366 protein-coding genes, 7 tRNA genes, 1 other RNA gene, 29 pseudogenes and 2 riboswitches (2 of these 405 only partly in view) are annotated in these 461,373 nt (G+C 59.0%); of the genes and pseudogenes, 189 read left to right on the top strand and 214 right to left on the bottom strand.

Going from position 1 to position 461,373, the window contains the following annotated elements:
* Both sdhD and sdhC read right to left on the bottom strand, forming a co-directional pair.
* Nucleotides 1–250: the 5' portion of a succinate dehydrogenase, hydrophobic membrane anchor protein gene (gene sdhD, locus ACTG2B_RS09100; protein ID WP_439995559.1), read on the bottom strand. Its footprint begins 95 nt before the window's first position; the window shows 250 of its 345 coding nt (coding positions 1–250); it begins with the start codon at nt 248–250; the stop codon falls past the left edge of the window.
* Nucleotides 244–621, bottom strand: a complete 378-nt coding sequence (gene sdhC, locus ACTG2B_RS09095; RefSeq protein ID WP_005333571.1) for a succinate dehydrogenase cytochrome b556 subunit — start codon at nt 619–621, stop codon at nt 244–246. The genes sdhD and sdhC overlap by 7 nt, the downstream gene beginning before the upstream one ends.
* Nucleotides 622–1,063: 442 nt before the next feature.
* Between sdhC and ACTG2B_RS09090 the strand changes: the two genes are divergently transcribed.
* Both ACTG2B_RS09090 and ACTG2B_RS09085 read left to right on the top strand, forming a co-directional pair.
* Nucleotides 1,064–2,350 (top strand): citrate synthase, encoded by a 1,287-nt coding sequence (locus tag ACTG2B_RS09090; protein ID WP_005333572.1) that lies wholly within the window; start codon nt 1,064–1,066, stop codon nt 2,348–2,350.
* Nucleotides 2,351–2,442: 92 nt separating this feature from the next.
* Nucleotides 2,443–2,763 (top strand): DUF4377 domain-containing protein, encoded by a 321-nt coding sequence (locus tag ACTG2B_RS09085; RefSeq protein WP_019446103.1) that lies wholly within the window; start codon nt 2,443–2,445, stop codon nt 2,761–2,763.
* Nucleotides 2,764–2,841: 78 nt separating this feature from the next.
* Here the strand turns inward: ACTG2B_RS09085 and ACTG2B_RS09080 are convergent, their stop codons facing one another.
* Both ACTG2B_RS09080 and ACTG2B_RS09075 read right to left on the bottom strand, forming a co-directional pair.
* Nucleotides 2,842–3,282 carry an acetyltransferase gene (locus ACTG2B_RS09080; RefSeq protein WP_439995558.1) on the bottom strand — a complete coding sequence of 147 codons (441 nt, stop codon included), beginning with the start codon at nt 3,280–3,282 and terminating at the stop codon, nt 2,842–2,844.
* Nucleotides 3,283–3,339: 57 nt separating this feature from the next.
* On the bottom strand, nt 3,340–4,185 hold the full coding sequence (locus ACTG2B_RS09075; protein ID WP_439995557.1) for a DUF5718 family protein: 846 nt from the start codon (nt 4,183–4,185) through the stop codon (nt 3,340–3,342).
* A 299-nt stretch (nt 4,186–4,484) separates the two neighbouring features.
* Here ACTG2B_RS09075 and ACTG2B_RS09070 point away from each other — a divergent pair, with 299 nt between their 5' ends.
* The 4 genes from ACTG2B_RS09070 to ACTG2B_RS09055 all read left to right on the top strand — a co-directional run bounded on the left by ACTG2B_RS09070 (nt 4,485) and on the right by ACTG2B_RS09055 (nt 7,476).
* A complete protein-coding gene (locus ACTG2B_RS09070) occupies nt 4,485–5,072 on the top strand; it encodes a class IV adenylate cyclase (protein WP_439995556.1) in 588 nt (195 codons plus the stop codon).
* Nucleotides 5,069–5,461, top strand: a complete 393-nt coding sequence (locus tag ACTG2B_RS09065; RefSeq protein WP_439995555.1) for an NUDIX hydrolase — start codon at nt 5,069–5,071, stop codon at nt 5,459–5,461. The genes ACTG2B_RS09070 and ACTG2B_RS09065 overlap by 4 nt, the downstream gene beginning before the upstream one ends.
* Before the next feature lie 91 nt (nt 5,462–5,552).
* The gene (locus ACTG2B_RS09060; RefSeq protein WP_439995554.1) at nt 5,553–6,059 is read left to right on the top strand and encodes an N-acetyltransferase family protein; all 507 of its coding nucleotides are present in this window, start codon (nt 5,553–5,555) and stop codon (nt 6,057–6,059) included.
* Nucleotides 6,060–6,357: 298 nt separating this feature from the next.
* Nucleotides 6,358–7,476: a glycerol dehydrogenase gene (locus tag ACTG2B_RS09055; protein WP_139399319.1), complete on the top strand. Its 1,119-nt coding sequence runs from the start codon at nt 6,358–6,360 to the stop codon at nt 7,474–7,476.
* A 107-nt stretch (nt 7,477–7,583) separates the two neighbouring features.
* Here the strand turns inward: ACTG2B_RS09055 and pdxY are convergent, their stop codons facing one another.
* From pdxY to ACTG2B_RS09040, 3 genes are all read right to left on the bottom strand, one after another.
* A complete protein-coding gene (gene pdxY, locus ACTG2B_RS09050; protein WP_100653905.1) occupies nt 7,584–8,447 on the bottom strand; it encodes a pyridoxal kinase PdxY in 864 nt (287 codons plus the stop codon).
* Nucleotides 8,448–8,620: 173 nt separating this feature from the next.
* On the bottom strand, nt 8,621–9,397 hold the full coding sequence (locus ACTG2B_RS09045; RefSeq protein WP_439995553.1) for a DUF429 domain-containing protein: 777 nt from the start codon (nt 9,395–9,397) through the stop codon (nt 8,621–8,623).
* 84 nt (nt 9,398–9,481) lie between these two features.
* On the bottom strand, nt 9,482–10,045 hold the full coding sequence (locus ACTG2B_RS09040; protein ID WP_439995552.1) for a VC2662 family protein: 564 nt from the start codon (nt 10,043–10,045) through the stop codon (nt 9,482–9,484).
* Between the two features lie 260 nt (nt 10,046–10,305).
* On the opposite strand from ACTG2B_RS09040, the gene ybcJ reads away from it, so the two are divergent.
* Complete coding sequence (gene ybcJ, locus ACTG2B_RS09035; protein ID WP_439995551.1) at nt 10,306–10,539, top strand: ribosome-associated protein YbcJ; 234 nt, start codon at nt 10,306–10,308, stop codon at nt 10,537–10,539.
* A gap of 33 nt (nt 10,540–10,572) precedes the next feature.
* On the opposite strand, the gene ACTG2B_RS09030 is transcribed toward ybcJ, so the two are convergent.
* The 4 genes and pseudogenes from ACTG2B_RS09030 to ACTG2B_RS09015 form a co-directional block, all read right to left on the bottom strand.
* Nucleotides 10,573–11,046: a DUF4442 domain-containing protein gene (locus ACTG2B_RS09030; RefSeq protein WP_236294105.1), complete on the bottom strand. Its 474-nt coding sequence runs from the start codon at nt 11,044–11,046 to the stop codon at nt 10,573–10,575.
* Between the two features lie 166 nt (nt 11,047–11,212).
* Nucleotides 11,213–12,964, bottom strand: a complete 1,752-nt coding sequence (locus ACTG2B_RS09025) for an ABC transporter transmembrane domain-containing protein (protein WP_439995550.1) — start codon at nt 12,962–12,964, stop codon at nt 11,213–11,215.
* Entirely contained in the window at nt 12,961–14,697 is a 1,737-nt protein-coding gene (locus ACTG2B_RS09020; protein ID WP_421309399.1) for an ABC transporter transmembrane domain-containing protein, read from the bottom strand. Before ACTG2B_RS09020 ends, ACTG2B_RS09025 begins: the two co-directional genes overlap by 4 nt.
* A 166-nt stretch (nt 14,698–14,863) precedes the next feature.
* Nucleotides 14,864–17,667, bottom strand: a pseudogene (locus ACTG2B_RS09015) (response regulator).
* Nucleotides 17,668–17,853: 186 nt separating this feature from the next.
* On the opposite strand from ACTG2B_RS09015, the gene trxC reads away from it, so the two are divergent.
* Together trxC and ACTG2B_RS09005 are read left to right on the top strand one after the other, a co-directional pair.
* The gene (gene trxC, locus ACTG2B_RS09010) at nt 17,854–18,288 is read left to right on the top strand and encodes a thioredoxin TrxC (RefSeq protein WP_069555989.1); all 435 of its coding nucleotides are present in this window, start codon (nt 17,854–17,856) and stop codon (nt 18,286–18,288) included.
* 161 nt (nt 18,289–18,449) lie between these two features.
* The gene (locus tag ACTG2B_RS09005) at nt 18,450–19,832 is read left to right on the top strand and encodes an SLC13 family permease (protein WP_005333606.1); all 1,383 of its coding nucleotides are present in this window, start codon (nt 18,450–18,452) and stop codon (nt 19,830–19,832) included.
* Between the two features lie 63 nt (nt 19,833–19,895).
* Here ACTG2B_RS09005 and ACTG2B_RS09000 read toward each other — a convergent pair whose 3' ends face one another.
* Nucleotides 19,896–22,370, bottom strand: a complete 2,475-nt coding sequence (locus ACTG2B_RS09000) for a glycogen/starch/alpha-glucan phosphorylase (protein WP_439995549.1) — start codon at nt 22,368–22,370, stop codon at nt 19,896–19,898.
* 375 nt (nt 22,371–22,745) lie between these two features.
* Nucleotides 22,746–22,943, bottom strand: a complete 198-nt coding sequence (locus ACTG2B_RS08995) for a DUF4250 domain-containing protein (RefSeq protein ID WP_005333612.1) — start codon at nt 22,941–22,943, stop codon at nt 22,746–22,748.
* A gap of 230 nt (nt 22,944–23,173) precedes the next feature.
* Between ACTG2B_RS08995 and ACTG2B_RS08990 the strand changes: the two genes are divergently transcribed.
* On the top strand, nt 23,174–23,659 hold the full coding sequence (locus ACTG2B_RS08990) for a hypothetical protein (RefSeq protein ID WP_064335890.1): 486 nt from the start codon (nt 23,174–23,176) through the stop codon (nt 23,657–23,659).
* A gap of 412 nt (nt 23,660–24,071) precedes the next feature.
* Nucleotides 24,072–24,506, top strand: a complete 435-nt coding sequence (locus ACTG2B_RS08985; protein WP_005361134.1) for a YcgN family cysteine cluster protein — start codon at nt 24,072–24,074, stop codon at nt 24,504–24,506.
* 403 nt (nt 24,507–24,909) lie between these two features.
* On the opposite strand, the gene pflB is transcribed toward ACTG2B_RS08985, so the two are convergent.
* From pflB to ACTG2B_RS08965, 4 genes and pseudogenes are all read right to left on the bottom strand, one after another.
* Nucleotides 24,910–27,192 (bottom strand): formate C-acetyltransferase, encoded by a 2,283-nt coding sequence (gene pflB, locus ACTG2B_RS08980; protein WP_005352571.1) that lies wholly within the window; start codon nt 27,190–27,192, stop codon nt 24,910–24,912.
* 46 nt (nt 27,193–27,238) lie between these two features.
* Complete coding sequence (focA, locus tag ACTG2B_RS08975) at nt 27,239–28,087, bottom strand: formate transporter FocA (protein WP_005333620.1); 849 nt, start codon at nt 28,085–28,087, stop codon at nt 27,239–27,241.
* A 381-nt stretch (nt 28,088–28,468) separates the two neighbouring features.
* A pseudogene (ycaO, locus tag ACTG2B_RS08970) lies at nt 28,469–30,227 on the bottom strand (30S ribosomal protein S12 methylthiotransferase accessory factor YcaO).
* Between the two features lie 193 nt (nt 30,228–30,420).
* The gene (locus ACTG2B_RS08965; protein WP_064337774.1) at nt 30,421–31,854 is read right to left on the bottom strand and encodes a glycoside hydrolase family 1 protein; all 1,434 of its coding nucleotides are present in this window, start codon (nt 31,852–31,854) and stop codon (nt 30,421–30,423) included.
* Nucleotides 31,855–32,020: 166 nt separating this feature from the next.
* Here ACTG2B_RS08965 and ACTG2B_RS08960 point away from each other — a divergent pair, with 166 nt between their 5' ends.
* Nucleotides 32,021–32,884 (top strand): LysR family transcriptional regulator, encoded by an 864-nt coding sequence (locus tag ACTG2B_RS08960; protein ID WP_407957115.1) that lies wholly within the window; start codon nt 32,021–32,023, stop codon nt 32,882–32,884.
* Between the two features lie 36 nt (nt 32,885–32,920).
* On the opposite strand, the gene ACTG2B_RS08955 is transcribed toward ACTG2B_RS08960, so the two are convergent.
* The gene (locus ACTG2B_RS08955) at nt 32,921–33,670 is read right to left on the bottom strand and encodes a substrate-binding periplasmic protein (RefSeq protein WP_270817149.1); all 750 of its coding nucleotides are present in this window, start codon (nt 33,668–33,670) and stop codon (nt 32,921–32,923) included.
* Nucleotides 33,671–33,846: 176 nt separating this feature from the next.
* Entirely contained in the window at nt 33,847–36,111 is a 2,265-nt protein-coding gene (gene metE / locus ACTG2B_RS08950; protein ID WP_439995548.1) for a 5-methyltetrahydropteroyltriglutamate--homocysteine S-methyltransferase, read from the bottom strand.
* 276 nt (nt 36,112–36,387) lie between these two features.
* Between metE and ACTG2B_RS08945 the strand changes: the two genes are divergently transcribed.
* Complete coding sequence (locus tag ACTG2B_RS08945; protein WP_317113434.1) at nt 36,388–37,296, top strand: LysR substrate-binding domain-containing protein; 909 nt, start codon at nt 36,388–36,390, stop codon at nt 37,294–37,296.
* Nucleotides 37,297–37,302: 6 nt separating this feature from the next.
* On the opposite strand, the gene ACTG2B_RS08940 is transcribed toward ACTG2B_RS08945, so the two are convergent.
* A complete protein-coding gene (locus tag ACTG2B_RS08940; protein WP_439995547.1) occupies nt 37,303–38,238 on the bottom strand; it encodes a LysR substrate-binding domain-containing protein in 936 nt (311 codons plus the stop codon).
* A 192-nt stretch (nt 38,239–38,430) separates the two neighbouring features.
* On the opposite strand from ACTG2B_RS08940, the gene ACTG2B_RS08935 reads away from it, so the two are divergent.
* The 4 genes from ACTG2B_RS08935 (at nt 38,431) to ACTG2B_RS08920 (ending at nt 42,386) form a co-directional block, all read left to right on the top strand.
* The gene (locus tag ACTG2B_RS08935; protein WP_139731006.1) at nt 38,431–39,168 is read left to right on the top strand and encodes an isochorismatase family protein; all 738 of its coding nucleotides are present in this window, start codon (nt 38,431–38,433) and stop codon (nt 39,166–39,168) included.
* Between the two features lie 59 nt (nt 39,169–39,227).
* Nucleotides 39,228–40,127 carry a pirin family protein gene (locus tag ACTG2B_RS08930; protein WP_439995546.1) on the top strand — a complete coding sequence of 300 codons (900 nt, stop codon included), beginning with the start codon at nt 39,228–39,230 and terminating at the stop codon, nt 40,125–40,127.
* Nucleotides 40,124–41,383, top strand: coding sequence for an MFS transporter (locus ACTG2B_RS08925; RefSeq protein WP_439995545.1), 1,260 nt, complete (start codon nt 40,124–40,126; stop codon nt 41,381–41,383). Before ACTG2B_RS08930 ends, ACTG2B_RS08925 begins: the two co-directional genes overlap by 4 nt.
* A gap of 100 nt (nt 41,384–41,483) precedes the next feature.
* A complete protein-coding gene (locus tag ACTG2B_RS08920) occupies nt 41,484–42,386 on the top strand; it encodes a LysR family transcriptional regulator (protein WP_013723653.1) in 903 nt (300 codons plus the stop codon).
* Nucleotides 42,387–42,509: 123 nt separating this feature from the next.
* Here ACTG2B_RS08920 and ACTG2B_RS08915 read toward each other — a convergent pair whose 3' ends face one another.
* Nucleotides 42,510–43,400 carry a LysR family transcriptional regulator gene (locus ACTG2B_RS08915; RefSeq protein WP_439995544.1) on the bottom strand — a complete coding sequence of 297 codons (891 nt, stop codon included), beginning with the start codon at nt 43,398–43,400 and terminating at the stop codon, nt 42,510–42,512.
* 101 nt (nt 43,401–43,501) lie between these two features.
* Here ACTG2B_RS08915 and ACTG2B_RS08910 point away from each other — a divergent pair, with 101 nt between their 5' ends.
* The 3 genes from ACTG2B_RS08910 (at nt 43,502) to ACTG2B_RS08900 (ending at nt 46,926) form a co-directional block, all read left to right on the top strand.
* A complete protein-coding gene (locus ACTG2B_RS08910) occupies nt 43,502–44,140 on the top strand; it encodes an NAD(P)-dependent oxidoreductase (RefSeq protein WP_439995543.1) in 639 nt (212 codons plus the stop codon).
* 445 nt (nt 44,141–44,585) lie between these two features.
* A complete protein-coding gene (locus ACTG2B_RS08905; RefSeq protein WP_439995542.1) occupies nt 44,586–45,629 on the top strand; it encodes an isopenicillin N synthase family dioxygenase in 1,044 nt (347 codons plus the stop codon).
* Between the two features lie 133 nt (nt 45,630–45,762).
* The gene (locus ACTG2B_RS08900) at nt 45,763–46,926 is read left to right on the top strand and encodes a trans-sulfuration enzyme family protein (protein ID WP_439995541.1); all 1,164 of its coding nucleotides are present in this window, start codon (nt 45,763–45,765) and stop codon (nt 46,924–46,926) included.
* A 110-nt stretch (nt 46,927–47,036) separates the two neighbouring features.
* Here ACTG2B_RS08900 and ACTG2B_RS08895 read toward each other — a convergent pair whose 3' ends face one another.
* The 3 genes from ACTG2B_RS08895 to ACTG2B_RS08885 form a co-directional block, all read right to left on the bottom strand.
* The gene (locus ACTG2B_RS08895) at nt 47,037–48,701 is read right to left on the bottom strand and encodes an AMP-binding protein (protein ID WP_439995540.1); all 1,665 of its coding nucleotides are present in this window, start codon (nt 48,699–48,701) and stop codon (nt 47,037–47,039) included.
* A 98-nt stretch (nt 48,702–48,799) separates the two neighbouring features.
* Nucleotides 48,800–49,078 carry a YfcL family protein gene (locus ACTG2B_RS08890; RefSeq protein ID WP_005333639.1) on the bottom strand — a complete coding sequence of 93 codons (279 nt, stop codon included), beginning with the start codon at nt 49,076–49,078 and terminating at the stop codon, nt 48,800–48,802.
* Nucleotides 49,079–49,177: 99 nt separating this feature from the next.
* Nucleotides 49,178–50,293 (bottom strand): ATP-NAD kinase family protein, encoded by a 1,116-nt coding sequence (locus ACTG2B_RS08885; protein WP_252412905.1) that lies wholly within the window; start codon nt 50,291–50,293, stop codon nt 49,178–49,180.
* A 120-nt stretch (nt 50,294–50,413) separates the two neighbouring features.
* Between ACTG2B_RS08885 and ACTG2B_RS08880 the strand changes: the two genes are divergently transcribed.
* On the top strand, nt 50,414–51,151 hold the full coding sequence (locus ACTG2B_RS08880) for a TerC family protein (protein WP_005333641.1): 738 nt from the start codon (nt 50,414–50,416) through the stop codon (nt 51,149–51,151).
* Between the two features lie 95 nt (nt 51,152–51,246).
* Here the strand turns inward: ACTG2B_RS08880 and ACTG2B_RS08875 are convergent, their stop codons facing one another.
* The 17 genes and pseudogenes from ACTG2B_RS08875 to pspA form a co-directional block, all read right to left on the bottom strand.
* Nucleotides 51,247–51,735 carry an OmpA family protein gene (locus ACTG2B_RS08875; protein ID WP_236267853.1) on the bottom strand — a complete coding sequence of 163 codons (489 nt, stop codon included), beginning with the start codon at nt 51,733–51,735 and terminating at the stop codon, nt 51,247–51,249.
* A 35-nt stretch (nt 51,736–51,770) separates the two neighbouring features.
* Nucleotides 51,771–52,999, bottom strand: a pseudogene (locus ACTG2B_RS08870) (diguanylate cyclase domain-containing protein).
* Nucleotides 52,996–53,553 carry a YfiR family protein gene (locus ACTG2B_RS08865; protein WP_005333646.1) on the bottom strand — a complete coding sequence of 186 codons (558 nt, stop codon included), beginning with the start codon at nt 53,551–53,553 and terminating at the stop codon, nt 52,996–52,998. Before ACTG2B_RS08865 ends, ACTG2B_RS08870 begins: the two are co-directional and overlap by 4 nt.
* Nucleotides 53,554–53,742: 189 nt before the next feature.
* A complete protein-coding gene (gene tyrR, locus ACTG2B_RS08860; RefSeq protein WP_005333656.1) occupies nt 53,743–55,290 on the bottom strand; it encodes a transcriptional regulator TyrR in 1,548 nt (515 codons plus the stop codon).
* 148 nt (nt 55,291–55,438) lie between these two features.
* Nucleotides 55,439–55,777 (bottom strand): 4a-hydroxytetrahydrobiopterin dehydratase, encoded by a 339-nt coding sequence (locus tag ACTG2B_RS08855; protein ID WP_439995539.1) that lies wholly within the window; start codon nt 55,775–55,777, stop codon nt 55,439–55,441.
* Between the two features lie 63 nt (nt 55,778–55,840).
* A complete protein-coding gene (gene phhA / locus ACTG2B_RS08850) occupies nt 55,841–56,635 on the bottom strand; it encodes a phenylalanine 4-monooxygenase (RefSeq protein ID WP_439995538.1) in 795 nt (264 codons plus the stop codon).
* Between the two features lie 153 nt (nt 56,636–56,788).
* The gene (locus ACTG2B_RS08845) at nt 56,789–58,219 is read right to left on the bottom strand and encodes a gamma-aminobutyraldehyde dehydrogenase (RefSeq protein WP_042083344.1); all 1,431 of its coding nucleotides are present in this window, start codon (nt 58,217–58,219) and stop codon (nt 56,789–56,791) included.
* 29 nt (nt 58,220–58,248) lie between these two features.
* The gene (locus tag ACTG2B_RS08840; RefSeq protein WP_005352644.1) at nt 58,249–59,076 is read right to left on the bottom strand and encodes an ABC transporter permease; all 828 of its coding nucleotides are present in this window, start codon (nt 59,074–59,076) and stop codon (nt 58,249–58,251) included.
* Between the two features lie 35 nt (nt 59,077–59,111).
* Complete coding sequence (locus tag ACTG2B_RS08835; protein ID WP_005346227.1) at nt 59,112–60,080, bottom strand: ABC transporter permease; 969 nt, start codon at nt 60,078–60,080, stop codon at nt 59,112–59,114.
* Nucleotides 60,077–61,090 (bottom strand): ABC transporter ATP-binding protein, encoded by a 1,014-nt coding sequence (locus tag ACTG2B_RS08830; protein WP_320546010.1) that lies wholly within the window; start codon nt 61,088–61,090, stop codon nt 60,077–60,079. The genes ACTG2B_RS08835 and ACTG2B_RS08830 overlap by 4 nt, the downstream gene beginning before the upstream one ends.
* Before the next feature lie 98 nt (nt 61,091–61,188).
* Nucleotides 61,189–62,334, bottom strand: coding sequence for an ABC transporter substrate-binding protein (locus tag ACTG2B_RS08825; protein ID WP_115521822.1), 1,146 nt, complete (start codon nt 62,332–62,334; stop codon nt 61,189–61,191).
* 197 nt (nt 62,335–62,531) lie between these two features.
* A complete protein-coding gene (locus ACTG2B_RS08820; RefSeq protein ID WP_005346246.1) occupies nt 62,532–63,455 on the bottom strand; it encodes a LysR family transcriptional regulator in 924 nt (307 codons plus the stop codon).
* Nucleotides 63,456–63,645: 190 nt separating this feature from the next.
* Nucleotides 63,646–64,677 carry a YcjF family protein gene (locus tag ACTG2B_RS08815; protein ID WP_439995537.1) on the bottom strand — a complete coding sequence of 344 codons (1,032 nt, stop codon included), beginning with the start codon at nt 64,675–64,677 and terminating at the stop codon, nt 63,646–63,648.
* A gap of 53 nt (nt 64,678–64,730) precedes the next feature.
* Nucleotides 64,731–66,137 carry a YcjX family protein gene (locus ACTG2B_RS08810; RefSeq protein WP_439995536.1) on the bottom strand — a complete coding sequence of 469 codons (1,407 nt, stop codon included), beginning with the start codon at nt 66,135–66,137 and terminating at the stop codon, nt 64,731–64,733.
* A gap of 145 nt (nt 66,138–66,282) precedes the next feature.
* Nucleotides 66,283–66,687 (bottom strand): envelope stress response membrane protein PspC, encoded by a 405-nt coding sequence (pspC, locus tag ACTG2B_RS08805; protein WP_005333670.1) that lies wholly within the window; start codon nt 66,685–66,687, stop codon nt 66,283–66,285.
* Nucleotides 66,684–66,920, bottom strand: coding sequence for an envelope stress response membrane protein PspB (gene pspB / locus ACTG2B_RS08800; protein WP_005333672.1), 237 nt, complete (start codon nt 66,918–66,920; stop codon nt 66,684–66,686). Before pspB ends, pspC begins: the two co-directional genes overlap by 4 nt.
* A 3-nt stretch (nt 66,921–66,923) precedes the next feature.
* The gene (gene pspA, locus ACTG2B_RS08795; RefSeq protein ID WP_005361184.1) at nt 66,924–67,610 is read right to left on the bottom strand and encodes a phage shock protein PspA; all 687 of its coding nucleotides are present in this window, start codon (nt 67,608–67,610) and stop codon (nt 66,924–66,926) included.
* A 196-nt stretch (nt 67,611–67,806) separates the two neighbouring features.
* Here pspA and pspF point away from each other — a divergent pair, with 196 nt between their 5' ends.
* The 6 genes from pspF (at nt 67,807) to ACTG2B_RS08765 (ending at nt 74,248) form a co-directional block, all read left to right on the top strand.
* A complete protein-coding gene (pspF, locus tag ACTG2B_RS08790; protein ID WP_005333674.1) occupies nt 67,807–68,835 on the top strand; it encodes a phage shock protein operon transcriptional activator in 1,029 nt (342 codons plus the stop codon).
* A 108-nt stretch (nt 68,836–68,943) separates the two neighbouring features.
* Entirely contained in the window at nt 68,944–70,539 is a 1,596-nt protein-coding gene (gene sapA / locus ACTG2B_RS08785; protein WP_041202111.1) for an ABC transporter substrate-binding protein SapA, read from the top strand.
* A 2-nt stretch (nt 70,540–70,541) separates the two neighbouring features.
* A complete protein-coding gene (locus tag ACTG2B_RS08780; RefSeq protein ID WP_021231386.1) occupies nt 70,542–71,501 on the top strand; it encodes an ABC transporter permease in 960 nt (319 codons plus the stop codon).
* 35 nt (nt 71,502–71,536) lie between these two features.
* Nucleotides 71,537–72,430, top strand: coding sequence for an ABC transporter permease subunit (locus ACTG2B_RS08775; protein ID WP_139746661.1), 894 nt, complete (start codon nt 71,537–71,539; stop codon nt 72,428–72,430).
* The gene (locus ACTG2B_RS08770; protein WP_005333679.1) at nt 72,430–73,428 is read left to right on the top strand and encodes a peptide ABC transporter ATP-binding protein; all 999 of its coding nucleotides are present in this window, start codon (nt 72,430–72,432) and stop codon (nt 73,426–73,428) included. Before ACTG2B_RS08775 ends, ACTG2B_RS08770 begins: the two co-directional genes overlap by 1 nt.
* 34 nt (nt 73,429–73,462) lie before the next feature.
* The gene (locus ACTG2B_RS08765; protein ID WP_005333681.1) at nt 73,463–74,248 is read left to right on the top strand and encodes a peptide ABC transporter ATP-binding protein; all 786 of its coding nucleotides are present in this window, start codon (nt 73,463–73,465) and stop codon (nt 74,246–74,248) included.
* A 105-nt stretch (nt 74,249–74,353) separates the two neighbouring features.
* Here ACTG2B_RS08765 and htpG read toward each other — a convergent pair whose 3' ends face one another.
* The 33 genes from htpG to ACTG2B_RS08600 form a co-directional block, all read right to left on the bottom strand.
* The gene (gene htpG / locus ACTG2B_RS08760; RefSeq protein ID WP_307896663.1) at nt 74,354–76,267 is read right to left on the bottom strand and encodes a molecular chaperone HtpG; all 1,914 of its coding nucleotides are present in this window, start codon (nt 76,265–76,267) and stop codon (nt 74,354–74,356) included.
* A gap of 164 nt (nt 76,268–76,431) precedes the next feature.
* A complete protein-coding gene (gene recR / locus ACTG2B_RS08755; protein ID WP_005352677.1) occupies nt 76,432–77,034 on the bottom strand; it encodes a recombination mediator RecR in 603 nt (200 codons plus the stop codon).
* Nucleotides 77,035–77,461: 427 nt separating this feature from the next.
* Nucleotides 77,462–77,782 (bottom strand): RNA 2'-phosphotransferase, encoded by a 321-nt coding sequence (locus tag ACTG2B_RS08750; RefSeq protein WP_439995535.1) that lies wholly within the window; start codon nt 77,780–77,782, stop codon nt 77,462–77,464.
* Nucleotides 77,751–78,026: an RNA 2'-phosphotransferase gene (locus ACTG2B_RS08745; protein WP_206605277.1), complete on the bottom strand. Its 276-nt coding sequence runs from the start codon at nt 78,024–78,026 to the stop codon at nt 77,751–77,753. Before ACTG2B_RS08745 ends, ACTG2B_RS08750 begins: the two co-directional genes overlap by 32 nt.
* Before the next feature lie 37 nt (nt 78,027–78,063).
* The gene (locus tag ACTG2B_RS08740) at nt 78,064–78,432 is read right to left on the bottom strand and encodes a hypothetical protein (protein ID WP_429074945.1); all 369 of its coding nucleotides are present in this window, start codon (nt 78,430–78,432) and stop codon (nt 78,064–78,066) included.
* A gap of 42 nt (nt 78,433–78,474) precedes the next feature.
* Nucleotides 78,475–79,622 (bottom strand): IS3 family transposase gene (locus ACTG2B_RS08735; RefSeq protein ID WP_439995534.1). Its coding sequence is split into 2 segments (ribosomal slippage): nt 78,475–79,367 and nt 79,367–79,622, totalling 1,149 coding nucleotides; the frame shifts between segments, so codons are not numbered across the junction.
* Between the two features lie 77 nt (nt 79,623–79,699).
* Nucleotides 79,700–79,996, bottom strand: a complete 297-nt coding sequence (locus ACTG2B_RS08730) for a hypothetical protein (RefSeq protein WP_421282497.1) — start codon at nt 79,994–79,996, stop codon at nt 79,700–79,702.
* Nucleotides 79,997–80,002: 6 nt separating this feature from the next.
* Entirely contained in the window at nt 80,003–80,434 is a 432-nt protein-coding gene (locus tag ACTG2B_RS08725; protein ID WP_439995533.1) for a DUF7587 domain-containing protein, read from the bottom strand.
* Nucleotides 80,431–81,747, bottom strand: coding sequence for an RHS repeat-associated core domain-containing protein (locus tag ACTG2B_RS08720; protein WP_439995532.1), 1,317 nt, complete (start codon nt 81,745–81,747; stop codon nt 80,431–80,433). The genes ACTG2B_RS08725 and ACTG2B_RS08720 overlap by 4 nt, the downstream gene beginning before the upstream one ends.
* A 278-nt stretch (nt 81,748–82,025) precedes the next feature.
* On the bottom strand, nt 82,026–82,376 hold the full coding sequence (locus tag ACTG2B_RS08715) for an Imm50 family immunity protein (RefSeq protein WP_162518302.1): 351 nt from the start codon (nt 82,374–82,376) through the stop codon (nt 82,026–82,028).
* A 36-nt stretch (nt 82,377–82,412) separates the two neighbouring features.
* Entirely contained in the window at nt 82,413–86,054 is a 3,642-nt protein-coding gene (locus ACTG2B_RS08710) for an RHS repeat-associated core domain-containing protein (protein WP_439995531.1), read from the bottom strand.
* Nucleotides 86,051–87,109 (bottom strand): hypothetical protein, encoded by a 1,059-nt coding sequence (locus tag ACTG2B_RS08705; RefSeq protein WP_439995530.1) that lies wholly within the window; start codon nt 87,107–87,109, stop codon nt 86,051–86,053. The genes ACTG2B_RS08710 and ACTG2B_RS08705 overlap by 4 nt, the downstream gene beginning before the upstream one ends.
* On the bottom strand, nt 87,106–87,834 hold the full coding sequence (locus ACTG2B_RS08700; protein ID WP_439995529.1) for a DUF4123 domain-containing protein: 729 nt from the start codon (nt 87,832–87,834) through the stop codon (nt 87,106–87,108). Before ACTG2B_RS08700 ends, ACTG2B_RS08705 begins: the two co-directional genes overlap by 4 nt.
* Nucleotides 87,824–89,869 (bottom strand): type VI secretion system tip protein TssI/VgrG, encoded by a 2,046-nt coding sequence (tssI, locus tag ACTG2B_RS08695; RefSeq protein WP_439995528.1) that lies wholly within the window; start codon nt 89,867–89,869, stop codon nt 87,824–87,826. The genes ACTG2B_RS08700 and tssI overlap by 11 nt, the downstream gene beginning before the upstream one ends.
* 11 nt (nt 89,870–89,880) lie before the next feature.
* Nucleotides 89,881–90,168 (bottom strand): type VI secretion system PAAR protein, encoded by a 288-nt coding sequence (locus ACTG2B_RS08690; RefSeq protein WP_019444936.1) that lies wholly within the window; start codon nt 90,166–90,168, stop codon nt 89,881–89,883.
* Nucleotides 90,169–90,473: 305 nt separating this feature from the next.
* Nucleotides 90,474–91,901, bottom strand: a complete 1,428-nt coding sequence (locus ACTG2B_RS08685) for a VasL domain-containing protein (RefSeq protein WP_439995527.1) — start codon at nt 91,899–91,901, stop codon at nt 90,474–90,476.
* 43 nt (nt 91,902–91,944) lie between these two features.
* Nucleotides 91,945–95,442, bottom strand: coding sequence for a type VI secretion system membrane subunit TssM (gene tssM, locus ACTG2B_RS08680; protein ID WP_139459568.1), 3,498 nt, complete (start codon nt 95,440–95,442; stop codon nt 91,945–91,947).
* A gap of 41 nt (nt 95,443–95,483) precedes the next feature.
* Nucleotides 95,484–96,911, bottom strand: a complete 1,428-nt coding sequence (gene tssA / locus ACTG2B_RS08675; protein ID WP_429200581.1) for a type VI secretion system protein TssA — start codon at nt 96,909–96,911, stop codon at nt 95,484–95,486.
* An 8-nt stretch (nt 96,912–96,919) separates the two neighbouring features.
* The gene (vasI, locus tag ACTG2B_RS08670) at nt 96,920–97,525 is read right to left on the bottom strand and encodes a type VI secretion system-associated protein VasI (protein WP_429200582.1); all 606 of its coding nucleotides are present in this window, start codon (nt 97,523–97,525) and stop codon (nt 96,920–96,922) included.
* Nucleotides 97,525–99,063: a sigma-54 interaction domain-containing protein gene (locus ACTG2B_RS08665; protein WP_019444941.1), complete on the bottom strand. Its 1,539-nt coding sequence runs from the start codon at nt 99,061–99,063 to the stop codon at nt 97,525–97,527. The genes vasI and ACTG2B_RS08665 overlap by 1 nt, the downstream gene beginning before the upstream one ends.
* 2 nt (nt 99,064–99,065) lie before the next feature.
* Nucleotides 99,066–101,708 carry a type VI secretion system ATPase TssH gene (gene tssH, locus ACTG2B_RS08660; RefSeq protein WP_439995526.1) on the bottom strand — a complete coding sequence of 881 codons (2,643 nt, stop codon included), beginning with the start codon at nt 101,706–101,708 and terminating at the stop codon, nt 99,066–99,068.
* 20 nt (nt 101,709–101,728) lie between these two features.
* On the bottom strand, nt 101,729–102,508 hold the full coding sequence (icmH, locus tag ACTG2B_RS08655; protein ID WP_019444943.1) for a type IVB secretion system protein IcmH/DotU: 780 nt from the start codon (nt 102,506–102,508) through the stop codon (nt 101,729–101,731).
* Nucleotides 102,509–102,531: 23 nt separating this feature from the next.
* Complete coding sequence (tssK, locus tag ACTG2B_RS08650) at nt 102,532–103,866, bottom strand: type VI secretion system baseplate subunit TssK (protein WP_021230534.1); 1,335 nt, start codon at nt 103,864–103,866, stop codon at nt 102,532–102,534.
* A 2-nt stretch (nt 103,867–103,868) separates the two neighbouring features.
* Nucleotides 103,869–104,384, bottom strand: a complete 516-nt coding sequence (gene tssJ / locus ACTG2B_RS08645) for a type VI secretion system lipoprotein TssJ (RefSeq protein WP_019444945.1) — start codon at nt 104,382–104,384, stop codon at nt 103,869–103,871.
* On the bottom strand, nt 104,384–105,619 hold the full coding sequence (gene tagH / locus ACTG2B_RS08640; protein WP_429200584.1) for a type VI secretion system-associated FHA domain protein TagH: 1,236 nt from the start codon (nt 105,617–105,619) through the stop codon (nt 104,384–104,386). The genes tssJ and tagH overlap by 1 nt, the downstream gene beginning before the upstream one ends.
* A 39-nt stretch (nt 105,620–105,658) precedes the next feature.
* The gene (gene tssG / locus ACTG2B_RS08635; RefSeq protein ID WP_429200585.1) at nt 105,659–106,657 is read right to left on the bottom strand and encodes a type VI secretion system baseplate subunit TssG; all 999 of its coding nucleotides are present in this window, start codon (nt 106,655–106,657) and stop codon (nt 105,659–105,661) included.
* A complete protein-coding gene (gene tssF, locus ACTG2B_RS08630) occupies nt 106,621–108,387 on the bottom strand; it encodes a type VI secretion system baseplate subunit TssF (protein WP_429200586.1) in 1,767 nt (588 codons plus the stop codon). The genes tssG and tssF overlap by 37 nt, the downstream gene beginning before the upstream one ends.
* Before the next feature lie 3 nt (nt 108,388–108,390).
* Complete coding sequence (gene tssE, locus ACTG2B_RS08625) at nt 108,391–108,822, bottom strand: type VI secretion system baseplate subunit TssE (protein ID WP_005299981.1); 432 nt, start codon at nt 108,820–108,822, stop codon at nt 108,391–108,393.
* 6 nt (nt 108,823–108,828) lie between these two features.
* Nucleotides 108,829–110,310, bottom strand: a complete 1,482-nt coding sequence (gene tssC / locus ACTG2B_RS08620; RefSeq protein WP_019444949.1) for a type VI secretion system contractile sheath large subunit — start codon at nt 110,308–110,310, stop codon at nt 108,829–108,831.
* Nucleotides 110,311–110,347: 37 nt separating this feature from the next.
* Nucleotides 110,348–110,851 (bottom strand): type VI secretion system contractile sheath small subunit, encoded by a 504-nt coding sequence (gene tssB / locus ACTG2B_RS08615; RefSeq protein ID WP_021230530.1) that lies wholly within the window; start codon nt 110,849–110,851, stop codon nt 110,348–110,350.
* Nucleotides 110,852–112,373: 1,522 nt separating this feature from the next.
* A tRNA-Ser gene (locus ACTG2B_RS08610) sits at nt 112,374–112,461 on the bottom strand.
* A gap of 183 nt (nt 112,462–112,644) precedes the next feature.
* Complete coding sequence (gene dauA, locus ACTG2B_RS08605; RefSeq protein ID WP_064338171.1) at nt 112,645–114,381, bottom strand: C4-dicarboxylic acid transporter DauA; 1,737 nt, start codon at nt 114,379–114,381, stop codon at nt 112,645–112,647.
* A gap of 275 nt (nt 114,382–114,656) precedes the next feature.
* Nucleotides 114,657–114,818 (bottom strand): hypothetical protein, encoded by a 162-nt coding sequence (locus tag ACTG2B_RS08600; protein WP_439995525.1) that lies wholly within the window; start codon nt 114,816–114,818, stop codon nt 114,657–114,659.
* A gap of 49 nt (nt 114,819–114,867) precedes the next feature.
* Between ACTG2B_RS08600 and ACTG2B_RS08595 the strand changes: the two genes are divergently transcribed.
* Both ACTG2B_RS08595 and ACTG2B_RS08590 read left to right on the top strand, forming a co-directional pair.
* Nucleotides 114,868–114,943, top strand: a tRNA-Asn gene (locus ACTG2B_RS08595).
* A 4-nt stretch (nt 114,944–114,947) separates the two neighbouring features.
* Nucleotides 114,948–115,023, top strand: a tRNA-Asn gene (locus ACTG2B_RS08590).
* Nucleotides 115,024–115,247: 224 nt separating this feature from the next.
* On the opposite strand, the gene ACTG2B_RS08585 is transcribed toward ACTG2B_RS08590, so the two are convergent.
* Complete coding sequence (locus tag ACTG2B_RS08585) at nt 115,248–116,237, bottom strand: DUF2860 family protein (protein ID WP_439995524.1); 990 nt, start codon at nt 116,235–116,237, stop codon at nt 115,248–115,250.
* A 276-nt stretch (nt 116,238–116,513) separates the two neighbouring features.
* Between ACTG2B_RS08585 and ACTG2B_RS08580 the strand changes: the two genes are divergently transcribed.
* The 8 genes from ACTG2B_RS08580 (at nt 116,514) to ACTG2B_RS08545 (ending at nt 126,279) form a co-directional block, all read left to right on the top strand.
* Nucleotides 116,514–116,999, top strand: coding sequence for a YqhA family protein (locus ACTG2B_RS08580; RefSeq protein WP_368177019.1), 486 nt, complete (start codon nt 116,514–116,516; stop codon nt 116,997–116,999).
* 128 nt (nt 117,000–117,127) lie between these two features.
* A complete protein-coding gene (locus tag ACTG2B_RS08575; protein ID WP_439995523.1) occupies nt 117,128–117,577 on the top strand; it encodes a hypothetical protein in 450 nt (149 codons plus the stop codon).
* 4 nt (nt 117,578–117,581) lie between these two features.
* Nucleotides 117,582–120,572 carry a YncE family protein gene (locus ACTG2B_RS08570; protein ID WP_439995522.1) on the top strand — a complete coding sequence of 997 codons (2,991 nt, stop codon included), beginning with the start codon at nt 117,582–117,584 and terminating at the stop codon, nt 120,570–120,572.
* Nucleotides 120,572–121,411 carry an FTR1 family iron permease gene (locus ACTG2B_RS08565; RefSeq protein ID WP_115523047.1) on the top strand — a complete coding sequence of 280 codons (840 nt, stop codon included), beginning with the start codon at nt 120,572–120,574 and terminating at the stop codon, nt 121,409–121,411. The genes ACTG2B_RS08570 and ACTG2B_RS08565 overlap by 1 nt, the downstream gene beginning before the upstream one ends.
* Nucleotides 121,412–121,513: 102 nt before the next feature.
* On the top strand, nt 121,514–122,938 hold the full coding sequence (locus tag ACTG2B_RS08560; RefSeq protein ID WP_439995521.1) for an NAD(P)/FAD-dependent oxidoreductase: 1,425 nt from the start codon (nt 121,514–121,516) through the stop codon (nt 122,936–122,938).
* A gap of 34 nt (nt 122,939–122,972) precedes the next feature.
* Nucleotides 122,973–123,533, top strand: a complete 561-nt coding sequence (locus ACTG2B_RS08555) for a hypothetical protein (RefSeq protein WP_127006612.1) — start codon at nt 122,973–122,975, stop codon at nt 123,531–123,533.
* A gap of 200 nt (nt 123,534–123,733) precedes the next feature.
* Entirely contained in the window at nt 123,734–124,999 is a 1,266-nt protein-coding gene (locus tag ACTG2B_RS08550) for a hypothetical protein (protein ID WP_439996921.1), read from the top strand.
* Nucleotides 125,000–125,067: 68 nt separating this feature from the next.
* Complete coding sequence (locus ACTG2B_RS08545; RefSeq protein ID WP_257687467.1) at nt 125,068–126,279, top strand: Bcr/CflA family multidrug efflux MFS transporter; 1,212 nt, start codon at nt 125,068–125,070, stop codon at nt 126,277–126,279.
* 76 nt (nt 126,280–126,355) lie between these two features.
* On the opposite strand, the gene nhaD is transcribed toward ACTG2B_RS08545, so the two are convergent.
* Both nhaD and ACTG2B_RS08535 read right to left on the bottom strand, forming a co-directional pair.
* A complete protein-coding gene (nhaD, locus tag ACTG2B_RS08540; RefSeq protein WP_439995520.1) occupies nt 126,356–127,780 on the bottom strand; it encodes a sodium:proton antiporter NhaD in 1,425 nt (474 codons plus the stop codon).
* 107 nt (nt 127,781–127,887) lie between these two features.
* Entirely contained in the window at nt 127,888–128,355 is a 468-nt protein-coding gene (locus ACTG2B_RS08535; protein WP_005333716.1) for a DUF4357 domain-containing protein, read from the bottom strand.
* Nucleotides 128,356–128,552: 197 nt separating this feature from the next.
* Between ACTG2B_RS08535 and ACTG2B_RS08530 the strand changes: the two genes are divergently transcribed.
* From ACTG2B_RS08530 to yidD, 9 genes are all read left to right on the top strand, one after another.
* Nucleotides 128,553–129,233, top strand: a complete 681-nt coding sequence (locus ACTG2B_RS08530; RefSeq protein ID WP_439995519.1) for an ABC transporter ATP-binding protein — start codon at nt 128,553–128,555, stop codon at nt 129,231–129,233.
* Between the two features lie 30 nt (nt 129,234–129,263).
* Nucleotides 129,264–131,693 carry an FtsX-like permease family protein gene (locus tag ACTG2B_RS08525; RefSeq protein ID WP_439995518.1) on the top strand — a complete coding sequence of 810 codons (2,430 nt, stop codon included), beginning with the start codon at nt 129,264–129,266 and terminating at the stop codon, nt 131,691–131,693.
* Nucleotides 131,694–131,781: 88 nt separating this feature from the next.
* A complete protein-coding gene (locus tag ACTG2B_RS08520) occupies nt 131,782–132,855 on the top strand; it encodes a lipocalin-like domain-containing protein (protein ID WP_439995517.1) in 1,074 nt (357 codons plus the stop codon).
* Between the two features lie 484 nt (nt 132,856–133,339).
* Entirely contained in the window at nt 133,340–133,669 is a 330-nt protein-coding gene (locus ACTG2B_RS08515) for a hypothetical protein (RefSeq protein ID WP_139734627.1), read from the top strand.
* A gap of 95 nt (nt 133,670–133,764) precedes the next feature.
* A complete protein-coding gene (locus ACTG2B_RS08510) occupies nt 133,765–134,682 on the top strand; it encodes a zinc dependent phospholipase C family protein (RefSeq protein ID WP_139734626.1) in 918 nt (305 codons plus the stop codon).
* 2 nt (nt 134,683–134,684) lie between these two features.
* A complete protein-coding gene (locus ACTG2B_RS08505; RefSeq protein WP_129503843.1) occupies nt 134,685–135,083 on the top strand; it encodes a hypothetical protein in 399 nt (132 codons plus the stop codon).
* A 133-nt stretch (nt 135,084–135,216) separates the two neighbouring features.
* On the top strand, nt 135,217–135,423 hold the full coding sequence (locus ACTG2B_RS08500) for a KTSC domain-containing protein (protein WP_129503842.1): 207 nt from the start codon (nt 135,217–135,219) through the stop codon (nt 135,421–135,423).
* Nucleotides 135,424–135,561: 138 nt separating this feature from the next.
* Complete coding sequence (locus ACTG2B_RS08495; RefSeq protein WP_439995516.1) at nt 135,562–135,789, top strand: DUF4177 domain-containing protein; 228 nt, start codon at nt 135,562–135,564, stop codon at nt 135,787–135,789.
* On the top strand, nt 135,786–135,995 hold the full coding sequence (gene yidD / locus ACTG2B_RS08490) for a membrane protein insertion efficiency factor YidD (protein ID WP_129503840.1): 210 nt from the start codon (nt 135,786–135,788) through the stop codon (nt 135,993–135,995). Before ACTG2B_RS08495 ends, yidD begins: the two co-directional genes overlap by 4 nt.
* Nucleotides 135,996–136,213: 218 nt before the next feature.
* Here yidD and ACTG2B_RS08485 read toward each other — a convergent pair whose 3' ends face one another.
* Nucleotides 136,214–137,005, bottom strand: a complete 792-nt coding sequence (locus tag ACTG2B_RS08485) for an alpha/beta fold hydrolase (protein WP_040066426.1) — start codon at nt 137,003–137,005, stop codon at nt 136,214–136,216.
* 118 nt (nt 137,006–137,123) lie between these two features.
* Here ACTG2B_RS08485 and ACTG2B_RS08480 point away from each other — a divergent pair, with 118 nt between their 5' ends.
* The 3 genes from ACTG2B_RS08480 to ACTG2B_RS08470 are packed head-to-tail and all read left to right on the top strand — an operon-like array spanning nt 137,124 to nt 138,385.
* Nucleotides 137,124–137,507 (top strand): MmcQ/YjbR family DNA-binding protein, encoded by a 384-nt coding sequence (locus ACTG2B_RS08480; protein WP_005333730.1) that lies wholly within the window; start codon nt 137,124–137,126, stop codon nt 137,505–137,507.
* The gene (locus ACTG2B_RS08475; RefSeq protein WP_429018071.1) at nt 137,504–137,992 is read left to right on the top strand and encodes a GNAT family N-acetyltransferase; all 489 of its coding nucleotides are present in this window, start codon (nt 137,504–137,506) and stop codon (nt 137,990–137,992) included. Before ACTG2B_RS08480 ends, ACTG2B_RS08475 begins: the two co-directional genes overlap by 4 nt.
* A 57-nt stretch (nt 137,993–138,049) precedes the next feature.
* Complete coding sequence (locus tag ACTG2B_RS08470) at nt 138,050–138,385, top strand: DUF3802 family protein (protein ID WP_005333735.1); 336 nt, start codon at nt 138,050–138,052, stop codon at nt 138,383–138,385.
* Between the two features lie 261 nt (nt 138,386–138,646).
* Here the strand turns inward: ACTG2B_RS08470 and msrA are convergent, their stop codons facing one another.
* The gene (gene msrA / locus ACTG2B_RS08465; RefSeq protein ID WP_005333739.1) at nt 138,647–139,279 is read right to left on the bottom strand and encodes a peptide-methionine (S)-S-oxide reductase MsrA; all 633 of its coding nucleotides are present in this window, start codon (nt 139,277–139,279) and stop codon (nt 138,647–138,649) included.
* A gap of 268 nt (nt 139,280–139,547) precedes the next feature.
* Here msrA and argA point away from each other — a divergent pair, with 268 nt between their 5' ends.
* Both argA and lysC read left to right on the top strand, forming a co-directional pair.
* Nucleotides 139,548–140,876 carry an amino-acid N-acetyltransferase gene (gene argA / locus ACTG2B_RS08460; RefSeq protein ID WP_265776050.1) on the top strand — a complete coding sequence of 443 codons (1,329 nt, stop codon included), beginning with the start codon at nt 139,548–139,550 and terminating at the stop codon, nt 140,874–140,876.
* 107 nt (nt 140,877–140,983) lie between these two features.
* Nucleotides 140,984–141,207, top strand: a riboswitch (Lysine riboswitch).
* Nucleotides 141,208–141,297: 90 nt separating this feature from the next.
* On the top strand, nt 141,298–142,650 hold the full coding sequence (gene lysC, locus ACTG2B_RS08455) for a lysine-sensitive aspartokinase 3 (protein ID WP_047438909.1): 1,353 nt from the start codon (nt 141,298–141,300) through the stop codon (nt 142,648–142,650).
* 81 nt (nt 142,651–142,731) lie between these two features.
* On the opposite strand, the gene ACTG2B_RS08450 is transcribed toward lysC, so the two are convergent.
* On the bottom strand, nt 142,732–143,817 hold the full coding sequence (locus tag ACTG2B_RS08450; protein ID WP_005333743.1) for a hypothetical protein: 1,086 nt from the start codon (nt 143,815–143,817) through the stop codon (nt 142,732–142,734).
* Between the two features lie 255 nt (nt 143,818–144,072).
* Between ACTG2B_RS08450 and ACTG2B_RS08445 the strand changes: the two are divergent.
* Nucleotides 144,073–146,327 (top strand): annotated as a pseudogene (locus ACTG2B_RS08445) (LTA synthase family protein).
* A gap of 64 nt (nt 146,328–146,391) precedes the next feature.
* Here ACTG2B_RS08445 and ACTG2B_RS08440 read toward each other — a convergent pair.
* The gene (locus tag ACTG2B_RS08440) at nt 146,392–147,402 is read right to left on the bottom strand and encodes a S66 family peptidase (protein WP_438402034.1); all 1,011 of its coding nucleotides are present in this window, start codon (nt 147,400–147,402) and stop codon (nt 146,392–146,394) included.
* A 265-nt stretch (nt 147,403–147,667) separates the two neighbouring features.
* On the opposite strand from ACTG2B_RS08440, the gene ACTG2B_RS08435 reads away from it, so the two are divergent.
* The 5 genes and pseudogenes from ACTG2B_RS08435 to cysG all read left to right on the top strand — a co-directional run bounded on the left by ACTG2B_RS08435 (nt 147,668) and on the right by cysG (nt 153,221).
* Nucleotides 147,668–148,510 carry a patatin-like phospholipase family protein gene (locus tag ACTG2B_RS08435; RefSeq protein WP_270794282.1) on the top strand — a complete coding sequence of 281 codons (843 nt, stop codon included), beginning with the start codon at nt 147,668–147,670 and terminating at the stop codon, nt 148,508–148,510.
* 200 nt (nt 148,511–148,710) lie between these two features.
* Nucleotides 148,711–149,769 carry an anaerobic sulfite reductase subunit AsrA gene (gene asrA, locus ACTG2B_RS08430; RefSeq protein ID WP_040066436.1) on the top strand — a complete coding sequence of 353 codons (1,059 nt, stop codon included), beginning with the start codon at nt 148,711–148,713 and terminating at the stop codon, nt 149,767–149,769.
* Between the two features lies 1 nt (nt 149,770).
* Nucleotides 149,771–150,610, top strand: a complete 840-nt coding sequence (gene asrB / locus ACTG2B_RS08425; protein WP_139740358.1) for an anaerobic sulfite reductase subunit AsrB — start codon at nt 149,771–149,773, stop codon at nt 150,608–150,610.
* Between the two features lie 11 nt (nt 150,611–150,621).
* The gene (asrC, locus tag ACTG2B_RS08420) at nt 150,622–151,632 is read left to right on the top strand and encodes a sulfite reductase subunit C (protein ID WP_058056676.1); all 1,011 of its coding nucleotides are present in this window, start codon (nt 150,622–150,624) and stop codon (nt 151,630–151,632) included.
* Between the two features lie 197 nt (nt 151,633–151,829).
* Nucleotides 151,830–153,221, top strand: a pseudogene (gene cysG / locus ACTG2B_RS08415) (siroheme synthase CysG).
* Nucleotides 153,222–153,321: 100 nt separating this feature from the next.
* Here the strand turns inward: cysG and ACTG2B_RS08410 are convergent.
* From ACTG2B_RS08410 to ACTG2B_RS08370, 9 genes and pseudogenes are all read right to left on the bottom strand, one after another.
* Entirely contained in the window at nt 153,322–153,924 is a 603-nt protein-coding gene (locus tag ACTG2B_RS08410; RefSeq protein ID WP_439995515.1) for a hypothetical protein, read from the bottom strand.
* 252 nt (nt 153,925–154,176) lie between these two features.
* Nucleotides 154,177–154,494 (bottom strand): heavy metal-binding domain-containing protein, encoded by a 318-nt coding sequence (locus ACTG2B_RS08405; RefSeq protein WP_439995514.1) that lies wholly within the window; start codon nt 154,492–154,494, stop codon nt 154,177–154,179.
* A 171-nt stretch (nt 154,495–154,665) separates the two neighbouring features.
* Nucleotides 154,666–155,466, bottom strand: coding sequence for a cell division protein DedD (gene dedD, locus ACTG2B_RS08400; protein ID WP_005352757.1), 801 nt, complete (start codon nt 155,464–155,466; stop codon nt 154,666–154,668).
* Nucleotides 155,467–155,540: 74 nt separating this feature from the next.
* Entirely contained in the window at nt 155,541–156,800 is a 1,260-nt protein-coding gene (folC, locus tag ACTG2B_RS08395) for a bifunctional tetrahydrofolate synthase/dihydrofolate synthase (protein WP_439995513.1), read from the bottom strand.
* A 2-nt stretch (nt 156,801–156,802) separates the two neighbouring features.
* Nucleotides 156,803–157,666 (bottom strand): acetyl-CoA carboxylase, carboxyltransferase subunit beta, encoded by an 864-nt coding sequence (gene accD / locus ACTG2B_RS08390; protein ID WP_005333765.1) that lies wholly within the window; start codon nt 157,664–157,666, stop codon nt 156,803–156,805.
* A gap of 119 nt (nt 157,667–157,785) precedes the next feature.
* A complete protein-coding gene (gene truA / locus ACTG2B_RS08385) occupies nt 157,786–158,595 on the bottom strand; it encodes a tRNA pseudouridine(38-40) synthase TruA (protein ID WP_420938528.1) in 810 nt (269 codons plus the stop codon).
* Between the two features lie 200 nt (nt 158,596–158,795).
* A pseudogene (locus ACTG2B_RS08380) lies at nt 158,796–160,998 on the bottom strand (FimV/HubP family polar landmark protein).
* Nucleotides 160,999–161,269: 271 nt separating this feature from the next.
* Nucleotides 161,270–162,286, bottom strand: coding sequence for an aspartate-semialdehyde dehydrogenase (locus ACTG2B_RS08375; protein ID WP_421346725.1), 1,017 nt, complete (start codon nt 162,284–162,286; stop codon nt 161,270–161,272).
* A gap of 193 nt (nt 162,287–162,479) precedes the next feature.
* Nucleotides 162,480–163,601, bottom strand: coding sequence for a 4-phosphoerythronate dehydrogenase (locus ACTG2B_RS08370; RefSeq protein WP_439995512.1), 1,122 nt, complete (start codon nt 163,599–163,601; stop codon nt 162,480–162,482).
* A gap of 247 nt (nt 163,602–163,848) precedes the next feature.
* On the opposite strand from ACTG2B_RS08370, the gene ACTG2B_RS08365 reads away from it, so the two are divergent.
* The 3 genes from ACTG2B_RS08365 (at nt 163,849) to ACTG2B_RS08355 (ending at nt 166,965) form a co-directional block, all read left to right on the top strand.
* A complete protein-coding gene (locus ACTG2B_RS08365) occupies nt 163,849–164,592 on the top strand; it encodes a phosphatase PAP2 family protein (protein ID WP_439995511.1) in 744 nt (247 codons plus the stop codon).
* Nucleotides 164,593–164,691: 99 nt separating this feature from the next.
* Complete coding sequence (gene rnt / locus ACTG2B_RS08360; protein ID WP_005333780.1) at nt 164,692–165,369, top strand: ribonuclease T; 678 nt, start codon at nt 164,692–164,694, stop codon at nt 165,367–165,369.
* 273 nt (nt 165,370–165,642) lie between these two features.
* A complete protein-coding gene (locus tag ACTG2B_RS08355; RefSeq protein WP_005361308.1) occupies nt 165,643–166,965 on the top strand; it encodes a Na+/H+ antiporter family protein in 1,323 nt (440 codons plus the stop codon).
* A 134-nt stretch (nt 166,966–167,099) separates the two neighbouring features.
* On the opposite strand, the gene ACTG2B_RS08350 is transcribed toward ACTG2B_RS08355, so the two are convergent.
* The 6 genes from ACTG2B_RS08350 to ydiJ form a co-directional block, all read right to left on the bottom strand.
* A complete protein-coding gene (locus tag ACTG2B_RS08350; RefSeq protein ID WP_439995510.1) occupies nt 167,100–169,016 on the bottom strand; it encodes a putative bifunctional diguanylate cyclase/phosphodiesterase in 1,917 nt (638 codons plus the stop codon).
* 1 nt (nt 169,017) lies between these two features.
* Entirely contained in the window at nt 169,018–169,500 is a 483-nt protein-coding gene (locus ACTG2B_RS08345) for a molybdopterin-binding oxidoreductase (protein ID WP_429200618.1), read from the bottom strand.
* A gap of 333 nt (nt 169,501–169,833) precedes the next feature.
* A complete protein-coding gene (locus ACTG2B_RS08340; protein WP_005337260.1) occupies nt 169,834–171,735 on the bottom strand; it encodes a DEAD/DEAH box helicase in 1,902 nt (633 codons plus the stop codon).
* Between the two features lie 180 nt (nt 171,736–171,915).
* Nucleotides 171,916–172,377 carry a hotdog fold thioesterase gene (locus ACTG2B_RS08335; protein ID WP_064336666.1) on the bottom strand — a complete coding sequence of 154 codons (462 nt, stop codon included), beginning with the start codon at nt 172,375–172,377 and terminating at the stop codon, nt 171,916–171,918.
* A 168-nt stretch (nt 172,378–172,545) separates the two neighbouring features.
* The gene (locus ACTG2B_RS08330) at nt 172,546–173,034 is read right to left on the bottom strand and encodes a hypothetical protein (protein ID WP_129503821.1); all 489 of its coding nucleotides are present in this window, start codon (nt 173,032–173,034) and stop codon (nt 172,546–172,548) included.
* Complete coding sequence (gene ydiJ / locus ACTG2B_RS08325; RefSeq protein ID WP_439995509.1) at nt 173,034–176,105, bottom strand: D-2-hydroxyglutarate dehydrogenase YdiJ; 3,072 nt, start codon at nt 176,103–176,105, stop codon at nt 173,034–173,036. The genes ACTG2B_RS08330 and ydiJ overlap by 1 nt, the downstream gene beginning before the upstream one ends.
* A 167-nt stretch (nt 176,106–176,272) precedes the next feature.
* Between ydiJ and ACTG2B_RS08320 the strand changes: the two genes are divergently transcribed.
* From ACTG2B_RS08320 to ACTG2B_RS08305, 4 genes are all read left to right on the top strand, one after another.
* Nucleotides 176,273–177,199, top strand: coding sequence for a cation diffusion facilitator family transporter (locus ACTG2B_RS08320; RefSeq protein ID WP_075115152.1), 927 nt, complete (start codon nt 176,273–176,275; stop codon nt 177,197–177,199).
* 301 nt (nt 177,200–177,500) lie between these two features.
* On the top strand, nt 177,501–179,036 hold the full coding sequence (locus ACTG2B_RS08315; protein WP_439995508.1) for a TerC family protein: 1,536 nt from the start codon (nt 177,501–177,503) through the stop codon (nt 179,034–179,036).
* 196 nt (nt 179,037–179,232) lie between these two features.
* A complete protein-coding gene (locus ACTG2B_RS08310; protein WP_439995507.1) occupies nt 179,233–180,354 on the top strand; it encodes an alkene reductase in 1,122 nt (373 codons plus the stop codon).
* 147 nt (nt 180,355–180,501) lie between these two features.
* Nucleotides 180,502–181,488, top strand: coding sequence for a zinc-binding dehydrogenase (locus ACTG2B_RS08305; protein WP_439995506.1), 987 nt, complete (start codon nt 180,502–180,504; stop codon nt 181,486–181,488).
* Nucleotides 181,489–181,588: 100 nt separating this feature from the next.
* Here the strand turns inward: ACTG2B_RS08305 and ACTG2B_RS08300 are convergent, their stop codons facing one another.
* Nucleotides 181,589–182,653 (bottom strand): adenosine deaminase, encoded by a 1,065-nt coding sequence (locus tag ACTG2B_RS08300; protein WP_439995505.1) that lies wholly within the window; start codon nt 182,651–182,653, stop codon nt 181,589–181,591.
* Nucleotides 182,654–182,850: 197 nt separating this feature from the next.
* Here ACTG2B_RS08300 and ACTG2B_RS08295 point away from each other — a divergent pair, with 197 nt between their 5' ends.
* The 7 genes and pseudogenes from ACTG2B_RS08295 (at nt 182,851) to ACTG2B_RS08265 (ending at nt 191,625) form a co-directional block, all read left to right on the top strand.
* Nucleotides 182,851–183,600 carry an HAD-IIA family hydrolase gene (locus ACTG2B_RS08295; protein WP_005337281.1) on the top strand — a complete coding sequence of 250 codons (750 nt, stop codon included), beginning with the start codon at nt 182,851–182,853 and terminating at the stop codon, nt 183,598–183,600.
* A gap of 54 nt (nt 183,601–183,654) precedes the next feature.
* A complete protein-coding gene (locus tag ACTG2B_RS08290; protein ID WP_005337288.1) occupies nt 183,655–185,229 on the top strand; it encodes a cation:proton antiporter family protein in 1,575 nt (524 codons plus the stop codon).
* A 130-nt stretch (nt 185,230–185,359) separates the two neighbouring features.
* Entirely contained in the window at nt 185,360–185,728 is a 369-nt protein-coding gene (locus tag ACTG2B_RS08285) for a cupin domain-containing protein (RefSeq protein WP_204418733.1), read from the top strand.
* A gap of 192 nt (nt 185,729–185,920) precedes the next feature.
* Entirely contained in the window at nt 185,921–187,585 is a 1,665-nt protein-coding gene (gene asnB / locus ACTG2B_RS08280) for an asparagine synthase B (RefSeq protein WP_139463991.1), read from the top strand.
* A 119-nt stretch (nt 187,586–187,704) separates the two neighbouring features.
* A pseudogene (locus ACTG2B_RS08275) lies at nt 187,705–188,925 on the top strand (IS3 family transposase).
* A 218-nt stretch (nt 188,926–189,143) separates the two neighbouring features.
* Nucleotides 189,144–189,668 carry an acyloxyacyl hydrolase gene (locus ACTG2B_RS08270; protein WP_439995504.1) on the top strand — a complete coding sequence of 175 codons (525 nt, stop codon included), beginning with the start codon at nt 189,144–189,146 and terminating at the stop codon, nt 189,666–189,668.
* A gap of 403 nt (nt 189,669–190,071) precedes the next feature.
* Complete coding sequence (locus tag ACTG2B_RS08265) at nt 190,072–191,625, top strand: PAS domain-containing methyl-accepting chemotaxis protein (RefSeq protein WP_167573050.1); 1,554 nt, start codon at nt 190,072–190,074, stop codon at nt 191,623–191,625.
* A 91-nt stretch (nt 191,626–191,716) separates the two neighbouring features.
* Here the strand turns inward: ACTG2B_RS08265 and gcvP are convergent, their stop codons facing one another.
* From gcvP to gcvT, 3 genes and pseudogenes are all read right to left on the bottom strand, one after another.
* Nucleotides 191,717–194,593, bottom strand: coding sequence for an aminomethyl-transferring glycine dehydrogenase (gene gcvP, locus ACTG2B_RS08260; RefSeq protein WP_439995503.1), 2,877 nt, complete (start codon nt 194,591–194,593; stop codon nt 191,717–191,719).
* Nucleotides 194,594–194,891: 298 nt separating this feature from the next.
* A pseudogene (gcvH, locus tag ACTG2B_RS08255) lies at nt 194,892–195,280 on the bottom strand (glycine cleavage system protein GcvH).
* A gap of 84 nt (nt 195,281–195,364) precedes the next feature.
* Complete coding sequence (gene gcvT / locus ACTG2B_RS08250) at nt 195,365–196,462, bottom strand: glycine cleavage system aminomethyltransferase GcvT (RefSeq protein ID WP_150389339.1); 1,098 nt, start codon at nt 196,460–196,462, stop codon at nt 195,365–195,367.
* Here gcvT and ACTG2B_RS08245 point away from each other — a divergent pair.
* On the top strand, nt 196,439–196,666 hold the full coding sequence (locus ACTG2B_RS08245) for a hypothetical protein (RefSeq protein ID WP_041915404.1): 228 nt from the start codon (nt 196,439–196,441) through the stop codon (nt 196,664–196,666). The genes gcvT and ACTG2B_RS08245 overlap by 24 nt on opposite strands.
* A 212-nt stretch (nt 196,667–196,878) precedes the next feature.
* Here the strand turns inward: ACTG2B_RS08245 and ACTG2B_RS08240 are convergent, their stop codons facing one another.
* From ACTG2B_RS08240 to ACTG2B_RS08230, 3 genes are all read right to left on the bottom strand, one after another.
* Nucleotides 196,879–198,147: an FAD-dependent 2-octaprenylphenol hydroxylase gene (locus ACTG2B_RS08240; RefSeq protein WP_058056651.1), complete on the bottom strand. Its 1,269-nt coding sequence runs from the start codon at nt 198,145–198,147 to the stop codon at nt 196,879–196,881.
* A gap of 122 nt (nt 198,148–198,269) precedes the next feature.
* Nucleotides 198,270–199,493, bottom strand: coding sequence for a 2-octaprenyl-6-methoxyphenyl hydroxylase (gene ubiH / locus ACTG2B_RS08235; RefSeq protein ID WP_439995502.1), 1,224 nt, complete (start codon nt 199,491–199,493; stop codon nt 198,270–198,272).
* A 177-nt stretch (nt 199,494–199,670) separates the two neighbouring features.
* Nucleotides 199,671–200,240: a UPF0149 family protein gene (locus tag ACTG2B_RS08230; protein WP_005333908.1), complete on the bottom strand. Its 570-nt coding sequence runs from the start codon at nt 200,238–200,240 to the stop codon at nt 199,671–199,673.
* A gap of 173 nt (nt 200,241–200,413) precedes the next feature.
* Here ACTG2B_RS08230 and zapA point away from each other — a divergent pair, with 173 nt between their 5' ends.
* Nucleotides 200,414–200,746, top strand: a complete 333-nt coding sequence (zapA, locus tag ACTG2B_RS08225; RefSeq protein ID WP_005333910.1) for a cell division protein ZapA — start codon at nt 200,414–200,416, stop codon at nt 200,744–200,746.
* Nucleotides 200,747–200,762: 16 nt separating this feature from the next.
* Nucleotides 200,763–200,944: non-coding RNA, 6S RNA (gene ssrS, locus ACTG2B_RS08220), on the top strand.
* 195 nt (nt 200,945–201,139) lie between these two features.
* Here the strand turns inward: ssrS and emrD are convergent.
* From emrD to ACTG2B_RS08205, 3 genes are all read right to left on the bottom strand, one after another.
* Nucleotides 201,140–202,336, bottom strand: a complete 1,197-nt coding sequence (gene emrD / locus ACTG2B_RS08215) for a multidrug efflux MFS transporter EmrD (RefSeq protein ID WP_042030002.1) — start codon at nt 202,334–202,336, stop codon at nt 201,140–201,142.
* Nucleotides 202,337–202,598: 262 nt separating this feature from the next.
* Nucleotides 202,599–203,261, bottom strand: coding sequence for a glutathione S-transferase family protein (locus ACTG2B_RS08210; protein ID WP_267511463.1), 663 nt, complete (start codon nt 203,259–203,261; stop codon nt 202,599–202,601).
* Between the two features lie 168 nt (nt 203,262–203,429).
* Nucleotides 203,430–203,885: a hypothetical protein gene (locus tag ACTG2B_RS08205; protein WP_103252533.1), complete on the bottom strand. Its 456-nt coding sequence runs from the start codon at nt 203,883–203,885 to the stop codon at nt 203,430–203,432.
* Nucleotides 203,886–204,085: 200 nt separating this feature from the next.
* On the opposite strand from ACTG2B_RS08205, the gene suhB reads away from it, so the two are divergent.
* Nucleotides 204,086–204,889, top strand: a complete 804-nt coding sequence (gene suhB, locus ACTG2B_RS08200; RefSeq protein WP_021230872.1) for an inositol-1-monophosphatase — start codon at nt 204,086–204,088, stop codon at nt 204,887–204,889.
* Between the two features lie 406 nt (nt 204,890–205,295).
* On the opposite strand, the gene ACTG2B_RS08195 is transcribed toward suhB, so the two are convergent.
* Complete coding sequence (locus ACTG2B_RS08195) at nt 205,296–206,927, bottom strand: methyl-accepting chemotaxis protein (RefSeq protein WP_439995501.1); 1,632 nt, start codon at nt 206,925–206,927, stop codon at nt 205,296–205,298.
* 157 nt (nt 206,928–207,084) lie between these two features.
* On the bottom strand, nt 207,085–207,243 hold the full coding sequence (locus tag ACTG2B_RS08190) for a hypothetical protein (protein ID WP_439995500.1): 159 nt from the start codon (nt 207,241–207,243) through the stop codon (nt 207,085–207,087).
* Between the two features lie 23 nt (nt 207,244–207,266).
* Between ACTG2B_RS08190 and ACTG2B_RS08185 the strand changes: the two genes are divergently transcribed.
* The 14 genes from ACTG2B_RS08185 to ACTG2B_RS08120 all read left to right on the top strand — a co-directional run bounded on the left by ACTG2B_RS08185 (nt 207,267) and on the right by ACTG2B_RS08120 (nt 219,454).
* Nucleotides 207,267–208,199 (top strand): ZIP family metal transporter, encoded by a 933-nt coding sequence (locus ACTG2B_RS08185; protein ID WP_429200631.1) that lies wholly within the window; start codon nt 207,267–207,269, stop codon nt 208,197–208,199.
* Between the two features lie 168 nt (nt 208,200–208,367).
* The gene (gene mtnN / locus ACTG2B_RS08180; protein ID WP_040067225.1) at nt 208,368–209,060 is read left to right on the top strand and encodes a 5'-methylthioadenosine/S-adenosylhomocysteine nucleosidase; all 693 of its coding nucleotides are present in this window, start codon (nt 208,368–208,370) and stop codon (nt 209,058–209,060) included.
* Entirely contained in the window at nt 209,057–210,019 is a 963-nt protein-coding gene (locus tag ACTG2B_RS08175) for a cobalamin biosynthesis protein CobD/CbiB (RefSeq protein WP_429200632.1), read from the top strand. The genes mtnN and ACTG2B_RS08175 overlap by 4 nt, the downstream gene beginning before the upstream one ends.
* Nucleotides 210,012–210,845 (top strand): cobalamin-binding protein, encoded by an 834-nt coding sequence (locus tag ACTG2B_RS08170; protein ID WP_263086035.1) that lies wholly within the window; start codon nt 210,012–210,014, stop codon nt 210,843–210,845. Before ACTG2B_RS08175 ends, ACTG2B_RS08170 begins: the two co-directional genes overlap by 8 nt.
* Before the next feature lie 105 nt (nt 210,846–210,950).
* Nucleotides 210,951–211,955: a UDP-N-acetylglucosamine 4,6-dehydratase (inverting) gene (gene pseB, locus ACTG2B_RS08165; RefSeq protein WP_115544860.1), complete on the top strand. Its 1,005-nt coding sequence runs from the start codon at nt 210,951–210,953 to the stop codon at nt 211,953–211,955.
* Nucleotides 211,952–213,094: a UDP-4-amino-4,6-dideoxy-N-acetyl-beta-L-altrosamine transaminase gene (gene pseC / locus ACTG2B_RS08160; RefSeq protein ID WP_201998340.1), complete on the top strand. Its 1,143-nt coding sequence runs from the start codon at nt 211,952–211,954 to the stop codon at nt 213,092–213,094. Before pseB ends, pseC begins: the two co-directional genes overlap by 4 nt.
* On the top strand, nt 213,085–213,930 hold the full coding sequence (locus tag ACTG2B_RS08155; protein ID WP_108542038.1) for an aldo/keto reductase: 846 nt from the start codon (nt 213,085–213,087) through the stop codon (nt 213,928–213,930). The genes pseC and ACTG2B_RS08155 overlap by 10 nt, the downstream gene beginning before the upstream one ends.
* Nucleotides 213,927–214,682: a cytidylyltransferase domain-containing protein gene (locus ACTG2B_RS08150; protein WP_439995499.1), complete on the top strand. Its 756-nt coding sequence runs from the start codon at nt 213,927–213,929 to the stop codon at nt 214,680–214,682. The genes ACTG2B_RS08155 and ACTG2B_RS08150 overlap by 4 nt, the downstream gene beginning before the upstream one ends.
* Complete coding sequence (locus ACTG2B_RS08145) at nt 214,679–215,548, top strand: aminotransferase class III-fold pyridoxal phosphate-dependent enzyme (RefSeq protein WP_439995498.1); 870 nt, start codon at nt 214,679–214,681, stop codon at nt 215,546–215,548. The genes ACTG2B_RS08150 and ACTG2B_RS08145 overlap by 4 nt, the downstream gene beginning before the upstream one ends.
* 104 nt (nt 215,549–215,652) lie before the next feature.
* Nucleotides 215,653–215,967 (top strand): hypothetical protein, encoded by a 315-nt coding sequence (locus ACTG2B_RS08140; protein WP_439995497.1) that lies wholly within the window; start codon nt 215,653–215,655, stop codon nt 215,965–215,967.
* The gene (locus ACTG2B_RS08135; RefSeq protein WP_236272155.1) at nt 215,968–216,921 is read left to right on the top strand and encodes a hypothetical protein; all 954 of its coding nucleotides are present in this window, start codon (nt 215,968–215,970) and stop codon (nt 216,919–216,921) included.
* Nucleotides 216,922–217,560 carry a formyltransferase family protein gene (locus ACTG2B_RS08130; protein ID WP_064342019.1) on the top strand — a complete coding sequence of 213 codons (639 nt, stop codon included), beginning with the start codon at nt 216,922–216,924 and terminating at the stop codon, nt 217,558–217,560.
* A 131-nt stretch (nt 217,561–217,691) separates the two neighbouring features.
* Nucleotides 217,692–218,738 (top strand): pseudaminic acid synthase, encoded by a 1,047-nt coding sequence (pseI, locus tag ACTG2B_RS08125; protein WP_082182283.1) that lies wholly within the window; start codon nt 217,692–217,694, stop codon nt 218,736–218,738.
* A 47-nt stretch (nt 218,739–218,785) separates the two neighbouring features.
* A complete protein-coding gene (locus tag ACTG2B_RS08120; protein WP_429200638.1) occupies nt 218,786–219,454 on the top strand; it encodes a class I SAM-dependent methyltransferase in 669 nt (222 codons plus the stop codon).
* A gap of 69 nt (nt 219,455–219,523) precedes the next feature.
* On the opposite strand, the gene ACTG2B_RS08115 is transcribed toward ACTG2B_RS08120, so the two are convergent.
* From ACTG2B_RS08115 to ACTG2B_RS08080, 8 genes are all read right to left on the bottom strand, one after another.
* Nucleotides 219,524–221,611, bottom strand: a complete 2,088-nt coding sequence (locus ACTG2B_RS08115; RefSeq protein WP_439995496.1) for a motility associated factor glycosyltransferase family protein — start codon at nt 221,609–221,611, stop codon at nt 219,524–219,526.
* Entirely contained in the window at nt 221,611–221,934 is a 324-nt protein-coding gene (locus ACTG2B_RS08110; protein WP_042083788.1) for a hypothetical protein, read from the bottom strand. The genes ACTG2B_RS08115 and ACTG2B_RS08110 overlap by 1 nt, the downstream gene beginning before the upstream one ends.
* On the bottom strand, nt 221,934–222,356 hold the full coding sequence (fliS, locus tag ACTG2B_RS08105; protein WP_439995495.1) for a flagellar export chaperone FliS: 423 nt from the start codon (nt 222,354–222,356) through the stop codon (nt 221,934–221,936). The genes ACTG2B_RS08110 and fliS overlap by 1 nt, the downstream gene beginning before the upstream one ends.
* Before the next feature lie 23 nt (nt 222,357–222,379).
* A complete protein-coding gene (fliD, locus tag ACTG2B_RS08100; protein WP_042083792.1) occupies nt 222,380–223,780 on the bottom strand; it encodes a flagellar filament capping protein FliD in 1,401 nt (466 codons plus the stop codon).
* Between the two features lie 25 nt (nt 223,781–223,805).
* Nucleotides 223,806–224,231 carry a flagellar protein FlaG gene (locus tag ACTG2B_RS08095; RefSeq protein ID WP_064336734.1) on the bottom strand — a complete coding sequence of 142 codons (426 nt, stop codon included), beginning with the start codon at nt 224,229–224,231 and terminating at the stop codon, nt 223,806–223,808.
* 36 nt (nt 224,232–224,267) lie between these two features.
* The gene (locus tag ACTG2B_RS08090; RefSeq protein WP_064336735.1) at nt 224,268–225,164 is read right to left on the bottom strand and encodes a flagellin N-terminal helical domain-containing protein; all 897 of its coding nucleotides are present in this window, start codon (nt 225,162–225,164) and stop codon (nt 224,268–224,270) included.
* A gap of 383 nt (nt 225,165–225,547) precedes the next feature.
* Nucleotides 225,548–226,447, bottom strand: a complete 900-nt coding sequence (locus tag ACTG2B_RS08085) for a flagellin N-terminal helical domain-containing protein (RefSeq protein ID WP_064336736.1) — start codon at nt 226,445–226,447, stop codon at nt 225,548–225,550.
* A gap of 585 nt (nt 226,448–227,032) precedes the next feature.
* Nucleotides 227,033–227,935 (bottom strand): flagellin N-terminal helical domain-containing protein, encoded by a 903-nt coding sequence (locus tag ACTG2B_RS08080; protein ID WP_064336737.1) that lies wholly within the window; start codon nt 227,933–227,935, stop codon nt 227,033–227,035.
* 383 nt (nt 227,936–228,318) lie between these two features.
* On the opposite strand from ACTG2B_RS08080, the gene ACTG2B_RS08075 reads away from it, so the two are divergent.
* Together ACTG2B_RS08075 and ACTG2B_RS08070 are read left to right on the top strand one after the other, a co-directional pair.
* On the top strand, nt 228,319–228,951 hold the full coding sequence (locus ACTG2B_RS08075) for a trimeric intracellular cation channel family protein (protein WP_005333975.1): 633 nt from the start codon (nt 228,319–228,321) through the stop codon (nt 228,949–228,951).
* 100 nt (nt 228,952–229,051) lie between these two features.
* Nucleotides 229,052–229,444, top strand: a complete 393-nt coding sequence (locus tag ACTG2B_RS08070) for a hypothetical protein (protein WP_005333978.1) — start codon at nt 229,052–229,054, stop codon at nt 229,442–229,444.
* A gap of 75 nt (nt 229,445–229,519) precedes the next feature.
* Here the strand turns inward: ACTG2B_RS08070 and thiI are convergent, their stop codons facing one another.
* Entirely contained in the window at nt 229,520–230,968 is a 1,449-nt protein-coding gene (thiI, locus tag ACTG2B_RS08065; protein ID WP_439995494.1) for a tRNA uracil 4-sulfurtransferase ThiI, read from the bottom strand.
* A gap of 177 nt (nt 230,969–231,145) precedes the next feature.
* Here thiI and ACTG2B_RS08060 point away from each other — a divergent pair, with 177 nt between their 5' ends.
* Nucleotides 231,146–232,111 (top strand): hypothetical protein, encoded by a 966-nt coding sequence (locus tag ACTG2B_RS08060; RefSeq protein ID WP_439995493.1) that lies wholly within the window; start codon nt 231,146–231,148, stop codon nt 232,109–232,111.
* A 426-nt stretch (nt 232,112–232,537) separates the two neighbouring features.
* Here the strand turns inward: ACTG2B_RS08060 and pbpC are convergent, their stop codons facing one another.
* From pbpC to ACTG2B_RS08040, 4 genes are all read right to left on the bottom strand, one after another.
* Entirely contained in the window at nt 232,538–234,934 is a 2,397-nt protein-coding gene (pbpC, locus tag ACTG2B_RS08055) for a penicillin-binding protein 1C (RefSeq protein WP_439996920.1), read from the bottom strand.
* A 1-nt stretch (nt 234,935) separates the two neighbouring features.
* Nucleotides 234,936–239,822 carry an alpha-2-macroglobulin family protein gene (locus tag ACTG2B_RS08050; protein ID WP_439995492.1) on the bottom strand — a complete coding sequence of 1,629 codons (4,887 nt, stop codon included), beginning with the start codon at nt 239,820–239,822 and terminating at the stop codon, nt 234,936–234,938.
* Nucleotides 239,823–239,987: 165 nt separating this feature from the next.
* On the bottom strand, nt 239,988–240,647 hold the full coding sequence (locus ACTG2B_RS08045; RefSeq protein ID WP_005353037.1) for a DedA family protein: 660 nt from the start codon (nt 240,645–240,647) through the stop codon (nt 239,988–239,990).
* Nucleotides 240,648–240,861: 214 nt separating this feature from the next.
* Nucleotides 240,862–242,550 (bottom strand): FAD-dependent oxidoreductase, encoded by a 1,689-nt coding sequence (locus ACTG2B_RS08040; RefSeq protein ID WP_439995491.1) that lies wholly within the window; start codon nt 242,548–242,550, stop codon nt 240,862–240,864.
* A 135-nt stretch (nt 242,551–242,685) separates the two neighbouring features.
* Here ACTG2B_RS08040 and ACTG2B_RS08035 point away from each other — a divergent pair, with 135 nt between their 5' ends.
* The 3 genes from ACTG2B_RS08035 to ACTG2B_RS08025 all read left to right on the top strand — a co-directional run bounded on the left by ACTG2B_RS08035 (nt 242,686) and on the right by ACTG2B_RS08025 (nt 247,214).
* A complete protein-coding gene (locus tag ACTG2B_RS08035) occupies nt 242,686–245,622 on the top strand; it encodes a sensor domain-containing phosphodiesterase (protein ID WP_439995490.1) in 2,937 nt (978 codons plus the stop codon).
* Between the two features lie 65 nt (nt 245,623–245,687).
* Nucleotides 245,688–246,485: a pyruvate formate lyase 1-activating protein gene (gene pflA, locus ACTG2B_RS08030; protein ID WP_005333994.1), complete on the top strand. Its 798-nt coding sequence runs from the start codon at nt 245,688–245,690 to the stop codon at nt 246,483–246,485.
* Nucleotides 246,486–246,572: 87 nt separating this feature from the next.
* Nucleotides 246,573–247,214, top strand: coding sequence for an energy-coupling factor ABC transporter permease (locus ACTG2B_RS08025; protein ID WP_439995489.1), 642 nt, complete (start codon nt 246,573–246,575; stop codon nt 247,212–247,214).
* Between the two features lie 82 nt (nt 247,215–247,296).
* Here the strand turns inward: ACTG2B_RS08025 and ACTG2B_RS08020 are convergent, their stop codons facing one another.
* Together ACTG2B_RS08020 and ycfP are read right to left on the bottom strand one after the other, a co-directional pair.
* Entirely contained in the window at nt 247,297–248,589 is a 1,293-nt protein-coding gene (locus tag ACTG2B_RS08020; RefSeq protein ID WP_005353047.1) for an NAD(P)/FAD-dependent oxidoreductase, read from the bottom strand.
* Nucleotides 248,590–248,663: 74 nt separating this feature from the next.
* Entirely contained in the window at nt 248,664–249,203 is a 540-nt protein-coding gene (ycfP, locus tag ACTG2B_RS08015) for an alpha/beta hydrolase YcfP (RefSeq protein ID WP_005334000.1), read from the bottom strand.
* Nucleotides 249,204–249,708: 505 nt separating this feature from the next.
* Here ycfP and ACTG2B_RS08010 point away from each other — a divergent pair.
* Nucleotides 249,709–251,113: pseudogene (locus ACTG2B_RS08010) on the top strand (nucleobase:cation symporter-2 family protein).
* A gap of 63 nt (nt 251,114–251,176) precedes the next feature.
* Here ACTG2B_RS08010 and ACTG2B_RS08005 read toward each other — a convergent pair.
* The 3 genes from ACTG2B_RS08005 to ACTG2B_RS07995 all read right to left on the bottom strand — a co-directional run bounded on the left by ACTG2B_RS08005 (nt 251,177) and on the right by ACTG2B_RS07995 (nt 254,159).
* Nucleotides 251,177–252,973: a M3 family oligoendopeptidase gene (locus ACTG2B_RS08005; protein ID WP_439995488.1), complete on the bottom strand. Its 1,797-nt coding sequence runs from the start codon at nt 252,971–252,973 to the stop codon at nt 251,177–251,179.
* 123 nt (nt 252,974–253,096) lie between these two features.
* A complete protein-coding gene (locus ACTG2B_RS08000; RefSeq protein WP_439995487.1) occupies nt 253,097–254,017 on the bottom strand; it encodes a DUF808 domain-containing protein in 921 nt (306 codons plus the stop codon).
* Nucleotide 254,018: 1 nt separating this feature from the next.
* A complete protein-coding gene (locus ACTG2B_RS07995) occupies nt 254,019–254,159 on the bottom strand; it encodes a hypothetical protein (RefSeq protein WP_021231002.1) in 141 nt (46 codons plus the stop codon).
* Between the two features lie 251 nt (nt 254,160–254,410).
* Between ACTG2B_RS07995 and ACTG2B_RS07990 the strand changes: the two are divergent.
* Nucleotides 254,411–255,011 (top strand): annotated as a pseudogene (locus tag ACTG2B_RS07990) (DUF924 family protein).
* A 68-nt stretch (nt 255,012–255,079) separates the two neighbouring features.
* Here the strand turns inward: ACTG2B_RS07990 and ACTG2B_RS07985 are convergent.
* The 5 genes from ACTG2B_RS07985 to ACTG2B_RS07965 form a co-directional block, all read right to left on the bottom strand.
* Nucleotides 255,080–256,699, bottom strand: coding sequence for a methyl-accepting chemotaxis protein (locus ACTG2B_RS07985; RefSeq protein WP_439995486.1), 1,620 nt, complete (start codon nt 256,697–256,699; stop codon nt 255,080–255,082).
* A 104-nt stretch (nt 256,700–256,803) separates the two neighbouring features.
* Nucleotides 256,804–258,063, bottom strand: a complete 1,260-nt coding sequence (locus ACTG2B_RS07980) for a dicarboxylate/amino acid:cation symporter (RefSeq protein WP_043819404.1) — start codon at nt 258,061–258,063, stop codon at nt 256,804–256,806.
* 204 nt (nt 258,064–258,267) lie between these two features.
* Nucleotides 258,268–258,699, bottom strand: coding sequence for a CC0125/CC1285 family lipoprotein (locus tag ACTG2B_RS07975; protein WP_041235087.1), 432 nt, complete (start codon nt 258,697–258,699; stop codon nt 258,268–258,270).
* 216 nt (nt 258,700–258,915) lie between these two features.
* A tRNA-Pro gene (locus tag ACTG2B_RS07970) sits at nt 258,916–258,992 on the bottom strand.
* Between the two features lie 112 nt (nt 258,993–259,104).
* Nucleotides 259,105–260,448: a dihydroorotase gene (locus tag ACTG2B_RS07965; RefSeq protein ID WP_005334027.1), complete on the bottom strand. Its 1,344-nt coding sequence runs from the start codon at nt 260,446–260,448 to the stop codon at nt 259,105–259,107.
* 80 nt (nt 260,449–260,528) lie between these two features.
* Between ACTG2B_RS07965 and ACTG2B_RS07960 the strand changes: the two genes are divergently transcribed.
* Nucleotides 260,529–261,404, top strand: coding sequence for a 6-pyruvoyl trahydropterin synthase family protein (locus ACTG2B_RS07960; protein ID WP_439995485.1), 876 nt, complete (start codon nt 260,529–260,531; stop codon nt 261,402–261,404).
* Between the two features lie 71 nt (nt 261,405–261,475).
* Here the strand turns inward: ACTG2B_RS07960 and ACTG2B_RS07955 are convergent, their stop codons facing one another.
* Nucleotides 261,476–263,488 (bottom strand): methyl-accepting chemotaxis protein, encoded by a 2,013-nt coding sequence (locus ACTG2B_RS07955; protein ID WP_439995484.1) that lies wholly within the window; start codon nt 263,486–263,488, stop codon nt 261,476–261,478.
* A 252-nt stretch (nt 263,489–263,740) separates the two neighbouring features.
* Here ACTG2B_RS07955 and hinT point away from each other — a divergent pair, with 252 nt between their 5' ends.
* The 12 genes and pseudogenes from hinT (at nt 263,741) to tyrA (ending at nt 276,186) form a co-directional block, all read left to right on the top strand.
* Nucleotides 263,741–264,091 carry a purine nucleoside phosphoramidase gene (gene hinT / locus ACTG2B_RS07950; protein WP_005334033.1) on the top strand — a complete coding sequence of 117 codons (351 nt, stop codon included), beginning with the start codon at nt 263,741–263,743 and terminating at the stop codon, nt 264,089–264,091.
* Nucleotides 264,091–265,527: a COG3014 family protein gene (locus ACTG2B_RS07945; RefSeq protein WP_005361573.1), complete on the top strand. Its 1,437-nt coding sequence runs from the start codon at nt 264,091–264,093 to the stop codon at nt 265,525–265,527. Before hinT ends, ACTG2B_RS07945 begins: the two co-directional genes overlap by 1 nt.
* Before the next feature lie 83 nt (nt 265,528–265,610).
* Nucleotides 265,611–266,009, top strand: coding sequence for a YcfL family protein (locus ACTG2B_RS07940; RefSeq protein ID WP_005334038.1), 399 nt, complete (start codon nt 265,611–265,613; stop codon nt 266,007–266,009).
* On the top strand, nt 266,009–266,605 hold the full coding sequence (lpoB, locus tag ACTG2B_RS07935; RefSeq protein ID WP_005334041.1) for a penicillin-binding protein activator LpoB: 597 nt from the start codon (nt 266,009–266,011) through the stop codon (nt 266,603–266,605). Before ACTG2B_RS07940 ends, lpoB begins: the two co-directional genes overlap by 1 nt.
* A 10-nt stretch (nt 266,606–266,615) precedes the next feature.
* The gene (locus ACTG2B_RS07930; RefSeq protein ID WP_439995483.1) at nt 266,616–267,440 is read left to right on the top strand and encodes a phosphotransferase; all 825 of its coding nucleotides are present in this window, start codon (nt 266,616–266,618) and stop codon (nt 267,438–267,440) included.
* A 3-nt stretch (nt 267,441–267,443) separates the two neighbouring features.
* Nucleotides 267,444–268,300 (top strand): annotated as a pseudogene (locus ACTG2B_RS07925) (DUF6279 family lipoprotein).
* Nucleotides 268,301–268,508: 208 nt separating this feature from the next.
* On the top strand, nt 268,509–268,829 hold the full coding sequence (locus tag ACTG2B_RS07920) for a hypothetical protein (protein WP_439995482.1): 321 nt from the start codon (nt 268,509–268,511) through the stop codon (nt 268,827–268,829).
* Nucleotides 268,830–268,987: 158 nt separating this feature from the next.
* Nucleotides 268,988–270,790 (top strand): protein translocase subunit SecD, encoded by a 1,803-nt coding sequence (secD, locus tag ACTG2B_RS07915; protein ID WP_201936658.1) that lies wholly within the window; start codon nt 268,988–268,990, stop codon nt 270,788–270,790.
* A gap of 150 nt (nt 270,791–270,940) precedes the next feature.
* Complete coding sequence (gene secF, locus ACTG2B_RS07910) at nt 270,941–271,858, top strand: protein translocase subunit SecF (RefSeq protein ID WP_439995481.1); 918 nt, start codon at nt 270,941–270,943, stop codon at nt 271,856–271,858.
* Nucleotides 271,859–272,141: 283 nt separating this feature from the next.
* Nucleotides 272,142–273,443: a glucose-1-phosphate adenylyltransferase gene (gene glgC, locus ACTG2B_RS07905; RefSeq protein ID WP_005334047.1), complete on the top strand. Its 1,302-nt coding sequence runs from the start codon at nt 272,142–272,144 to the stop codon at nt 273,441–273,443.
* A gap of 407 nt (nt 273,444–273,850) precedes the next feature.
* Nucleotides 273,851–274,922 (top strand): annotated as a pseudogene (locus tag ACTG2B_RS07900) (3-deoxy-7-phosphoheptulonate synthase).
* Nucleotides 274,923–275,058: 136 nt separating this feature from the next.
* On the top strand, nt 275,059–276,186 hold the full coding sequence (gene tyrA, locus ACTG2B_RS07895; protein WP_439995480.1) for a bifunctional chorismate mutase/prephenate dehydrogenase: 1,128 nt from the start codon (nt 275,059–275,061) through the stop codon (nt 276,184–276,186).
* A 549-nt stretch (nt 276,187–276,735) separates the two neighbouring features.
* Here tyrA and ACTG2B_RS07890 read toward each other — a convergent pair.
* Nucleotides 276,736–277,858: pseudogene (locus ACTG2B_RS07890) on the bottom strand (porin).
* Nucleotides 277,859–278,253: 395 nt separating this feature from the next.
* On the opposite strand from ACTG2B_RS07890, the gene dinG reads away from it, so the two are divergent.
* The 3 genes from dinG (at nt 278,254) to ACTG2B_RS07875 (ending at nt 282,206) form a co-directional block, all read left to right on the top strand.
* Nucleotides 278,254–280,326: an ATP-dependent DNA helicase DinG gene (gene dinG, locus ACTG2B_RS07885; protein ID WP_439995479.1), complete on the top strand. Its 2,073-nt coding sequence runs from the start codon at nt 278,254–278,256 to the stop codon at nt 280,324–280,326.
* A 142-nt stretch (nt 280,327–280,468) separates the two neighbouring features.
* Nucleotides 280,469–281,128 (top strand): YccT family protein, encoded by a 660-nt coding sequence (locus ACTG2B_RS07880; RefSeq protein WP_439995478.1) that lies wholly within the window; start codon nt 280,469–280,471, stop codon nt 281,126–281,128.
* 181 nt (nt 281,129–281,309) lie between these two features.
* Nucleotides 281,310–282,206 carry a histone deacetylase family protein gene (locus ACTG2B_RS07875; protein ID WP_439995477.1) on the top strand — a complete coding sequence of 299 codons (897 nt, stop codon included), beginning with the start codon at nt 281,310–281,312 and terminating at the stop codon, nt 282,204–282,206.
* Between the two features lie 158 nt (nt 282,207–282,364).
* Here the strand turns inward: ACTG2B_RS07875 and ylqF are convergent, their stop codons facing one another.
* Nucleotides 282,365–283,315: a ribosome biogenesis GTPase YlqF gene (ylqF, locus tag ACTG2B_RS07870; protein ID WP_005334061.1), complete on the bottom strand. Its 951-nt coding sequence runs from the start codon at nt 283,313–283,315 to the stop codon at nt 282,365–282,367.
* 323 nt (nt 283,316–283,638) lie between these two features.
* On the opposite strand from ylqF, the gene ACTG2B_RS07865 reads away from it, so the two are divergent.
* From ACTG2B_RS07865 to ACTG2B_RS07830, 8 genes and pseudogenes are all read left to right on the top strand, one after another.
* A complete protein-coding gene (locus ACTG2B_RS07865; RefSeq protein ID WP_005334065.1) occupies nt 283,639–285,036 on the top strand; it encodes an alkaline phosphatase in 1,398 nt (465 codons plus the stop codon).
* 11 nt (nt 285,037–285,047) lie between these two features.
* On the top strand, nt 285,048–286,439 hold the full coding sequence (locus ACTG2B_RS07860) for an alkaline phosphatase (protein ID WP_439995476.1): 1,392 nt from the start codon (nt 285,048–285,050) through the stop codon (nt 286,437–286,439).
* Nucleotides 286,440–286,511: 72 nt separating this feature from the next.
* Nucleotides 286,512–287,198, top strand: a complete 687-nt coding sequence (locus ACTG2B_RS07855; protein ID WP_439996918.1) for a hypothetical protein — start codon at nt 286,512–286,514, stop codon at nt 287,196–287,198.
* 82 nt (nt 287,199–287,280) lie between these two features.
* On the top strand, nt 287,281–288,018 hold the full coding sequence (locus ACTG2B_RS07850; RefSeq protein ID WP_319919606.1) for a substrate-binding periplasmic protein: 738 nt from the start codon (nt 287,281–287,283) through the stop codon (nt 288,016–288,018).
* 245 nt (nt 288,019–288,263) lie between these two features.
* Nucleotides 288,264–288,658 (top strand): annotated as a pseudogene (gene rnk / locus ACTG2B_RS07845) (nucleoside diphosphate kinase regulator).
* 193 nt (nt 288,659–288,851) lie between these two features.
* Entirely contained in the window at nt 288,852–289,442 is a 591-nt protein-coding gene (uhpA, locus tag ACTG2B_RS07840) for a transcriptional regulator UhpA (protein ID WP_005334071.1), read from the top strand.
* The gene (uhpB, locus tag ACTG2B_RS07835) at nt 289,439–290,959 is read left to right on the top strand and encodes a signal transduction histidine-protein kinase/phosphatase UhpB (RefSeq protein ID WP_203116284.1); all 1,521 of its coding nucleotides are present in this window, start codon (nt 289,439–289,441) and stop codon (nt 290,957–290,959) included. Before uhpA ends, uhpB begins: the two co-directional genes overlap by 4 nt.
* Before the next feature lie 21 nt (nt 290,960–290,980).
* Entirely contained in the window at nt 290,981–292,315 is a 1,335-nt protein-coding gene (locus ACTG2B_RS07830; RefSeq protein ID WP_127006778.1) for an MFS transporter, read from the top strand.
* Between the two features lie 92 nt (nt 292,316–292,407).
* On the opposite strand, the gene ACTG2B_RS07825 is transcribed toward ACTG2B_RS07830, so the two are convergent.
* Nucleotides 292,408–293,541, bottom strand: a complete 1,134-nt coding sequence (locus ACTG2B_RS07825) for a GGDEF domain-containing protein (protein ID WP_439995475.1) — start codon at nt 293,539–293,541, stop codon at nt 292,408–292,410.
* 520 nt (nt 293,542–294,061) lie between these two features.
* On the opposite strand from ACTG2B_RS07825, the gene ACTG2B_RS07820 reads away from it, so the two are divergent.
* The 3 genes from ACTG2B_RS07820 (at nt 294,062) to ACTG2B_RS07810 (ending at nt 296,748) form a co-directional block, all read left to right on the top strand.
* Entirely contained in the window at nt 294,062–294,862 is an 801-nt protein-coding gene (locus ACTG2B_RS07820) for a transporter substrate-binding domain-containing protein (RefSeq protein ID WP_439995474.1), read from the top strand.
* Between the two features lie 99 nt (nt 294,863–294,961).
* A complete protein-coding gene (locus ACTG2B_RS07815) occupies nt 294,962–295,921 on the top strand; it encodes an amino acid ABC transporter permease (RefSeq protein ID WP_019445267.1) in 960 nt (319 codons plus the stop codon).
* An 83-nt stretch (nt 295,922–296,004) separates the two neighbouring features.
* On the top strand, nt 296,005–296,748 hold the full coding sequence (locus ACTG2B_RS07810; protein WP_439995473.1) for an amino acid ABC transporter ATP-binding protein: 744 nt from the start codon (nt 296,005–296,007) through the stop codon (nt 296,746–296,748).
* A gap of 107 nt (nt 296,749–296,855) precedes the next feature.
* Here the strand turns inward: ACTG2B_RS07810 and ACTG2B_RS07805 are convergent, their stop codons facing one another.
* Nucleotides 296,856–297,647, bottom strand: coding sequence for a substrate-binding periplasmic protein (locus ACTG2B_RS07805; RefSeq protein WP_439995472.1), 792 nt, complete (start codon nt 297,645–297,647; stop codon nt 296,856–296,858).
* 168 nt (nt 297,648–297,815) lie between these two features.
* Here ACTG2B_RS07805 and ACTG2B_RS07800 point away from each other — a divergent pair, with 168 nt between their 5' ends.
* Nucleotides 297,816–298,655 (top strand): sterol desaturase family protein, encoded by an 840-nt coding sequence (locus ACTG2B_RS07800; RefSeq protein WP_439995471.1) that lies wholly within the window; start codon nt 297,816–297,818, stop codon nt 298,653–298,655.
* Between the two features lie 97 nt (nt 298,656–298,752).
* Here the strand turns inward: ACTG2B_RS07800 and ACTG2B_RS07795 are convergent.
* The 9 genes and pseudogenes from ACTG2B_RS07795 to tadA form a co-directional block, all read right to left on the bottom strand.
* A pseudogene (locus tag ACTG2B_RS07795) lies at nt 298,753–300,167 on the bottom strand (basic amino acid/polyamine antiporter).
* A 9-nt stretch (nt 300,168–300,176) separates the two neighbouring features.
* Nucleotides 300,177–301,079 carry a homocysteine S-methyltransferase family protein gene (locus ACTG2B_RS07790; protein WP_439995470.1) on the bottom strand — a complete coding sequence of 301 codons (903 nt, stop codon included), beginning with the start codon at nt 301,077–301,079 and terminating at the stop codon, nt 300,177–300,179.
* 293 nt (nt 301,080–301,372) lie between these two features.
* Nucleotides 301,373–301,915 carry a hypothetical protein gene (locus ACTG2B_RS07785; protein WP_069555291.1) on the bottom strand — a complete coding sequence of 181 codons (543 nt, stop codon included), beginning with the start codon at nt 301,913–301,915 and terminating at the stop codon, nt 301,373–301,375.
* A gap of 19 nt (nt 301,916–301,934) precedes the next feature.
* Nucleotides 301,935–303,253, bottom strand: a pseudogene (locus tag ACTG2B_RS07780) (hemolysin family protein).
* A 190-nt stretch (nt 303,254–303,443) separates the two neighbouring features.
* Nucleotides 303,444–304,153, bottom strand: a pseudogene (gene phoU, locus ACTG2B_RS07775) (phosphate signaling complex protein PhoU).
* An 85-nt stretch (nt 304,154–304,238) separates the two neighbouring features.
* A complete protein-coding gene (gene pstB, locus ACTG2B_RS07770; RefSeq protein ID WP_005334102.1) occupies nt 304,239–305,057 on the bottom strand; it encodes a phosphate ABC transporter ATP-binding protein PstB in 819 nt (272 codons plus the stop codon).
* A gap of 133 nt (nt 305,058–305,190) precedes the next feature.
* Nucleotides 305,191–306,840: a phosphate ABC transporter permease PstA gene (pstA, locus tag ACTG2B_RS07765; protein WP_019446688.1), complete on the bottom strand. Its 1,650-nt coding sequence runs from the start codon at nt 306,838–306,840 to the stop codon at nt 305,191–305,193.
* Nucleotides 306,841–306,872: 32 nt separating this feature from the next.
* A complete protein-coding gene (locus ACTG2B_RS07760; protein WP_184232272.1) occupies nt 306,873–309,110 on the bottom strand; it encodes an ABC transporter permease subunit in 2,238 nt (745 codons plus the stop codon).
* Nucleotides 309,111–309,314: 204 nt separating this feature from the next.
* Nucleotides 309,315–309,796: pseudogene (gene tadA / locus ACTG2B_RS07755) on the bottom strand (tRNA adenosine(34) deaminase TadA).
* Nucleotides 309,797–310,120: 324 nt separating this feature from the next.
* Between tadA and ACTG2B_RS07750 the strand changes: the two are divergent.
* The 4 genes and pseudogenes from ACTG2B_RS07750 (at nt 310,121) to aceA (ending at nt 314,241) form a co-directional block, all read left to right on the top strand.
* A tRNA-Pro gene (locus ACTG2B_RS07750) sits at nt 310,121–310,197 on the top strand.
* 223 nt (nt 310,198–310,420) lie between these two features.
* A complete protein-coding gene (locus tag ACTG2B_RS07745) occupies nt 310,421–310,561 on the top strand; it encodes a hypothetical protein (protein WP_005334106.1) in 141 nt (46 codons plus the stop codon).
* Nucleotides 310,562–311,247: 686 nt separating this feature from the next.
* Nucleotides 311,248–312,855: a malate synthase A gene (gene aceB / locus ACTG2B_RS07740; RefSeq protein ID WP_439995469.1), complete on the top strand. Its 1,608-nt coding sequence runs from the start codon at nt 311,248–311,250 to the stop codon at nt 312,853–312,855.
* Between the two features lie 73 nt (nt 312,856–312,928).
* A pseudogene (gene aceA, locus ACTG2B_RS07735) lies at nt 312,929–314,241 on the top strand (isocitrate lyase).
* A 106-nt stretch (nt 314,242–314,347) separates the two neighbouring features.
* Here the strand turns inward: aceA and hda are convergent.
* The 3 genes from hda to upp form a co-directional block, all read right to left on the bottom strand.
* On the bottom strand, nt 314,348–315,049 hold the full coding sequence (gene hda, locus ACTG2B_RS07730) for a DnaA inactivator Hda (RefSeq protein WP_013723920.1): 702 nt from the start codon (nt 315,047–315,049) through the stop codon (nt 314,348–314,350).
* Between the two features lie 102 nt (nt 315,050–315,151).
* The gene (locus ACTG2B_RS07725; protein WP_021231045.1) at nt 315,152–316,171 is read right to left on the bottom strand and encodes a DUF2066 domain-containing protein; all 1,020 of its coding nucleotides are present in this window, start codon (nt 316,169–316,171) and stop codon (nt 315,152–315,154) included.
* Between the two features lie 150 nt (nt 316,172–316,321).
* A complete protein-coding gene (gene upp, locus ACTG2B_RS07720; protein WP_421283911.1) occupies nt 316,322–316,948 on the bottom strand; it encodes a uracil phosphoribosyltransferase in 627 nt (208 codons plus the stop codon).
* A gap of 176 nt (nt 316,949–317,124) precedes the next feature.
* Here upp and purM point away from each other — a divergent pair, with 176 nt between their 5' ends.
* Nucleotides 317,125–318,162 carry a phosphoribosylformylglycinamidine cyclo-ligase gene (gene purM / locus ACTG2B_RS07715; protein WP_429200917.1) on the top strand — a complete coding sequence of 346 codons (1,038 nt, stop codon included), beginning with the start codon at nt 317,125–317,127 and terminating at the stop codon, nt 318,160–318,162.
* Nucleotides 318,159–318,797: a phosphoribosylglycinamide formyltransferase gene (purN, locus tag ACTG2B_RS07710; protein WP_158113257.1), complete on the top strand. Its 639-nt coding sequence runs from the start codon at nt 318,159–318,161 to the stop codon at nt 318,795–318,797. The genes purM and purN overlap by 4 nt, the downstream gene beginning before the upstream one ends.
* Before the next feature lie 178 nt (nt 318,798–318,975).
* On the opposite strand, the gene ACTG2B_RS07705 is transcribed toward purN, so the two are convergent.
* The 5 genes and pseudogenes from ACTG2B_RS07705 to ACTG2B_RS07685 form a co-directional block, all read right to left on the bottom strand.
* Nucleotides 318,976–319,737 (bottom strand): Nif3-like dinuclear metal center hexameric protein, encoded by a 762-nt coding sequence (locus tag ACTG2B_RS07705; RefSeq protein WP_021231048.1) that lies wholly within the window; start codon nt 319,735–319,737, stop codon nt 318,976–318,978.
* Between the two features lie 141 nt (nt 319,738–319,878).
* The gene (locus ACTG2B_RS07700) at nt 319,879–321,222 is read right to left on the bottom strand and encodes a sigma-54-dependent transcriptional regulator (protein ID WP_101529445.1); all 1,344 of its coding nucleotides are present in this window, start codon (nt 321,220–321,222) and stop codon (nt 319,879–319,881) included.
* Nucleotides 321,219–322,253 (bottom strand): sensor histidine kinase, encoded by a 1,035-nt coding sequence (locus tag ACTG2B_RS07695; RefSeq protein WP_101529446.1) that lies wholly within the window; start codon nt 322,251–322,253, stop codon nt 321,219–321,221. The genes ACTG2B_RS07700 and ACTG2B_RS07695 overlap by 4 nt, the downstream gene beginning before the upstream one ends.
* A gap of 106 nt (nt 322,254–322,359) precedes the next feature.
* A pseudogene (locus ACTG2B_RS07690) lies at nt 322,360–323,780 on the bottom strand (sigma-54 dependent transcriptional regulator).
* Nucleotides 323,781–324,047: 267 nt separating this feature from the next.
* A complete protein-coding gene (locus ACTG2B_RS07685; protein ID WP_103250547.1) occupies nt 324,048–324,926 on the bottom strand; it encodes a DUF2726 domain-containing protein in 879 nt (292 codons plus the stop codon).
* Nucleotides 324,927–325,122: 196 nt separating this feature from the next.
* Between ACTG2B_RS07685 and ACTG2B_RS07680 the strand changes: the two genes are divergently transcribed.
* The 3 genes from ACTG2B_RS07680 (at nt 325,123) to ppx (ending at nt 329,262) form a co-directional block, all read left to right on the top strand.
* Entirely contained in the window at nt 325,123–325,638 is a 516-nt protein-coding gene (locus tag ACTG2B_RS07680; RefSeq protein ID WP_047437655.1) for a glycine cleavage system protein R, read from the top strand.
* A gap of 74 nt (nt 325,639–325,712) precedes the next feature.
* Nucleotides 325,713–327,782, top strand: coding sequence for a polyphosphate kinase 1 (gene ppk1, locus ACTG2B_RS07675; protein ID WP_005350671.1), 2,070 nt, complete (start codon nt 325,713–325,715; stop codon nt 327,780–327,782).
* Nucleotides 327,772–329,262, top strand: coding sequence for an exopolyphosphatase (gene ppx / locus ACTG2B_RS07670; protein WP_075115513.1), 1,491 nt, complete (start codon nt 327,772–327,774; stop codon nt 329,260–329,262). The genes ppk1 and ppx overlap by 11 nt, the downstream gene beginning before the upstream one ends.
* 60 nt (nt 329,263–329,322) lie before the next feature.
* On the opposite strand, the gene mgtE is transcribed toward ppx, so the two are convergent.
* The 14 genes and pseudogenes from mgtE to ACTG2B_RS07600 all read right to left on the bottom strand — a co-directional run bounded on the left by mgtE (nt 329,323) and on the right by ACTG2B_RS07600 (nt 343,962).
* Nucleotides 329,323–330,666 carry a magnesium transporter gene (gene mgtE, locus ACTG2B_RS07665; RefSeq protein WP_019446139.1) on the bottom strand — a complete coding sequence of 448 codons (1,344 nt, stop codon included), beginning with the start codon at nt 330,664–330,666 and terminating at the stop codon, nt 329,323–329,325.
* 122 nt (nt 330,667–330,788) lie between these two features.
* A riboswitch (M-box (ykoK) riboswitch) is annotated at nt 330,789–330,958 on the bottom strand.
* 183 nt (nt 330,959–331,141) lie between these two features.
* Nucleotides 331,142–332,347 (bottom strand): flagellar hook-associated protein FlgL, encoded by a 1,206-nt coding sequence (gene flgL, locus ACTG2B_RS07660; RefSeq protein WP_101529453.1) that lies wholly within the window; start codon nt 332,345–332,347, stop codon nt 331,142–331,144.
* A 4-nt stretch (nt 332,348–332,351) separates the two neighbouring features.
* A pseudogene (locus ACTG2B_RS07655) lies at nt 332,352–334,354 on the bottom strand (FlgK family flagellar hook-associated protein).
* A gap of 3 nt (nt 334,355–334,357) precedes the next feature.
* Entirely contained in the window at nt 334,358–335,431 is a 1,074-nt protein-coding gene (gene flgJ, locus ACTG2B_RS07650) for a flagellar assembly peptidoglycan hydrolase FlgJ (RefSeq protein ID WP_439995468.1), read from the bottom strand.
* 43 nt (nt 335,432–335,474) lie between these two features.
* On the bottom strand, nt 335,475–336,572 hold the full coding sequence (locus ACTG2B_RS07645) for a flagellar basal body P-ring protein FlgI (RefSeq protein WP_005350664.1): 1,098 nt from the start codon (nt 336,570–336,572) through the stop codon (nt 335,475–335,477).
* An 8-nt stretch (nt 336,573–336,580) separates the two neighbouring features.
* Nucleotides 336,581–337,252, bottom strand: a complete 672-nt coding sequence (gene flgH / locus ACTG2B_RS07640; protein ID WP_042080192.1) for a flagellar basal body L-ring protein FlgH — start codon at nt 337,250–337,252, stop codon at nt 336,581–336,583.
* A 14-nt stretch (nt 337,253–337,266) separates the two neighbouring features.
* On the bottom strand, nt 337,267–338,055 hold the full coding sequence (flgG, locus tag ACTG2B_RS07635; protein WP_005334158.1) for a flagellar basal-body rod protein FlgG: 789 nt from the start codon (nt 338,053–338,055) through the stop codon (nt 337,267–337,269).
* 15 nt (nt 338,056–338,070) lie between these two features.
* Nucleotides 338,071–338,817 (bottom strand): flagellar basal-body rod protein FlgF, encoded by a 747-nt coding sequence (gene flgF, locus ACTG2B_RS07630; RefSeq protein WP_005334159.1) that lies wholly within the window; start codon nt 338,815–338,817, stop codon nt 338,071–338,073.
* A gap of 144 nt (nt 338,818–338,961) precedes the next feature.
* A complete protein-coding gene (flgE, locus tag ACTG2B_RS07625) occupies nt 338,962–340,329 on the bottom strand; it encodes a flagellar hook protein FlgE (protein ID WP_139477114.1) in 1,368 nt (455 codons plus the stop codon).
* Nucleotides 340,330–340,339: 10 nt separating this feature from the next.
* Complete coding sequence (locus ACTG2B_RS07620; RefSeq protein WP_439995467.1) at nt 340,340–341,080, bottom strand: flagellar hook assembly protein FlgD; 741 nt, start codon at nt 341,078–341,080, stop codon at nt 340,340–340,342.
* Nucleotides 341,081–341,095: 15 nt separating this feature from the next.
* On the bottom strand, nt 341,096–341,515 hold the full coding sequence (gene flgC, locus ACTG2B_RS07615) for a flagellar basal body rod protein FlgC (RefSeq protein WP_005350658.1): 420 nt from the start codon (nt 341,513–341,515) through the stop codon (nt 341,096–341,098).
* Nucleotides 341,515–341,913, bottom strand: coding sequence for a flagellar basal body rod protein FlgB (gene flgB / locus ACTG2B_RS07610; protein WP_005334169.1), 399 nt, complete (start codon nt 341,911–341,913; stop codon nt 341,515–341,517). The genes flgC and flgB overlap by 1 nt, the downstream gene beginning before the upstream one ends.
* 295 nt (nt 341,914–342,208) lie before the next feature.
* Entirely contained in the window at nt 342,209–343,033 is an 825-nt protein-coding gene (locus ACTG2B_RS07605; protein ID WP_005350656.1) for a CheR family methyltransferase, read from the bottom strand.
* A 17-nt stretch (nt 343,034–343,050) separates the two neighbouring features.
* Complete coding sequence (locus ACTG2B_RS07600) at nt 343,051–343,962, bottom strand: chemotaxis protein CheV (protein ID WP_005334174.1); 912 nt, start codon at nt 343,960–343,962, stop codon at nt 343,051–343,053.
* A 144-nt stretch (nt 343,963–344,106) separates the two neighbouring features.
* On the opposite strand from ACTG2B_RS07600, the gene flgA reads away from it, so the two are divergent.
* From flgA to ACTG2B_RS07585, 3 genes are all read left to right on the top strand, one after another.
* Nucleotides 344,107–344,790, top strand: a complete 684-nt coding sequence (flgA, locus tag ACTG2B_RS07595; RefSeq protein WP_081990713.1) for a flagellar basal body P-ring formation chaperone FlgA — start codon at nt 344,107–344,109, stop codon at nt 344,788–344,790.
* Nucleotides 344,791–344,881: 91 nt separating this feature from the next.
* Nucleotides 344,882–345,202, top strand: a complete 321-nt coding sequence (gene flgM / locus ACTG2B_RS07590) for a flagellar biosynthesis anti-sigma factor FlgM (RefSeq protein ID WP_005334177.1) — start codon at nt 344,882–344,884, stop codon at nt 345,200–345,202.
* The gene (locus tag ACTG2B_RS07585; protein WP_040066163.1) at nt 345,199–345,615 is read left to right on the top strand and encodes a flagella synthesis protein FlgN; all 417 of its coding nucleotides are present in this window, start codon (nt 345,199–345,201) and stop codon (nt 345,613–345,615) included. Before flgM ends, ACTG2B_RS07585 begins: the two co-directional genes overlap by 4 nt.
* Before the next feature lie 36 nt (nt 345,616–345,651).
* On the opposite strand, the gene yfcE is transcribed toward ACTG2B_RS07585, so the two are convergent.
* Nucleotides 345,652–346,194 carry a phosphodiesterase gene (gene yfcE / locus ACTG2B_RS07580; RefSeq protein ID WP_181224365.1) on the bottom strand — a complete coding sequence of 181 codons (543 nt, stop codon included), beginning with the start codon at nt 346,192–346,194 and terminating at the stop codon, nt 345,652–345,654.
* Between the two features lie 10 nt (nt 346,195–346,204).
* On the bottom strand, nt 346,205–347,842 hold the full coding sequence (locus ACTG2B_RS07575; RefSeq protein WP_439995466.1) for a peptide ABC transporter substrate-binding protein: 1,638 nt from the start codon (nt 347,840–347,842) through the stop codon (nt 346,205–346,207).
* Nucleotides 347,843–347,998: 156 nt separating this feature from the next.
* On the opposite strand from ACTG2B_RS07575, the gene ACTG2B_RS07570 reads away from it, so the two are divergent.
* On the top strand, nt 347,999–348,898 hold the full coding sequence (locus tag ACTG2B_RS07570) for a DMT family transporter (RefSeq protein ID WP_439995465.1): 900 nt from the start codon (nt 347,999–348,001) through the stop codon (nt 348,896–348,898).
* 17 nt (nt 348,899–348,915) lie between these two features.
* Here ACTG2B_RS07570 and rsuA read toward each other — a convergent pair whose 3' ends face one another.
* On the bottom strand, nt 348,916–349,608 hold the full coding sequence (gene rsuA, locus ACTG2B_RS07565; RefSeq protein ID WP_021231067.1) for a 16S rRNA pseudouridine(516) synthase RsuA: 693 nt from the start codon (nt 349,606–349,608) through the stop codon (nt 348,916–348,918).
* Between the two features lie 168 nt (nt 349,609–349,776).
* Between rsuA and ACTG2B_RS07560 the strand changes: the two genes are divergently transcribed.
* A complete protein-coding gene (locus tag ACTG2B_RS07560; protein ID WP_019446125.1) occupies nt 349,777–350,976 on the top strand; it encodes an HD-GYP domain-containing protein in 1,200 nt (399 codons plus the stop codon).
* Nucleotides 350,977–350,994: 18 nt separating this feature from the next.
* Here the strand turns inward: ACTG2B_RS07560 and ACTG2B_RS07555 are convergent, their stop codons facing one another.
* Entirely contained in the window at nt 350,995–351,174 is a 180-nt protein-coding gene (locus ACTG2B_RS07555) for a hypothetical protein (RefSeq protein WP_439995464.1), read from the bottom strand.
* A gap of 131 nt (nt 351,175–351,305) precedes the next feature.
* The gene (gene fsa, locus ACTG2B_RS07550; protein WP_425854430.1) at nt 351,306–351,959 is read right to left on the bottom strand and encodes a fructose-6-phosphate aldolase; all 654 of its coding nucleotides are present in this window, start codon (nt 351,957–351,959) and stop codon (nt 351,306–351,308) included.
* Between the two features lie 128 nt (nt 351,960–352,087).
* Between fsa and ACTG2B_RS07545 the strand changes: the two genes are divergently transcribed.
* The 5 genes from ACTG2B_RS07545 (at nt 352,088) to ACTG2B_RS07525 (ending at nt 359,301) form a co-directional block, all read left to right on the top strand.
* Nucleotides 352,088–352,984 carry a glycyl-radical enzyme activating protein gene (locus ACTG2B_RS07545; protein ID WP_439995463.1) on the top strand — a complete coding sequence of 299 codons (897 nt, stop codon included), beginning with the start codon at nt 352,088–352,090 and terminating at the stop codon, nt 352,982–352,984.
* A gap of 4 nt (nt 352,985–352,988) precedes the next feature.
* Entirely contained in the window at nt 352,989–355,421 is a 2,433-nt protein-coding gene (locus tag ACTG2B_RS07540) for a formate C-acetyltransferase/glycerol dehydratase family glycyl radical enzyme (RefSeq protein ID WP_439995462.1), read from the top strand.
* Between the two features lie 94 nt (nt 355,422–355,515).
* A complete protein-coding gene (locus ACTG2B_RS07535) occupies nt 355,516–356,262 on the top strand; it encodes a DeoR/GlpR family DNA-binding transcription regulator (protein WP_005350628.1) in 747 nt (248 codons plus the stop codon).
* 164 nt (nt 356,263–356,426) lie between these two features.
* Nucleotides 356,427–357,320: an EamA family transporter gene (locus tag ACTG2B_RS07530; RefSeq protein WP_429200937.1), complete on the top strand. Its 894-nt coding sequence runs from the start codon at nt 356,427–356,429 to the stop codon at nt 357,318–357,320.
* Between the two features lie 130 nt (nt 357,321–357,450).
* Nucleotides 357,451–359,301, top strand: a complete 1,851-nt coding sequence (locus ACTG2B_RS07525; protein WP_439996917.1) for an extracellular solute-binding protein — start codon at nt 357,451–357,453, stop codon at nt 359,299–359,301.
* Nucleotides 359,302–359,395: 94 nt separating this feature from the next.
* On the opposite strand, the gene ACTG2B_RS07520 is transcribed toward ACTG2B_RS07525, so the two are convergent.
* Nucleotides 359,396–359,788: a DUF2750 domain-containing protein gene (locus tag ACTG2B_RS07520; RefSeq protein WP_005334204.1), complete on the bottom strand. Its 393-nt coding sequence runs from the start codon at nt 359,786–359,788 to the stop codon at nt 359,396–359,398.
* 159 nt (nt 359,789–359,947) lie between these two features.
* Nucleotides 359,948–360,496 (bottom strand): hypothetical protein, encoded by a 549-nt coding sequence (locus ACTG2B_RS07515; protein WP_236376379.1) that lies wholly within the window; start codon nt 360,494–360,496, stop codon nt 359,948–359,950.
* 244 nt (nt 360,497–360,740) lie between these two features.
* Here ACTG2B_RS07515 and ACTG2B_RS07510 point away from each other — a divergent pair, with 244 nt between their 5' ends.
* A complete protein-coding gene (locus ACTG2B_RS07510) occupies nt 360,741–360,989 on the top strand; it encodes a TIGR02647 family protein (RefSeq protein WP_005334209.1) in 249 nt (82 codons plus the stop codon).
* Here the strand turns inward: ACTG2B_RS07510 and ACTG2B_RS07505 are convergent.
* The 11 genes from ACTG2B_RS07505 to ACTG2B_RS07455 form a co-directional block, all read right to left on the bottom strand.
* Nucleotides 360,976–361,281 carry a hypothetical protein gene (locus tag ACTG2B_RS07505; RefSeq protein WP_129504319.1) on the bottom strand — a complete coding sequence of 102 codons (306 nt, stop codon included), beginning with the start codon at nt 361,279–361,281 and terminating at the stop codon, nt 360,976–360,978. The genes ACTG2B_RS07510 and ACTG2B_RS07505 overlap by 14 nt on opposite strands.
* Before the next feature lie 90 nt (nt 361,282–361,371).
* Complete coding sequence (locus ACTG2B_RS07500) at nt 361,372–361,581, bottom strand: cold-shock protein (protein ID WP_005302803.1); 210 nt, start codon at nt 361,579–361,581, stop codon at nt 361,372–361,374.
* Between the two features lie 208 nt (nt 361,582–361,789).
* Complete coding sequence (locus ACTG2B_RS07495; protein WP_005359484.1) at nt 361,790–362,890, bottom strand: dihydrolipoamide acetyltransferase family protein; 1,101 nt, start codon at nt 362,888–362,890, stop codon at nt 361,790–361,792.
* The gene (locus ACTG2B_RS07490; RefSeq protein ID WP_374845606.1) at nt 362,887–363,873 is read right to left on the bottom strand and encodes an alpha-ketoacid dehydrogenase subunit beta; all 987 of its coding nucleotides are present in this window, start codon (nt 363,871–363,873) and stop codon (nt 362,887–362,889) included. Before ACTG2B_RS07490 ends, ACTG2B_RS07495 begins: the two co-directional genes overlap by 4 nt.
* The gene (gene pdhA / locus ACTG2B_RS07485; protein WP_429200940.1) at nt 363,866–364,954 is read right to left on the bottom strand and encodes a pyruvate dehydrogenase (acetyl-transferring) E1 component subunit alpha; all 1,089 of its coding nucleotides are present in this window, start codon (nt 364,952–364,954) and stop codon (nt 363,866–363,868) included. Before pdhA ends, ACTG2B_RS07490 begins: the two co-directional genes overlap by 8 nt.
* Before the next feature lie 269 nt (nt 364,955–365,223).
* Nucleotides 365,224–366,093, bottom strand: a complete 870-nt coding sequence (locus ACTG2B_RS07480) for a hypothetical protein (RefSeq protein WP_346212640.1) — start codon at nt 366,091–366,093, stop codon at nt 365,224–365,226.
* Complete coding sequence (locus ACTG2B_RS07475) at nt 366,090–370,079, bottom strand: amino acid adenylation domain-containing protein (RefSeq protein ID WP_429200942.1); 3,990 nt, start codon at nt 370,077–370,079, stop codon at nt 366,090–366,092. Before ACTG2B_RS07475 ends, ACTG2B_RS07480 begins: the two co-directional genes overlap by 4 nt.
* A 125-nt stretch (nt 370,080–370,204) precedes the next feature.
* Nucleotides 370,205–370,972, bottom strand: a complete 768-nt coding sequence (dhbA, locus tag ACTG2B_RS07470; RefSeq protein ID WP_439995461.1) for a 2,3-dihydro-2,3-dihydroxybenzoate dehydrogenase — start codon at nt 370,970–370,972, stop codon at nt 370,205–370,207.
* On the bottom strand, nt 370,969–371,901 hold the full coding sequence (locus ACTG2B_RS07465; protein WP_439995460.1) for an isochorismatase family protein: 933 nt from the start codon (nt 371,899–371,901) through the stop codon (nt 370,969–370,971). The genes dhbA and ACTG2B_RS07465 overlap by 4 nt, the downstream gene beginning before the upstream one ends.
* Nucleotides 371,898–373,550 (bottom strand): (2,3-dihydroxybenzoyl)adenylate synthase, encoded by a 1,653-nt coding sequence (locus ACTG2B_RS07460; protein ID WP_439995459.1) that lies wholly within the window; start codon nt 373,548–373,550, stop codon nt 371,898–371,900. The genes ACTG2B_RS07465 and ACTG2B_RS07460 overlap by 4 nt, the downstream gene beginning before the upstream one ends.
* Complete coding sequence (locus ACTG2B_RS07455) at nt 373,547–374,695, bottom strand: isochorismate synthase (protein WP_439995458.1); 1,149 nt, start codon at nt 374,693–374,695, stop codon at nt 373,547–373,549. Before ACTG2B_RS07455 ends, ACTG2B_RS07460 begins: the two co-directional genes overlap by 4 nt.
* A 266-nt stretch (nt 374,696–374,961) precedes the next feature.
* Here ACTG2B_RS07455 and ACTG2B_RS07450 point away from each other — a divergent pair, with 266 nt between their 5' ends.
* Entirely contained in the window at nt 374,962–376,914 is a 1,953-nt protein-coding gene (locus ACTG2B_RS07450) for a TonB-dependent receptor domain-containing protein (RefSeq protein ID WP_158109616.1), read from the top strand.
* A 126-nt stretch (nt 376,915–377,040) separates the two neighbouring features.
* Complete coding sequence (locus tag ACTG2B_RS07445) at nt 377,041–378,105, top strand: 3-deoxy-7-phosphoheptulonate synthase (RefSeq protein WP_429200954.1); 1,065 nt, start codon at nt 377,041–377,043, stop codon at nt 378,103–378,105.
* 77 nt (nt 378,106–378,182) lie between these two features.
* Here the strand turns inward: ACTG2B_RS07445 and ACTG2B_RS07440 are convergent.
* From ACTG2B_RS07440 to ACTG2B_RS07430, 3 genes and pseudogenes are all read right to left on the bottom strand, one after another.
* Nucleotides 378,183–379,179 (bottom strand): annotated as a pseudogene (locus ACTG2B_RS07440) (LacI family DNA-binding transcriptional regulator).
* Nucleotides 379,180–379,356: 177 nt separating this feature from the next.
* Nucleotides 379,357–381,257 (bottom strand): annotated as a pseudogene (locus ACTG2B_RS07435) (transglycosylase SLT domain-containing protein).
* 99 nt (nt 381,258–381,356) lie between these two features.
* Nucleotides 381,357–383,861 carry a putative bifunctional diguanylate cyclase/phosphodiesterase gene (locus ACTG2B_RS07430; RefSeq protein ID WP_429200956.1) on the bottom strand — a complete coding sequence of 835 codons (2,505 nt, stop codon included), beginning with the start codon at nt 383,859–383,861 and terminating at the stop codon, nt 381,357–381,359.
* Nucleotides 383,862–384,229: 368 nt separating this feature from the next.
* Between ACTG2B_RS07430 and hpf the strand changes: the two genes are divergently transcribed.
* Complete coding sequence (gene hpf, locus ACTG2B_RS07425; RefSeq protein WP_005334257.1) at nt 384,230–384,568, top strand: ribosome hibernation-promoting factor, HPF/YfiA family; 339 nt, start codon at nt 384,230–384,232, stop codon at nt 384,566–384,568.
* A gap of 112 nt (nt 384,569–384,680) precedes the next feature.
* Here hpf and ACTG2B_RS07420 read toward each other — a convergent pair whose 3' ends face one another.
* Nucleotides 384,681–385,190 carry a VC2046/SO_2500 family protein gene (locus ACTG2B_RS07420; protein WP_157161075.1) on the bottom strand — a complete coding sequence of 170 codons (510 nt, stop codon included), beginning with the start codon at nt 385,188–385,190 and terminating at the stop codon, nt 384,681–384,683.
* Between the two features lie 124 nt (nt 385,191–385,314).
* On the opposite strand from ACTG2B_RS07420, the gene ACTG2B_RS07415 reads away from it, so the two are divergent.
* Together ACTG2B_RS07415 and ACTG2B_RS07410 are read left to right on the top strand one after the other, a co-directional pair.
* Nucleotides 385,315–385,399, top strand: a tRNA-Tyr gene (locus ACTG2B_RS07415).
* Between the two features lie 34 nt (nt 385,400–385,433).
* Nucleotides 385,434–385,518: transfer RNA gene (locus ACTG2B_RS07410), tRNA-Tyr, on the top strand.
* Between the two features lie 177 nt (nt 385,519–385,695).
* On the opposite strand, the gene tamB is transcribed toward ACTG2B_RS07410, so the two are convergent.
* Nucleotides 385,696–389,496 carry an autotransporter assembly complex protein TamB gene (gene tamB / locus ACTG2B_RS07405; RefSeq protein WP_439995457.1) on the bottom strand — a complete coding sequence of 1,267 codons (3,801 nt, stop codon included), beginning with the start codon at nt 389,494–389,496 and terminating at the stop codon, nt 385,696–385,698.
* A 61-nt stretch (nt 389,497–389,557) separates the two neighbouring features.
* Complete coding sequence (gene tamA / locus ACTG2B_RS07400; protein ID WP_439995456.1) at nt 389,558–391,333, bottom strand: autotransporter assembly complex protein TamA; 1,776 nt, start codon at nt 391,331–391,333, stop codon at nt 389,558–389,560.
* A 514-nt stretch (nt 391,334–391,847) separates the two neighbouring features.
* Here tamA and ACTG2B_RS07395 point away from each other — a divergent pair.
* The 10 genes and pseudogenes from ACTG2B_RS07395 (at nt 391,848) to mltB (ending at nt 401,688) form a co-directional block, all read left to right on the top strand.
* Nucleotides 391,848–392,222: a hypothetical protein gene (locus tag ACTG2B_RS07395; RefSeq protein WP_043818464.1), complete on the top strand. Its 375-nt coding sequence runs from the start codon at nt 391,848–391,850 to the stop codon at nt 392,220–392,222.
* A gap of 133 nt (nt 392,223–392,355) precedes the next feature.
* Nucleotides 392,356–392,634, top strand: coding sequence for a peptidylprolyl isomerase (locus ACTG2B_RS07390; protein ID WP_040066119.1), 279 nt, complete (start codon nt 392,356–392,358; stop codon nt 392,632–392,634).
* A 179-nt stretch (nt 392,635–392,813) separates the two neighbouring features.
* Entirely contained in the window at nt 392,814–393,488 is a 675-nt protein-coding gene (locus ACTG2B_RS07385; protein ID WP_042080230.1) for a DUF1499 domain-containing protein, read from the top strand.
* Between the two features lie 25 nt (nt 393,489–393,513).
* Entirely contained in the window at nt 393,514–394,095 is a 582-nt protein-coding gene (locus tag ACTG2B_RS07380; RefSeq protein WP_139740738.1) for a carboxymuconolactone decarboxylase family protein, read from the top strand.
* Entirely contained in the window at nt 394,095–396,248 is a 2,154-nt protein-coding gene (locus ACTG2B_RS07375; RefSeq protein ID WP_439995455.1) for an FAD-dependent oxidoreductase, read from the top strand. The genes ACTG2B_RS07380 and ACTG2B_RS07375 overlap by 1 nt, the downstream gene beginning before the upstream one ends.
* A gap of 17 nt (nt 396,249–396,265) precedes the next feature.
* Nucleotides 396,266–397,450 carry an ABC transporter substrate-binding protein gene (locus ACTG2B_RS07370; RefSeq protein WP_439995454.1) on the top strand — a complete coding sequence of 395 codons (1,185 nt, stop codon included), beginning with the start codon at nt 396,266–396,268 and terminating at the stop codon, nt 397,448–397,450.
* Between the two features lie 77 nt (nt 397,451–397,527).
* Nucleotides 397,528–399,161 (top strand): annotated as a pseudogene (locus ACTG2B_RS07365) (ABC transporter permease).
* A 23-nt stretch (nt 399,162–399,184) separates the two neighbouring features.
* Nucleotides 399,185–399,835: an ATP-binding cassette domain-containing protein gene (locus tag ACTG2B_RS07360; RefSeq protein WP_439995453.1), complete on the top strand. Its 651-nt coding sequence runs from the start codon at nt 399,185–399,187 to the stop codon at nt 399,833–399,835.
* A gap of 16 nt (nt 399,836–399,851) precedes the next feature.
* A complete protein-coding gene (locus ACTG2B_RS07355; RefSeq protein WP_047437583.1) occupies nt 399,852–400,466 on the top strand; it encodes a CDP-alcohol phosphatidyltransferase family protein in 615 nt (204 codons plus the stop codon).
* 132 nt (nt 400,467–400,598) lie between these two features.
* Nucleotides 400,599–401,688, top strand: a pseudogene (gene mltB / locus ACTG2B_RS07350) (lytic murein transglycosylase B).
* Between the two features lie 84 nt (nt 401,689–401,772).
* Here the strand turns inward: mltB and ACTG2B_RS07345 are convergent.
* Nucleotides 401,773–402,438, bottom strand: coding sequence for a peroxiredoxin-like family protein (locus ACTG2B_RS07345; RefSeq protein WP_429210943.1), 666 nt, complete (start codon nt 402,436–402,438; stop codon nt 401,773–401,775).
* On the opposite strand from ACTG2B_RS07345, the gene ACTG2B_RS07340 reads away from it, so the two are divergent.
* A complete protein-coding gene (locus ACTG2B_RS07340; RefSeq protein WP_439995452.1) occupies nt 402,437–403,126 on the top strand; it encodes a TetR/AcrR family transcriptional regulator in 690 nt (229 codons plus the stop codon). The genes ACTG2B_RS07345 and ACTG2B_RS07340 overlap by 2 nt on opposite strands.
* 122 nt (nt 403,127–403,248) lie before the next feature.
* On the opposite strand, the gene pgm is transcribed toward ACTG2B_RS07340, so the two are convergent.
* Nucleotides 403,249–404,898 carry a phosphoglucomutase (alpha-D-glucose-1,6-bisphosphate-dependent) gene (pgm, locus tag ACTG2B_RS07335; protein WP_216954158.1) on the bottom strand — a complete coding sequence of 550 codons (1,650 nt, stop codon included), beginning with the start codon at nt 404,896–404,898 and terminating at the stop codon, nt 403,249–403,251.
* A 58-nt stretch (nt 404,899–404,956) separates the two neighbouring features.
* A complete protein-coding gene (gene seqA, locus ACTG2B_RS07330) occupies nt 404,957–405,466 on the bottom strand; it encodes a replication initiation negative regulator SeqA (RefSeq protein WP_421208099.1) in 510 nt (169 codons plus the stop codon).
* A gap of 274 nt (nt 405,467–405,740) precedes the next feature.
* Here seqA and ACTG2B_RS07325 point away from each other — a divergent pair, with 274 nt between their 5' ends.
* From ACTG2B_RS07325 to fldA, 4 genes are read left to right on the top strand one after another with little or no spacing between them, the layout of a single operon-like run.
* Nucleotides 405,741–406,523: an alpha/beta fold hydrolase gene (locus tag ACTG2B_RS07325; RefSeq protein WP_421260505.1), complete on the top strand. Its 783-nt coding sequence runs from the start codon at nt 405,741–405,743 to the stop codon at nt 406,521–406,523.
* 55 nt (nt 406,524–406,578) lie between these two features.
* A complete protein-coding gene (locus ACTG2B_RS07320) occupies nt 406,579–406,800 on the top strand; it encodes a DUF2788 domain-containing protein (RefSeq protein ID WP_005334296.1) in 222 nt (73 codons plus the stop codon).
* A 20-nt stretch (nt 406,801–406,820) separates the two neighbouring features.
* A complete protein-coding gene (gene ybfE, locus ACTG2B_RS07315; protein ID WP_439995451.1) occupies nt 406,821–407,117 on the top strand; it encodes a LexA regulated protein in 297 nt (98 codons plus the stop codon).
* Nucleotides 407,118–407,156: 39 nt separating this feature from the next.
* A complete protein-coding gene (fldA, locus tag ACTG2B_RS07310; RefSeq protein WP_005334298.1) occupies nt 407,157–407,681 on the top strand; it encodes a flavodoxin FldA in 525 nt (174 codons plus the stop codon).
* 91 nt (nt 407,682–407,772) lie between these two features.
* Here fldA and ACTG2B_RS07305 read toward each other — a convergent pair whose 3' ends face one another.
* Nucleotides 407,773–408,246 (bottom strand): DUF4442 domain-containing protein, encoded by a 474-nt coding sequence (locus tag ACTG2B_RS07305; protein WP_021231104.1) that lies wholly within the window; start codon nt 408,244–408,246, stop codon nt 407,773–407,775.
* Nucleotides 408,247–408,488: 242 nt separating this feature from the next.
* Here ACTG2B_RS07305 and fur point away from each other — a divergent pair, with 242 nt between their 5' ends.
* Nucleotides 408,489–408,917 (top strand): ferric iron uptake transcriptional regulator, encoded by a 429-nt coding sequence (fur, locus tag ACTG2B_RS07300; RefSeq protein WP_257687345.1) that lies wholly within the window; start codon nt 408,489–408,491, stop codon nt 408,915–408,917.
* 116 nt (nt 408,918–409,033) lie between these two features.
* Here the strand turns inward: fur and glnS are convergent, their stop codons facing one another.
* The 3 genes and pseudogenes from glnS to nagE form a co-directional block, all read right to left on the bottom strand.
* Nucleotides 409,034–410,695, bottom strand: a complete 1,662-nt coding sequence (gene glnS, locus ACTG2B_RS07295; RefSeq protein WP_005334302.1) for a glutamine--tRNA ligase — start codon at nt 410,693–410,695, stop codon at nt 409,034–409,036.
* Between the two features lie 355 nt (nt 410,696–411,050).
* On the bottom strand, nt 411,051–413,714 hold the full coding sequence (locus ACTG2B_RS07290; protein WP_439995450.1) for a beta-N-acetylhexosaminidase: 2,664 nt from the start codon (nt 413,712–413,714) through the stop codon (nt 411,051–411,053).
* 121 nt (nt 413,715–413,835) lie between these two features.
* Nucleotides 413,836–415,313: pseudogene (gene nagE / locus ACTG2B_RS07285) on the bottom strand (N-acetylglucosamine-specific PTS transporter subunit IIBC).
* A 273-nt stretch (nt 415,314–415,586) separates the two neighbouring features.
* Between nagE and nagB the strand changes: the two are divergent.
* From nagB to nagC, 3 genes are read left to right on the top strand one after another with little or no spacing between them, the layout of a single operon-like run.
* Entirely contained in the window at nt 415,587–416,387 is an 801-nt protein-coding gene (gene nagB, locus ACTG2B_RS07280) for a glucosamine-6-phosphate deaminase (protein ID WP_005334308.1), read from the top strand.
* A gap of 9 nt (nt 416,388–416,396) precedes the next feature.
* Nucleotides 416,397–417,542, top strand: a complete 1,146-nt coding sequence (gene nagA / locus ACTG2B_RS07275; RefSeq protein ID WP_108539905.1) for an N-acetylglucosamine-6-phosphate deacetylase — start codon at nt 416,397–416,399, stop codon at nt 417,540–417,542.
* A 4-nt stretch (nt 417,543–417,546) separates the two neighbouring features.
* A complete protein-coding gene (nagC, locus tag ACTG2B_RS07270) occupies nt 417,547–418,761 on the top strand; it encodes a DNA-binding transcriptional regulator NagC (protein ID WP_005334312.1) in 1,215 nt (404 codons plus the stop codon).
* A 71-nt stretch (nt 418,762–418,832) separates the two neighbouring features.
* On the opposite strand, the gene ACTG2B_RS07265 is transcribed toward nagC, so the two are convergent.
* Nucleotides 418,833–420,449 carry a phosphoethanolamine transferase gene (locus tag ACTG2B_RS07265; protein WP_439995449.1) on the bottom strand — a complete coding sequence of 539 codons (1,617 nt, stop codon included), beginning with the start codon at nt 420,447–420,449 and terminating at the stop codon, nt 418,833–418,835.
* Between the two features lie 230 nt (nt 420,450–420,679).
* On the opposite strand from ACTG2B_RS07265, the gene ACTG2B_RS07260 reads away from it, so the two are divergent.
* The 10 genes and pseudogenes from ACTG2B_RS07260 (at nt 420,680) to ACTG2B_RS07215 (ending at nt 431,630) form a co-directional block, all read left to right on the top strand.
* Nucleotides 420,680–421,915 carry an HD-GYP domain-containing protein gene (locus ACTG2B_RS07260; protein WP_031227798.1) on the top strand — a complete coding sequence of 412 codons (1,236 nt, stop codon included), beginning with the start codon at nt 420,680–420,682 and terminating at the stop codon, nt 421,913–421,915.
* 353 nt (nt 421,916–422,268) lie between these two features.
* Nucleotides 422,269–422,786, top strand: a pseudogene (locus ACTG2B_RS07255) (LytS/YhcK type 5TM receptor domain-containing protein); the annotation flags it as partial.
* Nucleotides 422,787–422,792: 6 nt separating this feature from the next.
* A complete protein-coding gene (locus ACTG2B_RS07250) occupies nt 422,793–423,938 on the top strand; it encodes a GAF domain-containing sensor histidine kinase (RefSeq protein ID WP_439996916.1) in 1,146 nt (381 codons plus the stop codon).
* Nucleotides 423,935–424,639: a two-component system response regulator BtsR gene (gene btsR / locus ACTG2B_RS07245; RefSeq protein ID WP_005350523.1), complete on the top strand. Its 705-nt coding sequence runs from the start codon at nt 423,935–423,937 to the stop codon at nt 424,637–424,639. Before ACTG2B_RS07250 ends, btsR begins: the two co-directional genes overlap by 4 nt.
* Before the next feature lie 140 nt (nt 424,640–424,779).
* Nucleotides 424,780–426,201: a carbon starvation CstA family protein gene (locus tag ACTG2B_RS07240; protein WP_005337857.1), complete on the top strand. Its 1,422-nt coding sequence runs from the start codon at nt 424,780–424,782 to the stop codon at nt 426,199–426,201.
* 222 nt (nt 426,202–426,423) lie between these two features.
* Nucleotides 426,424–426,762 (top strand): DUF3302 domain-containing protein, encoded by a 339-nt coding sequence (locus ACTG2B_RS07235; RefSeq protein ID WP_005337862.1) that lies wholly within the window; start codon nt 426,424–426,426, stop codon nt 426,760–426,762.
* A 3-nt stretch (nt 426,763–426,765) separates the two neighbouring features.
* Nucleotides 426,766–427,803 (top strand): HlyD family secretion protein, encoded by a 1,038-nt coding sequence (locus ACTG2B_RS07230; protein ID WP_439995448.1) that lies wholly within the window; start codon nt 426,766–426,768, stop codon nt 427,801–427,803.
* Nucleotides 427,804–427,916: 113 nt separating this feature from the next.
* A complete protein-coding gene (locus ACTG2B_RS07225; RefSeq protein ID WP_439995447.1) occupies nt 427,917–429,677 on the top strand; it encodes a DEAD/DEAH box helicase in 1,761 nt (586 codons plus the stop codon).
* A gap of 131 nt (nt 429,678–429,808) precedes the next feature.
* Nucleotides 429,809–431,245, top strand: coding sequence for a D-alanyl-D-alanine carboxypeptidase/D-alanyl-D-alanine endopeptidase (gene dacB, locus ACTG2B_RS07220; protein ID WP_439995446.1), 1,437 nt, complete (start codon nt 429,809–429,811; stop codon nt 431,243–431,245).
* Nucleotides 431,246–431,366: 121 nt separating this feature from the next.
* Entirely contained in the window at nt 431,367–431,630 is a 264-nt protein-coding gene (locus tag ACTG2B_RS07215) for a GrxA family glutaredoxin (protein ID WP_108613181.1), read from the top strand.
* A gap of 94 nt (nt 431,631–431,724) precedes the next feature.
* Here ACTG2B_RS07215 and ACTG2B_RS07210 read toward each other — a convergent pair whose 3' ends face one another.
* A complete protein-coding gene (locus ACTG2B_RS07210) occupies nt 431,725–432,570 on the bottom strand; it encodes an endonuclease/exonuclease/phosphatase family protein (RefSeq protein WP_439995445.1) in 846 nt (281 codons plus the stop codon).
* A gap of 104 nt (nt 432,571–432,674) precedes the next feature.
* Between ACTG2B_RS07210 and ACTG2B_RS07205 the strand changes: the two genes are divergently transcribed.
* Nucleotides 432,675–432,899 (top strand): hypothetical protein, encoded by a 225-nt coding sequence (locus ACTG2B_RS07205; protein ID WP_439995444.1) that lies wholly within the window; start codon nt 432,675–432,677, stop codon nt 432,897–432,899.
* On the opposite strand, the gene yciA is transcribed toward ACTG2B_RS07205, so the two are convergent.
* From yciA to ACTG2B_RS07175, 6 genes are all read right to left on the bottom strand, one after another.
* Complete coding sequence (gene yciA / locus ACTG2B_RS07200; protein ID WP_005337875.1) at nt 432,900–433,304, bottom strand: acyl-CoA thioester hydrolase YciA; 405 nt, start codon at nt 433,302–433,304, stop codon at nt 432,900–432,902.
* 59 nt (nt 433,305–433,363) lie between these two features.
* Complete coding sequence (locus tag ACTG2B_RS07195; RefSeq protein WP_439995443.1) at nt 433,364–434,182, bottom strand: NAD-dependent epimerase/dehydratase family protein; 819 nt, start codon at nt 434,180–434,182, stop codon at nt 433,364–433,366.
* Nucleotides 434,183–434,304: 122 nt separating this feature from the next.
* A complete protein-coding gene (locus ACTG2B_RS07190) occupies nt 434,305–435,177 on the bottom strand; it encodes a hypothetical protein (protein ID WP_139477157.1) in 873 nt (290 codons plus the stop codon).
* 250 nt (nt 435,178–435,427) lie between these two features.
* Entirely contained in the window at nt 435,428–439,009 is a 3,582-nt protein-coding gene (gene nifJ, locus ACTG2B_RS07185) for a pyruvate:ferredoxin (flavodoxin) oxidoreductase (RefSeq protein ID WP_439995442.1), read from the bottom strand.
* Complete coding sequence (locus tag ACTG2B_RS07180) at nt 439,006–440,652, bottom strand: NAD(P)-binding protein (protein WP_439995441.1); 1,647 nt, start codon at nt 440,650–440,652, stop codon at nt 439,006–439,008. The genes nifJ and ACTG2B_RS07180 overlap by 4 nt, the downstream gene beginning before the upstream one ends.
* A gap of 176 nt (nt 440,653–440,828) precedes the next feature.
* Nucleotides 440,829–441,581: a substrate-binding periplasmic protein gene (locus tag ACTG2B_RS07175; RefSeq protein ID WP_115544057.1), complete on the bottom strand. Its 753-nt coding sequence runs from the start codon at nt 441,579–441,581 to the stop codon at nt 440,829–440,831.
* Nucleotides 441,582–441,658: 77 nt separating this feature from the next.
* Here ACTG2B_RS07175 and ACTG2B_RS07170 point away from each other — a divergent pair.
* Nucleotides 441,659–443,507: pseudogene (locus ACTG2B_RS07170) on the top strand (MOSC N-terminal beta barrel domain-containing protein).
* A gap of 222 nt (nt 443,508–443,729) precedes the next feature.
* Nucleotides 443,730–445,442: a methyl-accepting chemotaxis protein gene (locus tag ACTG2B_RS07165; RefSeq protein WP_439995440.1), complete on the top strand. Its 1,713-nt coding sequence runs from the start codon at nt 443,730–443,732 to the stop codon at nt 445,440–445,442.
* Nucleotides 445,443–445,518: 76 nt separating this feature from the next.
* On the opposite strand, the pseudogene htpX reads toward ACTG2B_RS07165, so the two are convergent.
* From htpX to bioB, 5 genes and pseudogenes are all read right to left on the bottom strand, one after another.
* Nucleotides 445,519–446,393 (bottom strand): annotated as a pseudogene (gene htpX / locus ACTG2B_RS07160) (protease HtpX).
* Nucleotides 446,394–446,506: 113 nt separating this feature from the next.
* Nucleotides 446,507–447,184: a dethiobiotin synthase gene (gene bioD / locus ACTG2B_RS07155; RefSeq protein WP_005337893.1), complete on the bottom strand. Its 678-nt coding sequence runs from the start codon at nt 447,182–447,184 to the stop codon at nt 446,507–446,509.
* Nucleotides 447,185–447,243: 59 nt separating this feature from the next.
* Nucleotides 447,244–448,059, bottom strand: coding sequence for a malonyl-ACP O-methyltransferase BioC (gene bioC / locus ACTG2B_RS07150; RefSeq protein WP_439995439.1), 816 nt, complete (start codon nt 448,057–448,059; stop codon nt 447,244–447,246).
* Nucleotides 448,052–449,248, bottom strand: a complete 1,197-nt coding sequence (bioF, locus tag ACTG2B_RS07145; protein ID WP_439995438.1) for an 8-amino-7-oxononanoate synthase — start codon at nt 449,246–449,248, stop codon at nt 448,052–448,054. The genes bioC and bioF overlap by 8 nt, the downstream gene beginning before the upstream one ends.
* Nucleotides 449,245–450,333, bottom strand: coding sequence for a biotin synthase BioB (gene bioB, locus ACTG2B_RS07140; RefSeq protein ID WP_439995437.1), 1,089 nt, complete (start codon nt 450,331–450,333; stop codon nt 449,245–449,247). Before bioB ends, bioF begins: the two co-directional genes overlap by 4 nt.
* Before the next feature lie 193 nt (nt 450,334–450,526).
* Here bioB and bioA point away from each other — a divergent pair, with 193 nt between their 5' ends.
* Entirely contained in the window at nt 450,527–451,801 is a 1,275-nt protein-coding gene (gene bioA / locus ACTG2B_RS07135) for an adenosylmethionine--8-amino-7-oxononanoate transaminase (protein WP_439995436.1), read from the top strand.
* Nucleotides 451,802–451,977: 176 nt separating this feature from the next.
* Nucleotides 451,978–452,790 carry a HAMP domain-containing protein gene (locus ACTG2B_RS07130; RefSeq protein ID WP_005350472.1) on the top strand — a complete coding sequence of 271 codons (813 nt, stop codon included), beginning with the start codon at nt 451,978–451,980 and terminating at the stop codon, nt 452,788–452,790.
* Nucleotides 452,791–452,799: 9 nt separating this feature from the next.
* On the opposite strand, the gene ACTG2B_RS07125 is transcribed toward ACTG2B_RS07130, so the two are convergent.
* The gene (locus ACTG2B_RS07125) at nt 452,800–453,144 is read right to left on the bottom strand and encodes a hypothetical protein (RefSeq protein ID WP_236322697.1); all 345 of its coding nucleotides are present in this window, start codon (nt 453,142–453,144) and stop codon (nt 452,800–452,802) included.
* 200 nt (nt 453,145–453,344) lie between these two features.
* Here ACTG2B_RS07125 and asnS point away from each other — a divergent pair, with 200 nt between their 5' ends.
* From asnS to ACTG2B_RS07105, 4 genes are all read left to right on the top strand, one after another.
* Nucleotides 453,345–454,745 (top strand): asparagine--tRNA ligase, encoded by a 1,401-nt coding sequence (gene asnS / locus ACTG2B_RS07120; protein ID WP_005337914.1) that lies wholly within the window; start codon nt 453,345–453,347, stop codon nt 454,743–454,745.
* A gap of 110 nt (nt 454,746–454,855) precedes the next feature.
* Nucleotides 454,856–455,611: a substrate-binding periplasmic protein gene (locus ACTG2B_RS07115; RefSeq protein ID WP_040066067.1), complete on the top strand. Its 756-nt coding sequence runs from the start codon at nt 454,856–454,858 to the stop codon at nt 455,609–455,611.
* A gap of 374 nt (nt 455,612–455,985) precedes the next feature.
* The gene (locus tag ACTG2B_RS07110) at nt 455,986–457,329 is read left to right on the top strand and encodes an anaerobic C4-dicarboxylate transporter (protein WP_005337916.1); all 1,344 of its coding nucleotides are present in this window, start codon (nt 455,986–455,988) and stop codon (nt 457,327–457,329) included.
* Between the two features lie 174 nt (nt 457,330–457,503).
* Entirely contained in the window at nt 457,504–458,160 is a 657-nt protein-coding gene (locus ACTG2B_RS07105; RefSeq protein ID WP_439995435.1) for a hypothetical protein, read from the top strand.
* Between the two features lie 137 nt (nt 458,161–458,297).
* On the opposite strand, the gene ACTG2B_RS07100 is transcribed toward ACTG2B_RS07105, so the two are convergent.
* Together ACTG2B_RS07100 and dcuC are read right to left on the bottom strand one after the other, a co-directional pair.
* Nucleotides 458,298–459,437, bottom strand: a complete 1,140-nt coding sequence (locus ACTG2B_RS07100; protein WP_439995434.1) for a M20 family metallopeptidase — start codon at nt 459,435–459,437, stop codon at nt 458,298–458,300.
* Nucleotides 459,438–459,571: 134 nt separating this feature from the next.
* The gene (dcuC, locus tag ACTG2B_RS07095; RefSeq protein WP_005350454.1) at nt 459,572–460,948 is read right to left on the bottom strand and encodes a C4-dicarboxylate transporter DcuC; all 1,377 of its coding nucleotides are present in this window, start codon (nt 460,946–460,948) and stop codon (nt 459,572–459,574) included.
* Between the two features lie 285 nt (nt 460,949–461,233).
* On the opposite strand from dcuC, the gene ACTG2B_RS07090 reads away from it, so the two are divergent.
* A protein-coding gene (locus tag ACTG2B_RS07090; RefSeq protein ID WP_005337929.1) for a hypothetical protein crosses the window boundary here: on the top strand, nt 461,234–461,373 show its start. 175 nt of this gene lie beyond the right edge of the window; only the first 140 of its 315 coding nucleotides appear in the window; it begins with the start codon at nt 461,234–461,236; the stop codon falls past the right edge of the window.

Raw genomic sequence — 461,373 nt, 5'->3', positions numbered from 1 at the left:
TGATATAGTCAGTCAGCACCTGCCACAGACCAATCCAGGCGTGGATCAGTACGCAGAGCAGGGTCAACAGGGTGAATACCTTGGTGAATGTTTTGGCGAAGAAGCCTGCCCACACCTCGTAGGTGATGTCGTTGAACGCGACAAAGCCCATCAGATAGAGGACATAACAGGTCATGATGAGGGCGGTGGCGCGGATCAGGATGTAATCGTGAACACCGCTGCGCCCGAAGGTTGCAGAATTGGTTACCATACAAGCACTCCCGCCAATACAGCCAGGATCGCGGTGATCACGAAGGCCACGCGGGCGCTCTGATTGCCGGATTCCAGCTCTTCCCAATAGCCCATATCCATGACCAGATGACGCAAGCCGCCCACAATGTGGTATGCCAGCGCAGTCAGGATCCCCCACAGCACGAGTTTGACCAGGAAGTTGTCCATGATGGCAACCACGGTTTCAAACCCTTCGGGAGAGGCGAGTGAAGTACCAAGCATCCACAGCAAGATGCCCAGTGCAACAAAGGTAATGACCCCTGAAACACGGTGCAGGATGGATGCAATGGCAGTGACAGGAAAGCTGATCGTCTGTAGGTCGAGGTTGACCGGTCTCTGTTTGTTTTTCACGCTTGCCCACTCAGCTCCATTGAGCACGTTAGTTATTGTTTTAACTCACACTTGAGGGCACGGAATGGTGATTGTTGGTTTTTTGTTACCAAAACACTCTGAAAAAGCCAAAACGCGAGTTTTCGGTTTCACATCAGGCTTTGCCAAAGCGTTTCAAACACCCGCAGCCATGACCCACGTGGCGCAGTATATCGGCGGCCTTAACCGAAGACAATCAATTAGCTACAAAGAAAACACAAAACCGCAAACTCGATCGCATATTTAATTTAACATTTCATTAATGCCATTAATGGGGTTCCAGCAAAATTGACATTGATAAGGAACTCTGTTTCAAATAAGGCGCTCCAGCCACTTCGGTATGGGTAACAACCTTTGCCAGCGTCATAAAAGTCGTAATAGAGTAGGACTGGAACCAAATTATAAAGAGCAAAGGAGACGTGCTATGGCTGATAAGATAGCCACCCTACACCTGCCCGGAAAAGATCCGGTCGAACTGCCGATCCTCTCCGGCACCATCGGCCCGGATGTCATCGATGTCAGAAAATTGGGATCACAGGGGTATTTCACCTTTGACCCCGGTTTTATGGCCACCGGTTCTTGCAAATCTGCCATAACCTACATTGACGGGGATCAGGGTGTCTTGCTGCACCGTGGTTACCCCATCGCCCAGTTGGCCACCCAAGCCACCTATCTGGAAGTCTGCTATATCCTGCTGTACGGCGAAGCGCCGACCAAGGCGCAATATGCCGAATTCGAACGCCTGGTCACCCGCCACACCATGGTGCACGAGCAGATCGCCTTCTTCTTCCGCGGCTTCCGTCGCGACTCCCACCCCATGGCCATCATGTGCGGTGTAGTCAGCGCCCTCTCCGCCTTCTATCACGATGCCCTCGACATCAATAACGAGCAGCATCGCGAGATCTGTGCCTTCCGTCTGCTCTCCAAGATGCCGACTCTGGCCGCTATGTGTTACAAGTACTCCATCGGCCAGCCGTTCATGCAGCCGCGTAACGCCCTCTCCTATGCCGGTAACTTCCTGCACATGATGTTTGGCGTGCCGACCGAAGAGTACAAGGTCAACCCCATCGTTGAACGTGCCATGGATCGTATCTTTACCCTCCATGCGGATCACGAGCAGAACGCCTCCACCTCCACCGTTCGTCTGGCTGGATCCTCCGGTGCTAACCCGTTCGCCTGTATCGCCGCGGGGATCGCCTCCCTGTGGGGACCGGCCCACGGTGGTGCCAACGAAGCCTGCCTGCGCATGCTGGAAGAGATCGGCTCGGTGGATCGCATCCCCGAGTACATCGCCAAGGCCAAGGACAAGAATGATCCGTTCCGTCTGATGGGCTTCGGTCACCGTGTCTACAAAAATCACGACCCTCGTGCCACTGTGATGCGCGAAACCTGCCACGAAGTACTGACCGAGCTGCAGATCAAGGATCCGCTGCTGGACGTGGCCATGGAGCTGGAGCGTATTGCGCTCTCCGACCCCTACTTCGTCGAGAAGAAACTCTACCCGAACGTGGACTTCTACTCCGGCATCATCATGAAGGCGATCGGCATCCCGATGAGCATGTTCACCGTGATCTTCGCCATCTCCCGCACTATCGGCTGGATTGCCCACTGGAACGAGTTCCACTCAGACCCGGACAGCAAGATTGGTCGCCCACGCCAGCTCTACGTGGGCCACCCGCTGCGCGAGTTCACTCCACTCGAGCAGCGCTAACCACTGCGCTGATATGATTTGTTACAAAGGCGGTCATTGACCGCCTTTTTGTTTGCCGCTCTAATGCCCCCTTTCGCGTTAAGGAGTCCATTATGAAACCACTGTTTATCAGCGCAGCCTTGCTGCTGACCGCCTGCCAGAGCGCCCCCGCCTCGTCACAGGGGGAGACCCTCTATATCAACAGCCAGTTGGTCGATTGCGTCGGGGTTGGCCCAATGCAGTGCATGCAGGTTCGCAGTGATGAGCAGCAGCCCTGGACGCTGTTCTACCAGAATATTGAAGGTTTTCAGTTCGAGCCGGGTTACCGCTACCAGCTCACTGTCAGCAAGGAGCAGCTCACCGATGTGCCGGCCGATGCCCCCTCCGTGCGCTATCAGCTGATCAAGGTAGTGAACAAGGTCGCCAGCAAGTAACAAACACGATCAAAAAAACGGGGAATGGCTGATGCCATCCCCCGTTGGTTTATGGGTACTGCGCCTCATCAGGCACGATCAGGTCGGTGCCAGCGCCATATGCAGCAGCGGATAGGGCTTGCCCTGACCATCCAGCGGCGAGCGACCCGTCACGGTGAATCCCATCTTCAGATAGAAGCCCACCGCCTGTTCGTTCTGCTCGTTGACGTCAACCTGCGTCGCGCCGCCCAGTTCGATGGCATGGGCCACCAGCAAACGCCCCACGCCACTGCCGCGCGCCTCGGGTGCCACAAACAGCATCTCCAGCTTGCCCTCGTACACTCCGCTAAAACCCGTAATCAGCCCCTCTTCTGTACGGGCACTGTACAGTGTCACCGCATCGAAGTAGTGCTCAAGAATAAGCGGTTTGAGAGCCAGGATCTCGGCCTCGGGCAGGAAGTGGTGGGTCGCCCGAACAGAGGCCTCCCACAGATCGATCAGGGCCGGATAATCGGCCCGGGATACCGGAACAATCGTCATGAAATGACTCGATATGATAACCAGCGGGAAGAGACACCTTCCCGCTGGCAACGGTGATTAGCGCGCCTGCACCGCCTGCAGCAGCACCGACATATCAGCGCCAAAGTTGCGGCTGCGGATCGCTTCGCGAATATCCGCTTCGCTATAACGGCTGCCCGGATAGACCACTACGCAGGAGATGTCGCCCGGTTTGAGGAAGTGGGTCTCGCCAAACGGGGTATAGCGGGTGGCACCGATACTGATGAGCGCATGGGGAGGATGTCCCGCCTGCGCCAGCAGCCCCTGAATGTGCTCCGCTGGCCCTTCATCCTGCTGATGATTGAACTTGTCGATGGCCCAGTCGAGCAGCTTGCCGTGGAAGTAGCTGTAGTCGATGGCGGCGCTGTCTACCCCGTAGGCGTACAGCTCACCGTCCCGCTCCAGATAGCAGGCGATACGATAGTCATCGAGCTCGCAACCGGCGGCAAAACCGGAAAGCGGCAGCAGGTTGGCCGCCAACCCCTTGCTCTCTTCGCCCCAGTTCTTCTTCTCGCTGATCTTCTTGGCGTTGGGACGACGGATGGAGCAGTCGTTATAGGCGCCAAAGGCACGGGGATGGATCGCCACCACCTGCTTGCCGGCATACTCCAGCTCGCACCAGAGCGCCACTTCCGGTTCAATCTGCGCCTTCTCGTCACCGCTGACCGCCGCTTCCGGCAGAAAGATCGCCTTGTCGCTCAACGGGAATACCCCGAGCTGACCCGGATGGCCCGGCACGAAGAAGGGGAACAGCGCCTTGGGCGCCGTGGTGTCACGCACCACTACCGCTACGAAGTCCGATGCTTCACCCGCCTGCTCCAGGTGACCGGCGAAATTGCCCGCGACCCCGAGTCCGATAAACTTGCTCTCTGCTGCTATCTGCATCTTGCTCACCTGCATCTTGCCCACGCAAGGTAGCAGGCTCGTCGCCTACTACCGCTAAAGTGGCAAGATTAAACCACAAGGGCCCCGCCTTCGCCCAGTCCGGCCCTGTCGTGATGTGCGCCAGTCCGCTTTTTTAAGGTCGAAAAGTCTGTGGCGAACCAGCCATTGCGCACTCATTCAGCTACGCGGTCACCGCGCTGGAAACAGTGCGTTTCCGGCATCTCCCCTTTTTCTCCTTGGGACTCAACTTCATCTTTGTTAGGCTGCCTGCCACACAGGCTCACAGAGGGATCTTCTTGATGTCACAGGCGCACTTTCAGGGCCGCTTCGAAGTCGAGTTCAAATATCAGCTGACAGATCGCCCCGCCTTCCTCAAGGCACTGCTCGCCCTCAATCCGGAGATCATGCTGGAGGATAATCTGGAGCAGGATCGCTACTTCGACACCCCGGATGATGCCCTTGCCCAGGCTGGCAAAAGTCTGGCTATCCGCACCATGCAGCCCTCCGGGATCCAGCTCTGGATCGTCAAGGGGCCCGAGGCGGATCGCTGCGAGGCGGTCACTATCAATGATGCGGACAAGGCCGTCAGCATGCTCTTGACCATGAACTACCGGCAGATACTCGTGATCACCAAAAGGCGCAGCATCTACTTCATTGGCCCGTTTCACGTCACCCTGGATCATCTGGCCGAGATCGGGGATTTTGCCGAGCTCACCATCATGACCGATGACGAGGAACGCCTCCCGGCGTTTCGCCAGCAACTGCTCGCGCTGGCAGATCAGTTGGGACTTTCTCCCGATGCGCAGGAGCCTCGCTCCTACCGCGCCCTGTACACCCGGTACATGCAGGCAATACACACCACACAACCAGAGGATGCAACTCAATGATCGACAAACTCGCCTGGCTCACCTTTAAAGATCAGCAGCTGCTCTGCGCCCGCTCCCACGGCAAGGACATCTATTACATCCCAGGCGGCAAGCGGGAACCGGGCGAGAGCGACGAGGCGGCGCTGATCCGCGAGATTGAGGAGGAGCTGGCTGTCACCCTGCAACCCGACACCCTGCGCTTTGCCTGCGAATTCAACGCTCAGGCCGATGGCAAACCGGCAGGTGTCGAGGTGAGACTGCGCTGCTACACCGGCGAAGCGAGCGGCACCCCGATCGCCTCGGCAGAAATTGCCGAGCTGCGCTGGCTCGACAGCTCTCACCTCGATGAGCTCTCCCCCGTCTCCCGCTTGCTGTTTAGCTGGCTGGTTGAGCAGGGGCTGATCCGCTGACAAGCCGTGCTTGCGGCAAGCATAAGTCCCCACCTCATATGAACCAACGGTGGCAATCAGCCACATAACAGCGCAACGACAAGGATGTCAGATGGACATTGTGGAAGTTAATAGCGCAGCAACCTACCAAAGCGCGCTCATCACCCTGCTGCAAGATTGTGTCGATAGCGGCGCCTCGGTCGGATTTTTACCGCCGCTGACCACAGAGGAATCTACCCGCTACTGGCAAGGAGTTGAAGCGGATCTGGCAGCAGGTCACCGAAAGCTGTGGCTTGCCTTTGAGCAACAGCAGATTGTGGGAGCGGTTCAGCTCGCGCTCTGTGGCAAGGCCAACGGTCGCCACCGGGGCGAAGTGGAAAAACTGATGGTACTGCAAACGGCGAGAGGTAAAGGTGTCGGTCGTGCGCTGATGCAGGCCTTGGAACAAGGCGCCCATGCCGCGAGCCGTTCGCTGCTGGTGCTGGATACTCGCGCCGGTGATGTGGCCTCCCACCTCTATCGTCAACTCGGCTATCTGGAGGCGGGCCAGATCCCGAGCTTTGCACGCAACGCCGATGGATCTCTTGCTGCGACCGTCATCTTCTACAAACCGCTCTGACCATCCTCTATCCCTTATACAAATACAGCAGGGCCGCACCAAGCGGCCCTGCTTGTTGCCAGCGTGACTGTTTGTTGCAGCAGTATGGCTTGCGACGGATTGCCACGATAAGGCCATTGCGCCTGTATGCCTCAACACCGCCAATTGCTCGCCCCAAAATACAACCAAACAAACAGAAAGATTAATTAATGATTAAAACGCCCCCCTTTTCTTCTTCATCTATTGCCTCATCAGGCGTATCGTGAGAGACCCATTTGATAATCAAATCTATGTTGTTCACTGCCTTGAGGAATAATGGATGCCCACTTTGCCCCGTACAGTTACCTCCCCCAAAAAGTTCATCATCGGTCAACACCTTCTCCCGCAACTCCATGAGCACGTTAAAGATTTTGGTGACTATGCGTTGCTCATCAGCGATGAGTTCATTCTGGAGCGGGTACGGGAAGAAGCTTTGGCAGGGCTCCTGCAGGCAGGCCTCAGGGGAGTGGTCGACAAGTTTCGCTACGAATGCACCGAACAGGAGATCCACCGCCTGACCCACCTTGCAGAGCAATATGGTGCGAACGTGATTGTCGGGATCGGCGGCGGCAAGACGCTGGATGTCGCCAAGGCCGTGGCCTTCTATCTGCGCCGTCCGGTTGTGCTGTTCCCGACGATTGCCTCCACAGATGCCCCCTGCACGGCACTGGCGGTGATCTACAACCAGGCGGGGGAATTTGAGCGCTATCTGTTCCTGCCGCAAAATCCGGACGTGGTGCTGGCTGACACGGCCATCATTGCCGCCGCCCCTCCCCGCTTCTTTTCCGCAGGCGTTGGTGATGCCCTGGCCACCTATTTCGAGGCGCGCGCCTGCTATCGGGCGGACGGGCTCAATCTGGTCGGCAAGCGCCCTTCACGCACTGGCCTTGGTCTGGCACAGCTCTGTTACGAGCTGCTTGGTGAGAACATCGAGCTGGCCATGGATGCGATACGCCACCATGTCTCGACCCCGGCGCTGGAGCAGGTTATCGAGGCCACCATCTACCTCAGCGGGGTCGGCGCAGAAGCCGGTGGACTGGCCGCCGCTCATGCCGTCAACAATGGCATGTCACTGATAGCGGAGCTCCATCGTGCCCAGCATGGCGAGAAGGTGGTCTTCGGCCTGCTGACCCAACTCGTGCTTGAGCGCGCCCCGCAACATGAACTTGATGAAGTGTTTCGCATCATCGACTGTGCAGGTCTGCCCATGACGCTACCAGAGCTGGGGCTCACCCACTTTGATGAAAGCGAGTGGCGCAAGGTGGCGCAGCTAGCCTGCGATCCCCTCGATACCATGGGCAACATGCCGATGACAGTGAGTGAACAGGATGTCTACGCCGCCATGGTAGCGGCCAATGCCATGGCTGAGCGTTATCGCCTCCGCCATCCCCGCATCTGATTGCTTGCCGCACTAAATAGGCAAACAGTAAAAAGGCTTGCCCATTGGCAAGCCTTTTTCATCTGCATCCCACCCCCTTGTCGGGATAGACGAAAGTCCGCGTTGACTCAGGGGAGTTTCACCGCTCGCACTGCAACCTCTGGCAGGGCGAAGGCATCTTGCGCGGCGATGAGTTGCAGCTCGTAAGCCTGCTGGCGCCAGGTCTCCTGCAGCACCGCATCCACCGAGGCGTTGGTGCGCTCGAACGCGCTGACCGCATCGTGACCGGCCAGCAAATTGGCCAGCATCAGGGCGCTGATAAGATCGCCAACCCCCACCGGCTGGCGGGCAAAGTCATAGAGCGGACGGGCAATCAAGTAATCCCCTTGCGGGGTGGCCAGCAGCATCTCGAAGCGGCTGGAGTCCTGCGCCGCACGACCGAGATGCTTGACCAGCACCAGCTTGACGCCGCGGGCCAGCAGCTGATGGGCAGCCGCGCGGGTCTGATCCAGATCAGCCAGATGGGTATCACAGAGGGTCTCCAGCTCCAGCAGGTTGGGAGCCATCATGTCGGCCACCGGCAGCGCCTGCTCGGTCAGAAAACGGGTGACGCCGGGGGCAACGATACACCCCTTCTCCGGATGGCCCATCACAGGGTCGCAGAAGTAGATGGCATCGGGGTTGGCCGCCTTGACGGCGTTGACCACGGTCAGGATCTCGTCCCCCTGCTCGGCGGAGCCAAGGTAACCGCTCAGCACGGCGTCACAGCCACCGAGCACCTCGATATTGCCCAATCCCTCAACCAGCGCGCTGATATGGCCCGCCGGCATCGCCATCCCCTGCCACCCCTGGGCATATTGGGTGTGGTTGGAAAACTGCACCGTGTTGATGGGCCATACATCCATACCAAGGCGGCGCATGGGGAAGACGGCCGCGCTGTTGCCGGCACAACCAAAGACCACGTGGGACTGAATAGAGAGAACGGATTTCATCGGGAATACCACAGCAAAGGATCAGCAAGGTGGGCAATATATCGGATGAAGATAACGATGCGCCACCTTGGCGCGGGATGAACAGGCAATTTCCTGACTAAAGACAGGTTTTTTGCGCCATTTGGCCCGCGTCCACAGGGTGAGCGGCGCCATGATGTGCCGCGTCCCCGTCGTCACATGCCGTTGTGCTCTACAGCATGACGGGCAAAGTGATAGACCCATCCCTCATCACAAGGCATGTCACTGGGTGGCGAAATCAGCTCAGGCAATACCGTCACCTTGCCACCAGCGGCATATTGCAGCGCCATCAGGGCGCAGAGCGCCGCATCGTAGCGATCGGTGCCGACCAGCACGTCCGCAGGCAGCAAGGCCGCCAGCTCGGGCCGTGCCGGGGCGGCCTTGCCGCCCACTTTGGCCAATGCCGGATAGACCTCCAGCACGGCACGACTGGTCTTCGGGGCAACGGTCGGCACCAGTTGCAGATCCGAGAGCCTCGGCAGCATGGAGAGCGCCAGGGTGGCGTTGTTGCCGAGCCGGTCAAAGGTAGCCGAGAGCGGCTTCTTGCCGTACTGCTGATACAACCAGCGCTCGCAGTCGCGATAGGCATAGGGGTTTTCTATCTCCCGCTCGGGAGCGGCACAGCTATGTGGCTGGCCGTTGAGCAGATCCCGCAAGGCGCGGGGAAAGGCGAGCGGCGCATCGATACCGAGCGCCAGTTGCGGGCAGGCTTCTACCTGCATCAGGGTCAGCTCGTTTTGCAGGGCCGGACGCAGCAGGGCGGCCAGATCCGGCGCCACCCGCGAGCTCAGGCGAAACAGTGGCGACACCCCAAGCCAGTGCAGGCGGTTGGATTCGGCCTGCCAGCCCACCACGGCCACCGCCTGGGCACTGCCCTGCCAGCCACGCACATCCCAGCCGATCCCGATTGCACTCATCTGCCCTGCCGTCATCAATTACCTCTGTTCGCCTGTCACAAGTTGCAAGAGGCACAGGGTAATCAGCAGAGGCCCTTAACGCAAAGCGAACTGCCTTGGTCAGAACGATTTCTGGAAGTTCACCAGTGGCAGAATGGGGAACACGCCGTTGGCGGCATAGTTGGCCAGCCCGATCTGCAAGCCATCGAGGTGCTTGGTCGCATTGATAAAGCCAATCTGGAAGGTGGTACGCTCGGCATAGTTGACGAAGCCGACGTTGGCCAGCGCATTGCCCTTGGCGATATTGACCACCCCCCAGTTGAGCCCCTGTACATTGTTGGTCAGGTTGACCAGCCCCAGATTGACGCCGGTATCCTGCCCTTCGTGCCAGTTGATGGCGTTGATAGCGACCCCGCCAAACTGGTGGCGCACCCTACCGACACCGAGAAAGATCCCGAGCTGCAGGCCTCTGAACTGATCCACATCGGAGAGGGCGAAGATTGGCAGATCAATACCCTTCACCTGACCGGTCCGACCGTAGAGCAGCGAGGCGCGCGCTCCTTCCACCTGATGAGACGCGGGCAGGTTGACACCGGGCAGCGAAACCTGCACCGGGGTACTGGCCTGCGCGACACCGCACAGAGTCAGGGCGCTGCATGCCAGCAGCAGGCGGGAGAGTGTCATGGAAAGTTCCTTGGGCCATTGAGTGTGGCCCGATCCTAACAGTCAGGGGCGAGTGTGGGCACACCAGCCGGGACGAGGTGCGTCACGATACGTCACGGGTGGCCCTCTCACCTCTCCGTCAGGACTTGTGAAAGCGCCACCTCAAGGACAATCGGCCACTTTTTCGCAGCGAGTGGCCCCTCTTCCTTTCTTTGCCTGAGCGAACTGCCTAAAATAGTCGCCCTGCTGTATCCGGCATTCATCCATCTAGAGGATTTCCCATGGAGACGTTTCTGCTCGAAGGTCACCCCTTCGTTGCCTTGTGTGACCTTATCAAACATCAGGGGTGGGCCGATTGTGGCGGCGCCGCCAAAGCCCTCGTTGCCGAAGGGCTGGTCGAGGTGGACGGTCAGGTTGAGACCCGCAAGCGCTGCAAGATCGTGGCCGACCAGGTGGTCAACTTCAACGGCATGAAGGTCGTGGTGAAAGAGGGCGTCAGCCCGGAGATTGGCTAAACCCGTTTCGGGGAGCCACTCTCCGGCAACCCGCTAGCTGGCCTTGATCGACAGGGTCAGCACAAAACGCGCCATCGCCTCATCCCCGTTCAATGACGGACAGGTGGCCACCACCTGGATGGGGCGATTGATGCGCTGACCGCTTGCCAGCGATTCGTCGATCATGGCGTCAATCTCCTCCCCCGCTGCGCAGTCGAACTGCACATCCCCCTCCGGTCGTTTCAAAAACTCCCCCTGCACATCCTTGAAGGCGAAGTGCACCTTCTTGCGCCGCAGCCGCCCCTTCTCCATCACCAGCAGACCACCTACCAGATCGGCACCGGTCGCCAGCGCGCCAAAATACATGCTGCCCAGGTGGTTGCGGGTACGCCATCCAAGGGGAATGCGAATGCGCAGCGCCTTGGCGTTCATCTCTTCGATGATCGGGGCACAAAACCCGATGACGGGAATATAGCGCCAGGCAAACAGCCGAAGCGCCAGATTGGCTTTGAAGCGTTGCAAATCCATATGCGAACTGATCCGATGAGTTAATGTAAACAACATGTTGCCTGCATCTGCGCCATTCGACAAGCACAGGGATCACGGTTACGACCTTTGCCCAACGCAAAAAAACAGAGGGAACCGCATCGGTTCCCTCTTTTCGTTCATGTCGCTGTTACAGTAAATGTGCCGCTCAGGCGCGCTTCTCTTCCAGCCAAGCCCCCTGACTCTGCATCTCGAACAGCTGGGCATAATGGCCGCCGAGGGCCATCAGCTCGCTGTGGCTGCCCCGCTCGCTCACCTGACCGCGGGAGAGCAGCAGGATCTCGTCCGCATCGACGATGGTCGAGAGGCGGTGGGCGATGGCGATGGTAGTGCGGCCACGACGGGCAGCAGAGATCGCCTGCGACAGCGCCAGCTCGGTCTGGGAGTCCACGCTGGCCGTCGCTTCATCCAGAATGAGGATACGCGGATCTCCCACCAGTGCACGGGCAAAGGAGAGCAGTTGCCGCTGACCGGCGGAGAGGTTCTTGCCACCCTCCTCCATCAGGGTGTTGATCCCCTGTGGCAAGCTGCGCACAAACTCGGCCAACTGCACCTCGCTCAGCGCCTGCCAGAGCCGCGCGTCATCTATGCCGGCGCGGCCGAGACGCAGGTTCTCCGCCAGGGTGCCGACAAAGATAAAAGGATCCTGCTGCACCAGCCCGATGCTGCGGCGCACCGCCGCCAGCGACAGGGTATCCAGTGCGTGATCATCGAAGCGGATCTGCCCCTGATCCAGCGGATAGAAGCCCATCAGCAGGCTGATAATGGTGGACTTGCCGCTGCCGGTATGGCCCACCAGCGCCAGCATCTGGCCCGGTTTTGCGGCAAAGCTGACCTCCCGCAACACCTGCTGCTCGCCATCGTAGGAGAAGCTCACCCGCTCGAAACTGACCCGCCCTTCTAGCGGGATCATCTCGCCATCGGTGCTCTCACGGGTTTCATCGAGCAGGGCAAAGACACGCTCCCCCGCCACCATCGCCTGCTGCAGCTGGTTAAGCTGGTTGGTCATCTCGATGAGCGGCTCGATCATCCGCCCCAGATAGCTGATAAAGGCGTAGAGCACCCCCACCTGAATGGCACCGGCGTGGCTCACCCCCTCGTGGGCGAACAGCGCCAACAGACCGATCAGCACCATCATGTAGAAGAGATCGATGAGTGGACGCAGCAAAATGCCGTTGATCTTGAGGCTCTTGATCCGTGCCGACCAGTGCTGCTGGTTCACCTCGGCAAAGGCGTTGGCAAAGTGGCGCTCCTGCACCATCGCCTGAATGACCGGCATCCCCTGCAGCGACTCGTTGAGGCGGCTGTTGATGTCGGAGAGCAGACTGCGGGTCGCTCGCACCACCGGCACACTCAGTTTCTGGTAGAGCCACATCACCCCGCCCACGGCGGGCAGCAACAGGGAGCAGACCAGCATCAGCCGCAGATCCAGCAGCGCCATGGAGATGAGGATGCCGCACAACAGCACCACCTTTTGCACCAGCAAGCCGATCACCTGCACATAGAGGTTCATGATCGCTTCGGTGTCGTTGGTGATGCGGGAAATCAGCGAGCCGGAGCGATGCTTGTCAAAGTAGCGGGCCGGCAAGCGGATGGCGGTGGCAAACACCTGCTCGCGCAAGGTTTGCACCACCGCCTGGGCAATGCGATTGAAGCGCAGGGATTGCAAATAGAAGCCCGCCGCCGAGAGCACCTGCAAGCCCAGATAGCCCGCTGCAATCAGGGCTATGGTGGGCAGCACGATATTGCGAGGCGCCAGATAGTCATCGATAAAGAGCTTGATCAGTAGCGGTCCGGCCACTTCGGCGCCGGTGGCGAGCAGCAGGCAAATCCCCGCCTGGATCAGCCAGCGAGGATACTGGGCGCAGTAAGCGAGCAGTCGTTTAATGGTCGGATTCACAGGCTCTCCTCCACCGCTTCTTCGAGACGCTGGTAACGCACCATATCTGCATACCAGCCATTGTGCGCCATCAGGGTACCGTGATGACCCCGCTCGCTGATGGTCCCCTGCTCCAGCACCAGGATCTCGTCGGCCTGCTCCACCGCCGTCATGCGATGGCTGACCAGGATCAGGGTGCGACGATGGGCTTTGAGAGCGTGCAGAATTTGCTGCTCGGTGTGGGCATCCACCGCCGAGAGCGCATCATCGAGCACCAGAATGGGCGCATCCAGCAGCAGAGCGCGGGCAATGGCCAGCCGCTGTTTCTGGCCGCCGGAGAGGGTCACCCCTTTCTCCCCCACCTCGGTTTCATAGCCTTTGGGGAAACGCACGATATCATCGTGGACACAGGCAATGCGCGCCACCCGTTCGACCTCCTCGCGGCTCGCATCGGGTTTGCCGAGGGCGATATTGGCGGCGATAGTGGTGGAAAACAGGAATGGCTCCTGCGGCACATAGGCAAACTGGCTGCGCAGTGTGGCGAGCGGCAGCTGGTCAATCGGAACGCCACCCATGACAATCGAACCGTGAGTCGGATTGGCAAGGCGCATCAACAGCTTGAGCAGGGAGCTCTTGCCTGCCCCGGTGCGCCCCACCACCCCGAGCATCCCCCCTTGCTTGAGGGTAACGTCGATATCCGCAAGCAGGGTGCGCTGCTCAAGTTGATAGCTCACCCCTTTGATCTGCAAAGGAAAGGCAGAGGTAAACGCGGCAGGCTGGGCGGGCTCTTCGATATCGCTACGCTCCCCCAGCAGGCTTTCGATACGGGAGTAGGCGGCGCTGCCCCGCTCGATGATGTTGAACAGCCAGGCGATGGCAAACATCGGCCAGATCAGCTGGCCGAGGTACATGGTGAAGCTGGTGAGCTCACCCAGGGTCAACTCATCGCGCAGCACCAGCACACTGCCCCCCGCCACCGCGAGGAAGTAGGAGCAACCGATACAGAGATAGATGACCGGATCGAACTTGGCATCGATGCGGGCCACCGCCATATTGCGCTCCCCCGCCTGTTTGGTCAGCTCGGCAAAACCTTCATCTTCCAGCGATTCAACCGCATAGGATTTCAACACCCGCACGCCGGAAAGGGCCTCCTGGGTCTTGTTATTGAGCTTGGAGAAGGCCCCTTGCGCCGCCTTGAACTGGGTGTAGATCTGGGTGCCGAAGCGGTTCATGAAATAGGCCATCACCGGCAGCGGCAGCAAGGAGACCAGCGTCAACTGCCAGGAGTACTGGCTGCACATGATGGAGAGCACCAATACCCCGACCATGATGGAGTCCACCAGAGTCAGCACCCCTTCGCCAGCGGTCATCTCCACCGCCTGAATGTCGTTGGTGGCATGGGCCATCAAATCGCCAGTACGGTGGCGCTGATAAAAATCGGGGCTCATCCGGGTGAAATGGCTGAACAGGCGATTGCGCAACACATAGGCCAGACGGTAAGAGGCACCAAACAGCATCACCCGCCAGACGTAGCGCAGCAGATAAATCAGCACACCCAGACCAAACAGCCCCGCCAGATAGCGCATCAGGGTACCATTGTCGAGACCGCCCCTGGTGATGCCATCAACCACCCAGCCCACCACTTTGGGCGGAATAACGGTCAACAGGGCCACCATCAGCAGCAGGGAGATGGCAGCCAGATAACGGGGCCACTGCTCCTTGAAAAACCAGCTCAATCGTAGAAATACGCTCACACCACCAACCTTTAGCGCTCTCTGCCCGTGACCGCGCCAAGGAGCGGCCATCAGAGAAGCCACGCAGAAATAGAAGAATGAAAACAATCGCCTCCGGCTGGAGGCGATTCGAACGAAAGCTCATCATATCCCGAACCGGAGTGGTTGAGAATAATTACTATTTAATTCACTGTGACATGCGATCATCCCCTGATGAATAGGGATTATACGAATTTTCATGCTGCTCACCGGTCAACAGGAAGTGTGACACCTCTTCCCGGGTCTGGCTGAACACCTGTTGCAACTGCTCCAGATCCGTCTCGCTTAGCACCTCGTTTTGCCGCAGGCGCCACTCCAGCTCGCCAGCCACCAATTGCAGACGGGCCGCCGAGATATTGGCCGACACCCCCTTGAGGGTGTGCAGCAGCTTGCTGGCCACCTCGGGTTGCTGACGGCGCAGAGCGGAGCGGATCTCCCACAGATCGTCCTTGTGCTCCGACATGAACAGCTTGAACAGGATCTGCAACGCCTCCTTGTCCTGCTCCAGCCGCTTGAGTGCATCCTGCAGATCGAGGATCCCGATCATATCCGGCGGTTTCACCTCCATGATCCCCGCCTGCTCCACCCCTTGCGGCTTTACCCACTGCAGCAGGTTGTTGTAGAGATCCAGCTTGCTCACCGGCTTGGTGACATAGCCATTCATCCCCACCCCCAGGCAACGCTCCTTGTCACCGGGCATGGCGCTGGCGGTGAGGGCAATGATGGGCACATCGTGTTTGTCGACCATCTTGCGGATCTGGCGGGTGGCATCGAGTCCGTCCAGCACCGGCATCTGCAAATCCATCAGGATCACGTCAAAAGGCTGCTCGGCGACCCGCTCCACCGCCTCCCGACCATTGCTGACCACACACACTACCGCATCGACGCGCCGCAGATATTCGATGATGAGCTGCTGATTGACCCGGTTGTCTTCCGCCAACAGCACTCGGGTACCCTGCAACAGAGATTTGAAGTGTTGCTGATCCCCCTGTGCCTCGGCCTTGCGCAGGTTGAGCTCGTAGGAGCTGCCGTTGAGCAGTTCGTCCACCTTGGCCAGCAGGGCATTTTCGGTCATCGGTTTGGGCAGAAAATGAGTCAGCCCCATGCTGTCCATCCTGGCGTGTAGCCCCTCTCTGGCCCAGGCACTGATCATCAGGATGGGGATCCGCCGCCACTGGCTGTGCTGATACATCTCCAGCGCCAGATCGAGCCCGTCCTCCTGACCCATGCGCCAGTCGAGGATCGCCAACCGCAGATTCGGTCCCTCTTCACGGAGCAGCTGACGGGCGCGGGAAAGGGAGTTAACCGGCAGCACTCGCACTCCCGCCCGAGTTAGAATGTCCGGGCCAGATCCAGCACCAGTTCGTTGTCATCCATCACCATCACCAGCGGCTGGTTTTCGAAGAAGACTTTCCGTCCAGCGACGCCGTAGACCGCCTGCGCCATCGGAATATCGAACTTGAACAGAGAGCCGACGCCAGGCTTGCTCTCTACGGTGATCCGCCCCCCCATCAGCTCCACCAGCCGCTGGGAGATGTTGAGCCCAAGACCCGAGCCGCCATATTTTCGGGTATTGCCCGCCTCCAGCTGGGTAAACGCCTGAAACAGTTGGGTCTGCTTCTCTTCGGCAATGCCGATGCCGGTATCGCGCACACTGAAGCGGATCCGCATTGGGTGAGGATTGGCCAGCTCGATGCAGACTTCGACTTCACCGCGTTCGGTAAACTTGATGGCGTTGTTCACCAGATTGACCAGCACTTGTCCCAATCGCAAGGGATCCCCACGCAAGAAGACCGGCACCTCCGGTGACTTGCGAATAACCACTTCCACGTGTTTGCGCTCCGCCAGATCGGCAAACATGCCCGCCAGCGAATCGAGCTGCTCGCTGAGATCGAAGTCGATCTCCTCCAACGTCAGCTTGCCTGACTCCACCTTGGTCAAATCAAGGATGTCGTTGATCAGCAGCAGCAGGGTATCGGATGAGGATTTGATCTTGCCCAGATAGTCCCGCTGTTGTTGATCCAGTTCAGTCTGCAGTGCCAGCGAGCTAAAACCTATGATGGCATTCATGGGGGTGCGGATCTCGTGGCTCATGTTGGCCAGAAAATCGCTTTTGGCCTGGGCCAGCAAGCCGGTCTGGCGCGACAACTCGCTCAGCTTCTGGTTGCGGCGCCACAGAGTGAAAGCCACCAGCGCAAAGCAGATCAAGGCCCCGCACAACACCATCAGATAGAAGCGGTTCATCAAAGAGGAGGCGCGCTCCAGCTTGTCGAGTTTCCAGCGCACCAGACTCTCGATCACATGCATGTCGATGAGCTGGTAACGCAAGGTGTGATAGGCAATCACCTGCTGGCTCATCTCCTTGCTCAGGCGGATCAGGGTAGCGATCTCCGGCAAGTTGCCATAACGGGATTGCAACTGCTTCTGCAACTGGTTCAGCGAAGTCTGTTCACGTTTGTCCCAACTGCGCTGTAAATAGCTACTCAGTTGCGCAAGCTCCTCCAGATCGCGATGAAGCGCACTGTCTGACGGGCTTATCCCCCGCACCTTTTTAATCTGGGCCTGCAGGGGCGCATTGAGATACTCGATAGACATCTCAATGGCATGAAGCTTGGCCAGCGCCATCAGATAGGTGTCCATGTCTTCAAGCAGTGCTTGGGAGAGATCGTCTTGCACCAGCTCGGGATCGCTTCTGACTTCCCGTACAAAACCGTCAAGGGTGATGGATAACTGGTTCAGGCGCTGCTGAACATTGCTGTCATTGGCCTGCTCCCGCCCAAGCAGATAGACGGTATCGGCGTTGATCCGGTTCAGCACCACCTCGGCCGCTTCGTTCAGGTTGTGGGCCTGCTGCTGCTGACGGAGCGACTGCCAGCAGTAGCCCGAAAAGGCAAGCAGCAGGGCAACAATCAGCCCTGGCACAGCACGGTTTTTCCGTGATCCTTTATTCATCCCGTCTCGACTCTCATCTGGTGGTCGCTGAATTATCCGGTTAGGCAATGAACCCTGGGGAATTATCCACTCCCGCTGGGCACTGTGTTACCGTTATTGCTCTGATATTTCGCTATTGTTTCGCGATTGCTTCATTCTGGCTTCTCATCATATCCCCGGCCAGAGCTGATTTAGAAGGAACCAATTATGTCATTTATCACTACTTATTGTAGCCACTGCTTTACCAGGAACCGCCTGCCCGTTACCCATATCGATACATCTGCCAAATGCGGGCGCTGCAAAGCCCTCCTGTTCAGCCAGACCCCTTGCCTCGGGAAGGCGGATAACTTCGATACCCTGATCAACTCAGATATCCCGGTCGTGGTCGATTTCTGGGCCAGCTGGTGCGGCCCCTGCCAGCAGTTTGCTCCTGTATTTCATGAGGTTGCCCATGAACTCGAACCACGGATGCGCTTTGTCAAAGTCGATACCGAGCAGCAGAGCACCATTGCCGCCCGTTACGCCATTCGCAGCATCCCCACCCTGATGGTCTTCAAACAGGGCAAACTGGTGAACCAGATAAATGGATCCTTGCCCAAGAACATGTTCAAGCAGTGGCTGGAACAGTTCATGGATGTTTGATTTATATTTCGCACATGTTTTATTTATGTGTTCATTTCCTCATTTTTATCAATGAGTATGTGAGTAGAGGCTGATTTTCAACATGTGAGTCTGTTTCAAACAAGTGAATGGATGTAATCTCGGCAACACAAAAACAACCATAAATTAACCGAGAGAACATTATGCACACATCAGCTGTACCCTCTGCTCCATCTCGCTGGCTGGACATCAAATCAGGGATCGTCATCCTGGATGTTTTGCTACTTTGTGCCATGCTCGCCTGGCTCCCGTTTGACCCCATGGTCAACAAGGGGCTAGGCATTCTGGTCTTTATTGCCATCCTCTGGCTGACCGAAGCGCTGCACGTTACCATCACCGCGCTGCTGGTACCCCTGCTGGCTACCGTGCTAGGGGTGTTTGACATGAGCAAATCCCTCACCGATTTTGCCAACCCGATCCTGTTCCTCTTTTTTGGCGGTTTCGCCCTCGCGGCAGCCCTCTCAAAACAGGGACTGGATACCCTGATGGCAGGCAAGGTGATGCACCTGGCCAATGGTCATCTGGGTTGGGGCGTCATCCTGCTCTTTACCATCACAGCCGCCATGTCGATGTGGATCAGCAACACCGCTACCACCGCCATGATGCTGCCACTGGCGATCGGTATGCTGGCACGCCTCGATAGCAAAAAAGAGCGCGCCACCTTCGTCTTCGTATTGCTGGGGATCGCCTACAGCGCCAGTATCGGCGGCATCGGTACCCTGGTGGGTAGCCCACCCAACGCCATCGCAGCCGCGCAGATGGGGATTGGCTTCACTGACTGGATGAAATTCGGTGTTCCAGTCGTGCTGATCCTGATGCCCTGCGGCATTGCCCTGCTCTATCTGGTAACCCGCCCGCGTCTCAGCCACCGCGTCGAGATCCAGGATGTCACCATCAACTGGACCCGCGAGCGTAAAGTGACGCTGGCAATCTTCCTGACCACCGTTGTGCTCTGGATCGGCTCACAACCCATCTCCAACGCCTTTGGCGGTATTCCGCAACTCGACACCCTGATTGCCATGGGCGCCATCGTGGCCATCGTGGTCAGCCGTGTCGCCAGCTGGGATGACGTCAACCAGAACACCGACTGGGGCGTGCTGATGCTGTTTGGCGGCGGTCTGACCCTGAGCGCCATTCTCAAGGCCACTGGTACCAGCGCATTCCTGGCCAGCCATCTGTCGGCCGTGCTCTCCAACGCCAACATTTTTGTCGTGTTGCTTATGCTGGCCGCCTTCGTGGTATTCCTGACCGAACTGGTCTCCAACACCGCCACCGCCGCACTGTTGGTTCCCCTGTTTGCCGGTGTCGCCGAGGCACTGGGTGTATCACCTGTGGTGATGTCGGTGTTGATCGCTATCGGTGCCTCCTGTGCCTTTATGCTGCCGGTCGCCACGCCGCCCAATGCCATCGTCTTTGCCAGTGGCCACATTCGCCAGAGGGAGATGATGAAAGCCGGTATGGCTCTGAACGTGGTCTTTACCGTGTTGCTCGCCCTGCTGGCCTACTTCGTTGGCGATATCCTCTGATCAACCTACCCCCAGTAAACAAAAACCCCCGCATTGCGGGGGTTTTCTCATTTATGAATCTGATTAGCCGATGTTGCAGGCCTTCAGATCCCAGATCCGATCCACATAGTCCTGAATAGAGCGGTCGGAGTTGAACTTGCCCATGGTGGCGGAGTTGATGATGGCCTTCTTCGCCCACAGAGCCGGATCCCGATACCAGGTATCGATCAGCTTGTGTGCATCCGAGTAGGACTGGAAGTCCGCTAGGGTCAGGTAAGGGTCTCCCCCTTCCAGCAAGGAGCGCTTGATTGAGGCCAGCTCACCCGGACGACCAGGCGTGAAGTAGTCGGTATCAAACCAGTCCAGCACGGCTTTGAGCTCGGAGTTGGCATAGTAGAAGTCATACGGGTTGTAACCGCGCGCCTTCAGCGACTTCACTTCGTCCACGTTCAGACCGAAGATGGCACAGTTTTCGGCACCCGCCTCTTCAGCGATCTCGATGTTGGCTCCATCCAGCGTCCCGATGGTGATTGCACCGTTGAGTGCCATCTTCATGTTGCCGGTACCGGATGCTTCATAACCTGCAGTGGAGATCTGCTCGGAGACATCTGCTGCCGGGATCAGCTTCTCGGCCAGACTCACGCGGTAGTTCGGCATGAACACCACTTTCAGCTTGCCCTGGATACGAGCATCGTTATTGACCCGATCCGCCAGCTTGTTGATGGCATAGATGATGTCTTTGGCCAGCTTGTAACCGGGCGCCGCTTTGGAGCCGAAGATAAACACGCGCGGATGCATGTCATAGTCCGGGTTGGCCAGCAGACGACGATAGAGTGCCATGATGTGAATGAGGTTCAGTTGCTGGCGCTTGTACTCGTGCAGACGCTTGATCTGAACGTCAAAGATCGCCTCGGCACTGACATCGATACCGGTTTCGTCTTTGATGACCTTGACCAGCTTCTCTTTGTTGTGACGCTTGATGGTCGTGAACTGCTGCTGGAACGCCTTGTCGTCGGCAAACTTCACCACGCCACGCAGTTTGTCCAGTTGCAGCGGCCACTCCTTGCCCACTACTTCGTTGTAGAGGCCAGCCAGTTCCGGATTGCACGCCAGCAGCCAGCGACGCGGGGTCACCCCGTTGGTCACGTTGCACATTTTTTCCGGCCACAGCTCGGCATACTCGGGGAAGAGATCTTCCTTCACCAGCTTGGAGTGGATCTCGGCCACACCGTTCACTTTGGAAGAACCGATCACGCACAGGTTGCCCATGCGAACCTTGCGCACATCTCCCTCTTCGATGATGGAGAGCTTGGCTTTGATAGCATCGTTGCCCGGCCACTTGGGCTCCACCAACTCGTTCAGGAAGCGGGCGTTGATCTCGTAAATCACCTCCAGATGGCGAGGCAGTACTTTCTCGAACAGGCTGACCGACCACTTCTCCAGCGCTTCCGGCAGCAGAGTGTGGTTGGTGTAAGAGAATACCTGATAGCAGATAGCCCAAGCGGCATCCCAGTTCAGATCTTCCTCGTCAACTAGCACCCGCATCAGTTCCGGGATGGCGACAGTCGGGTGAGTATCGTTGAGCTGAATGGCAATTTGCGCGGCAAAGTTGCTGAAGTCACTGCCATGGACCCGCTTGTAGCGGCGCATGATGTCCTTGATGGAGCAAGCACAGAAGAAGTACTGCTGGATCAGACGCAGCTCTTTACCTGCATCGGTCTCATCGTTCGGATACAGCACCTTGGAGATGGTCTCGGCCTGGGCTTTCTCAGCCTGGGAGTCGATGTAACCACCGGCGTTGAACACGTCCCAGTCGAAAAACTCGGAGGCGCGGGATTCCCACAAACGCAGGATGTTGACGGTGTGACCGCCAAAACCGACCACCGGAATATCCCAAGGCACCCCTTTAATCTTGCGACCGGCGTGCCATACCTTCTTCAGGCCGCCATTGTCACCAAACACGGTCTCGACGTAGCCATAGAGCGGCACTTCTTGCACCGACTCGGGACGGCAGATCTCCCAGGGGTTGCCATATTCACGCCAAGAGTCCGGACGCTCAATCTGGCGGCCATCCTGGATTTCCTGACGGAACAGACCGTGTTCGTAGTGGATACCATAGCCAACCGCCGGATAGTTCAGAGTGGCCAGCGAGTCGATAAAGCAGGCAGCCAGACGACCCAGGCCGCCGTTGCCAAGTGCCATGTCCGGCTCTTGTTCGCACAGGTCGGTCAGTTCCAGACCGAGTTCGCCCAGCGCCTCTTCGCAAGTCTTGTAGAGGGAGAGGTTGTGCAGGTTGTTGGAAGTCAATCGTCCCATCAGGAATTCAGCAGAGAGATAGTGAATCGCACGAGTATCTTTCTTGAAATGAGTCTGCTGAGTGCGGGTCAGGCGCTCGTACACCTGTTCATTGACAGCCGCAGCTGTGGCTTTCCACCACGCTTCGGGAGAGGCTTTCTGTTCGCTTGTTCCCAAGGTAGAACGCAGGTGACGCACGATACTCGCCTTGAGCTGATCTTTATCCAGTTGGAGATCCTGGTCTGTCTTCTTCTTGGTAGCCATAAACCATATTCCTTCGTTACAAATAAAATTGTTATCCCGCTTGCGGGACCGGCGCTGTTGTTATCTCAAAATATGTACCGGCGTGAGAATACTAACTAAAGCGGCAGAATTAAAAGTTAACGCAAGTCACACTTTAACCGATAAAAACAGCCTGAAAAGCTTGAAAACCCTTTCCTTTAATTGATCGCATAAAAACAAACATTCCCTTTATTATCATAAGCTTAATGAAACAATAAAAATATTCTGGCATGAATAGGTTTTCAGAGATTGCCAAGCCTTGAAAATCCCTGAAAATAGGCAGCAAGACGGCACATTGAAACCGGTTTCAATGTGCCTGAAAAATTACCGTATAAATATGAAGCAATCATTGCATCCTTAAAGATGTGCTTTGAACTGATTGCTCAATGGATCGTAATGGTACCCAATCTGATCCAGACGCCCTGCCAACTGCTCTTCACTCATATCGTAATAGGCCAGCAACTCCTCCAACCCGTCACATTCAAGCCTTAGCTTCTCATTGATGATGCCCAGCAAGATGTTGGCATCAAGACGTTGCAAGGTACTGATATCCATGGCGGCACCTCCTGTAAATGACCTGTATAACCATGGGCGGTTACGCAAGGTTTGTCCATAGTACGAAAAACACCCAACCAGATTTATATTAAATAGTGTTTAAAAACATAACCTTACTAACGACACATGCCAACACCATCACATTTTTCAGCAAAAACACCTTGTCACTGCCACAGGATAGAACTACTGTATGCGCATACAGCTTGGATATTCATACAGGAACCCCATATATGAACCAGCCCCTGCACTCACTGCCCTTTGCGATGAATCGTGTCATGAGCAAGCCCTGGCCAACCAGAACCGCCTGCAAAGCGGAGTTGGCTCATTATGGTGTGACTATCCAGTCTGATGATCAGTTTCTGAGCGAGCTGACAAAGCTTGGGGAGGCTCATACCGGCTGGATCTTGTTGATCGCCCCGCCGGGACGCCCCACAGTCAGCCGTCTGGAAGAGCGAGGTATCGATCCCAAGAGAGTGCTGGTGGTACATAGCCCCAAAATCAAGAACTGGCAGCAAACCCTGGAGCGCAGTCTGGGCAATGGTCACTGCGCCGCCGTATTTACCTGGCTACCCGAGCAGATCGAGCTGGATCACGTCAAGCTGCAGCGACTGGGACAGCAATCTGGCGTACTCACCCGCTTCTTTGGCGCGAAACGGACTAACCTCGGCACACCTCTGCTGGCCTATTCAGAACAAGATATCTATCTCAATCATTAAGACAAAAAACGAACGCCTACGCAGGCTCTCCCGCGGGTCGCAGTGACAGAAGGTCGCAAACAATATGTGACCAGCGGCTTTATTTGAAAGACAAGCTTGCAACAGCCTGACGGTAGGCATCGGAGATCATTTGACCCTGCTTGCTGCAAGCAGACAAACATCAAAAGATGCAACGGATAAAGAAGCAGAAAATAAAACCTGAACTGGACAATCATGCAGCCCAAGTATTCAAACCTGCGGGACTTCCTGCCTACCAGCGAACCCGTTTGAGCAATATGATGAGGCTGAAAGTCATTGCATTCATTTGAGCTGATCACGACAATTTGTCCACCGGGGTGACCCTCTCCTTGAAATACAGGGTAACAAGGGGTATAACCACGCGTTTTATCAGGTGTAATAAGTGAGCGGTATGATGCAAGCCCCCTTTTGGCAGACCAAGAGTCTGCAGCAGATGACTGAATCCGAATGGGAATCCCTCTGCGATGGTTGCGGAAAATGCTGCCTCAACAAGCTGATCGATGAAGATACCGACGAACTGGTTTTCACCAATGTCGCCTGCAATTTGCTTAACACCAAGACCTGTCAGTGCTCTGATTACGCCAATCGTTTCAAAAAAGAGCCTGACTGTCTGCAGATCACCCATGACAAGATCACCGAATATGACTGGCTCCCCTCAACCTGCGCATATCGCCTGCTGTCTGAAGGTGACGCTCTTCCAGAGTGGCATCCTCTGCTGACCGGCAGTCGTTCCGCGATGCATCAGGCTGGTCAATCCGTCCGTGGCAAAGTCATTCACGAGGATCAGGCGGGTGAATGGATCGATCACATCATCACCTGGGCCAGCTGACACGCTCAACCCGCTATTCTCCAGAGGCAAGGGCTGCACAATGTGCAGCCCTTTTATTTCTGCAAGCAGGGTTTGTAGTTTGGTTGGCTTAAGCCACACACATATCTGGCTGGCTAAACCTGAGACCTCCCAGCTGCATATGGAAAGGCAGAGGCAGAGGCAGAGGCAGAGGCAGAGGCAGAGGCAGAGGCAGAGAATGATTCCATAGTCACAGGCTTATGGGTATTGCTTGATACCCGCGATGGCGCCTCTGTTCACCCCTTAATCCTCTTCAAATACCCAGTAACAACTGTTGTGGTTGCGATGGAACTGGGGGCGATTCACAGGGGATGATTACTCCCCCTAAATCGCACGCATAAAAAAACCGGCGCCTTGGCGCCGGTTTTTGCTCACTATGTCTCGATTACAGAGAAGCAGTGAAGGTACGGGTGATGACGTCTTGCTGTTGCTCTTTGGTCAAAGAGTTGAAGCGAACGGCATAACCGGATACGCGGATGGTCAACTGCGGATATTTCTCCGGGTTTTCCATGGCGTCCAGCAGCATTTCACGGTTCATCACGTTAACGTTCAGGTGCTGACCACCCTCTACGTTGGATTCGTGGTGGAAGTAACCGTCCATCAGGCCAGCCAGGTTGGCTTTCTGGGCTTCCATATCTTTACCCAGTGCGTTCGGAACGATGGAGAAGGTATAGGAGATACCATCTTTAGCGTAAGCGAACGGCAGCTTGGCTACGGAAGTCAGGGAAGCAACAGCACCTTTCTGGTCACGACCGTGCATCGGGTTTGCACCCGGGCCGAACGGAGCACCAGCACGACGGCCATCCGGGGTGTTACCGGTCTTCTTGCCATATACCACGTTGGAGGTGATGGTCAGAACAGACTGGGTAGCAACAGCACCACGGTAGGTGTTCAGCTTCTGAATCTTCTTCATGAAGCGCTCAACCAGGTCACAGGCGATATCATCGACGCGAGCGTCGTTGTTACCGAACTGCGGGTATTCGCCTTCGATTTCGAAGTCGATGGCAACGCCATCTTCGTCACGAATCGGCTTGACCTTGGCGTACTTGATGGCAGACAGGGAGTCAGCGGCTACGGACAGACCAGCGATACCACACGCCATGGTGCGATATACGTCACGGTCGTGCAGCGCCATCAGAGAGGCTTCGTAGCTGTACTTGTCGTGCATGTAGTGGATGATGTTCAGCGCAGCAACGTATTGCTTGGCCAGCCAATCCATGAAGTGGTCCAGACGATCCATTACATCGTTGTAGTCGAGGTACTCGGACTTGACCATCTCGGTTTTCGGACCGACCTGGATCTTGAGCTTCTCGTCCATACCACCGTTGATTGCATACAGCATGGTTTTGGCCAGGTTGGCACGAGCACCGAAGAACTGCATCTGCTTACCAACGATCATCGGGGATACACAGCAAGCGATGGCGTAGTCATCGTTGTTGAAATCCGGACGCATCAGATCGTCGTTCTCGTACTGAACGGAAGAGGTTTCGATGGATACCTTGGCACAGTACTTTTTGAAACCGACCGGCAGCTTCTCGGACCACAGGATGGTCAGGTTCGGCTCAGGGGACGGGCCCATGGTGTACAGGGTGTTCAGCATACGGAAGCTGTTCTTGGTGACCAGAGTACGGCCGTCAACGCCCATACCAGCCAGGGTCTCGGTCGCCCACATCGGGTCGCCGGAGAACAGTGAATCGTATTCCGGAGTACGCAGGAAGCGAACCATACGCAGCTTCATGACCATGTGGTCCATCAGCTCCTGGGCTTCTTGCTCGGTGATCAGGCCTTTTTGCAGGTCACGCTCGATGTAGATATCCAGGAAGCTGGAGGTACGACCGAAGGACATGGCTGCACCGTTCTGGGACTTGACTGCCGCCAGGTAGGCGAAGTAGGTCCACTGTACGGCTTCTTTAGCGTTCTTGGCCGGTACGGAGATATCGCAACCGTACTTGGCCGCCATCACCTTCATCTGTGCCAGGGCACGGTGCTGCTCGGAGATCTCTTCGCGCAGACGGATGGTGGCTTCCAGGTTGACGCCGTTTTCCAGGTCAGCTTGCAGGGACTTGAACTGGGCCAGTTTGTCGGCCATCAGGAAGTCAACACCGTACAGAGCAACACGACGGTAGTCACCGATGATACGGCCACGGCCGTAGGCATCCGGCAGACCGGTGATAACACCAGACTTACGGCAGTTCAGGATGTCTTTGGTGTAAACGTCAAACACGCCCTGGTTGTGAGTCTTGCGGTATTCGGTGAAGATCTTTTCGACCATCGGGTCCAGTTGACGACCGTACACTTCGCAAGAAGTTTTAACCATCTTGATACCGCCGTTGGCGATGATGGCGCGCTTCAGCGGCTTGTCAGTCTGCAGACCAACGATCTGCTCCAGGCTCTGATCGATATAACCGGCATCGTGTGCGGTAATGGTGGAGGGCAGGTCAGTATCAAAATCAACCGGCGCATGAGTGCGGTTCTCGATTTTGATCCCTTCCATGACCTTGTCCCACAGCTTGGTGGTCGCTTCGGTCGCGCCAGCCAGGAAGGACTCGTCACCTTCATACGGGGTGTAGTTCTTCTGGATGAAGTCACGGGTGTTGACAGAGGTCTGCCATTCACCGGCCGCGAAGCCTTCCCATGCTTTTTGGAACTGTTCGTTAAGTTCTGCCATTTTTCATTACCTCACACGGTATTGATGTAGTATCCCGCAATCATCCTTAATGATGACGACGGAAGATAAACCAGTAAGTCAGACCAACCATCACGCCACCACCGATGATATTGCCGATGGTCACGGGGATGAGGTTGTGTAGGACGAAGTTGGATACGGTCAGGTCAGCAAAGGTTGCCGGATCCTGGCCGATGGCCTGCCAAAATTCCGGACTAGCCACGCTGTGGATAGCGATACCAACCGGAATCATAAACATGTTTGCGATGCTGTGCTCGAAACCTGAGGCAACGAACATGGCAACCGGCAGCAGCATAACCACTACCTTGTCAGTCGCGCTGCGGGCACCAAAAGCCATCCAGGCAGCAAGACATACCATCAGGTTACAGAGGATACCCAGCGCCACCGCTTCGAAGAAGGTGTGGTGAATTTTGTGTTGGGCCACTTTGAGGGCGTTAAGGCCCCACTGACCATCTGCTGCCGTGTACTCTGCAGAAACGATGATCAGCGCCACCATCAGCAGACCGCCAATCAGGTTACCGAAGTAGACCAGCCCCCAGTTCTTGAGCAGCTGAGCCCAGCTGATGCGATTGGCAGCCTTGGCCACCAGCGTCAGGGTGGTGGAGGTGAACAGCTCGGCACCGAGCAGCACACACAGAATAAGTCCGAGAGAGAAGCAGAGACCGCCCACCAGCTTGGCCATACCCCAAGGCATGGAGCCGGTTCCGGTAGTCACTGTGATGTAGAAGATAAATGCGATGGCGATGAAAGCGCCTGCGGTGATGGCCAGTGGAATGACCTTGTATGCCGGCTTGGTAGCCTTGGCATAGGTGATGTCTTCAGCCAGTGCAGCGATGGCTTCGGGCTTGAGACAATCGAATGGAGATTCAGCTTTCAATTATTTTCTACCTGAATGTTTTGCCTGTTGAAATCATAACAAAGGGCCTAATAGCCAAAATTGACATTGATCAAGTTTATCAGAGTGCGAATGTAATTTTACTACAAATATTTTAGTGCGATGGCTACGCCACTTTACACCAGGTATCAGCTGAAACAGAAATATCACATTTTTAATGCAATGATTTTAAAGAATTTATTCCAGAGCATGGAAATATGGCATTGGCAAGATATCTTTGCAGTTCGACAGCACATCCCCTGCCCTGCCATCAACCCCCTTAGGGGTATTTTTTGTTTTTTATTTCATCTTTGAATAACAATCCCGTGCCTTGCCGCACGATAAACAGAAGGGGCCACACGGCCCCTTCCTTTACAGCAACAATCACGCCCAGTGATGGGCTCGCTTGGCCTTCTGCAGCTTCTCGTAGGCCGCCAGCAGCTTCTGGTGCAGCGGGAACTGGGAGAGCGACGTCGGCCGCCTCCAGACCGTGGAAGCGTGCTTCGCCAGTGGCGTTGGCCCATGCCTGTGCCAGAGTCTCTTCGCCATACATGCGAGTGAAGACGGCGCGATACTGCTCCGGATCCCGCTCCTCGTCGAGGAACAACTCGACGCAGGCACGCAGGGCGCGGTAGTAGCTGGCACGCTCGGCAGTGAACACCGACTGGTTGAACTCCATGGTCCAGTCGATGAGATCCAGTGCGGTCTCCAGCTCACCGGCGGCCAGCGCCAGCATGGCTTTCAGCTCGCCAACGCGCAGGGTGTGCAGAGCGGTCCCCTTGGCGGCAGCGATGCCCAGCAGCTCGCGTACACGGGTACGCTCGTCGTGCCCCTCTTCATCCAGTTGATCAAACAACGCCATGTACTGCTCGGCATCCCAATCAAGTGATGGCAGTGCCAGGATCACTTCGCGCAGGTTGGCGCCCATGTTGTTGTTGGCCAGCAGCAGATCTTCGGCCGGATAGATGTCGGACATGCCCGGCACCAGAATGCGGCAGGCGTAGACACCCAGATGCTCGTAGTCTGCGATATAGACCGGCTGCTCCAGCTCATGGAAGATGCCGATCAGGTGATCGAACTCCTCCTGCGAGGTGCCACGGAAGTCCCAGTCGGCAAACTCGAAGTCCGCATCCTGCTTGAACAGATCCCAGCTGATAAGGCCCGAGGAGTCGATGAAGTGGGTCTCGAGGTTGTGGTGATCCGCCACCTGCTCGTTATCGAATGACGGTGGCACGAATACGTCGAGATCCTTGAGACCACGGCCCTGCAGCAGCTCGGTGACGGTACGCTCGAAGGCCACTTCGAAGCGCGGGTGAGCGCCGAAGGAGGCAAAGCAGGTGCCATTGCTCGGGTTGAGCAGCACCACGCAGATGACCGGATAACGGCCACCCAGAGAGGCATCGAAGCTGTAAATGGGGAAGCCTTCCGCTTCGAGCGCCGCGATGGAGGCGGCAATCCCCGGATAACGGGCAATCACCTCGTCAGGGATCAGCGGCAAGCTGATGGCCTCGGCGATGATCTTGTTCTTCACGTGGCGCTCGAACACCTCGGAGAGCGCCTGGGTGCGCGCTTCGGTCTTGGTGTTGCCAGCGCTCATGCCGTTGGAGACATAGAGGTTGCCGATGATGTTCATCGGGATGTAGACGGTCTCGTGATCGGACTGGCGCTCGAACGGCAGGGCGACGATACCGCGCTCCTCGTTGTTTGACTGCAGATCCACCAGCATGTCGGCGGTCACTTCACCGTCCGGGTTGTAGAACTTGCGGGTGAAGCTGTCTAGCAGACCGGCCGGGAACTGGTCACCCTCAATGGGGAACCACTTTTCGTTCGGGTAGTGAACGAAATCGCCGTTGGCGACCTGCTCGCCCAGATAGAAGTCGGCGAAGAAGTAGTTGGTGGAGAGACGCTCAAAATATTCGCCAAGGGCAGACGCGAGGGCCGCCTTCTTGCTGGCACCCTTGCCGTTGGTAAAGCAGAGGGCGCACTCTTTGTCGCGAATATGCACCGACCAGACGTTCGGCACGGGGTTGAGCCAGGAGGCCTCTTCAATATCAAAGCCCAAGGCTTGCAGCTTGGTCTGGAAGCGTTCGATGGAGTCTTCCAGCGCCGCGTCCTTGCCGGGAATAAAAGTGTGGTCAGTCATCACGATATCCTGATTTTTATTGGCTCATGTTCGGCCGCAGATAATAGCAGGGGTCGGCGGCTTTGGCAGGACAAAAATCAGCAAACAGGGATGAGTCGCACGGTGAGAAACCGGCTTATCCCCTCTCCCCCGCCACAAACAGCGCGGGCCCGGGGATTGCCCGGGCCCGCTGGTTACGCGACGCGATAAACCGTCAGAGCTGCTTACCCTGGCTCGCAATCACCTGGCTGTACCAGTGGAAGCTCGCTTTCTTGATCCGGCGAAGGGAGCCCCCCTGCTCGTCACGCTCCACATAGACGAAGCCGTAACGCTTCTGGTAGCCGTTGAGCCAGCTCAGGATGTCGGTGAACGACCAGGCGCAGTAGCCGAGCAATTCCACCCCATCCTGCATCGCCTCCTGGCACGCCTTGACGTGGCTGCGCAGGTAATCGATGCGGTACGCATCGTTCACCTTGTCGCCCGCCTCCAGCTTGTCGAACTCGCCAAGACCGTTCTCGGTGATCATTAGCGGCAGGCCATAGCGGGAAGAGAGGCGACGCAGCGCGATGCGCATCCCGGTCGGGTCGATGGCCCAGTCCCAGTTGCTGGTCTCAAGGTGCGGATTGGGTGCCGTCTTGTAGAGGCCGGGGATGCCGCTGGACGGGGTAGTGCCCTTCTTGCCGGTGGTGTTGATCCGCTGCAGGGTCTGACCGCCCAAGGGGTTATCAGTGTAGGTCAGGGTGTAGTAGTAGTTGACGCCGATGTAGTCGGGCGTCCCCTCTCGCAGCAGCTCCATATCACCCGGCAGGATCTCCGGCGCCTCGCCGTTTTCTCGCAAGTAAGCGAGCGCCGCCTGCGGATAGCGGCCAAAGCAGTAAGCATCCAGCCACCAGAGGTTGTTGAACTCCTCGGCGTTCTCATAGGCCAGCATATCTTTCGGGTCGCACGACGCCGGATAGGCTGGGGAGTAGGCAAAGCTCGGGCCGATGAGGCCATTTGGCACATGCTGGCGAAACGCCTTGATCACCCGGGCGTTGGCCAGAAACGCGATATGGTTGGCGGCAAAGAAGCGCTTGCGATCCTGCACAGCGGGCGGATGGGTGCCGAGCTGATAGGCGTTGGTCAGGTTGTAGTTCTGCTCGTTAAGCGACACCCAGTACTTCACCTTGCCGGCAAAACGCTGATAGAGGGTCACGCAGTAGCGCTCGAAATCCTCGATAATGCGTCGGTCTTCCCAGCCGCCGTACTCATCTTGCAGCGCCTGCGGCAGATCCCAGTGATAAAGGGTCAGCACCGGTTCGATCTGGTGGGCCAAGAGGGTGTCGATCAGCTTCTCGTAGAAGGCCAGCCCCGCCTCGTTCACCTCCCCCCGACCGGTGGGATAGATGCGCGGCCAGCTCACCGAGAAGCGGTAAGCCTTGAGCCCCATCTCGGCCATCAGCGCCACGTCCTCTTCCATGCGGTGGTAGTGATCCACCGCCACATCGCCGTTGCTCCCCTCAAAGGTCTTGCCCGGCAGCTTGGTGAAGAGATCCCACACCGAGGGCCCCTTGCCATCGGCATTCCAGCCCCCCTCCACCTGATAGGCGGCGGAGGCTGCGCCCCACAGAAAATCGCTCGGGAAGTCGTTGAACTTGTGGTGATGCATCTGGTGTTGCTCCTTCTGCGCTGATGGTGTCAGCCATCTCTGATAACTCGGCGCCCCCTGTCTGGGCACCCGAAATGAATTGGCATAAGCATCCTTCACTTCTAAAATTCCGTCCAATGACAAATTTGACCACTCAACATTCCCAACAGGAATGAAAGGAGCCCTGATGGAGCTACGGGATCTGAAAGCCTTCGTCACCCTGGGGGAGGTACTGCACTTCGGCCAGGCGGCGGTGCGCCAGCATGTTACCCAGTCGGCCCTGAGCAAACAGATCAGGCGGCTGGAGGAGGAGCTGGGCGGCGAGCTGTTCGAGCGCAACGCCAGTACCACTCGCCTCACCGGACTGGGCAGGGCGCTGTATGAGGATGCCCGCGCTGTGGTCATCCAGAGCGAGCAACTCTCGCGCACCGCCCGCGACGTGCTGGCGGGCAATGTCGGCACCCTGCGCATCGGCTTTGGCGTGGCCACCAAAATCCTGGTGCCCGCCGCCATTGCCCGTTTTCGCGCCGAGCGGCCGCAAGTGACCATCGAGCTCAACGATCTCTCCACCCACCACCAGTTGCTGGCGCTGAGTGAAGGCAAGCTGGATCTCGGTTTTTGCCGCCTGCCCGCCCCCAAGGGGTGGCACGCCCTGCCAGTGGTCGAAGCCCACTTTGTCGCCGTGCTGCCCGCCAGCTACTGCGGTGTGAGGGCATTGGCGGATCTGGTGGACAAACCGCTGGCGATCCTGCGTCGAGACAAGGCGCCGTCGTTTTACGATCACCTGATGAACTATCTGGCCCAGAGCGGGCTGCGTTTTCGCGATATCCAGTACGTCAACGACTTCGCCGCCGGTGTTGCCACCGCGGCGGCAGAGATCGCCTGGACCCTGGTGCCCTCCTCCACCACCATCGAGCACCCGGATGTGCTCACCCTCCCCTTGAGAGACGGGGAAGCCTGCTGGACCATTGGCCTTATCCGTCCGCCCCACAGCAAGGGGCCCTTGATCGATGCCTTCTGGGCAACCATCGCCGATATGGCGCCAAGATAAACACGCCGTTGGCAAACAGCAGATGGCGGCCGCGCATCAACGATAGCGTTCGACGATACGCGCCAACTCGCCGCTTTGTCGCAGCTGTTGCAGGGCACGGTTGAACTCGGTTATCCGGGTATTGAAGCGGGAGTGCTTGCCGATGCAGAGATTGAACGGGGTAGAGGCAAGCTGCAGCGGCACCTCGACCACCTGCCCGGACAATCCCAGCTGGTTGAGTTTGAAACGAGCCACCAGTGGGTCGGTCACCATCAGATCCCCCCGACCCGCCGCCAGCATTTTGAAGACATTATCAACATTGATGGTGTGATGAACGGTGAAGCCCGCCAGGTTCTCCTTGCCCCAGCCGTTACCGAAATAGTCGAGAAAGGTAAGCGATTTGAAGTCGCTCAAGCGGCTGGCTCGCTGAAACTCCGCCATGCGGGGATGGGCGCGCTGGGTAAAAATGGTTAGCACTGTGGTGGTGACCGGCTCTTCCACAACCAGGGTATAACTGCGCCGCTCCCGGGTGGCGATGGTGACAAAACCATCGGCCTGCGCCATCCGCACCATTTTTTGCGCCCGTTGCCACGGATAACCTTCATGGCGCACCCGCAGCCCCATGTGCGCTGCCACCCGCTCCATCACGTCGATCATCAGCCCGCGCATCTTGCCCTGTTCGTCACGCCACGAATATGGGGCAAAGTCGTCAAAGTAGACCAACTTCAACTCGGCCGCTGGCGCCGCCCAGACACTCTGCCACATCAGCAATCCCCACAAGATTGCGCTCCCCAGACTGACTCTCATGGCCGCGACTCCATCCACTTCTGCCACCTCTGAGCCTAGTGCAAAGCGGGCTGCGGCAAGGTTCAGGATCCAGTGAAAAAAGTGGCCAACGAAAAAAGAGAGAGGAAGCAGTGGCTTCCCCTCTCTCGTTCGTTTTTCAGCACGCCACCTTACCGATGGCGGTCACGGCTTGCCGGTTACGCCAGCTCGGCCCGCAGCGCCCTGGTGGCATCGACCATCACCTTGAGGGCGGCCTCAGTCTCTTCCCAGCCGCGAGTCTTGAGGCCGCAATCCGGGTTGACCCAGAGCCGCTCGGCCGGGATCTGTTTGGCCGCCTTGCGAAGCAACCCCTCAATCCAGCTCTGGCTCGGCACGTTCGGCGAGTGGATGTCGTAGACGCCCGGGCCAATCTCGTTGGGGTAGTTGAAGCGTTCGAACGCTTCGAGCAGCTGCATCTGGCTGCGGCTGGTCTCGATGGTGATCACATCCGCATCCAGCGCTGCCACTGCCTCGATAATGAGGTTGAAGTCGCTGTAACACATGTGGGTGTGGATCTGGGTGCTGTCCGCCACCGGGCTGGCACTCAGACGGAAGGCCCGCACTGCCCAGTCGAGATAGGCCTGATGATCCTGCTTGCGCAGGGGCAAGCCTTCGCGGATCGCCGGTTCGTCGATCTGGATGATCTTGATGCCGGCGGCTTCCAAGTCTGCCACCTCGTCACGAATGGCCAGCCCGATTTGCAGGGCGGATTGCTCACGGCTCACATCTTCGCGCGGGAAGGACCAGCAGAGGATGGTCACAGGGCCAGTCAGCATCCCCTTGACCGGCTTGTCGGTCAGGCTCTGGGCAAACTTTGTCCACGCCAGGGTCATGGGGGTCGGGCGGTCAATATCGCGGGTGATCACCGGCGGCTTGACGCAGCGTGAGCCATAGCTCTGTACCCAGCCGAAGCGGGTGATGGCAAAGCCATCCAGCAGTTCACCGAAATACTCCACCATGTCGTTGCGCTCGGCCTCGCCGTGCACCAGCACGTCCAGCCCGATGGCCTCCTGACGCGCGATGGCATCGCGGATCTCCGCCTGAATGCCCGCCTCGTAGGCGCTGTCATCGATGCGACCGGCGCGCCAATCCTGCCGCAACACCCGGATCTGCGAGGTCTGCGGGAAGGAGCCGATGGTGGTGGTGGGCAGCAGCGGCAGCTTGAGATCCGAGCGCTGCAGCTCGGCCCTGACCGGATAAGGGCTGTGGCGATTAAAATCGCTGTTGGTGAGGCTGGCGAGCCGTGACTGCACCGCTTTTTTGTGCACCCGGCTGTCGGACTCCCGATCCACGATGGGCTGGCTGTAGGCGGTGATTTTGTCGAGCTCGCCCCCATCCAGATACTCTCTGAGCAGTCCCAGCTCGAAACATTTTTGCAAGGCGAAGGCGAACCAGCTGCGGGTCTGGGGATCCAGCTCCTGCTCCAGGGTCAAATCCACCGGGCTGTGCAGCAATGAGCAGGATGAGGCCACCCAGAGCCGCTCGCCGAGTTTGGCTTTCAGTGCCTTCAGAGTCGGCGCCAGCTTGGCCAGATTGGCACGCCAGACGTTGCGGCCGTTGATCACCCCGGCTGAGATGACCCACTGGGCGGGCAGATGCGGCACCAGGGTCTCCAACTGCTCGGGGGCGGCCACCAGATCCAGATGCAGGCCATCCACTTTCAGGCTGGTGATGATATCGCGCTGATGAGCCACCGAACCGAAATAGGTGGTGAGCAGCAGCTTGCAGGGGCCCGCGAGGCGCTCGTAAGCGTTGAGGTAGGCCAGCCGCCACTCGTCCGGCAAGTCCAGCGTCAGCGCCGGTTCGTCGATCTGCACCCACTCCACCCCTTGGGCGGCCAGTTTGGCCAGGATCTCCTGATAGACGATGAGCAGGCGATCGAGCAGTTCAAGGCGGGAGAAGCCGCTCTCTTTCTCCTTGCCGAGCCACAGATAAGAGACCGGTCCCAGCAGCACCGCCTTGACCGGCAGCCCCAGCGCTTTGGCCTCTTCGACCTCGTCAAACAGCTGGCTCCAGCCCAGCTTGAAGCGCTGATCACGGCTGAACTCCGGCACCAGATAGTGATAGTTGGTGTTGAACCATTTGGTCATCTCGGCGGCAGCCGCCGCCGGGCCGGTCGGTGCACGGCCGCGGGCCACCCGGAACAGGGTGTCGAGATCGGTCTCGCCATGACGGTGACGGGCAGGCACCGCATCCACCAGCAGGCTGGTACCGAGCACCTGATCGTACCAGGCAAAGTCGCCCACCGGCAGCAGATTGGCCCCGGCGCCGTGCTGGGCCTGCCAGTGGCGCTCACGCAGCGTCTTGCCCACGGCAACGAGTTCGGCCTGAGTGGTCTCGCCACGCCAGTAGGATTCGAGGGCAAATTTCAGCTCGCGCTTGGCGCCGATACGGGGGAAGCCCAGGGTGTGTGCTCGTGTCATAGGTTCATTTCCTTATGCTCATTCATCTGATGGGAAACTGGATGATTTAGCCATCCAGATGTTTACACATCCAAAATGACAAGATAAGGTGACGCTGGCTATTGAATCCTCTTCAAGTGGCTCTCAAATAATCCTCAACTGACCGCCAATCAGGTTCACCGCGAGGATACAGAGGCCGATTTTTACAGGTGCAAGAGGTGCCGCAGTCAAGAGGCGCAACAGGCCACCGCCGACCGCAACCTCAGCGCCATACGCAATCTCACAAGGAGCCATCTTATGGCAGTGCCAAGCAATGCAGGGATAGAGATCAAACACTTGAAAACATTGACCGCGCTGGCCGAGCAGGGCTCGCTGGCCGGTGCGGCGCTGACCCTCAACCTCACCCAGTCCGCCCTCTCCCACCAGCTCAAAGAGCTGGAGACCCGCCTCAATCTGGAGCTCTACCTGCGCAAAAGCCGCCCGCTGGTGCTGACCGCGGCAGGCGGCCAGCTGCTCGTCCTCGCCCGTCAGGTACTGCCCGCCCTGGCCCAGACCGAGAAGCAGTTGCAGGCCCTGCAGAGCGGCGATGCGGGCAGGCTGCATCTGGCGCTCGATTGCCACAGCTGCATCCAGTGGCTGCTGCCGCTGTTGCCCGATTTTCGCCGCCAGTGGCCTGGGGTGGATCTGGAGGTGGAGTCAGTGCCGGGCTTTGATGCCATCAATGCCCTGCTAGGCGGCCAGCTCGACCTGCTGCTCACCTCGGACGTGCAGGCCCGCGGCGATCTCCACTTCGAGCCGCTGTTTGCCTTCGATCTGACTCTGGTGATGGCGCCGGATCATCCTCTCTGCCACCAGAGCCGCATCGAGCCGGGCGATCTGGGGCCGGAGGTGCTGCTGGTCTATCCGGTGGAGCGCAGCCGCATGGATATCTTCAGCCGCTTTTTGCAACCCGCCGGGGTGGAGCCCGCTCGCTGCAAGCCGGTGGACAACACCTCGGTGATGCTACAGATGGCCGCCGCAGGACTCGGGGTCGCCGCCTTGCCGCGCTGGGCCAGCGACGAGTTTGTCAGACAGGGGATGCTCTGCGCCCGTCCCCTCGGCAGCGGTATTCGTCGCCATATGTATGGCGCGGTGCGGGCCGCCGATCGGGATCAAGCCTGCCTGCAGAGCCTGTTCGAGCGCATTCGCCGCAAGATGGAGGGATAGCCCTCCTCAGCGTGGCTGACCGACCTCTGCCAGCAGTGCAGGCAACTGCACCTTGATAAAGTCGATGAGGGCCCTGACCGCCGGTGACAGACCGCGCCGCGCGGGATAGAGCATCACCAGCTTGCCATCTTTGGGACGCCACTCGGGCAGCAGTTGTTGCAGCCGCCCATCCGCCAGCTCATTCACGCAGGCGTAAAGTGGCAAGCCCACCATTCCTAGCCCCGCCAGCGCCGCCTGCTTGAGGGTTTGCACATTGTCGCTGCGCAACAGCACATTGACCGCCACCTCCTCACTCTCCCCACTGTCGTGCCGTAGCCGCAGCAGGTCAGCCTGACGCTCCAGCGAGCTGAAAAGCAGGGCATCCTCTCCCTCCAGCTGGCGCGGATGCATCAGTGCACCGTGGCGGGAGAGCCACTCCGGGGTCGCCAGCACGCCCCACTGCACCGTACAGAGCGGCACCTGCACCAGACTGGAGGGGGGCTGCTCGAAGGCCACCCCTCGGATCACCACATCCAGCCCCTCCTCCAGCAGATCCACCTGCCGATTGCTGGCTTGCACGGCGAGCCTCACCTTGGGGTATTGCGCCATAAAAGCGGGCAGCAAGCGGGCGAGCAGCGCATCGGCCATGGTAATGGGCACGCTGATCCGTACCAGACCGCTCGGCTCCTGCTGCCGTTGCCGCACAGCCGCCTCTCCGGCCTGCGCCTCGGCCAGCATCGCCTGACAGTGGCGATAGAGCACCTCACCGGCATCGGTCAGGCTGAGCTGGCGCGAGGTACGTTGCAGCAACCGGGTATCCAGCCGCTCCTCCAGCAGCCGGATCCGGCGCGAGATCCGCGACTTGGGCACGCCAAGCGCCCGCGCGGCGGCAGTGAATCCCTGCCGCTGCACCACATGGGTGAAGAGATAGAGATCATTCAAATCAAGTTCCAGTGGTGTCATCGGGCTGCCTTGGTCAGGGTGAGGTGCATTTACATCGTTCCATTGATAGAACGATAAGAACCTATTTCACCAGATTGTCGCCATTTTTGCAGCCATCATAATGGCCCTGTCCCCATCAGACGGTTGCTGCGCGGGCAATCCGCCCCACCAGCCAGGGCCGTTTGACTGTTCCGATATCACAAGGAGTTCACCATGAAACTGCGACAAATCTGCTCTGCCACCCTGCTCGGTCTGGCGACCCTGGCCGCCACGCTGGCCACCACAGCGACACCGGCCATGGCCGCCGAGGCTGCCAGCCATCCGACTGTATCACCCAACCGCTATCTGGAGATGCTCTCCCGAGACAATGCGGTACTGCTGCTGGTCGACCATCAGGTCGGCTTGCTGAGCGGCGTGCGCGACACCACGGTGGGCGAGCTCAAGCACAACGTGGTGGCGCTGGCCAACGCCGCCCGCGCCCTCGGCGTGCCGGTGATCGTGACCGCTACCATGCCCGATGGCATGTGGGGCCCCACCATGCCTGAACTGACCAGTGCCCTGCCGGATGTGAAGGTGATCAACCGCACCGTCATCAACGCCTGGGATGATCCCGCCGTGCGCGCCGCCATTGAGAAGACCGGCCGCAAACAGCTGATCATCGCCGGGGTATCCCTCGAGATCTGCGCCAGCTTCCCGGCCCTCTCTGCCAAGGCTGCCGGCTATGATGCCCGGGTGGTGCTCGATGCCTCCGGCACCTTCAACGAAGCCAAGCGCACCACTGGGCTGCAACGCTTGCTGGGTGCCGGTATCCCGGTCACCGATTACGCCTCCGCCGCAGTCGAGATGCTGCGCAGCAACGTCGACCCCAAGGCGCACGATGTCTACAGCGCCCTCGACATGCCTTTCGCCACCCTGGTGTGGCAGATGCAAGAGGGTGCCAAGAAGTCGTAACTCGCCTCGCCTTCGGTCAGATGACCGAAGGCATCTTTTATCTTCTGGAGGATCCATTGATGACCAGACGCCTGACTCTCTCCGCCCCCGTCAAGGGCCAACCGCTGCGCATTGGCAGCGGCTTTGAAGCCAGCCATTTTGGCGAACACTTTTTCAACGGTCTGATAGACCCCGTGGTGATGGTGGATCACTTCCAGATGACCGCCCCCACCTTCGAGCCCCATCCCCACGCCGGGATCTCTGCCGTCACCTATCTGTTCGAGGATTCGACGAGCCCCCACGTCAACTACGACTCCCTCGGCAATCAGGGCCCCATCGAACCGGGCGCGCTCCACTGGCTGGCGGCCGGGCGCGGGGCCGTACATACCGAGCAGCCGGAGGGGGCATCGCCCTATGTCCACGCCCTGCAGATCTTCGTCAACCTGCCTGCCCGTCAGAAGATGGCGTCGCCTTTTGCCGTCCACGCAGCCGCAGCCACCATCCCCGAGTTTCATGGCGAAGGGGTGCGAGTACGGGTGGTCGCAGGCCACAGCAACGGGATAACGGCACCACACTCGGTAGAACTGCCCCAACCCTTTACCCTGCTCGATGGCCATTGCGCGCCCGGCAGCCGCTTCACCCATCTGCTGGCGGCAGGCTGGAATGCCATGATCTATTCCCTGACTGGATCGCTGACCCTGCAGGCGGAGGGAGAGCGGCACCTCATCCCGGCAGGTCACGGGATGGGTGTCAGCCTCTCTGCCGATGGCGGCGAGGCGGCGGCACTGCAACTTGAGGCCACCGAGCCCTGCCACTTTGTGCTGCTCTCAGGCCAGGCGCTCAATGAACCCCTGGTCAAACATGGCCCCTTCGTCATGAACAGCCACGACGCCATTGCAGATCGGCTGCATGCCTATCAGCGCGGCGAATTTGGTCAGCTCAACGATGAGTGGCTGCGCAACGGCCAATATCGGCCATGAGCACGCTCGCTGGCCACCAGCCACAAAGCACGCGCTGGCCTCTGGTCTTCCTCGCCATTTTTGCCGGTGCCAGCGGCGCTCTCTGCCTTGGCAAAGTGCCCGCCGTGCTCGGCATACTGCGCAGCGAGCTGGGGCTGACACTGGTCGAAGCCAGCTATCTCGCCTCAGCTTTCAATACGCTGGCGATCCTCTGCAGCCTCTTTCTCGGCCTGTTGCTGACCCGCTGGAGTGGGCGGCAAACCGGGGTTGTCGGGCTTTTGGTTATCGTCACAGGCGGTGCGTTGGCGCTGCCCGCCACCGGGCTGGCCATGATGCTGCTGTCGCGCATTGTCGAGGGGATTGGCTTTTTGCTGGTCTCGGTGGCTATGCCCGCCTTTATCGTGGCGGTGACCCGGGAGGAGGATAAACGGCTGGCCTTGAGCCTGTGGGCGGTCAACCTGCCTCTCGGGGCGGCGGCGGGTATGCTGCTCACCCCCTGGCTCACGGCGCAAGGTGGCTGGCGACTGGCCTGGCTGATCCTGATTGCTCTGCAACTCTCGGCTCTGCTGCTTCTGCTCGCCAGTCGCTCGGCAGATGGGCTGCGGGTCGGGGGGCCCACAAACGCGGCTAACGCAGGCCGCCCACTGCGCCAGCTCACGGTGCTCCGACAACTGACACTCTGGCGCTACGGGTTGGCGTTCACGCTCTACAGCCTGATGCTCTGGGCGCTCTTTGTCTGGCTGCCAACCATGTTGCAAGGCACTCCCGGGATTGGCCAAAGCCAGATCGCCCTGCTTTCGGCGCTGGCGGTGGTCGCCAACATTCCCGGCAACCTGATGGGGGCATGGTTGCTGCGCCGGGGCGTGGCGCGAGATCGGCTCATCAGCTGGGCACTGGGCCTGATGGCACTGTGCGGCATGCTCGCCTTCTGGCCCGGCCTGTCGCCGTGGTGGGCCTATGGATTGTGCCTCGTCCTCTCCCTGTCGGGTGGTATGGCGCCGCCGGCTATCCTCTCGTCTGCGCAGGGAGTGAGTCAGGGGCCGGTGCAACTGGCCATCGTGCAGGGCTTTTTTGTCCAGCTCGCCAACTTCGGTCAGCTGCTGGGCCCCCTGTTGCTGGCGGCCCTGATGACGGACAGCGGCCATTGGGGAAGCGCTCGCTGGCTCTTTCTGGGCGGCTTGCTGCTGGTCGCGCTGCTCTATGCCGCGGGCCACCTGCCGGGCTCAAGCATGGCTGAAAAACAGGCTCGATCGCATTCTCGGCAAGATGGAAGATGACGAATAGAGAGGGAAACATCACAGTTATCGCAGGGAATGCTGGCCGGACAAGAGGCTGTTCAATATGTTAACTGTTTAATCTTGCTTAACGGTGGCTGCCATGTCTCAAGTCGATCTCAATCTCTTTCGCGTCCTCGATGCGGTGATCCGCTATGGTGGTGTCACCACGGCCGCCGAGATGATGGAGATGACCCCCTCGGCCATCAGCCAGGCCATCAGCCGCCTGACCAGCCTGGTGGGCGAGCCGCTGTTTGTCCGCCAGGGACGCGGCATCACCCCCACGGCGCGAGCGCTCAGTCTGCACCACGAGATCATGGTGCCGCTGCACGACATGGAGCGCAGCCTGCAGCGCACCGATCTCTTTGATCCCCAGACCAGTCGGCGCACTTTTCGCATCGCGGGGGTGCCCGATATCGATATCTTCTTCCTGCCGGAGCTCAACAACCTGCTGCAGACCCAAGCCCCCAACTGTCAGCTGGAGTGGAACACCCAGGTGCAGGACGAAGCCCTGCGCCAGAACAGCCTCTATCTGCACAGCGTGGATCTGGTGCTGGCCACCAAGCCGATGGCGGAGCAGGGGATCGAAAACGAGCAGATCATGTCCCAGGCCCTGCGCATCGCCTGCCGCAAGGATCACCCCAGGATCCGCCAGGCCCCCGACATGGCCACCTTCTTCAACGAAAAGCACGTGGTATTGCAAACCAGGCGGCTCGACAGCTTGCTGCTCAACACCCTGACCAAGGCGCCGCTGCCGCCGCGCCAGATTGCCTACGAGAGCGACTCCCTGCTCACCGCCCTTCATCTGGTGAGTCGTACCGACTGGCTCTGCGTCGCCAGCCAGTGGCACATGGAGAAGCTGGGGCAGGCACTGGATCTGGCCAGCTATCCCCTCCCCTGGCTCTCGGAGGATTGCCCCGTCTACATGAGTTGGCACAAGAGCTCCGGTCAGGATACCGGGCTTAATTGGCTCAAAGATCAGGTGCGGGCCGTCAGTTCATTTTAAGTATGCTTAACAGTCAAGCATGCCCATCTCCTCATCCTGGCTATCGCTCTTCTGGACAAACCGCCTTATGGATAATCCCCTTCAGGATAATCGGGCGCCTTTTCTCAACCATTAAGGCGCAGCTCATGACGACATCGTTGTGCCGAAATAGCTGCGCAGCGCCTCCACCACCCGCCGCACCTTCTCCGGGATCTCCCGCTGCGGCGTGATGGCGTGGATCTCCATCGGCTGCACCCGAAAACCGGGCAGCAATTCCAGCAGACGCCCCTGCGCCAGATCCTCGCCAATCTCCCCCTCCGGTTGCAGCGAGCTCCCCTGCCCTGCCAGCGCAAACTGGCGCAGGGGCAACACGTTGTTGCAGAGCACCTTGGCCTTGAACCTCACCCTGTGCTCGCCCCCCTTCTCATCCTGCAGCAGCAAACCGTTGCCCAGCATGTCGCCGCAGAGCCAGTCGTGGGTGGCCAGATCGGCGGGCGTGCGCGGCGCTCCCTTGCGCGCCAGATAGGCGGGGGCGGCGCAGAGCAGCATCCGGGTTTGCCCCAGTTTGCGGGCCACCAGGGTCGAGTCAGGCAAGGTGCCGACCCGCAGCGCCACGTCGATCCGCTCGGCAATCAGATCCCGCTTCTCGTCGTCGGCGATGATCTGGATGGTGAGGCCGGGATGGGCCTGCAACAGCGGCGAGAGGGCCAGAGCCAGCGGCTGGCCCGCCATCCCCACCGGGGCGGTGATCCGCACTTCCCCGAGCAGGGCGTCGCGCACCTCCGAGAGGCGCAGCTCGGTCTCGCTCAGAGTCTGCTGCAACGCCCGACACCCTTGCCACACCACCTCTCCCGCCTCGGTCAGACTGAGACGACGGGTGGAGCGATGGAGCAGGGGCAGTCCAAGCAGGCTCTCCAGCTGGCTGATATGCTGACTGACGGCAGAGGGGGTCATGCCGAGGGATTTGGCCGCCCCTGTCATGCTGCCCGCGTCCACCACGGCAGCGAAGATGGCGTAACGTCTGAGCTGTTCCATTATTAAATCCAGCTTACAAGTGAATGCATTTTAGAGGTGATTATTAAATCATAAATGGCGGCGTAGGATAGCCCCATTCCAACAGTGAAGGAGAGTTCCCCATGAAGATTGCCCTGATCGGTGCCAGCGGTTTTGTCGGTTCAGCCATCCTGAACGAGGCCGTCAGCCGCGGCCATCACGTCACCGCCATCGTCCGCGATGTCAGCAAGGTGGCCGCCCATCCGCAGGTCACCGCCGTGGCGGTGGATGCCCAAAACCCGCAGGCATTGGCCGAGGTGCTCAAGGGGCACGATCGGGTGATCAGCGCCTACAACCCGGGCTGGACCACACCGGATATCTACGACCAATACCTCAAGGGCGCCAACGCGATTGTCGCAGCAGCCAAAGCGGCCAACAGCTGGCTGCTGGTCGTGGGTGGTGCCGGCAGTCTGGAGGTTGCCCCCGGCGTGCAACTGGTGGATACCTCGGAGTTTCCGGCCGAATGGAAACAGGGGGCGCTGGCGGCCCGCGACGGTCTCACCGCCCTGCGTCGTGAAACCACCCTCGACTGGCGCTTTGTCTCCCCCCCGGTGTTCCTCGAACCGGGCGAGAAGCGCGGCGGCTATCGGATTGGTGGCGATCAGGTGCTCTTTAGCGGCGAACAGCCTGCCGGGATCACCGCCGGTGATCTGGCCGATGGCGTGCTGAACGAGGTGGAAAAACCGGCTCACCAGCGCCAGCGCTTTACCCTGGGTTACTGAGAGCCAGCAGGCGGTTAAGGCCAGAATACGCGGTCACTCGCCTGTGCTTTCGGTCAGGTGAAAAACCGCTCAACCAGAAGGGAGGCATCCGCCTCCCTTCTGGTTTGGCCATTTTCTGTTTTGATCTTTTTTACCGGTTGCAGCTTGCCTCTGGTTATCACTCTCCCTCCCATCATTTCCCATTCCGCCCTTAATTGCTGCGCAAAAACCCGTCAGCCCATCAGGAGCCGAATTCCATTTCGAATTTTGTATATAACTAAGAATAATTTGTTGTTTCCGTCTTATAACGCCGAACAGTAGCATCCCCTTCATTCCAGATGGCGCCACACCGCTGCGCATACCGCCACACTGTCGCGCCATCCCGTTTGCCGCTTATCAGGTCTGCCAACAGCGGAGGCAGTGCAAGAGATGGCGCCAGAGATAACGAAAGAGTGAGGAGGTGCACATGGAACATTCACCACTGCCGATCATCGATCTGGCTGCCCTCAACGGGGCACCCGAGGTGCGTCGCCCTATGCTGGCCCGGCTGGCCGCGGCCGCCCGCGACGTCGGCTTTTTCTATCTGACAGGACATGGCATGAGTGACGCCGAGCAGCGGGAAACCCTGACGCTGGCAGAGCGCTTCTTTGCCCTGCCGGTGCAGGAGAAGCTGGCGGTGCAGATGGTCAACAGCCCCCACTTTCGCGGCTATAACCGGGTCGGTGCCGAGCTCACCCGAGCGCGGCCGGACCTGCGGGAGCAGTTCGATATCATTAATGAGGCGCAGGCTCTGCCTGCAGCCCTGATCCGTGAACCCTGGCAGCGGCTGATCGGCCCCAACCAGTGGCCAACTACCCTGCCAGAGATGAAAGCCCATCTGCTGGCGTGGCAGGAGCGGCTGAGCAACATCACCCTCACCCTGCTGGCCGCTTTTGCAGAGGTGCTGGAGCAACCGGCCAACGTGTTTGACGACAGCATCCGCGGCGCCCCCTATCAGCACATGAAGCTCATTCACTACCCGGGGCAAGAGGCGGGCGGCAGCAGTCAGGGGGTCGGCGCCCACAAGGATCCTGGCTACCTGACGCTGGTGATGCAGGACAATCACTCGGGGCTTGAGGTCGAGACGGCCGACGGCTGGATCTCCGCGCCCCCCCTGCCGAGAGCGCTGGTGGTCAATATCGGCGAGCTGCTGGAGCTGGCCTCCAACGGCTATCTCAAGGCGACCCTGCATCGGGTGGTAAGCCCGCCGCCCGGCGTATCGCGCCTCTCCTGCGCCTTCTTTATGGCGGCGCGGCTCGATGCCACCGTGCCACTGCTCAGCCTCTCCCCAGAGCTGGCAGCGCAGGCGCAAGGGCCGGAGAGTGACCCGACCAACCCGCTCTTCTATCAGGTAGGGGAGAACGTGCTGAAAGGGCGGCTGCGCTCCCACCCGGATGTGGCGGCGCGCCACTATGGGCCGGTGGAACCTGCTCACCTCCCGCGCACTGAAAGCGAAGCGATACCGGCCTGAGCAGCGCAAAGATGCGCATGCGGGTATATGCATAAGCCACAAGCCGCATGCACATACCCGCGCTGACAAAAACAACAAGCAACGAACAACAAAACAAGTCATGGCCAGAGCCTGGCCATCACGGAGCAACACGATGAAATTCAAGACCATGAGCGTACACAGCGGCCAGCGGATCGACCCACAGACCGGCGCCCTCACCACCCCGCTCTACCAGAGCAGCACCTTCAGCTACTTCAACGCCCAGGCGGGCAAGGAGCGCTTTGCAGGTCAAGCCCCCGGCTTTATCTACAGTCGCTTTGGCAACCCCACCACCGCCGAGCTGGAGCAGAAACTGGCGGCGCTGGAAGGTGCCGATGAAGCGCTGGTGGTGGCGAGCGGCATTGCGGCGGTAAGCGCCATCATGTATGCGCTTGCCGACAGCGGCGATGAGGTGGCCTATATCGGCCCGCTCTACGGCGGCACCGATGCGTTCCTCAAGCAGACCTTCAGCCGCGCCGGTATCAAGATCACCGCTTACGAGAGCGACCGGGATCTGCTGGCCAACATCCGCCCTGCTACCAAGGTGGTACTGTTCGAAACCCTGACCAACCCCACCCTCAAGGTGGTGGATCCGCGGCTGGTGGTGGAAGCGGCCCGCAAGGTGGGCGCCATTACGGTATGTGACAACACCTTCCTCACCCCCTACCTGCTGCGTCCGCTGGAGCTCGGGGTCGATGTGGTGATGCACAGCGGTACCAAATATCTGGGCGGCCACGGCGACATCATCGCCGGGGTGGTGGCGGGCTCCCACGCCCTGATGAAGTCGATCCGCACCGTGGCCCTCAAGCATATCGGCTCCCCCATCGGCCCGCAGGAGGCCTACCTGCTGCAGCGTGGAGTCAAGACCCTGCCGCTGCGGATGGATGCCCACCTGCACAATGCGCAGAAAGTGGCCGAGTTTCTGGCCGCCCACCCGGCAGTGAAGAAGGTGATCTACCCGGGCCTTGCCAACCATCCGGGCCACGATGCCCTCGGCGCCTTCGCCAGCGGCTTTGGCGGCATGGTGAGCATCGAGCTGGAGGGCGGGTTTGAGCGCTGCGCCACCCTGCTCGATAACCTGCAACTGTTCGTGCAGGCGGTGAGTCTGGGGGATCTCGAGAGTCTCGCTTGCCATCCGGCCAGTACCACCCACGCCGCCATGGACGAGGCGAGCCGCCTCGCTGCCGGAGTCAACGACGACCTCATCCGCTTCAGCATCGGGGTGGAAGATGCGGACGACCTGATCGCCGATCTGGCCGCCGCGCTGGCGCAGATCTAACCGGGCGCGCTTTTTACTCGCCGACAAAACAGCGGCGAGTGAAATGCCCCAAAAACAACAACGGCCCATCAAGGGCCGTTGTTGTTTGGTGCGCTATGGAAAGACGGGATTTACTCCTCCCACACCACCACTTGGGATGAGGGCCAGCGATCCCCGACCTGAGCATATTTTTGCTCCAGCAGGTGACGCTTGATCTTCATGGTGGGGGTCAGCACGCCGTTCTCGATATTCCAGGGGGTTTTCACTACCAGAATACCGCGGATCTTGGCGTGGGATTCCAGCTGATCGTTGACCCGTACCCGCGCTGCTTCCAGTCTGGCGTTCACCTCCTCCCGATTGCCCTTCATGGCGCTCTCGGCCAGTTGCACCAGCGCAATGGGCTGCGGCATGCCGTAACCAATCACGCAGAGCTGTTCGATAATGGGCTCCTGCCCCAGCAGTCCCTCGATGGGCACCGGCGCCACATACTTGCCCTTGGCGGTCTTGAACACATCCTTCATCCGGCCGATGATGGTGAGATAACCCTCCTTGTCCAGCTTGCCCATGTCGCCGGTGTGGAGCCACCCCTCGGCATCGATGGCCTCGGCGCTGTGCTCGGGATCCTTGTAGTAACCCAGCATCATCCCTTCGCAGCGGCAGAGGATCTCACCCTCGTCGGAGATCTTGATGGTCACCCCGATCCCCGCCTTGCCGACGGTGCCGATCTTGTCAGCTCGGAACGGGTAGTTGATGGTGGAGTAGGCGTGGTTCTCGGTCATGCCCCAGGCTTCAGTCACCTTGAGGCCGATGCTCAGATACCACTCAAGCAGCGCAGGGGAGACAGGCGCGGAGCCGCAGCCGAGTACCCGGGCCTGATCCAGTCCCAACCCCTTTTGCAGCTTGCGTTTGATAATGCCGGAGATAAGCGGGATCTTGAGCAGCAACGCCAGTTTGTTCTGGGGCAGCTTCTCGTGGATCTTGATGCGGAACATGGCCCACAGCCGCGGCACCGAGATAAAGACGGTGGGACGGCAGCGTTTGACATCTTCAATAAAGGTGTCGAGGGATTCGGGAAAGGCGATGGTAGCGCCGCCATAGAGGCTGCCGCCGTAGATGTAGACCCGCTCGGTAATATGGGCCAGCGGCAGGTAGGAGAAGCCCCGATCGGCCTGGCTCAGGCTCACCGTCTCCACCAGCTTCTCGCACGACCAGGCGTAGCGCTCGACGCTCAGCATGGCCCCTTTCGGTTTGCCGGTACTGCCGGAGGTGTAGACCAGACTCAGCAGGGAGTCAGGGGCCTGCACCGGGCTGTCAGGGATCGGCTCATGCGCCTCCAGCAGATCGTCCCACTGGTGGCTGGCTGGCATGGTGTCATAGGGGAAGGCGATGCGCAGCAGATCGGTGGGTACGCCAGCCTCCTGACTCTTCCAGTCATCCAGCTTGCCGACGAAGATCGCTTTGGCCTCGCTATGGCGCAGCACATATTCGATGGTGTCGACGTTGGCGGTCGGGTAGATGGGCACGCTCACATACTGCCCCATCTGCATCGCCAGATCGGCGATAAACCACTGGGCGCAGTTCTTGGAGAGCAGCGCCACCTTGTCACCGGCCACCAGACCGAGGTGACGCAAGGCCGTCACCATCCGCCGCGCTTCATCGGCCACTTCACCCCAGGTGAAATCGACATATTCGCGGTTGATGGTTTGACGCAGGTAGGTTCGATCAGGACACTGCCGCTCCCAGTGATAGAGCATCTCGAGCGGCAGTTTATTGGCAATACGTGAGGAGGAGGCCATAGTTTAATCCCTGAAACAAAAGGCGAAACTTATTATTAACCTTTCACTAACTTCAGGGGAAGGATAAACTCAAACTTCAGTTTGAATTGTGTATCCGATCAAGCTTCTGCATCTTGTTGCAAACGACTCCACATCGCCTGCACCAGTTTTTCATCCTCTTCAGAAAGCTCACCTTGCAAGATCGCCTCGTTGAGGCTGCGCAGCACATAGCTCTTGACGTCCCGCACCAGGGTCTTGCCTTCCAGCTCGGCCCGGGCAACGGCCAATGAGATATGACCTCGCAGGTAACCCCCCGCAAACAGCTCATCGTCGGTCGCGGTGGCAACCATGCTGTCGATCAGTCCCAACAACTTGTGCTCAAAATCGTGAATCGTCATGTAACGCAGCCTCATTTGCGGCAAAAAATTCGGGGGTATGGAACCGCAATCCGGTTGATTGCAGCTCTCTGGCGCCAGGCCAGCAGCGTCCTTGGCGTCCTATTCCGGGTTGGCCACCGGGTAGATGACCTGATCCTTGTATCCCGTGGTTATTCGCAGATAACCACGCAACGCCCGGTTTAATTCGGGATCATCGGTGTCCACCAGCAGCGGCCTGCCCGCAAGGGCGGCAAGCTTGGCTTTGGTTGCCAGCACCTGGATATTGTCCAGCCCGACACACCGAATCACCTCTGGACTCAATTGCTGATTTCCGCGCCCGAACAGATGTCCCTGTCCGCCTATCAGGGTAATGATCAGTCGGCAGCGACGGCCGCGGATCCGGGTCAGGATCTCGGCGGCGCTGAGATCCTGCCCGATAAGTCGGCCATTTTCCACCAGATCCACACCGAGCAAAGTATTTTCCAGACCGAGCTCAGCCATACAGGCTGCCACCGTGCTGCCGGAGCCCATCAGATAGAGGGTATCGGGCTCCATCTGCTCCACCACACCGGCGGCGAGATCCGCCAACACCAGCTCTTCGGACTCCTTGCCCCCCTGTTTTACCGCCTGTACGTAACGCAGATCACCGGGCACCTTCAGCTGGCCGTAGTGGCGGGCCCGCACCTTGCCCGCGCGAAACGCCTCCTCGTCGATGTCGCGCACCTCGGCATCGATCAGGCTGAGCAGTTCCCCTGCGATCATCCGCGCCACCACCCGCCCGCTGGCAGCGGGCGTCACCCCGTAGACGCCGGAGTGGATCTTGCACCCCGCGGGAATGCCGAGCACATGGCAGGACTCCCCCACCGCGGCGCAGATATCCCGCGCCGTGCCATCGCCACCGGCAAACAGCAGCAGATCGACCCCAGCTTCGCGCATCAGCCCGGCGGCGTGGCGGGTATCATCGGCCGAGGTGCTCTCCCCGGCCGGTTGATAGATGACCCGACAGGGTAGTCCCAGAGATCGGGCTACCGCCTCCCCCATCTCTCCCGCCACCGTCAGCAGTTCGAACGGGACGCTCAGCTCGCACAGTGGCAACAAGGCTTGCCGCGCCCGCTCCTGCGCTTTGGGCACAGCGCCTCGGGCCAACGCCTCGGCAACCACACCGTCACTGCCCTTGAGCCCCACTGCACCGCCAATCCCGGCGACCGGATTAATAATGAACCCTAATCGAAACATGCCTGCCTCCCTTGCGATGGCCACCATTTTTATCTTTTCCCCCCTCTGGGACAAGCAGTGGCGCCCCTGCTAGAATGCGCTGCTTCAATTTTCCAACCAATTTTCAACCAAGGTTCAATCATGCTGGAATGGGTTCTTGATCCCTCTGCCTGGGTCGCACTCGCTACCCTTACCCTGCTCGAGATCGTGCTGGGCATCGACAACATCATCTTTATCTCCATCCTGGTCGGTCGCCTGCCGGAGGCGCAGCGTCAAAAAGCGCGCATTCTGGGTCTGGGGCTCGCCATGGGTACCCGGATCCTGCTGCTGCTCTCGCTGGCCTGGGTGATGCGCCTCACCGATCCGCTCTTCACCGTGCTGGGTGAAGCCATCTCCGGCCGCGATCTAATCCTGCTGCTGGGGGGCCTGTTCCTCATCGGCAAGAGTGCCCACGAGATCCACGTCACCCTGGAAGGGGCGGCCGAGCCGGAGAGCGTCAGCAAAGCGGCCTCGGGCTTTATCAGCACCCTGATCCAGATCGCCATCCTCGATATCGTCTTCAGCCTCGACTCGGTGATCACCGCAGTCGGTATGGCCGATCACGTGCCGGTGATGGTGCTGGCCATCATGATCGCCGTCTTCATCATGATGTTTGCCGCCAAATCCATCGGTGATTTCGTCGACAGCCATCCCACCATCAAGATGCTGGCCCTCTCCTTCCTCACCCTGGTGGGCTTCGCCCTGATGGCCGAGGGGATGGACCTGCATATTCCGAAGGGCTACATCTACTTCGCCATGGCCTTCTCGCTGGTGGTGGAGATGATCAACATCCGCCTGCGCAGCCATCACGACAATAACGGGCAAAATAGCGCGCAGTAACCCTGCCCGCACATGCCCTCGCGACCCCGCTGTCGCGATCAAAAAGAGCGCCGGTCGGGCGCTCTTTTTTTATGGGTAACGACACGATAAAAGGGTTATTGATCGCTGATGACGATGGCAACCCGGCGGTTGGCGGCCCGGCCCTCTCTGGTCTTGTTATCCGCCAGCGGCATGGTCTCGCCACGGCCATGGATCTCCAGATTGGCTGGCTTCATGCCGACCGAGACCAGCACATCGGCCACCGACTGGGCCCGCTTCAGGGAGAGTTGCTGGTTGTAGCTGCTCTCGCCGGTATTATCGGTGTGACCATCCACCCGCGCCTTGTCCAACCCTACGCCAAGCAGTGTTTTACCCAGTTTTTCAACGGATTGGCGAGTCTGGGGATTGAGCGCCCCCACGTTGTTGGCAAACAGCACCCGGTTGGCCAGATCCAGCGTCCACCCCTCATCGGTCAGATAAAAGCCCTGCTCCTTGAGCACGGCGATTTGCTCCGGGGTCAACCCCTTGGGCGCGCTCTGGCAACCGGCCAGCAGCGACAAAATCAACCCCAGCAGGGTCACTTTCAACAGGTGGGTGATCTTCATGGTTTGCTCCTTGTTTATGTTGTTATTCTTGCCAGTCAGGCGATGGTTTGCTGTTCGCTGCGGCGCGCCCGTTTCGCCAGATACATGGCTGCATCGGCCTGATCACACAGCACGCTGGCACTCATGCCCGCCTGATAGACGGCGAAGCCGACACTCACCTCGGCCACCAGCTGACGACCGTCACGCAGCGCCACCGGTTCGCTCATCGCCTGCTGGATGCGGCCAATCACCTCTTCCACCTCATGCTGTCGCTGGAGTGGGCCAACCAGCACCGCAAACTCGTCACCACCGAGGCGAAACACCAGATCATCCGGACGCAGCTATGCTGCACCCGTCTTGAGAGCGCAATCAGCACATCGTCACCGGCGTTGTGCCCCAGCGTGTCATTAATTTGCTTGAAACGATCACAGTCGAGATAGAGCAGCGCAAACCCCTCTTGCTCGCCGAGGGAGATGGCCTGCGCGAGCCGCGCTTCAAACAGGGCGCGATTGGGCAGCCCGGTGAGGGCATCGTGGGTCGCCTGATGGAGCAGGCTGGCATTTTCGCGGGCCTGCTGGGCCTGCCAGGCTTGCAGCTCGTCCAGCAGGGAGTTGAAGTCATCCCCCAGCTCGTTAATCTCGACGATATCGGCCGGTGGTGCCCGCATCCCCAGGGTGCGCTGTCGGCGTACCGAGTGGGCGACAAGTGCCAGTTTGCGCAGCGGTGCGGTGATGGAGACCTGCATCCGGTCAGCCACATAGAGTGCCACCATGGCGCTCAGCATCAGGCAAACCACCATCACCAGCAGCGCCGAGAGCAAAAACAGCAGCAGGTATTCACCGTGGCCGCGCAGTTCGATGGTGGCGATCTGCTCACCACCCCGCAGCATGGGGAGTTTGACTGGCCCCGGCATCAGCAGTTGGGCCAGATAGTCTTCGAGCGTCACCAGCGGGTTGCTTCTGGGGCGCTCCCAACTGGCGAGCAGCTGACCATTGGTCAGTACGATAGTGGCTTCAGCCACCTCTTCCTTGGCAACGATACCACTGAGCGCCTCGCTCGCCGCCTCCTCATCGTGGAACACCACCGCCGCCTCGGCGCTGTAGCTGATGGCGCGGGCTACCAGCTCCAGATTGTGGTCGGCGTAAAAACGCACTACCAGCAGGGCCACCAGAGTAAAAAAGAGTCCCGCCACACTGACGGCTGTGATGGCGGCCACCAGATGGGTTCGCCCCAGGCTCTGACGCAGGGTCAGACGGCGGGGAGCCGCGCTCACCTGTCGTCTCATGGGACCCCCTTGTCGGCATGGGCCAGCTTGAGCACGGCGGGATGCACCCGCACGCCGCTCAGGGCCAAGGCATCGAGGTTCACTTTAAACCGCACCCGCACGCTGTCCGGCGAGGTCTGCAGGCAGAACACCGAGCTGGTGGAACAGTCGTGGTTGTATTCGCTGATGCTAAGCACTGGGTGTCCCTGCAGGCGGGCAAACAGCGCAATCCGGGTCGGCTCGTCGAGTACCCCCAGATAGAGCACATCGCAGTGATCGCTGATGGCCGGATCGCTCGCCTCGTAACGATGGACCTGCACGGTACGGCCATTGGCCTGACGATCGATGGTAAAGAGAGCGCCGGCATATTCGGTCGGCGCCGCCACACACATGCGCAGCACCGCAGGCTCGGTGGGCCAGCGGGTATAACTCATGATATCGAGCACCAGCTCCCTGACCGCCGTCGCCCGGCTCTCTGCGGCCGTTTCCGCCAGCGCGCGGGGCAACAGCAGGCCAAACGCAACCAACAGGAGCGCCAGACGGGCAGTTAAGCGGGGGGAAAAGAGTAACAGCATGATCGGGAGGTGGTCGCCTTGACAATACCGCTGCTATGGCATTGCGGTTCGGGTACATGAACCCAGATAGTAAGTTGGCTGACACTGGCCTGACAAGTCTCACCCCGCCATCATCTACCGAGTTCGTGTAAAGAAAACGGAGAGCCCGTCTGGTAACGGGCTCTCTGGTGGCAGGCAACAAGACGGCAATCACTTCTTGCTGATGCCGTATTCTCGCAGCTTGTTGGCGATGGCGGTATGCGACACGCCCAGGCGTTTGGCCAGCTGGCGCGTCGACGGGAAGGCGGGATAGAGCCGGGCCAGCAGCTGGCTCTCGAAGCGCTTCACCGCATCGTCAAGATTCCCCTCAAACCACTCGTCGATCAGCGGCATGGTATCGGCCGCCACCGGCAGGTCGATCTGCTCGGGCCCCAGCTCATCCCCTTCCAGCAGGGTCATGGCACGGTAGAGACAGTTGCGCAGCTGACGTACGTTGCCCGGCCAGCGGTAGGCGGTCAGGTAGTCGGCCATGTTGCGGGTAAAGCGCGGACGGGGTCGCTGCAACTCGCTGGCAAAGCGGGAGACAAACTGCTGGGCCAGCACCATGATGTCTGCCTTGCGCTCGCGCAGGGGGGGCAGCGCCAGACTGAGCACGTTGAGGCGATAGTAGAGATCCTCGCGGAAGGTTCCTTCGTGCACCAGATCCAGCAACTGCTTCTGGGTGGTGCAGATGAAACGCACGTTGACCTTCACCTCCTGCTCGTCACCGACCCGGCGGAACACCCCATCCTGCAACACCCGCAGGAACTTGGTCTGCAGATGGGGAGACATATCGCCGATCTCGTCCAGCATCAGGGTGCCGCCGCTCGCCAGCTCCAGCACGCCGCGCTTGCCCTCGGTGTTGTTGCCAAAGGCACCGGGGGCATAACCAAACAGCTCGCTCTCGGCCACGTTATCGGGCATGGCGGCGCAGTTGAGGGCCATAAAGGGGTGGCTGGAGCGCAGGCTGGCCCCGTGACAGGCACGGGCCAGCAGCTCCTTGCCGGTACCGGTCTCACCGACAATCAGCAGCGGCGCGTCCTGCATCGCCAGTTTGCGCGCTTGCGACAGCACCTCTTTCATCTTGGGGCTCTCGGCCTGCAGATGCTCGAAGCCCCCCACTTCCACCGCATGAAGCGCGCTGAAGTGCAGGCCGACCCGGCGGGCAGATTTGAGCACCACCACGGCCCCAGCCAGCGCCTGCTTGCCGCGGGCTTCTGCCACGAACAGCGGCATCAGATCTGCCAGATACTCTTCGCCATTGAAACTGAGCTTGCAGGTCTGCGGCTTGATCTCGCTCGCCTCCAGCCAGCGGGTGAAGGAGAAACCCTTGACCAGCGAACCGAGCGCCACGCCGCGCACCTCCTCCACCGGCAAGCCGAGGGTGGTGAGGGCCGACTGGTTGGCCTGGGTCACCTTACCCTTGCTGTCGAGGGAGAAGACCAGATCCGGCAGCGCCTTGAGCAGCGCCTCGATCTCGTGGTGCTCTCGCTCGGAAGGCATGTAGGGGATGGTCTTGACGTCGTAGACGCCGGGAATTCGGCGGATCTCCGGCATCAGGTGCTGAAAATCACTGAACTCCAGCTCGGGAAAGTTGAGATAGATGATGCCTGAGGTATCGATTTCGATGCCGCGCAGATCGATATTGTGCTCCACCAGGCGGTCGAGCAGTTCCCGGGTCAGGCCCAGGCGGTCTTCACAGCTGACTTCAAGACGCATTCGGGACACACTTCCTAGCTAACTCTATGAATGAGCGGATAATACAGTCTCGATCCCCCCAGTGCGAGCGCCAGCCCATAAAAATGCGGGCCCGCCCCGCTTTCGCAGGCAGGCCCGGGTCAACCGATGACGCTGGTGTGGGGTGCGATTACCGGAGCAACTGATCGGTGCGCGCCGCCATGATGAAGTCGTTGCGGTGCAAGCCGCCGATCTTGTGGGTCCACCAGCTGACGGTCACCTTGCCCCACTCGGTCAGGATGGCCGGATGATGGAACTCCGCTTCCGCCAGCTCCCCCAGGCGGTTGGTAAACGCCAGCGCCTCCTTGAAGTTGCGAAACGTAAATTCCCGCCGCAGTTGCAGCGCCCCCTCCTCCACCAGCGGCTGCCAGTCGGGAATAAGCTGCATCAGCTCGCACAGCTCCTCATCGCTCACCTTGGGGGCATCGGCGCGACACGCTTCACACTGCTGGCTGGCCAGTTCGGACATGGGTTACTCCTGCTTGAATTAATGAAAAATTAATGACAATGAAATAGGGTTGTTTGCTTTTGGTCAGCTCGCCTGTTTGCCAGCGGCAACCTCAAAACGTGGCGGATAAAGGCCAAGCCGACTGGCCTCCGCCAGAGCAGCCATGATCTCCTCACCGGTCAGCTGGTAGAGATGATCGAGACTCGGCAGCACAAAATAGGTGGGCTGCATGATGTCGATGCGATACGGGGTGCGCAGCACGGTCAGCAGATCGAAGGGTTGCAGCAGCGGCTTGCCGGAAAGGGCATAAGCTGTCTCGCCGATGGAGGATAGAATGCCGCCACCGTAGATACGCAGCCCGTCCGGCGTTGCCAAGAGGCCAAACTCCACGGTGAACCAGTAGAGCCGCGCCAGAAAGACCCGCTGCTCCTTGCTCGCCTGCTGCCCCAACTGACCGTATAGGTGGGTGAAGTGGGCAAAGGCCGGATTGGTCAGCATGGCGCAGTGGCCGAAGATCTCGTGAAAGATATCCGGCTCTTGCAGGTAGTCGAGCTCGTCCCGGCGCCGGATAAAGGTAGCCACCGGAAACTGGCGATTGGCCAGCAGGGCGAAGAAGCGATCGAACGAGATAAGCGCAGGCACCGCCGCCACCGACCAGCCGGTCGCAGGCAGCAAGACGGCGTTGATCTCGGCCAGCTGGGGGATGCGATCACGGGGCAGCCCCAGTCTGTCGAGACCGGCCAGATACTCGTCACACCCCTTGCCATCGAGAACGGCGAACTGACGTTCGATCAGGATCTGCCAGGTGCCATGCTCTTCGGCCGAGTAGTGGATCATCCCCCGGGCATCCGGCTGGTGGGCGGTGTAGAAGGTTGCCATAGCGGTTCCATCCTCTGGCGCCACATCAAGGCGCCTTGCCGTTTCATCACGATTTCACTGTAACGAAATGGCAACAAAAAAAGCAGCTGACCCATGAGTCGGCTGCCTGAAACAGTTGTAAATAAATTGTGACAACCCGCTAACCAATCCCCACTACAGCTTGACCATGATATGGCGCGGCACCGTGTAATCCTCCAGCGCATAGAGGGAGAGATCCTTGCCGTAACCCGACATCTTCATGCCGCCGTGGGGCATCTCGGAGGTGAGCATGAAGTGGGTGTTGATCCAGGTGCAGCCATATTGCAGGTGGCTGGCCACCTTGCTGGCGAGGCTCAGATCCTTGGTCCAGACCGACGAGGCGAGGCCATAGTCCGAGTCGTTGGCCCACTGCACCACCTGCTCGGCATCGTTGAAACGGGTCACCGACACCACGGGGCCAAACACCTCGCGGCGCACGATCTCATCCTCCTGCCGAGCCCCGACAATCAGGGTCGGCTCGAAGAAGAAGCCGTTGCCTGGACGGATCTTGCCTCCCGCCGTCACCTCCACATGACCGCTGCTCTGGGCCCGCTCGACAAAGCTGGCGACCCGGTTGCGCTGTCTGTCCGAAATAAGCGGCCCCATCTCGACCCCCTCCTCGTATTGGCTACCTACCTTGATGGAGGCCACCGCCTCGGTCATGGCGGCGACGAACTTGTCGTAGATCTTGCCCTGGGCATAGATACGGCAGGCGGCGGTGCAATCCTGGCCTGCGTTGTAGAAACCGAAGGTGCGAATGCCCGCCACCACCGCCTCCAGATCCGCATCGTCGAAAATGATGACCGGCGCCTTGCCTCCCAGCTCAAGGTGGGTGCGCTTCATGGTGCGGGCGGCGCTCTGCAGGATCTTCTGGCCGGTGGCGATATCGCCGGTGAGCGACACCATCCGTACCAGCGGGTGCTCCACCAGCGGTGCCCCCACGCTTTCCCCCCGCCCGCAGATGACGTTGATGACGCCACGGGGAAAGATCTCGCTGGCCAGCTCCGCCAAACGCAGCGCGGTGAGCGGGGTCTGTTCGGAGGGTTTGAGCACCACCGTATTGCCCGCTGCCAGCACCGGCGCCATCTTCCAAGCCGCCATCATCAGCGGGTAGTTCCAGGGGGCGATACTGCCCACAACACCTATGGGGTCGCGCCGGATCATGCTGGTATGCCCCTCGAGATACTCCCCCGCCAGCGGCCCTTGCAGGCAGCGGGCCGCCCCGGCAAAGAAGCGGAAGCAGTCCACCACTGCGGGCAGCTCGTCGTTGAGCACTGCCAGATAGGGTTTGCCGCAGTTGAGGGATTCCAGCGCCGCAAACTCCTCGGCGTGGCGCTCGATGAGATCCGCCAGACGCAGCAGCAGGTTGCTGCGCTGGGCAGGGGTAGTGCGGCTCCACTGGGCGAAGGCGCGCTGGGCACCGTTCACCGCCCGGTTCACCTGTTCGAACGAGGCTTCGGGCACGGCGGCGATCTGTTCGCCGTTGGCCGGGTTGAGAATGGGTTCGGCCTGCCCCTCGCCGGTCACAAACTGGCCATCAATCAAGAGTTGGGTAGAGAGTTTCATGGTTGCATCCTTGCGCACGCGTTGAGTCATCATTTGCCACTGCCAGCGACATCATGGGTGTCGCGAGTGAGGTAGTAGGCAAGCAAAATGGGGATAGTGGTGAAGGCCACTATGATGAGGGCCACCACGTTGGTGACCGGCCTGTCACGGGGACGGATCAGCTCCTGATACATCCAGATGGGCAGCGTGGTCTGCTGGCCCGCAGTGAAGGTAGTGACAATCACTTCGTCAAAACTCAGGGCAAAGGCCAGCATGCCCCCCGCCAGCAGCGCCGTGGCCAGATTGGGCAGGATCACGTAGCGCAGGGTCTGGAAGCCGTCGGCCCCGAGATCCATCGACGCCTCGATGAGGCTCTGGTTGGTGCGGCGAAAACGGGCCAGCGCATTGTTGTAGACCACCACCACACAGAAGGTGGCGTGGCCGATAACGATGGTCCAAAAGCTGAACGGGATCTCCATCAGGCCGTAGGCCGAGCGCAGCGCGATACCGGTGACGATACCGGGCAGCGCGATGGGCAGCACCAGCAACAGCGACACCACCTCCTGACCGAAGAAGCGGCTGCGGGCAATGGCCCCTGCCGCCAAGGTGCCGAGGATCATGGCTGCCAACGTCGCCAGCCCAGCGACCTCCAGCGACAGCTGGATGGCACGCCACACATCGGGGCGATTGAGGGTCACCTCGAACCACTTGAGGGTGAGCCCGGGTGGCGGAAACTGGTAACTCTTGCTCTCGCTGGTGAAGGCGTAGAGGAAGATAAACAGAATGGGAAAGTGCAGGAATAGAAGCCCGCCGATGGCGGCGTACTTGAGCAGGCCCGAAGGGCGCTCTCCCTGACGGCTCACAGAGCTAGCTGACATGACGGCCTCCTTGCTGCCGGTTCAAAGCGATAGGGTCAAAGCGCATCAAAGGCTCCTAACCGTTTCGCAATCGCCAGATAGATGGCGATGATAAGGATCGGCACCAGCGAGAAGGCGGCGGCAAAGGGCAGATTGCCCGCCGTTCCCTGCTGCATGTAGACCACCTGACCGATATACATGGTCGAGTTGCCGATGATGCCGGGGATGATGTAATCACCGAGGGTCAGCGAGAAGGTGAAAATGGAGCCCGCCACCACACCGGGCAACGCCAGCGGCAGGATCAGGTTGCGAAAGGTCTGGGCGGGTGTCGCCCCCAGATCGCTGCTCGCCTCCAGCAGGGATCGCGGAATACGCTCCACCGCCGCCTGAATGGGCAGGATCATGAAGGGCAGCCAGACATAGACGAACACGATAAAGGTGCCGAGCCGCGAGAAGGAGAGCGACGGGCCACCTATCACCGGCAGGGAGAGAATGGCATCGAGCAGCCACTCCAGCCCCATGCTGTCGGCCAGCCAGCTCACCACCCCCTCCTTGGCCAAGATCAGCTTCCAGGCGTAGACCCGCACCAGATAGCTGGACCAGAGCGGCAGCATGATCCCCACATAGAACAGCGCCCGGGTCTTGCCACTGGTGTAGCGCGCCATGTAGTAGGCAACCGGAAAACCGAGCAGGGCGCAGGCCAGGGTCACCAGCAGCGACATGCCGACGGTGCGGCCGATCACATCCAGATTCTCCGGCCGTAGCAGGGCGACGAAGTTTTGCAGCCCCAGCTCGTGGCGCACCTGACCGCTGAACTCGTCCAGCCCGAACAGGGAGTTGGAGAGCAGCATCAGCAAGGAGCCGACATAGATGATGCCGAGCCACAGCAGCGGCGGCCCCAGCAGGATCGCCAGCAGCAGGCCGGGTCGACCATAGAGCAGGGTCGAGAGGCGCCGCAGCGGCCTGAAACGGGCAGGTTCGGGCTGATGGTTCATGGCAAGACTCGCACTGTGAGGGGCACTCATGGCTGCGCCCCCTGATGGGCGCCGCTCAGGCGGTGGATGGCCTGCTCCGGCCAGCTGAGGCTGACCCTGCTGCCACGGGCCAGACGGGCCTGCCCCTCATTGGGGTGATTGACGATGATCTCGAGCTGCTCCCCGAGATCAACCCGATAACGGACGAAGGGACCCAGATACTCCACCTCGCGGATCTCCCCCGACCAGCCCGGCGTGCCCGCCTCAGCGAGCCGGATCCGCTCTGGGCGCACCATCATCTGGCTGCCGTCGCCGCACAGCCGTCTGGCCTGCTCCCCTTCGAACAGATTGACGGTACCGACGAAGCGGGCCACAAACGGCGTCGCCGGAGCGTCGTAGATAGTATCGGGGGCAGCGATCTGCTCGATCTTGCCCTGACTGAAGATGCAGATCCGGTCGCTCATGGAGAGCGCCTCCTGCTGATCGTGGGTGACGAAGATAAAGGTGATGCCCAGCTGGCGTTGCAGCGCCTTGAGCTCAAGCTGCATCTGCTCGCGCAGTTTGAGATCGAGGGCCCCCAGCGGCTCATCCAGCAGCAGGATGCGGGGCTGGTTGATAAGCGCCCGGGCGATGGCGATGCGCTGGCGCTGGCCGCCGGAGAGCTGGCTCGGGCGGCGCTTGCCGACCCCGGGCAGTCGCACCAGCTCCAGCATCTCGTCCACCTTGCGATAGCGTTCCACCTTGGCGACCCCCTTGAGCATCAGGCCATAGCCGATGTTGTCGCGCACATCCATGTTGGGAAACAGGGCATAGTCCTGAAACACGGTATTGAGGTTGCGATCATAGGGCGGCACGGTGGAGCAGGGTTCGCCAAACAGGCGGATCTCCCCATCGCTCGGGTACTCGAAGCCCGCGATCATCCGCAGGCAAGTGGTCTTGCCGGAACCGCTCGGCCCCAGCAGGGTAAAGAATTCCCCGGAGGGGATCTGGAAAGAGATGTCGTCGACCGCCTTCACCTCGCCATAGTGGCGACTGACCCGGTCAAATTGTACGGCGTTCATGGGGCATCCTTGTCTGTACTGGGATGGGCCGGACTCCTGTCCGGCCCGCTTGATTATCCGCTCTCGGCAGTCGTGCAGAGGAGGAGCTACTCCCCGCCTTAGCGACCACCCAGAATGGCGATATAGTCGGAGACCCAGCGGTAATAGGGCACGCAAGTTCCCTGGCTCTTGCACTGGGAGACCGGAGTGCGCCAGAAACGAACCCGATCGAAGTTGTCGATACCGTTGGTTTTGCACCCGGTCGGGCCCAGCAGGGCATTGCCCTCGCAGGCGGCAGGTACCACAGGCACCGAGCCAAACCAGGCGGCGAGATCTCCCTGCAGCTTGTTGCTCAGGGAGTGCTCCAGCCACTTGTAAGCGCAGGTGAGGTTCTTGGCATCGCTGTGCACCATGCTGGTATCGGCCCAACCGGTCACTCCCTCTTTCGGCACAGTGGTGGCGATGGGCTGCTTGTCGGCGATCAGGGCGTTGGCCTGGAACGGCCAGGAGCCTGAGGCAACCACCCCTTCGTTCTTGAAGTCATCGATTTGAACGAAAGCATCATGCCAGTAGCGTCCCACCAGCTGGCGCTGCTTGCGCAGCAGATCGAGGGAGGCCTTGTACTGATCCTCGTTCAGCTCGTAAGGATCCTTGATGCCCAGGGCGGGCTGATGGGTCATCAGATAGAGGGCGGCATCGGCGATGTGGATCGGGCCGTCAAAGGCCTGCACCCGCCCCTTGTTGGACTTGCCATCCGCCAGGGTCTGCTCCTCGAACACCACGTTCCAGGAGTCCGGTGCCTTGGGGAACACCTTGGTGTTGTACATCAGGATATTGCCGCCCCACTGGTAGGGCACGCCGTAGTGCTTGCCATCCACAGTGTGCCAGGGGGCATTTTGCAGCCGGGGATCAATCTTGCTGTAGCTCGGGATGAGCGCCAGATTGAGCGCCTGCACCTTGCCACCGGCAATCAGACGCAGACTGGCATCGCCGGAGGCGGTCACCAGATCGAAGCCCCCCTCGTTCATCAAGGCCACCATCTCGTCCGAGGTGGCCGCCGTCTTGACGTTCACCTTGCAGCCGGTCTCTTTTTCGAAGCCAGTCACCCAGTCGTAGTTCTTGTCGGTCTCACCACGCTCAACGTAGCCAGCCCAGGCCACGATATTGAGCTGGCCTTCACCCTTGCCGAGCTCGGTCGGGGCAGCCTGGGTCTGGCCTGCCAGCAGCGCCGGAACAAGAGCCAGCATCAGAGGGGTCAATTTCATCATGCACTCCTTGCATTGTGTTGACTTGCATCAGGTGAAGGAACGCCACCATGGGCGTTAACATCCTGTTAACCAGCAATGAGCTTAGGGGAGTGGCAATACGATGAATATTTCAATTTTTGGTGGCTCAGGTATCAGCTAAATCGATATCGAGTGCAGATGAATCTGATTTTTGGTGGCTACCCCGCAAGAGATGGCTAACGAGGGAGCGCCTGACGGGCCCGCAACCGGCTCTGATCCCGCGCAATATCGATAAATTCCCGCGCCGTCCAATCCAGCCGAGAACCACGGCGCCACACCAGCCCGATATCGATGGCGGGAATGGGCTCCTTGATGGGGCGCGCCTCGACCCGCTCCTGCTCCAGCGACCAGGGGCGATAGGCAAAGTCGGGCAACAGGGCGACCCCGAGCTGGCTGGCCACCAGACTGCGCACCGCCTCCACCGACGCGGTGCGCAGCACGATACGGGGGGAGATGCCGTAGCGGCGCAGGCCGCCACCGATGATCTGATCGAGCTGATCGGCGGTCAGCGAGATCATCGGCTCCTCCCCCAGCGCGGTGAGCGAGAGGGTCGACTCAGCGCAGAGCGGGTGGTTGGCGGCCAGCCAGAGGCGCAGCGGCGAACGGGTCAGCAATTCGGTATCAAACGCCTCTTGCCGGATGGTGCGGTTGGTCATCAGGATCCCCACATCCACCTCGCCATTGACGATCTGGTGCTCCAGAAAAGGCTGTTCATCCTCCTTCACCTCGATCTGTACCGCCGGAAAGGCACGGCGAAAGCGGCCAAGCGCCTCTGAGAGGTAGTAACCCGCCACCAAGGTGGTCACGCCGATGGTGAGTCGCCCCTGATCCTGCTGGGCCACCGCTTTGAGGGAGTGGCTCGCCTCGGTCATGGCGCCGAGAATGCGGCGGGCGTGGAGCAAAAACTGGTGCCCCTGAGTGGTGAGGGTGACGCCGCGCGGATTGCGCTCGAATAGCGGGGCGCCGAGCTCGGTCTCCAGCTCGCGAATGGCGCTGGTCACCGCCGACTGGGAGATATGCAGCTCGGCGGCGGCGCGACTCACTGAAAAGCTGTCGGCCACGGCCACAAAATAACGGATCTGGCGAAAGGTAAAGTTCATCAGGCATCCTTGCCGATTGGTACTATTGGTGTGATTGGTAAGATTGACTGCCAGCTTAACCGTAAACGGGCGCCTCGCCAAAACCGGGCACTGCTGCCAACTCAATGATCTGCCGATTAAAACCATGCCCCTGCGGCTTGGCGAGCACAACAGGGGCATGGGTCATCGCAGCAAGGTGCAGACAGGGCTATCAGGATTTGTTGAGATACCCCGCCAGCTGGCCGATCAGCCGCTTGCGCAGCTCGCCGAGTTTCGGTTTTTCGTCCGCACACCAGGGCAGCGGGCGGCACGCCTCTATAGTACGCAGGCCAAGGCGAGCGGTGAGAAGCCCGGCCCCCACCCCTTGCGCCGCGCGGGCAGAGAGCTTGGCGGCAAACTCGGCGCCCAGTAAGTCCATCCCCACCTCGGTCACCAGCTCGGTGGCACCGGCGTAGAGCATGTTGCGAAACACCTGACGGATGAGGCGTATGCGGCTCCAGTAGCCGAGCTCGATGGCATAGACATCGGCGATATCCTCGATCATCCGCAGGTTGCGCCACAGCATCAGCATCATGTCGACGGTGGCGAGCGGGCTCAGCGCCACCAGCACGGCGGCCTCCCCCGACCACTTGGCTACCCGCGCCTGCGCCAGCTTGTCGCGCTCGCCGAGTACCAGCTGGCTGTAGAGGGTCAGCACCTCCCGATCGCAGTGGCTCTCATCGAGCTGGGCCAGCCAGGTTTGATACCCCTCGCGCCCCTTGTCGCCACTTTTGACCGCCAACCCTTCGCAAAAGGCCTGCCCCTGCCCGACTCCCTGATGAGCAAGCAGATCTTCTGCGCGCGAGCGTACATCCTGACGCCGCTTGAGGGTGCGCAGCCGCAGCCACTCGCGCCCCACCACGCTGGCGGTCCCCGCAGCCACCAGCGCCGAGGCCGCCAGCCAGGCGCTGCCCCAGAGCGGGGTGGTGAGGAATTGATCGTAAAGAAAGGCGCCATACTGGCCCAACGAGAGCAGACCGACCGCCCCCAGCCCCCACGCCAGTAGCCGATTGCGGCGGCGCGGTTTGATGACGAGGGCGCTCTCCACCTCGGTGAACTCGTCCAGCTCGTCGAGGCGCTCGAAACTCGCCTCCTCCAGCCGCTGGGCTGGTGCGGGCGGTCGCTCGTCACTGGCCACCGTCAAGGCTGGCTCAAGGATCACCTTGCCCTGCAGCGGTGGCCGCTCTTTTATCTGATCGTTCATCGCATTGTTCTCCTGTGCGCAGCCTTCGGCTCAGGTGCCAAGACCGCACACCGTTATTCGAGGTGATCCCCGAGCAGAAACTCCAGCGCAGCATCGAGCCGGATATGGGGCAGCGCCTGATGGGGGCTCATGGGCATGGGGCGAAACGCCTGAAAATCAAAACCCTGACTGTTCCACCACTGTGCGGGGGGAATATGAGGCGGCACTTCACCCGGGAACAGCAGCAGCGGCTCACCGCTCAGACTGGTGCCACGGATGGCAGGGAACTCGCGGCCATTGGCCACCCCCTTGCCCATTTCCGTCGCCTTGATGGCGGCGAGCGCCAGACACTCGGTGGTGATCCCCTCAAAACGGGCCTGCCCGCGGCCGCTGCGCACCAGATGCTGCAGCAGTGAGACCATGGGTGCATGCTGTTCGGGGGTGACGTGATCGGCCTTGCTCGCCACAAACAGCAGCTTGTCGATACGGGGCGAAAAGAGCCGCCGCCACCAGTTGCTCTTGCCGTAGGCAAAGCTCTCCATGATGCGGGCGATGGCCTGCTGCATGTCGCCAAAGCTGGCCGCCCCGGCGTTGAGAGGTTGCAGGCAATCCACCAGCACGATCTGGCGATCAAAGCCGGCAAAGTGCTGCTCATAAAAACCCTGCACCAGATGCTGCTTGTACTGCTCGAAGCGCTGCTTGAGGGTGGCGTAAAGAGTGCCATCGGCGGGCTCGCTGGCAGGCATCTCCCACACCCAGGGGACAAATTGCAGCATGGGGGCACCGGCATACTCCCCCGGCAACACGAAACGGCCGGGTTGAATAAGGTGCAATCCCAGCTCCTGTTTGCAGGCATGCAGATAGGCGGTGTAGCGCTCGGCAAGCTCAGCCACCGGCCGCTCTTCGAAGCGCTGATCGACCTGCCACCCGGGTGTCAGCCAGCTGGCGGCAAGTGTCTGCAGCTCGGGGCGACGAAGCTGCTCGCGCACCTGTTCGCTCCACTGCTCGTAGCTCATCTCAAGGAGCGGCAAGTCGAGCAGCCACTCCCCGGGGTAGTCCACCAGATCCACGTAGAGGGTGGAGATCTCCCCCAGATGCTTGCGCAGGGGGTGGCGGGTGCGATAACGGATTTCGAGGCGCACTTCGGCCACCCCGCGGGTGGGCTCGGGCCAGGCAGGTGGATCGCCAAACAGGGAGTCGAGGCCACGTTCGTAGGCAAAGGTGGGGATGTGGGCATTGAGCTGCGGCACCCGGCGGGCGCCGAGGATGCGCCCCTGACGCAGGGCATCCCACAACGGCAAACGGCCATCGATGGCCGCGTGTTCCAGCTGGTTGACCAGCGCCGTGATAAAGGCGGTTTTGCCGCTGCGAGAGAGGCCGGTCACCGCCAGCCGGATATGGCGATCACGCACCCGGTTCACCACGTCGTTCGCCTTGTGTTGCAGGCGAATCAACTTCTGTTCCAGTTTATTGAGTATCAAGGCTTGATCCGTTCTCCCTTGGTGGTTGCATCCGGCGTGATTGGCCGTGCGAGAGGTCGACCGCTTATCCACGTCTGGATAGTTGTCGTCGATGGTGGATCATCACAGAAGATTCCACCATCGAGATTGAGTGCTTGAGCAAGAACTACAGCTTGCGAAACTCCCGCTGCAGGGTGAACTCCCTGGAGGTCACCAGCTTCTCGATCCGCTGAACTCTGGGCTCCAGCGCGTCAAGTTCCTGCGCGATGCGGCCCAGCGCCTGATGAGGGGTGATCCCCGCCTGCCAGCTGCGCGCCTTCATCCGCACCTCGGCAAAGTCGGCATCCTCTTGTGAATAGAGGGTGACCGGCTTTTTATCGAGCAAGAACCAGGCGGCGATATAGGCTGTGAAGGTGATGAAACCGGCGAAGATAAGGCCACTGATGGCAAGCAGCCGCACGATCCAGGTCTCCACCCCGAAATACTCTGCCAAACCGGCACAGATCCCGGCTATCTTGCCACGCTGGGGATCACGATAGAGGTTACGCCCTTCACGACTGACACTGCTCATACCTTGTTCCTCCAACCGGGTACTTCCGCATCCAGAATCGACTCCAGCGCGCCCACTCGTTCCTGCATCTTCTCGGTGCGAGCCAGCAGCCCTTGCAGCTGTTCCCGCTCGCTATCGGCAAGACCGGCGCCAATCCGCCCCTTGGCACGATAGTGCAGCACTAGCCAGATGGGAGCTACCACCACCATGAAGACCACCATGGGAACCATCAATACGCCCAGCAGATCTTCCATCTGTTACTCCCCCTGTTTACCTTCGCTTTTGCTGTCGCCCTGACCCAGCTTCTGGCGCATGGCTTCCAGCTCGCGGCTTATCTGATCGTCCACTTCCAGCTCGGCAAACTGCTGCGCCAGCGCCTTGTCGGACTGTCCCAGATCGGCGCGCGCTTCCATTTCGTCGATGCGACGCTCCATCCGCTCAAACTTGCTCACCACCGCCTGGCTCTCGCCACGGGCTACCTGGCTCTGCACATTGAGACGGCTGCTGGCCGCTTCGGTGCGAATGGCCATCGCCTTTTGACGGGCGCGGGCATCTTCCAGCTTGGCTTCGAGCTGGCGGATCTCCTCACCCAGCTTCTCGATGCCGCTGTCGACCGCCTGCTGCTCGCGGTAGAGGGTCTCTGACAACTCGGTCTGCTTTTTCTTCTCGATAAGGGCGGCGCGGGCCAGATCTTCACGCCCTTTGGTCAGGGCCAGCTCGGCCTTGGCTTGCCACTCGTCGACCCGCTCCTGATGACGGGCGACCTGACGACCAATCTCTTTCTGGCTGGCGAGGAAGCGGGCCAGATTGGAACGCTCCTTGACCAGCTCGTCCTCCATCTCCTGGATGATCAGGCGCACCATCTTCTGGGGATCTTCTGCCTTGTCAAGCAGGGCCGTCAGGTTGGAATTGATGATGTCGGCCAGACGGGAAAAAATACTCATGATTGCACTCCTGTTATTGGCATGGCGTTGTTTCTCCATTGACAATGGCAACTTGTGTGCCAATCTGGAACAAAATTTAACTTGTTGATTTATATGGGGCAGAATAACCGGATTGCAAGATGCCTCGCGCAAGTGATGATTAAAATCACCAACTTTTGGTAAGATTGACCAGCTTTTACAACTGACAGGGATCACTATGACCACGGCCACGGAAAGCCTGCTGGGGGAATCCAACGCATTTCTCGAGATCATTGAGCAGGCCTCACGGCTCGCCCCGCTGCGCAAACCCGTGCTGATCATCGGTGAGCGGGGGACGGGCAAGGAGCTGATCGCCCACCGCCTACATTATCTCTCGGCGCGCTGGGATCAAAGCTTTGTCACCATCAACTGCGCCACCCTGAGCGAGAGCCTGCTGGAAACCGAGCTGTTCGGTCACGAAGCGGGATCGTTTACCGGTGCAGCCAAGCGCCATCAGGGCCGCTTCGAGCGGGCCGATGGCGGCACCCTTTTCCTCGACGAGCTGGCCACCACCAGCGCCCGGGTGCAGGAGAAGTTGCTGCGGGTCATCGAGTATGGCGAGTTCGAGCGAGTGGGTGGGGCCAAGCCCCTCAAGGTGGATGTGCGACTGGTCTGCGCCACCAACGAGGATCTCCCTGCGCTGGCCGACAAGGGGCAGTTTCGCCACGATCTGCTCGACCGGCTCGCGTTTGATGTGATCACCCTCCCCCCTTTGCGGGAGCGGCGGGAAGATATCCTGATGCTGGCGGAGCACTTCGCCCACAGCATGACCCGGGAGCTGGGCTATCCGCTGTTTGCCGGTTTCTCACGCAAGGCGACCCAGTTGCTGCTGGATTACCACTGGCCGGGCAATGTGAGAGAGCTGAAGAACGTGGTGGAGCGCAGTATCTATCGTCAGGGCAATCCCCAGCTGCCGCTCTCGACCCTGGTGCTCAACCCGTTTGATTCCCCCTGGCGACCACAGGTCACGCAACCTGCGCAAGAGGCCCGAAGCGAGGTACAATCTGCATCCCCCCTCGCCTTGCCGCTCGATCTCAAGCAGGCGGTGGCGGAGTACGAGATTAATTTACTCAAGCAAGCGATGCAGCAATCCCAGTATAATCAGCGCAAAGCCGCTCAACTGCTGGCCTTAAGCTATCACCAGTTCCGTGGCATGCTACGCAAATATCAGCTGCTGGATGGCGATAACGATGCAGAACAAGAGTGAAGGAGCGCGGTTGATGCCGACTCCAGCAACACGCCAGCCTTCGCGCTGGCACATTTGTATCAAAACGTGCGTACAAAACCCCTATAAGAACATGGTTCAACAATGAGAATGCTCACACCCTTGCTGCTGGGTCTGCTGGTGCTGGTCACCGGCTGCCAGAAGCAACCCGAGGCCTCCAAAACCGGACTCATCTATTGTGCTGAGGGATCCCCCCTCTCCTTCAATCCCCATGTTTCCAACTCCGGGGTGACACTGGATGCCAGTGCCCGTCCGCTCTACGACCGCCTGCTGGAGGTGAACCCCAACACCCTGGCGCTGGAACCAGCGCTCGCCACCAACTGGCATGTCAGCGAGGATGGCCTCACCTATACCCTGACCCTGCGCAAAGGGGTGACGTTTCACCATACCCCCTGGTTCAAGCCCACCCGCACTTTCAATGCCGATGACGTGGTCTTCACCTATGCCCGCCAGCTGGACGAGCAGCACCCCTATCACAATGTCTCCGGCGGCGATTACCCCTACTTCTACAGCCTGGGGCAAGATCTGCTGATCAAGCGGGTGAGCAAGAAGGGGCCGCAGACGGTAGTGTTCGAGCTGAATCAGCCGAACGCCTCCTTCCTCGCCACTCTGGCCAGCGACTATGCGGTGATCCTCTCCGCCGAATACGCCGAGCAGATGTTGCAGGCGGGCACGCCAGCCCTGCTGGATAGCCGCCCCATCGGCACCGGGCCGTTCAGCTTCAAGGAGTATCGCCACAACGAGTTCATTCGCTATCTGCGCCACCCCGGCTACTGGGGTGGCGATGCCAAGATTGAACAGCTGGTCTACGACATCACCCCCAAATCCGCCAAACGGCTGGCCAAGCTGCTGACCGGCGAGTGCGACGTGATGAGCACCCCTTCCGCCAGCCAGCTCTCGGTGATCAAGCAAAATCCGGCGCTCAGTCTCTCGGTCCAGTCGGGGATGAACGTCGCCTTTTTGGCCCTCAATACCCGCAAGCCGCCGTTCAACAATGTCAAGGTGCGTCAGGCCATTGCCAGCGCCATCAATATCGACAACCTGCTGCAGGCGGTCTATTTCGATACCGGTCTGCCCGCCAACAGCCTGCTGCCGACCCTCTCATGGGGGTACAACCCCAGCCTGCCCGAGCGCAAGCCCGATCTGAAACGGGCGCGCCAGCTGCTCAAGGAGGCGGGTCTGGAGAAAGGGTTCGAAATGCAGGTGCTGGTACAACCGGACGCCCGCCCCTACAACCCGGATGCGGTCAAGACCGCCCAGCTGATCCGCAGCGATCTGGCCAAGGTCGGGATCAAGCTCAAGATCGTGCAACGGGAATGGCCGGTGATCGAAGGCCGCCTCACCAAGGGGCAGTACGACAGCCTGCTCTCCGGCTGGATTGCCGACAACGCCGACCCGGACAACTTCTTCCGCCAGCTGCTGAGCTGCTCGGCAGTGGAACGCGGCAACAACTACAGCCGCTGGTGTAGCCCGGCCTTCGATCAGTTGCTGGATGATGCGGTCACCACGCCCCAGCTCTCGTTCCGGCTGCGCAACTACTACTATGCCCAGACCCTGCTCAACGAACAGCTGCCGCTGATCCCGCTGGCACACGCCTTGCGTACCCAAGTCAGCCGCAGCGACATCGAGGGGCTGACGCTGATGCCCTTTGGCGGCACCTCCTTCAACCAGGCTCACAGGGAGTAAGCATGCTTCTATACACCTTGCGCCGCATCAACCTGCTGCTCATCACCCTGCTGGCGCTGACCTTTGTCGCCTATCTGCTGGACTATCGGCTGATCGGCAATCAGCTCAGCTTCTGGAGCGGCTATCCCGACTTCCTGCGCCGCATTTTCGCAGGTGACCTGGGGCTCTCCAGCGTCTCCGGGCTGCCGGTGCTGGACGAGATCCGCCACTACTTCCCGGCGACCCTGATCCTCTGTCTGGCGGCGTTCGCCATCTCGCTGCTGGTGGGGATTCCCCTCGGCACCCTGGCGGCCCTGTCCCAAGGCAAGACGCTGGATCTCTCCATCATGACTGCCGGTCTTATCGGCTATGCGGTGCCGGTATTCTGGCTGGCGCTGCTGGTGGTAATGCTCTTTTCGCTGGATCTCGGCTGGTTGCCAGCCTCCGGGCAGATCAGCCTGCTCTACGACGTGCCACCCATCACGGGCATCGCGGTGATCGATGTGCTGCTCAGCAACGAGCCCTGGCGGCAAGCGGCGCTGCATGATGCCCTGCGCCACCTCATTCTCCCGTCACTGGTGCTGGCGGTGGTGCCCACTACCGAGGTGATCCGCCATGTGCGCAGCTCCCTCATCGACGTGATGAAGCAGAACTACATCAAGGCGGCGGCGAGCCGGGGCCTTTCCAAGGCGCAGATCGTCTGGCGCCATGGTCTGAAGAACGCCCTGCCGCCGGTACTGCCGCTGCTGGGTCTGCAGCTAGGCAGCGTGCTCACTTCCGCCATGATCACCGAGGTGGTGTTCGAGTGGCACGGGATCGGCCGCTGGCTCATCAGCAGCATCGCCCTGCAGGATTACGCCGCCATTCGCGGCGCAACCCTGGTGGTGGCCAGTTTCGTGATCCTGACCAGCGTCAGCACCGAGTTGCTGACCACCCTTATCTATCCGGCACGGCGCAAAGAGTTGTATGCCAAACAAGATTGAACGCGCTCATGGCGTGACCAGGAGCCAGGTATCCTATGCAAGATAAATCGAACATCTATCCCGAGCTCAAGATCCTCTCACCCCTTGAGCAGACGTGGGCCTCCTACAGCCGCAATCCGTTGGCGATGGCGGGGCTCTGGTGCTTTTTGCTGTTGCTGCTCATCACGCTGGTGGGGCCGCTGATCGTCCCCTACGGCATCGATGAACAGCACACCGACAAGCTGCTGCTCGCACCCTCCTGGGCGGCGACCGGCAACATCGACTACTTCCTCGGCACCGACGATCTGGGGCGTGACATGCTCTCCCGGCTGGTGGTGGGGGCGCGCCTCACCTTCGGCTATGCGCTGGTCGTGGTGGTGATCGCCATGGTGGTGGGCTCCGCCATCGGTATCCTCGGCGGGATGAGCAAGGGGCTTAAATCGAGCGTGCTGCACCACCTGCTCGATACCCTGCTCTCCATCCCCTCCCTGCTGATGGCCATCATCATGGTCGCCATCATGGGGCCGGGTTTTGGCAATACCCTGATAGCCATTACGCTCGCTTTGATCCCGCCCTTTATCCGGGCCACCTACAACGCAGTACATGCCGAGATGCAGAAGGAGTACATCACCGCCAGCCGCCTCGATGGCTCGCCCCCCTTCCGGATCATGCGGCTGGCTATTTTGCCCAACATTGTCGAGACCCTGGTGGCCCAGACCACCCGCACCTTGTCGGCGGCCATTCTCGATATCTCGGCGGTCGGGTTTCTCGGTCTCGGCGCCCAGTCTCCCCAACCGGAGTGGGGCACCATGCTGGCCGATTCGAGCGACCTTATCTATCTCGCCCCCTGGACCGTCACCCTGCCCGGCATCGCCATCCTGTTCAGCGTGCTGGTGACCAATTTAGTTGGTGAAGGCATTCGCGAAGCACTCAAAGAGGGGAATGACTGATGCCGCTGCTCGATATTCGCAATCTCACCATCGAGATCGACACCCCGCAAGGCAAGGTCAAGGCGGTGGACAAGGTGAGCCTGACCCTGACCGAGGGGGAGATCCGCGGTCTGGTGGGTGAATCCGGCTCCGGCAAGAGTCTGATCGCCAAGGTGATCGTCGGCATCGAGAAAGACAACTGGACGGTTCGTGCCGACCGGATGCGCTTCAACGACATGGATCTGCTGACCATGGCTCCCAAGGAGCGCCGTCGCATCATGGGTCGCGAGATCGCCATGATCTTCCAGGACCCCATCAGCTGTCTCGATCCCTCCGAGGAGATCGGCACCCAGCTGGAAGAGGCGATCCCGACCGATTCGTTCGAGGGACAATTCTGGCAGCGCTTCCAGTGGCGCAAGAAGAAGGCCATCGCCCTGCTGCACCGGGTAGGCGTCAAGGATCACCGCAAGGTGATGCGCGCCTATCCCCACGAGCTGTCGGACGGCATGTGCCAGAAGGTGATGATCGCCATGGCCATTGCCAACCAGCCGCGTCTGCTGGTAGCCGACGAGCCCACCAGCGCCATGGAGTCCACCACCCACTCCCAGATCCTGCGACTGCTGGACAAGATGAACAAGCTGGGCAATACCACCATCCTGATCATCAGTAACGATATCGCCGCCATCGCCAACCTGACCGATACCATCAACGTGATGTACTGCGGCCAGATGGTGGAAGTGGGCACCCGGGAGCAGATCCTCGAGACCCCGCATCACCCCTACACCGATGCGCTGCTCAAATCGATCCCCGACTTTGACAAGCTGGTGCGCCACAAGTCGCGCCTCGAGACCCTGCCCGGCGTCATCCCGCCACTACAACACCTGCCCATCGGCTGCCGTCTGGGGCCGCGCTGCCCCTACGCCCAGAAGCAGTGCGTGCAGACCCCCCTGATGAACAAGATCAAGGGCCATCAGTTCAGCTGTCACTTCCCGCTGAACATGGAGGAGCCAAAAAAATGATGACCGTTAATGCCCCCATGAAGGAGCCCCGCTTGTGATCGAGCCATCCCTGTTGCAGGTCAGAGGCCTTAGCAAAACCTACCAGAACCGCACCGGTCTGTTCCGTCGTCAGGCGGTGGAGGCGATCAAGCCCCTCTCGTTCGATCTCGAAGTGGGTCAGACCCTCGCCATCGTCGGCGAGGCAGGCTCCGGCAAGAGCACCCTCGCCCGCATTCTGGCTGGCATGATCGAACCCACCAGCGGCGACATCGCCATCGACGGCCAGCTGATGGTGCATGGCGATTACCAGACTCGCTGCAAACTGCTGCGGATGATTTTTCAGGATCCCAACACCTCGCTGAACCGCAAGATCCGGGTCGGCCAGATCCTGGAGACGCCGCTGCGTCTCAACACCGAGATGACCGAGGAGGAGCGCCGAGAGAAGGTGGTGCAGACCCTGCGTATGGTGGGGATGCTGCCGGATCACGCCCTCTTCTATCCGCAGATGCTCTCCTCCGGTCAGCAGCAGCGGGTGGCACTGGCGCGCGCGCTGATCCTCAACCCCAAGATAGTGGTGGCCGATGAGGCGCTCTCCACCCTGGATATCTCGGTGCGCTCCCAGATCATCAACCTGCTGCTGGAGATGCAGGAGACCATGGGGCTGAGCTATGTGCTGGTAGCCAACGACCTGGGTATCGTCAGCCATATCAGCGACGAGGTGCTGGTAATGCACGAAGGTCGGGTGGTGGAGCGCGGCAAGACTCTCAAGGTGTTTGCCGATCCCCAGCATGAGGTGACTCGCCGTCTCATCCAGAACTACAACAACGAATACCGCAAATAGAGAGGCGCTGGCCGCCTCCCTTGCCGCTGTGTTTCGCCGAGCTCACACGGCGGGATCAAAAAAGCCCACTGCATGCAGTGGGCTTTCTGTTACTGGCGTTGCTGCTTAGGCTTGCAGCAGCAGACGGTTGATGCGGGAGACGAAGCTCGCCGGATCGTTCAGCCCGCCCTGCTCGGCCAGCTGGGCCTGTTCGTGCAGCAGGGTGACCCACTCACCGAACAGTGCCTCGTCTTCAATGGTGTCGAGTTTCTTCACCAGCGCATGGTCAGGGTTGAGCTCCAGAATGTACTTCTGCTCCGGTACCGGCTGGCCGGCCGCACGCATCAGCTTGATCATCTGGGTGCTCATACCGTAAGCGTCGGTGACGATGCAAGAGGGTGAATCGGTCAGACGGTGGGTGACGCGCACCTCTTTCACTGCATCACCCAAGCTCTTCTTGACCCGCTCAACCAGACCGGCGTTGGCCTTCTCGGCATCGATCTGCGCCTGCTTGGAGGCTTCGTCTTCCAGATCGCCGAGATCCAGCTCGCCACGGGTGACGGAGATGAGCTGCTTACCGTCGAACTCGGTCAGGTGGCTCATCAGCCACTCGTCCACGCGCTCCCACATCAGCAGCACTTCGACGCCCTTCTTGCGGAAGATCTCGAGGTGCGGGCTGTTCTTGGCAGCGGCATAGGAGTCAGCAGTGATGTAGTAGATTTTCTGCTGGCCTTCCTTCATGCGGCCAACGTAATCCTCAAGAGAGACTGTCTGGGCTTCGCCCTCGCCAGCGGTGCTGGCAAAGCGCAGAAGCTTGGCGATCTCTTCGCGGTTAGCGTAATCCTCGGCCGGGCCCTCTTTGAGCACGTTACCGAACTCTTTCCAGAACTTGGCGTACTTCTCGGCATCGTCTTTCGCCAGCTTGGAGAGCATGGTCAGAACCCGCTTTGAGCAAGCCTTGCGCAGGGAGGCGGTCACCTTGTTGTCCTGCAGGATTTCACGGCTAACGTTGAGCGGCAGATCGTTGGAGTCCAGCACCCCTTTGACGAAACGCAGGTAGGTCGGCATAAACTGCTCGGCGTCATCCATGATGAAGACGCGCTGCACATAGAGCTTCAGACCGTGCTTCTGCTCGCGGTTGTAGAGGTCGAACGGTGCGCGGGCCGGTACGTAGAGCAGGCTGGTGTACTCTTGCGCCCCTTCCACCCGGTTGTGACCCCACAGCAGCGGATCTTCAAAGTCGTGGGCGACGTGCTTGTAGAACTCCTGATACTCCTCGTCCTTGATATCTTTCGGGTTGCGGGTCCACAGTGCCGTGGCACGGTTGACCTGCTCCCACTCGCCCGGGGTGCCGACGATGGTCTCGCCATCCTCTTCGCGATCCGGGGTACCCTCTTTGAACATCTCGACAGGTACGCTGATGTGATCGGAATATTTGCCCACCACGGAGCGCAGACGCCAGTCGTCGAGGAACTCGTCCTCTTCGGCACGCAGGTGCAGGATGACGTCGGTACCGCGACCGGCTTTGGTCACGTCAGCGACGGTGAAGGAGCCTTCCCCTTCCGATTCCCACTGTACGCCCTGCTCCGGAGCAGTACCGGCGGCGCGGGAGACCACGGTCACCTTGTCGGCCACGATAAAGGCGGAGTAGAAACCGACCCCGAACTGACCGATCAGCTGGGAATCCTTACCCTGATCGCCGGAGAGGTTTTTGAAGAATTCTGCGGTGCCGGACTTGGCGATGGTACCCAGGTGCTCAATCACCTGATCACGGGTCATACCGATCCCGTTATCGGAGATGGTCAGGGTACGCTTCTCTTTGTCCACCACCAGACGCACACGCAACTGGCCGTCGTTTTCGAACAAAGAGGCATCGGAAAGCGCCTTGAAGCGCAGCTTGTCCGCCGCATCGGAGGCGTTGGAGATCAGCTCGCGCAGGAATACTTCTTTGTTGGAGTAGAGGCTGTGAGCCATCAGGCTCAGCAGTTGTTTGACTTCAGTCTGAAAGCCGTGGGTTTCGGCATGAACACTTTGGGTCATGGACCAATCCTCAGAAACATCGGGTTGAACATATGCCCAACCTAGATGGGGACAGGGATCCAAATATCAAGGGGGCGAATGTGCAATCCTGCTCATTCGCCCCCTGTTGGCGTGTAACCGCCGATTTTATGTTCAGTTTTTCGCGACTTGCCGCCACCCGCCCCTTACTTGAGGCGCTGGCGACCCATCAGGGAGTGGGAGAGCGTGGTGCCATCCACCAGCTCCAGCTCGCCCCCTACCGGCACCCCGTGGGCGATGCGGCTCACCTCTACCCCGGCGGTGCGGGCCATATCGGCGATATACCAGGCGGTGGCATCCCCCTCGATGGTGGGATTGGTGGCGAGGATCAGCTCGCTGATGTGCTCTTCCTTCAGACGGCGCTCGAGAATATCGAGCCCCAGTTCCTCCGGGCCTATGCCGTCCAGCGGCGACAGATGGCCCATCAGCACAAAGTAACGACCGGAAAACTGACCGGTCTGTTCGATGGCGGCCACGTCCGCCGGACTCTCCACCACACAGAGCAGGCCATTCTCTTCCCGCTTGGGATTGGCGCAGATATCGCAGCGGTCGTTCTCGGTAAAGGTGCGGCAGTGGCTGCAGTGGCCAATCTCGGTCAGGGCGCGAGAGAGCAGCTGGGCCAGTCGCAAACCGCCGCTGCGCTCACGCTCGAGCAGGGTAAAGGCCATCCGCTGGGCAGACTTGGGCCCCACCCCCGGCAATACCTGCAGGGCTTTCATCATCTCATCGAGCAGGGGACTGAACTTCATAACACTCCTTACACGGGCCTGCCCCTCGCCACCACCAGGGCCACGACGGGTCAGCAAAACAGGATAACGCCATTGGCGCAGGACTATACCCGAGCCCGCCGCCCATCGCCATCGGCTTGCCCACACCTTCTTCGCTAACCGCCCTGTCGCATCAACCGGACAGTTTTCAACGAGGCACTTACCCGTTAGAAATGGCGCTTGTTTTGCTATATCGCCAGCGTGCTTGCCCGAATCAATGGAATTCAAGGGTAACAACAAAAAAGGTTGGTAACGCCCTTGGTCTACCAGCAAGAAAGTACAGATAATGGATTAGAAAAATGACAATTCGATGAGTTATTTAGGAAACAACTGCATGGAGAAAAATAAAACCATCATAAAAAATGTGACTCTGAACACTTAAACATCTAAAAAAATAACTCTTTAAAAACTATTCTTGCACATGACTAGCAATAAATTCAGATGAAATATGATTAGCTAGCCAAAAAATATCATTACCACGATAGAACATTGTACCATTTTTCATGGCCCCTTCAGTCTCTATTTGTAACAAAACTGGTTTATTGGATTTACGCCGACCGACTTGAATAGCTGTATCGATATCTATTGAAAGATGTACATACTGTCTTCCCATAGGCAACAACCCATCTTTTAAAATTATTCTAGCAAGTTCTGGTGATGTACTATGATATAGTGCTATGGGTGGTATGGCTGGCTGTTTAAGCAGTTTTTTCGGTACAGAATGTACCATATAGCGCCCGGATTTTACCATCGCATATTTCATGTCGTTTTTTATCTGACGCCGTGATCATATCAACCAGAGTATCGGTGGTAATATCACTCCATTTTGAATTCTCTCGGTGTAACACCTTGATTAGATCATCAACAGTAACCCATCCTTGCTCGTCCAGCTCCAATTCATAAAGCCATGGCTCATGACGAAGAGCATGTGAAACTACGCGACTGACTTTCTCAAAGTCCTTTTCATCAACCATAAAAAACCCTATTACATTTAAACAACATACTTGTCATTTATTCATCCTCATCATTCCAAGATTCATATTCAGCTGTGGCTGCAGTTAACCACTTACCGAAATCAGGGTATGTTCCATGACATGAGCAATCTATTGTTGAAAACGAGTTGATAATTACAATGTCACCATTTTTCAGGTCAAAACAGGCAACATCATCATTTGCCATATATTTAGCAAACGGAATCAATGAGTACACTGGATATTGCTTGTGCAGGATTTTATGCCACGCATCCACATCCTCTTCATCATGAGCTAGCATCATCCATGGCTCAAAACTTTTAGATGATGGGTCTTTCAAAAAGCTAATGTATTTCTCGGGATATTTGAAACCCTGCATATTAAAATTCCCCAAAAATATATCCATCATTTCTTACCACTCAACTTAGGATCTATATCTGAACCAAACTGGTTATTTTTTGAAAAAGATTTTGGCTTTTGCTGGCGGTATCCCGTCATTGTGGCAATGTAGACGCCGCCAGTTGTAGTAATCCATCAGGTAATAACTGATATCCCGCTTTGCCTCCCGTATGCTCATGTATCCCGTTGCAGGGAGCCACTCTGACTTCAGGCTTCTGAACAACCGCTCCATCGGGGCGTTATCCCAGCAGTTTCCACGCCGACTCATACTCTGGGTCATGCGATAGCGCCACAGTCGTTGCCGAAATGCCCGACTGCCATATTGGCTGCCCTGGTCGGAGTGAAATAGCACACCGGATGGGCAACCCCGCTGCTGATAGGCCATCTCCAGTGCTTTGATGGCCAGCTCTGCATCAGGCTTATCAGACATCGCCCAGCCTACGACCCGCCGGGTATGCAGGTCGAGCACTGCGGCTAGGTAATGCCAACGACCACCGGCCCAGACGTAGGTGATATCGCCACACCACACCTGATTGGGCTGCTGGACATCAAATTCGCGGGCCAGCAGATTGGGAATGTCCGGTCGTTCAGACCGTGCCACCTTATAGCGGTGTACGCCCGGCTGTTTGGATGCCAACCCGGCCTCCTTCATCAGGTTACGTACTTTGAATCGGCCAATCTGATACCCCAACTCTCGCATCATCGACATCAAGGCGCGGCTGCCCACTGAGTTCCTGCTTTCTTTGAACAAACGGCGCAACTCACAGCGCTGTTGCATGCGCTCACGGTTAATCGTCCGCCTACGGGCCAGATAATCGTAAAAACAGGAAGTGGGCACATCGAAAGCGCAGCAGACCAGGGTGATGGGGGCTTGCTCCCTTAATCGGTCTATCAGCGCATACGTGTGAACTCGTCCGCCATCAAGAGAGCAGTAGCCTTTTTTAGTATGTCCTTTTCACGTTCGAGCCGGTTGATACGGGCTTCCAGTTCCTGGATTTTCTGCTGTTCCGGTGTCAGTGCTTTGCTGATTGGGGTTGTGCCGCAGCGTTCGGATTGGAGCTGCTGAACCCAGCGACGAAGTACGGTTTCACCGACATCCAGTGAACGGCTGGCTTCAGGGACAGAATATCCCTGGTCGAGCACCAGGGATGCGGCTTCGAGTTTGAATGCGGCAGTAAATGAGCGACGTAATCTTGTCATTGAACACCTCAGGTCATGGTGGCGACTGTACCACCTAAAATGGTGTCCGGGATGATTAGACCACTACACCTCAAAAATCATGACCACCTACCATAATCTGCATTTTTAAAAAAAACTATTAACTCATCCTCGGTGAGTACATGTTCTGCAACTAGTTTGTCGGCAAGAATATCTAAAATTTCAAAGTCTTCAACACACCCACTCTCCTCAACGATAATTGCGAAGCAACTCTCTAGAACCTCATCTCTATTACCACCATTAATGAGGGATAGTGCATAATTTAAAAACACAGTTTTCGCTGATAAGTTATCATCAAAACTATATTCCGCACCATAGAGTGAATCACTAATCTCTAGCCACCATTCCTTTAACACAAAACCTCACTTAATGACTTCGCATGCATTTTCTGGAATAAAACGAAGAATTAAAACCTCTTTGTCTTCTTTAGCATAAGCGAGCCCAAGCAATCCTAACTTAGCATTATTTCCAGGATCTAAACCATTAGAAACATCATAGACACCGGCTTTATCAAGTTGATTTCTATCAATCTTGATCACAGGGCTATTAGACGTTTTTCCAAAACGTGGATTTGCCTTTGCATACCAATTTGCCGTATCCATTGATTTAGTTGTAGATATAAACTGTGTCTTGAGCCTTCCGTTATTTATATGTTCTTGTATTGAGTATGTTGCACTAACATCTTTAGCGGTAATGGTATCACCACGTAGAGCTTGCTCCTCTTGATGTGGACTTAATGCTCGATATACATATCTATCTTCGCCGGGAGGACATTGCCCAGCTTTTTTCATCACCCCAACGGATCCACCCAACCGGTCGGGTTGGGGGCGTACTGGTAGTTGTTGAGCCCACCAGCCAAGCCTATCGGGTCGGAGGTGATAAATCTACCCGTTTCAGGTTGGTAGTAGCGGTGCCGGTTGTAGTGAAGGCCGGTCTCGGCATCAAAATATTGCCCCTGAAAACGCAAGGGAGTGGCAACCTCGGCGATCTCTTCCCGCCACACATTGCCATAGGCGCGATAACGCACCTGCCAGGCGGTCGCTCCATTGTCACGAGTCAACGCCAGCGGGGTACCCAGGTGGTCAAGTTGATAATGGAATACCTCGGCATCCACCCCTTCCCCTTCCAGCTGCACCAATGGCTTGAAGCTGCCCGGCTCATATATAAAGCTGCGGTATTGCTCGTCAGTGCGACGTTTATCATCACCAAGCTGATAACTGTTTTCGGCAATCAGGTTGTTGGCCTGCCACAAGAATTCGGTGACCAGCTCGCCCTTTGCCCCACTCACCGTCTTGCGAATACGGCGGCCAAAGGCGTCGTAATCATAACGGGCAGTGGTGCCATCCGGCAGTTCAGCCCTGACTAGCTGATGCTGGCAGTCATAGTGGTAATGGGTGACCAGTGACTGGCCTTTGCCACGACGCTCGATGGCCAATCGACCAAATTCGTCGTACTCAAAATGGCGATCGCCACTCAACAGCAGCCGGTTACCCTGGGTGCGCGCCCCATCAAACTGGCTACCCAGCGTCTGGCTCAACAGGTTGCCCGCCGGATCGTGCAGGAACCGCTCGGTCAGTTCACCACGCACCTCCAGCAAGCGATCCAGCGGGTCGTAGCGGTAGTGCTGCTCCCCTTGCACGCTGTCATTGATCTGCAGCAGATTGCCGGTGCGGTCATAGCCGTAACGCCGCTCACGGGCGACCTGTTTGCCTCGTTGCAGTCGCAGCGCAGTCAGGCGCCCCTGCTCGTCATATTCGTATTGCTGGGTCAGCGCCCCCTGGCTGCGGCGCATCTCCAATCCGCCCACCCTCTGGTGGCGAGTCAGCTCGGCGCCGTTCAGATCAATCCCGCTTAGCTCGCCATGCAGGTAGTGGTAAGCCAGCTTGTTGCCATCGGGCAGCTGCCAGTGGGCCAACCGCCCCATGGCATCATGCTTGAAATAGCTGGAAGCCCAGCCCTGATGCTCGGCCAGCAGATTGCCTGCAGCATCGTATTCAAAGGTGAGTGGCCAGGCGCCATCATCCACCTGGGTCAACTGACCGTACTGGTCATAGCTGAACTGGATTTCACGGCCATCGGGGTTGATGTGGCGGCTCACCAGATGCATGCCGGTGTGATATTCGTAGCGGGTCGTGCCACATAATATGGCGATCCCACTCGTCATAGGAAATAAAAAATAGACCAGGAAACTTTTTAATCCTGGCCTATTTATATATTCACATTTTTAAACAATCTTGACTAAAAGGCTAAAAATTCAGTCAAGTACCCTGCTAAAATCAAGTCTGTACAGATTGAACCGAGAGGGTCGAGCCTAACCCTGCCATAATGTGAGTAGCTCCAGGATTTATTCGTTCCTTGTATGAAATAAATATCATTCATGACATTTTAACATGATGTATATACAGAAGGCCCTGTCACATGAATAACTTTACATTCAAAACTAAAATTAATTATTTCTGAAGAAAAAATAACGAAATAACACTCATTGCGATGAGATACATTTAACGTACCATTACAAGAATGAAAATCACCAGTCATACTAAACTGTGAAACAACGTAGCATCCCAGTCCAATACGACATCGGTTATAGTTTGCCCCCCATTTTACTGGGGCTTTATCTGGTAAATTACTAGTCAAATCAAAGTCAATCATTGCCTTACCATCAATTAACTCCAGGGAAAGCCTCATCAATGACACTTCTGATATTTCAGGTACTGTGGAGTACACTCTGGACATGAGCTCACTCCCTGGAAGATCAGACCATCTCATACATCACCTCTTGATTCTAAAGTTATAATGTTCTTTTGTACCATCAACTTTCCCAGTTCTCTTATTTTCTATAGGGCGAACATTGAAATGAGAACCTTGATTACCTTCTGTGCCTTCAGGACCATAACGATGACCAGCTGAATGGTCTTGGATAACGACTTTACTCCCATCTTCTCTTGTAAAATGGTATTCTTTTGTATAGACCAGTCCACCGTGATCATTCAATACAGGAACTTTATTCCTATCTGTCATTAAAACCTCATCATACTCTTCAAATCGCTGCGTTCTTGTGTTGAATACTCGATCTGGAGACTGAGATACTGGAATATTAGAATCTCGTTTGGCATTTCTGAATGCTCCGCGACGGGATAACTTATCAGGACATTGCCCCGGAATATTCGTCAACCCCAGCGGATCCACCCAACCGGTCGGGTTGGGGGCATACTGGTAGTTGTTGAGCCCGCCAGCCAAGCCTATCGGGTCGGGGGTGATAAATCTACCCGTTTCAGGCTGGTAGTAGCGGTGCCGGTTGTAGTGAAGGCCGGTCTCGGCATCAAAATATTGCCCCTGAAAACGCAAGGGAGTGGCAACCTCGGCGGTCTCTTCCCGCCACACATTGCCATAGGCGCGATAACGCACCTGCCAGGCGGTCGCTCCATTGTCACGGGTCAACGCCAGCGGGGTACCGAGGTGGTCAAGTTGATAATGGAATACCTCGGCATCCGTTCCTTCACCTTCCAACTGCACCAATGGCTTGAAACTGCCCGGCTCATAGATAAAGCTGCGGTATTGCTCATCGGTACGACGTTTATCATTACCAAGCTGATAACTGTTTTCGGCAATCAGGTTGTTGGCCTGCCACAAGAATTCGGTGACCAGCTCGCCCTTTGTCCCACTCACCGTCTTGCGAATACGGCGGCCAAAGGCGTCGTAGTCATAACGGGCCGTGGTGCCATCCGGCAGCTCAGCCCTGATCAGTTGGTGCTGGCAGTCGTAGTGATAACGGGTAACCCGTGACTGGCCTTTGCCACGACGCTCGATGGCCAATCGACCAAATTCGTCGTACTCAAAATGGCGATCGCCACTCAACAGCAGCCGGTTCCCCTGGGTACGCGCCCCCTCAAACTGGCCACCCAGCGTCTGGCTCAACAGGTTGCCCGCCGGATCGTGCAGGAACCGCTCGGTCAGTTCACCACGCACCTCCAGCAAACGGTCCAGCGGGTCGTAGCGGTAGTGCTGCTCCCCTTGCACGCTGTCATTGATCTGCAGCAGATTGCCGGTGCGGTCATAGCCGTAACGCCGCTCACGAGCGACCTGTTTGCCCCGTTGCAGTCGCAGCACCGTCAGGCGCCCTTGCTCGTCATATTCGTATTGTTGGGTCAGCGCCCCCTGGCTGCGGCGCATCTCCAATCCACCAACCATCTGGTGGCGAGTCAGCTCGGCGCCGTTCAGATCAATCCCGCTTAGCTCACCATGCTGGTAGTGGTAAGCCAGCTTGTTGCCATCAGGCAGCTGCCAGTGGGCCAACCGCCCCATGGCATCATGCTTGAAATAGCTGGAAGCCCAGCCCTGATGCTCGGCCAGCAGATTGCCAGCGGTATCGTATTCAAAGGTGAGTGGCCAGGCGCCATCATCCACCTGGGTCAACTGACCGTACTGGTCATAGCTGAACTGGATTTCACGGCCATCGGGCAAGGTTTTTTTAAGCAGCCGCCCCATGGGGTCGCGCTCATAGCGGGTGACCAGCTCGGTCTCCTGCTTGCCGAACTCGACCTTCTCGCTCAGGTGCCCATTGAGGTCGTAGCGGTAAGCGGTGGTGCGGCCATCAAAGCCGGTTTCCTGCGCGACCAGGCCATTGGGGAAGTAGTGAATGCGATGCTGCTCGCCATGCTCGTTCTCAATCTCGCTCAAGAAGAGCTTGGCATTGTCGTAGCGATACTTGAGTTCACTGCCATCGGGGTTGATGCGGCGGCTTACCAGATGCAGGCCGGGGTGATATTCGTAGCGGGTCTCGCGGCCCAGCTCATCCCACTCGGCCGTCACCTTGCCGTAGGCGTTATATTCGAAACGGCGGATACCACCACCAGGCAGATACACGGCTTGCAAGCGATCGGCCGCATTCCATTCATAATGGGTAATCGCGCCACGCGGGTCGCACCGTACTATCTGGCGACCCCGCTCGTCATAGCGCCAGCGGGTCACGCCACCGTTGGCCCCCTTCTCCTCAATCAGCTGCCCAAGGCGGTTCCAGCCCAGTTCGATGCGGCTGCCATCGGGTTGCACCACGGTGCTGAGCTTGCCTTGCGCGTTATAGCTGTAGCGAGTCTCCCGCCCCAGGGGATCCCGTCTTGCAATCACATCCCCTTGCTCGTTGCGTTCAAAACGCCATTCACGCTCCCCCTGCACCACCTTGCGAACCCGACCATCCCAATAGTGATAGGTGGTCTGACTGCCATCGGGCGCAATCTCGCACTCCAGCAAGCCCGCTTCGTCATAGTGGTAACGGGTTTCGCCCCCCAGTGCATCGCGGGCCAGCACTTTCTGACCCTTGTCGTTATAGACAAACTCGCTGACCGCGCCGTCGGGATCTTGCTGACGGATCAGTCGAGCGTTGCTGTCATGCTGGTACACCTCCTGACTGCCATCAGCATTGCTGACCGTCACTTCACCCTTGTCATCATCCCAGGTGTAACTGACATCAAAACGGGCCACATCACTCCAGTGGCGAACCGCGCGCGCCAGCTTTCCTTCCCGCTCCCATTCCCAGAAGAACCCTGCGCCGCCCGCCAGTCGGCGCTCCAGGATCACCCCATCAGGGCGATAGCGGTAACGTTCGCACTCACCGGCCCCGTTTTCAGCCACCACCAGGTGCCCTGCATCGTCATAGTAATAACGTTGCAAGGTCGCTTCTGGCTGCCAGTTAATACCGTCAAAATGCTGTAATTCGACAGCGGTCAGATATGCCTTTTGATAGACAATGCGAAGAGCCAGACCGCCCTCGTTTTCTATCCAGCAGGGGCGCCCCTGCTCATCGGCGCGGATAGTAAGCCGGTTGCCATAAAGGTCTGACATAGCCGTCAGACGGCCTGTCTTGCCATGCCAGGTGAAATGCAGGAAGGGCGATCCCGCCTTGGCTACTATCACCTCGTCAGGCTCATCCCCCAGATAAACGGCCGCCTCTGACAACTGGTTGGTGATCATGGGTCTGGTTGCCGAGGGCATTGGCAACTCGATGGCAAGAGACTCCTGATCCCACCAGGTCAAACTATCACCGTGACGTTCGAGCCGATGGGCCAGCGCATGACTCCACCCCGCCCCCATGCCACAGGAACGCTCAACAGCTGACGTGCGATAGAGGCGACCAAAGGTAAACGGCAGCATGCCCGGTAGATGGGCATCCTCCAGCGCCAGCAACTCCTCGCCGGTGACCATGGACACAGGGCAGTTGTTCTTGCAGGTTTTGGCTTCAGGTTGATGGGGTTTATTGGCCGATGTTGTCGCCGTTTTCGAGGCATCCGGCGTCTTTTTAATCTGCTTAAGCTCGGAATGGGGCTGGAATTTGCGCTTGGCTGCCGTCCCTTTCTCTACCAGCGTTTTTGTACTGCCATCTACCAGTTTGAGATCAGCTTTCTTGGCCGGACTCAACTTGCAGACCCGGCGATCAACACCTTTTTGGCCGTTTGGGCATGTTGCGCCAGATTGTGTTTTTTGGAGAGATTGACCAGAGAGCTCACCAGGCGCATCACTCTATCGCTATTCTTGGCCGCTGAAGCTGCCTTGGCGCCATAACGGGCAGCAAGGCCGGCACCACCGGTTAAAATCACACCGATGATGACATCAATCAGCACAGAGGAAATCACCTGAGACCCAAACTCGGTCTGCTGATCTGGCGGCAACATCTTGACCCAGCACACCAAGGCATAGGCATAGAGATAGAGCAGCGCTTCATCCTGCAATACCAGCATGGCGGCTTCCATCTGGGATGCTCCCGCCTTGGCCATGGCTGCGGCATCTACACCAAACTCAGCCAATTTTTTGGCATTCCCCACAGGGTCGGCCAACAAGTTGTAGATGGTTTTCAGATCGTCCCACACCCCAACCAGCGCCTTGCCAACGCCACTGGCAGCAGCCAACGCATGGCTACCAAATCCGGCTCCCGTGGCGCTATAACGGCTCCAAGCGACTTTGTGTTCGCTGCTCCACTCTCTGGTAAGCCATGCTTCCAGATCTTTTTGCACTGGAGCATAGGAGGCAAACAAGGCGTCAAGGTCACTCTTCTTCACCTTGGGGTAAAAGGTCACCCGATAAGACTTGCCCGGAGTCAGCTTCCCGACTTCAGCAATCCCCTTGGCATCCAGGGTTCCCTCCTTCGCTACCGCTTCACTGACAAAACGTCCACGAACCATTTTGCCCGCTTCCACCTTGTAGGGGGTATTACCGATAGGAATAAAGCGCACGGATTCAAACAGATGGACCAGCCGCAAAGTGCCGCTCAACGGGCACTGCGTCACCACGGATTGCGCCTTCTTGCTGCTCGAAGACGCCTTTACCGTCTTGTCACCAACCTTGATGGTCTGCTCCATGTCCATACCGAGCAGGTCGCCAAGAAAGAAACTCTCGGCATCCTTGCGGTACTCAGTCAGGGCATTGCGATAATCGGCGATCACCTGGGTGAAGACGGCCTGGCCGGCATTACTCATGCTTGAACCTCATTGAGCAGCGCCGCTTCCAGCGCTGGAAATAGATCGATATCAGGGGATGGGTAACGGGAAACGAAACGGGCAACTTTGCGCCTGAGATTGGCCTCGGGGAAAGACCAGTAAAGCTGGCCATTCTCATCTGCCAGTTGTTGCATCAGGTTGTTGATAAGGGGACCTGTATCTTGCCCGGCCAACACGGCTGCAATTGCGGGAGGAAGTTCCCACCAGGGAAATGGACGCACAGCACAAGGCTCAGATGCCCCCCATGAAAATCCATAGCCCTGACACCACATCGCATCCAGTTGTGGCAACAGCCTTGTCATATCATCACCAAGCTGCGACACGATGGCAGACATATACACGCCATCCCAATAGCGAAAGAACACTGCTTCACCCTGATGCCAGATCTGGGTCAGCCCCTGAAAATGGCCATAGAGGGTGCCAGCAGGTTGCGCTGTCGCCAGAATAAATCCCCAATCGCGAGCATCGGTCGTTTCAGCCCATTCGATAAAAGGACTCACCTTGTCCAGCTCGACCAGATAGGGCATCACGGGGAGCCAGTCGTGATAGGGGGTACCGAGATAGAGTCCGCGCGGTGTATGACGGCCATCAAGCTGGTAATAGTGCTGCAAAGGCGCCGCATCGCTGGCCCCTGCCAGTACGGCATAGAGTGGGCTGGTTTGCACGGCTACCCACTCAGCAAGCGACATTGCTTCAGATTTCACAGCCGCCCTCCTTGCACTTCTCACACTCCTCACAGAAAGGGGCGGCACTCTTCATGGTGGCCAGCTGGGCAGGACTGAGCGGCACCTTCGGCATGGGAGGAACTGACACACCATGAGGGCCGACAGGGGATTTACCCGCCCAACCTGAACCAGACCCCGGGCCTCCCCCAGAGTTCATCTTGATCGTAGGGCCAACCAGTGTGACGCCACCACCATCCACCTTGATAAAGCAGCCGCCCACCTTGACGGTAATTTCAGATCCCGCCTCCAGCACCACCTTGGCGCCAGCCTTGACGTGCACCTCCTGCCCGGCCTGGGTGAGCCAACTTTGTCCCAGTTTTTGGTGCATAGAAGCATCCACCGTCAGCGAATAGTCAGCCTTGATCTGGTCGCGCTTCTCGCCTTCTACCGTCAGGTGGTCATTGGCCTTGATGCGGGTCACCCGCTCGTTGTCGATGTCGGTGTGCTGATCGTGCTTGATGTGCCACGCCGCATCATTTTCGATAAGCACATTCAGGTCTTTCTGACCGTGGATATAAATCTCTTCCTGTCCTGCCTGGTCTTCGAAACGCAGCTCGTTGAAGCCCTCGCCCTTGTGAGTTTCGGTGCGTAGCACGGTGCGAGTCTTGTTGGCCGGCAGCTCATACGGCGGCCGGTTGGTGGCGTGGTAGGTGCGACCGGTGACGATAGGCTGGTCGGGGTCACCTTCGAGGAATGAGACGATAACCTCATGACCGATGCGTGGAATCGCCATCATGCCGTACTGGCCACCGGCCCAGCCTTGGGATACTCGTACCCAGCAGGAGCTTTGGTCGTTGGAGCTGCCGTAGCGGTCCCACGGGAACTGCAGCTTCACCCGGCCATGTTCGTCGCAGTAAATCTCCTCCCCCTCTGGCCCTACCACGATGGCGATTTGCGGGCCATCCACCATCGGCTTGTAGGGTGCCTCGGGGCTGCCAACACGCGCCCGCCAGGTGGTACTCGCTTTCACTACGCCAAATTCGTTGTGGTAGACGGTCGGGCCGCTGCCGCCCTCCTCTTCCAGCGCTTGCGGTTGTTCACCGGTGTGGCGGATATGGACGATTTGCCAGTCGGTGTTAAGGCTGCCATTGGGGTGTTCGGTGAGTGAAAAGTGCTGACCTGGTAGCAAGGCCGCGCTATTGGATTTGCCGCTACCCGCCACCGCATCATTGCGCAACGCATCGAGCCGATGCTGGGCAAAGGCCTTGCCGCTCGGGTCCAGCTTGTAGCGACCCGGATAGTCGAAGTGCTGGTAGGTATCCCGTTGGTGCTCGAGCTCTGCGCCCTGCTTTTTGTGGGAGAGGCCATAGGCCGGAGTCTTGAAGCTGTAGTCCTTGAGTTCAACATCCGAGGGGCGCACCGATTCGCGGTAGTGGAACTGGCGCACATAGGGACCTTGTTCCAGCGAGCGGTTACCGAGGTTGAAGAAGAGCGAGGGGCCAGCGGCCAGGGCTGCCGCGTCGTCAGCAAAGACGATGCGATGTTTGCCTGCTTCAAACTCGTGGAAGTAGAACAGCCCCTCTTCGGCTGCGAGGCGATTGAGGAAGTCGAGGCCGGTCTCGCGGTACTGCACGCAGTATTCGCGCTGGGCGTGCTCGTTTTTCAGGGCAAAGGCGTAATCGGTAATGCCATGCTCTTGCAGCAGGATACTGAGGATTTCATCGGGCTTTTGCGCCTGAAAAATGCGGGAGTTCTGGCGCAGGCCCAGTCGCCACAGGGCCGGTTTGACTTGCAGGCTGTAACGGGTACGGCGAAAGCCGCTGTCCCCTTGGGCAAACTCGCTCACTACCCCGCAGACCCGGCGTTGCAGCTCGCCGTTGTACCACACCATCAGCTCGCATGGCTGGTCCAGCACGGCGCCAAAGTCGACATCAGGCTGGCTGCTGGCCACCTCCAGCTGCAGGTTGAACGGCCGGTTCAGCCCCTCATCCAGCTGGAAACTGGCCACCACAAAGGTGCTCTCGGGCAGCGCCCCCACCTTGACCGTAAATTGTAATCCTGTGCTTTGTGCCATGACTCTGTTCCTTATCCTGCCTGTCCGCTACCGGAACCAATCACCACGCCACCACAATCCACTGCCGTGCCGGTGACGGCGATGGGTTTGCCATTCACCAGCACAGAGCCAACACCACCGGCAATGGCCCGTGGGTGCGGCGGGTTGTTGGGCTTGTCATGGGGCGCCAGTGGATCACCTTGACGAGCCACTGGCTTGCCATCTAGGAACACGTCGGGACTGGCAGCTATCACCGGGGTCGGTGGGAAGCCATCGTGGTCGGTGCCAATGTCACCGAGCAGTGCGATAGCGGGGCACATAGTCATTCTCCATATGAGCGGGAAGACGCACAGACATCATCCCTCTGCCCCTGTGCCCGATGGAACGCACCAGGCACAGGCGATTTTGATAAACAGCGGATAAACAGAACAGGCCACAGCACAGGCTATGCCATTTAGCACTGGCGAAATTAGCCAAATAAAATCAAATGGTTAACCTCTTTCGATAGATGACGGGGTTATCCATTCGCAAGGGATTGCGCAAACTGGGCTATCCCCCTACCAAATATTGCATCTGCAGTACAACCCTCTGGAATATGCGCAACCGGTTGCGCATAACAGAGCAATCAGCTACCGGGTAGCCCCTGTTGCAGTTGGTAAAGCCGAATGTTGAGTGCTTTCAGGTCACTCTCCATCCCTTTCAGCTCGGCAGCCGTAATAGGCTCCTGCGACGCTTTGCGCGCCTCCAGTTCGCTCAGACGTAAACTGAACGGGACCTCCTGCATCAGGTTCTTCTGTACCTCGTAGAGCTGAGACTTGAGGTAGGAAATCGTGACCGTCTTGCGCTGATGCTCCAGCTCCAGCAGCTGATCGATCAGGGCATCGACCCCGGCGCGCGCCTCCAGATAGGTCGGAACCCGGTTGAGATCCCCCTGCTGGCCGGCCAGCGCGGTCTGCCACTGTTTGTCGAGGGCCTTGACCGCCAGCGAGTCGGGATAGAGCATCTGCAGCGAATTGCGCAGCCCCTCGCCATAACGGTACCAGTAGAGGGGCGAGGTCTGCTCCAGCCGATCCAGTTGGGCCTGATAACGCGATACCAGCTCGCTCTCCATCCCCTGCAGGGTCTGCTCCCCCAACACGATGCGGGCCTGGCGAATGTCGTCATAACTCAGGGCCTGCGGTAACGCTGCAGCGGGTTGTTGCAACCGTTGCGCCGCGATGACCTTCTCCTGCTGCTGATGTTGCCAGCCAAGCCATCCCATCATGGGCAAGGCGCAGGTGAGCAGGCCACAGCCAAACCAAAACCAGGCCGGCCGCTGTTTGCGGTGCTGCTCAATCTTGAGCACGGTCGGCTTCATCTGCCCCTTCTCGCGCCCCACCAGGATACTGCCCTGAGGCAGGTGCGGGGTTGCCCCGACAGAGGCGCCGTGGTCGCTCTCCATGTCGGATTTGAAGAATACCATCGGCGGGATCTGCAGCTCATCCTTGAGGCCCGGCTCATCGGAGACGATGACAATCTCGGTCTCGTCAAACAGATGGGTGTACCCCTCGATAAAGTGCACCAGATTCTCGACCCGGGGGATGCGGCTCAAACCGGCGTTGTGCAGCTTCTCGCTGATGAGTTGCAGCGCCCGCTCGCAGCGGTAGATCAACCGCTTGTCCTCGTGGCTGATCTGGTACTGGCGGATCACGTCGCTGATGCGGGCGATAAACCAGTCGAGCATCTCGATGCGGGCCCGCTCCTGATGCACCGGTGGCCAGAAACTCTCCCACTGGGTGACGATGAGGTTGGCGAGAAACTCGCACCCTTCGGTAAAGCCGCTCAGCCCCTGAATGCGGGAGCGCGCCAGAGTGAAGTAGATGGCGGTTTGCAGATCCACCCCGTGCTTTTCAAAGATTTGACTGGCAAGCTGATGGATGCTGACCCAATCCACCTCGGGGCGGGAGGCGTGGCTAAGCTTGTTGATCTCGGCGCGCAGCGCCTCATACTCCGGCAACATTCTGGGGTCACGCCCCACTTTCAATGCCTGCTGGCCTTGTTGATTCTGTGACATATCGGATTCCAAAATGTGGGGGGCATGGCGCCCCCCAACATGATCAATAGAGGGATTCAGGCAAGCTGAACTGGCTGAACAAGCCGCCGGTGAAGGGGTTCTGGGCACTGTCGGTATAGACCCGATAGGTCATGGCACCCTGATCCACCGGGAAGCGCACGTCAAAGGTGGCCTCGTTGACCTGAGTCAGCTCCCCCTTGTCCATCAGGCGGAACATGGCCCAGGGACCGACAAAGCCCTCGCTGCGCGGTGAACGTTCGCGGGCAGCCGGTACCAGGGTGATCTTGCTCTCGGCCCCGTCGCGCATGGTGTTTGGCCACACCAGCGGGATCTTGTTGCGACGGCCGTGGGCATACTCCAGCAACTGGCCATCAAGGTTGAGCACACTACGCCGCTTGTTGGCGGTGAGTTCGATGGGCTCGAGGGCAAATTGCACCTCCAGATTGCCCTGCTGGCTGAAGAAGATCTGGCGGATCCGCGCAGCGCGATCCAGCTGTTTGATAAGCTCGGCCTGAATGGGTGAGCTCAGTTCTCCCTCCATCAAGCCCCCCTCCACCATGGGTTTCAGGTTGACCTGATAGAAGCTGTCCAGGGTGCCACCGGGGGCAAAGAAGCGCTCCATCTCGGAGAGCGGCACATCCTTGGCAGAACCCGGGTTGAACGGATAGCGATCCGCCAGTTGGCTGTTGAACGGTGCCAGTACCTTCGCCTGCCACTCCTGATTGAGGGATGACATCGCCAGATCAATCACCAGTTGCGAGCTCTGATCCGCCAGTTGACCCACCCAGCGATTGAGCGGCTCGGGCAGACCACGAGCATATTGCTGCAATGCAAAGACCGGATCGGCGTACTTATTGGTCAAACGCAGTTGCACCGCCTTGAGGGCTGACTGTCCCGGCTCGGTGGCATTGACGATCAGCTCCATATAGTGCTGCAGCTCAATCAGCTTCTGGTTCACTTCCGAAATCAGCGGCCCCTGTTCCCCACGGCCAGTCAAGACGCCATTGGTGGCCATAAAGGGGCGACCGATCCGGGCAGTGATCGCCTGCGCCGGATCTCCTTCCGCATCGGAGATCTTGCGAATACGAGTGTTGTCATCCAGCGCGGCTAGCACCCGCTGGAATGGCTGGTCGTTGCCGGTGATGGCAGAGAGTACATCGAGCGCCTGCTCTGGGCTGGCAAGGGTCTGCACATCCAGATTGGTCAGCAATTTTTGCCACTGGTTGACGTAATCGGTGACATAGCGATCGTTGACCTGACGAGTGATCTCCTTGCGATCCGCCTCGCTCAACTGGCTCAGCTTGCGCTGGCCCAGCACCCAGGCATCCATGGCGGTGAGATCGATCAGCGCCTTGTCCTGTTTGAGGAAGAAATCACTGAACCCGGGCCAGGTCAGCAAACGCGGCACCTGACCAGCACTCTCGTTGCGCAGGGCAAACACGGTGTCGAAGGTGGGGCCCACCTCGTCACGGACATTGAGATCCGGCGGCAACACATCACCCGCCTTCACCACCAGATTCTGATAGACCCGCTGATACATGGGCAATTTGCCCAGTTCACGCTGGGCGCCATACACCGGCTCCTTGAATGGCACAAATGCCGTGATGGCGGCCTGATCCCGGGCGGCGCGAGCAGCGTGCCAGTCGGTATGATCAAGGGCATAGTCAAGATGTCCCATCAACTGCTCCTGGACCGCCCCCTGTCCCGGGAACGCTTTCTGCCAGCGGCTGGCCATATACTGCTCCACCAGCTCCTTGTTGCGACCGGAGGCATCATCGAGCATCCGCATCACCCGCAGGATGGAGAGCTTCTCCTCGCTGCCAGCCGGTGCACGGTTGAGATCCTCCAGCAGCCCCTGCATCTGGGCAGGCAGGAAACGCAGCCCCAGCAGTTGCAGATAGGAACCTTCCACATAGGGGCCAATCTCATCCCCCTGATAGAGACCAAGGTCTGCCACCAGCGGCATCCGTTCGCGGTAGTTGCCAAAAGAGAGGGTTGCCTCGCGAATAAGGTTGAGACGTGGCAACTGGCTGACACCGAAGGCATGTTCATCAGCGACCTCGTTGGTCTCGGTGAACGCTTGCGCCTTGGTCAGTACATTGCGCCCCGCCTCCTCATTGACCCGGTAGAAGTAGTGCCAGCCACCGATCAGGGCCGCCGAGAAGAGAGACAGGCAACTCAGGCCAATGGCCATCCGGCGACGACGATAGAGGGTATGCAGCCGGTTTTCTCCGGCCAGATGGGCCTCGGGGAAGATGATCGAAGAGAACAACTTGCGCACAAAATAGGTGTTGGACTCCCCGCGCAAGGCGGAGTGAATCGGCTCGGGCAAGCTGTAACGCCGGGAAGCGGCCTGAGCAAAGGCATCGAACGGGACACCTTGCTGATAAACGGAGCTGATATAGACGCCGCGCACCAGCAGTGGTTTGCTCTCTTCAATGGTCAGGGTTTCATCGAGCAGGCTGGTCACATAATCCTTGAGACCCGCCAATTGACGGACAAACGAGAAGAGGGCGTTGCGCTGGGCGGCATCGAGCCGGGCCAGCATCATCTCGGGCAGATTGCGGTTGAGATTGTCGACCCACTGATCCCAGAACAGCGCCAGATCCTGCTGCCAGGATTTGCCCTGACTGCTGCCGGGGTTGAAGGTCACCCCCAGCACGGCGTCACGGGCCTCTTTATCCAACTGCTCATAGACCACATCAAAGCCGCGCAGCATATCGAGTTTGGTGAAGGTGACATAGAGTGGCAGCCGGGTATTCATGGTGGCCGACACCTCTTGCAACCGGGCACGCATCAGCTGTGCATACGCCTTGCGCTCGGCCACGCTGGCCGCGGACAGCCATGCCAAATCAACGGTCAGTACCAGACCATTAAGGGGCTGACGACGACGGTGCTCGTTGAGCCAGTTGAGTAGATGCAACCAGAGCCGCTCATGCTTGCGAGCTTGCGGATCCAGCTCGGGCTCGGCTTGTGACAACAGCGCGCCGGCCGGATCCAGCATCACGGCTTGCTCCCCCAGCCAGCAATCGACCAGCTGGCCTTGCGCCACGTCCCGCAGTTCGGTATCGAGCCTAGGATTGAGCTTGTTGGCCGGATTGGCACGGTGGATCAGGCTGCTCTTGCCGCTGCCGGGCAGACCCAGCACCAGATACCAGGGCATGGCGTAGAGCGCCCCCTTGCCAAGGTGTTCATTCAAGGCTTGCAACCAACGATTGAGGAACTGCGCCTGTTTGTCGATGAGCCCTTTGACCGGATCTTGTTCCAGCAGCACCTCATGCTGGCGCTCGGCCTTGAGCTGCTTCATCTTGCGCCATACCCGCCAGGAGAGTACCCCCAGCAGCAACCAGAGCCAGAGCAGGGTAAACACCACCCGCCCCCACAAGGGCTCGAATGGCTTGGCATCACGGATCTCGATGCGAGGCCCCAGCCACCACACCAGGATCAGGGCGACAACCCACAGCACCACACCGAGCAGGGGCCAGGAGGGTTTCAGTTTCGGCAGCTGTTGCCGCAGAAAGGTAAAGATGGTTTTGAACATAAAATGTGATCCAACTCCGACTCAATGACTCATTTCGGCACTTATTTCGGCAAATGGGTGGCATAGGGGGCCAGGCGGCTGACCAACCCGGGCTCCCACTGCGACAACCCGAGGCGATCTGCCTCTTGCCACAAGTGTTGATATTGCTGGCGCGCAAGCGCCTCCATGCCTTCCTGCTCCAACAACTCCGCCTGCACCAGCAAGGCATGGAAGCGGGCTCTTGGCTCTTTCATCTGTGCCATCCGCTCATCAAGCAGGGAGAGCGCGGCGGCAATCCCCTGCTCCCCATGACGCAAGGCGACCTCCTCGGCCAGCTCGGCCTGTCCGCTGCTGCCCCCACTGCTCTTGGCAGGCTGCAACCAGCGGCTGCACTCGGGGGAGAGAAACGGGGAACCATCGCTGAAGGTGAGATCCCGCAGCGCTGGCAGGCGCTGCAAAAACGCATCCAGCTCCGCCATGATCGCCTGCGCCACCGCGCCATATCCCAGCTTCTGGGCTACCTCGGCCGAGAGCCTGTGCCCCTCGAACCAGTAAGGGGCCAGCGTCAGGCTCTGCTCGATGCGCTGCCAAAGCGCCAGATCTGGCGTGCCCATGGCTGCGCGATATTCATCCACCATGTCAACCGACATGGGCGCAAGCTGGGTCTTGTTGCCCTGCGCAGTCACGGGAGGTGTCGTGATACCGGCCCAGATGGCGTGACGACGCAGCCGATAGCCGATAGCCACCTCTGGCTGGCGCTCAATCAGCAGCTCCGCCACCTTGAGCTGGGTCTGTCGCCATGCCCGATCGTTGGAGCTATCAATCTCGACCCCGGAGCCCTTGCTACTGCCACTGAGCACCATGGAGCCCGCCATGCCACTCGCACTGGCGGTGGCTGCAGCAGCGCTGCTTGCAGGTTGACCCCCGGCATCTGCCTGGGCCTGGGCAACCTGTTGTCGCTGGGCCCGCTTCAACCCCATCACCAGAGGATCCAGCAGTTCCCCCTTGTCAGGGCACTGGGACAGCCAGACGGCCTCCAGCTGTTCTGCCTGCGCCAGCAACTGCGCCAGTTCCGCCGCCGAGGCGCTTTCGCTCACCCTCGGCAGGGCCCCCTCAAAGCGCTTGATGATCTGCACCATCAATCGCTGCTTCTGGGTCGCATTCCCGGGCCAGGCCAACAGCCAGTAAGCCTTGATCCAGGCTTCCAGCAAGCTCAGCGCAGCGCCCATCGGGGTCGCCTTGGCGGGATGCTGCAGGCAGCGCAGCAGTTGGGCCAGCACCCGCATATCCTTGGTGCGGCTCTCCAGCAACCCCAGACAGGCTTCGGCGACCGCATTGAGATCGACCTGGCTGTGGGCAAGGGAGCCCAACTTGACCAGCTCGGTCTCCACATAGTCCCAGCGAGGCTCATCGGCCAGCACGGCCCCTTTGATCTGTGCATCCGGCAAGCTGGTGAGCAGACGGCTACACCAGGGGTGTTGATAGCTCATCTTCCCCCCTACCAGCGACACTGTTGGCGCACCGGTATCAGCGCCTCTTTCAGGCCGCTGAGATCGACCCGCAGCAAGGTGCCGTTGGCCGCCTGAACCTGCAATTCACGATGACCGATCCAGCGCTTGAGCTCCTCTATGGCGGGCAAGCCGCGGCCATATTCGAGCAGCCATCCCTGATCCCGGATAAACCAGCTCTGACTGCTGCGAGTCGCTTTTCCATCCAGCGCAACCTCGACACGCTCCCCGCGCCACGGCGCATCCAGCCGCAAGCGAATATGGGTGATGCTGTTGACACAACCGATCGCCAGGGTGGCACCGCGCAGGGCCGGACGGGTCAATACCGCCGTGCCACTCTCCTCATCCTGTCGCAACAGGAAGGGTGAGCTATCCGGCACTCGGGCCAACTCCTGTTCCGCTATCGCCAGCCAGGCCGGAGACTTGGTGCTCTCCTTGTTGCCTGATTGCGTCGCCTCATTGCCAAGGGCGTCATAGCAGGCGAGCCGGATCAGAGGGGATGGCTCGCGACGACACGCTTGCCACTCCGCCATATCGAGGGGAGGCACCGCATTGCCGGTCGCCAGCAGCAGGGGCAACAAACCCATGATGCTCATCAGTTCACCTCCAGTTTCTGGCACTTGTGATCCAGGGTGCGCTTGGGAATATTGAGGCTCTCGGCCACCAGCATGCGATTGCCCTGAAAGTAGCGCAGGCGCGCTTCAATCACCGATGCCTCGTACTGCTGCATGGCCCGGCGCAGATCGCGGATATGGTTGTAATCATCCAGCGCATCGGGCAGCTCGGCACAGACCCGATCCCGCAGCTCCGGCGGCAAGGCGCCAAGCCCCACCTCTTCACCGTGACGGGTGTGAGCACAGGCCACCTCCAGCAGATTGCGCAGCTCGCGCACGTTGCCGGGGAAATCGTAACTTTGCAGTTGCTTGAGAAACTTGCGCTGCAAGCCAGCCAGCCCCTTGTCATCCTGCGCGGCAAACTGGGCCATGAAGTGCTGACAGAGCAGCGGCACATCCTCGATATGCTCGCGCAAGGGGGCGATCAGCAGCAGACACTGGCAGAGACGGTGGTAGAGGTCGGCACGGAATCGGCCCTCCTCCACATGGCGGGTCAGCGGCTGATGAGTGGCGGCGATGAGGCGAAAATCGGAGTGATACTCCTGCTCTGCCCCAAGCGGCCGGTAGCTGCGGGTCTCCAGCACCCGTAGCAGCTTGGCCTGCATGGCGGCGGGCATATCGCCCACTTCGTCGAGAAACAGGGTGCCACCATTGGCCTGCGCCACCAGCCCGGTCTTGTTGGAGAGGGCGCCGGAGAAGGCCCCTTTCTGATAACCGAACAGCTCGCTCTCAATGAGATTCTCTGGGATGGCGGCGCAGTTGATGGCGACGAACGGCTTGGCGGCACGCTCGGAGCACTGATGCACCAAGCGGGCGACCACCTCCTTGCCACTGCCGGTCTCCCCCTGAATGAGCACGGTCAGCTTGTGCTGGCCCGCCTGGGCGATCTGCTCGCGCAAGCCGCGGATCACCGCCGACTGGCCAACCAGCTGATCCCCCAGCAACTTCTCGTGCTGGCGCTGGCGCTCCCCCTCGCCCTTGATCTGACGCAGGGAGTCGCGCAGCACGTTCTGATCCCGGCGACTACGCCCCAGATCGCGGATCAGGGTGAGCTGGTTGCAAAAGACCTGCGCCAGGCTGGCCAGCTCGGGGCGAGCCGCCCACTCCTGCAACACATCGCCACTGTCCATCATCGCCAGCACGGCAAACGGCTTGCCGTTGCCATCATTGAGCGGGAAGGCGTGCAGGCCGCACTGCTGGCCAAGGTTGGCAAGCAGTGCGCGGAAACCGGCGTGCTCAATGCGGGCACCGCCATGGAGGGAATCCCAGGTGCGGGATTGCGCCTTGTGCAGCACATAGGCGAGTGGATGAGAGAAATCATCCACCGCCAGCGCCAGCGCAACCTCCTGCCCCTTGACCCACCCTTTGCACTCCAGCTGGCGGCCGCTCACGTCCAGCATGCCAAGCAGCAGTCCTTTGGGCTGGAAGCTGGCATGGAGGGTCGAACTCCACCAGTGGCAGAGATGTTGTTCATCCCGTTGCGAGGTGAGCGCGAGGGCGAATGCGAGGGCTTGCTCCATGGTCAGCCCTCCACCTCGGCCACAAACTGGTGATCGGCCACCGAGAAGCGTACCCGGTTGATGGGCTCACCGGCCGAGAGGCGCTGCAACAGTTGCAGGGAAACCGGCGGCAACAGGGCTCCATCAATGACGGACTCCAGCATCCGCGCGCCGTTCTCGCTGCGGTTGGCCCGCAGCAGGATCTCCTCGGCCACCTCGCTCTCCAGCACCACCTCGGCACCGAAACGCTCCTTGAGCAGCTTGACCAGCCGGTTGAGTTTGCCACCGACGATCTGCACCAGGGTGTCGTGACCGAGCGGCAGATAGGGGATCACCTCCATCCGCGCCAGCAGGGCCGGTTTGAAGAAGGCAGCCAGCTCAGGGTAGAGCGCATCCAGCAGGTCATCAGTCTGCTCGGCATGATCGACGATGGTCTGGAAACCGAGGTTGGAGGTGAGGAAAAAGACCACATTCTTGCAGTCGATGATCCGCCCCTCCCCATCGGCCAGCTCGCCCTTGTCGAACGCCTGATAGAAGAGGTTGAGCACGTCAGGATGGGCTTTTTCCACCTCATCCAGCAGCACCACCGAGTAGGGTTTCTGGCGAATGGCTTCGGTCAGCACGCCACCCTCGCCAAAGCCGACATAGCCGGGAGGCGAACCGATCAGACGGGAGACGGTGTGCTTCTCCTGATACTCGGACATATTGATGGTGGTGAGATACTGGCGACCGCCAAACATCAGCTCGGCAATCTGCAGCACGGTTTCGGTCTTGCCGACCCCGCTTGGCCCCACCAGCAGGAAGGCCCCCAGCGGACGGCCTGGACGACGCAGATCGGCGCGGGCGGTCAGCAGGTGCTTGTGCAGATGGGCCACCGCCACATCCTGCCCCTTGATGAGCTCGCCAAGGTACTCCGGCAGACGGGTCACTACATCGAGCTCCCCTTGGGAGATGCGATTAAGCGGCACCCCGGTCCACTCGGCGATCACTGCTGCGACCTGAGTCTTGTCGACATGGGCAGAGACCAGTACCTCACCCTGTTGCAGCTCGGCCAGCTCGCGCTCGAACCCGGCAAGCTGCTCGGCAGCCGCTTGCGGATCGAGCGGCGCATCGGCGAGATCCAGCGCTTCTCTGGCCAGCATCTCATCCTGCTGATCGGCCAGCAGGGCGGCACGCAGCTCGACAATCCGATGCACCAATCCCTGCTGTTGCTGCCACTGTGCTTCCTGCTCACGCAGGGTGTCACGGCAGGTCTGCTGGGCCGCTTTCAGTTCTGTGAGTCGCTCATCGTTGTCACCCAGACCGATCAGGCTCTGGCGCTCCAGCTGACGGATCTCCAGCTCACGCTGGCGCAGTTCGTTTTGCAAATGGCTGACGGCGCGCGGCGGCGTGGTGAGGTTGATGGCCACCCGGGCACAGGCGGTATCGAGTACGTCGATCGCTTTGTCCGGCAGTTGACGACCGGAGATGTAACGGGCGGAGAGCTGAGCAGCGGCTTGCAGCGCTTCCTCATCGATCAGCACCCCGTGGGCCTTTTCGTAGATGCTGCGCAGACCGCGCAGGATCACGGTGGCTTCATCTGCACTGGGCTCACCCACTTTCACCAGCTGGAAACGACGCGACAGGGCGGCATCTTTTTCCACGTACTTCTTGTACTCGCCCCAAGTGGTGGCTGCGATGGTGCGCAGCTCGCCACGGGCCAGCGCAGGTTTGATGAGGTTGGAGACATCCAGCCCCCCCGCCTGATTGCCCGCCCCGATCAGGGTGTGGGCCTCATCGATAAAGAGGATGACAGGTCGCACGGCGTCCTTGACCTCCTGCATCACCCCCTTGAAACGCTTCTCGAACTCCCCCTTGACCGAGGCTCCGGCCTGCATGGCGCCAAGATCCAGGGTCATCAGCTCCACATCGCGCAATTTTTCCGGCACCTGGCCTGCGACGATGCGCAGCGCCAACCCTTCGATCAGGGCACTTTTACCGACACCCGCCTCCCCCACCACGATGGGGTTGTTTTTGCGACGACGGGAGAGGATGTCGATCATCAGATCGATCTCGTGATCCCGGCAGAGTACCGGATCCAGGGTTCCCTGACGGGCCTGTTCGGTGACGTTGACAGTAAAGCGGGCCAGCAGGCTGGCATCGGCGGGCAGCGCGGCCTGAGTCGAAGTGCCGTTGGCAGAAACAGTCACTTGGGTCTCTGCAGACTCTTTCACCCACTCGTCGAACTGCTGGCGCAGCAGTTCGCGATTGATGTTGGCAAGCAAACGGGTCACCGAGCCCGGCAGGTAACGCTGGGGAGTCATCAGCAGCACCAGCAGCATGACGCCGCTGCGCAGTTGGCCATGTTGCAGCTCGGCAGAGGCGAGCAGCCAGCTGTCTTGCAGCCACTCCACCAATAGCGGCGAGAAGGAGGGATAACCCTGACCATAACCGTTATCGGCCGCCGAGGGTTGCAGCAGGCTCTTTAACTCTTCAACCTCAACTTCGGCCCGTTTGAGGATCTGACGCACATCGCTGAGGGGGGTCTCCAGCATCTTGAGCAGCAGGTGCTCGATGCGGATCTCGGCGCCCTGATGATTGACACAGAGGGCCGCAGCCTCCTCCAGCATGTGACGGCAGATGGGGTTGAGTCTTTCCACCAGTACCGGTAGCTCTATACGAATCAAGGCGTGCTCTCCTTAAGTATTTATTTTAATAATTCGCCCAGTTGACGCAGTACGTCCTGGGTCTGGTTATTGAGTTGGTGGTGATAGAGGCCAAAGATGATGGCCAGGATCAACGCGCCGCCCATAAACAGGGTGCGCAGGGAGACTTGCTTGCGCAGCTGGTAGCGAGACGCCTGCTGACCGAGATCGAGATGAAACACGCTGGGTGCCTCACCGCCACGTTCGAGTGACAACTGTTTGTGCAATTGCTTGACGATCCGTTCAAACTCGTCACGGCCCTGGCTCATCACCTTGTAGCGCCCCTCAAAACCGAGGCAAAGGCAGAGATAGATGAATTCCAGAATGTCGCGATAGCGCACCGGATCTTCCTGCAGACGCGACAGCAGCACGAATACCTTCTCGCCCCCCCAGGTCTCGTTGTGAAACCGGGCCAGCAGGGAGTGTTGGGACCATTCGCTCTGGCTGCCCCAGTCGCGCCCCATCACAGCCTCATCGATGAAAGTACAGAGGATGTAGCGAAACGAGAGGACGACGCCATTTTCGTAACCCTGCGCCATCAACTCCTGCTCGATGGCCTGGATCTCGGTCACCACCCGTTGATAAAGCTCGGGCACCCGGTCGTAGCGCGACAACAGACGCACCCGCTGTACCAGTCCCAATAGCGGGGTCACCGCATCGATCATCGGGTTGATACTCTGGCCACGCAGGCGGAACCAGTAGTCCGAATCCATGTCCAGCTGCTCGGCGTGATCGAACAGCAGGTCGCTCAGTTGTTCGTTGTTGATAATGTCCGTGGTCATCTCTGCTTGTTTCCTTGATGCGATCACTGGCTACGGATGGCCCAGAGCTGCATGTCGAGCTCGGGGAAATCGCCGGCAATGTGGAAGGCGAGCGTGTTGCTGACCGCCAGCATCTGCCAGGCTGGGCTCTGACGGTCGAGCTGGAAGTAGCTGTAACCGGCGTGATAGGGCAACTGGCGCGGCGCCACCGGCAGCGGCAACAGCGGGATACCGGGCAACTGCAGGCTGATGAGTTCGCGGATCTTGTCGCTCGACGCCACCTTGGTCTGCTGCAGCAACTGTTTGCGCAGCTGCTCTTGCGGCATGCGGGCACGCACTGCCAGCACGAAGTCGGCGCTCTGCATCAACTCGCTCTCGTTGACCATGGCCACCATGACGCCGTACTGGTGCTTGCGCAGCTGGATGGAGACGGCACGTGGCGACAGCACGGTACTGAGCGCCTGACGCAGGGCCAACATCACCGGCTCGAAGCTCACCTGCTGATCGTCATGACGATAAGCGGGGAACTCGGGGGGCAGACGGGACTCGTCGGTAAAGGTCATCAACTCGCCACAAAGCTGCACCAGCGCCTCGTGCAACCGCTCGGGGTGCAGGGTGCCAAGACGCGCCAGATGGGAGAGCTGTGGCTGAGCCCGGTTGAGCAGCTGTAGCATCATGAACTCGGCCACATCGGCCACCCCCTGCTGTCCCGGCGCAGCGATGCGCTGGGAGAGGCTGCGAGCCCGCTCGGCCACGAGGCCAGCCGATTCGCCGAGGAAGCGCTTGAGGGTCGGAATGGCAGAGACACTGATACTGCAAGGCATGAAGTTGGGATCCAGCACCAGACCGCCATCCGGGCGCTTGTCCAGAATGCGGGCAATGGCGAGGGACGCGTAGGCACTGCGATCTTCCCGCTCCAGCATCAACCGCAAGCTGACCCGACCCACTTCGAGGGAAACCACGTCCCCCCCTTCACTGTGCAGATCGCGCACGTCGTGGCGATGGGCCTGCAAACGGGTGGCGACCTGACCGCCCTGATTGACCTCGTTGACCCCGCTCACCGAGAGCGGCAGCGCCAGATAGACCTTCTGGTTGGCCACCGAGGCATCGGTGATCTCCAGCGGGGTCGGCAGCACATCATCGTTCGGAATGTTGAAGACGGTGCCGTCCGGCAGGATACCGGTGGCCCCCACCAGCGCGATGCGGCCAAAGCCGAGGTAATCCTCGTTGATGGCAAGCGACTGCAACCCGTAGAAATAGTCGGACAGCGCGCTCAAACGCGCGTGCAGCGCGTAATCTGAATGTCTCTGTTGTTGCTGGAAGTGCTGGGGCTTGATAAAGAGCCCTTCACGCCAGATAACCCGATTTCGACTCGACATGATTATTCTTCTTCTTTTTGTAGTTCCACTTCATCCAGGCGCAGGTGCACCAGAATTTGATAGGCCGTTCCCTTGCTCTTGACCTTGATGACCTTGCGCCACTCGGCGCTGTCCGGATCGGCGTACCGTGCAATCACGCCGATGTAACGGGTCTTCTCGTCAAGCTTGACGGGGGGCAGGTATTTGAACTGGCCGGGCAGCAGGGTGTAGTCCTGATGATCCAGATAGTTCTTGCCAAGGGCCTTCTCTACATCCGCCGTCACCTGGTCATAGTCAGTAGCGAGCAGCTTGGAATCTTCAGCCAGCAGCACCACCTGAAACTCGATGGGTGCCGCCTCCCCGCTCTCGTTGGGGTTGACATCAGGTTCTGCCAACAGGCTGAGCCCCAGGGTGGAGGGTTGGTCATCGTTGCTCCCCACCTGAATATCCGGGTTCATGGCCACATCGGCCATCTTGCCCATGGTGGTACAACCGGCCAGGGCCAGCAGACAGGCCCCAAACCACAGTGCACGTATCATCAAATCAGTCCCTGTTGCTGACGCACGGCCTGGTCATACGCCTGGGCGTAGACCTGATGGAACAGCTTGTCGAACCCCTGCTGACGGGCGGAGGTGAGCTCGCGGTAGTAGTGCTGGTACATGTTCCAGGCCCAGCCTTCATCGGCCACACCCGGGGTACCGGTACGACGGTAGTGCTCGAAACGACCAAGCAACGCCTCGGGCGAGAAGGCCTGCAGGATGCTGTCGAGCGCAGCGCCAATAGCCTGCTGGTTCGCCACGTGGTGAATGCGCACATTGCGCAGACTCTCGGCCACCGCAGCAGGCGCGGTCAGGTGCACCGGGCTCTTCTGCTCGGCAAACATCACCGCCAGGGTCTCGTCATAATCGAGACCAAGGCGCAGCGGGTTGTCCTCGATGGGGCGCAGGTGCTTGTCTGCCAGCGCAGCCTGATCGCTTTGCAGTTGCAGCAACCCCTCCACCATGGCACGCACTGTCTTGCCCATCTCTTCGAGCATATCGTGGGCCTGCTGGGTGTCTTGCAGCTGCAACGGCTGGCCCAGACCACGCATCAGCGGGGTCAGGGCGACGTGATCAACGCCCTCCAGTGGCTGGAAATCGGGGTGGTTCTCGATGGTGGGCATATCCAGAAATTCTTGGTTCATGGTGTTCTCGACGGCTGAAAATGGAGCGAGGGATACGGTGTCCATATCCGGTTGAAACTGCGGTTGAGCCTGCAGGCGAGCATCCACCAACGGACTCGGGGCCGCACGCTCCTGCTGCAATGCCAGCAGGGGGTCGACCGCCAGGGCCTGTGGATCATCCAGGGTCTGGGTGTGGTGAGGCTCGCTGGCCAGCCACTCATCAAGCTGCTCGGTCGGACGGTTGCCCAGCACCTGCTGCAAACTCTGCTCGGGAGAGATGGCACCGAGATAGGCTCTCAGGCGAAAAGGGCCGACAATCAGCTCGTCACCCTGCTCGAGGTTGACCTTGCGAGCCCGCCCGATGGGCGAGGTGGCACCATTGATGTAGGTCTGGCCGCTGAGATCGCACAGGCAGAAACGACCGTCATTGAGCTCGATGCGGGCATGGGCTGGCATCACCGCCCCCAACCTGTCTCGCAGTTGCCAGTCATCCTGTTCGGAGGAGCCCAATGTTCCCCCCATCTCGTCGAAGCGATATTGCACCTGCTGGCTGCCGTCGAGCTGCTCGCTGTTGAGCACCACCAGAGATAGTTGCTGGTTAAAGTCGTCCACATTCACTCCTGCACGTATTCCTACACTGAATTTCTGTGCTTATTCCTGTACACAGATTGTCACGAACGGGTCACTCGGCGGTTGGCCGAGAAAGGTACTCCACCCCAGACGGGCACTCTGCTCCTCCCCCAATCTCAGCCCCTTGGCCTGCTCCTGGCCGAAGCCAAGCCGTAGATCCCAAGCCAGCTGATCGCGCAAGATGAAGGAGACAAAGGTCACCAGGGCGTGGAAATGCTCCCCGTTCGGGAGAAATCCGAGAAACTGGCTAAAACTCAGATCATTGATTTTCAATAAAAACTTGCCGGCACAATCATTAACCTTGTCACCGATGACGAAGTCGTGCCCCAGAGTGGCGCAAGCACCGCCCAAGCGGTTTTGCTGCTCCGGATGGATCGGCACCTTGCGCCACTGCCAGGCACTCACTTCCACATCCGCCAGATCGAAGCAGTGGGCCACGAGACCGGCAACCACCTCTGGAGAACGGCTGGGGCTGGCCAGCATGCCCGCATAGGAGAGCATCTTGGCGCGGTTGACCGGCAAACTCTGACAGACGGCATCGTTGCCAAGCCCCACCAGCGCAAACATCAGGCGCGAGAACCCATCTTCGCCATCGTCCTGAAAACGGACGTGGTAGCGATACTTGCGCCAGATCCTGTGCAGCAGGGTCAACAGGCGGTGGTGGAAGAAATCCAGGAAAAGGCCGAGCTTTTGTTCACCCTGGGCGTACTCCCACGCCAGCGAGTCGAGGTAATACCCCGGCATCGGCGACTGACTACCGTGCAGACCCAGAAAGGCCACTTCCAGTTCGTGACGCCCTTTCTCGTCGCGGCCAATTTGCAGCACGTCGCTGGTGGGAAACCCCAGCGATGCCGTCGCCTTGAAACGAATATTTTCGTCACTCGGCAGGTGGTCGAGACCACGCTCCTGATCGGCACCGTCCAGCCGGTTGAGCAGCTCAACCAGCTGGAAGAAATTGAAACGGGGCGCCTCGTTGGCGGCGCTCACATCAGGGAGTGCTGACCGATCTGGACGGGCCACTGATAGCGCTCCTTGTTATCGAGATTGACCACCTCAAGCAGGTGGAAAGCGTTGACGCTGGCATAGAGCGAGAAGAAGTGGGCCAGCACGGTGCTGAAGAGATAGAGCTCCCCTTCGCTGCCAAAGGCGGACTGGCGGATGGAGAGCACCGACTTGAGCCCCCGCACCGGCATGCCGCGCACCAGCCTGTCCACAGGCTTGGTCTCGATCTCCTCGATCCCCGCCAGCCGCTTGCGCGACGCCTGCTCTGCCTGCTTGTCGTGCAAAGCGGGAAAGTCATAGGTACGCAGCACCTGCACCAGGGCATCCCGGCGCAGCAGAGAGACATAGTTGAGCGACAGGTTGGAAATCAGGGTCCAATGCAGGCTGCCATCCAGTGCCGGACGCAGCGGCCGAGTCGGCCGGATCAGGTTACGGAAGGTAGCAAACGACGGTGAACTGCCGGTCGGCACGCAGATAGTGCCCACCTTGAGGCGGGCTGCGCGGGAGCGGTTGGTGCAGGTGAGCGTAACCGAAATGGATTCATCCAGATCGACCGTAGTGGTTTCATCCCCCCGCACAAACGACAGACTGTGCTCGAAGCCATCACCACTCACCGACTCCCTGACCCGCACCCGGTAATAGAGCGCCAGCCGCTGTTTGGCCCGCTCAATCTGATGCTGAAAACTTTCAAACGGCTGATAGATGCGTGGCGTACCGCGGGAGCGGCCCATATTGCCCTCAACCCAGCCTTCAACCTGATCCACCGAGAAAATTTCGAAACTGTCGGCATAGCGATAGCTCGCCTTGAGCGGGTATTCCGCCTGACGGCCGTTGAGATTGACCGGCTCGCTATCGTGCTGGAACAGATTGATAGCCGGCACGCAGTTGAGCATGAAAGAGTCGGGACGGATCTTGAGTTCCGCCGGCAAGGGCCGGTCGAAACAGAAATGGATTTTGAATTCACTCACCGGCAGCGGCTGTTTGGGCCACTCACCACCGGAGAGTTCGAAGAAGAGAAAGCTCTCCGGAAAGCAGAAATACTCCTGCAGGATCCGGTAGCCGGAATAGACATTATTCGGATAGGGCAGCAGCGCATCGTCGCGCTCGAAGCCGACCGATTTGAGTGCCTTGGCCTCCTGACGAAAGCGCTTGCCGTCGATCTCAAGCTCGATATGGGAGAGCTGGTTGGAGAGCCAGAAGTAGAGCTCATACGCGGTGTAGCTGTCGCCACCGAGGAAGAAGCGCAGCTTGTCCAGCTGCAATTCGCTAAGCGGCAGAGGGGCATGCAGCGCAATATCGAGCGAGATAGTAGAGTGATCGTTGCCACTTTGCGCCGTTATCTGGCGCATCTCGGCCGGATAAACCCAAGCATCGTGACAGGTCTGAAAATGGCAGGTCACGTCGTCGATTGGCAGACTGTCCAGCTGGCAACCCTGCCTGACCAGTGCCGGTTGGGCAATGGCACCCGGAATGACCGAAAACTGCATGATGGTCATGCTGGGGACGGGGCGCAGATAGTTCGGCCAGAGCATATTGAGCAGACCGTGAGTCAGCTCGGGGAACTCGTCCTCGATTTTGGCGCGCAGGTTGCCCGTAAGAAACGCAAAGCCTTCCAGCAGGCGTTCCACATCAGGGTCGGTATTCTGCTCCGACAAAAAACGGGTGAGTTCGGGATAGCTATCGGCAAATTCGCGCCCTTGCAGGCGCAAAAAAGCCAACTCATCCCTGAAGTAATGTTCCAGCGACATTGATCAGACCATGCGGTAGTGACGGTGACTGTCCATATGGACGTTGAACGAGGTAACTTGCTCGATATGCTCCAGCCGCACATGGGCCGTCACCTGAAACGACATCTCAAGCGGACTTGCCTGATAGTCGGGTGAACGGACATCCACATGGATGATCCGAGGTTCATAACGACGGATGCATTGCCGGATCGCCTCCCGGATCCGCCCCTTGATATCCGCACTACCCTGAGTGGCGTCATTGAGATCAATAACCCCCAAATCGGGTGCACTGCGGCAATTGCCGGGACGGGTGTTGAGGATCTGGTCGAGCTGCCGTTTGACAGAATCAACCAACTCATCAACTTCCGAACGAGGGGAGGAGCCAAGCCCCTCCCCCCGGATGCGATCAAACAGGCTGGCCGCATTTCCTCTATCCCAGGAAGAGAGATGCGGCATCGGGCCTTATTCCTTGTCCAGTCGACCTACCAGAGAGAGCTCGAAGCTCGCCCCCATGTACTTGAAGTGCGGTCGCACGGCCATGGCAACCTGGTACCAGCCCGGCTCCCCTTCCACATCCAGCACCTTGATCTGGGCGGCGCGCAGCGGACGACGGCTACGGACGTCTGCCGGCGGGTTCTCTTGGTCGGCAACGTACTGCTTGATCCAGCCGTTCAGTTCACGCTCCAGATCCTGACGCTCCTTCCAGGAGCCGATCTGCTCGCGCTGCAGCACTTTGATGTAGTGCGCCAGACGGTTGATGATGAACATGTAGGGCAGCTGGGTACCCAGCTTGTAGTTGGTCTCTGCTTCCTTGCCTTCCTTGGTGTTGGGGAACACCTTGGGTTTTTGCACCGAGTTGGCAGAGAAGAACGCCGCGTTGTCGCTGTCCTTGCGCATGGTCAGGGTGATGAAACCCTCTTCAGAGAGCTCATATTCGCGACGGTCGGTGATGAGCACTTCGGTCGGGATCTTCGCTTGCAGCTGACCCATGGCCTCATAGACATGCACCGGCAGATCGTGAATGGCGCCACCACTTTGCGGGCCAATAATGTTCGGGCACCAGCGGTACTTGGCAAAGCTGTCGGTCAGGGAGGTGCCCATCAGATAGGCTGTGTTGCCCCACAGGTAGTGATCGTGATCCGAGCTGATATCTTCCTGATAATTGAAACCCTTGATGGGGTTTTCAGTCGGATCATAAGGCAGACGGGCCAGGAAACGTGGTGCAGTCAACCCCAGATAACGGGCATCTTCCGATTCGCGCAGGGAGCGCCACTTGGTGTAGGCCGGTCCTTCGAACACCGATTTCAGATCCTTGATGGAGGGCAGATCGGTGAAGCTGTCGACGCCGAAGAAGGCGGGGGCGACAGAGGAGATGAAGGGGGCGTGGGCCATGGCACCGACGGCACTGACATACTGCATCAGCTTGATGTCAGGCGAGCTGTGGGTAAAGGCGTAGTCACCGATCACGGCACCGATCGGCTGGCCGCCGAACTGGCCGTAGCCGGTTGAATAGACATGCTTGTAGAGACCGGACTGGGTGATCTCCGGGGAAAACTCGAAATCTTCCAGCAGCTCTTCCTTGGTTGCGTGAAGCACCTGGATCTTGATGTTTTCACGAAAATCGGTGCGATCTACCAACAGCTTGAGGGAGCGCCAGGAGGATTCCATCTCTTGCAGCTCTTTGGCATGCAGGATGACGTCCATCTGCTTGCTCAGCTTCTTGTCGAGCTCGACAATCATGCTGTCAACCAATGCCTTGTTGACCGGCTCGCTGGTGGTACCGCTGTCCAGAATGTTGGCGATAAGCGCAGCCACACCCTGCTTGGCAACACTGTACCCCTCATCAACCGGTGTGATACGAGCCTGCGCCATGATTTCGTCCAGCAAAGAGGACGAGGAGGCTGCACCCGCCCCCGCTTGAACCTGTTCTTCGACCAAAGACATGTTTGTTCCTTTCTCGTCAGTCAATACAACCCGCCGATCACTCGGCAGGCTTGATCAAATCCAGCTCTTTGAGCAGTTGCTCACGAGCCTCATCACTGGACAGCAGATCCTGCAAACGATTGCGGAAAGAAGGGATATTGCCCAATGGCCCCTTCAGGGCAACCAGCGCCTCACGCAGTTCAAGCAGCTTGCGCAGCTCAGGGACCTGTTGGGCAACACTGTCAGGAGTGAAGTCTTCCAGAGACTGGATTTTGATCGAAACCGGCATCTCGTCCTGGCTGTTCTCTTCCAGACGATTGGGAACAGAGAAGTTCAGTTCCAGTGCAGATTCTTTCATGACGGAAGAAAAGTTGTTTTTGTCGATGGAAACGGTTTGGCGCTCCTCGATCGGCGTTTCTTCGGTACGGCCCTTCATATTACCGACCACCATCATAGTCAGCGGAAGTTCAATTTCCGCCTGTTGACCACCGGTTGCCGGTACATATTTGATATTGATACGTTCTTTGGGCGCAACTGTGGCGCCGTCAATTCCTTTTCCCATGCTCTAAATACCAAGTTAAGGGTCACCCAAGACCCTATAGCTTATAGCTTATAGCTTATACCCCTCCCCTCAACTGTAAGATATTACAGTTGAGCCATCCTATGGACGATTTTGTCAAAGAGGCACTCACCAACGATGCACTTTTGATATATTTCAAGCAAAAGCTCTAGTTATCAAAAGCACAATATCTCTTGTTATTTATCTACAACCCGAAGCCTCAACTCAATGGTGTGAGGTCATATTGGCATTAATGCCTATTTTGAGCGGGCATGGTATATAGAGAGAATTTGATGGTCAACGAATAATTCTAACGCGAACACAGAAAAACCATTAAAACACTAAAAAAACAAACACTTAATAGAGAGATCAATCTTTGCAACAATAAAGACGCTCGCACGATGACTTCACAATAACAACCTGTCATTTATTACAGTTGACCTAGGGTCGCATTGGAAGAATGCGCCATCGAATCACATTATTGATACCGCATTTACCGCTATGCGAGTACATGCGTCAAAATCAGTCGTTAAGCCAATCGAATGAATTGAATTAAGTAACGCTAATAATTTGATTCATATGGCTTGCTTGCATTTATGGCCAGCTTAAAAAACAAACTACTATTTATCGAAAACATAAATGACGATCCGTAGTCATCACTCCCCTCATAAATCCAGCCGTAGCGTACAAGCCCCTAATCTACAAGTTATGCACCATTGAATCGCGTTGAGACCAGAACAAGCTATTAGGCTGACAACGCCATGTCTTGCATAGCCGCTACACTGGAGCATTTCGCTTGTTTAGGCGCATGCCCCACCAGACCAACTACCAAATGCAACTTTCGCTAAACAACCCACACGTTTCCACCATCATTGATGACGTCCCCGTTCCCTTCACATTGAGAGCATCCCTGCTAATCCTCAGCGCATTCATCAACTCTAACAAGGTATCTAGTCCCCCTTCACTGCTTCTCAAGATGAGGCAGAAAACCCTGCGCATCCCAAATGGCCTGATCGGTGTAGAGGGAGTTGATAAAACTCGGATACGTCGTACCTGTGGACGTGGCAGCACCTGCTACGTAGCCTTGCTATCAACCTGTGAGCCATGATCGCTCACAAGGCTATTGCGCCGAGGCCATTCAGTGATAGGACGAGACGCGTTCCCATAGTGTTGATTTGAAGAGAATGACGCGATTTGGCATCAGGTAGTATTTGATTGGCTAGTGAAGGCGTGGATCTGAGATGGGAGAAGAGTATTCATAACCCAAGTGGCATGACAGGCTATTTCGAGAGCAAGCGTTTCTATCCCGTTGTACAACGCATAAAGACCAACTTTGCGACAGGTTCTTTTTGTTCCTTTTCCGGGTTAGAACTGGATTATTTGCAGCTCAGTGGCTCACCGCTTCGAAGCGGCCGTTGGCAGCCATGCATAACCCCGAACGACTCCCGTGTGGATTTTTCCCCTCGTCGGTATAAGAGTTCCGTATAGCAAAAAGCCCTGATGTTTCCATCAGGGCTTTGCAATGTGGCGGTGAGGGAGGGATTCGAACCCTCGATACGTTGCCGTATACACACTTTCCAGGCGTGCTCCTTCAGCCACTCGGACACCTCACCAAATTTTTTCTCACTGTTTTATGTGCTTTAGCTGCACATTCGCTGGCGGGCCATGCCGCGGCGACGGGGCGTAATGTAAGGGATACGATGGCTTTTGGTCAATGCAATTTTTTACTTTTTGCGTTCGTTTGCTCAATATCCGAACCAAGTGACCAAAAATATGCCGTTTCGTATCCCTTTCAATCAATTTACTGCCGCTTCGTGCAAATGTTCACCTTTGAGCGCCTCTTCCAGCGAGCCGTAAAATTCCAGCTTGCCGGGCTGCGGCCGTACCTTGGCGCGTGCCAGGGTCTTGAGCGGTTGGAACTGCAACTCGGCCACCCGCAACTCGACACCGGCTTTAGCCATCTGCTTGCCAAAGTGGAGGAAGGCAGACAGGCCGCCCGCATCGAGGATGGAAACCGCCTCCATCTGCAACACCAGCACCTGGTGCCCTTTCACTTGTGATTCCAGCTCGGCAAAGACCCGTTCGGCCGCTGCGAAGAAGAGCGGGCCGTTGATCTTGTAGAGCAGGCCGTTGTCCGGCACCTCGTGGGCATAGCGTTTGTGCTCGGCCAAATCGTGCAGTTTGGTCATCTTGGCGATTTCGCGCATAAAGAGCAGGGAGGCCAGGATCACCCCGAAAGTGATGGCGATGACCATGTCGAAAATGACGGTGAGCGACAGGCAGACCAGCAGCACCAGCACATCGGATTTGGGCGCGCGACGGATCAGCTCCACCACCTTGTGCGCTTCACTCATGTTCCAAGCCACGATGAGCAGCAAGGCAGCCATGGCCGAGAGCGGCAACCAGGAGAGCCAGGGGGCCAGTACCAGAATGGCGGCCAGCACCACCAGCGCATGGACGATCCCCGAGATGGGGGACGTAGCACCGGCACGCACGTTGGCGGCAGAGCGGGCGATGGCGGCGGTGGCGGTAATGCCGCCAAAGAAGGGGGCGAAGATGTTGCCAAGCCCCTGCCCCACCAGCTCGGCGTTGGAGCTATGTTTGCGACCGGTCATGCCGTCGAGCACCACGGCGCAGAGCAGCGACTCGATCGCCCCCAGCATCGCCATGGAGAAGGCGGCAGGCAGCAGCCGCTCAACAGCCGCCAGGTTCCATTCAACCGGCAAGCCATCCGGTCCGGGCAAGGCCCAGGGCATCACCAGGGTCGGCGCGATGGGCGGGATCCCCATCCCCTGGGTGCCATCGGCCAGGGTATAGCTGAACTTGCTGCCGATGGTAGCCACATCCACCCCAAAGTAATGGAGGCCAAAACCCAGACCCACCCCGACCAGCACCGCGGGCAAGTGGCCGGGCACAGGCAGACGCAGGCGCGGCCAGAGCAGCAGCACGGCCAGCGTTGCGACCCCCACCAGGGTATCGCCCCACTGCCAGCTTGGCAGGGCGGCGGCCAGCGCCTCGACCTTGCCCAGATAGGTTTCCGGCATCTCGGGCACGCTTAGGCCAAAGAAGTCCTTGATCTGCAAGGTGGCGATCACGATGGCGATACCACCGGTAAAGCCCAGTGTCACTGACGGGGGAATGTACTCGATAAGGCGGCCAAGACGGGCCATCCCCATCGCCACCAGAAAAAGGCCTGAGATGAGCGTCGCCATCAACAGACCGCCAACCCCGAACTGCTGGGCGACCGGATAGAGGATCACCACAAAGGCAGCGGTCGGGCCGGAGATGGAGTAACGGGAGCCACCGGTCACGGCGATCACGATACCGGCAATGATGGCGGTATAGAGACCGTGTTGCGGCGGTACACCGCTGGCGATGGCCAGCGCCATGGCGAGCGGGATGGCGATGATGCCCACCGTCACACCGGCGATAAGATCACGGCCGAAGCGGGCCATGCTATAGGGTTCATCAATACAGGACTGGCGTAAGGCTATGGCGAGCTTCACGCTATTTAAAGAGGCTTGCTTGTGCATGTATATCGTAATACCAGAAGAGGGAGATAAAGGCCGGAGAGATCCGGCGCCCGATCATCATCAAGGGCCGGCAGGGCTGTCGACGCGGCGATGGTATCCTGCGTAACCTTACTCCAGACGGGCCATTTTTTCGATGGGCAGGATCAATGAAACTCGCCCTTACCCATTATTTGGCCTATTTGCCGCCAAATCGCCGATCTTGACTCCAGCTCTCCCCTTTTTAGCGACAAAGATTACCATTTGAGCCTCACTTAGTTGCCTGCACGTTCGCGACATCATGCTGGCATCATCAGGTTGATGCGAACCGAGCCAATAACCCCTGCGCCGGTTAGGGGCGTGATGGCAAGGGACTGATTGTGCTGAAAATAAACCGCAAAGCGCAACTTTTGGGCAAACAATCCGAAAATCCGGTTTTCGGGAAATTCGCGGGTTGACACCCGCCGCCCTGGTCATTAATATTCGCCCCGTCTTAACGAGACAGGCAATTCCTCCTTAGTTCAGTCGGTAGAACGGCGGACTGTTAATCCGTATGTCACTGGTTCAAGTCCAGTAGGAGGAGCCACTTTTCCCTCGTAGTTCAGTCGGTAGAACGGCGGACTGTTAATCCGTATGTCACAGGTTCAAGTCCTGTCGAGGGAGCCAAATTCTAAAGCCCAGCCTTTTGGCTGGGCTTTTTTGTATCTGCTGTTCGCCCCCTTCCCTGTCACGCGCGCCCTTCAAATGCCCTCTGTCATAACGCCTCTTGCCTGCATGTGATGACCAACCTGCATACAGCTTGAATTGTCTATTGAACTCCATCCCATAAACAAAGGGCTGGATTGACCAGCCCCTGTGTGTACACCTCGTCTCGCTGCCGGATGCCGGGATCAGAAACGGTAGAGCAGACCTGTGGTGATGCTGGTGGCGCGAATATCGTAAAAGTCGATCCCGGAGTTTGCCGTGGCGTAGCTGGCGCTAAGGAGTGCAGAGAGCGGCGCAATGCCAAACAGCTGGTGCCAGAAGAGGGTAGCATCGATGGCCATGTCGCGACTGTCGGCACGCTGGCCAAACAGCGGGTTGGCCTCGTCATAGTCCCGCTTGCCCAGATAGAGGTTGCTGACAAATGACCAGCGGGACGAGGTTTTGGCGTAAGTGAACTGCAACCCCTTGCTCACATAAGACTCGGCACTGCCCGCCAGATCAGCCTTCTCATAGCGCAATGCTGGCTCGAGGAACTGATCGTCTGCCAGCCGGAACTGGTAGGAGAGCTCGGCGGAGTTGACCCGGCCATTGCGATCCAGCATCCCCATCACAGCGCGGCCATATTGCTCGCCGCTGGACTCCCCATCCACCTTGACGTCGCGGCTGGTGATGCTGCCACTGAGCGCACTGCCCCAGATGTTGTCCCACGCCAGACGGGCGCCGTGGGATCGCACGTCACTCTGCTCGCGTTCCACACCCACAGCAAAGGGATCGCGCCAGACTTTGACCGGGGTGGCATTGAATACCAGCGAACCGGCCACGATCCCCTTGTCCCCCAGTTGCTGGCGCAGCCCGAACTGCTGGGTACCGTCGCCACGAATGGCATCCTGAATGAGGTTGCCCAGGAACAGCTGGCTACCGATGGAGGCAAAGGTGTAGCGAAGATCGCCGTTGATCACCGGATCAAGGTGGCGCTGCTGCGCCGCAACACCCAAAGCGTCAATACGCTCGCTACCTGCACTCCCCGTGGCAAAATTGGACTTGGTCTCGCTAACGCTGACTCCCGCCAGCACACTGCAGGAAAAGCCAGATTCCTCAGGAATGGCTCCCAGCTCTTGTGCCTGAACCCCGCTTGCAACCAGCATCCCCATACTCAACAGCAGACCAATACGCATCGCAACACTCCTGGCAAGCGGCCACAAGAGTGGGCCGAGCCTGATAAATAGGAGGGAGGCAGTCGCCCCCCAGTATCGAGAAGCGGCATGTTACGGCAGGGAAAAATCACAAATAAGACAGCGGGATGCGGTTTTATTTTTTATGATGGCTTTTTATTTTTTATAGGTGCAAGCAGGGGGTGACCCGGCATAATCAGTCCCCACGGCCTTGCAACGCTGCGGGCTGCTCGCGCCATACTCACTCTATTTACCCCTGTACCCAACATCGGAGTTCTCATGCGTCGATTCAATTTCATGCTCAATGGCAGCAGATTGATGATGTTCCCCTTCTACATTGGCATTCTCATCTGCGTGATATTGCTGATGGTGAAGTTTGCCATGCAGCTCTATCAGCTTTCTGTAAACATTTTCGAGATCCCCTATCTGGACCTCATTACCGGCGTGCTGACCCTGGTGGACTTTATACTGGTGGCCCAGATGCTGATCCTGGTTGCTATCTGTGGCTATGTGCAATTTATCCAGACGGAAGAGCAGCGCGCCTCCCTTAGCAGCAACTGGCTTAGCAAGATCAACTTTGCCTCCCTCAAGCTCATCGTCATCAACTCGCTGGTGACCATCGCCGGAGTGGAGGTACTTAAAGCCTTCCTCGAAGATGGCATCATCAACGAAGTCGATATGAAGTGGTCCGTGGTGGTGTTTCTCGCCTTCTCGCTGGCCGCGCTCATCTATGCGGTGACCGAGCGGATGGCGGAGCATAAATAGTCGAGTTTGATCACTGTGCTTGTTCAGCCTTGATTCACCAGCAATACAATTGATAACACTTTTCATTACTCTTACTGCGTTATAAACTTGCTCCCCCCGGGCTGCCCCGCCCGGGTGCTGGAGCCTTTATGACAAGCCTTTCTCTCTCACCCCGACAATTCTGGCAGTGGCTGGCATACCACCATCAGGCCGCCGAGGGCACCCTCTATATGATGTTCTTCTCCGGCCTGCTGCTGTGGGAACCGCTGACCCCGCTCTGGTCGCTGGCACGCTGGAATCTGTTTTTCCATGTGATGCTCTCGCTCACCCTGTTCCCGCTGCTGTTTGGCGCCTTCTGGCTCTCCCACCGCAGCTTGTTGAACCGCAGCAACAAACCCTTTTTGCGCACCACGGGGCGAATTATTGAAGCCCTGCTGCTGATCTGTCTGGCCAGCGGCCTGCTGCTGGTGCTGCACGGCACTCCGGGCGATGCCACGGGCAACCTCGCCAGCTGGGCCCACTGGTTGAGCGCGTTGGCGTTAACTCCTCTGGTGCTGCGCCACGCCTGGCGCTGGACCATCTTGAAATGGCGCACCTGATCCCATGTTGAAGTCATCGTTTTCTGCATATTTGTCACTCCTGCTGGCCCTCGTCCTGCTGCTGGCCAGCCCCTTTGCGTTGGCCCAACAGATGGGCGCAGGGATGCTCGCCTATGAGGAGGGGCAAAGCCCGCGCCTCGTCACCGCCAACCTGAGCGCAGGTTCCGTCACCCTGCTTGAGCGCGATAGCGGCAAGCGGCTCAAAGAGGTGCAGCTGGGAGGCGATCTGCGCCAGCTTGCCCGCGCCGATGACGGCACCCTGCTGGTCACCGACTACAGCGGTGATCGCCTGTTGCTGCTGGATGATGATCTCGATCTGGAAAAGACGATCCCCACCGGCCACCGCCCCTATGGAGTCATCTTCGATGCCAAGCGGCAGTGGTTCTGGGTCACGCTGTTCGAATCCGCTCGCCTGCAGGCCTACGACACCGCGGGCAACCTCCAGCTGGATGCAAAAACCGCCGAGACTCCCCGTGGACTGGCCTTGACCGACAACGATCGCCTGCTGCTCACCCACGCCATGACCGGCCAGCTCGCCATCTATGATCTCGCCAAACTTGGCCATGGCGCCAAGGGAGCTTCGCTTCCCAAGCCCAAGCTCATTACCCTGGCCGAGACCCATAGCGACACGCCGAGTGACTCCCAGGGCTTGCCACGCCTGCTCGATGGCATCGCCCTCTCCCCCGATGGCAGCGAGGCCTGGCTGCCTCACGTACTGTGGAGCTTCAGCCACCCATTCCAGTTTCAGAGCACCGTCTTCCCAGCGGTCTCCATCATCGATCTCGATGAGAAGAAAGAGCGGGTCGATGAAAGAAAACAGCTCTTTTTGCAGATCAACCTGCCAAGCGTCGGCAACCGCAGCCAGATCGTCTCCAACCCGTTTGCAGCCCGATTTGCCGCCGATGGCAAGCGGGTCTATCTGACCCTGGCTGGCTCGGAAGATCTGCTGGTGTTCGATCTCTCCCGCAGCGGCAAGTCCAACAACAACCGCCACCGCCGCAAGAAGTTTCAGGGGGGCGCCAAGGCGACCCAGCTCTTGCGTCACCTGCCGGGCCAGAATCCGCGGGATCTGCTGATCGATGGCGACCATATTCTGGTGCACAACGCCATGGGGCAGGATCTTACCCGCCTCAATAGTGGCGGCAGCGGCCCGTTTGCCCGAGTCACGGTCGATGTGCCCCACTTCGCCAAGCTGGTAGAGACGGATCCGCGCCCCGAGCCGCTTCAGCGCGGCGAGCGGCTGTTCCATCTTGGTAACACAGCATCCAACTCACGCTTCCCCATGGCGGGGGACAACTGGATGAGCTGCAACTCCTGCCATCTGGACGGATTCAATTTCACCAACCGCTATCTGATGGCGGCACATCGCCAAAAGAGCGGCGATAACGCCATCAATGGACACGCCAACCTCACCAACATGGTGGCGGGGGATTTTGTCGGCGAATACCTGCGCATGACCCAGCAGACCCAGGGCGGCATGGGCCATGACACCCGCGATGGGGCCGAGGCAGTTGACCCCGCGAAGCCCCAACCGGAAGTGAAAGCGATGATGGAGGACTTACACGCTTTCGTCACCGCCGATGGCAACCTCCCCTATCTGGCCAACTGGCTCAGGCTCGATGCTCCGCGCACGGATCCCGCCAAGGCGCCGACCACTCATCCCAAGGAGTGGCTCAACTCTGCCTCCTGCCAGAACTGCCACCAACAGGCGTTCCAGGATTGGAGCGAGAGCAACCACCGGTTGATGGGCAACTCCCATCCCTACTACAAGGTGGTGCAGGCGCTGGCCCGCGAAACCGAAGGGGAAGCATTCGGTCAGTGGTGCCAAGGCTGCCACATGCCCCAGCAGGTGATGACAGGCCAGCTGGATCTGCCCAAGGGCTCCCACATGTTCGAGCAGGGCGGCGCCTCGCTGATTGCAGCCCACAAGTCGGGCGAACCTGTGGTTGAGGAAGGGACCGGCTGTGTGCTCTGTCATCGCATCACCAAAGTGGAAGATGCGGGCGGCAACAGCGCCTTTACCGTGAATTTGAAAGACCGCGAGAGCTATGTGTTCGAGGATGCCGCGGGTGGTAGCCTCCAACACTGGCTGGCTGAGCGGCAGATCAACGCCCGTCCGGCGGCCCACAAAGCCTCCTATCAGAAGGATTTCTACCGCGATGCGGCCCTGTGCAAGTCGTGCCACAACGAGTTTGCTCCGGGCACTGGTGCCAACATCGTCAACACCTGGGACGAGTGGGAACAATCCAGCTTCGCAAACGCGGAGGATCCCGCCAAACGGCGCACCTGCATCGACTGCCATATGAACCCGGAGCCGGGCAATGGCGGCGCGCCGGTGGCGGGCCAGTCCACCGAAAACGGCACCATGAAGGCTCGGCTCTATCGCCACAACTTTACCGGCGCCCAGCATCAGCTGGTGGGGCTGCGCAATCCCGACCTTGAGCAGGAGAGTCTGGCCCTGCTGCGCTCCAGCGCGACCCTCTCCGCCCGTATCGAACAGGCGGCCGATAGTCAGCAGCTGGTGGTGCGGGTCGCCAATACCGGCGCGGGCCATGCCCTGCCCACCGGGGTGGCCGATTTTCGTGAACTCTGGCTAGAGCTGACCGTCACCGACGCCAGCGGCAAGGTAGTGCTTGCCAGCGGCCAGCCGGTGGATGGCGCTGTCCCTGAGAATGCGAGACTGTTTCGCAAAGTATTCGGTGATGCCGAGGGCAAGCCGGTGGGGCTCAAGTTCTGGCGCTACGCCAAACTGCTGGAAGATACCCGCATTCCGGCCGATGGCTGGCGCGATGAAGTCTGGCCGCTGCCCGCAGAAGCCCAAGGGCCCTTCAAGGCCGATATCAAACTCAATTTCCGCACCTACCCCAAGTGGGTCAATGATGCGGTGCGCGCCGCCGAGCCCAGCTTGCCGGAGCCACCCATAGTGCAGCTAAATCGGTTGCAACTGACCTTGCAGCCTGTTCCCGTCACGCCTGCTACGGAGCCTCAATCCTGATGTTTGCAAGTTTTCTGATTACCCTGCGCGAGGGGCTGGAAGCCTTCCTGCTGGTCGGCATCTGCCTCTCCTACCTCGCCAAGCTGGGGGCGAGCCGCTACAACAAGTTCATCTATCTGGGGGTGGGGCTCGGCCTTGTCGCTTCCCTTGTCGTCGCCTTCCTGTTCCAGGTGGTGGTGAGCCAGTTCGAGAGCGAGCGCTACAACCACCTGTTGATGGCGGGGATCCTGATGTTTGCCACCTTGGTGCTCACCTATATGGCGATCTGGATGCAAAAACAGGCCAAATCCCAGGTGGGAGCCATGACGGCACGCATCGATGCGGCCATCGATGGCGGCAACCTGTTTGGGCTGGTGCTGCTCGCCTTCCTGGCGGTGATGCGCGAAGGGTTTGAAACCGTGCTCTTCTTCTCCGCCCTGCTCTATTCGGGGCAAGGGGTGGATCTGCAATCCGGCATGATTGGCGCGCTGGCGGGGCTGCTGGTCTCCATCGCGCTGGTGTGGGGGCTGCTGCGCTCCACCCGCAAGGTGGCGCTGGCTCCCTTCTTCCGCTGGACGGGCCTGCTTATCATCATCATCGCCGCAGGCTTGCTCTCGTCCGCCGTCAACATGTTGCAAGCGGCAGACATCATCACCTTCTGGACCACGCCGGTGTTCGACATCAGCCACATTCTCGACGATCAGGGGGTATTTGGTACCTTCCTGCGCGCCCTGTTTGGCTACAATGCCTCACCCGCTGGCTTGCAGCTGCTGACCTGGGCCCTCTATCTGGCGATCTTCGTTACCCTCTGGCAGCGCAGCTATCGCCCGCAGGTGAGCGCCGCATCCAGCAAGGGCTGAGCCCGCACGCCCTGCGGCAACAAGGCCACGGGGTAACAACACTATTCAGGAGCCGTGCCTTGGCGCGGTTCCCTTATCTATCAAGCAGTTTCGGAATAGGTCATGAGCGATAACAACAAGAAAAGCATTGCAGTGCTGGGCGCTGGCCCCGCCGGTTTGATGGCGGCCTGGCGCCTGTGCCGCGCCGGTTTTGCCGTCACCCTGTTCGAGCAGGAGCCGGTGGTCGGCGGCATGTGCGCCACCCAGACCTTCAAGGGGCGCGATGGGGAGTATCGCTTCGACTACGGTGGCCACCGCTTTATCACCAAGAACCCCGAGCTGCTCGCCTTTATCGACGAGCTGATGGGGGATGACCTGCTCCACGCCGAGCGCAAGAGCGTGATCCGCTTTGGCGGGCGCACCTATGACTACCCCTTGAACCTGCCCAACCTGCTAAAAACAGCGCCGCTGGCCCTGATGGCCGGTGCGGTGAAAGACTTGCTGCTGTTGCCTTTTGCCAAGAAGCCCACCGATTTTGCCAAGGCAAGCTTTGCCGAGTGGATCCAGAGCCACTTTGGTCGCACCCTCTACCGCCAGTTCTTCGAGGGCTACACCGGCAAACTGTGGGGCATCAACCCGGACAAGCTCTCCGCCGACTGGGCCGGCCAACGCATCAGCCTGATCGATCTCAAAGACGTGGCCCGCCGCCTGCTGCCAAGACGCAACGGGAGTATCTCGGTGCGCACCTATGCCCGCAAATATCGTTATCCAAAGTATGGGTTCGGCCAGATATTCACCACTCTGGGTGAGCGACTTGTGGCAGAGGGCGTTGAGCTGAAAACCGGCGCCACCATCACCCGCCTTGAGCAGGCTGATGGCCGCATCGAACGGGTTTATTGGAAACAAGATGACGTTGAGCAGAGCGAGCACTTTGATCAGGTGATCTCTACCCTGCCGCTGCCGCTCACCTGCCAGCATCTGGGCTTGCCGTGCGATCTCCAATACCGGTCGCTTCGCTTCGTCAATATGCCCCTCAAACAGGAGAACCTGTCGGACAACACTTGGCAGTACCTCTCCGACCCCCATATTCTGGCCACCCGTCTGCAGGAGCCGCGCCGCCGCAGCCCCTTTATGGCGCCCCAGGGCCAGACCTCGGTGATGCTGGAGATCCCCTGCAATCCGGGGGATGCCACCTGGCAGGCGCCGCTGTCTGATCTGCGCGGTCGGGTTACCGCTGATCTCGCGAGTCTCGGTGTCGATACCGCCAAGCTTGGCGATGAAACTTTTGAAGCGCGTAGCGAATACGCCTATCCGCTGATGGACCTTGGCTATCAGGCCCGTCGTAACGAAACCATCAAGGCGCTGATGCCGATCACAAACCTCATCATGACCGGCCGTCAGGGGACATTCCGCTACATCTTCACCGACACTGCCATGGAGATGGGCATGATGGCTGCCGACATGGTGATCGACGGGGTGGACAGACGTCATGCCATCTTTAACCATCGCAACGAAAATACCGTGATTGAAACCCAGAGCGTGGCCTGAGTGCCGCGCCATTGGCATAAGTAAGGAGAACAGGATGACCATCCGCCCGGGTTTACTCGCCCTCACCCTGCTGCTGGCCCTGAGCGGGCAGGCGCAGGCTTACTCCTACGCCGCCGCCGGCAAGGAGCCACTGATCGACGCCCGCGAAGCGCTGCTGGGCGCCGCCACTGACGGCAAGGATGCCAGCACCACCTTGAGCGAGATTGCCGATGAGCTGAGCTATCTGGAACAGCACCACAAGGTGGAGCTGCAAGGGCCGCTGGCCGCCGCCATCAAGGCCCAAGATGCCGCAGCCACCGCCGCCCTGCTCAATCGTGCCTACAAGGCGGAGATCGAGCGCCGCCTCGAAGGGGCCAACCAGAATCTTGGCGACTACCAGACCGCCAAGGTGCTGGTGGTCAAGAGCAAGCGCTTCCTCGACTTGATCCTCCCATCACTCAATGAAGGGGATCGCAAGGCCGCCGAGCTGGCGCTGGCCAAGGTGCTGGATGCCATCGGCAACCCGGGGGTATTCGGGGTAGGTGCCAAGCCCGCCGACGCCGCCGCCTTTGCCGCAGCGGAAAAAGCGCTGATGGCAGTGCTGGCGCCGCTTTGATGGCAACCTGCCAATCATTGCGCCACCTCGCTGTGACAAACGGTGGGTTTCGCTGCGCTCTACCCACCCTACGCACGGCCTGCCGATAAATGCACCCGGACGCCGGCTTGCCCCCTTCTCCCCTGGCGGGAGAAGGGCTGGGGATGAGGGGTAAGGTAACGGCCCGGCGTTGGCCTTCCCCCTGCTCCACCACCATTTGGCTGCTCATTCTGCTGCAACTGGCTTGGCTCGGCTGGCTGCTGGCCTTTCCGGTGGCCCTCGACTCCGACGATGCCCTCAATTTCGCCCACGGGGTAACGCGCTTTAGCGTGCTGGAGTTCTCCCCCCACTTTCCGGGCTACCCCGCCTTTATCTGGCTGGCGCGGCTGATCAATCTGGCGGTAGACGAGCCGGCCCGCGCGGTGCAGTGGGCAAGTCTGCTCGGGAGCAGTTTGCTGGCGCCCCTCGCCGCATTGCTGGCGGTCAGATTGTGGCAACGGCCCAGCCTGCTCGCCCCAGTCTGGCTGCTGGTATTGGCCCTGCCGCTCACCCCGACGCTGGCGCTCTCCGGCCTTTCGGACGGGCCCGCGCTCGCGGCTTGGCTCTGGACGCTGCTGGCCTTGCAGCAGCGCAGATTCGCACTGGCAGGCCTGCTGCTGGGCCTCATGCTGGCGCTGCGCCCCTCCTATTTTGTGCTGGCGTTGCTGCCGCTTTGGCTGGGGATGGCACAAAAGGGTCAGCGACTTAACTTTCTGCTCCCGATTGTTCTGCTGGGGCTAGCCTGCCTGCTGTTTGTCTGGCAAGCCGATGGCTGGGCCTATTTCAGCGAGGGGCGCCGCTTTACCGACGGCCACTTTACCCTGTGGGGCAACACGGCGGCGGCTCACGGCGATCGGCTGCTCAGCTGGGCGAGCACCTTCAACGATCAGCTTACCCCGCTCTGGCCCTTGGCTGTCGGAGCCTTGCTGATGCTGCCACTTTGGCAACGGTCAAATGATCACACTGCCGCCCTCTCTCCACTCTGGACGCTCTACTGGCTCGCCCTGCTGCTCGGGACCCTGTTTGGCCAGAATCCCGACAATCCCCGCCATCTGGCCCCCATCACCCTGCTCGGTATCGTGCTGCTGGCAGGTTGGCTGCCGCGCCGTGCTGAGTGGGTGGTCGCGGTGGCCGGATTGCTGCTGCTCGGCGCGACCTTCACCCTGCCCCGTCTGCCCGCCATGGTGCAGGCAGCAAGGCTGGCAGAAACAGCGTGCCCGGCGCTGGTGACCCAGTGGGGCGTGCGGCTGCTGCGGGAGACCACAGCCTTGGCCGTCACCGATGGCTGGTACAAGGGGGATGCGGCGCTGGCGCTCTCTCAGGGAGCCTGTCGCCTCAGTCGCCGCCCCATCGCCGTGAACGAAATGCCCACTGCGGTGCGCCAGCACTGGTTTGCCCCGCGCTTTGCCGCCGAGCCCGGCCTCTGGCTCGCCATACCGGATCCATAGCCGCGACAAAACTGATAGACTGCTTTTTTCGCGCTTTTCAACCCGACGTTTCGCATCAAGGACACCCTATGCCCCAATCGCCAACAGCTCAGGCTGCCGCCCTCTCCCCCCGTTTCCTGTTTATCCTGCTGGGCGCCCTGGCGGGTCTGACCCCGCTGGCGGTGGATATGTATCTGCCCGCTATTCCGGCCATCGCCCGGGATCTGGCCACCAGCATCGACGGCGCCCAGCTCACCATCAGCGCCTTTCTGGGCGGCTTTGCCATCGGCCAACTCTTCTACGGCCCGCTGGCCGACAGCTATGGCCGCAAGCCGGTGATCCTGGCGGGGCTGGTGATGTTTGCCATCGCCTCGGTGGGCTGCGCCATGGCGGACTCCCTGCCTGAGTTGCTGGCCTATCGGATGTTGCAAGCGGCGGGCGGCGCGGCGGGTTCTGTGGTGGTCAATGCCCTGCTGCGCGATCTGTTCGAGAAGGATGCATTTTCTCGCGCCATGTCGTTCGTCATTCTGGTGATGACGCTCGCGCCGCTGGTAGCGCCGGTGGTGGGCGGCTATATCAGTGCCCACGCCGACTGGCGGGTCATCTTCTGGCTGCTGGTGGGGATCAGCCTGCTGATCTGTGTGGTGATGCAGTGGAAAATTCAGGAGACCCTGAAACCGGAGCACCGTCAGCCCCTTAATCTGGGCCAGATCCTCAAGAACTACTGGGGGGTGCTCTCCCATCGCGGCGCCATGGGTTATGTGCTGTGCGGCTCCCTCTCCAGCTCCGGCATGTTCGCTTTCTTAAGCGGCTCCCCTTACGTCTATATCGAGTATTTCAAGGTGCCGACCGAGCACTACGGCTGGCTGTTTGGCCTCAATATTCTGCTGATGATGGTGGTCACCTTCGTCAACAGCCGACTGGTCAAAGGAGTGGGTGCCGAGCGGATGCTGCAATACGGTCTGCTGGTGCTGCCCTGCGCGGGCGCCCTGCTGGTCTACAACGCCTGGAGCCAGACCGGCGGCCTGTGGGGCATCGTCATTCCGGTGGTGCTGTTTGTCGGCCATATCAGTCTGGTGGGCGCCAACGCCATGACCGGCCTGATGGGCCACTTCCCCCAATCTGCGGGCACCGCATCGGCACTGGCGGGCACCCTGCGCTTTGGCATCGGCGCCCTGGTCGGCATTCTGGTCAACCTCAATCCGCCCCACTCGCCGCTGCCCATGGCCATCGCCATCGCCTGCTGCGGCGTGGGTTCCACTCTGAGTTACTGGCTGCTGACCGGCAAGCGAGGCGATTGATCCCCCTCCCTCCTGTCAGGAAAACGAAAGAGGCTTCCGTCAACGGAAGCCTCTTTTCGTACTGGTAGCCAGACGTTCAGAACTGGGCGCTGTTGAGCCAGAGGTGCGCCCCTATGCTCACCAGATAACCGAGCAAGATAGCCGGCAGCCACTTCAGGTGGCCAAAGAAGGTATACATGCCGTGGGCCTGTCCCATCAGGGCCACCCCGGCCGCAGAGCCGATGGAGAGCAGGCTGCCGCCCACCCCGGCGGTCAGGGTCACCAGCAGCCACTGCCCCAGCGCCATATCCGGGTTCATCGACAGCACGGCAAACATCACGGGAATGTTGTCGATGACGGAGGACAAGACCCCGATGAAGATGTTGGCCATGGTGGGGTCCCCAGCGTCATACAGCCAGTGTGACACCAGCTCCAGATACCCCATAAAGCCCAGCCCACCGACACACATCACCACCCCGTAGAAGAACAGCAGGGTATCCCACTCCGCCTTGGCCACCTTGTTGAACACGTCAAATGGCACCACAGAACCCAGACTGCGCAACCGCACCTCATCACCATTGCGTTCATAGAGCGCACGCTTGCGGGCAAGGGATCGTGGCAGCGACTTGCGCAGATAAAAGCCGAAAAACTGCAGATAACCGAGTCCCAGCATCATGCCGAGCACAGGCGGCAGATGGAGGAAACTGTGGCATAGCACCGCCGTGATGATGGTCAGCAAGAACAGCACGACGATGCGACGGGCCCCCCGCTTGAGATCGACCACCTCGTTATCAGCCTCCGGTACATGACGCGGCACCATCAGGCTCATCAGGATGGCCGGGACCAGAAAATTGAGCAGGGAGGGAATAAGCAGGGTGAAGAACTGGCCAAATTGCACCTTGCCCGCCTGCCACACCATCAGGGTGGTGATATCGCCAAAGGGACTGAACGCCCCTCCGGCGTTGGCGGCGATCACTATGTTGATGCAGGCAAGATTGACAAAACGCCGATCACCGTTGGCCACCTTCAACACCACGGCGCACATCAAGAGCGCAGTGGTCAGGTTGTCTGCCACCGGCGAGATGCAAAATGCCAACCCGCCAGTCAACCAGAACAGGGTGCGCAAGTGAAAGCCGGATCGCACCAGCCAGGCACGCAGGGCATCGAACAGCCGCCGATCCTCCATGGCGTTGATATAGGTCATCGCCACCAGCAGGAACAACATCAACTCGGCATATTCCAGCAGGGTATGGCGGAAGGCCTGCTCGGCGACATGGCTCATCCCCTGCTGTGCATAGGCGATACCGATCAGGATCCAGATCACCCCGGCGGCCACCAGCACGGGTTTGGACTTGCGCAGTTGCAGATACTCTTCAGCCATCACCAGGGCGTAGGCCAACACAAACAATCCGACACAAAAAAGTCCTATTGAAGAGGATGTCAACAGAACAGGACCACTACTGGCATGGGCGGGAGGAATAAACAGGGACAGCAGCAAAATAACAGGGGTGAGCGCAGACATGGTCTCTTCCTTTTAGAACCATCTGGCAATGATGCTAGCACCTGGATGAAAAGAAAAATTCATCCAGGTCAATTAACGCTTAATTGGTTTGCTGTCGAAACGCGGGATTATTTCTTGCCGAAACCCGACTGCTTGAGGGTATAGCCTGCGCTGTTTTGCCAGGCATCCAGACCGCTGCGGTTATTGCCCGCCACCAGACTGGCGGCCAGACTCGGGCTGTTGAACAGCTGATCGGCGGTAAAGACAAAGCCGCCCTGACTGCGGGGCACTATGACCCCCTTCTCCAGCAGTTCGTGACGCAGCTCGATCACCGCTTCACGCAAAGAGGCGGCATCCTCGCCATTGGCGGTGGAACCGGCCAGCACCATAAAGCCCGGATTTTGCCGCTTGCCCACCGGATAACCGTGGGCCTCGGCCCCCTTGCCGTTGAAGTGGTAGAGCTCGCGCTCCCCCGGCCGATTGTCGGAGAGTGCCTTTTGCAGGGTCATCAGCTCGTTGTAGATCTCGATGGGGACGACGGCAGCCTGCTTGTTGCCCTTGCTATCGATGATAAAACTGACTTGCTTGTGTAACATCCTTGCTCATCCTGTGACCCATGGAAGCCCCTATTCTAACCACCTCGGGCAAGCGGGATCCAGCGAGGATCCACTGCTCTTTTGCCGCCTTGATCACTAACTGGCACTCTTGATCAACCGTAAGGGGTGTTGATCAATGCTGGCCGTGCTAGCGTACCAAGCATGATGAAAGCCATTGACCATCAAACGGTTATCCCATGCTGACCCTGCGCAACCTCTGCAAGAGCTTCGATAACGGCAGTGAACGACTGCCGCTGTTCCACCATCTCGATCTCGCCCTCCCCGCTGGCGAGATCACCCTGCTGCTGGGCCAAAGCGGCTGCGGCAAGTCCACCCTGCTCAATCTGATCGCCGGGCTGATTGCACCGGATGAAGGGGAGATCTGGCTGGGGGAGACCCGGATCGACACCCGCTCCCCCGACGAGCGGGCGCGCCTGCGGGGTCGCCACTTCGGCATCGTCTATCAGGATTTCAACCTGCTGCCGACCCTGAATGTGGCCGAGAATCTGGCCCTGCCGCTCGCCATCAACGGGCTGCCACCGGATGAGACAAAGATTGACCAGTTGCTGCAACGGCTCGATATGAGCCACAAGCGCCATGCCTGGCCGGAGCAACTCTCCGGCGGTCAGCGTCAGCGGGTAGCGCTGGCCCGCGCCCTTATCCATCAACCCCAGTGGCTGCTCGCCGACGAGCCCACCGGCAGCCTAGATGAACACAATGCCGAACAGGTGATGGAATTAATGATCGCGGCAGTGCGCGACACTGGCGCAGGCTTGCTGCTGGTGAGCCACAACCCCGCCTATGCTGCGCTGGCCGACAGAGTGCTGCGCCTCGAAGGGGGGCAACTTATCGAGCTCAAGGGGCCCCGTCATGACTAAACAGCGACTGCGTCTGTCGGGGGCACGCTGATGCTGCCACTCAAAGCGCTGCTGCGCCTCTATCGCAGTCACCCCTGGTTGCTGCTGATGAGTCTGGCCGGGCTGGTATTGGGGGTGTCGCTGGTGGTGGCCATCGAGCTGCTCAATCACAGTGCCCGCACCAACTTCGTCGCCGCCCGCAGCCAGCTGGCAGGGGAAGCCAACTACCGGCTAGCCCCCGCTGGCGGGCTGGATGAGCAGCTCTACGTGCAGTTGGTGACCAGCCAACCCGCCCTCGATGCCATGCCCCAGCTCCATGGCTGGCTCAAGGATGAGCAGGGGCGCAGCTTTCAGCTGTTGGGGATGGATCTCTTCAACCCCGGCCCCCTGCGCCAGCTGTTTGGCGCCCAACCCGCAAGCGAGCCCGCCTTTTCCCTCAACCGCGCCGACAGCATCTGGCTGGCGGCCCCCGAAGCAGATCGCCTTGGCTGGCAAGCGGGCCAGAGCCGCCGCTTTGTCTTGGGCGGCAGCGATGGCGCCAGCGCCCGTCCCCTGACCCTGACGCTGGCAGGCACGTTTGAACCGGGCGCCGTGCCCATGGAGCGGCTGCTGATAACCGACATCGGCCTCGCCCAGCTGTTGCTGGATAAAGCGGGTCAGCTCGATCGCATCGTCTTCAAATTAAGCGAATCAGAGGCTCGCACTCTGCAGGCCACCCTGCAAACCGATTACCCAAACCAGCCTTTGTGGCTTGAGCCCATTAGCCCGGCGCTCGATGCCAGCCAGCTTGGCGATGCGCTGGCCCTCAACCTGACGGCGCTCTCATTGCTCGCCATGGCGGTGGGATTGTTTCTGGTGTTCAACGCCCAGCGATTTGTGCAGAGCGTGCGTCGCCCCCAGCTGGCCCAGTTGATCATTCTGGGGATGGGGCCGAGCCGGGTGCTCCGCTGGCTCATTCTGGAGCTGCTTATTCTCGCCACGGTAGGCACCCTGCTCGGGGTACTGCTCGGCAGCCTGTTGGCGCTGGCGCTGATGGGGCAACTGACCCAGGCGCTGGCCGATCTCTATGGGCCCAACCCCATCGATCTGTTGCGCCTCTCCCCCGTGAGCCTGCTCAAGGCACTGTTGATCGGGCTGCTCGGTACGCTGGCCGCCAACCTGCCCGGCTGGTGGCAACTGCTGCGCCAATCCCCCCTCGAATTGCGTGCCGGAAGCAGCCGTCCCCCCGCTCATCCGTGGCGACGGCGCGTGCTGGCCATCGCCATCTTGCTGCTGTGCGCTCTGTGCCTGTGGCTGCCGCAAACGGGTCTGAGTGGCGCCCTCTTTATCGCCGGCGGCTGGCTGCTGGCCATGGCGCTCTGGCTGCCCGATGCCCTGCGCGGCCTGCTTGGCTGGTTGCGACGGCGCGCGGGCGGCCCCCTCACCGCCCGGCTCGGGGTGGCCGAGACCCTCTATCATCTCGATCGCACCGCCATCGCGGTGATGGCGTTGCAGCTGGCCATCGCGGCAGCCATCGGCATCGGGGTCATGGTGTCGAGTTTTCGCTCCAGCGTGGAGATCTGGCTCGGCCAGCGTCTGGCCGCCGATCTCTATGTCACCGCCCCCAAGGGGGTGGCGGGCAACAAGGGCACCTTGAGCGACGCCACCCTTAAGACCCTGCTCGCCAATCCGCTGGTGAGCGCCGCCTCGCGACGCTCGGTTCACCCTGCCCGCTGGCAGGGGCAGCCTATCGAGTGGGCGCAGATGGACTTTATCCCCCAGCTTAAAGCGGCCTATCCGCTACTGGCCGGACGCTGGCCGACCCACCCCGACGAGGTGCTGGCGAGCGAACCGCTGACGGTGCGCCTCGGGGTCAAGGTGGGCCAGAGGTTGGCGATCAGCGGCGAGCAGGGGCCAAGACAGTTCACCGTCACCGGTGTCTATCAGGACTACGGCAGCGACAAGGGGCAGATCCTGCATGCCTTCGAGGCGGGAGCGGTGCAATCCCTCGCCCTCTTTAGCAACAACCCCGAACAGCTGGCCGACCGCCTGCGCGAGCGCTTTGGCGAGCAGCTCAATCTGCTCTCCGCCCCCGCCATCCACAGCGCAGCGCTCAAGGTGTTTGACCAGACCTTTGTGGTGACCGAGCTATTGAAACTGCTGATCCTCGGCATCGCCTTTGTCGGCATAGGCTCGGCCTTTATGGTGCTGGGGTTGTCGCGCCGTGGCGAGCTGCAGACCTTGCAGAGTCTGGGCTTGAGCCCCCGCCACTGCCGCCAGCTGCTGGTGTGGCAAGGGGCGGGGTTGGGGCTGCTCACCGCCCTGCTGGCCCTGCCGGTGGGGTATGGCCTCGCCTGGGTGCTGATCGAGGTGGTCAATCCCCGCGCCTTTGGCTGGCGCCTCGCCTTCGAGGCCGCCCCCCTTCATGCGGTCACGGCCCTGTTGCTGGCGCCGGTATGTGGCGCACTGGCCTCCTGGTATGCGGCAAGGAGAGTGGTATGAGCCAACAACCGCGAGATACGCCAGCATGCTGGCTCTCACACCTGATACGTGGCGCATTGGCCTCCTGGTATGCGGCAAGGAGAGTGGTATGAAACAGATCAAAGGGTGGCCGCTGGTGCTGGGTATGCTCTGGACGCTCTATAGCGGAGCTATCGCTGCCAGCGATCTGGGCTCCCTGCTCGGCGGCGGCAACGACAGCTTTAAAAAGGTGCAGCCGGGGCAAACCATCCAATTGCCGGAGGATCACGCCGCCCACCCCGATTACCGCTCCGAGTGGTGGTATCTCACCGGCAACCTCAAGGATGAACAGGGGCGCGAATATGGCATGCAGTGGACCCTGTTTCGCCAAGGGATCGAACAAGAGATCCGCTCCGGCAACCCCTGGCTCACCCCCCAGCTCTGGCTGGCCCAATTTGCCATCACGGATCTCGACCGTGGCAGCCACCAGCAAGATGAACGGGCCAGTCGGCAGGGGCCGGGGCTGGCGGGAGCCAGCGGAGGCCAATATTGGCTCAGGGAGTGGCGGCTTGCCTCGCAAGGGGCCGCGCTATTCCCCGCCACCCTCAAGGTGCAGAGCAAAATTGGCGAGCTGAACCTCACCGTCACTGCCGCCAAACCGCTGGTGCTGCAAGGCAAGGCCGGTTACAGCGAGAAGAGCCCGGGCAACGCCTCCTTTTACTACTCCTACCCGCGCCTCACTCTTCGCGGCACCCTGACTCGTGATGGCGAGACCCGCACCGTCACCGGCCAAGGCTGGTTTGATCACGAGTGGAGCAGCTCGGTATTGGCCGAGTGGCAATCGGGTTGGGACTGGTTTTCCCTGCAACTGGCCGATGGCCGCGAGCTGATGCTGTTTCGCCTGCGCACCAAGGCAGGCCGCGCAGAACCAGAAAACCGTTACGGTATTTTGATTGAGCGGGATGGCAGCAGCCGGGTGCTCGCCCCCGACGCGATTCGCCTCACCCCGGGCAACACCTGGCGCGACCCAAAGGGGCAGGATTACCCCGTCGAGTGGCAGCTAAACGCCGCCGGAATGAGCCTCACCATCAAAGCCCGTCAGCCCAATCAGGCCATGACAGGTCGCTTTGACTACTGGGAGGGAGCTGTCTCTGTCTCGGGGGATGCCAAGGGGGTCGGCTATCTGGAGATGACCGGCTACTGAACACCCTCGACAAACGTGGCCGGTCTACTCGATGACCTAAAAACAAATCGCTCTTATAACAAGGCATCACAGTGATATCGCCCAGCCACTCCTATCACTTGGCGCCAGTCGTCAAGGATGCCTCATCTGTTTATTTATTGAACGCCCTCATCCACTCAACCCGCAGTCAACTTGGCTCAAGTCTGATCCTCGTCAAAAAACCTTTCAAAATCCGAGCGATAACTAACTTTTCACTCACTTAAATTGATCGCCGTTTGATATCTTGCCCATGCGGCACCCGCAGCCCCAAAAGCAACCGAGGTCAGCCCATGATTTACCCATTTTCAATCTGGTTAAAAGCAGCACTCGGGGAGCTGTAACCCCGTGCGGTAGCCATCCATTTGCTAATCAACAAAGACTATTGGTAGCCCAAGTACAAAATCTGATACCGCTAAAACTATTTTTTACTTCTAGCTTAACGACATATCTGATTGCAGGATTATTTATGGACAATAAAATTCTTTTAGAAAAGGCAAAGGAGTTAATTGAATTAAAGTATGAGTTAGATACTTTAATGTCAAAAATGAACGCCATAAAACAAGATGTTATACAAGACATCAAAAAGCATGGAGCCATTAATATTGAATCTGGTAAGGTTTATTATGGTGAGTCAAAAGGTGCTGAATCATTCAGTAGAAAAAACGTTCTCCAATATTTAAGAGATACTTACGGGGATTCTTTAGCTAATCAAGTTGATGAAGATTGTACAAAACATGGAAAACCAAGAGCCATCGTTTATGTAAAAATAAATAAAGCCCCACCTGAAAATATTTAAAAAAGTTCAGATGGCTATAATAAAAAACGCCACCACAATGTTTGTTAAACATCTCATTCCCACCCCATCATCAAATGGTTTAAATAAGGACTTTTATGCCTGGAGCATTTGCACATATCACTGCCGTGAACTTTGCTATGGCCAATTCAAAGTTAGCTGGCTTGGATATGCCAAAAAAAGCTAAACTCATGCTCACTAAACACCAGAAATTCGTAGAGCTTGGTTGTGTCAGCCCTGATTATCCCTACTTGAAAATAGGTGATTCCAATCAGAACTCATGGGCCGACAAAATGCATTACGAGAAAGTAGGTATTTTTATCAAAAAAGCTATCATACTCGTCAAACAACTCTCCTCCCAAGATCAGGAAAAAGCATTTTCGTGGCTTTGTGGATTCGTAGCTCATGTGATCGCCGATATCACTATACACCCAGTAGTTGAGTTAAAAGTAGGACCTTACAATAAAAACAAGAGCCAACATCGTATATGTGAAATGAATCAAGATGCTTATATATGGCAGAAGTTAAATCTTGGCGATATTGGTTACGCTGATAGAATCAGAATGAATATAGGAACCTGCGTTGAACCCAATTGCCATGACTCACTTGACAGAGTCATACATAACTTATGGGAAGCCTGTCTAAAGGAAACTCATCCTGACCACGTAAATTTAATATCCCCAGACATAGATAAATGGCATCAAGGTTTCTTACAGGTTGTTGACCATGTGGAAGAAGGTCATAAGCTTTTTCCTTTTGCCAGACATGTAGCTGCAGAACTTGGACTCACTTATCCAGATGTAAAACATATCGATGTCTCATATATTGATAGCTTAAAAACCCCCTGTGGAATAGAGCATTATGATTCTATCTTTGAGAGAGCAGTTAGTAACATTCAAAAATATTGGTGCTATTTGGCTAAATCCATTTATGAACATGGTGAAACGGATATGTTCTTAAACTGGAATTTAGATACTGGTCATTGTGAATCACATATATTAACAGCTTGGGTATAAATATGAACTATATCTCTTTTTTGTTATTATCACTGACTTTAATCGGATGTTCATCAACAAATAGCTATGATGATGAACATATGTATGATATGTCATCCCAATTCAAAGATTTAGCTCAATCAGTAGATGGCATGGTCAAGTTTGGTGATCTTGCTGGCAAAGATGGCGATCAAGTATTGACTCAGGTCTTTCTGGAATCGCCTGAAAAAACAAAACCATTCGAAAAGTATACAATTAAAGTCGAATTACAGGGAGAAAATGCCATTCTATTGCTCTGCGAGAAAGATGTTGCACTTATAGAGGACGCAGGATGCAATGCAGTATTGGATAAACACTATTGGAATGCCCCTAAACCAAATAGTTGTAATTTTACGATAGATAGCTCAACTCTATGCAAATAAAATTTACATATAACATACCCAAGACTTTCTCATTGGTTTAATTTCTAGAGGGTTTTATTTTTTAAGAGCCACATCACATTACCAATATAAAATACATAGATCATATAATAAAACTCAAATAACAAGGAAGATTATGACTGAATGGATAGACGTAAATTCAACTGCAATTCGTCGCATTGGCTACAATGCAGAGTCTACTCAAATGTTTATTGATTTCGAAGAGAGCATTCCTGTGTATACTTTTTATAATGTTCCAGAACCCATTTTCAGGTCTTTTGTAACTGCACGTTCAGTTGGTCAATACTACCATCAGTATATAAAAGGTAGATATACGAATTAATCTATTGAAATACCGTATTTTGTGAGTGCATCTGTTTAGGTTGATTATTGGCAGCACATTTATAACGCGCTCCTTGATACAAAAACAATCTAACTTAATCTTTAGAAAACCCGTACTTTGTTGAACTCAGGAGTTATTATGTCTTTCACATATAAAGTTGATACATTTATCCCTACCGTATCAGGTTGTGGTGCGAAAGATAATGGATGGGACTCTAAACGCTGTGAACAATTTCAAGCTTTCCTTAATCAATATGCCGAAAGTGGATGGCGTTTACATTCTAGTGATTTTAGAGAAGTTACCGTCGCTGGCTGTGGGGGTGGAAAAGGAGCTTGGTTAGTCTGTGTTTTTGAGAAAGAGTTATGAAGATAATTGCAATCTTGGCTGTTCGATTTTATCAGAAACATTTACGCCATCTTCATAATAGACGGTGCATTTACACGCCTTCATGCTCTAACTATACCATTGCAGCCATTGAAAAATATGGTGTAATAAAAGGTTGCCGATACGGTTATTTACGAATAAAGCGTTGTAATGGTGCCTTATATAAAGGCGGTGAGGACTTACCTTAACAGTTAGTTACCTAAACGTCAAAGAAGTACATATTCAATTGACATTAACATTATAAAACCCCGGCAAAAAATTTTATTCCGGGGTTTCTTTCAATTATAAGGTTAAGATTATTTATTCGGCGAGTAGGCACACCACATCCTAACCGATAGAAAATAAACCACAGAAAAAATCTTTACTCAAATATCTCCAGCTCTGAGTAACAATTTAAGATAACTAGTTATTTCCTCCCGCTGCCTAGCGATTGAATAAATGCCAGGGTACGACGATTAAACTGCTCCGGCTGCTCCACATTGCAGACATGGCCGCACTGTTCGATCACCGCTAATGAGGAGCTGGCATCGCGGGCTACCTGTTCGCGCACCGGTGCCAGAAACATATGATCCTCCTCCCCCATCACATAGAGGGTGGGAATGGGCAGGGAGCGTTCGCGGAAGTAACGCATCAGGGGGTTAACCTCGGTGGCGAGGCGGAACCAGCGCTTGAACTCTTTCTGGCAGAGCTTGCGGGCTTCGCGCACAAAGAGGTTGCGCGACTCCTGATGGTGCTGGCGCGGCATGATGATGAAAGCAAACAGCCGGTAGAGCCACATATAGGGCAGGAAATGCTGGCCGAGTCGGCCCAGTTGCACCAGCACCCGCGAGCGGATATCGAGCCGCAAAATAGCGCCCCCCAGTACCATGCTTTTCACCCGCTCCGGGCAGAGCTCGGCCAGATGGCGAATAAGGATGGTGCCAAGGGAGATGCCGACAAAGTGGGCGCGGCGGATATCGAGATGATCGAGCAGCCGAACGATATCTTCGGTCACTTCCCGAAAGCTGTAGTGGCCCTTGACCACCTGTTGCAGCTGGTGAGACTGGCCGTGGCCGCGCAAGTCCAGCAGCAACACGTTGAAGTGTTCGCGATAGGCACGCAACTGCTTGAACCAGATGGAGGAGCTGCCACCGGCGCCGTGGACAAACACCACCCAATCCCGCTCGGGACCCAGTTCGAAAGTCTTGTGATACAACATCCAATAGGCTCCCTTGGTGATGGGGGGTATACTCGGCTGCGCGCATATTAACAGAACAGGCCCGCCGATAGATATGCGCCTGACATGACCCGGATCACCCCTTGCGCGAGAACCCACCATGGATTTGACCCGTTTGCGCCACTTTCTTCTGACCCTGCCGGGCGCCACCGAAGATACCCCGTTTGGCCCGGAGATCCTGGTCTACCGCATCGCGGGCAAGATGTTCGCGCTGGTGGATTGGCAGGCCGAGCCGCTCACCATCAACCTCAAATGCGAGCCCGAGCTGGCGTTGCTGCTGCGCGAGATCCACCCCGAGGTCAAACCGGGCTGGCATATGAACAAGCAACACTGGAACACAGTGACCCTGAACAGCACCTTGCCAGATGATCTGTGGCAAGGCTGGGTACACCACTCCTATGAGCGGGTTGTCGCGGGTCTGCCCAAAGCCAAACGGCCACAGGCGCCGCGCCCCCTCTCCCCCACTGACGACCCAACCTTATGACCCCAGCACTTAGCCCAGCACTTTGCATTGTCCCCCTTGGCGAGGCACATATCCCCGCTCTCGTAACCCTGTTTGAGCAGGCGGTGCGACGCAGCGGCCCCGAACACTACAGCGCCGAGCAGGTGGAGCAGTGGGCCCTCGGTTCACAACATCCGGGCTTTGTCAGCCAGCTGCGCGAGCACCACGGCTGGGTGGCGGAGCAGGCAAATGAGCCCCTCGGTTTTGTCACCCTGAGCCCCGATGGCCACCTCAGTCTGCTCTATGTCAGCGCCAACCATCAGCGCCAGGGACTGGGCAATCTGCTGCTCACCACGGCGCTCGCGGGGGCCAGAGGGCTCGGTCTGACACTCATCACCACCGAGGCCAGCGCCTTCAGTTATGAGCTATTTTTACGACATGGCTTTACGTTGACCGGGCTGGAGTGCGTGGAGCGGGGTGGAGTCAGTTTTACTCGCCATCGCCTGCACTGCTGCTTGCCAAGCTAGGGCAAGCCACTAAAATACGCTTAATTTTCGTATTGTTACTGTATTGAGGCAGCAACCATGGTGGTAGAAAGTGAAGGCTATATCTCGCTGATCGAGTATCTGGTGGAGAGTTTGGGATTGTTTGAATCCCAGCAGCAGAACGATGGTGAAGAGACCATCGAAGATCTGGTCAGTGGCCGTGTTGCCAGCAACCTGATGGCCATTTGCGAGCAAAACCCCCAGCTCGATCCCAAGGTGCGTTTCGCCATCATGCAGGAGGCCGACGCCGTGGTCGCCGACCTGGAAGAGGTGCTCTCTGCCGTCTGGCTGCGCGCCCCGACCCCGGAACAGAAAACCTTCCTCATCGAGTTTATCGATCTCATCAAGAACCTGTTCGACAGCGCCATCGGCTGATCTGCCGTCCGGCTCTCCCGCCCAACGCAAGATTTCAGAACAGCAGATAAGGAAAAGGGCCGCCTTGGTGGGCAGCCCTGCTTGCTATCATTTTCAACCCGCCAGTGCGTTCATTCATCAGGCGGTTATCAAGGCAAGAAATGTGTCTGGACTTTGCATCCGATCCCTGGACGCTACCTTGTTAGTCCCGACTGGTCGCAATAAGTTCCCTCCTCCGACCATTTATTTTCACTTTTATTAAGAAATCGACTACAAACCTGTTCAGCGGTTCAGGCTGGGCGGCAAACAGACTCCAATGCCACCCAATCCGCAGTAACCATCCGGGTTTTTCTCCAGATATTGCTGATGGTAATCCTCGGCGTAGTAAAAGGGCGCCAGCGGCAGAATGCGGGTGGTAATGGCACGGCTGTCACCGCTTGCCGCCATCGCCTGCTGATAGGCCGCCATGCTCTGCTGGGCAATGATCTGCTGGCTCTCGTCGCCATAGAAGATCACCGAGCGATACTGGGTGCCAATGTCCCCGCCCTGACGCATCCCCTGCGCCGGATCGTGCTGCTCCCAGAACAGTCTGAGCAGATCGCCGTAGCTGATGACCGCCGGATCAAACACCACCTGCACCGTCTCGGCATGGCCGGTCAGCCCGCTGCACACCTCTTTGTAAGTGGGATTCTGGGTCACACCGCCCTGATAACCGGCCGCGGTGGAATAGACGCCCGGCTGCTGCCAGAACAGGCGCTCCACGCCCCAGAAGCAACCCATGCCAAACCAGGCGATCGCCATGTTCTCGGGCCAGGGACCCTGGGTCGGGTTGCCATTCACCGCATGCTGCTGACCAATCACCATCGCTTCGCGTCGTCCCGGCAGGGCATCTGCCGGTGAAATAATCTGTTCCATGAATTCTGTCCTTGTATAAAACTCTGTGAAATCACACAGCTGACGAAAAGGAGCATCGAAGATAGCAGTTTATCGCGCCGGATCAACCGACGGGCCCCTCCCCGCTCGCTCCGGCGGCCGTCTGCGCTTCCTGCCACCTGTTCCCAATCCGCACGGCCAAGCCGCTCCTCATAGACCAGAAACGGCCAAAATCAATATTTAGTCTTGATTTGTGAATTAATTTTCATATATTGAGCCAATCGCTGTTTTTTTATGGAAGAAATATCAAGTGCGTGAACGCGAACCCAGTCTGGTCAATGCCTTCCGGCAATCCACCCCCTATGTCAATGTGCATCGGGGTGCCACCTTTGTGCTGATGATGGGGGGAGAAGCCATCTGCCACCCCAACTTCGCCAATATCGTCAGCGATATCGCCCTGCTGCAGACACTGGGCATACGCCTGGTGCTGGTGTTTGGTTCACGTCCGCAAAACGATGAAGCACTGGCCCGCGCCGGTATCGAGGCCCAGTACCACAAGCGGATCCGGGTCACCGATGACGAGAGTTTCACCATCATCAAACAAGTGTGTGGCGGCCTGCAATATGACATCACCGCCCAACTCTCCATGGGGCTCGCCAATACCCCCATGCAGGGAGCGCGGATCAGCGTGGTGAGCGGCAACTTCGTCACCGCCCAGCCGCTCGGTGTGGATGATGGCATCGACTTTTGCCACAGCGGCCGGGTGCGCCGCATCGACGTGGAGGGGATCACCCGCCAGCTCGATCAGAAGAGTCTGGTGCTCATCTCCCCCATCGGCTGCTCGGTCACCGGCGAGAGCTTCAACCTGAGCTCGGAAGAAGTGGCCCGCCGGGTGGCGGTCGATCTCAAGGCGGACAAGCTCATCTGCTTTAGCAGCACCCAGGGGGTAATGGACCGCCACGGCGAAGCCATCTCCGAGCTCTTCCCCGAGCAGGCCGAAGAGCTGCTGGTGGAGCTGGAGCAGGCGGGAGAAGAGATGTCCGGCACCGCCCGCTATCTGCGCGCGGCCATTGCCTCCTGCCGCGGCGGGGTGCCCCGCTCCCATCTGGTGAGCTATCAGGATGATGGCGCCATGCTGCAGGAGCTGTTCAGCCGCGACGGCCTCGGCACCCAGATCGTGCGGGAAAGTGCCGAGCAGGCCCGCGCCGCCACCATCGAGGATATCGGCGGCATTCTGGATCTCATTCGCCCGCTGGAAGAAGAGGGCATTCTGGTACGCCGCTCCCGCGAGCAGCTGGAAATGGAGATCGACAAGTTCACCATCATAGATCGCGATGGCCTGATCATCGGCTGCGCGGCCCTCTACTGCTTTATGGAAGAGGCGATGGCGGAGATGGCCTGCGTCGCCATCCACCCCGACTATCGCAACTCCAACCGGGGGGATCAGCTGGTGGCCAAGGTGGCCGAGCGGGCCAAGCGCCTCGGCATCCGTCGCCTGTTCGTGCTTACCACCCGCTCCATCCACTGGTTCCGGGAGCGGGGCTTCGATCCGCTGGAGGTGGAAGATCTGCCGGTGGCACGCCAGCGTCTCTACAACTGGCAGCGGCGTTCCAAGGTTTTGTCAAAGACCATTGCCTAAGTCATTGATCCTGCGTTGAGTTAGCTGACAATTTGAACTTTTTCACAAACTCGATTGACAGTGCAATCCAACGCAGGGTATTTCTAAATGCACTCCACCGCCCTGGTGGAGCCAGAAGAGGAGCGCTGCCCAGGCAGCCCAAGGGAGGACGCCAGCGTCCGGTGAACTTGGGTCAGGGGGAGCAGCGCCGAGACGAGTGAGGAGACTGGTAACCTCAACGTCGGCTGCGGGGGCTGAATCCCCCGGGTTGTCATCGGTAGTGATCATCCCCCACCGCGCCCTGTCAGGGGCGGTACGGGATGGGCTCTGCAGGTGGAGTGCTTCTGGCCGGGATAGCTTCGTTCATTCCTGCCATTTTCAGCCTCCTCCTCTCTTTTTTGCCCGATGGAACCGGAATCTTAAAATAAGACAGGAGTAAGCAATGAGCCCGATCAATGTCGCCAAGTTTGGCGGAACCAGTGTCGCCAACTTCCCGGCCATGAATCACTGCGCCGACATCGTGCTGGCCAATCCCGCCACCCGGGTGGTGGTGCTGAGCGCCAGCGCCGGTGTCACCAACCTGCTGGTCGCTCTGGCACAAGGGGAGCTGGACGAAGCGGGCCGCGACGAGCAGCTGGCCAAACTGGCCGGGATCCAGCAGGCCATTCTGGCCGATCTCGGCAACCCCGTTGATGTGAGCGCCCTCATTCATGGCCAGCTGGACGAGATCCGCCTCATGGCCCAGCAAGCCCACCAGCATACCGATGCAGAGCTGGCCGATCGCCTCATCGCCTGCGGCGAGCTGATGTCTACCCGCCTCTTTACCGAGCTGCTGCGCCAGCGCGGCGTCAAGGCCCACTGGCAGGATGTGCGCCAGCTGATGCGCACCGACAGCCGCTTTGGCAAGGCCACCGTCGATCTGGCCACTACCCGTACCCTCTGCCAGCAGACGCTGGGCCCGCAGCTTGGCGACAGTCTCATCATCACCCAGGGCTTTATCGGTGCTGATGGCGATGGCCGCACCACCACGCTGGGGCGCGGCGGCTCTGACTACAGCGCAGCCCTGCTCGCCGAAGCGCTCGATGCCGCCAGTATCGAGATCTGGACCGATGTGCCCGGCATCTACACCACGGATCCGCGCCTCGTCACCCGCGCCCGCCCCATTCCCGAAATCAGCTTTGTCGAAGCGGCCGAGATGGCCACTTTCGGCGCCAAGGTGCTCCACCCGGCCACCCTGCAACCGGCGGTGCGCCAGAATATTCCGGTGTTTGTCGGCTCCGCCAAGGATCCTGCCGCCGGTGGTACCTGGATCCGCGCCAGCACAGATTCAAGCCCGCTGTTTCGCGCCGTCGCCCTGCGCCGCCAGCAGGTGCTGGTGACCCTGCACAGCCTCAACATGTTCCACGCCTACGGCTTTCTGGCCGAAGTGTTCGGCATTCTGGCCCGTCACCGCATCTCGGTCGACCTCATCACCACGTCGGAGGTGAGCGTATCGCTGACGCTGGATCACACCGGCAGCCAGAGCAACGGCGAACCGATCCTGAGCGACAAGGTACTGGCCGAGCTGGGCCAGCTTTGCAAGGTGGAGGTGGAAACCGGTCTGGCACTGGTGGCGCTCATCGGCAACCGGATGAGCGAAGTGAACGGCGTTGGCAGTCAGGTCTTTGACGCCCTGCGCGAGCACAACATCCGGATGATCTGCTACGGCGCCAGCGCCCACAACCTCTGCTTTCTGGTCAAGGAGAGCGAGGCGGGCAATATCGTCAACCGCCTCCATCAGGAGCTGCTGGACTGATCCTCACCCGAGGCAATTCCGGCCATGCAACAGGGCGCCAGCAAGGCGCCCTGTTCATTTGTATTTCGCAGATGTGTTGGCTCAGGCAAGGCTGGTGGCAGGCAGCTGACAGGCGACGGCTTCGCGGCGCAGCTGCTGCAAGCGGGCCAGCAGCCCGGTCTGGCCCAGCTCAGTCTCCTGAGGCGAGAGATTGTCCACCAGCAGCGGATAGTGATCCGTCACCGCCTGCATCAACCAGTCGAGGCGACGCAGGGTGAGCGGGCCGCAGCTCTGGCCGCTCAGATCATCGGCCACATCGAGACGGTGGCTGCGATACATGTCCCGCCACCAGTTGGCGACCAGCGCCTCGTCGCTCGCCAGCGCGGCACTCCACTCCCCTTGCAGGGCATGCAGGCGGGCCAGCACGGGCGCGCTGGCCCCTTCACGGATCAGGTGGTGGATCTCCCGTTTCACCCATTTCAGGCAGAGTTCACGCCAGTAGCGAAATTGCGGCAGAGGATCGGCCTCATCGAGCCAGAGTCCGGAGAGGGTGCGGGTCTCCAGTCGCTCCGGCACATGGAACTGCGGGTCGACCAGACCGTTGGAGTTGTATTCAAAGCGGGGATCGAAGGTCCACATATAGCCAAAGTCGAACACGCAGATCTGCTCGCCGTCATCGAGCAGGTTGCCCGGGCTCGGGTCCCAGTCAAACCAGCCCCAGCGGGCCAGCTCACCCTGCACCTCCAGCATCTGGGCCAGATTGCGCTCGTTGAGCTGATGGACCGGCACACCCCGCAACCAGGGGGAGACCAGCACACCGGCGCGCGCCGAGCCGAAGCTGGTGCAGACCACGTGGGAGAGGACAGTAGGGTGCAGCTCGCGCAGCGCCTCGATTTCGCGCCGCCGCTCCAGCTCGGTCAGAAAGGCAGTCTTGCCATCGAGGTTGGCCACCAGCGAATCCTGACGGCGCCGCTTGAGGCACCAGTGATGCCCCTCCACCTTGAGGTGAAACACCTCGGCGGTGAGACCGTGGCGATAGACCTTGACCACAGCCGGATGGCTATCCTTCAGCTTGACCAGTTGGGCCAGCGGCAGCGGGCAGTCGCGCTCGCGTCCGATCCGGATCTCTTCCTTGCTCTCCAGCATGCGCAGCAATCTGGCCTGACGTGCCATCACTTTGGGATTCATACATGTACCTCCAGTCGCTATCGAGAGACTAAACAGCAGATCCCTCCCAAGCCAGTGGCAAAACCCCATGATGACGCTTTCATCACATATTCCGAACAACCCCTCGATCGGGATCACAATTTGCAAGGTTGAGCTGTAACCAAATATTCATTAAGTGGTCATTAAATTGACAAGCTGAAACAAGGCCCGCACCATCGGGTCAAACTCTATGCGGATGAACGATCTCTCCCTCACTCGCTCAAAGGATGAGCTTATATGAATCGCCCCTCCTCAGGCCGCCCCCGCGTCCTGAGTCTGCCCTCTCTGCTGCTTGCCCTGCTGGGCGGATTGCTGCTGCTGACCCTGTTGTTGCCGCTGATCAATCCCGGCAGCTGGCTGGGCCGTGCCCAGCCGCTGGTGCTGGGCCCCGCCGACAATCCGCTGGCCACCCTCACCCGCCACGCCCTGCTCTATAAAAGCGACAGCCGCGGCCTCTATCTGGTGGTACGGAGTCAGTGGCAGTTGCGAGGGCCATTGCAAGCGGGGGACAAGGTGCGGGTAGAGCTGCTCAACGACAAGGGGGAGCGGATTGACCAGCTGAGTCAAGCGGTGGATAAGCGTCAGGTGTGCCGCAATAACCGCTGTACTCTGGATCTCAACAGCACCCTGCGCGCCCCGGACGATGCCCTTGATAGCCGCTATCAGTTGCGCATCGGTCTGCTGCTCAAGGATCGCCCCGAGAGCGGCGATTTCAGCCAGATCCTGCAAACCCTGCCGGAGCAGGGCTTCAACCTCACCTATCTGGTGGTGAGCCTGACCCTGGTGCTGGCCCTGAGCGCCGCCGTGCTCAAGACGGTGCTGCCAAAGCTGCGCCGCAGCCTGCGCTGGCGGATCATCGGCAGCCTGCTGCTCGGCAACCTCACCTTCGTGCTGCTGCACGGCTTCGTAGTGTTCAAGCTGGGGGAGTTTCTGCTCTGGTCAGGCTTTCGGCCGGAGCACTACTATCTCGCCTGGGGCAGCATGGTGCTGGGCTGGAGCCTCTGCGCGCTGGCGGGCTTCAACCTCTATATGGGGCTGGTCTTTACCGCGCTTTCCGGTATAGGCCTGCTCGCCAACTTTATGAAGATCGCCATCTACGGCGTGCCGCTCGGCGGGGACGATTTTGGCAACCTGCTGGCGCTGCTGCGGATCCTGCTCGACCAGCACCCCATCCTGCCCATCTTCACCGTGTTGCTGGCACTGCTGCTCTGCTGGCGCTTTGCCCTGTCGCGCTGGGTGTTGCGCACAGCCGCCGCCACCGCTGCCTTCTTTGCCCTGTGCGTGTTTGCCACCCAGACCGGCAACAAGCTGCTGGGGGCCAACATTCGCTACGTGGATCGCGCGGTCAACTACCACAGGGACATCATCCGCTCCGGCCCCGGCCTCTATCTGTTCAATCTGGTGGACGAGATGTTGCAAAGCGGCAGCGTGTTTCGCTACCCCTTGCAGATCAACGAGCTGGCCCCGCAGCTGAGCTATCCGCCCCAGGGCATAGCGCCGCGCTGGGATCTGGTGATCGTGCTGCAATATGAGTCGCTCTGGCTCGACTGGAAGGGGCGGATCTGCGCCCCGGCTCCCACCCTCTCCCTGCCCGCCAGCGTGCAGCAGTGGCAAAAAACCATCCACTCCCCCACCACCGGCGGTATGACGGTGCTGGCGGAGTTCGAGATGAACACCGGCCTGCCGGTGGGCTTGCTCAAGCAGGGGGTGGTGCCCTACTACTACCTCTCGCAGCAGGTGCCGGGGCTGGCCCAGAGCGCAAGAAAGAGTGGCTACCAGACCCTGTTCGCCCACCCTTATGTGGAAAAATTCTGGGGCCGCGCCAAAGCGATCCCGGCGCTCGGCTATGAGGAGCGCTGGTTCGACACCCGCTTCACCACCCTCGAGCACAAGGGGCTCTATATCTCCGATGATGCGCTGATCGACCACATACTCAAGCGCAGCGAACAGGATGACAAACCGCTGTTTGCCTATGCGGTCACCATGCAGGGGCACGGCCCCTTCGATGGCCCCCGCTATCAGGGGCAGGAGCGCAGCGGCGCCTGCCCGAACCAGAGCGAGAGCGACACCCAGCTGCTCAACACCTATTACACAGGGGTGGTGGATGCCATGGCCTCGCTGGAGCGGCTGCTCAAGACCCTAGACCAGTCTGACAAGCGCTATCTGGTGGTGGCCTTTGGCGATCACCAGCCGTTTTTGATGTCCGCCGGCAAGGGGATTACGGTGACAAGCCGGCGCGCGATACCACCTACCAGATCCCCATGATGGCCTTTGCCCGCGCCGATGATCCCCTCAATCTGGCGACCCAGTTTGCGCCGGTGCGCCAGCTCTACCAGATGGGTCAGGCCACCCGCCAGCTGCTGGCGGGGGATATCACCCCCATCGAAGAAAAACCCCTGCTCCATCCGGTGCTGGGCGAGGAGAAAGGGTTCGACCCTTCAAGCCTGGTGCCGCAGATCCGCGCCAGCTTCCGGCCCGATGCCCTGCCCTGATCCCTCCACACAAAAACAGACAAGGCCGCATCCGCGGCCTTGTTGTTGGACTTTCATTTCGCCCTCATTCTGCTCGCCACCATGGCTCCAGTAGCGTGAGCTGCTGGCGGTCGAGATCGAGCTCCACCTCGATGCCCAGCGGCAGCATGGGGTGGGTATGGGCGCAGTCAAACTCCGCCAGAATGGGGAAGTTCGGCTCCCCCACCACCTCCAGCAGGATATCGAGGGGGCACTTGCCGCTCCCCTGCTCGTTGAACAACTCGTGCTTGCCGAGGATAAGCGCGCCGATCCGATCAAACACCCCGCACAACTTGAGGTGGGCGAAGGAGCGCTCCAGCGTCTCGGCTGATTTCAGGCTGTCCTCCAACAGCAGAATGTCGCCGCACTCGATGGCCGGCATATAGGGAGAGCCCCAGATCCCCGCCATGGTGTTGAGGTTGCCGCCAATCAGCCGTCCCTCAACCCGGCCTGAGCCCACCGAGATCAGCCGATTGGGCTGGCACTGCTTGGTCCGGGTCTGGTTCTCCCAGTCCAGCCGTTCATCGCTCCATTGCGCCGGGGTGGGCAGCGTGCAGGGGACGCCAGCTTCGTCGGCCAACGCAATCTGTAAAAAACTGGCCAGCGTCTCATCCACCAGAGGCGGCAACTCGCCAAAGGAGGCCACCAGCGCCGGGCCATAGAAGGTAACCAGGCCAGTTTGGGCGTGGATGCCGAGCAGCAGCGCCGTCACATCGGAGTAGCCGACGATGATCTTGGGGTCGCGCCTCAGCGCCTCAAAATCGAGGTAGGGCAGCAGGGAATTGGAGTTGCTGCCGCCAATCACCGACATGATGCAGCGTACTTCTGGGTCGCGAATAAGGGCGTTGAGCTCCTCGGCCCGCGCGGCAATGGAGCCGGAGCGCCAGTGATCCTGCTGGCCGGTGAGGCTGCCCGCCTTGAGCCTAAAGCCCTGCCCCTCAAGAAAGGCTTTTGCGCGGGCAAAACGGTTGGGTACCCAGGCGGTCGCCGCGCTGGAAGGGGAGAAAAAAGCGATGGTATCGCCACGTCGGAGCCGCGGGGGAACCAATAACGTCATGACACACTCATCCTTGCCAATATCCAGCCATCACAGAGTCGTTGAGACTCCTACACAACCCCTTTGATCACAACAGGTTTATCACCATCGTTTAGAAATACAAAACACTTGATTCATTATTAACAGATATTCTAAACACCATCCCCTTCCTAGAATGACCTCATTGCGATGGCCAACCCCGGTTGGTTGTCAGAACGGTCGGCCTGACAGCCCGAGCGCTCTCTTTCCCACTTTTTCTCTCTGACTTATCAATGAGGTGCCTGTCATGAACAAAAACGCATCCCCCAGCGCATTGGTTGTAGAAGGCGGCGCCATGCGCGGCATATTTGCCAGCGGCGTGCTGGATGCGTTTATCGAGCATGACTATCGCCCCTTCGACTTCGCCATCGGCGTCTCGGCGGGCGCGACCAACCTGTTGGCCTATCTCGCCAGCCAGCATGGCCGCAGCCACGAGATCCTGACCAAACTGGCGTGCAGCCAGCAGTTTATGGATCCCCTGCGCTTTGCCAAGGGGGGCAATCTGGTGGATATCCACTGGCTGTGGCACACCAGCTGCAGCAAGTATCCCCTCGACATTCACGCCTACCGGGAGACCGGTATCCCCTTCTATGCGGTGGTGACCAATACCCTGACCGGCAAGGCGGAGTACATCCGGGTCAAGCCGGAAAACATGAACGAGGTGCTGCCCGCCAGCTGCGCCATTCCCCTCGCCTCCCACGAATACCCGGAGGTACACGGGGTGCCGATGACAGATGGGGGGGTGGCCGACTCTATCCCGGTGATCGAGGCCTACCGCCGCGGTGCCCGTCACCTGACGGTGATCCTCTCCGAGCCCCTTGGCTATCGGCTCAAGCCGATGCCCTTCCCCTGGATGATCCGTACCCTGCTCAAGACCCGCCCCGCGCTGGCACAGGCGCTGGAGCAGCGGGATCGCAGCTACAACGAGGCGCTCGATTTTATCGCCAATCCGCCGGAGGACTGCCAGATCGAGGTGATCGCCCCGGCCGACTACTTCCCCGTTTCCCGTTTTACCCGCGATATCAACAAGCTGGAGATGGGATACGTGATGGGCAAGTGCGCAGGCTATCAGGCAGCCCTGCTCAATTGACAAGGGTTTTACAGGCATGACCCGACCTGCCGCGACGCACGCGCCGCCAACACAATAACAATCGGGTCAGTTGAGCAACATGAGTCATAAAAACAGACCGTGGCGAGGCAAGCGCGGCCAGAACCGGTGTCAGACACCCTGACCGGCCCTCTCCTCATCCCTATGCCAGGGCATCTCACCCTCATACAAGGTGTTTATTTATGTCGTTTCTTCTCACCCATCCCGCGCTGGCGCAGCTGTTCGAGCGGCTGCTGCCCGATTACCGGATCATGGCGCCCGCGGCCGAATATCGGGGCGGCCGCTTCTCCGACACCGACAACGTCACCTACCACAGCATCCGCCATCCGGCCGATCTGGTGTGGCAGGAGAAGTCCCACTTCTCCCCGAAAGAGGTGGTGCTCCCCATCACCCAGACCCTGTTCCACTTCGACAATCTGGAGCTGCGCGAATCAAAGGTGGAGGCCAAGCCCACCCTGCTGTTCTTGCGCAGCTGTGATATCCACGCTCTGCGCAGGCTGGATCAGGTCTACCTGAAAAACGGCCAGAACAGCGACGTCTACTACGCCAGACTGCGCAGCAAGCTCAAGCTGGTACTGCTGGAGTGCCGCGAGAGCTTCGAGAACTGCTTCTGCGTCTCCATGGGCAGCAACGAGACCCGGGACTACGCCGCCGCCATTCGTCTGAGCGATGAGGGTGCCCGCATCGAGGTAAAGGATCCCGAGCTGCTCGGCTACTTTGCCGAGCTCGGTGAATCCGATGACTTCACCCCGGAGTTTGTCCAGAGCAACCCGGTCAAGGTACGCACCCCGGACAGCGTCTGTGACGACCCCCAGCGGATCCGCCAGATCCTCACCGCCCATCCGGTCTGGGCCGAGTACGACAGCCGCTGCATCGGCTGCGGCCGCTGTACCACCTCCTGCCCGACCTGCAGCTGCTACAGCGTGCACGACCTCACCTATGCGGAGAACCCCCAGCAGGGCGAGCGCCGTCGCCAGTGGGCCAGCTGCATGGTGGATGGCTTCAGCGACATGGCAGGTGGCCACGGTTTTCGCGCCAAACATGGCGAGCGCCTGCGTTATCGCGCCCTGCACAAGGTCAACGACTACAAGGCCCGTCAGGGAGAGGAGCACATGTGCGTCGGCTGTGGCCGCTGCGACGATCGCTGCCCTCATTACATCTCCTTTAGCAACATCATCAACAAGATGACCGATGTGGTCGAACAGACCATCGCAGCCGACAACGCGCAGGGGGCGAACTGATATGTGCCAGTGCCAGCAAACCGCAACAGCAGAACCGCAGCAGGACATGGTCGAAAACCGCCTGCTGCCCAAGGCCTACACCATTCTGGCCATCGAGCGTCACACCGAGCTGGAGTGGAACTTTCGGGTATCACGCGACTTTGATGTCCACTACGGCCAGTTTGTGGAGATCTCCCTGCCCACCGTCGGCGAAGCGCCCATTTCGGTCTCCGACTATGGCGATGGCTATGTGGATCTGTTGATCCGCAAGGTCGGCAAGGTGACCGATGCGCTGTTTGCCCTCGATGTGGGCGACAAGGTGTGGATGCGCGGCGTCCACGGCAACGGCTACCCGCTGGAGACCTACCGCAACCAGCACCTCATCGTGGTGGCGGGCGGTACCGGCGTCGCGCCGGTCAAGGGGCTGCTGCGCCGCTTCAGCAAACATCCGGAAGAGGTGAAGTCACTCGACATGATCCTCGGCTTCAAGAACGAGCAGGCGGTGCTCTATCGCCACGAGATGCCGCTCTGGGCCGAGCAGCAGAACCTCATCGTCACCCTGGACGAGGGCAAGGAGAGCGAGCAGTTTCGCATCGGCCGGGTCACCGACTACATCGACCAGCTGGATCTCGCTGACAAGGAGGATATCCAGGTGATCGTGGTCGGCCCCCCCATCATGATCCGCTTCGTGGTGCTCGCCTTCCTCGAACGGGGCATCCCCAAGGATCGCATCTGGGTCGACTACGAACGCCGCATGGCCTGCGCCGTGGGCAAGTGTGGCCACTGCCGGATGGGCGACACCTATATCTGCGTGGATGGACCGGTCTTTCGTTTTGACCAGGCCCAGCATCTGATCGACTGAGGGAGAACACCATGAGTCTCGATATCGACATCATCAAGGCCCGCGCCAAGAACGAATACCGCCTCTCCAAGGTGCGCGGCGAAGCGATGATCAGCGTACGCATTCCCGGCGGGATCATGCCCGCCCACCTGCTGGCAGTGGCCCAGCAGATCGCCGAACAGTATGGCAACGGCCTGATCCACCTCACCACCCGCCAGAAGCTGGCGATGCCCGGCATCAAGTATCAGGACATGGACAAGGTCAACGCCGCCCTCGAACCCTTTATCAAGGAGATCGAGGTGGAGACCTGCGGCATCGAGGTAGAAGACACCCAAGCCGGTTACCAGACCATCGGCGGGCGCAACATCGTCGCCTGTCAGGGCAACACCATCTGCCAGAAGGGCAATATCGACTGCACCGGGCTGGCCCAGCGGATGGAGAAACACCTCTACCCCAACCCCTATCACCTCAAGATGGTGATCGCCGGCTGCCCCAACGACTGCGCCAAGGCCAACATGGCCGACTTCGGCATCCTCGGCATCGCCAAAATCCACTTCAATGCCGAGCGCTGCATCGGCTGCGGCGCCTGCGTCAAGGCATGCAGCCACCACGCGGTGGATTGCCTCGCCATCAAACATGGCAAGGCGGTCAAAGAGGAGAGCAAGTGCATCGGCTGTGGCGAGTGCGTGCTGGCCTGCCCGACCCTGGCCTGGCAGCGGGATCCCAAGCAGCTCTACATGGTCAAGCTGGGAGGACGCACCAGCAAGAAGACGCCTCGTACCGGCAAGCTGTTCCTCAACTGGGTGACCGAAGAGGTGCTGCATGCGGTGATCAAGAACCTGTTCGAGTTCGAGGCCGAGATGCTGGATGGCAAACCCATCTACCTGCACATGGGTCACCTTATCGACCGGGCCGGTTATCACAAGTTCAAGGAGCGGGTGCTGCGCGGCGTCACCCTCAATCCGGAAGCCATGGTCGCTGACCGTATCTTCTGGGCCGAAGATCAGTACGTCGCCAACATGCACGTCAAAGCGGTGCAATAGGAAAAACCTCGTTTGGGGAAGCGTGATCAAGTGGCCGACACCGGTGGGGATCTGTCGTTGGCCCGGGCGTAGATCACCCTTCCCCTTTTTTATTCCCGTCGGGGGATCTTTCCCCCGACCATCCGGGGTGCGTCACGGCGCGCCCTGCTATCTCGCCCGGCGCGGCATTGCGAGCGGGCCAGCATCCGGAGCCTGTTATGGACTTTCTCCCTCTCTTCTGTCAGCTGCAAAACAAGCCGGTCCTGATCGTCGGCGGCGGTGAGGTGGCGGTGCGCAAGGCGCGCCTGCTGCTCGATGCCAAGGCGAAGATCACCATCAATGCCCCGCATCTGGAACCCCAGCTGATGAGCTGGGCCGAGCAGGGTCGCCTGACCGTCTGCGCCGCCGATTTTCATCCCGAACTGCTCGATGGCAAGTGGTTGGTGATCGCCGCCACCAACCAGCCCAAGGTCAACCAGCAGGTCTTCAACGAAGCGAATCTGCGCCAGATCTTCTGCAATGTGGTGGACTCTCCGGCCCACTGCAGCGCCATCATGCCCGCCATCATCGACCGCTCGCCGCTGATGGTGGCCATCTCCAGCGCAGGTTCGGCGCCGGTTCTAAGCCGCCAGCTGCGGGAAAAACTCGAAGCCATGCTGCCGCAACACCTCGGCCAGCTCGCGGCGCTGGCGGGCAAGCTGCGCGAGCGGGTCAAACTCATTCCGGACAAGCTAGCCCGCCGCCGCTTCTGGGAGCGGCTCTTTAGCCATGAGCGACTGGCATGCCAGCTGGCGCGCGGCCAGCAGCAAGCTGCCGAACAGAGCGTCTCCGAGCTGCTCGATGAGCAACCACAGAGCAAGGGAAGCGTGACCCTGGTGGGCGCCGGCCCCGGCGATGCGGGACTGCTTACCCTGAGCGGTCTGCAGCAGTTGCAGCAGGCGGATGTGGTGGTCTATGACCGACTGGTCTCGCAGGAGGTATTGGCGCTTGTTCGCCGGGATGCCGAGCGGATCTTTGTCGGCAAGGAGGCGGGCCGCCACTGCGTGCCCCAGCAGGCGATCAACCAGCTGTTGCTGGAACAAGCGCAGCTGGGCAAACAGGTGGTGCGGCTCAAGGGGGGCGATCCCTTTATCTTTGGCCGGGGTGGCGAGGAGCTGGAAACCCTGGCCGAGGCGGGCATCCCCTTCTCGGTGGTACCGGGCATTACGGCAGCCTCAGGCTGCGCCGCCTACAGCGGCATTCCCCTCACCCACCGCGATCACGCCCAGCGGGTGCAGTTCATCACCGGCCACGACAAGGAGGGCAATATCGCCTAGGAGTGGTCGGCGCTGGCCGCCCCACGCCAGACCCTGGTCTTCTACATGGGGCTGGCCCACGCCGCCCGCATTCAGGATGCGCTGCAAACCCACGGCATGCCCGGTCACACCCCGGTGGCGCTGGTGGAACAAGGCACCCAGCTCAGTCAGCGGGTGGTGCGCGGCGAGCTGCAGCAGTTGGCCGAACTGGCCCGTCAGGTGAAGAGCCCGAGCCTCATCATCATCGGCTCGGTGGTCACTCTGGCCGACAAGCTGGACTGGTATGGGGAAGCCAACGCCATCCACGGCATCTAACCCCGCACGGCTATCACCCAATAGAGACAACAAAACAGAGAGCGGCCATGCCGCTCTCTGTTTTTTGCATCAATGACCAAGCCGTGGCACGGCGCGTCTGTTACTCGAGCCGGATGGGGCCGGTGTTCTGAACATCGCTGTCATTCCAGTCGCTCTCATCGCGAATACGCGGATCCCCCTGCAAGGTGTAGAGGATGGTGCCCTGACGAAACTGCAGCGCGCCATCGGCCCGTTTCGCCTTCACCTTGACTCCGTTGACCCACACCTGCTCCTTGCCATCCACCTGAATATTGGCCACCGTGGCGCCGGTCTCGCGGTTTTTGGCGATCCACTTGCCCTGATAGGGCGAGTCCCCCTTGGCCATAGGCAGTGCGGCGGCCTTGCCCGCCGACCAGGCGTGCACGGTGCAAAAGCCATGAGCCCGGCGATCATGCTTGATGACGTAATCCAGGGTGGGTTCGCTGGCGGGCAGATCGAAGGTGATCCCGATGACCACCTTGCCGTTTGTGGCCGAATAGGCGGCGGGCGCCAGTGTTTTCAGGGTCGCCTTCTTGCCATTGATAAAGACGTTGCCCCCTTGTGACTTGACCCGGATGTCGGTGGGACAAGTGGCGCTGAAATTGGGCTGCGCCGCGAGGGCACTGCCGGCATGGGCTGTCATGGCCAAGATGACAAGGGTCAGCAGAGCAGGTTTTTGATTCATAGTGATACGCCTTCAAGAGAAGAGAACCTCGTCCGTGAGCGGTGTCGTTCCTGATGGCGGCACTCTAGCTTGGCCCTCTCGGGCCACCCAGTTAAAAAAAATAAAACCGGTCAGTGGAATTATTAATAAATATAAACATTTAAAATCAATGGGTTAAGAAATATTCCCGCCAGCCGCCACGTATCAGACAGGCAATAAAAAAGCCGATAACCCGGTTATCGGCTCATTGCCCATGAAGACGCTGGAGCCCTATCAGACCACCACGGCGGTGCCACTGATGCTGACCATCAGCATGCTGCCATTTTGCCCCACCACCTCGTAGTCGATATCGATGCCGACCACCGCATTGGCGCCAAGGGCGGCGGCACGCTCTTTCAGCTCATCGAAGGCGATCTCGCGGGCACGGGCCAGCTCTTTTTCATAGGCGCCGGAGCGGCCGCCGATGATGTCGCGGATCCCGGCAAAGAGATCCTTGAAAATGTTGGCGCCGAGAATGGCTTCGCCAAGCACGATGCCGCGGTATTCACGAATGCTTTTGCCTTCCAGCGTGGGGGTCGTCGAGAGGATCATCTTGAACTCCTGTGAGTAGCAGAAGGGCTCAGACTACCCCAACTGCCCGAAAATCCCAACCGGGGGTGGCCTGTACGACGCCGTCCTTAAAAATCACGACAGCCAGATAAAAAAAACACCGCGCACGGGGCGCGGTGTTTTTTTCAGAGGGCCATTGCCAACGGCAAGCCGTCACGGATTGTAAGAGACCACCGAGCCACTGAGGCCGGTCATCTGGGAGATCCGCCCCTGCATCCCCTGCAGTTTGGCCTTGGAGACATCCGGTCCGATAAAGACACGGTTGAGCTGACCCTGCACCGGTGTGCGCGGCGAGGTATGGGCAGAGTAGCCCGCCGCCCGCAGCTTGCTCACCAGCGCGTTGACGCTGTCGACGTTCTTGAAGGCGCCAAGCTGAAGGATCCAGCTGCCCTGGGCCGGTGCCGCAGCAGGCGCGGGAGTGGTCGGCTGGGTCATCTTGCTTTCAATCAGGTCGTCGAGGGACTTGATCTGACCCGCCTGCGGCTTGGCCGGTGCGGGCGCCTTGGCCACTTCAACCGGTTTGGCTGGCGTCGGCTTGGGTGCTGGCTTGGGCGGTTCGACCGGTTTTTTGGCCACCACTTCCGGCTTGGGCTGTGGCTTGGGTTGGGCATTCTGCTGCGGCTGGACCGGCGCCGGTGCGGCAGGGGTTGTCGCCGGCTGCGCACCGTTGCCCTGGCCGGCGAGGGTCATGGGGTCAGCCACCTCTTCCACTTGCCACTGTTGGGCCGCAGAGGCCTGTTGCTGGCTGGCCAGATGATCGGCGGGCAGGCTGCTGGCTGCCGAGACCTGCAGCGCAGGCTTGGCAGGCTCCAGCTCGGGGCGCAGCGGGATCTTGGCAAAGGCCTCCTCCTTTTGTGCCAGCTTGTGACCATCCAACAAGTCCGGCAGGAAAATAACAACCAGGGCCACCAGGATGACGGTGCCCACCAGACGGTTTTGAAACTTCGAGGCCAAGTTGAATCCTACCTTTACGTAACTCAATATGCGATTTGGCTCCCCGCCGGAAGGCTGGGGAGCCGGGGTGTGGCCTAGACGGCGACACCCGCCAGAATGTCGGCGACAGTGTAAAACGAACCAAACACAATGACCATATCGTCCGGACTCGATGCGGCCAACGCTGCCTGATAAGCGGCGCTGACATCATCAAACTCTCTGGCAGGGCCCTTTCCCTCCCCCAGCGCCGCAGCCAGTTGCGCAGCAGTGGCGGCGCGCGGGCCAGTGAGACTGGCCAGATACCACTCGCCAATCAAACCATCGAGTTCGGCAAGGGAGCCCGCCATGTCCTTGTCTTTGAGCATGCCGACCACGGCGCGGCGCACACCCGCGCAGGGCTTCTTGCGCAATTGAGCTGCCAGATAGGCCGCCGAATGGGGGTTGTGGGCTACATCGACGATCACCAGAGGCGCACTTTGCAACTGCTGCATCCGGCCAGCCAGCCGGGCATTGGCAAGCCCGTCACGAATGGCGGACTCCGGCAGCGGCAAGCCGAGGGACTCCAGCGCCGCCAGCACGGTCACCGCGTTCATCAGCGGCAGCGCCGGTTTTGGCAGATCCCGCCACTGGTTGAGGCCGTGATAATCCCAACCGCTCTCGTGCTCATCGCCACGAAAATCGATACCGACCTGACGCAGGTTGGCGCCAAGACGCTGGGCTTCGCTGGCAATAGTCGCGGGCGGATTAGGCTCACCGCTGATGGCGGGCTTGCCAGCGCGATAGACCCCAGCCTTCTCCACCGCCACTGCTTCGCGGGTATCACCCAGCCAGTCGCAGTGATCGAGGGCAATGGAGGTGATCATCGCCACATCGGACTCCACCACATTGGTGGCGTCGAGCCGACCACCCAGTCCCACTTCCAGCAGCAGCACATCGGGGGCGGCGCGGCAGAAGAGCCACAAGCCAGCCAGGGTGGCGAACTCGAAGAAGGTGAGCGCTATCTCGCCACGCGCCGCTTCCACTTCGGCAAAAGCGGCGCAGTGATCGCTGTCGGACAGCTCCTGGCCGTTGACCCGCACCCGCTCGGTAAAGCGCAGCAGATGGGGCGAGGAGTAGACGCCGACCTTGTAGCCTGCGGCCATCAGAATGCTGGCCGCCATGGCACAGCTGGAGCCCTTGCCGTTGGTACCCGCCACCGTGATCACCTTGAACGGCAGCTGGGTAAGCCCCATACGCCGGGCAACGGCACCGACCCGATCCAGCCCCATGTCGATATTGACCGGATGGATCTGCTCCAAATAAGAAAGCCAGTCGACAAGCGACCGGCTTTGGGATTGTTGCATGTTTGAACTCATCTTCACTCTTCGATGACGTGAGTATTCAGCATTTTGGCGAGCAGGCTGGCCAGACGGTTACGCATTTCACGGCGATCGATGATGATATCGATGGCACCCTTTTCCAGCAGGAACTCGGAGCGCTGGAAGCCTTCCGGCAGTTTCTCGCGCACGGTCTGCTCGATAACGCGCGGGCCGGCAAAGCCGATCAGCGCCTTGGGCTCGCCCACGTTGATGTCACCCAGCATCGCCAGACTGGCAGAGACGCCACCCATGGTGGGGTCGGTCAGCACGGAGATATAGGGCAGGCCCGCCTTGGTGAGTCGGTCCAGCGCTGCACTGGTCTTGGCCATCTGCATCAGGGAGAACAGCGCTTCCTGCATACGAGCACCACCAGAGGCGGAGAAGCAGACCAGACCGCGGCCTTCCTTGATGCACTCCTCGACGGCACGCACGAAGCGGGCACCGACCACGGAGGCCATGGAGCCACCCATGAAGGAGAACTCGAACGAACAGGCGACAACCGGTACCCCTTTGAGGGTCCCTTTCATCACCACCAGCGCATCTTTCTCCGCCGTCTCTTTCTGAGCGGCAGACAAACGATCCTTGTAGCGCTTGGAATCCTTGAATTTCAGTACATCCTGCGGCTCCAGCTCGGCACCGATCTCGGTACGACCCTGCTCATCGAGGAAGCTCTCGAGACGGGCGCGGGCGCTGATACGCATATGATGATCACACTTGGGGCACACTTCGAGGTTGCGCTCCAACTCTGCCCGGTAGAGCACCTGTTCACAAGCACTGCACTTGGTCCACACCCCTTCCGGAATGTTGTGACGACGGGGCGCAGTGATCTTGCTCTTGGGAAGAATCTTCTCAAGCCAGCTCATGGAATTCCTTAATGCTTTTGTGCCTGACAAAACGCATCGAGCCTAGATTGTTCAATGACTTAATAGCTCGATGGCAACAAATGACGGGTCATTAAACCACAATTTTTCGGGCGCAGTTACTAAAAACTGGTCGTACCCGGTGCCGAGTCGGGCAGCCACAGCGGGCCGAGCGGCAACTGCGGCAGAGCAAACTCGGCCGGGTAATCCACGTCGACCAGATAGAGGCCACCGGCCTTGGCGGTCGGCCCGGCCAGATTGCGATCCTTGGCAGCCAGCACCTCGGCAATCCACTCCACCGGTTTGAGCCCCTGCCCCACCAGCAGCAGGGAGCCGGTGATGTTGCGCACCATATGGTGCAGGAAGGCGTTGGCCTTGATGTCGAGCACGATGTAGGGGCCGGAGCGGCTGACACACAGATGGGTCACATTGCGCCACGGGGTGTTGGATTGGCAGGCGACGGCACGGAAGGTGCTGAAGTCGTGCTCCCCCAGCAAGCTCTGGCCTGCCCGGTGCATCAACTCGGCATCGATGGTCTCGTGGTAGTGGCTGACGCCACTGCCGAGGATCGCCGGCCGGTAGTTGTGGTTGTAGATGATATAGCGGTAGCGACGGGCGGTGGCGCTAAAGCGGGCGTGGAAGCTCTCGTCCACCTCCTTGACCCAGCGCACGGCGATATCCGGCGGCAGGTTGGAATTGAGCCCCAGGGTCCAAGCCCCTTCGGCACGGTTCGCCTCGGTATCGAAGTGGATCACCTGACCGGTGGCGTGGACACCGGCATCGGTGCGCCCGGCACACTGGATGGAGACAGGGTGGTTGGCAATCCGGCTCAAAGCCGTCTCCAGTTCAGCCTGCACGCTGATCACTTCACGCTGACGCTGCCAGCCGAAATACCGGCTGCCGTCATATTCAATACCTAGGGCAATTCGCATGGATAAACTTGTCTTGTTGTGAAAACGCAGTGAAAGAAACGGGGCGGATTATACGCGCTCAGCCCGAAAAGTCCCACCACGCGCGCAATTGGCCTGGATTGCGAACCTGCGCGGCCATGATCCCCCCATAACAAATCGCCAAAAGAAGAGGGCAGCCTGCTGGCTGCCCCCGTTTTGCTGCTCCCGTAATGGGAGATGCTTTAGCCCAACCGCTTGAGCAACTTCTCGGCTTCGGCACGCTGATGATCGCTGCCCTGCTCCGCCGCCTCTTGCAGCAGCTCGCGGGCGCTATCCTTGTCATCAATCTCGAGGTAGGCACGGGCCAGATCCAGCTTGGCACCCACACCGCCGTCGTCGGCATCCACGTCAAATCCGGTGGATTCCGGCAGCACCTCGGGGAAGCCATCCAGCCCCACATCCAGCGAGAAGCCCTGATACGGCTCCTGCTCCGGCGCGGTGGCATCCGCTTCGGCTAGCAGCTTGTCGATCTCGACGTAGCCGCTCTCTTGCGCCTGCTCACGGGGTTGAACATCTGCCGGATGAGACTCCACCTCGGCGAACGCATCTTCGAAATCGGAGAGCGCCAACTCGTTGGGATCCCACTCCAGATCCAGCTCGGCTTCCTTCGCCTTGACAGGCTCAAGACCGAGCTCGGCCAGCATGGCATCCGCACTCTCGTCAGCGTCCTCTGCGGCACTGAGATCAATGGCGTTATCATCTTTGCCAGCAGCAGGCTCGTCGAGGGCACTGTCGAAATCGCCGAGATCGAAGCTGGCCAGATCGTCGTCAGCGGCACCGACTTCGTCGATGGAGCTCAAATCGGGCTCGAGGTCGGCGGAGAGATCCGCATCCAGCTCGGCAAACAGGGCTGCCTGCAGCTCCTCTTCGCTCATGATCTCGTCAGCGGTCTTGGGCTTGGGGTTGAACTCGCTGGCCAGATCCATGGCGGGCTCGTTGGCAAGCGCAATGGGCTCATCCAGCGAGAGATCGAGATCCGGCACCAGATCCGGGTCACGACTGGCTGGCTGGGCCGCCATCCGCTCAGGCTCGAAGCCCTGCAGCTCCATCTCGCCCTCGTCGCTGAACACCAGATCGACATCCGGCTTGGCGGCCGGCTCGTCAGGCTCCATCGGCATAAAGCCATCCGGGGTGTTGAGATCCGGCACCGGGCGCACCGGCTCGTTGTCGGTCACATCGACGCTCAGCAGATCATCAAACTCGCTCTGCTCCTGATCCATCATCATGGCGGTGGATTCGGAGAGGCTCTTCTCCTGCTCTTCCAGCTCTCGACGGGCACGGGCACGCAGCCACAGGGTCACCAGCGCCAATACCAGCAGCACCGGCAGCAGAATGATCATGGCGAGGTTGAGCGGTGAGGAGAGCAGATCCATCAACCAGTTTTTCTCAGGCTCAGGCTCGGCTGCCACCGGCGGGACCGGTTGCGCCTTGAGCTCGGCAATCTTTTTGCAGCGCGGTCTGATCCTGCAGCTGGGCTTTGAGGGTCTCTACCTCTTCGGTCAGGGATTGCAGACGCAGCTTGAGCCTGTGGTTCATCTCGGTCACCTGGCCGAGCTGGGCATTGGCATCTTCCAGTGCCAGCGCCATCTCGGTAGCCGGTTTGCCCACCGGTTTATCCAGATCGGAAGGCAGAGGCGCCGGGGTGGTGCCTTCTGCAGCGCTAGGAGCAGGTGCTACCGCCTCTTTCGGCGCAGGCTCGCTCACCTTGGCCACTTCTTTGGTTTCAGCCGCCGGTTGCGGTGCCACCACCGGGGCTGGAATGGGGGCGGCTTTCGCCACTGGCAGCGGCGCAGGCGCAGCCTTCACCGGCTCGGTCTTGGCGGCTTCCACCTTCGCGGGTTTGGCGGCAGCCGGCTTGGCGGTATGGGCCTGCTTGTCAGCCAGATATTTGGGGCTTAACCCCTTCCAGCTGGCGTTGTCGCTACGGAACTTGGCGCGGGCCTCGGCATCAGTGATGACGCTCGCCTCGGCCGCGGTCGGCAGCAGAATGCGGGATCCCACCAGAATGTGGTTGATATTGCCATCGGCGAAACTGCGGGGGTTTTTCTCGTAAATCGCCACCATGGTCTGGTAGACGCTGACCCGATTGGAGGGGCGATATTTGCTCGCCAGACTCCATAGGGTATCGGTCGGACGAACAGGGCCATAGCTACCGGCATTGGCAGTGACCTGACGCACCACCGGCTGGGCGGTTGTACGCACCGGTTGTGCGACGGGTCTGGCGACCGGCTGCGCCAGCGGCTGGGAATTGACGGCGGGAGGTGCGGGTTCGTCAGGGCCTTTTAGCTCGACAAAAAAAGGCTCCCGCGCCGAGTCTTCAGCCTGGACGGTGCCCAGCAGACCCAATGCGAGTAGCGTTGCCAATGTTATGCGGGAATGTCCCATATTCGTTCCTTCGTATGACGGCCCTATCACATTGAAAAATCTGGATAGTTACCCCAAAACAGTCGGTTCAATATAAATCAGGCTCGCTTGGCAAGCCAGCAGTCCGACACATTTAGCACCCAACTTGACCCTGAGTGTAGGAAAAAACTTAATCAGTTGATATCGCAACAGAATCTTGAAGTGACGGAGTGCGGCATGGGTCACACCCCTGTTTGATCACAGGCCGGATGCGCAGCACTCCCTGCTGCGCATCTGTGGCATCTGACCAGCCTTACAGATAGTCGCGAACCAGCAGCTCGGCAATCTGTACACTGTTGGTTGCCGCGCCCTTACGAACGTTATCGGCCACGATCCACATATTGATACCACTCGGGTGAGAAATATCCTGGCGTACCCGGCCCACCAGCACTTCATCCTTGCCGGTTGCGTCACGCACCGGGGTCGGATAGTCCACTTCGTCATCAAACAGGGTCACACCCGGCGCATTGCGCAGCAGGTCCTTGACCTGTTCGGCATCGAGCGGCTGGTGCAGTTCGACGTGTACCGCCTCGGCGTGGCCGTAGAAGACCGGCACCCGCACGCAGGTGGGGTTCACGGCAATGCTGGCATCGCCGAGGATCTTCTGGGTTTCCCATACCATCTTCATCTCTTCACGGGTGTAGCCGTTGTCAGTGAAGCTGTCGATCTGCGGGATCAGGTTAAAGGCGATCTGTTGCGGATAAAGGGTCGGTTCTACCGGACGGCCGTTGAGCAGATGAGCTGTCTGACCCGCCAGCTCGCTGACCCCCTCTTTGCCGGAGCCTGATACGGATTGATAGGTGGCCACGTTGATGCGGGCAATGCCCACTTCGTCGTGCAGCGGCTTCAAAGCCACCAGCATCTGGATAGTGGAGCAGTTGGGGTTGGCGATGATGTTGCGATTGCGAAAATCGGCCAGCGCATCCGGGTTCACTTCCGGGATCACCAGCGGGATATCTTCGTCGTAACGGAAGCAGGAGGTGTTGTCGATGACAATGCAGCCGTGTTCGGCAGCAATCGGCGCCCACTTGGCAGAGACCTCGGCACCGGCGGAGAAGAGTGCGATCTGCACCTGGCTCCAGTCAAACTCCTCCACATCGAGGATCTCGAGGTTCTTGCCGCCAAAGCGCACGGTATCACCGGCGCTGCGGCTGGAAGCCAGCGGATAGAGGGTCGCTACCGGAAATTCGCGCTCTTCCAGGATCTCGATCATCGCCTGACCCACGGCGCCGCTGGCACCCAATACCGCTACGTTAAACTGCTGGCTCATTCTGTTCTCCTCTGATAATGCTGCAATGGCGCCGGGTGGCGCCATGGTCGGCTGGCTCCCGCACGGCGAGATGACGCAGCCTGATATGGCTGAGCCGGCGCAGTAGTATCTGCGCCAGCTCAGTAAAAAATGGGGGCGAGGTAGCCAGTACGGCTCACCCCTTCCGGTTATCTTCCAACGCCTAGTCCCCGATTCAGGGGCCTGACAGCGCAAATCCCAGCTCGCCCAGCGCTTGGTCGGCAAACGCCCCCTCAACCTGCAAGGAGGATAGTTCACGGCGCTCGGGGTAGTGTTTGCGCTGCTCGTCAAAGCTACCGGGCAAGCCGAGTCGGGCCCGGAAACGGGCATCATCGCGACGCACGTCATAAACCAGATGCACCAGCTGCTTGATCAACGCCTGATCCAATGCGCGGCCCGGCACCACCGCCTGCACATCGGGGGCAGGCAACAGCTGACTCAAATCCTGACGAGGCTGGCGTCCCAGCTGCTGGCAGAGCGCCTGATAGAGCATCCAGGTGCCGCGCGCCTTCCCCTCCAGGCTGTAACCAGCGATATGGGGAGTGGCAATCTCGGTATGGGGCACCAGCGCAGCCAGTGGCTCAGGCTCGTTCTCCCACACATCCATCACCAGTCGTAAAGGCTTATCGCTCAGCTGGCGTGCCAGCAGGGCACGGTTATCCCACACCTCGCCCCGGGAAGCATTGATCAGGATCTGCCCGGCAGGGCGCGCGGCAATCTGTTCGGCATCGAGCAGATGGTAGGTGGCATCCTGCCCTTCACGGGTAATGGGCACATGGAAGCTGACGATATCGGCACCAAGAGCGGTCTGATAATCGACAAAGCCCGCATCGGGGGTATTACGCGCCTTGGGTGGATCGCAGCGCAGTACCCGCATGCCGAGCGCTTGGGCCTTGCCAGCCACACACTCGCCGGTATTGCCCGCGCCAATCACCGCCAAAGTCATGGCCGAGAGGTCGAGTTCATAACGCTCCGCCAGCACCAGCAGGGCGGAGAGCACATAATCCCCCACCGAATACTTGTTGCAACCGGGGGCGCTGAAGAAGGGAATATTGCGGCTTGCCAGCAGCGCCTTGTCCACATGGTCGGTGCCTATGGTGGCGGTGCCGACAAACCCGAGTTTGGGGCTGGTCGCCAGCAAATCGCCGTTGACGCGGGTGACCGAACGCACCAGCAGCACATCGGCATCCAGCAGATCGCAGGCCTGCATCTGCCGTCCGGGCAAGGCGACCACCTCGCCAAATTCGGCAAACAGCTCCACGGCATGGGGCATATTCTCATCAACGACTATCTTCATCGGGCTCTCTTTGGTCACAACCGCCACGGGGGCGCCATTCTAGCGCAAAGCCGCCCGAGATTTCAGCCTGTGATGCAATCCGGCGCGAAACGGGGCCACATTGCGCGGCAGCCGCTCCATCCGCCCGCTCAAACAGAGGATATCGCCACAAATGTGTAAGCAGAGGTAACAAACGTGCTGCTCGGCTTTGTCCGGGCATATCACGGTGGCACAATGCCCCTCTTTTTCGCGATCGCCCATACCCACCATGCCGCCACACGCTTCATCGCTCCCAATGTCAACCGCTTCACTCACCCGCAGTCAGGTGCTTGGCTTCACTGCCCTGTTAATCCTGCCCCTGCTGCTGCTCGCCACCCTGCCCTGGCAGCCTTTTCTGACCGGCTCCCTGCAATCAGGCTGGCTATGGTGGTCATACGCCCTCACCCGCATGGTCGATATTCCCGGGATCGGGGTCAGTGGCGCCCTCTTGCTGTTGCTGACCCGCTACAAACTGAAACTGGAGCTGACCCCCTTCATTGCGCTGGGATGCGCGCTGGCAGCCCTGCTCGCCAGCGACTGGGTGCTCAAAAGCCTGATCAAACACCTGACCGAAGAGCCCAGACCCTATCTGCTCTGGCTGGAGAGTCAGTCGCTGATCCCGGCCATCAAGCACTTCTACGCCAGTAGCGTCGATGTGCGCAGTGAACAGGTTCACGCCGCCAGCCAGTTGCTGGCCCTGCCAGAGTGGCTCGGCCACCACTGGCAGGCCGAGGTGAACTACGCCTTCCCCTCCGGCCACAGCATCGCCGCCATCAGCCTGGCCCAGTTCTTTGGCCTTATCTGGCTTGCCCGCGCCCCCACAGGCGTCTGGCTGCTGCCGTTGTGGGCGCTGGGGGTTGGTCTGTCGCGCATGGTAATGGGAATGCATTGGCCGGTGGATGTGCTGGCCAGCGCCCTGTTGGGCACGCTCACGGCGCTGATTGCCGCCCGCTGGTGGCTGCACAGATATTAAATCGAGCGCCACCTTGCCGCGGTATCCTGCGTGGGATGGGAGGACAAGCCTGTGCTTTTTTGCCATAATGCCGCCTCATTTTATCCCGACCGAGATCCCATGACCGACGCAGTTCATACCCTCAAGGGCCGTTTCCGTGGTTTTTACCCCGTCGTCATCGATGTTGAAACAGCCGGGTTCAACGCCAAGACCGATGCCCTGCTCGAAATCGCGGCTTACACCCTGAAAATGGATGAGCAGGGCTGGCTCGTTCCCGATCAGGTATTCCACTTTCATGTCGAGCCCTTCGAAGGGGCCAACCTGGAAAAGGCTGCGCTGGAGTTCACCGGCATCGACCCCTACAACCCGTTGCGTGGCGCTGTCTCGGAAAAAGAGGCGCTGACCGAGATCTTCAAGGGGATCCGCAAGGGGATGAAGGAGCAGGATTGCGGCCGCGCCATCATAGTGGCCCACAACGCCACCTTTGATCACGGCTTCGTGATGGCTGCCGCCGAGCGCGCTGGCCTCAAGCGCAATCCGTTCCACCCGTTTGCCACCTTCGACACCGCTGCTCTCTCCGGATTGGCGCTGGGGCAGACCGTGCTGGCCAAAGCGTGCCAGAGCGCCCGCATTCCGTTTGACAATAAAGAGGCGCACTCTGCCCTCTATGACACCGAACGCACCACAGAGCTCTTCTGTCATATCGTCAACCGCTGGAAGAGCATGGGGGGTTGGCCGCCAGCGCATCCGGATGATGACACAACCGATGCTCCTGCCGACGATGAGGGGCAAGAATAAACGGATGAAGGCTGCCACTGGCAGCCTTCGCTTTTTGGGGAAATGATTGATTGCACGGCGCACCGGAAATCGCCATCAACGTCACTATCCACCGCTGCACACGGGATGCACGGAGACAAACAGGTCACAAACCCTCATGTTGAGCAACCTTGTGCCACATGCTGCTGCGATATGAGGGGTTTGACTGATTTTTTTCTCGACATTTGTCACATTTTTCGCAAACTAACTCCCCTTCACATGACAGACAGCAATAACAAACTATAAGGAAATCAAATGAATCCAGTTGTTATCGCAGTCGGGCTGATGCTGGTGCTCAGTCTGCTGCGGATCAATGTGGTGGTCTCGCTGGCGCTGGGGGCCATTGCTGGCGGCCTGGTCGGTGGGCTGTCGTTGACCGATACCCTCACCACCTTCAGCGGTGGTCTGGGCGGTGGCGCCGAGATTGCTCTCTCCTACGCCATGCTGGGCGCCTTTGCGGTTGCCATCTCCCGCTCCGGGATCACCGACCTGCTGGCCCGCAAGGTGATCAACCAGTTGGGCAAGGATGCCAGCTCGACCCGCATCATGTGGGTCAAAACCCTGCTGCTCTCTTCCGTACTGGCCGTGGCGATCTCCTCCCAGAACCTGATCCCGGTTCACATCGCCTTTATTCCCATCCTGATCCCGCCGCTGCTGCATGTGATGGCGCAGATGCAGATCGACCGTCGTCAGGTGGCCTGTGTCATCACCTTTGGCCTGACCGCCACCTACATGGTGCTGCCGGTCGGCTTTGGCGGCATCTTCCTGAACAACATTCTGGCCAAGAACCTGATCGATAACGGCGTGCCCATCACCACCAGCCAGATCCCGCTGGCGATGGCCATTCCGGTCGCCGGTATGGTACTGGGCCTGCTGATTGCGGTATTCATCAGCTATCGCAAACCGCGCCAGTACGATCTGGCCAAGATCCTGGATGCCGAGCCCGAAGCGGTCGAGCTCAACCTTACCCACATCTGGGTGGCTCTGCTGGCCATTGGCGTGGCGCTGGGGCTGCAACTGATGACCAACAGCATCGTACTGGGTGCACTGGCCGGTTTTGTCATCTTCACCTGCGGCGGCGTCATCAAGTTTCGCGAAAGCCAAGATGCCTTCACTCAGGGGGTGCGGATGATGTCGCTGATCGGCTTCATCATGATCTCCGCCGCCGGTTTTGCCGCGGTGATGAAGGCAACCCACGGGGTCGACTCTCTGGTTCAGGTGGTTGCCTCAGGCATCGGCCAGCACAAAGGCATCGCCGCCTTCCTGATGCTGCTGGTGGGTCTGCTCATCACCATGGGGATCGGTTCTTCCTTCTCCACCGTGCCCATCATCGCCACCATCTATGTGCCGCTCTGCCTGCAGCTTGGCTTCTCACCGATGGCGATCATCGCCTTGGTCGGTACCGCTGGCGCGCTAGGGGATGCGGGTTCACCGGCCTCCGACTCGACGCTGGGCCCCACCTCCGGCCTCAACGCAGATGGTCAGCACGACCATATCTGGGACAGCGTGGTGCCCACCTTTATTCACTACAACATCCCGCTGGTGATCTTCGGCTGGATTGCCGCCATGGTGCTCTGATAGCCCCTCGGGCTGCGACCTCTGCACATCACAATGCAAAACAAGAAGGCGACCAGATGGTCGCCTTCTTTATTTATTCGGCTAGATAAACAACAGCACGGTAGCTTGTGGTAACGGTGAAAAGGCACCGCTCGCTAACCAAGCGCCACCTCCTGCATGATGCTCCGATTGATAAAGTAGCGATGGCAGAACAGCAGAAAGTCCTGTAGTGGCAAGGGCCTGGAGTAGAAATAGCCCTGAATTTCATCCACCCCTATGCTCAGCACCGCCTTCAGCTCATCATTGTTTTCCACCCCTTCCGCCACCACCCGCACACCGAGTTGATGAGAGAGGCTGGTGATCGCCTCGACGAACAGCGCCTGACGGGTGTCATTGTCGATGGCCGTGATAAATGAGCGGTCGATTTTGAGCTTGTCGAAATAGAGTTCCCGCAAGTAGGAGAACGATGACCAGCCGGTACCGAAATCATCGAGAGCCACCCGCACTCCAATCTGACGCAAGGTATCGATGATCTGCTTGCTCAGCTCGATATCATCCAGAGCAATAGTTTCGGTCAGCTCTACGATCAGCTGTTGCAGGCTTAGCGGCCCCTCCCTCATGTTCTCATCCAGCTGGGCTGCCAACCCCATAGTGAACATGGAACTCGAGAGGTTGACCGAGATCTCCAGCGGTTCAATCAAGTCGCTCGGGAAAATGGCGAGATCATGTTGCAAGCGCCGGAAGATCCATAACCCGAGCGCCTCCCCCAGCCCGTTATCTTCCGCCAGCGAGATGATATCGAGGGGCGGAATAAACCCGTACTCCGGGTGATTCCAGCGGATCAGTACCTCAGCCCCCAGTCGCACCCTACCTTGACCACGGACAATGGGCTGATAGTAGAGGCTCAACTGCAAATTGCTGTGGTGCTGGATCAGCTCGCGCAACTCGGTCGACAAACGGCGGTTGCGCAGATAGTGCTGATACATGCTGCTGGAGAAAACCACGTAACGATTCAGCCGCTTGCGCTTGGCACTGTCGAGGGCGATATCGGCAAACAGCAGCATCTCCTCCGGCGTGTGTACCGGTCGCACGTACTGGCTGACCCCCATAAAGACCCGCACCCGGTGGGCGGGATCAGTCGCCAAGGCAAGCCCGGCAAGTTCGTTACGCAGCTGCTCCAGAAATGGAAAGCGCAAATAGGTGGGCATAACGCCGGAAATAATGATGGCAAACTCATCGCTACCGGTTCGGGCGGCAAAGAGACCGTCAACCGATACCGCGCGGATCCGCTCGGCCAGTTGCGTCAGCAATGCATCCCCCACCTCGTAGCCCAGGCTGTCATTTACCTCCCTGAAATGGCCAAGATCCACCAGACAGACGGTCACGCTGCTGCGCCCCCCTTTATGTCCCGTCAGCTGCTTGAGGTGTTTGATCAGGGAGGCCCGGTTTGGCAAGCGGGTTAGCACATCATTCCACGCAAGAAAGTGCTGGTGGCGCACTTCGCGAAACAGCATCAGCAGCATCACCACGGTCGCCAACATCAAGAAAGCCAGAATGAAGAAGTTCTGGATACGCGACGAGTTGAGTACCTCCCGCTGGGCAATAGCGGATGGACCGGTGAAATTTTTCACCATCACATCGCGGATGGCAGCCAGATCCCGAGCCAACTCCTCGGCGAAACGAGCAAGTTCTTTCGAATCTCGCTCTCCACTGACCACGGCCTGCTCATACTTCTCGAACAGGGCCATGATCTTCCCTACCGCTTGTTCAGCACCAAAGCGAGCTCGGACCTGCTTTGCCTCTTCACCGTGCAGGAAGACATCAAGGCGGTTCCAGGCAATATCAAAGCGCTTGTTCATCTCTTTCTGACTGGTCGAACCGGTGCGATAGAGAGAGAGCGCCTCATCAAAACCACGGATTTCCAGCTCCAGCTGCGCCAACGCCCAGGCGGAGAGCTGGGTATAGCGAGTCACGGCATTGAATGCACGGTCATAGTTCCAGACCGACCAGATGGCGACCCCCAAAAAGGCAGTCACCATCAGGATCAAGCTCAGAAACTTGCCGCGCAGCATCTTATTTGCTCTCGATCGCCGTCAGTTGCCACACCATCCGGCTGTGATAGAGCTCCTTGTTCAGCTCCGGGTGATCAGAGAGGGGATAGATGATCCAGAGCGGCCCCTTGTTGCGCAGGGTCAACATCTTGCCATCCTGCTTCTCGGCCAGCAGTACCGCATATTTATCTCCATCTTCCAGCGGCACAGCCGCCCAGTAGTCATTGATGGCGACCGCCTTGACCTCCCCACTCTTGAGACCATACATCTTGACTAGATCTCGCAGCAGCACGCCACGATAGGTGTGATCCCCCTCGGTCCACGGGGTCTGGGTCTTGACCTCTGTCTGAGGTAAGGCCTCAAACTCGGCCCGGGTCAACACGACCTCCCCTTTACCATTGCAACAGCCATCCCCCTTGATCTTGAGGAAGGGATCATCAGCCAACACCATGCCAGAAACAAGACAGCCGGATAACAGCAGCATCCTGCCAAGCCATCCACCCATGATAGACCTCCGCATCGTACTGTTTGTTTTATTGGTTTCACTCAGCCCACCCACATGACAACGGCAGAGTCACAATGCAAAACAATGTTGCTGCAACCAGCTCACCACAACAGGCAACCAACATCAGGCTGTACCCGAATGCCACCAAAAGCATGGCATCCTGGCTCCGAATGTCACAACTGCATCGGAAAATATTCATGCCCCTTTGGCTCACGACCTGGGTTGTGGAACAAAAATATGACCCCCACAAAGGCAAACTGACGGTACAGTCCCTATCGCAGATACAAAAAAAGGCCGCTCAATGAGCGGCCTTCTTCATAACGGGATCAGCAATCAGCTTTCGCGACGCTTGCCACCGAATTTGCGATCTTTGTTGAAGCCACCTTCACGGCGCTCCCCGCTCTTGTTGAACGGACGGTCACCCTGGGGACGGCGATCCTTGTTGAAAGGACGGTCGCCACGGAACGGACGATCACCACGGGGCGGACGGCTGCTGGTGTTGCCACCGGCCGGCACTTCGGTGTAGCGGGTGATCTGCAGCGGACGCTGGCAAACACGGGCTTTCTTGATCACTTCTAGTACATCGGCGGTCATGCCTTTCGGCAGATCGACGGTGGAGAAGTCATCGGCGATGTCGATGTTGCCGATGAAGCGGCTCTCGATGTTCGCTTCGTTGGCGATGGCGCCCACGATCTGGCCCGGCTTGACACCGTGATGGGCACCCACGTCAACGCGGTAACGCTCCATCTCCACATCCGGGTTGTCTTTCAGCGGACGCGGTTCGAGGGACGGCATGCGACGGGCAGGACGATCGCCACGGTCACCGAAGTCACGACCGCCACGGTCGTTGAAGTCACGGCGCTCGAAGCCACCACGATCGTTGCCAGCATTCAGCAGCGGATCCGGAATGGAGTCATCCAGCAGCAGCGGTTGGTCACCCTGTACCAGCTTGGCCAGTGCGGCAGCCAGCTCCAGCGGATCGGCAGAATCCTCTTCGATCAGCTCGTTTACCAGGTTGTGGTAGATCTCGAGCTCTTCACCCATCATGGTTTCGCGGATGCGCTCCTTGAACTTGGCCAGACGATGCTGGTTGATGTCCTCGGTGCTCGGCATCTTCATCGGCTCGATGGCCTGACGGGTTGCGTGCTCGATGGCGCGCAGCATACGACGCTCGCGCGGAGCGACGAACAGGATGGCTTCGCCTTTACGGCCAGCACGACCGGTACGACCGATACGGTGAACGTAAGATTCGGTGTCGTACGGAATGTCGTAGTTCACTACGTGAGTGATGCGCTCAACGTCCAGACCACGGGCAACAACGTCGGTGGCGATCAGGATGTCCAGCTGGCCCTGACGCAGTTTGTCGACGGTACGCTCACGCAATTTCTGCGGGATGTCACCGTGCAGCGCTTCACAGGCGTGACCACGGGCGGCCAGCTTGCCAGCCAGCTCTTCGGCAGCGTTCTTGGTACGCACGAATACCAGCAGGGCTTCGTAGGATTCCACTTCCAGCAGACGGGTCATGGCGTCCAGCTTGTGCAGACCGGTTACCTGCCAGTAGCGCTGGCGAATAGTGGTTGCGGTAGCAGTCTTGGAGGCGATCTTGATCTCTTTGGGCTGCTTTAGGTGCTTCTGGGCCACGCGACGGATCTGCTCCGGCATGGTGGCAGAGAACAGGGCAACCTGACGAGTGCTCGGGCACTGCTCCATGATCCAGTCCACGTCATCGATGAAGCCCATACGCAGCATTTCATCAGCTTCGTCCAGTACCAGAGCTTTCAGGCCGGAGAGGTCCAGGTTCTTGCGACGGATCAGGTCCATCACGCGGCCCGGAGTACCGACGACAACCTGAGCACCGCGACGCAGAGCGCGGGTCTGGGTTTCGTAGGAGGCACCGCCGTAGATGGGCAGTACGTGGAAATCAGGCATGTGGTGGGCGTAGCGTTGGCACGCTTCAGCCACTTGCAGCGCCAGTTCGCGGGTAGGCGCCAGCACCAGGATCTGGGTGTTGCGGTTACCAGCTTCCAGACGAGACAACAGAGGCAAGGCAAAAGCAGCGGTCTTCCCTGTACCGGTTTGCGCCTGCCCCAGCAGATCGTGTCCCGCCATCAGGTGGGGAATTGCTGCGGCCTGGATCGGTGACGGGCGCTCATAGCCCACGTCCTGCAGCGCTTTCAATACAGGCGCGGCCAGTCCAAGCTCACTAAAAAGGGGCAGTTGTTCGGTATCAGACATAGATTCTTCCAGATTAAGGCAGGCGGCTAACACCGCGGAATAGCAAAAAGGCGGCGATTATAGCGCCACTTTGTTCTGCTGTCTTGAAAAATGTGATAAGCCTCTCAAGACGTTGGCAATTATAGAGGGATCTGACGAGTATGGCTTGCTTATTTTGCACTCATAGTGCGTTATTGCGGATCACTCCTCGCTGGAGTCCTTGCCCCGCTTGTGTTTGAGCACCGCCATGGTCAGTCGGCTGGTGCACAATAAACGCTCACGTTCGTCCCGAATTTCAATCTGCCACACCTGGGTTGTTGCTCCCAGATGGAGCGGCGTGCAACGCCCGGTCACCACCCCTTCCCGTTTAGCTCGCAGATGGTTGGCATTCACCTCCAGCCCCACACAGTAGCTATCTGGCCCGACCGCCATATTGGCGGCAATCGATCCCAAGGTTTCCGCCAGCACCACAGATGCGCCGCCATGCAGCATGCCAAGGGGCTGGTGAGTGCGATGATCCACCGGCATGGTCGCTTCAAGCCAATCGGTGCCAAAAGCCGTGTAGACGATATCGAGATGGGCCATCAGGGTGTTGCGAGAGGTGGCGTTGAGCCCCTCCAGACTCATGGGTTTACGCCAGATGGGCGCAATATCGTGACTCATTGCGAGCAGACTCCTTATGTAAGCGATGAATGCGTACCGATATGGGTGAAACGCCCTCCATCGGCAACATGGTTCTGTTATATGAGTTGTTGGTTACCAGGTGACGTGTTAACAACGCAGCACCGACCCGGCGCTGCGTGTTACACAATCATGCCCTTAAGCGGGATGTCACCAGGGGTAGGTAACGCCGGGCCACTCGGACCAAGGCACATCTCGCCCCGGCAAGCGGGGGGCTGGCCACTGCCACACCCTGGCGAGCCACTCGCGCAGCTGAATCTCCAGCTCCTCATCCGTGATGGGCGCCTCGGCCACCTTCCAGAAGAAGAGCTCCACCGCTACCTCCGGCAGCACCGAGGGGTAGAGATAAACCCCGCCCCAAAATTGCGGCTCCCGATCTGGGCTCCAGAGGCCATAGGCAAAGGAGCGCTTGGCCAGAAACTCCGACTGCTGCCACTCCAGATCCCCTTCGTGCTGGCTCAGGCTGAAGTTGGCGGAGGGCCAGAGATCGTGCGGGCGAAACAGCTGATGGAGCTGCTCGCGCTCGCGCAACATGGCAACAAACTCCACCACCGCCTGAGCAGGAGTGGCGGGTAACAGCAAGAAACGCGGGTGCCGATAGGCCTTCGGCACCCGAAACCGCTTGGGAAACGTCAGCATCAGAGCAGCTCCAGCAGGGCTTGCAATGGATGTTTGAGCTTTTCCCCCTCCATCCGCTTGACCTGACTGCGGCAGGAATAACCGGTCGCCAGACAGCGCTCCTGTGGCAAACGGGCCAGCGGTTCGGCCCAGCTCAGTCCATAGATCCCCTTGGAGTTCTCCACCTGTTTGACATCATGACCATAGGTGCCCGCCATACCGCAACACCCCACAGAGACCGGCTTCAAACTGGCCCCGAAGCGGCCAAACAGGGTGCTCCAGTCACCGTGAGTGGAGGGCTTGGCGGTCTTCTCGGTGCAGTGGGCAAAGAGATACCAGGGCTCGCTCCCCTCCTCGCTCTTGGTCTTGTCGGTTCGAGCAGGCAACTGATCTACCGGCAGCGAGAGCAGCCACTCCTGCGGCAGCAACACCTGAAAATCACCGCGGGCCGACCCCAGCGCCTTGGCATACTCGTCGCGATAGCAGAGCACCATGGCCGGATCCACCCCCACCATGGGAATGCCAAGCGCCGCCACCTTGTTGAGGAACTGGGCGCTGTTGGCGGCGGTGCGGGCAAAGGCCCGCAGGAACCCCTTGATATGCTGGGGTTTACCGTTGGGTTTAAAGGGCAGCAAGTAGGGCTGGAAGCCGAGCTTGCTGGCGAGTTTCACCAGGTCGCGCACCACGGGGGCGTCGTAATAGCTGGTGAAGGGGTCCTGCACGATGAGCACCACCTGCTTGCGCTGCTCGGCACTCATCCGCTCCAGACCCGGCAGATCAAAATAGCGGGCGCGGTTATCGTGCAGGCTCTCGGCCAGGGTCGGCACCGAGAGCAGCGGCACATCGACCATGCCGATGCTCTTCTCGGTCGCCTTCTGGGCCCACTCTTTTTCGAGGAAGAAGTTGACCAGCTTCGGCGCCTTGGCAAGCAGCGGCGCATAGCTCTCCACCGTGCCGACGAAGTAATCCTTGGGGGCGCGCAGGTAGCGGCCGTGATAAAGCTGCATAAAGCGGGCGCGAAAATCGGGCACATCCACCTTGATCGGGCACTGGCTGGTGCACGCCTTGCAGGCCAGACAGCCCGCCATCGCCTCCATCACCTCGTGGGAGAAATCATACTCGCCGCGCTGTTTGGCACAGCTGTTGCGCACCTTGTCCACCAGCTGTTTGAAGCGCACACCACCGGATTGCAGCGCCACCTCTTCCGCCAGCGGGTCAAAGCCCTGCTCCGCCAGCTGACGCAACCATTCACGCATCAGACCCGCCCGCCCTTTGGGGGAGTGGCGGCGATCACGGCTGATCTTGACCGAGGGGCACATGGGGGAGTCGGTCTCGAAGGTGAAGCAGAGACCATTGCCGTTGCAATCCATGGCGCGGGTGTAGCTGGTGCGCACCGCGAGCGGGATCTGGCGGTCATACTTGCCGCGCTTGGGGCCATCCACCGACACCAGCTCGGCGCCGCTACCGTAGGGGATGCAGATCTTGCCCGGGTTGATGCGGTTGGCAGGGTCGAATACCCCCTTGACCCGCTGCAGCTCTTCCCACAGCTCGCCAAAAAAGGCGGGGCTGTATTCGGAGCGAAAGCCCTTGCCATGCTCGCCCCACATCAGACCGCCATATTTGGCGGTCAACGCCACCACCTGATCGGAGATGCGGCGCAGCAGCACCTCCTGTTCGGGATCGCACAAATCCAGCGCCGGACGCACATGCAGCACACCGGCATCGACGTGGCCAAACATGCCGTAGTCGAGGCCGTGGGCATCCAGCAGAGCGCGAAACTCCATGATGAAATCGGCCAGGGATTCGGGCGGCACGGCGGTGTCTTCAGTGAAGGCCACTGGCTTCTTGCGCCCTTCGGCGTTGCCGAGCAGCCCCACCGACTTCTTGCGCATGGTGTAGATGGTCTCGATGCTCGGCAGGTGGTCACACACCTGATAGCCGATGATCCCCGCCTCGCCCTTGGCCAGCAGCGCGTCGATACGGCGGCAGAGCTCCGCCACCTTGGCCCTGTGTTCTGCCTCGTCGGTGTCGGCAAATTCGACGATGTTGAGCCCCTGCAGATCCTTGCCGGGCACATCCTGAATAAGTTCTTTCACCGAATGCCAGATGATGTCGGCGCGGGCCAACCCCAGCACCCGGGAGTCCACCGTCTCCACCGAGAGAGCCTGCGCCTGCACCATAAAGGGGGCATTACGCAGGGCGGAGGGGAAGCTGTCGTACTTGACGTTGACCAGAGTGCGATAACGCGGGATGGGGGTGATATTGAGTTTGGCTTCGGTGATAAAGCCGAGAGACCCTTCAGATCCGCACAACACCCGACTCACATCCAGCGTGTCGGTATCCGGTTGATATAGGTGCTTGAGATCGTAGCCGGTCAGAAAGCGGTTGAGCTTGGGGAAGGTCGCCTCGATGTCGGCGCGGCGCTCCTTGCCGATGCGATAGAGGGTACGATAGATCTCCCCTTCCCGATTCTCCAGCGCCAGCTTGTCGGCCAGTCGCTCACCGGTCAGCGGCTCGGTGGCCATGATGTCGCCATTCTCCAGCACCGCTTTGAGCCCCAGCACGTGATCCGAGGTTTTACCGTAAACGAGGGACCCCTGCCCCGAGGCATCTGTGTTGATCATGCCCCCTAAGGTAGCGCGGTTGGAGGTGGAGAGATCCGGCGAGAAGAAGTAGCCGTGAGGCTTGAGATAGGCGTTGAGCTGGTCTTTTACCACCCCGGCCTGGGCACGTACCCACCCCTCCTCCAGATTAATTTCCATGATCTGGTTCATATAACGGGAGAGATCGACGATAATGCCGCCGCCCAATGACTGACCATTGGTGCCGGTACCGCCACCACGAGGGAAAAAACTCAAGGCGGCGAACGCCGGCTCTGCGGCCAGCTTGAGCATTGCTGCTATGTCGTCCGCACTGCGCGGATAGAGAACCGCCTGAGGTACTACCTGATAGACGCTGTTATCCGTCGCCATCGCCAACCGGCTTGCATAAGACTTTTCGATATCACCACGAAATGCGCTGCGCTCTAGCAACTCAAGAAACTGCAGGGTTGCGGGTGACAAACTGTCCTGGTAATCGAGTCTCGGGATCATGAATCCTTGTTCCCATCCTTTGCTTGATGCCGGCACGCCGGCGACAACGACTGGCCAGCCGCCTGTCAATGGCAGTCAGGCCAGTCCGCTCACATGTGAGCGGGCAGTATATCAGCTAGAAAACCGCTTGCGCTTGGCAATATTCACCATTTGAAAGGAGGACTTTTATGGCTCACCACAGCCATGTTATCAGTACGCTGGTCACCACCGAAAAACAGGCGCTTACCCTGTCGCTGTTCGGTTGTATCACCTTTGCCATCTTCGGCATCGGCTACGGCCTCTTCGTCGGTTCCAACGCCATCATGCTCGATGGTATCTTCACCCTGTTCAGCATGGGCATGACGGGCCTTGGCCTCATCACCGCCTATCTCGTTACCCGCCCTTCCGATGCGCGCTTCCAGTATGGCTATGCCCACTTCGAGCCCATCACCAACGTCATCAATGGCGCCATTATTCTGCTGCTCTGCCTTGGCGCCCTCTATAGCGGCATCACCACCCTGCTGGATGGCGGACGGGAGATCGATCTCGGCCACGCCCTCATCTATGCCGCCGTCTCCACCTTCTTCTGCGCCATCATCTATCGCATCGAAGCCCAGGTCGCCGAGCAGGTAGACTCCGAGCTGGTGCGGGTCGACTCCAAGGAGTGGCTGGTGGATACCCTGCTCAGCGCCACCCTGCTTATCGGTTTCGTAGTCGCCATTGGCCTGGATGCCATCGGCTACGGCCAATACAACCGCTACATAGACCCGGTGCTGGTCTCGCTGCTGGCCCTCTGCGCCACTCTCATTCCCATCAAGGTGCTCGGCCGCAACCTGCGGGAAGTGTTGAAGATCGCCCCCAAGGGGGATGTGCCACGGCAAGTCGAGCAGGAGATCGAGGCGCTGCGCCAGCGCCACGGCATCGAGTGCTACAGCCATCTGGCCAAAAGCGGTCGCCGCTTCGATCTGGAATTGAACATTCTGGTGGCGCCGGGTCAGGAGTGGCCCGTCGAGCGTCAGGATGCCCTGCGTCAGGAGCTCTGGTCCCGCCTCGGCGATACCCTGGGGGATGCCTGGCTCTCGGTCTGTTTCACCCGCGAAAAGCGCTGGTTGTAACGACCGCACGGGGGAGCGTGGCACGGCCTCCTCCCCCTGCCGCATCACAACCCCATCACGCCCCGCTGACGCTGCTCTTGCCAAATTGGCGCCAGCCGCTATCATCAGGGCTCATTTTTCACCCGAGGTTTTATTGCCCATCATGGACAATCCCCGAAGTTGCCCTTCGTCTCTCTCTGTCAAAGCCTATCTTTTTCTGCTTAATCAGCGCCTCTGAATAACACCTTTGCCTTGCTGTTACTGCGGCCATCGTGCGCCGTGATCACTGTTTGCTCTGTCTGTTTTTATTGAGGTCGTCACAATGGAATTGCTGCTGGATCCCCATATCTGGATCGGTCTGTTTACCCTGATCATTCTGGAAATCGTGCTGGGGATCGACAACCTGGTCTTTATCGCCATTCTGGTGAAAAAACTGCCTCCCGCCCAGCGGGACAAGGCACGCGTCATCGGCCTGTCGCTGGCCCTGCTGATGCGACTTGGACTTCTGAGCGTCATGTCATGGCTGGTCACCCTGACCACCCCGATTTTGCACCTGTGGGATCACCCCTTCTCCGGTCGGGATCTGATCCTGATGGGAGGCGGCCTGTTCCTGCTGTTCAAGGCCACCTCCGAGCTGCACGAGCGGCTGGAAGCCAAACCTCAGGATGACGGCCCGGTCGGCGCCTACGCCAGCTTCGGCGTGGTGATCGCCCAAATTCTGGTGCTCGATGCGGTCTTCTCGCTCGACTCCATCATCACCGCCGTCGGCATGGTGGAACACCTCGGCGTCATGATGGCCGCCGTGACCATCGCCATGATGGTGATGGTGCTCGCCTCCAAGCCGCTGACCCGCTTCGTCAACGCCCACCCCACCGTGGTGGTGCTCTGTCTGAGCTTCCTGCTGATGATTGGCTTTAGCCTGGTGGCGGAAGGGTTCGGCTTCCACATTCCGAAGGGCTACCTCTACGCGGCCATCGGCTTCTCGGTGCTGATCGAGTTTTTCAACCAGCTTGCCCAGCGCAGCGCCATGCGTCACGAATCCAAACAGCCCCTGCGCGAGCGCACCACCGCCGCCATCTTCAAATTGATGGGCAGCAAGGCGTATCAGGACAGACCGGATGACGATCTGGATGCCGCACCTGCCGAACCGCTCAGCTTTGGCGAGGAGGAGCGCTACATGGTGACCGGGGTGCTGTCGCTGGCCGAGCGCTCCATTCGCACCATCATGACGCCGCGCTCGGAGATGGCCTGGATCGATATCAACGACTCCAGCGACGAGATCCGCGCCCTGCTGCAGCGCGAGCCCCACAGCCTGTTCCCTATCTGTGACGGGGATCTGGACGAGGTGATCGGGGTGGTCAAGGCGCGCGATCTGCTGTTTGCCTTGAATGAAGGGCAATCCTTGAGCGAACTGGCCAAGCAGAACGACCCCATTATCGTGCCGCAGACCATCAACGTGATCCGCCTGCTGGCGGAGCTGCGCAAAGCAAAGGGGAGCCTGATTCTGGTCTCCGACGAGTTTGGCGTGATCCAGGGGCTGGTCACCACCCACGATCTGCTGGAGGCCATCGTCGGCGAGCTGCCGGACGAGGACGAAACCCCGGATATCGTGCGCGATGGCGAAGGGTGGCTGATCAACGGCAGCACCAACATCCACCATGTGGAGCAGGTGCTGGAGCATGAGGGGCTGGTGAGCGAGAGCGATGAATACGTGACCCTGGCGGGCATGCTGCTCTCCCACTTCGGCACCCTGCCCACCCCGGGCCAGCAGTTGCAACTGCAGCAGCTCAACTTCGAGGTGATCGAGGTGAGCGAGCGGCGCATCGAGCGGGTGAAAGTGATGCCCGCCGCGGCTTGAGCCTGCCACCAGCAGAATACAGAAGAGGGCCAGACGGCCCTCTTTTTTATGTTTCAACTTTATGGCTCAACGCCTCCTTTCCCGGCGGTTTGTGCTGATTGCTGCATCAAGCACAATTCTCTTGTGCAATTACCCCTCTTTTTCACAACAAGATGGCGGCATAAAGTGGCCTCACTTCCACCATGAGGAACTCAAGATGAGCCACGATCACCTGTTCTGCCCGCTGCGCCTCGGCCAGCTGCACCTTGCCAACCGCATCGTCATGCCCCCCATGACCCGCTCCCGTGCCAGTCAGCCCGGTGATGTGGCCAACGCCATGATGGCGAGCTACTACGCCCAGCGCGCCGAGGCGGGCCTGATCATCAGCGAAGGCACCCAAATCGACCCCATGGGCAAGGGCTATGCCTGGACGCCGGGCATCTACAGCGCCGAGCAGATCGCTGGCTGGAAAGGGGTGACCGATGCCGTGCACGCCAAGGGGGGCACCATCTTCGCCCAGCTCTGGCACGTGGGCCGCGTCACCCATCCGAATAACATCGGCGGCGCCCAGCCCATCTCCGCTTCAGCCCTGCCCGCAGTGGGCGTCAAGGTGTTCGTCGATAACGGCAGCGATGCCCCCGGCTTTGTCGAGACAGTCACTCCGCGCGCCATGACCCAGGCCGATATCGATGCGGTGGTGGGCCAGTTCCGTCAGGCGGCCCGCAACGCCATCAGCGCCGGTTTTGACGGCATCGAGTTGCACGCCGCCAACGGATATCTGATCAACCAGTTCCTCGACTCCGAATCCAACGCCCGCACCGACAATTACGGCGGATCGCTGGAAAACCGGCTGCGCTTTCTCAAAGAGGTGACAGAAGCGGTTAGTAGCGAAATCGGGGCCGAACGTGTCGGGGTGCGTCTTGCGCCACTCACCACCCTCAACGGCACCGTGGATGCCAATCCGCAGGAGACCTATCTGGCCGCCGCCCGCCTGCTGGGCCAGCTCAATGTCACCTACCTGCACATTGCCGAGGCGGACTGGGACGATGCCCCCCTGATGCCGGAGAACTTCAAGCAGGGTCTGCGGGATGCCTTCCCCAACACCCTGATCTACGCCGGTAAATATGATGGCGAGCGGGCACGCGCCGCCCTCGAAGCGGGCTGGGCCGACATGATTGGCTTTGGCCGTCCCTTCGTTGCCAACCCGGATCTGCCGAACCGGCTGCGCCACGGCTATCCGCTGGCCCCCCACGATCCGGCCACCCTGTTTGGCGGTGGCGAGAAGGGGTTGACCGACTACCCCGTCTATCAGGCCGAGGACGCAACCACCAGCCGCTGATTGTCGATGGCCAACCGGCTATGTAACGCAGGCCCCACAGGTTGGGGCCTGCCGTATTGTTGCGCATTAGCAACAGTGATATGACTGACCGAATCACTGCTGCAATAATCTCGTTGTTCTCTCCCCTCGCTTTCACAAGGAGTCATCATGAATCACACCCAAGCCTGGTGCTGGCATGCCCCCGGTGAACCGACCCAGCTTACCCTCGCCGATCTGCCCCTGGCACCGCTCGCCCCTGACGAGGTACTGGTAGCCAATCGGGTTATCGCCTTCAATCCGGTGGACTGGAAGCTGATGGAATATGGCCACTCCAACTGGCAGGACGGTCAGGTGCCCGGCGTCGATGGCATGGGCACTATCGTGGCCCTCGGCGCCAACGTCAGCCATCTGCGCCTCGGTGCCCGGGTCGCCTATCACACCGACCTGCGCCATCACGGCAGCTTTGCCCGCCACACCCGGGTACCAGCCCGCGCCCTGCTGCCGGTGCCCGATGCCCTGAGTGACGAGGCCGCCGCCGCCCTGCCCTGTCCCGGCCTCACCGCGTGGCAGACGCTGGCCAAGTTGCCGCGCCTGCACGGGGAAGCGCTGCTCATCACAGGTGCTGGCAGCAGCGTCGGCCGTTTTGCGGTGCAGCTCGCCCTCCAGCAAGGAGCGCGAGTCTTTGCCAGTGCCAACCCACGCCACCATCAGTGGCTCAAACAGATCGGTGTGCAGGGTGTAGCCGATTATCGGGATCCCGACTGGCTGGCCATCTTGCAGGCGGCCAACGGCAACGAGCCGTTTGAGGGGATCATCGATCTGGTCTCGAGCCAACAGGCTGAGAGCCTGCTGCCCGCCCTTGGCTACTACGGTCACATGGTGACTGTGCTCGGGCGCATCCCGCACAATCCGCTGCCCGCCTTTGCCCATTGCCATTCGTTGCACGAGATTGCGCTGGGCGCCCAGCACGCCTTTGGCACCGACAAGCAGTGGAGCCGACTGGTGGCCGCCGGTGTCGCCATGATGGAGCTGATGGCGAGCGGCGAGCTGACCCTGCCGCCGCTGGTGGTCGGCGACTTTGAGGAACTGCCCACCCTGCTCGAGCGCTTCAAGCGCGAAGGACAGGGAGAGAAGTTTCTGGTGCGGGTGGCATAGCGCGGGCGTCATCCACCAGCAGCAGAAACGCTCGCAACTGAAAATGAGAGAGGCCCGCGATAGCGGGCCTCTCTGCATCCGGGATTAACCTGCCCCTGACTCAGTGCAGCTGCACCCCGTGGCGGGCGGCATGAGTGCGGATGTCACGGGTCAGCCGCGCCTTGTCGGCCAGACTCAGCCAGCTCGCTTCCACCGCATTGAGCGAGAGGCGGCAGAGCTGATCCGCAGTGGCACCGAGATCGTTCGCCAACGCCGCAAAGTTGGCCCCCATGTAACCACCAAAATAGGCGGGATCGTCGGAGTTGATGGTGACGCAGATCCCCTGTTCCAGCAGCCGCAGCACATTGTGGTGGGCCATCTGGTCAAACACCTTGAGCCTGGTGTTGGAGAGGGGGCAGACGGTGAGCGGCAGCCGGGTATCGGCCAGATAGCGCAGCAGCTCGGGATCGTCGGCCGAGCGCACCCCGTGATCGATGCGGCATACCTGCAGCTCGTTGATCGCCTGCCAGATGTAGTCGGCAGGCCCCTCTTCGCCAGCGTGGGCCACCACCGGCAGCCCCAGCTCGCGGCATTTGGCAAAAATCCGGGCAAATTTGCTGGGCGGATTGCCCTTCTCCCCCGAGTCGAGACCGATGCCGTGGATCCGTGACAGGAAGGGCATGGCCTCTGCCAGCGTAGCGAACGCTTCATCCTCGCTGAGGTGGCGCAAAAAGCTCATGATAAGCCGCCAGCTGATGCCAAACTCCTGCTCCCCGCGCTGCAGCGCCCGCTCGATGCCGCCCAGCACAGTGGCAAAGGGGATACCGCGGGCGGTGTGGGTCTGCGGGTCGAAGAAGATCTCCACATGCACCACCTTGTCGGCGGCGCACCGCTCAAGATAGGCCCAGGTGAGGTCGAAGAAGTCCTGCTCGGTCACCAGCACACTGGCACCGCGATAGTAGAGGTCGAGAAAGGATTGCAGGCAGTCAAAGTCATAGGCGGCGCGCACGCTGGCCACGTCAGGCCAGGGCAGTGGCACATTATTGCGGCGGCCCAGCTCAAACATCAGCTCGGGTTCGAGGCTGCCCTCGATATGCAGGTGCAGCTCCAGTTTCGGCAGTCCGGCGATAAATTGCGCGGCGGTGAGGTGTTCGGGGGTGACTGGCTTGGGAATCGGGGTGTCCATGGCAACGGCTCCATCAGCAAAGTGATCCGGCGTCAGCCCCTCCACCAGACTGACCCGACGGCAGCTTTATTGTGCACCGAAGTGGCGAGACAGGGGAGACTTGTCATCAAACAGACTTATAATGGCGTCACAAAAATCATAAATGATTGAACATCTTAACGATTGGCGGCTCGCCTGCGTCCTGACAAGGAGTTTTCATGAAGAAGAACGTCATCTGCGATATCGACGGTGTCATCCTGCACAACAACGATCTCATCCCCGGTGCCGACCGTTTCGTCCATCGCCTGCTGGAGCAGGGCAGCAAGCTCTTGTTCCTCACCAACTACCCGGCCCAGACCCAGAAAGATCTGCAAAACCGCTTCCGCTCCGCCGGGATCGAAGTGCCGGAGGAGTGCTTCTATACCTCCGCCATGGGCACCGCCGACTTCCTCAAGCGTCAGGATGGCAAGAAGGCCTATGTGATCGGTGAAGGGGCGCTGACCCACGAGCTCTACAAGGCCGGTTTCACCATCACCGATATCGACCCGGACTTCGTGGTGGTGGGCGAGACCCGCAACTACAACTGGACCATGATGCAACAGGGGGCCAAGTTCGTCGATCAGGGGGCCCGCTTTATCGCCACCAACCCCGATACCCACGGCCCCATGATGCACCCGGCCTGCGGCGCCCTGTGCGCCCCCATCGAGCGGATGACCGGCAAGAAGCCGTTCTATGTCGGCAAGCCGAGCGCCTGGATCATCCGTGCGGCGCTCAACCGGATGGAGGCACACTCCGACGACACCATCATCATCGGCGACAACCTGCGCACCGACATTCTGGCGGGCTTTCAGGCCGGTCTCGAAACGGTGCTGGTGCTCTCCGGGGTGAGCAAGGTCGCCGATATCGACCGCATGCCGTTTCGCCCGAACCATATTTTCGACTCCGTGGTCGACATCGATATCGTCTAATCACCACCCAAGCGTTAAACAGGGCAGGTCTCTCCTGCCCTTGCAGGATCTGTTATGGAACCCATTCTGATCGCTGTGGCCTTTGGCTGCGGCATGGTAGTCAATCTGATTGGCCTGCCCCCCCTGCTCGGCTTTCTGGCCGCCGGTTTTATCCTCAACGGCATGGGATATGAAAATACTCCTGCCCTGAGCGAGGTAGCCGATCTCGGCGTCACCTTGCTGCTGTTCACCATCGGTCTCAAGCTCAATATCAAGACCCTGATGCGGCGCGATGTGTGGGGTACCACCAGCCTGCACCTGCTGCTCTCCACCCTGCTCTTTACCGTGGTACTGCTGGTCTGCAAGGGACTGGGGCTTGAACTTGCCCTGTCGCTGGACTGGAAGCTGGCGCTGCTGCTGGGCTTTGCCCTCTCCTTCTCCAGCACTGTCTTTGCGGTCAAGGTGCTGGAAGATCGCAGCGACATGAATGCCCTCTACGCCCGCATCGCCATCGGGGTGCTGGTCATGCAGGATGTGTTCGCCGTGGCGTTTCTGGCCTTCTCCAGCGGCAAGTGGCCCAGTATCTGGGCGCTCTGGGTACTGGGATTGCCGCTGCTGCGCCCGCTGCTGTTCAAGCTGCTGGAGCGTGCCGGGCACGGCGAGCTGCAGGTGCTGTTCGGGGTGTTTTTGGCGCTGGTGGTCGGGGCCGCCGGTTTTGAAGTGGTCGGCCTCAAACCGGATCTCGGGGCGCTGATCATCGGCATGATGCTCGCCTCTCATCCGGCTGCGGCAGGGCTTGCCAAGGCGCTCTTTAACCTCAAAGACCTCTTTCTGGTCTGCTTCTTTCTCACCATCGGCCTCAACGGCCTGCCGACCCACGACACCATGCTGCTGGCACTGGCGCTGGTGCTGGCCCTGCCGCTCAAAAGCGTTCTCTACTATCTGGTCTACAGCGGCGCCCACCTGCGGGTGCGTACCGCCCTGCTCTCGACCCTGGCGCTCACCAACTTCTCGGAGTTTGGCCTGATCGTCGCCGCCATTGCAGCCAAGGCGGGCTGGCTCTCCCACGAGTGGCTGGTGGCGGTCTCGCTGGCACTGGCGGCGAGCTTTATGATCTCTGCCCCGCTCAATGCCCAGAGCGAGCGCATTTACCACCGCATCGGCCACTGGCTGCGGGGATTGCAGGCGAGCAACCTCCATCCGGAAGACAGACCTATAGAGCTTGGCGATGCGGAGGTGATCATCCTCGGTATGGGGCGGATCGGTCAGGGGGCCTACTTCGAGCTGGAGAACAAATACGGCAACGTCATCCTCGGGGTGGAGAACGACAGCGAGAAGCTGCCCACCCTGCGCGCCCAGGGGATGAACGTCATCGAGGGGGATGCCACCGATACCGACTTCTGGGACAAGGTGCTGCTCTCCAATCAGGTCAATCTGGTGCTGCTGGCCATGCCCCACCACTCGGGTAATCTCTACGCCATCGAGAAGCTGCGCAGCCACGGATTCAACGGCAAGATCGCCGCCATCGTCCGCTTCGAGGATGATATCGCCTCCTTGCAGGAGCAGGGGGTGGATGCGGTGTTCAACGTCTACAACGAAGCGGGCAGCGGCTTTGCCCGCCATGTGATCCGCCGCTTGCAGCCGCTTTGAGTCGTCGGCCAGCAGCCCTTGGCAAGGGAATGCGCATCGTTTAAGTTATGCACAACCTCGTTTAATAAAACGAACAAACGCGGGGCCGGGATGGCCCCGCGTTCCTATCTGCCGAAGCCAAGGAGGCACCATGAAGACCCTCAACGACTGGATTTTGCTCGATCGCCACGAGGCGGCCCCTACCCCGCTGATGCCCGCCCCCGAGCGCATTAAAGCAGGCCATCCGAGTCAGACGGTGTGGAACCACTACTCCGATCCCAGCCAGCAGTTTCACGTGGGCTTCTGGGCTTGCGAGCCGGGCCGCTGGGCCATCCACTACACCGAGCACGAGTATTGCCAGTTGCTGGAGGGGGATGTGGTGATCCACGACAGTCTGGGCGGCCAGCTAGCCCTCAAACCCGGCGATCAATTCGTGATTCCGGCCGGCTTTGTCGGCGAGTGGGAGACCCTTACCCCCTGTCGCAAGGTCTATGTCATCTTCGAACCCGCCTCTGCTTGACGTTCACGTCACCCAGCCCCGTTGCAGCAGCCCTTATCCTGTTGATCCGCTTGACGCTTACGGCATGATTTTCTGCGGTTTTCCCGCTTGCAAAAGGTTTTTCCGCTAGGCATTGTGTCTGACGAGGAATGTAAATGGAATTTCGAGCCCAAACGTGGGGGGCTCATATAAAAATCAAGAGGATTACCGCCAATGTGTTCAATTTTCGGCATTCTGGATATCAAGTCCGATGCAGTAGCCCTGCGCAAATCGGCGCTGGAGATGTCCAAGCGACTGCGTCACCGCGGGCCTGACTGGTCCGGCGTTTACAGCTCCGACAAAGCCATTCTGGTGCACGAGCGTCTGGCCATCGTCGACCCGGGCAATGGCGCCCAGCCGCTCTACAACCCCGAGCGCACTCACGTATTGGCCGTCAACGGCGAGATCTACAACCACAAAGAGCTGGAGAAAACCCTCAAGGTCGACTTCCAGTTTCAGACCAAATCTGACTGTGAAGTGCTGCTTGCCCTCTACAAGGAGAAGGGCCCGGCGTTTCTCGACGATCTCAACGGCATCTTTGCCTTCATTCTTTATGACGCCGAACAGGATGCCTACCTGATTGGTCGCGACCACATGGGGATCATCCCCCTCTATACCGGCCGCGACGAGCACGGCAACTTCTATGTCGCCTCCGAGATGAAGGCGCTGGTACCGGTCTGCAAGAGCGTCGAAACCTTCCCGCCAGGACACTACCTGTGGAGCAAGGATGGCGAGCTCAAACAGTGGTACAAGCGCGACTGGATGGAGTACGCCGCGGTCGAGCACAACGTCAGCGACAAGGCCGAGCTGAAAGCCGCGCTGGAAGCCGCGGTCAAACGCCAGCTGATGTGCGACGTGCCTTATGGCGTGCTGCTCTCCGGCGGGCTGGACTCCTCCGTCATCTCCGCCATTACCAAGCTCTATGCGGCGCGCCGCATTGAGGACGATGGCAAGAGCGAAGCCTGGTGGCCGCAACTGCACTCCTTCGCCGTAGGGCTGGAAGGGTCTCCGGATCTCGCCGCCGCCCGCAAGGTGGCTGATCACCTCGGCACCATCCACCACCAGATCCACTTCACCGTGCAGGAGGGGCTGGATGCCCTCCGGGACGTCATCTATCACCTCGAGACCTATGACGTCACCACCATCCGCGCCTCCACGCCCATGTATCTGATGGCACGCTACATCAAGGCGATGGGGATCAAGATGGTGCTCTCCGGTGAAGGCTCCGACGAGCTGTTCGGTGGCTACCTCTATTTCCACAAGGCCCCCAACGCCAAAGAGTTCCACGAAGAGAACGTGCGCAAGCTCGCCTCTTTGCACCTCTATGACTGCCTGCGCGCCAACAAGTCGATGGCAGCCTGGGGTGTGGAGGGTCGCGTGCCCTTCCTCGACAAGGAGTTCATGGACGTGGCGATGCGCCTGCAACCCGCCGACAAGATGTGCGGCAAGGGCAAGATCGAGAAGCACATCCTGCGCGAAGCGTTCGAGGATCTGCTGCCCCACGAAGTGGCATGGCGCCAGAAGGAGCAGTTCTCCGACGGTGTGGGCTATTCGTGGATCGACAGCCTGAAGGCGATGGTAGAACAAGAGGTGACGGATCAGATGTTCGAAGCGGCGGCATTCCGCTTCCCCATCAACACCCCGCTCACCAAAGAGGCCTACTTCTATCGCGCCATCTTCGACGAACACTTCCCGCTGGAAGCCGCCGCCCGCACCGTGCCCTACGGCAAGTCGGTCGCCTGCTCCACCCCCACCGCGCTGGAGTGGGATGCCAAGTTCAAGGAGATGGCAGACCCGTCTGGCCGTGCCGTGATGGACGTGCACCAGCAGGGCTACTGAGCCTGCACGCCAAACCGAGCGGGTAACGTCAGATAGCAAAAAGCCCTTCACCATGGTGAAGGGCTTTTTCATCTCCCCTGTCCCGTCCTGAATATGGTTTACAATAAATGGAGAACCCGATGGGACAAGGTGTGAAACGGACACAGCGCGATTACTCGCTGACTTTTAAATTGGCACTTGTCGAGCAGATTGAAAAAGGCGAGCTCACCTACAAACAGGCTCAGATGCGTTATGGCATTCAGGGCCGCTCCACCGTTCTGGTATGGTTGCGTAAACATGGTCGGCAAGATTGGAGCCAGGGGGCTTCTGTACGTGCCGGCAGGAGCATCACCATGCCTGACCCCGACAACAAGACGCCCGAACAGCGTATCAAGGAACTCGAGCAGCAGCTGGCGCTGATGAGTCAGAAGGCCCAGTTCTTTGAGGCCGTCGTCGATGTACTGAAGAATGACTACGGCGTTTCCATCGTAAAAAAGCGACCCGGCAAGTCCTCTCGCAGCGGCAAGTCGAGAGGCTGACCATTGTCAGGGCTTGCCTGTTTCTGGGGATAAGCCGGCAGGCTTACTATCAAGCGCAATCGGGTCGCCAACGAACGCCATGCACAGGGATTGCAGGTGGTGCGCTTCGTGCGTCAGGTTCGACTGCGACAACCTCGGGTGGGCACCCGCAAGCTGCATTATCTGCTGCAGGGTCAGGATGATGGCGGGCTCAAGGTCGGGCGGGACAGGCTGTTTCGGATATTGGCCGGGCACCGCCTGCTGGTGCCACCCAGACGGGCGTATCACACGACCACCCACAGTTTTCACCGTTTCTACCGTCATCCCAACTTGCTCAAGGCGGGGCCAGAGCAGGTCACGCCGGTGGCCCCGGAGCAGGTCTGGGTCGCAGATATCACCTATCTGCCAGCCAGGAGCGGGCCGCTGTACCTGAGCCTGGTGACGGATGCGTACTCACGCAAGATAGTGGGCCATCACGTGCACGAAGGGATGCACGCCGAATCGGTGGCGATGGCGTTCAAGAAAGCACTGAAGCAACGGTGTGGCAGCGGTGAACTCATCCATCACTCGGACCGCGGCGTGCAGTATTGCTCTGGGCTGTATCAGTCATTACATGAACGGTACGGGGTGAAATGCTCGATGACGGATGGGTATGACTGTTACCAGAATGCGTTGGCGGAGCGGGTGAATGGGATTTTGAAAGGAGAGTTGTTGTTGCAAAGCCCGCAGGATTTGACGCAAGCGCGGGAAATGGTGCGTGAAGCGGTGGATATTTACAACGAGGAGCGGCCGCATCATGCGTTGAAATACAGAACCCCCGATGCGGTACATAGGGGGTTCTGAGTGGAGCAAAGCTAGCCGAAAATGTGTAAACCTATTTCAGGACTAGACACCCGCGGTCACGCACGCCAAATCACATCAGGCCATGCAGATAGTTGATTTTTCATAAATATTTAATTTTTTACCGAGTGACCATGCATTGACAGGAAGCGCGTCGATTGACTATGCCTGAAGGGTGATCAACAGGATCACCACGATGACAACAAGGATCGGGAGGGGGCATGGACGCTAACACTCTATCAAGGATCGGCCTGCTGACAGCACTGCTCGCCAGTCCGTCTGCAATGGCGAATGACAATATCGTGTTACTGCAGCTTGGCAAGGCCTTCAGCAATGAAAAGCTCGACATCAACATCGCCGACGCCAAGTTCCACCACATGTTCTGGCGCTGGGGAGACTCAGGCTGCCAATTTGGGCTGGGGGTACGTGGCGGTATGCTCAAGGTAGAAGATGAAGAGACCGCCAGACTGGGGGGCGGCGCCCGTATCGAATGCCAATGGGGTGACTGGGTGACCTGGCTCCCCGGCGAAATGGTCTGGCTCGATCAGTACCAATTTGGCACTCGCGGCCACGGCTACAAGGATTACGGCGGTCCCTTCCAGTTCGCTCTGGGGATCGGCCTCGGCTACGCCATCACCAAGAATTGGCTGATCGGTTATCAGTATGAGCACATGTCCAACGCCCATATGTATGACAAGAATCCGGGGCTGGACAGCCATACCCTCCATATCGAGTACCGTTTTTAGCAACCTCTCCCACATTCTGCGCCGTCGAATCCTTGGCATGGCGATCCTGATGGGCTACCTGACACAACTATTGTTTTAAGTCGCCCATCTTTAAACAGGCAAAATGCCAAAGCAGCCGAGTGTGAAACCATCCGGCACCTCATAGACAAACGCCGATCGGATGATCGGCGTTTGTTTATTCCGTACGGCAGTCAATTTGAGACAGCCAAAGGATGAGGGGTTTGCTGCTCTCCGGGCCATGTGACTTGGCCTGCCTCCCCTCACCGAACTGTGCTGTAAAAATGTGAGACCCATCCCGTCCCCACGCAGTAGCACAAGAGTTAATATGCAACAACACAATAAATGAACATCCTCTGCCATACTCAAACGAAGTATTCCGTTACGCCGAAACCGGAGCCTGATCATGGTAACCAGCTCGCTTCACACCACAGATACCGAGGTTGAATTTGCCGACGATATCCAGTTGGTATCGACGACCGACCTCAAAGGGGACATCACCTACGCCAATCCGGCGTTTTGTCAGGTGGCAGGCTATCGCCTGGAAGAGATGTTGGGGCAGCATCACAATCTGGTGCGCCACCCCGACATGCCCAAGGCAGCGTTTGCCGATCTCTGGGCCCACCTGCAGGCAGGCAAACCATGGCGAGGCATGGTAAAAAACCGCTGCAAAGATGGTCGTTATTATTGGGTTGATGCCTATGTCACCCCGATTTATGAAGATGGCAAGATGGTGGGTTACCAATCCGTCCGCTGCCGTCCCGCCGCAGAGCACAAAGCGCGTGCCAGCAAGATGTACAAAACCCTTAAAGCCCGTGAAACCGGCTCTGCCATTCACATGGGCCTGCGTCAACTCACACCGGCCATGATGACCATACCTCTGCTGCTCGTCAGCGTGATCAGCGCGCTCTGGCTGCTCTCACCGCTGCAGGCGCTCTGGGTCATCATTCCTCTCTTGGCAGCCATCTGGTTCAATCGCCACCCTCTCTTCCTCACACCGCGATTCTTGCAGCAGCTCGAACAGGATTACGACAGCATCAGCCGCCTTATCTTCTCGGGGGATGCCCCCCACAGCATTGCCGATTTCCATATCAAGCTCGGGCAAGCGAAGATCCGTACCGTACTCGGCCGGGTGGATGACACCACTGCTTCGCTCAATGCCATGGCCAATGACCTGCGCGGCTCCGCCTCTCTGGCCAGCCAGGATATCTCTTCGCAAGACACGCAGATCCAGCAGATTGCCACCGCTGTCACCCAGATGGCTTCGGCCGCCGAGGAGATCAACCGCAATATTCAAGACAGCAACAGCCAGATTGAAGAGGCCCGCAGCCACTGCATCACCACCAGCACCCAGCTTTCGGAAGCAGGAGAAGAGATGTCGGCGCTGGCCACCCAGGCGGAGCAAGCCTTTCAGTCAGCCGTTGAGCTGGCGAGCGAGTCCGAGCGGATCGGCACCATCATGAGCGAAATTCGCGGCATTGCAGATCAAACCAACCTGCTGGCACTCAATGCCTCCATCGAAGCAGCACGGGCAGGCGATCAGGGGCGTGGCTTTGCAGTGGTGGCGGACGAGGTTCGCAGTCTGTCGACCAGAACCCATAAGGCGACAGAGCAGATCCAGAACAGCATTGGCCATATCCAGCAAACCCTGGGGGGATGGAAAGAGATGATGCATCTCAATGTGACCAGAACCAACGCCTGCCTCGCCACCACCCGGACAAGTACCGGCAACCTGAATCAGGTTGTGGTCGAGATAGACAAGGTCTCTGATTTTTCCAACCAGATCACCGCCGCGGCCACCGAGCAACAAGCGGTCATCGAGGAGATCAGTCGCAATATCAACCAGATATCCTCGCTCTCTCACGATAACAGCCTCAAAATCGATCAGGTGAGTGAAACCAGTGCCAACTTGCAGAGCAAAGCGAGCCAGCTCAAGGACTTAAGCCGGACATTCGGATAGCAGCATGCAGATAAAGTCCATGTAAACGAAGGGCCACCCGTCTGGGTGGCCCTGTTGTTTATAAGGCTTAACTGTAGCTCCTAAACGCCACTTACTTGGCGTAATCCTCAGTCGGGATACAGGAGCAGAACAGGTTGCGATCGCCGTAGACGTCGTCGATGCGGTTAACAGACGGCCACAGCTTGGCGGCGCGCACGGCGTCCGACGGGAAGACCGCCTCGGCGCGGCTGTAGCCACGATTCCACTCTGCATCCATCACGTCGTCTTGGGTGTGCGGCGCATGGACCAGCGGGTTGTCGGCGAGGCTCCACTGCCCCTCCTGCACCTTGGCAATCTCGGCGCGGATGGACGTCATCGCCTCGACGAAGCGATCCAGCTCGCGCTTGGATTCCGACTCGGTCGGCTCGACCATCAGGGTGCCCGCTACCGGGAAGCTCATGGTCGGTGCGTGGAAGCCGTAGTCCATCAGCCGCTTGGCCACGTCCATCTCGCTGATGCCGGAGGCTTCTTTGAGCGGGCGGATATCCAGGATGCACTCGTGGGCCACCCGACCGTTGCGGCCGGAATAGAGCACCGGGAAGGATTCGCCCAGCTTCTTGGCCAGATAGTTGGCGTTGAGGATGGCCACCTGAGTGGATCTCTTCAGCCCCTCGTCACCCAGCATGGCGATATACATCCAGCTGATGGGCAGGATGCTGGCCGAGCCGAACGGTGCAGCCGACACGGCGCCATTGTCACGGCTCTCCTTGTCGGTCTTGACCACGGCGTGGCCAGCCACGAACGGTGCCAGATGCTTCTTCACGCCGATGGGGCCCATGCCCGGGCCGCCACCGCCGTGAGGAATGGCGAAGGTCTTGTGCAGGTTGAGGTGAGAGACGTCCGCGCCGATAAAGCCCGGTGCCGTCAACCCGACTTGCGCGTTCATATTGGCGCCGTCCAGATAGACCTGACCACCGTGCTGGTGAACGATGTCGCACACCTCCTTGATGGTCTCCTCGTACACCCCGTGGGTGGAGGGGTAGGTCACCATCAGACAGGAGAGCTGATCCCCCGCCTCGGCGGCCTTGGCACGCAGGTCATCGAGATCCACGTTGCCGGACTTGTCACAGGCGGTGACGATCACCTTGAGCCCCGCCATCTGGGCAGAGGCCGGGTTGGTACCGTGGGCAGAAGCTGGGATCAGGCAGATGTCGCGATGCCCCTCACCACGGGACTCGTGGTACTTCTTGATGGCCAAGAGACCTGCGTATTCACCTTGGGCACCTGAGTTGGGCTGCATGCAGACCGCATCGTAACCGGTCACTTTCACCAGCCAGTTTTCGAGGTCGGCCAGCAGCAGCTGATAGCCCTTGGCCTGCGCCAGCGGAGCAAACGGGTGCAACTTGCCAAACTCGGGCCAGGTCACCGGGATCATCTCGGCGGTGGCGTTGAGCTTCATGGTGCAGGAGCCGAGCGAAATCATGGCGTAGTTGAGCGCCAAATCTTTGGCTTCGAGACGGTGGATATAACGCAGCATCTCGGTTTCGGAGTGGTACTTGTTGAACACCTCGTGGGTCAGCACGGCATCGGTGCGCAGCAGATCCTGCGGAATGGCGTGATGAGCCTGAGCCGCCTTGTCGAGGGCCTCAATATCCAGTCCATGGCCTTGACCGAGGAAGAGATCAAACAGCTCGGCCACATCGCCACGGGTGGTGGTTTCAGAGAGGGACACCCCTACCGCACCGTCGAGATCCGCACGCAGGTTGATGCCATTGGCTTCAGCTTTGGCAATGAGTGCTGCTTTATCTGCCGTCAGCACGGTCAGGGTATCGAACCAGCTGGCATGCTTGAGGGCCACGCCCTTGGCCTTGAGGCCGAGCGCCAAAATGGTGGTGAGACGGTGCACGCGGGAGGCGATGGTTTTCAGCCCCACCGGGCCGTGGTAGACGGCGTAGAAGCTCGCCATGTTGGCCAGCAGCACCTGAGCGGTACAGATGTTGGAGTTGGCCTTCTCGCGGCGGATATGCTGCTCGCGGGTCTGCATCGCCATGCGCAGGGCACTCTTGCCACGGGCATCCTTGGAGACACCGATAATACGGCCCGGCATGGAGCGCTTGTAAGCATCGCGGGTGGCGAAGAAGGCGGCGTGGGGGCCACCGTAGCCCATGGGCACGCCAAAGCGCTGGGCGGAGCCCAACACCACGTCGGCACCCAGCTCGCCCGGGGATTTGAGCAGCAGCAGGGAGAGCAGATCGGCGCTGACACAGGCCAGCCCTTTCTGTGCCTGTACCGCGGCAATCAGGGCGCGCAGATCTTTCACCTCACCTGTGGTGGTGGGGTACTGGAACAGGGCACCAAACACCTCTTCGCTCACTGCGTCGCTCGCGGCGCCAACCGCCACGTCAAAACCGAAGTGAACCGCACGCTCCTTGACCACGTCGATCACCTGCGGGTGCACATCATCAGCCACGAAGAAGAGGTTGGATTTGGACTTGGCCATCCGCTTGGCCAACGCCATCGCCTCGGCAGCGGCAGTCGCTTCATCCAGCAGGGAGGCGCTTGCCAGATCCATGCCGGTGAGATCCAGCGTCAGCTGCTGGAAGTTGAGCAGGGCTTCGAGACGGCCCTGTGCCAGCTCGGGCTGATAGGGGGTGTAGGCGGTATACCAACCCGGATTTTCCAGCACATTGCGCAAAATGACGTGGGGCACATGGGTATCGTGATAACCCATGCCGATATAGCTCTTGGCAATCTTGTTCTGAGCGGCATAGCCCTTGAGCTTGGCCAGCGCCTCCACTTCAGTCATGCCGGCACCGATCCCCAGCGGACCCGGCAGGCGAATGGCGGCCGGCACGGTCTGTTCAATCAAATCGTCCAGGCTCTCGGCCCCGACGGTCGCCAGCAGCTGGCGCAGCTCTTCCTCGCCCGGGCCGATATGGCGGCGGACAAAATCGGTTTTTTGCTCAAGTTCAAACAGTGACTGGGTCATTTCCCTATTTCCTGATAAATAAGTCCTGGCATGACATCCTGATAACCAAGACCTGATGTTCCTGATCGTCGGCTGATACCGACTCCACTCATGTTCTGGGTCCCGCAGACAGGGTACGGCACCGGATGCTGCGGCAGCATCAAGAGGGGATCGCCTTGTTGCAAACCGACCTGTTTGCCCCTAGGCTCCCAGGCTGGCAAACGGCAAGCGCGGGCGACTTCACCCTTCCACCGGCCGGTGCTTGCCCGGCTGGCGGTCATACAAAGGGGCCCTGCTGTGTTGGCAGGGCCCGGGGGCATTACTCTTCGTCCACCACGTTCTGGTAGCCTTCGGCATCCAGCAGGTTGGCCAGCTCGCTCTCGTCATCGAGCTTGATGCGGAACAGCCAGCCAGCGCTGTAGGGGTCGGAGTTGACCAGCTCGGGGCCCCTTCCAGCTCTTCGTTGACGGCGATGATCTCACCGCTCACCGGGCTGTAGATATCGGAGGCCGCCTTGACCGACTCGGCCACGGCGCAGTCGTCACCGGCACTGACCTGCTTGCCCACTTCCGGCAGCTCGACAAACACCATGTCACCCAGCAGCTCTTGGGCGTGCTCGGTGATACCGACCACGGCCTCGCCGTTGGCTTCAACACGGATCCACTCGTGGGAAGTGGCATATTTCAGTTCGCTCGGGATATGGCTCATTTGTGCTTCCTTTGATCTTTGAGTCGCGTTTAAAAACGAATATGAAAAGGGATGGGGGAGGCACTCCCCTCCCCCAAGACGATGTTAAACCAGCTTCTGGCCGTTACGGACGAAAGCGGGCTTGGTGACCTTCACGGTGACCAGTTTCTTGCGGATCTCCACCTCGGCCAGTTCACCGATATCACGGGGCACACGCGCCAGGGCGACACTGTAGCCCAGGGTGGGGGAGAAAGAGCCGGAGGTGATCACACCTTCCCGCTTCTCACCGTTTGCCGCGGTGAAGGTAACCGGCATACCGGCCCGCAGCACCCCTTTCTCTTCCATCACCAGACCCACCAGCTTGGGCTGGTTGCCCGCCGCTTTCTGGGCTTCCAGCGCAGCGCGGCCAATAAAGTTGCGATCACTTGGCTCCCAGGCGATAGTCCAGGCCATGTTGGCGGCCAGCGGAGAGACTGACTCGTCCATATCCTGACCGTAGAGGTTCATCCCCGCTTCGAGGCGCAGGGTATCGCGGGCACCGAGACCACACGGGGCGACACCGTTATCCAACAGTGCCTGCCACAGCTCGCAGGCTTTCTCTTGCGGCACCACGATTTCATAACCATCCTCGCCGGTGTAACCGGTGGTGGCGATAAAGAGATCGCCAGCCTGCACGCCGAAGAAGGGTTTCATCCCCACCACAGCAGTACGCTGGGCTGCGCTCAGCACAGCAGCAGCCTTGACCTTGGCGTTGGGGCCCTGCACCGCAATCATCGCAAGCTCGGGACGCTCGGTCACTGTGATATCGAAATCGATGGCGTGATGGCGGATCCAAGCCAGATCCTTCTCGCGGGTAGCGGAATTGACCACCAGCCGGTAGAAGGTATCGGTCAGGTAATAGGTGATGAGGTCATCGATCACGCCGCCTTCCGGATTGAGCATGCCGCTGTAGAGGGCCTTGCCGGGGGCAGTGAGTTTGGCCACGTCGTTGGCCAGCAGGTGTTGCAGAAAGGCTTTGACCCGTTCGCCGGTCAAATCGACGATGGTCATGTGGGAGACATCGAACATACCGGCATCGCTGCGCACCGCGTGGTGCTCTTCCAGCTGGGAGCCGTAGTTGATGGGCATTTCCCAACCGTGGAAGTCCACCATCTTGGCGCCGGCTTCCAGGTGTTTGGGATGCAGTACAGTAGTCTGGATCATCGCATTCTTTCCTTAGCAAAAAGCCTTTTCGCTTTGGCGACCACCCTTGCGACCCGCGCCACCGCTCTGACTGCACTGCGTGCAACAAAAAGCGACCGGATCCAAAAGTGCGTGCTCGCTCCTGCCCTTGCCAGGCAAGAGGGATTCCTTGAACGGAGCGGATTATATGACAAGCAGGCGAGCGTGCCGCTCAAAAAAAACTAATCCCCTCCCGTAAAACTGACTCCAGACACTAAGATAAATGCAGTGATAAAAACAGCCATAAGCCGACTCAGGCGAGATTAAATTTTGATTTTTACCGTTTCGTCACAATTTGCAGAAAAACGTTTCGCTCCAGAGCAAAATTAAAGGCTGACACCCAAAACGGGTCGTCAGCCTTGTCGGATTACTTTTGTTGTCAAAAACGGCGAGTAATATTAGTTTTTTTCACCCTTGGCCTGCATGGCACTGCCCTTGGTCGCCGCAACGACCCAGTCAGGACGGGCCAATGCGGGCAACTCTCCCTCCAGCCCCATGGCGGCGCGGATCACCCCCTCCTTGAACGGAGTCAGCAGATTGGCCGCGCGCAATCCCACGCCCCGCACCAGCTTCTTGAGCGGGTTGGCCCCGCTGAACAGCCGCTTGAGCCCTTCCATCGCCGCCAGCATGCGAGCCGCCTCGCTCTTGCGCCAGCGCTCGTAGCTGCGCAGGTTGGCGAGCAGGCCGATATCCTCGCCCGCGGCATGATTTTGCAAGATCTGCTCCGCCAGCGCGGCAGCATCCAGCAGGCCAAGGTTGACCCCCTGCCCCGCCAAAGGGTGGATGGTGTGGGCGGCATCCCCCACCAGCACCAGCCGCTCGCGGGCAAAGTCGCGAGCATAGCGGGCGGTAAGAGGAATCGCGCTGCGCGGCCCCTCCACCTTGCACAGACCGAGCCGGGCATCGAAGGCGGCGGTAAGCTGGCGATTGAACTGCTCGTCATCGCAGGCGCAGAGCGCCTCGGCGCGGGCCGCAGGCAGCGACCAGACGATGGAGCAGAGGTTCTCTTGCCACAGCGGCAAAAAGGCGAGCGGGCCATCCGGGGTGAAGATCTGGCGAGCAACAGCTTCATGGGGTTCGGCGCAGCGCACCGTCGCCACCAGCGCGTGGTGACCGTAATCCCAGCTGGTGAGCGGGATATCAGCCTGACGGCGCACCCAGGAGTGGGCGCCATCGGCAGCCACCACCAGTTTGGCCGAGATGGCCTGACCATCTTCAAGGAGCAGCAGGGCGCCCGCCGGGCCGCTCTGCAGGCTCTTGGCTCTGGCGGGGGTCAGCAACTGGATATTGCTGGCACCTTCAATCGCCTCAAGCAGCGCCAGCTGGATCACCCGATTCTCGACGATGTGGCCGAGGTTGGCTTGACGCAGACTGGCGGCATCGAAGTCGATATGGCCGAAACTGTCCTGCTCCCACACCGCCATCTTGTCATAGGCCTGCAGGCGGCGCGCTTCAATGCCGTCCCAGGCGCCGACATGGCGCAGGATCTGCTGGCTGGCCAGACTCAGGGCGCTGACCCGGTTATCGGCCACCTCCCCCAGCTGCGGGTCGGGCAGTTGTCCCTCCACCACCAGCACCTTGAGGGCGCTATGTTTCAAGGCCGCAGCGAGCCCCAGCCCCACCATGCCGCCACCTACAATCACCACATCCACATTTTGCATCTGCATCATCTCATCCTTTCAGGGCTGACCGGCTGGCCAGCGAGGGGACGCCCGCAGGCATCGCCTCTTTATTCAATAGGTTTTGATCAACGAATGGCGGTCAACAGGTTCCACTCAACAAGTGCTGGCTAGTTGCCGCACACATCAGCGACAAAGCCCAAGGTGCGCGAGGCAAGCGGCGCCTTGAGGCACGGGAATCGCCCCATCAGGGTGAGCGCCAGATTGCGCCCCGCCACCAGCGGATCGTGACCATTGGAGAAGAGCTGGGCCAGCGAAGAGGTGAGCCAGACGGTCTGCTTCTGATCGCGCTGACGCTGCTGCCAGTAGCCACTCAGTACCTTGAAACTGCCGATATCCTCCCCCTCTGCCAACGCCTTGGCTACGGCGCCGGTAAGCAGGTCGAGATCCCGCATCCCGAGGTTGAAGCCCTGCCCGGCGATAGGGTGCAGGGCATGAGCAGCATTGCCCACAAGCACGGTACGCTGGGCCAGCGGGTAGTCGCAGGCGGTCAGAATGAGCGGATAGACGTTACGCACGCCACATCGCTCGAAGCGACCGAGCCGCCAGCCAAAGGCCTGCTGCAGACGGGCGAGAAACGCCGCCTCATCGAGGGCCATCAGCTCATCCACCTCATGCTGCCCGACGCTCCACACCAGCGAGGAGAGCCCATCCTGCATCGGCAGCAGGGCCAGCGGCCCCCCTTCGGTAAAACGCTCGAAGGCGCGTCCCTCAGGGTCTTGCGCCGTTTTGACCGTGGCGATGATGGCGTGCTGCTCAAAGTCGTGGCGGGTCACCGGCAACTTGAAGTACTGACGCACAAAGGAGTTGCCGCCGTCTGCCGCCACCAGCAGGCGGGTCTCAATCTGTTCACCGCTCTCGAGGGTGAGGGTCACCTTCTCCTCATCGGGCGCAATCTCGCTCACCCGAGCCGGACAGCAGACCCGGATATTGGGAGAGGCCGCCATCGCCCGTTGCAGCTCATGACCGGCAGCTGCAAGCTCGATCACCTGGCCCAGCGCGGGCAGACCGTATTCGGCAGCCGACAGGCGAGCCTGACCGAAGTGGCCCCTATCCGAGACATGGATCTGGGTAATGGGGGAGCAATGGGGGGCAAACAGCGGCCAGAGTCCGCGTCGCAACAGCGCATCACAGGTACCGGCCGAGAGCGCAATGGCGCGGGCGTCGAACCCTGAATGGGTGTGCTGTTCGGGGACGCTTGCCTCCAGCAGCAGGATCTCGAGGGGGGAGCCATCGGATCGGAGCAGGGCCGCCAGCGAGAGGGCCAGCACGGCACCGCTCATTCCACCGCCGACCAGGGTGACATCGACCTGTCGCACATCAGATTGAGACATAAGCTGAGAGGAAGAAGTGAAAAAGGTGGCCTCATGCTATCACAAAGCCGCTGGCCGAATGCGAGGTCACCGGCAAAAAACCGGTTGCGCCTCACAGGGTTAGCCACCACAAGGAAATAAAAAAGAGCGCCATCAGGCGCTCTTGCAGATTCAGTAAGGGTCGCGTTGACCCGCACCTCAATGAAGGGTCGGCGGCGCACTCGGGGTATCGGGGCGCTTGCCAAACTCTTCGAAGGCCATCATGACACCCAGTTTGACGTGTTCGTAGAGCACCAGGAAAGAGGCTTCGTTCTCGTCATCTTCCTGATCGAACTCGGCGGAGACCTGAGTGATGCTGGCGATATCCTGGATCATCTCCTGCAGCTCTTCCGATGCGCGGGAGAGCTCCTGCTGCACCACGCCGAAACCGGCCAGAAATGCCTGTGACCAGTCCACCAGCGAATCGATGCGCTCGTCGAGGGGAGCATCATCACTTGGCAGCAGCAGCTCGACGCCCTTCTGGGCCATCAGGCTCTCGACCACATTGTGATAAAGATCGGTCATCACCTGGCGCACCGGGGCCGGCAGGCCGAAACCGTCGTTCACCAGATCGTTGAAATGGGGCAGCCAACTCTTGTCGTCCAGTGCCACACCGCCGCACACCAGACCGCAGATCACACCATGGGCCTCTACTGCGCTGGCCATCAGCTCATGTTGTTCCATGATGTCGGCCACTGCCGCATATTTAAGGGGGTTCGTTTTGCTCATCGAGGATCCGCTCAAAGTTCAGTCAAATTTGCAGAATTAATGGTCAGGATCCTAGCATTCTCCCTCTTGCAGAGCCAGCAAGGCCTTGAAACTTATGCATCTGCGCTATATAGTCCCGCCCAGTTGTCCACGTGGATAAAGGCGGAAATCAGCTCCGCCGTATTGAGGAAGGCATGAGCACAGAGGCCGTAGAAATCGTCATTTTGGGACGTCCCTACAAGGTATCCTGTCCCTTGGGACAGCAGGATGCCCTGCGCCAGGCCGCCGAGCAGCTGACCGACAAGTTGATCGACCTGCGTCAACGCTCCAAAGTCTCCAGCAACGAACAATTGGCTATCATGGCTGCGCTCAATTTCTGTCATGAGCTCTGCCTTGAAAAAGAGAAGAACCACCAATACTCTGAGACCATGGACAAGCGGATCAAGATGCTGCAGCGCACCATCGAAGCGGCCCTGATCGAGCACGGACAATATGGTGATTCCAGCGAAGAGGGGCAACAGCCCTAATCGCAAACCGTTTTAAAATTCCCTGGGATGTTTGTCAGCCGGTTCAAGTCCCCGAGCCGATATTCATACCAAACAGGGGATCTGCCTTCTGGCTATTGCGCATGCTCGGCACGACCGAGAAGCCTGCGGTCAGATCCGATCCCCGCCTTGAACCGACGGTTCAAGGGCCCAAACCGGCAACGGCATCTCGGGGTACCAACAGCAAAAGCCCGTCACCAGCGTGACGGGCTTTTTCTTTGCCTGATGATCAACGAACTGTCCCGTCCTGAATATGGTTTACACCTTTCCCCCCCAATAAATGGAGAACCCGATGGGACAAGGTGTGAAACGGACACAGCCATAACGACAAAGCCCGCCAAAAGGCGGGCTTTGTTTTGCAACTGGCAAGCAAATTTAGATGGCCATCTGCTCGTGAGGAGAACCGTGGTGGCGCAGCCAGACAAAACTCAGCGCCACGATCAGCACCATCAGGGTCATGATAGCACCCAGAGTCACCTGACCGGTCATCGGGAAACCGGCCGCCAGCAGGGTCACCACACCGGCCCCCAGATTCTGCATCCCGCCGAGAATGGCACCCGCGGTACCGGCCTGACCCGGGAAGGGCTCGATGGCACAGGAAGTGGCGGTCGGGTAGAGAATACCGCTACCGATGAAGTAGACAGCCGCACCACCGACCAGCGAGGCGGCACTCACCACCCCGAACAGCCCCGGCACCAGAATGATGAGGGAGCCGAGCGCCAGAAAGGCGATGCCAAGACGCATCAGTTTGCCCTGAGTCAAACGGAAGCTCAGCTTGGCAGAGAGCCAGGCCCCGAACAGATAGCCGGGCAGCGGCAGCACGAACAGCACGCTCACGGTACGGGCGCTCAGTTTCAGCACATCGCCCAGCAGCACACCGGCCGCTGCCTCGAACACTGCCAAACCGGCAAAGGTCGCCATCAGGCAGAGCAGGTTGCCCTGAAACTTGGGGTTGCCCAGCACATGGCGATAGGCAGCACCGACGCGCAGTGGCTGACGGGCAGCAGCAGGCAGGGTCTCGCCAAACCAGGCCATGATCGCCAGGGTGGCTACGGCACCAAAACCGAACAGGAACCAGTAACCGGCCCGCCAGTTGAACAGCTCGGTCAGCCATCCCCCCAGCACTGGCGCCAGCAGCGGGGAGAAGATCACCCCCATACTCACCAGACTGTTGGCGCGGTTGAGCTCGGCGCCATTGTAGCGATCGCGCATCACGGTACGGCTCATGGCGCCACCGGCACCGGTACCCAGCCCCTGAACAAAACTGCCCACCAGCAGGGCGGCAAAATGGGGGATGACCTGAATGATCAGGGTGCCCACCAGAAACACCATCATGCCGACGATCAGCACCGGACGACGACCGATACGATCCGACAGCGGCCCGTAGACAAACTGGGAGAGGCCATAGGGGATCAGGTAACAGGCCATCACCGCCTGTAACTGGCCCGAGGCCACATTGAAGTCCCCCGCCATCATGGGAATGGAGGGAACATAAAGGGTCTGGGTCATCTGGCCCACAGCGACCATCAGAATGGTCAATAAAAACAACGGATAAAAACTGTGCCGATCCATATCAGTCCCAAAAAATCGAAAAAATGCTGCCGCCCCTCTGGCACAAAATGGCCCAGAGGAATCTGATCACAGAGGTTGTGATGCAATCAAAAACAGTGTTGGAAACAGTAGGCGGGGAGCCCGCCAAGCCACCGCACAGGACGCTTGGTGGTATGGGGGCATCATAGTGATTCAGCTCACAGAAAACGAACGAATCTTTATAATCGGCTTGCCTTAGTTTTTCTAATATTACGGGGCTTTACGCCCCGTCCGCAGTTAAAAATCAACGTGTTACCATCTGCTGCGCCTGCTTGATCAGCTCATCGGGCTGCTCCTTGCGCGGCGGTATAGTGATCCCCTTCTGGCAGGCAGGTTTCTGTGCCATGCGATCCATCCATGCTTGCAGATGAGGCAATCCCTCGATGGAGATGCCGCTCCAGTCATAAATACGCACCCAGGGCCAGGTGGCAATGTCGGCGATGCTGTACTCGTCCGCCAGATATTCGTGATGGGCCAGATGGCTGTCGAGCACCTCGAACAGGCGGCGCCCCTCCTTCTGGTAACGTTCGATGGCGGCGGGGATCTTTTCGGGGAAATAGCGGTAGAAGACGTTGGCCTGCCCCATCATGGGTCCTACCCCGCCCATCTGGAACATCAGCCACTGGATGGCCTGAGAGCGGCGTTTGGGATCAGCGGGCAGCAACTTGCCTGCTTTCTCCGCCAGATAGATGAGGATGGCCCCCGACTCGAATACGGCGAAATCGTCGTTATCCCGATCGACGATAGCCGGAATACGGCCATTTGGGTTGATGGCGAGAAACTCGGGCTTCTTCTGCTCCAGCGCCGAAAGATCGAGAGGAATGACCCGATAGGGCAAACCCAACTCTTCGAGGGCGATCGCCACTTTGAAACCATTGGGGGTCGCGGCAGTGTAAAAGTCGATCATGATTCACTCCTTGTTGGTCATAGTCAAATTGCACGGTTGGAACAGGGTGCAACACCATAGCCGCCTCATCTTGCAACAAGTGACCGGCTCCAGACCATTAAAAAGCGGCGCACCGTAGGCCAAACAAGGCCACAGTGCGCCGCTGGTGCGCTCTGGCAATGGTAGATATTAGTTAATCACGGCGACCGGCTTGCGCTGGCGCAGCATGATCAGGCGGGAAAGCAGCGGGAAGTAGGACTCCAGCTTGCGCAACAGCACCCGGCTGCAGGCAGGCTCGGCCAGCTCCGACTCATCCAGCACGATGCCGTTTGAGACAAAATAGAAACGGGGGTCACGCACATCCGGCCCGCAGACCGTCAGCTCCTTGTCTCCCTTGCGGATCAACAGCGGCAAGACCGGCAAACCGATCGTCTCATCCTCTCCCCGGGCAAATCCGGCATCCTGCCAGGGCGCATCGCCGTCGATCAGCAGGATCGCCGCCTCCGTCTTGGCCGGTTGCCACTGGGCCAGGGGGGTCACGGTGATGTGGGCAAAGTGATCACCATACTCGGGTGACGATCGTAAAATGGCCAGCAGTCCCTCGCTGGCAGTAGACACATTTTGACTCACTAATGACAAATTCATGGTTCACATCCCTATGCTCATGACAGCCTGTATCCGGCTGCTGGGATAAGACTAGCGCAGATCTGGTCTATATTGGAGCCGTCAAATCTGGCAGTGGTAATCAATTGGTCGTAGGGGGGATAACAGTTGCCATCGCACAAAATACTGGTATTATACCGCGTCCTTTTATCCCCCGTTCTTTAACATCCAGTGGTGAACCTATGCATCCGATGCTGAATATCGCCGTGCGCGCTGCGCGCAACGCCGGTCAAGTTGTAGTAAAAGCCTTCTCCCAGCCCGAGAACATTGAGGCTATCCAAAAAGGCAGCAATGACTTCGTGACCAACGTTGACCGTGAAGCCGAAGCGGCCATCATTCACACCATCAAAAAATCTTACCCGGAGCACAGTATTGTTGCTGAAGAGTCTGGTGAGATTGCCGGTACCAATCCGGACTACCAATGGATCATTGACCCACTGGATGGCACGACCAACCTTGTCAAAGGCATTCCGCACTTTGCCGTTTCCATCGCCCTGCGCGTAAAAGGCAAAACCGAACAAGCCGTTGTTTACGATCCCATCCGTGACGAACTGTTTACTGCTACTCGTGGTAGCGGCGCCCAGCTGAACGGCTACCGCATCCGTGTCGGCAAAGCCAAAGAGCTGGCTGGCACCGTGCTGGCGACCGGTTTCCCGTTCAAGCAGAAGCATCACATCGAGCCTTACCTGAAGATGTTCCAGAGCATGTTCATCGAGTGTGCCGACATCCGCCGCTCCGGCTCTGCCGCACTGGATCTGGCCTACGTGGCTGCCGGTCGTGTCGACGGTTTCTGGGAAATCGGCCTGAAACCCTGGGACACCGCTGCCGGTGAACTGCTGGCCAAAGAAGCTGGTGCCATCGTCACCGACTTCGTAGGTGGTCACAACTACGAAAACTCCGGCAACATCGTGGTTGCCAACCCGCGCGTCCTGAAAGAGATGCTCGGCAAGATCCGCGAAGAGCTGCCGGAGTCTCTGGCTAAATAAGCCAGCCTTCGAGCAGACAGATAAAAAAACCGGCGCAAGCCGGTTTTTTTATTGCTGCGATATGCCCTGTTCGGGCATTCCAACCAACTGCTTATGCTCTTCTTCCCCGTAGCGCACACCCCAACCGCTCGCCCCGTTCCCCATCCCCAAAACCGTTCGTCGCCCTTCTCTCGTTAGCAAATACGCCTTAACCAACCTTCTTGAATATCACCGCGCACAGGCCGGGATAATCATCTGCCCCCTGTTTGTTGCCCTGACCTTCATCCCCTTGCGAAGAACCCCGACCATCTGGCCTCGTACCCATCGCCAGATAAAAAAACACCCGGCACATGGCCGGGTGTCGTGAGGGCATACAAAGCGCCCCGACTTTTATGAATGAAGAGGCCGGCGTACGCCAGCCCCTTTATCAGGCGAGGCGGAAGCGACCGATGGTCTGCTTCAGACCCACCGCCAGCTGGCTCAGCTCCAGACAGGCGCGGGCAGTATGATCGGCGCCCAGGGCTACCTCGTTGGCGGACTCGTTGATCCGCTCGACGTTGCGGCCCAGCTCGTCGGAGACCGCATCCTGCTCGCCGCAGGCGCTGGCAATCTGGATCGCCATATCGGCAATCTGGGCGACAGCCTCTTCGATCTGCTGGATACCGGTACCGGTCTGCTCGCTTTGGGCTACGCACTGGCGGATCATGTCGCAGCTCAGCCCTGTCACCTCTTTCGCCTGATTGGCGCGAGACTGCAGGGTTTCGATGATGGCGACGATCTCGCCGGTAGAGGCCTGGGTGCGGCCCGCCAGAGTACGCACCTCATCAGCAACCACCGCAAAGCCTCGGCCCTGTTCACCGGCACGGGCTGCCTCAATGGCGGCATTGAGAGCCAGCAGATTGGTCTGATCGGCAATGCTGCGAATAACATCGACCACGACGTTGATCTGGGCGGATTCACGCTCCAGTTCGGCCACCAGCGTGCCAGCCTGCTCAATCTCTTCAGCCACACGGGTGATGGCCACCAGCGAACGCTGCACATCCTGGTTGCCTTTGCGGGCCAAAGTATTAGCTGCACTGGCAGACTCAGAGGTGTGCTCTGTATTGCCCGCCACATCAGCAACGGTCGCCTTCATCTGGGTCATGGCCGTCGCCACCAGCGAAATCTCTTGCTGCTGGCTCTGAATACCCTTGGCAGACTGTTCGGAAACCGCACTCACTTCGTCAATCGCCACACCCAACTGGGTAACAGCAGCCACTACCTCTTCAATCAGACCGCGCAGGTTGTCCTGCATCTTGAGAGAGGCTTTGGCCAGCATGCCCAGCTCGTCGCGGCCAATATGCTGACGCTCCAGCTGATGAGTCAGATCGCCGGCTGCAATGGCGTTGGCCTGAGCCACTACCGCTTGCAGCGGCAGGCAGATCTGGCGGGTCAGAAACCAGGTCATGGCCACCATGAAAATCAACAGAGCACCGATGCTCACCATGGCGAAGGTGGTCACCATGCTGACGCTGCCAAGCAAGCTGCTGCGGTTTTCTTTGACGAAACCAAGGTTCACTTCCACTAGACCATTGACAGCCTTTTCTAGCTCACCATAAATGGGATTAGACTGGAACAGCTGAGCCTTGGCTTGCTCAAGATCTCCCTGTATAAGCAGTTGATCCACCACATTGACTGAGCTCAAGTAGCGTTGCCACTCCTGTCTGGCACGGTTGAATACTTGACGCTCATATTCGTCCCCGACAGTCGCCTCATAGGCGTGAAATGCATTGTCGACTTTCTGGATATTCTGCTGGATCCGGCTGCGGCGAGCTTGCAGATCAGCGGCATCGTTCACCATCAGCAAGGCGAACTGGGCACGACGGACATAGGAGACGTCATAGAGCAGGGTTTCGACCGACAGGACACTCGGCAGCGTAGAGTCGGTAAAGTTCAGCACCCGATCACGCACACCGCGCAATTCACTGGAGAGAAAAACACCGAAGACAACGTTGACTGCGGCAATGACCGCAAAAACCACGGCAATCTTTTTGCCGATGGAGAGATTCTTGTAAAACATAGTGGCGGGTGATCCTCTACTGCTGACAGGCGAATGGAGTGTGGCGATCACGTCCCTATGAGCAAATCCCCGGATCTTCCTGACGGGAAAGAATGCAGAACACCGGGAAGATAGAGTTCCGCAAAGGCGCGCACTCTAGCACAAAGCGACCACACCCTCACTTTTCTTTAAAAATCAAAAGCAACTTAACAAAACCAACAATCGGAGCCGGATCACAAAAAACTGCATATTCACCTGACGCCATTTTCTCGATAGCGGCAATCGCCTTGCAGGCATGGACAAGGGGCGGCCAAGTGGATGTAATGCCACCATCCACTTTGCACACCTTGAGGTCATGCTATGGACCATCTCTCAGCTCTTCCTCCGTTATCCTGGTCACAGCAACTGCGCAGCCAGATGCAAAGCCGCCCGCTCACTGCTCTCGGCCTCTTTATCGCGCTGGCTGCCGTCTTGTTGCTGCTGTTGCAGAGTCTCATCATGCTCGCTACCGGCGAGGTGACCAGCGGCGTGCGCTATGGCCTTGTCGGTGGTGCCGCCGGGTTTGCCGCCACCGCCATCGGCGCCCTGCCCGCCCTGTTTCTGCGCTCGGTGCCGCAAAAGGTAGAGGACACCATGCTGGGCTTTGCCGCCGGTATGATGCTGGCGGCCAGCGCCTTCTCCCTGCTGCTGCCGGGGCTGGAGGCCGCCGAGGGGATTACCGGCAACGGCTTTAGCGCCGCCGCAGTGGTGGTAGTTGGCATGATCCTCGGGGTGCTGTTAATGCTGGGGCTGGATCAGTTCACACCCCACGAGCACGACAAAACCGGCCCCTGCGGTCCCGGCCATGAGAGCTGCTCCCGGGTCTGGCTGTTCGTCTTTGCCATCGCCCTGCACAACCTGCCGGAGGGGATGGCCATCGGGGTCAGCTTCTCGCAGGGGGATATGTCGGTGGGGCTACCGCTCACCACCGCCATCGCTCTGCAGGATATTCCGGAAGGACTGGCGGTGGCGCTGGCCATGTGCGCCGCCGGTTTTCGCCCCTCGATAGCGGTGCTGGTTGCCATCGCCAGCGGCCTGCTCGAACCGGTTGGCGCCCTGCTCGGGGTGGGGCTCTCCAGCGGCCTTGCCATCGCCTACCCCATCGGACTTGGGCTCGCCGCCGGCGCCATGCTGTTTGTGGTCTCGCACGAGGTGATCCCTGAGACCCACCGCAACGGTCACCAGACCTATGCCACCCTCGGCCTGATGGCGGGCTTTGCACTGATGATGACCCTCGACACCGCGCTCGGCTAAAGGCTCTCTCTCCTCCTCATCAATGCTTTTTGTCACCTGCGGCGCTCCCATATGGAGCGCCGCACTTCATCTCTCCTTTCGCTTGTGCCTCTCGGCGCCGACGCCATCTTTTGTTATGATCTACAGCAACTTAAATTCAGCCACACGGCTATCAAGACGAGGTCAGCAATGAAAGTAGGTATTATCGGCGCCATGGAGCAAGAAGTAGCCCTGCTGCGCAGCCAGATGAGCAACCCCACCACCCTGCAACTGGGCGGCTGTGAGTTCTATCAAGGGATGCTGGCGGGCAAAGAGGTGATCCTGACCCGCTCCGGCATCGGTAAAGTCGCTGCAAGCGTGGCCACCAGCCTGCTGCTGGAAAAATTCGCCCCCGACTGCGTCATCAATACCGGCTCTGCAGGCGGTTTTGCCCAAGACCTGCACATCGGTGATGTGGTGATTGCCAGCGAGATGCGTTTCCACGATGTGGACGTGACCGCCTTTGGTTACGAGATGGGCCAGATGGCGCAGCAACCCGCCGCCTTCCCCTGCGACGAGAAACTCATCGCGGTCGCTCAGGATTGCATCGCCGAGCAGGGCAAGCACCAGACCAAGGTCGGCCTTATCTGCACCGGCGATCAGTTCATGTGCAAACCGGACGCCATCGCCAAGGCTCGCGCCGACTTCCCGCAGATGCTGGCGGTCGAGATGGAAGGGGCCGCGATCGGTCAGGTGTGCCACATGTTCAAGGTGCCCTATCTGGTGGTGCGTGCCATGTCCGATATCGCCGGCAAGGAACAGGTTGAATCCTTCGATGCCTTCATCGAAGTGGCCGGCAAGCACTCCGCCGAAGTGATTATCAAGATGCTCGGCAAGCTGTGATCGAGACCGGCTCGCTTGATTTGATGGCCGATGCCCTCCTCTCGACTACGGCGGCCATTCTGGTGGGGGCTGCCCTGCTGGAGGCGGTGATCCCGTGGCCATCCCATCTGCGTCTTTCGGCCGTCACGCCCTTGCTGACCCGGCTGGGGCACAAGGTGCACAGGGCCGATGGCACACCACGCCAGCAGCTACAAGCAGGTATGCTGGCGATGCTGGTGGTATGGGTACCCTGCGCCGCCGGGCTCTGGTCGTTGCGCAATCTGGCCCTGAGCGAGCCGATCTTCGACCTGCTGTTTCTGCTGTTGATGATCGAATCTCGTCCACTGCGCGAACTCGCCCATGCCACTCACTCGCTCGCCACGCAGGAGACCCTGCCGCTGGCGAGATTGCAGGCGACGCCCTGGCTCAAGCGGGAGACCGGTAAATTCTCGACCATGGGGCTCGCCAAAGCAGTGACGGAGAGCTGCTCCCTGCGCCTGGTGGGCCAATGGGCTGGCCCGCTGCTGGGGTATGCCCTCGCCGGGGTACAGGGCGCCCTGCTCTGGCGGCTGGTGCAGCTGATGAGCCAGGGCTGGAGCATGAAGGATCCCGCGTTTGGCTATTTTGGCCGAGCCACCAGCGCCCTCTATCAGGGGCTCAATGCTCCCACCATCCTGCTGTTGGGGCTGCCGCTCCTGCTCCCGCGGCTCAAGCAGGCCGCACAGCTGCTGCGCAATGGTGCGCTCTGGCCCTATCCCACCATTGGGATGCTGTTGACGCTACTTGCTGACAAGTGCCGGATCCGCCTTGGCGGCCCCCGCTACTATCAGGGAACCTTGCAACGCTGGCCGATACTTGGCAGCGGTGATAACCCCGACGGTGAGTCACCGCGCAAGGTGCTCAATATTCTGCAAGGAATTGGCTGGGGCTGGTTGATGCTGGCGCTGCTTGTCACTGTGGCGGGGTTATTTCATGGTTAGATGGTTGCGATTGCCTATCTGGCTGCCCTGCGTGTTGCTTGCCTGGTTGCCCGCTGCTCTGCAGGCAGCCACTCCGAGCCGGGTGGTGAGCGTGGTACCCCATCTTACCGAACTGCTTTACGACATCGGTGCCGGTGACAAGCTGGTGGCCATCGACGATGCCTCCGACTATCCCGCCGAGGTGAAAAACAAACCCAAGGTGGCCAATTATCGCAGCATCAATGTCGAGGCCCTGCTGGCACAAAAACCGGACCTGATCCTGGGCTGGCGCTCGGCCCAGTCACGAATGCTGGCACCGCTGGAACAGCTGGGTATCCCGGTGTTCTACTCTGAACCCACCGATTTTGCCTCGCTGGCGACCGAGATGCGGGCGCTGGGCAAATTGCTTGGAGTGGAGAAGAGTGCCAACGAAGCCGCCGATCGCTATCTGGCGCGCCTGCATTCCCTGCAACAGCGCTATGGCCAACCAACCGGCGTCAAGGTGTTCTACCAACTCTGGTACCCGCCGCTCACCAGCGTCAGTGGCAATGCCTGGCCGGCTCAGGCCATCGAACTCTGCGGCGGGATCAACATCATGGCGAATGCCAAGACCCCTTACCCTCAAGTGGACATGGAACAGGTGATCAGAGCCAACCCATCGCTGATCCTTGCAGGGAGTCAAGATCCTGACGCTCTGCGTCACTGGCTGAAGTGGCCTAATCTCGACGCGGTGCAGCATCAGCGACTCGATTTGATCAACTCAGATGAACTGCACCGCTTCACCCCGAGAGCCCTCAATGCGGTGGAGCAGGTTTGCCGAGCCATTGCCCAACGCAGCAACAAATAGCCAAAAAACAGCCATTCAGATCACGCCTTCCAATTTACGTCTGCAAATGGCATAAAAAGTGCTTTAGAATTCCGTAGATACCAATCTTCATCATGGGACACCGTCATGTTTAATGGAAAAACAATCCTAGTTACCGGTGGCACGGGGTCATTTGGCAAGAAATTCATTGCAACCGTGCTATCCCGCTACCAACCCGCACGACTGATCGTCTACTCCCGTGATGAGCTCAAGCAGTTTGAAATGCAGCAGTGTTTCAACCATCCCTGCATGCGCTATTTTATCGGCGATGTTCGCGATGCCGAGCGCCTCGACATGGCGATGCGCGATGTCGACTTTGTGGTGCATGCCGCTGCGCTCAAGCAAGTGCCAGCTGCCGAATACAACCCGATGGAGTGCATCAAGACCAACGTTGGAGGAGCCGAAAACGTCATCAAGGCCGCGCTCAACAATGGCGTGCAGAAGGTCATTGCACTCTCGACCGACAAGGCTGCCAACCCGATCAACCTTTACGGGGCAACCAAGCTCTGTTCTGACAAGCTCTTTGTCGCCGCCAACAATATGGCGGGCAAGAACCCGAGCATCTTCTCGGTGGTACGTTATGGCAACGTGGTCGGCTCAAGGGGCTCAGTAGTTCCCTTCTTCGACAATCTGATCAAGAGCGGCGCCAGTACGCTGCCTATCACCCACCCCGAGATGACCCGCTTCTGGCTGACCTTGCAGCAAGGCGTAGATTTTGTTCTTAGCAACTTCCAGCGTATGCGCGGTGGCGAACTGTTCGTGCCGAAAATCCCGTCGGTCAAGATCACCGATCTGGCGGCAGCCATGGCTCCGACCCTTAAGCAGGAGATCATCGGCATCCGTGCGGGGGAGAAGCTGCACGAGGTGATGTGTCCGGCTGACGACTCTTTCCACACTTATGAGTTCAACGATTACTACGTGATTGCCCCCAGCATCAGCTTCACCAGCCGCAACAATGATTTCAGCGTTAATGCTCTGGGTGAAACAGCCACACTGGTTGCACCGGGCTTTGAATACAATTCCCTAAATAATCAGCACTTTCTGTCGATAGCCGAACTACAGAGCATGAACCAGCAGGTATTGTCCGAATGATCCCTTATGGCCGCCAATCGATCAGCGATGCCGATATAGAAGCCGTCGTTGCCGTACTGAAATCTGATTATCTGACCCAAGGCCAAGCCGTTCCCGCTTTCGAACAAGGACTGGCAGATTACTGCCAAGTGCCGCATGTGGTTGCTTGCAGTAACGGCACCACTGCGCTTCATCTGGCCTGCGCAGTACTGGATATTGGCGCCCAAGATACAGTTTGGGTTTCTGCGGTCAGTTTTGTTGCGTCGGCGAACTGCGTTCGCTACTACAATGCCAACGTTGATTTTGTCGACGTTGACCCTGCTACCGGTAACCTCGATGTAGTGGCACTGGATAAGAAACTGCAGCAAGCTATGCGCACCCACTCCCTTCCAAAAGCGCTGATTGCTGTACATCTGGCCGGACAGCCCTGCGATCTCGAAGAGATCGGTGCGCTCTGTCGCCAGTACGGAATCGTTCTGATCGAGGATGCCTGCCATGCACTGGGTGCCCACTATCAGGGGTCACCTATCGGTAGTTGCCGTCACAGCGATATGACGGTCTTCAGCTTTCATCCGGTCAAACCGATTACGACCGCAGAAGGAGGCGCTGTCACCACCCGGGATCAGGTGCTGGCCGACAAATTGCGACTCTATCGCAGCCATGGAATCACTCGAGATCCGCAAGCGCTGCTCATGCCCTCTCCCGGAGAGTGGTATTACGAGCAACAACTTCTGGGCTTCAACTATCGCTTGACCGACATTCAGGCGGCACTAGGGCTTAGTCAGTTGAGCCGTCTTGATCAGTTCATTACCCAGCGTCGTGAACTTGCCAGGCGATATGACGCGCTGTTATCCCCCTTGCCAGTCCAGCCGTTGCAGCAGAGTAATAATCGCCAGAGCGGTTATCACCTCTATGTCATTCAGGTGGCTGAACGCGATCAGGTGTTTGCCCGCCTGCGTGCTGCCGGCATTGGCGTCAACGTTCACTATATTCCTATCCCAGCCCAGCCCTACTACCGTGGGCTGGGACATGATCCAGCAGCCTATCCGGGCGCACAAGCCTACTATCAGGGAGCAATCTCTCTTCCACTATTCCCGGCTCTGACTCTCTCAGAGCAGCAACAGGTCGTAGATGCGCTGGAGCAGGCACTATGCGGCTAGCTCTGGGCACAGTGCAATTCGGTCTGGATTACGGGATCAGCAATCACGACGGACAAGTCAGCGATGAGGAACTCGACGCGATCATTGCGTTAGCTCGTCAAGCAGGTATCGACACCCTGGATACGGCGCAAGCCTATGGCAATGCCGAGCAGAGGCTGGGGCAAAGAGATATCACCGACTTCACTCTCATCGACAAGCTGGCACCAGGGCTACCGCTGTCCGATGTTAAGGCAGCGCTCAACAACAGCTTGCATTGGCTGGGGCGAAAACGGCTCGATGGTTTGCTGCTGCACCGTAGCCAAGATGCCTCACCTGCCTTGTTCGAGTTACTCACCGATTTGCAGCAACAGGGCGCGATCGGAAAACTCGGGATCTCCGTCTACTCCCCGGAGGAGCTCGATACCTGGAGCGCAGCTGGCTATCCTCTGGAACTGGTGCAATTACCTGCCAATTTGCTCGATCAACGCTTTTTACGCACTGGATGGCTCGACAAACTGGTAGATATGGGATGTGAAATCCATGTTCGCTCGCTCTTTTTACAGGGCCTGTTATTGATGCAACCAGCGCAGCGACCTGACTATTTTCAGCGTTTCGCTACCGCACTTGAACGATTTGACCACTGGCATCCCTCGGTGGCCCCGCTTGGCAGAGCCCTCTCCATCATGACAGCCCTACCACAGGTGAGCCGCTTTGTTGTCGGTGTTTGTCATGCCCAAGAGCTGGCCGCCATCGTTGCGGCTAGTCAAGTACAGCACGAGTGCTACGAGGCCGATATCGCACACCTGGCGTCTATGGAACAGGAACTTATCAACCCCGGACTCTGGAGAACACGATGATCTTGGGTATTCTGCAGGCCAGAACCAGTTCTTCCCGCCTGCCCAACAAGGTACTAAAGGAACTGCTGGGCGAACCCATGCTGGCAAGGCAGATTGAACGGCTGCAACAGAGCAAGCTGCTGGATAAACTGTTGGTTGCCACCAGCGATCAGTCGGAAGATCGCGCCATTGCCGAGCTGTGCGAGAAGTTGAATATCCCCTGTTTCTGCGGTCCTCTTGACGATGTGTTGCTGCGTTTCTATCTGGCGGCCCAACCCTACAGTCCGACCCATGTTGTGCGTCTCACCGGTGACTGCCCACTGGCTGACCCTATGGTAATAGACGAGCTGATAGCCCTCCATCTCTCGGGCAAGTTCGACTACAGCAGCAACTGCGGCAATCCCAGTTATCCGGATGGGCTGGATGCCGAGATCATGAGTAGATCGACTCTGGCAACCTTGCAGGAAAAGGCCGCCACGCAGACCGAGCGGGAACATGTCACCTATTACGTTCGCTGTCATTCCGAACAGTTTTCTATCGGCGAACTGCAGCGCTCGCCTTCGCTGGCCCACCTGCGCTGGACTGTCGATGAGCCTGCCGACTTTGAACTGGTAGAGCGAATTTATCAGGCTCTCTATCCTGCCAACCCAACCTTTACGACCGACGATATCCTCGCCCTGCTGGCGCAGCAGCCGGAGCTGACAACACTTAATACCCGGCACAAGCGCAACGAAGGATTGGCTAATTCGCTGGCCAAGGAGAATCATATATGACCTCACGTTATCAACATTCACTTGCTCTCTCGGCACGGGCGGAACAGAGCATTCCACTCGGCTCCCAAACCTTCTCCAAAAGTCGCCTCTGTTTCCCCTATGGCGCCGCCCCACTCTTTATCGAGCGCGGCAATGGGGCGCATGTTTGGGATGTAGATGGCAACGAGTATCTTGATTTTGCCAGCGGCCTGCTGGCCATCAGTCTTGGATATTGCGATCCGGATGTGAATGAAGCGGTAATGGAGCAACTCAGTCTTGGATCGATCTTCTCCCTTCCCCACCGGCTGGAAACCGAAGTCGCTGAACAGCTCATTGAGCTCATCCCCTGCGCCGAAATGGTTCGCTTTGGCAAAAACGGGACTGATGCCACCTCAGCCTGTATCAGGCTCTCCAGAGCAGTCACAGGCCGCGAGCGGGTAGCAGTCTGTGGCTACCATGGCTGGCAAGACTGGTACATCGGCTCAACCACCCGCCATTTGGGGGTCCCCGAGTGTGTGAGAGAGCTGACCCACAGATTTGACTACAACGATCTTGCCTCGCTGCAGTGCTTGCTGGAAGCTCACCCGGGCGAGTTTGCAGCCGTCATTCTGGAACCGATGAATGTAACCTGGCCAACCCCGGATTTTCTGCCTGGTCTGCGCCAACTCTGCGATGCCCATGGCGCACTACTCATCTTTGATGAGACCATTACAGGTTTTCGCTACCACTTGGGCGGGGCACAGAGCCTCTTTGGTGTGACGCCGGATCTTGCTGCGTTCGGCAAAGGCATGGCCAATGGTTTCCCGATTTCCGCCGTTGTTGGCCGCCGCCAATATATGAAACGGATGGAAGATATCTCTTCTCCGGCACCTTCGGCGGGGATGTAATTGCCCTCGCTGCGGCCAACGCCGTCATCAAAAAGATGCGGCGACTGGATGTACCAAAGAGGCTTGCAGAGCGGGGACAACAGGTACTGGATGGGCTCGATAGCTTGCTAAAAGAGATCGATGCCCCGGACTGGCTGCATACCGCCGGACATCCGAGCTGGAGCTTTCTGCTGGTTGCGGATTCAGTAAACCACTCTACCTGGCTTCTCAAGAGCTATCTGATCCAGGAGTTGTGCAAGCGAGGGATCCTCACCCTTGGCAGTCACAATATGAATCTGGCCCACAGCGAACAGGATGTGGCCGCTTTGCTGGCCACCTATCGCGACATACTGCCAGTGCTCATTCGTCACGATAGAGATCTGACACTGGCCAGTGCGCTTGATGGAGAACCTATTCAACCTGTATTCAAGGTGAGATAATTGCTACCACTATGGATATTTACCGAAGGAGATCTACAGCGCGGCATGGGACATATAAGCCGCTGTAGTGCCTATGCATGCGCATGGAAACAAAGAGGCGGTGACGTCTATTGGATAATAGATGGGGATTCATGTGCGCAGAATTTTATTCCAGATGAAAATATCTCCTGGATATGCTGGCAAGATAATCCGGGGGTAGTTAATAGCATCACTGGCTTTGCACTTATTGATAGTTACTATGCATCACCACCTGTTTTAAAAAAGATTTCTGATTGTTTTTTACAAACTGTGTATCTTGATGATACTTTCCGATTGAATTATCCAAATGGATTAGTAGTTCACTGTATACCAGAGCAAAAACCTGATCATCTTGTTGATGCAAAATGGCTTATGGGTATTGAGTGGCAACCATTGAGGCCAGCTTTTTGGAATACTGCTGTGAGGGAAAAATCGACCAGCGACATTATTAATATTTTAATTATTATGGGTGCAACAGATATCAGAAATCTGACTGAGCGTATATTCAACCTAGTTATTGCCATGTATCCAAACGCACATGTAAATATTATTTCAAACAATCAAGATGTTGCGTTTAATAAAGAGTGCACCATCTACAAAAATATTAATGACATTGAGATGTTGCAATTGATGTCTCAATGTGACCTTGCCATTAGCTCGGCGGGACAAACCATGTTTGAACTTGCTAAATGTGGCTTACCTAGCATTTTGGTTTGTGTTGTTGACAATCAAGAAAAACAATTTAAATGGAGTCAGGAAAATAGCTTATTCCCAGATGGGATATATTGGGATGATCCATTTTTTGATGAAAAAATAGCCACTCAGTTAACGAAAATGTCATCCCCCATATATAGAGATTCAATTGCCAAACATGCACAATCACTCATCGATGGGCAGGGCGTTAACAAATTAATTAATGTGCTGATAGGTTCTTAAATGAAGATATCAATAATTTGTTCCGAGAGTAACCACCCTGTAAATAGTTGGATTCACACTTGGGCGAACAATATAAGTGAACGACACGAGATCAACATAGTAACTAAATCAAACCAGTTAACCACTGGCAACATTCTCTTTTTAGTTTCTTGCCATGAAATAATAGATAAAGAAACAAGAGACAATTTCGATTACACACTAGTCCTCCACGCAAGTAATCTGCCTTATGGTAGGGGCATGTCTCCTCATATTTGGCAAATAGTTGAAGGGAAAAACCGTATTCTCCTAACACTTTTAGATGCAGAAGACAAACTAGATTCTGGGAAAATATGGAAACAAAAAGAAATATTCTTTGATGGTAGTGAGCTTTTCGATGAAATAAATAATAAAATTTTTTCATCCGAAATAGAGTTGATGTCATGGGCAATAAAAAATATTTACACATCATCTCCATTTGAACAAGTTGGTGAACCAACTTTCTACAGAAAGCGAACTCCTGAAGATAGCAGAATTGATATCAAAAAGACCATTGATGAGCAATTTAACTTGCTACGCGTGGCAGATCCAGAACGCTATCCCGCTTTCTTTGAAAGAAATGGTCACACGTATAAAATAAAAATTGAAAAAATCATAAAATAATTTACTTCGAGTAAGTAATACATAGCAAAAAGCAATGTCGTCAATTTTTATGATGGTAACTGTTTATTTGACAGATTGCCTGCAAAAATGAATACTTCAGCTATGATCACATGTTAAGCAAGTAGGACACCATGTCATATTTTTCTATTGATGGAAGAGAGATTGGGCATCACAAAAAACCCTTCATTATTGCGGAGCTATCAGGTAATCATAATGGGAGATTAGAAAATGCACTAGCGCTCATCGATGCAGCTGCGGATGCCGGTGCTGATGCCATAAAATTACAAACCTATACTGCTGATACAATGACATTGGATATCGATTTGCCAGAGTTTCATATTCAAGGTGGATTATGGGATGGGTATACACTGTATGATTTATATAAACAAGCCCATACGCCGTGGGAATGGCATCAAGCACTTTTCGAGCGAGCAAAAACTAGAGGACTAATTATTTTCTCGACACCATTTGATGAGAGTGCTGTCGATTTTTTAGAGAGTCTAGGCACACCTGCATACAAGATTGCCTCATTCGAAATCACAGATCACCCTTTGATAAGGTATGTGGCCAAACAAGGAAAACCAGTCATTATTTCTTCAGGAATGTCTAGTGAAACCGAAATAGCCCAAGCTCTGACCATTTTACGTGAGAACGGATGTACACAGATTCTATTGCTTCATTGTGTAAGCGGCTACCCGACACCACTTGCCGATATCAACCTCAAACGAATCACTCGTTTGGCCGAGACCTTTTCAGTACCCGTTGGTCTGTCTGATCATACATTGGGCAATACCGCCGCTCAGTTGGCTGTCGCCTTGGGCGCTGTAGCCATCGAGAAGCATGTGACTCTGGCTCGTGAAGATGGCGGACCTGATGCTGAATTTTCTTTAGAGCCAGATGAATTGAAAGCACTATGTGACCAGACCAACCTCTGTTGGCAAACATTGGGAACCGGTGAAAGTGGTAACAACCAAGCTGAAGAATCCAGCTTAATATTTCGTCGCTCTCTTTATTTTGTCTCTGATATACAGGCTGGAGAAATCATCAAACCGGAGCATATTCGAAGGATAAGGCCTGGCTATGGATTGCCACCCGAAGCTTTACCAAAGATACTGGGAAGAAAAGCTCGTCATGATATTCATCGAGGTAAATCTGTCCATTTTGATGACGTTTTATAATACCTTAAGTGACATTTTCTGATAACTTGCAATAAAGGGGAATTTACATGATACAGAAAAGCATCTTCATGCAAGAAGAGGCTGATGCATGGTATGAGAGAAATAAGTTCTGCATCAATCAAAAATCTCTGAGTAATGACCCCATATTCACAGCACTACAAAGTATCGGCTACCAACCGAAACGAATCCTTGAAGTTGGCTGTGCCAATGGTTGGCGATTAGCACAACTGGCTAACCATTATGGTGCCACCTGCTATGGTATAGATCCCTCACAAGCAGCGATTGAGGATGGAGCTAAGAGCTATCCCGCATTAAATCTAAGTGTTGGAACTGCAGATGGTTTACCTGACTTTGAACCTGTCGACCTGATTATTTTCGGTTTTTGTTTATATCTATGCGATCCACAGGATTTATTCACAATTGCGGCTAATAGTGACAGATTGCTCGCAGACAAGGGGGTAATGGCTATTTACGATTTTTGTCCTCCGACAGGACACTATCGAAATGACTACCAGCATCATGCCAACCTTTTTAGCCATAAAATGAATTACAGTAGTATGTTCAGTTGGCACCCAAGTTATTGTCGAGTATTTGAGCACGTCATGCATCATGATGGTACTCACGAGCTGGAACCAGATGCATTGGTTTCTGTTCAACTATTGAAAAAAGACTCGCAGCTTCTTGATGTAAAAAATCCATATCCCCCCCAAAATTAATAATAGAAAAGGGAGGCATTAGCCTCCCATAAAAAGAATAAAGCATTGTTCACTACATCAGAAACATCATTATTTTCTAAAAAATGACATAATTTCATTATCAACCATATCAACACTATCGAAAGCTCTTGGATACATCTCTTTTATTTTCGCCAAAAAGTCTAACCATAAGCTGATTGCTGGCCTCATCAGCGTCATCGTTTTTTCCTCTCCATCAAAAGAATAGAGAATTGAACTCAATATGGTAAACACATAGTTCATAGAGCCAATCATAATTTGAGATATATGTTTTTGCCGAGTTGCTGCAATCTGTGCGAGATAACCAAAATTACGCAACATTAATTGATTAATCTCATTTCTAGATGAGAAATTCTGTTGCCACTCACCCATCATTTTATCGATTAAAACATCGAAAAACTCAACATCCAGATATGGTTTGAAGTCTTCTTTTGATAGAGGAATCGGGGTTGATAGCTGTGAAATTTGGTGAATCAGTTCAGCTTTATCTATGACTCCTGAAAAACTGATCTCACTATCAGGCAATGGCCTTGCTTTTGCAATTTTAGCCCCGTCGCTGCAGTTAAAACACTGAACATGTTCATTCGCAGCTAATACTTGCTCAATAACTTTTCGAGATGTATTAAACATGGCGTTACTTATTACAACACCACCAAAATTACCTTCATGCTGCCACTGGCTGTCTCCATACATCAACTCACCTAGTACCTCAGCACCTTTATCACTGTTATAATAAGCACTAAATTTCGAGTGATGATGCCCTTTGTTTTTATAACCATTATCGAGGCCAAATAAATATATATTTTTAAAACCAAGATGAATAGGTGCACTCACCCCGATATTCCCGACTAAAGGGTTTACCCCTCCCAATGCAGCATATTTGGGAAGATGAGGGAAGTTTACATGATAGAGGATAACTCCAGGCTCACTAAGTTTAAACATTAATGCTGATTTGTCGAACAGCGTTGAGCAATAGGGGTGAATAACATCCGTGCTTAGGAAAAGTATATCTCTAAGATAATCTGGGTCATTCATATTAACCAAGAAATCATAAACAACCTTAGTTCGTTCAGTCTCAACATGAATATCTGGTTTAATACCTACTTTATGCAATGCAGAAATAGCACTACCACATGAAATTAAAATTGCTTTTTCTTTATTCCTTTCAATAACAGGAAGAGATGCATCCAAAGATGGACCATTAGCAATCACAAAAACTGGGGTTCTATTATATTCCGATGGAATTTTCTTCCCCTGCACCAGGAACGGAACAGTTCGTTCAAGATTATCAACCGTATGAGAAAGAGCTATCAGATTATCATCAAAAAAACCCCACCCCATCACCAGAAGATAATACTCCCGCTGGATTCTCTCAATTAAATATTTAATTTTATCATTTTGGTAACCCCACATGATAAAGGCATTAGCGATAAGAAAAGAACCACGGCTATGAATAGCAGATGCAAAATCATTAAAAATAGTATCTTCATCCTGGCCTAACAGGATATGGAGACCAAGGTTCTCTTTATATAAATAATCAAGCAGAGGTGCCCAATCAAAACAAAAAAGAGATGCATAAAAAAGATCTAGATCTGGTTCAAAAAGAAATAAGGTGCCAATTTTGCATTGTTCATAAAGATAACCAAGGTGGTAACCCAACCCAACCCCAAACACCAGTGCGGTCGGAACTTCAGTTGGTACTTTTTTTAATGGTTCTTCTCGAGCAGCAAGATCATCAAGATAAGCATTGAGTTTATTAAGATACTCAACGTGCATAAATCCGAGTGGGTTGGCTTCTTGACTAAATGAGAACTTGGATAATCCCCCTTTATCCATGAACTCTTTAACTAATGTCTCACAGATAAGATACGGCTCATCACCATATACCGCGACATCATCATCGATCCAAGCCATATTTGGCTGGCCATTTTCATTACAAAAAAAACGAAATGGTCGGCTTGGTTGATATGACTCATACATATCTGCAATATGGGGGATATATTTACGAAATGCAGCAATATTCTGTGAGAATCGAAGCGGCAAGGCCACCGACATGGCAGCCTCTTGCTCTGCACGTTCTTTTAGTCGTAAAGCAACACCTTCAGCTTTTTCCAAAATATCATCAATATTTTCCGACATCAGAACTCCTTGCTATTCACACTATAAATTTGCTTTGCTTTACTCGCCAACCCAATCACAGACAACTCATTGAAAATGATTTTACGGTGATCAGATGCCACTTTTTTCATGCTTTCTTCTTGTTGAAAAAGTAATGTAGCCAATAAAGTGGCATCTTGTTTTAATGAAGGCTCACTTTCAACGAGATACAACAAACGGTCAATCAAAGAAATCCGATAATCCATACAGACCAGAGCATCATCATAGCTTTTTCTGGCTAATAGATATTGAAGTTGCTCGTAATTTTCTGTGAGAGCTTGTTGCAAAGAGGCTAAAGTGGTCATTACAACTCACCCAGTTGCTGTCTCATTTTATAGCCCTGTTGTTTAGCAGAATCTGGTAACTGATCCCAACCAGATTTTATAGTAACCATCAAAGCCATGACCTCTTCAATCGGGGCTACATCCAATGCAAGGCTTGCATCCCAAATTCGCTCGTCCATATAGGAATAGAGGCTATATAAATCTTCAGCAATAGCCCCTTGACTCATATCAAGTGCATCCTGCAAACCATGTAATAACCCCTGAGCTTTCGATACAGCGGTAGATTTTGCTTCCATATCACGACGTTCAATTGCACCTTTGGCTTGAGCCAAACGTTCAAGTACACCTTGCATCATGAGCTGAATAACACGATGAGGATCGGCAACAGCCAAGTCAGCAGCGACACTGGTTGCCTTATATGCTTTAAGATTACGCTGGTACATAGCCTGCTCCTCGTAATATAAATTTATTTCTTGTTATTAATCTGTAATGATTGCAGTGCTGCCGCTGAGTGATTCATTTTCACTAACAAGGCGTCTAGGCTACCATATTGAGCACGTAGTGAAGCTTCGTATTTAACCAATTGAGCGTTTGATGTGGCCTGCTTCTGGTTCAAGCTACGCAGATCGGCATTCAAAACATCTGTACGTTGATCCAGCATACCGCCAGACTTGGAATACTCTTTTAAACCTGTATTCAAGGTTGCAGCAATACCCTTTTCTCCACCGAAAAGCCCAACGACTTGGTCAAAGTTTTTATCAACAGCATCATCAAATTTTGTTTTGTCCAGAGACAACTTGCCTTTATTATCCATCTTAATGCCTACTTCAAAGATGGTTGAGTAAGTCGTACTGGTACCTGCTTTATTTGTTACAGTATTAGCCATAAAACTGCTAATGGTACGAGTGCTCGCATCACCAGCGAGCGCGCCACCATCATCTTGTCTAACTCCACCGACGATACTATTACGCTTGCCCAACGCGTCCATTTTATCTTGCAGCGCGTTATAACCATCAATAAACTGCTTGACCATATCCTGAATCGCAGTTTTATCAGTTGTTATGGCAACTTTATTGGATTTCAGAGTTGTGCCATCACTCTCTTTATCGGATACACGTAAAACCGTTAATTTTAAGTCCTGAATAGAGTCGTCAAACACATTGGTATCACTTTTAAGTGTATTACCATCAACAGTAATTTCAGCACTACTAGCGGCTTGCTTTTGGCTCATCGCAGAACCAGTAGCACCAGTTGCAAAGATATCCAGCTCAGAATTATTACCAGTGATCAGCAAATCTTTGCCATCTCCAGATATCCCAGAGTCAATAACAAATTTTGCCTTACCATCGGCAGTATTGACAATATTTGCACTAAGACCGAAGTTATCTCCGTTGCTATTAATACTTTTACGAATGTCTTGCAGAGTATCCCCTGCCTTGACATCAACCTTGAATTCCTTGTCACCGGCTTTGAAGGTCAACTGACCATCCTGAGTCACAAGTGGAGTTGTCGAACTGGCAAATTCACCTTCAACACGGCTAGTGGTTGCCAATTTATTGACGGTAATATTGTACTGACCATTGGAGCCACCACTTTTACTCTCCACCTTCATCACCGGGTTATCTTTATCTTGGGTGATGGTGACTGCTCGCTTGTTGAAGGCCCCTGGTTTGCTCAAGGTATCGAGAATATCGGTGAATGCGGTGAGGGATGACTTCAGCTGGCCTATACCAGATATGCTGATCTGGGTACTGTTTTGCTTGGTCAAAATCGGTTTCTGTAGCTGGGCCTTCTTGGCCGCTACGCTAGCAGCGATGACGCTCTCAAGATCAAGCCCAGAGCCCGCCCCGGCAGAAGTAATGGCCATGTTATCTTCTCCTCATCAATTCGGTTCAAATCTCGCTATCAAACAACAGTCCGCGTTTAGGGTTCGCCCCTGCTTCACCTTGCTGCAACGCCTGGATCCGCTTGTGGATAGCAATCAACTCTTCTGTAGGGATCTGGCGGATCACCGAGCGGGTATCAGAGTCCATTACCTTTATTACCACCTGGCCAGACTCCTGCTCCATGCTGAAATTAACGGTCCACCCTTGCAATTTGCCAAATTCCTGCAAGTTTTGTACCTGTTTTTCAAAATCTGCCTGGCTCTGCACTTGTTGAAGCTCAGTTTCCTTTGCCTGCTCCTGACTTTTTTGCTGTACAGTCCCGGCATCCTCTACCGTGCCAGAAAGCAGTTGAGCGGCCACCTGGCCGCTCTTGTCACTTAGCTGTAAGGAAGCGCCATTGGCAGATGACAGATTGCCTATTTCGGTTGCCATCTTATCTCTCCCATCTTAGTCAGCCTAGTCAACCCATTACCCAAGCAGGGAAAGAGCAGACTGCGGTCTCTGGTTAGCCTGAGCCAAGACACTGGATGCGGCCTGTTGCAGAATATTCTGCTTGGTCATGTTAGCAGTCTCGGTCGCAAAATCCGCATCACGGATACGAGAGCGAGCGGCACTAACGTTTTCCGCGATATTAGCTTGGTTACGAATAGTCGAATCTAATCGGTTTTGTACCGCACCAAGCTCGGCTCGTTTGCTATCAACCACTCCCAACATTGAGTCCACTGCCGCCAATACGTTTTGAGCGTTACTCTGACTGCTAATGCTGATACCACCAGCACTTCCACCAACAAAAATGGTCGTGACACCAACAGCAGCTGCCGTTGTAGCAATAGTTGTCGCTGCAGCGGCGGCAATACCGGAGATGCTAAAACCAGCGGATTGATCAAGTGCAAAGCCGATCGTCTGATTGGCGTCAGCACCGACCTGGAAAGTACCTGTATAAGAACCATCAAGTAACTTGGTTCCCGCAAAAGTCGTATCTTTGGAAATGCGATTGATCTCTGACCCCAGCTGGTCAACCTCTTTCTGCAATGCTTCACGATCTTTGGCTGAGTTGGAACCGTTAGCAGATTGCTGTGCCAACGTACGCATGCGCTGCAACATACCGGTCACTTCATCCATCGCGCCTTCAGCCGTTTGAGCCAGAGAGATACCGTCGTTGGCGTTACGGTTACCCTGATCCAAACCGTTGATCTGGGAGGTCAGACGGTTGGAAATCTGCAGACCCGCTGCATCATCTTTCGCGCTGTTGATGCGCAGACCGGATGCCAGACGCGTGTACGAGGTATCCAGAGATTTGGTGGTATTCATCAAATTACGCTGGGCGTTCAATGATGACGTATTGGTATTAATAAACATGGCCATAATAAATTCTCCCGAAGAACATGCGACTGCGGGTTGCGCTGTCAAAGCTGACAACGGCCCACCGTAGAAGAGGAGGTTGAACGAGCCTCTCTCTTCTGGCGGGTATCTGTTTGAACGGACAGGCTACCCGCAGCTATGCAAACGTTGGATTCCGAACACCCCTCGATTGCCTCATCTTGGTTAACGGCGGCCAAGTCGCAATCTTTAGGACATTATTGGCAAAAACAGAACGCTTTCTCTCATCACTTTTTCAACCAGCCTTGCAGACATAACGCAAGCATTACCCGACTTTTCCCAGGTTGTATTCAGAAAGCTCAATAAAACTCAAGCGGCCTTAAGTTGGCCGCTTGAGTTCAAGACTGCTACACAAAAGTGAGGAACTATTAACCAAGCAGAGATAGTGCTGATTGAGGACGTTGATTAGCCTGAGCTAAAACGCTTGAGGCCGCCTGCTGCAGAATATTCTGCTTCGTCATATTGGCTGTTTCAGTCGCAAAGTCGGCATCACGGATGCGCGAACGTGCAGCACTGACGTTTTCAGAGATGTTTGCCTGGTTGCGAATGGTTGAGTCCAAGCGGTTTTGTACGGCACCAAGCTCAGCTCGTTTGCTATCCACAACTCCCAGCATGACGTCTGCAGCAGCGAGGACTTGCTGTGCTCCGCTCTGAGTACTGATGCTGATGGAGCTACCTGCAGCAAAAATGGCAGTAACGTTAATCGCGGTACCAATCACGGTGCCTACGTCAACGGTAGTATTCGCCGCAGCAGCAATTCCGGAGATACTGAAGCCATCAGCTTGAGACAAGCTAAAACCGATGGTCTGGTTGGCGTCAGCACCGACTTGGAAAGTTCCACCGTAAGTGCCGTCCAGTAATTTAGTACCTGCAAACGTAGTGTCTTTAGAGATACGGTTGATCTCGGACCCAAGCTGGTTAACCTCTTTCTGCAGAGCCTCACGGTCCTTTGCTGAGTTTGAGCCGTTGGCAGATTGTTGCGCCAAGGTGCGCATGCGCTGGAGCATGCCGGTCACTTCATCCATTGCGCCTTCAGCCGTTTGTGCCAGAGAGATGCCGTCGTTAGCGTTACGGTTACCCTGATCCAGACCATTGATCTGAGAAGTTAAACGGTTGGAGATCTGCAAACCCGCAGCATCATCTTTTGCGCTGTTGATACGCAAACCGGATGCCAAACGGGTATACGAGGTATCCAGAGATTTGGTGGTATTCATCAAATTACGCTGGGCGTTCAGTGATGACGTATTAGTGTTAATGAACATGGCCATAATAAATTCTCCCGAAGAACATGCGACTGCGGGTTGCGTCACCATAACTGAGTGACGACCCACCGTAGAAGAGGAGGTTGAACTGGCCTCTCTCTTCTGGCGGGTACCTGTTTGAACAGACAGACTACCCGCAGCTATGCAAACGTTGGATTCCGAACACCCCTCGATTGCGTCATCTTTTTAGCGGCAGAATTTAGCCAAGCTTTAGGAAAATTGTTGCCGATAGCGGCAAGTCTTCTCCTGTGAGGGGTAACATACTCAATCACCCCACCCTCTATGGGAGAGCCTTCCAGCCATGCCCATAGATGAGCCTGAGGAAATATAATTTTGGCATGATGTATGCACACACTGGGAGGAGTGACGCCAATTTGGCGACACAATAAAAAATGGCCGGAGAACCGGCCTAAAAATGAGCATATGCTCAGGAGAATATGACCAAGCGTGACAGAACTGAACAGCTGGACAACACTTGGCATTACTAGTAGAGAATTATATCTCTCCCGATAGAACAGAGTGCGAACCCGAACACCCCTTTGTTCCATCTCTTGACCAGGGCGGCCTGAACAACCGCCCTGTTTTCTTTTGTTAGCCTTGCAGCAGCTGAAGTGCTGACTGAGGTCTCTGGTTGGCCTGTGACAGGATACTGGAAGCTGCCTGCTGCAGGATATTCTGTTTGGTCATATTGGCAGTTTCGATCGCGAAGTCAGCATCACGGATACGCGAACGAGCTGCACTAACGTTTTCCGAAATGTTGGCTTGGTTGCGAATAGTCGAATCCATCCGGTTCTGTACTGCACCAAGTTCAGCGCGTTTACCATCCACAACCGCTAACATCGCATCAGTTGCTGCAAGAACGTTCTGTGCATTACTTTGACTACTGATGCTAATCCCACCAGCACTACCGCCAACAAAGATAGCTGATACCAGAACGGTCCCACCGGTAGCTGTCGTGATAGAAGTTGCAGCCGCCTCAGCAATACCCGAAATGCTAAAGCCCGCATTTTGACTCAAACTGAAACTAATGGTTTGGTTGGCATCAGCCCCAACCTGGAAGCTCCCAGTGAAAGAACCATCGAGCAACTTGGTCCCCGCAAATGTGGTAGAGGTAGAGATACGGTTGATCTCTGCTCCCAGTTGATCCACCTCTTTTTGCAGTGCTTCACGATCCTTGGCAGAGTTGGAACCGTTAGCCGACTGTTGTGCCAAAGTACGCATACGCTGCAGCATGCCGGTCACTTCATCCATGGCCCCTTCCGCAGTTTGTGCCAGAGAGATACCATCATTAGCGTTACGGTTACCTTGATCCAGACCGTTGATCTGAGAGGTCAAGCGGTTGGAAATTTGCAGACCCGCGGCATCATCTTTGGCGCTGTTGATACGCAAACCAGATGCCAGTCGAGTGTAGGAAGTATCCAGTGATTTGGTCGCATTCATCATATTACGCTGAGCGTTGAGTGATGAAACGTTAGTGTTGATAAAAAGGCCCATGACTATTCTCCTAAGCTATTAAATTTACTCTTCTATTTGCTCGAGCTTTATTATTTTCTGTGCCCGATGCGTCTTATTTAACGGCTCGTTTTTGGATGTCTTTAGCATTTTTTTCAACGCTTCATCGCATTAACGCCGCTTACCTTATATATCGGCGGGTCGGGGGGATACTTAAGGAAAAAATCGGACCTAAACCTGTGATGGGCTCAACCTTCTGAAGCCCGCCAACGGCGGAGAGCTAAGGGCACTCACGAGCCTCACCCGGTTCATGCCGCGAGAAAAAATTCGTCCCGACTCTCAATTTTGTCGAGCACTGTTGGCGATTGGGCTCACCAGCCCCTAAAATCGCGGCCCCATCAACAATTTGGCGTGAGTTGTTCTCCATGCAGACACTGGTTGAGCAGATTGTTTACATCAGCGACATGTTTGGTACTGCGGTATTCGCGTTTTCAGGGGTATTGGTGGCTGGCCGACTCAGAATGGACGGGTTTGGCGTCATGGTTTTGGCGGCGGTCACCGCCATCGGCGGCGGCACCATCCGCGACATGATCCTGGGAGCCACCCCCGTATTCTGGGTGCGCGACCCGCTCTATATCTGGGTCGTCATTGCGACGGCGCTGATCGGTATGTGGATGGTCAAGCTGCCCCGCAGGATGCCCTGGTATGTGCTGCCGGTGGCGGATGCCTTCGGGCTAGCCCTCTTTACCGTTATCGGTGCCCAGAAGGCCCTCAATTTCGGCACCCCAGGGCTGATTGCCGTGATCATGGGCACCATGACCGGGGTTGCCGGTGGCATGATCCGCGATGTACTGGCGCGGGAGGTGCCCATGGTGCTGCAAAAAGAGATCTATGCCACCGCCTGTATCCTTGGCGGCATTCTCTATACCCTAGCGCTTGAGGCCAACATGGACAGGGTAACGGCCATGCTAATCTGCATGACGGCCGTGTTTGGCCTGCGGGTCGCGGCTATCTACTGGCATCTGTCGCTGCCAACCTTCTCGCTGCAACGCAATTGAGAGCAGGCCCACAGCGTCATCATGTCGCTGTGGGCCGCGCGTTGAACCAAATAGGCTTTTCTGTTGTCATAGAAGCAGTCGTTGTTAGCCGGAACTTCTCATGCGCAAAATCGGTATGCTTACCACCCTCCTCCTGGCGAACGTGACGGCAGCCCACGCCGAAGCACAAGTGGTATTTGGACGACTGGCCTCGGCGCCAGTGCAGCAGTTCAACCAGCAGATACGCCAGGCAAGCCATCAACAGCAAAACTGGGTTAATGACTACCGTGAGGTAGCTCTGCGATTCGTCGGTCATGGTGACACGCCCAGCCGCATCCATGCCCAGCAACTGGACAATGACTTGGTGCTCTCGGTCGCCCTCGACGGCAGCAAGAGCGACATGATCTACATCCTGACCCTCTATCGCAGCAACAACCTGTGGCAGATGCGGGAGGCGGAAATGGGCTGGCGTTGTCAGGGGCAAGACTCCTTCACTCCGGTTCCCTGTCCCTGATAGTCATTGCTCACTCTGTGAAATAAAAAAATCCGGCACATTGGCCGGATTTTTTATTGAAAGTGAAAAACACGCTTACAGGCGGTACACCTTGACGTTGTCAAAGCCCTTCTCTTTCAGATAGAGCGCCTGCAGCTTGCTCATCACGCCACGATCGCAGTAGAGCAGGTAGGTCTTCTCCTTGGGCAGATCGCCAAAGGCAGTGGCCAGCTTGAAGAAGGGGATATGCAGCACTTCACGACCTTCCACCACCAGCGGTTTCTCATCGTGTTCATCGGCAGAACGGATATCCAGGATCACCTCGTCAGCGCCCAGCACCTGGGTGGTTTCCACCTCTTGCACTTCAGCGGCAGTCTCTTCACCGATACGGCGGATATCGAGGTAACGGGCCTCTGAGACCACCTTGTCCAGAATGGAGAAGTCAAAATTGGCCTCTTCCTCTTCAATGCGGGAGAGCTCGGCCTTCACGGTCGGCTTCTTGGAGATGACACCGCAATACTCCGGCATGGTCTCGGCAAACTCCAGGGTGCCGATACGGCGGGCTTCGTTGATGATATCCGGCTTGTCCCAAGTAATGAGCGGGCGCAGGATCACCTTGTCGGTCACCCGGTCGATCACGTTCAGGTTGGTGAGGGTCTGGCTGGATACCTGACCCACACACTCGCCGGTCACCAGCGCCGGGATCTGGAATTCATCGGCCACCTTGGCGGCAGCACGCATCATCATCCGCTTGAGCACCACGCCCATCTGACCGTTGTCGATCTTCTCGAGGATCTCGGCAACCACCGGCTCGAAGTCCACAGCGGTGAAACGTACCCGGTGGGAGGAGCCGAAACGGTTCCACAGGTGGTAGGCCACCTGCTTGACGCCGATTTCGTGGGCAGCACCGCCCAGATTGAAGAAGCAGTAGTGCACCCGGCAGCCGCGCTTGATGAACTGGAACGACGCCACGCCTGAGTCAAAACCGCCGGAGAGCAGGCTCAGCACATCTTCCTGGGTCGCGATGGGCATGCCGCTCAGGCCCTGATGGATGGCGCTGACGATGAAGAGCTCTTCGCCGTCAATCTCGAGGTTGATCTTCACATCCGGGTTCTTGAGGCGCACACCGTTGCTTTCGCAGTGCTGATTCAGTCCACCGCCAACATAGCGCTCAACCTCGAGGGAGGAGAACTCATGCTTGCCGTGGCGCTTGGCGCGCACGCAGAAGGTTTTGCCCTTGAGCTGGTCGCCCCATACGGCTTTCACCTGCTCGAAGATGTCGTGCAGATCGGTAAACTTGCTGGCTTGTACCTCGAGGAAGGCCTGAATGCCCGGAATACAGGCCAAAGCTTCGATAGCCTGCTCGCGGAACTGGTCGTTGCGGGAGCTCACGATCAGCTTGTCCCAATCCATCCGTACGCGGGCATCGTCGTCGAAGCGGCGCAGGACATTGCGGATATTGCCCTGCAGGATCTTGATAAAGCGCTGGCGAACCGACTTGCTCTTGATGGTGATTTCCGGGAACAGCTTGATAATGAACTTCATGGTAATGACTCGGGTGACCTTGATTTAAGGGCGCGAATTATATCAGAACTTTGTGGCCAGCGCCTACTGGATGAGCGTTTGCTCACATTACCCCACGCAGTGTTTGCCGTGCAGCGCCAATCTTGCGTATATTCCCGACCCTGCGCCTCGCCAGATTTTTGACAACAGACTGATCCGATGAAGACCTATATCTATTACCCCGGCATGGAGGTACGCGACGAGCTCTGGCTCAAATTTGCCCTGCTCTATCTGGAGCGGCTCGCCTTCGTCTTCACCGTCAGCGAAAAGAGCGGCCTCACCGCCCTGCTCGATACCCTTCAACAGCAGACCGATCTGCTGGCCGAGCGGCCCGATGCCGCCTTCTTTGCCGCCATTACCCCGCAACTGGAGAACCAGATAAGCGGCCTGGTGGCCCCCGATTTCGTCCGCCACAAGGTGTTTGGCAACAAGGAGCTGATTGGTCGCTGGCGTCAGGAGGCCAACCACGACTGCTTCTGCCCGGATCAGGCGGGACTGGAGCGACTACACGGCTTTTGCCTGACTCACGGCTTTGCGACCCGGGATGAGGGTGGGATCAGAATAGCGCGGCGCTTTGCCAACCTGATCTCCATGCGCCTTGCCCGTGAGTGGGCACTCGCCAATGACGGGGCGCTCATTACCGATCACGACTATCTCGACCGCCTGCTCCATCTGCTCGAATCCCGCTACCACAATCGCGGCGGTCAGGATTGCTTCCACCTCGAAATCCCGTTGCAAGTACCCATTCACCTCGGCGAGATCTCCTTCGCCGAGCTTATCGCCCTGCGCGGGCGCAGCGGCTTTCGCCAGCAGTTGGCCGAATTTCATCTGGCCCTCGACAACCTGCTCACCATGCTGGGTAGCGGCTATGCCGACCCGGCGGCCCTGACCCGCTTTGAGCAGGCTCAGCAAGGGCTCAATCAACTGCTCGGGCCCGAGACCCTCAGCATGCCACTCACCACCCTGGTCAGCACCAGCCTGCCCGCCGTAGCCATGCTACACCAGTTAAAGGCGAGCCACCCCGAAAGCAACCTCATCTTCCATCCCATCAAGAAGAGCCACTTTCACCAGCGCAAGAGCCAGCACTTCTTCACCCGGCTCGGTCATCTGCGCCAACCGGGCTGAATTGGTGGAATGAAAAAGGGGTTGGCATCTGCCACCCCCTCTCTTTATCTGCGGCCTACCAGTCATCACCACGGTGATTGGCCCGCTCTTGCGCCTGCCTGCGCGCCTCCATCGCCCTGTCACGGCGGATATTGGAAGGGGTACAGGCAAACTGTTTCTGATAGCAACGCGCAAAACTCTCGGAAGCAGGTTCGAAAGGTGAATAGAACCCGGTACGCTCAGGAGAAACATGGTGATCACCATGATTGGTTGTGGCACAGCCCGAACTCATCAACACCAGCAAGGGACACAGAACACGCAGCAAAAGAGAACTCCCGATTGGATTTGAATGAACTCGCAATTATTCACAAATTAATTCATCCAATCAAATATTGATGCATTTCAAATGGTTAATTACATTCGCCTCAATGGCTGTCGGCAAAACGCTCAACGGGTGATGGTGCCGGCATCACCGTCAGGATGCACCACGCGAAACTCGATGCGATCGCTGTTACCCGCCTCGTCCACCACCACCAGCTGATAACGACCCGCCACATTCAGCACCTGATCCCCGTCCCAGCGCAGCCGCTGGCCGTTGAGAAACCAGGCTGGTTTGCCGACACCGCCGAGCATCTTGGGCTGCAACCGATAGCGCTGGCTGCGGATAAGGTTGCCCTCCCCCAGCGCCACAATGCGAATAGGGGCCTGCAGCTCGGCGCTCTGCTCTTCCCCCGCGCAGCCGCTGGCCAGCAGCGCCTGCCGTCGCTCTCCGGGGGACCGCCACGGCTCCAGCGACAATGGCCAGAGGGCCCGAAAACCGGATTGCGCCGCATCGTGGCAACGGATCAGCGTCGGCTTGCCCGCGGCGGTCAATGCAACTTGACGCAGCGGCGAGGGCCAGTCCATGGGATCCGGCAAGGTGGGAGGATCGCGCCCTTCCAGCAACCAGGCGCTCTGACGCTGCAAGCAGGCCTCAGGCAGGGTCGCGCTCATTTTGCGCCCCAGCGGCCAGCAGATCTCGGCTTCGCTCACCGTATTGGGCTGTGCCGGCAGGGGGCTGTTGTCGGCCAGCCGCGAGTAGACCGAGAGCAGCAGCGGCACCGCCGCGCTCTGGCCGTAAAAACCGGGCATGGGGGTCCCGTCGGGGCGCCCAAGCCAGACGCCGATGGTCCAGCGACCGGAGACCCCCATGGCCCAGCTGTCGCGATAGCCATAGCTGGTGCCGGTCTTCCAGGCCAGTCGGTTGACCCGGCCGGTCGCCTCGCTGGCAAAGGGCTGATCCGCGCGCCCCTGCGCGCTCAGGATCTGCCAGATGATCCAGGCCGCTCCCGGGCTCAGCAAGGGACGTGACACCGCCTGCTGCCCCGCCAGCCAAACCGGCATCGCCACCTGCCCCTCCCGGGTCAGCGCACTGTAGAGCGCCACCAGCTGCTCGAGTCGAATGCCCGCCGCCCCCAGCGCGATGGCAGGATTGGGTTTGTCGGAGAGCGCCAGCCGCACTCCGGCGTTGTCGAGGCGGCTGACCAGTTTGTCCGGCCCAAGCGCCTCCAGCACCTGCACCGCCGGCACGTTGAGGGATTGCTGCAGCGCCTGAGCGAGGGTCACCGGCCCCTGAAAGGCGCCGGAAAAGTTGGCGGGGCGATAGTCAGACCCCAGCCTCGGCGCATCGGAGAGCAGGGAGGCCGAGTGCACCAACCCTTCATCTATCGCCAGACCGTAGATAAAGGGCTTGAGGGTGGAGCCGGGAGAGCGGATTGCCTGCACCATGTCGAGATAACCGTGGCGGCGCAAATTGCCATACTCGGCGCTACCCACATAGGCGCGCACCGCCATGGTTTTGTTGTCTACCAGGAGCAACGCTGCTGAGGTCTGCTCGGGGAAACGGTGAATGTAGCTCGCCACCCGTCCCTCCAGCCAGCGCTGCAGATCCCCGTCGATGGTGGTGTGCACCAGCGCCCCGGCCTGATGGTCAGCGGCAAGGCGGGCAAAGAGCGGCGCCTCCATCGGCGTGAAGTGACCGCGGGCCAGCACCGGCTCGATACGTCCCTCCAACCACACCTGTTCGGGCCAGACGCCTTGCGCTACCAGCCGCTGCATTACCTTGTCACGGGCGGCACGGGCCCGCTCGGGGTGGCGGTCCGGCCGGTTGCGGCTGGGGGCCTGCGGCAGCACCGCCAACAGCGCCGCCTCGGCATAGGTCAGCTTGGCGGCGCTCTTGCCAAGGTAGGCAAAACTTGCCGCCTGCACCCCCTCCAGGTTACCGCCAAACGGCGCCCGGTTGAGGTAGACTGTGAGCAGGGTGCGCTTGTCGTAGTGCCACTCAAGCTGCAGTGCGCGCGCCATCTGGCGCAGCTTGCCGGGCACGCTCCGGTGGTAGGGCTCGATAAGACGCGCCACCTGCATGGTGAGAGTCGAGCCGCCTGACACGGCGCGCCCGTAACGCAGCCACTGCCAGACCCCGCGCACCATGGCCACCGGATTGACCCCGGGATGACGCCAGAAGTAGCGATCCTCGTAACCCAGCAGCGCCTCGATATAGCGGGGGGAGACCTGCTCCAAGGTCACGGGGTAACGCCACACGCCGCTGGTATCGGCAAAGGCGCGCAGCGGTCGCCCCTTCATGTCGAGCACCACCCGTGCGTAGGCAGGGTCGAGCGGTGGCGGCGGGAAGAGTCTATCTAGCGCCAGCAATGACAGGAGCAGTGCTACAGCTCCCAGCACCGAGCAACGCAGCCAGCGTGGCAGGCGACCAAGCCAGCGCCAGCAAGCGTGGCCACTGCGACCTAATTTCAGCCAGCCACGCTGCCAGAAAGTGAGCGGGCGAACCCGCTCAAGGGAGGGAATGTTACTCAGAGATGATCACCTCATGGATATCCTCACCCACGGCCCGCAGCTCGGGGCGGTACATATCCTCCACCTGGGTCGGCGGCACCTGATAGCGACCCGGCGTCACCGCCCGCATCAGGTAGACCAGCTGCTGGTTGCTCCCCTCACTCAGATCCAGCGCTGCCGTGTAGCGGTCATCGCGAAACTCCTGATGCTTGAGATAGTCGTTCCACTCGCTCTGCCACGCCGGTTTCCCCTCGATGGAGAGCTCTTCCAGCTTGATGCTGTTGCCAAGGGCCGGGTTCTCCAGCTCGAAGCCGGCGGGCACCATCTCCACCAGCAGGGCATCGGGCACCGCCGACTCGCTGCTGACATTGAGCCGCACCACCACCAGATCGCCCATCTTCACCTTGGCGGGATCAAACAGCTGACCTTCGCTGTTGAACCAGCTGCGGGTCACACTCATCCCCTTGCTGATCCGTGCCGGTGCCTGTTCGGGGTAACCGACCAGAGTGCGCTGCACATAGAGGGATCCCTTGCCCTCGTTGGTGACGGTGCTGGCGGCCAGTGCCTCGGGGGCACTCTGCTGCAGCGGAGCCGAACCGCTCAGGGATCCACTGCCAAGAGAGGAAGTCACCTTGGCCTGCCAGTCGGCGGCCGGATCGACGCGGGCGAGTCGCAACAGGGCAAGCCGCTCTTGGGTGCTGAGCCACTCACGGTGAGCCAGGGTATCGGCCACCTTGGCGCTGAGATCAGGCCAGCGCTCCGCAGCCAGCTTGTGCTGACGCAGCAAGGAGAGCTCAAGGGCTGCATCGCGCAGCGGCGAGCCGTAATCCCCCAGATAGTCGTCACCACGCTCGGTCGCCAATGCCCGATTGAGGGCCTTGGCGGCGTTCTGCTCATCCCCCATGGCCGAGAGGGCCAGCGATAGGTGCAAAAGCGGCAAACCGGAGCGAGCGTGATCGGCCTGCTGCTCCCAGATAAGGCGCAGGGTAGCGAGCGGCGCCTTGCCCACCCGGGCCAGCACATAGGCACTGTAGGCCTGATAGGCCAACCGGCTGTGCTCGGGGGCACTGCTCCAACGCTCGCCGTACTGGCTGTCGGTGAGATAGCTTTGCAGCCGGTTCAGCGCCTGATTAAGCATCGCCTCCGGCACGGCGTCACCCGCCTCCTTGCGCGCCAGCAGGTAGTCGGCGGCATAGGCGGTGAGCCACTGCTCCTCGTCGGAGCGACCATCCCACAGGCCAAAACCGCCGCTGGGCAGTTGCAACCGCTGCAGCCGTTGCAGCAGGGCGCGTTGCACATCCGCCTCACTCACCGCGTTCTTGCCCTCTGCGGGTTTGCTCCAGGCGGCCCGCTCATCCGCCGTGGTCAGCAAGTAAGGCCAGGCACGGGACAGGGTCTGCTCCAGACAGGCGTAGGGGTAGTCGGCCAGCGCCTGCCACTGGGCTGCCGGATCCCAGGGGGGAGTGCCGGAGAGGCTGAGCAGCCCCTGCAGATTGGCGCGATCCAGCCCGGCCAGCTCTGCTGGCGCAAAGCTCATCTGCTGGCCGGGGGCCAGCATCTGGTAACGCTGGCGAGTCTCGGCCGGCCAGGGGGAGCGCAGCGGCAAATACCAGTCGCGACTTATCGCAAAATCCTTGCTACTGGCCGCCAACTGCAGGCTCGCTACACCGCTCGCCCCGGTCACGGTGAGCGGCAGGGTCAGCCACTGCTCCTCGCCATTTTTAAGAGCCAGGGTGCCGGGCAGCTCGCCATTTGCCTTGAGCCCGCCGTTGAGGGTCCAGACAAGGGAGAGGGTCTGATCTTCGCCGCTCATGTTGCGCAGCTGCACCAGCGCCCGGGTCTCATCCCCTCTGGCGCCAAAGCGCGGCCAGCCGATCTCGGCCACCAAGGGCGCCACTACCTTGACGGCGCGCTCGGCCTCGCCGACTTGCTGTTCGTTCCAGGCCAGCGCCATCAGCGCCAGTTCGCCGTTGAAATTGGGCAAATCGAGCGGGATCACCGCTTTGCCCTGCTGGTCAAAACTCACCTCGCCGCTCCAGAGCGCTGCTATCTCGACCCGGCTCTCCAGCGCGCCTCCCTTTTTCAGCGGCGCCCGATCGCCCCCATAGTTGAGGCGGGCCAGCTTGCCATCCTGCGGCGGGATCACCTGGCCGTAGTTGTCGAACAAATCTTGGGAGAAGCGCTTGCGGCCAAAGAAGATCTCGAACGGGTCGAGGGGTTGATAATCACTGATATTGAGCACGCCCCGATCCACCGCCGCCAGCACCACACGGCCTTGGCTATTGGGGGTGGAGGTGGCGGTTACTTCCAGCCGGGTAAGCGGCACCGCTTTATCAGGCGCGCTCAGGGTGAGCGGCAGACGGCGAGCTTCCCGGTCCAGGGTGAGCGGCACCAGCCCGACCGAGCGCAGGCTCTGTCCCTGCTGCTTGCTGACCGGTTTGGAGGCGCTGTCTGGCGCGGCGATCTGGGCCGAGATATGCAAGTCATGGCGCTGCCACTCAGGACTGACCGGGATCTCGAACTCGCCGCGGGCATCCTTGGCATCGCCAGCGGCCCCCTTGAGCTCGATGCGCTGCCACCAGCGCAGACCGTCGCCATCTTCCACCAGCAGCAAGCCCTTGCCGGGGCGCGGGGCTACCAGCGTCACTTTGGCCTTGTCGCCCGCCTGATAAGCGCGCTTGTCGAGGGTGATGGCAATCTTGTCGGGCCGTGCCTGCTCGCCACCGCCGCCCCAGGCGTAACTGCCGATCTCCACCCGCAGGCTGGATTGATGGCCCTGACTGTTCTCCACCTCCAATCGATACCAGCCCGCCGCCAGTTGCCAGCTTAGGGGGGTCGGCCCCTTGCCATCCAGCTGCAGGGTCTGCTCCTGCTCCAGATAAGGCTGGCTGTTGAACTCGTACTTCCACCCCTCGCCATCGGCGTAGTGCCAGTAGTAGTCGCGGTACTCGTTGATAAGGCGCACCTTCACAGCCCCCGCCACCGGTTGACCTTGCTCATCGAGGTTGAGGATCTGGAAGGGGATCGGCTTGCCCCCTTCCACCCGATCCGCCACGAAATCGGCCTTGAGTGCCGGCCACTGGCTGCCCGCAGGCCAGCCATACTGGGTGCGGCTGCGATTGACGGCGCGGCCACCGGGCTCGGAGAGCGACACCCGATAGGCCACCTCCAGCGGCCCGAGGGCTCGCACCCCATCGAGCTCATCAGCAAGCGAAAAAGTCCCCTGCCCCTGCGCATCGAGGGTGAGACTGCGCGCCTCGAGATCCTTGGCCTGCTCGGCGAGCAGCACGTCACCCAGAGTGAACTCCTGCCACTGGGTAAAGGGCATGGTGGCGCGGCTGATCTTCACCTCTGCCTTGGCCTTGGTGGCGCTCGCCGGTGCACCGTAGAGATAGTCCCCTTGCAGCGGCAGGGTGAGGGCGGCGTCCAGATCCGTCACTTCACCATCCGGCCCCTTGCCAAGCTGCAGTTTGAGCCGCTCCGGCAAAAACTCCTCCACCAAAAAGGGCCACTCGAAACGACTACCAGCGGCGGTCTTGAGGTTAATGGTCCAGCGCCCGAGCGGCGCATCGTCCGGCAGGCGCAGACCGTAGTGGGCCGCGCCCAAATTGTCCGGCAGCAGCCGTTTCTGTTCGAGCAGCTGACCGTCCGGCTGCTTCACCTCCAGCTCCACCGCCATGCCCGGCAGCAGCTGGCCATCCTGCCCCTTGAGCAAAATCTCGCTGTCGAGCCGCTCGCCGGGGCGATAGAGATCGCGCCCACTGAACAGATACAACTGCTGGGCCTGCCAGGGCTGGGTGCCGAGATCGAAGGTGGAGAGATCGAGTGCAGCCCCATCGAGGCGCAGCACCGCCAGATGGTTGCCCTGTTCGGCCAGCAGCAGGCGAGCCCCCTGCACCTGGTCAAAGCGCCGGTGACCACGGTTGTCGGTCTGTTGTACCTGCAGCCGGTTGCCCTTCTCGTCGAGCAGGGAGAGCTGCACATCCTTGAGCGGGTCGGCGCTGGCCAGGGAGCTCACGAACACCTCCAGCTGATCGCGGTAACGGCGGGCACTGAGCCCCATGTCGCTCACCGCGAAATAGGTGGTCTCCTTGCGCCAGTCGTAGTTGCCAAGGGGCGACATCACCGCAAAGTAGACGCCAGCCTCCGCCAACTGCGGCTCCTTCACATTGATGAGGCGGGTCTCGCGCCGGTTGGCATCAAGCTCCAGCGCATAGCGGCCGCTGAATACCCGCTTGGCCCGCTTGGTGATCTGCTCAAGCTCCCAGTTCCCCATGCCGGCACCGGGGCGATATTCCGCCAGAAAACGGGGCAGATATTCCGCATCGACCCGAAAGAAATCGATATTGACCTCATCCACGTTGACCGCGCTGATGGGCAAGCGAAGTTCCTGACGCAGCGGCAATACCATGCCGCTGGCGGTAAAGGAGGCTCCCGCCTCCAGCGGGCGGGTCTTGAGGGTCCAGCTCTGGGGGGATGGGCCCAGCCCCGCCTTGAGGCTCACTTCATAGTTCTTGTCGGGCTGAACGTTCGGGAAATAGAGGGTGCGACCATCGTCGGCGAGGATCCACTCCCCCTGCACCTGCTTGCCCCCCTCACTGACCCCGAGCCAGCTCTGCCAATTGGCCTTGGGCGACAGGGGGCCGGAGAAGACCAGCGCCAGCGCCGGGGCATCGCGATATTGGCGGGCATTGGCCTGCACCACGGCGCTTGGGGCGCCCGTTTCCTGCTGCGCGGCAGGCTTTATAGTCGGCCCATTGGCGACAGGCTTGTCGGGGCCACAACCGGCCAACAACAAACCGGCCAACCCAGATAGCAGCAGGGTTGACCAGCGGCGGCGCAGAGCGCCGGTTTCAGCGATAGAGCGGTGAGAAGCAGAGGGAGAGTCGAAGAGGCGCATAGGTTCCATCCCGAGTTGGAGCGCTGCAAACGCAGCGTGGCAGGAAACAGGATAAGGCATCCTGCTCACCCGACACAAAGCTCATTACCCGAATGGACACAATTCCGCCCCCCAGCAGCACGAGAACACCCTTGCCCACCGATCCAGTGCGGCAAGGGTTGTCATCTAGTCGTGGCTGGTCTCGTTTTTTGCTCCGCCTTTGAACCAGCGAAACAGGATGGCCATGACGGCCGCCAGAAACAGCACCAGCGAGGTAATCAGCAGGGCCCGGGTCAACAGTTCGCTGTGGTGGAGGAAGAAGGGGGTATTCATCGCCAGTTTGCCCACCAAACTGAGGCAGAGCGCCCACATAAAGGCACTGGCAAAGCTGGCTACGCACATCCGCAGCACGCTCAGGCGGCCAATCCCCATCAGCATGGGGGTCAGCACCCGCACAAACGGGATAAAACGGGAGGAGAACATCGCCAGAAAACCGTACTTTTTCAGCAGCCGGGTCGCCTTGGGCAGGCTGTCGGGAGGCAACATCCGTTCGATATGATCCATAAAGCGGGTGCGCTGCAGTGCCCGTCCCTGCCAGTAGGCGAGCACGGAACCTATGCCAGCAGCCAACGGCAGATAGACAAGAGTCACTTCGGGGCCAAACACCCCCATGCCCACCAACCCACCGGCCAGCAGTACCAGGCTGTCCCCCGGCAGGGGCAGGAAGACGAATGCGGACTCCAGCAGCAGTACCAGCATCAGGCAACTGATCAGCAGGGGTACCGCCTGCATCTGAACCAGGGCGTCAAAATCCTGATGCCAAATGGCCATCAGCATATCCAGCATGTCACTCTCCCTACTACACGGTTCATCATGAACGAGGCAGGGGTTATAGCACCCATCCCCTGAACAAAACGTTAATTTTGTCCGGCACAGGAAATAAAGTGTGTCGAAATATTGCTGCAATTAGGGAATGCAAGGAGGGCGAAAAGCAGAAACAAAAAGCCCCTCATCTTGCACGCACAAGGGAGAGGGGCAAACAGGCACAGAAATAAAACGGTTACTCGGCGGTGGCCATCTGCCAGGTTTTGAAGCCGCCGGAGAGATTCTTCACTTTAAAGCCGTGTTGGCTCAGCAGGCGACAGGCGACATGGCCGCGCAGCCCGACCTGACAGCTGATCAGCAGCTCTTTCTCTTTGGGCAACTCATGGAGGCGAACACGCAACTCGTCGAGGGGGATATGCAGCGCCCCCGGAATCCGCCCCAGCTTGTCGAGCTCCGGGCCATTGCGCACATCCACCACCAGCTGATGGGGGTTACGAGCCTGCACCTCGGCCACGTGGCAGAGCAGGGTGTCCCCTTTCAGATGGTTGCTTGCCACAAAGCCCGCCATATTGATCACATCCTTGGCCGATCCAAAGGGCGGCGCATAGGTGAGCTCCAGATCCTGTAGATCAAACACGGTGAGACCGGCGCGCTGGGCCACCGCCAGCACGTCGATGCGCTTGTCGATGCCATCCTTGCCGATGGCCTGGGCACCGTAAATCTTGCCATCCGGGGCAAACAGCAGCTTGAGGCTGACCGGATGGGCACCCGGGTAGTAACCGGCGTGGCTGCCCGGGTGGACATAAACCTTCTCGAACGGCAATCCCAGTTGCACCAGTCGCTTCTCGTTGAGGCCGGTGCTGGCCACCGCCAGATCGAACAGCTTGCAGATGGCTGTCCCTTGGGTCTTCTTGTAGGTTTCGCTTCGGCCCAGCATATTGTCGGCGGCGATGCGCCCCTGCCGGTTGGCCGGGCCAGCCAGCGGGATCAGCACAGATTCGCCGGTGACGAAGTCTATCTCTTCCACCGCATCCCCCACCGCGTAGATGAAGGGATCCGAGGTACGCATCCCGGCATCGACCTTGATGCCGCCCCGTGGGCCCAGCTCCAGCCCCGCTTTGGCGGCGAGCAGGGTTTCCGGCTTGACGCCGATGGCGAGGATCAAGAGACCGGTATCAAGATGGGAACCGTCATTGAGGGTCAGGCGCAGGCCACCGCTTTTGGCGGTCGGTACGGCGGAGGTCTTCTCGGCAGGCAGATCCAGACTCTCGATGGCGGTGAGGCCGGTGCGCAGGCGCAGGTCGATCCCCTCTTCCCGGATGCGGGCATGGAGCATGTTGGCCATCTCCTTGTCCACCGGTGCCATCACCTGATCGGCCAGCTCCAGCAGGGTGACATCCAGCTTGCGCTGATGCAGCGCCTCCATCATCTCCAGCCCGATAAAGCCGCCGCCCACCACGGTAACGTGGCGCGGCTGATCGTGATGCAGGGCCGCCAGAATGCGATCCATGTCCGGGATGTTGCGCAGGGTATAGACATGGGGGCTGTCGATACCGGGGAAGGGAGGACGGATCGGCGCAGCCCCCGGGCTCAGAAGCAGCACATCGTAATGCTCGCGCTGCTCTTCACCGGTTTGCAGGTTGCGCACCAGCAAGGTCTTGCCCGCCTTGTCGATCTCAATCACATCGTGGAAGACCCGCACATCGACGTTGAAACGGCGCTTGAAACTCTGGGGAGTCTGCAGCAACAAGGCATCCCGGTCGGGGATATCGCCCCCGATGTGATAGGGCAGACCGCAGTTGGCGAAGCTGACAAACTCGCCCCGCTCGAACATCACGATCTCTGCCTCTTCACTCAAACGACGAGCACGAGCCGCCGCCGATGCGCCCCCCGCGACACCACCGATAATCAGGATCCGTTTCATCTGCAAGACTCCTCATACATGATAATGGGCAATAAATTAGACTTTTCTAATTTAGAATTCAATGAAATTTTGTTTCACACCATTTTGCAGTATTCTTGCAACCCCGACGGTTGCTTAACAGGATGTTGTTTGTTCATGTCGTCTACCGCACTCAGTCATCTACCTCCTGCCCTCCAGACGCCGCTTTTTTTTCGTCTGGATCTGCGCAGTCAACGGCTGGTCGCCCTGACCGACGTGATGCAAACCCCGCTCTACTGGCTCGACGAGCCGCGTGCCCCCTGGCCTGCCCAGCTGCCCGATGCCCTGCGCCTGCCCATCGAACAACTGCTGGCCAACGGCCATGGCGGCAAGATCACCGTGCGCTTTGCCAGCCAGCTCTGGCACATCGCCCTCGCTCACGAGCAGGATGGCTTCTGGCTCATCTGTCTGCAGAACCTTCGCCAGGAGCCCATCGCCGATCTGGCATTGCAACTGCCGCGCCTCAGCCAGATGGCGAGCCAGCAACAGTATGCGCCCCTGCTCGAGGCCCTTAAAGAGAGTTTGGGGGCCGATCGGCTCATCCTCTGGCACTATCAGGCCAACGGCGATCTCGGCAGCGAGCAACTCACCCCGGTGTTCACCCTGGGGGTCGAGGCGCTCTACCCCATTCGTGGTGACAGCCGCTATATCCGCGCCCTGCGTACCCGCAAATCGTTGAGTTTCTCGGAAGCGGCCCACCAGCCGATGCTGAGCAATCACCTCTATCTGACCAGTGCCGGTGTGCGCTCACGCCTCGATGGTGCCCTGCTGGAGCAGGACAAGCTGTTCGGGGTGCTGAGTCTGGAGTATCTCGATCCCACCCCGCTTAGCGAGGAGATGTTGCAGCTGGTGCGCAGCAGCGCCCAGCTGCTCGGCCACTGGCAACCGCAACCGGAAGAGCACCGCGCCGAGCTGGCCCTCCCGCCCGAGCTGCACCAGCAGACCGGCATCGACTACTGCAAGACGTTGGTAAGCTGGGCCATGAGCGCCAGCGGTGCCCGGGTGGGCTGGATCGGCGAGTTCCAGCCCCGCGGTCAGGATCTCTGGATCATCCCCCGCTGCGTCATCAACGAGGAGATCTGCTCCACACTCAAGCCAATCCAGCTCGACCCCGGCCCCGCTCAGGAGCTGTTCCAGCATGGTCAGGCCATCTATGTGGAAGATCTGCCAGTGCGCTATCCCAAGGCGACCCGGCTGCTGGCCCTCAATGCCAGCGCCTACATCGGCATTCCGCTCCATGGCCAGAGCGGCGCCCCCATTGGCCAGATCACCCTGCTGCTCGATACCCCCCTTGAGGAGCCCGAACAGCTGCTGGATCTATTGAGCAGCCAGCACAAGCGGGCCGCCATCGAACTCAAGCGCCTCGCCACCGACGATGCCCTGCGGCTGGCCGAGGTAGCCTTTAATACCCACGATGGGCTGATTGTGATGGATCACAACGGCATCATCCTCAAGGTCAACCACTCCTTCAGCCGGATCACCGGATTTGGCGAGGTAGAGGTGATCGGTCACTCCATTCGCAAGCTGCGCCCCACCTACTACGGGGATCATCTCAAAGAAGATGTCAGCCGCACCGTCAACGAGCAGGAGTTCTGGCTCGGGGAAGAGCGCTGCCTGCACAAAGATGGTCATCTCTTTCCGGTGCGCTTGATGGTGAACGGCGTCAAGGATGAGCAGGGGGAGCTCAGCCACTTCATCTGCAGCTTCTACGACATCACCCAGGAAAAAGAGGCGGCCAGACATATCGAGCAGCTCGCCTACTACGACGATCTCTGCGGTCTGCACAACCGGCGCAGCCTCAACCATATTTTGCAGCAGACCCTGAGCGCCTCCAACGGCCAGTGGGGTGCCCTGCTGCTGGTGGATCTCGACAACTTCAAGTCGATCAACGACTCCCTTGGTCACGCCTGCGGCGATCTGCTGCTACAGGCCGTGGTGCAGCGTTTCAGGGAGCTGCCCCAGGACAATCTGGTGCAGGCGCGCATCTCGGGGGATGAGTTTGCCCTGCTCTTTACCCAGCTGGGACAAGGGGAAGTCACCGCCAAAATTCTGGCAGAGCACTTCGCCCGCGAGCTGATGGGGCTGTTTCGCACCCCGTTCGACATCGGCGATCACAAACTGCACTGCAGCGCCTCGGTGGGGATCAGCCTCTTCTCCGGCAACGAGACGGATCATCTGGTCCTGATGCAACAGGCCGACACCGCAACCCACATGGCCAAGCGCGCCGGTCAGGGCCACTACGTCTTCTTTACCGAGGCGATGGCCCAGCATGAGAAGAACCGGTTGACCCTTACCAATGAGCTGCGCGATGCCCTGCGTCACCACGAGCTGCAACTCCACTACCAACCGCAATACCGGGTCGACAATGGCTCGCTGTCGGGTATCGAGGCGCTGCTGCGCTGGCAGCGCAGCGACGGCACCATGGTACCGCCCGGGGAGTTTATCCCCATCGCCGAAGAGACCAGCCTGATCCTCGAAATCGGCTACTGGGTGATGAAGACCGCCTGCGCCCAATACAGCTTCTGGCTCAACCGTGGCCTGCAGATCCCCCATCTGTCGGTCAACGTCAGTGCCCGCCAGTTCCACACCCAGGGCTTCGTACAACAGGTGGAGTACATCTTGCGCGACACCGGTGTGCCCCCCTCCCGCCTGCTGCTGGAGGTGACCGAATCGGTAGTCTTGGAGAATAGGCAGGAGAGTATTGCCAGAATGCGCCAGCTCAAGGAGCTCGGCATCCTCATCTCCATCGATGACTTCGGTACCGGCTACTCGTCGCTGGCCTATCTGCGGGATCTGCCCGCCGATGAGGTGAAGCTGGACAGAAGCTTCATTCAGACCCTGGTACACAGCGAACAGGACAGAGCCATCGTCAAGGCGATACTCGATCTGGCCCAGGTCTTTCGTTTTACCGTCACCGCCGAAGGGGTGGAAGAGGAGGCGCAGCTGGCCATCCTCAAAGCACTGGGATGCCAGCATTATCAAGGGTTTCTCACCAGTCGGCCGCTCACCGTCAAGGGGCTGGAGCAGCTGCTTGGCAGCCGGGCGCCGGACTAAAGGTGTAGGATCAATAGGGGTTTATGTAATAAAATAACGGCCTGCTCGAATCGTTGGAGTTGTTTATGTCTGTCATTAATCGGATCCCTGCCGTTGAAATCAGCCAGCCAGCCGGAGCTCACGGCACCGTTGGCCGGATCCATTCCGTCGAAACCTGCGGCACTGTCGATGGCCCGGGAATACGCTTTATCGTATTCATGCAAGGCTGCCTGATGCGCTGCAAGTACTGCCACAACCGCGATACCTGGGATACCGAAGGTGGCCGCGAAGTGACCGTACCGGAGTTGATGAGTGACATCACCAGCTATCGCCACTTCATGAATGCCTCCGGCGGTGGCGTGACAGCGTCCGGCGGTGAAGCCATGCTGCAACCCGCTTTCATTACCGAACTCTTTACCGCCTGCAAAGAGAAAGGGATCCACACCTGTCTCGACACCAACGGCTTCGTCCGCCATCTCGACGAACAGGTAGACAAGCTGCTCGACCAGACCGATCTGGTGCTGCTCGACATCAAACAGATCAATGACGAGAAACACATTCCGCTGACTCACGTCAGCAACAGATACACCCTGGAGTTTGCCCGCTATCTGGCAGCCAAAGGCAAGACCATGTGGATCCGCTACGTGGTGGTGCCGACCTGGAGCGATGACGACGAGAGCGCCGAAGGGCTGGGTCAGTTCATCGCCGAGCTGGGCGAGAGCGTGGAGAAGGTGGAGCTGCTCCCCTACCATGAGCTCGGCAAACACAAGTGGGATGTGCTGGGCGACCCGTACGAGCTGAGCGGGATCAAGCCCCCCAGCAAGGAGACCATGGAACGGGTCAAGGGCATCCTCGGCAAGTACCACAACAACGTCAAATATTGATGGTAAAAGCAGGCTGATTCGTCAGCCTGCTCTGCTATGGGCGGTCGGGAAGGCCGCCCGGACTCTACTGCATAAATGGACGACAAGATGAGTGAAGGACAACTCGCCGCCCTTCTGATCTGGCTGGTACTGCTGGCTTTCAGCCTGCGCAGCTCTCTGTGGCAGACCCTCCATGACAACCCCCTCTATCAACACCTGCTGCTGGGCAGTGCCATCGCGCTGGTGCCACTCTGGTATCTAAGGGCCGGTCTGCATGAGGGGCTGGAGGTCCATTTTCTCGGGCTCACTTCCCTCACCCTGCTGCTGGGCTGGCGGCTGGCACTGCTCGCCCCCTGCCTGACCCTGCTGGTGCTCGGTTACTTCGGTGTCACCAATCTGGCCGATTTTGGCTGGCAGGCACTGGTGGGCATCGCCCTGCCGGTGGCCACCAGCTGGCTGCTGTTTCTGGCCAGCTGGGCCTGGCTGCCTCGCCATCTCTTTGTCTATATCTTCGTGGCCGCCTTTCTCGGTGGCGCCATCACCATCTCGGTCAAGGTGGCCGCCAGCGCGTTGCTGATGGGGCTGAGCGACAGCTACCCCTGGCACACCATCACGGCAGATTACCTCTCCATCTGGCCACTGCTGCTCTTCCCCGAAGCCCTGCTCAACGGCATGGCGATGACGGTGCTGGCCATCTACCGCCCCCACTGGGTAAACACCTTCTTCGATCGCACCTATCTGGGCACATAACTCCTTTTCCCCTATCTGCGCGCATAAAAAGGAGAGGCCATGGCCTCTCCTTTTGCTATTCCGAATTGTGACAAATCCCGGCTTAGTGCAGCTTCAGGGTCGGACGCAGCACACGGTTGATGCGACCCACCAGCATGATGAGGCCGGTCTTGACGTAGCCATGCAGGGCGATCTGGTGCATCCGGTAGAGGGAGATGTAAACCAGACGGGCAATGTAGCCCTCAACCATCATGGAGCCGCGCATCAGGTTGCCCATCAGGCTGCCCACGGTGGAGAAGCGGCTGAGGGAGACCAGCGAACCGTGGTCGTGGTAGAGGTAGGGCTTCATCTCACCGCCGTTCATCTTGGCCAAAATGTTCTTGAATGCCTGGCTGGCCATCTGGTGGGCAGACTGGGCGCGCGGCGGCACAAACTTGCCATCCGGCTGCGGACAGGCGGCGCAGTCACCGATAACGAAGATGTTCTCGTCACGGGTAGTCTGCAGGGTCTCTTTCACCACCAGCTGGTTGATGCGGTTGGTCTCAAGACCAGCGATATCCTTCATGAAGTCAGGTGCCTTGATACCGGCCGCCCACACCATCAGGTCAGCTTCAATCAGCTCGCCATCCTTGGTGTGCAGACCGTCGCTGGTCGCTTCGGTGATCATGGTGGCGGTACGCACGTCCACACCCAGCTTGACCAGTTCCTGATGAGCGGCGCCGCTGATGCGCTCCGGCAGAGCCGGCAGAATGCGCGGGCCCGCTTCCACCAGGGTCACCTTCAGGCTATCGGTGGTGAGGTTCTTGAAGCCGTAGGCGTAGAGCTGCTCAACCGCATTGTAGAGCTCGGCAGAGAGCTCGACGCCGGTTGCGCCGCCGCCGACGATGGCAATCTTCACCTTGTCGCCTGGCTGATATTCGGTGGCGAACTGCAGGAAGCGGTTCATCATGCTGTTGTGGAAGCGGTGCGCCTGGGAGGGGCTATCGAGGAAAATACAGTTATCCTTGATGCCTTTGGTGTTGAAGTCGTTGGAGACAGAACCGATGGCCATCACCAGATAGTCGTAGGGCAGCTCGCGCTCGTTGACCACGATGTCGCCATTGTCGTCGTGGATCGGGGCCAGCACGATGCGTTTATCGTCACGCTTGATGTCGGTCAGGGTGCCGAGCTGGAAGTCGAAACCGTGGTTCTTGGCGTGAGACTGGTAGCTCAGGGCATCGATGCCCGCATCCATGGAGCCGGTGGCTACTTCGTGCAGCAGGGGTTTCCACAGGTGGGTGCGGTTGCGATCGACCAGAGTGATCTTGGCCTTGTTCTTCTTGCCAAGCTTGCGACCCAGACTAGTGGCCAGCTCCAGGCCACCGGCGCCGCCGCCTACAACGACAATATTCATCATGATGATTTTCCTCGGTTCCTCAAAACGAAAGGGAGCCATTGGCTCCCTAAAACGAAATCGGTCGACGTGATGGATCAGGCTTCTTTGAAGGCCTTCATCCGCTGCAGATGATGCGAGATATTTTTGAACTTATGAGTCTCGCGCTCATCCCACACGATGTCGTAATAGTTCTTCAATTCACGTTCAGTGTCCCGATTATCGCGCACTTCATCCTGAACGGAAAGGATACACAGGCAGTTTCCTGAATTTTTCTTACGAAATTCAGTTACACACTTGGTACCGATATCGTCATATTCTTCCGGCCGGTCGATCTTGCCCTGCATGTTCTCTTCCGGATGGAGGTTGGGGTTGAAGATCACCTGGCGAATGCCGCACAGAAAGCCGATGCGCTCGCTCCAGTAGCCGCCAAGACCCACGCCGCAGATCAGCGGCTTGGGATCGGTACTCATATCGAGCTGTTTTTTCACTTCCTTGAGCAGATGGCTCATATCATGACGGGGGTGAACCGTGCTGTAGTGCACGAAACGCACATCATCATCAATAAACTGCAACTGCAGCACTTTCTCGTGATTGCCTGGGCTGGTGGCATCAAAGCCATGCAGATAGATGATCATGGATAAGACCTCAGGATCTGTGTCGGTTTTATCGAAACTACCCCAGCGGCGGCCCCGTGCGCCACCAAAACATCCAACTTTCTTGCTTTGGATCACGCCCCCGCCCCCGATTGCGCCCTGCGGCCCGCGAGCGCCGTCACATGCAGAGGGACGCATTGCGAGCAACGTTATGGTGCCCGGCTATCAAAGTGAGATCGCCAGACCGATAATGATAAACCCCTTACCAATCTGAGATGCCCTCACCTCCTTCCCCTGCCAGCAGCCGGACACTTATCTGGCCGGTATGTGACTCATCCCGCAAAAACAAGGCGTTATCGCCAAACGTTTTCTCTCGTGAGCGGCGTTGTGCATGTTTTGTGCACTGACCCGTGCTGCACCGGATCCCTTTCACTACTGCCGAGGGATCTGGCACCTCTGTCAATACACGAGATCAATGACCGGGAAAGCTGCGGCTTTCACTATCTTGCCTGTAGCAGTTGCGCGGGCTTCAAGGAGTGATCTGTTCATGAACGAGACCAATCCCCCCTCCCCCGACCGGGTGCGCGCAAGCGCCCGGTGGATGAAGTGGAGCGCATGCTCCCCATGGGCCAACTCTTTACCCTGGGCCTGCAACATGTGCTGGTGATGTACGCCGGCGCCGTGGCGGTGCCACTGGTGATTGGCGGCAGTCTGGGGCTGCCCAAGGATCAAATCTCCTACCTTATCAGTTCGGATCTCTTCTGCTGCGGCATCGTCACCCTGCTGCAATGTGTCGGGATTGGCCGCTTTGCCGGGATCCGGCTGCCGGTCATCATGTCGGTCACCTTTGCCGCCGTGATGCCCATGCTGGCCATCGGAGCCAACCCGGATCTGGGGCTGACGGGCATCTTCGGCGCCACCATCGCCGCCGGTATCATCTCGACCCTGCTGGTGCCGCTGATAGGTCGGCTGATGCCACTCTTCCCCACCGTCGTCACCGGGGTGGTTATCACCTCCATCGGGATCAGCATCATGCAGGTGGGGATCGACTGGATGGCGGGGGGCAAGGGTAATCCGGAATATGGCAGCCTGCGCTATATCGGCACCAGCTTTCTGGTGCTCGTCTTTATCCTGCTGGTGACCCGCTTCACCAAGGGCTTTTTCAGCAATATCTCGGTGCTGCTCGGGATCATCTTCGGTTTCGCGGTGGCCATCGCCATGGGCGAAGTAAGCCTCGATGGCCTCGGCGAGGCAGCCTGGTTTGCCCCCATAGTGCCCTTCGCCTTCGGCTGGCCCACCTTCGATCCCATCTCCATCGCCACTCTGACGGTGATCATGCTCATCACCTTTATCGAATCCATGGGGATGTTTCTGGCCCTTGGCGACATCGTCGGCCATCCGGCCAGGCGCGGTGATATCGTACGCGGGCTGCGGGTGGATGGCATCGGCACCATTATTGGTGGGATATTCAACAGCTTCCCCCACACCTCCTTCTCCCAGAATATCGGTCTGGTGAGCGTGACCGGGGTATCGAGTCGCTGGGTCTGCGTGATGTCGGGGGGATCCTGCTCGCCTTTGGCCTCATCCCCAAGATGTCGGTGCTGGTCGCCTCCATCCCGCCCTTCGTGCTGGGGGGCGCCGGTATCGTGATGTTCGGTATGGTACTGGCCACCGGCATTCGCATCCTGGCGCGCACCGATTACAACAGCAACCGCCACAACCTCTATATCGTCGCCATCAGTCTCGGAATTGGCATGATCCCGACGGTCTCCGGGAATTTTTTCCAGCAGCTTCCGGCGCAGCTACAACCGCTTTTTCATAGCGGTATTCTGTTGGCCACCATCAGCTCGGTGCTGCTCAACCTCTTCTTCAACGGCTATCAGCCGGATCTGACTCACCAGACCCGTCCTCTGTTCGTTGGTCCCATCAAACCGCAACAAAAGCAGGCATAACAAACAGGCCCCCGGACAGCGAGACTGTCCGGGGGCCTGTTGTTCATATCACCGCTGACCCAATCAGGCAGGCAACTGCGCGAAGCGTTCTACCGCCTGCGCTACCTGTGCCAGACTCCCCTGCCAGAAGGCGGCCTCACGGATATCCTGCCCCAGATGCTTGGCTACCAGATCTTCGGCGCTCATCCGGCCAGTATCGCGCAACAAGGCACGATAGGCCTCGGCAATGCCCTCTTCCCCCGCCGCCTTGCGGCTCATCAACTGCTGATAGACCCCGAGGCTAAACAGATAACCAAACAGATAGGGGTAGTTGTAAAAGCCCAGCCCCGCGATGGAGAAGTGCGCCTTGGCCGCCCAGAACATGGGGTGATAGCGGGTCAGGCTCCCCTCATACCAGCGTCCCCACGCCTCGTCGGTCAGTGCCTTGAGTCGCTCTGCCGGCACATAACCCTGCGCCCGCTCGGCCACCAAGGCCTGCTCGAAATCGAAGCGGGCCGGGATATTGACCAGGAAGGTGGCTGCGCCGTCGGCCTCCGCCCAGGCGATGGCCAACTGCTCTTCCGGGCTTTGCGCCTGCTCGAACAGGGCGCTGCGCACCAGGGTTTCGGCGAAGATGGAGGCGGTCTCCGCCAGCGTCATGGGGTAGCTGCGCTGACTCATCGGCAGATCGCGGATCACCCAGTTGTGCCAGGCGTGACCCACCTCATGGGCCAGGGTAATGACGTTGTCCATGGTACCGGCATAGGTAACGAAGACCCGCGGTTCGACCGGTTCGGCAAACTTGGTGCAGTAGGCGCCGGTGCGGCGATTTGGCGTGGGGGCCGCATCAATCCACCCCTTCTCGGCCATCATGCAGGCAAACTCCCCCATCTCGGGATCGAAACGGCTAAAGGCATCGGCAATCAACTCGATCGCCTCATCAAAAGGAATGTCACGGCTGCAGGAAGCTGGCGGCGGCGCAAAGAGATCCTCCGGCCCCAAATCGTCGAGACCAAGGCGCTCGGCCATCAGCTCCAGGGCGCGCTGACCCAACCCACGGGCTCGCCAGGTTTCGCTCATCAGGGCATCGAGGGTGGCACGCTCGATATGGCTCTGGTGGCAGGAGAGATCCAGCGCATCGAGCACACGGGTTTTACCGCGCTGACGGGCCAGCTCCAGCCGCCAGCCGTTGAGGGCATTGAGGATAGCGGCAACCGTCTCCTGCTCCCCTTCCCAACCGGCGCTGATGGCATCAAAGGCTTCTAAACGCAGCGCACGTATCGGGCTGGAGAGCAGATTGCTTGCCTCGGCCAGCCCCATCTCGCGGCCATCAATGGTTAACCGGATCTTGCCCACCAGATCGTTGTAGAGGTTGCCCCAGGCGTGCAGGCCATCGGTGCCCAGACCGATCACCAGCTGCTCCGCCTCCACCGGCAGGCGCTGATCCTGCAAGCGACGCTCGTGGCGCAGGCGGTACGCCTCTTCACCGAGCAGCGGATCCACCATCAGCGCGGCAAATTCCTCTTCCGGCAACGCCAGCATCAGATCTTCCACCGGCGCCAGGGTCTTGAACAGATCGGCATTAAGGGCGCGAGCACGGGACGCCAGCTGTTTGGCCTGCGGATCCCGCGCATCCTGACTGCCGCGGCACGCGGCCAGAATGGCGACGTTCCAGCCGACATGGCGAATATCGCGGGCGCGCAACCGCACTTCCCGCAAGAAATCCAGCAGCGCTGCGTCATCGCCGCGCACCCCGTCCAGACCTGCCATATAGCTGGCCAGCTCTTCCAGCGCGTGGCGGGCTGCGCGCATGTCCGCTTCCAGCTCGGTGCTGTCGAGGCCCGGGTAGATATGGTCGTTATTCCACTGTTGTTGATACATAGCTTCTCGCAAAGGCCTTTATCGGGAGGCGCAACAGACCTGCGGGCAGCAAGTCAGAGACCGAGCGTCCCGCTGACCAAAAAATGAAGAGAGGAAAAAAGAGAACATGGCCCGCAAGCTCGCTTATCCCTTGGCCGGGGCAAGACGGCTCACCAGCGTCATCACGGCAACCAGCAGCAGACCCGCCACCACACCGGCCACGGCGTTGAGCAGAGTCGGCGTCACCGCCGCCAGTACGGCCCCTACTGTGGGCAGGGTGGCAACGACAGCGGCTGCGCCTTCAATCAGGTGATGGGCAAAGGGCCAGGCATGCACCAGAATGCCGCCGCCCACCATAAACATAGCGATGGTGCCGACCAGTGCCAGCAGGTGCATCAGACGGGGCGCCGTCACCAACAGTCCCTGCCCCACCGCGCGGCGCAGGGCGCTGCCATCAGGCTTTTGCAGCAGATGCAGACCGATGTCATCGAGCTTGACGATCAGCCCCACCAACCCGTAGACCCCGATGGTCATCAGCAGGGCGATGCCCGCCACTACCGAGAGCTGCAGCGCGAGGCTTGCTCCCTGTACCGTGCCAAGGGCGATGACGATGATCTCGGCAGAGAGAATAAAATCGGTGCGGATCGCTCCCTTTACCTTCTGCTGCTCAAACGCGGCCAAATCATCGGGAATAGGAGCAGTGTGTGCCTCCCCCTCACTCGCCTCATGGGGCAGGAACTTGTGGGCCAGCTTCTCGGCCCCCTCAAAGCAGAGGTAGGCGCCTCCCAGCATCAATAGAGGCGTGATAAGCCAGGGCACCAGGGCACTGATGGCGATGGCGGCGGGCACCAGAATCAGCTTGTTGCGAAATGACCCCTTGGCCACCGCCCACACCACCGGCAGCTCCCGCTCGGCACGCACCCCGGAAACCTGCTCCGCGTTGAGGGCCAGATCATCCCCCAACACCCCGGCGGTCTTCTTCGCCGCCATCTTGGTCATCAGCGCCACGTCATCGAGCACGCTGGCGATATCGTCGAGCAGGGCCAATAAACTGGTTCCAGCCATATCAAAGATCCCTTATATCAGTGAGAAACGTCTTCCCGAAAAATGTCTCGCGCTTGTTCACCACGACCTTGGTCATCAGCGCCACGTCATCAAGCACGCTGGCGATATCGTCGAGCAGGGCCAACAAACTGGTTCCGGCCATATCAGAGACTCCTTATATCAGTGAGAACAACACCGCGAGAGAGGTGTACGTCCCGATAACCACCAGGGTCAACAGGACCACCTCATGGCGATCGCAGGCCATCATCGGCCGAGCCAAAAATCCGGCGATCGCCATCGGGGGGTTACGTCTTGCGGGCAAAAGATGGCACAGTGTAACGAGAAGCCGCCGTTTCGGCAGCACCCCTGAGCCATTTGTTCCTGGTTCCCTCTGAATCACCTCAAGGAGTTCCCATGCAACCCTGGCAACCTCTGCTCGATTTCTGGTTTGGCGACGAAGCCGATGATGTCCTGCGGGCCACACGGCAAGCCCCCCTGGTGGGGGAAAAGCAGCGAAACGGATGCCCTGCTTGCCAAGCAATTTGGCGCGCAAGCAGAGGCGGCCGCCAACGGGGAGCTGGCCGACTGGGCCGATCTGCACCACGGCAGGCTGGCGCTGATCCTGTTGCTCGACCAGCTGCCCCGCAATATCCATCGCGGCACGCCTGCGGCCTTTGCCCAGGATCCACTGGCACGGGATCTCTGCCTGAAAGGGCTATCCATCGGGGCGGACAAATCCCTCTCACCACTGGAGCGGGTCTTCTTCTATCTGCCGCTGGAACATGCTGAATCCCGGGAGCAGCAGGCCAGAAGTGTGGCCCTGTTCGAAGCACTCGCTGCCGAGCAGGCTGGCACACCGGCGCAGGCGACCTTTGCCGGATTTGCCGACTTTGCCCGCCGTCATCAGGTGATCATCGAACGCTTTGGCCGCTTCCCCCACCGCAACGACATTCTGGGTCGCACCAGCACACCGGAAGAGGCGGCATTTTTGCAGCAACCGGGCTCAGGCTTCTAAGCAAGCCATATAAAAAAATCCCCGCCAGCTGGCTGGCGGGGATAGCGGATGGATAACAACTCTCGGCGTTACTGAATACGGTAACGGGATATCTGCTGGTGGATGCTCTCGGTGGTGACATTAAGCTCCTCGGCTGCCGCCGAGGTCTCTTCCGCTGTGCTGCTGGTCTGCTGCACGACCTGAGCAATCTGCTCCACCTGATGGGCAATCGACTCGGCGGCCGAGCTCTGCTCGCGAATGGCATTGGTGATCTCGCCCACCTGCTCCATCACCCGGTGCGACGCACTGCGGATCTCGGCAATAATGGCGCCACTCTCTGTCGCCATGGTGACCCCCTGGCTCACCTTCTCCTCCACCAGATGCATGCGGGAGACCGTATTGTTCGACTCCTGCTGGATCGCCTCTACCGTGGCGGAGATCTCCTGAGTGGATTGGGCTGTGCGCTCAGCCAGTTTGCGCACCTCATCCGCCACCACCGCAAAGCCACGGCCGGACTCCCCGGCCCTCGCCGCTTCAATGGCCGCGTTCAAGGCCAGCAAGTTGGTCTGCCCCGCCACATCACGGATCACGTTGACCACACCGCCAATGCGCGAAATGCCCTCACCCAGCGCAATGACCTCGGCCGAGGCCTGCCGGATCGAGTCGGCGATCTCGTTGATGGCATGAACGGTGCGCTCGATGGTCCGGCCTCCCTCGGTCGCCAGTTGCCCCGACTCGTTGGTGATACGGCTCGTCTCCTGAGTACGCTGGGAGATATCTGTGATGCTGACCGTCATCTCTTCCACACCGGCGGCGATCAGACTGGTGGCATCATTGGCCTGATTAGCCGAGCTGGCCAGGTGCTGCGCTGCCTGAGAGAGGGATTCGGCAGTGCTCTTGATCTGCAAGCTGCCTACGGAAAATTCGGTAAATGTCTGTTGCAGCGTATCGAGCAGCCGGTTAACCGCATTGAGGGTCAGGCCAATCTCATCCTGCTGTTTCACGTCTGCTCTGAGGGTAAAGTTGAGGTCGCGCTGGATCCGGGTCAGGGTATCCATGGCGGTGCGAAGGGGATTGGCCACCTGATTGAACAACCAGACAAACAGCCCCATCGTCAGTACGGTGGCACCACCGGCGATAAACAACAAGGTTTGCAGGCTGTTGTCGTAGTTCTCCTGGCCCTGCTTCTTGAGCGCCAGTCCCAAATCCATATTGAAGTTGACGTGAAGCTCGATTGCCTTGGCAAACTGCTGGAACAGTCTGGAGGCTTCTCCCGCCAACATGTCTCGCGCTTCATCGTTCTTGTTTTGTCTGGAGAGCTGCAGAACCTTGTCTATCTCCTGATAATATTGCGCGATAATACGTTGATCATCGTCGGTCAGGCGTCGGTCTTCGTCATTGGAGAGCATCTCTGCTTTATATTTCTCCAGTTGCGAATTGATCTGTTTGCGATGCTCGGCAATATCGGCTTCTATCTGCTGCATCTTGCCATCATCGGTATTGAGAATGTGACTTTGCACTCGGGAGTGCAGCTCATAGAACGCAGCCTGCACCTCCTTGATCAGCGCAATACTGGGCACCGTATTGTCCGTCACATAGCTCAAGTCTCGATTGCCAGCCCCAAGGCGGTTGATACTGAACCAGCTGAGGAAAACAAGCGCCAGCATAACCAGCAGCGCTATCAGTTGAAGCCGACGAGCAATGTTCATAACCGTACACTCCAGATGAAAACTATCTAGCAGTGTAGACGAGCCATAAACAACAACGGCCCGCATTGGCGGGCCGTTGTTGTTTATTTTTCATGGCGTTGTGATCAGGCTTTGGCTGGCTCACTCTCGCCTAGTGCGACGGTTTCACCCAGACTGTCTTCGGTCTTGGCCACCACACTGGCGGCGATGGCGTTGCCCAGCACGTTGGTGGCTGAGCGGCCCATGTCGAGGAAGTGATCGATCCCCAGCAGCAGCAGAATGCCAGCTTCCGGAATATGGAACTGGTTCAGGGTGGCGGCAATCACCACCAGAGAGGCGCGCGGTACCCCGGCCATCCCCTTGGAGGTGACCATCAGCAGCAGCAGCATGGTGATCTGCTGGGCCATGGAGAGCTCGATGCCATACGCCTGGGCAATGAACATCACCGCGAAGGTGCAGTACATCATGGAGCCGTCGAGGTTGAAGGAGTAACCCATCGGCAGCACGAAGCTGGCGATGCGCTTGTCACAACCGAACTTCTCCAGACGATCCAGGGTCTTCGGATAGGCGGCTTCAGAGCTGGCGGTCGAGAAGGCCAGCAGGATGGGCTCGCGGATCATCGCCAGCAGCTTGATGACGCGACCACGCAGGAAGACGCTACCCATGGCGATCAGCAGCAGCCAGAGACAGGCCAGCGCGATATAGAACTGAGCCATAAAGCTGCCATAGGTAACCAGAATACCCAGCCCCTCTTTGGCCACCATGGCGGCGATGGCGCCAAATACCGCGAACGGCGCAAAGTTCATCACGTAGCCGGTCACTTTCAGCATGATCTCGGCGGCGCTGGCCATCAGCACCACCACCGGCTTGGCCAGATCGCCGAGCGCGGCGGCAGCCAGACCGAAGAAGAGGGAGAAGACCACGATCTGCAGGATCTCGTTGGTGGCCATCGCCTCGACCACGCTTTTGGGGATGGCGTGGGTCACAAAATCTTTCAGGGTAATGGCACCGGCAGCAATGCCAGAGCTGGCGGTGTCATTGGGCAGGGAGAGCGAGAGACCCACACCCGGCTGCATCAGGGTCACCATCACCAGACCCAGGCTCAGGGACATCAGGGAGGCCAGCATGAACCAGCCGAGGGTCTTGGCACCGATACGCCCCACGGTGCGGGTGTCGCCCATCTTGGCGATACCGACCACCAGGGTAGTGAAGACCAGGGGAGCGATGATCATCTTGATCAGGCGCAGGAAGATATCGGTCAGGATCGTGATGTTACTGGCAAAATCCGCAGCCTGATCTGCGGCAAACATCCGATAGCCCTGGCCGGTGAGGATGCCAAACATCATGGAGATGAGGATGGCGACCGTCAGTTTATTCATTTTCATGGGGGAGTCCCGGTTTTGATTGGTGCAAGCCGTAAACAGTGGCGTGGGAGCCACTACAGTCCGTTTTTGTGATCCGAGCCGTTGATTCCTGGCGGCTGGTATGCTGGGAGAATGCCTAAAAGCAGGGGGTAAATCTAGAGGCTTTATCCAGAATTTTATCCTGCCATTAGGTGTATGTGATATGGATCTTGCAAACCATCAATATTAATCACTGTTTATTTTGATTTCGGCGAGATATTTCGCATTCAGAGTTCGCTCATCGAGTGCCCGTGGCAACAGGCGAAAAGTGAGCAGCGCCGAGATGGTATGCTGCACCTGCATCTGGGCCATAAAGAGATCAGGTTCATCTTCGTCAAAGCCGAAGATCGGCCGTGATGGGGTCACCCTGACGGCATCGCGGTTAATGGTCAGCTCATCGACCTTGAGCCAGGAGTAACCCTCTGCCAGTGCCAGCTCCCCTGCCCGCTTGAGTACATATTTGCGGGCGGTCTCCCTGTCCACCAGATCGTTGCCGACAAACTCCAGTTGCCACTTGTCCGGGCCAAGCCGGGTCTGGGAGAAACCGGTCTGGCCGTTCCAGAATGACTTTTCACTCTCGTAAGGGGTGGCGCAGCCCACCAGCAGCAGGGTGAGCATCAGCAGACAACAGGGTTTAGATACGGATGCAGACACGAGAGGCCTCGCCAGGCAAATGAGCAACAGAGTCGTTACTACACCATAAAGCGCGGTGGCTGCACAATCCGCTCGCGCCAACAGCGACCAGCGTGCATCACCACTGGCTTCACGCCTGTGCGGCAAATCGCAGGCAAAAGAAAAGGCCTTGTCGTTTGACAAGGCCTTTACCGGGGAATTTGGTCGGTGTGAGAGGATTCGAACCTCCGACCCTCTACACCCCATGCAGATGCGCTACCTGGCTGCGCTACACACCGACGGAGTCAGCTCGGCTGACGGGGGCAGGTTTTATGGAGATGACCCTGCCCTGTCAACAGGGAAACGCCGCCAATTCCTAAGCCACGGTGCGTTCGCCTGCTTTGCGAACAATCAGCGGTTAAAGGTCAGCCGCTTGCCCAGGATCTGATCAGTCACCTGCCCGTTTTGCCAGGCGATCTGGCCGTTCACCAGCGTCATCTCCACCGTGCTGTGGAAGCGGTAGCCGTTGAAGGGCGACCAGCCACAGTGGTAGAGGATGTTGTCGTCGTTGACCACATAGGGCTTGCCCAGATCCAGCAGCACCAGATCGGCGAAGTAGCCCTCGCGGATATAACCGCGATCCTGCACCTGGAAGCGCTCGGCTACCGCGTGGGAGGTCTTCTTGACGATGGTCTCCAGGGTAAACACGCCGTTGTGGTAGAGCTCCAGCAGCGCCTGCAAAGAGTGCTGCACCAACGGTACGCCGGACGGCGCCTTGAAGTAGCTGTTCTGCTTCTCTTCCCAGGTGTGGGGCGCGTGGTCGGTAGCGATGATGTCGAGCACATCGTTGCGTACCGCATCCAGCAGTGCCTGCTGGTCGGCGGCACTCTTCACCGCAGGGTTGCACTTGATCAGGCTGCCCTGGGTCTCGTAATCGGCTTCATTGAAGAAGAGGTGGTGAACGCACACCTCGGCGGTGATGTTCTTGTCCTTCAGCTCGCTCAGGTCGTGGCTGGCGGTAAACAGCGACAGCTCCTTGGCCGAGGTCAGATGCAGCACATGCAGCTTGGCACCGTATTTTTTCGCCAGCGCCACCGCCATGCTGGAGGATTTGTAGCACGCCTCGTCACTGCGAATGCGGCCGTGCTCGCCCATCGGCACATTCTCGCCCCACTTGGCCCGCGCCGCCTCTTCCGCCTTGGCGATAGTCGGAGTGTCTTCGCAGTGGGTGACGATCATCACCGGACTTTCGCGGAAGATGGCCGCCAGGGTCTCCTGATTGTCCACCAGCATGTTGCCGGTCGAGGAGCCCATAAACACCTTGACCCCGCAGGACTGCTTGGGGTCGAGACGCTTGATCTCTTCAAGGTTGTCGTTGGTGGCACCGAGATAGAAGCTGTAGTTGGCGACGGAGGAGTTGGCGGCGATCTGGTATTTGGCTTCGAGGGCGTCGAGGGTGGTGGTCTGGGGATTGACGTTGGGCATTTCCATGAAACTGGTGGTGCCACCGGCGACGGCGGCGCGGGATTCGCTGGCGATAGTCCCCTTGTGGGTCAATCCCGGCTCCCGGAAGTGGACCTGATCATCGATCATTCCGGGGATGAGATGGCGACCTGCGGCATCGATCACCAGCGCATCGGGCGCCTCGATATCCGGGGCGATGCGGGCAATCCGTTCCCCCTCGATCAACACATCGGAGGCATAGATGCGGCCTTCGTTGACCAGGGTGGCATTTTTGATAAGCAGTTTGTTCATGGGGGGTTCCAGTTCCTTTGCCGATAATCGCGGGTCATAATAGCGCAAAACTGCCCTTTCTCTGTAGCAAGGCCTGACTGATGAAGTTATTTGTAAGAGATTTGACCGTGATCGACTCCAGCTACCTGTGCGAACGCCGCGGCATGGTGGGCGAGAGCTGGCTGGTAGATATCGAAATGAGCGGTGAGCTCAACGAAATGAGCATGCTGCTGGACTTTGGCCGGGTAAAGAAGCTGATCAAGTCGATCATCGATGAAGAGGTGGACCACAAGCTGCTGGTGCCGACCGAGTGCCCGCTGATCCACGTCGAGACACTGGATGGTGACGAAAGCACAGTGGATCTGCTGCGCCCGGGTCGCTCCATCCATCTGCGCTGCCCATCCCAGGGCTTCGCCTTTATCCCGGCTCCGCAAGTTGATAAAGAGTCGGTGACCCGCTACCTGCTGGCGGTACTGGCCAAACGGCTGCCGGGCAATATCAAGGATCTCTCCCTGACCCTGCGTCAGGAGGCGATCACCGGTGCCTTCTACCACTACAGCCACGGCCTGAAAAAGCACGATGGCAACTGCCAGCGCATCGCCCACGGCCACCGCTCTCCCATCGAGATCCATGTCGATGGTGAGCGCGACCAGGAGCTTGAGTTCAACTGGGCCGAACGCTGGGGCGATATCTACCTCGGCACCGAAGAGGACAAGGTGGCGCTGACCGAGCTCGCTTTGAGCCCCCGCGCCAATGCCCAGCTTGGCGAGCATCACTGCGGCTTCAAATATGTGGCGCCCCAGGGGCTGTTCCAGCTGGCCATCCCCACCGCCGAGGTAGAGATGATCGACACCGACACCACGGTCGAGCTGCTGGCCTGCTATATCGCCCGCGAAGTGAAGAAGATGGTGGGCGACAAGTTCGTCAAGATTGTCGCCTATGAAGGGGTCGGCAAGGGCGCGATTGCCTACGCCTGATCCCCTTGTCACTACCGTAATAAACAGAAGGCCCCGCATCTGCGGGGCCTTGTTGTTTCATCTTTCGACCATCAGGCGCTGAGGCGGAAGCGCTTGACCAGGCTCTCCTGCTGCTCGGCGAGGGAGTCCAGCTGCTGACTGGTCTCGGCCACCCGCTCGATCCCCTGATAGTTGAGATCCGAGATATCGGAGATGCGGTTGAGGTTGGTGGCGATATCGGCGCTGGTGGCCTGCTGCTGCTCGGCGGCAGAGGCGATCTGGCTCGACATGTCGCTGATGAGCACCACAATCCCCTGCACCTCCTCCATGGCGTTGTTGGCGTGAGAGCTCTGATCCACGCAACTGTCCATCTCGCGGGAGCACTCCTGCATTACGATCACCGCCTTGGCAACTCCCTGCTGCAGGTTCTCGATCATGGTCTGGATCTCGCTGGTGGACTGGGCGGTACGGCCCGCCAGACTGCGCACCTCATCCGCCACCACCGCAAATCCGCGCCCCTGCTCGCCGGCCCGCGCCGCTTCGATGGCGGCGTTGAGGGCCAGCAGATTGGTCTGCTCGGCGATGCCTCGAATGACATCGAGGATATTGCCGATCTGGCTGCTCATGGCGCTCACATCGCCAATCACCTTGCCGGTCTGTTGCAATTTGCCTGCAAGTTGATGAGTGGTGGTGATATTGCCCGCCATCACCTTGCGCCCCATCTCGGAGGCCTTCTCCACATCCTGCACCCGCTCCAGGGTCTGGTTGGCGGCCTGCGCCACCTCGCGCACCGAGGCCTCCATCTGGGTCATGGCTGCGGCGACCGAGGCGGTCTCCTGCCGTTGTTTCTCCAGATCCGCCCGCACTGATTCGGTGGTGTGGCGGTTGCCGTGGGCGGCATCGTTAAGCTGGGCAGACGCTTGTGAAAGCTGTGCCAGCACCTCCCCCATCTGGGCAATCAGCAGGTTGATCTGGCTGCCCAGCTGGCCGAATTCGTTCTTGCTCTGAAAACCGATGCGCTGGGTCATGTCGCCCTGGGTCACTTCGGTCAGCACCCGCAGCAACTCCCTGAGCGGACGACGAATGGCCTTGCCCAGGGTATAAGCCACCAGCATGGCGATCAGGATGGCGACTACGATGCTGGTTCCCTGGGTCAGGGTGCTCTGGCTCTGTGTGGCTTTGGCGTGCTGAATGCTTTGACTCATCAACTGTTGACTCTGGCCGGTGATCCGCTCAAGCCGGTTCTGGATCTCGACGATGAGAGCGCTAGCCTGCTTGCTCTTCTCCCGCATCTGCTCCTGCTGCTTCATCAGCGCCAGATACTGGGAGAGCACGCCTTCGCTTGCGGTGGTGTCGCGCACAAAGCCGTGAACATAGTGGCCCATGTCGTTCTCGAAATTCTTGAGCTCCCCCTGCAGATCCTTGATGGTGCTGTTGAACCCCTCGATCTGCATCTTGTTGCGCTTGAGCGCCCCTTCGATGGGGGCCGGAATGGTCTGATTGAGGGCGTCCATGGTGGAGAGTTCGATGGCGGAAAGCTTGGTGGTCAGGGTCTCGGAGAGCATCTTGATAAAGCTGTCGTCGATGGTGACCATCATGTCACCCAGACTCTTCTTGAACTGGGGCAGACTGACCTGAAACTGCCCCTTGGCCAGATTGACCTTGTGCAGCCGGGTGAGCAGCGCCTCGTGTTCGCCGGGCAGGGTATCGGTCAGTTGCAGGTAGCTGTCGACCTGCTGGCTGAGGCTGCTCATCTCCCCTTGCAGTTCGGGGTGGTGGGCCACCTGCTGGAGCAAGACGTCAAGGCTCTTGCCCACCGCAGCCTTGGCCTGTTTCAGTTCGGCCACTTCGGCCGGCAGCTGTTTGGGGTCCTGCTCGGTGAGCACATCCCCCAGCCACTTGTTGGCGCTGAGCAGGGTGATCTGGGTCTGACTGCTGGCAATCACCAGCGGCATAGACTGCTGGGTAACCTGCTCCAGTGCGTTCCCCAGGGTCTCCTGACTACGAAATGTGAGCAGTGAACTGGCCACCATCACGGCCACCAGGATCGCGAAGCCAAGGTAGACTCGCTGCAAGATGGAGAGATCCGACATTGTTTGTTTCATTATTGTCCCGCTGTATATGCAAAAGTCCCTTGCCTGAGTACCCCGTCCTTTTGATACCCTGCAGACCACCCTGAACAGGCGCTGCAGATGACGTCCCTCTGGCTATCGGTATTTTTAACAATAACTGAAGGGAATGGGACATCAGCTGTGTCAAATGTCGGCTTGTGTCACACTTGGCGTGCTGCTCGCCCCCCTTTCGGGAGCCGCTTGGGGTTCTAGTTCAATTTTCTGTTTCATATAAGGGAGTTAGCCATGGCGCAAGAAACCATTTTCAGCAAAATCATCCGTAAAGAGATCCCCGCCGACATCCTTTATCAAGACGATCTGGTCACCGCATTCCGGGATATCCAGCCCAAGGCCAAAACCCATATTCTGATCATCCCCAATGTACTGATCCCCACCGTCAATGACGTGGAAGCCGAACATGAACTGGCCCTTGGCCGGATGTTCACCGTGGCCCGCAAACTGGCCGCTGAGGCTGGCATCGCCGAAGATGGCTACCGCCTCATCATGAACTGCAACCGCCACGGCGGGCAGGAGGTCTACCACATCCACATGCATCTGGTCGGTGGCCAGCCGCTGGGACCGCTGCTCAGCCTGTAATGAATCGCCACGCCTCTACCTGCCGCAGCGCCCTGTTGCTCTGCGGCGCCCTGCTGTTGCTGGGAGGCTGCGCCTCCCGCTGGCAGGATATGTTCGTCTCCTACTCCGATCAGATGGTGCCCCTGCGCAACCAGCTGCTGCTGGGCCATGCCGCCGAGGCGCTGCCCGAGGTGCGCGACTCCACCCTTGGGGATGACACCTTTGTGCTGGATCGGCTCGAACAGGGGCGCATTGCCTGGCTCGCCGGTCAGGATGCGGGCAGCAAGCTGGCGTTCACCGCCGCCGACAGCCGCCTTCAGTGGGAAGACAATCAGGCCGAATACCGGCTGAGCCACGGTCTGGATCAGGTGGGCAGTCTGCTCACCAACGATCAGTCGATGGCCTATCGTACTCCCGATTACGAACGCACCATGCTGCATCACTATCTGGCCCTCAACTATCTGCAACGGGGTGATGCCGATGGCGCCCTGGTAGAGGTGCGCCGGGCCAATCAGGTGCAGGAGCAGGCCCTGAAACGGCGAGCCGATGAGGTGCGCAAGGCGAAGGATGAGAGCGAAGAGGCCGAAGCAGAAGGCGAGATGCGCCAGCTGATGTCGCGCGGCGCACCGGATCTCGACCGGTTGATCGGCAAGGTCAAAAACGGTTTTCAGAACGCCTACACCTTCTATTTTTCCGCCGTGCTCTATGAGGCGGCCGGGGATCTCAACGATGCCTGGGTCGACTATCAGCGCGGCTACCAGATAGCGCCGGACAACCGCAGCCTGCAAGATGCCTTGCTGCGTCTGGCGCGGCTGCGTGGCTCACCGGACGAGATCCGCGAGACCGAGAAAAAGATAGGCCGCAAAGCACCGCCGCTTGCAAAAGATCAAGGCCAATTGGTGGTGCTGTTTGAAGATGGTTTGATCCCGGCACGGCGAGAACTGTTCCTGCCGCTGCCCATCTCCACCTCTCGCGGCGATTTTCGTACCTTTACCGTCGCCATCCCCTATTACGATAATCGGGCCAGCGACACCGGCCCGCTGACGGTGGAGGTCGGCAAGCGGGCCTGGCAGACCAGCGAGCTGGTCAGGCTGGAAGCGCTGGCCGCCAAAGATCTGCAGGAGCGGCTGCCCGGCATGCTGACCCGCCAGGCGCTGCGACTGGTGGCCAAGGAGCAGATGCGCCGCACCGCCGCCAAAGAGGGAGGGGATGTGGGCAATATTCTGGTGGGGATCTTCAACACCCTCTCGGAGCGGGCCGATACCCGCAGCTGGCTGACGCTGCCAGCTCAGGCATCGAGCTGGCAGGGAATGGTGCCGGCAGGTGACATCAATCTCACCCTGGGCGCAGGGGCGGCGCAGCGGCAATTGCCGCTCACCATCCACAAGGGACGCACCACCCTGGTCTGGGTACAGCGCCTCGGCGCCGGTCTGACCACCCGGGTGATGCCGCTCTGAGCAGATGGCGAAGAGAGATGAGCAAGACAATTAACCGGGCAGGCTCACACGCGGCCCCACTCACCCCGATTAAGGAGAGCAAGATGAAAGCATACGGGTTGGCCCTCGGGCTCGCGCTGCTGCTGACCGGCTGCGCCACCAACACCTCAGGCGTGGCGCTCTATGGCCCGGCGGGCGGAGCTCCCACGCTGGAGCAGCATCAAAACGTCAACGTCACCCTGACCGAGCTGAGCCGCCGCCAGCAAAATGGCCTGCTGCAGGTCAATGTGGCCGCCGCCAGCACCCAGCGCGGCGATAACAAGCTGCAATATATCTTCTATTGGTATGATGAGGCCGGTCAGGAGGTCGCCAGCGATGGCCGCGGCTGGACCCCCATCAAGCTGCATGGCTATCAGACCCGCACCCTCTCGGCCCTGGCGCCCAGCCCGGCGGCGCAGGGTTACCGGATTTACGTACGCGAAGTGATTGAGGAATCCTACTGATGAAAATGAATCATGCCCTGCTGATATTGACCTCTGCATTGCTCTTGGGCGGCTGCTCCAGCACCACCGTCAGCTATGGCGATCCCACTGAAACCGAAACCGTCACCGTCGATTACGGCTCAAGCGACCTGCAGGCCATCGCCGACAAGATGGCGGACTCCATGCTCGCCTCCCCCGCCACCAGCGAGATCACCGCTGGCGGTCGTCCGGTGATGTTTATGGACTCTATCCGCAACAAGACCTCCGAGCACATCGATACCGAAGCCATCACCGACACCATCCGCACCAAGTTGCTGCGGGCCGGCAAGTTCCGCTTCGTCGACATGAGCAAGGTGGCCGCCGTCAAGCAGCAGCTCGAATATCAGCAGAGCAGCGGCATGGTGGATCCTGCCTCCATGGTGCGGCTTGGCAAGCAGACCGGTGCCCGCTACATGGTCTATGGCAACCTCGCCAGCATCGTCAAGGACAATGGCAAGGTGAAGGATGTCTACTACCAGATGACCATGAACCTGATGGATCTGCAAAACGGCGAACTGCTGTGGGCCGATCAGAAAGAGATCCGCAAACAGGCGAAGAAATCCACCTTTGGCTGGTAACAGGCTCCTGGTGACAGGCAACTGTGATCCGCTACTGGCCAGCCTGCCCGCCCCCTGGCGGAAGGGGCAGCTGGAAACACTCGGGTTAGGTCTGACCAACTGCAACTATCGACTGCGCCTCCCCTCGGGGCGCAGTTACTTTTTGCGTCAGGGCCACTCCGACCCAGTGCGCCTTGGCATCGACCGCCCCACCGAGTGGCAGCTTTATCAGGGGGCGATGGCCGAAGGATTGGCGCTGCCTTGCCACTATGGCGATCCCGCCAGCGGTCTGATGCTGCTCGAATGGTGCGATGAGCCAAACTGGGTACACGCGGCGCCTCCGGCAGTCGATCAGCCCCGTCTGCTGGCTGAGGTGCTGCGCAAGCTTCATCGCCTGCCGCTGCCTGCGGTGGTGATGGCGGTGCGAGCCCACGCCGCAGGCTATCGCGCCCGACTGGCCCGCATTCCCTCCTGGCTGCCCGCCCTGGAGCGGGGCTTGCTCACCAGCAGTGAGCCAAATGATTGCTGGCGCCCTTGCCACCATGATCTCAATCCGGCTAACTTGTTGGGAAGCAAACCCTGGGTCATCGACTGGGAGTATGGCGCGGCAGGTCACCCCGGCTTTGAGCTCGCCAGCATCCAGCGCACCCATGAGTGGCCCGCCGAGCGGCGCGACGAGCTGGAAGCGCACTATCTGCAGGCCGTGCCGCGCCACCAGTGGCCCGATTTTCAGAGCGAGGCATTTTTACCCTGGGTCGACTATATCGGCCTGCTCTGGGCCCTGCTGATGGCAGAGCAACAGCCCTCACTCGACTATGACACCCTGATCGCCATCAACCGGCAACGACTGGAGTAACAGATGATAAACAAGGTGCGCTGGCACAAGCCGAAAACCTGGGGTCTGCTGCTGATCGGCCTGCTGCTGACCGGCTGCTCACCCGGGTGATCTACTACTGGCTCGATACCGCCATCATCTGGCAGCTGGATGACTACTTTGCCCTCTCCTATTCGCAGAAGGATCTGCTCAGCCGCGAAGTGAAGGGGCTGATGGCCTGGCACCGCCAGCACGAGCTGCCGCGCTACGCCAGGGATCTCGATGCACTGGCCAAGGCGGTGGCCAGCCCCATGACGCCGGAGCAGATCTCGACCAACCTAGATGCGGTGCAGCAGAGCCTGACCCGCACGCTGGAAAACACTATCCCCCGTGCGGTCAGGCTGGCGCGCACCCTGACCGACGAGCAGGTGGCCCGCTTTATGACCGATCGGGTCAAGCGGCAACAGGAGCGGCAAAAGGACTTTGCCACTGAGCCCAAAGAGCAGATGCTGGCGGAGTTTCGCGACAAGATGAACAAGCGGCTCGAGTTCTGGATTGGCGAGGTGAAACCGGCACAGGCGCCACTGGTGGCCCAGTGGGCCGAATGGCAATACGAGCTGATGCCCCCCTGGCTCGAGTTTCAGGAGTCCTGGACCCAGGAGCTGGACAGGCTGATGAAGCAGCGCCAGAGTCCCGACTTTACCCGCGAGCTGACTGACCTGCTGGCCGAGGGGGATGGGCTGATGGATGGCCGCTTTACCGGCTATACCGAGCAGTCACGCCAGCGTACCGTCAACTGGCTGAGCGCCATGAGCCAGTCGCTGGATATCTCCCAGCGGGCCCATCTCTACTCCCTGCTCAAGGGGTATGCCCGCGACTTCAAGCAGATGAGCGGCAGCTGACGAGCGGCACCGAATGGTGCCATGCGTCCGGGGCAACCTTGTTCAAACCGGGCGCGTGTGGTAGTTTGCCCTTTCTATTTATCGGGAATTAACTTTTTGCGCCTTATCGACAAAGTAAAACTGGTGCTGGTAACTCTGGTTATCGCCCTCACCCTGCTTTGTTCCATCGCCCGAATGGAAGGCCCGCTGCTACCCGCATCTCCCCAGAGTGAACAGCCAGACTCAGGTGTTCAATCAGCTTAGCGACAGCGATGATGGCATCATCAAGTTTGTCGGCAGCCATCAGAATCACCTGCTGCGTCTCGAACAATCACTGCGCAGTGACAACCAGCCCAAGAGTGTGGTCTACGAGCTGATCCAGAGCTGGTCGGCCCAAGCCATCCTGCTGTTGCTGCTCGGCTGGCTGATGCTGGCACCCGAGCTCTATCACAAACAGAGTTTTCGCGATCGCTTTGGCGCGATCCACCGACGCCATCTACAGCGCCAACATCTGCAATACCGCTTCACCCAGAGCTATCTGAACGCCTGACCCCGGAGGGGCTGGCACATCCACTGTTTGCTCATCTCCTCTTCCTGACGGATCTGGCGGCTGCCTGATCCGCATCTGATGCATCCCATTTTTTGCGCCTTGCCGAGCCTTGTTGCTATCGGCCCGGGCACCATTCTCCTGACAGAGGCTTGTTTGCCATGAGAAAGAGCAATCGCACCGTTCTCAACCGCATGAGCAAGTGGCAGTACGCACTGCTGCTGTTGATGCTGTTGACCTTTACCTTTTACTCCCTGCCCACCTTTTTTGGTGAGCAGCCCTCCCTCGGCCTGCACGGACAGCAGCGCCTGACGGCTCAGCAGCAGATGTTGCTGAGCGACAAACACCTGACCCCGATCAAGGTCATTGAGCAACCTGAGCGGGTCGAGCTGGTCTTTGCCAGTCAGGGCGATCAGCAGCGCGCCAAGCAGTTGCTGGAGCTGCAAGGGGTCGACAGTGCCGCCCTGACCCTGGAGTTTCACTCCAACGCGCCGGCCTGGATCACTCGCCTCGGCGCCGATCCCATCAAGCTGGGGCTCGACCTGCGTGGCGGCTCCCAGCTGCTGATCGGGGTGGACGTGGACTTTGTCATCGACAATCAGACCAAGAATCTGGTGGATACCCTGCGCACCCGTTTCCGTGAAGCCAACCTGCGCGGCGCCAGCGTCACGCGCAGCGCACAGGGCGCCGTAGCCGTCACCCTGCCGGAGGTGGCCGAACAGGAGAGCTGGCTCGCCATCATCAAGGAGAGTGCCGGTACCCGTCAGGATCAGTGGAAGCTGACCCGCTCCGGCAATGATCTGAAACTGGTGCTGAGCGAGGCGGAGCGTACCCTGCTGGTCAACAACGCCGTGACCCAGAACCTGTCGATCCTGAAAAAACGGATCAACGAGCTCGGCATCGTCGAAGCCTCGGTGGTGCGTCAGGGGCAGGATGGCATCCGTATCGAACTGCCCGGGGTGCACAACCCCAAGCAGGCGAAAGAGGTGATCGGGGCCACCGCCTCGCTAGCCTTCTACGAGGCCAAAGCCGACAGCCACTTCTATATCGCCGATCGCAACGGTCAGGCCGTCGGCATGGCGCGCAAGCCGGTACTCACCGGCGAGCACATCGTCGATGCCCGCGCCAACATGGGCGAAATGGGTCAACCCCAGGTCAATATCGTGCTCGACACCCTGGGTGGCAGCAAGATGAACCAGTTCAGCCGCCAGCATGTGGGCAAGCCGATGGCGACCGTCTTCACCGAGTACAAGACTAACGCCCAGGGCAAACTGCGCGCCCAAAGCGAAGTGATCAACGTCGCCACCATCCAGACCGCCCTTGGCAACCAGTTCCGCATCACCGGCATTGGTAGTCTGCCGGAAGCTCAGGAGCTGGCCATGCTGCTGCGTGCCGGCGCCCTCACCGCCCCTCTCAAGATCCTGGAAGAACGCAGTATTGGCCCGACGCTGGGGATGCAGAATATCGAGGCGGGCTTCACCGCGCTGGCCTTCGGCATGGCAGGCATGATGCTGTTCATGATGGCCTGGTACCGCAAATTCGGCTGGGTTGCCATCACGGCGCTGGTCGCCAACCTGTTGATGCAGGTCGGCATGCTGGCGGTGCTGCCGGGTGCCGTGCTGACCCTGCCGGGGATCGCCGGTCTGGTGCTGACGGTGGGCATGGCGGTGGATACCCATGTGCTGATCTTCGAGCGGATCAGGGACCGGCTGCGAGAAGGGGGCTCACTGGCCAACGCCATCGATTTTGGTTATCGCTCCGCCTTCCACACCATTTTCGATGCCAACATCACTACGCTCATCTGCGCTGTGGTGCTCTACTCCATCGGCTCCGGTCCGCTGCAGGGCTTCTCCATCACCCTCATTCTGGGTCTGCTCTCCAGCATGATCACCGGGATCTGGGGGACGCGCGCCATCATCAACCCCCTCTGGGGACGCAGCAGCGAGCGCACGCTGAAGGTGTAACGGGATAGCAGTCCCTCTGATGAGCGGCTTTGGCTGCGCCATCGGCCATGGATATGGCCGGGGCGGCCAAAGCAGAACACTATTTCCCGGCGTGTCGCGACACGTCGTGATGGGCCAACAGCCTGAGGCTGGCTGGCCAAGGAGATAATTATGTTGAGAATGATCGTTGCCATGGGGCTGACCCGTTGGCGTTATATTGGCCTGTGGGCTTCCATCCTGCTGACCGTGGCCAGCGTGGCCATCTTGCTGGTGAACGGCCTCACTCTGGGGCTCGATTTTACCGGCGGGATCCTGCTGGAGTTTCATATCCAGACCCTGAAAGAGGCCCATGAGCTCAATGCCATGCTGGTCTCCCCGCTGGCGGGAGCCGTTGAGCTGAGTTCGGCCGGTATTCCCGGCGAGTGGCTGATCAAGCTGCCCCCCCACGAACTGCCCTGGCCCGCGGCAGATCTCGCCACCATGCTGACCCAGCAGTTGGGGGTGCCGGTCGAGTTGCTGCGCACCACCATCGTCGGCCCTCAGGTGGGTGCCGAACTGTTCCAGCAGGGGATGCTGGCGGTGCTGGTCGCTTCGCTGGCGATGTCGGCCTATCTGGCGTTTCGCTTCGAGTGGCGTCAGGCCATCGGCATCCTGCTCTCGGTAGTGCATGACGCCATCGTGGCGCTGGGGCTGCTGTCACTCTTTCAGATCGAGTTCGATCTGAACATCATCGCCGGTTTGATGGCGGTGATCGGCTACTCCCTCAACGACAGCATCGTCATCTCGGACAGGCTGCGGGATCTGCTGAGCTCGCGTACCCAGATGGGCATCCACGAGTGCTCCGATGTGGCCATCAAGGCGACCTTCAGTCGCACCATGATCACCTCGGGCACCACCCTGTTTACCGTGGGAACTCTGTTGCTGTTTGGTGGTGACGCCCTCTACGGCTTCTCCTTCACCCTGTTTGCCGGGATCCTGGTGGGCACCGTCTCTTCCATCACCGTCGCCTCGACCGTGCAGGAGCTGCTGGGCCTCACCCCGCAGGCCTACCAGAAGAAGAGCGAGGAGCCACTGGCCAACGCAGCCTGAACCTTGTTAATCAGGCCCGGCTCACCGGGTCTCAACGAACCGGACCCCTGCCAACCATTGGCAGGGGCTTTTTCCATCCCTCCTCTCTCGCCGCCCATTTTGTCGTTCGGCTCGCCTCAATTGACAACTGACCATATTGAAAGCAATGACGGATCAACCCGTCACTTTTAATAACAAAAAGGTCATTTTATTACGTCAGAAACCATAAAATGTGACTGAAAGCACTTTCTTGAGGGCTCAAAGGAGGCAACATTGTAGTGATTTATCTACAAAGGGATATGAGATGTTGTTACAACCTGCCAATACAGCAAAATCCAGACAGTTGCTGAACGAGACCATGGCTTTGGTACTCGCAGGAGGGCGGGGTAGTCGCCTCAAACAGTTAACCGACAACCGTGCAAAACCTGCCGTTCATTTCGGCGGCAAATTCCGCATCATCGATTTCGTGCTCTCCAACTGCATCAACTCCGGCATCCGTCGGGTCGGTGTCGTCACCCAGTACAAATCCCACAGCCTGTTGCGCCATCTCCAATCGGGCTGGTCATTCCTGCGCTACCAGATGAACGAGTTTATCGATCTGCTCCCTGCCCAGCAGCGGGTGGATGAGGTGAACTGGTATCGGGGTACCGCCGATGCGGTCTACCAGAATCTGGATATCATCCGCGATCACGCCCCCAAATATGTGGTGGTGCTGGCAGGTGATCACATCTACAAGATGGATTACGCCGCCATGCTGCTCGACCACGTCAATATGGGCGCCAAGGTGACCGTTGCCTGCATCGAGGTGCCACGCAGTGAAGCAAGCGCCTTCGGGGTAATGGCGGTGGATGATGATCGCAAGATCAATGCCTTCGTCGAAAAGCCTGCTAACCCGCCCGCCATGCCGGGCAAGGCCGACACCGCGCTGGCCTCCATGGGCGTCTATATCTTCGATGCGGAGTATCTCTATCAGCTGCTGGAAGAGGACATTGCCAACGAGCAGTCCCATCACGATTTCGGCATGGACGTGATCCCCCGCGTGGTGAAAGAGGGCACCGCATTCGCTCACCCGTTTGGCATGTCCTGTGTCGGCTGCTGTCCGGATCGCCGCCCCTACTGGCGCGATGTGGGCACCGTGGACTCCTTCTGGGAGGCCAACATGGATCTCGCTTCCGTCACGCCTGAGCTCGATATCTACGATCAGGACTGGCCCATCTGGACCAGCCAGAACATGACTCCTCCCGCCAAGTTCGTGCAGGACCGAAACGGCCAGCACGGCATGACCATCAACTCCATGTTTGCCGGGGGCACCATCGTCAGTGGTTCTTTCATCCTGAGTTCGGTGCTCTTTACCAATGTGCGGGTCGACTCCTTCTGCACTCTGGATCAGGCCGTTATCTTCCCGGGTGTGGAGATTGGTGCCGGTTGCCGACTGCGCCGGGTGGTGATCGACAAGGGGTGCAAACTGCCGGAAGGCACGGTGATCGGTGAAAACGCCGACGAAGATGCACGTCGCTTCCACCGCTCCGAGCAGGGCATAGTGCTGGTCACCCAGGGGATGCTCACTCGCCTGAACAAAGAGCTGCAGGGAAAACAAAAGCGCTGATCCGCAGCCAGACGGGATCCCCCTTCCTACCGCAAAGGGAGCCATCATGGCTCCCTCTTTCTATGGCTGACCAGATAGCCACCTCACACCATCATTGCCATCGCGTTGCAGTCTCCCAGAGATACCATTTACTGTGGATAAACAGCTGGGTAACGCACCTTTACGCCTCAAGCCGTAAACATTAAATTACAAAACAACCATTAACCCTCCGAAAAACCCTCTGTATTATTCCTGTTAGCGCTATATAGCAGCTCATTTATCTGACTTTTTAGCGGTAAACCCGCTAGTTTCACTTGATTGTTTGTTTTTCCTTGGTAAGGTGATGGCGGTTGCGTAACAAAGCAGGCACCAGTGTAAACATATGGGTACAACCGCTTTTGGCTTAATACAGTAGAGAGAATGAAATCATGCAAAGAGACCCCCTGAACAACATCCATATCCAGTCCGAACAAGTGATGATCACGCCTGCCCAGCTCAAGGAGAAGTTACCCATCTCCGACAAGGCGCTGGCATTCGTGCAAGGGGCCCGCAATACCATCGCCGACATCATCCACCGTCGCGATCACCGCTTGCTGGTGATCTGTGGTCCCTGCTCCATCCACGACATGGACGCCGCCAAAGAGTACGCAACCAGACTCAAAGCGCTGCATGATGCCTATCAGGACTCTCTCTACATTGTCATGCGGGTCTACTTTGAGAAGCCGCGCACCACGGTCGGCTGGAAAGGCTTTATCAACGACCCCAATCTGGATGGCACCTTCGATGTGGAGCTGGGGCTGCACCGTGCCCGCGAGCTGCTCTGCTGGCTGGCGGAGCTGGAGTTGCCGCTGGCCACCGAAGCGCTCGACCCCATCAGCCCGCAATACCTGGCCGAGCTCTTCTCCTGGTCAGCCATCGGCGCCCGCACCACCGAATCCCAGACCCACAGGGAGATGGCCTCCGGCCTCTCCATGCCGGTCGGCTTCAAGAACGGCACCGACGGCAACTTGGGGACTGCCATCAATGCGCTGCAGGCGGCCTCCTCCCCTCACGCCTTTATGGGGATCAACCAGCAGGGCCAGGTTGCGCTGCTGCACCCAGGGCAACCCGGATGGCCACGTGATCCTGCGCGGCGGCAAACATCCCAACTACGACTCGGTCAACGTGTCGCTGGCGGAAGAGGCGCTGGAGAAAGCGGGCCTGCTGCCCGGTCTGGTGGTGGATTGCAGTCACGGCAACTCCAGCAAGGATCACCGCTTGCAGCCCAAGGTGGCCGACAACGTCATCCACCAGATCCAGGAGGGCAACCGCTCCATCATCGGGGTGATGCTCGAATCCAACCTGTTCGAGGGCAACCAGTCCAGCGAACAGCCCAAGGAGCAGATGCGCTACGGGGTCTCCATCACAGATGCCTGTATCGACTGGGACACCACCGCCACCCTGCTGGCCCGCTGCCACAACCAGCTGGCTGACCCCCTCAAGGGCAGAACTGCACGGTAAGCCGTGGTATCTTGTCGTAACCTATTGAACAATCGAGGTATCACCGCTGGTGGCATCAAGCCGCTCACGCCGTGATACCTTACTTGCATCTTGAATTTCAGGGCGCCGCCGCTCGCGGCGCCAGCAGGGACTGGATATGGCTGAAGAGTTGAATGTACTCAGGGACAAGATAGATGCGGTGGACAAGCAGCTAATCGATCTGCTTGCCGCCCGTCTGGCCCTGGTGGGAGAAGTGGGTGAGGTAAAGAGCCGCCACGGCCTGCCCATCTATGCACCGGATCGGGAAGCGAGCATGCTGGCCCGCCGTCGTGCCGAGGCCGAGCAGTTGGGAGTGCCAGGCGATCTCATCGAAGACGTGCTGCGCCGGGTGATGCGTGAATCTTATGCCAGCGAGAAAGATACCGGCTTCAAATGCATAAAGCCGGATCTTGGCAAGGTAGTCATCATCGGCGGTCAGGGCCAGCTTGGTCGCTTGTTCGGCCATATGTTCAGCCTCTCAGGCTATCGGATCGAGACGCTGGAACAAGCCGACTGGCCGCGCGCTGACGAGATCCTCGCCGGAGCCGGTCTGGTGATGGTGGCGGTGCCCATCGATATCACCTGCCAGATCATCGACCGGCTCGGCAACCTGCCCGCCCACTGCCTGCTGGTCGATGTCACCAGCGTGAAAGCGGCGCCGCTCGAACATATGCTGGCGGTGCACCAAGGGCCAGTACTGGGACTGCACCCCATGTTCGGGCCGGATGTGGCGAGTCTCGCCAAGCAGGTGATCGTCTGCTGCCAGGGTCGTGACCCCGCCGCCAGCCAATGGCTGCTGGATCAGATGACCATCTGGGGCGCCCGCTTGCAACAGGTGGAAGCCAAGGCCCACGATGAGGCGATGACCCTCATTCAGGCACTGCGTCACTTCGCCACCTTTGCCTATGGCTGGCACCTCTCCCGGGAGCAGGCCAATCTGGATCGTCTGCTGAGTTTGAGCTCCCCCATCTACCGGCTGGAGCTCGCCATGGTGGGGCGGCTGTTCGCTCAGGATCCCCACCTCTATGCCGACATCATTTTGTCGTCACCGCAGAATCTGGCGATGATCCGCCGCTACTACCAAAACTTCGGCGAAGCGCTGGGGCTGCTGGAGCGAGGAGACAGGGACGGTTTCATCGCGGCCTTCTCGCAAGTCTCCGGTTTCTTCGGCGAACACGCCGACCAGTTCCTGCGTGAAAGCCGCATGCTACTGGCCCAGGCCAACGACCGCCGCCAACACGGCTGATCCTGCAAAAGCAGTCACCGCTCATATCACCAAAAAGGGAAGATACTCAGGCATCTTCCCTTTTTTGTTTATTACCGATTTCAACGCTAACTCAGTCGCGAGCGGCGACACATCGAGTACCTACCGCTGATTGGCCTCACAATCTCCCCCTACTGTGCTGCATCACATCCCAAGTATGCCCCCTCAATATCCGCACAATCCACGCAAATAGCACCGCCCCTTGCAAGGGCTGCCAGATTCTCACAGTCAAACCAAGCTGCTGCGAGCAATGACTGTATGGCGTAGAGGAGAGCAGTGCCATCCCCATCAAAGAGATAAGCAGGAAGCAGGAAGCAGGAAGCAGGAAGCAGGAAGCAGGAAGCAGGAAGCAGGAAGCAGGAGAGATTAACTAAGACAGATGGTTTGCCAAACATCACGTAACACAGCAATCCGGCGGTTCATCATGGCACCAATACGCTGGCGCCAAAAAAGAAAATGGCCGAGATATCATCTCGGCCATTCGTAGTCTGGTCAAAGACTCAAGCCTGGATATTACTCATGCGCAACTTATTAGAAGTTGTACTGCAGAGCAACAGTCCACTCGTCATCCAACTTCTCGATGCTCTGGATTTTGTACTCGGTGTAAGCTTTCAGCTTCGGAGTAAAAGCGTACTGGACACCCAACAGAGTTTCATCAACCAAGTCTTTGTACTGTGCACCAGCGGCATTAGAAGCAACTTTGCCTTCTTTGAAGTTGTAGCCAGCTAGGAAGGTCCAAGCGTCTACATTGTAGGAAGCTGCCAGCTCGTAGCCACGGCCCTTGTCTTTGTCACCACCGGTGGTGGTGTCATAGCTCAGGTCGCCTTGGGTATAAACACCAGCGAAGTAGAAGCCGTTGATGGCGTAATGTGCACCCAGAGCCCACTCTTTCTTGTCGCCAGTGGTACTGGTTACAGAATTTTCCAGATCGGAGTAGGCGTAACCTGCGTTGAAGCCCAAGCCGAAGTCGAAGTCGTAGCTGGCAGCAGCAGCATAACCATAGTTACGCTTAACGTTGTCACCATATACGGCTTTCTCTTTGATACCTTGACCTACGTCAGTAACTACAACAGCTTTTTCATCGTTGGTCTGATAAGACAGTTTGCCTTTGAAGCCACCGAAGCTGTTGGAGTAAATGATTTGGCCTTCCTGACGACCGTCGTAGAAGTTACCGGCATCGCCCCATTCGTTGAAGATATCGGTCGGCTCGAGTACGTCGTAGAAAGCGGTATCGGTCTGACCGAAGATGATCTTACCGTACTGAGTGCCGTCGAAACCGACATAGACGTGGCGAGAGTTGAACTTGTTGTCAGTTTTCAGCAGAGACTTGCCACTCGGTCTTGGCGATACCAGACCAGGTGTTGTTCAGGGCAATTTTGCCAGACCAACCCAGGCGGGAAGAACCAACCAGCTCACCATCTACGTCTTGGTAGCTAGCAGCGCTGCCCGGCACAAAAACAGTGTTACCAGTTTTAGTATCGAACTTATAGGCGTCGTCAGTGGCGCCAACAGCCTTGTTGTGATCGCCGTAGTAGTTAGCCTGTACACGGCCGTATACGTCGAAGGTCACACCGTCTTTGTCATAAACAACGGCAGCGTTGGCTGCGGATGCAAACAGAGCCGGGATAGCAATAGCCAGAATTGTCTTTTTCATAGTTTCCAATGCCTACTGTAATTAAACACTAAGTTGTTGTTATTCCCTGTGTTAGCGATGTTCTTTGCATCACTATGCCGCCGAGACTAGCACCGGATTTTTTGAACCGCAATGAAAAAACTTGGAACTTTTTACGCAAACCATAGTCACGGAGGCAAAAGTGTGAGCCAAGTCTCACCTGACGGCAAGGCAAAAGGAAAACGTTTACAATGAATCCTGCTGATTATTTGGACTCAAATAGTCTATTTTGCATGCAAATTACGCTAACTACCTGATAAACAACCAAAGTGGTCTGATCAGCGTAAAACAGCCGTGATAATGGCTGTTGCCTCGACCTCACCGAGGGGTTGCGGGTATCCTTGTCCTTCGATTAACACCTAACTGGCCTTCTCTTCATGCTCTCTACTCGCCTTAAAGCCACCATTCGTCAAACCTATCGCCAGATTTCGGATGGATTACCCGGTTTTGTGCCGCGCAAAGAGCAGAACTTTCTGGTGGCCGAGATAGCCAAAACCCTGACCGGCGAGTACGACAAACAACGCCGTATTCTGGTTGCCGAAGCAGGAACCGGTATCGGCAAATCTCTTTCTTATGCGCAGGGTGCCATTCCGGTGGCGCGACTCACCCAGAAGAAGCTGGTGATCTCCACTGCCACAGTGGCCCTGCAAGAGCAGTTGATCCACAAAGACCTCCCTTTTTACCACCGCCACAGCGAGCTGCCGTTTCGCTTTATGCTGGTCAAGGGGCGTCAGCGTTACTGCTGCGAACATCTGCTGGAGCAGGCAGCCAGTGGCGCCGAGATGGCCAACTTCGAGCTCGACTTTGGCAGTCTGAGCAAATCCAAACCATCTGACAGCGACAAAGATCGCTACCAGGCTCTGTGGCAGGCCTACACCAATGACAAGTGGGACGGGGATCGGGACAACTGGCCGGAGCCCATTCCCGACACTTGCTGGGATCGCATCGCCGCCGACCGCCACACCTGCAACAAGGCGCTGAGCCATCACCAGCACTGCCCCTTTCATCGCGCCCGCAACGACATGGAGAGCGCCGATGTGCTGGTGGTGAACCATGCGCTACTGCTCTCCGATCTCACCATGGGCGGCGGCATCATTCTGCCCCCCCCCGATGAGTGCATCTATGTGCTGGATGAGGCCCATCACCTGCCCACCATCGCCCGGGATCACGGCGCTGCGTCGGCCAGCGTCAAAGGCTCGCGTCGCTGGCTGGAGAAGCTGGTACAGAGTGCAGGCAAGCTGGCGCGGACTCTTAATAAGGAGAGCCTGCTCGACCCCCAACTCAAACTGCAGGATACACTGGCCTCCATCCAGCCTGACCTGAAGGCGGTCGAGCAGTGGCTCAGCGCCAACGATCGGCTGTTTGGCAGTGAACCCCACTACCGCTTCGCCGAAGGGGTATTGCCGGATCCCCTGCCCATGCTGGCAGAGAATCTCAAGGAGTCGAGCAAGAAGGCGCTGCGAGCGCTGGATCGGATGCAAGGGGCCATAGGTGAAGCGCTGAAAGATGGCGAGATCCGCCGCAAGGAGGCCGAACCCCTGCTGGCAGAGAGCGGTTTTCATCTGCAGCGGCTGGAGAGTTTTTGCGCCCTCTGGGAGATGCTGGGGCGCCATGTGCCGACCGGCAAAACCCCGCTCGCCCGCTGGATGGCCAAGAGCGATGACGGCGATATCTGGCTGCACACTTCACCGATAGAGGTGGGGTATCTGCTTGAGGAGTGGCTCTGGTCGAAATGTTTGGGGGCCGTGCTGGTCTCCGCGACCCTCACCGCCCTCTCTTCCTTTAGTTATTTTCGCCATCAGGTGGGGCTCAAGGAGCACGACGGTACCCGCTATCTGCGCCTGCGCTCCCCCTTTGACTATCAAAAAGCCGAGCTCTATCTGCCCAAGATGGAGCACGAACCCAACTCGCCGGCCTTTACCAACGAACTCATCAGCGTGCTGCCACGCATTTTGGCGGGCAAGGAGGCGAGTCTGGTGCTCTTCTCCTCCTACCGCCAGATGAATGAGGTGGCTGTTGGCTTGCGAGCCAAGGGACTGTCACTGCTGGTGCAGGGGGAAGCCTCCCGCAATGCCCTGCTCACCCTGCACAAACAAAAGTGCGATGGCGGTCAGGCCAGCATTCTGTTTGGTACCGGCAGCTTCTCGGAGGGGCTGGATCTGCCGGGTCACTACCTTACCAATCTGGTCATCACCAAGCTCCCCTTTGCGGTGCCCAACTCGCCGGTCGAGGAGGCCACTGCCGAATGGGTGGAGCAGCGAGGAGGCAACCCCTTTCTGCAACTGACGGTGCCGGAGGCATCGCGCAAACTGATCCAGGCCTGTGGCCGCCTCATTCGCAAAGAGGCCGATCGGGGGCGGGTCACCATTCTGGACCGGCGTCTGCTGACCAAGCGTTATGGCAAGGGGTTGCTTGATGCCCTCCCCCCGTTTACACGGCGGATCGAATAAATAAGCCGGTTATTATTGATAGAAAAACTGACAGCGGAGCGAACGTTGAGCACCAGAAAGAGCCATTGCCGCAGTAGGCTAAACCTGTAAAAATAAGCCCCTGTTTTCAGTGGGCAATCGCCTGACTGTTCAAGGAGATGAAATGAAACTGACTGTTCTGGTACCGGCACTGGCTGGTCTGTTGTGGGCCGGTAGCGCCCTTGCTGATGCTCAACTGGAAGTGACCAACCCCTATGTCGTCCAGCTGATCGATGGTCAATCCATCAACCCCAAGCTGCTCGACAAAACCAGTATCTTCCCCCTCTCTGTCGGCAAACACCAGTTGGTCGTCGCTTTTGAAGGCAACTACTCCAGCCGCAGCGATATCAAGCTCGTCACCGCCGAGCCGCTGGTGCTGAACTTCACCGCCGCCGACAATCAGCAGCTGGTGCTGGACTACAAAAAGCCCCGCAACGAAGCCGAAGCCAAGCAGTTTGTCAAAGAACAGAAAGTGGCGCTGAAAGACAAGGTCAGTGGTCAGCAAGTGAGTAGCGAACAGTTCGTGATGCCGAAAGTAGAGGGCTTCCAGCTGACCCGTGACTATCAGCAAGAGCTGATCAACATGGGGAAAGCCTTCAACCAGCCCAAAGCAGTGGCCGTCTCTTCTGCTGCCGTGATGGCTGCCGCCAGCGCACCGGTTCAGGTTGCCCCCAGCAAGGCTCAAAGCAATCCGGAAGCGCTGACCCAGTTGCAAAACTGGTACAACAAGGCCGATGCGGAAACCCGCAAAGCCTTCCAGATCTGGGTTATCCAGCAGCAATAAGCCGGGCTGAGTGATTGACTGAAAGGGGAGCCAAGCTCCCCTTTTCCATATCCTGCGGTCTCACTCACGACGCGTCTTGATTTATGCGCTGCCACTTCCCCTTTATATAGGGAGTACATATATGGATTCATCTGCTGATTTCATATATAGAAAGCGCCACCTTGCCAGGGAGAATGGCACCATGTCGTTGCGCATTTTCTATCACCCCCTCTACTCCTCCCTGACGCTACCCGAGCGCCATCGCTTCCCGCTGGCCAAGTATCAAGGGCTGTTTGAACGCCTGCAGGTGCAGGGTTACCCCCTTGGCGAAGCGCCCGCCGCTACCCGGGAGCAAATCTGTCGCATTCACGATGCCGATTATGTCGCGGCGGCCCTGAGCGGCCAGCTGGAAGATCGCGCCATCCGCAAGATCGGTTTTCCCTGGTCACCCATGCTGATAGAGCGCACCTTGCGCTCGGTGGGTGCCACCGTTGCCGCCAGCCGCCATGCACTTGAGCAGGGCTGCGGCTTGCAGATCTCCGGTGGCTACCACCACGCCCATCGGGATCACGGCAGCGGTTTTTGTCTGTTCAACGATCTGGTGATTGCCGCCCAAGCTTGCCTCGACGAGGGGCGCTGCGAACAGGTGCTGATCGTCGATCTCGATGTGCATCAGGGAGATGGCAGTGCGGCCCTGTGCGCCGGACGGCGCGATATCATCACCCTATCCCTTCATGGGGAGCACAACTTTCCCCATCACAAAGCCGCCTCTCACCTCGACTTTCCGCTGCCAAGCGGCATGACGGACGATGCCTATCTCACCACACTGCAACAGGCACTCTCGCTGGTACTGCGGCTCTATTCGCCGGATCTCATCCTCTATCAGGCGGGCGTCGATGTGCATCATGCCGACGAGCTTGGCTATCTCTCCCTGAGCGATGAAGGGGTTCGCCTGCGCGATGCCATGGTATTTGACTGTGCAATCAAGCATGGGTTGCCCATCGCGGCGATGCCCGGTGGCGGCTATCGCCGCGACTGGCAACAGCTGATCCCGCTTCATATGTCGCTGTTTGAGACGGCACGCCACCGTTTTGGCTGATGGCATGGCTTTATAGCGCGGACACCCCATCAGAGTCGGGCGTACACTTCACCAGATAAGACAGAAGAGGCGACCCCTGGGGTCGCCTCTTCGTGTTTCGTCATCTGGGTCACACAAGCTCGCTCGTTGTCAGGCAAGCTCGGGACGCCTGAAGATAACTATTTCTGACGCTTGCGGGCGTACTTGCGACGGGCGCGGGCCTGACGCTCCTCTTCCCGCTCGGCCTTCTCTTTGGCTTTTTGCTCGGCTTCTGCGGCGGCTTCGACAATCTCGACGCTCACCATCTCCGGCGTCTCCAGCGAGATGCGGCCAAGCAAGCCGGAGCGGAACTCGTTAATCAGGATTTCGGACGCCTTGTGCAAGTCGGCCAGCCCCCCTTTGCGCATAAACGCCCGCTGGCGGGCGATCATCTCCAGCAGCTCGATCTCGGTCTCGGGCAACTCGTCAATCTGGTAGCGCGCCTTGATCCGCTCCGGATAGGCCTTGATGAAGTAGTCAGCGGCAAACATGGCGATATCGGCATAGTCGAACACTGTGTCCTTGATGGCCGCAGTGATGGCCAGACGATAACCACAGGAGGGCGGGTTGAGCTTGGGCCAGAGAAAACCCGGGGTATCGGTCAGGATGACGTTGTTATCCAGCTTGATCCGCTGCTGGGACTTGGTCACCCCCGCCTCGTTGCCGGTACGGGCGATGATGCGCCCCGCCAGAGTATTGATCAGAGTGGACTTGCCCACGTTGGGGATCCCCATGATCATCGCCCGCACGCCGCGCAGCTCAAAGTTGCGCTCCGGCAGCATCTCGTGGCAGAGAGTCAGCAGTTGCTTGATCTTCTCCGGCTCTTGTTGCGTCAGCGGCAGCGCCTTGATCCCCTTCTCTTTTTCCATGTGTGCCACCCACAGATCGGTGATCGCCGGATCGGCCAGGTCCGCCTTGTTCAGCACCTTGATCACCGGGGTATCACCACGCAGCTCGGGCACCAGCGGGTTTTCGCTGGAGAAGGGGATGCGGGCATCGAGCATCTCGATGATCACATCGACCTGGGGCATGACCTCGGCAATCTCTTTGCGGGCCTTGTGCATGTGACCGGGGAACCAGTTGATGGACATATCCGTTACTCTCTGTGGGGGCTGCGGGCGCGCGCATGGAACAACAGGCGCTCTGCCGCGGGCATCGAACGAAGGGGGCGCATTTTACCTGCTGCGGGCACATTTTGACAGGTCATTCTAGCCATCACTTCATCAAATCAGCAAACCGCCGAGGCGGAGCAACCTTGCCGGAAGCGACCGGGCCAACTCGCTCAATTGATAGATAACACATTGATATAGTGTAACATTTTCATCACTTTTTCACACAACCGTCACCGATAGTCAGTAAAAGTGTCATCTGCCCCCTCTAGGCTGCGCTCAGGTTTTACAAGGAGCGAACCCCAATGAGAAAAATGGCAGGACTTGCAGTGATGATCGGCGCCGCCCTGGCTGCCGGCTGCAAATCAGACAATGACACGGTGGCGACCAAGCCCGCAGCCCAACCCACCAACGTCATCTTCTTCCTCGGTGACGGCATGGGCCTCAACACCCTGACGGCGGCCCGCATCTACGGTGTCGGCGAAGAGGGTGATCTCACCATCGATACCCTGCCAGAGACGGCCTTTATCAAGACTTTCTCCCACGATGCCCAGGTCACTGACTCGGCCCCCTCCATGGCGGCCTACATGACCGGGGTCAAGAGCAACAACGGCGTCATCAGCATGGACGGCGACGCCACCTATGAGAGCGACTGCAGCAAGAGCGCCGGCAAGCCGGTGACAACCCTGCTGGAGCTGGCCAAAGCTGATGGCCGCGGTACCGGTGTGGTAACCAGCACCCGGGTAACCCACGCCACCCCGGCGGCTACCTATGCCCATATCTGCAACCGGGATCTGGAAGCGGATATCGCCGTCCAGCTGGTACCGGGCGGCAAAGGCTACAACAGCGCCCTCAAGGAGGGGCTGGATGTGGTGCTCGGTGGCGGCAGCAGTTTCTTCCTGCCCAAAGCTGACAAGGGCAAGCGGGAAGATGGCCGCAACCTCATCAGCGAAATGCAGGCCAAGGGCTACCAGTTTGCCAGCAATCTGGATGAGCTGAACAAGGCCGATGCGGGCAAGCCGCTGCTGGGACTGTTTGGTTCCAGTCACATGAAATATGACCTGGACCGCCCTGCCAGCGAGCCGTCACTGGCCCAGATGACCCTGGCTGCCATCAAGCAGCTCAAGGGCAAGGAGAAGGGTTACTTCCTGATGGTGGAAGGGGGTCGCATCGACCACGCCCTGCACGACACCAACGCCAAGCGGGCGCTGCAGGACACCATCGCCTTCGACAACGCCATCAAGGCCGCCATCGACGAGGTGAAAAAGAGCGACCCCGAGCTGAAAAACACCCTGATCGTGGTCACCGCCGACCATGACCACACGCTCGTGCTCAACGGCTATGCCAAGCGCACCGGCAAGACCACCGCCGACAACCCCGGCGTACTCGGGCTGGTGAAGAACTACGAGACTGGCGAGCCAAGCAAGGATAGCGAGGGCATGCCCTACACCATCATAGGTTTTGGCAACGGCTACAACCGGGTAGATGGCCCGCGCAGCAGCGTCGCCCCGCTCGACGATGCCACCGTCTCCGCCAATGACTACCACCAGGAAGTGGTGGTCAAGGTAGGCGAAATCGGCAACGAGACCCACGGCGGCACCGATGTCTTCCTCGGCGCCATCGGCAAGGGGGCTGACAGCTTCCATGGCTCACTCGATAACACCGCCGTGTTCGGCAAGATCAAGGCTGCGGCCAAGCTGTAAGGAGCACTTTCATGAGCAAACAGATGAACACATCCATCAAGCACACGCTGGTCTGCGCCGCCCTGTTCAGTGCGCTGGGCGCAACCTCCCAGGCACAGGCCGGTGATGCCAAAAACGTCATTCTCTTTATCGGTGATGGCATGGGGCCTACCGTGCTCACCGCCACCCGCCTGTTCAAGGTGGGAGAAGAGGGCAATCTGGAGATGATGAAACTGCCGCGCAGTGCCCGCATCAAGACCTTCTCCAACGATGCCCAGACCACCGACTCGGCCCCCTCCATGGCGGCCTACACCACCGGGGTCAAGATGAACAACGAGGTGATCGCCATGAGCAGCGACACCAAAGCCGTCGCCCCCGGCAAAGACGTCAATGGCAACAAAACCGTCAACAATTGCAGCAGCGATAACGGCAAGCCGGTGCCCACCATCCTGGAGCTGGCCAAGGCGGCAGGCAAATCGGTCGGAGCCGTCACCACCACCGAGCTGACCCACGCGACCCCGGCGGCTACCTACGCCCACATCTGCCATCGGGATGCTGCCTATGACATCGCTGCACAGGCCGTTCCGGGAGGAACTGGTTTCAACCAGGCGCTTGGGGATGGGGTCGATGTGCTGATGGGCGGTGCTGCCAACCACTGGACCCCCTACAGCGCCAGCAACAAGGGCGGTCGCAATGACAACCGCGACCTGACCGCCGAGATGAAGGCGCAGGGATACAGCTATGTCACCACCCAAAGTGAACTGGCCAAGGTCACCAGCGGCAAGGTGCTCGGTCTGTTCAGCAGCAAATCCCACTTGGACTACGAGCTGGATCGGGTCGCCAAAGGGGCTGCCAATACCCAGCCGTCCCTCTCCGAAATGACCGCCAAGGCGATCGACCTGCTGAGCAAGAACAGTCAGGGTTACTTCCTGATGGTAGAAGGCGGCCGGATCGATCATGCCCTGCACGGCACCAACGCCAAGCGCTCGCTCACCGACGCGGTGGCTCTGGATGAGGCGGTCAAGACGGCGCTGGGTAAAGTGGATCTCAACAATACCCTGATCGTGGTCACCGCCGACCATGACCATACCATGACCATTAACGGCTACTCCGCCAAGGGCAATCCGGTGCTCGACCTGGTTAAAAATGGCGATGGCTCGACCCAGAACGATGTGGATGGCAAGCCCTTCACCACCCTGGTGTTCGGTAACGGCCCCAACCGCCCCGATGTGCGCCCGGTCCTCACCAGCGATCAGGTGATGGCCAATGACTACCTGCAGGAGACCGGCGTCAAACTGACATCGGAAACCCACGGCGGCGGCGATGTGATGCTGTTTGCCGATGGCGCCGGTAGCAACCGCTTCAAAGGCACTCTGGATAACACCAAGGTGTTTGGCAAACTGCGGGAGGCGCTCGGCCTGTAAGCAGCAGGGGCCCGGGTGCATCTGAGCAATCGACTCAGCGGCCCGGGCCCCGGCTCTTTCGAGCGACAGATGATGATGCGACTTTTGCTTTCGTTATGGCTGCTTGGCAGCACCCTCGCCTTTCCCCTGCATGCTGACGACACGCCCCCGGATCTCGCCGCCCGGATCAGCTATCACGACCGGAACACCGGCAGCGATGGCATCGCCAGAGAGAGTGTCTGGCAAGAGAAGTGGCTGCGCGTGGGCAATCAGGTGTGGAGCCAGCGGCTCATACCCCTCCCCCTTGCCCGTGCCTATCACGCCACTCACGACGCCACCCCCGGCCACAAGCACTTTACCCACCAGATGGCGGCCCGCTGGGTCAGCCGCAGTGATGAGGGTGAACTTCTGCTGCGCTATGCCGACAGCTGGCACAACCAGCTGGTTGAAGTGCCGGTGGAAGAGTATGGCCAGGTGGCCTTCAAGCCCGACTGGCTGCGGATCCGCCATCTCGTCAACCCGGTGCTGATCGAGGGGATGACTCCACTGGATGAGGCCGCCCCCGAGCAGGCCCGCTGGTATGAAAAGCGCGAAGGGCAGCAACGAACCCGCATTCTCTGGTCGAGTCAGTGGCAAATCCCGCTGGTGGTCGAGTCGGCCAGCCTCGATGGCTATCGCAGCTACCGGATGGAGGTAACCCTGCGCAAGCTGCCTGCTCAGCTCCCCTGGCAGCAACTCGCTGATTACGAAGTGCGCGATCTGCGGGATTTCTTCGACTGAGATCCCAACCCCTCAGCGGGCACAACGACAACGCAGGCAGGAATGTTACACTCTGCATATTCGACTCTGGCTCACGACCTTGATGCGCGCTCTCTGCCTGCCCTTTTTTGCCCTGCTGTTATTGCTGGTGAACACCGGTGCCCAGGCTATTGTGCTGGTGGCGGCCGAGTTGCCCCCTTACGTCATTCAGTCCTCCCATGGTAAACCCAGCGGGGTGGGTATCGAGATCATGGAGGAAGCAGCCCGCCGTCTAGACGAGCCGCTTACCATCGAGCTGATGCCACTTCCACGTGCACTGACCCAGACAATTCACCGCCCCGATGTCTTGATGATACCGCCCGTGCGAAGCAGTCAGCGAGAGCACCTCTATCAGTGGGTAACTCCCATCCTCGATGAGCAATTTTTGATCGTCAGCGATCGCCGATTTCACCCAAAAGCACTGAAAAGCAGCGATTTGAAAAACCTTGATGTGGGCGTGCTGCGCTACTCGTTTGGTCAACACCTACTCAAACAACGCATCGGGATCCGGGGAGAGACAGTAGCAGATGAGCAACTCAACGCTCATAAACTCCATCGCGGTCGCATTGATGCCTGGGTCGCCGCATGGAATGTCATCCTGTATGCCCAACAACAAGACAAACGCTCATCACAACAGCTGGTTCGCGGGGAAGTGTTGATGAACACCCAACTGTTCCTGGCCGCTCACAAGGATTTCCCCTTCAAAGAGGCCCTGCGCTGGCAAGCCGTAATCGACGAGATGCGCCATGATGGCACACTGGCGCGGATCATCCGTCAGTACAACTATCAGGCTCCTGAGTAGTCACTCAATCGCGGTTGCCAAGGCCGGCCAGAATGGTTATGGTAGCCCCATGAAAATACTCGCTATTTCCTCGCATTTGCTCACACCCTGCTGAGCCCCCGCCTCGCTCCTTCGGCCGCGAGTCGCTTGGGGGCATGGCATTTTCAATCGATTGAACCTGTTGAATCCATTTTTGTAACACTTTGCGTGATGGCCAACCTGCACCCGCCGGTATGGGCCTATCCGCTATTGATAAGGAATATCTTATGAAACAACCTCATCTGGTTATCTCCAGCCTTGATCTGGACCGTATCGAACAACTGCTCGGCAACCACCCGCAGCATCTGGCCCTGCAAGAGGAGCTGGACCGCGCCGAGATCCGCGAACCGGCCGACATGCCGCCGGACGTGGTCACCATGAACAGCAAGGTTCGCTTCAAGATGCAGAGCAGCGGCAACGAATTCTGCCTCACCCTGGTCTACCCGCGCGATGCCAAGGGCGACGAGAGCAACATCCTGTACTGGCGCCGGTAGGCAGCGCCCTGCTCGGCCTGAAAGTGGGCGACAGCATCGCCTGGCCGGGCCCGGCCGGTCGCACCATCGAGGTAGAAATTTTGGAAGTGGTCTATCAGCCGGAGCGCGCCGGCGAGCTGCACCGCTGAGTCCCCCGGGCTGGTCATCTCCCTGTTGATCAGCCCGCTTGCTCGCCCTTGCCAGCTGATCCCGATCAAGCTTTGCGCACCTTGCCCCCCGGTTTTTAGCCCCTTTTCCTGCTGCTGCTTGAGCCTGACTCGGAGGGCAGGTATCTTGTTGGCCGCGTCATGGTCATGACGCACCGAATTTCAGGCTGACATCATGATAAAAATTGCCCTCATCGACGATCACCAGATCGTCCGATCCGGTTTTGCCCAACTGCTCAATCTGGAGCCAGACCTGCAGGTGGTCGCCGAATTCGGCTCCGCCAGCGATGCCCTTGCCGGCCTGCCCGGCAGCGGGGCGCGCGTCTGCGTCTGCGACATCTCGATGCCCGACCAGTCGGGACTGGATCTGCTCAAGCAGCTCCCCTCCGGCCTTGCTGTGGTGATGCTCTCGGTACACGACAGCCCGGCCCTCATCGAGCAGGCACTGCAAACCGGCGCCAAGGGATTTCTCTCCAAGCGCTGCAGCCCGGACGAGCTGATCGCCGCCGTGCGCACCGCCGCCCAGGGGGGGTGTTATCTGACGCCGGACATCGCCCAGAAACTGGCCAGCAGCAGCCGGGATCCCCTCACCAATCGGGAGCGGGAGATTGCCCAGTTGCTGGCACAGGGGCTGGAGGTGAAGGCCATCGCCGAGCAGCTCGGCCTCTCCCCCAAAACGGTACACGTCCATCGCGCCAACCTGATGGACAAGCTCAAGGTCAGCAACAACGTCGAGCTGGCCCACCGCATGCTGGATAGCTGGTGATCTCCCGTTTTGCCAGCTATGTCGCCATCGCGCTGGCGGCCTGCTTCATCTTTGCCGCCGGCTGGTTTTGCCTCTGGAGCATCAGCCTGCATCTGGCGGGCGGCCCGGCGCTGGCGGTGCTGCTCTTCCCCTTCGGCCTGCGCCTTGGCTTGCTGCTGCAAAGTCCTGGCCACTACTGGCCACCGCTGTTGCTGTGTGAAGGGCTGCTGCTCTACTGGCTCAATCTGGAAGTGGGGCTGCCCCACTGGCCTTGGCTGGTCGCGGGCAGTCTGCTGACCCTGCTACCGCTGCTGATTGCCCGCCGCCAGCAGGTGCGCAACGACTGGCAACAACTGTTGCTGCTGCTCGCCACCGTCACGGCGGCGGCGCTGCTGCAAGCCCTGCTCTGGCATCTGGCGGGGGAAGATGGCCTCTCGGCCCTGCTGCTCAGCCTGACCGGCGGGCTGACACTGACCTCCACCTGCATGCTGATCTGGCACTACCTCACTCGCGCCACCTGGGTGCCGCTGGGGCCTGCGCTGGTGGATCAGCCGGTGGAGTGGCGCTTTCGCCATCTGGTCTGGTATCTGCTGCTGTTCGTATTGAGCCTCTGGCTGCAACTGGGATTGCCCAACTCGCTGGTGCGCTTCACCCCGTTTTGTCTGGCCATCCCCATCATCGCCATGGCGTGGCGCTACGGCTGGCAAGGGGCGCTGCTCGCCACCCTGATGAACACCATCGCCCTGCTGGCCAGTCAGGCCTGGCACGATCACCCCCTCGACCTGCTGCTCTCATTGCTGGCCCAGAGTCTCACTGGCCTGCTGCTCGGCGCCGGGATCCAGCGCCAGCGCGAACTTAATCAGGCGCTGACCCGCCAGCTCGCCCATAATCGCCAGCTCACCGAGCGGCTGCTGGAGACCGAGGAGAGCATCCGCAAGGAGGTGGCGCGCGAGCTGCACGACGACATCGGCCAGACCATCACCGCCATTCGTACCCAGGCAGGGATCGTGCGCCGCCTCGCCCCCGATAATGCCGGTGTGGGCCAGAGCAGTGCCCTCATCGACACGCTGTCGCTCGGGATCTACGATGCGGTGCGCGGTCTGCTCGGGCGGCTGCGCCCGCGCCAGCTCGACGACATGACTCTGGAGCAGGCGGTACGGGCACTGCTGCGGGAGCTGGAGCTGGAGCGTCACGGCATCGTCACTCGGCTGGAGTGGCAGCTGGCGGATGGGGATCTCTCCGATGCCCAGCGGGTCACCCTGTTTCGGGTCTGTCAGGAGGGGCTCAACAACGTGGTCAAACATGCCAACGCCCACTCGGTCACCATTCGCGCCCGGGCCAGCGGCGAGCAGTTGCAACTGGTGCTGGAAGATGATGGCCGCGGCCTGCCACAGAGTCGCCCGCAACAGGGCTATGGCCTGCTCGGTATTCGCGAGCGGGTACAGGCGCTCGGGGGCAGTCTGCAACTCTCCTGCATTCACGGCACCCAGCTGACGGTCAACCTGCCCAGTCGCAGACGGGAGGAGAGTCATGGCTAATCACCACCAGAGGGCCTGCCTGTGCTGAGTTTTATGAGAAGCGCGCCGCCCCGGCCCCTTATCCGGGATCAGGCCGAGATCGACGCCACCTATCGCCACTGGCGGCTGCACCTGCTGCTGACCATGTATCTGGGCTACGCGGTCTTCTACTTCACCCGCAAGAGCTTCAACTTCGCCATGCCGGACATGCTGGCAAGCGGCATGCTGGACAAGTCCGATATCGGCATGCTGTGGACTCTGTTCTACATCACCTACGGCTGCTCCAAGTTCTTCTCCGGCATCATCAGTGACCGCGCCAACCCGCGCTACTTCATGGGTGTCGGACTGATGGCCACCGGCGTTATCAATATCCTGTTCGGCCTCTCGTCGGCACTCTGGATGTTTGCCGCCCTCTGGGTCGCCAACGCCTTCTTCCAGGGCTGGGGCTGGCCCCCCTGCTCCAAGCTGCTCACCAGCTGGTATTCGCGCACCGAGCGCGGGGTCTGGTGGTCGGCCTGGAACACCGCCCACAACGTCGGCGGCGCGCTCATCCCCCTTATCGTCAGCACCATTGCTCTGCAACATGGCTGGCGCTACGGCATGATAGTGCCCGGCCTTATCGCCATCATCGCGGGGTTGTTCCTCTGCTGGCGGCTGCGCGATACCCCGAGTGCCATGGGACTGCCGACAGTAGGCGAGTGGCGCAAGGATGCGATGGAGCTGGCCCAGCAGACCCAGGATGCGGGCCTCTCCCACCGCCAGATCCTGCGCAAATATGTGCTGGGCAACCCCTATATCTGGCTGCTCGCCTGCTGTTACGTGCTGGTCTATGTGGTGCGCACCGCCATCAATGACTGGGGCAATCTCTACATGACCGAGCAGCGCGGCTTCAATCTGATGAGCGCCAACTCGGCCATCTCCATGTTCGAGGTAGGGGGCTTTATCGGCGCCCTAGTGGCGGGTTGGGGATCGGACAAGCTGTTCAACGGCAACCGTGGCCCGATGAACCTCATCTTTGCGGTGGGGATCCTGCTGGCGGTGGGGTCGCTCTGGCTGATGCCCTTCTTCAGCTATGTGATGCAGGCGGCCTGCTTCTTTACTATCGGCTTCTTCGTGTTTGGCCCCCAGATGCTGATCGGCATGGCAGCGGCGGAGTGCTCCCACAAAAACTCGGCGGGAGCGGCCACCGGCTTTGTCGGTCTCTTTGCCTACATGGGGGCGGCGCTGTCGGGCTATCCGCTGGCCAAGGTGATGGAGATCTGGCACTGGAACGGCTTCTTCGTGGTGATCTCGGTGGCGGCAGGCGTCTCGGCCCTGCTGCTGCTCCCCTTCCTCAAGGCGCAGGCACCGAGAGCCGCTCAAACGAATGCAGAGTAGCAGGTGGCAGCTGACGAGCCATACCCTGCAAACAGAAACAATCAGAGCGCGGATCACCGCGCCCTGATTTTATTCCTGAACCTATTCCTGCATCAGGCCGCCTGACAGACCCGGTTTTTTCCTTCCCGCTTGGCCCGATAGAGAGCGTCATCCGCACGGCTGAACAGGCTGTCAAAGTGCCACTCCCCCTGCCAGTGAGCAATACCCATGCTGACGGTGATATGGATCCCCTCTACCTCGCTGGCCGCAAGCTGAACCCGCAGTGACTGGCAACGGGCGATCGCCTCCTCTACGGTGGCATGGCGAAACAGCAGCACAAACTCCTCGCCCCCAAAGCGACTGGCCAATACGCCCTCCAGCTCGCGCAGTGCCAACCCGACCCGCTCCAGCACCCGATCCCCCACCTCATGGCCATACCGATCGTTGATCTGCTTGAAGTCATCCAGATCGAGCACCACCAACGCCCCCTGCTGTGCAGGGCGTCCCCGGGCCAGACGCTCCATAAAACCACGGCGATTGAGTAACCCAGTCAGCGGGTCATGACTGGCCTGATAGCGCAGCTCCAGCGTCCAGTGCTGGTTGCAGAGCAGCAGCACCCCGAAGGTGAGCATGGAGCTACCCACCAGCATGGAGACATAGGGCAACACGTTGAACAGCTGACGCTGGAACGGACTTTCGATCACCTCGCCCCACACGGTAAACATCCGCATCAGGGTCATGGCGATCAGCACCAGATTGAGGCCAATCAGCACCCAGACCGCCACCTGATAATCGGGTCGACCGTGACGCCAGAGCTGCCAGATGATGAGCGAACTGAGCATGAGGAAGGCAGCACTGCTGATCATCACCCGTACCGCAATCCGGCCATCGATGGCGACCGACCAGGTCATGACGGCGGCAAACAGCAGGATGAATCCCCAGCAGACAGGCCAGCCCGGCGATTGACGGAAGAAACAGCGTTGGGCGACCAGCAATAACGACACATGAAAAATCAGGAAGACATTGCCCACCCAGGAGCCATAGGGAGTAGGTGCCAGCAGCAGACTGGCAAATCCCGCCTGACCCAGCATGGCAAACAGACTGGACCACCACCAGACCCCGACGCCGGGAATATCGTTGTGGGTAACGCGGATGATGGTGAGAGTGAGGAAACCGAGACAATAGCCACACAAGGCCATGATCATCAAGGTAAAAATATCCAGCTTAAGCAGTAGTGAGGCGTCCATACCAAAGCCATGCAGAGAGGGTAACTGAGTATATGAGAAGCGTTTGCCAAGACCCAGTGCGACTTGATGGTTTTCACAATAAAGCCCGTTCGTTTGCTGACAAACAGAGCAATGCGTGTGATATCCCACCAATACGTATCCGCATTAGCCCCATAAAAAGCCTCTTACGGAGCCCAGCAACTCAATAAGAGCCGCAAGCGACACCCAGGCTTTGTAACAAAATGTCTTGGGGATAATTTGGGCTTGAACCCACTCAATTAGATAGATATGTTGTTTTCGTGTGATTTTATGAATGAAGCCATGAGCAATAAATGTCTCTAACCTGTTGAGTCTTCTGACACAATCTGTTTTTGGTACATTTTTCACTCAACCACTATTCATAGCATCTCATATGGGGCTTTTGTCCCGCACAAGACATTCATCCTGTCTTGCCTGTTGCCGGATGCAGCAGTCTCTTGTGCCACGGAGTCGCACGGGATCAGGTTCAAGGCCGAACACACCACCGACAGAGACGTCACTTATGATCAAAAAACTGATTCTTTCTACCCTGCTGTTTTGCGGGATCGCCACGGCGGCCCCGACCCCAGCCCCCACCTCCACCCTGGATGCCGTGCTCGAACGCGGCGTGCTGCGAGTCGGCTTCGATGCTGGCTATCAACCCTTCGAGATGACCAACCAGCAGGGCCAGTACATCGGCTTTGACGTGGATCTCGCCAAGATGGTCGCCAAAGAGATGGGCGTGAAGGTCGAGTTCGTCAACACTGCCTGGGATGGCATCATTCCGGCGCTCTTGACCAACAAGTTCGACGTCATCATGGGCGGCATGACCGTCACTCCCCAGCGCAACCTGCGGGTCAACTTTGCCGATCCCTACATCGTGGTCGGCCAGACCATAGTCCTGCGCAAAGAGAAGGCGGGCGAAATCAAATCCTTCACCGACCTCAACGACCCGAAATACAAGATCGCGGTCAAGCTCGGCACCACCGGCGAGCAGGCAGTCAAGCGCCTGATCCCCAAAGCCACCCTGCTGCAGTTTGAAACCCAGGATGACGCCAAGCTGGAAGTGATCAACGGCAAGGTCGATGCGTTCGTCTATGACCTGCCCTACAACGCTATTTTCGCCTCCCAGAATCAGGGCGCCGTGGTGCACCTCGACAAGCCGTTCACCTTCGAGCCGCTAGCCTGGGCTATCCGCAAAGGAGATCAGGACACCCTCAACTGGTTCAACAACTACCTGCGCCAGATCAAGGGCGATGGCAGCTACGACCGTCTCTACAAGAAGTGGTTCGAATCCAACGCCTGGCTGAACCAGCTCAAATAACCTCCGGGGGGCGGCACATGCCGCCCCTGCACCACGCAGCTCCCCACACAATAACGAGAAGAGGTTGTGACTGTGCACACACCCAAACCGACAAGACAGATGGAAAAACAACCCAATCAGCTACTCTGGCATGGGGTTTTCCTGCTGATGCTGCTGGTTGCCGTATTCGGCATCTACAAGGCTGTCCAGTCCGTGGATTACACCTGGCGCTGGGAACGCATTCCCCAATACATCGCCTATCAGGCGGAGCAGAAGAATCTGGCCGAATTTGACGGCACCGTGATGGCGGGCACCAGCGAGGCCGAGAAAGGCAAGCTGTTCCTCCAAGACGATCTCGATCCCAATGTGCGGCAAGCCATCGCCAGTACCGGCGTACAAGTCGCCGAAGGGGATACCGTTTTTCGTGGCGATACCCTCGACACCCAACTGAGCTGGACCGCAGGCCCCATCGCCTGGGGCGTCTGGGTCACCGTCAAGCTCTCGCTGGTAGCAGGCATCTTCGCCATCCTGCTCGGCACCCTGGCCGGGCTTGCGCGTCTCTCCCCCAATCCCGCCCTGCGCAATCTGGCGGTCACTTACGTGGAGCTCATCCGCGGCACGCCGCTGCTGGTGCAGATCTTCATCGTCTACTTCTTTATCGGCACCGTGCTGAACCTCGATCGCTTCACTGCCGGGGTCGCGGCACTGGCAGTCTTTACCGGTGCCTATGTGGCGGAGATCGTCCGCGCCGGTATCAGCTCCATCCACAAGGGGCAGATGGAGGCAGGCCGCAGCCTGGGTATGACCTCCGCCCAGACCATGCGCTATGTCATCCTTCCGCAGGCGTTCAAGCGGGTGCTGCCACCGCTGGCAGGCCAGTTCATCAACCTGATCAAGGACTCCTCACTGGTCTCGGTCATCTCTATCACCGATCTGACCAAGGCGGGACGCGAGGTGGTGAGCTCCACCTTCAGCCCGTTCGAGGTGTGGTTTACCGTGGCCCTGCTCTATCTGGTGCTCACCGGCACTCTCTCTTTCCTGGTACGCCGTCTCGAGGTGAAATATGCGCGCAGCAACTGATCCCATCATCAAGGTGCAACAGGCGCCGATAAGTGCTGCCGGCACCCCATTCGCCTTCCCGATTCGTCTTCTGGAGGCGAAATATGCGTACAGCAACTGATCCGATTATCAAAGCGACCGGTGTCGAGAAGTTCTACGGCAGCGAGGTGCACGCCCTGAAAAACGTCAGCACCGAGGTCGCCGAAGGGGAAGTGGTAGTAATCGTCGGCCCCAGCGGCTCGGGCAAGTCCACCTTCCTGCGCACCCTCAACCAGCTGGAGACCATCAACGACGGCAACATAGTAGTCGACGGCATCAGCCTGACCGAGCCGGGCGATGTCAACAAGCTGCGGGAAGAGGTGGGCATGGTGTTCCAGTCCTTCAACCTCTTTCCCCACCTGACGGTGCTGGATAATATCTGCCTCGCTCCGCAGAAGGTGCGTGGCCTGTCGCGCCGTGAGGCCGAAGACAGAGCCAAGGCGCTGCTGCTGAAAGTGGGGCTGTCGGTGAAAGCAGCCAGCTATCCCTCCCAACTCTCCGGTGGTCAGCAACAGCGGGTAGCCATTGCCCGGGCGCTCGCCATGCAGCCACGCATCATGCTGTTTGACGAGCCCACTAGTGCGCTCGACCCCGAAATGGTGGGGGAAGTGCTGGATGTGATGAAGGGGCTGGCCCGCGAAGGGATGACCATGGTGGTGGTGACCCATGAGATGGGCTTTGCCCGCGAGGTGGCGGATCGGGTGCTATTTATGGAGAGTGGCGAACTGCTGGTAGATGAAAAACCCGCCGATTTCTTCGACAATCCCCCCTCCCCGCGTCTGCGCCAGTTCCTGAGTCAGGTGCTGTAGCCAACATGCTCTGCTGGATAAACGAAGAGGGACCGCAAGGTCCCTCTTCTTGTGTGTCACGCTGAGCAGGCTTAACCCAGCTGAACCCGAGTGCCCCTCTCATCGGCTCAGCGCGGGGACTTTCCCAGATAGCGCTCCAAGATCACTTTCACCCCGTCACGTTTTTTGAGCTGATAGAGCTCCTTGTCAAACTGGTCGATAAAGGCCTGTTTGTAGGGATACTCCCCCTTGCGGCTGTAGCCGAGAAACCCCTGCTCCTTGCTGAGCACCGGCCCCTGTTTGAGCAGGGACATATCGGCTACCGCCAGCTGTTCGGCCTTTATCATGTTGAGCAACTCATAGAGCAGGGAGAGGCGATCATTAATGGTACAATCGACCCGGCCGCGGACAATCTTGAGCAGGTTCTCCCGATTGCTTTTCACCTCCTCCACGTCGATCTGCTTCTCTTTTACCGCCTGCCAGAAGGCATCGCCGCCGACGGCAAAACCGGCATTCATACCAAAGCGCAAACCGTGATAGTCGAGCGGAAACCTGGCCTGTGGGGTATTGGCTGCCACACTGGCGCCGCACATCACCACCAGCTCTTCATCCAGCATCGGCTGGGAGTAGGGCCACATATAAGGGCGGGTATCGGGCATGTAGTAGGGTGGAAAAATGGCGAAGGCGGTCCCCTGCTCCACCATGCTCAGACCGCGCCGCCACGGCATGGGCTTGAGCACCACCTCATAGTCAGGCATGGCAGAGGTCACCTCGCGGATGATGTCGGCATAGATCCCCCTGACCTCCTCCCCCTCCTGCCAGGAGTAGGGAGGATAGGCGGCATCCGCCAGGATCTCGACCCGGGTCTTGGCGTGCGCCATCATGCACAACCCCAGCAACAAGCAACACCAGACACGCATAAGCCAGCACCTCCTGAAAAAGCCTGCATCAAGCATAGCCATCCAGCGCGCCTTCCTCTGCTGCCGCGCCATATTTCATGCCATCTCTTCGTTGGCTGAAAAATGTTAATGAAATATTAAAACCATCCTTTATGCTGGAGAGCAATTGCTCTGAATGGATGGCCGCATATGGATGTGCAACTGCTTCTACTCTACCTCTCCCCGGTTTTTCTGGCCTTTATCGGCTGGGAGATGCTCTACCTGCGCAAACATGGCGCGGCCTTTCCCACCGCCACCTACCAGTGGCGGGATCTGTTCGCCAACGCCGCCCTGGCCCTGATGCACCAAGGGGGCGATGCGCTGGCGGCCATCGCCATTGCTTATCTGTATGACACCCTCTGGGGCTGGCGACTGTTCGACATCGAGCTCACCTTCTGGAGCGTATTGCTGCTGTTCCTGTTGCAGGATCTCTGTTACTGGCTGTTCCACTTCACCAGCCACCATGTGCGCTGGCTGTGGGCCTCCCATGTGGTGCATCACAGCTCGGAGCGGCTCAATCTCTCCACTGCCTTTCGCCAGAGCCTGATGTACCCCATCTCCGGCATGTGGCTGTTCTGGATCCCGATGATTGTCATCGGCTTCCCGCCCGAGGCAGTCATCGCCACCGTGCTGCTGAGCCTCGGTTTCCAGTTCTTCGTCCACACCCAGGTGGTGGGCAGACTCGGCTGGCTTGAATGGGTCTTCAACACCCCCTCCCACCACAGGGTGCACCACGCCAGCAACGCCAAATACATAGACCGCAACTTCGCCGGGGTGCTGATCATCTGGGATCGGCTGTTCGGCACCTTTGTGGAAGAAGACCCGGCCGAGCCGTGTCGCTTTGGCATCACCAAGCCTATCCACAGCTTCAACCCCCTCACTCTCACCTTCCATGAGTGGCGCGACATGCTGCGTGACGCCCGTGGCCTACCCTGGCGACAAAAACTCGCCGTGCTGTTTGGCAAACCGGCCGGACCTGCCAGCCGCTGAGCCTTCGTCCCGGATAGCAAGTCCCTGATAACCAGTCCCTGATAACAAGAGAGCGCCATGGTGGCGCTCTCTTTTATGGTCAGTCATATCTTCGATATCAGAGATGGGCAAACGACCAGACGGCGGGGATCAGGCTCAGCAAGGTCACTCCGGCCAACAGCCGCTCGCGACCACTCAGGCAAAGATCTGCGCCCAGCTGACGGCGGCTGTAGAGAAACAGCAGCAAGCCCGGTCCGTAGAGCAACAACGACAGCAGCAGATACTCCACCCCGGCGGCATAGAGTAGCCAGAAGCCGTAACCGCTCGACACCAGCGCCACTGCCCGCATCAGGCCTCGGCCCTGCCCACTCTCTCCCTCTTGCTGAACGAAAGCTTGAGCAAAAACAGCCCGATCAGCAGGTAAGGCACCAAAATCATCGAGGTCGATATAAGCAGCAAACTGGTGTAGCCCTTGCCGAGCAGCCATACCAGCAGCAGGCAAGTCTGCACCGTCAGGCTGGTGAGCCAGAGCGAGGCGATAGGCGTCCCATTGCGGTTCTGGCGCCGGAAGATGGCGGGAAACGCACCGTGGCGGGCTGCGCTGAACGGCACCTCCGCCGAGAAGAGGGTCCAGCTCACGTAGGAGGCAAGCACCGAGACGATAAGGCCGACGCTGATGAGCAGCTTGCCCCAGGAGCCGGTCATCTGGGCCATCAGCCCTGCCATGGAGGGGTTGGGCAGCGCTGCGAGCTCGGGCCGACTCAATATTCCGAGCGCCAGCACCGAGATAAGCACATAGAGCAGCAGCGCCAATAGCACCCCAAGCACGGTGGCCGTGCCCACATCCCGCCGGTTTTGGGCGCGGGCCGACAACACCGCCGCCCCCTCGATACCGGTGAAGACCCAGAGGGTGATCAGCATGGTGTTGCGCACCTGCTCGGAAACCGGCACCGCCAGGCTACTACCCTGCTGATCCGCCGCGAAGGTGACCGGATCGAACCAGTAGCAGGCGAACAGAATAAACAGCAGCAGCGGCAGGCTCTTGGCCAGGGTCGCCACCAGATTGAACAGCGCCGCCTGCTGCACGCCGCGAGCCACCAGCAGGTGCACCGCCCAAAGGATGCAGGACTCGCCGACAAACGCCGCCAGGGTATTGCCGTCACCAAACCAGATCTGCTCCGGCGTATCGACAAAGCTGCCCAGCGCCGCAAAGGCGATCACCAGATAGCCCACCACGCCGATGGTGGCACAGAGCCAGTATCCCCAGGCGGAGAAGAAGCCCACCAGCTCGCCAAAACCTGCGCGGGCGTAGTTGTAGATGCCGCCGTCGAGATCCGGTCTGAGTCGCGACAGATAGAGAAAACTCATGGCGAGCGCCAAGATGCCCACACCCGTCACGCCCCAACCGATCAGCACGGCGCGGGCGCCTGCCACCTCGGCCATGTTCTGGGGCAGGCTGAAAATCCCCGCCCCCACCATGGAGCTGAACACCAGCGCGGTGAGAGACCAGAGCCCAATCTTGTTCTCTTTCATGGAAGCTCCTTAGCGCAACCGGCTGCTCAGCGCCTGAATATGCTCGGGACCGATACCGCAGCAACCGCCGATGAGGTTCGCCCCGGCCCCGCGCCAGCGCTCGGCCCAGCCAAGGTAATCCAGCGGCCCCAGATCGGCGCGGATCTCGTCCAGCCCATCGTTGGCGGTGGCCTCTTTGGGTTGCGGCGGGAAGGCGTTGGCATAGGCACCGAGGCGGATGTCGCTGCGACCCTCTGCCTGCAACGCAGCACTTGCCACCTTGAGCGCCCCCTCAATCACCTCGGGCTGACAGCAGTTGAACAGGATGGCATCGACCCCGGCCGCCACCAGCGCGGTCACCGCATCAGCCACCTGCTCGCCGGAACGTAGTCGCGGCTCGTTGCCCGGCGCCTCATCTTCCAGCGTGAAGGAGACCCAGAACGGCTTGCCATCGTCAGGCAGCAGCGCTTTCAGGGCCAGTGGCTCGGCAATCAGGCTCATGGTCTCGGCCAGCCAGATATCCACATGAGGGGATAGCGCCCGGATAAGCGGCGTCGCCAGCTCGCTCACCCGGTCCGCCTTGAACAGGTCGGCACGGTAGGAGCCAAACAGCGGTGGCAGAGAACCCGCCACCTGCACGGCGCCCTTCTGCTCGTCAGCCACCTCACGGGCCAGCTGACCGGCCAGCGCTGCCAACCCCTCCCCGTCGGCAAAGAAACGCTCATCGCCGATATGAAACGGCACCAGCGCATAGCTGTTGGTGGTAATGACCCGGGCACCGCTAGCCACATAGGCCTGATGCACGTCACGCACCGTCTCTGGCGCCTCCATCAAGGCCAGCGCCGACCACTCGGGTTGACGAAACGGTGCCCCCCGCCGTGCCAGCTCGCGCCCCATGCCCCCATCCAGCACCCACAATTCCCTGGTTTCCATCTGTCGTGTCTCTTCGTTATGTGCGTTGTTTATTTGCGTATTTATCTGTTTGTTTTGTTGATCTGCGGTTTCACATCGAATCGCTGCAGATCGTCCTGCTTCATCCTGTGAAGCCCTTTTATTGTGCAGCCATAAAAACATATGGATGTTTAGATGGCCAAAACAAGATAAAGCAAAGCGCCACAGGCGGCAATCAGTATCAGCAGAAATCAGCGTGCAAACGGCGAGGCAAACGCAGAAATGCAAAAGGCCACCCGAAGGTGGCCTCTTCACAATCTTGATCCGCTGGTAACTTAACGCCCGGCCAGCACTCGCTTGATCTGTTTGACCCAGTCGGAGACCCGACCCTGCTGCGGCAGGCCACGCCAGATCTGCTCCCACTGGGCAGGGCTGAGCGGACGACCGAGGCGACGCTGCACACCCGCATAGAGGTAGTCATGGGCCGTGGTGGCCGCATGCTCGGAGGTGAGGAATTTGGATACCGGATCGGTCAACCGCACATCCCGCATGCCGAGCAGCGGATAGTCGTTGTGCACCGCCGCCAGCATAGTCTCGCGCATGGCGGACTCGATATAACCACGGGCAAACAGAGCGGTAACCGACTCCAGCGACCCCTGATCCGGGCCATGATACTGCTCATCAAAGACCGGGCTCGGCTCTGCCATGCCGCTTTGTACCACCGCATCGGGATCCGGCTGCGGCACCACCACGGCAGGCTTGGGGGCAACCGGCTTGGCTGCCACTGTGGCTTTGCGCGGCGCACTCTGGCTACAGGCACCCAGTGCCAGGGCGAGCGCGACACAGGCCAGCGCACGGGAATGAGACTGCATCTTCATGACTCTTATGTCGCTCCTTTTACGATTCCTGAGCAGGCTTCTCGGCCACAGCCGGTTCGACCCGGGTAACCAGCAGCTGATCAATCTTGTAACTGTCGATATCCACCACTTCGAACTTGTAACCGGCGTATTTGACCGAGTCAGTGCGCTTGGGGATCTTGCGCAGCATATACATGATAAAGCCGGCGATGGTCTCGTAGTTCTGGTTCTCGGGGAACTCTTCGATATCGAAGGCGCGCATCACGTCGGAGATGGGGGTCACCCCGTCCACCAGCCAGGAGTTCTCGTCACGCTGGACGATCTGCTCTTCCACCACGTGGGTGGCCCACTCACCCATGACGGTACTCATTAGGTCGTTCATGGTGACGATCCCCACCACCAGCGCGTACTCGTTCATCACCACGGCAAAGTCGCCACGATGATTCTTGAAGTACTCCATCGCCTCATAGAGGTTCAGGGTATCGGGGATGATGATGACGTTCTGCACCAGGTTGCCACCGATCAGGTCGATGCTCTGGCCGCCGATAACGCGGATCAGCAACTCTTTGGCATCGACAAAGCCCTTGATGCTGTCGAGGTTGTGGTCACAGACCAGAAACTTGTTGTGGGGATGTTCGGCGATCTTCGCCTTGATGCTCTCTTCACTCTCTTGCAGGGTGAAGTAGATGAGGCTCTCGCGGGCCGTCATGGCAGAGGTGACACCAAGGGACTGCAACTCGAACACGTTCTCGATGAGCTGATGCTCCTCGCGCTGGATAACCCCCGCCTCGGCACCGGCATCCATCACCGCATAGATATCGTCGGAGGTGATCTCGTCGTTACGCACCGTGGAGACACGCATCAGACGGAACAGGGAGTTCGCCAATCCGTTGAAGACCCACACCAGCGGCATCAACACGGTGACGAAGAAGAGCATCGGGCGCACCACCACCACGGCAATCTGCTCGGGCATGGTCATGGCCAGACGCTTGGGCATCAGGTCGGCGATCAGGATAAACATGCCGGTGACAAACACGAAGGAGGCACCGGAGCTGATCTCGCCAAGCCAAGGCCCTTGGTAGAACTGGGAGACAATCCCCTTGATGGCGGGGTTGAGGCAGACTCACCCAAGATACCGCCCAGAATGGCGACGGTATTGAGGCCAATCTGCACCACGGTGAAAAAGTTGCCCGGTTGGGCCTGCAGGGCCAGCACCTTTTCGGCCTGGCGATTACCTTCATCCGCCATCACCTGCAATTTGATTTTGCGAGACGCGGCGAGAGAGATCTCGGAGAGGGAGAAGAACACACTGCCGCCAACCAGCAGCATTAAAAAGAACAAACTATCGGCAAAACTCATGATTAACCTATTGCTACACCCGCCTTAGCACAAGACGGCAAACTGGGCCCGGGAGACCGGACCGTGAGCCCATCCGGGACTCACACAGGGGGAGTATTCTATCAGAAAACAGCCAGTTGGGGGCTTTATCTTACTCCGACCAGTTATGCAACAAAAAAGGCGCTTCACGCGCCTTTTTATTCACTTCCGGTTAGCCCTTGCCCAGCAGGGTGCCCAGATCGTCCGCCTTGGTGTGGCGCACATCCTTGCCTTTCACGTGTAGACGATGTACTCGCAGATGTGCTGGCAGCGATCGCCGACCCGCTCGATGGCTCGCGCCGCCCACAGGACGTTGAGAACCTGGGGGATAGTGCGGGGATCTTCCATCATATAGGTCATCAGCTCGCGAATGATGGACTCGTACTCGCGGTCTACCTTGTCATCTTCCTTGTAGACCGCCAGCGCCGCATCCAGATCCATGCGGGCGAAGGCGTCGAGCACATCGTGCAGCATCTTGATGGTGCGACGGCCCATGTTCTCCAGCGACACCAACGGCGGCTGCGGCTTGTTGGCGTTGTCGGTCAGCATGCGGGCGATCTTGTCGGCCACGTCGCCAATGCGCTCCAGATCGGTGATTGTCTTGATGATGGCCATCACCAGTCGCAGGTCGGATGCTGTCGGCTGACGCTTGGCGATGATGCGGGTGCACTCCTCGTCGATCGCCACTTCCATCGCGTTGACCTTGTGGTCGTTGGCCACGATCTTGCGCGCTGCATCGAGATCCTGATCGTGGATCGCCGCGATGGCGTCGGTGAGCTGCTGCTCCACCAGACCGCCCATCACCAGCACCTGGTTGCGCACGCTCTCTAGCTCGGCATTGAACTGACCGGAGATGTGTTTATTGAGGTTCATATTGTCCATACAAATAATCCTTGATTGCTCCGATTATGCCTTAGCCGTTGAACCGACTGCCAATCTGTTTGCTGAGATTCATCCTCTCCTCTCCTTAGCCGTAACGACCGGTAATGTAATCTTCGGTCTTTTTCTTGGCCGGGGTGGTGAAAATGGTATTGGTATCCGAGTACTCGATAAGCTCGCCCATATACATGAAAGCGGTCTGATCCGACACTCGCGCAGCCTGTTGCATGTTGTGGGTCACGATCACCACGGTGAACTGGCTCTTGAGCTCGTTGATCAGCTCCTCGATGGTGAGGGTGGAGATGGGGTCGAGCGCCGAGGTCGGTTCATCGAGCAGCAACACTTCCGGCTCGATGGCGATGGCGCGGGCAATCACCAGACGCTGCTGCTGACCACCGGAGAGACCGAAGGCGTTGTCATGCAGACGATCCTTCACCTCGTCCCACAGGGCCGCACCGCGCAGGGAGCGCTCGGCCGCTTCATCCAGAGTGCGACGATCGTTGATCCCCTGCAGGCGCAGACCATAGACCACGTTCTCGTAGATGGACTTGGGGAACGGGTTCGGGCGCTGGAACACCATGCCCACCTGACGGCGCAGGGCGGAAACATCGACGCTCTTGTCATAGATGTTGTGGCCGTGCAGCTGGATTTCCCCTTCGATGCGGCAGATCTCCACCAGATCGTTCATCCGGTTGATACAGCGCAGCAGGGTCGATTTGCCACAGCCTGACGGGCCGATAAAGGCGGTCACCTGCCCTTTGGGGATCTTCATGTTGACGTTGAACAACGCCTGCTTGCTGCCGTAGTACAGGTTGAGATCCTTCACCTCCAGCGCGGTCTGCTCCGGGGTCAGGTTGAGCAGGTCCAGCGCGGTGTGCTGGGTAGACGTGGTCGTTACGTTGATCATCTGTTACCTCAAAATCTATCTGGAGTGGCCGGACAGCTGCCGGCGCCCCTCACGTATTGGTGCAGAGAGATGGCGGCTCGCGCTCGGCCGCCCCTCTGTTATCTCACTCTTGTATCACTCAAGCGGCGCCGGATTAATGCTCCAGCGACCGGAATTTCTCGCGCAAGTGGTTACGAATACCGATAGCGGTCAGGTTCAGACCCACGATCACCGTCACCAGCAGGAAGGAGGTGGCGTAGACCAGCGGGCGGGCCGCCTCGACGTTGGGGCTCTGGAAGCCGACGTCATAGATGTGGAAGCCCAGGTGCATGAACTTGCGCTCCACATGCAGATACGGGAAGTTGCCATCCATCGGCAGGGTCGGTGCCAGTTTTACCACCCCCACCAGCATCAGCGGCGCCACTTCACCGGCTGCACGGGCAATCGCCAGAATAAGGCCGGTCATGATGGCCGGGCTCGCCATCGGCAGCACGATGCGCCACAGGGTCTCGGCCTGGGTGGCACCCAGGGCCAACGAGCCCTGACGGATGGTGCTCGGGATCCGCGCCAACCCCTCTTCGGTGGAGACAATCACCACCGGCAGGGTCAGGATGGCCAGGGTCAGCGCCGACCAGATCACGCCGGGTGAGCCAAAGGTCGGGCTCGGCAGCGCTTCCGGGTAGAACAGCTGGTCTAACGAACCGCCGAGTGTGTAGACGAAGAAGCCCAGACCAAACACGCCGTAAACGATGGATGGCACGCCCGCCAGGTTGATCACCGCGATGCGGATGATCTTGGTCAGGCTGTTCTTGCCCGCGTATTCGTGCAGGTAGACTGCCGCCACCACCCCCAGCGGGGTCACGATGATCGCCATCAGGAACACCATGAACACGGTGCCGAAGATGGCCGGGAACACCCCGCCCTCGGTGTTGGCTTCACGGGGATCGTCAGAGACGAACTTGCCGATTTGGTGGAACCAGTGACCCACCTTGGCCAGCAGGCTCATGTCGTTGGGCCATACCACGTCCAGTACCTTGGACATCGGCATGGTCACCAGCTCGCCACGCATATCCTTGACGGTGATGGCGTCACGGTCCGCTTGGCTACGCAGTGAGAAGAGCTCTTTTTCCAGCACCTGATAACGATCGTTGAGGGCCTGACGCTCGCTGGCCAGCTCGGCTTTGAGCTGATCGGTCAGCTTGTCATCCAGCTCGGCCTTGCGCTCTTTCAGGCGCAGCCGCTCCAGTTGATAGTTGATGCTGCCGATGTCCCCTTTTTGCAGATCGTTGGCCTGTTCTGAAAGGGCATTGGCTCGCGCCAGCACCCGCTGCAGGGCAGGATGCAGATCAGAGGTGAGCTCGCGGCCATCCTCTTTCACCCCGACGATATAGCCGTAGAAGTTGCCGTTGGTGGCACGCTCAACCATGGCCAGCTCGGCTGGCTGGCTCTGGGACTTGATGTCCGTCTCCAGCACCCAGCGAAAATCGAGGTCAACGAACTCGCGGTTGCCGGTCTTGACCAGATAGCGGGTCAGCAGCTCGCGCTCTTCCCCTTCCAGTGGCAGACCTGCAGCGCGCAGTCGCTCCACCGGTACCTGCTCGCGATCGTTGATCTCGCCGATCAGTACGCTCTTGTTGCCGCTGGCATCTTCCAGCTGCCACTCATAGATGGGGTGGGGCCAGAAGTAGACCAGACCACGCCAGCCGATCAGCAGCAGCAGACCCAGTACCGCCACCAGACTCAGGCTGACGGCACCGCCGGTCATCCAGATCCAGGGGGCCCCTGATTTAAACCACTTACCCATTGTCGATTCCTTGTCCATTACAGAGTCGCCCCTTACATCGAGCTGTATTTTTCACGCAACCGCTGACGGACAAACTCGGCCAGGGTGTTGAACAAAAAGGTGAACACAAACAGGACAAAGGCCGCGAGGAACAGTACCCGATAGTGGGAACTGCCCACTTCCGATTCCGGCATCTCCACCGCGATGTTGGCGGCGAGGGTGCGCAGCCCCTGGAACATGGAGAAGTCCATGATGGGGGTGTTGCCGGTAGCCATCAGCACGATCATGGTCTCGCCCACGGCGCGGCCAAGGCCCATCATCACCGCAGAGAAGATGCCCGGGCTCGCGGTGAGGATCACCACCCGGCTCAGGGTCTGCCACGGGGTGGCCCCCAGCGCCAACGAGCCCTGGGTCAGGTGCTTGGGCACCGAGAAGACCGCATCTTCAGCGATAGAGAAGATGGTGGGGATGACCGCAAAGCCCATGGCGATACCGACCACCAGCGAGTTGCGCTGGTCAAACTTGATGCCCATTTCGTGAGTCAGCCAGATGCGCGAATCGCCGTGCATAAAAGCATTCTCGATGAGCGGGCTCAGGGCGAAGGCCCCCCAGCCAATCAGCAGTAGCACCGGGATCAGCAGGATGGCGTGCCACCCCTCCGGCAGCCAGGACTTGCCGCGCTCCGGCAGATAGTTCCAGAGCAATGCAGTCAGCAGCATCCCCATCGGCAGCAATATCAGCAGCAGGATCACCCCGGGCAACGCACCCTCGATGATCGGCGCCAGCCACAGACCCGCCAGGAAGCCCAGGATAACGGTCGGCAGCGCCGCCATGATCTCGACCGTTGGCTTGACGTATTTGCGCAGCCCCGCCGACATGAAGTAGGCGGTATAGATGGCACCGGCCACGCCGAGCGGCACAGCAAACACCATGGCGTAGAAAGAGGCTTTCAGCGTACCGAATACCAGCGGCACCAAACTCAGCTTGGCTTCAAAGTCGTTGCTGGCGGAGGTGGATTGCCACACATACTGGGGCTCCGGATAGCCTTCGTACCACACCTGTTGCCAGAGGGCAGACCAAGTCACTTCGGGGTGTTCGTTCTCCACCGAGAACAGCTTGAAGCTGTTCCCTTGCTGCATCAGCAACAGGTTGTGACGGGGGGAGATGGCCAGAGCAGAGAGTTCGCCCCCTTCCACCGTCTCGGTCAGCAGCTTGGTCTCGCCGGTAGCGTGGAAGAAGCTGATGATGCCGTCCTTGTCGGCACTGATGAAGCCTTTGCGAAAGTGCTCGGGAGTCAACAGATCCACTGCGCCATCACCCTTGAAGTCACGAATTTGGGTGAACTGGCGTTTGCCATCCTTCGCCACTTCGAACCACTGGGAAATCACGCCGTTGTCATTACCCACCAGCAGTGAAGAGGCGCCGGAGAGCAGCTGAACCCGGGTCACATTGGCGTTGGGGGCATTGATCTCCAACACGTTGCGCAGGGAGATTTCGCTCAGGTTATGAATGTCATAGACGGAGAGGCGATTGCCCTCGCGCACGAACAGGATCCGCAGATTGGGGGTCAGCAACATCTGATCCACATGGCGCGGCAGGGAGGGAATCGTGTAGTTTTCACTGCTCCACTCAATCTCCCCGGAGATGAAGTTCTCCTCACCGTTCATCACCGTCATCACGCCACGACCATCTTCGGTCACGGCGGCGGTCGCCATCTTGTCCTTGGTGGCTTCGAACACCATCAGTTGCAGTGCCTTCCCTTGCGGGTCGATCACCACCGGCTCTTCGCCGAAGGGATATTGCAGACTGGGTTCAATCACCCGCACATCGTTGGGATAGGAGACCTTGAACGCTGGCTGGACGACCTGCGCCTTGCCATCGGCAAAGCCGTAAGCGATCAGCCGCTGACCAGGAGCAGGGGTCGCTACCGTGGTGATGTCACCAGCAACCTGAGCCTGACCCAGTGACTGGCCGACCTTGATCTTGTCATCTCCCTGCACCGCAAAGAAGTTGACCTGCCCTTTATCGCTGAAGCGATAGCCGATCTCGTTCTGCTCTTCCACGCCGAGCCAGGCGGTCTTCCCTGCGGCAGGCAGGGTAAACGAGGCGGTCGGCTCCATGGAGGCGCCATTGAAGATGGGTTTCACCACATAGAGCAGATAAAAGAAGATAAGCAGCAGCGCCACCAGTACCAGGGCTCCGCCTGTGGTGACGCCATATTTGGCCAATTTATCCTTGATCCGGCGTTTTCTACTGCCCGCCATGACCAGGTTTAACGATTCCGATGACATGCAAGACCTCAATGTAAGCTAGGCTTCGCGGCATTATATGGCGGTTGCATGACAGTTTTGTTACATCGAGAACGCTTTAACTGAGGTTGTTAACGGAAGAATGGGCGGGGATCCCTTCGAAGGCGGGCGAGCGTAATATATTGTTTATAAAGGGATATTTATGCTGATAATCAACAAGGGCAGCCTGCGCTGCCCCCGAATGATTCAGGAAAGGGTATCGTTTGATTGTTGCAACGCCAGTTTGGCCGCCTTTTTCTCGGCGCGACGGCGCTTGAAGAAGGCCGACAACTGGGCCGAGCAGGCATCGGCCAGCACACCGCCGGTCAGCTCGACGCTGTGATTGTGGCGCGGGTCCTGCAAGATCTCGAACACCGACCCCGCAGCACCGGTCTTGAGGTCTGGGCGCCGTAAACCACCCGCTTGACCCGGCTATGGATCAGCGCACCGGCACACATACAGCAGGGCTCCAGCGTCACATAAAGAGTGGTGTCGAGCAGCCGGTAGTTCGCCAGCTGCTTGCCCGCCGCCCGGATTGCCATCACCTCGGCATGGGCACAGGCATCGTGTTCGCTGATGGAGCGGTTCCACCCCTCTCCCACCACCTGACCATCCAGCACCAGTACGGCACCGACCGGGATCTCGCCAATCCCTTCGGCCCGGGCGGCCAATGCCATGGCATGGCGCATCCACTGTTCGTCCTGCTCGGTTTGACTCTGTGCCTGACTAGGTATTTCTGGGACCTCTGATGGTTTCACGCCCATCCCCTCTTTATATTGTTCAATTGTGCTGTTTGCATTCCAGCTATTCATACCTGTCAGATGATTCCATAGATAGCAGGCATGATAGCTCGCGGTGACAGGGCGGCGATTATGCCAAATCTGCACGTCAGACCCAAGCCACATCCAGACTGAGCAATAAAGAAGCAATCGGCATCTCTATGATAAAAAAGGAGTTGCACCCGTTTGGCCATGCTATTAGACTTCCTCCCCGTCAGCCGAGTCTGACTCCGTCGGTGTGTAGCGCAGCCAGGTAGCGCATCTGCATGGGGTGTAGAGGGTCGGAGGTTCGAATCCTCTCACACCGACCATTTTCCCCGAGAATAGCCCAGTCAAAGGACTGGGCTATTTTTTTGCCTCCGATTTATCCTCCTGACAACGTCAGCCTACCAAGAACAAAAAACACTCAGAACCACTTGAATCTTTTTGCCGAACTCATTAAGATGCGCAACTTTCCGCCGGTAGACAACACAGGGAGGTGGAAACACGAGTGAAGGGATCACTGTCCGGCTTGCGTGCAACACAGGACCAGGCATGAACCAGAACACCGATTTCGCACCCGCCATTACGCTTTATTCCGTTCCTCACGACACCCCTTGCCACACCGAAAGCGAAAATGAACAGGTCATTCAGCTGGATGTGATCGATCTGGCCGAACCGGATGATGACTATTGAGCCCGGCCAGATGGCCGCTCATCACCAGCACATCGCCTGTTCAACGCTCTCCGTTTCAGGCCCTTGGCGAGAAATCTGCAAAAAAAACAAACTGCTAGTTCTATCAAGGATGGCAGTATTATTGACTGATGCGTCTCCCCCTTTCCTCCCCGGCATTCCCCCCGACAACTGATACAAACCTACGTTATTGCACTTCACTTTCCATCGCTGCAACCGCTGGTGCCAACAGAGCCTGCATCACCACGCCAAGTTTAAAACGCACGTTCACCAATCAGGTCTAGCATTAGCAAAACATTCATTGCCACATTCAAACGCGCTTTATACGGCTGTTTTGGCAAAGCCTGGAGTTATGTCGGGATTTGTTTTTGCATTTGTAATTTTATTACGTAATAAGTTACAAAATGAGGGGCAGGGTAACGGCCCAAATTAGCCGTTGTCCGATGGGAAAAAGCAGGAGCATAACCATCTGCGTAGAGCTTTTATACCAATCCAATAAAACAATAAAAAACATCAACTTAACTATATCGAAAAAACAGGCGTTTAAAAAAAACTGTTGACGTATTCAACAATATTTCGCACCTTATCAATCGTGTTACCCCGTTGTTGCGGGAACGTTTCAGGAACAGGGATTCGACTTTAGTCGTAGTTAGTAAGTTCAAAATGTAATTCTCAAAGGAGTGAACCTTATGTCGGCACCGGCTCAGACCCACTGCAGCGCCCGCCTTCGCATCCAGGGCGAGATGCTACCCGAATACGCGCAAATTCTGACGCCGGACGCGGTGGCTCTGGTCTCCGAACTGGTGGAACGTTTTGCTCCCCAAAGAGGGGAATTGCTGAAACAACGTGTGGCACGCCAGGCCCGTATCGATGGCGGCGAGCTGCCGGACTTCCTGCCGGAAACCGCCCACATCCGTGAAGGTGACTGGACCATTCGCGGTATTCCCACCGACCTGCAAGACCGCCGTGTGGAGATCACCGGCCCGGTCGAGCGCAAGATGGTGATCAACGCCCTCAACGCCAACGTCAAGGTGTTCATGGCGGATTTCGAGGATTCACTGGCTCCCGCCTGGAATAAGGTGATCGAGGGCCAAATCAACCTGCGAGATGCGGTCAACGGCACCATCTCTTACACCAGTCCGGAAGGAAAGGCCTACACCCTGACCCACAATCCGGCGGTGCTCATCTGCCGGGTGCGCGGTCTGCACCTGCCGGAAAAACATGTCACCTTCGATGGCGAGCCGATCCCCGGTGGCCTGTTCGATTTTGCTCTCTACTTCCTGCACAACTATCAGGCGCTGCTGGCCAAAGGCTCGGGCCCCTACTTCTACGTGCCCAAGTTGCAGAGCCATCTGGAAGGGCGCTGGTGGAGCGAGGTGTTCGCTTGGACCGAGGACAAGTTCGGCCTGCCCCGCGGCACCATCAAGGCCACCGTGCTTATTGAAACCCTGCCGGCCGTGTTCGAGATGGATGAGCTGCTCTATCAGATGAAAGATCACATCGTTGCGCTGAACTGCGGCCGCTGGGACTACATCTTCAGCTATATCAAAACCTTGAAGAACCATCCGGATCGGGTACTGCCTGATCGTCAGGTGGTGACCATGGACAAGCCGTTCCTTTCCGCCTACTCGCGGCTGCTGATCAAGACCTGCCACAAGCGCGGTGCGCTGGCGATGGGTGGCATGGCCGCCTTTATTCCGGCCAAGGACGCGGCCGTCAACGAGCAGGTCTTCGCCAAGGTCAAGGCCGACAAGGAGCGCGAAGCCAACAACGGCCACGACGGTACCTGGGTCGCCCACCCTGGCCTGGCCGATACCGCCATGGCGGTGTTCAACGCCACCATTGCGGCTGGTGCCAAGAACCAGATCGGCGTGCTGCGTGAGCAGGATGCCCCCATCACCGCCGCCGACCTGCTGGCACCCTGTGAGGGCGAGCGGACCGAAGCAGGGATGCGCACCAATATCCGGGTTGCCCTGCAATATCTGGAGGCCTGGATCAACGGCAACGGCTGCGTGCCCATCTACGGTCTGATGGAAGATGCCGCCACCGCCGAGATCTCCCGTACCTCCATCTGGCAGTGGATCCGCCACGGCAAGAGCCTGTCTAATGGCAAGGTAGTGACCAAAGAGCTGTTCCGCCAGATGCTGGCCGAGGAGCTGGAGGTGGTCAAAGCCGAGGTGGGCGCCGCACGCTGGCAGGCAGGACGCTTTGCCGAGGCGAGCGAGCTGATGGAAGAGATCACCTGCGCCGACACCCTGATCGATTTTCTGACGCTGCCCGGTTACGAGCGGCTCTGAATCACGGGCCCCCAGCGGGGCTCGCCAATAACAAGTCTATGGAAACGTGAAATCAATGAAAGAGGGAACTGATATGGCACTGACCCGTGAGCAACAGATCCAGGCTATCGAGAAAGACTGGGCGGAAAACCCCCGCTGGAAAGGGATCAAGCGCGGCTACAGCGCCGAAGATGTGGTGAACCTGCGCGGCAGCTTGCAGCCGGTGCACACCCTGGCTCAGCGCGGTGCCGACAAGCTGTGGGGCCTGATCCACGGCGACGCCAAGAAAGGCTACGTCAACTGCCTCGGCGCCCTGACCGGCGGTCAGGCGGTGCAGCAGGCCAAAGCGGGGATCGAGGCGATCTACCTCTCCGGCTGGCAGGTGGCGGCGGACAACAACTTGTCCTCCACCATGTATCCGGATCAGTCCCTCTACCCGGCCAACTCGGTGCCGTCCGTGGTGGAGCGCATCAACAACTCCTTCGCCCGTGCCGACCAGATCCAGTGGGCCAACAAGGTTGGACCGCAGGATGAGGGCTTTATCGACTACTTCCTGCCCATCGTGGCGGATGCGGAAGCCGGTTTCGGCGGTGTGCTTAACGCCTTCGAACTGATGAAGGGGATGATTGAAGCGGGCGCCGCTGGCGTGCACTTCGAAGATCAGCTCGCTTCGGTCAGAAGTGCGGTCATATGGGTGGCAAGGTGCTGGTACCGACTCAGGAAGCGGTACAGAAACTGGTTGCCGCCCGTCTGGCAGCCGATGTGTGCGGCACCACCACGCTGGTGATCGCCCGTACCGACGCCAACGCCGCTGACCTGTTGACCACCGACGCCGACCCGTACGATGCAGACTTCCTGACTGGCGAGCGCACTGCCGAAGGGTTCTACAAGGTGCGTGCCGGTATCGATCAGGCCATCGCTCGCGGTCTGGCTTACGCCCCCTACGCCGACATGGTGTGGTGTGAAACCGCCAAGCCGGATCTGGACGAAGCGCGTAAATTTGCCGAAGCAATCAAGGCCAAGTTCCCGGACCGCATCCTGGCCTACAACTGCTCCCCGAGCTTCAACTGGAAGAAGAATCTGGACGATGCCACCATCGCCCGTTTCCAGCAGGAGCTCTCCGACATGGGCTACAAGTACCAGTTCATCACCCTCGCGGGTATCCACAACATGTGGTTCCACATGTACGAACTGGCCTACCAGTACGCCCGTGGCGAAGGGATGAAGCACTACGTCGAGATGGTGCAGGAGCCGGAATTTGCCGCCGCCAGCCGTGGCTACACCTTCGTGGCACACCAGCAGGAGGTCGGTACCGGTTACTTCGACAAGGTGACCACCGTCATTCAGGGTGGCCAATCCTCGGTCACCGCGCTGACCGGCTCCACCGAAGAAGATCAGTTCCACTAATAAGAGAGCTGCCTTGAAATAGCAAAACCCCGGCCTGAAGCCGGGGTTTCTTTTTATCTGTAATTCAAACGAAAGTCAGGCGCACAACCGCACACAGTCGAGAGGCTCAGAGCTCGAGGATCTCTTTGACAAAGGGAATGGTCAGCTTGCGCTTGGCGCGAAATGAGGCGTTGTCGAGCTGATTGAGAGTGGTGAGCAGGGTGCGCATATCGCGGGAGAGTCGGTTGAGCAGGAAGCGGCCCACATCGATGGGCAGTTTGAAGCCCCGCAGCTCGGCACGCAGCTGCAGGGCACTGAGCTTGCCTTCGTCATCCAGCTCTTCGAGATGGAAACTCACCCCCCAGTCAAGGCGCGAGGCGAGATCCGGCAGTTGCAGCCCCAGTTTGCGCGGCGCGCTGCAGCCAGTGACCACCAGCGTCCCCTCCCCCTTCTCCTGCCAGCGGTTGTAGAAATCGAACAGCGCCCGCTCCCACACGGCATTGCCGGCGATCGCCTCAAGGCTGTCGAGACAGACCAGCGGCAGGCTTTCGAGGGCATCGAGCATGCTGGGATCGAGCTGTTCAAATTGATCGAGGGAAAGATAGGCCGCCGCCGCATCGCGGGCGTTGACCTCGGCACAGGTGGCGTGGAGCAGATGAGAGCGTCCGGATCCCTTGGCTCCCCAGAAATAGAGGAAAGGCGATCCCTGACCGATGGCCGCGTTTTTGAGGGCGGTGATCAGATGAGCATTGTTGCCGGGATAAAAACTGACGAAGGTTTCATCATCCGGTAGTTGTACGGCTAAAGACAGTTGGGCCGGTTGCTTCACTCGTTGGGCTTTGACTGTGACATTTGTGGCTAAGTGTACCATCGCAATGGCAGATAGAGAACCGCCCGGACAAGCCGGGCGGTAGACAAAAGCCTTATAAAATCAGGGCTGCGACCATTGGTAACGCAAACCGCTGCCATTATCGTCAACCTTGCGCAAACGACTCTCAAGCTGCAGTGCCCGTACCAGCTCGGCCTGATCCCCTTGCAGGGTAAAGTTGAAGGTGACCTGGTCCCCCTCCAGCTTGCCGATCGCCACCTTGCTGACGTTGGCCATCCCCTGCAGCATCTTCTGCACGGCGATCATGCTATCCACTTCGGAGAGGCCATCCACCACCAGGGTCTGGCTGGTTGCCGGACCAGAAATGCGGGCACCGTAGTTTTTCACCAGCCAGGCCGCCAGGGTATCGGCAAACCCTTGCGCCACTTCGGCCTGAGTGCCGGTGCTATTGCCACGGGTCAGCTCGGTCACTTCACCGGCTGCTTTGGGGCCGTAGAGTCCCCAATCGATGCTCCACTTGTCACCTTCCGGTGTCAGCTTGCCCAACACCACCATCTCGGCGCCATAGCGCTGGCTTGCCTGCAAAATCGGGTCGGCAAAGCGTCCCCAGACGTCGGTGGCACTGACCGCCATGTTATCATCGAGATCCATCAGCGGAATGCTGATGGGTAGCCCCAGCGTCTGGGCCTGCTCGCGCAAGGCTTGCGCCCAACCATCGCTGGATTGATCCGCCAGCAGACGGCGCTCACCCTGATCCACCACCAGCCAGATGGCCATTTGGGGACGAGCCGGGCCAAGCAGGGCAAACTGGCTCTCCGAGACCAGGCTGTTGACCTTGTCACTCTTGAACTCGGCTTTCAGATACTTGACGGAGTCCTGATCCTGATAGCCATAGCTTTTGACATAGTCGCCCGGGGCCGCCAGCGCCTTGACCACCACCGGCTGGGTGAGGATGTCGCGCTTGCCGGTCACCTTGATCAGCACCTGACCGAGAGCCTGCCCTTGAGCGGCAACCATGTCGCCACTGGTCGGGGCCTTGCCCTGATAGAGGTCGGTCACCTGAGCGGCCGAGGCCATGAATGACAAGCCGCAGCAGAGGGCGGTCACAACACGTTTGAACATGAACAGAGTCTCGAAATGGGAGAGTGTGCTTATGGTAGCGGCAAGGCGCATCTTGCGGCAAGGCTGGCACAAGCTGCCACAAACAGCAGAGCCGGCGATGCGCCGGCTCCGATCACCCCTTCCACATGGGAAGCAGGTCAAGGCATTAACTTATTTGGTACCGAAGATCTTGTCGCCTGCATCGCCCAGACCCGGCACGATGTAGCCTTTCTCGTTCAGCCCCCGGTCGACAGAAGCGCAGTAGAGCTCTACGTCAGGGTGAGCGGCTTCCAGCGCCTTGATCCCTTCCGGCGCGGCAACCAGTACCAACACCTTGATGGATTGGCAGCCTTTCTTCTTCAGCAGATCGATGGTGGCGATCATGGAGCCGCCGGTGGCCAGCATTGGATCGATGACCAGCGCCAGACGCTCTTCGATGTTGCTGACGATCTTCTCGAAATAGGGAACCGGTTGCAGGGTCTCTTCATCGCGGTAGATACCGACCACGCTGACGCGGGCGCTCGGCATGTGCTCCAGCACGCCATCCATCATGCCAAGGCCGGCACGCAGGATAGGTACGACGGTTACCTTCTTGCCCTTGATCTGGTCAACTTCTACTGGCCCATTCCAGCCATCGATGATAACCTTCTCGGTTTCGAAGTCAGAGGTCGCTTCATAGGTCAACAAACTGCCCACTTCTTTGGCCAGTTCACGGAAACGCTTGGTGCTGATATCGCCTTCACGCATCAGCCCGATCTTGTGTTTGACCAGGGGGTGTTTGACTTCAACGACTTTCATTATTATCTCCTCTAACCTGCCGCAAAAAAATCGCGGAATCATACAACAAAAGCCACCGCTTGTAGAGCATTTCCGCGCAAAAACGCGCAAACGATTTCCTTTCTGGTTTTTCACCGCCACTGTTAGAATACGCCCCGAATTTTACCCTCCACTTCTTTACATGACGGGGAATACTCGTGACTGACAAAACCTCACTGAGCTACAAGGATGCTGGCGTAGATATCGATGCCGGCAATGCACTGGTTGAACGTATCAAGGGCGTGTCAAAGCGCACTCGTCGTCCTGAAGTCCTTGGTGGTCTTGGCGGCTTTGGGGCCTTGTGTCAAATCCCTGCGGGCTACAAGGAGCCGGTACTGGTCTCCGGTACCGATGGTGTGGGCACCAAGCTGCGGCTGGCCATCGACCTGAAGAAGCACGACACCGTGGGCATCGATTTAGTGGCCATGTGCGTCAATGACCTGATCGTACAGGGCGCCGAGCCGCTGTTCTTCCTCGACTACTATGCAACCGGCAAGCTGGACGTGGACACCGCGGCCGCGGTGGTCACCGGGATCGGTAACGGTTGCGAGCAGTCAGGGTGTGCCCTGGTGGGCGGCGAGACCGCCGAGATGCCGGGTATGTATGAAGGGGAAGACTACGACATCGCCGGTTTCTGCGTCGGTGTGGTGGAGAAGAGCGAAATCATCGACGGCAGTAAGGTCGGTGAAGGGGATGCCCTGATCGCGCTGGCCGCCAGCGGCCCTCACTCCAACGGCTTCTCCCTGATCCGTAAAATTCTGGAAGTCTCCAAAGCCGACGTGCATCAGCCGCTGGGTGACCGCACCCTCGCAGATGCCTTGCTGGAGCCGACCCGTATCTATGTGAAGCCTGTGCTCAAACTCATAAAGGAGTGCGAGATCCACGCCCTCTCCCACATCACCGGTGGCGGCTTCTGGGAGAACATCCCCCGCGTATTGCCTGCCAATACTCAAGCAGTGATCGACGAGCAGAGCTGGCAGTGGCCGGCGGTGTTCAGCTGGCTGCAGCAGGCTGGCAACGTCACCCGTCACGAGATGTATCGCACCTTCAATTGCGGTGTCGGCATGATCATCGCCCTGCCCGCCAACCAGCTGGAGAAGGCGCTGACCCTGCTCAAGGCAGAAGGCGAGAACGCATGGCACATCGGTCATATCGCCAAGGCAGCAGACGGTGAGGAGCAGGTCGTCATCAAATGATGCGGATCCTCGTCCTAATCTCTGGCAGCGGCAGCAACCTGCAGGCGATCCTCGACCACTGCGCCAGCGGCAAGATTGCCGGTGAAGTGGTCGGCGTTATCAGCAACAAGGCCGATGCCTATGGTCTGGTTCGCGCCAAAGAAGCTGGCGTGGCGACCTCCATTCTGGCCCAGCAGCAGTTTGCCAGCCGGGAGGAGTATGACGCCGCCCTGCTGGCGCTGATGGCAGACTATCAGCCGGATCTGGTGGTGCTGGCCGGGTTTATGCGGATATTGAGCGGCGATCTGGTGCGCCATTTCGCCGGCAGGATGATCAATATCCACCCCTCCCTGCTGCCCAAGTATCAGGGCCTGCACACCCACCAGCGCGCCATAGATGCCGGTGACAGTGAACACGGCGCCAGCGTCCACTTCGTGACCGAAGAGCTGGACGGGGGCCCGGTGATCCTGCAGGCCCGCGTACCCATCTTTGAAGGGGACACGGCGGACGAGGTAGCAGCAAGGGTGCAGGCGCAGGAGCACAGCATCTACCCGCTGGTGGTTCGCTGGTTCTGCGAAGGCAGGCTGCAGATGGTAGATGGTGCCGTGCAACTGGATGGCGCCCTGCTGGGCCCCGCAGGTTACGCCTGCGATTAAGCAGACGTCTTGTCGAAATGTGAAAAAGGAGGCCGATGGCCTCCTTTTTATTTCCTGAATTTTCCCACCACAGGCACAGGCTTAAACCTGTTCACGACCTGCAGCGAGAAACCGTCAACAAGGTGAAGAGCAGCACATGAGCCTTGATCACGGTTTCGTAGCCAGATCGTGGACAGGTTTAGACCGGATTGTCGATATCGATAAAGGTCACATCCAGCCCGTGCACGGTCGCCAGCCACTCCCCCAGCGCCTTGACGCCGTAACGCTCGGTGGCGTGATGGCCCGCGGCGTAGAAGTGCATCCCCATCTCGCGAGCGGTGTGAATGGTCTGCTCTGAGGCTTCACCGGAGATAAAGGCATCGATGCCCTGCTCCGCCGCCAGATTGATGTAGCTCTGACCGCCGCCGGTGCACCAGGCCACGGAACGGATAAGCTCGGGGCCGGTATCGCCACAATAGAGTGGTTCACGGCCAAGGCGCTCGGCAATCAGCTTGGCAAAGTCGGCACCGCTCATGGGCTCTTCCAGCTTGCCCACCATGGCGACGCTCTTGCTGTTCCACGGCTCCAGACCGCGACGCACCTTGATGTCGAGCAGCTTGGCAAGCTGGGCGTTGTTACCCACCTCTGGATGGACATCCAGCGGCAAATGGTAGGCAAACAGGTTGATATCGTGGGTCAGCAGGGTCTTGAGCCGACGCTGCTTCATGCCGGTGATCTGGGCCGGTTCACCGCTCCAGAAGTAGCCGTGATGGACCAGAATGGCATCGGCCTCGGCAGCCACCGCCGCGTCGATAAGCGCCTGACTGGCGGTGACACCGGTCACTACCTTGCGAATGCGCTCACGCCCCTCCACTTGCAAGCCGTTGGGGCAGTAATCCTTGATGGCGTGCGGTTCGAGCAGATGGTTCAGTACGGTTTCGAGTTTTCGATGAGAGATCATAGGGGTCCCTTATTAAGGCTCGGTCCCCTGCTTTACCAATAAAAACAGGGCCCAGGCTCAAAGCGCCAAGGGCCCCATGATAATCGAGCCGGGCCGTCAAGACCATGACAGCCCCCACACAGTGCGGTTTCCCTCTCGGCCTCAGGCTGGCAGGTCGATCCCCGCCTCCCGCATCTGGGCCAGCTTGTAGCGCAGGGTGCGCGGGCTGATGCCGAGCCGGTCGGCCACCGCCTTGCGGCTGCCGTTACAATCTTGCAGGGTGTCGAGAATGATCTGGTGCTCCTGCTGCTTGAGCTCGCTGCCGAGGCGATCGCCGCCATAGCTGCGCTCCACGCTGACAAACTCCATCTCCTGCTCGTCCAGCTCTTCCAGAATGAGGTGGTCACAATCAATGACCCCGTCGGGGCTAAGGATCAAGGCCCGCTGTACCACGTTGTCCAGCTCCCGCACATTGCCGGGCCAGGGGTGGGCCATCAGCCGCTCCCGCGAGGCATCCGTCAACTGTGGTGTCGGTAACCCCTGCTGACTGGCATGAAGCGCCAGCAGATGCTCCGCCAGTGGCAGAATGTCGCCGGGCCGCTCGCACAGAGCAGACCAGCGCAGCGGGAAGACGTTGAGGCGATAGTAGAGATCTTCGCGGAACTGGCCATCCTGCACCGCTTTTTTCAAATCCCGATTGCTGGTGGCGATGACCCGCACATCCAGCGGGATCATCTTGCGACTGCCGAGCCGCTCCACCTCTTTCTCCTGCAACACCCGCAGCAATTTGGCTTGCAGCCCCTGATCCATCTCGGTGATCTCGTCAAGCAGCAGGGTGCCCCCCTGCGCCTGCTCGAACTTGCCCGGGCACCCCTGCACCGCACCGGTGAAGGCCCCCTTCTCGTAGCCAAACAGGGTCGCCTCCAGCATGTTTTCCGGAATGGCGGCGCAGTTGATGGCGACGAAAGGCTGCTCGGCGCGGCTGGAGTTATCGTGAATGTAACGGGCCAGCACCTCTTTACCCGTCCCGCTCGGGCCGGTCACCATCACTGTCGCTTCGCTTCTGGCCACCCGGGTCGCCAGCTGGAACAGCTCGGCAGTTTTGGGATCCCCGTAAACCACGGCGCGCTTCTCCACCTTTTGGGCGGGCACATAACGGCTGACCTGATTGAGCAGCACCTCCGGCGAAAATGGCTTGGCCAGATAGTCGATGGCCCCTTCACGCATGGCGCGCACTGCACCGTCGATATTGGCGTAGGCGGTCATCAGCAGCACAGGTATCTGCGGATATTGCTGGCGGATGGTGGCCAGCAGGGTGAGGCCGTCCATCCCCCCCATCTGGATATCAGAGATCACCATGTCAAATGGCTGACGGGAGAGGGCCAGCAGAGCCCGCTCGCCACTGTCCGCTTCACGGCACTCATAACCGCCGAGCAAAAGGGTATCCACCAGCGCTTCGCGCAGGCCATTGTCATCTTCAACTACCAGGATCCTGGCCTGTGTCATGCTACACCTCCAAGCTGCACCGGTTGCTGGTGCAGGGGGAACGACATAGTAAAGCAGGTGCCTTCACCGGGAACCGAGGCCACACCGACCTCCCCCTGATGGGCACGCACTACAGATTGCACCACCGCCAGCCCGAGACCAGTGCCTTGGGAGCGAGTGGTAAAGAAGGGTTCGAATACCTGACCGAGCTGATGGGAAGGGATCCCCTTGCCATTATCGATGACCCGCATCTCCACCCGGGCGCCACTGCGCACCGCGCTGACCAAGAGTGACGTAGCCCCTGCCTGCTGGGCATTGGCAATCAGGTTGTTGATGGCCCCCGCCAGCGCACTGCTGTTGGCCAGCAGACAGAGATCGGGCTCTGGCGCCTCCATGTGCAGCTCGCAGCCCTGCTGCTGGCAAAAAGCCTCGGCTCCAGCCTGCACTTCGGCCAGCAGCCCTTGTACCGAGATGGGGGTGACCACCTGATTGTCGCCATTGCGGGCGAACAGCAGGATGTCGTTGATCTGCTTCTCCAGATCCTGCAAACGGGCCATCAGCTTTTGCTGAAACTGAGTGCGAGATTCCGGCTTGAGGGTGCGGTTGGCCAGATTGGCGGCATAGAGCATGGCGGCAGAGAGCGGCGTGCGGATCTGGTGGGCGAGCGAGGCCGCCATATTGCCGAGCGCCGACAGCCGCTTCATGTGGTTGATGCGGTCTTGCAGTTTGCGGGTTTCGGTCAGGTCATTGATAAAGACCAGCTGGCCGGGCTGATCCGGCAGCGGTTGGGTCGAGAGCTGGACCCGGCGCCCGTCGCGCAGGGAGATCTCGTGGCCATCATCCTCGCGCGGCTCGAAGCAGCGGGCAATGATGTGGCGCCAGAGCTCCCCTTCCAACGGCTCCCCCAGCAGAGAGATGGCCGCCGGATTCGCGCGGGTGACCACCCCTGCCCCGTCAAGCAGCAACACCCCGGTGGGGAGCGCCTTGAAGATGGCATAGAGCTGGCTCACTTCGTGGGACTGGAGTGGCATGTCCTGCTGCTGGATTGTCATAAACCTGACCTCAAACTGGCTATTGGGTCAGGTTATTCAATTTCCATGCCACTAAATTATGTTAACTAAAACAATGGATTGCGTATTTGCGTCAAGGCTTTGACCCTCAGACGTCCTTGCTCATCCCGTACTTTTTCATCTTCTCCACCAGGGTGGTACGGCGCATGCCGAGCAGATCGGCAGCGCGGGCCACCACCCCGTCCTGAGACTCCAGCGCCTGACGGATCAGCTCCACTTCAAGGTCGGCCAGCATCTCTTGAGGTTGACCCCCTCCTCCGGCAGCTGCATGGTGCGGGCCGAGGCGAGGGAGTGATCCAGCTCGGGCGGATCCTGAAACACCGCCGCCAGCGCATCCCGTTCATCCATCTCGGTCAGCCGCTCATCCCGCGGCTCGCTCGGCAGCAGGCGATAACGGCTCGGCAGATCGGCCACATCGACGATCTGGTGCGGGTAGAGGATCAGCAGCCGCTCCAGCAGGTTGGATAGCTCACGTACGTTACCGGGCCAGGGGTACTGCATCAGCGACTCCAGCGCCCGCTGGGTCAACCGGATAAAGCCGTGGTGCTGCTCTGCATGGCGGTTGAGCAGCTCCTGCAGCAGCAGCGGGATGTCGTCGATGCGATCCCGCAGCGGCGGCGTCTCAATGGGGAAGACGTTGAGGCGGTAGTAGAGATCTTCACGAAAACCCTGGGTGCGGATCATAGCCTCCAGATCCCGGTGGGTTGCTGCGATGATGCGCACATCGGCCTGAATGGGCTTGCCGCCACCAACCCTGTCGAACAGCCGCTCCTGCAATACCCGCAGCAGTTTGACCTGCATCGGCATCGGCATATCGCCGATCTCGTCGAGAAACAGGGTGCCCCCCTGCGCCAGCTCGAAGCGACCGCGACGGGCTGCGATGGCGCCGGTAAACGCCCCCTTCTCGTGGCCAAACAGTTCGCTCTCCAGCAATTCGGCCGGAATAGCGCCGCAGTTGATGGGCACGAAGGGGCCACTGCTGCGGGAAGAGAGTTCGTGGATAGCGCGAGCCACCACCTCTTTACCGGTACCGGACTCCCCGAGGATCAGCACGTTGGCATCAGTCTCGGCCACCTGGCTAATGAGGCGGCGTACCTCCTGGATCCCCTTCCCTTTACCCACCAGCAAGCGCAGCAGGGCCTGCCCCTTGTCATGGGTCTGCTGACGAGGATGCAAGGATACAAAGGCCTGACAGAAGTGCAGATGACGGGTAAGGGATTCATAGGTAAAGGGCGAGAGCGCGACCCCGATAAAGTTGCTGTTGGGCAGATCGGCCTCAACCAGCGAGAGAAAGGGGGTACGGGGGAAGGCGGCCAGCAACTCTGACAAGGGGCGGTCGGTCAGCTCACCCACCAGCACCCCTTGCAGCGGTCCGGAGGATTCGATGGCCACATCCAGATCGCTTTGTGCCACCTCCTGCCACGGGATCCCCATAAACGAGAGCACGGTTCCCAACTGTTGGCGCCGCTGCGCATCGGCATCAACAATCAACACGCCCATCTCCACCATATCCATTCCTCGCGATGTCCTGAACTAACTTATTGTTTTATTTGATGATAAAACAGCTACCGACTGTCTTTTTGCTGGCACACAAAGTGCCAAAATTCCGACACATTGTCAAAAATTGTCGTATTCAGGCTAAGTGTATCGACAGAAACGAGAGATTAGATAAATTTTGCCGAGGAATTTTCTGCATTGGCGCCGTTAACAAACGCAGCCAAAAGCGGAAAGAAAACTGCCTCGTCAGAGGGCAGCATGGGACACGGTGAAGCGCATTCAGTGGCGGTTATGATGGTGCGGCGCCGCATAACGACACTCGGGAAAACGGCTGCAAGCCAGAAAGAGTCGACCGGCGTGGGGGCCTTTTTTCGCCTCCCGCTCCACCAGCGGCGCATCGCAACGGGGGCAGTGGTGGACTTCATGCTCCTCGTCATCCTCTACATCGGCGAACAAACCATCGACCAGTTCACCCTCACTCTGCGGCGCCTCCATCACCCCCTTGGGCTGGATGGCGGGCTCGTGGAGCGACGCAGGCGAGATCGCCTCGGCATGGGCAGTGCGGCCACGCATCCCGGCACCGACATCCACACCATCCAGCAACAGAGGGTTGAAGGTGGGCTCGCGCCGTGCCCCGTGCGGCAAATCGTCGATCAATGGTTCGCAGGTTTTGACCAGCAGCGGCAGGATCTGTTCGCGCAGCTCTTCCACCAGATAGCTGGCACTTGCCGGGATCTGCAGCAACGGCAGACCGGCGCTGTCGCAGGCGGTTTTCAGAAAGAGATCCCGTGCCTTGCGCTTCTGGTGACGGTGGGAGCTGTCATCGAGTTCGATGGCGCAGATAAAGGAGAGATCCGCGGGGTGGCAAAGCAGATAGTCGAAATGCTTGGCACTGATCTTGTTGAAGTACTGCTGCCATTTGCTTTTGCCGATCCCGGCCTGCGGCGTCAGCACATCGGCCACCCGCACCTTGGCAAAAACCCGGGCCTTGTCACCCACCGCCAGATCCAGCACCCCGAGGAAGGAGCGCTCGGCGGGACTGAACAGGGTCTCCTGCACATCATAGGGCAGGCGCTTTTGCTGTCTGCCTCTGCTCCAGAAGATCGCCAGCACAAGCAGCGCCAGCAACAACAATCCCGATAGGACAAGGGTATTCATGAGAGCACGATCCAGTTCACGACACGAAAGGGGAATCACTTTACCACAGCCGCCACGGAGCAAGGCAGCAGACCCGTGTATAGAAAGTGAAAAGTCCCGTCTTTTTATCTATTTGTCAGCAGGCGGGGGTTCATATGACCAGCCCCAGCAGGCACAATAGGGATAGAGCAAGAAATCCCATTTCAAGGAGAGCAGGATGCAAAAGCAATTGGTGGTCACCGTGATCGGTGCAGACAAACCCGGGATCGTCGAGAGTCTGGCAGCTGTCATCAGCCGCGAGCAGGGCAACTGGCTCGGCAGCGCCATGAGCGAACTGGCGGGCCAGTTTGCCGGTATCCTCCATGTTTCCGTCCCCGATGAGCACTATCGCAGCCTGTGCGAAGCACTGGCCCTGCTGCCGGGTCTGACCATCAGCTTTGCCGAAGGGACACCTACCGCCGAGCCAGCCCATCAAGTCATGATGACAGTGACCGGCAACGACCGCCCCGGCATCGTCCATGAAGTAGCCAGCATCCTGCGCCAGCTCGAGATCAACGTGGCCGATCTCACCACCGGCTGTGAACCGGCTCCCCACTCCGGCGCCCCGCTCTTCTATGCCCATGCGCTGGTTGCCCTGCCCGACGGGCTCGCGATGGATACGCTTATCACCGCGCTGGAATCCCTCTCCGACGATCTGGTGGTCGACATCGACGAAGCGTTCAGCGAGCAGTAACAATACTGTCATTTATTTGTCATATATTAACGCCATAACTGCCGCGCAGACGCGACCTGAAACAGAGGCACAAGATGAGCACCGACAAGCAGTATGAAGAGAAAGAGCTGAGCTGGCTCTCATTCAATGAACGGGTGTTGCAAGAGGCAATGGACAAGACGGTGCCCCTCATCGAGCGGGTTCGTTTTCTGGGGATTTTCTCCTCCAACCAGGATGAGTTCTTCAAGGTACGGGTATCGGACGTCAAGCGTCGCATCCTCATCAATGAAGTACATGGTGGCGACGATGAAGCGAAAGTGCTGCTGCGCGCCATCCAGCAAAAAGTGATGGCGCTCGGTGAAGCGTTCGACAACACCTATAAAGAGCTGTTGATTGCGCTGGCCCGCCACAACATCTTCCTAGTCAACGAGAACCAGCTCTCCGATGCCATTCAGAAGTGGCTGCGGGTCTTCTTCAAGGAGAAGGTGCTGCGTCACATCATCCCGATCCTGCTCAACAAGGAGGTCAATCCGGTCAAATTCCTCAAGGATGAGTACACCTATCTGGCCATCGAGATGAAGAAGAACGGTCAGGTGATCCAGTACGCCCTGGTGGAAGTGCCGACCGACGACCTGCCCCGCTTCTTCCAGCTGCCGCCGGAAGGGACCCGCCGCAAGAAGCAGATCATCATTCTGGATAACGTCATCCGCTTCTGCCTCGACGAGATCTTCAAAGGCTTCTTCGACTACGACGAGATTGCCGCCTATGCAGTGAAGCTGACCCGGGATGCCGAATATGATCTCTCCGACCAGCTGGACTTGAGCCTGGTGGACAAGATGAGTGACGGCTTGAAGCAGCGCCTCACCGCCATGCCGGTGCGCTTCGTCTACGAGCGGGAGATGCCCGCTGCCATGATAAGCTTCCTCAAGCTCAAGCTGCAGATCAGCTCCTACGACGCCATCATGCCGGGCGGGCGTTACCACAACTTCAAGGATTTCATCGGCTTCCCCAACGTGGGCCGTGACTATCTGGAGAACCCCAAGCTGCCGGCCCTCGATTGCCGCGATTTTGACGGCTTCGTCAACGCCTTCGATGCGATTACCAAGCAGGATATCCTGCTCTACTACCCGTATCACAAGTTCCACCACTTCACCGAGCTGGTGCGCCAGGCGGCGTTCGACCCGGCGGTAAGCGCCATTCGCATCAATATCTACCGGGTCGCCAAGAAGTCGCGCATCATCCACTCCCTCATTGATGCCGCCAACAACGGCAAGAAGGTGACCGTGGTGGTCGAGCTGCGCGCCCGTTTCGACGAAGCGGCCAACATCGACTGGGCCAATATTCTCACCGATGCCGGGGTCAAGGTAGTGTTCGGGGTGCCGAGCCTCAAGATCCACTCCAAGCTCTGCCTCATCACCCGCCACGAAAATGGCGAGGCGGTGCGCTACGCCCATATCGGGACCGGGAACTTCAACGAGAAGACCGCCAAGATCTACACCGACTTCTCGCTGCTGACCCGCAATCCGGATATCACCGCCGAAGTGGAAGGGGTGTTTGAATACATCGAGTACCCCTATAAGCGTTACAAATTCAACCACCTGCTGGTCTCCCCCATCAACAGCCGCCGTCAGCTCTATCGCCTCATCGACAATGAGCTATCCAACGCCAAGGCGGGCCAGCCGAGCGGTATCATCCTCAAGATCAACAATCTGGTGGACAAGGATCTCATCAACCGCCTCTATGCCGCCGGTCAGGCCGGGGTGCCGATCCAGATGATCATCCGTGGCATGTGCGCCCTACGTCCGGGCGTGCCGGGCCTCAGTGACAACATCAAGGTGATCAGCATCATCGACCGCTTCCTCGAGCACCCGCGGGTGATGGTGTTCCACAACAAGGGCAACCCCCAGCTCTATATCTCAAGCGCCGACTGGATGAGCCGCAATATCGACGGCCGGATCGAGGTGGGCACCCCCATTTATGACGAGCGCCTCAAGCAGCGCATCATGGACATTCTCGAGCTACAACTGAGTGATACCTGCAAGGCGCGGGTCATCGATGCCGACCAGCAGAACGAATATGTGAAGCGGGGCAACCGCCGCAAGATCCGCTCTCAGGTGGCGATTTACGACTATCTCAAACGTATCGAGTCAAACAATGGACAATAGTCTCTATGCCGCCGTGGATCTCGGCTCCAACAGTTTTCATATGGTGATCGCCCATCTGAGCGAAGGGCGTTTTCGCATCGTCGATCGCATCAAGGAGCGGGTGCGTCTGGCGGAAGGGATGGATGAGCAGAAACGAATGAGCCCGGAAGCGATGGAACGCGGCCTCGCCTGTCTGTCACTCTTTGCCGAGCGGCTCACCAACATCAAACCGGATCAGATCCGCATCGCCGGTACCTACACATTGCGCCGTGCCAGCAACGCGCGAGAGTTCGTCAGCGAAGCGGCCAAGGTGCTCAACCACCCCATCGAGATCATCAGCGGGCAGGAAGAAGCACGGCTCATCTATCAGGGGGTTGCCCATACCCAGCATATCGAGGGCCAGGTACTGGTCATCGATATCGGTGGCGGCAGCACCGAGCTCATCATCGGTGAAGGGTTTGAACACAAGGCCCTCACCAGCCGCAAGATGGGCTGCGTCAGCTTTACCCAGAGCTTCTTTGCCAGCGGCAAGCTGAGCGAGAAAAACTTCACCAATGCCGTGCTGGAGGCGCAGCACCAGCTCGCCCCCATCGTCAACCAGTACCGCAAGCTGGGCTGGCAGAGCTGCCTTGGCAGCTCAGGTTCCATTCGTACGGTTCGGGATGTACTGCAGGGTGAAGGGCTGACTGACGGCAGCATTACGCTGGAGGGACTGGAGCGGCTCAAGGCACTGATGATTGAGCGCAAGCGAGTCGATAACCTCAAACTGGTCGGGCTTACCGAGGAGCGTCAGGAGGTGTTTGCCGCTGCGGTCGCCATCCTGCTCGGGCTGTTTACCTCGCTGCCCATCGAGCGGCTTGACTACTCCGACGGAGCCCTGCGTGAAGGGTTGCTTTATGAATTCGAGGAGCGCTTGCAGCACCACGATATTCGCGAGCGTACCGCACAGGCGCTCGGTACCCACTACCGGATGGACCGCAAACAAGCAGCCCGGGTGGAGCAGAGCGTGCTGACGCTGTTTGATGCCTTGCAAGAGCCCTGGCAGATGGAGATAGAGCCCTATCGCGCCATCCTCGGCTGGGCGGCGCGGCTGCACGAAATTGGCCTTGCCATCAACTACAGCGGCATTCACCGTCACTCCGCCTATATCCTGCAACACACCGACCTGCCTGGCTTCAACCAGGACGATCAGGCCCTGCTGGCAGCGCTGGTACGCTTTCAGCGCAAGGGGCTCAAGCTCTCCGAGCTGCCTCCCCTGCCCAACCACGACATGCAGACGGTGCTGCGCTGCATCCGCATCCTGCGCCTCGCGGTCGCCGCTCACCACAAGCGGCAGGACAACCTGCTGCCTGAGTGGCAAGTCGCGGTACAAGGGGATCAGCTGGTCGTGACCCTGCCGATCGACTGGTGCGAGGAGAACCGTCTCCTGATGCAGAATCTGGAGAAGGAGCATCGTTATTGCCAGGAGCAGGGCTGGCCACTGTTGTTCCAGCTCGGCTAAACCGGAAAGATAAATGAAAAAGGCAGCCCACTGGCTGCCTTTTGCATCTCAATCTCCCGATTACTGCAACTCGGGCAACAACCACTTGGCCATCTCGAAGTAGATGATAAGGCCGGTGCCATCCACCAGTGTCGCGATGAATGGCGCAGAGACCACCGCCGGATCGATGCGGAAACGGCGCAGCACCATGGGAATAATGGACGCGACCGTGGCACTCCAGAGCACGATGGCGATGATGGTAAAGGTCACCACCATGCCAATCTGGGGACCGACGCCGAGACTCCATGCCCGTACCCAGGCCGCCATGGCAATGGCCCCCGATATGAGCAGACCGGTGGAGAGCTCCTTTTTCAGCACTGTGCCGAGATTGCGTAGGCTCACCTCCCCGACCGCCATGGCTCGTACTATGGTGGTGGTGATCTGGGTGCCGCTGTTACCACCAGTACCGATCAGGAGCGGAATAAAGAAGGCCAGCGCGATGGCCGCTTCCAGCTGCTCCTCGAATGCCCGCAGCACGGTGCCGGTGTAGGCTTCCGCCACGAACAGGATAAGCAGCCAGCCCACCCGTTTGCGCCACAGCTGCCAGGGGGTCGCCTGCAGATAGGGAGTATCGAGTGGCGAGGAGCCACCCTGCATCTCGGCATCCTCGGTGGATTCGAGCTCCAGAATATCCGCAGCATCATCGACGTGGAAAATACCGACCAGTCGCCCCTGATCCTCGACCGGCAATACCGACAGGTCGCGGTCGATGAGCAGGCGCGCTGCCAGCTCCTGATCCGCACGGGCATTGATCCGCACCGTCTCCCGATCCATCAGGGTCGCGACACTGGCCAGCGGGTCGGCGATCAGCAAGGTCTTGAGGGAGAGGCTTCCTTGCAGACGACCATCCCCGTTGACCACATAGATATGGCGAAACAGCTGGGCATTGTCCCAGGCATCGTGGATCAGCTGTTTGGCGTGACCGACCGTGTCCTCCTCCCGCACCGCCAGATATTCGTGGCGCATGTTGGCCCCCACCGACTCGGTGGGCCAATCCAGCAGGGAGTAATACATGGCCTGCGCCTGGGTCGGGAAGCGAGCCAGCAACATGGTGCGATCCTGACGACCCAGTTTGCGCAGGATAGCGACCATCTCACGGCGGGGAATAGCCTCCTGCAACACGCTGACGATGCTGCCATGCAACCGTTGCAACAGGCGCCCGGCACTCTCGGCCGAGAGTGAACCAAGCAGTTCGGCCCCTTGCGGGATTGGCAGGGTATCAAAGATACAGTTGAGCTCTTCCGGACGCAGGGTCAGCAGTTGATCGGCGCGCTGAACCGGATCCAGATTATGTTCCAGCCAACCCTGCAGGGCGGCCAGATCGAGCAGTTGGTGACGGTTAAGAATGGTATGTGTTTTCTTCATCACAGATATCCTCATGTGATTTCAGGCGAGCCTGAATGCCTCCGGAAATAGCCGGATGCAACGACAAGAAAACAGCAATTTGATTGACGAGTAATAGGCAGGAAATGACGCCGTTCGGCGTGTCATCATCCCCACGTACCAGCTTTAGCACTGTATAACGTATCCGGCATGCCGGAAGCCACTTGGGTTTACACCTTAATCCGATGAAAACTGTCCTGATCTTGGGCGTCTCTGGACGTCGTGAGATCAGTGGCCTGTGTTTATACAGGAGCCTCGCCTAACGAGATGCTGCAAATAATTCGCACAACCCTCTGTTGTGCGGGCGGCATGATTATCCAATCCCGCAGGGAGGTCAACCCCGCAACCACCATTAAATTGGCAACGGCAACAGCTTGTTACAATTGGCAGGAGATGACACGGAACCAATCTTCATAGTCTGGACAAAAGTAAAGGCCCCAAAGGGGCCCTTCTTCAATTAGCGAATATAGTCAAATAGCGTCAGACGACTTATTTTGCTGAAAGAGAGTTGCGAGGCACTCAATGCCGCATCCTCTTTTGACAGCGCGGAAATCACTTCATAGAGATCCGCTTCCGACACCTTGGCTCTCGCCTCGGCGTTGAGGGTACTCAACCCCTCGTTAGAATCCATGACTGCCTCGAGACTGTTCATCCTGCCACCCAACTCCCCCAATCCATGATCGATATTCAGGCGGGCATTTTTCATATGAACTGTGGCATCTGCCACTTCCAGCGCAAAGTTGTCAGCTGTGATAGCGGGGTCACGCAAGGCGGTAATAAAATCCGACATACCATTCAATATGTTGTCATTCTTCGGTGGATTAAGATCAAACTGCTCAGAACTGCCCGCAGGGGAGCTGATGGTCAACTCCAACCCATTGAAAGGGATCTTGGTGCCAGCAGTGTAGTTACCCGTTTGCAGGGTAGTACCACCGGCATCCTTGATATCATAGGTATCAGGCGGGCCTATGGTGGTTGATACGGTATAGGTGTTGCTGGGCAGTGCCGAGTTATAATTGGACTTATAGAAATTATCAAAGTTGCCCTGATCGCCGACTCCGACCTTGATATTTGCGGTGGTTGCACTGGCAGTTCTTCTGGTCGCCACGATTTCAAACAGATCCTGCCCGGAATCATTGGCAGCAATTTGTACTGTGGGTGAGACCTGAATATTTCGCTGACCAGGGTCCCCCTGATAAATATATTTTCCGTTAGCGTCTTTTATATATGGCTGGGTCTTGCTCTGATTACCGCCAAATATAAATTCACCCGAGGAGTTTTTGCTATTCATCAGGTCAAACATCTGCTGCTGCAACCCTTCCAGCTCGCTGGCAATAGCCTTGCGATCATCCATGCTGATAGCGCCATTATTTGACTTCTGGATCAGGGTCTGGGCACTAAGCATCGCATTATTAATCGACGTTAAGACCGTCTCCTCATGCCCCAGGCTGTTTTCCAGCAAGCTGCCATTGACACTGTACTGCTTGAACAGGTCGATCTCCTTGGTCAGTGCCATCTTCTGGCTCATCCCCGCGGGATCTTCGCCGGCAGTCTGAAATTTATTACCGGTTTGCAGCTGTTGGTAGGCAGTATTCAACCTCTCGTTGGCACTGTTGAGGGAATAGATATTCCGGTCGTAGATCATGTTGGTGGTGATGCGCATGACGTTACCTCACGGAAGAGAGCAGTGTATCGAAAATGGTTTTGGCCGTGCTGACGATTTGCGCCGATGCCGCATAGGATTGCTGGAAGCGGATCAGATTGGCCGCCTCCTCCTCCAGATTGACCCCAGACACGCTTTCAAAAATGCCGGTGCTCTGGATAAGCTTGGACTCATTGGCCTTGAGCAACGTTTTTGCCTGACTGGTATTGTTACCCACTTCCATCACCAACCCGGAATAGGCCTGATTGAAGGTCATCTTGTCGTTGGTCGTCCCACCATTGGTGCTCTTGCGCACCAGATCCTTGTTTTGCAGTTCGGCCAGAACCAGGCCATTGCTGTTATCGGCAAAGCCATTGCTGTTGTAACTGAGCTTGAAGCTGTCACCGGCATCCACCGTGCCAGTGATGCTGAACTCGTAGCCGGGCGCCTGTTTCGGGTTTGGATAAGCTGGTCCACCAGTGGGGGGGGCAGTTGCAAGGCTGCCATTAAATTCTGCCCCTTGCTGCTCGCAGGGGCCGTACCTATCAGAGTAGTACCATCGGCTTGAAACACCTGATAGTTACCACTAGCATCGATTTTGACCACCTGAGGCGCTGTCGGGCTCAGACTATTGGTACCAAAACCTGACCCCGCACCTGTATTAAATACGCCACCCAGTTTGATATCAGCCCCGCCGCCATTATTGGTGGTCTTTTCCGCTTTAAGCGGAGAGGCCAGGGCCAAATCTTCCGGTCGGGTGATCAGCTGACCCAGACCGGCTGCCGCACTTTTGGTCGGTTGCAGCAACAGTCTGTCACCCGCAGCCGGCACACCGGTGAGATCGATTGAAATGCCGTGACCAGTGAGTTCAAACGTTGCAGGAGGGGTCGTTCCAGTCGCCACAGAGGTGCGATTACCAGACTTGTCCAGCGAGAACACCTCATAACCGGTGGCGCTGCTAAATTGCACTTCGTAATCAAACGGGGTCACTGATGTCCCCTTGCCCGGCACGAAGCTGACATTCGCCCCAACCGTCCCGGTGTTATTGCCGTAGGGTAAGCCCTTGCTGGTAGGCAGGGTGAAGATATCGCCGCCAATCTCGTTATCCAGATCCATCCCGAGGCGGTTCTGCTGATTCATCGCATCCGCCATCGCCACGGCCAGCTGCCCCAGTTCGCGCTTGGTCGGCTCAAGGTCGGTACGCGCCTTGAACAGCCCCCCCATGGCGCCACCAAACGTATCGTGATCGATGGTTGCCTTGTTCGCCCCCAGGGTCAGCTGCAGCTCCTGATCCCGGGAGTCAGGATCTCCTGCAATCACCTTGAACTGGGCGACGCCCCCATCGAGGATCAACGAATGGCCAGTGCTCATATTGACCAGCATGCTGCCGTTGGGTTGGGCTACGGTGCGAATATCCATCTTCTCCGACAGCTGGCGGATCGCCTCATCCCGCTGATCAAACAGCATCAGGTTCTCTTCGGGTGACCCCTGGGTGCGGATGATGGCCTGATTAAGATCATTGATGCTGGTGAGCAGGCTGTTGACCTGCTTGGTTTCATCTTCTATACGGGTGTTGAGGGTATCGCTCTGCTTGTCGAGCTGCGCCGAGAGGGTATGAAAACGGTTGACCATGCCACTCAACTCCGTCATCACCACCTTGCGCCCACCGATCTCGGCAGGCGATTCATTGGCTGAGTGAAATGACTTGAAGTAGGAGGTGATGGCCGCCCCCACGCTGTTGCTGGTATCCCCAAGCAAGCTGTCAACGCCTGCCAGCTGTTCATAATGGGTCAGGGAGGCATGATAGGCGGAGGTATCACGGCGCACCTCCCCCTGCATATAGTCGTTGATTACCCGCTGGGTCTTGATGTCACCGGTCCCCAGACCGATGGTATTGGTATACACCAGCGTACGCTCACGCACATAGCCCTGGCTATTGACGTTCACTATGTTGTTACTGGTGGTCTGCAGCAGGCGTTGCTGTGCCAGCACGCCCGATGAACCAATCCCAAGCAGGTCGCTTGCCATACGTTACAGCTCCATCTCGTTGTATTGGGCAATGGCGTCACTGCGCAATACCTGTTTCAATTTTCTGGCGTAGTGCGGGTCGGTGGCATAACCCGCCTGTTGCAGCGCCTCAAAGTAGCGATCAGGACTATCCACCTTCGCCAGGGCTCCCTTGTAGCGAGAGCCGGAAGTGAGGAAGTCCACATAGTCGTTGAAGCTCTCTTCAAACGACTCATAGGAGCGAAATGCCGCTTTCTGGCGGGAGGCGACGCCTTGCTCATACTCGAGCGTGCTGACCACCGCCTTTGGCCCTTCCCAGCGAGGATCGGCCTTGATGCCAAACAGGTTATGGGTCACCTGCCCCTCGCCATCCTTGATCACCCGCTTGCCCCAACCGCTCTCCAGTGCCGCCTGGGCGACCAGTACCGCCGGGCTTAACCCCAGCTTGTCGGCCGCTTTCTTGGCCAGCGGCATCAGGCGATTAACGAACTCTTCCGGCGTATCGAACTCTTTGCCCCCACTACCGGTGGCACTGCCCTCTTCGCTGGCTATGCTCCCCATGGGCGGAATGCTGCGGTGCGGTCGATGGGGCATAGTGAGTGCGTGACTCTCCTTGACCCCCTCGGTCATCTCTTTTTCAGCAAAATCTTTGCCAACTTTTGATGCCGCGATCAAATCATCGGCCGCCGCCGTGGGTGGCTGATAGGGTTTGTAGGTCCGTTCGGTACGCTGCGGCATCTTGAGCACCCGTCCATCCTGATGGGTAAAGGTCTCGGGAGAGAGCTGTTTGGCCACCATGTCAGCCAATCCCAGCCCCCCCTTGCTGGACATGTCGGCGACTCGCTGCTCATCCAGCATCCCTTCATAGAACTGGGTATAGCTGCTGTTCATCGGGTTGTCCTGAGTCAACACCCCGTTGGCCTGACGCATGCTCTGAAACAGCATCTGAGTAAAGATTGACTCGAACTGGCGTGACGCACTCTTGAGCGCTTCGGCCTGTCCCTCTTTGCTTTGGCTCATCTGGCGCAGACGATCCAGGTTCTTGATGTCCTGTACCATCCCGAGATTCATGCCGCTGTTGCTGTCAAACTCCGCCATTTTGCTTACCTCATTGCCACCCGTGGCAACCACTTGCCGCTTGTTACAATATGACCAGTTGCCCCTCGATGGCGCCTGCCTGCTGCAGCGCCTCAAGGATGGCCATCAAATCACCGGGGGCGACCCCGACCTGATTGACCGCCCGGACCAGATCGTCCAGGGTCGCACCGGTATCAAACTTGAACATCCGCCCCGGCTCCTGCTGGACATTGATGGTCGAGTTGTTGGTCACCGTCGTCTCTCCTCCCGCCAGCGGGTTGGGCTGGGAGACCTGCTGGTTTTCGGCGATGGTCACCGTCAACCCGCCGTGGCTGATGGCCGCCGGTTTGAGCTTGACCTGACTGCCGATCACTATGGTGCCGGTGCGGGAGTTGACGATGATCTTGGCCGCCTCGTTGGCCGGATCCACCTCCAGATTCTCGATGGTGGCGAGATAGGATACGCGCTGACCCGGATCCCGCGGGGCATAGACCTTGACCGAGGTGGCATCGAGCGCCTGAGCGGTATTGGGCCCCACCAGATCGTTGACTACATCGGCCAGACGGCGCGCAGTGGTAAAGTCGGGTCGGTTAAGGTTGAAAGTGATGGTATCCCCCTGACTGAAGGAGTTGGGTACCTCCCGCTCCACGGTCGCACCGTTGGCAATCCGCCCTACGGTCGGGGTATTGATCACTACCTTGGAACCATCAGCCCCCTCGGCCCCCAGACCACCGACCACCAGACTGCCCTGGGCGACCGCATAAACCCGCCCATCGAGCCCTTTCAGGAAGCTTTGCAGCAGAGTGCCGCCCCGCAGGCTCTTGGCCTCGCCGATGGCAGAGACCGTCACGTCGATGGTCTGGCCCGGCTTGGAGAAGGGAGGCAGGTCGGCATGGATCGCCACCGGCGCCACATCCTTGATCTTGGGCTTGATGTTGTCCGGCACCTTGATGCCAAAGTTGTTGAGCATGGTACGGAAGGTCTGCTCGGTGAAGGCGTTGTTCTTCTCGCCAGTGCCGGGCAACCCCACCACCAGACCGTAACCAATCAGCTGGTTGTTACGCACCCCTTCAACCGAGCTGATGTCCTTGATCCGGGCCGCATTGGCCACACCCAAGGGCAGCAGACAGCAAAGCAGAGTGACAAGACGGAGTGACTTCATAACATCTCCTAGAGCGGCCACCAGGGACCATTGAAAAAGCTGGTAAGCCACCCTTGCTCCTGGCTATTGGCCAGATCGCCGGTACCACCGTAGTAAATGCGGGCATTGGCCACTTTCTGGGACGAAACGCTGTTATCAGACGTCACGTCCTCCGGGCGAATAAGGCCGGTGATCCGGATATATTCATTGCCATTATTGAGCATGATCCACTTCTCGCCGCGCACCACCAGATTGCCGTTGGGCAGCACCTTGGCCACGCTGACCGAAATATTGCCCTGCAGACTGTTGCTCTGATCCGCCTTGGCCTGCCCCTTGAACGCGCTGTCTTGAGCAATGGAGGCTGAGAGATCATAGGGGCTGGCGGTCACGGGCACGCCACCCAACTTGACCGGGTCCAGATTGAACTTGTTATTCTTACCACTCTGGGTATTGGCCTTTTTCGAGGCAGAGGTCGATTCCGCCAATTCGATGGTGATGATGTCGCCTACCTTGTGCGCCTTGATATCCGAATAGATGCCATTGACCTGATCCGGCTGGAAAATCGCCCCTGTAGGTCGCACCGACACCGGCTCCGACTCCCCATAGACGGGGGAAAACTCGGGATCATCAGGCTTGGGTGTATTGGGAGTGCTGCTACACCCTCCCAGCACCAACAATCCCAGCATCCATACGGCTTTCATCATGCACCTCCTAATTAGGTACGCTGGATCAGGAAGGACATCATGCCGTCCACGGCGGAGAGCACCTTGGAGTTCATCTCGTATACCCGCTGAGCCTGAATGAGGTTCACCAGCTCTTCGGTTACGTTGACGTTGGAAGTCTCCAGCATCCCCTGCTTGATCACCCCCAAGCCATCGGCACCGGCAGTCCCCTGAGCGGCAGCACCACTGGATTGGGTCTCGACAAACATGTTCTCCCCCATCGGCTGCAAGCCGCTGGCGTTGACGAAGTCGGAGATGTTGATCTGACCGACGACCTGAGAAGCGCCATCGCCCTTGAGCTGCACCGAGACCTGGCCATCTTCACCCACCGTAACGCTCTGGGCATTTTCCGGGATCTGGATTTCCGGTTGCAGCGGGTAGCCATTACCCGGGGTCACTATGGTCCCTTCATCGTTGAGGGTGAACTGACCGTTACGGGTATAGGCCGCACTGCCATCCGGCAGCTGAATTTCAAAGTAGCCACGACCACTGATCATCAGGTCCAGCGAGTTGTCAGTGGTTTGTACGTTACCCTGACTGTGGTTTTTCTGGGTCGCCACCACCTTGGCACCCGCCCCCAGCATCAGGCCGGAGGGGAGCTCGGTATCGGCAGAGGAGCGGCCACCGGGCTGATTGATGTTTTGATAAAGCAGATCTTCAAAGATGGCCCGTGACTTTTTGAAGCCCACGGTGCTGGCGTTCGCCAGGTTGTTCGAGGTGACCGAAATATTGGTCTGCTGTGCATCCAACCCGGTCTTGCTGATCCAGAGTGCAGGATTCATAGTGTAACTCCTTGATTAGCTGATTCGCAGCAGTTGGGTTTGAGCTTCATCATTCTCTTCGGCCGTCTTCATAATTTTGACCTGAGTTTCGAACTGGCGTTGCAGCCGGATCAGGTTGGTCATCTCATCCACCACATTGACGTTGCTCCCCTCAAGGGAGCCAGCAATCAGGCCGACATTGGCTGAGGCGGGTTCATTCTGGCCATCCTTGCGGCGAAACAGACCATCTTGCCCCTTCTCCACCGCATCGGCGGCCGGGTTGACCAGCTTGATCCGCTGAAAATCTTCCGGCAAGTTGGCGGCTGCCCCCTCCGGACGACCGCTGATGGTGCCATCCCGATTGATCTCGAGTTTCTCCATCGGCATCGGCAGCACGATGGGCTGACCACCGTCATCCACCACATTCAGACCGGTCGAGGTCTGCAAATTGCCGGTCGCATTGACCTGCAAATTCCCCATACGGGTATAGGCCTCGCCGCCCTTGGGATCCTGCACGGCAATCCAGCCAGGACCATCTACCGCCACGTCCAGATCCCGTCCGGTGGTCATCAGCATGCCATGCTGCAGGTTCTGACCCGGGCGCTCAGCCATGGCAAACACCCGGCTTGGCAAGCCCTCTCCGAACGCCTGCATGCTTCTGGCCTGCTCAAAATCGGACTTGAAGCCGGTGGTATTGGCATTGGCGAGGTTGTTGCCCCGAACAGCCAGACTGTTCATGGTCTCTTTGGCCCCGGACATGGCGATATAAAGCAGGTGATCCATGGAATTCTCCGTCAAACAGATGACTCTGACAGGAGAAATGCAATTAGAGTGCCAACAGCAGAAATATGGGGGGATAAGGAGGATGGGAATGCGACAGAAACAGAGAGGGGGCCAAGCCCCCTCTCATTATCATGTATTGCGCGATTAACGGATCTGCAGGATGGTTTGCTGCAGCGAACTGTTGACCTCCAGAGAACGGGAGTTGGCCTGGAAGTTACGCTGGGCAGTGATCAGGTCCACCAGCTCCGAGGTCAAATCCACGTTGGATTGCTCCAGCGCCGATGATTTGATGGTCCCGAAAGTACCCGAGTTCGGCGTCCCCGGCAAGGCATCGCCAGAGAGCAGAGACTGACGCCAGGAGGTATCGCCAACCTGAGTTAATCCTTGCGAGTTGGCAAATTTTGCCATTGCCACCATGGCCACCTTGATGGTGGTTGCGTTACTGTAAGTCGCGGACACGATGCCGTCCGGAGTGATCTCCACCTTGGTCAAACGGCCGACAGTGGAACCATCCTGAGTCAACTTGTTGACTTCAAACGGTGAAGCATACTGGGTCACCGTTCCGAAGTTGATATCCACCTGCTGAGTGGGATCTGCACCATTGGTGATAATGCCAGCACCTGCCGGGGGCGCGGCTCCCAATTGCTCTGTCTTGATGGTCGCCGGTGTAGTCGGGGTAATCATCTTGCCATCAGCCCCGAAGGTCACTCTTGCACCAGCAGGCGCCTGACTCAAACCAGTTGCCATAGTGGGTGTGACACCACCGACAATATCAATAGGCTTATCACCTTGGTAGAGGTACATACGCCAAGCTGTAGGATTGGCGGGTTTGGTCAGATCTGCCGGGTCAGCTTCTTTGACAAAATATTGCGTGATGGTATGCGGCTCACCCAATGAGTCATAAATCACCACGGAGGTAGAAGATGAGTAGGTTTTCGAATCTTTTGGATCAAAGGTTGATGCATCACCGGCACCGGCGCCAGCAGGCAACGGCGACGCTGTAGACGGCAGGTTGAAACTGGCGTCAATCTTGGTTGTCTTGATTGGTTCACCGGCCTTGTCAGGTATCTGAATCGGCTTGGTCGCATTGATACTTACCGCCTTAGGCGTGCCATCGGCGTTGATTTCATAACCTTGCAGGTAATGCCCCTGATTATTGACCATGTAGCTGTTTTCATTGAGCTTGAAGGCGCCAGCACGGGTATAGGTACGATCCAGATTGGTCAAGCCATCAGAGGTCACAAAGAAGCCATTCCCCTGAATCGCCAGGTCCAGCGCGTTATTGGTAAATTGCAGCGCACCCTGGTGGAACTGCTGAGCAACCGCACCTGTCGCCACACCGTTACCGACCTGGGTCTTGGCATTGACAAAAATGGAGTTGGCGTAGACATCCGCAAACTCGGCACGGGACTCTTTAAAGCCCATGGTGTTAACGTTGGCAATGTTGTTGGCGGTGACGTTCAAGTCTTTTTGTGCCGCGTTGACACCGCTCAAGGCATTGTTAAATGACATATCCAGCTCCTTAGATCGATGCTGTCGACGTGGTTTTTGACGGTGTAACCGTCAGATTTGAATTGGTGCCTGAAATTTGCAGAATATTGTTCAGATATTCGCTCCCCAGCCCTCTCAAGTTGAGACGAGTCGGGTTGGTGGCATTGCCCAAAGCAACGCTATCTACTTTGGCATAAGCAAATGTGGCAATACTTTCCGACTTCCCATCGAGCGCACCACTAGCTTTGATGACATATTTGCCTGAAGCGACTCGGTTACCGGCCTTGTCTTTACCATCCCAAGCAATTTCCACATTACCTTTTTGGTCGCCTTCGAGGGGAAACTCCTTAATAACCTGCCCCTTTTCATCCTCAACGGTGATTTTGACATTCGAATATTTATTCGTTGTGCCAACAGCAACAACTGCAGATAAAGGACCATCCTTGTCTAGAAATCCTGTATTGCCTTGTAACAGCACATTTTGTCCAACCAAAGAAGACGCCTGGAGAGCCTGGCTGGAGATCATCTGGTCATTAAGCTTACCCATTTGAGTAGACAGGCTACTGATCCCCTCAGACGTAGACATAGAGGCCATCTGGGAGAGCATCTGGGCATTGTCGACAGGTTTGAATGGGTCTTGATACGACAATTGCATTGTTAGCAGCTTCATAAATGAAGCCTGATCCAGCTCTTTCTTCGGCGCCGTTGTGCTGCCTGTCGTCTGGGTCGTGGCACGGCTGATGCCGTTCACATTACTGGTTGTATCGACCATGCTGCATCCCTCCTATCAGGATTTGCCAAGCTGGAGCGTCTGCTGCAGCATCTTCTTGGCCGAATCAGCAACCTGTACGTTGGTCTGGTAGCTGCGCGAGGCGTTGATCATGTCGGCCATCTCTTCAACCATGTTGACGTTTGGCTTGAAGATAAAACCGTCTTTGTCCGCCATCGGGTGGTTGGGGTTGTACTCCTTGAGCAGTGGCGCCTTGCTCTCGACAATCCCTTTCACCTCAACCCCGACCGAGCCCTGCTTGTCAGACATCGCCTGATCGAGCTGGGCGGCAAAGACTGGCCGCCTGGCGTGGTAAGTATTTTCCACACTGGAGCTGACGCTGTCCGCGTTGGCCATGTTGCTGGCAACTGTGTTGAGGCGCACTGACTGTGCACTCATAGCCGAGCCTGCTATGTCAAAGACCTTGAACAAACTCATCACTGCTCTCCTTTCAGGGCCTTGAGCAGGCCACTGATCTTGCTATTCATAAATTCAAGGGAGGTTTGATACTCAAGGCTATTGCGCAGAAATTCGCTGCGCTCCTGCTGCACATCGACTGTATTGCCGTCACCGGTATCCGGTTGCAGCGGGTTGCGATATTGCACGGTACCCGGGGCGTCCATATTCAAGGCAAAGTGCTTTTCGCTGGTCGTTGCCAAACCAAAACCCTGATGCGACTGGGCCTCCTGCAATGCCTGAGCAAAATTGATATCCCTGGCTTTGAAGCCCGGGGTATCTGCGTTGGCAATATTGCTGGAAAGCACCTCAGCACGCTTGGCGCGAACGCTTATAGTGTGTTGATGCACACCGAATGCCTTGTCAAATGAAAGAGCCATAGCACACCTCCTGCTTGGTTTAATTTGTTTGCAAGAGGTGTGCCATAAGCAAATCACTCAGTTCGATAGTTTGGGTATGAGCACAGTTCAGACCGAAAACGGCAGGAGCATCTCGTGCCTTGAGTCAGACGGCATCATTTGGCCACCTTAAGGTTGCAACCACTTTTGCAGTGGCGAGATATGATAGGTAAATAGAAAGACTGAGCTGTAGATTAAGAAAGAGGGAAGCTCGTAGCTTCCCTCTTTGCATGAACTGGCAATATTCGGCAGACCCCGAATATCAAGGCCATCAGGCCTATTTGACCTTGTAGACAATCCCCGGATTGCAGCGGATCATCTCGAACCGATCGGTTAACCCGGCCAGTGACTCCGACGCGCCCAGCATCAGATATCCACCGGGATTGAGACTAGCAGCAAACTGGTTGAGGATCTTCGACTTCACTTCCGGCGCAAAATAGATGAGCACGTTACGGCAAAAAATAATGTCAAACTTGCCGAGCAGACTATAGCTCTCAAGCAAGTTGAGTGGCCGGAAGGTGGTCAATTTTCTGACTCGCTCGGCAACCCGCATCTTGTTGTCACCGTAGGGCTCAAAAAACATCTTCTTGCGCTCCGGTGACAAACCGCGCGCCAGAGCAAGGCTATCGTAAACGCCTTCCTTACACTGATTGAGCATGGTCGTCGAAATATCCGTCCCGACAATCTGCACGCCACCAGGCAAGGTACCCGGCTTTTTCATCTGCTGTTCCAGTGCCGTCATGGCAATGGAATAGGGTTCCTGACCTGACGAGGATGCAGCCGACCAGATCTTGATGGGGCGGCCACTTTTCCCCAACTCGGGAAAAATCTTGTCAGTAAGAAGCTGAAACGGGTAAGTATCACGAAACCAGAGGGTCTCGTTGGTCGTCATGGCATCTACTACGGCCATTTTCAGGTCACGCTCTCGCACACTCATTGCACGGGTAACCAGATCAGACAGACTCTCGATGCCAAACTGAGCCATCAAAGGTGAAAGACGGCTCTTCACCAGATACTGTTTGTTATCCCCCAGCACAATTCCGCTCTGTACCGCCAGAAAGTTGCTGAACTGTTTGTATAAGTCGTCCGAAAGTGTCTTCATGCAGCTGTTCTTCTTTATTAGAGTGCGTTTTGTACGGCCTTGGCCAATTCATCAGGCTGGAACTTGGCGATAAAATTGTTCGCACCAACTTTCTGCACCATTGCCTGGTTGAATACTCCACTGAGCGAGGTATGCAGAATAACATGCAAATCCTTGAGATTGGGATTATTCCGGATCTCGGCAGTGAAGGTATAGCCATCCATTTCCGGCATTTCGATATCCGAAATAACCAGCGCAACCTGATCCTTGATAGGACCATTTTTGGTCATTTCCAGCAGCATGTTCAATGCTTCGCGGCCATCTTTTGCCAACACGCACTCGACACCGATAGCCTCAAGCGCACGTTGTACCTGTTTGCGTGCCACTGAGGAGTCATCCGCAACAAGAACAGGACGCCCCAGAGTCGGGTGGTCGACACTGGCCTGAACCAACTCCTCACTCACATCCGTTGCAACCGGCGAAATTTCGTTCAATATCCGCTCAACATCAAGGATTTCGACCAACTCGCCATCGACTTCAGTCACGGCTGTCATGTAGTTGATGCGACCCGCACCTTTAGGCGGAGGCAGGATGGATTCCCAGTTCATATTGATGATGCGCTCGACCGAATGCACCAGAAAACCCTGAATAGAGCGGTTGTACTCGGAGATGATAATGAAGCATTTGCTCAGGTCATCAATCGGGCGTTTGCCAACCGCCATGCTGAGGTCGATGACCGAGATAGTCTGGCCACGAATATGTGCAACCCCGCGGATGCAGGAGTTCAGTTTGGGCATCACGGTCAAGGGGGGACACTGCAACACTTCACGCACTTTGAATACGTTGATGCCAAATCTTTGACGTCCATTGAGACGAAACAACAACAACTCCAGCCGGTTTTGCCCCACTAGCTGGGTACGTTGGTTGACCGAGTCCAGGATACTGGCCATAAACACTCCCTAAAAACGCTTGGCATTAATCATGCATGCGTGATGGATTGCGTCAGACTATCGATGTGACAACGAACAGATTCTGAAGCAATCATAGTTAAATATGGTGATATGCGTGAACAACTTATCGACCAACGAGCGAAAATGATTAACCGACTTTTACTCATCAGCCTCTTTTTTGGCAGCATATCTTCCAGCTACGCCTCAGACGTCACTACTTATCTGCAAGAAAAGGCACAAGAGTTCGTTTACAGCCAGCTGGATATTCCGTTGGATGCCAGAGCCGAGGTCACCTCTGCCACGCTGGATGAACGGCTCCCACTGACCCGCTGCGAAGATCTGCTCACCATCAGCTTACCAGCAAAAATGGAAATTCGCCGTAATACAACAGTTTACCTTAAATGTGAGGAAGACAAACCTTGGGACGTCTATCTCCCGGTGCGGGTCAGCATTCAAAAGCCCTATGTCACTGTGACCAACCCCATCGCCAAGGGGGACCTGCTGAGTGAAAGCCAGCTGGTGTTGGCCTATCAAGATCAGACCCTGATCCGCGGCGACTACCTGACTGACACAGCCCCTCTTATCGGAGTACGCAGCAAGCGGGAGCTAAAACCGGGGCAACCCATCCGTTTGAGCCAGGTTTGTGTCGTGTGCAAAGGGGATCAGGTCACCCTGACGGCAGAAAACAGCAACTTCCAGATCAAAACCATGGCCCGAGCCTTGCAAGATGGCAGCTTCGGAGAGATCATCAAACTCGTCAATATTCGCTCCGGCAAAACCGTTGAGGGTAAAGTCAGTGCAGTCGGTGCCGTATCGGTCACTTTTTAAATCCGGATCCTTGACAACTTTTTTCTAAAGTTTTGATCTGCCGCACCGATAAACAGGTAAGCAAACCTTAAAGCAGACGAAGGTAACTAAAATGGCCATCAACAATATCAACAACTTGGCGAATAATCGGTTGCAAAATACCGCTAATAGCCAGGGGACAGGCAGCAAGTCAGTCACCTCATCGCCCGAAAACAAAGCGGCTACTGTCAAGCTGGACTCCGTCTCCTTGACCAGTGAGGCGCAACAATTGCAAAAGATGCAACAAAACCTCAATACCGCCTCGACCGGCAATGAGAGCAAGGTCGAACGGCTGAAAAAAGCCGTCGCGAGTGGCGAATATCAGGTTAACAGCGACGCTGTGGCCAAGAAGATGTTCAGTTTCGAGGCCAATCTGGACAAAGTTCTGGGATGATGGATTTACCTTCGTTACTGCACACCCAAGATGATTACCTCAGCCAGATGCAAGGCATTCTGGAAGAGGAGTTCAGCTTGCTCGAACAGCATCAGGCACTGGCCCTGCCCGCACTGACCGAGCGCAAACAGCAGTTGCTTGCTGCGATAGAAACCCTGGACAAGACTCTGGCAGAGATGCCGGAACTGGCACTGCAGCTGGCAGCCTATCCCGACGAGATGGCGCAGCTTCGTGCAAAACTGGATGCTTGCCAGGCACAAAATGATATCAACGGTCGATTGCTTGAATTGAGCATCGTCTCAAACCGTCGTCTGGCAACCTTTCTGAGTCAGCTGCGCGATCGCAACAGCCTGACCTATGACGCCAAGGGTAACACTCGCTCTGGCACCCGCTCCTACGGTATCAAGGCCTGACATCTCTTATCAGGCCTTGCATTTTTGCTCTCCGTTTTAAAGCACCAGTCGCAACAACTCTCGCCCGTCCTCACACGCATTGACGCGAAGCACTCCGTCCTCATAGCACCCGTAACTGGCAGGCAACTCGCCGCGCGGGAAACAGATAGACCCCGGGTTCATCAATACCCGCGCCCCCTGCCACTCCAGCACCGGCACATGGGTGTGACCGCTCAGGAAAAGACTACCCTCCGGCAGTTGTACCTCGTCCGGGCGATAAAGATGACCGTGGCTGACAAACCAGCGCCGCTCATCGACCAGCAGCTGGTTGTAGGGGGCGGTGATGGGAAAGCGCAATAGCATCTGATCCACTTCGGAATCACAATTGCCCCGTACCGCGATGATCTGCGGTGCCAGCTCGTTGAGCCGATCGGCCACGGCGGCCGGGTTATATCCCTCCGGCAGAGGATTACGCGGGCCATGGTTGAGCAGATCGCCGAGCAGCAGATAGTGATCCGGCTGCCAGGGCTCAAGTTGGGTCAGCACCCGTTCCAGCGCAATGATGCTGCCGTGGATGTCGGAAATGATGGCAAGTTTCATGAAATGCTCCTCACTGCGGGCTGAAATAGAGATCCTTGGTGGCAATCGTCCCTTTCAAATTCTGGCTGGGTAGCCCTCGCAGCGCGGGATCGACCAGTCTCATCTGATTGTAATGATACACGGGGAGGATCGGCGCCTCCTCAAGCAGCAACTGTTCGGCATGCCGGTAGAGTTCAACCCGGCTCGCGCTGTCCAGCGTATTGGCCGCCTGCTCCAGCAACAGATCAAAATCGGGATTGCAGTAGCCGCTCTCGTTGCGCAGATCCTGACAACGGAAGCTGCCCAGCATGGCTGACGGCTCCACGTAATCGCCAAACAGAAAGCTTCTGGCCACCTGGAAATCACCGCTATCCTTGGCCACCTGATAGGCGCCCCACTCCAGACTGTTGAGGGTGACCTGTACCCCCAGCTTCTGCCACATGACGGCAATGGCCATCGCCATCTGCTTGTGGGTTTCGGCGCTGTTGTAGGTGATGCTCAGCTTGAGTGGATTCGCACTGTTATACCCGGCCGCTGACAACAACGCAGCCGCTTTGGCCTGGCGGGTTGGCATATCTTCAAGTGCCACAGGCAATATCACCCGGGGGTAACCCGGCATCTCCGGCAACAGCGACCATGCCGCCTGTTCATCCTGCCCGCTCACCGATCCAATGAGCTGCTGTCGATCAACCGCCATGGAGAGCGCCTGACGCACCCGCACATCCTGCAGTTCGGGTCGCTTCAAATTGAACGCATAGAGATAGGTGCCAAAAAGCGGCAAGCCCCAGAGCCGCTCCGGAGACTCGCGCTTCATCTTCTGGTAATAGCCGAGGGAGACCTTGTTGGTGAGCTGGATTTCACCAGCCTCATAGCGCAGCCGTTCGGCATGTTGCGAGGTGATAGGCAGATAGGTGACACGCCCGATACGGGTGTGAAGGTCATCCCAGTAGTGGATATTGCGCTCGGCTTCTATCCGCTCGTTTGGCGTCCAACTTGTCAGCCGGTAAGCACCATTGCTCACCAGCTTGCCGGGCTCGGTCCACTGCTTGCCAAATTTGGCTATCGCCTTCTGATTGACTGGCACAAAGGGGCGCTGACTGATGAGCTGCAGGAAATAGGGAGCCGGCCGCTCCAGAGTGATTTTCAAAATCTGATCGCTTTGCGCTTCAATGCCAAGATTGCCGAGCTCCAGCGCACCGGCATAGATGGATTGCGCATTGTTGATCCCCGTTGCCAGCAGCAATCCGGCAGAAGGGGAGTTGATGGCCGGATCGAGCAGACGGCGCCAGGCATAGACAAAATCAGCGGCCACCAGCGGCTCGCCATTGGACCATTTCAGTTGAGGGCGCAGGAAGAATCGCCACTCCAGCCCATCTTCACTCACCTCCCAGCGCTGTGCCTGAGCAGGAACGATATTCCCCTGACCATCTTCGCTGACCAGCCCTTCAAACAGATCGACCAGTACCGCCTCCCCCGGAAAACCGGAGCGCACCAGCGCCGGATCCAGCGACTCCGGCTCGGCACCGTTGCCCTTTACCAGGGTTTGCCGATCGGCAAGCAGAGGCTGCTGCTCAACGGTGGTGGCATGGGCCAGTGGCCCTGCCAGCACGGCAAGCAATAGCGGGGATAGCCAGCGTTGTGCCAGCTTGGAGAAGAAACCATACCTCATGACAAAACCTCGAATAAAACCACTGCAGGAGGGGAAGGCCGACGGCGCGCCTGATGAATGCCTGATGCCGCTCTTGTTATCCCCGAAAACGCCCCGTATTGTATCGGGCTTGCCCGGGAGATGGAGTCTTTCGGGTTAATTTTTTCAGGAGTTTTTATGGGTTATGAGTGGCTGGCCCTCGCGTCGGCCAGTTTATGGGCAATTGCAGCGCTAATTTCGGTCAAACCGGCCCGTCATCTCGGCGCATTTGCCTACAGCCGCTGGCGCATGTTTCTGGTCAGCCTGATGCTCGGCACCATGAGTCTGCTCACCGGTGGCTGGCAAACCCTCACCGCAAGCGCCCTGCCCCTGCTCGCCATCTCGGGGCTGGTCGGCATCTTCGTGGGCGATACCGCGCTGTTTGCCTGCATGAATCGGCTGGGGCCAAGATGCAGTGCCCTGCTCTTCTCCTGCCATGCGCTGTTTTCCGCCCTGCTTGGGCTGTGGCTCTTTAATGAACAGTTGACTGGCTGGCGACTGCTGGGGGCCATGCTGGTCTTTGCCGGCGTGATGCTGGCGATCCTGTTTGGCAGACGCAGTAGCAGCAACGAGTGGGAGCAGATCCGTGGCAATCTGGCGCTGGGAATTGGCCTTGGCCTGACGGCGGCACTGTGTCAAAGCGTGGGAGCCATCATCGCCAAGCCGGTGATGATGAGTGGTGAGGTGGATGCGGTGAGTGCATCGGGTATCCGGATGGGCAGTGCCCTGCTGGCCCACTGCGTCCTTCGGCTGGGGCGCTTGCCGCTGGCCATGCCGCTCAAACCGGTCAATCGCCATATCCTCGCCATGATTGCCACCAACGGTTTTCTGGCGATGGGGCTGGGGATGACGCTGATCCTGATGGCGCTGCGGCAGGGCGAGGTGGGCATGGTAGCCATTCTCTCCTCCACCACGCCGGTACTGCTGCTGCCGCTGTTGTGGTGGCACTCGGGGGAGCGGCCATCCATTGCCGCCTGGGCGGGTGCACTGATTGCCACCCTGGGCACGGCGCTGGTGCTGGGTTTCAGTACTCACTGACACCCGGCCCCCCCTGATCAGAACAGGGCAATCTCCTCAGCGGTCAGCTCACGGTATTCACCGGGTGCAAGCTCCTCATCCAGCGTCAAGCCGCCCACCCGCTCGCGATGCAAGCCAACGACCTTGTTGCCGATGGAGGCAAACATCCGCTTGACCTGATGGTACTTGCCTTCGTGGATAGTCAAGCGGGCCTCGCACTCGCCGAGAATTTCCAGCTGGGCAGGACGGGTTTTATCGGTCTCGTTACGCAGGTAGACCCCTTCGGCGAACAGCGCGATCGCATCCGGGCTTACCGGATCGGCCAGCCAGACGTGATAGGTCTTGGCACACTCGTGGCGCGGCGAGGTGATGCGGTGGGACCATTGACCGTCGTCGGTCACCAGCACCAGACCCGTGGTATCGAGGTCGAGGCGACCCACTACGTGCAGCTTGCCCATCGCCGGTTCATCCATCAGGAAGAAGACGGTCGGGTGATCCGGATCCTCGTTGGAGCAGACGTAACCTTCCGGCTTGTGCAGCATGAAATAGCGGTTGCGCTGCTCCAGCGTCAGCAGCACGCCGTCAAACTCGATCTGGCTCTGCTCATTGATATGAAAGGCGGGCTGCTTGACCACAATGCCATCCACCATGACCTCGCCCTGACGGATCAGTTTGCCTGCCAGCGAGCGGGTCAAATCGGAACAATCGCACAGAAATTTATCAAGCCGCATTCACAACCTCGGAGTCCAACAAGTAAAGGGGCGTCATTATATCGGGCGGGGGCGACAACGCCACTGTTAAGGGGTTGCCAATTATGACGAACTGGTCATCCGATGTTACACTTCTCCGGTGTGACCCATCCGAACGATACTCATAATAATAAGAGTCAGGAAGCCCTCATGAAGTCTCAAGCATCCTATCCCGTCATTCCCGTCAACCAGCTGAAACCCGGCATGTATGTCATTGCTATCGCCAGCCAGACAGGTGGGATGGAGATCGCCCAGATGGGCTTGGTGACCAGCGTGGCGCAAATTGCCAATCTGGTGCGTCAGGGGGTGCTCACGGTACGCATCGATCTGGCCCGCAGCAAGCTGGGCAGTGCCGAAAGTGACGCCGTTACCTCCCCCGACCTCAATGCCAACAGCGCCCAGGTAGGGCGCCGGGCCAGTGCCAACGGCGAAGGACGAGAGCTTAAAATCCGCCGCCTCTATCAGGAAGCGCGCGAGCTGCAAGGCAAGTTCATTCGCCACCTCAAAGCGGGTGAACCCATCGACATCACCCCGCTGGCCGAAGTCGCCGAAGAGATGGTGGACACCATGTTCACCCACGGCGATGCCATGCTCTGTCTGGCCCGTATTCGCGCCAAGGATGCCTACCTGATGGAGCACTCCATGAACGTGGCCATTCTGCTGGCCAACTTCGGCCGCTATCTGGGACTGGAGCGCAGCGTACTCAAGGAGCTGACCCTGGGTGGCCTGCTGCACGACGTGGGCAAGATCATGACCCCGGACGAGGTGCTCCACAAACCGGGCAAGCTGACCGATGAGGAGTTCGCCATCATGCGTCAGCATGTGGTGCACAGTTACGAGATCCTCAGCAATACCCCTGGCATCACCCCCACCATGCTGGAGGTGGCCGCCAACCACCACGAGCGGCTCGATGGCTCCGGCTACCCGCAGCGACTCAAGGGGGAGCAGCTCTCCCTCTATACCCGGATGAGCGGCATCGTCGATGTCTATGATGCCATCACCGCGGATCGGGTCTACAAAGCAGGTATGCAGCCGACCCAGGCCTTCCGCATTCTGCTCAAGGGGATCAATCAGCACTTTGATGCCGAACTGGTTACCAAGTTCATCAAGTGCATGGGGGTCTATCCGGTGGGCACTCTGGTACAGCTCTCAAACCAGCGCCTGGCTATCGTGATGCAGCGCAACGAGCAGCAGCCGCTCAAGCCGGTGGTCAAGGTGATCTATCACGCCACCCAGCGTCACTACCTCGAGGTACAGTGGCTGGATCTGGCCAAGTCAGGGGTGCAGGAGAGCATCGAAAACACGGTCGACCCCAAAGAGTTTGGCATCAACCTCGCCAACTTCTTCTAAATCTCTCACCTCAGATATTCATGATTGGCGCTGGCTGTCGAGCCAGTGCTGGATCAGAAACTCCTCATCCAGCGGCGAGAGATCAAAACGCAGGCTGGCCTCTTCAATGGCGGCGAGATCGTGCTGGTGATGCTCGCTAAGCCAAAGCACCGCACGACGCAAATCTTCACCATGGGAGAGTAGCAGATGGTCGCTCATGGGATACCTCCGGTAGACTGCAAGGCGGCCAGCGAATATAGCCACCTCTTTCCAGTCTAGTCGGTCAATCCCCATCACCCGCGCTTCTTCACCCTCCCCCCTCAATCACTGCAATCAGCTTGTCACCGGGATCAGCGACCGAAAGCGCGCAGCCAATCCTGATCAAACTTCTCCAATGCCGCATCCACTGCCGGTACGTTCAGCAACTGCTCCGCCACATCGAGCGGCAAGGTGATCGATTGGCAACCAGCCAGCAGGCAGTCGAGCGCCTGGCGCGGGGTACGGAATGACGCCGCCAGCACCTTGCTGTTCGGTGCGTGCAGCGCAAGCAGCTGTTGCAGCTCCTGCACGGTGGCAATGCCATCGCCACCCTGGGCATCCAGCCGGTTAACGTAGGGCGCGACATATTCTGCCCCCGCCACCGCCGCCAGCCAACCCTGCAGCGGGGTATAGACTGCGGTTCCCAAAGTCGGCACACCGTTGGCGGTCAGGCTCTTGATGGCCGCCAGCCCCTCTGCGCATACCGGGATCTTGATCACCAGATCCGGATCCAGCTCACGCAGGGCAAATGCCTCGCGCACCATCTCGGTTTCGGTTTTGGCCATCACCTGGGCAAACAGGCGCACCTTGGGGCCCAGCACGTCGCGCAGGGCGGGCAGCAGCTCATAGAGCGGCAATCCCCCGGCGGCAGTAATGGAAGGATTGGTGGTGACACCGGCCAACGGCAGGATCCGTGACCAGCGACGCACTGCCGCCACATCGGCGGTATCGAGATACAGCTCCATCTCTAACTCCTTAACGGGATGTTCAATATGTCGCCATTCTAGCGATAAAACATCTGCAAATAGCTTGATCGAAATCAAATCAACTTTCGAATGAAAGCAAATAGAATGCACATACAAAAGGAGGCGGTATGATTTTCGACCTGCAACGATATTCAACTCACGACGGCCCCGGCATTCGCACCCTGGTGTTTCTCAAGGGGTGCTCGCTGGCCTGTCGCTGGTGTCAAAACCCGGAAAGCCGCTCTCCCAAGCCGGACATACTACTCGACCGGCGCCAGTGCATCGAGGGATGCCAGCTCTGCAGCCAGGCTTGTCCGGCAATCTTGCGTGACAGCGAGGGCATCCAGCTCAACCGTTCTGCCCTCAAAGCCGATGATATGGAACGGCTGCGCGGCCTCTGCCCCAGCGAAGCGCTACAGGTGTGCGGTCGGGATGACACCCTGGACACCCTGATGGACACCATACTGCGGGATCGCCCCTTCTTCGAGCGCAGCGGCGGTGGCGTCACCCTCTCCGGTGGCGAGCCGTTTATGCAGCCCGAATTTGCTGCCAATCTGCTGGCCCGCTGCAAGGCCGAAGGGCTGCACACCGCGGTCGAGAGCTGCCTCCATGTACCCTGGCACCAGATTGAGCCAAGCCTCCCCTCACTGGATCTGCTGCTGGCGGATCTCAAACACGTGGATAAAGAACGTTTCTTCCACTGGACCCGCGGCAAGGTGGAGCTGCCCATCGCGAACCTCAAGCGCCTCGCCGAGCGCAGCGTGCCGATGCAGATCCGGGTGCCGCTCATTCCCGGCTTCAATGCCGACCGCGCATCGATCGAAGCCATCACCGACACCGCCGCCAGTCTCGGCACCGTGCAGGAGATCCACTTCCTCCCCTACCACACCTTAGGCGTGGGCAAATATGCCCTGCTGGAGCTGCCCTATCAGGCGCCGGAGACACCGCTCGACGACCCCGATTTACTCCACTTTGCCCATGCATACGCCCAACGTCAGGGGCTGACCCCTGTGACAAGAGGATAAGATCATGACCCAGCTCGACCTCAATACCCTCAGCCCGCGGATCCGCGCCCACAAAGAGAGCCTGATCCACATCGTTCAGCCGCCGGTCTGCACCGAGCGTGCCCGCCACTACACCGAAGCTTATCAGGCTCACCTCGCCCGGCCGCTGCCGGTGCGCCGCGCTCTGGCGTTGGCCCATCACCTCAAGGAGCGCACCATCTGGATCAAGCACGACGAGCTTATCGTCGGCAATCAGGCCAGTCAGGTACGGGCGGCCCCGCTCTTTCCCGAATACACGGTGAGCTGGATTGAGAAGGAGATCGACGAGCTGGCAGACCGTCCCGGCGCCGGTTTTGCAGTCAGCGAAACCGACAAGGCGATCATCCACGCCCTCACCCCCTTCTGGCGCGGCCAGACGGTGCAGGATCGCTGCTTCGGCCTCTTTACCGACGAGCAGAAAGCGCTGCTGGAGAGCGGCATCATCAAGGCCGAGGGCAACATGACCTCGGGGGATGCCCACCTCGCGGTCAACTATGAGGAGCTGCTCACGCTGGGTCTCGATGGCTTCAAGGCCAAGGTGGCCGAGCGCCGCAGTCGGCTGGATCTGGCGGATTGGGCCGATCTGCAGCGCGAGCAGTTCCTGCACGCCGTCGCCATCACTCTGGATGCGGTCAGCGTTCACATCTCGCGCTACGCCGCACTTGCCCATGATATGGCAGCACAAGAATCTCGCCCCGAGCGCCGAAACGAGCTTGAGACCATAGCGCTCAACTGCGCCCACATCGCCCACCTGCCCCCCAAGACCTTCTGGCAGGCGCTGCAGCTCTGCTACTTTATCCAGCTCATCCTGCAGATCGAATCCAACGGTCACTCGGTGTCGTTTGGCCGGATGGATCAGTACCTCTACCCCTGGTATCGCCGCGAGGTGGAATTGTCGGAATCCCTGCCTCGAACGCGCGCCATCGAACTGCTGCAAGGGTGCTGGCTCAAGTTGCTGGAGGTGAACAAGATCCGCTCCGGCACCCACTCCAAAGCCTCCGCCGGCAGCCCGCTCTATCAGAACGTCACCATCGGCGGCCAGAACTGGCAGGATGGCAGTGCCCATGACGCGGTCAACGGCCTCTCCTACGCGATTCTGGAGTCCTGCGGCCAGCTGCGATCCACCCAGCCCAACCTCTCGGTGCGCTACCATGCCGGGATGAGCGAGGATTTCCTCGACGCCTGCATTCAGGTGATCCGCTGCGGCTTCGGCATGCCCGCCTTCAACAACGACGAGGTGGTGATCCCCGAGTTCATCAAGCTCGGGGTGAGCGTGGAGGATGCCCACCATTACGCCGCCATAGGCTGCATCGAGACCGCCGTGCCCGGCAAGTGGGGCTACCGCTGCACCGGCATGAGCTTTATCAACTTCGCCCGCATCCTGCTGGCGGCGCTGGATGGCGGCCGCGATGCCACCACCGGCAAGGTATTCCTGCCCCAACCCCAGTCGCTGCGAGACGGGAGTTTTGGCAACTTTGACGAGGTGATGGCCCGCTGGGATGAGCAGGTGCGCTACTTCACCCGCAAATCCATCGAGATCGACTGCGTGGTCGACAGCGTGCTGGAGGCTCAAGCCCATGACATCCTCTGCAGCACCCTGGTGGATGACTGCATCGAGCGCGGCAAGACCATCAAGGAGGGGGGCGCCGTCTATGACTGGGTCTCAGGTCTGCAGGTGGGGATCGCCAACCTCGGCAACAGTCTGGCAGCCCTGAAGAAACTGGTGTTCGAGCAGGGTGTGGTGGATCAGCACGAGCTGGCTGCTGCGCTGGAGCAAGATTTTGCCGGACTGGCGGGGGAGCAGCTGCGCCAGCGCCTCACCAATGCCGCCCCCAAATATGGCAACGATCTGGACGAGGTTGACCTGCTGCTGGTGCAGGCCTACCAGAGCTACATCGACGAGCTCAAGGGACTGCACAACACCCGCTTCGGCCGCGGCCCCATCGGCGGTACCTACTATGCGGGCACCTCCTCCATCTCCGCCAACGTGCCGTTCGGTGCCGCCACCATGGCCACCCCGGATGGTCGCCATGCCCGCACGCCGCTGGCGGAAGGGGCCAGCCCCTCGTCGGGTTCGGATCGTCTCGGCCCGACGGCGGTGTTCAACTCCATCGGCAAGCTGCCCACGGCGGCCATCCTCGGCGGGGTGCTGCTCAACCAGAAGCTGAGTCCGGCGAGCCTTGAGAACGAGCGGGACAAGGCCAAGCTGATGAGCCTGCTGCGCACCTTCTTCGAGGTGCACAAGGGGTGGCACGTGCAGTACAACATCGTCTCGCGGGAAACCCTGCTGGCGGCCAAAGCCAATCCGGATCAGTACCGGGATCTGGTGGTACGGGTGGCGGGCTATTCGGCATTCTTCACCGCCTTATCCCCGGATGCGCAAGATGATATCATCGCCCGCACCGAGCACAGTCTCTGACGGGGAGCCCCCCATGGCGCCTGTGACGTCATATGATTGGCAAGCCACCCCCGGGTGGCTTGCCGCTATCCACCACCTTGCATGTGAGCGCACCATGAATCCACGCCACCAACTGATCCTCACTCTGGTCCATCAGGCTCGCAAGATGAGCGTGAGTGAACTCTCCCGACATACCGGCGTGTCTGAGGTGACGGTGCGCAACGACCTCACCGCGCTGGAGAAGCAGGGACTGCTCAGACGGGTACACGGCTCGGCCATGGCGCTGGAGACCGATGACCCGGATGCCCGGATGAACATCAATTACCTGCTCAAGGAGCGCCTCGCCGAGCGAGCCGCCCAGCTGGTGGAAGATGGCGAGACGGTCTTTATCGAGGGGGGCAGCGCCAACGCCATGCTGGCGCGCCATCTGGCCCTGCACAAACGGGTCACCATCATCACCATCAGCAGCTATATCGCCCATCTGCTCAAAGACACCCCGGCTCAGGTGGTGCTGCTCGGCGGGCTGTTCCAGCATCAGAGCGAGAGCGTGGTAGGGCCGCTCACTCGCCTCTGCATCGAGCAGGTGCACTTCTCCAAGGCCTTTATCGGGGTCGACGGTTTTCATCCCGAGATGGGTTTCACCGGCCGCGACATGATGCGGGCCGACGTGGTCAACAGCGTGCTGGCCAAGGGGATGACCAATGTGGTCATCACCGACAGCAGCAAGTTCGGCGCCATCCACCCGAGCCAGCTTGGCGCGCCGGGCCAGATCAACGTGCTGGTTACCGACGATGCCCTGCCCGCCCCCATGCGGGCCGCCATCGCGGCCAAGGGGATCACCCTGCACTGCGTTGCGGCCTGATCTGCCCTGATCTTGCCATCAGGACCCGCCACCAGAAAAATCCAAACGGGTCTTCCTCCTTGACACTCACCACCTGCACAAGGGTATGCTCCCCCCCTTGCCGATCGCGCCGAGCTGTGTAAACCCACCCACTCGTCGCGCTGCTGATGACAAGGATTTCAACCATGCAAACCAAGGACAAGTGTCTGGCCGCTCTGGTCATCCTCTGCTGGGGGCTCAACTTCGTCGCAATCAAGTGGGGGCTGGAGGGGATTCCCCCCCTGCTGCTGGGTGCACTGCGCTTTATCGGTGTGGTCTTTCCCGCCATCTTGCTGGTGCCCAAGCCCGCCATGCCCTGGCGCTGGCTGCTGGCCTATGGCGGCGCCATCAGCCTCGGCCAGTTTGCCTTCCTGTTCTGCGCCATGAAGTTCGGCATGCCGGCGGGCATGGCCTCGCTGGTGCTGCAATCCCAGGTGGTGTTCACCCTGCTGTTTGCGATGATCTGGCTCGGGGAGCGCTGGCAACCCCACCACTGGGTGGCGCTGCCCTTGGCGGGGTGCGGCCTCTATCTGATCGCCACTCACGGTGAAGGCAGCCTGACCTTGCTCGGGTTTATCCTGACGCTGTGCGCCGCAGCCTGTTGGGGCCTTGGCAACGTCATCAATCGCCAGATTGGTCTGCGCTACCAGACCACGCTGCCGAGCCTGATCGCTTGGGGCGGTCTGGTACCGATAGTGCCGTTTTTCGCCCTATCCTGGCAGTTCGAAGGGCCGGAGCTGATGGTCAGCAGCCTGCTCAACTTCAGCTGGCAGGGATTGCTGTGCGTGCTCTATCTCTCGTATGTCGCGACCTGGCTGGGTTACGGCCTGTGGGGCCAACTGCTGATGCGCTATCCGGTGGCGCAGGTGGCGCCCCTCTCCCTGCTGATCCCTTGTGTCGGCATGGTGGCGGCCGCCCTGCTGCTCGATGAACATCCGACCGCCATGCAGTGGCTGGGCTCAGGTCTGGTGCTACTCGGCTTTGTGGTGCATCTGCTCGGTGGTCGGCTGCGCGGGTTCAAACCACAGAGCGCGATCTGATGAGAGCCTGCCAATTTGCGCTATTTCATTGACCTGACAGGATAAAATTTTCATGATGAGCCAGTCCCCATCGGGACTGACATCATCAGAACATGATCTGCAGGAAGCAGACTTTCAGGAGAGCAAGGACATGCCATCGACCATCACCGCCGGGGGGCGCCGCCTCCCCCCTATCATTCGCGCCACCGCCATCACCCTGACCCTGTGCTGGAGCCCGTTTGGCTGGAGTGCCACGCTGCCCGCTGACTTGAAGTGGGAGAGCAACAACCAGGATCCTCTCTATGCCGATCCGGCCGCCAAACGCGGCGGCACCTTTCGCACCTTTATGACCAGCTTCCCCCTGACCCTGCGCAAATATGGCCCCGACTCCAACGGCGGCTTTGCCGGTTACGTGCGGGAAACCAACCTGCCACTGCTGAGTACTCATCCCGTTACCGGCAACCCCATGCCGATGCTGGCAAACGAGTGGGCCTTCGGCGCCGACAACAAGACCCTCTATTTTCGCATCAATCCCAAAGCACGCTGGTCAGACGGCCAACCGGTGACCGCCGATGATTGGCTCTTTACCCTCAAGATGATGCGCAGCAAAGAGATCAACGACCCCTGGTACAACAACTACTACAGCACCCAGATAGCAGACATAACCAAGTTTGATGATCACACTCTGGCCATCACCAGCGGCACCGAAAAGAGCCGCCAGGATCTGCTCGAGTCACTGCCCATCAGCCCGGAGCCGAGCCACGCCATCAAGCTCACCGCCAACTGGGTCAAGGAGTACAACTGGAAGGTATTGCCAGTCACCGGCCCCTATCAGCTCGATCAGGTGAAAAAGGGTAAATCGGTCACCTTCAAGCGGATTGAAAACTGGTGGGGGGATGACGAGCGCTACTTCCAGCATCGCTTCAATCCTGCGCGGATCGAGATCAAGGTGCTCAGGGATCTGAACATCGCCTGGCAGCACTTCCTGCGCGGCGATCTCGACACCTTCCCGCTGGTGATGCCCAACTGGTGGCACGACAAGACCAAAACCGCGGAGTTCGAGAAGGGGTATATCGAGCGGCGCTGGTTCTACAACCAGACCCCGCAATCGCCAATGGGGCTCTATCTCAACACCGCCGATCCGCTGCTGAATAATCTCGATGTGCGGCTCGGGGTCCAGCATGCCCTCAACCTCGACAAGATGCTCACCAGCCTGCTGCGGGGGGATTACCAGCGACTCAACAGTTATGGCTCAGGTCAGGGTGAGTTTACCAACAGCGAGATCAAGGCCCGTCCGTTCGATCCCAAACTGGCACGGGAATACTTTGCCAAGGCAGGCTTTAACAAAGTGGGGCCGCAGGGGATTTTGCAAAACGACAAGGGGCAGTCACTGACCCTCGCCATCACCTACACCACCGCAGAGCACGCACAGCGGCTCACGCTGTTGCGGGAAGAGGCCAAGAAGGCGGGGCTTAATCTGGAGCTCAACCTGATGGATGCCTCGGCTGGGTTCAAATCGATGCAGGAGAAAAAACACCAGAGCGCCTGGATGGCCTGGGCGGGTAGCCGCTATCCCGCCTATTGGGAGTTCTTCCACAAGGTCAACGCCAACAAACCCCAGACCAACAACATCATGAACATCGATGATGACGCCATCACGGCCTTGGTGGAGCAGTATGACAAGGAGTTCGACTTTGCCAAAAAGGCGGCCCTGTCACGGCAGATCCAGCAGCGGCTCTATGAGCTGGCGAGCTTCGTCCCCGCCTATCAGGTGCCCTACACCCGGGAAGGAGCCTGGCGCTGGATAAAACTGCCAAAAGTACCTGCCACCCCCAAGAGCGAGCAGCTCTACTGGCCCCTCGGTGGCGACAACAGCGGTTACAGCTATGGCGGTCTGCTGTGGATCGATGAAGAGCTAAAATCCGAGACCAGGGCAGCCATCAAGAGTGGCAAAACTTTCCCGGCCGAGCCTATCATCGACAGCACTTATCGCCAGCCCTGATTGCATCAGCCCATCGGCAAAAGTCCTTAAAACAAAAGACCCCGCCAGATAGCGGGGTCTTTGTTGGCAACCGGTGTTGCGAATAGCTCGGTGATCAGCCGCGTTTGGCCTGCTTCTCGGCAATGGCGTCAGCCACGTCAGCCGGCTCCAGTACGATGCCTTCCTGATCCGGGGTCGGGAACACGGCAACACACAGCTCGTCCTGCTCCATACCGTCAACCCAGCGCTCCAGCCACACCTTCAGGGTGATGGACTGCGGCTTGCAATCGGCCCACTCACCTTCGGCCCACGCCTTGGCGTACTCCGGGTGCGGCCATACCGGGATGCAATCTTCATCGTCGGTGGTCAGCATCATGACGCCATGCTCGTCAGTCAGGACGAACAGCTCTTCATGCTCGACCAGCTTGCTGATGAAGTGATCGTAACGGTAATCAGCGTTCAGTTGCAGCGCGGCATTGCGCTCGGTGTCGCTCAGTTCATAGCTCATTGGCCAAGTCTCTCTCTCGATAAAGGGCGCCATGTTCACATCTTGTCGTCAGCTTGTCCAGCTTGCAGCCCCTTGGCACCGGATGGGGAGGACAATGACGCAAATAAGGATAGAGCAGCCTCCTCGATAGCGAGACCGCCAGCCATCATATTGCCCCTTTTACAGCGCAGGGGTGATCAGCTCCACATCAGGCTGCTCGCTCAGCTTTTGCCGCAGCCAGTAGGCGGACTCCACTTCGACAAAGCAGAGCAGATCCTGGCCATTGGCCGCCATCGCCATCAGCTGCTCAAAACGCTGCTGTTGCTGTTGCTCCCAGGCGGCAGCAAGTTTCACCCCGTGGGCTTCATCCACCACTTCGCGACGCAGCTCGAACAGGTTATCGGTGATCGGGCTGTTGATCTTGGCGGCGCTGTGCCAGTACATCAGCAGGTTATCCATCATCTCGCTGTCGTAGTTGGCCAGTGCATCCAGCTCGGGTGTATCACCGCTATCGCTGGCGGCAAAATCGCACCAGCCCGCATCGAGTGACGCCAGCTCATGAGCCCCCTTGGCATGCTTGCGCAACAGTGCAATGTCGGCCCCCTTGCGTGCAGGCAACCACACCTCGCCCTGATGGGCATCCAGCAGTGACGTCAACGAAGCAGCGGGGTAGACAGGAAAGCGGGCACAAAGTGAATGCAGCAGGGATACCAGAGTGATCTTGACCATGAGCGATACCTTGAACGGGCGAACAGCCACCAATAGACCGTCCGATATAAAGAAGTGCCCTATCCTACCACGTTTGGTCCGGCTCGGCCCTTGGCGAAGCTGTCAGCCAACCATCTGATTACGCCGAAAAAAGCAGCATTTGAAACGCAGCATCCAGTCAAAGATCAATAATTTGAGCCAGCGCCCACTAAAGTGGATCTGGGGATGCTAGTTTGCATACATCTTTAGCGTAAGGAGTAAATCCATGATTGGGATCGACCAGGTTTCTAACGAATTCGTGAACGATTTGAAAATACTGGCATGCTTTGATCCGGCCAACATGAGCCTGGGGATTAAATTACGCAGCGATATGTCTGAAGAGTTGTGCCAGGCGGCAGCCCGTCTGCATCAACAGGGGCTCATCAGCGCAGAAGATGGCGGCTATCTCACCCCGTTTGGCATGACCATGGTTGAACACCTGCAACATCTGCTGGTCGCACTCAAACCGCTTTGACCGGCTGTGGTGCCCAGAGTGAAAAGTTGAGTAGCTCCCAGCGCTCCCCTTGGTGAAGATGACAGGCAAACAGCAAAGGACCTTCGGGTCCTTTTACTTTGCCATCCACCAGCCACTCCCCCTCCCTTTCAGGCACCAGTCGCGCATTCACCTCATCGGGTTGCTGTGCAGTGCCCATCCGGACCTGGACAAATTGCTGGCAGATCATCTGCGCTTCCATCGCGGATTGAACCGGTACCGGCGCATCGGAAGTCGGAGTCAAGGTGGCAGCAAGCAGGAGCGATAGCAGCATGATTCAGCACATGGAAGTCAGTAGCAGAAGCCATATAAACAAAAAGCCGTGGCACCAGAGGTACCACGGCTTTCTTAAATTCTGTAAGAATTACAGAGCGGTTACGTTCTCAGCCTGCGGGCCTTTCTGACCTTGGGTCACAGAGAACTGTACGCGCTGACCTTCAGCCAGGGTACGGAAACCGTTACCTTGAATGGCGCTGAAGTGAACGAAAACGTCCGGGCCGTTTTCTTGCTGGATGAAGCCAAAACCTTTGGTTTCGTTGAAAAACTTAACGGTACCGGTGATCATGTTAGACATATCTTTTAAACCTGTATTCAAAATAATTACTTATGCTTTTCAGCGGGTAAAGCTCAAAAAACGGGATTAACTTATGAACAACAGGACAAGATGTGAAACATCGTATTCATTGACATAACTATCGCCCTTTCAAGCTGGTTTGGATTATACGTGGCTTTGTAGATTACGCAAACAAATTTGTGCCCTGCCAACGGCAGGGCACAAACCGTTATAAGGTGGCCGCTTCCAACGCTTCGACCAGCGCTCTGAGAAAACGAGCCGCCTCCCCGCCAGTACAGGCTCTGTGGTCAAATGTCATCGACAGCGGCAATGCCCTGACGGGACGCGCTTCACCATGGATGAACACCACTTTTTCGAACAGTTTGCCTGCCCCTATGATGGCCACCTGCGGCGGCGTGACGATAGGGCTGGCATAACGGCCAGCGATGGCGCCGAAGTTGGTGAGCGTAATGGTCGCCCCCTGCAACATCTCGCGCGGCACGGCGCGCGCCTTAACATCGGCGATCATCCGATCCAGTCCCTGCCGGATATCCGCCCCCTCCCGCTCGGCCACGTTCTCCATCACCGGCACATAGAGGCCATGCTTTGAATCCACCGCGATGGCTACATTGACCTCTTTGAACAGCCGCCGTGACAGGGTGTCACCATCAAACCAGGCATTCATCGAGGGCTCGGCGCGGCACGCCACGCCAATGGCCTTGATAAGGCGCACCGTCACATCCTCATCAGGCCGCCAGTGACGCAAATCCACCTCGTCGGTGATGCTGACCGGCACCACAGTCTGATGAGAGAGCTCCATCGCCTTGGCCATGGCCCTGCGCGACCCTTTGAGGAATTCGTTGCCACTGCTCTGCTGGGCCTCAAATGCCTGCTGCACATCCAGCTCGGTCACCATGCCGCCGCTGCCACTCCCCTTGATCCGCTCGATATCCAGACCCAGTTTTTGTGCCAGCAGGCGCACGGCAGGCATGGCTTGCACCAGCGATCCCCCCGGGGCAATGGCCCCCACCACGAAGTGATCCTCGATATGTTGCTGATGGGCGCTCACCTTGCCCACCACGGTGCCATCATCTTCGCCCCCCTCGAACTCCACCAGCGGCGCACCGATATGGAGGATATCCCCCTCGGCGCCGCAGAGACGGGCAATCACCCCGGCTACCGGAGAGGGTACATCCACCAGCGCCTTGGCCGTTTCCACCGACAAGAGCACCTGATCGACCGCAACGGTATCACCGGCACTCACCTTCCACTCGACAATCTCGGCTTCGGCCAACCCTTCACCCAGATCCGGTAATTTGAAAAATTTCATAGCCACTGTTTCTCCATCAGCTGGTGAGCGGCATCGGCGATATCCTGCTCGGTGATGAGGTAATACGCTTCGTTGCGATAGTAGGGGACGGCGGCATCCACGCCGGTCAGCCGCTTGGGCGGCGCCTTGAGGCAGGGAAGTGCCTGCTCGGTCACTCGCGCCACAATTTCGGCCCCGACCCCGAAGCTGCCACACGCCTCGTGTACCACCAGCAAGCGACCGGTCTTGCGCACCGAGGTGAGGATGGTCTCCATATCCAGCGGCTTGATGGTGGCCAGATCCAGCACCTCGCACTGGATATCCTGCTCGGCCAGCAGGTTCGCCGCCCGCATCACCTCCTGGATGCAGGCCCCCCAGGCCACTACCGTGATATCCCGGCCCGGGCGCAGGGTGAAGCAGACATCCAGCGGCAGGCCGACACCGTCATCCACCACCTCGGATTTCATCGAGCGATAGATGCGGTCCGGTTCGAAAAACATCACGGGATCCGGATCGCGGATGGCCGAGAGCAGCAGGCCATAAGCACGCCTCGGGCTGGAGGGGATCACTACCCGTAGCCCCGGAATATGGGCAAACAGCGCCTCGACACTCTCGCTGTGGTGTTCTGGCGAGTGAATGCCAGCACCATACGGGGAGCGATAGACAAGGGGACAGGAGAGGCGGCCACGAGTGCGGTTTCGCATCCGCGCCGCCTGACAGATGATCTGCTCCATCCCGGGGAAGATGAAACCCTGAAACTGGAACTCAGCCACCGGCTTGAGCCCCTGAGTGGCCATGCCGACCGCCACCCCGGCGATTAATCCCTCGGCCAGCGGCGTGTCGATCACCCGCTTGAAACCGAACTTGTCGCGCAGGCCCACAGTGGCGCGAAACACCCCGCCGTTGACCCCTACATCCTCGCCCAGTACCACCACATCCGGGTCGTGCTCCATCTCGTAGTGAAGGGCCATGTTGACCGCTTCCAGCAAACTGATCTCACTCATGGCCAACCTCCTGCTTCACCCCCTTGGCAATCACTCGCTCGCGCTGGGGCAAGAGTTCGGCGGGCAGGCTGGCGTAGTGATAATCGAGCATCGCCTCCGGCGGCTGGGGCGCCATCGCCTCATAGTGGGCGACCGCCTGCTCTACCTCTCGGGTGGCCTCCGCCAGCAGGCGCTGCTCCTGCTCTTCATCCCACCAGCCTTTGTTGTGCATAAACTGGCGCAGCCGCTTGACCGGCTCTTTCGCCCAGGCGGCCTCGACCTCGGCCCCGTCGCGATAGCGAGTGGCATCGTCGGCCGTAGTGTGATCGCCGAGGCGATAACTGACCGCCTCGATCAGGGTCGGCCCCTTGCCGCTGCGGGCCCGTTCGACGGCAATGCGCGCGGCATCGTAGACCGCCACCACATCGTTGCCATCCACCTGCAGGCTGCGCACCCCGGCACCAATCCCTTTCTGGGCCAGCGTTGGGGCGCTCGATTGCAGCTTGCGCGGCACCGAGATAGCCCACTGGTTGTTGTTGACGATGATGACCATCGGCAGGTGCCAGACACCGGCGCAGTTGAGCCCCTCCAGAAAATCCCCCTTGGAGGTGCCGCCGTCGCCGATGGTGACCACGGCAACGCGCGGTTGATTACGCAGTTTGAAAGCCGAGGCAATACCGCAGGCGTGGGTGATCTGGGTGGCGATGGGGACGCAGATGGGGAGATCTTCAGAGGGAGTCCCATCGGGTTTGAGAAAATAACTGCCCCGCTCGTCCCCACCCCAATATTGCAGGTTTTTCTCCATCGGCACGCCCCGCACATAGAGGGTGGGCATGTCCCGATAGTAGGGGACGTAGACATCCTGCGGCTGCATGGCCAGACCAATGCCAATCCCCACGGCTTCTGCGCCGAGATGGGAGGGAAAAGTACCGAGTTTGCCGGTTCGTTGCAGCGCAATCGCTTTTTTGTCATAGCTGCGCACCATCACCATATTGCGATAGAAGGTGTGCAGTATCGCCTTGTCCAGCCAGGTCGGTAAGGTTGCGACCGGGCACCCTTCCGCATCGAGGTAACGAAGGAAAGGGATGTCGACATGGGTCATAACTGGCTCCTTGCCGTTGTGAGCGTCACCGATGCTGGTGACACCTAGATGTAAATACCTTGTTAAATAAAAAGCAAAGGGATTTACTCAGGTAAGACCAGTAGAAATTTCTTTAAAGTAGCGAAGGAGCTGAATTTTCGGCGATGAGTGGCAAGGTATGCCGTAAATGGTGCAACTTTGCAGCACTGAACGCAGGATGCCAAATGTGAAAAAGGGGAGCCTTGCTCCCCCATTGAGTTACTTCAGTCAGCCGTTACTCCAACCAGCAGTTACGCCAGCCAGTGTTGCAGCTGGCTGGCCATGCCAACTGGCAGCAAGTGAACGCGGCTTAGCAAGTGGCTGCGCCAGGGCTCGGCCAGCAAGGTCGGGCAAATTCGCATCTCCCGTCCCCGGTCAGTCACGCGCACCAACCGATCGATGAGGGTCTCCAGCGGCGGATGCGCCGGCCAGTGAGGATAGAGGTCGGCAGTCGCGATCCCGGCCAGCTCGCACACCCGCTCCTCTTCCTCATCTCCCTTTCCATCAGCCATTGGCCAGGGGTGAAGGACATGCAACCAACCCGGCCGTGCGGCCTCCAGCAACTGGCCCAGCGTCGGCTGCGCAAAGTGGGGATCTCCTGCGGCTTTGAGCAGATGACGCGCCCCCGCCAGCACCACCACGCCGCGGGCGGGAAGTGCAAGAAGATAGTCGGCCAGCGCCTGATCCCGCCCCCTGTTGTGCTGCTGCCATCGCTCCGGAGTCAACTCTTGCCACTCGAATGAAGGCTCGCAGAGATGCACCCGCAGCCGCACATGTTCGGGGCGAGCCAGATTGCTCTGGCGCAGGGCGGCAAAGAGGGCCGGAAACTCGGGGGCCATCCAGGCGGGAAAGGCGCAAGAGTCGAGCCAGACCGGATAGAGCCGTGCCAGCGTCAGCGGCTCCCCCTGCCAGCTCTCCTCCCCCGCCAGCCAGGCATCGAGCAAGCCCTGATGGCGGCGGTTGCCGCACTCCAGCACCAGATCGGTCATGATTCCCCAGAGCGCCGGATCACACAGCCAGGCGTGCTGGCGCCGGATAAAATCCGGGTGCCAGTGCGGCTCCCCCAGCCCCACCAGTTTGCCCACCTGCAAAGCTTCCCTGATAGCGGCAACCGGGGTCATGCGTCCCCCTCCTGCCGGATGTACGGTTGCTGCCCGACCCCATCGACCCGCTCACCAATAAGGGCGCCGATCTTCGCCAACCAGTCGGGATGCACCATCTCCTGATGCAGGCAGGGGAAGCACTCATAGCGGATATCCCCTTTTGTCAGCGACTCCCAGCCGCGCCCATCCAGCCAGGGCTGGCGAGAAGCTGACGCCTCGATAAAGATCACCTCCCCGTGGTAGCAGTAGTCGACCGGCTGACGGATCAGCCGGTTGTTGTGGCCCACCAGCTCAATCATGGCGCTCACCACCTGCTCGTCGAGCATGGCCAGCGCACTCCCCTCTGCCCCCAGTCGGGCCACCACCTCGTCACGAGTAAGGGAATCGAGCGCATCGTCCGCAACCGCAATCCCCCCCATTCGCAGCAGCGCATCGAGCATCCGCTGCTCGTCGGGCAGCTGCTGGGTCTGCCACTGCAGGCAGGGGTAGGCGTCGAGCAGCAGCACCATGGCCACCTCTTGTCCCTGTTCTTGCAGCATGGCGGCCATCCGGTGCACCAGCATGCCCCCGAGCGACCAGCCGAGCAGCCAGTAGGGCCCCTCACTCTGCTGACGACGCAGCTCGGTCACATAATCGAGCGCCAGCTCGTCGAAACTGGCGGGCAGCGGGGCATCGGGCTGACAGAGCGCACGCGCCTGCAGGGCATAGACCGCCATGTCGGTCGGCAGATGGGGCACCAGCGGCGCATAACACCAGCCGAGCCCGCCGGCGGGGTGGACGCAAAAGAGAGTGGGACCCGATGTACCCGCCTGCACACCGGGCGCCCGCAGGGGCAACAGCATGGGCATGGCCTCCCGCTCGCCGCCAAGACGACGCGCCAGCTGGGCGGGGCTCGGCGCTTCGAACAGACTGGCCAGAGTGAGAGCCTGTCCGAGCGACTCTTCAATGCGCACCACCAGTTGCGCCGCCAGCAGGGAGTGGCCGCCGAGGGCAAAGAAGTTATCGTCGGCGCCGACTCGCACCAGCCCCAGTATCTCGGCGAAGAGGCGACAGAGCCGCTCCTCCTGCAGGTTTTTCGGCAGTGACTGACCCACCGCCGACGCCATATCGGGCAGCGGCAGCCCCTTGCGATCCAGCTTGCCATTGGGGGTAAGCGGCAGTTCGGCCAGGTTTACCAGGAGCCCCGGCACCATGTAGTCAGGCAAGGCTGCGCCAAGGGTGGGTACCAACTCGGCCAGCGTCAACTCGCTGCTATCTGCGGCCACCACGTAGGCCACCAGACGGCGATCGCCGGGAGCAAATTCGGGGGCCAACACTACCGCCTGCGCCACTCGGGGATGGCGCAGCAGCACCTGCTCGATCTCCTCCAGTTCGATACGCTGGCCACGGATCTTCACCTGAAAATCGAGGCGCCCCAGATACTCGATGGCGCCATCCTCGCGCCAGGCGGCCAGATCGCCGCTGCGATAGAGCCGTCCCGCGCCGAAGGGGTTGGCAATAAAGCGCTCGGCGGTGAGCTCGGGCTGGCCAAAGTAGCCCTCCGCCACCTGCACGCCGCCGATCCAGAGCTCCCCCGCCACACCGGGCGGCACCGGCTGCAACCAGGGGTCGAGAATGTGGATACAGGTATTCCAGACCGGATAGCCGATGGGCACGCTGGTCACCGCCTCGTCTGCCCGGCAGGGATACCAGGTGACATCCACCGCAGCCTCGGTCGGGCCATAGAGGTTGTGCAGGGGGGCTGAAAATGCCCCATACCAGCGCTGCACCAGATCCGCGGGCAGCGCCTCGCCGGAGCAGAAGACCTGCCGCAGGGCGCGGCAACGCGCAGGTTCGGCTTGTGCGACGAAGACCTGCAGCATGGAGGGGACAAAGTGCAAGGTGGTGATCCCCGCCAGCTCAATCAGCTCGGCAAGGTAGGCGGGATCCTTGTGGCCGCCCGGTTTGGCGAGCACCAGCCGCGCCCCGGTCATAAAGGGCCAGAAAAACTCCCAGATGGAGACATCGAAACCGGCCGGGGTCTTTTGCAGCACCCGATCCGCCGGGCCGATGGGATACATGTGCTGCATCCAGAGCAGCCGGTTGACGATGGCACCGTGGCTCACCACCACCCCTTTGGGCCGACCGGTCGAACCTGAGGTGTAGATGATATAGGCCGCATCTTCCGGTTTGGGGGCTGGCAGATCACAAGGTTCTGTCGCCACCACGTCTATCGTCGCCAGCTGCTCTGCCACACCGGGGGCATCGAGGCAGACAAGTGGCGCGACCACATCGAGCGGCATCCGCAAGGTGCGACTGGTCAGCACCAGCGCAGGATCGCTGCTGGCGAGAATGTAGCCGATCCGCTCCGCCGGATAGTCCGGGTCAACGGGCACATAAACGGCACCCACCGCCATGATGGCCTGCTGGGCGAGGATAAGCTCGGGAGAGCGCGGGATCACCACCGCCACCCGACAACCGGGGCCCACGCCCCTCCCCGCCAGATAGCTGGCCAGCTGGCGGGTGCGCTGGCGCAACTCGGCCACACTCCAGCTCTCGGCGCCACACTCCAGCGCGATGGCGCTCTGATCTGCCGCCGCCAGCCCTTCGGCCAGCAGTGCGCTCAGGGTGGTAGTCGGCAACAGATGGTCGGTCTGGTTCCAGCGCGCCAGCTCAGCCTGCTCGCAGGGCAGCAACAGCGGCAAACGCACCGCCAGGGCCTCGTCATCCGCCTCACTCCAGGCGGCCAGATAGGCCAGCAGTCGGGCCAGATGACGTTCGCTCTCCTGATGGCAGAAGCGCCCCTGATGTGCTTCGAGGGTCAGGGTCATCGCGCCTGCCTCCTCGGCAAAGTAGAAGGCGCACTCCTCCACCGGCCCCGCCGCCAGCACCTGCACCTCGCCACGAACTTGGTTGTGCCCTTCACCAACGCTGAGGGTGCGGGCAAAGGGCATCAAATTGACCTGAGGGCCAAACAGCAGCTGGCCCGGCTGACGCTGTTGCAACCACTCCTGACGGCAGCCCTGATGACGGCGCAGGGCGGCAAATTGCCGCTCGACCTGTGCCAGCAACTCCCCTACCCGGCTGGTGCCGCTCAGCTCGACGCGCAGGGGCACCACATTGACCTTCATGCAGGGGGTATCGGCCGCCGCTGAGCCCAGCCGCCCCATCAGCGGAATACCCAGCACCACCTCGCCAGCGCCGCTCATCCGCTGCACATAGCTGGCCACCGCCGCCAGCAGCAGGCTGTAGGGGTGACAGGCCGAACGACTCGCCCGTGCCACCAATGCCTGCCACTGGCGGCCCACTAGCCGCTGCTCAAGACGATATGTGGAGCCCGGCCCTTGCGCCGGACGGCGGGAGAGCGACGCAGGATTCTCCACCCCGGCCAACTGCTGCACGAAGAAATCGCGATCCCGCGCGGCGCGCGGCGAATCCTGATAGGCCGCCTCCTCGGCCAGCAACTCCTGCTGGGTCGCATAACGACAGGGGGCAGGCTGCTCGCCGGCACAGAGCGCCTCATACCAATTTGTCACCCGCTGGCAGAGCAGGCTCAGGCCAAAGCCGTCGATGGCGATATGGTGCACGGCGATAAACCAGGCCCACCGCCCCTCGCCAAGGCGATAGAGCGTAGTGGCAAACAGCGGCCCCCCGGCCAGATTGAAGGGGACGGCCAACTGCGCACGCATCTCGGCCTGCGCAGCGGCGAGCGGGTCGGCTTCGCTGCGCAGATCCCGCTCTGCCAGCTGCCAGCAAGCGGGGTTGGCCACCATCTGCGGGCCATCGGCAGTAGCCACAAAGGCGCAGTGCAGACCGGGGATCTCGTCGATAGTCTGGCGCACCGCGCGGGTGAAGTGATGGGGAGCCAGCGCCCCCTCCAGCAGCCAGTACTCGCCGGTATTGCAGGCGGGGCTCTGCGGATATTTTTGCTGGGCAAACCAGATGCCCGCCTGAGCGGTGGTAAGCGACCAGCGCGGCGGCTCCCCACGCTGATGGGTGGCGCGCATCGCCATTGTCTGTTCCATGGAAATGTCCTTGCGCAAACATCAAGCGGGCAGTGAGTTGCTCCTGCCCGCATGGCTGAAAAGCGAGGAGGCAAGGCCTCCTCCATAAAAAGAGTGTCACGCCTGCCAGACCGGCAGCGCGCGGGCTAGACCCCCAGAGTGGCACCGCCATCGACCACCAGATCCTGCAGGGTGATATGGCTGGCGGCATCGGAGGCGAGAAACAGCACGCAAGCAGCCACCTCGTCGGGTGTCCCGAGCTTGCCAAGAGGGATCCCCAGCTTGAACTGCCCGGGCAGGCCCGCGATGGTACGCAGCTCTCCTTCCTGCTGCGCCGCCTCCCCCTCCTGCCACATGCCGTACAGCATCGGGGTACGGGTCGAGCCCGGCGACACCAGATTGCAGCGCACCCCATAGGGGGCAAGCTCCAACCCCGCCGTTTGGGTGAGGCTGGTCAGCGCCGCCTTGGAGGCGCCATAGATGCCCATCCCCACTCGCGGTACCCGACCGGCATTGGAGGAGACATTGACGATAGCGCCCCTGCGCCGCCCCTGAAACCAGGGGGTCAGGGCCCGCATCAGGTAGAAAGGGGCGAAAGTGTTGATGGCGAAGGTGCGCTGCAAGAGGGCGTCATCCACCTCATCGAGCCTGCCGGTCGCCAGTACGCCAGCGACATTGACCAGCACATCGGGCCCCAGCCCCTCGTCCAGCAGCTGTTCGCAGCAGCGGGTCACGGCCTCGCTGTCGCTCACATCGATCACCACTCCCTTCACGTTGCCGGGCAGCGCCTCGGCCAGTTGCAGATCGAGCGCCACCACGCTGGCCCCCGCCTCGGCAAAGGTGCGCGCCACCGCATGGCCAATTCCCTGCGCCGCACCGGTCACCCAGACGGTTCTGCCTTGCCACTCGCTCATGGGGTGCACTCCGGTTCGCTGACGTGATCTTCGTTGGCCTGATAAGCCGTGGCCTGACTGACATTCAGCTGACGGGAGAGGAGCGCCCACCAATGGGCCAGGGTCGGCGTGCGGGCCAGCTCGGCCAGCTCCACCACCAGCCCCTGCTGACGCCACTCCTCCACCAGCCCCATCACAGCCAGCGAGTCGAGACCGTAGTCGAGCAGGTTGTCATCCTCGGTGGGCTGCTCCTGCTGCATCTCGGCGGGCAGCCGCGCCAACACCAGATCACGCAGTGACTCGCGAGTCAGAGGGCGTTTGCTGGCCGCCATCACCTCGGCCACGGTAATCACCCGACCGGCATTGCGGCTGACATAGGAGAGCGCCAGCAGATGATCCTCGCGGGAGAAGTCGGCGATGGCATCAGCCACCAGGAAGGGGCGGATATCGCGCATAAAGGCATCGACCGCCGTCTGCATCACCCCGATATGGCCGTAGATGCCACAGATCACCAGCTGATCCCGCCCCCATTCGGCCATCAGCTCGGCCAGCGGTGAGCGGCAAAAAGCGCTGTAGCGCCACTTGGTCAGCACCGTATCCTGCGGCTCGGGGGCCAGCGCAGGAATGATCGGTTGACGCTCTGGCGCCCGGGTCAATCCGGGCCCCCACATGTCATTGAGCAGCGCCCGATCTGCTTGGCTCTGCTCGGCGGGCTGGGCGGTATAGACCACCGGCATACCGAGGGCTCGCGCTTGACGGATCAGGGCAGCTATATGGTCGATGACCTGATTGATCAGCGGATTGTCCAGCCCGTAGAAGTCGACGAAATAGTGCTGCATATCGTGGACCAGCAAGGCGGCGCGGCCCGGTTCGAAAGGCCAGTTCACCCGCCCGCTGGGCAGCTCCTCAGCGGTGGGCAGCGGATAGGCGGCGAGGGATTGAATGGTCATGCACACTCCTTGGCGAGCTGCTCGCGCAGCGTCTGTTTGTCTATCTTGCCGACCGGGGTGTGGGGCAGTTGCTCCACCAGCACCAGGCGATCAGGCAGTTTGTAATCGGCCACCCCCTGCTCACGCAGGAAACGGCGCAAGCGGGGCAGATTGAGGGGCTCGCGGCACATCAGAAAGGCGCAGCTGCGCTCCCCGAGCATGGGATCAGGCATGGCGACCAGCGCTGCCTGCCGCACCTCCGGGTGGGTCAGCAACAGCTCTTCAATCTCGAGAGCGTCGATCTTCTCCCCGCCCCGGTTGATCTGATCCTTGTTGCGTCCCACCACCATCAAATGGCCGCCGGGCAAGCGGCAGACCAGATCGCCGGTGCAGTAGAAACCGTCCCGATCAAAAGCCCGCTGATTGTGGGCATCTGCCTTGAAGTAGCCGCGAAAGGTGTAGGGGCCACACGTCCAGAGCTCGCCACACTCACCAACAGGCAAGGGGCGCCCGTCGCTGCCTCGCACCTCCACCTCGTCGCCCGGGCTCATCGGACGGCCCTGGGTATTGACGATGTGCCACTGGTCATCCTCGATGCGGGTGTAGTTGACCAGCCCCTCAGCCATGCCGAACACCTGCTGCAAGCGGCAGCCAAGGCGGCTCGCCACCGCCTCGGCGTGAGCCGGGCTGAGGCGCGCACCTCCCACCTGCACACACTCCAGAGAGGTCTGCGGATAGTGACTGGCAGCCTCCAGCCAGAGCGCCAGAGCCGGTGGCACCAGCGCCGCCCAGTTGATCTGATGGCGCTGCACCAGCGGCAGACAGGTTGCCGCAGAGGGATCCTTTGCCAGCACCAGGCAGCCACCGGCATAAAACACTCCGAGTGCCCCGGGGGAGCTCAGGGGAAAGTTGTGGGGCGCCGGCAGGGCGCAGAGATAGATCACCCGCTCATCCCAACCGCACACCGCCACGCTCTGGCGCACGCTATAGCCATAGTCATCGTGGGTACGGGGGATCAGTTTGGGGGTGCCGGTGCTGCCGCCGGAGAGCTGGAAAAAGGCGACCTGATCGGCCGGAGTCGGTGCAGGAGTTGGCGCAGCAGTCACCTGCACAGAACCATCTGCACGAGCCACGGTTTCAGACTGACGCCATGCAAATCCTGACTGAAGATCGCCCCCTTCTGCTGGCTCGAACAGCAGTGTCTGACAGGAAGGCGATACCCACTCATCAAGGGCCGCGAGGCTTCCCCCTTCACCGGCAAAGCCGGGGTGAGAGGGGCTGAGTACCAGCAAGGCGGGCTCAATCTGGCGGGCAAAGGCCACCAGCTCGCGCCGCTGATGGCTATAAAGTGCGTGCACAGCCACCACTCCGCAGCGGATCAGGGCAAACCAGCAGATATAGAACTCGGCGCAGTTGGGCAACTGAACCAGCGCGGTATCGCCATGACCCAACCCGCGCACTGCCAGCCGCGCCGCCAGCGCATCGACCTCACGTTTTAACTGGCCATAACTGAGGGTGCGCTCGCCGCAGATCAGGGCCGTGCGCTCGGGATAACGTTCGGCAGAGTCATCGAGCAGGGCGGTGAGCGGTTGCCCGCGCCACCACCCTTGCGCCCGGTAGTGGGCCGCCAGCTCGGCGGGCCAGGGGGTAAAGGGCACCAACGGCTTCATGCAGTTACCTCCGGCTCCCGGCTCTCGAGGCCAAACGCCCGCAGCATGGTGCCGAGTTTGGCGGCGGTCTCCTGCCACTCTGCTTCCGGCGAGGAGCCCACCACCACCCCGGCGCCGGCATAGAGCCGCAGCTGTCTGCCAGCCAGCACGCCACAGCGAATGGTGACTACCCACTCGCCATTGCCGTCGGCATCCATCCAACCAACGGCGCCGCAGTAGAAGCGGCGATCGTACCCCTCAAGCCGGGCGATGGCCTGACGCGCTGCCGAGAGCGGCGTGCCGCACACCGCCGGTGTCGGGTGCAGCGCCAGCGCCAGAGCCAGCACGGGAGAGGGCTCATGGAGCCGTCCGGCGATGCGGGTCGAGAGGTGCCACATGGTCGGAGTGGCGATCACCTGCGGCTCCAGAGGGACGTCCAGCTCGCGGCAGAAGGGAGCGAGGGCGGCGGCGACCGCATCGGCCACCAGCGCATGTTCATAGCGATCCTTCTGCGCCCCTAGCAGTTCGGCACTGGCCGCCTGTTGATCGGAAAAAGCGTGGCGCGGACGGGAGCCCGCCAACGGATTGCTCACCACCGCCATCTCGCTGCGCGATACCAGCAGCTCGGGGCTCGCGCCAAGCAGGGTCTCTCCCTCCGGCAGCGGGATCTGGAACACATAGGCGCCCGGATTCTGGGCCAGCAGAGAGCCAAAGGCGTGTGCAGGTGAGGTCTGCTCTGCGCTCTGCACGTCGATGGCGCGCGACAGCACCACCTTCTCAAGCTGCCCCTCGCTGAACTGCTGCAGCGCCGCCCGCACCGCCCCCTGATAGTGGGCAGCGCCGGTCACTTCACTCACCTCACCATGGAGCTGGCAACAGCGGGCGGGTAACAGGGCATCCCTTGCGACCCACTGCGATTGCGCCGGGATCACCAGATGCCAGGGGGATTGGGTATCAAACGGGATGGCGCCGATGGCGATGGGATTGACCATCCCCTGCTGGCGCAACTGACGCAGATGGGCGAGCAGTTTTTCCGGTGGGATGCCGGTAAAACTGTCGTGGATACCGGAAGCGACCAGTACCCTGTCACCGCTGGCAAAACAGCACACTTTATCCAGCCCGGCCGCAGTGGCGGGCCACTCTCCTTCCAGTGCATGGTCACACATGACGGTGCTACTCCTTGGAATGAATCACTACCTGAAACGACAAAAAGTGAGTCATTTGACTCACCGCATCGCAGGGTGAGCGGCATCCTAACAAGGAGTGAAAAAACGATCAATAAAAATGAGAATCAATTTCATTAACTTCTTTTTAGTCAAAAGAGAGGGGCGAACGAAACCGAACATCACCGATAAAAAAGAGTTGCGATCGAAGCAAATTCAACTTGATAATGATAACGCTTATCATTTGAATGTTATGGAAGATGTAAATAATGAAATCCTCAACCTCCCGTTTTATTGCTCCCAGCCTGCTGGCCACCACCATCGTCACTCTGCTGACCCAGCAAGCGATCGCCGCCAGCAACGCCCCTCAAGCCGATGAAGTGATCACCGTCACCACCACGGCGCACAATACCCGCTCGGCACCAGCTTCTATCTCTGTCATCACGGCCGAACAGATCGCCGCCGCGCCCGTCAATGATCTTGCCGACCTGCTGCGCCACGAAGTGGGCATTCAGGCTGAAGCTGACACCAATGGCCGCAGCGATATCGGCATTCGCGGTATGTCCGGCAAGTACACCCTGGTGCTGGTGGATGGCAAACGCCTCTCCTCCTCCAATGCCCTGTGGCGCGGCGGCAACTTCGACAACACTCCCGTGCCCCTTGGCATGATCCAGCGGGTCGAGGTGATCCGTGGCCCCATGTCGGCACTTTACGGCTCCGATGCCATCGGTGGTGTCATCAACATCATCACCAAGCAGCCGGGCAAAACCTGGCAAGGGGCGGCCGATGCCGACTTCAAGGCCATCGAGGGCAAGGATGGCGGCGATCAGCACAGAACCAACCTGGGCTTTACCGGCCCGCTGACCGACAACCTGCTGATCCGGATGAACGGCGAGGTGTATGACCGTCAAGCCTGGACCCCCACCGAAGCCGCTGACGGTATCCCCCTTATCGAAGCCAAGCAGACCCGCAACTTCGCCTCTACCCTGAGCTGGCTGGTGGATGAGCAACAACGCTTCGAGCTGGATTACCTCTACAACCAGGATGAGCGGCCTCTCGATATCTTCCGCAAAACCGGCAACAAGGTGCACAGCCGCCAGCAGCAAAACGATCGCAACCTGTTTGGTCTGACCCACAAGGGGAACTGGAGCTGGGGTGACACCACCGTCATGGCCAACTATGAAAGCTCCCAGATCGATGACTTCAACACCAGCTACTCGGCCCCGCAGCAGCGCGAACTGGAAGAGAACACCTTGACCCTCAAGGGCTACACCAACCTGGCGCTGGCCAACCACTACCTGACCCTGGGCGGTGAATATCTGGATCGGGAGCTGGTGGATGCGGTGAGCTACAAGGATATCGGCGGCAAAGAGAGTCACTCTCAGGAGGCGCTGTTTGCTCAGGATGAAATTGGCCTGACCGACAGCCTGACCTTCACGCTGGGCGGCCGTTACGATCACCACGAGATCTACGGCAGCCACTTCACCCCGCGCGGCTATCTGGTCTATGAGATGAACGATGTGGTGACAGTGAAAGGCGGTGTCAGCCAGGCCTTCAAGGCACCGGCGCCGCACCAGTACTCCAACGGTTACAGCATCGAGAGCTGCGGCGGCAGCTGCCGCATCTATGGCAGCGACAAGGTCAAGCCGGAAACCAGCACCAACTACGAGCTGGGCGTTATCGCAGGAGAAGGGATCTGGGAGACCAGCGCCACCCTGTTTTACTCCGACATCGACGACATGCTCACCTTCAAGCAGTTGCCGAACTCCACTGACCGCACCTGGTACAACCTGGAGAAGGCCACCACCAAGGGGCTGGAGCTGACCGGCAAGCTCGATCTGACCGACGATATCAACCTTGGCGCCAACTACACCTACCTCAAGGCGGAAGGCGATCAGGGTCAGGCTCTGCCCGAGCGGCCTGAGCACAAGGCCAACGCCAAGATCACCTGGCAGGCCACCGAGCGGGTCAATGCCTTTGTCGGCACCACCTACACCGGCACCCAGTTTGCCGAGCAGACCGTCAACAAGGTTGTCGTACTGCACAAGCTGCCCAGCTATCAGACCTTCGATCTCGGCACCGGCTTCAAGGTCACCGAGAACTTTGACCTGCGACTGGGGATCAACAACCTGACCGACGTGCGCCTGCAAGAGAAAGATACTGTCTTCCAGAACGTCGAACCGGGTCGCAGCTACTACGTCAGCGGCTCAGCCCGCTTCTAAGGTAGCCAAGGCCGATATAACAGAGCGCGGGCCCATGCCCGCGCTCTGTTAACCAAGAGAATAAGGGGAAGATCCCCACTGGACAGCAAAGAGCATGCAGATTTCCATTTGTCATCAGGATCGCTCATGTTCACCTCACTTCTGAATGCTTCACCCCTTGCCACCCTGCCCACCCCTGACGAGATGTTAAAGGCCAAACCCTGTCCGGCACGGCTCGCTCGCCAGATCGCTCGCAGCCGCCAGCAAGCCCGCCATATTCTGCAGGGAGAGGATGATCGCCTGCTGCTGGTGATCGGCCCCTGCTCCATTCACGATCCGGCAGCCGCCCGCGACTATGGTGGCCGGCTCGCTGAACTGCAGGGCCAATACGGGGAGCAGCTGCAACTGGTGATGCGCACCTATTTCGAAAAGCCGCGCACGACGCTCGGCTGGAAAGGATTTATCTTCGATCCCGACCTCGATGGCAGCGATCGACTGGAAAAGGGCCTATCCCAGGCCCGGGAGTTACTTCTGGCCCTTGGACAGGAAGGGCTCGCCTGTGCCACCGAATTTCTCGATCTCACCAGCATGCTCTATCTGGGGGATCTCATCAGCTGGGGTGCCATTGGCGCTCGCACCACCGAATCCCAGCTCCACCGCCAGCTGGCCTCGGCCCTTCCCTGCCCCATCGGCTTTAAAAACGGCACCGATGGCAATATCCGGATCGCGGTAGAGGCGATCCTCGCCAGCCGGGCGGCCCACCTCTATACCCAGCCTTCCGGTGATGGCCAGCTGGCACTGGTGCGCAGCCATGGCAACCCCGACTGCCACCTGATCCTGCGCGGTGGCCGGCAGCCCAACTATCAGAGCTGTCATGTGGCAGAGGCTGGCGACTTGCTGCGCCAACATCATCTGTCACCCCGGCTGATGATCGATTGCAGCCACGGCAACAGCCAGAAACAACATGCCCGCCAGCTGCTGGTTGCCCGTGACATTGCCGACCAGCTGGGTGCTGGTAGCCATGCCATCGCCGCCATCATGGTGGAAAGTTTTATCTGCGAAGGGCGTCAGGAGATTGGCAGCAAACCGCTGCGCTACGGCCAGTCGATCACCGATAGCTGCATCGGCTGGGAACAGACAAGGCAACTGCTCGATATGGTGGCAGAAGGGGTTGAGGCGCGCCGTCAGCAGCGGGTCGCCCTGGCGGGATAAATAGCGGATTATTCAGATAACGCAGAAAAGAGTGTGGCCCCGATGGGGCCACCTTGTTGTTCGCTGTTTGACACTCGTCAGGCGACTGACTCACGCTCCACCAGCTGGGCTTCAAACTTGAGCGCCAAGCCGTCCACCGGCTTGTGATCGAGCAGGCGCAGCGCCAGCTCGGCAGCGCGGCTGCCCATCTCCTCGATGGGGTAGCGCACCGTGGTGAGCTTGGGATAGATGTAGCGGGCGTAGGGGATATCGTCGAACCCCACCACCGACACCTGCTGCGGGATCTTGTAACCCCGCTCCAGCAGGCAAGAGATGGCGCCGGCCACCATACCGTCGTTGAAACCGAGCACGGCCGTGAACTCGACACCACGGGCCAGCAGTTCACTCATCGCCACATAGCCGCCATTTTCGTCGGCATAGGCACGGCTGACGAGAGCAGGATCAAAGGCGATCCCGGCTCTGGCCAAGGTCTGGGTGTAACCGGCCATCCGCTGCTGACCATCGACAAACTCTTCATCATCGGAGGTGATAAAGGCGATGTTGCGATGACCGGCATCCAGCAAGTGCTGGCACGCGGTGGTGATCCCCGCCTGGTTATCGAGCCAGACGCAGCGATCTTCAGCGCCCGGCACCTGACGGTTGATGAACACGATGGGGGTAGAGCCTGCCGCCAGCTCGCTCAGCTCCTCGTCCGGAAGCGCCTTGCTGTGGAGGATCAGCGCATCGCACTGGCGCTGCAGCAGCGCCTGAATGGCGTGACGCTCGCGCGCGATATCGTGGTTGCCAGACATGACGATGGTGAACTTGTTGGCCTGATCGACCATGGTTTCGATGCCACGCATCATCTGGGCAAAGAAGGGGCCGCCGCAGAGGTCGCCAACCAGCACGCCAATGCAGTTGGAACGTGCTGACCAGTGCCTGGGCAAAACTGTTGGGTCGAAAATTCAGTTCCTTCATGGCCGCCAGTACGGCCTCACGCTTTTCCGGTGCTACCTGTGCCGTGTTGTTGATAACCCGCGACACGGTGGAGATAGACACATTTGCCAGCTGAGAAACGTCTTTAATCGTTGCCACTATCCATTCCTTTATTGTGGGGGAACCTGTCGGTGCCGACGCCCGAGTATACCCTGCGGCCTGATGCAATTCCCGGAGCCAGGTCACCAGGCATGTTTCCTTTGGTAACAAAACCTTACCCGATGATACCCGGCAGCAGGGAAATTTGAAAACAGGGGCCGGCTGGCGGCCCCCGACTCAATAGGCGTGATTGAGCTCCCGCTCTGACATGAAGCGCAGCGGCTGCTGCAGCTTGTGCTGATAGATGAGATCGAACGACAACACGTTTTGCACGTAGTTGCGGGTCTCCTTGTAGGGGATGCTCTCGACCCACACGTCCATCGGCTTGTTGTCACTCTGCTCTCGCCAGCGTTTTACCCGTCCCGGCCCGGCGTTGTAGGCGGCCGCCGCCAGGATCCGGTTGCCGTCATAAACATCCAGCAAACGCTTGAGATAGGCGCTCCCCAGACGAATATTCATCGTCGGATCAAACAGTTGCTGCTCGTTGCGATAGGGCACCCCCAGCTTGCCTGCGGTCTCTTTGGCGGTGGCAGGCATCAGCTGCATCAGACCGCGCGCCCCCACCGGCGACTGGGCCAGCGGATAGAGAGCACTCTCCTGACGAGAGATGGCGTAGAGCAAACTGGTGTTCATGGTGCGCTCTTGCGCCATCTGGGAGAAGGTGCGTTTGAGCGGCAGCGGGAAGCGCAGGTCGAGGGCATCCCACGCTTCGGCGCGAATGCTGGCGAGAATGGCCAGCTCGTGCCAGCCCTGATTGAGGGCGATATGACCAAACTCGATGCGCTGGGCCACCGGATTGCGATCCATGTTGTGGATCCACTCCGAACGGGCCGCCGCAATCTCGTTCATCGACAGCAATTCGCGCACCCGCAACAGGAAGGGCCAGCGCTGACTGGCCGTGCGCCAGTCCGGTACATGCTTGACGCTCTGGTTCTTGATGCGATAAGGCACCCCGGTGCGCTGGGCGGCCATAAAGCCGTAGAAACCGCGCAGGTTGGCGGTCTCCAGATAGAGATCCCGCGCCGGTTTTTGCTGCCCCTGCACTTCAAGGGAGCGCGCCATCCAGTAGCGCCAGCGATCCTCTTTCTGACGGGCCATCGGCATCATCTTCACCCAGCCGGAGAGGCCACGCCAATCCTGCTCCCAGATGGCCAGTCGCGCCCGCAGCTCGGTAATGTCGGGATCCGCCAGCTTTTTCACCGTGCTGTCGACCCAGCTGCGCTGGGCAATGGAGCGATCCAGCAGCAGGCGGCGGGCAATGGCACGCTCTACCGGTTTCACCTCGGCCTGGGTCAGGCCGAAACGGCTGCGAAACAGCGCAAGCTGGCGCAGCACCGACTCCGGCTCCTGATTGGCATAGCGGGTCAAGCCGAGGGAAAGCAGCTTGCGGGAATAGGGATTGCTGCTGAAATAGGCCGGGTTCATCGCCTTGGCTGGCTGCTCGAACAGGGTCACCATCTGATCGCCATAGCTCTGCAAGCCACTACCCAGGGTCGCGCCAAGGTGGCGGATCAGATTGGGATTTTCCGCCTCGAACGCCAGCGTCATCCGCTGCCAGATCTTCTCCTGGGTACGCTGACCGGATGCCTGCCACAGCTGGAACAGCGGTGAGCAGGCATCGGGGCGCGATTGACCACTCATCCAGATCTTGCCCGCCCCCTGCAACGCCTCTTTCGGCTTGCCGGTGTAATAGAGCGCCTGATAGTGCATGCAGAGCAGATCGGTGGAGCTCGGCTTGGCCGGATAGAAGCGCAGGAACTGCGACCACTGCTGGCTCTGGGCCAGATAGGTCAGATAGCTGCGCTCCAGCCGGTTGGACTGGGGAGTATCCCATGCTGGCGGATAAAGCGGGTCACATCGTTGTAATCCGCCGCCCCCGGACGAAAGGCGAGCTGATAGTAATCGAGGTAAGGGAGCAGGGGGTAATGGGTCAAACGGGCACGAATTTGCTGGAAACGGGCCTGATCATTGGCCCGTACGGCGTCATACGCCTGACGGTAGAGCGTCTGGTCGGCAGTCTGCGCCATCAGGGTCGGCACAAACAGCGCCGACAAAACAATTCCCCATACAGCTTTCACTGAACATCTCCATTGAGGGCAATACACCGCCCGGTGGCGGTGGGTCTACTGCCTCTCATTCTACCCGTTGCCGAGCAGCGCTACAGCGGGGAGCAGGGACTATTTTTCTGACTCGCTCAGCTGCATTTCACGCAGTTGCTCCGGTCTGGTCAGCCGCCGTACATATTTCTCCAGATAGGGCACCGGCAGCGGCTTGGAGGCGAGATAGCCCTGATAGAAACTGCACCCCTGCGCCTTGAGAAACTCCAGTTGCTGACGGGACTCCACTCCTTCCGCCGTGACGTTAAAGCCCATATGGCGGGCCATGGCGATCACCGCCTCGACGATGGCCATGTTGTCGCCATCTTTCGGGATGTCCTGAATGAAGGAGCGGTCGATCTTGAGCTCATCGGCAGGTAGCCGCTTGAGGTAGCTCAGGGAGGAGTAACCGGCGCCAAAATCGTCGATGGCAAAGCTGATGCCGAGCTCCTTGAGCTCGGTCATCTTGCTGATGGTGTCCTCGGCATGACCCAGCACCACGGACTCGGTGATCTCCAGATTGAGGCAGGCCGGATCCATGCCGGTTTGCGCCAACACATCGTGGATCCGCTCGACAAAATCGGTGGCATGGAACTGCTTGGCACTGACGTTGACCGAGATCTGCGGAATGTGGATGCCGTTCTCCTCCCACAGCACATACTGGGCGCACGCCTCGTGCAGCACCCAGTTGCCGATATCGACAATCAGGTCCGTCTCCTCGGCGATGGGGATAAATTCTGCCGGCGAGACCAGCGAGCGACCGGCCGGCTGCCAGCGAATGAGCGCCTCGACACCAATGATATCGCCGCCATCGACCATATGCTGAGGCTGATAGTAGAGGGTCAGCTCTTGCTGGCTGAGGGCGTTACGCAATTCGTTGTGAATGAGCAGACGGCGATCCGCCTGCTGCTGCATCGAGGCATCGAAGAAGCGACGGGTCTTGCGACCAGCGGACTTGGCCTGATACATGGCGGTGTCTGCCTGCTTGAGCAGATCATCGACCCCCTGCTCCCGATCCGGAAACAGGGTAATGCCGACACTAGCGCCGATGTGCAGCACTTGCCCCACATAGGTATAAGGAGCGGCAATCTCGGTGATAAGCCGTTCGGCAATGATATCGGCCTGCATCTCCGCCTGGGGCGGGCTGGCCGAGAGCGATGGCAACAGCAACACAAACTCGTCACCACCGAGGCGGGCCAGACAATCCCCCTGTCGCACCAACCGTTTGAGACGGGCGGCGACCTCCTTGAGCAGCCAGTCACCGGTGGCGTGGCCGAGGGAGTCGTTGATGGTCTTGAAGTGATCGAGATCGATAAAGAGCAGCGCGCCAATCAAGCCATCGCGGGTCGCCTCGTTGAAGGTCTGCACCAGAGTCTCGTGGAGCTGACGGCGATTGGGCAATCCGGTCAGCTCGTCGTAATAGGCGAGATCCTGGATGCGCCGCTCGGCCGCCTTGCGCTCGGAGATATCCTCGAAGCAGATGACAAAGTGGCTGATCACCCCCTTCTCATCCTGCACCGGCGTCACTATCTCCCACTGGGGATAGGTGTGACCATCGACATGGCGACGCTGGGTCTCCCCCTGCCAGCGGCTGAGGGTATTGAGCTCGTAGCCGAGCCCACCCAGATTGGGCCAGAGATCCTCTTCCAGATGCAGGCCCAGCACCGACTGGCTGTCAAAGCCGGTGATCTGGCTGAAGGCATTGTTGACCCGCAGGATCTTGAACCCCGGATCCGTAATGATGATCCCTTCGTGGGTCTCGAATGCAACGGCAGAGAGGCGCATCTGGGCATCGGATTGCAGGCGCTCCAGCTCGGCCACCATCCGTACCGAAAAGGTATTGAGCACCGAGGTGAGGTTGCTGGTATCTGCCGGAGCCGAATAGAGCAGCGCCAGATGGCCCAGAAGTTGGCCTCTGGCATCAAACAGCGGCTTACCATAATAAGTCTGCCCGGCCGCCAGCCAGGGTTGATACTCCTGCGACTCGTCGATCACCTCGAAACAGATGGCCCCCTGCTTGTAGAGCTCCTGACAGGGGGAGCCCGCCAGCGGATAGTCCTTCTGCGCCAGCCCGTCGGCGGCCAGCACTTTGACCCGGTCGGCACCGCACAACTCACCCACCCAGACCGCATCCACCTTGAGGATATGGGCCAGCTGGCTGACCAGGGTATTGAAGAAATCGAGCCCGGTGCGGGCAGAGAGCGCCTGCGCCAACTGGGTGAGCAGGGTGGTTTGCAGCAACGGCAAAGAGAGATTGAGAGAGGAGACCGCACTGTTGGCGGTATCAAGAGGGGCCAGCCAGCCACAGCAGATCTGCTGGGTGGGCACAAACTGGCCACTCCAGAGCACATGGTTGAGCTGCCCCTGATCATCTTTCAGATGACCGATGAACTGTTCAGGCAGATGTGATTCATGAAGCCGGACAAGAAAATCGGCAAAGCCTGCTTCATCTTCTGGTAACAGGCGAGCGGCCCAGGGATGATTGCCCTCCCCTTGCCACTGCTGGTAGGCCCCCTGATCAGAGAGACTCCACTGATCATGTTGCCGATCGAAAAACCACATGACTTGCGTGGCCTGCTGCTTCATTTACCACTCCAACACAACAACCAACCACGTTTGATGTCCAATCAGGCATAGCAACGCCCCCAGCATCCGCTCATCAGATCAGAGGTTGCGAGGGAAGAGTACAAACATGCGATATCAAGCAGTGGAAACCGGACATGAGGTCGACACGAAGTGCTGCCAAGAAGGGACAGAAACGATCCTATTCCCGTCATACTGCCTGCCAGTTTCATGGAGCTCAAGCTGTTTTTGGCACGAAACCGGAAAAGATCACAATTTATAAGTTGCTGAATAGCCAAGGGAAGGTTATGTGACATGGATCACATTTCAATCTTTACCAATGAGTAATCTGAAGGTGAAGACACAAGCAAGACGACCCGAAGGGGGCCAATATGAAAATCGAAATTACCAGCAAAATCATCGACATCACCCCGGCTATCCGCGAGCGCATCGAATCCCGTTTTGAAAAGCTCGAACGTCTTCAGGTGCCTCTCATCACACCCCATGTGATTGTTTCCAAAGAGCGTCTGATGTTCACTGTCGAAGCCAGTGCTGGCATCCCCAACGGCAAACTGTTTGCCCAGGCAGAGCATGAGGATCTCTACGCCGCCATCAACGAACTGGGGCAAAAACTGGAGCGCCAACTCAACCGTCATACCGAAAAGCCGATTGCCCGTCGTGCCAATGCTGCGCTCAAAGAGCAGCCGCAACCGGATGAAGCTGACGCTTGATAGCATGCCGCAAAGCTAAAAATTCTAAAGAGCATAGAGGCGGGGTTACCCGCCTTTTTGTTGCCTGTGATTTACCCCACAAGCACAGCATTACGTCAGTAAACCGGCATCATCAACTGAGCCAGTGCAACCGGGTATCCACTCCTTGTTGCAAACGGTCGAGGATCGGCAGCAATACCAGCGGATCCTCCTGGCGTGGCATATCGGCCAGCTTTCCTTGCAACCGCTCCCGCGCCAGCGGTGACAGGTTGTCGTAGACAGCCTCATCCAGCAGCGGCTGTTTGACCGCCAGCGGCGGTGTTTGCAGCACCAGCCAGAGCCGTACATCCACCATGCTTCCCCCTTGCTGCAACCGCTCATTGATGGCACTGCAGTCACTCCCCGCCCCTTCAGCCACCAGCACCTCTGCCGGTCTCAGCGCAAAGTGCAGACGCCAGTCACGGCTCTGGGGAGTGGCCGCCGGTTTGGCATCAAACCAGGGCTGCTCCTCCACCGCGTCGGTCAGCAGGGCCAGATGCAACCGGAAATCCGCCCGATCCCCATGCTGCAGGTCACGGTTGAGGCGCTGCCCCAACTGGCCCTCATCGACGAGCAGGTGATTACGGATTGAACTGGGCAGCATGAGATAACTCTCGAAAATGGCGATTTCACTGGTTATCGGCCACAAATCCAATTCTTTTAATGGAAAAATCCTGCTTGGGGGTTCACAAAACCGGAAGATCTGTTAGTATGCGCCTCGCACTTGTGGAGGGGTTCCCGAGCGGCCAAAGGGATCAGACTGTAAATCTGACGGCTCTGCCTTCGAAGGTTCGAATCCTTCTCCCTCCACCATTTCAAGTGCGACAATTTGAAAGCAATACCCCGTGGAGGGGTTCCCGAGCGGCCAAAGGGATCAGACTGTAAATCTGACGGCTCTGCCTTCGAAGGTTCGAATCCTTCTCCCTCCACCATCATTCAGAAAGCCCGGCCTAGCGCCGGGTTTTCGCATTTATAGCCCGCCGCAATCCATTCTCCCTCTGCACTCCAGTCCCTTATCGCCATTTACCTACAGCCGATCGCGCAATAAAAAAACGGGAGGCCAGCGCCTCCCGTTTACTCTCATCTCTGCCTTGTTACAGAGTGACGTGTTACAGGGTAAAGCGATAGAAGATATCGACCGCCTGAGCCACCCCGCTCATCGCCTGCAGATAGAGTCGTGGCAATACCTCGTAGCGCAGCTTGAATTCGGCGATGGGGCTGAAAACCCCGACCCCGTACTGGAACTGCAAGCCCGGTAGTAGATATGCAGACAGAGTCACCTGGGTGTTGTCACCACTGCCCGCGGTATCGAGGGAGACATCGCTCATCCCCAGCGACTCGCCGATACTCGACACCACGCCATTGGCCTGACTCACCGCACCGGCCACCAGCAGACCGTTGAAACCGCCATCCTCACCGCCGGTCTGCAACCCTTTGCCACGCAGCAGATAGGAGAGCTGTTCCGACTGCGCCATCTGCGGCTCGGAGTAGACAGTGATCTCCGGCTTGCTGGCAGGGCCAGTCACCCGCACCCCGACCGTCACCTGACCCTCGATGGTATCGGGATCCCGGTTGGCCTCGATGTTGAGGAACGGCCGATCCAGCGGACCGGAGAAGAGGATCCGCCCCTCCTTGATGATGAGGTTCTGACCATAGGCCTTGAAGCGGCCGTTGGTCAGCACCAGCTGGCCGTTGCCTGCCAGCGGTTTCTCGGGATCCTGACGGATATTGAGGCCACCGGAGACATCGGTCTTCAGCCCCATGGCATCGAGCTTCACATCGTTGCCAAGGCGGATCGCCACCTTCATCGCCAGCGGCAGACTTGCCTGCTTGGGAGCCGGGGGCAAATCGTCATAGACCACGGTCACATCATCGGAGACCGCCACCGCCGAATCCGGCAGGCTCTTGACCAGAATGCGCGCCCAGGGAATATCCACCTGACCGGTAATGCGGGTCTCCTCACCCAGCGACACCGCGATATCGGGCGAGACTCTGACCCGGCCCATGCCCGGATATTGCGCCTCCAGATCCTTGCCCTGAATGGTGAGGCTGCCACTGACCGGCATCTTGGCCCAGCTGAGCCAGCCTCCCAGTGCCAGCGGCCCCTTGCCAACCAGCATGGAACCATCCAGCTCGGCGCGGTTGCCTTCAATCTTGAGGCGGGTCACCAGCTTGGTCAGGGTCACCATGTCGGAGTGAGTCTGCACTTCACCGTCACGCAGGTTGAGCTGACCAAACAGCAGGGGCGCCGCCAGCGTACCGTCGAAGCGGGCATCGGCGGAGATGATCCCTTGCAGAGAGCGCACCTCAGGGATGAGCGGCGCAAAGGTATTGAGCTTGAGATCGTCAAACTTGAGCTGACCGCCGAGCAGACCGTGACCGGCGGGCTCCCTGATCAGCAGGTCGGTATCGATATTGCCGATCTGCTTGGAGGCAAAATCGAGGCGAATGGCCGCCTGCTGCCGCTCGAAATCCAGGGCCAGAGCCAGCAGCTGATAGTCGGTCTTGAGACCATCGGCCACAAAAGAGCCCGGCGTGGTGCGTACCACCGCATGCAGGGTCGGCTGATTGCCACGCCAGCTGGCGCGGCCATCGGCCGAGAGCATCGCCTGCCAGCGGAAGTTGTCCGGCAACCAGGGGCGTAGCCGCTTGAGATCAAACTCGCTCAGGGCAAACTCCAGAGTGCCCTGGGCAGCGGAGACCTGACTCCCCTTGACGCAGAGGCTGGCCCCCTGGGAGCCGAGGCAGAGATCCCCCATCGCCAGCCGCTGACGCGGCAGATCGAGATCTAGCGCCCACGGGGAGCTCAAGTCCCAACGGCGCAGCGGGGTTTTCAGCCGCAACTCGGAGAGCGCCCCGCGCCAGTGATCCCCCCGCACGCCGCCACCCAGTTTGAGGTTGGCGGCAACAGGGTCACCCTTCATGGTCAGGGTCAACAGATGCTGACTGATATCGCCGCTGAGGTTCAGGGCCAGCTGGCTGAGCTTGGTTTCGCCCTGTTTCAGCTGCGCCACCAACAACGCGAGCTCACCGGCCGGTTTGGCGCCGATCACCGCATTGCCCTTGAGACTAATACCCTTCAGGTCGGTGCCGGCATAGTAGAGCCGCTCGGAGGCGAGATCCGCATCGATTTTTGGCGTCTGCTGATTGCCACTGACCTTCACCTGTCCCTTGATATCCCCTTTCAGGCCGGGATAGATACCCCCCAGCTGGGGAGCCTGCAGGTTGGCATCGAGCTTCCATTGGGCAGTGCTGATGCTGCCCTTGGCCTGCAACTGGTTGGGGCCACTTTGCAGCGAGAGCGCCGGGATCTGCCACTCCATCTTGTCGTTGCCGCTAAGCTCCCCCTTGAGGGCCAACGGGTACTGGTTGAGCTTGCCATCTACCTTGAGCTTGGGCAGTTTCAGCTCCCAGTGGCCCGCTTCGTTCATCACGAAACGGCTCTCCAGCTCACCGGCCAGCGTCCCTTTCAGCTCGGGCAGCAGCTCGGCCGGATTGATCCCCTTGAACAGGGTGGTTCCCTGCCACTCGATCCCCTTGTTCCAGGCCAGCTTGCCATCGAGTTTGAGCTCCCCCTTGAGGGCATTGAGCTGCAAGGCGATCTTGCTGAGCCGCTCCAGATCCCCCTTGCCGTCCAGCGTAAGCTTGAAGGGGGGGACATCGGTTCCCTTGCCGGAGGTATTGAGGGCAAACTGATAGCCGGAGAGCTTGCCCTTGGCAGTCAGGCTCCCTTTGTCCAGCCGATAGCTCGGCTCATCTTTGGCAGGCTTATGAAATGGCCAGCCGAGGCTCTTCCAGTCGAGGGCCAGATCAAAAGGGAGATCCGGGTCGAGGGCTGCCAGCGAGCCCTTAAGATTGGCGGCGACCGGCCCCTTGGCCGACAACGCCAACCCCAGCTTGCCGACCGAACCGCTCAGCGCCAGCGTGGCCTGCTCACCCTGCAGCTCGCCATCCAGCAGCCCCTTGCGGGCCTTGGCATCCAGCGTCACTGCCAGCGGGTAGTCGTCACTGAGTTGGATATGGCCCTTGAGCGCCAGATCGGCCATGGCGTGGCGCAGCGAGAGCTCGCGCACCTCGATGCGATCATCGACGGCAGTGGCAGAGAGCAGCAGCTTGTCGAGCCCTTCGATCAGCTCGCCCTGCTTATATTTCACCCGGGTCGCACTGACCCCTTCCAGCTGGATGGGGAAAGGAAGATGAATGGCGGGCAGGAGAATGGGGGCTGCCTTTGCCGTGTTCGCAGCTGGCGTCCCTTTGCCCTGTTTGACGGTCTTGGCGCTGGCCTTGTCGTTACGCGCCACCGCAGCACCGGCTTGCTTCTCGTTAGCGGCCGGCTGCTTGGCGGATTTGGCTGCGCTGGCGGGTGCCGCATCATCCAGCGTCACCGTCAGGTTATCGAGCACCGGGCCGCGTACGATCAGCCCCTTGCGGTTGAGGGTGGCGCCGATATCGAGGGACCCCAGGGTCACGGCCACGCCGGGCACCGCCAGATCGAGGTCAGCCACCTTGAGGCTGTCGACCTGAATTTTGAGGGGGAGCGGATGCCAGACAAAAGGCTCCGACGGCTCTTCCGGTGCAGGCTCCGAGTCGGCCACCTTCACCACCGGATGAGTCACTTCAAGCGATTTGATCCAGAGTTTGCCCTGCAGCAACTTGCCAAGATCCCAGTCGAGCACGGCGCGATCCACAGTGACATCCACCAGCTCATCCTGCCAACCCGCCCCTTCCAGAGTCCAGCCATAGCCAAGCTGACCGGCCACCAGCTCCCCCTTGAGAGAAGGCAGCGCTCCCTTGGCCTGTTGCCACAACCACTTGTTGCCCTGATGGGTAAAGCCCAGCAGGCTGACGCCGATGAGCAGCAGGAACACCAGCCCCATCAGCCAGAGAAAAATGCGTTTTAGCCAGATCACAATGCAGACCCCCGCGCAAGATACAGCCGCAGCGGCCAAAGAAAAAAGCGTTTAGACAACATCATAATTCAGGCCCCAATGCGAAATGCAGCCGCAAGGGCTTGTCCTCTTCCGATACCCCGACCGCCAGATCCAACCTGACCTGACCGATGGGGGTGACCCAGCGTACACCGACGCCGGTACCTATTTTCCAGGGTTCGCTGTAATCGGTGGTGGAGGTGCCGCCATCCACAAACATGGCCCCCAGCCACTTCTCGCTGAAGCGGTAGTTGTATTCCAGACTGGCCACGCTGGTGTAACGACCACCGGTCAGCTTGCCATCCGGCCCGGTGGGGGAGATGCTCTCGTAACCAAAGCCGCGCACCGTCTGATCGCCACCGGTAAAGAAGCGCAAGGACGGCGGCACCAGCGAGAAGCTGTCACCTATGATGGCCCCCTGCTCGGCCCGCATCAGGAATCTGTGGTTATCGCCAAGAGTTCGCAGCCACTTGCTGCGCCCCCACACCCGCATAAAGCTGATGTCGGAGCCCCATCTGGGGTCGGAGAACTCCAGCGTCAGCTGCTGGCGATCCCCCCAGTCGGGCACAAGGGTGCCGCGCACCCGCAGTCGGGACCAGGAGACCCCGGGGATCAGCAGCAAGCTGTTCCCCTCGTCGGCACCCTGGGTATAGATCTCGTTCTCCAGCCGGATAAAGACGTCCCGATCCCAGCTCTCCGGCCGCCGCGTCCAGCGGTGCACACCGATGGTCGTGAGATCGGAGCGGGTATCGTTGTTGTCCTTGTACTGGTAACCGGTCTGGATGGAGTAGTAGTCCCGCAGCGGGTTGCCCACCGGGATCTGGTAGTCGAAGCTGAGCTCTGCCTCCGGCGCCGACACCTTGGCGGTGGCAAACAGACGATGACCATAGCGGTTGACCCAGGGCTTCTCCCAGGTGGCACTCATCCGCGGCCCCACGTCGGTGGCGTAACCGATACCGGTCTCGATTTCGTGATCGACCCGGTTATCCAGCGTCACCGCGATGGGCACCCGATAGTTGCTCGCCTCGCTCAATACCGGCTTGATATCGACCTGACGGAACAGCTTGGTGGAGGAGACATCCTGCGACATCTCGGCCAGACGGATGGCGAGATAGGGGTCACCGCTCTTGATGTTGATAAGCGGGCGAATAAGGTGAAGCGCTTCGGGGGTGGCATCGTAGCGGATCTCGCCAAAACGGTAGCGATGGCCCGATTCGAACAGAATAAAGATCTCCGCCGTCCCCTTGTCCGGGAACACCTTGACCTGACTCTTGCTCAGCTTGGCATCAAAGTAACCGCGGGCCAGCCCGAGGCTGCCTAGATCCGCCTTGATGGATTCATATTTGGCGTGGTTGAGGGGCTCGCCCTCTTTGAGGGGCAACTTGTCCAACAGGGCGCTGTAAAGCTCGTCGCTGCCCGCATCCCCCTCCAGCAGAATATCGAGGCGGGAGACGATGACCGGCTCCCCCTTGTCCACCTCAATCACCACTTTGGACGGGGTTTTCTTGTCGCGACTCAGGGTGATTTTCGGCTGGTAGTAGCCATAAACCTGCAGCGCCTTTTGCACGCTTTCGGTGATTTTGGCTCGAGCCGGGCGGTATTGCCGCTCCTGATAGACTGGCAGGGCATTGAGATAGGCTTCGACGTTATCCTTGTTCTCCCCTTTCAGCCCCTTGACCTGATAGGTGAGCTTGGCGGCAAACGCGGGCGAAGCCAGCAGCGACAGCAACAGGCCCACCCCCAGTACCCGCAGGGCGCGGCGAAACGCAGGGCCGGACAGTGAACGCCCTGCCAGCAGGGATGAAATGCATCCTGTCAAAGGTCAATATTCCTGAATCTGTGGTGAAGGAAACCAGCGCCCTTTCGGGCCAACCCCGAATGCGGCGCAGCACGCCATGCCGTGCATGGCCGTGACACAAAAATGCGCGCCAGAAAAATGGCGAACCTTATCCTAACATAGGCATCGGCCAGCGACAGCGCGGCGCCATTGGCAAATTCACCATATCTTTTAAGAGGTTGACCACAAATCACACATTTTGGTGACAATGACGCCGCCCGCTTTCCCGATGAGGGCGAATTGACCTGCCCTGAACAAGGTTCACTTCGTCGTCAGGCACCATTTGTCGCCTCTCCCCCTCTCATTACCACCAGAAACCCACCACGACAGAGTTTGTCGGCATCACCCCACCCTCACCGTTTAACAGTCCCGGCACACCCTAAAGCCCGCCGTAGCGGGTGATTAAGAATTGCTCGTTCAGCGCAATCGAATTATCCCGCTGCCTTTGCAAGCGCCCCTCCCTCACACTTGAACCATCAACTGAAGGAGACACATCATGCATGCACGTAGCGAACAGATGGCTGACTATATTGCCGATCGTCTCGAGTTCATCACCTTTCTCGCCTGTTGCAGCGCCCTGCTGGCCCTGCTGACCGGCATGAGTGGCCAGCAGGCGCTGGCCTTTACCGCCCTGAACCTGCCGTTTGGCCTCGGCATTTTGCTGGCGATGGCGCTGCTGGCCCCCCTGCCCGTCCACTGGCGGCTGCCGGGCATCACCTTGCTGCTGGCAGGTTGCGCCCTGATGACCCTGCAACTGGGGGGTGAGTGGCTCAATCCGCTGGCCATCTGGAGCCTCTACGCCCTGCTCGGGCTGGAGATCATCTGGCAAGCGCGTCCCCGCGCCGTGCTGGCCACCCGCGCTCGCCAGTAACAGGGCTGACGATCGCCGGTAAATGGTGGGCTGTGATGGCTGACGCCGGTGGCAAATTGGGGTACTCTTGCGCCCCCATTTGCTACCACCCTTGGCGTTAACAACCTTCGCCATCACTCCCAGGAGCGCCCCGATGAAAAAAGCCTGTGCCCAGCACATTCTGGTCAAGACCGAAAAACAGTGTCTGGAGATCAAGGAGAAGATCGAGAAGGGAGCCGACTTCGGCCAGATGGCCAAGCGCTTCTCTACCTGTCCCTCAGGCAAGCGTTTTGGCGATTTGGGTGAATTTTCCAAGGGCGATATGGTGAAAGCATTTGACGATGCCGTATTCAAGGGTGAACTGCTCAAGGTGCTGGGACCGGTGCGCACCAAGTTCGGCTTTCATCTGATCAAAGTGCTCTATCGCAACTAAGTCATCGCAACTGACCATTTTCTCGGTGAAGCTCCCATCAGGTGGGCTTCACCGACCTCTGCATCTCCCTCGCAAAACTGGCCAAAACCACGCCAAACTCGCATCAATTTACTAACGTTATCAGGCAATTAAGTTTATCCTTCTCGGCATTGTCCACATTCGACGATGGATCCCGTGCTATGCCCCGCTCTTGCTTGTGGCCCCTGCTGGCCTGGTTACTCCCGCTCGCTGGCGCCCTCGGCAGCCGCTTTCATCTCTGGCCCTGGTGGATCGGTTTTGCGATCTGTCTCATCGGAGCCCTTGTCTCCCTGATCTTGCTGGTACGCCTGCCCTGGAGCCGTAACCGCTATGCCAGCGGCCTTGGCGCCTTGCCACTGCTGCTACCGCTGACCTTTGTGGCACAGGCGCTGCGCATGCCGCTGATCAACGATGTGAGCACAGATCCCTACAATCCCCCCCAGCTGCGCTGGGCGGCAGAGCTCAGAACGGCGCAGGATCTGCCAATAAATAGCGCACCGCTGAAAGCAGTTGAGGCAAAACCCGGTCCTCTCTTTACCAGGGCCTCTCCTGCCGAAGTGGTGATTGAAGCCAACGAACTGATGCAGGAGCTGGGCTGGCAGGTACGACCCAGCCCGGATGGTCTGGATGCGGTGGTTACCACCGGCTGGTTCGGCTTTCAGGATGATGTGGCGCTGCGGGTCTTTGCTGGCCCCAAAGAGACCCGCATCGATATGCGATCAGCCTCCCGTCAGGGGCAAAGCGATCTGGGCACCAACCGGGCGCGGATCGAGGATTTCCTGACCCGCCTGAACGAGCGCCTCGGCCAGGCCTACAAACCCAATTTGAAACCGTAAGTGTGAAACAACAAGAAGGTAACTGATGCGCGTTGAGGTCAAACCCGACCGGGAATATGCCTGGTTTATCCGCCCCTTTTTCTGGCTGCAAAAGCGCAACTATGGTCAGGTGCTTATTCCGGGTAAATGCTGGGGCCGCTCGCCGCGCCTCTTTGCAGCCGTCGCCACCCTCTACGGCGTCATCAACCGCAAGCGCTCCCCCATCGACCCCGTGCTGCGCTCGCTGGTGACGGTGCGGGTCTCCCAGCTCAACTGGTGCCGCTTCTGTGTCGACATCAACGCCATGACTCTGATCAAGCGGGCAGGCTCCAGCGAGAAGGTGGAGGCACTAGCCAACTGGCGCGAAAGCCCCTTGTTTGACGAGCGGGAAAAAGCGGTGCTCGACTACACCGAAGCGATGACCGGACTGGATGGGGTGAGCGATGAGCAGGCGGCCCGCCTCAAACCCTGGTTCGATGACGACGCCATGGTGGAACTGACTGGCCTTATCGCCTTCCAGAACATGTCGGCCAAGTTCAACGCCGCCCTCGATATCGCGCCGCAGGGCTTCTGTCAGCTGCCGGTGCAGCCGGAACGCCCTGCCCAGCCAGACAACAAGGACGCCTGATGAACCGGACCCGCCTGCTGCTTGCACTGGTGATGGGGGGCCTTATCGGCACCTTTTTTGCCCTCGATCTCGGTCGTTACCTCACTCTGGACGCCCTGCAGGCCCAGCAGGCGGCAGTGGCGCAATGGGTCGACAGCCACTTTGTCTCGGCGAGCCTGCTGTTCGTGCTTATCTATGTGCTGAGCACCGCCCTCTCCCTGCCCGGCGCCAGCCTGCTCACCCTGGGTGGCAGCGCTGTGTTCGGCGTCGCCTGGGGGCTGCTGCTGGTCTCCTTTGCCAGCACCATAGGCGCAACCCTCGCCTTTCTCAGCGCCCGTTTTCTGCTGCGCGACTGGGTCACCGCCCGCTTTGGCGACAAGCTGGCCACCTTTCAGTCCGGCATGGCGAAGGAGGGGGCCTTCTATCTGCTAAGCCTGCGCCTCATCCCCATCTTCCCCTTCTTTCTGGTCAATCTGCTGATGGGACTCACCCCCATCAGAGTCAGCACCTACTACTGGGTGAGCCAGCTTGGCATGCTGCCCGGCACCTTCGTCTATGTGCTGGCGGGCAGCGAGCTTGGCCAGTTAACCAGCACCGGCAATATCCTCTCCCCCGGCCTGATGGTAGCGTTGACCCTGCTGGGGCTGATGCCCTGGCTGGTCAAAAAATTGACCGCACACCTTGCGCAGCGGCGCCTGCTCACCCCCTACCGCAAACCCGCTCGCTACGACTACAACCTGCTGGTGATAGGTGCCGGTGCAGGTGGGCTGGTTACCAGCTATATCGCCGCAGCGGTGAAGGCCAAGGTGGCGCTCATCGAGAAGCACAAGATGGGGGGCGATTGCCTCAACAGCGGCTGTGTCCCCTCCAAGGCATTGATCCGAAGCGCCCGCTTTGCCGCAGAGCAGCGCAAGGCCGACGAGCTGGGCTTTAGCCAAAGCCACTCCCGCGCCGATTTTGCCGCCGTGATGGAGCGGGTGGCTGAAGTTATCAAGGAGGTGGAGCCACACGATTCTATCGAACGCTATCAGGGGCTTGGAGTGGAGTGCATCGAAGGGGAGGCGCGGCTGGTCTCTCCCTGGGAGGTGGAGGTTAACGGCCAGCGCCTTGCCAGCCGCCATATCGTCATCGCCACCGGCGCCCGGCCGCTGGTGCCCAAGCTGCCGGGGCTGGATCAGGTGCCTTACCTCACCTCGGATAGCCTCTGGCAGCTGCGCACCCCGCCGCGCCGCCTGCTGGTGCTGGGCGGTGGCCCCATCGGCTGCGAGCTGGCCCAGAGCTTCGCCCTGCTCGGCATTCCCGTGACCTTGGTGGAACTCTCGGAGCAACTGCTGCCCCGCGAAGAGAGAGAGGTAGCCGACGCCCTTGCCGGGCAGATGAACCGCGATGGCGTGCAGCTACTCACCGGCTGGCGCGCCGAACGAGCCGACTATCTGCCCACAGCCGAGGGGGAGCTACCCATCCGGCTGCAACTACGCCGAGGCGATGAGATACAAGTGGTTGAAGGGGATCAACTGCTGCTGGCACTGGGTCGGGTCGCCAATGTGAGCGGCTTCGGGCTCGAAGCGTTGGGGGTCGAGCTGGCCCCCCGCGGCACCATAGCAGTCGATGGCTTTCTTGCCACCAACTTCCCCAGCATACTGGCGGTGGGAGACGTAGCGGGCCCTTACCAGTTCACCCACTTCGCAGCCCATCAGGCCTGGTATGCGGCGGTCAATGCCCTGTTTGGCCAGTTCAAGCGCTTTCGGGCCGACTATCGGGTCATTCCGGCGGCCACCTACACCACGCCGGAGATTGCCCGGGTCGGCCTCAATCGCAAGGAGGCCGAAGCGCAGGGGATTCCCTTCGAGGCGACCCGCTTCGAGCTGGCCGAGCTGGATCGCGCCATTGCCGATGGGGAGCGCCACGGTTTTGTCGAGGTGCTGACCGTGCCGGGCAAGGATACTATCCTTGGCGCCACCATAGTGGGCACTCACGCCGGTGAGCGGATTGCCGAGTTCGTGCTCGCCATGCGTCACCGTCTCGGCCTTGGCAAGATCCTCGGCACCATTCACGCCTATCCCACCCTGATGGAGGGGAACAAATATGTGGCGGGTGAATGGAAACGGGCCCACCAGCCCACCCGGGTGCTGGCGTTGCTGGCCCGTTATCACCGCTGGCGCCGTGGCGCCTGACAATCATGGAAACGTTTATGCTCAAGCCATTCTCACAACTCAAACAGCGGCTAAATGCGCTGCTGTGCACCCTGCCACTGCTCGCCAGCGGCCCGCTGTTAGCCACCCCTGATGACAACTGGCAACAGACCCTTGAGGAGGCGAAGGGGCAGACCGTCTACTTCAACGCCTGGGGCGGCAGCCCGGAGATCAACACCTATCTGGTGTGGGCCGGGCAGGAGCTGGAGCGCGACTATCAGGTCAAGCTGGTGCAGGTGAAGGTGGATGACATCGCCCAGAGCGTCAGCCAGTTGCTGGCCAACAAGCAGGCGGGCAAACAAGCTGGCGGCCCCATCGATCTGCTCTGGGTCAACGGCGAGAACTTCAAGGCGCTCAAGGAGCAGGGGCTGCTCGGAGCTCCCTTTACCCGGGAGCTCCCCAACATGGCGCTGGTAGACAACAACCTGCCGGTGAGTGAGGACTTCACCCTGCCGGTGGAAGGGCTGGAAGCCCCCTGGGGCATCGGCCAGCTCAATCTGATGGTCGACACCGAAGAGGTCGCCAGAGCGCCCACCTCGGCTGCCGCCCTGCTGGCGTGGGCCAAGGCCCATCCCGGCCGCTTCACCTATCCCAAGCCGCCCCAGTTCCATGGCTCCAGTTTTCTCAAGCAGATCCTGCTGGAATTGACGCCAGACCCTGCCCCCCTCTATCGGGAGGCGACCGAGAGCGATTTTGCCCAGCTCACCGCCCCCCTCTGGGCCTGGCTCGATGAGCTGCATCCGGCACTCTGGCGCAAGGGCAAACTGTTCCCCACCAGCGCCGCCGAAACCCGCCAGCTACTCGATGATGGCGAACTGGCCATGGCCATCAGCTTCAATCCGCAGGAGGCGCAGAGCGCCGCCCAGATTGGCGCACTGCCCCCCAGTGTGGAAGCCGTCGCCATGGAGAAAGGGGCGCTCACCAACAGCCATTTTCTCGCCATCCCCTTCAACGCCAGTGCCCGTGCGGGTGCCAAGGTGGTGGCCAACTTCCTGCTGAGCCCGGCGGCGCAGGCGCGCAAGGCCAATCCGGCCTTCTGGGGTGATCCCAGCGTGCTGCGGGCCGATGCGCTGCCTGACTCCGCCAAGGGGCAACCGGCACTGCGCTTCAAATCGGTAGCCGAGCCTCACCCCAGCTGGCAGCTCAAACTGGAAGCGGCATGGGCCGAGCGTTACGGCCACTGATGAGTGCTGCTGGTCACCAACTTGCCCTCTCCCGACCATGGCGCCGGTTGACACGCCACCTCAGTATGAGTACGGGGATGGCGGTCATTTATCTGGCGCTCTTCGTCATCCCTCTGCTTGCAGGGCTATGGCAACTGCTGGCGGAGGGGATGGCCGCCTCTCATCTTGCCTTGCTGCTGGCCCAGCCAGGCCTATGGCACTCCGCTGCGCTGAGTCTGTGGATTGGCGCCGCCTCAACCCTCGGCAGCCTGCTGTTGACCGCCCTGCTGTTGGCCCACAGCGACAGCCGGGCTTTCGGGCTGCTCCGTCGCCTGCTCTCGCCCATGCTGGCCATGCCCCACGTCGCCTTTGCCATCGGTTTTGCCTTTCTGCTCGCCCCCTCCGGCTGGCTGCTGCGGCTCGTCTCGCCAGCTCTGACGGGGTTTGATTTCCCCCCGATTGGCAGACCATCCGCGACCCTTGGGGGCTCGGGCTGATTGCACTGCTCGTTTTCAAGGAGACCCCCTTTTTGCTGCTGATGGCGATGGCCGCGCAGCAACCCATCCTGCTGGCACGCCAGCAGTGGCTGGGGGCGAGCCTCGGTTTTAGCGCCCCACAGATCTGGTGGAGCCTGCTGCTGCCCGCCCTCTGGCCCGCCCTGCGCCTACCCATCTATGCAGTGGCGGCATATGGTGTGGCAGTGGTGGATCTCGCCCAACTGCTCGGGCCTGACCCCCCCGCCCCGCTGGCGGTGCGGTTGTGGCTCTGGTATCAGGACCCGGATCTGCTCTGGCGCGGTGCCACCGCCAGCGGCGCCCTGCTGCTGCTCGCCATCACGGCACTGCTGATCGCCATGCTCAGATTACTGGAGTGGCTTCATAAAGAGATGGGCAAAGGCTACTGGCTCAATGGCAAACGGGCGGCGCCCCACTCCTTTGCCAACCGGCTCGCAGCGGGCTTTGCCTTCACCCTGATCACCCTCAATCTGGCGGTGCTGGCGGCGCTGCTGCTCTGGTCGCTGGCGCGCCGCTGGCCCTTTCCCGCCCTCTGGCCCAGTCAGTGGAGTGGTCACTACTGGCTGGATCTGCTGCCAACCCTGCTGCAGCTGCTGACAACCAGCGCGCTGCTGGCGCTGACGAGCGGCTTACTGGCACTGGTGATGGCGGTGTGCAGTCTGGAGGCACAAGCCGGGCGCCGCCCCTGGCCGCTCTGGCTCATCTGCCTGCCGCTGTTGCTGCCACAGGCGAGCCTGCTGTTTGGCATCCGGCTCGGGTTGGACTGGCTTGCACATGACTCAATAAGTAGCGGTATTGGCTGGGGCTGGGTGCTCTGGAGCCAGCTGCTGTTTGTTTTTCCCTATGTTTATTTGTGCCTGCATGGCCCCTATCGCCAGTTCGATCCGCGGATCACCCAAAGCGCCCTGCTGCTGGGGGCCACGCCATGGCGAGCCTGGTGGCAGGTCAAAGCACCACTGCTGGCGCGCCCGCTGCTGTTTGCCTTTGCGGTGGGGGCCGCGGTGAGTCTGGCCCAGTATCTGCCGACCCTATTGTTTGGGGCTGGCAGGGTGGTCACCATCACCACGGAAGCGGTGGCCATTGGCAGCGGCCTCAACCGGCGGTTGGCGGGGCTCTACGGCCTGCTGCAACTGCTGCTGCCGCTTATTATCTATCTGCTGGCGCTCTGGCTGCCAGCGCGGATCAATCCGGCGCTCAAGGGGGGCAGCTCACGATGAACTCTGATGATGGAAACAGCTATATGCTGAGCACCACGCCTCTTCGACTTTACCTTGATGAAAATCCGCTGCTCTCGCTGCCCGCTCTGCAGGTGGCCCCCGGCGAGGTGTTGACACTGATGGGGCCAAGCGGTTGCGGTAAAAGCTCCCTGCTGGCAGGGCTGGCCGGGGTACTGCCCGGCGCGCAGACAGATAGCGGCCCGATCCGGCTGGAGGGGGAGATAAGGCTCGGCGAGCGGCCACTCAACACCTTGCCTGCGCAAGCACGGCGCATCGGCATGCTGTTTCAGGATGACCTGCTGTTCGACCATCTGACGGTGGCGGAGAACCTGATGTTCGGTATGCCTGCAACCATCAAGGGAAAACGTGCGCGGCGGGAAAAGGCGTTGGCCGCATTGGCGCAGGTCGCACTGGCAGATCAGGCTGACAAGCTGCCACAGCTGCTGTCAGGGGGGCAGCGGGCGCGGGTCAGCCTGCTGCGGGCACTGTTGGCGGAACCCGACGCCCTGCTGCTAGACGAGCCCTTCTCCCGCCTCGACAAGCCGCTGCGGGCCGCCTTTCGCGAGCTGGTGTTCGCGCAGATCAAGGCGCTGGCTATCCCCGCCATCCTGGTGACCCACGATGCGGAAGACGCGCCGGGCACCATACTCAACCTCACCGAATGCCACTGTTAACCGAGGAGTGTTCACCTTGTTTGATCGCCATCTGATCCCCGTGATCCGCAGCCCCCTCACCCAGCTTGCCAAACCGCTCTGCCGCGCCGGGATCAGTGCCAATCAGGTGAGCCTCACCGGATTTGCCATCGGCATGCTGGCGCTGCCGCTGCTGGCCTTTGGCTACTATCAGTGGGCGCTCGCGGCCATCCTGCTCAACCGGCTGCTGGACGGACTCGATGGCGCCGTGGCGCGGGAAACCGGCATCACCGACTGCGGCGGCTTTCTCGACATCACGCTCGACTTTATTTTCTACGCCGCCGTGGTGCTGGGCTTTGCCCTCGCCGCCCCCGCCAATGCGCTACCCGCCGCCACCCTGCTGTTTGCCTTTATGGGCACAGGGTCGAGCTTTCTGGCGTTTGCCATCATGGCGGGCAAACGGGGCATCGACAATCCGGTCTACCACCACAAATCCCTCTACTATCTGGGTGGCCTCACCGAGGGGAGCGAGACCATCGCCCTCTTTGTGCTGATGTGCCTGTGGCCAGCCGCCTTCGCCCCGCTCGCCTACGGCTTTGCCCTGCTCTGCGCCATCACCACCCTGACCCGGCTCTGGAGCGGTTACCACACCCTGCGTCCCCCCCAGCCCTAAACAGCACAGCCCTCACCGGAGGGCTAATCCATCGCACGATGAATTGGCGGCAAACAAGGCGCACGGAACACTTGCACGGGGATGACAATGTTTTACCATTGCGAAACTTTTATCAGTCTCTTTGAGAACCCTATGCGTCGCCTTGCCTCTCTTCTCACTCTGTCATTATTCCCCCTGCTCGGTGGCTGCAGCAGCGCCCCCGCGCCAAAACCCGTGGTCGTCCCCCAGCCCAAGAGCGCCTTTATCAATCAGGCGCCATCGAGCAAACCCGTTTATACACAAGGGGTTAGCAAGGGGGACTTCGCCAATCGCCCCAACGTGGACAGGTTCGTCCAGAAAATGGTCGAGAAGCACGGTTTTGACAACGCCCAGCTGCATCAGGTGCTGGCACAGGCAGAGCGTTACGACTGGATCATCCGCCTGATGGATGCCCAGGCGCCGACCACCGCCAAGCCCACCGGCCCGACCGGTGCCTGGAACCGCTATCGCGCCAAGTTCATCACCCCCGACAACGTACAGAACGGCGTCAACTTCTGGCGTGAACGCAAGCGAGCTGAACCGGGCGGAGCAGATCTACGGGGTGCCGCCTGAGATCATCGTCGGCATTATCGGGGTCGAGACCCGCTGGGGCCGGGTGATGGGCAAGACCCGCATTCTGGATGCGCTGGCCACCCTGGCGTTTGATTATCCGCGTCGCGCCGAGTTCTTCACGAGCGAATTGGAAGCCTTCCTGGTGATGACCCGCGACGAGGGGATGGATCCCACCGAACCCAAGGGCTCATATGCGGGCGCCATGGGCTACGGCCAGTTTATGCCCTCCAGCTTCCAGCGCTATGCGGTAGACTTTGACGGCAACGGCCATACCAACCTGTGGGATCCGGTGGATGCCATCGGCAGCGTCGCCAACTACTTCAAAGCCCACGGCTGGGAGAAAGGCCAACCGGTGGCGGTGCGCGGTCAGGGCCAACTGCCCGGCTATGAGCATGGCTTCCAGACCCGCTACCCAGTCGCCACCCTGCGCCGCGCGGGGCTGACGCCCACCAGCACCCTCGGCAACCACAGCGAGTCGAGCCTGCTACGCCTCGATGTCGGCACCGGCTACCAATACTGGTACGGCCTGCCCAACTTCTACACCATCACCCGCTACAACCACAGCACCCACTACGCCATGGCGGTGTGGCAGCTGGGTCTGGCGGTGAAAGAGGCCAAAGGCGGTTACTAAATCATTTGCTTATAAACGCGAGGCAGGCCTGTCCAGGCCCGCCTCGTCTGCACTCCACACGGCGCCTACTGGCACCGTGTCGGTTTAAAGCATCCCGGCCGCGGCCAGTCTGTCCAGCTCAGCGATCAGCTGGGTCGGCTCTGCGCGTTGGGTGTAGTCCACATTGACGAAGTGGTAGCGCACCACCCGATCCTGGCCAAGGATATACGTCGCCGGGACAGGCAAAGTAAAACTGTCATCCCCGTTGCTGGCCGGAATATCGATACCAAAACGCTCATAAATTGGGCGCAGCACCTCGGGCAGCTCGAATACCAACCCCAGCGAAGCCGACACCCGGTTGCCTTCATCGCTGAGCACGGTGATCGCCAGCTCGTTGGCGGTGAGAGTGTCCTGCGCGGTTGTTGGCATCTCGGGAGTCAAACCGAGGAGGGTGACCCCCCGTTTCACAAGCTCGGGCAAAGCGATATTGAGTGCCTGCATCTCGAGATTGCAATATGGACACCAACCACCTCGATAGATGTTGAGCACCACAGGCCCCTCAGCCAGATAGTGGGAGAGCGGGCGCACCACCCCGTGCTGATCGGGCAACGCAAAGTCAGGAAACTGATCGCCAGTGACAAATGCCCCTTGTCCCAGTCCGCTCGCCCGTAGCGCTTCTGTTACCCCCTCCATCACCGCCAGTACATCACCAGGGACTTTAGTTCGCTTTATCGCATCGTACTCTTTGATTTTTTGCTCAAGTGTGGGCATGATTATCATCCTTTCTGTAGTGGTCACTACAATATCAAACAAGCCACCAACACTGGTCAAGATATTTTTTAGTGATCACTACAAAAAGACAACACAAGCAGGAATCGAAATGGCAAGACCGGCATCATTTGACAGAGAACAAGTTCTGGAAGTTGCCCTCAACAGCTTCTGGGAAACTGGCTTCAGCAACACTGGCATCGCCACACTCGTTGACAGAATGGGGTTGAAGCCCAGCAGCCTGTACGGCGCCTTCAGCTCAAAAGAGGGATTGTTTATCGAAGTGTTGCAGCGCTATTCAGCACAGAGTCTGGCGCAGATCGAACTGTTGCTGGCCTCGGCAGATTCTCCCCTAGCCGGTGTGCGAGCCCTGCTCGATGCTGTAGCTCGGGATGCCATAGCCAGCGAGACACATCGTGGCTGCCTGCTGGTCAATACCCTGCTGGAAGTGGGGCGCCAAAATCCAACGATTCAGCATGAAGCCAGCGTGCACTTAGCCGAAGTGGAACAGCGGGTGGCCAATAACTTGCGCCAGGCACAAGCCGTTGGAGAACTGGCCGCCGAGCGCGATATCGACACCCTCGCGGCTTTGTTGATGACTATGGTGTGGGGAATGCGCGTACTGGGTCGCACCCATCCACCTGCCGCCAAGGTACAGGCAGTGTTGGCCCAGATACAGGCCATGCTTTAAGCCACAGACCAGCAGCCCCTCGCACAATTCGTAGCCACCACAGAAAAACAGAGGAGCCGATTTGGCTCCTCTCTTCACCTTGTCTTTAGCCCGAGGACCCGGGCGCTGACGTGATGCGCGGCTTAGACACCTGCCTTAGCCAGTGCCGCGGAGACGATCTGCTGGGCTTCCTGCTGGATGAGGTCGAGGTGCGTGTCGCCCTTGAAGCTCTCCATGTAGATCTTGTAGATGGACTCGGTGCCGGAGGGGCGCGCCGCGAACCAGCCGTTCTCAGTCACTACCTTGAGACCGCCGATGGCGGCATCGTTGCCCGGCGCCTTGGTCAGCTTGGCGATGATGGGCTCACCCGCCAGGGTGGAGGCTTCTACCAGTGCCGGATCCAGCTTGGAGAGCACCGCTTTCTGGGCGCTGTTGGCCGGGGCGTCGATACGGCGATAGCTGGAGCGGCCAAACTTTGCTTCCAGTGCGTCGTAGTGGGCCTGCGGATCCTTGCCGGTCACCGCCAGAATTTCCGCAGCCAGCAGCGCCAGAATGAAACCGTCCTTGTCGGTGGTCCAGACGGTGCCATCTTTGCGCAGGAAGGAGGCGCCCGCGCTCTCCTCGCCGCCAAAGCCGAACTCGCCGCTGTAGAGGCCATCCACGAACCACTTGAAGCCGACCGGCACCTCTTTCAGGGTGCGGCCAATCTCGCCGGCAACCCGGTCGATCATCGAGGAGGAGACCAGCGTCTTGCCGACGGCCGCATCCGCAGACCAGCCGGTACGATGGGTAAACAGATACTGGATCGCCACCGCCAGATAGTGGTTCGGGTTCATCAGGCCTGACTTGGTGACGATGCCGTGACGGTCGTAGTCAGGGTCATTGCCAAGGGCGATGTCGAACTTGTCCTTGAGCGCGATCAGGCTCGCCATGGCGAACGGGCTGGAGCAGTCCATCCGGATCTTGCCGTCTTTATCCAGGGTCATGAAGGAGAAGGTCGGGTCGACCTTGTAGTTCACCACCTCGATATTCAGGCCGTAGGTCTTGGCGATGACGTCCCAGTAGGCGACACCGGAGCCGCCCAGCGGATCGACACCGATCTTGATGCCCGCGTTCTTGATGGCATCCATGTCCAGCACGTTCTTCAGATCATCCACATAGGGGGTGACATAGTCGTGCTCGACCACGAACGGGCTCTTGAGCGCTTCGGCGAACGGCATCCGTTTCACGCCAGCCAGACCCGCTTCCAGAATCGCGTTGGCACGGTCCTCCACCCACTTGGTGATCTCCCCTTCGGCGGGGCCACCGTGAGGCGGGTTGTACTTGAAGCCACCATCTTCCGGCGGGTTGTGGGACGGAGTGATCACCACGCCGTCAGCACGGGCAGCCGGTTTGCCTGCATTGTGGCGCAAGATGGCGTGAGAGATGACAGGGGTCGGGGTAAAGCCGAGGCCAGCCTGAATGCGGGTTTCAACGCCGTTGGCGGCCAGCACTTCGACGGCGCTGGCAAAGGCGGATTCGGACAGGGCGTGAGTATCCATGCCGACAAACAGCGGGCCAGTAATGCCGGCCTGCTGGCGATACTCCACCAGGGCCTGGGTCACAGCCAGAATATGGGATTCGGTAAAGGCGCTGTGCAGGGCGCTGCCGCGATGGCCGGAGGTACCGAAGGCAACTCGCTGCTCGGGGCGGCTCATGTCCGGCTTGTTGAGGTAGTAGGCGCTGACCAGACGGGGAATGTTGGTCAGGTCGCTTAAACGGGCCGGCTGACCGGCGTGGGAATGCTGAGCCATGGCGTTTTCCTTGCGTAATGGCGGCCTTGCCGGGCAAGGCCTGAGTCTTGAAAAACCGTTAGATTGCGCCGCACACCTGCGCGATCACCTCGTCGCCGTAACCCATGCTGCTCATCAGCTGGGCCACCATGTTCTGCTTGCGACTGGTGTTGGTGTTGGTGATTACCCAGAACGGGGTTTCCGGTACCGGCTTGGGCTTGGTGGTGCTGCCACTGGCACGCAGAGCCTCGGGATCCCGCGAGAAATAGACGCGCTTGCGCCCCTTGATTTCGGTGGCCTGGGTAAACCCGACCGGATCATCCCGGTAGAGGGTACTCAGCACCTGCATGAAACGGTTGATGGACTTCTCTTCCTGCTGCAGCTCGCCAGAATCAAGCAGGGCTTGCAGCCCTTGCCGGGTGGCTACCGCACTGGGCTGCGCGACGGCAACGGGCTCGGCAACCGGCACACCTTGGTGAGCAGGCTGTTCCAGCAGACGGCGCAGGATATCGGAGGCACTCTCACCAATGTGCCGGGTCTGGCTGGCGATATAGAAGTAGAGATCGTCATCAAGCTCGATGGTTTTCATAGGGATGCGCTGGACTCGTCGAAATTCGGATGCGGCGATTATACATAGGCAAACCCGACAGCCCAAGCAAGGGGCTGGCAGATGTACATGAATCTCATCGAGAATACGGCATAATAGCGGCCCAAGTGTGTGATCAGCCGCACTGATAGCCGATCCGGACGGGATTTTTTAGAAAAAAAACCACATTTATTTCCCATCCGCTGGACGAAATCCTTTTCTTTCCAGTGCGTTAAATAAAACAGCGATACGCACTCACGACCGACAAGGTGTCATTTTGCAACAAAACAGCATATTGAACTTCAAGGAGCAGGGTCAGGGCCCGGCAGTCATTCTGATCCACGGCCTGTTTGGCAGCCTCGACAACCTCGGCCTGCTGGCCCGCGCCCTCGGCGAGCACTATCGGGTCATCAGCGTCGATCTGCGCAACCACGGTGCCTCCTTTCATAGCAGCGAGATGAGCTATCCGGCGCAAGCGGCCGACATCCTGACCCTGATGGATCGGCTGGAGATTGCCGAAGCCACCCTGATTGGCCACTCGATGGGTGGCAAGGTGGCGATGCAGGTCGCCAAGCTGGCGCCAGAGCGGGTGACCAAACTGGTGGTGGCCGACATGGCGCCGGTCGCCTATCCCCACTCCCGCCACCAGAATGTCTTTGCCGGACTCAACGCCACACGACGCACGCCGCCGCAAAGCCGCAGTGAAGCAGAAGCCATGCTGGCGCAGCATATCGAGATCGCCGGGGTACGCCAGTTCCTGCTCAAATCGTTCGCCAGAGGCGAGCATGGCTGGGGATGGCGCTTCAATGTGCCCGCCCTTGAGCAAAACTACGCCAACATCATGGGCTGGCCAGAGGATGAACGCCGCTTCGAGGGGCCGGTGCTCTTTATCAAAGGGGGGGATTCTGACTATATGCAGCCCCAATACAGCGAGACGGCACTGGCCCAATTCCCGGCGGCAAAGGTGCGTGTCATCGCGGGTACCGGCCACTGGCTGCATGCGGAAAAACCGGCTCTGTTCAACAAATTGGTTGTGGATTTCCTGTCGACAGGCGGTTAACAGTTTCAAATCCTTTGTGATATAGTGCGCCGGTCATAAGGAGTGTGCGCAATCCATGCTAAGTGAACATATCGACCTGATCGAAAGTTTGGGCCTCAAGTTATTCTTTGTGGCCATTTTCATATTGATTGGCCTGGCCATTCAGGACGTGCTCAAGCGCGGCAACGTGCCCCGTTTCGGTCGTTTTATCGTCTGGTTGGTACTGTTTCTGGGTTGTGCGGGTTTTGTCGCCAAGGGGCTGATCGAACTGGGCTGGGAAGGCTCAGGACTCGGCTAACTTATTTTCATCTGTGATGTATGGCCAAACAGCAAACTGATCGAACAACACTGGATCTGTTCGCAAATGAGAAGCGCCCCGGCAGGCCAAAGACCAATCCACTCCCCCGCGAGACCCAGCTCAAGATCAACAAGCGTAACCAGCTTAAGCGCGATCGGGAAAATGGGCTGAAGCGGGTAGAGTTAAAGGTGGAGGCCGAGTTGCTGGAGCGCCTGAACCAACTTGCGTTACAACAGAACATCAGCCGAGCCGAGCTGATCCAATCTATCCTGAAACAACAGATTGAGTCCGCCTTTGTGGTGGACATTGCAGTCTGAGGGTTGAGCATTAACACCAAATACGGGTAACTAAACACTATGGCAAGTGTAGGTCTGTTTTTTGGCAGCGATACCGGTAACACCGAAGCTGTCGCCAAGATGATCCAGAAAGAGCTGGGCAAAAACCTGATTGAAGTCCGTGACATCGCCAAGAGCAGCAAGGCCGACATCGAGAGCTTTGATCTGCTGATGTTCGGCATCCCGACTTGGTACTACGGCGAAGCCCAGGCCGACTGGGACGACTTCTTCCCCGATCTGGGCGAAATCGACTTCACCAACAAGCTGGTCGCCATCTTTGGTTGCGGTGATCAGGAAGACTATTCCGAGTACTTCCTCGACGCCATGGGCACCCTGCGTGACATCGTCGAAGCCAAAGGCGCCATCATCATCGGTCACTGGCCGACTGCCGGCTACGAGTTCGAAGCCTCCAAGGCACTGGTCGATGACAAGCACTTTGTCGGTCTGGGTATCGATGAAGATCGCCAGCCGGAGCTGACCGCCGAGCGCGTCAAGGGCTGGTGCAAGCAGCTGCACGAAGAGATGTGCCTAGGCGAGCTGGAGTAATCCGCTTCCCCTCATACCTCTGACAACAAGGGCCCCGACGGGGCCCTTGTTGTATCTGCAAGTGGCGATGCTTGCCTTTAATTCTCCCTTGTTATTCACCTCTGTGCTCCGGTTTGGCCCGCACATAGAGGGTGCGCTTGACCTGCGCCACCAGCTCGCCGCTCTTGTCCTGCACCGAGACCTCGAATTCTGGGAAGTGTTTGTTGCCACCTTCAGTCGCCGCCATGATTTCGGCCAGCTTTCCCTCGGTCAGGTTGAACTCGGCCACCAGCTTGCCCTTGCCCGGCTTGATGTAGTTGATGCTGCCCGCCTTGTCCCAGACGTAATAGCGATTCTTGAAGTAGCCCATCAGCATCAGCGGATAGATGGGGTCCGTCATGGCAAACATGCTGCCGCCAAACTGGGTGCGGTTGGCGTTCTTGTTCCACCAGCGGGATTTGAGGGTCACCCGGCAGTAGCGAAAGTCATCGCTCAGGGTCTCTATCTTGATACCGGCGCCCCAGAAAGGGGGCCAGGCGTTGAGTGCGCGGCGCACCCAAGCCGCATTGTCAAAAAGCCAATCCATGGATCTCATCCGACCAGAAATATGAAAGTTACATCTTATCAACATCTGCCATGCCAGCAAGTCGGACGACACGATTGATTATTTCAATCCAACCGGCCATTTATGGCTAAACCCCTTGAATTGCTGGGTTTATTTTTAGGGAGGCTACGACCTATAATGACAGGCCAAGCGAGTTCAAGGTTGCCATTCCTGCGGCAGTCCATCAGAATAACCCCACCTTCGAGAATGCGAATAAGTAGAATATGGCAGACAACAACCAAGCGTTAAAAAAGGCCGGGCTCAAGATCACCTTGCCCCGGGTCAAAATCCTGGAAATCCTGCAACAGCCGGACTGCCAGCACACCAGCGCCGAAGATCTCTATAAACGACTGATCGACCTGGGTGAAGAGATTGGTCTCGCTACCGTCTATCGCGTTCTCAACCAGTTTGATGATGCCGGTATCGTTACCCGTCACCACTTCGAAGGTGGCAAGTCGGTATTCGAACTGGCCACTCAGGAGCACCACGACCACCTGGTTTGCCTCGACTGCGGCAAGGTGATCGAGTTCTCCGACGAGGTGATCGAACAGCGTCAGCGCGAGATCGCCAAGAAATTCAATATCCATCTCACCAACCACAGCCTCTACCTCTACGGTCACTGTGCTACCGGTGAGTGCAAGCACGACGAATAAGTCGGCCGCGACTTGCAGATAACGGACAATAAAAAAGCCAGCATCAGCTGGCTTTTTTATTGTCCGGCGCAGGCCGTTGGCATCGCACAGGGCAGGGTCTCCCCTGCCCCATCGGCTTAGCCTTCGACTTTGCCCCAGGAGTCGCGCAGGGCAACGGTGCGGTTAAACACCAGATGCTCCGGGCTGGAGAGCTTGTTGTCGGCGCAGAAGTAACCTTCACGCTCGAACTGGTAAGCCTGCTCCGGCTTGGCGTTCTTGAGCGAAGCCTCGACACGGGCCCCCTCGATGATCACCAGGGATTCCGGGTTCAGCGCAGCTTCAAAGTCATCCTCGGCGCCCGGGTTCGGCACCTTGAACAGACGGTCGTAAAGACGCACTTCCGCTGGCAGGGAGTGAGTGGCGCTGACCCAGTGGATCACCCCTTTCACCTTGCGGCCATCGGCCGGATCCTTGCCCAGAGTCTCGGGGTCGTAGGAGCAGTAGATGCAGGTGACCTTGCCATCGGCATCTTTCTCGATGCGCTCGGCCTTGATCACATAGGCATTGCGCAGACGCACTTCCTTGCCCAGCACCAGACGCTTGAACTGCTTGTTCGCCTCTTCTTTGAAGTCCGCTTCATCGATGAAGATCTCGCGGGTGAAGTTCAACTCGCGGGTACCCATCTCGGCATTGCTCGGGTGAGCCGGGGCAGTCAGCACTTCGTCGGCAGCCAGGTTCTCGATGACCACTTTCACCGGATGCAGCACGGCCATGGCGCGCGGCGCATGCTCGTTGAGGTCTTCGCGGATGCAGGCTTCCAGCATACTCATCTCGACGATGTTGTCCTGCTTGGTGACGCCGATGCGCTTGCAGAACTCGCGGATGGAGGCCGGGGTGTAACCACGACGACGCAGACCGGAGACGGTCAGCATGCGCGGGTCATCCCAACCATCGACGTGCTTCTCGGTCACCAGCAGGTTCAGCTTGCGCTTGGACATGACGGTGTATTCGAGGTTCAGACGAGAGAACTCGTACTGACGGGGGTGGCAGTCGATGGTGATGTTGTCCAGCACCCAGTCGTACAGACGACGGTTGTCCTGGAACTCCAGGGTACAGATGGAGTGGGTGATCCCTTCCAGCGCGTCCGAGATGCAGTGGGTGAAGTCATACATCGGGTAGATGCACCACTTGTCACCGGTCTGGTGGTGGTGGGCAAACTTGATGCGGTAGATAACCGGATCACGCATCACCATAAAGGGAGATGCCATGTCGATCTTGGCGCGCAGGCAGGCGGTGCCTTCGGCGAACTCGCCATTCTTCATCTTGGCAAACAGCGCCAGGTTCTCTTCCACGCTGCGGTCGCGGAACGGGCTGTTCTTGCCAGCTTCAGTCAGGGTGCCACGGTACTCGCGCATCTGCTCGGGCGTCAGCTCGTCCACATAGGCCAGACCCTTTTCAATCAGCTCGATGGCGTAGCCGTGCAGCTTGTCGAAATAGTCGGAGGAGTAGCAGATCTCGCCGTTCCACTGGAAGCCGAGCCACTGTACATCCTGCTTGATGGACTCTACGTACTCGATATCTTCCTTCACCGGGTTGGTGTCATCGAAACGCAGGTTGCACTGGCCCTGATAGTCGCGGGCGATGCCGAAGTTCAGGCAGATGGATTTGGCGTGGCCGATATGGAGATAACCGTTCGGCTCGGGCGGAAAACGGGTATGCACGCTGCTGTGCTTACCGCTGGCCAGATCTTCATCAATGATCTGACGAATAAAGTTAGTTGGGCTGTTCGCCTGACTCATGGCTCACCTCAAAAAAGCGTCACTGGCGGAAGTTGTGCCGGCTGGCACCCTCATCCCCCCGCCGTCAAGCCGGGTATGATCCCTTATTACGGGCGCTGTCTCAACCTGAATTTGGCACTTCCGGGCCATTTCCCGGCCATTGCGCCACTAAAAACGGCGTGGCTTGGCACATTGCACACCAAATGCATAAAAAAGCCCCGCACAAGGCGGGGCTGAAAGTGATGAAAAACACAAAACAGACAATTACACACAACAAAGGCTCACACGCACAGTCAACCTTTCCCAAATCCGATACGCCATCGCCCTTGGGAAAGGCGGGTCTTGCGACCCACCTCATGTTAACGGTTGACTGCTATCAGTTCAGTTCGGTGACTCGGCTGGTGCGCTTGCCATCGAAGCTGGTGGTACGCAGGTAGACCTTGCCATTCACGGTCGGCTTGGCCGCGGCATCATAGGCACTCCAGTTGGTACCGTCCAGGCTGTACTGGATGGGCAGACCCGGCAGATCCACGTTCGCTTCCAGCACACCGTTCACTACCTTGGCACCCGGTACGGAGAGGCGGTATTCAACACCGGCCTGATCCAGTTTCGGCAGCACGCGCTGACCCAGTACGTTGGCAAACTGGTTCCACTCTTTGTTGAGGGTGGCCTTGTTGACGAACTTGGTCTCGCCGGAGAACTCACGACCCTTCACATAGTTCAGCTCGAAGCCACCTTTGTGCCAGGCACGCTCGGCCACGGAGAAGATACGCGGGTAGACCATGTACTCGTACTGAGCATCGGTACGCACGGTTTCACTCCACTGCTGACCGGAGATCCCCTTGAACTTGACCGGATCCTGGTCACCTTTGGCCACGAAGGCGTTGCCGTCGCGGTCAACCGAGGTCTCGGCGTTCTGCGGCAGGTTTTCCGGGGCGAAGGCGAACACCTTGCGGGTGTCGTTGAAACGGGTTGCCCAGTAGTAGCCACGCTCGGCCGGGTGTACTTCGTTCGGGAAGTCGAAGTAGAGGTAATCCGGGTTGGACAGGACCACTTGGTAACCCTTGTGGGCCCACTTCATCGCTTCGTTGAAGCCACCCCAGTAGAGGGTTTCCCAGAAGTTGACACGGGTGTTGTCGGTGGCGAAGTCCTTGGCACCGCTGGCGTACTTCAGACCATCTTCCCACGCCTGCAGGGTAGAGAAGCCGCGGTCTTTGACCATCTGGCCCACTTCCTTGGCGAAGTAAACCGGCAGCTCGCCCACTTCCTTGATCTTGCCTTCATCGATCATCTTCTGGCACATCGGGGACTTGCCAAACGGTTTGTCCTGCTTGCTGGAGTCGACGTTACCTTTCCAGGCGACCAGCTCTTCTTTCTTGGTGACGGCCGGATCCTGATAGCCACCGCCCTGCATGATGTTCTTCGCCTCATCACCACCGTAGTGCCATGCGGTCAGCGGCTGACCGGCGGCCTGGTGCATCTGGGCAACTTCATCCATTACCTTGGCCACGAAGGTGGCAGCACCCGGCTGGCAAGGGTTGATGAAGGACATCTTGTCGTAGAACTGGACCGAGGTGACGTTGGAGGTGTCAGCCGGATCAGTCAGACGGAACTGGTTGGCTTCCGCTTCTTTGCCTTCCGCCATCAGACGCTTGTAGCGCGCTTCCATGGAGACCACGGCAGCACGGGCGTGAGCCGGCATGTTGATCTCGGGGATCACGGTCACACCGCGGGCCTTGGCATAACGCACCAGATCCACGTAGTCAGACTTGCTGTAGAAACCGGAACCCTGGTTGTCGCTGGTCGGGCCGGAACCCAGTTGCGGCATCAGGCACTTGGTTTCGGACTCGTCGTGGCAACGCTGGCTACCGACCAGGGTCAGCTCCGGCAGACCCGGGATCTCCAGACGCCAGCCTTCATCGTTGGTCAGGCCAAGGTGCAGCACGTTGAGCTTCATGGCAGACATCTGGTCAACCAGCTTCTTCATGGTATCCAGACTGCGGAAGTGGCGGGCCACGTCGGTCTGCATGCCACGGTATTCAAAGCGCGGCGCATCCTCGACGGTCATCGGGCTCACCAGCTTGTCATCAACACCCAGCAGGGAGATCAGGGATTGTGCACCCCAGAATGCCCCGTCGATGTCGCGACCCTGGATCACGGTGCCCTTCTGACCGATGGTCATGTCATAGCCTTCAGCCTGCTTGAGCTTGCTGCCGAGCTTGATGGTCACCGGGTAGCCGGTGTCGGAGAGGGTAACACCCAGCTTGGTCAGTTGAGCCTTCAGGGCCTCGGCGCGATCGCTCGGCAAGTCCAGGGCATTGAGTTTGATGGTGGAGAAGTCAACCTGCGGGCCAGCTTTGACTACCTGCTTCATCGGGGTCGGCAGGATCTGGTTGTCAATCTTGCCAGCCGGCAGCAGTGCGCTGGTCTGGTTGGCCGCGAAACGGGTCTCGCTGTTCATCAGGATGTTCTTGTCATCCTTGGTGCGCTTCCAGCCATCGGCCGGCATCGGCTTCTCGTAGGTGCTGGCATCATTGATGTTGCTCATGCTGGCCAGTACTTTCGGCTCGGCACCTTCGCTGGCGACATACCAGTTCGGCATGATGTCAGATTCGAACAGTACCCAGTATTCCACCACCAGCGGCACTTCGACCGTGGCATCCTTGGCAAAGCCCTGGAACTTCTCGGTTGGCGTCAAACGATAGAGATCGCCGGTCAGGTGAGTGATGGTGAACTGGTCGTTATCCACACGCTGGATACGACGGATGGAGGAGACGTAGATGCTCCAGTCTTTGGAGGTCACGTCCGCACCGGTATTGGTCAGGTGCAGCTTGGCAACACCACAGCTCGCCCACTCGGAACCGAGCGCCTGGCAATCGAGGCCGGCACCGGCACCGTCGTTGGTGACCACTTCATACTTGACCACCAGGTTGTTGGCGAGGGAGTCGACCACGGCCTGCTTGGCGGCATCGGCTGCCTGGACCTGGCTGACAAAAACGGTAGACATGGCAATGGCTAACAGAGAATGTTTCAAGTTCATAACTGCTGCTCTCATTTGAAGTAAAGGTTGGATTTTCTTGGCTTTTTTATATGGGGCCCCTGAGCGGGACCCTTAGTTATGTCAACAATGGACTTAGACTTGAGGTGAGCGAGTCGCTCGATTAACGCAGGGCTTTCATCTCACCGGCGATGATTTCGGCCAATGGGCCCAGAATCACCTGCAGGTTCTGCTCACCGAGTTTGACCACACCGGCCGCACCCAGGGCTTTCAGCTTGCGCTCATCGACGATGCTGCGGTCTTTCAGAGTCAGACGCAGACGGGTGATGCAGGCATCGATGGAGACCAGGTTCTCTTGACCACCCAGCACTTCCAGGTATTGCTTGGCCAGCTCGGTACGGTTGGTAGATTGAGCGGCAGCCGGAGCAGTATCTTCGTCATCTTCACGACCCGGGGTTTTCAGGTTCAGCTTGGCAATCACTACGCGGAACACGGTGTAGTAGAGGCCGAAGAAGACCAGACCCTGAGGGATCAGCATGTACCAGTTGGTCGCCAGCGGGTTACGGCTGGAGAGCACCATATCCACCAGACCGGCACTGAAACCGAAACCGGCCATCCACTGCATGGAGGCAGCGATGAACACGGAGATACCGGTCAGTACGGCGTGGATGACATACAGTACCGGCGCCACGAACATGAAGGAGAACTCGAGCGGCTCGGTTACACCGGTGAAGAAGGAGGCAAAGGCAGCTGCGATCATGATGGAAGCAACTTTCTCTTTGTTCTCTTTCTTGGCGGAGTGGTAGATGGCCAGCGCTGCACCCGGCAGACCAAACATCATGATGGGGAAGAAGCCAGCCTGGTACATACCGACCACGCCTTTCACCTGCTCCAGGCTCTTGCCAGCGGCCAGAGCAGCATCGATGGTAGCCTGACCACCCAGGAAGTTCGGGATGTCGTTGATACCGGCCACGTTGAACCAGAACACGGAGTTCAGGGCGTGGTGCAGACCGATCGGGATCAGCAGACGGTTGAAGAAGGCGTAGATACCGGCACCGGTAGAGCCCAGGCTCACGATGGACTCACCGAAGGAGACCAGACCACCGTAGATTGCCGGCCATACGGCCATCAGGATGAAAGATACGACGATCATCACCACGGAGGTTACGATCGGTACCAGACGACGACCGGAGAAGAAGGAGAGTGCCTTGTGCAGCTCGACGCTGCTGAAGCGGTTGTACAGCTCAGCGGCGATAACACCACACAGGATACCCACAAACTGGTTGCTGATCTTGGCAAACGCGGCAGGAACCTGCTCCACCGGGATGCTCTTGATTGGGCCACAGCGCCCGGGCTCAGCAGGGTGGTAACGACCAGGAAGCCGACCAGACCTGCCAGCGCAGCAGAACCGTCTTTATCCTTGGACATACCGTAAGCGACACCGACTGCGAACAGTACGGACATGTTATCGATAATGGCTGCGCCCGCTTTAATCAGGAAGGCAGCCAGCGCACTGTCACCACCCCAACCATTCGGGTCAATCCAGTAGCCAACCCCCATCAGGATCGCGGCGGCAGGCAATACCGCTACCGGCACCATCAGGGCACGGCCGATCTTTTGCAAATAACCGAGAATGTTCACGGTTCCTCTCCTTAGTTAATGTTTTTCTAGAAATTAAGTGCTTATCACGTTTGACGCATAAGCCATCAAGGCTTGATTGGCAGTCTAGGGCTTTTATTTCGCTGCGCAAATTAATAAACCGATAATCGTGATCGTTATCACCCAAACAAGATAAAGGTGGTGGATAGATGTGGCTTAGTTCGCAATCTTTATTTACGCTATAAAACAACTTGAATCCGTCTTAGCCAATTGCCACCGCCAAACCGGTCGCAACCCGACACAGAGGTATCCCATATGCGCCTGATCCCGTTGAAATCTGCCAGCCAAGTAGGCCTGTGGTCTGCTCGTTACATCGTTGACCGCATCAACGCGTTCAAGCCGACCAGCGATCGCCCTTTCGTACTGGGCCTGCCCACCGGTGGCACCCCGCTCAACACCTACAAGCGCCTGATCGAGTTGCACAAAGCCGGTGAAGTGAGCTTCCAGAACGTGGTCACCTTCAACATGGACGAGTACGTCGGCCTGCCGGAAGATCACCCGGAGAGCTACCACAGCTTCATGCACAACAACTTCTTCAGCCACATCGACATTCGTCCCGAAAACATCAACATCCTCAACGGCAATGCCGAGGATCTGGTGGCCGAGTGCAAGCGCTACGAAGACAAAATCAAGTCCTACGGCAAGATCCACCTGTTCATGGGGGGCGTGGGTAACGACGGCCACATCGCGTTCAACGAACCGGCCTCTTCCCTCTCCTCCCGCACCCGGGTCAAGACCCTGACCGAAGATACCCGTATCGCCAACTCCCGCTTCTTCGGTGGCGACATGGAGCAGGTGCCCAAGCTGGCCCTGACCGTGGGTGTGGGCACCCTGATGGATGCGGAAGAGATCATGATCCTGGTCACCGGTCACGGCAAGGCACTGGCCCTGCAGGCCGCCGTGGAAGGCAGCGTCAACCACATGTGGACCATCTCCACCCTGCAACTGCATCCGAAGGGAATGATGGTGTGTGACGAGCCCTCCACCATGGAGCTCAAGGTCAAGACCGTTCGCTACTTCCAGCAGCTGGAAGCCGCCAACATCGGCCGTCTGTAAGGAGTCGTCATGTACGCATTGACCAACTGCACCCTCTACACCGGCAGCTGCGTGCTGACCGGCTACGGGGTGCTTATCGAGGGCGACAAGATTGTCGCCATCTCTCACCTGGCCGAACTGCCTGCGGGCATCGAGCAGATTGACCTCAAAGGCGCCAACCTGACCGCCGGTTTTATCGATGTGCAGCTCAACGGCTGTGGCGGGGTGATGTTCAACACCGACATCACGGTCGAGACCCTGGCAACCATGCAGGCGGCCAACCTCAAATCCGGTACCACCAGCTTCCTGCCGACCCTGATCACCAGTCCGGATGCCGACATGAAGCAGGCCGTTGCGGTGACCCGCGACTACATGGCTGCACACCCCAACGAGGTGCTGGGCGTCCATCTGGAAGGGCCTTATACCAACCTCAAGCGCAAGGGGATCCACCCTGCAGCGCAAATTCGCCAGCCAGCGGACGAGATGATCGACTTCTTCTGTGCCAACGCGGATGCCATCACCAAAATCACCCTGGCACCGGAGCGCAATGAGCCGGCCCATATCCGCCGTCTGGTGGAAGCGGGCATTCTGGTCTCGGCCGGTCACACTGCCGCCAGTTACGATCAGGCCATGGCCGGGTTCGATAACGGTATTCGCTTTGCAACCCACCTCTACAACGCCATGACTCCGACCCTCAACGGTCGCGAGCCGGGCGTCGTGGGCGCCATCTATGATCGCAAAGATGTCTATGCGGGCATCATCGTCGATGGCCACCATGTGCACTGGGCCAACGTGCGTCTGGCTCACAAGGCGCTGGGGGAGCGACTGGTGCTGGTCACCGATGCCACCGCGGCAGCCGGTGCACCGGAAGGCTTTGAGAAATTTGATTTTTGTGGCACCACCGTCTTTTTACGCGATGGTCAGTGCATCGACGAGAATGGTACACTCGGCGGTTCCTCCCTCACCATGATTGAGGGGGTGGAAAATCTGGTCAAGCAGGTCGGATTACCGCTCGATGAAGCACTGAGAATGGCCAGCCTCTACCCCGCTCGCGCCATTGGATGGGACTCACGTCTCGGTAGTATCCAGGTCGGTAAAGTAGCCAACCTCACTGTCTTCGATCAGGACTTCACGGTCCGTGGGACCGTGGTTAACGGACACTACACACAACAGTGACATCATGACTGGCGGACAAATAGCAAACGTAGATCTTATCAAGCAGGTCAACAGTGCAGCCGTGTATCGGCTCATCGACCTGCAAGGCCCCATCTCCCGGGTCAAGATTGCCGAGTTGAGTCAGCTGGCCCCGGCCAGCGTGACCAAAATAACCCGGCAACTGATCGAGCATGGCCTGATCAAGGAGACCTCTCCGCAAGCCTCAACCGGCGGGCGGCGTGCCATCTCCCTGACCACCATCAAACATCGCTTTCAGTTTGTCTCTGCCAAGCTGGGCCGCGGCTACCTGCAACTGAGTCTCTATGACCTCGATGGCAAGGAGCTCGACCAGCACGTCATTCAGGTGACCGAGATCGACCAGCAACCCGTGGTCGACATGCTGCTGCGGGAGATTGGCGCCTTTATCGATGCCAACCGCGAACGTTGTCGCAACCTCATCAGCATCGCGCTGACCATGCCGGGTCTGGTCAACCCGGAATCCGGCATGGTCATCTACACCCCCAAGTATCAGATCCGCAATCTGGGACTGGCGAAGCTGCTTGAGAACCACTTCAATCTCCCCTGCTACGTGGGCAACGACACCCGCTCGCTGGCGCTGGCCGAACACTTCTTCGGCGAGTCCCGCGACTGCATGGACTCCATTCTGGTGAGCGTCCACCAGGGGACGGGCTCGGGGATCATCACCAAGGGTCAGGTGTTCCTCGGTCAGAACCGCAACGTCGGCGAGATCGGCCATATCCAGGTCGAGCCGCTCGGCAAGCGCTGCCACTGCGGCAACTTCGGCTGCCTCGAGACCATAGCCTCCAACGAAGCGATCATCGACAAAGTGAAGGAGCTCATCAGCCGCGGTCATCAGAGCGCGCTGCAAGAGAAGCACATCACCATTCAGGAGGTGTGCAAGGCGGCGCTGGCGGGCGATGAACTGGCCCGCAGCGTGATCGAGAACGTGGGTGAGCATCTGGGACGAGCGGTGGCTATTACGGTCAACCTGTTCAACCCGCAGAAGGTGCTGATCGCCGGTGAAATCACCGCCGCCGAAGAGATCCTCTTCCCGGCCATCCGTCGCTGCGTCGAGCATCAATCCCTGCCGAGCTTCCACCGTGGCCTGCCCATCGTGAAAGCCCGCTTCCAGAACCAGCCGACCTATGGCGGCTTTGCACTGGTCAAGCGCGCCCTGCTGGAGGGGGATCTGCTGCAGATCATCATGGAGCAGAAGTAAGACACTGACCTTGCGAGATAATAAAACGGCAGCCAGTGGCTGCCGTTTTCTATTGTGTGCTTGCTGGCGGTTTAGCCCGCCCGACATGGCTTGAACAGATCCAGCTTGTTGTCGTAAACACTCGTCTGCACATCCATGATCCCCAGCATGGAGTGAAAGAGGTTGTCATGGGAGAAACGCTGACTGCTCGCCTCCGCTGCCAGGCAACCCATATCCAGCTGGCGATCGGCCTGTAACTGAGGCGAGAACCAGGTCAGCAGCGGCACCCGGGTCTGATCATCCGGCGCAAACTTGTAGGGCGTGCCGTGCAGATAGAGCCCCATAGCCCCAAGCGATTCACCGTGATCGGAGAGATAGACCAGCCCCACATCGTACTGGCTCTCCAGCGACTTGAGCTTGTCTATCAGCAGTCCCACCACCTTATCGGTGTAGCGGATGGTGTTGTCATAAGTGTTGACCAGCTCTTCGTTGCTGCAGTTTTCAATGTCGCTGCGCGGGCAATCCGGCATAAAGACGCGCTCGCTGGCAGGGTAACGACGGAAATAGGTCGGGCCATGGCTGCCCATCAGGTGAAAGGCCACCAGCTTGTTGCCCTTCATGCCGGCAATCTGCTGATCCAGCCCCTCCAGCAGCACCTCGTCATAGCAAGACTCCCCCTGACAGAGCGCAGGATAGGATTTGGGGAGGATCTCGATGGTCGGCACATTGCGGCACACCCCTTTGCAGCCGCCATCATTCTCTTTCCACAATACCGAGACTCCGGCATGTTGCAGCACATCGAGCAGGCCGTCACGGGAGCTGGCGAGCTGGTCATCGTAACCACGGCGCGTGAGGTTGGAGAACATGCAGGGCACCGAAACCGCAGTAGCCGTACCGCAGGAGCGCACATTCCTGAACGACACCACCCCCTGCTCTTTGGCCGTGAAGCTGTTGGTTGCCTTGCCATACCCGTTAAGGGAGTAGTTCTGGCTGCGCGCCGTCTCCCCCACCACCAGGAACATCAAAGTCGGCTTGCTTCCCCGGGCCACCACCCTGGCATCGGTCCCCAACTGCTGGTAAGGGATCGGCGTGGCAAACAGCACATCACGCCCATATTTGTAGAGGCCGTGCACATAGTTGGCAGGCACAATCTCTTTGGCCAGCGACTTGTTGTTGCGCCCGACCGAGGCGTAATCCTGATAGTAAAGTGACGCGACGCCCCCGATAAACAGCAGAGAGATAGCCAGTGCACCAGCCCGCAACGCCAACCCATGATACCAGCGAGCCGGATAGCGGATCCGCAGTGACCAGAGCACCAGAACAGGCAACAGCCCGGTCAGCAGAAACCAGAGTGCAACTGAGCCATTCAAATAGGCCCCCGCCTCACCACTGTTGGTCTCCACTATGTTCTGGATCATGCCTGCATCAAAGATGACGCCGTATTTGAGCATGGCGTAGCTGACGATGGAGCCAGTCAGAATGAGCACGGTAAAAAAGGGCTTGAGCACAAACCGGAACGTGAAGGGAATAAACACGGCATTGAGCGCCGCGATCAGCACCAGCGGGATCGAGATGGCAAATCCGGCTTTGACATGGGTCAGGGCGCTGAGCACCGTATAGAAATGCAAAAAGATTGGCCAATTCAGTACCAGGGCGAAAAAGAGTACCAGCAACAGATTGGTCTGCAGTACACCGAGAGTTACACGCATAAACAACTCCTACATACCGGCCTGCAGTGCAGCGGGCCGGCCAAGCCAACAAAAACGACGGGGCCAGCGTAGGAAGTAAAACTTAAGCGCGAATTAAGAGGAGAAGCACGGCGCTCGTGCGCCCCATCACAGCACGGGGTGCTCCGCTGCCCCGAAATGGATTTTTAGTTGTCTATCCATCGGATTTTGCTAGCTTGTTGAGTAGGCATTCACGAAATGCAGGTTAACCGATGGCACTGATCCAAGCCTCGATAGAGCAATTGAGAGTAGGCCACTATATCCATCTCCCCACGGGATGGACTAACCACCCGTTTATGTTCAATACCTTCAAGATCAAGGATCAGCAGCAACTCGACATTCTCCGTCATCTTGATCTCACCCTACTGATGGTCGACCCCGACAAGAGCGATCTGCCCATCGAGCCGCTGCTGCGCGGCGATATCCCGGATGCCGGGCCTGACCTTGATGAGCTGGAAGAGCTGATTGCCTCGGGCCCGCCCCCCTTTGACGAAAAGGCCTTTCGCCGCTCCATGCGCGCCGCCGACAAAGCCTTTGGCCAATCCATGAGCGAGCTGCGTGATGCACTCGGGGCACTCAACCTCAAACCGGATGAAGGGCTGGCCAATACAGCCCAGATCGTCCGCAATGCCGCCTTCACCCTCAGTCAGCATGAAGGGCCTCTCGGGCTCCACCTTATTCGCAGCCCCCACACCGATATCCTGCTGCAACACAGCCTCAATGTGGCTTTCATTGCCATGCTGATGGCACGCGAATTGGGGATGAATCCTATAGAACTGGAAGAGACGGGACTTGCGGGACTTATCCACGATATCGGTGAACTGAAGATCCCTAGCCAGATCACCCAAAAACGCGGGGATCTCAGCAAGGCCGAGCAGAACTTCCTCAATATGCATCCCCAGTACGGGCTGGAGATGCTGACCCAGCTCAACGCCTTTGAACCGAAAATCCGTCAGGTCGCCCATCTGCACCACGAGCGGCTTGACGGCAGCGGTTATCCGCTCGGGATCAAGGGCGGGGAGATCCCGCCGCTGGCCCGATTGATCGGGCTGGTCGACTTCTACGACGAGCTGCTCCATCCCCGCAACAGCGGTAACCCGGCCGCGCCGAGTCAGGCCATCAGCCAGCTCTACAAGTTATCCCAGAAGAAGTTCGACCAGAATCTGGTCAAGTTGCTGGTCAAGGTGCTGGGGGTCTATCCGCCGGGATCACTGGTGAAACTCTCGGACGAGAGCATCGCGCTGGTGCTCTCTACCGAACCCACCATGCCCCTCAAGCCGAAGATCCTGCCCTATATCAAGGCCCAGCGGCCGGAAGCCGTCGCCATGATCGATCTGCGGGAAGATGAACGCACCATAACTGCTTTTATCAAACAGGAAGAGCTGGATGAGGGACAACGGCAGTTCTTCAACCTGACCCGCCGCTTCTGCTACTACTTTGCATTCTGAGTTATCCCCAGAAGCTGGGGATAACTCATTGGACAAACCGGAATAATTGCTCAAACCCCCATCAGAAGGTTGCCAACTGACCATGTATAAAAAACGCCCAGCCAAGAGGCCGGGCGGAGCATGCCACCTCCGTGTGGCGTATCCAGCGGATACATTCATGCTCCATCCATCAATATCAACCCGCTGCCGCTTACACAAATATCAATTTAACATGCTGATTTAATATGGTTTTATCCACTTGTTCTGGCAAACTGACGGCCCGTTGCGCCCAGTTGGGCCAACAGAACAAGATCCTGATCACACTTATTCACGGGCTGGCTATTTTTTCAGCTGCCTTATGAGGAACGTTTTTTATGCAGTTGGTCCTCTCCTTGCTGCAACAGATGAGCGTCAGCCTGGTGATCGCCTATCTCTTCTCGAAAAGCCCGCTGCTGCGCCCGCTTGCCAACTATTCAGTGAGACTACCTCACAAGATACTGATATACATCATCTTTTCCAGCTTTTGTATCCTCGGCACCTATGTGGGCCTCGATATCGACGATGCCATCGCCAACACCCGGGCAGTCGGCGCCGTCTTGGGGGGATTATTGGGGGACCGCTGGTGGGCTTTCTGGTGGGGCTGACCGGCGGTCTGCACCGCTATACGCTGGGGGGATTTACCGATCTCGCCTGCGCCATCTCCACCACCTGCGAGGGGTTGCTCGGGGGCATAGTGCACTGGCGACTGATGCGCTCGGGGCGAACGGATGCCCTGTTTGAACCACGCATCGCCTTCTTTACCACCCTCTATGCCGAGATCATGCAGATGGTCATCATCCTGCTGGTGGCGACCCCGTTCGACAAATCCCTGCTGCTGGTGCGCACCATCGCCACCCCGATGATTCTGGCCAACTCCTGCGGCGCGGCGCTCTTCATCAGCATGATCCGCGACCAGCAGCGGATGTATGAGAAGTTCTCCCGGGTCTTCTCCGCCAAGGCGCTCAATATCGCCAACCGCACAGTGGGGATCATGAGTCAGGGCTTTACCCCGGAGGCGAGCAACAAGATTGCCCGCATCATTCAGGAGGAGACCGGCGTTGGGGCGGTCGCTATCACGGACACCGAGCAGATCCTCGCCTTTATCGGCACCGGCGAAGATCATCATCTGCCGGGCACTCCTATCGCGTCAGCCATCACCATGCAGGCCATCGCCCAGAACAAGGTGCTGTTTGCCGATGGCAACAGTCAACCCTATCGCTGCAGCCTCTCCTCCGCATGCCAGCTGGGTTCGGTGCTGGTGATCCCGCTGCAGGGGGATAAAGGAGTGATCGGCACCATCAAGCTCTACGAACCGAAGAAGCGGCTGTTTCTCAAGATCAACCACACCCTGGGGGAAGGGATTGCCAACCTGCTGTCACAGCAGTTGCTGGCCGGTCGGCTGGAGCAGCATCAGCGGCTGCTGGTGCAGTCCGAGTTGAAACTTATCCAGGCCCAGATCAACCCCCACTTTCTGTTCAACACCCTCAACACCATCAGTGCCATCACCCGGCGCGATCCGGACAAGGCGCGAGATCTGCTGCTGCATCTTTCACTGTTCTTTCGCAAGAACCTAAAACGCCAGAGCGGCCTTGCGACCCTGCAGGAAGAGCAGGAGCACTGCCAATCCTATCTGGAGATCGAGCTGGCCCGCTTTGGCGATCGGCTGACGGTGATAAACGAGATCCCGCCCCATCTGGCCACACTGCGACTGCCCAGCTTCACCCTGCAACCGCTGATCGAGAATGCCATCAAGCACGGCATCTCGACCCTGCTGGAGCAGGGGCGCATTCGCCTCTGGACCGATGAGCATCCCACCAGCGTCACTATCCACGTGGAAGATAATGCAGGCACCTGGCAAGCGCATCCCGCTGGCGACGGTCTGGGCATGACCATCGTCGATCGGCGACTGAAAAGCGCCTTTGGCGAGCGCTATGGCGTGACTATTGCCTGCGAGCCTGAGCAGTGGACCCGGGTCTCGTTCACCATCCCCAAGGAGCAACCATGATCCGCACCCTGATAGTCGATGACGAACACTATGCCCGCGAAGAGCTGAGGCAGCAGCTGGCCTGCGATCCTGCCATCGAGATCGTGGGGGAAGCGGCAAACGCTATCGAGGCGCTGCCGCTTATTCAACGCCTTAAGCCCGACGTGGTGTTCCTCGATATTCAGATGCCCAAGCTGAGCGGTATGGAGCTGGTCGCCATGCTCGACCCCCTGCCCCGCATCGTCTTTGTCACCGCCTTTGACGAATATGCCATTCAGGCATTTGAAGAGAACGCCTTCGACTACCTGCTCAAGCCGGTGGAGCCCGCCCGGCTCGCCAAGACGCTGGCTCGCCTCAAGCAGGATATCTCCCCGCAGCCCATCGAGCGGCTGGCCCCGACTATCGAACATATTCCGGGCTATCTGCACAATCGGGTCAGGCTGCTGCCCATCGCACAGGTGGAGTATGCCTTCTCCGATCTGGGCGGGGTCCATGTGGCCTGTCAGGGCGAGCTGTTCCACACCCAGCTCACCCTCAAATCGCTGGAAGAAAAGAGCCCGCTGCTGCGCTGCCACCGTCAGTATCTGGTCTCCCCCAACGCCATCTTCGAGATCCGGCTGCTTGATAACCAGCTGGCGGAGATCGTCACCCCGAGCGGCGCCCGGGTGCCGGTCAGTCGTCGCTATCTCAAGGAGCTCAAAGATCAGCTGGGGCTGGACTGAACTGCGGAGTGTGCGCCTGATCACAGCCGCCGACCGCTCGGCGCGCCAAAGCGCCGCTCGGGGAGTTTCACCAGCCAGTCAGGCGCAACCGTTTTAGACTCGCTCTGCACACTAAAAAATAACAATGCAGGAGCGTAACAATGATCTGGTTCTTCCTCTGTGTCGGCTTACTTGTGGCCGGCTACTTCATATACGGCAAATTCATCGAACGGATATTCAGCCCGAAACCCGAGCTGAAAACCCCCGCCATCACCATGGCTGACGGGGTGGACTATGTCCCGATGTCGGACAAGAAAGTCTATCTGGTCCAACTGCTCAACATCGCAGGTGTCGGCCCCATCTTCGGCCCCATCCTGGGTGCCCTCTACGGCCCGGTAGCCATGCTGTGGATCGTCTTTGGCTGCATCTTCGCCGGTGCGGTACATGACTACTTCTCCGGTATGCTGTCGGTACGCGCCAAGGGAGCCTCGGTGCCAACCGTGGTCGGTGAGCATCTTGGCACCGCCGCCAAGCACTTCATGAACCTGTTTGCCGTGGTGCTGCTGATGCTGGTGGGCGTGGTATTTGTGCTGAGCCCGGCGGGCCTCTTGGCCAACCTCACCTCCACCGATCTGGTCTACTGGATCGTGGCAATCTTTGCCTACTACATCCTCGCGACCATAGTCCCCATCGACAAGATCATCGGCCGCTTCTACCCCATCTTCGGCGCCCTGCTGGTCTTCATGTCGGTCGGCCTCATCGTTGGCCTGATCGCCTCCGGCAAAGGCTTCTACAACACCGGGATGGACTTCTCCAACCTGCACCCGACCGAGCTGCCGCTCTGGCCGCTGCTCTTCATCACCATCGCCTGTGGCGCGGTATCAGGATTCCACGCCACCCAGTCACCGCTGATGGCGCGCTGCATGCAGAACGAAAAATCTGGCCGTTTCATCTTCTACGGTGCAATGATCGGTGAAGGGATCATCGCCCTGATCTGGTGCACCTTGGGTCTCTCCTTCTACGACAGCACCGAAGCGCTCAACGCTACCATGGCCAACGGCGGCCCGGCAGCCGTGGTACACGAAGTCTCCACCAGCCTGCTCGGCACAGTCGGCGGCATTCTGGCCATCCTCGGCGTGGTGATCCTGCCCATTACCTCCGGTGACACCGCATTTCGCAGTGCACGCCTGATCGTGGCGGACTTCCTGAATATGACCCAGAAGCCGCTGGCCAAGCGTCTGCTGATCGCCATCCCCATGTTTATCCTTGGCTTCATCATCTCCAAGGCTGAGTTCGGGGTGATCTGGCGCTACTTCGGCTGGGCCAACCAGACCACCGCCGTCATCATGCTGTGGGCTGCGGCTGCCTACCTCATCAAAGAGGGCAAGCTGCACTGGATCTGCACCATTCCCGCCATGTTCATGACTGCTGTTGTGATCACCTATCTAGCCAACGCCCCCATCGGGTTCGGGCTGGAGATGGGAACCTCCACCATCATCGGCTTGACTGCAACGGCAGCCATTACCGTGGCCTTCCTGATGAAGTTCCGCCAGCCGCTGGTCAGCAGTACCAGCGAAGGGTAAAAACAGCAAAAAATGCAGCGAAAGCAGCACAAAAAGGCGCCTGATGGCGCCTTTTTTAATGACAAAAAAACTAATAATGCAACTGTTGAACGGCTTCAGCTTCAATACAGCGAATAGCTTTAAGATTCCGGGCGAACTGACGATAAATGTGTGATTCTTAATTGCTTTAGTGCTTGTTGGAACCAATGATTAAGCTGTGCGTCATGCCAGTGGAGGTTATAAATGGCCCTTGATTATTTTGCACTTGGTCTGCTCGTCTTTGTCGGGCTGGTCATTTTTTATGGAGTCATCGTTATCCACGATATTCCTTACGAGATTGCCAAACATCGGAATCACCCTCATCAGGATGCCATTCACGTGGCAGGCTGGGTAAGCCTGTTTACCCTGCATGTGCTGTGGCCCTTCCTCTGGATCTGGGCAACCATCTATCGCCCCGATCGCGGCTGGGGCTTTAGCCAGCGCCTGCAAAAAGATGAAGAGGAGCTGGCGGCCCTCAAGCAGGAGTTGGCGGATCTGAAGAGCCGTATCAACACTATCGAACAGAGTGAGCAACAGGGATAAACCATGGACCTGCTACTGATCCTGACCTACACGGCGCTGTGTGTCGCCATATTCAAAATTTTCCGCATCCCGCTCAACAAGTGGACCGTCCCCACCGCAGCACTGGGCGGCGTGCTGCTCATCGGCACCCTGATCATGCTGATGAACTACAACCACCCCTACTCCGAGATGGCGCGCAACTACTACGTCTCCACCCCCATAGTGCCGCTGGTCAAAGGGCGCGTGGTGGAGGTGCCGGTACAAGCCAACCAGCCGGTGAAAAAAGGTGATGTGCTGTTTCGCATCGATGATGAGCCCTTTCGGCTGAAAACCGAGAGCCTTGCCGCCCGTCTGGAATCAAACCGCAAGCAGCTCAGCTCCATCGAAGCCAGATTGCGCTCCGCCAAGCTGGATCGGGATCGCGCCAGCGACCTGATGCGCCGTGGGGTTGGCAAACAACGTGACCTTGATGTGACCCAGGCCAATGTGGATGACATTGTGGCCCAGATAGAGCAGCAGAATGCCACCCTGGATGACCTGCAGGCCCAGTTGGACGAAGCCAGGTATCAACTGGCCCAAACCGTGGTGCATGCCCCAAGCGATGGTCACGTCGTTCAGCTGGCACTGCGCCCCGGCATGATTGCCACCCCTTTCATGTACCGTCCGGTGATGACCTTTATCCACAAGGATGATACCGCCTACGTCGGCTGGTTCTGGCAGAACAGCATGCAGCGCCTTGCCATTGGTGACGAGGCAGAAGTGGTGATCGACGGTGTGCCGGGCCGGATCTTTAAAGGCAAGGTAACCGCCGTGATCCCGGCCATTGCGGCAGGTAACGTACAAGCCAACATCGGGCTGCTGGATCAGACTACCGCAGTGCGCCCTGGCCGCCTGCCAGTGGTTATCTCCATCACCGACCCCGAGTGGGCCAAGTATCAGGTGATTGCAGGCTCAAGCGGACAAGCCGCCATCTACACCGATCACTTCCACCATGTGTCAGTGATGCGAAAAGTGCTGCTGCGCATGGCCAGCTGGATGAACTACATCTTCCCGTTCCATTGATCAGCCTCTTGCCACTCTGCGGGCCGGCACTATGCCGGCCCGCTGTTTTTGTGGCGCCAAGATCCCTATAATGGCGCCATCCTGCGCCGCCCCAGCCCAAACGCTACGTCCTCATGTTCGTTCTCAGACCCTATCAAACTGACGCCGTCAACGCCGTGATCAGCCACTTTCGCAAACACCCGGACCCCGCCGTGGTGGTGCTGCCCACCGGGGCAGGCAAAAGTCTGGTGATCGCCGAACTGGCTCGCAAGGCGCGTGGTCGGGTTCTGGTGCTGGCTCACGTCAAGGAGCTGGTTGAGCAGAACCACGCCAAGTACGAGGCGTGGGGACTCAAGGCAGATATCTTCGCCGCAGGCCTTGCCCGTAAAGAAGCGAATGCCCAGGTAGTGTTCGGTTCGGTGCAGTCGGTGGCACGCAATCTGGAGGCCTTCGACGGGGCCTTTTCGCTGCTGATTATCGACGAGTGTCACCGGGTGTCACTGGCTGACGACAGCCAATACCATCAGGTGATCGCGCATCTCAAGGCGGCCAACCCCGACCTCAAGATCCTGGGGCTTACTGCTACCCCTTATCGGCTCGGGCTGGGCTGGATCTACCGACGCCACTACCACGGCATGGTGAAAAGCCACGGCGAGCGGCTGTTCGGTGACTGTGTGTTCGAGCTGCCCCTGCGTTTCATGGTCAAAAACGGCTACCTGACGCCGCCGCGCATGATTGACGCCCCCATCGTCCACTACGACTTCAGCAAGCTGATCGCGCGGGAGAACGGTCTGTTCAGCGAAGCCGACCTGAATGGCGAGCTCAAACGCCAGGAGCGGGTCACCCCCCACATCCTGAGTCAGGTGCTGGCGTATGCCGCCGACCGGCAAGGGGTGATGATTTTTGCCGCCACCGTCGAACATGCTCGGGAAATTCATGGCTTGCTCGGGGCCAAAGAGCAGCAGGCGGCCCTGATCACCGGCGAAACCCCGGGGCCGGAGCGCGATGCCCTGATCAGCGCCTTCAAGGCGCGAGAGCTCAAGTTTCTGGTCAACGTGGCAGTGCTCACCACCGGCTTTGATGCTCCCCATGTCGATCTTATCGTGATGCTCAGGCCCACCGAGTCGGTCTCGCTCTATCAGCAGATCGTTGGGCGGGGCTTGCGTCTCTCGCCCGGCAAGAGCGATTGTCTGGTGCTCGACTATGCGGGCAACAACTTCAACCTGTTTGCCCCCGAAGTGGGGGAACCCCGTCCCCACGCGGGTACCGAGCCGGTGCAAGTGCCCTGCCCTGCCTGCGGTTTTGCCAACACCTTCTGGGGCAAGACCGATGAGGATGGCAAGGTGATTGAACACTACGGCCGCCGCTGTCAGGGGCTGTTTGAAGATGACGAGGGTAACCGCGAGGAGTGTGACTACCGCTTTCGGGCCAAGATCTGCCCCGGCTGCGGCGCCGAAAACGACATCGCCGCCCGTCGCTGCCAGCACTGCGATCAGCTGCTGGTGGACCCTGACGACAAGCTCAAAGAGGCGCTCAATCTCAAGGATTGCATGGTCATTCGCTGTGCCGGGCTGACCCTCAGCGCCGGGCGCGGCAAACAGGGGGAGCGGCTGGAAGTGATCTATCACGATGAGGATGGTCTCACCCTCAATGAGTACTTCGGATTTCACTCCGAGGGCGCGCGGCGCTTGTTTCAACAGCGCTTTGTGCGTCATCATTGGCCCGCTCCGGGTCTGGAGCCCGAATTTGCCACCCTGGCGAGCGTGCTGGCGTGCGAGCGCCAGTTTCGCTATCCCGATTTCGTCATCGCCCGCAAATCGGGCCGTTTTTGGCAGATTAAAGAGAAGATTTTTGATTATGACGGCCGCTATCGCACTGCCAACTCACTGGCATGATAGTCACTGGCGTCCGGCATGAGTCGTGTGAATTGCGTTGCCACGACCGATCTCGCATCGGCAGGTGACACCAGGATGAATTATCAGGGCCGGCACCACTACCGGGCCCCTTCGTTACGTTAGAGGATGTTATGCAGCGGCTGTTGATTGGTTTTTGTACTCTCTTTTCTCTGGCGGCCCACGCCGCCCCGCTGACACCCCCGCAAGGGGGCCAGTACGCCATCATGGTGCAGGGCAATAACGGTGTTGAGTTCGCCCGCCACGCCGATCAAATGATCGCTCCCGCCTCCACCATGAAGGTGCTCACCGCGTTGGCGGCCCGCCTTGAGCTGGGTGCCGATTTCCGCTTCGCCACCGATATTCAGGCCCAGCCTGGCGCCAAACAGGGTGACACCATCAACGGCGATATCTGGATCAACTTCGTCGGCGACCCCACCCTCTCCCGCATGGATCTGCTGGCCCTGTTCAAGCAGCTTGGCGTCACCAGCATCAAGGGCAATGTCTACGTCAACACCGGCGCCTACAACGGCTACGAGCGCGGCAATGGCTGGTCATGGGGGGATCAGACCCTCTGTTTCGCCGCGCCCGTCTCGTCTGTCATCATCGACAAGAACTGCGCTTATGGCACCATTACCGCCACCCAGATCGGTAAACCGGCCACCGGCAACGTCGCCACCGGCGTCCCCATCGGCATCGGAGCCGACAACGTGGAGGTGATGAGCTACGGCGACATGGCGCGCCAGTTCTGCGCGCTGGAAGTAGACATGGCCAAGGGCAACTTCTATGAGCTCAAGGGCTGTATCACCCCCAACAAGGAGCCACAGGGGCTGCGCTTTGCCATCCACGATGTGGAAGCCTGGGGATGGGACAACATCCGCTGGGCCATGAACCGTGCAGGTATCAAACATGACGGTCTGCTGCGGGTCACTCACAAGGCCCCTGTCGGTGCCGAGACCCTCGGCACTCACTATTCGGTCTCCTTGCCAGTCATGCTGGCCAAGATGCTGAAAAAATCGGACAACCTCTACGCCGATACCTTCCTCAAGACCGTGGGACGCCACTACTACAACAAGCCGGGCAGCTATCGCAGCGGCACCATGGCGGTGCGGGCCATCCTCACCAAGAACGGCATCGATCTGGGCAACGCCACCCTGGCTGATGGCTCCGGCCTCTCGGCTCACAACCTGATCAGTGCTCGCCAGATGATGTCGGTGCTGAACTTCATCCAGAAAAACGATGCCGAGCTTGGTTTTATCAAACTGCTGCCAAGCTCCCAGGTAGATGGCACCCTGGCGTGGCGACGCAGCGTCACCGCCCCCATGATGAAAAACAAGGTCCATGCCAAGACCGGCACCATCACCGGCACCTCCAATCTGGCCGGTTTTATCGATACCGCAAGCGGCCAGCGCAAAGCATTCGTGATGTTCCAGCGCGGTCTATCCCAAGATCCGGCCACCCACGAGCGCTACCGTGCCAGCAAGGCCCCCTGGCCCTGGACTGTGTTTGAAAAAGGGGTGCTGGAGAGCATCTATCAACAACAACCCATCCAGATCGTCAACGAGGGCTGATGGGGCAGGCCCCGTTTACGGGGCCGATACAATCGACTTCACGTCATCACTCGGCAGGGCTATGCTGTTGCCGGTGTGACATCAAGGGCCTGAGATAACGGCTTAAAAACGGAGAGATAATATGTTTGCAGTGATTTTTGGTCGCCCCGGTTGCCCCTACTGTGTTCGTGCTGTGCAGATTGCCGAACAGCTGACCGAACAACGCGATGATTTCAAATTCCGCTACGTGGACATTCACGCCGAGGGGATCAGCAAAGAAGATCTGGCCAAGAGCGCCGGCAAGCCGGTCAATACCGTGCCGCAGATCTTCCTGGACGAGCAGCACATCGGTGGCTGCACCGATTTTGAAGCCTATGCCAAAGCAAATCTGGGGCTCTATCAGTAATTCCCGCGCCCCATGCCACGCGGGTTAACCGCCAGCAGCGATAAAAAAACCGGCGCCATCAGGCGCCGGAATTTTTAAGCAGCTATCACCGAGCTCAGGGGGTCAATCTCTGAGCAGCAAAGCGCGCAATAATCGGGTTATGATCCGAGCTGTCCGTGGCCGGTGAGCTCACTTCCACCAGATCCAGATTGCGGTAGTAGAGGTGATCCAGCGGCCGACCAAAAGCGGTGCGGCGCAGGTCGGGCACAGGGACGGCCTCCTGCAACCCCAGCTCCTCCACCAGCTTGCTCAACCAGAACTGACGCTTGTCGCTCCAGGTGTTGAAATCACCGGCCAGGATCACCGGCCCCTGATGGCGGCGCACCAAGGCAGTGAGATCGTTGAGCTGTTCACGGAAGGTGGCCATCCCCAACTCGAAGTTGACCGAATGGATATTGATCACCATCAGGCCGTCGGGGTCCCCCTGCAATGGATAGAGGCTCACCAGCCCGGATTTGGGGATGCGCAACAAGGGCTCGGGGGAGCGCACGCCACAGACGAACGCTTGCGGGGTCTTGGCCACCGTCATCACCCCGAACGACACGCCGCCCTGGGTGAAGGCTTGCAGCTGTTGCCACTGGAAATCACCGGCACGCAGCCAGTCGAGCATCTCGGGACGGGTGGCGGACTCTTGCAATAACACCAGATCCTGCCCCTTGGCGTAACTGTCCATCCCTTCACGCCAGTTCTTGCGTTGCCCCTTGTAGAGGTTCCACACCGTCACCCCGAACTCCCGGGGCAGCGCCGTGGTCGCCAGCGCCACCAATGGCGGACGCTGACAATCGATACCCGGCACAATCCCTTCTGCCGTGACCAGATGATTCTGATCCGGCACCTCAAAACAGCCTACCAACCCCAAGGTCAGCAGGGAGGTGCCAAGAATGCGATAACTATTTTTCATTGGCTAAACCGCCTGCCTTTGCTTTTTGTCGTAACCATCACAAACACCATCAATGCCGACTAAGCTGATAGTCCCTGTTCCACCCAACCCGCAGGAGCCTGCCCATGGCGAGAGAACTTCGGTACAACGTGACGTTTTATGATCAACAAGGAAACTGTCATCAAGTGGAGCTGGCCACCATCTATCACATCAGACGGGACCCGCAGTGCGATCTCTGCCTGTTTGATACCCTGCAATATGTGGGCTCGGAAGAGATGCTGGAACGCATGATACGGCAAAAAACCGGGCTTGAGCAGGAAATATCCATCATCAATGCCCGGCTGATTTGATCAGGCACTCACCGGCACCGGGCGGGATTTGCCCTGTTCGTCGATGGCGACATAGGTGAAAATCCCCTCGGTCACACAGTAACGCTGGGCATCGTTTTCCCGCAGGACTGGCTTGACCCACACCTCCAGCTTGAGCTTCATGGAGCTGCGGCCGATCTTCATGCAGCGGCCGTAGCAGCAGACCACATCGCCCACCTTGACCGGACTGTGAAAGGTCATGCCTTCGACGGATACGGTACAAATACGTCCTTTTGCCAGCTCCTTGGCCATAATGCCCCCACCTATATCCATCTGGGACATGATCCAGCCACCAAAGATGTCGCCATTGGGGTTGGTATCGGCTGGCATTGCCAGGGTTCTCAGCAACAACTCCCCATCGGGGTGACGTTTTGTATCTACCATCATTACCGCCTCTCTCTCATGGATGGCGGCATGATAGGGGGCGATCACCCCCTTGGCAAACCTCAATTGCCCGAGGCGGCAAGCGCGGCAAACCAGTGGGCAGGGTCGGGCCAGCGATAGTTGAATCCCATCTGCTGGCAGATGAGCTGACCGTCGATGGGCTGAAATTCACCGGCAGGCTCGATAAAGACCGGCACGGGCAGCCCCTGCTGGCGCGCCGCAAAGGGGTAAAACTGCTCGCGGCGCGGATGCACAGGCGCGCTCAGGTTGAAGACATCCCCGTCCTTGCCCCGCTCCAGCAGCAAGATGCAAGCCGCCACCACATCGTCCAGATGAACCAGATTGACCGACTGGGCGCCGCCATCGAGAGTCTTGCCCGCCAGGAAACGGCCGGGATGGCGATCCGGGCCATAAAGGCCGGAGGGGCGCACTATCATCACCGTCTCGAAACCGGCCGCCAGTACCGCCTGCTCCGCCGCCAGCATCCGCTCGCCACGGGCATGGCGGGGTTTGGGCTGCTCACCCTCCTGCTGCCCCGCCCCCCATACCGAGGTGGCGCTGACAAACAGCACCCGCCGGGTGCCGTGCGCTTTGGCCAACGCGCAGGCCTTTGCCACCGCCTGCGGGTAGTCATCGGTCTTGCTGGGCGGTACGCAGATCACCAGACTCTCGCAGGGGATGGGCCACGCATCCGACATATGGGCAGAAATCGTCAGCGGATGGGCGTTGATCCCCTCCCCCTGCAGACGGGCCGCCTTCTCGGCGCTGCTGACCGTCACCGCCACCTGCTTGCCTGCCGCCAGCAGGGCCCGCGCCAGCGGCAGCCCGAGCCACCCCGCCCCCAGAATACTGATCGTCCCGGCGATATATTGCTCTGTCATCGTCCCTTCTCCTGCTTGACGCTAGTTGCCCCGCAGCTTACCTGCCTTGGCATAAAAAGAAAGCTTTGACCCGCAAATAGACAAATACCGCCAAAGTGGCGGTATTTCTAACTCATTTGAAATCAATACATCAAAGCAGAATAGAATATATCTACATCCATATCAGGGATATTAATTAACTCAACTGCCCGCTCAAGCGACAAACCATAATTGTGACTATTATATGCACCAATCAGTATTTCTTTGTGATACGTTTCCTCACCTTCAGCACCATCTTCAGGATATGCAAATGCAACTATTGATACAGCCTGTGTAGATATAGCATTGAGGAATTTTCTTAAGTGTTCTTTAGAAAAACCCGGGCCTATAACTACTTCTGGAGGATCGTTGAAATCCAAATCATTATTACCAAATACTCCATGGATCGGGATATTGTTTTCAATTAAACATTTTTTAAATTGTTCTTTAGCTTTCATTAAACTGTTTAATCTAATTTCACATTGATTCCATGAAGAAACATCTTCCGCTTCTTTTATTTTACGTTCAAGATCCTCATTACTTGGCAAAAATAGAGCCTTCGCCTTACCATCTTTGATTTCAAATGTCAGTCCCTTTATTTCCTGTTGAATACTGGAGACTAACTTCAATGTTTCTGTATTGGCAGAGTAAAGCTCCTCTTTCAACTTAGTTAATTGATTACTAGACACTGGCTGCCTAAGCATACCGGTCTTTGATTCTAGGTATTTTGAATAAAACAAATCCTCTTGCATCTCTGGTCTGAATTTGGTTTGCAAAAGGAAGATTGAAGCCAAAAAAAGAGGTACATTTATGATCGCGGCTGCTATTAGTAAGCCTTTAGCCCATACTGGTTCAGATAAAGCATTTGCTGCAGTTAAAAATGCAGCATCAATTAATATCAATCCTGTGAGCCAAGCGGCCAATAGTTGGATTGGCTTAGTAACCTTCTCTACGGGGATCTTGTGACTACTATCCATGCTACCTCTAAGAGTTAATAAATTAACATTCCAAAAACATCCATTTAAAACTATCTTGCTCTGTATAACCTGTGCAATATTGTCTTACACACCAACATAATTGTCATTTATTTTTCAATGCTCTGAGACTACCTTGGCCAAATATACTGTGGCATCTATGATGCGTTTTCCTATACAGGCAGCCTTTAGTCTGCCAATACAAAAAGCGGGCCAGTGGCCCGCTTCATTTTATGCCGAGTTAACCCAATCCTCACACCGGCGGATGGAAATGGCTGGCCTCGCGGGTGGCCATCTCTTCGTAGGTGGCCCACTTCTGCCACGCCACTTTTTGCGCCACCTGCATCAGCCGTTCGGCCTCCTCTGGATGGCTCTGGGCCAATACCCGATAACGGGTCTCCTCCTGCCGGTATTCAGCGAGGGGGATGGAGGGGCGCAGGCTGTCGAGGCTGAAGGGGTTCTGCCCCGATCTGCGCAATACCGGGTTGTAGCGCATCAACGGCCAGTGACCGGAGGCCACGGCGCGTTTTTGCTGGGTCAGGCCAAACTCCATATCGATACCGTGGGCGATACAGTGGCTGTAGGCGATGATCAGCGACGGGCCCGGATAGGCTTCGGCTTCACGCAAGGCCTGCAGCGCCTGCTGCGGATTGGCACCAAAGGCGATGCGGGCAACATAAACGTTGCCGTAGGAGATGGCTTGCAGCGCCACATCCTTCTTGGCCAGCGTCTTGCCTCCCGCCGCGAATTTGGCGACGGCACCGAGCGGGGTCGATTTCGACATCTGACCGCCGGTGTTGGAGTAGACCTCGGTATCCATCACCAGCACGTTCACATCGCGCCCGGAGGCGAGCACATGATCGAGCCCCGCCGAGCCGATGTCATAGGCCCAGCCATCGCCGCCGATGATCCAGACCGAACGGCGCACCAGCTGATCGATAAGTGACAGCAGCTCGCGAGCCTTGCCGGATTTCACCTCTTCCAGCCGCTCCCGCACTTGTGCCACCCGGGTGCGCTGGGCGCGGATCTCCGACTCCAGCCGCTGCGGGGCGCTAATCAGGGTATCGACCAGCTCGGCGCCCAGCTCCCCCTTCATCGCTTCAAGGGCCGCCACCGCCTGACCGTGATGCTGATCGGCGGTGAGACGGAAGCCAAAGCCAAACTCGGCGTTGTCCTCGAACAATGAGTTGGACCAGGCCGGCCCCTTCCCTTCGCCGTTCTTGGCCCACGGCGTAGTCGGCAGGTTGCCACCGTAGATGGAGGAGCAACCGGTGGCGTTGGCCACCAGCATGCGATCGCCAAACAGCTGGGTCAGCAGCTTGAGATACGGAGTCTCGCCGCAGCCGGCGCAGGCACCGGAGAACTCGAACAGGGGTTCGAGGAACTGGGCACCGCGCACCGTGGAGAAGTCCACCCGCTCGCGGGCAGGCCAGGGCAGGCTCTCGAACCAGCGCAGCGCCTGCTTCTGGCCAGCCAGATGGGGCGCCTTGTCCATCATGGTGATGGCGCGCTCGCCCTCATGGCTCTCATCTGCACCGACCCGCACCGGACAGGCTTGCACGCACTGGCCGCAGCCGGTGCAATCTTCCGGATAGAGCTGCAAGGTGTAGCGGCTGTCGGGGAAACCCTTGGCGGTGACGGGCACCGACTGCGCTGCCTCGGGGGCGGTCGCCAGCCAGTCCTGATGGTAGAACTTGGCCCGCAGCGCCGCGTGGGGGCAAACAAAGACGCAGTTGCCGCACTGGATACAGATATCGGAGTGCCAAATCGGGATCTCGCGGGCGATATCCCGCTTCTCGAAGCGGCTGGTGGCAGTGGGGTAAGTGCCATCCACCGGCAGCATGGAGACAGGGATCAGATCGCCACGCCCCGCCAGCATCTCGCCAGTGACCCGCTGGACAAACTCGCTGCCGCCGGGAGCCAATGGCAGCGGATAGTCGCTGATCTGCTCCTCACCGGCCGGGATGGCCACCTGATGGAGATGAGCCAGGGTGTCGTCCACCGCCGCGAAGTTGCGCTCGACCACTTCGGGCCCCTTGCGGGCATAGCTCTTCTCGATGCTCTCCTTGATCAGCGCAATCGCCTCATCCCGCGGCAAGATGCCAGCCAGCGCGAAGAAGCAGGTCTGCATGATGGTGTTGATGCGATTGCCCATGCCGTTGCGCTCGGCCACCCGATCCCCATCGATGCAGTAGAGGCTGATATCGAGGGCGCGGATGCGGGCACGCAGCCGCTCGGGCAGCTCGGCCCAGACCTGCTCAGGCTCATAGGGAGCATTGAGCAGCAGGGTCGCCCCTTCGGCGGCGTGCTCCAGCAGGTCTACCGATTCGACAAAACCCCACTGGTGGCAGCCGATAAAGCTCGCCTGCTCGATAAGCCAGGGGGCATCGATGGGCTCGGGGCCAAAGCGCAGGTGGGAGACGGTGCGCGAGCCCGACTTCTTGGAGTCGTAGACGAAGTAGCCCTGGGCGTGGAAGCCCTCCAGCTCGCCGATGATCTTGATGCTGTTCTTGTTGGCGCCCACGGTGCCGTCGGCACCAAGGCCGAAGAAGAGCGCCCGCACCCGGCTGGCGGGCTCCAGATCGCCGATGGGGTGCCAGGCCAGACTGAGGCCCGACACGTCATCGACAATCCCCACCGTAAAGCGGGGGCGAGGCGCATCGGAGGAGAGCTCCTCGAATACCGCCGCACACATGGCGGGGGTGAACTCTTTGGAAGAGAGGCCATAGCGACCGCCACTGAGCCACGGCAGCCGCTTGATAAGGCCGCGCTGCAAACCGTCGATGAGGGCGCTCTGCACATCCAGCAGCAACGGCTCGCCGCCCGCCCCCGGCTCCTTGGTGCGATCAAGCACCGCCATGTGCCGCACGCTCGCGGGCAACGCATCGAGCAGCGCCTGTACCGGGAAGGGGCGATAGAGGCGAATGACCAGCACTCCGGTCTTGCGATCCTGTTGGTTGAGCCAATCCACTGTGGTGCGGGCGGTGGCCGCCCCCGAGCCCATCAGCACAATGACGTCAGTTGCATCGGGCGCGCCGTGGTACTCCACCAGCCGGTAGTGGCGGCCGGTCAGCTCGCCGAGATTGTCCATGCATTGCTGCACCCGCGCCGGCACCGCTTCGTAGAAGGGGTTGACGCTCTCGCGGGACTGGAAATAGGTATCCGGGTTCTGGGCGGTGCCGCGCATCACCGGATGATCCGGGTTGAGGGCCCGGGCACGGTGGGCGCGTATCCAGTCGTTATCGATAAGGGCGCGAATTTCATCCCGATGCAGGGCGGTGATCTTGTTCACCTCGTGGGAGGTACGGAACCCGTCGAAGAAGTGGATAAAGGGCACCCGGCACTGCAAGGTGACGCTATGGGCGACCAAGGCCAGGTCCTGCGCCTCCTGCACCGAGCCGGAGGCAAGCATGGCAAAACCGGTGCTGCGCGCCGCCATCACATCCTGATGGTCGCCAAAAATCGACAGCCCCTGCGCCGCCAGCGAGCGGGCCGCCACATGGAACACCGCCGAGGTCAGTTCACCGGCGATCTTGTACATGTTGGGCAGCATCAGCATCAGCATCAGCCCCTGACTGGCGGTGAAGGTGGTGGCGAGCGCCCCCGCCTGCAGGGCGCCGTGTACCGTGCCGGCCGCCCCCCCTTCGCTCTGCATCTCTACCACTGTGGGAATGTTGCCCCACAGGTTGGTCTGCCCCTCAGCAGCCCAGGCATCGGCCAGTTCGGCCATGGTCGAGCTCGGGGTAATGGGGTAGATGGCACACACTTCACTCAGCTGGTAGGCCACCCGGGCCGCGGCTTCGTTGCCATCGACCATGATCAGTTCATGTTTCATTGGGACTCCTCCGGTTGGCGCAGCTCGATGGCGTGACAAGGGCACTGGTCGTGACAGGCACCGCAGCCGGTGCAGCGCTCGGCATCCACCTGATAACCTTTGCCCGGCCCCTGCTTGGCGATGGCCTGCTCAGGGCAGCTGCCATAGCAGCCGTCGCACTCGAAGCAGTTGCCGCAGGAGTAGCAGCGCGCCGCCTCGTAGCGAGCGGCCACCTCATCCAGCCCGCCGATGATCTCGCCAAAGTCATCTCGCGCCCATGCCGGTTTGACCGGCTGACTGCTGGCGGGCGCGTGGGTCTGGAACCAGAGTTGCAACTGCTCCGGCCCCACCAGCGGGTAGGAGAGCGGTTTGTGGTAGTGGCGACCGCGCAGCCAGGCATCCATATGGCGCGCCGCCTTCTTGCCATGGCCGGTGGCGATGGTGACGGTGCGCTCGGAGGGCACCATGTCGCCGCCGGCAAACAGACCCGGCACATCCGTCATCAGGTTACCCGCCACCTGTACCACCCCCTCCTTGTTGACCCGCACGCCGGGAATGCTCTCCAGCACCGAGAGGTCGACCTCCTGACCGAGCGCCAGAATAAGGGAGTCCGCTTCAAGGGTTTCAAACTTGCCGGTGGGCACCGGCTTGCCCTCGGCATCCAGCGCCATCACCTCCACCTCGATATTGGTGCTATCGAGCTGGCGGATGCTGCGCAGCCAGTTGATCTTGATCCCCTCCTCCTCGGCCTCGTCGGCTTCGAAGGCGTGGGCAGGCATATGGTCCCGGTCGCGGCGGTAGATGATCATCGCCTCTTCCACACCGAGGCGGCGGGCGGTACGGGCCGCATCCATGGCGGTATTGCCCCCCCCATAAATCGCTACCCGTCGTCCCAGTTTGGGTGGCGGCAGGCCCTGCTCTTCGGCCAGACTCGCCTGTTCGAGGAAGCTCACCGCATCGAGGATCTTGCCCGCTTCCCGGGCCGGAATATCGACCCGCTTGGCCAGATGGGCGCCGATGGCCATAAAGACGGCATCAAAGCCCCCCTCGTCGCGCTCGCGCAGCACATCCTCCACCTTGTGGTTGAGGGTCAGCGTCACCCCGGCCGCCACGATGCGGGCCACCTCCCGATCCAGCACGTCGCGGGGCAAGCGGTAAGCGGGAATACCGAAGCGCAGCATGCCGCCAGCAAGCGGCCCCGCTTCGCGGATCTCCACCTGATGGCCGAGCCGGTTGAGGTGCCAGGCGCAGGAGAGACCGGAGGGGCCGGCACCGATCACCAGCACTTTCTTGCCGCTGGCAGGGGCAGGTGGCGCAGGCAGCCAGCCACGGGCCAGCGCCTCGTCGCCGAGGAAACGCTCGATGGCATGGATGGAGACGGATTCATCCACCTGCCCGCGATTGCAGGAACTCTCGCAGGGGTGATAGCAGACCCGGCCATGAATGGCGGGCAAGGGGTTCTCTTCGATCAGGGTCTGCCAGGCCGCCTCAAAACGGCCGGCCTGCGCCAAAGAGAGCCAGGCCTGGATATTTTCTCCGGCCGGGCAGGCGTGATTGCAGGGTGGCAGGGCCGGCCGCCAGACGGGTAGCCGGGTACGCACCGGGCCTGTTCCCGTTTTCAGGGAGAGATCCGGCAATGGGGTCATGTCCAGTTGTTTGCTCATACATTGCTTTCTTCTTTTTGTGTGACAGGCCCCACCCGATGGCGCTTGATACCGTGTAGCCGAAGCGGACGGTGGCCGGATGGGGAAGAAGCGAAAGCGTTAGAAACTGGGAACTGAGTCGATAATGGCCGCTTTTTTGTACTGATTAGCGAATCAGGATCAAAAAATGTTGCACTTTATGGTTCATAGAGACCAGAACGTGACTCAAGTAACATCTTCTCCAGCTGACCGCTGGCTTTCAGTTTGGCGAGCCCCCGATTGAAGGTTTTGATCAGCTCGTCAGCGTTGGCACGCTTGCGGCTGATCAGCAGGTGACCTTCGACCTTCATCACGGGTTTTGAATGGGTTGCAAAGAGATCGACCGTGCTGGCCGGGTAGAACTGACGCAGGGAGTAGTAGCCGACATCGATGTTCTCCAGGGTCAGGTCGGCGCGGCCGGAGAGCAGCAGATCGAAGCTCTGGCGCAGTCGGGTGACGAACTGCACCTGCAGCGGCACCTGCGCGATGGCTGCAAAAAAATCTGCATTGTAGGTATAGCCACTGACCGCAGCCAGCTTGCGATCCGCCAGATCCTGATAGCCGTGCCATTCCAGCGGATCGGATTTGAGATAGAACCAGACATAGGTTTCGCTCAGGATGGGATCGCTGTAGAGATGGGTTTTGCGCCGCTCGCTCGACTCATACCAGTGGACTGTGCCATCCACCACTCCCTCCTCCGACAAGCGAAAGGCCCGCTTCCAGGGAAGAAACTGGAACTTGACGCTCACCCCTTCACTCCTGAATGCCTCGCTCACCACATGAGGGATAAGCCCCTGATATTTCAGCGTCTCGGAGCAGTAAGGGGGATACTCTCCCGTGGTCAGGGTCAGCTCCTGCGCCCAGAGCCCGTGGCAAAAAAGGCTCCCCGCCAGCAACCAGCTTATTTTCATCCCGATGCCCTCTTGTTCTGTTTTCCCAACTATAGACCGCCCCCTTGAAAGGATTGCCGGATCGCCGGGGAACCGTTATGTTCCCCTTTTTCCAGGCGATCGCGCCGCGTCACAAGGATATGAAGATGCCCAGGCTAGACAGCATTCACCTCTACCCCATCAAATCGACTGCAGGTATGCCGCTGGCTCGCGCCCGGGTGACCGAAGAGGGACTGGCAGGGGATCGCCGCTACATGGTGGTCAAACCGGACGGCACCTTTATCACCGCCCGAACCCATCCCCAGCTGCAACAGGTCGTGGCTACCCCCATCGAAGGTGGCTTGCAACTGCGCTATCCGGGCTTTGAACCCCTCACCCTGCAAGAGGTCGACTTCAGCCGCGCCCCGCAAGCTACCGGAGTCTGGAGCGACCGTTTCACCGCCCTGCACCGACCCCAAAGCCGATGGCTGGCTAAGCCGGGTGGCAGGGGAGACGGTGCAACTGCTCTGGCTGGGTGAAACCTCTGATCGCTTTCGCGAGAAGACCGGCACCCGGGTCAGCTTTGCCGACGGTTATCCGCTGCTGCTGATAAGCCAAGCTTCCCTTGAGGATCTCAATCTGCGCTCCGATGCGCTGCACCAGATGAGCCAATTCCGCACCAATCTGGTGGCAAGCAATACCCAGCCCTTCGAGGAGGACAGCTGGGTGCGCATCCGCATCGGTGAGGTGGAATTTAAAGTGGTCAAGCCCTGCAGCCGCTGCATCATGACCACGGTGGAAGCGGGCACCGATCGCTTCAACGCCCTGAAAGAGCCGCTGGCGACCCTCACCCGCTACCGCCGTGGCGAGGATGGCGAGGTCTACTTCGGCCAGAACCTGATCGCCCTGAACGAGGGGTGGATTGAGGCTGGCAGCGAGATAGAAGTGCTGGAGCATACCCGTCCGGTGGTTTATCCCGCCGCCGCGCCGAAGAAGCGGGAGCTGGTCTGCGTGGCCCGCGAACCGCTGGCGCGGGATCTGGAGACCTTCTGGTTCGAAGCCGCCGATGGCGAGCCCCTGCCCGACTACCTACCGGGCCAGCATCTGCCCATCAGTCTCGATATCAAAAACGAGCGGATCCAGCGGCGCTATACCCTGAGCTCTACGCCGGATCACCCGGAGCGTTACGGCATCAGCGTCAAAAAGGTGGAGGGTGGCCGCATCTCCCACTGGCTGCACCAGCAGTTGCAGGTGGGTGATCGGCTGCTGGCCGCCAACCCTGCTGGTGAGTTTCACTTAGGGTCCGAGCACAACCTCCTGTTGCTCTCCGCAGGCTCCGGCGTCACCCCCATGCTGGCGATAGCCCGCACCCTGGCGCTACGCGGGGAGCTGGAAGAGGTTCACTTTATGCACCTGTGCCGCAGCGAAGCGGACATTCCCGCCGCTAGCGAACTGCACGCCATGGCGCAGCAGGGGATGACCCTCACCATTATCCTGAGCCAGCCGGACAATCACTGGCAGGGGCTGCAAGGGCGACTCAATGATGAGCATCTGCAACTGGTCAAAGGATTGGCCGGGAAAGAGGTCTTTATCTGCGGCCCCCACGGCTTTATGGCCGATGCGGCGGCGAAAGTGGCAGCCCTCGGCGTTCCAGCCGCACGGATCAAACAGGAGAGTTTTGGCGGCGCGATTCTCTCGGTGGCTCGCCCCCATCAGGCGGTGCAACTGCGTATCGGCGTCCAAGCCTTTGCCGGCAACAATCAGGGCTCTGTGCTGGATCAGGCCAACAAGCAAGGTGTAGAGCTGCCCTGGAGCTGCCGCGCCGGCATCTGCGGCAGTTGCAAACAGACGCTGATCTCGGGCGAGGTGGATCACCCCGACGCCCCCGCCATCACCGCCGCCGAGCGGGCAGAGGGCAAGATCCTTGCCTGCTGCGCCGTGCCGCTTACCGACCTTGAAATCCTATGATCGGGTGATCGGGCCACATTAATTCACGCCAACCCAGATGACCGGGGAATTGACCCCGGTCATCTTTATCCACACTTGTTCACCTGATCCGCCCTTAATTTGTCCCCACGGCCTTCATCAGTGAGTTTCCCTTCCTATACTCTCAGAGCAAAAAGCCTTGCCAGCCATTGACTTGGCGATGCTCCATACGACACTCAGCCATAGGGAAAGGACGCCCATACCATGGAACAGAACAAGCCCGCCTTTCAGCTCAACCTGCTGCTATCCGTCATCACCCTGATCCTGCTGTCACTGGTGTTTTTCGTCTACAGCTGGGCGGGTAAACAACTGGAAGAGAGTTATCGACAACAATATGTCTCCTACCTGCTGGCCGACGAACTGCGCCAATCCTCCGATGATCTGACCCGACTCGGGCGCACCTACGTCATCACCAAGGATCCAGCCTACGAACAGCAGTACATGCGGATCCTGGCCATTCGCAACGGCGAGCAGCCGAGACCGGATGGCTACAACCGTATCTACTGGGACTTTGTCGCCGCCAACGGCCAGAATCCCCGCCCCGACAGCAATGTTCGCCGTGGCCTGATCGACCTGATGAAGGATGCCGGTTTCACCGACGGTGAGCTCGCCAAACTGAACGAGGCCAAAAACAACTCAGATGCGCTGGTCAACACCGAGGTCGCCGCCTTCAAGCTGGTGCAGCAGAGCGATGGCGACCCGGTTGCCAACCAGCAAAAAGCCATCGCCATGATGCATGACAAGGCCTATCACCAGAACAAGGGGCGCATCATGTCCCCCATCGATGACTTCTACGTGATGATGGAGCAGCGCAACCATGAGGCGGTCGAGAGCGCCATCGCCAATACCGACATGCTGCGCTATCTCTTTATCGCCCTCGGTCTGGTGTTGATGTTCTTCCTCTGGCGCACCTACCGCTCCCTGCTCGATCTGGTGGGCACCTCGGTCGAACAGCTCAAGACCGATCTCCATATGATGGCGGAAGGGGACTTCTCGCGCCCCATCAAGGTGCCGCCAGGATCGAAAGAGAGCCTGATCGGTCTGCTCGGCGGTATGCAGACTACCCTCAAGGGGATCATCGCCAAGGTCTCCCACTCCACCGAGGAGCTATCCCACTCTGCCGACAGCATCGCCCAGATCGCCGAACAGACCGCCCAGTTTGCTACCGATCAGCAAACCAGCACCCAGACCATGGCCGCCGCCATCGAGGAGCTGGTGGTGAGCATCAGTCACCTCTCCGACAACGCCACCCATGCAGACGAGCTGAGCAAGGTCTCAGCCAATACCCTGGAGGAGGGATCAGGGGTCATTAAAGAGACGCTCGGCAGCATCGAGAATATCTCCACCACAGTGGGGGATGCAGCCAGCACCATCTCCGAGCTCAACGGTCATACCCAGCAGATTTCGGAGATCATCGGGGTGATCCGCGGCATCGCCGATCAGACCAACCTGCTGGCTCTCAACGCAGCCATCGAGGCGGCGAGGGCCGGTGAACAGGGTCGCGGCTTTGCGGTGGTGGCCGACGAGGTGCGCAATCTGGCCAGTCGCTCGGCGGCCTCAACCCAGCAAATCACCGGGATGATCAGCAAGATCCAGAGCGGGGCCGATGCCTCCATCCGCAGCATGGAGAACACGGTCAACAACGTCTCTCGCGGGGTCACGCTGGCCAACCAGACCGGCGAGGCGATCGCCAGCATCCAGAGCCACGCCTCCAACCTCACCGGCTTGATGGGAGAGATCAGCCACACCCTGCGCGAGCAGTCCACCGCCGCCAACGAGGTAGTCTCCACCGTCGGCAACATCACCTCTCTATCAGAGCAATCGGGGGATGCCGCCCGCCATGTGTCGCAAGAGGCGGCCAAGCTCAAGCAGCTGTCACGGGTACTGCGCCAGGAGATGGGGCACTTCAAGCTTTAAAGAACGCTGAAAAGCAAAACGGCTGCCCGAAGGCAGCCGTTTTTTATTCGGGGTCATCCCCGTCATTCAGTATCTATCAACCACGCAGGGCGGCGATACGCTGCTCGATGGGCGGGTGGCTCATGAACAGCTCGCTCATGGAGCGCTTGCCGTTGATGCCAAAAGCCATCATGGAGCCTTCCAGCTGTGGCTCGGCACCGCGGGAGAGGCGCTCAAGGGCGGCAATCATCTTGTCGCGACCGGCCAACTTGGCGGCACCGGCATCGGCACGGAACTCACGCTGACGGCTGAACCACATGACGATGATGGAGGCCAGAATGCCGAACAGCATCTCCAGCACGAACACGGTGATCATGTAGGCAAAACCGCCGGTACTGCTGCTCTCTTCCTCGTTGTTGGAGCTGAAGAAGTTGCTGATCACGCCAGCCACGATACGGGCGAAGAACATCACGAAGGTGTTCACTACACCCTGGATCAGGGTCAGGGTCACCATGTCGCCATTGGCCACGTGGCTCACCTCGTGGGCCAGTACCGCTTCCGCCTCGTCACGGCTCATGCTGTAGAGAGCAGGCCGGAGGAGACCGCCACCAGCGAATCATCGCGGCGAGCGCCGGTCGCAAAGGCGTTCATCTCGGGAGAGTCGTAGATCCCCACTTCCGGCATCTTGATACCCGCTTCGCGGGCCTGACGGGCCACAGTGCTCACCAGCCAGTGCTCGGTCTCGTTACGGGGTTGCTCGATGACCTGGACGCCATAGCTGCGCTTGGCCATCCACTTGGACATCAGCAAGGAGATAAAGGAACCCCCAAAACCGAACACGGCACAGAACACCAACAGCCCGGAAATGCTGGACTTGTTGATCCCCAGAACCGAGAACAGGATATTGAGTACCACCCCCAGCACCAGCATGACGGCCAGGTTGGTCACCAGGAATAGCATAATTCGCTTCATATAGACTCCTTGTGAAGATAAGGGACATGACCCGGGATCACTCGGGATCCCCACCTGATCATGTTAATGTCGACATTCTAGGGAGATTCGATGAATGTTCGCTGAATATGCCGTCAAAGTAGCGGCGAGATATCAAGACGCCCCTGCAAATCGGCTTCAAGCGGATTGTTTATAAACGGAATTTCGCCGAGGAAGGGGGCTGGCAGCAAGCCCCTCAGGGTGTCCAGATTTTCCTGATAATGGCTCATGGAACCATGGAGCCGATTAATTACCCACCCCGCCACTGGCAGCTGATCATTGCGAATGGCGGCAAAGGTGAGCAGCGCATGGTTGAGGCAACCCAGCTTGGCCCCTACTACCATGATCACCGCCATGTTCTCCTGTTTCACCCAGTCCGACAGCAGATGCTTGCGATCGAGCGGCAGATACCAACCCCCCGCCCCTTCCACTACCGCCAGCTCGGCCCCGGCCTGTTCAATCTTGCGTAGCCCCTCGCTCAACCCCTGCATGGTGATAGGCTGGCGCGCCTCGCTGGCGGCAATGTGGGGCGCAATCGGCGGCTCATAGGCGAACGGATTGACCACCTCATAGGGCAGCGGCAGACTCGCTGCCTCCTGCAACAGAACTGCATCGAGGTTGCGCAGCCCGTCCGGAGTGCGGGCACATCCGGCCGAGACCGGCTTGTAACCCGCACACTTGATTCCCTGTGCGCTGAATTCACGCAGCAGGGTACGCGCCACCAGCGTCTTGCCCACATCGGTATCGGTGCCGGTGATAAAGAATGATTTCATACGGTTCTCTCCTTGGCAGGGCCCGTTGACTACCCTGCACACAATGCGATTCCCGGCGCTCAGCGAGGCTTGCTGAGACGGCCGAGGCACACCCGATAACTGGCGACCAGCCTGCCATCGGGCTGGCGAAACGCCTCATACGCCTGCGCCAGCTGCTGCAATCTGGCGCGACCGCTCAGACCGGCCGGGGCGGCACTCCCCTGATTGTCATTGACCTGATTGGCCCCAATCCCCTTGAGATCACGCAACAGCTGCGGCAATTCAAGATAGGCGAGATCCCAGGTGATACAACGCAGCTCGGGAGCAGATACCCCAGCGCTAGCCAGCGCCTGCTCCAATTGTGGCAGGCTGAGGAAGCGATTGACATGGGCGCGACCATCAAGCTGCTGCCAGGCGGCTCGCAACTGCCAGAGCGACTCATCGAGCAGGGTCGAGAAAAAGATCTGGCCGCCCGGTTTGACCACCCGCAGCAGCTCGCCGAAAGCCTGGGCTGGACGCTCGCACCACTGCAACGCCAGACTGGAGAAAACCCAGTCAAACGCGCTGTCGGCGAAAGGAAGCTGCTCCGCATCGCCGCAGAGCAGGCGAGCATCGCTGCCACGCAAGGCAGCCTGCGCCAGCATGCCGGGGGCGAGATCCAGCCCCACCAACTGATGACAACGGTTCGCCAGTTGGGGCAAGAAAAAGCCGGTGCCGCAGCCCAGATCCAGCCCGCTCACCGTCAGATCAGTGCCAACCGGCCTGCTCGGCATCCATTCCAACAGCGCCTGACCCACCTCCTGTTGAAAGCGGGCATGGGCATCGTAGTGACGAGCGGCGGCGCCGAAACGGCGAGCAAGCTGCGCCTTGTCGACCGTTTGAAAACGCTCAGTCATGGTGAGCCTCCCCAAGCGTTGTAACTGCAGGGCAGACCCCCAAGGCATCGAGCAAGCGATCCACATCCTGCTCGCGGTGAGCCGCGCTCAGGGTAATGCGCAGCCGGGCCGTACCGACTGGCACAGTGGGCGGGCGGATGGCGCTCACCCAGACGCCGCGCTCCCGCAGCCGTTCAGCCAGTTGCAGGGCAACACTGCTCTCCCCCACCAGCAGCGGCTGGATCGGGGTATCACTCGCGCCAAGCTGCCAACCCTGCGCCTTTGCCCCTTGCCGGAAGCGGGCGATCAGCTGGCCAAGATGGGCGCGGGCATCCTCGGCGGCGCGTACCAGTTGGATACTCTTGCTCACCGCACAGGCCTGCGCGGCGGGCATATGGGTGCTGTAGACATAGTGGCGAGCGAAGTTGACCAGATACTCCACCAGCTCGCGACTGCCGCCGACAAAGGCACCGGCAACCCCGAGCGCCTTGCCAAAAGTGCCCATCTGGATGTGTACGCTGGCAAGAGCAACCCCCTGCGCCGCCAGAGTGCCGCGCCCCTCGGATCCCAGCACACCAAGACCGTGGGCATCGTCGATCATCAGCCAGTTGCCGCTTTGGGCGGCGAGGGTTGCGAGATCGCGCCAAGGGCCCTGATCCCCGTCCATGCTGAACACCCCCTCCGAGACGATGAGCCCGCGATTTGGCTCAAGCTGCCGTTCAAGGGCCGCCATATCGTTGTGGGCAAAACGCTTCATCTTGCAAGGGAGCTGGCTGCCCATCTCCTGCAGGGAGGCGTGGTTGAGTTTGTCCTGCCACAGCAGATGTTCCTTGCCGAGCAACGCTTTGAGCACCGCCTGATTGGCCGAAAAACCGCAGTTGAACAGCAGCACCGCCTCCACCCCGAGCCACTCGGCCAGGGTCTCCTCAAGCTCTTGGTGGGCACGGCTGTAACCGGTCACCAGCGGCGAGGCGCCGGAGCCCGTGCCATAACGTTCAATCCCCGCATTGAAGGCGGCCTTGATGGCGCCGTGATCCGCCAGTCCCAGATAGTCGTTGGCGGAAAAGTTGAGGTAGTCGCGCCCCGCAACCTTGAGCCGCCCGCCACTCACCCCGTCGGTCGCGATGCGGTTGCGCAGCAGACCCACCTGCTCGCGCTCGGCCAGAGCCGTGCCCAACACAAAGGGGCCCGTTACTGCAGGGCCGTTCATGACCGCGCAGCCCCTGCACGGGGGCGGGTGGCGTCATAAAACATCTCGGCAGGCTCGCTCTGGCGACTCACCTCGGCCAGCAGTTCCTCTTCTTGAACCTGATCCGGCTTCTGGGCCCGCTGGGCAGGGCGAATGCCGAGCCGCTTGAACAGCTGCATATCGCTGTTTTCGTCCGGGTTGGGGGTGGTCAGCAACTTGCAGCCATAGAAAATGGAGTTGGCCCCGGCCATAAAACACATGGCCTGCATCTGCTCATTCATCTTCTCCCGCCCGGCTGAGAGGCGCACATGGGAGGCGGGCATCATGATCCGTGCCACGGCGATGGTGCGGATAAATTCGAACGGATCGAGGTTCTCCTGATCCTCCAGCGGCGTGCCCTTCACCTTGACCAGCATGTTGATGGGCACGCTTTCGGGATGACGGGGCAAATTGGCGAGCGCCATCAAGAGGCCCGCCCGATCTTTCGCCTGCTCACCCATGCCGACGATACCACCGGAGCAGACCTTCATGCCGGCGCTGCGCACATGCTCCAGAGTATCGAGCCGATCCTGATAGGTGCGAGTGGAGATGATCTCGCCGTAGAACTCCGGCGAGGTGTCGAGGTTGTGGTTGTAGTAATCAAGCCCCGCGGCCCCCAGACGCGCCGCCTGATCGGCGGTAAGCATCCCCAAGGTCATGCAGGTCTCCATACCGAGCCCGCGCACCTCCTCAATCATCCGGATGATGTAGGGCATGTCTTTTTCTTTGGGGTTGCGCCAGGCGGCCCCCATGCAGAAACGGGACGAGCCGTTGGCCTTCGCTTCACGGGCCCGCTCCAGCACCTTCTCCACCTCCATCAGCCGCTCGGCCTCAAGACCGGTGTGGTAACGGGCGCTCTGGGGGCAGTATTTGCAATCTTCCGGGCAAGCGCCGGTCTTGATGGAGAGCAAAGTGCTCACCTGCACTTCGTTCGGGTCAAAGTGGGCGCGGTGGACGGTCTGGGCCTGAAACAGCAGATCGTTGAATGGCAGGGTAAACAGGGCCTGAACCTCGGCGAGGGTCCAGTCATGACGAAGGGCGTGACCGCCCGCGGTGAGAGCATTCATACATGGCTTCCGGTTGTTATTAGTGGGATCCTGCGCCCGCCATCTTGGGATGGACGGCCACAGAACCCGCCGCCGGGCCTGCGCGCTCAGGGTGATGCGCAGTGCCAAGTGGCTGAAATTGTTGGCTAGTGTAGAGAGCACGCGTAGACTGTCAACACCGACCAGATCAAACAAATTGACAACAGAATACAAAATGACCAACCAAGAATTCGACCTGCACCACATCTGGCACCCCTATACCTCACTCACTCACCCCCTGCCCTGCTATGAAGTGGCCAGCGCCAAAGGGGTGACCATCACCCTCAGCGATGGCCGCGAACTGGTGGATGGCATGAGCTCCTGGTGGGCTTGCGTGCACGGCTATCAGGTGCCGGAACTGGACGCCGCTGCCACCGCCCAGCTCGGCAAGATGTCTCACGTGATGTTTGGCGGGCTGACCCACCCCCCGGCGGTCGAGCTCTGCCGCAAGCTGGTGGAGATCACTCCGAAGGGGCTTGATCGGGTATTTCTGGCCGATTCCGGCTCGGTGGCAGTGGAAGTGGCGCTCAAGATGGCCCAGCAGTACTGGCATGCCAAGGGGACGCCCAGAGCCAAATTTGTCGCCCTGCGCAGCGGCTATCACGGCGACACCTTTGGCGCCATGAGCGTCTGCGATCCCGATGGCGGCATGCATGAGCTCTACAAGGGATTCCTGCCGGAGCACCATTTTGTCGAAGCCCCCAGCTGTCGCTTCCACGCCGAGTGGGACGAGCAGTGCGTGGTGGAGCTGGCGACACTCATGGCGGATCATCACGAAGAGATCGCCGCCATCGTGCTTGAGCCCATAGTGCAGGGCGCTGGCGGCATGCGCTTCTATCACCCCCGCTACCTGCAGTGGGTACGCGCCCTGTGCGACGAGTTCGGCGTGCTGCTCATAGCTGACGAGATTGCCACCGGCTTTGGCCGCACCGGCCAGCTGTTTGCCTGCGACTGGGCGGGGATCAGCCCCGACATCATGTGTCTGGGCAAGGCGCTTACCGGCGGCTACCTCACCCTCTCGGCGACCCTGACCACCGAGCAGGTCGCCCGTACCATCTGTGACGGCAAGGCGGGGGTCTTTATGCACGGCCCCACTTTTATGGGCAACCCGCTCGCCTGCGCGGTGGCCAACGCCTCTATCGATCTGCTGCTGGCCTCACCTTGGCAGGAGCGGGTGCGCACCATCGAGCATCAGCTGCGAACAGAACTGGTAGAGCTGACCTTGCACCCGGCGGTCGCCGATGTGCGGGTGCTCGGTGCCATCGGGGTGGTGGAGATGAAAGAGCGGGTGGATGTGGTGCGCATCCAGCGCAAGTTTGTCGAACTGGGCGCCTGGATCCGCCCCTTTGGCAAGTTGGTCTACCTGATGCCCCCGTTCGTCATCACCCCTGAAGAGTTGAGGGTATTGACCGGCGCCATCCGTCAGGCCATCACCGAGGGCGAGTTTTAATGCATACAGCGGGCGGCCATCGCTGCCGCCCGTTTGGCTACCCGCATTTGATATATAAAGAGGGCAACTTTATCCACTTCAGTGCAGTTTCACTTGCCGTAATGTGAGCAAAACACCAGACCTGAGGCCCCAAGAGGGGTAAACTGCTGCGGTTTTACCATCAAGAAAGACTGCTCATGCGCCTCTCCATTGCTGCCAAAATCAACTTTTTCCTGCTCTTCATCTTCTCCATGGTACTGGTCTTCTCCGCAGCCTATCAGGCGGTGCGCGAGCGCGATCTCATCCTGACCCTCATCAAGGAGCAGAGCCGCGAGCAGACCGAAGCCTATTTCGATGGCCTCAACATGCTGATGCTGACCGGCAAGATGGATGCCCGCGATACCCTGCGCGGCAAGTTTCTCGACCATGCCCATGTGGAGGATGCCCGCATCGTCCGTGGCGACGCGGTGAGCAAACAGTTCGGGCCGGGACGGGAGACAGAGCAGGTAAAGGATGAGTTTGATGAGCTGGCTCTGGCGGGCAAAGGGAGTCTGGAGGTGGTGCACAACGGCATGCACAGCCGTCTGGTAGTGACCCGACCGCTGCTGGCCAAGAAGGATTTTCGCGGCACCGACTGCACCAGCTGTCATCTGGTGCCGGAGAACACTGTGTTAGGGGCGGTGCGCTTTGACTACTCCCTTGATTCGCTGTTTACCCGGGTCGAGCAGAATATCCTCACCTCGGCGCTGATCCTCACCGGCATCTTCGGGATGGGACTGCTGCTGACCCTCTGGGTCATCCGCACCTGGATCGTGCGCCCCCTCAACCAGTTGACCCGTTCCATGGAAGAGGCCACCGACCTGCACGACTTCGGCCACCGGCTGGAAGGGGATGACGGCGACGAGATTGGCCGGGTGGCGGTGGCCTACAACCAGATGCTCGACAGCGTGGAGCGCCAGCTCGGCAAGCGCACCAAGGCCAGCAGGCAGGAGCCGGATCAGCCCCGCTGAGGCGGGCGCTTAACCGACATAGTAGAAGAGCAAGCTGGCGATCAGCACCAATAGCAGGATGGCCAGATTGACATGCCGGGAGTCATCCTGACGGCGGCTGCGCTTGCGCTCCAGCAGCAACACCGCCAGCGTCAGGGTGCAACAGCTCCAGAGCCCGTAGACCAGCCAGGGGGTAAGGGCCGGGTCCCAATAATCGCGCACCTCGATCCCGCCATAGACCAGAAAACCGTAGGCAATTTCGGGCCGGGCATAGTGGTAAAGGGAGAGCAGCACGATAAAGCCGCCCCAGCAGAGCATCACCAGCCCCTGCAACACCCGTGTCAGCCAATCTGGCCCATGCCGCCGATCTTTCACCCACCTCTCCTGCGCCCGTGACACTCTTGTTGAGTGAACCATGCCGAAAACCCCACCAGAGTCCGACATTTTTGCTTGTTTATCAAACCCGCGCGGGTAAGATTGACGGCTTAGTCTGCCATGGTGGGCCATCTGTGCCCGGGCCAGACTCCCTAGTGTTGCAAATAGCGCTGCAAGAACAAGCTGGAGACAATATTTCGATGACGCACGCATCCGTAGTAGATGTGCTGGCCGGTAAGTATCCGGTCGGCACCACCCAAACTGTCAAAGGGTGGATCCGGACTCGCCGTGATTCCAAGGCGGGGATCTCATTTTTGGCCATTTCCGATGGCTCCTGTTTCCATCCGGTACAGGCAGTTGTCCCCAATACCCTGGCCAATTACGAGAATGAAGTGCTGCGTCTGACCACTGCCTGCTCCGTGGAAGTGACCGGCGTGGTTGCCGCCTCTCAGGGCAGCGGCCAGGCTTTCGAACTGCAGGCGACCGAGGTGAAGGTAGTCGGCTGGGTCGAAGATCCGGACACCTACCCGATGGCCGCCAAGCGCCACAGCATCGAATACCTGCGTGAACAGGCTCACCTGCGCCCGCGCACCAACATCGTTGGCGCCGTGACCCGCGTTCGTCACTGCCTGGCGCAAGCCATCCACCGCTTCTTCCACGAAGAGGGTTTCCTCTGGGTTGCGACCCCGCTCATCACCGCTTCTGACACCGAAGGTGCCGGCGAGATGTTCCGCGTCTCCACTCTGGACATGGAAAACCTGCCGCGCACCGACGCCGGCAAGGTGGACTACAACGAAGATTTCTTCGGCAAAGAGGCTTTCCTGACCGTATCCGGCCAGCTGAACGCCGAAACCTATGCCTGCGCCCTCTCCAAGGTCTACACCTTCGGCCCGACCTTCCGCGCTGAAAACTCCAACACCAGCCGCCACCTGGCCGAGTTCTGGATGGTTGAGCCGGAAGTGGCCTTCAACGATCTGGAAGATAACGCCGCACTGGCCGAAGCCATGCTGAAGTATGTCTTCAACGCCGTACTGACCGAGCGTCGCGACGATCTGGAGTTCTTCGCCCAGCACGTGGACAAGGATGCCATCGGCCGTCTGGAGCGTTTCGTCTCCTCCGACTTCGCCCAGATCGACTACACCGACGCCATCGAAGTGCTGCAAAACTGCGGCAAGAAGTTCGAGTTCCCGGTCTCCTGGGGTATCGATCTCTCCTCCGAGCACGAGCGCTATCTGGCCGAGGAGCACTTCAAGTCTCCGGTGGTGGTGAAGAACTACCCGAAAGATATCAAAGCCTTCTACATGCGCCTCAACGACGACGGCAAGACCGTTGCCGCGATGGACGTACTGGCACCGGGCATCGGCGAGATCATCGGTGGTTCCCAGCGTGAAGAGCGTCTGGACGTGCTGGATGCCCGCCTGGCCGAGATGGGCCTGAACAAGGAAGATTACTGGTGGTACCGCGACCTGCGTCGCTTCGGTACCGTGCCGCACTCCGGCTTCGGTCTGGGCTTCGAGCGTCTGGTTGTATACGTGACCGGCATGGGCAACGTCCGCGACGTGATCCCGTTCCCGCGTACTCCGCGTACCGCCGAGTTCTGATCAGCGGCATCTTGCCACTGCATTGCAAAAGCCGACCTGTGGGTCGGCTTTTTTATTGTCACCGTTATGGGTGATACTCAGGATCAACCGGCACAAGGAACTCGTCGCCTATGGGATATCGCCTGCTGCTCTCGCTACTGCTGTCCTGCATGCCTGTTCAACTGTGGGCCGAGCCTGTTCGTCTGACCACCCTGGAGTGGCCCCCCTACACCAGCCAGAGCCTGCCCGATGGCGGCCTTACCGGTCATATCGTCAAGCGCGCCTTTGCCGAGGCGGGACTGGAAGTGACATTCGATTTCTACCCCTGGCAGCGGGCAGTGCGGCTGGCGGCCGACCCGACCCAGCCTTATAGCGGCTATTTTCCCGAGTACCTCTCCGACACCCTGCCGACCCTGTGGCGCAACTCCCCCAGCGTGGGCGACAGCGTGCTGGGCATGGCGCAGCGCTCAGGCCCCCCCATCCCCTGGCAGCAGCTCACGGATCTCGCCCCCTACCGGATCGGCGTGGTGGAGGGATACGTCAACACCCGTGAATTCGATGCCCTGATGGCCAGCAAGCGCCTCAACACTGCCGCCGTCGATGCAGACCTGCTCAACCTGCGCAAATTACAACGTGACCGGCTCGATCTGGCGGTGATCGATCGGGATGTCTTTCACTGGCTCATCAACCATGATCGCAAGCTGAGCAGCGCCGGATTGCAATTTCACCCGAAGATCCTCGAACACAAGAGCCTGCACATCATGTTTCGTCCCGATCAGCAGGCGTTGCAGCAACGGGTGGCACAGGCCATTGCCAGACTCGATATTGCCAAGCTGAGCGAGGATTATCAGCGCCGCTATCTGCAGCAAGCACCTGCGGCCAAGTGAGCCAACCCGCCGAAGTCAGCCCTTGCTGGCAAAAGTAGCCTGAGCGCTGGCTTTTTCACCCTCTTCTGCCGCAATCGAGCCCTTTTTATGCCCCTCCCCTGCAGCCCTGCTGCCACTCTGTGCTGCCACCATGACCACCCGATGGCTTGGCCCCGAGTGATACCATTTGGTGACAAAAATAATGTTTTTGTTAGTACGTGGTTTTTAAGTGGTTTAATCAAAAATTCATCGAGTTATTGAAGTAACTCAATTTTTTCACTTTTTCAGGGGAGCAGAATAGCAACTAACCCTTTTGGGCTAAATAAAACAGACAATGACAATTCATGGTTCAGGCTACCCGCGGCAATATGGGTTGAATCACACGAGGTAACGGAATGATCTTGATGGAATTTTTAGTGGTACTCGGCTGCTTGCTGCTGGGTACCCGCTTTGGGGGCATGGGACTCGGTCTCATCAGTGGTATCGGTCTCTTCCTGCTGACCTTCGTCTTCGGCCTGGTGCCGGGCGAACCGCCTGTTCAGGTAATGCTGACCATTCTGGCGGTGATCGGCTGTGCCGCCACCCTGCAGACTGCCGGTGGCCTCAACCTGATGATGCAAGTGGCCGAGCGTCTGCTGCGCCGCCACCCGCAATACATCACTATCCTGGCGCCGCTCACCACCTGGACCCTCACCTTCCTGTGCGGTACCGGCCACGTGGTCTACACCATGTTCCCCATCATCGCTGACATCGCGCTGCAGAAGAACATCCGTCCCGAGCGCCCGATGGCCGTAGCCTCCGTTGCCTCCCAGATGGCCATCTGCGCCTCCCCGGTCTCCGTTGCCGTGGTCTCCATGGTCTCCATTCTGGCGGCCGGTCACGGTATCGGTCAGGCTTATGGCCTGCTCGACATCCTGATGATCGCCATCCCCTCCTCCCTGACCGGTGTCATCGTGGCGGCCCTGTGGAGCCTGCGTCGCGGCAAGGATCTGGACAAGGATGAAGAGTTTCAGGCCAAGATCAAAGACCCAGAGCAACGCGCCTTCATCTACGGTGGTGGCGAGACCCTGCTCAACACCAAGTTCCCGAAAGAAGCCTACTGGTCTACCTGGATCTTCTTCGCCGCCATCGCTGCCGTGGTATTGCTCGGCGCCAACGAAGGTCTGCGTCCGGTGTTCACCATCAAGGACAAGACCGGCCCGCTCTCCATGAACCTGGTGATCCAGATGATGATGCTGATCGCCGGTGCCATCATCCTGATGCGCTGCAAGGTCAAGCCGGGCGAGATCGCCAACGGCGCCGTCTTCAAGGCGGGCATGGTCGCCATCTTCTCCGTATTCGGGGTGGCATGGATGAGTGAGACCTTCTTCCAGGCTCACATGCCGCTGCTCAAAGAGACCCTGGCCCATGTGGTACAGGCCCAGCCCTGGACCTACGCTCTGGTGCTGTTCCTCATCTCCAAGCTGGTAAACAGCCAGGCCGCCGCCCTCACCGCCATCGCCCCCATGGGTCTGGCGCTGGGTGTCGAGCCGAAGCTGCTGATCGCCTTCCTGCCAGCCAGCTACGGCTACTTCGTGCTGCCGACCTACCCGAGCGATCTGGCCTGTATCGGTTTCGACCGCTCCGGCACCACCCGCATCGGCAAGTTCATCATCAACCACAGCTTCATCATTCCGGGGCTGATCGGGGTGGTGACCTCCTGCTCGCTGGGCTTTATCCTCACCAGCATCCTGCTCTAATCGCAGCGGCGTTTACCACGCTATTGCAATACAGGCCCCCGCTTCGGGGGCCTGCTTTTTTCCCCGCTCAGTTACCTCAACCACTTCCCCGCCGCCATTTCCGGACACTATGCCTTTACCTCTGCCCCCGCCGCTGGGTAGCATGCCCCCTCGTTCACCACCGGAATCTCATCCATGTCTCGCGTCATCCTGCTCTGGAGCGGTGGCAAAGATGCCATGCTGGCCCTCTGTCATGCTCGCCAAGCGGGCCATCAGGTGATGGCACTGGCCACCTTTGCGCCGCCAGAGCCCCGATTTCTCGCTCATCCCTTGCCGCTGGTGCGCCGTCAGGCGGAAGCCCTCGGGCTGCCCCATCTGCTGGTCACCATAGAAGCGCCGTTCGATCTCGGTTATGAGCGGGCACTGGCGCGGCTCAAGGATGAGTGGCAACTCGATGGCGTAGTCACCGGCGATATCGACAGCGTGGGCGGTGCGCCTAACTGGATCCGCGAACGCTGCCAGCCGCTGGGTCTCACCGTCTATACCCCGCTCTGGCAGCAATCTCGCCAAGCCTTGCTGGCGAATATGCTGGCACGCGGCATCGTCGCCCACCTCTCCTGCGTCGATACCCGGGTGCTGGCCCCCGAGTGGACTGGGCGCATCCTCGATGCCGCCACCCTCGCCGAGTTGCAGCAACTGGCCGAGCGCGAGGGCTTCGATGCCTGCGGCGAGCAAGGGGAGTACCACACCATGGTGACCGACGGCCCGGGCTTTGCCGCCCCGCTGCGCCTCGATGGCTGGCAGGTGGCGCGGCAGGATCATCTGGCTTATCTGGCTGAGCCACAGGGGTAACGGCCTCAGGCCATCTGGCCCGCTCACTCAGCGCGCGAAAAATCGAGATAAAAAAACGGGAGGCAACAGCCTCCCGTTTGAATTTGAGCGGACCAGTTTTGAGCGGGCCATGACGCCCGAACAAGGAATAAACAGGCTTATTTCGCCAGCTTGCCCAGCACCCGCTGCAGCAGGCGGATGCGCGGTTCGATGCTCTCCAGCAGCAGGAACTCCGCCTCCGAGTGGAAACCGCCCCCCATGGGGCCGAAGCCATCGAGGGACGGCACACCCGCAGCGGCGGTGAAGTTTGCATCCGAGCCGCCACCGGCCTCCAGCCAGTTGAAGGGGATCCCCTCCTCGTTGGCTGCCGCCTCCACCAGCGCCATCAGCGCCTCGGTGTCGCCGCTCGGGCGCATCGCTGGCTTGAAGGTCTGGCGATCCACCTCGACCCGACAACCCGCGAGGAAGGGGTTGTTGGCCATAAAGGTGAGCCGGTCGTGTACCGCAGCGGCCTCTTCGTTGCTCCAGAAGCGCAAATCCACGCTCGCCTCGGCAAAGTCCGGCACCACGTTGACGCCGGTGCCGCCCTGTACCACGCCGACGTTCATGGTGGTGCCCGTGGTCATGTTGACCTGCTCGTTGATGGCCAGCACCCAATGCGCCAGCTCGGTGATGGCAGAGATCCCTTCGGTCAGGGCCGAACCGGCGTGGGACGCCTTGCCGTGGAAGGTGATGCGGTACTTGGCATTGCCCTTGCGGGCGCTGATGAGATCCCCGTTGGGACGAGCCGCCTCGGCCACCAGCACGCAGCCGCTCTGTTTGGCCTTCTCCACCAGCCAATCTTTCGACCAAGGGGAGCCAATCTCTTCGTCGCAGTTGTAGCAGACCAGCACCTTGAGCTTGGCAAGCAATGCCGGATCCATCTCTTTGAGGGCATACCAGATAGAGAGCAAGCCGCTCTTCATGTCCGACACACCGGGGCCAAAGGCTTGATTGCCTTCGATTTTCAGCGGGCGCTTGGCCGCCGTCCCCTCGGGGAAGACGGTATCCATGTGGCCGCACAGCATCACGTCGTAGTGATCGGCACCCGGCGCATTGGTGATCTCGAGGCAGGGGCCGCACTCGGCAGCGAACTGGTGGCGGGTCACCTGCCAGCCGATGGCCTCATATTTCTCGGTCATGATGTCGGCCACTTTCGCCACCCCGGCCGGGGTGCGAGTACCGCAATCGAGGTTGATGAGCGGGGCCAGATCGGCCAGATAGCTATCGAGGGAAAACGGGCTCTTTACAACTGTCATTATCTTCTCCATGCAACAATCAGCGTTGATGGCCGATCGTCTATTGCAACAATGCGACACAGTGAGAAAAAGGCGGGCAGCCATGCCACCCGCCCGACCGGTAAATTCCAAACACCACTACATAACCCACATCACTACATGAACAGCAGATAATTGAGGGTCAGCGCCGTCACCAGCGCCCCCGCCATCGGCACGCTGGTGCGCTTGACCACGGTAAAGGGCGATACCTTGGCAATCCCCGCACAGGCGATCAGTACCGCTGCGATGGGAGAGACGGTGCGGCCGATACTGGAAGCGAGCTGCATCGGCAGTAGCATGGTCACCGCAGGTACGCCAAACTTGGCCGCCACCGCCGGTGCCAGGGTCGAGAAGCTGAGGAACGCCGCATTGCCGGAGCCCATGATGACCGCCGCTACCATGATCAGCGCCACCATCACTAGCGTCATCAGACCGCTGCCGATACCGGCATTGCTGGCAGAGTGCAGCAGGGTATCGATGGCGCCGATGGCCTTGAGGGATTCGGCAAACAGCTCGGCACAGACGATGAGCGCCACCACGGGGCCAAACACCTTGCCCATGCCGTCGAGGAAGCTCGACAGCCCGGCAAACGCGGTACGCACCGAGCGGCTACGCAGCAGCTCGCACAGCATGCCGATAAAGACCGACAGCAGCATGGCCACCTCCACGCTCATCTTGATGTCGCTCACCAGCAGCTTGGAGAAGGTCATCATCAGCACGAAGGGGATGATCGGCAACAGGGCATACCAGGTGGGCGCCTGCACGCTCTCGGTGCCCTGCTCGTCCAGCTCGGCGTGATCGCCGCGATGCAGCGCAGGATCCCAGCCATCCTTGCGATCGCAGTGACGCTGCCAGAAGAAGTGCAGCACCATGGTCACCAGCAGCATGGGGGCCACCAGCCAGATCTGGTAGTCGACAAAATAGCTGGTCGGATCCATGCCGGATTGACCGGCGGAGAAGATGGCGTTGGTCTGGGTCGGGCCAATTTCAAACGCCTGTGAGGTGGCGATGACGCCACAGGCGGAGGCCGGGCTGATACCGAGGTTGCGCATCACCGGATACATGGTGACCATCAACAGCAGGCCAAGGCCGGTAGCGGAGGTGACGAACAGGGAGACGAATACCGCCACCAGATAGCAGATGGAGAGCATCAGGTAGCTGGACTGGATGCCCGCCACCGGCTTGACCGCCACTCGCACCAGCGCTTGGGAGGCCCCGATATGGGACATGTAAGTGGCAAAACCCGCCACCGCCATGATGGTGAGGCCGAGGCCCGCCGCGCGGTAGGAGAAGATCCCCTTGAACACTTCGAACAGGTCGAACAGGGCGAAGCCGGTGCTCTTGTCAGCGGGAAGAATGGGGTGCAGCCCCAACCAGTAGGCCACCGCAAAAATGGCCATGCCCGCCAGCGCCAGCACCGCCTGCGGGTTGTAATCCTTGATGATGCCGTAGACCACGGCGACCAGAACGAGCAAGACGAATAAAAGTTCCAATATTCACTCCTGATAAATTTATCGAAGAGCGAAATCTAGTGATCTGACCACTGTTTGCCTTTGATCCCTATCAATAAAGGTGCCGTCATCGTGATTCATTAGCATAATATGTCGGCCATGTAACAATTATTCGTTATTTCAACTACCGGAAAACCTTTATCACCCCATATCCGGGAATTGTGTGACGCGACTCCCCTCTTTTTTGCGTTGGATCAACATATGACGGCGCCGAACTGGCGAAGATGCGCTTCGACACATAGCGACCATTTCGCGCCGGAGAGAGTTATGACAAGCCAAGCCACCGCAGGTGCTTCGACCTGCGACTACAAGCTGTGGGACATCCTCGTCGAGTCTGCAAAGGAACGCACTACCATTCGTTACTCCAAACTGGCCAAGCAGGCCGGGCTGGAGCAGTGCCAGGATGA

It is taken from the genome of Aeromonas sp. 30P (assembly GCF_051919805.1).
Lineage (GTDB): Bacteria > Pseudomonadota > Gammaproteobacteria > Enterobacterales > Aeromonadaceae > Aeromonas > Aeromonas veronii.
Note: the sequence above shows the minus strand (reverse complement) of the source record. Positions and strands in the feature narration are given on the sequence as shown.

Bases quoted from the DNA above. Each gene is read 5' to 3' on its own strand.
- ACTG2B_RS09090 (WP_005333572.1), top strand. From the start codon at position 1,064: ATGGCTGATAAGATAGCCACCCTACACCTGCCCGGAAAAGATCCGGTC.
- ACTG2B_RS09085 (WP_019446103.1), top strand. From the start codon at position 2,443: ATGAAACCACTGTTTATCAGCGCAGCCTTGCTGCTGACCGCCTGCCAG.
- ACTG2B_RS09080 (WP_439995558.1), bottom strand. From the start codon at position 3,282: ATGACGATTGTTCCGGTATCCCGGGCCGATTATCCGGCCCTGATCGAT.
- ACTG2B_RS09075 (WP_439995557.1), bottom strand. From the start codon at position 4,185: ATGCAGATAGCAGCAGAGAGCAAGTTTATCGGACTCGGGGTCGCGGGC.
- ACTG2B_RS09070 (WP_439995556.1), top strand. From the start codon at position 4,485: ATGTCACAGGCGCACTTTCAGGGCCGCTTCGAAGTCGAGTTCAAATAT.
- ACTG2B_RS09065 (WP_439995555.1), top strand. From the start codon at position 5,069: ATGATCGACAAACTCGCCTGGCTCACCTTTAAAGATCAGCAGCTGCTC.
- ACTG2B_RS09060 (WP_439995554.1), top strand. From the start codon at position 5,553: ATGGACATTGTGGAAGTTAATAGCGCAGCAACCTACCAAAGCGCGCTC.
- ACTG2B_RS09055 (WP_139399319.1), top strand. From the start codon at position 6,358: ATGCCCACTTTGCCCCGTACAGTTACCTCCCCCAAAAAGTTCATCATC.
- pdxY (WP_100653905.1), bottom strand. From the start codon at position 8,447: ATGAAATCCGTTCTCTCTATTCAGTCCCACGTGGTCTTTGGTTGTGCC.
- ACTG2B_RS09045 (WP_439995553.1), bottom strand. From the start codon at position 9,397: ATGACGGCAGGGCAGATGAGTGCAATCGGGATCGGCTGGGATGTGCGT.
- ACTG2B_RS09040 (WP_439995552.1), bottom strand. From the start codon at position 10,045: ATGACACTCTCCCGCCTGCTGCTGGCATGCAGCGCCCTGACTCTGTGC.
- ybcJ (WP_439995551.1), top strand. From the start codon at position 10,306: ATGGAGACGTTTCTGCTCGAAGGTCACCCCTTCGTTGCCTTGTGTGAC.
- ACTG2B_RS09030 (WP_236294105.1), bottom strand. From the start codon at position 11,046: ATGGATTTGCAACGCTTCAAAGCCAATCTGGCGCTTCGGCTGTTTGCC.
- trxC (WP_069555989.1), top strand. From the start codon at position 17,854: ATGTCATTTATCACTACTTATTGTAGCCACTGCTTTACCAGGAACCGC.
- ACTG2B_RS09005 (WP_005333606.1), top strand. From the start codon at position 18,450: ATGCACACATCAGCTGTACCCTCTGCTCCATCTCGCTGGCTGGACATC.
- ACTG2B_RS09000 (WP_439995549.1), bottom strand. From the start codon at position 22,370: ATGGCTACCAAGAAGAAGACAGACCAGGATCTCCAACTGGATAAAGAT.
- ACTG2B_RS08995 (WP_005333612.1), bottom strand. From the start codon at position 22,943: ATGGATATCAGTACCTTGCAACGTCTTGATGCCAACATCTTGCTGGGC.
- ACTG2B_RS08990 (WP_064335890.1), top strand. From the start codon at position 23,174: ATGAACCAGCCCCTGCACTCACTGCCCTTTGCGATGAATCGTGTCATG.
- ACTG2B_RS08985 (WP_005361134.1), top strand. From the start codon at position 24,072: ATGCAAGCCCCCTTTTGGCAGACCAAGAGTCTGCAGCAGATGACTGAA.
- pflB (WP_005352571.1), bottom strand. From the start codon at position 27,192: ATGGCAGAACTTAACGAACAGTTCCAAAAAGCATGGGAAGGCTTCGCG.
- ACTG2B_RS08965 (WP_064337774.1), bottom strand. From the start codon at position 31,854: ATGCATCACCACAAGTTCAACGACTTCCCGAGCGATTTTCTGTGGGGC.
- ACTG2B_RS08960 (WP_407957115.1), top strand. From the start codon at position 32,021: ATGGAGCTACGGGATCTGAAAGCCTTCGTCACCCTGGGGGAGGTACTG.
- ACTG2B_RS08955 (WP_270817149.1), bottom strand. From the start codon at position 33,670: ATGAGAGTCAGTCTGGGGAGCGCAATCTTGTGGGGATTGCTGATGTGG.
- metE (WP_439995548.1), bottom strand. From the start codon at position 36,111: ATGACACGAGCACACACCCTGGGCTTCCCCCGTATCGGCGCCAAGCGC.
- ACTG2B_RS08945 (WP_317113434.1), top strand. From the start codon at position 36,388: ATGGCAGTGCCAAGCAATGCAGGGATAGAGATCAAACACTTGAAAACA.
- ACTG2B_RS08940 (WP_439995547.1), bottom strand. From the start codon at position 38,238: ATGACACCACTGGAACTTGATTTGAATGATCTCTATCTCTTCACCCAT.
- ACTG2B_RS08935 (WP_139731006.1), top strand. From the start codon at position 38,431: ATGAAACTGCGACAAATCTGCTCTGCCACCCTGCTCGGTCTGGCGACC.
- ACTG2B_RS08930 (WP_439995546.1), top strand. From the start codon at position 39,228: ATGACCAGACGCCTGACTCTCTCCGCCCCCGTCAAGGGCCAACCGCTG.
- ACTG2B_RS08925 (WP_439995545.1), top strand. From the start codon at position 40,124: ATGAGCACGCTCGCTGGCCACCAGCCACAAAGCACGCGCTGGCCTCTG.
- ACTG2B_RS08920 (WP_013723653.1), top strand. From the start codon at position 41,484: ATGTCTCAAGTCGATCTCAATCTCTTTCGCGTCCTCGATGCGGTGATC.
- ACTG2B_RS08915 (WP_439995544.1), bottom strand. From the start codon at position 43,400: ATGGAACAGCTCAGACGTTACGCCATCTTCGCTGCCGTGGTGGACGCG.
- ACTG2B_RS08910 (WP_439995543.1), top strand. From the start codon at position 43,502: ATGAAGATTGCCCTGATCGGTGCCAGCGGTTTTGTCGGTTCAGCCATC.
- ACTG2B_RS08905 (WP_439995542.1), top strand. From the start codon at position 44,586: ATGGAACATTCACCACTGCCGATCATCGATCTGGCTGCCCTCAACGGG.
- ACTG2B_RS08900 (WP_439995541.1), top strand. From the start codon at position 45,763: ATGAAATTCAAGACCATGAGCGTACACAGCGGCCAGCGGATCGACCCA.
- ACTG2B_RS08895 (WP_439995540.1), bottom strand. From the start codon at position 48,701: ATGGCCTCCTCCTCACGTATTGCCAATAAACTGCCGCTCGAGATGCTC.
- ACTG2B_RS08890 (WP_005333639.1), bottom strand. From the start codon at position 49,078: ATGACGATTCACGATTTTGAGCACAAGTTGTTGGGACTGATCGACAGC.
- ACTG2B_RS08885 (WP_252412905.1), bottom strand. From the start codon at position 50,293: ATGTTTCGATTAGGGTTCATTATTAATCCGGTCGCCGGGATTGGCGGT.
- ACTG2B_RS08880 (WP_005333641.1), top strand. From the start codon at position 50,414: ATGCTGGAATGGGTTCTTGATCCCTCTGCCTGGGTCGCACTCGCTACC.
- ACTG2B_RS08875 (WP_236267853.1), bottom strand. From the start codon at position 51,735: ATGAAGATCACCCACCTGTTGAAAGTGACCCTGCTGGGGTTGATTTTG.
- ACTG2B_RS08865 (WP_005333646.1), bottom strand. From the start codon at position 53,553: ATGCTGTTACTCTTTTCCCCCCGCTTAACTGCCCGTCTGGCGCTCCTG.
- tyrR (WP_005333656.1), bottom strand. From the start codon at position 55,290: ATGCGTCTTGAAGTCAGCTGTGAAGACCGCCTGGGCCTGACCCGGGAA.
- ACTG2B_RS08855 (WP_439995539.1), bottom strand. From the start codon at position 55,777: ATGTCCGAACTGGCCAGCCAGCAGTGTGAAGCGTGTCGCGCCGATGCC.
- phhA (WP_439995538.1), bottom strand. From the start codon at position 56,635: ATGGCAACCTTCTACACCGCCCACCAGCCGGATGCCCGGGGGATGATC.
- ACTG2B_RS08845 (WP_042083344.1), bottom strand. From the start codon at position 58,219: ATGAAACTCTCTACCCAACTCTTGATTGATGGCCAGTTTGTGACCGGC.
- ACTG2B_RS08840 (WP_005352644.1), bottom strand. From the start codon at position 59,076: ATGTCAGCTAGCTCTGTGAGCCGTCAGGGAGAGCGCCCTTCGGGCCTG.
- ACTG2B_RS08835 (WP_005346227.1), bottom strand. From the start codon at position 60,080: ATGAGTGCCCCTCACAGTGCGAGTCTTGCCATGAACCATCAGCCCGAA.
- ACTG2B_RS08830 (WP_320546010.1), bottom strand. From the start codon at position 61,090: ATGAACGCCGTACAATTTGACCGGGTCAGTCGCCACTATGGCGAGGTG.
- ACTG2B_RS08825 (WP_115521822.1), bottom strand. From the start codon at position 62,334: ATGAAATTGACCCCTCTGATGCTGGCTCTTGTTCCGGCGCTGCTGGCA.
- ACTG2B_RS08820 (WP_005346246.1), bottom strand. From the start codon at position 63,455: ATGAACTTTACCTTTCGCCAGATCCGTTATTTTGTGGCCGTGGCCGAC.
- ACTG2B_RS08815 (WP_439995537.1), bottom strand. From the start codon at position 64,677: ATGAACGATCAGATAAAAGAGCGGCCACCGCTGCAGGGCAAGGTGATC.
- pspC (WP_005333670.1), bottom strand. From the start codon at position 66,687: ATGAGCAGTGTCAGTCGTGAAGGGCGTAACCTCTATCGTGATCCCCAG.
- pspB (WP_005333672.1), bottom strand. From the start codon at position 66,920: ATGGAAGATCTGCTGGGCGTATTGATGGTTCCCATGGTGGTCTTCATG.
- pspA (WP_005361184.1), bottom strand. From the start codon at position 67,610: ATGAGTATTTTTTCCCGTCTGGCCGACATCATCAATTCCAACCTGACG.
- pspF (WP_005333674.1), top strand. From the start codon at position 67,807: ATGACCACGGCCACGGAAAGCCTGCTGGGGGAATCCAACGCATTTCTC.
- sapA (WP_041202111.1), top strand. From the start codon at position 68,944: ATGCTCACACCCTTGCTGCTGGGTCTGCTGGTGCTGGTCACCGGCTGC.
- ACTG2B_RS08780 (WP_021231386.1), top strand. From the start codon at position 70,542: ATGCTTCTATACACCTTGCGCCGCATCAACCTGCTGCTCATCACCCTG.
- ACTG2B_RS08775 (WP_139746661.1), top strand. From the start codon at position 71,537: ATGCAAGATAAATCGAACATCTATCCCGAGCTCAAGATCCTCTCACCC.
- ACTG2B_RS08770 (WP_005333679.1), top strand. From the start codon at position 72,430: ATGCCGCTGCTCGATATTCGCAATCTCACCATCGAGATCGACACCCCG.
- htpG (WP_307896663.1), bottom strand. From the start codon at position 76,267: ATGACCCAAAGTGTTCATGCCGAAACCCACGGCTTTCAGACTGAAGTC.
- recR (WP_005352677.1), bottom strand. From the start codon at position 77,034: ATGAAGTTCAGTCCCCTGCTCGATGAGATGATGAAAGCCCTGCAGGTA.
- ACTG2B_RS08750 (WP_439995535.1), bottom strand. From the start codon at position 77,782: ATGGTACATTCTGTACCGAAAAAACTGCTTAAACAGCCAGCCATACCA.
- ACTG2B_RS08745 (WP_206605277.1), bottom strand. From the start codon at position 78,026: ATGGTTGATGAAAAGGACTTTGAGAAAGTCAGTCGCGTAGTTTCACAT.
- ACTG2B_RS08740 (WP_429074945.1), bottom strand. From the start codon at position 78,432: ATGATGGATATATTTTTGGGGAATTTTAATATGCAGGGTTTCAAATAT.
- ACTG2B_RS08720 (WP_439995532.1), bottom strand. From the start codon at position 81,747: ATGCATCTGGTGAGCCGCCACATCAACCCCGATGGCCGTGAAATCCAG.
- ACTG2B_RS08715 (WP_162518302.1), bottom strand. From the start codon at position 82,376: ATGTCCAGAGTGTACTCCACAGTACCTGAAATATCAGAAGTGTCATTG.
- ACTG2B_RS08705 (WP_439995530.1), bottom strand. From the start codon at position 87,109: ATGAGTAATGCCGGCCAGGCCGTCTTCACCCAGGTGATCGCCGATTAT.
- tssI (WP_439995528.1), bottom strand. From the start codon at position 89,869: ATGGCACAAAGCACAGGATTACAATTTACGGTCAAGGTGGGGGCGCTG.
- ACTG2B_RS08690 (WP_019444936.1), bottom strand. From the start codon at position 90,168: ATGTGCCCCGCTATCGCACTGCTCGGTGACATTGGCACCGACCACGAT.
- ACTG2B_RS08685 (WP_439995527.1), bottom strand. From the start codon at position 91,901: ATGTCACAGAATCAACAAGGCCAGCAGGCATTGAAAGTGGGGCGTGAC.
- tssM (WP_139459568.1), bottom strand. From the start codon at position 95,442: ATGTTCAAAACCATCTTTACCTTTCTGCGGCAACAGCTGCCGAAACTG.
- tssA (WP_429200581.1), bottom strand. From the start codon at position 96,911: ATGAGCTATCAACACCCCTGGTGTAGCCGTCTGCTCACCAGCTTGCCG.
- vasI (WP_429200582.1), bottom strand. From the start codon at position 97,525: ATGAGCATCATGGGTTTGTTGCCCCTGCTGCTGGCGACCGGCAATGCG.
- ACTG2B_RS08665 (WP_019444941.1), bottom strand. From the start codon at position 99,063: ATGGAGCAAGCCCTCGCATTCGCCCTCGCGCTCACCTCGCAACGGGAT.
- icmH (WP_019444943.1), bottom strand. From the start codon at position 102,508: ATGACCACGGACATTATCAACAACGAACAACTGAGCGACCTGCTGTTC.
- tssK (WP_021230534.1), bottom strand. From the start codon at position 103,866: ATGTCGAGTCGAAATCGGGTTATCTGGCGTGAAGGGCTCTTTATCAAG.
- tssJ (WP_019444945.1), bottom strand. From the start codon at position 104,384: ATGATACGTGCACTGTGGTTTGGGGCCTGTCTGCTGGCCCTGGCCGGT.
- tssF (WP_429200586.1), bottom strand. From the start codon at position 108,387: ATGTCGCTGGAACATTACTTCAGGGATGAGTTGGCTTTTTTGCGCCTG.
- tssE (WP_005299981.1), bottom strand. From the start codon at position 108,822: ATGCCGCATCTCTCTTCCTGGGATAGAGGAAATGCGGCCAGCCTGTTT.
- tssC (WP_019444949.1), bottom strand. From the start codon at position 110,310: ATGTCTTTGGTCGAAGAACAGGTTCAAGCGGGGGCGGGTGCAGCCTCC.
- tssB (WP_021230530.1), bottom strand. From the start codon at position 110,851: ATGGGAAAAGGAATTGACGGCGCCACAGTTGCGCCCAAAGAACGTATC.
- dauA (WP_064338171.1), bottom strand. From the start codon at position 114,381: ATGCACAAGCAAGCCTCTTTAAATAGCGTGAAGCTCGCCATAGCCTTA.
- ACTG2B_RS08585 (WP_439995524.1), bottom strand. From the start codon at position 116,237: ATGCGTATTGGTCTGCTGTTGAGTATGGGGATGCTGGTTGCAAGCGGG.
- ACTG2B_RS08580 (WP_368177019.1), top strand. From the start codon at position 116,514: ATGCGTCGATTCAATTTCATGCTCAATGGCAGCAGATTGATGATGTTC.
- ACTG2B_RS08575 (WP_439995523.1), top strand. From the start codon at position 117,128: ATGACAAGCCTTTCTCTCTCACCCCGACAATTCTGGCAGTGGCTGGCA.
- ACTG2B_RS08570 (WP_439995522.1), top strand. From the start codon at position 117,582: ATGTTGAAGTCATCGTTTTCTGCATATTTGTCACTCCTGCTGGCCCTC.
- ACTG2B_RS08565 (WP_115523047.1), top strand. From the start codon at position 120,572: ATGTTTGCAAGTTTTCTGATTACCCTGCGCGAGGGGCTGGAAGCCTTC.
- ACTG2B_RS08560 (WP_439995521.1), top strand. From the start codon at position 121,514: ATGAGCGATAACAACAAGAAAAGCATTGCAGTGCTGGGCGCTGGCCCC.
- ACTG2B_RS08555 (WP_127006612.1), top strand. From the start codon at position 122,973: ATGACCATCCGCCCGGGTTTACTCGCCCTCACCCTGCTGCTGGCCCTG.
- ACTG2B_RS08545 (WP_257687467.1), top strand. From the start codon at position 125,068: ATGCCCCAATCGCCAACAGCTCAGGCTGCCGCCCTCTCCCCCCGTTTC.
- nhaD (WP_439995520.1), bottom strand. From the start codon at position 127,780: ATGTCTGCGCTCACCCCTGTTATTTTGCTGCTGTCCCTGTTTATTCCT.
- ACTG2B_RS08535 (WP_005333716.1), bottom strand. From the start codon at position 128,355: ATGTTACACAAGCAAGTCAGTTTTATCATCGATAGCAAGGGCAACAAG.
- ACTG2B_RS08530 (WP_439995519.1), top strand. From the start codon at position 128,553: ATGCTGACCCTGCGCAACCTCTGCAAGAGCTTCGATAACGGCAGTGAA.
- ACTG2B_RS08525 (WP_439995518.1), top strand. From the start codon at position 129,264: ATGCTGCCACTCAAAGCGCTGCTGCGCCTCTATCGCAGTCACCCCTGG.
- ACTG2B_RS08520 (WP_439995517.1), top strand. From the start codon at position 131,782: ATGAAACAGATCAAAGGGTGGCCGCTGGTGCTGGGTATGCTCTGGACG.
- ACTG2B_RS08515 (WP_139734627.1), top strand. From the start codon at position 133,340: ATGGACAATAAAATTCTTTTAGAAAAGGCAAAGGAGTTAATTGAATTA.
- ACTG2B_RS08510 (WP_139734626.1), top strand. From the start codon at position 133,765: ATGCCTGGAGCATTTGCACATATCACTGCCGTGAACTTTGCTATGGCC.
- ACTG2B_RS08505 (WP_129503843.1), top strand. From the start codon at position 134,685: ATGAACTATATCTCTTTTTTGTTATTATCACTGACTTTAATCGGATGT.
- ACTG2B_RS08500 (WP_129503842.1), top strand. From the start codon at position 135,217: ATGACTGAATGGATAGACGTAAATTCAACTGCAATTCGTCGCATTGGC.
- ACTG2B_RS08495 (WP_439995516.1), top strand. From the start codon at position 135,562: ATGTCTTTCACATATAAAGTTGATACATTTATCCCTACCGTATCAGGT.
- yidD (WP_129503840.1), top strand. From the start codon at position 135,786: ATGAAGATAATTGCAATCTTGGCTGTTCGATTTTATCAGAAACATTTA.
- ACTG2B_RS08485 (WP_040066426.1), bottom strand. From the start codon at position 137,005: ATGTTGTATCACAAGACTTTCGAACTGGGTCCCGAGCGGGATTGGGTG.
- ACTG2B_RS08480 (WP_005333730.1), top strand. From the start codon at position 137,124: ATGGATTTGACCCGTTTGCGCCACTTTCTTCTGACCCTGCCGGGCGCC.
- ACTG2B_RS08475 (WP_429018071.1), top strand. From the start codon at position 137,504: ATGACCCCAGCACTTAGCCCAGCACTTTGCATTGTCCCCCTTGGCGAG.
- ACTG2B_RS08470 (WP_005333735.1), top strand. From the start codon at position 138,050: ATGGTGGTAGAAAGTGAAGGCTATATCTCGCTGATCGAGTATCTGGTG.
- msrA (WP_005333739.1), bottom strand. From the start codon at position 139,279: ATGGAACAGATTATTTCACCGGCAGATGCCCTGCCGGGACGACGCGAA.
- lysC (WP_047438909.1), top strand. From the start codon at position 141,298: ATGAGCCCGATCAATGTCGCCAAGTTTGGCGGAACCAGTGTCGCCAAC.
- ACTG2B_RS08450 (WP_005333743.1), bottom strand. From the start codon at position 143,817: ATGAATCCCAAAGTGATGGCACGTCAGGCCAGATTGCTGCGCATGCTG.
- ACTG2B_RS08440 (WP_438402034.1), bottom strand. From the start codon at position 147,402: ATGACGTTATTGGTTCCCCCGCGGCTCCGACGTGGCGATACCATCGCT.
- ACTG2B_RS08435 (WP_270794282.1), top strand. From the start codon at position 147,668: ATGAACAAAAACGCATCCCCCAGCGCATTGGTTGTAGAAGGCGGCGCC.
- asrA (WP_040066436.1), top strand. From the start codon at position 148,711: ATGTCGTTTCTTCTCACCCATCCCGCGCTGGCGCAGCTGTTCGAGCGG.
- asrB (WP_139740358.1), top strand. From the start codon at position 149,771: ATGTGCCAGTGCCAGCAAACCGCAACAGCAGAACCGCAGCAGGACATG.
- asrC (WP_058056676.1), top strand. From the start codon at position 150,622: ATGAGTCTCGATATCGACATCATCAAGGCCCGCGCCAAGAACGAATAC.
- ACTG2B_RS08410 (WP_439995515.1), bottom strand. From the start codon at position 153,924: ATGAATCAAAAACCTGCTCTGCTGACCCTTGTCATCTTGGCCATGACA.
- ACTG2B_RS08405 (WP_439995514.1), bottom strand. From the start codon at position 154,494: ATGATCCTCTCGACGACCCCCACGCTGGAAGGCAAAAGCATTCGTGAA.
- folC (WP_439995513.1), bottom strand. From the start codon at position 156,800: ATGAGTTCAAACATGCAACAATCCCAAAGCCGGTCGCTTGTCGACTGG.
- accD (WP_005333765.1), bottom strand. From the start codon at position 157,666: ATGAGCTGGCTTGAGAAGATTCTTCCCAAGAGCAAGATCACTGCGCCC.
- truA (WP_420938528.1), bottom strand. From the start codon at position 158,595: ATGCGAATTGCCCTAGGTATTGAATATGACGGCAGCCGGTATTTCGGC.
- ACTG2B_RS08375 (WP_421346725.1), bottom strand. From the start codon at position 162,286: ATGAGCCAGCAGTTTAACGTAGCGGTATTGGGTGCCAGCGGCGCCGTG.
- ACTG2B_RS08370 (WP_439995512.1), bottom strand. From the start codon at position 163,601: ATGAAGATAGTCGTTGATGAGAATATGCCCCATGCCGTGGAGCTGTTT.
- ACTG2B_RS08365 (WP_439995511.1), top strand. From the start codon at position 163,849: ATGCCGCCACACGCTTCATCGCTCCCAATGTCAACCGCTTCACTCACC.
- rnt (WP_005333780.1), top strand. From the start codon at position 164,692: ATGACCGACGCAGTTCATACCCTCAAGGGCCGTTTCCGTGGTTTTTAC.
- ACTG2B_RS08355 (WP_005361308.1), top strand. From the start codon at position 165,643: ATGAATCCAGTTGTTATCGCAGTCGGGCTGATGCTGGTGCTCAGTCTG.
- ACTG2B_RS08350 (WP_439995510.1), bottom strand. From the start codon at position 169,016: ATGCTGCGCGGCAAGTTTCTGAGCTTGATCCTGATGGTGACTGCCTTT.
- ACTG2B_RS08345 (WP_429200618.1), bottom strand. From the start codon at position 169,500: ATGGGTGGATGGCTTGGCAGGATGCTGCTGTTATCCGGCTGTCTTGTT.
- ACTG2B_RS08340 (WP_005337260.1), bottom strand. From the start codon at position 171,735: ATGTCTGATACCGAACAACTGCCCCTTTTTAGTGAGCTTGGACTGGCC.
- ACTG2B_RS08335 (WP_064336666.1), bottom strand. From the start codon at position 172,377: ATGAGTCACGATATTGCGCCCATCTGGCGTAAACCCATGAGTCTGGAG.
- ACTG2B_RS08330 (WP_129503821.1), bottom strand. From the start codon at position 173,034: ATGCTGACGTTTCCCAAGCGGTTTCGGGTGCCGAAGGCCTATCGGCAC.
- ydiJ (WP_439995509.1), bottom strand. From the start codon at position 176,105: ATGATCCCGAGACTCGATTACCAGGACAGTTTGTCACCCGCAACCCTG.
- ACTG2B_RS08320 (WP_075115152.1), top strand. From the start codon at position 176,273: ATGGCTCACCACAGCCATGTTATCAGTACGCTGGTCACCACCGAAAAA.
- ACTG2B_RS08315 (WP_439995508.1), top strand. From the start codon at position 177,501: ATGGAATTGCTGCTGGATCCCCATATCTGGATCGGTCTGTTTACCCTG.
- ACTG2B_RS08310 (WP_439995507.1), top strand. From the start codon at position 179,233: ATGAGCCACGATCACCTGTTCTGCCCGCTGCGCCTCGGCCAGCTGCAC.
- ACTG2B_RS08305 (WP_439995506.1), top strand. From the start codon at position 180,502: ATGAATCACACCCAAGCCTGGTGCTGGCATGCCCCCGGTGAACCGACC.
- ACTG2B_RS08300 (WP_439995505.1), bottom strand. From the start codon at position 182,653: ATGGACACCCCGATTCCCAAGCCAGTCACCCCCGAACACCTCACCGCC.
- ACTG2B_RS08295 (WP_005337281.1), top strand. From the start codon at position 182,851: ATGAAGAAGAACGTCATCTGCGATATCGACGGTGTCATCCTGCACAAC.
- ACTG2B_RS08290 (WP_005337288.1), top strand. From the start codon at position 183,655: ATGGAACCCATTCTGATCGCTGTGGCCTTTGGCTGCGGCATGGTAGTC.
- ACTG2B_RS08285 (WP_204418733.1), top strand. From the start codon at position 185,360: ATGAAGACCCTCAACGACTGGATTTTGCTCGATCGCCACGAGGCGGCC.
- asnB (WP_139463991.1), top strand. From the start codon at position 185,921: ATGTGTTCAATTTTCGGCATTCTGGATATCAAGTCCGATGCAGTAGCC.
- ACTG2B_RS08270 (WP_439995504.1), top strand. From the start codon at position 189,144: ATGGACGCTAACACTCTATCAAGGATCGGCCTGCTGACAGCACTGCTC.
- ACTG2B_RS08265 (WP_167573050.1), top strand. From the start codon at position 190,072: ATGGTAACCAGCTCGCTTCACACCACAGATACCGAGGTTGAATTTGCC.
- gcvP (WP_439995503.1), bottom strand. From the start codon at position 194,593: ATGACCCAGTCACTGTTTGAACTTGAGCAAAAAACCGATTTTGTCCGC.
- ACTG2B_RS08245 (WP_041915404.1), top strand. From the start codon at position 196,439: ATGCAGTACAGTAGTCTGGATCATCGCATTCTTTCCTTAGCAAAAAGC.
- gcvT (WP_150389339.1), bottom strand. From the start codon at position 196,462: ATGATCCAGACTACTGTACTGCATCCCAAACACCTGGAAGCCGGCGCC.
- ACTG2B_RS08240 (WP_058056651.1), bottom strand. From the start codon at position 198,147: ATGCAGATGCAAAATGTGGATGTGGTGATTGTAGGTGGCGGCATGGTG.
- ubiH (WP_439995502.1), bottom strand. From the start codon at position 199,493: ATGTCTCAATCTGATGTGCGACAGGTCGATGTCACCCTGGTCGGCGGT.
- ACTG2B_RS08230 (WP_005333908.1), bottom strand. From the start codon at position 200,240: ATGAGCAAAACGAACCCCCTTAAATATGCGGCAGTGGCCGACATCATG.
- zapA (WP_005333910.1), top strand. From the start codon at position 200,414: ATGAGCACAGAGGCCGTAGAAATCGTCATTTTGGGACGTCCCTACAAG.
- emrD (WP_042030002.1), bottom strand. From the start codon at position 202,336: ATGGATCGGCACAGTTTTTATCCGTTGTTTTTATTGACCATTCTGATG.
- ACTG2B_RS08210 (WP_267511463.1), bottom strand. From the start codon at position 203,261: ATGATCGACTTTTACACTGCCGCGACCCCCAATGGTTTCAAAGTGGCG.
- ACTG2B_RS08205 (WP_103252533.1), bottom strand. From the start codon at position 203,885: ATGAATTTGTCATTAGTGAGTCAAAATGTGTCTACTGCCAGCGAGGGA.
- suhB (WP_021230872.1), top strand. From the start codon at position 204,086: ATGCATCCGATGCTGAATATCGCCGTGCGCGCTGCGCGCAACGCCGGT.
- ACTG2B_RS08195 (WP_439995501.1), bottom strand. From the start codon at position 206,927: ATGTTTTACAAGAATCTCTCCATCGGCAAAAAGATTGCCGTGGTTTTT.
- ACTG2B_RS08185 (WP_429200631.1), top strand. From the start codon at position 207,267: ATGGACCATCTCTCAGCTCTTCCTCCGTTATCCTGGTCACAGCAACTG.
- mtnN (WP_040067225.1), top strand. From the start codon at position 208,368: ATGAAAGTAGGTATTATCGGCGCCATGGAGCAAGAAGTAGCCCTGCTG.
- ACTG2B_RS08170 (WP_263086035.1), top strand. From the start codon at position 210,012: ATGGTTAGATGGTTGCGATTGCCTATCTGGCTGCCCTGCGTGTTGCTT.
- pseB (WP_115544860.1), top strand. From the start codon at position 210,951: ATGTTTAATGGAAAAACAATCCTAGTTACCGGTGGCACGGGGTCATTT.
- pseC (WP_201998340.1), top strand. From the start codon at position 211,952: ATGATCCCTTATGGCCGCCAATCGATCAGCGATGCCGATATAGAAGCC.
- ACTG2B_RS08155 (WP_108542038.1), top strand. From the start codon at position 213,085: ATGCGGCTAGCTCTGGGCACAGTGCAATTCGGTCTGGATTACGGGATC.
- ACTG2B_RS08150 (WP_439995499.1), top strand. From the start codon at position 213,927: ATGATCTTGGGTATTCTGCAGGCCAGAACCAGTTCTTCCCGCCTGCCC.
- ACTG2B_RS08145 (WP_439995498.1), top strand. From the start codon at position 214,679: ATGACCTCACGTTATCAACATTCACTTGCTCTCTCGGCACGGGCGGAA.
- ACTG2B_RS08130 (WP_064342019.1), top strand. From the start codon at position 216,922: ATGAAGATATCAATAATTTGTTCCGAGAGTAACCACCCTGTAAATAGT.
- pseI (WP_082182283.1), top strand. From the start codon at position 217,692: ATGTCATATTTTTCTATTGATGGAAGAGAGATTGGGCATCACAAAAAA.
- ACTG2B_RS08120 (WP_429200638.1), top strand. From the start codon at position 218,786: ATGATACAGAAAAGCATCTTCATGCAAGAAGAGGCTGATGCATGGTAT.
- ACTG2B_RS08115 (WP_439995496.1), bottom strand. From the start codon at position 221,611: ATGTCGGAAAATATTGATGATATTTTGGAAAAAGCTGAAGGTGTTGCT.
- ACTG2B_RS08110 (WP_042083788.1), bottom strand. From the start codon at position 221,934: ATGACCACTTTAGCCTCTTTGCAACAAGCTCTCACAGAAAATTACGAG.
- fliS (WP_439995495.1), bottom strand. From the start codon at position 222,356: ATGTACCAGCGTAATCTTAAAGCATATAAGGCAACCAGTGTCGCTGCT.
- fliD (WP_042083792.1), bottom strand. From the start codon at position 223,780: ATGGCCATTACTTCTGCCGGGGCGGGCTCTGGGCTTGATCTTGAGAGC.
- ACTG2B_RS08095 (WP_064336734.1), bottom strand. From the start codon at position 224,231: ATGGCAACCGAAATAGGCAATCTGTCATCTGCCAATGGCGCTTCCTTA.
- ACTG2B_RS08090 (WP_064336735.1), bottom strand. From the start codon at position 225,164: ATGGCCATGTTTATTAATACCAATACGTCATCATTGAACGCCCAGCGT.
- ACTG2B_RS08085 (WP_064336736.1), bottom strand. From the start codon at position 226,447: ATGGCCATGTTCATTAACACTAATACGTCATCACTGAACGCCCAGCGT.
- ACTG2B_RS08080 (WP_064336737.1), bottom strand. From the start codon at position 227,935: ATGGGCCTTTTTATCAACACTAACGTTTCATCACTCAACGCTCAGCGT.
- ACTG2B_RS08075 (WP_005333975.1), top strand. From the start codon at position 228,319: ATGCAGACACTGGTTGAGCAGATTGTTTACATCAGCGACATGTTTGGT.
- ACTG2B_RS08070 (WP_005333978.1), top strand. From the start codon at position 229,052: ATGCGCAAAATCGGTATGCTTACCACCCTCCTCCTGGCGAACGTGACG.
- thiI (WP_439995494.1), bottom strand. From the start codon at position 230,968: ATGAAGTTCATTATCAAGCTGTTCCCGGAAATCACCATCAAGAGCAAG.
- ACTG2B_RS08060 (WP_439995493.1), top strand. From the start codon at position 231,146: ATGAAGACCTATATCTATTACCCCGGCATGGAGGTACGCGACGAGCTC.
- ACTG2B_RS08050 (WP_439995492.1), bottom strand. From the start codon at position 239,822: ATGCGCCTCTTCGACTCTCCCTCTGCTTCTCACCGCTCTATCGCTGAA.
- ACTG2B_RS08045 (WP_005353037.1), bottom strand. From the start codon at position 240,647: ATGCTGGATATGCTGATGGCCATTTGGCATCAGGATTTTGACGCCCTG.
- ACTG2B_RS08040 (WP_439995491.1), bottom strand. From the start codon at position 242,550: ATGAAACGGATCCTGATTATCGGTGGTGTCGCGGGGGGCGCATCGGCG.
- ACTG2B_RS08035 (WP_439995490.1), top strand. From the start codon at position 242,686: ATGTCGTCTACCGCACTCAGTCATCTACCTCCTGCCCTCCAGACGCCG.
- pflA (WP_005333994.1), top strand. From the start codon at position 245,688: ATGTCTGTCATTAATCGGATCCCTGCCGTTGAAATCAGCCAGCCAGCC.
- ACTG2B_RS08025 (WP_439995489.1), top strand. From the start codon at position 246,573: ATGAGTGAAGGACAACTCGCCGCCCTTCTGATCTGGCTGGTACTGCTG.
- ACTG2B_RS08020 (WP_005353047.1), bottom strand. From the start codon at position 248,589: ATGATGAATATTGTCGTTGTAGGCGGCGGCGCCGGTGGCCTGGAGCTG.
- ycfP (WP_005334000.1), bottom strand. From the start codon at position 249,203: ATGATCATCTATCTGCATGGCTTTGATGCCACCAGCCCAGGCAATCAC.
- ACTG2B_RS08005 (WP_439995488.1), bottom strand. From the start codon at position 252,973: ATGTATCAACAACAGTGGAATAACGACCATATCTACCCGGGCCTCGAC.
- ACTG2B_RS08000 (WP_439995487.1), bottom strand. From the start codon at position 254,017: ATGGCTGGAACCAGTTTATTGGCCCTGCTCGACGATATCGCCAGCGTG.
- ACTG2B_RS07995 (WP_021231002.1), bottom strand. From the start codon at position 254,159: ATGGCCGGAACCAGTTTGTTGGCCCTGCTCGACGATATCGCCAGCGTG.
- ACTG2B_RS07985 (WP_439995486.1), bottom strand. From the start codon at position 256,699: ATGAACATTGCTCGTCGGCTTCAACTGATAGCGCTGCTGGTTATGCTG.
- ACTG2B_RS07980 (WP_043819404.1), bottom strand. From the start codon at position 258,063: ATGAAAATGAATAAACTGACGGTCGCCATCCTCATCTCCATGATGTTT.
- ACTG2B_RS07975 (WP_041235087.1), bottom strand. From the start codon at position 258,699: ATGCTCACCCTGCTGCTGGTGGGCTGCGCCACCCCTTACGAGAGTGAA.
- ACTG2B_RS07965 (WP_005334027.1), bottom strand. From the start codon at position 260,448: ATGAACAAACTGCTTATCAAAAATGCCACCCTGGTCAACGAAGGCCGC.
- ACTG2B_RS07960 (WP_439995485.1), top strand. From the start codon at position 260,529: ATGAAGTTATTTGTAAGAGATTTGACCGTGATCGACTCCAGCTACCTG.
- ACTG2B_RS07955 (WP_439995484.1), bottom strand. From the start codon at position 263,488: ATGAAACAAACAATGTCGGATCTCTCCATCTTGCAGCGAGTCTACCTT.
- hinT (WP_005334033.1), top strand. From the start codon at position 263,741: ATGGCGCAAGAAACCATTTTCAGCAAAATCATCCGTAAAGAGATCCCC.
- ACTG2B_RS07945 (WP_005361573.1), top strand. From the start codon at position 264,091: ATGAATCGCCACGCCTCTACCTGCCGCAGCGCCCTGTTGCTCTGCGGC.
- ACTG2B_RS07940 (WP_005334038.1), top strand. From the start codon at position 265,611: ATGAAAGCATACGGGTTGGCCCTCGGGCTCGCGCTGCTGCTGACCGGC.
- lpoB (WP_005334041.1), top strand. From the start codon at position 266,009: ATGAAAATGAATCATGCCCTGCTGATATTGACCTCTGCATTGCTCTTG.
- secD (WP_201936658.1), top strand. From the start codon at position 268,988: ATGAGAAAGAGCAATCGCACCGTTCTCAACCGCATGAGCAAGTGGCAG.
- secF (WP_439995481.1), top strand. From the start codon at position 270,941: ATGTTGAGAATGATCGTTGCCATGGGGCTGACCCGTTGGCGTTATATT.
- glgC (WP_005334047.1), top strand. From the start codon at position 272,142: ATGTTGTTACAACCTGCCAATACAGCAAAATCCAGACAGTTGCTGAAC.
- tyrA (WP_439995480.1), top strand. From the start codon at position 275,059: ATGGCTGAAGAGTTGAATGTACTCAGGGACAAGATAGATGCGGTGGAC.
- dinG (WP_439995479.1), top strand. From the start codon at position 278,254: ATGCTCTCTACTCGCCTTAAAGCCACCATTCGTCAAACCTATCGCCAG.
- ACTG2B_RS07880 (WP_439995478.1), top strand. From the start codon at position 280,469: ATGAAACTGACTGTTCTGGTACCGGCACTGGCTGGTCTGTTGTGGGCC.
- ACTG2B_RS07875 (WP_439995477.1), top strand. From the start codon at position 281,310: ATGTCGTTGCGCATTTTCTATCACCCCCTCTACTCCTCCCTGACGCTA.
- ylqF (WP_005334061.1), bottom strand. From the start codon at position 283,315: ATGTCCATCAACTGGTTCCCCGGTCACATGCACAAGGCCCGCAAAGAG.
- ACTG2B_RS07865 (WP_005334065.1), top strand. From the start codon at position 283,639: ATGAGAAAAATGGCAGGACTTGCAGTGATGATCGGCGCCGCCCTGGCT.
- ACTG2B_RS07860 (WP_439995476.1), top strand. From the start codon at position 285,048: ATGAGCAAACAGATGAACACATCCATCAAGCACACGCTGGTCTGCGCC.
- ACTG2B_RS07855 (WP_439996918.1), top strand. From the start codon at position 286,512: ATGATGCGACTTTTGCTTTCGTTATGGCTGCTTGGCAGCACCCTCGCC.
- ACTG2B_RS07850 (WP_319919606.1), top strand. From the start codon at position 287,281: ATGCGCGCTCTCTGCCTGCCCTTTTTTGCCCTGCTGTTATTGCTGGTG.
- uhpA (WP_005334071.1), top strand. From the start codon at position 288,852: ATGATAAAAATTGCCCTCATCGACGATCACCAGATCGTCCGATCCGGT.
- ACTG2B_RS07825 (WP_439995475.1), bottom strand. From the start codon at position 293,541: ATGGACGCCTCACTACTGCTTAAGCTGGATATTTTTACCTTGATGATC.
- ACTG2B_RS07820 (WP_439995474.1), top strand. From the start codon at position 294,062: ATGATCAAAAAACTGATTCTTTCTACCCTGCTGTTTTGCGGGATCGCC.
- ACTG2B_RS07815 (WP_019445267.1), top strand. From the start codon at position 294,962: ATGGAAAAACAACCCAATCAGCTACTCTGGCATGGGGTTTTCCTGCTG.
- ACTG2B_RS07810 (WP_439995473.1), top strand. From the start codon at position 296,005: ATGCGTACAGCAACTGATCCGATTATCAAAGCGACCGGTGTCGAGAAG.
- ACTG2B_RS07805 (WP_439995472.1), bottom strand. From the start codon at position 297,647: ATGCGTGTCTGGTGTTGCTTGTTGCTGGGGTTGTGCATGATGGCGCAC.
- ACTG2B_RS07800 (WP_439995471.1), top strand. From the start codon at position 297,816: ATGGATGTGCAACTGCTTCTACTCTACCTCTCCCCGGTTTTTCTGGCC.
- ACTG2B_RS07790 (WP_439995470.1), bottom strand. From the start codon at position 301,079: ATGGAAACCAGGGAATTGTGGGTGCTGGATGGGGGCATGGGGCGCGAG.
- ACTG2B_RS07785 (WP_069555291.1), bottom strand. From the start codon at position 301,915: ATGAAGATGCAGTCTCATTCCCGTGCGCTGGCCTGTGTCGCGCTCGCC.
- pstB (WP_005334102.1), bottom strand. From the start codon at position 305,057: ATGATCAACGTAACGACCACGTCTACCCAGCACACCGCGCTGGACCTG.
- pstA (WP_019446688.1), bottom strand. From the start codon at position 306,840: ATGGGTAAGTGGTTTAAATCAGGGGCCCCCTGGATCTGGATGACCGGC.
- ACTG2B_RS07760 (WP_184232272.1), bottom strand. From the start codon at position 309,110: ATGTCATCGGAATCGTTAAACCTGGTCATGGCGGGCAGTAGAAAACGC.
- ACTG2B_RS07745 (WP_005334106.1), top strand. From the start codon at position 310,421: ATGAACCAGAACACCGATTTCGCACCCGCCATTACGCTTTATTCCGTT.
- aceB (WP_439995469.1), top strand. From the start codon at position 311,248: ATGTCGGCACCGGCTCAGACCCACTGCAGCGCCCGCCTTCGCATCCAG.
- ACTG2B_RS07725 (WP_021231045.1), bottom strand. From the start codon at position 316,171: ATGTTCAAACGTGTTGTGACCGCCCTCTGCTGCGGCTTGTCATTCATG.
- upp (WP_421283911.1), bottom strand. From the start codon at position 316,948: ATGAAAGTCGTTGAAGTCAAACACCCCCTGGTCAAACACAAGATCGGG.
- purN (WP_158113257.1), top strand. From the start codon at position 318,159: ATGATGCGGATCCTCGTCCTAATCTCTGGCAGCGGCAGCAACCTGCAG.
- ACTG2B_RS07705 (WP_021231048.1), bottom strand. From the start codon at position 319,737: ATGATCTCTCATCGAAAACTCGAAACCGTACTGAACCATCTGCTCGAA.
- ACTG2B_RS07700 (WP_101529445.1), bottom strand. From the start codon at position 321,222: ATGACACAGGCCAGGATCCTGGTAGTTGAAGATGACAATGGCCTGCGC.
- ACTG2B_RS07695 (WP_101529446.1), bottom strand. From the start codon at position 322,253: ATGACAATCCAGCAGCAGGACATGCCACTCCAGTCCCACGAAGTGAGC.
- ACTG2B_RS07685 (WP_103250547.1), bottom strand. From the start codon at position 324,926: ATGAATACCCTTGTCCTATCGGGATTGTTGTTGCTGGCGCTGCTTGTG.
- ACTG2B_RS07680 (WP_047437655.1), top strand. From the start codon at position 325,123: ATGCAAAAGCAATTGGTGGTCACCGTGATCGGTGCAGACAAACCCGGG.
- ppk1 (WP_005350671.1), top strand. From the start codon at position 325,713: ATGAGCACCGACAAGCAGTATGAAGAGAAAGAGCTGAGCTGGCTCTCA.
- ppx (WP_075115513.1), top strand. From the start codon at position 327,772: ATGGACAATAGTCTCTATGCCGCCGTGGATCTCGGCTCCAACAGTTTT.
- mgtE (WP_019446139.1), bottom strand. From the start codon at position 330,666: ATGAAGAAAACACATACCATTCTTAACCGTCACCAACTGCTCGATCTG.
- flgL (WP_101529453.1), bottom strand. From the start codon at position 332,347: ATGCGCATCACCACCAACATGATCTACGACCGGAATATCTATTCCCTC.
- flgJ (WP_439995468.1), bottom strand. From the start codon at position 335,431: ATGGCGGAGTTTGACAGCAACAGCGGCATGAATCTCGGGATGGTACAG.
- ACTG2B_RS07645 (WP_005350664.1), bottom strand. From the start codon at position 336,572: ATGAAGTCACTCCGTCTTGTCACTCTGCTTTGCTGTCTGCTGCCCTTG.
- flgH (WP_042080192.1), bottom strand. From the start codon at position 337,252: ATGAAAGCCGTATGGATGCTGGGATTGTTGGTGCTGGGAGGGTGTAGC.
- flgG (WP_005334158.1), bottom strand. From the start codon at position 338,055: ATGAATCCTGCACTCTGGATCAGCAAGACCGGGTTGGATGCACAGCAG.
- flgF (WP_005334159.1), bottom strand. From the start codon at position 338,817: ATGGATCACCTGCTTTATATCGCCATGTCCGGGGCCAAAGAGACCATG.
- flgE (WP_139477114.1), bottom strand. From the start codon at position 340,329: ATGTCATTTAACAATGCCTTGAGCGGTGTCAACGCGGCACAAAAAGAC.
- ACTG2B_RS07620 (WP_439995467.1), bottom strand. From the start codon at position 341,080: ATGGTCGATACAACCAGTAATGTGAACGGCATCAGCCGTGCCACGACC.
- flgC (WP_005350658.1), bottom strand. From the start codon at position 341,515: ATGAGTTTGTTCAAGGTCTTTGACATAGCAGGCTCGGCTATGAGTGCA.
- flgB (WP_005334169.1), bottom strand. From the start codon at position 341,913: ATGGCTCTTTCATTTGACAAGGCATTCGGTGTGCATCAACACACTATA.
- ACTG2B_RS07605 (WP_005350656.1), bottom strand. From the start codon at position 343,033: ATGAAGACACTTTCGGACGACTTATACAAACAGTTCAGCAACTTTCTG.
- ACTG2B_RS07600 (WP_005334174.1), bottom strand. From the start codon at position 343,962: ATGGCCAGTATCCTGGACTCGGTCAACCAACGTACCCAGCTAGTGGGG.
- flgA (WP_081990713.1), top strand. From the start codon at position 344,107: ATGATTAACCGACTTTTACTCATCAGCCTCTTTTTTGGCAGCATATCT.
- flgM (WP_005334177.1), top strand. From the start codon at position 344,882: ATGGCCATCAACAATATCAACAACTTGGCGAATAATCGGTTGCAAAAT.
- ACTG2B_RS07585 (WP_040066163.1), top strand. From the start codon at position 345,199: ATGATGGATTTACCTTCGTTACTGCACACCCAAGATGATTACCTCAGC.
- yfcE (WP_181224365.1), bottom strand. From the start codon at position 346,194: ATGAAACTTGCCATCATTTCCGACATCCACGGCAGCATCATTGCGCTG.
- ACTG2B_RS07575 (WP_439995466.1), bottom strand. From the start codon at position 347,842: ATGAGGTATGGTTTCTTCTCCAAGCTGGCACAACGCTGGCTATCCCCG.
- ACTG2B_RS07570 (WP_439995465.1), top strand. From the start codon at position 347,999: ATGGGTTATGAGTGGCTGGCCCTCGCGTCGGCCAGTTTATGGGCAATT.
- rsuA (WP_021231067.1), bottom strand. From the start codon at position 349,608: ATGCGGCTTGATAAATTTCTGTGCGATTGTTCCGATTTGACCCGCTCG.
- ACTG2B_RS07560 (WP_019446125.1), top strand. From the start codon at position 349,777: ATGAAGTCTCAAGCATCCTATCCCGTCATTCCCGTCAACCAGCTGAAA.
- ACTG2B_RS07555 (WP_439995464.1), bottom strand. From the start codon at position 351,174: ATGAGCGACCATCTGCTACTCTCCCATGGTGAAGATTTGCGTCGTGCG.
- fsa (WP_425854430.1), bottom strand. From the start codon at position 351,959: ATGGAGCTGTATCTCGATACCGCCGATGTGGCGGCAGTGCGTCGCTGG.
- ACTG2B_RS07545 (WP_439995463.1), top strand. From the start codon at position 352,088: ATGATTTTCGACCTGCAACGATATTCAACTCACGACGGCCCCGGCATT.
- ACTG2B_RS07540 (WP_439995462.1), top strand. From the start codon at position 352,989: ATGACCCAGCTCGACCTCAATACCCTCAGCCCGCGGATCCGCGCCCAC.
- ACTG2B_RS07535 (WP_005350628.1), top strand. From the start codon at position 355,516: ATGAATCCACGCCACCAACTGATCCTCACTCTGGTCCATCAGGCTCGC.
- ACTG2B_RS07530 (WP_429200937.1), top strand. From the start codon at position 356,427: ATGCAAACCAAGGACAAGTGTCTGGCCGCTCTGGTCATCCTCTGCTGG.
- ACTG2B_RS07525 (WP_439996917.1), top strand. From the start codon at position 357,451: ATGCCATCGACCATCACCGCCGGGGGGCGCCGCCTCCCCCCTATCATT.
- ACTG2B_RS07520 (WP_005334204.1), bottom strand. From the start codon at position 359,788: ATGAGCTATGAACTGAGCGACACCGAGCGCAATGCCGCGCTGCAACTG.
- ACTG2B_RS07515 (WP_236376379.1), bottom strand. From the start codon at position 360,496: ATGGTCAAGATCACTCTGGTATCCCTGCTGCATTCACTTTGTGCCCGC.
- ACTG2B_RS07510 (WP_005334209.1), top strand. From the start codon at position 360,741: ATGATTGGGATCGACCAGGTTTCTAACGAATTCGTGAACGATTTGAAA.
- ACTG2B_RS07505 (WP_129504319.1), bottom strand. From the start codon at position 361,281: ATGCTGCTATCGCTCCTGCTTGCTGCCACCTTGACTCCGACTTCCGAT.
- ACTG2B_RS07500 (WP_005302803.1), bottom strand. From the start codon at position 361,581: ATGTCTAACATGATCACCGGTACCGTTAAGTTTTTCAACGAAACCAAA.
- ACTG2B_RS07495 (WP_005359484.1), bottom strand. From the start codon at position 362,890: ATGAAATTTTTCAAATTACCGGATCTGGGTGAAGGGTTGGCCGAAGCC.
- ACTG2B_RS07490 (WP_374845606.1), bottom strand. From the start codon at position 363,873: ATGAGTGAGATCAGTTTGCTGGAAGCGGTCAACATGGCCCTTCACTAC.
- pdhA (WP_429200940.1), bottom strand. From the start codon at position 364,954: ATGACCCATGTCGACATCCCTTTCCTTCGTTACCTCGATGCGGAAGGG.
- ACTG2B_RS07480 (WP_346212640.1), bottom strand. From the start codon at position 366,093: ATGACCCCGGTTGCCGCTATCAGGGAAGCTTTGCAGGTGGGCAAACTG.
- ACTG2B_RS07475 (WP_429200942.1), bottom strand. From the start codon at position 370,079: ATGGAACAGACAATGGCGATGCGCGCCACCCATCAGCGTGGGGAGCCG.
- dhbA (WP_439995461.1), bottom strand. From the start codon at position 370,972: ATGAGCGAGTGGCAAGGCAGAACCGTCTGGGTGACCGGTGCGGCGCAG.
- ACTG2B_RS07465 (WP_439995460.1), bottom strand. From the start codon at position 371,901: ATGACCATTCAATCCCTCGCCGCCTATCCGCTGCCCACCGCTGAGGAG.
- ACTG2B_RS07460 (WP_439995459.1), bottom strand. From the start codon at position 373,550: ATGAAGCCGTTGGTGCCCTTTACCCCCTGGCCCGCCGAGCTGGCGGCC.
- ACTG2B_RS07455 (WP_439995458.1), bottom strand. From the start codon at position 374,695: ATGTGTGACCATGCACTGGAAGGAGAGTGGCCCGCCACTGCGGCCGGG.
- ACTG2B_RS07450 (WP_158109616.1), top strand. From the start codon at position 374,962: ATGAAATCCTCAACCTCCCGTTTTATTGCTCCCAGCCTGCTGGCCACC.
- ACTG2B_RS07445 (WP_429200954.1), top strand. From the start codon at position 377,041: ATGTTCACCTCACTTCTGAATGCTTCACCCCTTGCCACCCTGCCCACC.
- ACTG2B_RS07430 (WP_429200956.1), bottom strand. From the start codon at position 383,861: ATGAAGCAGCAGGCCACGCAAGTCATGTGGTTTTTCGATCGGCAACAT.
- hpf (WP_005334257.1), top strand. From the start codon at position 384,230: ATGAAAATCGAAATTACCAGCAAAATCATCGACATCACCCCGGCTATC.
- ACTG2B_RS07420 (WP_157161075.1), bottom strand. From the start codon at position 385,190: ATGCTGCCCAGTTCAATCCGTAATCACCTGCTCGTCGATGAGGGCCAG.
- ACTG2B_RS07395 (WP_043818464.1), top strand. From the start codon at position 391,848: ATGCATGCACGTAGCGAACAGATGGCTGACTATATTGCCGATCGTCTC.
- ACTG2B_RS07390 (WP_040066119.1), top strand. From the start codon at position 392,356: ATGAAAAAAGCCTGTGCCCAGCACATTCTGGTCAAGACCGAAAAACAG.
- ACTG2B_RS07385 (WP_042080230.1), top strand. From the start codon at position 392,814: ATGCCCCGCTCTTGCTTGTGGCCCCTGCTGGCCTGGTTACTCCCGCTC.
- ACTG2B_RS07380 (WP_139740738.1), top strand. From the start codon at position 393,514: ATGCGCGTTGAGGTCAAACCCGACCGGGAATATGCCTGGTTTATCCGC.
- ACTG2B_RS07375 (WP_439995455.1), top strand. From the start codon at position 394,095: ATGAACCGGACCCGCCTGCTGCTTGCACTGGTGATGGGGGGCCTTATC.
- ACTG2B_RS07370 (WP_439995454.1), top strand. From the start codon at position 396,266: ATGCTCAAGCCATTCTCACAACTCAAACAGCGGCTAAATGCGCTGCTG.
- ACTG2B_RS07360 (WP_439995453.1), top strand. From the start codon at position 399,185: ATGCTGAGCACCACGCCTCTTCGACTTTACCTTGATGAAAATCCGCTG.
- ACTG2B_RS07340 (WP_439995452.1), top strand. From the start codon at position 402,437: ATGATTATCATCCTTTCTGTAGTGGTCACTACAATATCAAACAAGCCA.
- ACTG2B_RS07345 (WP_429210943.1), bottom strand. From the start codon at position 402,438: ATGCCCACACTTGAGCAAAAAATCAAAGAGTACGATGCGATAAAGCGA.
- pgm (WP_216954158.1), bottom strand. From the start codon at position 404,898: ATGGCTCAGCATTCCCACGCCGGTCAGCCGGCCCGTTTAAGCGACCTG.
- seqA (WP_421208099.1), bottom strand. From the start codon at position 405,466: ATGAAAACCATCGAGCTTGATGACGATCTCTACTTCTATATCGCCAGC.
- ACTG2B_RS07320 (WP_005334296.1), top strand. From the start codon at position 406,579: ATGCTAAGTGAACATATCGACCTGATCGAAAGTTTGGGCCTCAAGTTA.
- ybfE (WP_439995451.1), top strand. From the start codon at position 406,821: ATGGCCAAACAGCAAACTGATCGAACAACACTGGATCTGTTCGCAAAT.
- fldA (WP_005334298.1), top strand. From the start codon at position 407,157: ATGGCAAGTGTAGGTCTGTTTTTTGGCAGCGATACCGGTAACACCGAA.
- ACTG2B_RS07305 (WP_021231104.1), bottom strand. From the start codon at position 408,246: ATGGATTGGCTTTTTGACAATGCGGCTTGGGTGCGCCGCGCACTCAAC.
- fur (WP_257687345.1), top strand. From the start codon at position 408,489: ATGGCAGACAACAACCAAGCGTTAAAAAAGGCCGGGCTCAAGATCACC.
- glnS (WP_005334302.1), bottom strand. From the start codon at position 410,695: ATGAGTCAGGCGAACAGCCCAACTAACTTTATTCGTCAGATCATTGAT.
- ACTG2B_RS07290 (WP_439995450.1), bottom strand. From the start codon at position 413,714: ATGAACTTGAAACATTCTCTGTTAGCCATTGCCATGTCTACCGTTTTT.
- nagB (WP_005334308.1), top strand. From the start codon at position 415,587: ATGCGCCTGATCCCGTTGAAATCTGCCAGCCAAGTAGGCCTGTGGTCT.
- nagA (WP_108539905.1), top strand. From the start codon at position 416,397: ATGTACGCATTGACCAACTGCACCCTCTACACCGGCAGCTGCGTGCTG.
- nagC (WP_005334312.1), top strand. From the start codon at position 417,547: ATGACTGGCGGACAAATAGCAAACGTAGATCTTATCAAGCAGGTCAAC.
- ACTG2B_RS07265 (WP_439995449.1), bottom strand. From the start codon at position 420,449: ATGCGTGTAACTCTCGGTGTACTGCAGACCAATCTGTTGCTGGTACTC.
- ACTG2B_RS07260 (WP_031227798.1), top strand. From the start codon at position 420,680: ATGGCACTGATCCAAGCCTCGATAGAGCAATTGAGAGTAGGCCACTAT.
- ACTG2B_RS07250 (WP_439996916.1), top strand. From the start codon at position 422,793: ATGATTCTGGCCAACTCCTGCGGCGCGGCGCTCTTCATCAGCATGATC.
- btsR (WP_005350523.1), top strand. From the start codon at position 423,935: ATGATCCGCACCCTGATAGTCGATGACGAACACTATGCCCGCGAAGAG.
- ACTG2B_RS07240 (WP_005337857.1), top strand. From the start codon at position 424,780: ATGATCTGGTTCTTCCTCTGTGTCGGCTTACTTGTGGCCGGCTACTTC.
- ACTG2B_RS07235 (WP_005337862.1), top strand. From the start codon at position 426,424: ATGGCCCTTGATTATTTTGCACTTGGTCTGCTCGTCTTTGTCGGGCTG.
- ACTG2B_RS07230 (WP_439995448.1), top strand. From the start codon at position 426,766: ATGGACCTGCTACTGATCCTGACCTACACGGCGCTGTGTGTCGCCATA.
- ACTG2B_RS07225 (WP_439995447.1), top strand. From the start codon at position 427,917: ATGTTCGTTCTCAGACCCTATCAAACTGACGCCGTCAACGCCGTGATC.
- dacB (WP_439995446.1), top strand. From the start codon at position 429,809: ATGCAGCGGCTGTTGATTGGTTTTTGTACTCTCTTTTCTCTGGCGGCC.
- ACTG2B_RS07215 (WP_108613181.1), top strand. From the start codon at position 431,367: ATGTTTGCAGTGATTTTTGGTCGCCCCGGTTGCCCCTACTGTGTTCGT.
- ACTG2B_RS07210 (WP_439995445.1), bottom strand. From the start codon at position 432,570: ATGAAAAATAGTTATCGCATTCTTGGCACCTCCCTGCTGACCTTGGGG.
- ACTG2B_RS07205 (WP_439995444.1), top strand. From the start codon at position 432,675: ATGGCGAGAGAACTTCGGTACAACGTGACGTTTTATGATCAACAAGGA.
- yciA (WP_005337875.1), bottom strand. From the start codon at position 433,304: ATGATGGTAGATACAAAACGTCACCCCGATGGGGAGTTGTTGCTGAGA.
- ACTG2B_RS07195 (WP_439995443.1), bottom strand. From the start codon at position 434,182: ATGACAGAGCAATATATCGCCGGGACGATCAGTATTCTGGGGGCGGGG.
- ACTG2B_RS07190 (WP_139477157.1), bottom strand. From the start codon at position 435,177: ATGGATAGTAGTCACAAGATCCCCGTAGAGAAGGTTACTAAGCCAATC.
- nifJ (WP_439995442.1), bottom strand. From the start codon at position 439,009: ATGAAACATGAACTGATCATGGTCGATGGCAACGAAGCCGCGGCCCGG.
- ACTG2B_RS07180 (WP_439995441.1), bottom strand. From the start codon at position 440,652: ATGAGCAAACAACTGGACATGACCCCATTGCCGGATCTCTCCCTGAAA.
- ACTG2B_RS07175 (WP_115544057.1), bottom strand. From the start codon at position 441,581: ATGAAAATAAGCTGGTTGCTGGCGGGGAGCCTTTTTTGCCACGGGCTC.
- ACTG2B_RS07165 (WP_439995440.1), top strand. From the start codon at position 443,730: ATGGAACAGAACAAGCCCGCCTTTCAGCTCAACCTGCTGCTATCCGTC.
- bioD (WP_005337893.1), bottom strand. From the start codon at position 447,184: ATGAAATCATTCTTTATCACCGGCACCGATACCGATGTGGGCAAGACG.
- bioC (WP_439995439.1), bottom strand. From the start codon at position 448,059: ATGACTGAGCGTTTTCAAACGGTCGACAAGGCGCAGCTTGCTCGCCGT.
- bioF (WP_439995438.1), bottom strand. From the start codon at position 449,248: ATGAACGGCCCTGCAGTAACGGGCCCCTTTGTGTTGGGCACGGCTCTG.
- bioB (WP_439995437.1), bottom strand. From the start codon at position 450,333: ATGAATGCTCTCACCGCGGGCGGTCACGCCCTTCGTCATGACTGGACC.
- bioA (WP_439995436.1), top strand. From the start codon at position 450,527: ATGACCAACCAAGAATTCGACCTGCACCACATCTGGCACCCCTATACC.
- ACTG2B_RS07130 (WP_005350472.1), top strand. From the start codon at position 451,978: ATGCGCCTCTCCATTGCTGCCAAAATCAACTTTTTCCTGCTCTTCATC.
- asnS (WP_005337914.1), top strand. From the start codon at position 453,345: ATGACGCACGCATCCGTAGTAGATGTGCTGGCCGGTAAGTATCCGGTC.
- ACTG2B_RS07115 (WP_040066067.1), top strand. From the start codon at position 454,856: ATGGGATATCGCCTGCTGCTCTCGCTACTGCTGTCCTGCATGCCTGTT.
- ACTG2B_RS07110 (WP_005337916.1), top strand. From the start codon at position 455,986: ATGATCTTGATGGAATTTTTAGTGGTACTCGGCTGCTTGCTGCTGGGT.
- ACTG2B_RS07105 (WP_439995435.1), top strand. From the start codon at position 457,504: ATGTCTCGCGTCATCCTGCTCTGGAGCGGTGGCAAAGATGCCATGCTG.
- ACTG2B_RS07100 (WP_439995434.1), bottom strand. From the start codon at position 459,437: ATGACAGTTGTAAAGAGCCCGTTTTCCCTCGATAGCTATCTGGCCGAT.